We start from the raw sequence: 456,380 nt of genomic DNA on the forward strand, positions 1-456,380 counted from the left end.
ACCATGCCGAGCGGGAACTGCGCGACTATATCGGCCCGGCGGCAAGGGATCTGACGGTGCGCCGCATCCCGATCCGGTCGGGCCACCGCGAAACCTTCTGGAAGGGCAATGTCGTGGCGGTCGGCCTTGCCGCCGGTTTCCTCGAACCGCTGGAAGCATCCGCTATCGTGCTGATCGAGCTGTCGGCCAAGATGATCGCCGAACAGCTTCCCCCCAACCGCGACGTGATGGACGTGATCGCCCGGCGCTTCAACGATACCACCGCTTATCGCTGGGGCCGGATCATCGATTTCCTGAAGCTGCATTATACGCTGACCAAGCGTACCGACACCGACTTCTGGCGCGACAACACGCGGGCGGAAACCATTCCCGACCGGCTGCAGGGCCTGATGGAGCTGTGGAAATACCAGACCCCCTGGCTGCACGACGAATTCGACCGGGCCGAGGAAGTGTTCCCCGCCGCCAGCTATCAATACGTGCTGTACGGCATGGGATATCGCACCGATGTCCCGCCGGGTGACGTCGCGGCAGAGCGCGAACTGGCCCAGCGCGTGCGCAGGGAGAATGACGCCCTGACGGCCAGGCTGCTCGCGGGCCTGCCCGGTCACCGCGATCTGCTCTCCAAGATATCGCAGCATGCGATGATGCCGGTGTGATGCGGTCCCGCATCGCGGACTGATCGCCGCGCGCTATTCCCTTACGCTTCAGGCGGCAGGTCAGCCTCGGCGAAATGTAGCGATTGGCCCTTGGCCAGCGTCACGTCCATCAGACGTCCGGGCCTGCCCACTTGCCATGCCCCGTCCGCGTCGGCGTTCAGCACTGCGTCGGTGATGCGGCCATCGCGCCATGCCAGGTCGACCCGGCAGCCGCCGCGGGCGCGAAGGCCCCTTACCGAACCTTCGCTCCACGCCGCCGGCAGGGCGGGCAGCAGGAGGATCGTGTCGCGGTGGCTCTGCATCAGCATCTCGGCGATGGCGCGGGTGCCGCCGAAATTGCCGTCGATCTGGAACGGGGGATGGGCGTCGAACATGTTCGGATAGGTGCGGCCCGGTCCCAGCAGGAACGCCAGCACGTCATGCGCTCGGTCCCCCTCGCGCAGGCGGGCGCGCAGGTTGATGCGCCAGGCGGTGGCCCAGCCCGTCGATTCGTCGCCGCGCAATTCCAGCGAACGGCGCGCCGCTGCGGCCAGGGCGGGGGTGGCGGCCGGATCGATCTGCGCGCTGGGGAACAGCGCATAGAGGTGCGAGACATGGCGGTGGTCGGGTTCGGGCGCGCTTGCATCCCAATCCTCGCGCCATTCCTGCAGCTGGCCCTGCGCGCCGATGCGATCGGGCGCCAGACGGCCGCGGGTCTGCATGATCTCTGCCGCGAATGGCGCATCGATGCCCAGTATCTGCGCCGCGCTGGCGGTCTGCCGGAACAGATCGCGCAGGATCTGCTGGTCCATCGCCGGACCGGCACAGATCGCGGCACCTTCGGGGTGGCGGTTCTCGGGCGAGATCGAGGGATTGGTCACCAGGTAGCCGGTCGCCGGATCGGTCTGCAGCGTATCGAGGAAGAACAGCGCCGCGCCCCGCATCACCGGATAGACGCCGGCGAGAAAATCGGTGTCGCGGCTATAGTCGTAATGGTCCCACAGATGCGTGCAGAGCCAGGCGCCTCCGGTCGGCCACATGCCCCATTGCGCGCCGTCGATCGGGGCGGTCGCTCGCCACAGATCGGTGTTGTGATGGCAGACCCAGCCCCGCACGCCATACATCGTGCGCGCGGTATGTTCGCCGGTGACCGCAAGTTCGCGCACCATGCGGACCAGCGGCTCGACACACTCGGGCAGGCCGGTCACTTCCGCCGGCCAGTAGTTCATCTCGGTATTGATGTTGACGGTGTATTTCGATTCCCACGGCGGCTCGTTCTCGGCATTCCAGATGCCCTGCAGATTGGCGGGCTGCGTTCCGGGCCGCGACGAGGCGATCAGCAGATAGCGCCCATAATCGAAATACAGCCGGGCGAGGTCCGGGTCGTCCTGCAGGTCCTCGGCTTCGATACGGGCATCGGTGGGCCGATCCGCGGCGGCGGTGCGGCCAAGATCGAGGGATACGCGGCGGAACAGGCGGCGATGTTCGGCGACCGCATCCGCGCGCAGATCATCGTAACCGATGGCAGAGGCCTGCCGGATCGCGGCGTCGACCAGCGCGACCGGGTCCGCGCCGGTGTCGTCGAACCGGCGGAAACTGGTCGCCATCGCCAGCAGCAGCGTGACCTGCGTCGCGCCCCTCAGGCTGAGCCGGTCGCCGTGCGGGGCGATTGTGCCGTCGCTTTGGACCCGGACCCGGCCGGCAAGTTGCAGAACTCCGTCGATGCCGGCGCGACCTGCATTGTGCCCGGTCAGCAGCAGCGTATCGCCGCCAGCCTCCACGCGCATGCCGGGTTGTTCGCTTGCCAGAACGACGTCGAGGTCGAAGGGCACCTGCGCGGCGATGCGCATGGCGATGACATCGCCTTGCGGGGATGCGAACATCTCGCGGCTTTGCGCGGCGCCATCGCGGGTGAAAGCGACGCGGGCGAGGGCGGAATCGAGGTCCAGCTCGCGCACATAGTCCTGCACCTCGCCCGATGCGCCGGGAAAGGACAGAAGTAGATCGCCGAATGATTGATAGGCCATCTGCGTCCGGGGAACGCCGATCAGCTTCGCATCGGCCAGCGCCTCGGCCTCTGCGAAGCGATCCTGTTCGACAAGGCGGCGCACCAGGGGCAGCGCGTCCAGCGCCTGCGGGTTGACCGGGTCATAGGGCCCGCCCGTCCACAGCGTGTCCTCGTTGAGTTGCAAGCGTTCCTGGTCCGCTGCGCCGAAGATCATCGCCCCCAGCCGGCCATTGCCGATCGGAAGCGCTTCGATCCACTCGCGCGCGGGCTGGCGGTACCACAGCCGCGATGCGCCCGGCGCGGGCGAGGCGGCCGATGCCTGCCCCGCCAATCGCGACGCGGCGGCCGCTGCCGCAGCGCCCGCCATCAGCGAGCGCCGCGTCAGGTGGAACAGCGTCACCGCGCCCTCACCGCAGTTGCAGGACGACGATGGACTTTGCGGGCAGCGTGGCGGTGACGGTTCCGCGCGATACCCGTGCGCCGGTGAAGGCGGTGGGGGTGACGACTTCGGGGTTTTCGAAGTCGTTGTGCGCGTCCATCGCGCGGGCGGTCAGGATACGGCCCGTGGCGCCGGCGGGGTTCACGCCGTCGAGCGCGATGGTCACCGGATGGGCGTTGTTCGGGTCGATATTGACCAGCGCCAGATGCACCTGCCCGTCGGTGCCGCGCACCGCCGACACGTTGACCGCCGGGATCGACACGTCGTCCTTTTCATACATCGGCGCGGTGACGTCCACCGGAAGGGCGGTCGCGCCCTGCCACGGTTCGTACATGTCGAACACGTGATAGGTCGGCGTCTTCACCATGCGCGGACCGTCGGTCAGCAGCATCGCCTGCAGCACGTTCACCATCTGCGCGATGGCGGCCATCTTCACCCGCTCGGCATGCTTGGTGAAGATGTTGATGTTGAGCGCGGCGACCATCGCGTCGCGCAGGCTGTTCTGCTGCTGCAGGAAGCCCGGGTTGGTGCCCGGCGCGGGATCGTACCAGGTGCCCCATTCGTCGACCGCCAGCATCACGCGCTGTTCGGGATCGTACTTGTCCATGATCGCGGAATGGCGGGTGATGAACTCGTCCATCTCCATCGTGTGGTCGAGCGTGGATGCCCATTCGCTTTCGGGGAAGCCCAGCGCGGGGCCCTTGTCCTCCCAGGTCGCGTCGCGCGGGCGGGTATAGAAATGCAGCGCCAGCCCGTCGATCAGCTTGCCCGAGATCTTCATCATCGTCTCGGTCCACTCATAGTTGGAATCCGACGGGCCGCTGGCGATCTTGAGCATCTCGCCCGTGCCGGGCTTGGTGAAGGTGACGAAGCGATTGGTCAGGTCCGCGGCATATTCGGCGCGCATGTTGCCGCCGCAGCCCCACAGCTCGTTGCCGATGCCCAGGTAATCGACCGTCCAGGCATCCTCGTGCCCGTTGGCCGCACGCTCGCGCGCCAGCGCGGTCGTGCCCGCGGGCGCGGTCATGTACTCGACCCACTGCGAGGCTTCGGCGGGGGTCCCGCTGCCGAGATTGACCGAGACATAGGTGCGCGCGCCCAGCCGCTGGGCAAAGCCCATGAACTCGTGCGTGCCGAAGCTGTTGTCCTCGTTCACGCCGCCCCAGTTGGTGTTGATCTTGACCGGGCGGTCCTCACGCGGGCCGATGCCGTCGCGCCAGTGATATTCGTCGGCGAAGCAGCCGCCGGGCCAGCGCACCATGGGCACGTTGATGTCCTTCAGTGCCTGCAGCACGTCGGTGCGATAGCCGCCGTCGTTGGGGATGGGCGAATCCTCGCCCACCCAGACGCCGCCATAGATCCCGGTGCCCAGATGCTCCATGAACTGGCCGAACACGTCGGGATGCACCTGCGCGCCCGGCTGGTCCGCCTCCACCGTCACCACCGCGCCCTCGCCAGCGGCGCGCAGCTGGGCCTGCGCCTGCGCCGACAGCGGGGCGGCCGCCAGCGCCAAGGCAAGCCCGGTTGCAAGGCGCCGCATCGGCAACGGAAAAGCAGTGTCGAGCATGGTCACGAAAATCCCCTCGCAAATAATCCGCGCCCGCTGCGGGGGCCGGTCATCGGGCGCATAGATTGCCCTTGTATTTGTAGGAGTAGTTCAGCCATGCTGGCATCGTCAAGGCAATAGGTCGCTGGAACAGGCGATCGCGGCAAGCAGGGTGATGGATGCGCAAATCGGCTATGGTGTTGTTCGGCTCGGCTTGTCTGTGGGTCACGCCGTCGATGGCGCAGGCGGGGGACGTGCCCGACCTGCCGGTGTTTGCATCGCCCGAACGCGATCCGTCCGCGCATCTGTCGATCGTCATCCCGATCCGGCCCGAGGCGGAACCGGTCGTGCTGCATGTCACGCCCGATGGGTCGGATGCGGGCGACGGGACGGCGCAGTCTCCGGTGGCCACATTTGAGCGGGCGCAGGAACTTGTCAGGACACTGAACGGGACGCGTGACGTCACCGTTCGGGTCGCGGCAGGCGCCTATCGCCTCGACAGGCCGCTGCGCTTTGCAGCGGTCGACGGCGGCCGCAACGGGCATGTCGTTCGCTGGGAAGGCGAGGAGGGTGCATATCCCGTCATATCGGGCGGTGTACCGGTTACCGGATGGACGGCGGTGGATGCGGCCGAACATATCTGGCGCGCGGACATTCCCAAGGGCGCCGACCCCCGGCAGCTCAGCGTCGACGGGCAGCTCGCGCCGCGTGCGCGGATAGAGATCCCGCGCTCCGCCGTAAGGTTCGAGACCTGGGGCCTGCAGATCCTGGACCCGGAATGGCGGGCGCTGGCGCAACTGGCGGACCAGGACCGGATCGAGGTGGAGGGCATGAGCTGGTTCACCCACCGCCATGCCATGGTCGACCGGATCGAGGGCGACCGGATCGTGATGCAGCAGCCGGGCTGGCGGAACAATCTGGTCGGGTATGACACGCTGGCCCGCCCGATCTCGAAAGAGGTCGCCAGGCTTTTCCTAGTCAATTCGCGGGCGTTCCTGCGCGAGGCGGGGCAATGGCATGCCGATCCGGCGCAGGGGCATCTCTATTACCGGGCGGCCGAAGGGCAGGACGTCAATCGCAGCCTTGTCGAGATGCCGGTGCTGGAACATCTGGTCTCGATCGGGGGCACCATCGACGATCCGGTTCGCGACCTGCAGTTTCGCGGCCTGGATTTCCGGCACACCAGCTGGCTGCAGCCGTCCGGTAACGAGGGATATGCCAGCCAGCAGAGCGGCTCGTACATCTCGGGCGAGCTGGCCGGCTATCCCGCCGATCCGATCCGCGACTGCAGCTGGGGCTGCCCCGCTTTCGAGAAGCGGCGCAACCATTGGCAGCAGCAGCCCGCCGCGATCCAGCTGTCCGCCGCAACGCGGGTGGTGTTCGACGACAATCGCTTCTCGCAGCTGGGCCAGATCGCGCTGGGCATCGGCAACAACCCCGAAGCGCACGAGACCGGCGTCGGGCTGGGCACCACCGCGATCGAGGTGACGCGCAATCGCTTCACCGATCTTGCCGGCGGCGCGATCATGGTCGGCGGCATCGTCCGCGACGCGCACCATCCCTCGCGCCCCGAACTGGGCGTGCGGGACATATTGATACGCGACAATCTGGTGTCGAACATCTCGCACGACTACAAGGAGCAGGCCGCGATCCTCGTCACCTATGCGACGGGGGCGATCATCATGAACAACGACATTTCCGACGCGCCCTATGACGGGATCGACGTGGGCTGGGGCTGGGGGATCAACGATCCGGGGGGCAGCCCGGAATATTACCGCTGGCACCGCTCATACTACGACGATCCCGAAAACCTGATCTATGACACGCCGACGATCCTGCGCGACACGGTGATCGTCGGTAATCGGGTGGGGCGCGTGAAACAATGGTTTCCCGATGGCGGTGCGATCTATCACCTGTCCGCCGATCCCGGTGCGCTGATCGCCCGCAATTACGTCTATGACGTGCGCGGTACCGGCGGCATCGCGATCTATCTCGACGAGGGGTCGCGCCATGTGACGGTGCGCGAGAATGTGATCGACCGCGTTGGCGGGGTGTGGCTGAACCTCAATTCACAGGACGCGATCGCGCCGCGGCGAACGGCGCTCGACAATACGGCCACCGGCAACTGGTACAACTCGGGCCGACTGCAGGGGAACTGGACGCCCTTTCTGAACAACCGCGCCGAAGGTAACATCGAGGTCGAGGGGCAGGAGTGGCCTGCCGAAGCGCAAGCGGTGATCGACGATAGCGGAGTGCGGCCGGTGGAGGACGCGGGCGAATAGCCTTCCGGGCGGGCATTGCGCCCTGGTCGCCGGTCGGTCCTGTTCGCCGGTCCGCCCTATTCGCCGGTCCGCCCTATTCGCCATCCGGGGCGGGCGGGTCCGCTCCGTCCATTCCGAACAGTCCGATCAGGATCGGTTCGCCTTCGCCGGGGCCGCCGGGTCCGGCGATGTCTTCCGCCAGGATCTGCCACAAGCCGTTTTCCGGCGCGAACAGCAGGCGATAGCGCCCCCCGTCGGCATCGATCCGCAACCTGACGCGCTTGTCGAACGAGCCGGGAAGGGCGGTCGTATAGATCAGCCTGCCCGCCGGAGAGCTTGCATCGCCATTGCGCAGGCGCACGGCGACCAGATCGGCCGGCTCGATACGCTCCACCTGAATGCTGATCCATTGCGCGGGACCGGCATGCGCCGCCAGACCGGCGATATCGCCTTCCCCCAGCGCGGCATAGTCGAGCAGGGTGGACGCGGAATATTCACCGGTCGCCACATCCCGCCCGATCATGGTGGGTGCTGACCCCGAAATCGGTTCGCGGCCCGTTGCGATCAGCAGCCGGTCATCGTCCAGCCGTGCCCAGTCCGGCGCCTGTTCCATCAGCGGTGCCAGCCCCGTCGCCGATACGGGCTCCGACGCGGGAGCTGTTGCCGATATGTCGAGCCATTCGAAGGCGGCGACCGGACCGTCCTGCGCCGCGGCGGGCGCCGCCAGTCCCAGGGCGGCGATCAGGGCAAGATATCTCATGGCAGCGGCAATATGCCGGTTTCGGTCTGCGTGACCGGATTGATCAGGCCGTCCTCGTCGAATGTCATGCGCTCGACAGCGACCGCGCGGCGGCCAAGCCCGCCCTCCAGATCGCCGACGTCGAGCGTGCCGACATGGTAGAACAGATACCATTCGCCTTTGAACTCGGCGATGCCGGGATGGATCGTGAAGCTGTTGGCAGCCGCGCCCGTAATCTCGCCGCGCCAGGTCCATGGCCCGGTGATCGCCGGCGCGGTGGCATAGGAAATACGCTCGTCAGGGCTGATCGTCTTGTCCATGCTGGCATAGGCGAGATAATACATGTCGCCGCGCTTGAAGATCCACGGACCTTCCTCGAAATCGGGCAGTTCGATCTGCCGGATCGGTCCGTCGAAGCTGATCATGTCGGGCGCAAGCTTTGCCATGTAGATATTGGCGTTGCCCCAGATCAGCCAGCTGATGCCGTCCTCCTCGGTCCAGACGGTCGGGTCGATGTCGTCCCAGCTATGCGGTCCCTGCGTATCCTCGTTGCGGACCAGCGCGCTACCCTTGGCGTCGCGGAACGGGCCGAGCGGATTGTCGGCCACCGCCACGCCGATCGCCTTGCCTTGCGATCCCTGCTCCGGATCATGCTCGACCGCGGTGTAGAACCAGAACCTGCCGTCCTTCTCGGTCACCTGGCTGGCCCACGCATCGCGTGAGACCCAGCTGAAATCGGTGGGCTGCATGACCGGGCCATGCGCGGTCCAGGTCTTCATGTCCTTGGTGGAAAAGGCCAGCCATTCGGTGATGTTGAACATCTGCCCCTCGGCCGCCTCGTCATGGCCGACATAGAGATACAGCGTGTCGCCGACCACCAGAGGGGCCGGATCGGCGGTATGCAGATCGCGGAACAGAGGGTTGCCGGTGTACTGATAGGTCGTTGCCGTGGCTGGAGCCGCGGTGGCTGGAGCCGCGGTGGCCGGGACCGCGCCAGCGGTCGGAGCCGCCTGATCGATCGCAGCGCATCCCGGCAGCGCCGCGACGGCGGCAAGCCCGAATATGGCTGAACGAAATCCTGTCATCACAATCCCCAACGCTTCGTTGTTCTTTGCGACCTTTTAGTCGGACAAGTCGATCTGTCAAAGCGTCATCGGCGACCCGGGGCCAGGGACATCGCGCGTACCCAAAAAAGAAGGGCCGGGCGCTGAGGGGAGCGCCCGGCCCAGGGGACAATGGACCGCCTATGTCAGGAAAAACGGTCCACGAGGTGGCTCGGGCCCGTTACTTCGACGGGATGACCCAGCTTCCGGCGGCGCGCGACCCACTCCTTGAACTGCTCGGCAGAGGTGTGGTCGAAACCCTGCACCTTGCTGAGGTTCACGCGGACCGGACGATCGCCGGGAATGCTCTCCAGCCTGCGGGTCAGGCCCGTCAGGCTGATGAAAGTCGCACTGCCCGACAGATGCACGTCGCGCTCGGCGCCTTCATCGTTCTCCTCGACATTCAGCCTCAGCGAACGGCGGTGCGGGATCAGCTCCAGCAGCGTCAGCGCCAGGCCGACCAGCACGCCGGTCAGCAGGTCGACGGTGACGACCAGCACGAAGGTCGCCGTCCAGATGACCGCGGGAAGCGCGCCATAGCTGGAATAAAGGTGACGAACATGCTTGAGGCTGACCAGCTTCCAGCCGGTGACAACCAGCACGCCGCCCAGCGCCGCCATCGGAATCTCGCTGAGCACGAAAGGCAGCAGAGAGACGAAGCCCAGGATCCAGATACCGTGGATGATGGTCGACAGGCGGGTCTTGGCGCCTGCCTGCACATTGGCCGACGAACGTACGATCACGCCGGTCATCGGCAGTGCGCCCGCAAGGCCGCACAGAAGATTGCCGACGCCCTGCGCGCTGAGTTCCTTGTCGTAATTGGTGCGAACGCCGTCGTGCATCCGGTCGACCGCAGCCGCCGACAGCAGCGTTTCCGCGCTGGCGATGAAGGCGACGGCGATGGCCGCGATGATGATGGTCGGGCTGATCAGCAGGCCGAAGAAGTCGTCACCCGGCGTTGCCACCGCGCCGACGATCGAATCGGGCACGTTGACGCGCGTGATGTCCAGCCCAAGTGCCATGGCGGCCAGCGTCGCACCGACCACGCCCAGCAGCGCGCCGGGCAGCAGGCCCATTTGCGCGGGCTTGAACTTTTCCCAGCCGACCATGATGCCGATCGTCAGAAGGCCGATGCCAAGCGCCATCTCGGCCTGGTTCGCGTCGAAGGGCGAAAGCCCCAACAGGCGCGCAGGCATGGCGGCCAGATTGGCAATTCCGTTCGACAGCGGTGTCGCGTCGAACAGGATGTGGAACTGGCTGATCACGATCAGCGCGCCAATGCCCGCCAGCATGCCGTGCACCACGGCCGGGCTGATCGAACGGAAGAACGCGCCCAGCTTCATCCAGCCGGCGACGAACTGCAACACGCCCGCCAGCACCAGCATTGGGCCAAGGGCGGTCAGGCCGTTGTTCGCGACGAAGTCGAACACGATGACGGCAAGGCCAGCGGCGGGACCGCTGACCTGCAGGGGCGAGCCTGCGAACATGCCGACGACGATGCCGCCGATGATGCCCGTGATCAGGCCCTTTTCAGCGGGAACGCCCGATGCGATCGCAATGCCCATGCAAAGCGGCATCGCGACCAGGAAGACAACGATGGAAGCCGTGAAGTCACGTCCGAAATGGGCGAACAGGCCGCCCTTTTCGTCCGTCGCCACAGCGGTTGCTGCGGCAGTGGTCATTCCGCAGCCTCCGCCATCTGATAGCGTGCCTGCGCCGGGACGGCGACGGGCAGCGGCGTATTTTCGCGCAGTGTCGTGAACTGGCCGGTCTGGCCGTCGAGGCCGAGGACCTGGCCTTGGTGGATGTCGACGACCCAGCCGTGCAGGCTCATTTCGCCGGACGCCATCGCGCGGGCGACCGAGGGATGGGTGCGCAGGTTCGAAAGCTGGGCGATGACATTCTCATAGATCATCGCGCGGATCCGGTCGTCGCCTTCCAGGTGGCCCTGGCAGCTGTCGACCACGGTCTGCGCCGCGCTGCCGTGCTTCAGCCAGGCGGCGACATTGGGCATGGCTTCAAGCCCCTCGGGATAGGCCAACGCCTTCATCGCGCCGCAGTCGGTGTGACCGCACACGATGATGTCGCGCACGCCCAGCGCCGCGACCGCATATTCGACGGTGGCCGAAACGCCGCCCAGCATCGAGGCGTAGGGAGGGACGATATTGCCGGCGTTGCGGCAGACGAACAGGTCGCCCGGGCGGGCCTGCATGATTTCCTCGGGCACGATGCGCGAATCGGCGCACGAGATCATAAGCGCCTTGGGGCTCTGCCCATCGCGGGTCAGCGTGCCATAGAGTTCGCTGCTGCTGGGAAATACGGTCTTCTCGAAATTGAAAACGCGGCCGATCAGTTCGTTCATCGGGAAAGTCCTTTTGACTGCATCCGTGGAAAATTCATTACGCAATTGCGGATGGGGCCAAGGCTTACCGGCGATGTGTTTCCTGATCCGCTCCTGATTGTAATTGTTTGTTGCTGCAGCCGCGAAACGCGACGAGCCGGTAATTGCGCCGGTTATGCCGGGCCGGCGGCGGGCAGGCGGATCGTGGCGCACAGCCCGCCGGTCGGGCGATTCGCGATGGAAAAGCGACCACCCTGCGCCCGCACGATACGGTTCACGATGGCCAGGCCCAGACCCATGCCGGGCGTATTGCGGCTGCGCGCGTGGTCGAGCCGGACAAAGGGCTTCATCACCTCATCTATCTGGGATTCGGCGATTCCCGGCCCGTTGTCGATGACCGAGATCACGACGTCCTCGCCCTCGCGAGACAGGATGACATGCGCGTCATTGGCATAATGCAGCGCATTCTCGATCAGGTTCGACATCACCCGGCGCAGCGCCAGCGCGCGCCCCGACATTTCCAGATGTTCCGGCCCTTCATAGACCGCGTCGAAACCCCGGTCGCTGGCGTCGTCGACCAATGTCTGCGCGGTTGCAGCAATGTCGATCCGCTCGATCGGGCCGCGGTGGTCGTGCCCTTCGTTGAAGGTCTGCAGCGATTGCAGCAGCATCCGCATCTCTGCCACGTCGGCGGCCATCGCCTGCCTGTCGGGCGCGTCCTGGTCCAGCCGCATCTGCAGCCGCGCCAGCGGGGTGCGCAGGTCATGCGCGATGGCCGAGACGGTCAGCTGCCGGTTGCGGATCAGCTGGTGGATCCTCTCCTGCATCTCGTTGAACGCATGGATCAGGTCGCGCGCTTCCTGCGACCCGGCAAGCGGCACCGGTTCCGGCTCTTCCAGTTCGCCCACCTTGCGCGAAGCGGCGACCAGGTTGCGCAGCGGGCGAAGCGCCGCACCCACCAGCAGCCCGCCGACCAGCATCAGCAGCGCGGTGGGAAGCAGCAGCATGATCACGCGCTGGGCGTTCAGCTTGAAGGTCTGGTGCACCTCGGCCGAGAACCGCATCACCGACCGGTCGGTCAGGATCATGCTGCCCGCGATATCGCCGCCCCCGCTCAGCGGTTCGAGGTGCAGGCGCAGTCCGGCGCGGACCAGTTCCTGGTCGTTGTCGACGATCTGGTCGCGCAGCGCTTCCAGTTCCAGGCTGGCGGCGCGGCGGGCAGTCTCGCGCGACCAGTCGATCCGGAAATGACTGGTCGACAATTCATTGGCCACCGCCCCGCGCCGCTGCGGAGGGGCGCTGTCCAGCAGGCGATAGGCGACGACCAGCCGGTCCGAGATGCTGGCCGCGTCCTCCTCCTGAAGCGAGAATTCGTTCGCCCGCTCGAAAACGAAGGCGTTGAGCGTGAATTCGAGAGCGACCACCGCCAGCAGGATCGCAAGCAAACGGCCCAGCAGGCTGGTCCTGGCAAAACCGAAACCGCGCCAGTCGGCCGTGCTCACGCCGCGGCCACTTCCGCGGTGAACATGTATCCCACGCCGCGCACGGTCGCGATCGGCGCCTCCTTGTCAGAGGTGGTCAGCTTGCGGCGCAGCCGGCTGACCAGCACGTCGACGCTGCGATCCGAGGAATCCCCGACGCGGGTGCGCGACAGTTCGATCAGCCGTTCGCGGCTGATTACGCGCTGGGGGGACTGGACGAAGGCGCTCAGCAGGTCGAATTCCGCCGTGGTCAGTTCGACCAGCGCCCTTGTCGGCGAACGCAGTTCGCGGCGCGACAGCGACAGGGTCCAGCCGTCGAAGCCGATTTCGTCGTGCTTCTCGCGGGGGCTGGGCGCGCCATTGCCATTGCCGTGGCGGCGCAGCACCGCGGCGATGCGGGCCAGCAATTCGCGCGTGCCGAACGGCTTGGCGAGATAATCGTCGGCGCCCAGTTCCAGCCCGACGACGCGGTCCGCCTCTTCCCCGCGCGCGCTGACGAAGATCACCGGCACGTCGCTGGTCGCGCGCAGGCGGCGCAGCAGCTCGATACCGTTGGTCCCCGGCAGCATGATGTCGAGCACGATCAGGGCGGGCCGGCCGTCCTCCATCTGCACCTGCATCTCGGCCCCGGTTGCGGCGGAGCGGACATCATAGCCATGTTCCTTCAGGGCGCGCGAGATCAGCACGCGAAGCTGCGGATCGTCTTCGACGACAAGGATCGTCTGGGTGGCCATCGGCGTGTCTGGTTCCGGCTTTCGAAAAAGGGGTGGAGGAGCAGGCCCCCAAGTGATCGGCGGCGAAGCTAGTTGTCCTGCATGCGCTGTTCAAGCGCTGCCTGACCGCAGGAAGGCGCACGCATCGATATGGCCGCAGATGCGCAGCCGGGCAATAGCGCGCGGCCATGGTGCCGCGTCATCCGGCAGGGCAGGGCCCTTGCGCCGACCGGCGCCCCCTCGCTAAGGGACGGCGGCGGGCGCCGTCCGGTGCCCCTTCGCACCCGCATCCTGCCCCGATCTTCGATGGAGAGCGCCATCATGGCCAAGCGCTACTGGCTGATGAAATCCGAACCCGACGTCTATTCGTGGGACGACCTTGTCGATCAGGGCGAGGGGACGTGGGACGGCGTGCGCAACCATCGCGCCAAGAACAATTTGGCCGCCATGCAGAAGGGCGACCAGGCGTTCTTCTATCATTCCAACATCGGGCTGCAGATCGTGGGCATCTGCGAAGTAAGCGTCGCGGGCATCACCGATCCCACCGACGAGACCGGCAAATGGGCCGCGGTCAAGGTCAAGCCGGTCGAGAAGCTGCCGGCAAGCGTGACGCTGAAGCAGGTGAAGGCAGAGGAATCGCTGGCCGAAATGGAGCTGGTCAAGCTGATGCGCCTGTCGGTGAGCGAGGTCAGGCCCGAGGAATGGAAAAAAATTCTGTCGATGTCCAAGGCCAATGCGAAGCAGGCGGACTGACCCGCAAGGCCGTTCCGATCCCCAGATTACCGCTGCCGACGATGGTTAACGCGGCGGCCGTGCTTCCTGTCCCATAACGGGGCTATCCATTGCGGATGATTTCGGTCCGCGCGTCGTTAAGCTTGGTTAAGAAACCGTTACCGCCATCGCTCGTTCAGCATGGCATAGGTTTCAGGCCAAGCTAGGATAACGACGCCGATGATCCATGCCGTCACACCGACCATGCGCGCACCGATCCGCGTGCCCATGGTGCAGCCGATCGCCCGCCGCCGCGCCGCGGTGAAGGGCTGGTTCGGCCGCAAGATGCGCCCGTTGATGATCGAGGTTCGGCAGGAGCAGCCGCAGACGCTGTTCTGGGGCCTGACTTCGCGCGATGCGAAGGAATTCATGATGGCCTATTGCGCGTGCTTCATGGCGGTCATCGGCTTCATAGCCTGAACGCACAGGCGGAGAAGTTCAGGCCGGAGCGAGACGAAGCTCCGCCTGGTACAGGATCCAGCCGAGCCAGGCCGAGATCAGGCTCATCGCGGCGGCCAGCAGAAGCTGGTCCACGATCGACACGTTGATCGCGTTCAGCGCCATCGCCAGCGCAGAGCCGCCGACCATCGCGAAGCTGTTCACCAGATTGTTCGCCGCGACCGTTCGCGCCGTCTGCGACTTGTCGACCACCGTCGTCAGGAACGCATAGAGCGGCACAACGAACATGCCGCCCGCGATCGCGATGCCCATCAGGCATAGCAGCAGCGGCGCGGCCAGCGGCAGCAGGATGAACTCTCCCACCGAATACAGGCCGCCCGCTTCGGGCACCCACATGCGGCACACGACGTGGAACGCCACCACGAACAGCCCCATCACCACCACCGATGCTGGCGAATAGCGCGCCGACACCTCTCCCTTGAGCAACGCGTTGATCGATACCGACCCGATCGCCACGCCGATGGAAAAGACCACCAGGAACAGGCTGGCCACTTCCTTGCTGGCGGTCAGCACGTTCTTGGCCAGTGGCGGGAATTCGATGAACAGCACCGCGCCGATGGTCCAGAAGAAGCTGATCGCCAGGATCGCGTAGAACACGCGCGCATCCTGCATCGATCCCTTGACCACGTTGATCGAGGATCGCCAGATATTGTAGTCGATCGGCTCGACCACGCCTTGCGCCGGGGCGCTTGGCACCTGCCTGCCCGCGAACCATCCCAGCACGGCCAGCGCTATCACCAGCACCGCGGCAATCTCCACCGCGATCCAGCCGGCCAGGATCGTGCCCGCCAGGATCGCAAGATAGGTCCCCGCCTCGACTAGGCCGGTGCCGGCCAGCACTTCCTGCCTTTCTAGATGCTGGGGCAGGATCGCATATTTGATCGGGCCGAAGAAGGTGGAGTGCACCCCCATCGCGAACAGCGCCAGCAGCAGCAGCGGGATCGCGATACTGTCCACCGCGAAATTCACCGAGGCCAGGACCAGACCTGCCGCGCCCACCGTCATGATGCCGATTTCGGCGAGCTTGACCCGGCGGATGATGACCGCCTTGTCCCGCATGTCGGCCAGCTGGCCCGACAGCGCGGAAAACAGCACGAAGGGCAGGGTGAACAGCCCCTGCGCCACGGCCGAGAACATCGCTTCCTCTGCCGCGCTGGAATAGACGGCATAGACCACGAACAGGACCATCGCGTTCTTGTACAGATTGTCGTTGAACGCCCCCAGAACCTGGGTGACGAACAGCGGCAGGAAGCGGCGCCTGGTGAGAAGATCGGTGGAAGTCAGCATGATTGTTGGCGCCCGTCCTTACCGTCCATGCTGCGCGGCACAAGCCATTGCGGCACAGGCAGGTAATAAAATCGGGTCAAGGCGTGCCCTACACGCTTGGGATGCCGCCTGTTTTCAGGCTAAATGGCTTCACGAATCTATGCTGACACTTCCCAACCTCCTTACGCTTTCGCGTATCTTCGCCGTTCCGCTGCTGGTCGGATTCCTGTGGTGGCCCGACTGGGCGCTGGGGCATGCCATTGCGTTCGTGCTCTATTCGCTGGCGGGCATCACCGATTATTTCGACGGCGCGCTCGCGCGGTCGAGCGGGCGGGTCAGCCGGCTGGGCGTGTTCCTCGATCCCATCGCGGACAAGCTGATGATCGCCGCCGTGATCCTGGTGCTTGCGGCCAAGGGCGGGCTGTCAGGGCCGTATGTGGGCGATCTGCATGCGCTGGCGGGCCTGGTGATCCTGCTGCGCGAGATTGCGGTGTCGGGCCTGCGCGAATTCCTGGCGGGCGTGCAGGTGTCGGTTCCGGTGTCGAAGCTGGCGAAGTGGAAGACCACGGTGCAGATCGTCTCGCTGGGTGCGCTGATCCTGGCGGGCGCGCTGCCGGACATGGAATGGATCAGGCTGACCGGCCTTGTCTGCCTGTGGGCTGCGGCGGCGCTGACGGTGGTGACCGGCTGGGACTATCTGCGCATCGGCCTGAAGCACATGGACTGATTTCGCCGCGACTGGCCGCTTGTCGGGCGGCCGGGCGAAGTCTAGGCGCTGGGCATGAGTTTCAAAGCAACCGTCCTGACCCTGTATCCCGAGATGTTTCCGGGCCCGCTTGGCATCAGCCTTGCCGGCCGCGCGCTGGAAGCGGGGGCATGGTCGATGGAGGCGGTGCAGATCCGCGATTTCGCGGCCGACAAGCATCGCACCGTCGACGACACGCCCGCCGGCGGCGGCGCGGGCATGGTGCTCAAGGTCGATGTGCTGGCCGCCGCGATCGATCATGCGCGCGGGCTGAACCCCGATGCGCCGGTGCTGACGATGACGCCGCGCGGGCGTCCGCTTGACCAGGCGCGCGTTCGCGAACTTGCGTCGGGGCCGGGCGCGATCGTGCTGTGCGGCCGGTTCGAGGGTTTCGACGAGCGTATTTTCGAAGGCCGCGACGTCGAGGAAGTGTCGGTCGGCGACATCGTGCTGTCGGGCGGAGAGCCTGCCGCGCTCATGCTGCTCGACGCTTGCATTCGGCTGCTTCCCGGCGTAATGGGCGCGGCTTCCAGCGGAGTCGAGGAATCGTTCGAGAACGGTCTGCTCGAATATCCGCATTTTACCCGACCTGCCATATGGGAAGGGCGCACGATCCCTGAAGTGCTGCGATCGGGGGATCATGCGAAGATCGCGGCGTGGCGAAAGCGGCGCAGCGAGGACGATACACGGTTACGCAGGCCGGACCTTTGGGAGCGTCATGGTGACGTTCGGGGACAGCCTGCCTCTGGCGCGCGGCACGATGATGAAGGCACAGGCACATGAACCTGATCCAGCAGCTTGAAGCGGAGGCCATCGCAGGCCTTGGCAAGGATATTCCGGAATTCCGCGCGGGCGACACCGTGCGCGTCGGCGTGCGCGTCGTGGAAGGCACGCGTGAGCGTGTGCAGAACTACGAAGGCGTCGTGATCGCGCGTTCGAACCGCGGCATGGGTTCGAACTTCACCGTTCGCAAGATGAGCTTCGGCGAAGGCGTGGAGCGTGTGTTCCCGCTCTATTCGCCCAACATCGACAGCATCACCGTGGTCCGCCGCGGCGTGGTGCGCCGTGCGAAGCTGTATTACCTGCGCGGCCGCACCGGCAAGAGCGCGCGTATTGCCGAGCGCAAGACGGTTCGCGAGAACGCGTAAGCCTTCGCGCAAAAAGCGAAACACGAAAGGGCGGTTCCTGCAGGGGCCGCCCTTTTTGCATGTGGGCGATGGCGCGCGCATCACGGTTGCAATCGTAACCGCTTTGTCCAATGAAGCGGGCTGAATTTCCGCTCCTTTCTCTGGATCCCTGCCGATGACCCGCGTTTCCACGACTGTCCTGCGCCTTGCCGCGTCCGCCCTTGTGCTGGGCGCCGTGATGGGGGGCAGCGCGATGGCGCAGCCGGGGTACGACCTGCCCGGAACGCCCGCGCAGGCGATGGCGGTCCCCGAAGTGCCGCAAAAGGAGCTGACGCTGGAGCGCATCGCGGGCAGCCCGTCGCTGAACGGTGCATCGCCGCGCGCGATGAAGCTGTCGCCCGATGGCCGCTGGCTGACCCTGCTGCGCCCGCGCGACGACGACCGCTATCGCTATGATCTGTGGGCCTATGACCGGCAGGGCGGCGAATGGTCGATGCTGGTCGATTCCGAAGCGTTCGGTCCCGGGCGCGAATTGTCCGAGGCCGAGAAGATGCAGCGCGAACGCGCCCGCATCGCCAGCCTGAAGGGCATCGTGTCCTATGAATGGGCCGAGGATTCGCAGTCGATCCTGGTGCCGCTGGACGGCGATCTGTTCCTCGCGAAGCTCGACGGCACGGTCACCCGCCTGACCGACAGCGAGGAGGGAGAGCTCAATCCCGCGATCTCGCCCGACAATGCGCGCGTGTCCTTCGTGCGCGAGGGCCGCCTCTATGTCGCGCCCATCGGCGGCACGCCGGTCGCGATCACGCCAGTTGAAGCCAGCGACACCGTCCATTGGGGCGAGGCGGAATTCGTCGCGCAGGAGGAAATGGACCGCGACTACGGATACAAGTGGAGCCCTGACGGCAAGCGCATCGCGGTGCTGCGCTATGACGAGGCTCCGGTCGCGGTCGTCACGCGCACGTCGATCGGCGCGGGCAGCACGACCACCTATGACCAGCGCTATCCGCTGGCGGGCACCGACAATGTGCTGATCGATCTTTTCGTCATGGATCCGGACGGCGGCGATCTGGTCAAGGCGGACCTTGGCGCGGAACGCGACATCTATGTCACCCGCGTCGACTGGGCGCCGGACGGCAGCCTCTATGTCCAGCGCCAGAACCGCGCGCAGAGCCGGCTCGACCTGCTGAAGATCGACCCCGCCACGGGCAAGAGCACGCTGGTATTCACCGAAACCGCGGCGGAAGGGCACTGGATCAACCAGACCTCGGACTATCGCTTCCTGAAGGACGGGTCGCTGATCTGGCGTTCGGAGCGTAGCGGGTTCGGCCATCTGTGGCGGCTGGCCGATGGCGCGTGGACGCAGCTGACCAGCGGTGACTGGGTCGTCACCGGGCTGCTGGGCGTGGACGATCAGGCTGGCATGCTGTGGTTCAAGGGCCGCAAGGACACCCCGCTGGAGGATCATATCTACCGCCTCGACTATGCGAATGGCGGCGCGCCCGAACGGCTGACCCAGCCGGGCTGGTTCTATGGCGGTTCGATGGATGGGGCGGGGCGGACCATGATCGTCAACCGGTCGAACCCCGCGCAGCCGACGCAATATTACCTGGCGGACAATGCGGGCCAGCGGCTGACCTGGCTGATGGAAAACGCGCTGGATGCGGACCACCCCTATGCGCCTTACGCGGCCAGCCACGCCGCCGCGCGTTTCGGCACGCTGGCAGCGGAGGATGGCAGCACGCTCTATTGGAAGATGCTGACCCCGAAGATGGAGAAGGGCAAGCGCTACCCCGTGCTGTTCCATCACTATGGCGGCCCGCACGCGCAGGAGGTGGACCGCGCATGGGGGTCGACCATCGCGCAATATTTCGTGGATCTCGGCTATATCTGGTTCCAGATCGACAATCGCGGATCCGACAATCGCGGGGTCGAGTTCGAAAGGCAGATCCGCGAGGCGATGGGCACGGTCGAGGTGACCGACCAGAAGACGGGCGGCACCTGGCTCAAGACCCTGCCCTTCGTCGATCCCGACCGGATCGCGATCTATGGCGGCAGCTATGGCGGCTATATGACGCTCAAGATGCTGGAGGCCGATCCCGGCTTCTACGCGGCGGGTGTCGCGGCATCGTCGGTGACGAAGTGGGAGCTCTACGACACCTTCTACACCGAACGCTACATGGGCGATCCGCGCGAGGTGCCCGAAGCTTACGAGGCGTCGAACACCATCGCCGACGCCGCGCAAATGAGCGATCCGCTGCTGATCATCCACGGGATGAGCGACGACAATGTCGTGATGGACAATACCACCGCGATGGTCGCCGCGATGCAGGAAGCCAACGTTCCGTTCGAAATGATGCTGTACCCCGGTTTCGGCCATGTCGTTTCCGGCCCGGTGATTACCCAGCATTATTACGGCGCGATCACCCGTTTCCTCACGCAGAACGGCGTTCCCCCCGGCGGCCGGTGACCCGATCGGCGCAGGCATGCCGCCCGCGCCCTCTTGCAACGATCAGCGCGCGGGCCTAACCGCCAAGTTTCGATTATTGCCGCAAGAAGTGAGTGACAGACCCATGGCGACCAGCGTTGCTGCCAAGACCGATTTCATCACCCTGGCGCATCCCGCGCCCGTAGCGGATGAAACGCGCGTGCAGTGGCTGGAAAATCCCGGCTTCGGCACCTTGTTCACCGATCACATGATCATGATCGACTGGACCGAGGGCGAAGGCTGGCACAATGCCACGCTGGGCCCGCGCCGCCCGATCGAGCTCGATCCCGCCGCAGCGGTGCTGCATTATGCGCAGGAAATCTTCGAGGGGATGAAGGCCTATCGCCATCCCGACGGCAGCACCGCGCTGTTCCGGCCCGAGGCGAATGCGAAGCGCTTCAACGTCTCCGCCCGGCGCATGGCGATGCCCGAACTGCCCGAAGAGCTGTTCCTGGAAGCGGTTCGCCTATTGGTCGACAAGGACAGCGCGTGGATCCCCGACATGGAGGGCGCATCGCTATACCTGCGCCCCTTCATGTTCGCGTCCGAAGTGTTCCTGGGGGTCCGCCCGGCCAAGCGCTACAAGTTCATCGTGATCGCCAGCCCTGCGGGCAATTACTTCAAGTCCGGCACGCCCGCCGTGTCGATCTGGGTGTCGAGCGACTATACCCGCGCGGCCCCCGGCGGCACCGGCGCGGCCAAATGCGGCGGCAATTACGCCGCCAGCCTGGTCCCCCAGGCCGAGGCGATCGAGCGCGGGCACGACCAGGTCGTTTTCCTCGACGCCGCGGAACGCAAGTGGATCGAGGAACTGGGCGGCATGAACCTGTTCTTCGTGTTCGACGACAGGCGTGTCCTGACCCCCGCGCTGACCGGCACGATCCTGCCCGGCATCACGCGCGACAGCCTGATCACACTGCTGCGCGAGGAAGGGCTGACGGTCGAGGAGGGCCGCTATAGCCTGGAGCAATGGCGCGAGGACGCGACGACCGGCAAGCTTGTCGAATGCTTTGCATGCGGCACGGCTGCGGTGGTGACCGCGGTCGGCAAGGTCGCGGGCCACGACGGCGATTTCACCATCGGGACTGGCGGACCTGGCCAGTTGACGCAGAAGATGAAGAACCGGCTGACCGGCATCCAGCGCGGGCAATTGCCCGACACGCATGGCTGGGTAACGAAGCTGGACTGACCGGCCGGATCGACGCGGCGGCCGGGATCAGGCCGCCAGCAGGTCCGCCGCGCTGGGGCTCTTTTCGAGGAGGGCGATCAGCGCGCGCTCCTCGCGGCTCTGCCAGCGGGTCTTGCGCGGAAATTTCAGCGCGGCCCGCCAGCGCAATTGCTGGTCCACCAGCGCGATCACCGCCGGGTGGATATAGGACTTGCGCGTCACCGCGGGCGTATTGCCCAGCTTGCCCGCCACCACCTCGAGCAGCTGCCGGATGGGCACGCGGCCATTGGCATTGGCCAGTTCGGTGAAGGCCAGAACGCTGCCGTGGAAAGTGCGGAAATCCTTGGCGGTAAAATCCTCACCCATGGATTTGCGCAGATAGTCGTTGACGTCACACGACGACACCGAATGCGGCTCTCCGTCATCGCCGACATAGCGAAACAGGTGCTGTCCGGGCAGTTCGTGCATTTCGCGCACGGTCTTTGCCAGAACGCGGTCGGTCAGTACGACCTCGCGGTTCTGGCCCGACTTGCCCTTGAAGCGCAGGCGAAGCCGTCCGGCCTTCACCTCGGCATGGCGGCTGCGCAAGGTGGTCGCGCCAAAGCTCTTGTTCCGCTTCGCATAGCTCTCGTTCCCGACGCGCAGGCGACCCAGGTCCAGCAGCCGCACGACACTGGCGATCGCCCGCTCGCGCGTCACGGTGCTTTCCGCCAAGTCCTCCGCCACCTGCTTGCGCACCAGCGGCAGGGCCTTGCCGAACGCCAGACAGCGGTCGAACTTCTCGCCATCCTGGTGGCTGCGGAAATCGGGATGATAGCGGTATTGCTTGCGCCCGCGCGCATCGATGCCGGTGGCCAGAATATGTCCATTCGCGGCGGGGCAGTACCAGGCATCGGCATAGGCCGGCGGCAAGGCGACCGAATTCAGCCGGTCGATCTCAACGCGGTCCTTGATCCGGCTGCCCTTTGGATCGAAATAGGCCCAACCCTTGCCACTCTTGCGCCGGGTGATGCCGGGAAGGGAGTCATCGACATAGATGAGCTTGGAGAGTTCACCGGGTTGTGCAGAGCTTGCCATCGTGAAGCGGGAAACGTGGGCGGGGGCAGACCGGTTCCGCTTGTCGGCGCATTTTCGGCCGTAAGCCCTTTTCAACACGGCGAAAGCGGCTATATGGCGGCGCTCGACCCGAACGGGCGATGCGATGCTGGGGCGTAGCCAAGCGGTAAGGCAGCGGTTTTTGGTACCGCCATGCGCAGGTTCGAATCCTGCCGCCCCAGCCAGTTTCCTGAAATCACTATATTTCAACAGTTTAAGCGACTGTTCGGAGCAGGTGTGGGCCATGTTTGTGGGCCATATCCGTGGGCCGTGTTTTCTGCCACCTTCTTTACCTGTTGATATCCCCTCTGTGGCAAGCAGCGATCTTGCGCCTAGGCCAAACGCGGATAGTTTGACCGGGCAACATGGGGGCATCCAATGGAACTCGAAACTAAGCTGGCAGAACTGAGCAAGACCGTGCGCGAACACCGAGAAGTGTTGGCCACAGAAGAAGCGGCAAAGAATGCTCTTGTTATGCCGTTCCTGCAGGCTCTCGGTTACAATGTGTTCAATCCCGGCGAGGTGGTGCCGGAGTTCACCTGCGACGTTGGCACCAAAAAAGGTGAGAAGGTCGATTACGCCATTTGCGATGGTGGACAGGTTAAGATGTTGGTTGAGTGCAAGCCAGCCGGAATCGATCTCAATCTTAAGCATGCCTCGCAGCTTTACCGCTACTTCTCGGTGACTGAGGCGCGGCTGGCGGTCCTGACGAATGGAGTGATTTATAAGTTCTATTCGGACATCGATTCACCAAACCGGATGGATGAAAAGCCATTCTTTACGTTGGATCTTGATGCTGTCCGCAAGTCGGATCATCGGATCCTAACCAGTTTCACGAAAGCATCCTTCGACATTGACAAGATAGTAGACGAGGCATCGCGGCTCAAACTTCAGACATTGGTATACAAGGAACTCCAGCAGGAACTGGAAAATCCTTCAGAGGAGTTCGTTCGGATCATAGCTGGCAGGGTCCAACCGGGACGCATGACGGCGCAGGTGAAAGATAACTTTCATGCGCTAATTGTCGCTTCTGCTTCAGCGCTTATCCGCGACCGAGTCAACGAACGTCTTACCAATGCCCTGCAGGGCAACGGTGGGGACGAGCCGGAGCCGGTTGAGCAGGGCGACGGGTCGGACGTTGAAACGACGGCTGACGAGATCGAAGGTTTCAACATTGTACGGGCCATCGCGGCTCGGAAGGTGGATCCGAAGCGGATCGTGATGCGCGATGCCAAGTCCTATTGCGCCGTGCTGCTGGACGATAACAACCGTAAGAGCATCGCCCGCCTGCATTTCAACAGCGCTACCTCAAGGTACTTCGGGACGTTTGAGGGCAAGGACGAAACGCGGCATCCCGTGGGGGGCACATTGGATATCTACGGGCACGAAGCGGCGATCCTGAAGAGGCTCGAGGAACTGGAAGCATAAGGGCAGGAGCTATGGTCAACTGGCAGGTTGTTGCCATCTTCGCACCAATAATCACGGCAGCCGTTAGCTGGTATCTTACCCGTGCGTTGACCGGAAAAAAGCATTTTGAAGATGCGGAAAGCGTCGAACAAACATTGAGGATCAAGCAGTTGCTTGATGCTGAAGGTATGACCCTTGCTGATGCGTGGGCGCTCAAGGCGGAATATCGTCGAGGCCACGGGACGGTTGGATTGGCTTACGCTCATGCAGTGGTCGCGAAGGAAAAGGAGGCACTGCGAGCGACCGAAGGCGAAGAAATCTCCGATCTAGATCCAGAATACAATCCGATGCGAGACACCACCATGGCCATTGGGGAGCGCCTGCGAGCAGAATATGAGCGGGCCGACGCGGCGCTAAACTTCGAAGTGGTGCAGTTTAGGCAGAACTCGACGCCTGCCCGTGCTGAAAGCTTGGTCAAGGTTCAAGAGGCATGGCAGGCATTTCGGGAAGCTGAGGGACGTTTCGCTTCTCTTATGTTCGAAGGCGGTACTGCTGCGCCCTTGGCCGGATGTGCTAGAATGATTGAGTTGACCGAAGCGCGTATGCGTGATTTGGAACTCGCGAAGGCAGAGCAGGATCTCTAAAAAAGCAGGGCCTCAGCCAAGCTTAAGCCTAGCCATCAGGTTCTTAACTGACGACGGATGCCACTTACCCCCTCGGGGCGTCTGGATGTGCCTTGCGTTGAGTGCCGAGGCGATGGCGGCAAGGCTGCGGCCTTCGCCCTGGAGTATGTTCTCCACGGTCCCGCGCAGGGCCTCGGCGAACTGATCGGCATTGCCCTTGATCGCCTCCACGGAAGCCCCGTTCCCTTTACCGGCACGACGCAGTGCAGCGGCCCCGTTAGGGTTTCCTAGGCGCACTCCACGGGCCTTGGCGGCTGCAAGGGCTGCCTTGGTGCGCTCGGAGATCCGCTCCCGCTCGTCTTCGTTGATCACGGCCAGCAGGCCGATGGTGAGGCGGTTGACGTCGGGATTGTCAGCGCAGGTGAAATCCACCCCGCTATTGCGTAGCTGCAGGGTGAAGGCTGCATCACGGCTCAGGCGGTCAAGCTTCGCCACCACCAGCTTGGAGCCGGTCAGGCGGGCGTGATCGAGGGCTGCGTTGAGTTGGGGGCGGTCATTGCTCTTTCCGCTCTCCACCTCGGTGAACTCAGAGACGATCTCCCAGCCGCGTCCCTCGCACAACTGTTGGACCGCTGCGCGCTGCGCCTCCAGCCCAAGGCCAGAGCGGCCCTGTTTATCGGTGGAAACGCGGTAATAGGCAGTCACACGACACATGCGATTGGCTCCATACAGATTGATGCAACGTTCGTTACGCCATTCTGTATGGATCAAAACTGGGACGGTCCAGCAGGGCTGCGGTCAGTTCACCGCAGAAAAGACTCGGTTGGACTCAAACAGGCCATTAGTACCGTTTGGCGGATAGTTCGCTGCGCTGGTCCGTGCCAGCCAATCCCCTCCACAAACGAAGGGAAGACCGTGACGAACGAACGACAGGCAAGGCGTGACGCGGATGAGATCGAAGGCAAGGCGGCTGCAGTGCATGAGCGGTTGGCCCGCTTGCTGGGTGTAGCTACCGCCCCCGAATGAAACGCCACCGGAGCCACCGAGGGAACCCTGCCCGCGATTATGGGGCGCTCAACCTCGGTGGCTCCGGTAGCTCCCGGCGGACCCCCGCCCCATGGGGGGACACGCGGGCTTGTAATGTACGATATACCGGTTCGGATTTTTGCGGCAAAACTAACCGGTGGTCAGGCTGCCAGCATCCAAGCCGGTGCCCAGTCGCCGAATGCTTCGCCGAAGGCGTCCTCATTGTCGTCCTCGGGTTCGCTATCGGGGTGCTGCAGGGCCTCAATGGGGCGCGGGGGCGGCAAGGTCCGCCACGCCTCTTTCATCTGCTGGGCGCGCTCGAATGTCGGGGTGCCTCGCTCCAGAACGCGAACGGCATCTGCAGCGGCTTCGAATGTCTTGCAGACCTTGGCGGCGCGTCGGCATGCCTCACGTTCGGCATGGCGGCAGGCAAGCTCCGCAATGGAGATGAACCCTGCGGTGTCTTTCACACGGATGCGGTGTCTGCCTTGCGGAGATGACTTCACGGCCTGCAAGGCCCTTGTGGACCTTCCGCGTCTCATCGCAGCCCAGATGTCGTCCCGTAGCGATGCCTCGCGTTCTGCTCGCTCTGCTTGCTGGGCCTCAAGCTTTGCTGCGCGCTGGGCGGCTCGGCAATCCTTGCAGCTTCCGCGATAGCCACCTTTATGTTGGCGTTCAAAAGCGTCGAGCGGCTTGGTCTCGCAACATGATTTGCATGTCTGAAAATCGGTCATTGGCGGGGCTTTTTCTGGAGGTGGTACGGGGCGTGGGTGTGGTGCCCCTCGAGAGCGACAGACCTTTCGGAAATGTCGCCCCCTCGGGGTCATTTTGGACCCTAGCGGGGCCGTTCAGCGATTAGCTGTGGCTGCTTTCGACCGGCACCGGACCTCGTAGAGAGGACAAGCGGTGATGGTGCATGCTTCCACCTGCTGACGCCAGCCGCCGCGTTCTGCGTCATCGTAGATACAGTCACGGCACTTGGCGTCGATGGAGGCACGGAGCGAGCGGCTGGCCATCAGTCTTCGCTGATCCACAGGGTGACCCTTCCGGTCCCGCTGGTGACGCGGAACTGCAGGAAGGGGTGGAAAGGCACAGTGCCGATAGTGTCGGCGGAGACGTCCTGCAGCAGCGGTTGCCATTCGTCTTGCGGACCCTCGCGGCCCGACAGGGAGAACGTTGCGTCTCCTTCGACCACGGCGTGGATTGGGACACGGCCATAGCCGCGTGTGTTCTGCAGGGGGACGCTAGGCTCGTTCTGCCCAACGCCCTCCAAAGTGAGGACTCTCATTGATGTTTCCTTGGGATGAGTTTCAACGGCCCTTTCGCAGGCCGTAATCGTCGCGCCAGTTCGGTTCTCGCGACGGGGAAGCGGGTTTAGGTTCGGGTCTGGCGGGTGGGGCGCTGACGGGGACCGAAGGGGCCTCGGGTTCGTCCTGCTCGAGCGGAACGCTTTCGCGACCGATGACGCGCAATGGCTCACCCTTGGAGATGATCCGCAAACCGCTGGGCGTCACCGAAACGGTCTGCCGGTGCCGCTCGGCATAGAAGGCGGAACCGGGCCGGTCAGGATCCGTGATGGCAGGCTGCGTCTTCATCCGCTTCGGGATGATGTGCCGGGGCTTTCGGCCTCGCATCAGCGGACCTCATTCTTCAGAATGTTTGCCCTGGACCTTGCCCGCTCCTTGATCCGGTCGTCTCGCACCATCTGACGGGCGAGGGTCTCGACCTCTTCCGCATCCTTGCGGGCGTCGTCGATGGCCTTCAGGGCCTTGGCGGATTCTTGGGCCGCCTCGTGCATCCGTTTCATGCCTTCGACACCATAGGTGCCGTCGTCCTTGACCAGCAGAAGCCGGTGACGACGGAGGCTGCGGATATGGGCCGCATAAGCGTCGCGCCGGGTCTGGGGCAGGAAGGGGACTTCCACAGGCTCGTTCTTGCCCGTTTCCTCGTTGTACTCGGTACGGAAGACCACGCGGTCAATCTGCTCCTGATAGGTCGCCATCTCGCGTTCGATGTCGAGAACCTGACGGGCAATCAGCGCCTGCTCTTGATGGTAGGGCAGAGCGTCATCGCTTACGCCGACCCAAGCGCGCTGGCGGGCCGCGACCTCACGCATCTTGGCGAGGACGAGCTTAGATTCCTGCTCATCCCTTTGCTCTGGCGGAAGGTCGCGGAGAGCGGCCAAGATCTCGTGTCGGTCATCTTCGTGCAAAACCTTGACCGTCGGAGGCGAAAAGCGGGTGCCCGGTGCGACCTTCACGGGGCCGGGTACGTCATCGAAGGGATCCATCTTGTAGACCCGATCAAGGTAGGGAGTCAGTTCTGGCTCGGCATTCTGGACGCGGGGTTGCGGGTTGCCGATGTTATCGACCACGGCGCGCATGCCGGTGTCGCTGGAAGTTTCGTTATCAGCCATTGATTGGCCTTTCCTGTCTGGTTGTGTTGGGGCAGCGGCGTCGGGCCGCATGGGGCTGGCTCGGCGCTCCTGCTGGAGACCGAGGGACGACAGAAGCGAACGTGGAAACGTTTCTCTGTCCAAGGGTATGGGTTATTCGGGAATGGGGGTGAGACAGGGATGGCCGGTAGCGGCTGAAGCCTTTCGCTTCTGCAGGTGCCCCGAAGGATCCTTTAGGAATCCCTCATGGTCCCTTACCTGTATCTCCACCCTCCAAGGGTATGGGTTAATTGCGGAATGGCGGGAGACGAACCGCTGAATCGCTTCTCTGTCCAAGGGTGAGGGTTATTCGGGATAGGGGAAGCGGGCACCGCGTGACGGGTATAGCCTTGCGCTTCTGCAGGTGCTCTGAAGGATCCACTTAGGAACCCCCTATGGTCCCTTACCTGTATCTCCACCCTCCAAGAGTGAGGGTTAATCGAACAATGGCGGATTGATGCGGGCGGGCGAGGCCGATGCACCGATAGCGTCGAACCTAGGTTCGCCGTCGATCATCGGTTGGCGCGGCTGCAGGTCGTTCAAGGAATGGGCAGGCGAGGTTGTCCAGTAATCGAGGTGTTGCCCGCGGCTGATCTCCTCGCTGTCCCTGAAAATGAACCCATACTGCGCATAAAAACGGGAGGCGGGGCCGAAAGGGGAGCGGAGGGATCGTCACTCCAGCCCCGTTCAAAATGATGGCAGGAAGCCCTCATTCTTATCGTGGATGAGGTAGCTTGATCGTCGGATAGTCGATTAGGTCAATCAGGCGGGCCTTCTGCGCCAGCGTGATCCCCTCGGGGCTGTAACGGCCATAGGTAAAGCCGCGCTCGTGCCCCAGCACCTGCGCCCATTCGTTCTCAGGAACGCCAGCCCTTTCCATTATTTGCGTGACGTTCTTGCGGAACGAGTGGAATGTCTTGCGGCGGTCGGTGAAGCCACGGGCGAGCTTAAAGCGGCTGAACTCCTTGCCAGCATCCGCGCCTGCTTTCGCCCCCGGTCCCTCGGCATTGAACTTAGGCCAAACACGTTCGCCAGCCTTGCCGGTACGGCCTGCCAGCCAGCTGAGGGCAGGGTGCAGGGGTACTTGTCGGATCCCTGCGGGCGTCTTTGCGTCCTCCACCTGAACATAGGCGATGTCGTCTTCGCTGCGGAGTTGGCCGAATGTCATGGAGGCGATCTCGTCCAGCCGCATGCCGGTATAGAGAGCGACCAAAACTACCTCGGTTACGTCTTGGCGGCTGGGGGGCGGGTTGAAGAGGCGCTTCAGTTCGTCGGGCTGCCAAGGCAGGTAGCTTAGCACGTTCCTGCCAACCGTAAGCCGTCGCCGGAGATCGGAAAACGGATTGCTACCAGAACAACGGTCCCGCTTCTCGCCCCAGTTCCACAGTTCCTGCAGGGCCTGTGCGTGGCGGTTGCTGGTGGCATCGGCAAGACCGTCAGGATGATTGCCGAACTGCTTCACCAACTCGGGCCAGCCCATTTGCTTAGCTTTAGGTGATCGCGCCCAGTTGGGATCGAAGCGGCGCAGCGTGTCCATGAACGCAGCAGCATCGGCACGGCGAATGTCCCGCAGAGGGCGATCCTTGATGAAACCGGCAAACAGCCGATAGGTCGCCTCTTTCTGCTGCTTGGTGTTGCTTTGCTTGAGACCCTTCTGCCGCGCCCACTGCTCAACGAACTCTGCAGCCGTCTCGGAGAATGATTGCTCAAGCTCGCGGCGCGGGGCAGGGCGCTCGTTCCTTCGGATCTCTTGCAGGGCATCCTGCAGGGCTGCGACTTCCACCTCTTCTTCTGGCGTCAGGTCGCGACCTTGGGTGCGGCCTTCAATCTTCTCCAGTGCGATCTCGGCCCCGAGTTCCCTCGGATCGTCTTGTGGGCGCCCTTGGACATTGAGGGTTCCATTCAGAGCGAGGTCCATGATGGTCTCGTGGAGCTCACGCAGGATCCGTTTGGGCGTCGACTGTCCCGGCGTCTGGGTGGCCCATTGCGCCCTGATCGTGACTTCCCATGCCTTGGCCTCAAGCTGGGCCGACGGGCGGTCCAGTGCCGTCATGGTCTTTTGCAGGTACTGCTTGCCCCCGTGGGCCTCCTGCAGGTGCGCTGGAATGCGCACTTTCGCTCGCCATTTATTGTGCCTGCGCTGCAGTGCCAAACCCCTGTCTCCGTCCTTCTGTGGGCCATATATGTGGGCCACATCGGTGGGCCAGAAGGCACGGAAAGACAAGGAAAATATTGCATCTCAGCGAGTTAATACGGGCCGCTCTTGGCCTCCTGCCGCCCCAGCCAACTCATACGGCAGATGTGTATTTAAAATGGTTTTGGCGAATTACGCCTCAGCCAACACGCACTGTACCGATTGGGTGTACCAAGCAACTGTACTAAAAAATGTCCGGGCAAGCGTGACAGCAAGGCGAAAGGCCTTAAGTTCATGCCGCGTACGAAGCTGCAAATATGAAGCGCAGAGGCGCTGTATTTTGCTGGATACGCTCACTCCGCCCGGCCGATTTGGGCGCCTCGAAATCTCATCCTATAATTTGGTCGCTTAGCCTTTTTACAAGTGACCAATGCACCACTCGGCGTCTGCCGGTCGAATTAACGGCCTTTAGTGATAGACTTCGCGTGACCATGATGTTCAGGATCGGGCAGGAAGGCCTTGATGAACATGCGCAAAGAAGAAATCTACGCGGCAGAACTTCGTTCCTATCATGATTGGTTGATCAATGCCGATGCTCTCGAACTTTCGATGGAAGGAGCGATGTCTGCCTGGGTTCGAAAGAGTCGCCTTGATTTTTTAGACCGGTGCACCAACCCCTTTCGCGAAGCGGTTCGTTGCACCGACACAGTTCCAGTCATGCGCGAGAGCCTGAACTTACGTCAGTTTTTGGCGAGCTAATCCGAAGCCGTGAACGACCGCAATGTCGGCGGTTTCAGTCGGCAGCTTCGCGCCTTGTCGATGTGTGAGCGTGCTGACATCTCCTCGACGGGAGGATTTGGTCGCGCTCCAAACTTTATTACCGACACTGGCCGCCGCGTGGCATGACGCCCCGGAAACGAGTGCTTGCTTCAACCGTCGACGGTTCGAGCCAGACCGGAGCGACGATGGCCGAATGGAAGAATTGCTCATCTTTGGCGCTGTTATTGGAAGCACCAATTGTGCAACTGCGCTGGCTTTTGGCCCGCTTGGCATGAGGGTCTGCCGTTACCGCGTATTGCCGGTATTCGGCACATTTGAGTTTGCACCTCCTCTGTTCGGTTTGTGGCTCGGTCGTCAGGCGTCGTCTTTTATCGCCGAAGCAGCGGAGTGGCTCGGGCATCGATAACCTCATGGCGGGCTTCAGTCTGGGTCTCGATGCGTCGGACCCGCTTTTGATTGCGGCCAAGACCGCTTTGTTTTCGATGGCGTTCGCTGAGTTTGGCTTGCAGCTTAAGGCCCGGGCAAGCGGTCCGAGTCGTAAGTTAGCAGAAGCAGGTATCCGGCTCCTTCTGATCGCACTCGCGGCAGCAAGGGCGGCGGGCGTAATCTGATGGACGAATTGATAAGCAGAGCGTTGCAATACATTGCAGCAAACAGCTTCTGGGCTGGCCCTGTAGTCGGCCTGCTGGCTTTCGGCGAATCCCTTGCTTTCGTGGGCGTGCTGATACCGGGGACTGCCCTGCTACTTGGCGTGGGCGGCCTTGTGGGTGCCGGGGTGCTCGACCCGCTCTGGATCGCGTCCTGGCTGTTCTTCGGAGCGATCACCGGCAATTGGGCGTCCTACGTGATCGGCAGAAAGATCGGGCCGCAAGTTTATCGGCGCTGGCCGCTGAACCGTAACCGGCGGGCCGTGGCCCGAGCGCGGCTGTTCTTCCGCCGCTACGGCTTTGCTGCAGTTTTTCTCAGCCGCTTTCTAGGACCGCTCCGCGCCGTCCTTCCGGTGGTCGCAGGCGTCATGGAGATGAGCGCGCGGCGCTTTCAGGCGGCGAACCTGCTATCGGGCGGGCTTTGGGTGCCTGCAATTCTGGGACCCGGTTATCTTGCCGCCGACGCTTTGCCGGAAGGGGGAATAACGCAAATGCACGTCCTGCTTTTTGCCGTTGGCGTGCTCGCGATCACCGGCGCAGGCACATGGATTGGCGCAAGGCTGATGCGGGGCAGACGCTGAGCGGAATGCCGCACCAATCCGAGGGGAGGTCCCATCCTGAACGGGTCACGGTTCGCCGCAACAGATTTATCATTGAGAACTCGGCTCTTACCCTGACGATCGGAATGAGCGGAGATATCATGAGGAAAGTCGCATTCGCGCTCGTGTCGGCCCTTTTGATGATCGTTGTTGGCGACGCTCTGGCCCCGGATGCGCCAGCGCAAAGCCAGCCGCCCGACGCTTCGTCCGCTGAAGTCCCACCAGTTGGCGAGTTTGGCGATGTGGCGGCGGCGCGGTTTGCACCCGCGGCCTTGGAGATGGAGCGGATTGCCGCCAGTAATTCGATGGCCGAAGAGGAGCAGCAAGCGGCAATGATCAATGCAGTCCGGCAGGTCGGACGCAAGCTGCAAGGATTTCACCAGATTGCCTTGGCTCATCAGGCTGACACTGGTTTACCACAGCGGATCGAAGTGGCTGCAGAACAGCACGTCGCGGAGGCATAGCACGGCCAACCTGCACAGAATCAGAAGGCCGTTTGCCAGCGCGACGATCCTTAGGAGCTGTCAGCGCGCAGGCGGCAGCGTACCTCAAGCGCAGCTTTTGGAGATGAACTAGACGAGTTCTGAACGCGCGATCGCAAAGGGCGCACCCCGGGGCGGCGCTGAGCGGACCTTATCGGGATCTCGCCGGCGCTCGATCCAATTTGCTTCCATGGAGGAGATTGACATTTTGAAGTTTCTGGGTGGCACTGTTGGAATAATCTTTCTCATCGGGCTGTTGGTCGTGATAGGATTGTTGGCGCTGATATTCTAAAGTCGCGCCTGACAGCACCGCTGCGTTGCGCCCCTTGGCGCTGACCAGGTGGCCTGCTGATCGGGACTATGGCTCTACTTATATTCTACGTCGCGCTAGCGCTTGCGTCCTTCCTGTACTCGCTGCTCGAAGCAACACTGCTCACCATTACTCCGTCTTCCATTCGCTCGGCGGCTCAGAACGGTGCAAAGTGGGCAGGCGGGCTCAAAAAGCTGAAAGATGATGTCGAGCGCCCGCTAAAAGCGATACTGACGCTCAATACCGTCGCTTACACAATGATCTGCAGGAATATGCCCGGGAACTAGCGCGAGCCAAGTCTTGGGGTGCGCGCCGGGAATCTACTTGGGCTGATTTACGAAATTGATCGGCAGTGATTACGCAGGACGTTTCTAGGCACCGAAAAGGGGCTGCGCAGTAACGCAGCCCCCAAAATCCCGTGAAATACTCAGTATCTCGTGGTGGTGTCGCCCGTGTTGGTCGTAGTCGTGGCTGAAGGGCGGGTGCGTGATGAATAGCCTTGATGTTCGTGCAGAATCGTCTCCACTTCGGTGCGCGTCGCTCCGCTATCATCGATGTCGACGCCGACCCAGTATCCGCCTTGCTGGATCTGCTCGTCATAATATCGCGCATCCTCTTCATCGACGCCGTAATCCATCAATGCCCCGGTAAGCCCGCCGATGGCTCCGCCAACCACCGCGCTGGTCGCAGCTGCACTGCCGATAACGCCAAGGGCCTCGGCAACTGCGCCGGCAGCTATGAACGGCCCCACGCCGGGAATCGCCAGCGCGGCTAGGCCAGCAACTGCGCCAGTTCCTGCCCCGATGGCCAGACCTTTGCCGGCGCCGCTGGCCTTGGTGTCAGTGTGATCGTGATCACTTCCGTGCGCCTGTTCGAAATCGTCGTCATTCCGGCTGATCACCGAGATCGCTTTCTCACGCACGCCGCGCTCACGCAGTTGATCGATTGCGCGCTCGGCATTGTTCCTGTTGTCGAAAACTGCTGATGCAACGTTCTTGCTCATCGCCATGATCCTCTCACCCATCCAGCTGAATTGCTGGAACCATTAACCAATGGGGCGTGGCAGCGATCGTTCCGACCGCCGGTTCACATAGGGTCGCGTATAGGCGCGGCGAGAGGGAAATTCGGAACGATATCAACGGGTCCTTCGTTCATCATGGGTACAGTAACGGAGAAAACATGATGAAACTCAGACTCAGCGCTCTTTTTGCCCTCGGGATGCTTGCGGCTTGCGGAGACGATGCCACCCCCGCGCAGGAGCAACAGGCTGAGCAGCTCGAAGAGCGAGCGGACATGATCGAGGAAGCCGGCGACGAGCGCGCAGAGATGATCGACGAAAGGACCGATGCACGCGCCGATGCGCTCAACGACCGTGCGGACGCCCTTGAAGACGGGGATGTCCCGGTTGGCAGTTCGCCGGTGGGTGCAACTGGTACACAGGGCAGCATGATGAACGATGCACCGGCCGCCAATACGGGCGCGCCGCCGGCAAATGCCGCGGGTGCGGGCGAGAACGGCTGACGCCGTGCGATGGCGGGAGCGTGAGGGAGGGCTCAAGTGGGGTCTTGCGGCAGCTGCCGCTCTCGCTTTCGTGACAAGCTTTGGGGGCGGGGACGCCATCCGTGATGCGGATCATGACGCTGGCACGGCTAGCGAGCGGTCAGCGAAGGTGACGCCAGCAATTGGCACTGCGGCAGCAGCCGATCGACAGGAACGGCTGGAACCGGGGCTATCGGCCGTGAATGTGCACTATCTGGACGGCACCCTCGCTCCCTCGGAAACAGAGCTGGCGAGAACAGCAAGTCTGCAGGCTAGCTTCGCAGATACGGGCATTGGCGAATTGGCGGGGGAAGCAAATCCGATATACCTGGCGCTCCTTGAAGGGCTACGGACTTATCAGGAAGAATGGAGTGTGCTTCCGCAGATTGCCCTCGGGAATTCGCCAGTTGAGGTCGGAGACCAAGGTACGGAAGTCGCCAACTTGTTCCAGCGTCTTGGCTTGGCGGCCGCGAGCGATGGCCGTTTCGACGACACGCTCGCGAAAAAGATTGCTGAGTTCCAGGAGATCCACGGCTTGCCGGTCACGGGCATGGCCGATGCAGCTACGATCGCAGCGCTCAATCGCGGCAGCGCCCATTACGAAGCCATCATCCGCGCTAATCTGGAACGGGCGCGACGCATCTCGGCAAAGGCAGACGGTAAGTTTGTGTTGGTGAACACGGCGGCGGCCGATTTGATCGCCTTCGAACAGGGGCAGCCCGCTTTGCGCATGAAGGTCGCCCTCGGCAGCACAGACCGACCAACGGTGGCGCTGGCGGACAGAATTGAAACGATCGTGGTCAATCCACCATGGAACCTGCCCCCGCATCTGGTGCAGTCGATGATAGCTCCCGAAGTGGTCCGGGAGGGTATCGGATATCTGGAGGAGAACGGCTATGTCGTACTCTCCGACTGGTCAGACGACGCCGTGGCAGCAGATCCCGCTTCGGTAGACTGGCAGGCTGTAAGCGAAGGAAAGGCTTTCGCGCGAGTCCGCCAGAACCCGGGTGTGGACCGGCGTGCAAAAGGGACCCCGTTAGCGGGGTGATCGGCGTCTAAAAGGGACCCTTCATTCTGATGGTGTAGTTGACCGCCTGGTTTTCCAGGTGGTGAGATCGGGATGTTGGTGGTGGAGACGATTGTTCGGATTCGGCGGGAGCACGCGAGCGGGAAGGCGATCAAAGCGATTGCGCGCGATCTGCGGCTGTCTCGCAAGGTAGTGCGCAAGGCGATCCGGGCGCCGGAAGGCGCGTTCGATTATCGCCGCACGGTTCAACCGCTGCCCCGGCTTGGGCCGTTTCAGGAGCGGCTCGACACGCTGCTGGCGGAGAACGAGGCCCGGCACCGGCGTGATCGGCTGCGCATGACCCGGATCCATGATCTGCTGTGCCGTGAGGGGTTCGAGGGATCCTACGACGCGGTCCGGCGCTACGCCCGGCGCTGGACGGAAGCGAGGCGCAAGGATGCGGGTGATGGGGCGCCCGCGTTCATCCCGCTCATGTTCAAGCCCGGCGAGGCCTACCAGTTCGACTGGAGCCACGAGGATGTGGAGATCGCGGGCAAGCCGATGCGAGTGAAGGTGGCGCAGATGCGGCTGTGTGCGTCGCGGGCTGTCTACGTCCGGGCCTATCCGCGCGAGACGCAGGAGATGGTGTTCGACGCCCATGCCCGGGGCTTTGCCTTTTTTGGCGGCGTTCCCCTGCGCGGCATCTACGATAACATGAAGACCGCGGTCACCACCGTGTTCGTCGGCAAGGAGCGGGTGTTCAACCGCCGCTTTCTGGTCATGGCCGATCATTACATGGTCGAGCCGACCGCTTGCTCGCCGGCGGCGGGATGGGAGAAGGGTCAGGTCGAACATCAGGTCCAGACGATCCGGGGCCGGTTCTTCCAGCCTCGCCTGCGCTTTGCCAGCATCGAGGAGCTCAACGGGTGGCTGGAGGCCGAGTGCCTGCGCTGGGCCGCAACGCACGCGCATCCCGAGCAGAAGGAGCTGACCGTTGCCGAAGCGCTGGACCTCGAACGGTCTGCCTTGCAGCCGATGTTGGCGCCCTTCGACGGCTTCCACGAGACCGCCCATGCCGTGACCGGCACGTGCCTGATCAGCTTCGACCGCAACCGCTACTCAGTCATGGCCAAGGCTGCGCGGCGGGCCGTCCAGGTCCGCGCCTATGCCGACCGCATTGTCGTGCGCCTCGGCGACGAGGTAATCGCCGAGCATGCCCGGCACTTCGGCCGTGACCGGACGATCTATGATCCCTGGCATTACCTGCCCGTTCTGGCGAACAAGCCCGGCGCTTTGCGGAACGGCGCGCCCTTCCAGGGGTGGGACCTGCCACCGGCACTGACGCGGTTGCGGCGCAAGCTGGGCGGCGGTGATGAAGCCGACCGCCGCTTCGTGCGCGTACTGGCAGCCGTAATGACCGATGGTCTGGAAGCGGTCGAGGCCGCGATCCGGGAGGCGCTCGATAACGGGGCCGTCAGCGACGAGGTGATCCTCAACATCCTGGCCCGATACCGGGACCCGCCATCCGAGCGCACTCTGGACGTGGTCGTTGATCTCAAGCTCAGTCACCCGCCGATCGCGGACTGCGCGCGCTACGATACGGTGCGAGGCTTCAATGCAGCGGCATGAAATGATCGAGGCGATGCGCGCGCTCGGCCTCAAGGGCATGGCAGGAGCCTTCGACGAGGCGGTAACCACCGGGCTGCAGCGCAAGCGCACGACCAACGAGATCCTGACCGACCTGCTGCGGGCAGAAGCAGCGCATCGTCATGCTGCCTCGATCCGCTACCGCATGACCGCGGCCAAGCTGCCTGTAATCAAGGACCTCGATGCCTTCGTGTTCGAGGGCACCCCTATCAACGAAGGGCTGGTGCGTTCCCTGCACGCAGGTTCGTTCCTGCCCGGTCGCCGCAACATCGTGCTCATCGGCGGCACAGGGACGGGCAAGACCCATCTGGCCACCGCAATCACCGCCAGCGTCGTGCGTGTCGGTGCCCGTGGGCGCTACTTCAACACGGTCGATCTCGTCACCCGGCTCGAGGAAGAGGCGCGTATCGGCAAAGCCGGATCCATCGCCGCCCAGCTCAGCCGACTCGATCTCGTGGTGCTCGATGAACTGGGTTATCTGCCGTTCGCCCGATCCGGCGGGCAGCTCTTGTTCCACCTGATCAGCAAGCTCTACGAGCAGACCTCGGTCATCATCACCACCAACCTCGCCTTCGGCGAGTGGCCCACCGTGTTCGGCGACCCGAAGATGACCACCGCGCTGCTCGACCGCATCACCCACCATTGCGACATCGTCGAGACCGGCAACGACAGCTGGCGCTTCAAAAACCGCAGCTGACCCGATCAGAAAAACGCCTTCGCGCTGCTGACGCCTCCGGTCGGGCTACGCCCTTCCTACGCCGCCAGCAGCGCGAAACCCGCGCCCAACGTCGATCGATCTATGCAACGCTAACGGGGTCCCTTTTGCGCGCCGATAGGGGGTCCCGATTGAACGCCGATTGACAACCCGGGAGCGACCAACCCGATGGGCCGAGCGAAGTTCATGTTTCCCAACCATCTTGGCATTTATTTGCATGACACTCCTGCTCGCGACGTTTTCGCGCGCAGCGCTCGCTACGTCAGCAATGGCTGTGTCAGGCTTGAGCGTGCGGACGACCTGGCTAATTTCCTATCCAGTTCGGATCTGGTGTTTGGCGATGCCGAACAACCGACACGCCGGGTCGTTTTGGCGCAACCGGTGCCCGTCTTCATCATGCACTTCACGTTCTGGGCGGAGGGCAAGACGCTGTCTTTCCACAACGATGTTTACCATAAGGATCAGCCGTTGCTGGACGCGGTCCAAATAGAGGGTATGCCGGGCATTTCCTAGCAGGTGCCTCGCAATATGTATCCCCGCGCGAAGCCCAAGGTTAAGGATGTTCCTGCTGATCCGCGGCGCCGGGCTTGCCGAGGGGGCGAAAGTACACAGAAAGTGAGCAATGGACGAGGTTGATCCAGGAAAACCCGCCGATCAACTGAGGACTGGACGCATCGTGGCGGCAGCGGTTGCGATCTTATGCGTAATTGGCGTCGCCTTGATACTGTTCGAGCTCGCCCGATTCCTGCTTCTGGTGTTCGCCGCGGTGGTGCTTGCGACGGTCTTCGATGCAATGACGCGGGGGGTCTGCCGGTTGACGGGGTTGCGCATCCGCGCGCTGGCTCTCACCATCTCCGTTATCGGACTGCTCACTATATTCCTCGGCGCATTTGCCTTGTTTGGGGCCCAGTTCGGCAACCAGCTGGAGACAATCCGGGAAAGCATTCCGGCTGCCATCCAAAGCCTCGAATCGCTCCTCGGCCAGATCGGGATGGGCGGATCGTTGGCTGAGCTGCTCGAACTGGGTACGCAGGATCTCTCCAATCTCGCGACACGCCTTGGTGGATATGCGATGGCTGTCACCAGCGGGGTGACAGACTTCGTGCTTGTGTTCGTGGGAGCAATCTTCATCGCGGCGAACCCCGGTGTCTATCGCCGTGGCCTGTTGATGCTGATGCCACAGCGTGCGGAGCGGACGGCGGCCGACTTTATCAGCGATGCTTCGCGGGGGCTGCGCGGCTGGATGGTGGGGCAGGCAGTTTCTTCGCTGGTCGTAGCCGCGCTTACCTGGGTTGGGCTCACATTGCTAGGGGTGCCCGCCTCTGGTGGCTTGGCGATCATTGCCGGCTTGCTCGACGTGATTCCGATGGTCGGACCGATCATTGCCGGCATTCCGGCGGTGCTGCTTGCCCTCACGGTTTCCCCCGCCACTGCGCTATGGACCATCGGCCTCTATCTTCTGATCCAGCAATTGCAGGGCAATTTTCTCCAGCCGATGATCCAGAAGCATGCGGTCAACGTTCCGCCGGCGGTTCTGCTTTTCGCAGTGTTCGGGGCCGGGATACTATTCGGGGCGCTGGGTGTCTTGCTGGCAGCTCCGCTGACGATCGTGGTGTTTGTCCTGGTCCAGCGGGTCTATGTGCGCGAATTGCTGGGCAAGCCGATCGGCATCGCCGGCGAAGCCGATCCTCAGGATCGGTCTTGAGGGTTGCTGGCTATAGTCGGAAGCTTGCGCGGGCACACCGAAGCTTGGGCATTATCGATGTGATGTGGCACGACCGCTCGAACTGGTACTGCTTTGGGTAACGCCATTCCATGAAAAGCCGGGCCAGGTTTCGCGTGAAGGAGCGGTTCTTGGATATTGCGCAAACGGACCCGGTTAGCTCGCTTGTCCCTGAGGCGCTGGTCGGGTGAGCGACAGCACCGTGCTCACAATCCATTACTCTGGACCAGAGGCCGCACAGTCTTAAATGCGGTAGGATACTGAGTGCGAAGCAGACGGACATCCCGGGTGGAAACCAGCTGTCACAGCCTTTGGATGACTGGATGCCGCTCCCAGCACTTTTGGAACCGCCGGCAGCAGACCTGGACTGTTTGAGTTTCCAACGGCGTGAATGCACGACGGCTTTCGGTCATCCGTACCGGGCCAGCGAACGTTGGCTTTGTCGGCGGATCGAAAATTCGACTCAGGTCAGTTAACGAATAGCTGGACCGGAGACGACATGAAACGCACTGGCAACACGAACTTCATGACTGGCGGAAGTTCCGGTATCGGGCGCGCACTAGCCCACCGTTGGCATGACGAGGGCAATAATGTCATCGTTTCCGGCCGGAAAAGATCGTCGAGACCAATCTGCTCGGTCCGGTCCTTGTGGTATCTTTGGGCACCGGCTTCGTGCCCTATCCGTCTGCGGTGACCCATTCGGCGAGCACGGCGGCGGTCCACTCCTACCTCGTGTCGCTTCGCGCCTTGCTAAAAATTAGTGTGCAAGTCATTGAAATCATTCCCCCGCAGGTCGCGACCGATTTGATGGTTGATCTAAAAGAGCCGCCGCAGAGCGTGCCACTCGACAAGTTCGCGGATGATGTGATGGCGCCGCTGACCGTGCAGCCGGACGCCGACGAGATCATCGTGGAGGAGGTCGAACCGTTCCGCTTTCCCGAACGCGACGGCACACTGCGGGAGATCGTTGCCAGCATGACCGATAGCGATTGAGATAGCATCGAGTCCATGATCTGCCTGTCGTCAGCCGCTGGTGCTGCCACCGTCCCGGGAGTTATTGAAATGCAATTCCCGACAGTTTCCCCAAACTGTGAAGCCGACATTCGCCGCCGGATGCATGGGTGACGGTGCACATGGCTTTCTGACCTGTCCGGACTTCGACCCAGCGCAAAGTCGCAGTCGCCATAAGGTCGCTGACCTTGCGGGAGAGCGACAAGCCTTAGAGATCAGGAGCTTGGAACGTGAAGTTGAAGCTAACCTACTGCTTCGCCTGCTCCGAAGTCAGCGCCTTGAACTCCGCCAGCCGGATCGCGCGTCCGCCAGTCGGCTTCATAACCGCCCGCAGGCGCGTGACTTCCCGGCTGCTCCATTGCAGATCGGTGATGCCGTTGGGCACCGCCGCGCCGCGCGCAAGTGGATGCCAGCTTCCGTCCTGCCAGTATTCGATGGCAACCGCGGAAGGCGCCGCGAATGTCGCGCCGTCGTCGAAAAAGGCAAGCTCCGCCCTGTCGACACGGACCGACTTGCCGAAGTCCACCGCATACCACTGCTCGCCGGTCGATGGCGCTGAGTCCCAGCCGTTGGGAAGTTCGGGATAGAACCACGTCCTGCCGTCGATTGCGTCGTGCAGTGCCTCGGTATCGGTGCTGCTGGAGGCACTGGCCATCGGAAAATCGCCGCGAACCAGCTGGACCGCGCGGTTGATGTCACGCCGGATCGGCGCGGCCCCGGCGCGGGTGACGGGCACGGTCAGCCGGCCCAATGTCCCCCGCCGCGCGACTTCCTGCCCATCCACTTCGATCGAGAGGCCGCGTCCCTTGCCGTAATGCGACCCGTCGGCATCCCAGGCCACGGCGATGCGCCGGCCGTGATAGGGCACGTCCTCGACGCGGAACCAGGCCAGTGCCTGCGCGTCGCCCGCATCGGGCAGCAGCGGGTTGATTTCGAGCATGTCGTCGGCCCGCGGCCTTATGCCGACAAGGCCGGTCAGGATCAGGTCGATGAAGCCGGAATGAAAATAGTGGTGGCTTCGGTCCAGCCCGACGATCGGCTTGCCCGTCTCCGGATGATAGTCTTCCTCCAGGTCCAGCAGATCGCCTTGGTAATGCAAATCGGCATATTCGCGCAGCAGCCGCATGTATTCGCTGCGCGTGATCGGCCCCGTGTGGTCGTAATGGTCCAGCAGATTGGCCATGCCGGTCAGGACCTGCGTCGTCTGATAGGGCCAGATCGGGCCGTTCCACTGGCATTCGGGGGCATCGCCCAGATAGCGATACTGCTTCCTGTAATATTCGTAGGGCTTCTCGACCGTCCGCATTCCCGCGTCGCCCTTCAGCGAGGCAGGGTCGAGCAGATGCGACCAAGCGGATGCATGTTTTGCGTCGTCGGGCGCCAAGTCGAAGGTCCACGGCAGATAGCCGGCCAGTTCGCGCGCGCGAATGAAGTCCCAGTAGTCGACATGCTCGTTATCGACCTTGTAGCGGTCGGTGAAATGGCCAAGCGCCGGGTTCCACAAATCGGCGATCATGCGCTGCTGCAACTGGTCGGCACGCTCGGCGAATTGCGCCGACAGTGCCTCGTCGCCCGCCATGTCCGCGATCCGGGAAATGGCGCGCGCATTGGCGACCATATAGCTGTTGATCGACGGCCTGAAGCTGTCACCGCCGCGAAACCCGTCCTCTCCGCCCGAGGCGTCGATGGAGGAGACGGTATATTCGGTCGCGTCCAGCAGCGGCTCGATATAATAGAGCCGCTTGGACCAGTCGTAGTGATCCTCCCACAATCCGTAATTGTAGCGCATCACCGGCAAGTGGCGCCGAACCGCCATGCCGTCGCCGTCGACCAGATAGCGGCCCCAGACGGAATCCGCCATATAATCAGTGAAGTGGCGGTTGTTTCCGCCATGATACATGAAGTTGATATAGTCGTGGGTGAAGCGCCGGTCGTTCAGCCAGCGCCCCTCGGCGATATGGAAGCCGGTGGCATCGTTCAGGCTCGCATAGGGTTCGCGCTGCCAGCTGACGTCATCGGCGAATTCGGTGGTGATGTAACCCTGCTCGCCCAAGTCGCGCTGGTGCGCGCGGAAGATCGACCAGCGATAGTAGTAGACCGCATCGAGCCGCGGATCGGCGCTTTCGAAAAAGGGGATGCGGTCGCGGTACCACGGCGCGTCATTGCCGAAATGCTCGGCGGCGATCTGCTGGTGATCAAGCTGCTGCGCCATGGCAGGAGCGCTCGCGGCCCCCGCAAGCAGGGCGGCGGCAAGGCTCAGGGCGGTCCGGCGTAGCACCATGGCTCTCCTATTGTTCCGACATCGGCGGCCGCCATCCCGGCCCATGAGGGAGAGGAGGTGGAAGGGCCCATCTGGCGGCCGCCAATGGTCGGTCGGGGCAGGGGGCAACCCCCCGGACCCCGACCGGATCATACTCAGTCGAAAGTGAAACGCACGCCCAGTGCAAAGGTGCGATCAAGAAGCAGGTTATTGGTGTTGAACTGCTCCGGATTACCCGCGTCGGCGTATTTGTAATATTCCTGCTGCTTCGATTCGGTGATGTTCACCGCATCGAAGGTCAGCGCCACGTCCTGCGTCACGTCCCAGGTCAGCTGGAAGTCCAGGCTGTCCTCGGGCCGCCGCCAGATGCCGATCGGATTGGCAAAGGCACGTTGCTCGTTGAGGCGCAGGAAACCGTCGCGCCAGACATAGGACAGGCGGGCACCGATCGGACCGCGTTCATAGGCCAGGGTCGCGTTGTACGAAAACTTGGACACGTTGAAGAACTGCGACCGCGTCTCGGTGACATTGCCGTCGACATCGGTATCCGGGATCGTCTGCTCGGAATCGAGGATCGTGGCGCTGCCCTGGAAGCCCAGACCGTCCAGCAGGCCCGGCAGATAGTCGGGGAAATAGGTCAGACCGACTTCCAGGCCCTGAAGCCAGCCGTCCGATGCGTTGGACGGGCGCGTGATCTGGAAGAAATCGGTCGCCGTGTCGCCCACGATCGGGTTGTCGGGAATGAATTCCAGCTGCGTCAGCGGAACGACCAGCCCTTCGATCTCGCGGCGGAAGGCGGTGATCGTGATCGCGCTGCTGCGGCCGAAATACCATTCCAGCGCCAGGTCGTAGTTCTTGGATTCGGTCGCGCTCAGCTGCGGGTTGCCCGCGCTGCCCGTACCGAAGCCCAGGCGCGACAGGTCGCCCACCAGGCTGACATTGGGGTTGAGATCGCCGAATGCGGGCCGCCGCAGCGTTTCGCCATAATTGAAGCGCAGGCGCACGTCGGGCGTGATCTCGTACCGCAGCGTGGCGCTGGGCAGGACCTTCATCTGATTGGTCGAGACATTGGACTCGGCCAGCATGTTCAGGCGGTCGAAGTAATTATAGTCGGTATCGATCGCCACAAGACGCGCGCCGCCCTGGATCAGCAGCGGGCCGCCGAACAGGTCGATCTCGCCATCGGCAAGCAGATAGGCCGACATGGTGACTTCGTTGATGTCGAACACCCGGTCGAAGGTCAGCTGGTCCGACAGGCGGATATTGGGATTGTTCGGCTGATACAGCTGCCGAATGGCGTCGCGGTTCTCATAGAGCGCGGGGCCGTCGGCCAGCACCCAGCTGGTCGGGACATTGGCCCGGCCGTCATAGAAACCGCTGTTGGTGAACTGGTACTGCTCGCCCAGTTCGGCCAGGGTGATGCCAAGACCGCCCGCGCCCTGCTCACGCACGAAGGTGCTGGTGTCGCGGTCGTCGAAGCGGAAGCCCGCCTTGATCCGGCGCACGAAGCCCTCGTCGAACTCGTAATAGCCGTCGAGCATGAAGGTCAAAGCGCTGCCTTCGGCCCTGTTCGCATTGTCGAACAGGTCACGCACGAACCAGCGATTGGGGTCGGTGTGCAAGTCGGGATCGCTGAAGCTGTAGGAAGGAATGCCGCCGCCAGCGTTGAAATCGACGTCGATGTCCTGTCTGAAACCTGCGTGATCGGTACGCAGCGCAATGAACGAGGTTTCGTTCGTGCTGTCCTGATAGGCAAGATCGGCGGTGATCAGGCCGTGATTGCCCAGGTCCCACGCACCGTTCAGCGCATAGACGTAGCTGTCGGTCTTGGCGGTGCCGTAATCGCCGCTGTTGAAGCCGAAGACGTCGCCGACCTGGCGCGACTTGACGATGTTGGTGCCTTCGTAAAGCTCGAAGGTCTCTCCCGGATTGGGGCCCAGTGCGTTCCACCAGTCGGCGAAATTGAAGAACAGCGAATTGAACGTGTTGCCGCGGAATCCGGTGTAATAGAACTCAGCCGTATAGACCGAACTGCTGTTGGGCGCCCATTGCAGCGCCGCATTGATCGACGGGCGCTCACGTTCGCCATACAGGTCCGAGCTGATGACAGCATCGCGCGCGAGGTAATAGGGAACCTGCACCCCGCCGTCGGGGCCATAGGCGAAGCTCGAGCCGGGGGCGGTGGGAAGCCCGGCGTTCAGCCCCGGCGTCCAGCTGGAGAATGCCGGATCGGTGCTGGGGAAGATGCGCTCCAGCGGAAGCAGGCCCGAACCCTCAGGCGGGTTTTCGGTCGCGAAAGGCACCATGGCGCCTGCCTGCACGTTCATGTTGCGATAGTTGTACTTGGTATAGCTGCCGTTCACCAGCACGCCGATCTCGCCGATGTCGGTGTCCCAGGTGTCGCTGACCAGCAGGGCGACGTTCGGATTGATCTCGTCCGCCAGCTCGCTGTAGATGCCGCGCGCCAGGCCCGACACGGTGAAGCCGTCGAAATCGAACGGGCGGCGGGTATGGACGTCGATCTGGCCGGCAAGGCCGAATTCCAGCTGGTCGGCGGAACGCGTCTTGTAGACGTCGATCTGCTTGACCAGGTTGGCCGAAATGTCCTGCAGCGCGAACGACGTGCCGCCCGCGGTGAAGATGTTGCGCCCGTTCCAGGTCGTGACCGGATCGGGAAGGCCGCGGATGGTGATGAAGGCGGTCTCGCCGCCGGCGCGGTCGGTCACCTGGACGCCGGTCACGCGCTGAAGCGCTTCGACCACATTGTTGTCGGGCAGTTTGCCGACATCCTCGGCGACGACGGAATCGACGATCTGGACCGACTCGCGCCGCACGTCGAGCGCGCCGACGATGGACGCCTTGACGCCGGTGACGACGATGACGTCATCGGGTGCGGTGTTTCCGGTATCCCCGGCCTGCGTATCGGTGACCGGCAGATCGCCGGGGGTCGCGTCCTGTGCCTGCGCCATGCCGGCAAGGCCGAGAGCGAAAACCGAAGCGGTGCACAATGCGATTGGCTTGAGCGCCATGACCTAACCCTCCCTTTCCGAGGCTGGCCACTACCATGCCTCAATCTGATAATTGGGCTGTGTTATTTGTCGGAGTTATAAACTGCAAGGGGAAATTTGAACGCCCGGTGTCATCGGCAATTCCCCTGTGGCAATCATGCTACGCCGGGTCGAATTAAGCCTTGTGGTACCGATATTTCCCCAGCTCGATGCTGCGATGTTACCGCTACCAAAGGGCGGCACCGGGCTGGAGATCAATGCATAATTGTCAGGGTTTATAATCGTCAGTCGACTGTCCAGACAGTGTTACCGCTACCAAGATCGGCAAGCGCGATTCCGCTTCCGCTGCGCGCCAGCGCCATGCCCGGATAGGCCAGCGATTCGATGCGCACGGTACCGTCCTGCGGTCCCGCAATGCGGCGGAACATGTCTGCGCCTGCGCGCTGCGCGACTCCGATCGTCACCGATCCATCCGCTTGCGCGACAAGATGCCGGTCGCGCAGCAGGATCGGCGACAGCCGGATCGCGCCGCCCTGCTGCGGCCAGGCGCGGAACTGCGTATTGGGAAGCGGTGCGGAGCCGGCCATCAGCGTCTGACCCTGGTGCGCCAGGAAGACGCTCGCGCGGTCCGGCGCGGCATAGCGATCGGGAAGAGGGCCGTTGCCGACCGGAATTCCGAATTCCGGAACGCCGTTCGCATCGTAATACAGCCGCTGCACCCGCGTATGGCGGTCGGGATTGAACAGCGGATCGCCCTCGATCTCCTTGTAGTCGCGGCCGTGATAGACCAGCATGTCGTGGCCGTTCTCGTCCACGGTAAAGCTGTTGTGGCCGGGGCCATAGACGCTGGTCGCTACGCTGGTCTGGAACACCGGTTGCGGCGACTTGGTCCACGCGGCCGGGTCTATGATATTGGCATCGGCATCGGCGGTCAGCAGGCCCAGCACATAGCGGTCGTCCGTCGCGCTGGCCGAATAGGTCATGAACAGTCTGCCGTTGCGCTGCAGGATCGCCTGCGCCTCGTTCACCTTGAAGCCGCGGATTTCCCAGTCCAGCTCGGGCACCGAAAGCCGCGCGGGCGCTGCCGCCAGCGTCAGCGGCGTGGCCATCGGCGCGATATAGATATTGGAATTCGTCTCGATCCCCGGCTCGCGCTGCGCCCATGCGAAATAGCGGGTGCCGTTGTGATAGAAGATCGTGGAATCGAGGTTGAAGCTGTCCCACGGCCCCTTGAATTCGCCCAGCACCGACCAGTTTCCGCTCATCGGATCGCTGCTGTCGCAGACCACGGCATAGGTGCGGATGCGGAACACGTCCTCGCCCCCGCCGCTGGGGCCTGCCGCAAAATACATCGTCCAGCGCCCGTCGACCAGGTGCAGTTCGGGCGCCCACAGGAAACCCGACATCGGGCCGGTCTCCTGGTGCCGCCACAGCACGCGCTCCTCGGCATCGGCAAGGCCCGCGATGGTGCGCGCGCGCCGCAGGACCAGCCGGTCATATTCCGGCACCGATCCCGTCATGTAATAGAAGCCGTCGTCGTGCCGGAATATCTGCGCATCGGCGCGGTTCTCGATCAGCGGATTGACGATGGTCTGCTCCGCTGCCGCCATCGGGGTGCCAAGCGATGTCGCCGAGCGGGGAGTGGTGCAGGCGACGGGAACAAGGGCGGCGCTGGCGGCAAACGCCCTGCGCGAAATTTTGAACGACATGAAACCTCTCCGGTCTTGTTATTGATCAGTATTCGGCGACGGGCCAGCCATCCTCGCCCCAGCGGATCGGCGCGATGCGCAGCTTGGGCGCGCCATCGGCATCCTTGTCATAGGCGTGATAGACGACATAGCTCGTGCCATCCTCGTCGGTGAAGAAGCCTGCATGGCCGGGGCCGCGAAAGCGCTCCTTTTCCTGAAGGTCGGCGCGCAGGAAGATCGTGCCGCCGCCCATCATCGCCTCGGTCCCGTCCTTGCCGCGATAGGGCCCGGTGACATTCCGCGAACGCGCGACGACGGTGTAATAGGTGCTGTTCACGCCCTTGCAGCAGTAATCGAACGAGTTGAGCATGTAGTACCAGCCGTCGTGCTGGAAGATGAAGGGCGCCTCGATCGGGTTCGGCCCGCCCGCGACCCCCAGCCGGCGCGCGATGGAATAGGGTTCGGCGCCCGGCGCGGGCTTGCCCGTTTCCGGATCGAGCGGGAACAGCTTGATGCCCGACCAGAAACTGCCCAGCGCGAGCCACTGGCGGCCTTCGGCATCGACGATAAGATTGGGATCGATCGCGTTGAAATCGCTGTCTTTCGTCGACATCACGACCATGCCCTGGTCCTGCCAGCGATAGTCCTTCGCGTCGGGATCCAGCGTGCGGTTGGTCGCCAGCCCGATCGCCGACCGGTTCGACCCGAACGTGCTGATCGAGTAATACAGCCGGTATTCGCCATCCACATACGAGATATCGGGCGCCCAGATCCCCTCGGTCCCCGGGATGGCTTCCTTGGCCCAGGCCGGTATCTCGTCAAACACCGCGCCCGCGTCGGTCCATCGTTCCAGGTCGGGCGAGGTCTTGATGCCGACATAGCGCCCCACCGTGCTGAAGACGTAATAGGTATCGCCCTCGCGGATGATGACCGGGTCATGGGTGATGAGATCGCCCGACAGCCTGTCGTTCAGCACCGCCGGGGACGATCCGTCCTGAGCCGAGGCGGGCTGCGCGATGGCCATGGCGGCCAAAGCCAAGGCAGGGGCGATTTTCGTGAATGTGGACATGATCAGATTTCTGCCGCTTTCCAGGCATCGAGCAATTCGCGCGCCTTCGCGCCGACATCGGCGGCGCTGTCGCCGGGGCGATAGAGGCTTCCGCCCGCACCGATCCCGAACACGCCCGCCGCGCGATATTCCGCGATGTTCGCCGCGCCGACCCCTCCCACGGCCCACAGCCGCACATCGGCGGGCAGCACTTCGCGAATCGCTTTCACATAGGGGCTGCCCAGCACCGAACCGGGAAAGATCTTCAGATCGCGCGCGCCTGCATCGATCGCCGCAAAGGCTTCGGTCGGGGTGAGAAAACCGGGCAAGAGGTCGAGCCCAAGCTCGCGCGCATGCTTCAGCACCGCCGGGTCGATATTGGGCGACACCATGAACGTCCCGCCTGCATCGTCCAGCGATTGCGCCATCGCGGCGCTGACCACCGTGCCGCCGCCGATGGCCGCATGCGTGCCGACCGCTTCCGCCATGGCAGCGATGGAGCGCGCCGGATCGGGCGAATTGAACGGCACCTCGATCAGGCGAATGCCCGCCTCGACCAGGGCTTCGGCGATGGCGGTGCTTTCCTCGGGGCGGATCCCGCGCAGGATAGCGACGATGGGCGGCGCTCCTGCATCCAGTGCGTCCTGCAGTTTCATGGCTTGTCCTTCCGTTCGGCGCCGCGCGCCAGTTCCAGTCCGGCGATGACGGCAGCTTCGGCATCGATCCGCCGGGCGGTCCGACCGGACTGTGCCAGCGCGCGTTCGTAGAGCGCTACCAGCCCCGGCTCGCCGATCAGAGCGACGTCGCTTTGCGGGTTCGACAGCGCTGCCAGCTCGGCAGCGATCAGCAGGCCGGACAGCAATCCGCGCGACCATTCCCGCGACTTGCCGTCCAGCATGCGGGCCGCGCGCGCCTCGAACAAAGCGGTCATCACCGGATCGCCGCGACGCGCCAGGCCGCGCTCGAACCCGTCGTCGAACGTGCCGCTGCCGGGCGAGAGCTGGCCGGTCAGCGTCGATTGCTCCGACAGCAGCGCGAAAAACTCTCCCGTAGGCCAGGTCGAGAACGCCTCCACCGCGCCATCGCGCAGCCGCACCCATTTGCAATGCGTGCCGGGAAGGGCGATCACATGCTCCCCCCGCGCCAGCTCGGGATGGAGCGACAGCGCGCCAAAGATCTGCGTCTCCTCGCCCCGCATGACATCGGGCACTCCGCCAGAACGGCAGCTGAGCCCCGGCAGCACCACGACGGGCAGACCTGCTACGGTCAATCGCGACCGCGACCGCAGCCAGTCGTCGCGGCTGGCGGGGCAGGGGGCATAGCCCGCCTCGACCAGAGCGCCGCGCGCGCCCGCCATGCCGCACAGGGTCACGCTTTCCAGCGGTCCTTCGGCCAGCCATTGCCCAAGCCTGTCGGCCAGCACGGCGCTGGCGCTGCCGGCCGCGGTCCCGATCCCCGGCCCGTCGAGGCGACCGGTCACCGCTCCGCCGCTGATGCGATAGAGCCGCAACCGGCTGGTGCCCCAATCGCCGAGGACATGGGCAGTGCTCATCTTGTGGCCCGCATCACCGGTTCAATCGTGGAACGGTTCGACGATCTGGCGATGGCCGCGCAGGAATGCATCGGCGACCAGTCGGAACGGATCGATGTCGACATCGCTGCGACCCCCGCGGATCAGATTGCCGAAACGCGAATAGAGGCCCGGATATTCCAGATCCTCGTTATGCTCGGTGCCTGACGGCAGGGTCAGCACGGCGCCGCCTTGCGACAGCTTGCAGGTGCCCGCATCGGTTTCGACCACGATATCCCAGCTCTGCGGGCCGGTCTGCCGCCAGTCGAGGTCCATGTGGATGGGCGCCCCGCCAGCATCGGCGAAATCGATGTCCGCCGCGATGGGCGCGGCGCGGTTTTCGGGAATGCTCAGCCTCGCGTTCTTCATGAACACCGGCTGCGGCAGGATATGCGTCAGGATAGACAGCGCATTGATGCCCGGGTCGAACACGCCAAGCCCGCCCGGCTCCCAGATCCAGTCCTGCCCCGGATGCCAGACGCGCACATCCTCGCGCCAGACGATCGAGACCTTGTGCACGGTTCGGTCGGACAGCCATGCCCGCGCCGGCGCGACCCCCGCCGCGAAGCGCGAGTGCCACGATGCGAACAATGTCACGCCCACCTTGTCGGCCCGCTCGCGCAGCGCGACGACTTCGGACAGGGTCGCGCCGGGCGGCTTTTCCAGGAACACGTGAATGCCCCGCTTCAGCGCCTGCACCGCCAGATCGTAGCGAACCTGCGGCGGCGTGCAGAGCGCCACCGCGTCGACGGCGGGGCCCTTTTCCAGCAGCTCGTCCAGGCTGTCGAGATGGGGAATACCCTCCGGACCCCGGTGATTCGGACTGACCGTGGCGGCCAGGCTGAAGGCGGGCGTGCTCTCGATCGCGGGGATATGCTGGTCGCGGGCGATCTTGCCGACGCCCACGATGGCGATGCGGATCGGCTCCATGACCTACAGCGCCTTCACGGTGACGGCACGCTCTTCGGCGCGGGTCAGCGTGTTGGATACCGGCAGGGTGAAGGGCGCGGCGGTAATCTCGAACACGTCGCCCTCCTGCGTCTGGATCCCGTCGCTGAACGACAGGGTGGCGGTGCCGAAGAAATGAACGTGGACGTCGCCCGCGCGGCGGAACAGATCATATTTGAAGTGGTGATGTTCCAGGTTGCCGAAGCTGTGCGACATGTTCGCCTCGCCCGACAGGAACGGCTTTTCCCAGATCGTCTCGCCGCCGCGCAGGATGCGGCTGGTGCCCTCGATATGGCCGGGCAGCTCGCCGATCATCAGCTCGGGCCCGATCGCGGCCTGGCGCAGCTTGGAATGGGCGAGCCACAGATAATTGTGCCGCTCGGTCACATGGTCGCTGAACTCGTTCGCGATGGCGAGACCAAGGCGATAGGGCGTGCCGTCGTCGCCGATGACATAGATGCCCGCAAGTTCGGGCTCCTCCCCGCCGTCCTGCGCGAAGGAGGGCATGGTGAACGCCTCCTTCGGCCCGACAAGCTGCGAACCGTCGCCCTTGTAGAACCATTCGGGCTGCTGCCCGACGGAGCCGGCAGCGGGCTTGCCGCCCTCCAGCCCTTCCAGGAACATGCGCATGGAATCGGTCACATTCTCGCCCGATGCGGCCGCCTTGTGCATCTTGTCGCGCCCCTCGGCCGAACCGAGATGGGTGAGGCCGGTGCCGGTCAGCAGCAGATGGGCCGGATCCTGGTGATCGATGGGCGCGATCAAATGGCCCTTCTCGTACTCCGCCGCGATATCGACCGATGCGCCCGCACCGCAGCCGCGTGCCGCGGCCTCCAGCGTCTGGCCCGCCGCGATGGCGCGCAAGGCAAGCTCGCGCGTGCTGGTCACGCCTTCAAGGAAATGGGCGTTATCGTCCTCGGCGAGGATGACCGAGCGCGCGCCATCGGCCGCGCGATGCTGAAGCAGGCGAAGAAAGGACATGCAGATATTCTCTCCCTGTCGCGGCGCGCCCCTTGTTGCCGGGGCGCGCCGCGAGGATGGTGGACTTGTCAGCTGACGGTAAGCTTGCCGTCGACCAGGCGCGGCACGCCGTCACCCTTGGCATCGTCGCGCAGTTCGGGCGGAAGCAGGCCCTGCGCGAAGTTCTGGTAGCTTACCGGACGCAGGAACCGGTCGATGGCAAGGCTGCCGACCGATGTCGTGCGCGGATCGGTGGTCGAGGGGAACGGACCGCCATGCACCATCGCGTGGCAGACCTCGACCCCGGTGGGCCAGCCATTGACCAGGATGCGCCCGACGCGGCGTTCCAGCACGGGAACGAGGCGTCCGGCAGCAGCCTGGTCCGCATCGTCCATGTGCAGCGTCGCGGTGAGCTGGCCTTCGACGGCCTCGAGCACCTGCTTCAGCTCCGCCTCGTCCTTGCAGCGGACGATGACTGACGAGGAACCGAACACCTCGTGCGCGATCTTCGGCTCGGCCAGGAACTTCTCGGCCGAAGTCTGGAACAAGGCGGTGCCGCCGGTGGTGACGCTGCCTTCCTCGCCCTTGGCCAGCATGTCGACGCCGGGCAGGCCCGACAGGACTTCCAGCCCCTTGGCATAGGCGGAAGCGATCCCCTTGGTCAGCATGGTCTGCGGCTTCGATTCCGACACGCCGCCAGTGGCCGCGGTGATGAAATCCTCGATACCGTCGCCCTCGATCGCAAGGACCAGGCCGGGATTGGTGCAGAACTGGCCCGCACCCATCGTCAGCGACCCGACGAAGGCGGTGCCCAGGTCGGAACCGCGTGCCTTCAGCGCATGCGGCAGCAGGATGACGGGATTGATGCTCGACATCTCGGCATAGACCGGGATCGGCACGGGACGTTCCTGTGCCAGCTTGGCCAGCGCCAGGCCGCCCGCGCGCGAGCCGGTGAAGCCGACCGCCATGATGTGCGGATCCTGCACCAGCGCGGCGCCCAGCTCGTTCGAGGGGCCGGACAGGTGCTGGAACACGCCTTCGGGCAGTCCGCTTGCCTTGACCGCCCGGCTGATCGCATCGGCGACAAGCCCGCCGGTGTGGGGGTGCGCGGGGTGGCCCTTGACCACGACCGGGCAGCCCGCCGCCAGCGCCGAGGCGGTGTCGCCGCCCGCGGTCGAGAAGGCGAGCGGGAAGTTCGACGCGCCGAAGATCGCCACCGGACCGACCGGGATCATGCGCAGGCGCAGGTCCGGGCGGGGCAGGGGCTGGCGGTCGGGCATGGCGGGATCGATGCGGATCTGCTCCCACTGGCCCTTGCGCACGACATCGGCGAACATTTTCATCTGGCCGCAGGTGCGACCACGCTCGCCTTCGGCACGGCCCTTGGGCAGGCCGCTTTCGCGGGTGTAGGCTTCGATCAGCTCGTCGCCGATGCCCATGATTTCGTCAGCGATTCGCTCGAGGAACGCGGCGCGCTCCTCGTTGCTGGTCGCGCGATAGGTGTCGAATGCGGCGTCGGCAGCGGCGCAGGCCGCCGCGACATCTTCGGGCCCATGGACGGTGAGGGGGTCGCCATGGGCTTCGCCGGTTTCGGCAACCACGGATCGGAATTCAGTCATTGAGATCTCCCTATTTACTCCGACATATTACGGGCACACGATAAACGCAATCTTTGTCGTTCCTTCCCGTCCGCGGGACTGATAGGCTCGGCGCCGGAAGGGACGGATTATTGTGACAACCGATAACATTGCGAAAGAAGATGACCTTAGAAAGTCATCCAAGGACGTGCGCGGTCCCGGACGGCGCCTTCACGGCGCGATCGCCCACAAGCTGGGGACCGAGATCTTGTCCGGCAAGTACCAACCGGGAGACATTTTGTCCGGAGAGGTCGCTTTTGCCGAGGAACTGAAGGTTTCGCGCAGCGCCTATCGCGAGGCGATCCAGGTCCTGACCGCCAAGGGACTGGTCGCCAGCCGGCCCAAGGCGGGCACCCGCGTCCTTCCGCGCGACCGCTGGAACCTGCTCGACCCCGAAGTGCTGGGCTGGGCCTTTGCGGGCGATCCCGATGTCGATTTCGTCCGCAGCCTGTTCGAACTGCGCGCCATCGTCGAACCCGCCGCCGCGCGGCTTGCGGCCCAGCGGCGCGACAAGGACGATCTGAAGGTGATGAAGACCGCGCTGGCCGACATGCGCCGCCACACGCTGACGACCGACGCGGGGCGCGCGGCGGACCGCGATTTCCACAACGCCATCCTGCAGGCGACGCGCAACGATGCGCTGATGGTGCTGAGCGCCAGCATCGGCGCGGCGGTCAACTGGACCACCCAGTTCAAGCAGCGCGCCCGCGCCTTGCCGCGCAATCCCATTCCCGATCACGCCAAGGTCTATGACGCGATCGCATCGGGCGACGCGGATGCGGCGGCGGCGGCGATGAACGTGCTGGTCGACCTAGCGCTGGACGATACGCGCAGCGCCATGGAGGAATGACCCGGCGCTGAGCAGCCAAGAGAGGAAGCGCGGCCAAAGAAAAAGGGCGGCACCACCGGGTGCCGCCCTTTTCGTTTGCCGGTTCCGCCGGGTTCAGGCGGCTTCCTGCACCACCTCGGGTTCGGGCAGGGCGGCGGTCGGCTTGCTGCCCCACAATGCGTAGAACAGGATGTACAGCTCGCACACCGCGGTCAGCAGGAACGAGAGCTGCAGGCCGTACTGATCGGCCAGCCAGCCCTGGACCACCACCAGCGCACCGCCGGCGATCGCCATGATCAACAGGCCCGACCCTTCCTCGGTCAGCGGGCCCAGGCCCTTGATGCCCAGCGTGAAGATCGTCGGGAACATGATCGAGTGGAACAGGCCCACCAGGATCAGCGACCACATCGCAAGCTCTCCGCTGGCGAACACGGTGACGATCATCACGACGAACGCGCCGACCGAGAACACCGCCAGCACCTTGGCGGCATCGAAGCGCTGCATGATCGCCGAACCGGCGAAGCGGCCCACCATCATGCCCGCCCACAGGAAGGTCAGGTAACGGCCCGCTTCCTCATAGGTCAGGTTGGCGATGTCCGGCTGCGCGACGAAATTGACGAACAGATTGGCGACGCCGATCTCGGCGATCAGATAGATGAAGATAGCGGGCACGCCGAACACCAGGTTGCGGTGCTTCCACAGCGACAGGTGCTTGCGCTCCTCCTTCGTGCCGCGCGCATTGGCGGAACCCATCGCGGGCAGCGGGAAGCGCGCGATGACGATGGCCAGCACGATCAGCACCGCGGCGACCAGGCCATAGGGCAGGATCACCGATTGCGCGTCGGCGATGCGTTCCGCCTCGGTCAGGACGGTGCCCGCCTCGGCCGTGCCGCCGCGCGAGCGGCCCAGGATCAGATAGGCACCGAACAGGGGCGCCAGCATCGTGCCCGCCGAATTCATCGCCTGCACCAGGTTCAGGCGCGAGGACGCGGTTTCCGGCTTGCCGACGACCGCGACATAGGGATTGGCCGCCACCTGCAGCAGGGTGATGCCGCACGCGATGACGAACAGCATGGTCAGCGTCACGCCATAGGACGGCAGGCTGGCCGCCAGCATCATCCCCAGCGAACCTGCGGCCATCACCAGCAGGCCCACGACCAGCGATTTCTTGTACCCGATCCGCTCGATCAGCTTGGCCGATGGGATGGAGGCCACGAAATAGGCGATGAACCACACCGATTCGATCAGCGTGGTCTCGGTATAGTTGAGGTCGAACACGCTGCGCAGATGCGGCAGCAGCGTATTGTTGATGACCGTGATGAAGCCCCACATGAAGAACAGGCTGGCCAGCAAGGTCAGTGCCGGGCCATAGCGCACGACCGTGCCGTCGGGTGCCCTGGGCACTGAACCGGCGGAAGAGGGCCCGGTGGAAGGGGGCTGGGAAGGCATCGGTTTCCTCTCTGTCACTGCGCGGCCTGCTTTGGTGCGAAGCGGCTTGCGCTTGTTCTATTTGTCCGACTATATGCGCCTAATGGCCTCGTCAATGGGGCACGATAACTCCATGCATAATCGGGAGCGTTTTGGGAATGAGGAAACTCTGCAGCATCATGGCCGGATCGGCCATTCTCGCCATCTCCGCCTTCACGGCCCCCCTGGCCCACGCGGCAGAGGCGACGCAGACCAGCTTCGGCACGCTGTCCGACGGGACCGAGGTGACCGAGATCACGCTGACCGGCGATAACGGGGTGTCGGTGTCGATCCTGACGCTGGGCGCCACGCTGCACGAATTCATGGTCCCCGACCGCGACGGCAATGTCGAGGATATCCTGGTCAGCTACGAGGATCTGTCCGACTATGCCGAGGCGCCCAACTATTGGGGTGCGACCATCGGCCGCTATGCCAATCGCATCGCGGGCGGCAAGTTCACGCTGGACGGCAAGACCTATCAGCTGACGCAGAACGACGGCGAGAATTCGCTGCACGGCGGCGGCAATGCCTGGGACGTGCGCAACTGGAAGGTCGAATCGGTCAAGTCCGGCGACACCGCCAGCGTCCGCCTCTCGCTGATGAGCCCTGATGGAGAGGCCGGCTATCCCGGCGCGGTGAACGCGGCGGTCACCTATTTCCTCGACGATGCAGGATCGCTGCGGATCCAGTTCGACGCGGCGACCAACAAGCCCACGATCATCAACATGACCAACCACGCCCTGTTCAACATGGCGGGCGAGGGGGCCGAGGAAGGCGCGATGGGCAATGTGCTGACCGTTCCCGCCAGCCATTACACCCCGGTGAACGAGAACCTGATCCCCACTGGCGAGCTGCGTGCGGTAGAAGGGTCGGTGTTCGACTTCCGCGCGGGCAAGCCGATGCACGACGGGCTGCGCGACGGCACCAACCAGCAGATCGTCTATGGCCGCGGCTTCGACCATAATTTCGCGCTCGACAAGGGCGTTACCGCCCAGCCCGAAATGGCCGCCCGGCTGGCCGACCCGGTCTCGGGCCGCGTGCTGGAAGTGCTGACGACCGAACCGGGGCTGCAGGTCTATACCGGCAACTTCCTCGACGGGACCTATATCGGCAAGAACAGCCACGTCTATCGCATGGGCGACGGCATCGCGCTTGAACCGCAGAAGTTTCCCGATGCGCCCAACCAACCCGAATTCGCCTCAACCCGCGTCGATCCCGGCAAGCCCTACCGGCATGTCATGATCTATCGCGTATCCGTGGACCGCTGAACCGAGATCCCATTGACATGACCGATACCCAGAAACCGAAGCTGCGTTCGCGCGCCTGGTTCGACAATCCCGACAATATCGACATGACGTCGCTCTATCTCGAGCGCTATCTGAACTTTGGCCTCAGCCTGGAAGAGCTGCGCTCGGGCAAGCCAATCATCGGCATCGCGCAGTCGGGCAGCGACCTGTCGCCCTGCAACCGCCACCATCTGGTGCTGGCGGAACGCATCCGCGAAGGCATCCGCGAGGCGGGCGGCATCGCGATCGAGTTTCCGGTCCACCCGATCCAGGAAACCGGCAAGCGGCCCACCGCTGGGCTGGACCGCAACCTGTCCTATCTGGGACTGGTCGAGGCGCTGTACGGCTATCCCATCGACGGCGTGGTGCTGACCACCGGCTGCGACAAGACCACGCCCGCCATGCTGATGGCGGCGGCGACGGTGAACATTCCCGCGATCGCCCTGTCGGTCGGCCCGATGCTGAACGGCTGGCACAAGGGTGAGCGGACCGGTTCGGGCACCATCGTGTGGAAGGGCCGCCAGATGATGGCGGCGGGAGAGCTGGACGACGAGGGCTTCATCAAGCTGGTCGCCAGCTCCGCACCCTCGACCGGCTATTGCAACACCATGGGCACGGCGACCACGATGAACTCGCTGGCCGAGGCGCTGGGCATGATGCTGCCCGGTTCCGCCGCGATCCCGGCGCCCTATCGCGACCGCCAGGAATGCGCCTATCACACCGGCAAGCGCATCGTGGAGATGGTGCACGAGGATCTGAAGCCCTCGGACATCATGACGCTGGAATCGTTCCGCAACGCGATCGTCGTCAATTCCGCCATCGGCGGGTCGACCAACGCGCCGATCCATTTGGCCGCCATCGCCCGCCATATCGGCGTCGACCTGCCGCTCAAGGACTGGCAGACGCACGGCCATCACGTCCCGCTGCTGGTGAACCTGCAGCCCGCGGGCGAATTCCTGGGCGAGGATTACTACCGCGCGGGCGGCGTGCCCGCCGTGGTCGCGCAGCTGATCGCGCAGGGCCTGATCCAGGAAGGCGCGATGACGGTCAACGGCAAGACCATCGGCGACAATTGCCGCGACGCCACGATTGAGGATGACCGCGTGATCAAGCGGTTCGACGACCCGATGGTGAAGGACGCGGGCTTCCTGGTGCTGTCGGGCAATCTGTTCGACGCCGCGATCATGAAGACCAGCGTGATCTCGCCCGAATTCCGCCAGCGCTACCTGTCCGACCCCGACGATCCCGAGGCTTTCGAAGGCCCCGCCGTCGTGTTCGACGGGCCCGAGGATTATCACCATCGCATCGACGATCCGGCGCTGAACATCACGCCCAGGACGCTGCTGTTCATGCGCGGGGCGGGGCCGATCGGCTATCCCGGTTCGGCAGAGGTGGTGAACATGCGCCCGCCCAAATATCTCATCACCGAGGGGATTTCGGCGCTGCCGTGCATCGGCGACGGGCGCCAGTCCGGAACGTCGGGCAGCCCCTCGATCCTGAACGCCAGCCCCGAGGCTGCGGCGATGGGCGGGCTGGCGCTGATCCAGACCGGCGACCGCGTCCGCATCGACCTGCGCAAGGGCACGGTGAACCTGCTGCTTCCGGAAGAGGAAATCGCCGCGCGCCGCGCCGACCTGGAAGCCAAGGGCGGCTATCCCTATCCCGCCTCGCAGACGCCGTGGCAGGAGATGCAGCGCAACTTGGTGGGCCAGATGAACACCGGCGCCATCCTTGAAGGGGCCGAGAAATACCAGCGCATCGCGCAGACGATGGGCCTGCCGCGCGACAACCACTGACGCGCATCGACCTTGATACCGGGAATACAGGGGCGGCATCTGCAAGGATGCCGCCCCCTTCCTTTGGCGGGCCGAACCTTGCAGCTTGGCGGGGTTAACCCCGATTGCCCGGCCCGTCCCGCGTGGCATCGGTCTGGCGCTGGCGCTGATCCACCTCGTCTCGATCCCGGTGACCAATACCTCGGTCAATCCCGCGCGTTCGACGGGCGTGGCCCTGTTCGCCGATACGGCGGCGATCGGCCAGCTATGGCTGTTGTGGGTCGCACCGCTGGTCGGCGCCGCGCTGGGCGCGCTGATCTGGCGCCATGTGCTGAACCCCGGCGAACCGCTGGCGGGCGTGGTGGGCAGGGCGACTGACGCCCCGCCCACCACCGGGGCATCGGGATCAGAACGGCGGCGCGCCGGCCCAGATCCAGCCCGCGAAGGCGAACGCCAGCAGCAGGCAGGCAAGCGCCCGCCACGCCGGAACTGCCGCCATGCCGCGCGCGTCGCCCCCCATCGCGCGCGATCCGGTGATCATCGGGCCGACCAGATTGTCGCGCCTGACCGCCCGATACAGCACGATCGCCAGCACATGCAGCGCGATCAGCGCCACCAGCACCCAGAAGAAGCTCTCGTGCCATTCGGTCAGCGTGTCCGCCGTCATCACGCCGACCAGATCGTTGAGCGGACCGGTCGCCCCGTCATAGGGATCGCCCGCGAACAGCCCCATGCCAAGCTGCAGCACCATCGCGCCCAGCAGCGCGATCACGCTCCACCCGCCGGCGGGATTGTGGCCGACGACCGGCACATGGCTGCCCCGCAGCGACCCGAAATAGCGCAGCACGGCGCCAGGGCCGCGCAGAAACCCGCCGAAACGCGCGGTCGAGCTTCCGACGAAACCCCACAGAATGCGGAACACCACCAGCGCCAGCAGCAGCAGCCCCAGCCTGGTGTGCCAGCCCATCTCGTGGTTTTCCGCCGTCCACCACATCGCGGGGATCAGCAGCACGAAGCCCCAGTGACAGATGCGGACCGGCAGGTCCCACAGCTTCACCCGTCCTATGACATTATCCCGACCCACGGGCCCCGCCCGATCAATCTTCGTCGAGGCGGAACTGGTCGTGGCAATTCTTGCAGGCTCCGCCCAGCTCCTTGACCGCGGCCTGCACCTGCGCGGCATCGCGGCTGTCGGCGGCGGCCAGCATGATCTGGCTGGCCTGGATCATCTGCTCGGTCGCGGCGGAGAAATCCTCCGGCCTTTCCCAGATCGTGTCCAGCGCCTCGGTATCGGCGCCGTCGGCGGGGCCGGTTCCTTCGGGGAAATGGTCGGAGATCAGCACCGCATTGCTGGTGATGATCCGCGCATTGGCCTGGATCGCGTCGAAATCGGGCGAGCTGTTCTCAAGCTCGCCGCGGATTACCTTGAAGGCGTCGCCGATCCCCTCGAAATTCTCGTGCCGGACTTCCAGTATGTCCATGTCGGCGGGCGCGGCGGCCATGCCGCCCTCGCTTTCGGCCACCACCGTATCATCCGCCGTTTCGCCGCAGGCTGACAGCGACAGCGTCAGGGCAAGCGCGGCAAGGGAAGGGGCGGCAATGCGGGCAAGGGCCATGGGCGGGTTCTCCTGTTCGAATGTCTGACACGCAAGTTTTGCACGATTGTTGCGGCTTGCCAATCGTCTCGCGAAACAGCAACAAGCCTGTCCGATCAGAAGGGTCATGGTTTGACGAAGAACACAGCCGTCCGTTTCGCATGGCCGCTCGCGGCGGCGGCGTGGCTTGCCGCCTGCGGTCCGCAAGGGGGCGATCAGGCCGACAGCGGCGACACCGAACTTGCACAGGCCGCGGCGCCCGCGCCCGGAGAAGCGGCGCTTCCGCCCGGCCATCCCGGCATGGCCGCGGATGCGGATGCGGCTGCGCAGCCGGCAGCCCTCGCCAGATGCACGATGTGCCACAGTTTTGCTGAGGGCGAGGGGCTGAAGATCGGTCCCAACCTGCATGGCATCGTCGGACGCACGGCGGGGACGTCGCCGGGCTACAATTACTCGCCCGCGATGCGGGAATCGGGGATCGTCTGGACCGAGCAGACGCTCGACAGCTATCTGGCGGCGCCGGGCGGCATGCTGCCCGGCACGCGCATGCCGATGGGCGAACCCGATCCCGCCAAACGGGCCGAGATCATCGCCTTCCTGAAATCGAACGGATGATGTTCGGCCGCCCGGCGCTCAGGCGATCCACAGCCTGATCAGCCAGCCGACCGCGCCCAGTACCGCGACGCTGGCGGCCCAGATCGCCGCCATCCAGGCCAGCCGCCGCCACAGCGGCCGGTGCTCTGCCCGCATTCCGGGGGGATCGCGGCGCTGGGTCAATGATACCCCTCGTCGCCGACCTTGCCGCGAAACACCCAATAGGCCCAGAATGTATAGGCCAGGATCAGCGGCATGGTGATCGCCACCCCGACCAGCATGAAGATCTGGCTGCGCGCGGGCGCCGCGGCGTCCCAGATGGTGAGGGAAGGGGGCACCACATTGGGCCAGATCGTCAGGCCAAGCCCCACCATGCCCATCGCGAACAGCGAGATGCCCAGCCAGAACGGCAACACCTCGCGCCCGCGCCACAGCGAGCGCCAAAGCCATGCCGCAAGGAAGACCGTGATGATCGGCACCGGCCAGGCGTAATAGATCTCGGGCGCGGACAGCCAGCGGCTTTCGTATTCGGGCCGCAGGAACACGTTATACAGCGACACCGCCCCCATCAGCGCCACGGTGATCCCGCACGCATAGCGCGCCATGCGATAGGCGTGCAGCTGGCACTTGCCCGACGTCTTCCACACCAGCCAGCACGCGCCCAGCAGCGCATAGCCCGCGACCGTGCCCGCCCCCGTCAGCAGCGTGTAGGGCGTCAGCCAGTCGAACCAGCTGCCGGCATAGGATCGGTCCACCACCGTGATGCCCTGCAGCATCGCGCCCAGGGTCATGCCCTGCGACATGGCCGCCACCAGCGACCCGCCGAAGAACGCCCAGTCCCAGAACGGCCGGTGGCGCGGATCGCGCCAGCGAAACTCGAACGCGACGCCGCGGAACACCAGCCCCAGCAGCATGGCGATGATCAGCGGATAGGTCGCGGGCAGCAGCACCGCATAGGCCAGCGGAAAGGCCGCGAACAGCCCGCCGCCGCCCAGCACCAGCCAGGTCTCGTTCCCATCCCACACCGGCGCGATGGCATTCATCGCGCGGTCGCGCTCAACCCCCACCTCGATCGAGGGGAACAATATGCCGATGCCCAGGTCGAACCCGTCCATCACCACATAGGCGAAGACGGCAAAGGCGATGATGAAGGCCCAGATCACGGTCAGGTCGACGGAAACGGCCATCAGTCGCGCTCCTCTTCCATCGGCGGGGTGTCGCTGGTCTCGGCAGGCAGGTCCTGCTGCGCGGGGCCGGGGGTGATGCCTGCGGTGCGGATCGGACCCTGGTCGCCGCGCTGCATCGCGGGTTCATGGCTGTGCGGCGTGGCCGACATCAGGCGCAATATGTACCACACGCCCACGCCGAACACCGCGAAATAGATCAGCACGAATGCCGTCAACGAAGCGCCCAGCGCGGGGGCCGCCAGCGGGCTGGCCGAATCTTCGGTCCGCAGCAGGCCATAGATGGTATAGGGCTGCCGCCCGACCTCGGTCGTGAACCAGCCCGCGATCACCGCGACGAAACCGGCGGGGCCCATCAGTACCGCCGCGCGGTGCAGCCAGCTCCATTCGAACAGGCGGCCCTTGACGCGGGCCAGCAGGCTCCACAGCCCAAGGCCCAGCATCGCGAAGCCCAGCCCGACCATGATGCGAAAGCTCCAGAACACCACTTCGACCGGCGGGCGTTCATCGCGCGGGATCGTATCCAGCCCCGCCAGCGGCGCATCCAGGTCGTGCTTCAGGATCAGCGAGGACAGCTTGGGGATCTCGACCGCGTAATGCACCGTCTCCTCCTCGCTGTCGGGAACCCCGAACAGGATCAGCGGCGCGCCGCCCGGATGGCTTTCGAAATGGCCTTCCATCGCCATGACCTTGGCGGGCTGGTGCTCAAGCGTGTTCAACCCGTGCATGTCGCCCGCGAAGATCTGGATCGGCGCGACCACCACGACCATGCCCATCGCCATCGAGAACATGGTCCGCGCCTGCTTGTTGGTCCTGTCCTTCAGCAGGTGCCACGCGCCCACGCCGCCCACGACCAGCGCGGTCGTCAGATAGGCGGCGATGCCGGTATGGACCAGGCGATAGGGGAAGCTGGGGTTGAAGATGATCTCCAGCCAGCTGTCGCCCGGCAGGAACTGCCCGTTGGCGCCCATCTCGAAACCGGTGGGCGTGTGCATCCAGCTGTTGACCGACAGGATCCAGAACGCGCTGATGAAGGTGCCCAGCGCCACCATCAGCGTCGCGGCGAAATGCAGCTTGCGCCCCACGCGCTCCATCCCGAACAGCATGACGCCCAGGAAGCCGGCTTCCAGGAAGAAGGCGGTCAGCACCTCGTAAGCCATCAGCGGGCCGATCACCGGCCCCGCCCGGTCGGAGAAAACCGACCAGTTGGTGCCAAACTGATAGCTCATCACGATGCCCGACACGACGCCCATGGCAAAGGCGATCGCGAAGATCTTCAGCCAGAACCGGAACAGGTCGAGATAGCGTTCCCGCCCCGTCCACAGCCACATCCCTTCGAGCACGGCGAGATAGCTGGCCAGCCCGATCGAGAACGAGGGGAAGATGAAATGGAAACTGACGGTGAACGCGAATTGCGCCCGCGCAAGTAACAGAGCGTCGAGTCCTTCGAACATGGCCCGTTCCTCTAGACCCCTGCGCCGCGAATCTGAACCTTATTCTGAACACATGCGGTTGCGCTATTTGCAAGCCTGCGGTTCAATCCCCGTCGAACCCGATCAGCGAATGGACCGCGACCCCGGCATCGCGCAGCCGCTGCGCGCCGCCCAGTTCGGGCAGGTCGATGACGAACAGCGCCTGGCGGACATGCGCGCCGCGCCCTTCCAGCAGCTCCACCGCCGCCAGCGCCGTGCCGCCGGTCGCGATCAGGTCGTCGACCAGCACGACGGACGCGCCGGGGCCGCAGGCGTCGTCGTGCATCTCCAGCATGTCGGTGCCGTATTCCAGCGCATATTCGATCGACACGCTGGGGCCGGGCAGCCTGCCGCGCTTCCGCATCATCAGCACGCCCGCTCCCAGCCGGTAGGCAAGGGCCGAGGCGAAGACGAAGCCGCGCGCCTCGATCCCCGCGATCAGTTCGGGCGGATCGCCGCCGTTCGCCCTGGCCAGCGCATCGGCCATACGGTCGATCGTGGCCGCGAACGCCCCGCCGTCCAGCATCAGCGTCGAGATGTCGCGAAAGACGATTCCCGGCTTGGGGTGGTCGGGTATGGTGCGGATCAGCTCTGCCAGGTCGGCATTGGGCGCTTCTTGTATGGTCATGGGTGCAAGCCTAGCCGCCTGCACGTGCAACGACCAGAGCCCGCACGTGCAACGACCAGCCAGCATTGCGCTTGCAGCGACCAGACGCTAAGGGCGCGCTCAATTCTTTCTCATCAATGGAATCGGACGCCTGCGGCCCTTGCGCCGCCAGCGCCCCCTATCGGCAGGTAATCGGCATATGAAGATCAGCGGCGTGGACATCCGTCCCGGCAATATCCTGGAATATGAAGGCGGCATCTGGAAGGTCGCCAAGATCCAGCACACCCAGCCCGGCAAGGGCGGCGCCTACATGCAGGTCGAGATGAAGAACCTGCAGGACGGCCGCAAGACCAACGTCCGCTTCCGCAGCGCCGACACGATCGAGCGCGTGCGCCTCGACACCAAGGATTTCCAGTTCCTCTATGCCGAGGGCGACATGCTCGTGTTCATGGACACCGAGACATACGAACAGATCAACCTGCCCGCCGACCTCCTCGGCGATGCGGCCGCGTTCCTGGAAGACGGCATGCAGGTCACGCTGGAACTGTGGGAGGAAAAGCCCATCTCGGTCCAGCTGCCCGAACAGATCGAGGCCACCATCGTCGAGGCCGACGCCGTGGTGAAGGGCCAGACCGCGTCCTCCAGCTACAAGCCCGCCGTGCTTGAAAACGGCGTGCGCGTGATGGTCCCGCCGCACATCGAAAGCGGCACGCGCATCGTCGTCGACGTGTATGAGCGGACCTACGTTAGCAAAGCCGGCTAAGGCACCGTATTTGAGCCTATGCCGGGCTGCAAACGGCATCCGCCTTGCGCTTCCGGTGCTCACGTACTTTCAGTACGTTGCGCGCCGGTTCTCGGCGGACACCATTTTCGCTCCGGCCTAGGCCCAAATCCGGCAACTTAGACCTTACCAACCAGAGTAAATCGATATGGCAGTTTCCGGTATCATTCGCGTGCTAGAGCGCGCCGCCCGCAAGGCGGGTTCGCGCCTGCGCCGCGATTTCGGCGAGGTTGAGCATCTGCAGGTCAGCCGCAAGGGCCCTGCCGATTTCGTGTCCAAGGCGGACGAGGCGGCAGAGCGCATCCTGTGGGACGAGCTGCGCGCCGCGCGCCCCGACTGGGGCTTCCTTCTGGAAGAAGCGGGCGAGATCAAGGGCGACGAGACCAAGCCGCGCTTCATCATCGACCCGCTCGACGGGACGACCAACTTCCTCCACGGCATGCCGCATTTCGCGATCTCGATCGCGGTGCAGGAACCCAAGCTCGACGGATCGGGCTGGGGCGAGGTGACCGCCGCGCTGGTCTATCAGCCGATCACCGACGAAAGCTTCTGGGCGGAAAAGAGCCGCGGGGCGTGGCTGCACGATGCGCGCCTGCGCGTATCGGCCCGGCGCGACCTGTCCGAATCGCTGATCGCCACCGGCATCCCGTTCGGCGGCCACGGCAATTTCCCCGAATGGCAGAAGATCGCGGGCGCCATCGGTCCGCGCGTCGCGGGCATCCGCCGCTTCGGCTCGGCCGCGCTCGACCTCGCCTGGGTGGCGGCCGGTCGGTACGAGGGCTTCTGGGAATCGGGCCTCAAGCCCTGGGACAGCGCCGCGGGCTGCCTGCTGGTGCGCGAGGCTGGCGGCTTCGTCTCCGACTGGCGCGGGCGTTCGCTGCCGGTGTGCGACCAGACGATCCTGGCGGGCAACGACACGCTGCATTCGCGCCTGCACAAGCTGCTCATCGGCGCTCTCAAGGGAGACTGATCGCTGGCCTGCCTGGTCGCAGGCCCTCTTGCTGGCAGGATGAACTGCGACTAAAGGGCCTGCTCCGGGGTGATGGCGCCGGCGAAATATGCCCCTGTGGCGGAATGGTAGACGCGAACGACTCAAAATCGTTTGTCGCAAGACGTGCCCGTTCGAGTCGGGCCAGGGGCACCATTTCAACTGAAATCCCGTTCATCGGGCAGCAATCTTGCTGGCGCGGCGATCGAACCGCTGTTATCGGGCTGCTTAATGCCCGGTTTTCCAACATATCACGCGCTGGGCGCCATGGTCCTGACCGTGGGCATGTTCATCGCCTTCGCGCGCGGCCGCATCCCGACCGAGATCGTCAGCCTAGCGACCATCGCGCTCATCGCGCTCGGCCTGTTCTTCTTCCCGCTTGATCCGCTGCACCCTACCGACGGGCTGGTGCTGGCGTTTTCGGGCTTTGGCCATCCGGCGCTGATCACGATCTGCGCGCTGATGATCATGGGGCGCGGTCTGGTGGTGACGGGCGCGCTGGAACCGGCGACTCGCTTCCTCGACGGCGTGTGGAAGATCAACACGCAGCTCGGCATGCTGGTGTCGCTGCTGATGGCGATGCTGCTGTCGATGATGGTGAACGACACGCCGGTGCTGGTGCTGCTGCTGCCGATCTTCGTGGCGCTGGCCGAACGCGGCGCGATGGCGGCGTCGAAGACTCTGATCCCGCTGAATGCGGCGGTGCTGATCGGCGGCATGGCGACGACCATCGGCACCTCGACCAACCTGCTGGTCGTCTCCATTGCCGAGGATCTGGGCATGGCGCCGATGCGCGTGTTCGACTTCACGCCCATCGTCGCCATCACGGCGCTGGTGGCGCTGCCCTATCTGTGGTTGGTGATGCCGCGCCTGCTGCCCGACCGCGGCACCGCGAACCTGCGCCAGCACCGCGCCTTTGCCGCGACCTTGCGGGTCGACGACAATTCGGACCTGATCGGCCTGACCCCGCGCGACCTGGAAGACCAGCTGCCCGACAATTTCCGTTTCGAAGGGCCGCTCGACCGCCAGATCACTGCCAATTCGCGCCTGCCCGTCAGCGGCTCACACCGCGCGCTGGATGAAGCGATGCGCCTGTTCAAGGCGCGCGTCGCCCCCGCCTGGGTGATCGAGCGGCTGAACGCCGCCGCCCAGTCGCAGCAGGCCGACGTGGTGGTGGTCGAAATGGCGATCACGCCGGGATCGCGCCTCGTCGGGCTCACCATTCCCTCGTCGGGCGTGGCTGGGCAGTTCGGCGTCGCGGTGCTGGGCATCCACCAGCAGGAACGCAGCCCCGACCGCGGGCGGCACGAATATTCGGAACTCCAGCTCAAGGCAGGCGACGTGCTGCTGGTCATGGGCCCGATTTCCGAGCTTGAGGAATTTGCCGAAACCGACCGCCTGCTCATGCTGGAAGGCGCGAAGGAAGTGCCCCGCCGGTCCAAGGCGGTGCTGGCGGGGGCGATCATGTTCGGATCGGTCGCCACCGCCAGTTTCGGCCTGTGGCCCATCGCCATCGCCGCGCTGGGCGGCTCGATCGCGATGTTCGTCACCGGCTGCGTCAAGTTCGACCGCGTGGGCCGCGCGCTGTCGGCCAATGTCATCGTGCTGGTCGCGGCCAGCATCGCGATCGGGCGGCTGATCCTGGAAAGCGGCGCCGCGGAATGGCTGGGGCTGGTCATGTCGTCGGGGCTGCAGTTCCTGCCGCCCGCGGCCGTGCTGGCGGCGATCATGCTGTTCGTGACGCTGCTGACCAATTTCGCGTCCAACGCCGCGGCGGCCACGGTCGGCACGCCTATCGCCTTCAACATCGCGCAGACGCTGGGCCTGCCGGCGGAGCCGCTGATCCTGGCCGTGCTGTTCGGCTGCAATCTGTGCTACGCGACGCCCATCGCCTATCAGACCAACATGCTGATCATGGACGAGGGCGGGTATGTCTTCAGCGATTACCTGCGCACCGGCGTCCCGCTGGTGGTGCTGATGGCGACCACGCTCTCGGTCCTGCTGGTGATGTTCTACATGTAGGGCGTGCGGGCGTTCACGCCGTGATGGGCGCGATGCCGGGCGCCAGCCGATAGCCGATCGCCGCCTCGCTCAGCAGATAGCGCGGCAGGTCGGGTTCCGGTTCGATCCGGCGGCGCAGATGGCGGATCGCCACGCGCAGATATTGCAGGTCGCTGGCATGCTCGCCCCACAGCGACAGCAGGACGTCATGGGTGACGAAGCGGCCCTTCGCCCCGATCAGCATCGCCATGATGCCCGCTTCGCGCTCCGACAGCTCGTGCTCCGCCCCGTCGATCCTCAGCACCCGGTCGGCCAGGGCTAGATCGCCCGGCAGCGCCGCGCCGGTCTGCAGCAGCCGCAACCGCGCCGCCAGTTCGGCGGGGTCGATCTTGCCGGTAGTCAGGAAATCGAACGCACCCGCGTCCAGCGCCTCTCGCCGCAGCGCGGTCTGCGCGCGCCCGGCCAGCACGATGGCGCGTGCGCCCATTGCATCGGCCTCGGCCAGCGCCGCCGCGAATTCCCCGTGCGAAGCGCTTAGCCACACGGCCCCCTGCGGCATCGCCGCGGGCGCGAGAATCGCCAGCGCCGAGAGCCATTCCGCGCGGTCCTCGGCAGTCAATTTCGCAATCGCGGAACCACTATCGTCAAGATAGGTTGCGCCATCAGGCATCGGAAGCAGATCCGGGCGGTTTGGCGGGCAATATTTCGCCTGTTTTTCGAATAGGGATGTTCATTAGTTTCGTTTTCGTGACGAAGGCTCTGTGTAGTTGACAACCCTGTCAGATATGCAAGTTTCCGTCCATTGGCTCGATTGCAGATGAGGGCGAGCATGAAACAGATTTTCGCGCAGGTGCACGATCACGACGCGCTTCACGACAATGACGATATCGGCGACATCGCCGCATGGCTGGATGGTCTCAAGCATCCAGCCGACGGAGGGTCGCGAGGCTTCCGTCGTACCATCGATTCCCTGATGAACAATTGACGAAAACGGCGGGGGCGATCCCCGCCGTTATTTTTTGGGTCGTTTGTTTCCGCGCCTGTCTTTCCCGAAAAATGCCTCGCTGCGGGACAATGTCCGCGCCCGGCTTGGGACTGGGAACCGCAGGCTTCGTCATGTCGTTTTCCCCGCCATATCGAAGGGGAATTGTACAATGACCGAAGAACGAATTACCCGCGTCGAAACGCCCGAAGGCAATACCCACGTCCGTACCGAGGTGATCCGCGATGCCGAACCGGCCCGTTCGGGCGGCGGAATGGCGACCGCGCTGATCGTGCTGGTCGCGGTCGCCGTGCTGATCGGCGCATTCGTGCTGATGCAGGGCCAGGACGCCGAGATCGCCAAGGACAACGCCGTCGCGGGCGCTGCTGACAGCGTCGGCAATGCCGCCGAATCCATCGGCAATGCCGCCGACCAGGCTGCGGAGAAGATCGCCAACTGATCGCGCCGTGATGCAAGCAAGGGGCGGGAAGGGCAGCAAGCTCCTCCCGCCCTTTTTGCGTCCGCCTTATATACGCGCCGTTTACCATGGCGGCGCTAGGCAAGGTGCATGGCCGCAGCCCTCCATGACCGCTCCCCATCACCCGCCGCTGCGGGGCCTGCCGCATGACCGTGCCCGGCCTGCCGGGCTGGAGCGCCGTCGCGGGCGTCACCGCGGCGCTCGGCGCACTCGCCTGCCTGCTTGCGCCGCTGCTGCTGCGCGACCGGGGCCGCAGCGCGGGCCTGCGCGCGGTGATCGTCGGCGCGCTGGGCGCGGCGGGCATCGTGCTGGTGACCGGCGTCGCGCCCGACATCGACCCGCGCCTCGCCTGGCTGGTCGAGACACCGCGCAACCTGGCCTTCCTCGCGCTGATCGGAGTGCTGCTCTCGGCAGAGGGGCGCCATGCAAGTTTGACCCTGCTGCGCCCGATGCTGTTCGCGCTGACCTTTGCCGAACTGGCTCACCTGCCGCTGATGGTGCTGACCGAATGGTTCCGCTACCCGCAGGCGCTGGCGCTGATCATGGACATGGCCGCGCTGTTCCGCATGATCTTCGCGGTCGGCATGCTGGTGCTGATCCACAATCTCTTCGCGGGCACCGAACCCGAACAAAGGTCCCGCCTGGGCCCTGTCACCACCGCGCTGGTGCTGGGCTGGGGGGTAGAGCTCAATCTCTATGCGCTCACCTATCTGTCGGGCGCGATGCCGCCGGCGATGCTGGCGGTGCGCGGCCTGGCGTGGTGCGCCGTGGCGGTGCTGCTCTACCGCGACGGGCGCGCGCAGCCCGAACGGCGCTTTGCGCCGTCGCGGTCGGTGACGTTCCAGTCGCTCTCGCTGCTGGTGATCGCGTTCTACCTGCTGGGCATATTCGCGCTCGACACCGCGCTGGGCGCGTTCGACATCGACATGGGGGTCGCCAGCCAGTTCTTCGCCATCGTGCTGACCATGCTGATCGCGCTGCTGCTCGCCTCGCGCGGGCTGCGTGCGATGCTGCGCGATGCGATCAGCCGCAACCTGTTTCGCCACCGCTTCGACTACCGCGCCGAATGGCTGCGCTTTGCCCGCATGATGGGCGAGCAGGGTCGCGGCGCACCGCCCGTCGGCATTCGCGCGGTGCAGGCGCTGGCCGAGATCGTCGACAGCCCCGCCGGCCTGCTGCTCTCGCCGGACGAGGACGGCCATCTCGCTCTCGCCGCGCGCTGGCAATGGCCGGATGCCGAGATTCCGGCCAACGCGCTGCCCGCCGACGCCCTGCGCGCCATGGAGGAAGCCGAGGACGTGCTCGCCCTCGACACGCTGCGGGGCGGCGATGCCGCGCCCATCGCGCATTTCGTCCCGGCATGGCTGCTGGACGATGCGCGCGCCTGGCTACTGGTGCCGCTGCTGCTCGACGGGCGCATGGCGGGCGCGGTGGTGCTGGCGCGCCCCGCCTTCGCGCGCAAGCTGGACTGGGAGGATCACGACCTGCTGCGCATCGTCGGCCAGCAGCTGGCGGTGCACCTGTCCGAACAGGCCGCCCAGCGCGCCCTGCTGGACGCCGGCCGGTTCGATGAGTTCAACCGCCGCATGGCCTTCGTCATGCACGACATCAAGAATCTGGCCAGCCAGCTGAACCTGACCGTCAGCAATGCCGAACGGCACATGGAAAACCCCGCCTTCCGCGCCGACATGCTGACGACCCTGCGCAATGCGACGGGCCGGATGGAGGCGCTGCTCGCCCGGCTGTCGCATTATGGCGCCAAAGGGGAAGGGCGGATCGAGCCGATGTGCCCGCACGACCTTGCCCTGCAGATCTTCGGCGCGCTGCCGCACCGGGGCCGCGTCCGCATCGCCCCATCGGGCCGCGTTCCCGTGCTGGCCGATCGCGAGGGGCTGGAACAGGTGCTGCGCCATCTGGTGCAGAACGCGATCGACGCCAGCCCGCCGCAGGGCGAAGTCGCCATAACGATCCGACAAGGGCGCAGCGAGGCCGCGATAGAAATCGCGGACAGCGGCTGCGGCATGTCGGCCCAGTTCATCCGCAGCGAACTCTTCGCCCCCTTCGTCTCCACCAAACCCGACGGCTTCGGCATCGGCGCGTTCGAGGCGCGCGAGATGGTGCGCGCGATGAAAGGCCGCCTCGACGTCGCTTCGCGCGAGGGGGAGGGGACGCGCTTCACCATCCGGCTTCCCTTGGCGGAACCTGCTGCCGAACCCGCTGCCGAACCTGCCGCCGACCCCGCCGCGAATCCCGGCCAGCCAGACAGGAAGGTCGCCTGATGTCCGCCAGATCCGGCGAAGCCGACAAGCCCCGCCTGCTGGTGGTCGAGGATGATCCCGGCCTCGCCACCCAGCTCAAATGGGCGTGGGACGAATTCGACGTGACCTGCGTCGGGGACCGCGAGACCGCCATCGCCGCGCTGCGCCAGCACGAACCCGATGTCGTCACGCTCGACCTGGGCCTGCCGCCCGATCCCGACGGCACCAGGGAGGGGTTCGCCGTGCTCGACGCGATCATGGAGCTGAAGCCCGATACCAAGGTAATCGTCGCCAGCGGTCACGGCGCCGCCGAAAGCGCATTGCGCGCCATCGAACGCGGGGCCTACGATTTCTATCGCAAGCCCGTCAGGATAGAGGAGCTGGCGCTGATCGTGCGCCGCGCGCTCCATCTCGCCGCGCTTGAGGGGGAGAACCGGCGCCTTGCCGCCCGGGTGGGCGAGGATGCGACCCTGCTGGGCAGCATCGTCACCGGCGCGCCCGAAATGATCCGCACCGCCCGCACGGTCGAGCGCATCGCATCCGCCGATGTCTCGGTCCTGCTGATGGGCGCCAGCGGCACCGGCAAGGAATTGCTGGCGCGCGGCCTCCACGCCGCCAGCGCCCGCGCAAGGGCGGGCCTTGTCGCGATCAATTGCGCCGCCATTCCCGAACATCTGCTGGAACAGGAGCTTTTCGGCTATGAGGCGGGCGCGTTCGAGGGCGCGCATTCCGCCCGCGAAGGCCGGATCGAGATGGCGGCGGGGGGCACCTTGTTCCTCGACGAGATGGGCGAGCTGCCTTCCGCCATCCAGGCCCGCCTGCTGCGCTTCATCGAAACCCGCGCGGTCGAACGCATCGGCGCTGCCACCGCGATCCCCGTCGACGCGCGCCTCGTCTGCGCGACCCACCGCGACCTTCCGGCGATGGTCGCCGAGGGTGCGTTTCGCGAAGACCTCTATTTCCGTCTCGCCGAAGTCGTCGTCGCCATCCCCTCGCTGGCCGAGCGCGCGGGCGATGCACCGCTGCTCGCCCGCCACTTCCTCGCGCGCTTCGCGGCAGAGATGAACCCGCAGATCAAGGGTTTCGCGCCCGACGCGCTGGCGGCGATCGACGCCTGGCACTGGCCCGGCAATGTCCGCGAACTGGAAAACCGCGTGAAGCGCGCGGTGATCATGGCCGACGGCAGGCTGGTCGGCGCCCAGGACCTGGACCTTGCCGAATCGGGGGACGAGCTGGCGCTGGCGCTCAACCTCAAGGCCGGGCGCGAACAGGCGGACCGCAAGTTGATTCGCCAGGCGCTGTCACGCAGCGAGGGCAATATTTCGTCGACCGCGCGTATGCTTGGTATCAGCCGTCCGACACTTTATGACCTGATGAAGCAATACGACCTTTCCACTTGACGTCTGTCGGTCCGGTTCTTCCCCTCGTCGAATGAAATATTGGGGTATTGTGGATAAGTATGGTAGTAATCCCTTCATAAGGGAGAGCGAGCGTGGACGACATTCTGAAACAGTGCATGCTGAAAGGCTTGCGTTACTATCGCGATGAAACACGGCAGATGCTGGCAATGGCCAGCCAGTCGGGCGATCCGAATGACGCCGAACGCCTGGAACGCCGGATCCATCGCCTCGACGACCGCATCCGCGACTGGGACCTCGAAAGCCGCCAGATGCACTGACCTCAAAAGCCGACCGCCTGCCGCCCCAGTGGCGAAAGGCGTTTGCAAATACACAGGCCCGCGCGCTCGACTGACGAGCGCGCGGGCCTTTCCTTTGCGGCCGGGCCCTTCCGACAGGGCTTGTCATCGGAACCGATGTTGTAACCGGCGCCCATGGCCCCCAAATGGCGGACAAGCCATTCCCGCCCGCTTGACGCGGAAGAACAAATTCGGAACATCCCTGCTTCATGAGCCTTACGACCATCTCCGTGCGCGGGGCGCGCGAACATAACCTAAAAGGTATCGACATCGATCTGCCGCGCGACGCGCTGATCGTGATCACGGGCCTCTCCGGCTCGGGCAAGTCGAGCCTGGCTTTCGACACCATCTATGCCGAGGGTCAGCGCCGCTATGTGGAATCGCTGAGCGCCTATGCGCGCCAGTTCCTTGAGATGATGCACAAGCCCGATGTCGAGCATATCGACGGGCTGTCGCCCGCCATCTCGATCGAGCAGAAGACCACGTCGCGCAACCCGCGTTCCACCGTGGCGACGGTGACCGAGATCTACGACTACATGCGCCTGCTTTGGGCGCGCGTCGGCGTGCCGTACTCGCCCGCCACCGGCCTTCCGATCGAGGCGCAGACCGTTTCCAACATGGTCGACCGCGTGATGGCCCTGCCCGAAGGCACGCGCGCCTATCTGCTGGCCCCCGTGGTGCGCGGCCGCAAGGGCGAATACCGCAAGGAACTGGCCGAATGGCAGAAGGCGGGCTTCACGCGCGTCCGCATCGACGGCGAGATCCACCAGATCGAGGACGCCCCCGCGCTCGACAAGAAGTTCAAGCACGACATCGAAGTCGTGGTCGACCGCCTCGCCGTGCGCCGAAGTAAAGACGGACAAGGGGGGATCGAGACGCGCCTTGCCGACAGTTTCGAAACCGCGCTGCGCCTTGCCGACGGCCTCGCCTATGTCGACCTCGCCGACGGCGTCGTGCCGGGACGCGAGGGCGAGGAACAGGCGGGCGGCAATCTGAAAGGCGCGGGCATCCCCGCCAACCGCATCGTCTTTTCCGAACGCTTTTCCTGCCCCGTCAGCGGCTTCACGATCGAGGATATCGAACCGCGCCTGTTCTCGTTCAACGCGCCGCAGGGCGCTTGCCCGGTGTGCGACGGGCTTGGCGAGAAGCTGCTGTTCGACCCCCAGCTGGTCGTCCCCAACGAAGGGCTCAGCCTGAAGAAGGGCGCGGTCGTGCCCTGGGCCAAGTCCAACCCGCCGTCGCCCTATTACATGCAGGTGCTCGCCAGCCTCGCGAACCATTTCGGCTTCGAACTCGAAACCCCGTGGGAACAGCTGGCCGAGGAACACCGCAGCGCCATCCTGTTCGGCACCAAGGGCAAACCCGTGCCGCTGACCTTCAAGGACGGCCGCAAGAGCTATACCGTCAACAAGGCGTTCGAGGGCGTGATCGGCAACCTCAACCGCCGCATGCTGCAGACCGAAAGCGCCTGGATGCGCGAGGAACTGGGCAAGTTCCAGACCGCCCAGCCTTGCGAGGCCTGCGGCGGCGCCCGCCTCAACGAAAAGGCACGCGCGGTGAAGGTCGCGGGCACGGACATCGCGGGCCCCGTCCGCCTCTCGGTCAGCGATGCCAAGCGCTGGTTCCTGGAACTCGAAGACAAGCTCGGCGACCAGCAGAAGCAGATCGCCAAGGCCATCCTGAAGGAAATCAACGAACGCCTCGGCTTCCTCGACAATGTCGGGCTCGACTACCTCAACCTCGACCGCACCAGCGGCACCCTGTCCGGCGGCGAAAGCCAGCGCATCCGCCTCGCCAGCCAGATCGGCAGCGGGCTGTCGGGCGTGCTCTACGTGCTCGACGAACCCTCCATCGGCCTGCACCAGCGCGACAACGACCGCCTGCTGGAAACCCTGAAACGCCTCCGCGACCTCGGCAACACCGTCATCGTCGTCGAACATGACGAGGACGCGATCCGGGCCGCCGACCACGTGGTCGACCTCGGCCCCGGCGCCGGTGTCCACGGGGGAGAGATCGTCGCCCAGGGCACGCTTAAACAGGTGCTGAAGTCCAAGAACTCGCTCACCGCCGCCTATCTCAACGGCACCCGCGCGATCGAGGTGCCCAAGAAGCGCCGCAAGGGCAACGGCAAGAAGATCACCGTCCACGGCGCAGTCGCCAACAACCTCAAGGACGTGACGGGCGAGATCCCGCTCGGCACCTTCACCTGCATCACCGGCGTGTCGGGATCGGGCAAGTCGTCCTTCACCATCGACACGCTCTATGCCGGGGCGGCGCGGGCGCTGAACGGCGCGCGCGTCATCGCCGGGCCGCACCAGAAGATCACCGGCCTCGACCACTGCGACAAGGTGATCGAGATCGACCAGTCCCCCATCGGCCGCACCCCGCGCTCGAACCCGGCAACCTACACCGGCGCCTTCACCAATATCCGCGACTGGTTCGCCGGCCTGCCGGAATCGCAGGCGCGCGGGTACAAGCCGGGGCGCTTCAGCTTCAACGTCAAGGGCGGCCGGTGCGAGGCGTGCCAGGGCGACGGCCTCATCAAGATCGAGATGCACTTCCTGCCCGACGTCTATGTGACGTGCGAGGAATGCGGCGGCAAGCGCTACAACCGCGAGACGCTGGAGGTGAAGTTCAAGGGCCGCTCCATCGCCGACGTGCTCGACATGACGATCGAGGATGCCGAGGAATTCTTCTCCGCCGTGCCCCCGATCCGCGACCGCATGCACATGCTGAACGAGGTGGGGCTGGGCTATGTGAAGGTTGGCCAGCAGGCGACCACCCTGTCAGGGGGCGAGGCGCAGCGCGTCAAGCTCGCCAAGGAACTCGCGCGCCGCTCCACCGGACAGACGCTCTACATCCTCGACGAGCCGACCACCGGCTTCCATTTCGAGGATGTGCGCAAGCTCCTCGAAGTGCTCCACCGCCTTGTCGACCAGGGCAACTCCGTCGTGGTGATCGAGCATAATCTCGACGTCATCAAGACGGCGGACTGGATCCTGGACCTCGGCCCCGACGGCGGCGTGCGCGGCGGCGAGATCGTCGCGGTGGGCACGCCCGAGGATGTGGTGAAGGTGGAGCGGAGCTATACGGGGCGGTATTTGGCGGGGATGTTGTAGGGGACATCCTCGCGGAAGTATCCCTGCTATGGGCGAATAAAGTCCAAAAATGGTGGGGAGAAGCGCGAGCTCGGTTTTGTATTTTGGCCGCGTATCATGCTTTGACCTATCATAAATGGAGGTCTGGTGTTTTGTCGATTACGTTCATCAACGTCGAAAAGGGTGAGCCCCCTCCGCCGCCTAGACCTAACACTGTACAGTTGCAGTACAATGACTGGGATGACTGGTTCACCTTCGAAACAAAGTTTTGTGTCGTTTATTTCGACGCAGATGGGTCGTATCATCATCTTGGGTGGGTAAAAATTGGATTTGAGGGACAAACTAAAAAATTTAGACGTACGCCATTGCCAAAGACGTTTGAGACATTGCCCGATGGTTATTTCTCCGTAGGACTTTCCGGTGATTATTATACAGATATCTACAATTTAGGTATCTCGAGCGAATACTTCTCTGCCATGAAGGACATGGCGTTTGACTTGGGTATCTATGAGAGATTCAAGGATGAAGATGTCGCCACGACGTCTCTTTTTAGATCTCTTGATCAGTCTCGGCTTGAATCTCGATATCATAGGCTTGCTTTGGGTGACGCTGAACTAACACCTTACGATTTCACTTATGCCTTCCCCCCCTAGAGATGAAAGTCAAGTCGGCAGTGCAACCACGTTGAGCTTTTCTGTTGTGCCAGGGTCCTTGCCTCCAACCAATGTTCATGTCCTGATTGGAAGAAATGGAGTTGGGAAGACTACCTGCTTGCAAAACATGATCCGGGCGATACTAACTCCTGCGCAGTCGTCAGGCCAGTTCGTTATCGACGCCGATCGTTCAGGAAGAGAATTCGCGAACCTTGTAGCTGTGACATTCAGCGCTTTCGACTCTTTCGAGATGCAATATGATGATGCTGATTATCATCATGTCGGCCTACGTGGCTGGAAGGAACGTGACGGAGAGAAAGTTCCTTATCTGAAATCTGGTGCTGAACTCATTGATGATTTTGTTGAAGCTGCACAATCTTGTCTGTCTGGCGGCAAGCGAGACAGGTGGGAACAAGCCCTAAATACTCTAAGTTCAGATCCACTTTTTGCAGAGTCAGGTGTTCAAGATCTCTGCGATAAGAATATTTACTTCGACGATTGGAGTGAAGAGGCCGCAGAGATTTTTAAAGGACTTAGCTCGGGCCATGCTATAGTTCTTTTGACGATTACGCGATTGGTGATGGTTGTTGAAGAGCAGTCTTTCGTACTTTTGGATGAGCCTGAAGGCCATCTTCACCCACCGCTACTGTCGGCATTTATTCGAGCACTATCTCAACTATTGATGAGTCAAAATGGTGTGGCGCTTATCGCTACACATTCACCATTAGTATTGCAGGAAGTGCCGGCAAGCTGCGTTTGGCTCGTCAATCGTTCCGGTCGAACGGTAGTTGCGACACGTCCACCATTGGAAACATTTGGTGAAGATGTTGGTCGCTTAACCCACACAGTGTTTGGTTTAGAAGTGACTGACACCGGCTTTCATAAAATTATACGGCAAAAGATAATTGAGGAGGGTTGGTCTTTTGATCAACTTATAGGGGAATTTGGTTCTCAGATAGGTGCAGAGGGTTTGGCTGTGGCTCGGGCTCTAAGCGTTTTGAACTGATGCGTAATTTGTCGCGACCGCAGATATCCGCTTCGGAAATTTACGATTCCGCCTCGGAGCGTTTTCTAGATCAATCTTTGCGCGCGGCATTTCAGCAGTCCCGTATGGATTTTTTAGCTGTTGCCAACGATTATGGTATTCGAGGCGACACGAAGACGCTTCATGAGATGCCGGTCGGAAACCCTGTTTCTCAAATTGTCGATGCTACGCATTTGCGTAATCTGTATAGCCAAGGCCTTCTTAGAAGACGATCGCGCGCTCGGCTCTATTACGAACAAATTCGACTTTCGTCGCCATATAATATTTGCCCTTATTGCAATCACAGGACAGTTGGCAGCGTTGATCACTACCTCCCCAAAGAAAGTTACCCGCTTCTGGCGGTGTGTCCCGAAAATTTAATTCCAGCATGTTCGGATTGCAATAAAATCAAATCAAATAAGACATTTGGTAGCTACTTAGAAAGTCCGGTTCATCCATACTTCGACTATGTTAACGAAGATCCGTGGCTAAGATGTGATTTGCTATCTGTCGGGAGCGACTGGGTCGCAACATTTTGCATCGAAAGTGATTTCATTGAGCCGCCGATCGCTGCTAAATTACAATCGCACTTTAATGATTTCGGGTTGGGAGAGCTATACGCTGTTGCCGCGTCGACCGAATTATCTAGGCAGTCTAATTTGATAAATCAGTATGCAAGTGCCGGTGGGCAGTCCGCAGTTCGTGACTATTTGCAAAAACTGGTAATAAGCGAAGAAGCTTTTTGCTTGAATCATTGGCGGGCTGCGCTCGCTAGATCATGCGTAAGAACGGCAGATTTTGCCGCTTCCTTCGTATAGATTTTTACTGTCCTACACACCCCCACCTGTATAACTAACCCGGTTCCCCTCAACCCTCGCACAGAGAGGAACCGGCCATGCCCCTTGAAATCCCCGCACCATCGGACCGCGATACCATCGACCATGCCCGCCGCTGGCGCGCGCATGTCGAGGCTGGGCGGATCGGGACCGGGAGTACCCATCCGGTGAAGGCCGCGGCAGTGCTATATATCGTGGTCGGCGATGAGTGTTGTGAGGTTTTCGACGCCGTATTCGGTAAATGCCATCGCGCCGTCCGGACGATCAAGGCTGTACACCCATATCAGCCCGTCTTCCGGGTCCATGCCCGACGCGAGTTCAGCAATAAGATCTTCTTCGACGCTTAGATGACGCGCTACGAGTGCGATCGTGCTGACCGAATGGACCTTGTTAACGTGCGCCATCAAGCTGCGATTCTGGCTCGCCCAGATTCCCAGTTCCAGGGCAGTAGTTCGTCGATCCGGTGGGCAGGATGTCCGGCGATGCGCGCGAGGACATCGGCCAGCCACGCCTGCGGATCGACATCGTTGAGCCGGGCCGTCTGGATCAGCGTGTAGAGCACGGCCGCGCGCTGTCCGCCGCGGTCGGAACCGCAGAACAGCCATGCCTTGCGGCCAAGCGGCACACAGCGCAGCGCCCGCTCGGCAGCGTTGTTCGTGATGCAGATCCGGCCATCATCGAGGAACCGGGTGAAGGCACCCCAGCGCCGGAGCATATAGTTGATGGCCTTGGCCATATCATGGCTGCGCGACAGCTTCGCGAGCTGCGCGGTGAGCCAGGCGTGCAGGCCCGCCATCAGCGGCGCGCTGCGTTCCTGCCGGAGTGCAACACGCTCGCCTGGCGTTTTGCCGTTGATGCCGCGCTCGATCTCGAACAGGGCATCGAGGCGCTGCACGGCTTCTAGCGCGATCGGGTAGATCATGCCGGTGCGTTCGCCGCGGCTTCTCCTGCGCGCGGCTCCCTCGACATCGGCCAGCTCGAAGAATTTGCGCCGTGCATGCGCGAAGCAGCCCGCCTCGATCACGGGTGCTGGCTGACGACCGGGAGCGTAAAGCTCGTTGTAGCCGCCATAGGCATCGGCCTGCAGGATCCCTGCCCAGGACGCCAGATGCTCCCGTGGATGCTCACCGCGCCGATCGCGGGAATAGTGGAACAAGGCTGCTGGCGGATCGGAGCCGGCGAAGGGCCGGTCATCGCGCACATAGACCCACAGGCGCGCCGTATCGGTCTTGCCCTTCGCCATGACCGGCACGGTCGTATCGTCGCCATGGATCCGGGCTGCATCCAGCACATGGGCTTCGATCCGCCGGTAGAGCGGCATGAGTGCGAAGGCGGCGGCACCGACCTGATCGGCCAGGGTCGAGGTGCTGAGCGCTACGCCTTCGCGGGCGAAGCGCTCGGCCTGCCGGTTGAGGGGCTGGTGCTGACCGTACTTCTCAAAAAGTAGCATGGCGAGGAAGCTGGGCCCGGCCCATCCGCGCGGCACGACATGGAACGGCGCCGGGGGCTGCGTAATCGTCTCGCAATCCCGGCAGGAGAACTTCTCACGCACCGTCCGGATCACCTTCCACTGGCGCGGGATCACTTCCAGCGTCTCGGTGATATCCTCTCCCAGCTTTGACAGACGCGCGCTGCCGCAGGACGGGCACGAACAGGGCGCGGGGATGACGACGCGTTCGCGGGGCAGATGTTCGGGGAACGGCTTGCGGCTCGGGCGCTTGCGGTCGAACGCGGCAACCTCGCTCGTCTTCGCCGGAGCGGCTTCGGCAGCGCAATCATTCTCGCAGGCATCGGCCTCGAGATCTTCGAGCTGCAATTCCAGCTGGTCGAGCAGACGTCGGCTGCGTTCGGCGCTGGCGCCATATTGCTCGCGACGCAGCCTGGCGATCTGCAGCTTGAGGTGCGCGATCAGCGCCTCGATCGCGCTCTCGCGGGCCCTGGCCTTGGCAAGGCGTGCCTCGGCATCATCGGCGCGTGAGAGCGCGGCGGCCAGCAGCGCCTTGAGCGCTTCGACGTCATCCGGCAGGGGCGATGCGGCCGTGTCCATAAGGGGCATGGAATCACAGATCGGCCTTCGGTCAAAGCCCAAAATGCGCCAGCCAACGAAGAAAATGCAGCCCCTATCCGGCGCTCTGCGGACGCCATGAATATTGCGGGTTACGCCAGTCGATCCCCTCCAGCAGGCAGGACAATTGGGCATTGGTCAGCGAGACGATGCCCTCTCTCGCCGAGGGCCAGACGAAGCGACCCTTCTCGAGCCGTTTGGCATAAAGCGACATGCCGATGCCGTCGTGCCAGATGATCTTGACCAGCGATCCCGTCCGCCCTCGGAACACGAACAGGTCGCCGCCATGTGGATCGCGCTTCAGGCCCTGCTGAACCTGCAAGGCCAACCCCTGCATGCCCTTGCGCATGTCCGTATGGCCCATCGCGATCCAGACCCTCGCGCCCGATGGGATCATCGCAGCGCCTTCAAGGTCGCCGAAACCAGTGCGGCAGGCGCATTCGACGAAATGCGCACGCACCGACCATTGCCAAGATCGACCGTGACCGCGGCACACGGATCGTGATCGGCAGGCTGCTCATCATCGGCGAGCACGGCCTGGGCGAAATTTATCTCCGGTACCGGCAAGGACGCAGCCGCCGACTGTTCGCGCAACTTGCGACGCCATGTGTAGATCAGGCTGGTCGAAACGTCGCGCCGCCGCGATACATCGGCAACGCAGGCGCCCGGCGCAAAGGCCTCGGAGAGGATCTCAATCCGCTCCTCCTCGCTCCAACGCCGACGACGCTCCGGCCCCGTCATCACCGTGATCTGACCCATGCTCCGCTCCCAAGCTCGCTCATACGAGCGCTCTTAAGACCGGTCGTTCACTCGCCGGACAAGGCGGGCCTCACCGGATGGGTACGACCGGGACGCCTTCCACCGCCGAGATAGCGCTCCAGCACCTTCATAATGAGGAAGTGCTGTGGGGCAGGGCGCGGACCTTTGCATATCCCACGCCGCGGCGGTCGCGCTGGCCGTGATGTTGCCGGTTGCGGGTGATCCGCGACGTTGGCGTAATTCGCCTGAGTCTTTTGTTTTAGTCCCTCAGACGCCGGGCGGCCCCCATCCGGGGGCCTTGGCTTCGCCGCATAAGCGGCGGCGCGCGTTCGCGCTTGCGGGAGTCGCTTCGCGCCCCGGTCTCGCGCTGCCCCTCCCGACCTGCTCTGCGCCGCTTTTGCGCTTTCCCTCCTGACCTGCGCTTTTCGGGCGCTGCCGCGCCCCTTCTTTTTTAGTTGGAGCCTTCATCATGACCATCGCCATAAAGCCTGCCCTGAAACCCGCTCGCGCTGCGCACCACAACAGCTGGACGCGCGAGAAGATGAGTACCCCTCCGGCGAGGGCCGCCTTGCGTGGATAGGTATCGAGCGCTCTTAAGCGTGCTCTTGTGAGCGTGCTTAGGAGTGGTCGATGGGTCAGGTGACGGTGTTTTCGGGGCCGGAGCGGCGGCGGCGGTGGAGCGATGAGGAGCGACTGCAGATCCTGTCCGAGGCTTTCGCGCCGGGCGCGTGCGTCGCCCAGGTGTGCCGACGGCACGATATTTCTTCGGCGCTGATCTACACCTGGCGGCGCAAGTTGCTCGATGCAGGCGTGGAGCGGGAAGCAGAGCTGCCCGAGGCACTTCCGACGCCGGTGTTCGCCGAAGCGGTGATCGACGAAGATGTGATGGCGGCCGGCGCTGCCGAGCACCCCGCGATGATCATCGACCTGCCGCGCGGCAAGCGGCTGAGCATTTTCGCGGCGGCACCGCCGGCCCTGGTCGCTGCGGCGCTGAAGGGGCTGCGATGATCCCTTCGGGCGCGCGGGTGTGGATCGCGCTCGGCCACACGGATATGCGCAAGGGCATGCAGGGCCTGGCGCTGCTGGTGCAGCAGGGTCTCAAGCGTAATCCGCACGGCGGCGATCTGTTCGTGTTCCGTGGCCGCGCAGGCTCGCTGATCAAGATCATCTGGCACGACGGGATCGGCATGTCGCTCTACGCCAAGCGGCTAGAGAAGGGCCGGTTCGTATGGCCCTCAGCGACTGAGGGAACGGTGTCGCTGACCCCCTCGCAGCTGGCCTGCCTGCTGGAGGGGATCGACTGGCGCAGCCCGCAGTATACATGGCGGCCGCAGAGCGCCGGATAATCGGCGCGAGGCGGTGTTTTGCCCTTGCAGCAGAGGGTGGATGATGATTCACTCCGGTCTATGGAAGCCGCCATTTCGCCCCTTCCGGACGATGTCGAAGCGCTCAAGGCGCTGGTGGTGGCGATGGCCCGCAAGGCCGATGAGGCAGAGGCCAGGCTTGCCAACGCCATGGCCCACCAGAGCGCTATCGAGGCGCTGATCGCTCACCTCAAGCTGCAGATCGCCAAGCTCAAGCGCGAGCAGTATGGCCCCAGCGCCGAACGCAGCCGCCGTCTGCTCGACCAGATGGAGCTGCAGCTCGAAGAGCTCGAGGCTGATGCCGCCGAAGACGACCTGATCGCCGAGGGAGCGGCGGCCAAGACCGCCACGGTCACCGCCTTCGAGCGCAAGCGCCCGACAAGGAAGCCGTTCCCCGAGCATCTGCCGCGCGAGCGCGTCGTGGTGCCTGCGCCCTGTTCCTGCCCGGCCTGCGGTGGGGATCGGCTCTCGAAGCTCGGCGAAGACGTCACCGAGACGCTCGAGGTCATCCCGCGCTCGTGGAAGGTGATCCAGACGGTGCGCGAGAAGTTCTCGTGCCGCGACTGCGAGAAGATTGCGCAGGCCCCCGCGCCCTTCCATGTGGTGCCCCGCGGATGGGCCGGACCCAGCTTCCTCGCGATGCTCCTGTTCGAGAAGTATGGACAGCACCAGCCCCTCAACCGCCAGGCCGAGCGGTTTGCCCGCGAAGGCGTGCCGCTCAGCCTCTCGACTCTTGCCGATCAGGTCGGGGCAGCTGCCCATGCGCTGATGCCGATCTACAAGCTCATCGAGGCGCATGTTCTGGCTGCAACCCGGATCCACGGTGACGATACCACCGTGCCGGTCATGGCGAAGGGCAAGACCGATACGGCGCGATTATGGGTTTACGTACGCGATGATCGTCCCTTTGCAGGCACCGATCCTCCAGCTGCCCTGTTCCACTATTCGCGCGATCGGCGCGGCGAGCACCCGCAAGCCCATCTCGCGGCATGGTCCGGCATCCTGCAGGCCGATGCCTATAGTGGCTACAACGATCTCTATCGCGGGGACCGCGCCCCCGGTCCCGTGCTGGAAGCGGGCTGCTTTGCTCATGCGAGGCGCAAGTTCTTCGAGCTCGCCGATGTCCTGAGCTCAGCCCGCAAGAAGAGCCGCGGCCAGCGCAGCAGCATGATCTATCCGATCGCGCTCGAAGCCGTGCAGCGTCTCGACGCCCTGTTCGACATCGAGCGCGGCATCAACGGCAAGAGTCCTGCCGAGCGGCTCGCAGTCCGTCAGGAACTCAGCGCGCCGCTGATGGCCGAGCTCCACACCTGGCTTACCGCGCAGGTCGCCAAGCTATCGCGCGGTCATGACCTCACCAAGGCCTGCTTCTACATGCTGAAGCGCTGGGATGCGTTCACCCGCTTCCTCGACGATGGCCGCATCTGCCTCACCAACAACGCCGCCGAGCGCGCGCTGCGCTGCATCCCGCTTGGCCGCAAGGCATGGCTGTTCTGCGGATCCGATCGTGGCGGGCAACGCGCCGCCATCATCTACACCCTGATCCAGACCGCGAAGCTGGGCGACGTCGATCCGCAGGCATGGCTTGCCGATGTCCTCGCGCGCATCGCCGATCATCCTGCCACCCGGCTCGACGAACTCCTGCCCTGGAACTGGGCGCCCCGTCCGAACGCGATCGCCGCGTAACCCGACCTACACTCCGGTCGGCATCACGCTGCGGCCTTCACCGGACGGATACGAAGATGACGACCTTCCTGCGCGAACTCGCCGCCTCGCAATCCGTGTCGCAGGCCGCTTCCGCCGTTGGTCTCTCGCGCCAGTCCGCCTACAAGCTGCGCGACCGTCTGGTCGGCACGCCTTTCGCGCTGGGCTGGGAAGTTGCGCTAGAGGCGGGCATTACCCAGCTCGCCCATGCGATGCTCGACCGCGCGATCAACGGGGTCGAGGTTCCGCACTACTACAAGGGCGAGCTGGTCGGCACCTCGCGCCAGTATGACGAGCGTCTGGCCATCTGGATCGCCGCCAACCCGTGGAAGGTCGGCCGCCACCAGCTGGCCCGCGAATACAGCGCCAAGGGTTTCGACGAACTGCTTCAGCGGATCGAAACCGGCCCGCTCGACTGGACCGACGACGAAGCCGGCCGCGAAGGCGCCGAGGCGCTGCGCCGCGCCCGCACCTATCAGGGCGCGCTGGAAGGCTGGTACGGCTCCAATGCCTGATCCGCTCTTTTTCCCCGGACCCCCAGCGTGTCAACCGAACCCCGAAAACCCGCGTATTCCCGCGGGAAAGGGCGGGGTGACAGGCGTTGTAGGACATGTCGCCTGTGTCAACCGCCCCGCGCCTCGGTCGGTGCAATATGCGCCCTCCTTCCCGAAAAAGCGGTACAGGTTCAGCCCCAGCCTGCGCCGCTTTGCCGCCGCTGCCGGGGGCGGGCGGGAACAGCTCGACCGGCATGCGACCGTCAACGACTCGTCGCTCGCGGTGCACGCCTGCCTCAATTTCGCCCCAATTGACGCACGCGATGACCGCTCGGACATTGAAAACGGCCGGCTTTGTCAGGATCTCCCGTCACGTCCCGATGACAAGGAGTTTGACGAGATGAAGAAGCTGATCCTTATTGCAGCCATGACCACCGCCGCCGCTGCGGCACCCGCCATCGCGCAGGATGCGACCGACCACGCCGGCCACGCCATGGGCGCCCAGGCGGCCGAAGCACCCGCCGCACCCGCGACTGCCACGCCGGCGCCGGCCATGGCGCAGATTACCGATGCCGAAGTCGACAGCTATGCCGCCGCCATGGTCGACATCCAGAAGATCGACGCCGATGCAGCGATGGCTGCCGAAGAAAAGCAGACGCAGATGGTCGCAACGGTCAGCGAACAGGGCCTGACACCGCAGCGCTTCAACGAGATCACCACCCAGGTGCAGAGCGATCCGGAACTGCAGCAGCGCGTGCAGCTGGCCATGAGCGAGCTGATGGCTCCCGCAGGCTGATAGCACCGACGCAAGAATTGGAGCGGGTGCCTGACGAGCGGTCAGGCACCCGCCGTGTTACGGCGACCTTCTAGTCTGCTGGAACGCCGATCGCGACCTCGTCGCCCGTTTCGCCGGACGTGCCGGTGTTTGCCTGATCGGCATCGGTATCGCGGGCCGGAAGTGCGACATTATATTCCGACACGATCTTCCACGTGCCATCAGCCTGCCGCTGCCACACCGACTGACTGGCACTGTCAATTCCAGTGTCAATCCGAGGCCGATCGCCGTTCGAATTTCTGTGCACCGTAATCCTCGCCGTGGTAACAGCGAAGTCCGCCCCGGCGGAAACCCAGGTGCGGGTTGGCGTAACGGTCATGACCATACCGTCGTCGCCCAGCAGCGACGCATAATTGGCGCGGATCGACGCCGGATCGGTAAGCGGCGTAGCATTGGGCACGACCAGCGTCGCGTTGGGCGCATAAACGGACACCGCGCCGTCGACATCACGCCGGTTCAGCGCTGCGATACGGGCGGCCTGCGCTTCCTTGATCGACGCTTCGGCCCGTGCCGGATCGGGGGTCTCCTTTACCGGAGCGTCAAGGACCGCCGTCTCGTTCGCCGCGTCGCAGCCCGGCAGACCTGCCAAGCACAGGCCCAGGGCGCATGACACGATCACACGGCAACGCAACTTCATGATCTTCTCTCCCGCCGGCGGAACGATCGCCTGCCAGTATGCCGAAAAGCCCAAGCGTAATCCTGGTTCCCGGTCAGCCCCTTATCGGGTTGTCTCTGTTTCTTCGATCATTTTTACGAATTTCTCGCGCCACCAGTGGACGTCTTCCTTCTCCACCCCTTCACGCAGCGCCTTGAAGCGCGACTTTCGCTCCGCAAGCGGCATTTTCAGCGCGCGCTGGATCGCATCGGCCACTTCTTCCGGGGCGTAGGGGTTTACCAGCAGCGCTTCGGGCATCTGCGCCGCTGCACCCGCGAAGCGCGACAGTACCAGCACGCCCGGATCTTCCGGATCCTGCGCCGCGATATATTCCTTGGCGACAAGGTTCATGCCGTCGCGCAGCGGAGTCACCAGCCCGACCCGCGCCGCGCGGTACAGCGCGGTCAGCTCCTCGCGGCGATAGCCGCGATTGACGTAGCGGATCGGCGTCCAGTCAACTTCGGCGAACATGCCGTTGATCCGGCCGGCCAGCTCGTTCAGTTCCTCGCGAACATGGCGATATTGTTCGACTTCGCCGCGCGAGGGCGGGGCAACCTGTACCAGCACGACAGACCGGTGCAATTCCGGATGGGCGCGCAGCATGTGCTCGAAGCTGACAAGCCGCTCCTGAAGCCCCTTGGAATAATCGAGGCGGTCAACCCCCACGATCATCGTCAACTGCCGAAGCGAAATCCGCATCCGCTCGGCAAGCTGGTTCGCCAGTTCGGTATTGCTTGATTCGACGAAATTATGGAAATCGATGCCGATCGGGCAGACCACGGCGCGCAGGCGCTGGCCATCCACGGTGATGTAGTCGCCATCGACCGATCCGCCCAGCTCGTTCTCGCAATAATGGCGGAAGCTTTCCAGCCATTCCGCGGTCTGGAAGCCCACGACGTCATAGCCGAACATCGACCGCACCAGCCGCCCGTGATGGGGCAGCGATACCAGCAGCCGGGTCGGCGGCCACGGTGTGTGGAGGAAGAAGCCGATCTTGTTCTTGACCCCGTGATCGCGCAGCAGCGATGCCATGGGGATCAAGTGATAGTCGTTGATCCAGATCGTATCGTCCGGCTCGATCATCACGTGCAGCGGTTCGGCGAAACGCTTGTTCACCCGCTCGTAACCCGAACCGAAGCTGCGGTTGTATTTCGCGATGTCGATCCGGTAGTGGAACAGCGGCCACAGCGTGCGGTTGGCAAACCCGTTGTAATATTCCTCGACGTCCTGCGGTTCCAGGTCGACCACGGCGGAGCGGACCCCGCTCACTTCCTCGAAACTGACCGAACCGTTGAATTCGTCCACTTCCCGGCCGGACCAGCCGAACCACAGGCCGCCGGATTCGCGCAGCGCAGCCTGAAGGGCAACGGCAAGCCCGCCCTGCGATCCGTCGGGGCTGGGCATCGATACGCGATTGGAAACGACGATCAGGCGGCTCATTGCATTCCCCCGGTTTTTCGTGCCGCTCCTTCCGGAGCCTGTGATTGCAACGACTGGGCAAGCCATTCGTTCACGGCGCTGACCCCCGACAATCGATAGCTGGCATGAGTGTCGCGGGGTTCGCCGACCAGGATCGCCTTGCCGCCGGAAGCCTCGACCGCTTCGAACCCGTCCTCGTCGGTGACGTCGTCGCCAAGGAAGATCGGGCGAAACCCGGCGAAAGGGCGCAGTTTCAGCAATTCGCAGATGGCGGTGCCCTTGTCGACGCCCGGTACGCGAAGCTCGACCATGTCATGCCCGTGCTGCAGATGAAGCTTGTGATCGTCGGCCAGTTGCCGCGCCAGATCGTGCGCCGCATCGCGCATTCCTGGTGCCCGCCTGTAATGCAGGGCCGCGCCAAGCGGCTTGTCCTCGAACAGCAGCCCGTCGGCGGTATCGGCGAAGACCGCGAATTGCTGCTGTGCAACGTCCAGTCCGGCGGGGCGGGGCAGGTATTTCCGCTCTCCGTTAGCCAGTCGCCATTCCGAACCGTGGCTTCCAGCGGCTGCCAGCCCGATCATGCCGAAGCCGTCGAGCACTTCGATGGCCCGCCCGCTGACCAGCGCCAGCCGTCCATCCAGTCGCTCGCTCAACGCATGAAGCGTTTCGATCAGCCTTTCCGATACCTGCACGGCATCTGGCCGGTCGCACAGTTCGACCAGCGTTCCATCGAAATCGAGAAAAAGGGCGTCCCTGCCAAAATCCAGTAGCGGAGGCTGAGCAAGCGGCGGATCGTGGGGATGTGCTGTCACCCCTTGGGTTTGGCGGCTTGGGCCGGTGGGGTCAACCCTTCGTGCTGCGAACGCGAATGGGCGGCGGAGTCCACCCGGTCCGCGGCAAGGCCGGCTCCATCCTGCCGCAGCCAGCGCAGCATCTGCGCATCGCGGTACGCGGCGCTTCGTACTGATCCGCTGGCGATGCCCCGCAAATAGTTCCGCCCGCGCTGCCACAGCCAGGCGGGATAGCCGATCCACCGCCTGCGGTCGCGCGCCTGCGTGCCGGCCAGTTCGGCCAGTTTTTGCGGCGTCGGCCTGATCATCCGCCTCAATGCGGCAAGCGGCCCGGCTTCGGCTTCCCGGAACTGCAGGCGGCGGACAAGCGCGCGCTGCTCTACTTCTGCCGGAAGCTGGAACATCGCGTCCAGCGCGCGATCGACGAAGGGACTTGCCGCGGCGACCCGCGGTTCCAGCCAGCCGGGCACCTCGATCGGCCCCGCATGAAGTGCAACGGCCAGCAGCAGGTCGAGCGAGCGCCCCAGCGCCATCCGGTCCGCCGCCGCGACCAGTTCCTCGCGGTCAAGCTCTGGCTGCCGCCATAGCGCATGTACGTCCGCGATCGTCAGCGGCCCGTTCTCGAAACAATTGTGCAGCGTCGCATGCACCGTCAGGTGCAGGAAATTGGCGAGCGGGTGCGCAAAACATGCCGCGGTCTTGCCCAGCCGCGCCATGGTTGCCGTGCGCAGCAGCAATGGGCTCAGTTCCGCGTCGCCGTGCCAGTCGCGCGAGAAGATGCGGTGATGGATCTCGACGGTGACCTGGTCGTTCTCGCAGACCAGTTCCGGCAATTGATGGTTGTATTCGGTGCCGTAATCCTGCGCCCACGCGGCCAGCGCGAAGCGATTGTCCCGCAGCCATCGATGCGCCTCTTCCGCTCGGTCGGCGGGCACCAGAATGTCGATGTCGCGAAGGGGCCGCATGGCAGGCTGCGGATAGACCGTGAGGGCCAGCGCTGCGCCTTTCAGCGCGACATTGGGTATGCCCCGCTCTCCCAGCAGATGCGACACACGCCCCAGGACCATCCTCTGTTCGAGGCCATAGATCGACTGGCGGCGATACAGATCGTCCAGCCCGGCGCGGATGTCGTCCGGCGCCTCGATCCGGTTGTCGGCCAGATACCGGCGCAGCAGATTGGCCGTGCGGGTGCGCATGGCGATGCCTTCCAGTGCCAGCCAGTCGGCATGGCCCAGCGCTGCGAAACGGGTGCCCGGCGGGGCCGATCCGCCGCAGATCTGCACGATGATGCGCTCCGCCTCGGCATGGCGCGGCATGCTGAAGGCCCAGTTGCGCTGCTCAGCCATTGCCGCGCGCCTGGAACCGAAGATAGCGTGCCGCGGTCAATCCGCGGCCGGCCGCACAGAAGATACGCGCGCTTTCCAGCCCGCCGACCGAATTCTCGCCCGACCACTCGCGCATCCATCGCTGCAGCCGCGGCAGATCGAGCATGTCGGCGACGGCAGGATCGCGTGACAGGCGCTCAAGCTCTGCCATGATCGCCTCGCGCTCGCGCCCCCAGCGCACTGGCCAGTCGCTACTCTGGATGCCCAGGCGCCGTTCGGTGCGGACCTGTTCCGGCACCCGCCCCTTCAGCAGGCGCCGCGCCAGCCAGCGCGTCTCGCCATCGCGCAGATATTGTTCGTCGGGAATGCCGGCGGTCAGCTCGAACAGAGGGCGATAGGCGAGGGGTGAACGCATCGGCACACCATGCAGCAGTTCCAGAGCCAGCCTCGTATCGGCCCCGTCGCCCTGTCCGCCCGCCAAAGTGGCCGCGCGCCATTCGCGCGAACTCGCAAGATCCAGGAACAGCGGGTCGTGCCCCGCCGAGGCGCTGCGTTCCAGCACGCCCGCCCGCTCGGCATAATCGCGGCGCATCGGGCACCAGCTGTCGAAGGGATCGAGCGCGCGCCCGCGCATCCCGCGCAGCTTGCGGCGAAGCCGGATGGGCAAATGCGGCATGACCGCCTGGCTCAGGAAACGGCGCGCATCCGAACCCTTGCCGCCGCGCCGCCTGACTTCGCGCCAGGCACGGCCAGGTCTTCCCTGCCGCAGCCAGGTGGCCGGCCCGGTCAGCCCGTCATAGCTGAAGCCATTGTTCCCGTAATGCCCGTCCAGCACCACGCCATGTCCCGCCGCGGCGGCGCGGCGCAGGATCTCGTGCCCCCAATGCATATTGCCCGCGCCCATCGGGGCTAGCCCGGCCAGCAGGAAGAATGTCTCCTCCTGGTGATCCAGCGGCAGATCGCCCGTGTCGACCAGTTCCAAATCGACCGCCGGATGCATCGCGGCAAAGGCCGAGGCGTGGGCGGTCTCGTCGCCATGGGCGCCCGGCCATGGCAGCGCCTGGTAGCCGTCCTGCGGCACCCAGCAATAGGCTTTCAGCGGCGTGTCCTTAGGCAGCACCTTCATCGCGAAGCTGGCGACCGCCTGCGAATCCAGCCCGCCCGAAAGCTGCACCGCCGGCCTGTCGAACTCTGCAGCCGTTTCGCGCAGGGCGTTGCGCATCGCGTGCTCGACCGCATCGACATAGTCGCTGTCCCGCGCGAAGCGGACGGCGGGCATATCCTCCACCTTCCAGTACTGCCTGCGAGTGACGCCGCCGGGGCCGATCTCCACGACCTCTCCCGCAGCGACACGGTGGATGCCGCAGAACCACCCCCGCCGCGCATCGCGGAAGTTCAGGAACAGGGCGTCGGCAAGATGCTCCTCGTCCACCGCGGGGTCGGCCCCCGCAGCGATGGCCGCGCGCGGCGTCGATGCGGCCACGATACGCTTGCCGTCCTGCCAGTAATGCAGCGGCGGCGCATCCAGCGGCGCGCGCACCAGTCTAAGCCGGCGCTGTTCGGGATACCAGGCTATCGCGGCATAATGGCCATTGATGAAGCGATCGCACTCGCTGCCCAGGTGGGCAAGGGCAGCTGCGTAAAGCGCATCGTCGCCCTTTCCCGCCGGCGCAGCGGGAAGACGCGCCAACAGGGCCTCGCGGTCCTGCAATTCTCCGGCGAACAGGACGCGGGCGCCGTCCGGTCCGACATGCGCGCTCCAGGGCCGCGGGCGCGCCCCAAGGCGGGCAGGCGGCGCGTCCCTTAGCGGAGGGCGTGCGAACAGCAACGCGCCGGGCGCGATCGCCGAACCGACCGGCCCGCCAAGCCCCAGGCCCAGCGAATTCGCGATCCGGTCACGCGATGCGCCGCCATCCTGCGAGCACCAGCCGCCGTCGCCCAGATCGGCCGCGGCAGCGATAAGCAGGGCGCCCATCGCCCCTAGCGCTCCGCGCGCAGCGCACCAGGCGCGGCCTTGTTCGTGATGACCATCAGCGGGATATAAAGCGACCGCTCGCAATGACCGATCAGCATGTCACCGCCGGTTTCCACCCACGCATGATAGAAGTCCGGCGAAGGATTCTCGCCCCTCCGCCGCGCAATGACGAGGAGGGCTGCAATGCCTCTGCGCCTCAGCATCCAGTGCAAGGTCACGGCGCGTGGCAGGCACTTTGTGTGAAAGGGCACGATGGCAGCGGCGCGTTCCACCCGGCGGGCGAGGGCGGACGGAAGCCGCCTGTCCGCTTCCCGCCCGGTCGCAGGATTGCCCAGCAAGTCCTTGGAAACAATCGCTCCCAGACTGCCGCGCCAGAATTTCAGGGGAACGCGATCGACCAGCAATCGCGCCAGCGGCAGCAGCGCCAGCGCTTCCAGCGTAAGCAGCCGTGATCGGTTCCGCGTCATCCACAGATGATTGTCATGGCAAGCGCGTTCAATCAACGCCTGGCGGTATCCCTATCTTGTGGTCAGACGAAGCGGGCGAAACCCGCATCGACAAGGCTTGCGGTAAAATCCTCCACGCCAGCGCGGGCCTGCTGCGCAGCGACCTCGTATTCATCGCACAGGATGCGCGCGATGCCGTCAAGATCGTCTTCCGTATCGAGGAGATCCCAGATCCGAAGCCCGACATCCTTCAACGCGAAGAACTTGCCGGTATCGACATCGATAAGCAGAAGCTCATCGTCGATCGGGCTGGCTTCATAGCGTTCGGAAATCTTGACGACTGTGCGGGATGCCATGGGCGGCGTTCTGCCTTACCCGATCCGTGTTTGCCAACAATAATCGGGATGAGGCCATAAGGGGCAATCGGGTTCGATGAGCCCCATAAACAAGCACCGCCAGTTGCCGGGGCATCTGACGGGGCGGAAAATATGCAGAAATTCGAAGCGCTTCGCCTTGGCGCAACCGCGATGCCGATTGCATCACGGCTGCGTATGTCGACGTTCAGGAATTACGCGCCAAATTGTTGGTGTTGCTGCCGTCCATGTAATAATTATTACCGGTGGCAACAGAAGACAGGTCCACGTCGAGCGCTTCCAGCTTCGGTTCCGTCCAGGTGGCTTTCGACTGTTCCATAATTCACTTACCTTAAGTAGTCCGCAGTTTCAGCCTGTCCCTTATACACTTTTCCGCGCAGTTCGCAAATGCACAATAATTGCGCGGTGTATCTAGAGGGTGTTCAGGCGCTGGGCGATCCTGCAGATGTCATTGTCGAACATGCTGCGATCGCGCTGTCTATTCAACGTCCACACCCGCACGCCTGTTCCCAATCTCTTGAGAGCTGCCGTATAGCTCGCCCCGTCATTCAGGTGAGCCGGTATTTCGATGCGATACATCGCCTTGAGAAGCTGGGGAATTTTGGCCGATCCGGTGCAGGGCTGCAAGTTGGGTTCGCCCTCTGCTATCGTCTGCAGCACGATCAGGTCGGTCAGCGGCAACGGACCATCCGCTGAAAGCGTTGCCGCCTGGCCGCCGAACTGATCGATTTCGGCGAAGAACTTTCCTGATCCCGGCTCTATCTCCGCCTGCCGGCGCGCCTGTACCATGTCGATCGCATCGTCCCACAGCTTGATCCGGTCGCGGTCGGGCCAGGCCCTGATCGAATCGTCGGTCGGCTCGACTAGCAGCACATCGTCGGACCGGTGGCCGAACCCGTGCCGCGCAAGCGCCGCCGCAAGTGTAGACTTGCCTTCTCCCGACTCCCCCGTGAAAGCGATGATCCTGCCGCTGCGCGCCACACTGCTCGCATGCAGCGGCACCAGCCCGTTCAGCCAGGCCACGCCGCCGTAGACAGTGCCGTTGTAGAAAAGGTCCGTTTCCAGGTCCGATCCCGTGGCCGCCTGTTCGACCGCAACACCCTGTCCGCGCTGATAATGGAACCGCGTGCCCCTGGGGGTCGTGAACAGGAACGCGTCGCGCGCAAGTTCGATGATCCTGTCGGCATGTACGCAGCCAGGCAGGCGCGCTGGCACAGGCCTGTGGGACAGCCGCATCTGGTCCCTGATGATGGCGGGAAAGCTCATTGCCGGCTTTTGTACCGCGCTGCCCGCGAAATGCCAGTCCGGCGCTCAATCGGCGAAGGCGGCATCTTCCAGCATCAGCTCGGCAGCGGGCGTGCTGCCCCAGTCGTCGATCTTGGCGCGGCCCGCCAGCCACAGCCTGCGCCCACGCGACCCGTGCAGCAGGGTCTGTCCCATCTCGCTCTCTTCAGCGCGGAAGGCGATTGCCTTGAAGCGCGCGCCATCCTGTCCCGCCGCGATCAGGCGCACATGGCCCTGGCCGACCACATCGGCCTTGATAAGCGTGACCGGCCCCACCGCCACGCGCGGAGCGGGCCATCCGACGCCATAGGGACCCGCCGCGTCCAGCTGCTCGACCAGCTGCGGCTGCAGCCCGCGCGGCGTCAGCGAAAGGTCTAGCGTCAGCGCGCGGTCTGCCATCGCACGCTCGACATCGCGGCCCAGCCTTTCCTCCAGCCAGTCGCGGAAATGCTCGATCCGCGCTTCCTCGATGGTCAGCCCCGCCGCCATCGCGTGCCCCCCGCCTTTGACCAGCAGGCCATGCTCGCGCGCCGCGATCACCGCTGCGCCCAGGTCGACCCCGCTGATGGACCGGCCCGATCCCTTGCCCTGCAGCATTTCGCCGCCGGTGTCCTCGTCGATGGCGATGACGAACACGGGCTTGTTCGTCTTTTCCTTTATGCGCCCCGCCACGATGCCGATCACCCCGGGATGCCAGCCGCGCCCCGCCAGCACCAGCACCGACCGGTTGTGCTGCGCATGAAGCTGCGCCTCCGCCGCCTCCTGCACCGCCGCCTCGATCGCGCGCCGTTCCTCGTTCAGCCGGTCAAGCATCGCCGCGATGTCGCGCGCTTCGGCGGCATCCTCGGTCGTCAGCAGGCGGACGCCGAGGCTGGAATCGCCGATCCGCCCCGCCGCATTGATGCGCGGGCCCAGTGCAAAGCCCAGGTCGCTCGCCTGCGGTGCGCGCGTGACGCGGCCCGCATCCATCAGCGCCGCGATGCCGACATTTCGCCTGCGCGCCATGATCTTCAGTCCCTGCGCCACGAACGCCCGGTTCAGCCCGTGCAGCGCCGCCACATCCGCCACCGTTCCCAGCGCCACCAGGTCGAGCAGCGCCATCAGGTCGGGCTCCGGCCGTGCGGCGAAGAACCCTTCGCGCCGCAGGACGCGGATAAGCGCGATCCCCAGCAGGAACGCCACGCCGACTGCCGCCAGATGGCCGTGCGCGGCGGCATCGTCGCTTGAATCAAGCCGGTTGGGGTTCACCAGTGCGGCAGCGCGCGGCAGGTCGCTGGAACATTTGTGGTGATCGACCACGATCACGTCGACGCCCACGTCCGCCGCGGCGGCCAGCGCCTCATGCGCCATCGCGCCGCAATCGACCGTCACGATCAGGCTCGATCCGGTCTGGGCCAGCTGGACAAGCGATTCGCCGGTGGGCCCGTAACCTTCCAGCAGGCGGTCGGGGATGTAATGTCCCGGATCGGAATCCAGCTGGCGCAGCAGCCGGATCAGCAGGGCCGCGCTCGTCGCCCCATCGACGTCGTAATCGCCATAGATCGTGATCGCCTCGCCCCCCAGGACCGCCTGGGCCAGCCGTTCGGCGGCGCTGTCCATGTCGGCGAAGATCGAGGGGTCGGGCAGGAACGCCCGCATCGTCGGCTGCATCTGCCGTTCGACATCATGGTGCGCGACGCCGCGCGACAGCAGCAATTGGCGCAGCAGGCCCGCGCCCGATGCCCCGCCCAATACCTCGCCCAGCGCCATGTTCCCGCCGCGCCAGTGCCACGCCCGCCCTGAAAGCGAGGAGGCCACGTTGCAGACATAGCCCTTGATATTGCGTTCTTCGATCCTGACAGCCATCCCTATGCCGATAGCACGCCTTCCGCGGCCAGATTGCAGGGCAGGGAGGTCGCGGCGCAGTTATCCACCGCTAACGATACCCGGCCACCGAAAGGAGCCCCATGCCGAACAACAGCGCAGCAGACAACGGCGGCGCGGCGCACGGGCTGCTGATCGTCTGGCACTCGCGAACCGGCGGTTCGCGGGCGATGGCGCAGGCGGCCCACGACGGCGCCAGACAGCATGAACCGGGCATCGCCTGCGACCTCGTCCGCGCCGAGGTTGCCGTGCCGAGCCATTTGCTGGAAGCCGGGGCGCTGCTGTTCGTCTGCCCCGAAAACCTCGCCGCCCTTTCGGGCATGATGAAGGAGTTCTTCGACCGCTGCTATTACCCGGTGCTCGGCCGGATCGAGGGCAAGCCTTATGCGACCGCGATCGCGGCCGGTTCGGACGGCGAGAATGCGACCCGCCAGATCGACCGCATCGCGACCGGCTGGCGGCTGCGGCGCGTCGCCGATCCGCTCATCTGCAATTTCGGCGCCCAGACCGCAGAGGAAATCATGGCCGACAAGCATCTTTCCCCTGCCGATCGACAGCGCTGCGCGGAACTGGGCGGAGCGCTTGCTGCAGGTCTTGCGATGGGCGTGTATTAACAGATGTAGCGAATCTGTCCCGGCACGGGATAGGTCCATTTTGGATCAAGCCGAACCTCGTCAGTCATGCCACATTCGTATAGTGACAATACTTAACCGAATGTTTTCCCAAAATCGGTTCGCATTCGCCCAAGTGACAAGCAAGCCAAAGTAGGAACGAAACGAAGTTGCGGGGTCTCGCCTTAACCCTCCTTTTCCGGTGCTCGCGATCGGTGCTTGAGGGGCATGTACAATCGGTCCTGAATTCGCAGGGACGCATGCTCAATGCGGCTCAGGGCGGCGGCTGGTTTGCGCGGCTGCCGGGATCGCGGGCCGATGGGGATCTGCATGTCGCCATCGGCAACAACCGGTTCGCGCCGGAACTGGGCGGCCTGGCCGAACACCGCTTCGATATCGACGCGGAGGTCGCGGGCGAATGCCTGTCGCTGACGATCTCCGCCGGTCCCGATGCCAAGGCCTGGGGCGATCCGGTTGAACTGCTGCGGGCGCAATGCCTGCTGGCGATGGACCTGCTGAACGCCGACATGCTCGCGGTCCTGTGGGCCGGCGCCGACAGCGTGATGGGCGCGGATTATTTCCGCCGCATGGTGGGCATCTGGCTGAATGGCGGGGCGTTTCCCGCCCTCGGTCTTGCCGCCCTGGTCAAAGACGAAAGCGGCGTCGTGCGCTCGGTGGGGCTGGACGTCCTGGTGGGACAGGACGTCGCGGTGCTTCCGGACGAGGGGTTGAGTCCCACCGACCAGGCCCGGCTTGCCATGCGAGTCATGGACTTCCTGGTACGCGAAGGGCCGGTCCAGCAGGATCAATCGGTCGAGGTCGACGGCTTTGGCGCAATCAACGTGCAGATTGACCCCAGGGAAGGGTTTATTAACCTTTATCGCTAATACCAAGGTGCATTGATCAGTACCCATGCGCCCATTGGCGCATTCCGATGGACATGATGCGCCACGGCTGATCGACGAGCTTGTTCCAGGCGAAGCAGCAGTGGTCGACGATATCGTCGTAGGATTTGAAGATGCGGTTCGACAGCCAGTTGTCGCGCATGAACTGCCAGACGTTCTCGACCGGGTTGAGCTCCGGACATCGTGGCGGCAGCGGCATCAGGGTAATGTTGGCAGGCACGACCAGCTCGGCCGATCCGTGCCATCCGGCCTGATCGAGCAGAAGGACCGCATGCGCACCTGGCGCGACATGGAAGGCGATCTCCTCGAGATGCATGCTCATCGCCTCGCTGTTGCAACGAGGCATGACGATGCCGGCGGCCTTGCCTTCGGCGGGGCAGATCGCACCGAACAGCCAGGCCGAGGAGCGACGCTGGTCCTTTGGCGCTGATGGCCGCGTTCCGCGCTTCGCCCAGCGCCGGGTGAGCTTGGTCTGCTGGCCGACGCGAGCCTCGTCTTGCCACCACAGCTCTATCGGCGTTCCTCTCGGAAGCCGCCCCCTGATTTGCGCCAGACGGGCGACGAAACTTTTTTAAAATCGGCAATGTCGTCGCTCTTCTGGCCGCGATGGCGTGGCCGGGCCGAGAGCTTGCGATAACCCATCGCGCGCAGTTCGCGCCCGAGGGTGTGGCGCGTGACCGAAAGCTCGAACTCGTCCCAGATCCACTGCGCCAGATCGTACAATCGCCAGCGCACCACGCCATGCGCTGCGGGGATCGGGCCCGCCTCGACGATCTCGGCAAGCCGGGCGCGCTGATCGTCATTCAAGATCGAAGCCCGCCCCGGAGCCTTGCGCGTTACCAGACCGTCGGGGCCACCCTCGTTGAAGCGCAGAACCCAGTCGCGCACGATCTGCAGCGTCACGCCGGCAATCTTCGCCGCTTCGCTGCGGTTCCCGCCGTCCAGAATCAGCGCAATGGCCAATAGGCGTCGGACTTGATCCGCATCGACACTTCGTCGCGCAAACTGGCGCAAATCCGCCGATGTGTAGTCAGATCGAACCTCAATCGCTGCCGCCATCGCAAGCCTCCATGTGCTTGCCATGGTGAATCCGAAAATCACCAGCTTGGGAATCCCCGGCGTGAGTCGGCCTCAGCGCGCCTTGGTATAAGACTGGCATTAGGAGTTGGTCGCGTACTGCTGCCAAACAGGCATGCAGGTTTTTACAGCGAGTACCTCTACCACTGCCCCGATGCCGTTCAGGTCGGTCAACAAGCGGGGCGCGCCCGGGTATTCCCCGGGCTGGCAGCGACACCATCTGCTGCCCCGGCAACTCCTCTCTTGCCAAGGTCTGGATCGATTCTTTTCGGCACTTGTTCCGAAAGGATTGGGGTTTGAAAATTTCGGGGCCAACGGGGTCCTTCTGCCAGCTACGGAAAGGCTGGCGCTCAGGCATGGCTTGCCGCTGCACCGCGGTCCTCATCGCATTTACAATGAACTGGTGCTGGAAAGGGTCGCTGCGATCGAGATGTCTTGGTCACAGTCTTGGAAGAAGGGGCGAACGCAGGGTGGTCCAGACAAGGACCGGTCGGCCAGGCAGCGTGCCGATGCCGAAGCGCTTGAGCGGATGGCCCTGCTTCAGCGCGCTCTGAAGCGCCGGCTGCTGACTTCGTCCGGTAGCCCGCTGATCCTGAACCGCAAGGATCCCATCGGCAGCGACGTCGATTTCTCGCACCTCGACGCGATGGCCGAACAATTGTGGCGGGATACGCGCCCGTTCTGCTGAAAACGGGCGCGCAGGACCGGCATCAAGATTGCCGGGCCGGTTTCACGGTTGCAGGTCCAGCGCGCCATTGGCCGCGCTCAGTATGGCGCGAACGCTGGCGGTCGCCACGTCCTCGTCGATGCCCACTCCCCACACCGTGTCTCCATTCGGCGTGACGCATTCGACATAGGCGGCGGCCCGCGCATCCGATCCCTTGTTCAGCGCGTGCTCGGAATAATCGTTCACTTCCAGCGCCAGGTCGAAACTGTCGCGCAGCGTCGCGATGACCGAACTGATCAGGCCGTTGCCGCGCCCCGATACCGACCGCTCCTCGCCCTTGACCGAAACCTTGCCGCTAAAGATGCGCGTGCCATCGGCGGCGCGCGCTTCCTCATATTCGACCAGCTGGAAGTGCTGGGGGCGCGACAGGTGATATTCGTGGCGGAACGCCTGCCAAATATCCGCGGCATTCAGCTCGCGGCCGGTCTCGTCGGCCATGCGCTGCACCGCTTTCGAGAAATGCGGCTGCATGCGCTTGGGCAGCTTCAGGCCCTTGTCCTGTTCGAGCACCCAGGCGAAACCGCCCTTGCCGGACTGGGAATTGACGCGGATCACCGCCTCGTAATTGCGGCCCAGGTCCGCGGGATCGATCGGCAGATAGGGCACGCGCCACAGCTCGTCGTTCTGCTGCTCGTGCGCCTCGAACCCCTTCTTGATGGCGTCCTGGTGGCTGCCTGAAAAGGCTGTGAACACAAGCTCACCGCCATAGGGATGGCGCTGGTGGACGGGGATCTGGTTGCAATATTCCACCGTCTCGATCACCGCGTCGATGTCCGAGAAATCGAGGCCCGGATCGACCCCCTGCGTGTACATGTTGAGCGCCATGGTGACGAGGCAGCAATTGCCCGTCCGTTCGCCATTGCCGAACAGGCATCCCTCGATCCGGTCCGCGCCCGCCATCAGGCCCAGTTCCGCCGCCGCGACCCCGGTGCCCCGGTCGTTATGCGTGTGCAGAGAGATCACCGCGCTGTCGCGGTTCGGCAGGTTGCGGCAGAAATACTCGATCTGGTCGGCGTAGATATTGGCCGTCGCCGCCTCGACCGTGGCGGGCAGGTTCAGGATGATCGGGCGTTCGGGCGTGGGCTGCAGGACCTGCATCACTGCCTCGCAGCACTCGATCGAGAAATCGAGTTCGGCGGTCGAGAACGTCTCGGGCGAGTATTCGAAATGCCAGTCGGTTCCGGGGCGCTTGCCGGCCTCGTCGCGGATGACCTTGGCGCCCGCGACCGCGATTTCGCGCACCTCGGCCTTGGTCATGCGGAACACGATGTCGCGCCACGCCGGGCTGACCGCGTTATAGACATGGACGATGGCCTGCTTCGCGCCTTCCAGGCTCTCGAAGCTGCGGCGGATCAGGTCTTCGCGGCTCTGCGTCAGGACCTGCACCATCACGTCGTCCGGAATCCGGCCCGCACGCACCAGGTTCTGGATGAAATCGAACTCGGTCGCGCCGGCGGCGGGGAAGCCGACCTCGATCTCCTTAAGCCCGACCTTGACCAGCGTGTCGAAGAAGCGGTTCTTCTTCACCGCATCCATCGGGTCGATCAGCGACTGGTTGCCATCGCGCATATCGGTGGAAAGCCAGCGCGGCGCCTTGTCGATCACGCGCGAGGGCCACTGGCGGTTGTCCAGCGGCACGGTCGGAAACGGTCGGTATTTGACCGAGGGGTTCTGCAACATCGTCATGGGATTGTTCGCTTTACGTCTTGGCTGCCTGCGATTGCGATACCGATCCGCCTGCCGCGGCCAACAGTATCTCGATCATGTCCCCCGGGCGCGAACCGCGCCGTGGACACGACGCATCGCCTCACGCCCGGGGGCGGATAAGTCGCAGCAATAGTCCAAGATTTGCGTTCATGGCGCTGCCTATGCTGCAGCGGAAGCGGCTTGTAAAGCCAAACCCTGCCGCAAAAGGGGCGCCAGACGACCCGAAAGGCGCCCCTGCACGGCCAGGACTTGTAACTTTACTGCTTCTCGAATGCCGCGGTGATGTCCAGTTCGACCTGATCGGACACCATCGGGACGAACGTGTCGATCCCGAAGTTCGACCGCTGGATCGTCGTGGTCCCCTCGAAGCCGACGGTCAGCTTGCTGTTCATGGGATTGGCACCAGCGCCGGTGAAGCGGGCGGCAACGACGACCGGCCGGGTTACGCCGTTCAGCGTCAGATTGCCGGCGATATTGGCAGTCGTCTCACCGGTCAGCGCGACCGAGGTGGACTGGAAGCGGGCGGGGGCGGGGCTGGGGCCGAAGAAATCGGGTTCGCCGCCGTCTCCACCGGCGCGCAGCAGATGGTCCTTCAGTCCCTCGGCCGCGACGGTCACGTCGGCCACGGGGATGGTGACGTCCACGCTTGCCGCCGACAGGTTCGACGGATCGATCTGCAGCGTGCCCTCGACACCGCCGAAGATGCCGAAATAATCGTTGAAACCGAAATGGTTGACACGGAAACCTACCAGCGTATGCAAGGAATCGGCGGTATAGGTGCCGGCGGTGATGCGCGACACATCCATCTGGCCGGGAAGGGTCGACGCGTCGTCCTGCGCGATGACAGGCGCGGCAAGCGCGGCGCTGGCGAGTGCCGCTGCGGCGAGCTTGGTCTTAAGGTTGAATTTCATGATGCTGTTTCCTCCATGGATGAACCGTCCTGGGGTGAACTTGGTCCTGCTTGCGGATCAGATAAAGAAGGCACAGCCATGTTACCCAAGCAAGCGGCTTGAAAGCAGACGATAAAAATCCCCGCCGACCGGCAATTGGTCGGCGGGATTTCGTATGTTTCAGACGCCCTAAGGTGCGAAAAGGATCAGTTCTTTTCCTTGTCGACCAGCTTGTTCGCGCCGATCCACGGCATCATGGCGCGCAGCTTCGCGCCGGTCTGCTCGATCGGGTGCGCTTCGGCGGCCTTGCGGCTCGCCTTCAGCTCGGGCTGACCCGCACGGTTGTCGAGCACGAAGTCCTTCACGAAGCGGCCCGACTGGATGTCGGCCAGCACGCGCTTCATCTCGGCCTTGGTCTCATGGGTGATGATGCGCGGCCCGGTCTTGATATCGCCATATTCGGCGGTGTTCGAGATCGAGTAGCGCATGTTGGCGATCCCGCCTTCATACAGCAGGTCCACGATCAGCTTCGTCTCGTGCAGGCATTCAAAATAGGCCATTTCCGGGGCATAGCCCGCTTCGACCAGCGTTTCGAAACCCGCCTGGATCAAATGGGTGATGCCGCCGCACAGAACTGCCTGCTCGCCGAACAGGTCGGTTTCGCATTCTTCCTTGAAGTTCGTCTCGATGATGCCCGAACGGCCGCCGCCGACGCCGCTGGCATAGGCCAGCGCCACGTCATGCGCATTGCCGGTCGCATCCTGGTGGATCGCGATCAGGCAGGGCACGCCGCCGCCGCGCTGATATTCGCTGCGCACCGTGTGCCCGGGGCCCTTGGGGGCGATCATGATGACGTCGATGTCCGTAGGCGGCTCGATCAGGCCGAAGTGGACGTTCAGCCCGTGCGCGAATGCCAGCGCGCTGCCCGGCTTCATCCGGCCCGCGATGTCGTCGTTGTAGATCGCCGCCTGATGCTCGTCGGGGGCCAGGATCATCAGGATGTCGGCCCATTCGGCAGCTTCCGAATTGGTCATCACCTTGAAGCCGGCGCCTTCCGCCTTCCTGCGCGTGGCGGAACCCTCACGCAGCGCGATGGCGACATTCTTCACGCCGCTGTCGCGCAGGTTCTGCGCATGGGCATGGCCCTGGCTGCCATAGCCAACGATGGCGATCTTCTTGTCGGTCACCAGATTGATGTCGCAATCGGCGTCGTAATAAACCTTCACTTCCACTTCCCCTTCAGCCCTGCAGTATCTGCAGCGCGCTTAGACGGGCTGCACCGCCGCTTCAATGCGCGAGGTGGCAGCCTTCGGTTTGATAATTGCGTAAGGCGCTCAGACGCCGTTCGGCCCGCGCATCATGCCCACGATCCCGGTCCGGCCCACTTCGACCAGACCCAGTTCGCGCATGAGGGCCACGAAGCTGTCGATCTTCTCCGGCGCGCCGGTGATCTCGAAGATGAAGCTCTGCGTGGTCGAATCCACCACCTTGGCGCGGTAGACGTCGGCAAGGCGCAGCGCCTCGACCCGGTTGTCGCCCTTGCCGGCGACCTTCACCAACGCCAGCTCCCGCTCCACATGTGGGCCCTGTTCGGTCAGGTCGACGACCTTGTGGACCGGCACCAGCCGTTCAAGCTGCGCATGGATCTGGTCGATCACCCGCGGCGGCCCGTGGGTGACGATGGTGATGCGCGACACGCGGTGGTTCTCGGTAATATCGGCCACGGTCAGCGAGTCGATATTGTAACCGCGCGCGGTGAACAGCCCCGCTATCTTCGCGAGGATGCCCGGATCGTTGTCGACGGTGACGGCCAGGACGTGCCGTTCCTGTTCCCTGTGCTGGATATGCATCAGACGGATGCCTTCGCTTCTGCGCTGACGGTGATGGCGGCGGGCGCCTCGTCACCATAGAGCATCATGTCGGTATGCGACGCGCCCGAACGGAACATCGGCAGGCAATTGGCCAGCTTGGCCACGCGGCAGTCGACCATCACCGGCCCGTCATGGTCGATCATCGCCTGGATCCCGGCGTCGAGGTCGGCGGGGTCCTCGATCACGATGCCCTTCCACCCATAGGCCTCGGCCAGCTTCACGAAATCGGGAAGCGCGTCGGAATAGCTGTTCGAATAACGCGATTCATAGGTCAGTTCCTGCCACTGGCGAACCATGCCCATGAATTCGTTGTTCAGGATGAACACCTTGACCGGCAGGCGGTACTGGCTCGCCGTGCCCAGTTCCTGAATGTTCATCTGGATCGACGCCTCGCCCGCGATGTCGATCACCAGCGCATCGGGATTGCCGATCTGGGCGCCGATGGCGGCGGGCAGGCCATAGCCCATCGTGCCCAGTCCGCCGCTGGTCAGCCATTTGTTGGGCGAGAAGAAGCCGAAATGCTGCGCGGCCCACATCTGGTGCTGGCCGACCTCGGTGCTGATGATCGGATCATGCTCGCGGGTGAGGGCGAACAGCCGTTCGATCGCGAGCTGCGGCATGATCTCCTCTTCCGACCTGGGGTAGGCGAGCGACTGCCGCGCCTTCCAGCCGGTGATCCGCGCCTTCCATTCGGTCAGGTCGTTCGCCTCGTGACCGGCCGCCTTCCAGCGCGCGATCATCTGGCGCATGACTTCGCCGACATCGCCGATGATCGGCAGATCGACGGTAACGGTCTTGTTGATCGAGGACCGGTCGATATCGACATGGATCTTGCGCGCATCGGGCGAGAAATCCTCGAGCCGACCCGTGACGCGGTCGTCGAAGCGTGCGCCCAAGCACAGGATCAGATCCGCGCGGTTCATCGCGTGATTGGCTTCCCACGTCCCATGCATGCCCAGCATGCCCAGCCAGTCGCCATGATCGGCGGGGAAGGCGCCCAGACCCATCAGGGTCGAGGTGACGGGCGCGCCGCACAGGGCCTGAAGCTCGCGCAGCAGGGCGCTTGCTTCGGGTCCGGAATTGATGATCCCGCCGCCGGTATACAGCACCGGCGCATCGGCGGCCGCCAGCATGTCGATCGCCTGCGCGATCGCTTCCTCGTCGCCCGAGAACGGCGGGTTGTAGCGGTCGGGCATCTGGTGCGCCTTGCCGTCCGCGGAGGCGACCTGGACATCCTTGGGTATGTCGATCACGACCGGGCCGGGGCGGCCGGTGGTGGCGATCTTGAAAGCCTCCTGGATGGTGGCCTCCAGGTCGGCGGGGTCCTTCACCAGATAGTTGTGCTTGGTGCAGTGGCGGGTGATGCCGACGGTATCCGCTTCCTGGAACGCATCGGTGCCGATCATCGCGGTGGCGACCTGCCCGGTCAGCACGACCATCGGGATCGAATCCATGAACGCATCGGCGATGCCGGTAACCGCATTGGTTGCCCCCGGCCCGCTGGTGACGAGCACGACGCCGGGCTTGCCGGTCGAACGGGCATAGCCTTCGGCCGCATGGGCCGCACCAGCCTCGTGCCGCACAAGGACGTGCCGGACGCGCTGGTCGTTGAAGAGGGCGTCATAGATGGGAAGCACCGCGCCGCCGGGATAGCCGAAGACGACTTCGACCCCCTGCTCGACCAGGCTGTCCATCAATATCTCTGCGCCGCTGCGCTCGCTCACATCTAGCTCCATCATTTCGATTGTCCGCCCGTAGATCTTCAGGAGGCGGAAATACTGGGTTCCCGGACAAATACGGGCCCGAGCGTTGCAGCGCCGGGCCCTAAGCCTTCATCCCATTGGCGGGCGAAGTAGGAGACATATTCAATCATGTCAACCGTAAAGAACGCAATAATATTGCGATTTGATCGTTAAAATCCAAATTATCACTCTCAGCACGCTTCCATTCCTGCGGCGGCTGGTGGCGGAACCACGTGTATTGCCGCTTGGCATACCGCCGCGTCGCCAGCGCACCCCGCGCGGCGGCTTCGTCGCGGGTGATGTCGCCCTGCAGCCAGGCCGCAATCTCGGTAACGCCGATCGCACGCATGACGGGGAGAGCGGGATCGAGACCGCGCGACAGCAGCCGCTGCACTTCGTCGGCCGCGCCGCCGTCCAGCATCATGCCGAAACGCCGGTCGCATCGTTCGTACAGCCAGTCCCGGTCGGACAGCAGGATCATGGCGGCAAGATCGATGCGATCCCGGATCCCGCCCTGCAGTTGCTCCTGCCAGTGGCTCAGCGGCCTGCCGGTCGATCGCACGACTTCCAGCGCGCGGGCCACGCGCGTCGTATCGGCGGGCGCCAATCGGGCGGCGGCATCCGCATCCTCCGCCGTCAGCGCGGCATGGGCATCGGCGACGGGCAGCGCGCGCACCGCCTCGCGGATCGCGGCGTCGATTGCGGGCACGGGCGCGATGCCGTCGATCAGCGTGCGCAGATACAGCCCCGTTCCCCCTACCAGGATCGGCAGCCGCCCCTCGGCGTGCGCGGTGTCGATCTCGCGTCGCGCGGCGGCGGCCCAATCGGCGGCCGAACAGGCCTGCGCTCCGTCCCACGACCCGAACAGGCGGTGCGGCACCCCGCGCATCTCGTCTATGGTCGGGCGTGCCGACAGCACCGCCAGATCGGCATAGACCTGCGCGCTATCGGCGTTGATCACGGTGGCCGGCAGCCCCTGTTCCCGCGCCGCCAGCGCAAGCCTCACCGCCAGATCGCTCTTGCCGCTGGCGGTCGGCCCTGCGATGAGCGCGACCCTTGGCCTTTCCGGCCCCTGTTCATTTCTGGAGACTTGTTCCGTGCTCATCGCCCGGCTGATAGCAGACACCGCCACGCTTGACAGCGCGCTCGACACGGCCAGCGCCGCATTGTCGGCCCGGGGTTGGGCCATCGCGGGCGCGACCATGCTCGATTTTTGCGGCGAGGTGCTGCAGATCGACCTGGCGGACGGCGAACCGGCAGAGGTGCGCCGGATCCTGTCCGATGCCTTCGCCCCGTCCGATCTGCTGCTGTCGGCTGGTCCGATCGAGGTGCCGCACCTGTTCGTGTCCGACATGGATTCGACCATGATCGGCCAGGAATGCATCGACGAACTGGCCGATTTCGCGGGGCTGAAGGACCGGATCGCGGCAATCACCGAACGTGCCATGCAGGGCGAGCTGGACTTCGAAAGCGCGCTGAAGGAACGCGTCGGCCTGCTGAAGGACCTGCCTGAAAGCGCCATCGCCCAATGCCTGGCCGAACGGATCAGGCCGATGCCCGGCGCCCGCACCCTGGTCGAGACGCTGAATGCGCGGGGCTGCCACACGGTGCTGGTCACCGGCGGCTTCCATTCCTTCGCCGACCCGGTGGCCGAAATGCTGGGATTTACCCGCGTGGTCGGCAATGTACTCGGCGTGGCCGATGGCAGGCTGTCGGGCGATCTGGCCGCCGCCATCGTCGACAGCGCCGTCAAGAAGACAACGCTTGAACAGGAAATGGAGCGACTTGGCCCCGGCGCGCGCAGCCTTGCCATGGGCGACGGCGCGAACGACATCCCGATGATCCAGGCTGCCGACTACGGCATTTCCTATTACGCCAAGCCCAAGGCGCGTGCCGCGTCCGACGGCTGGATCGAGCGCGGCGATCTGACCAGCGTGCTGCAGCTGTTCGACATTCCGCGCGCCGAATGGGCGGCGGATTGAACGACCCGATCAGCAGTGGTCGGGGCGGGTGCGAACCCCGCGCCGGCTGACCGTCAGGCTTCCATCCAGTCGTGGAAGAAGGCGCGGTGCGCGGCCTCGACCTCGTCCAGCGACACCATGCTTTCGCCATAGGTCGAGCGGAATATCATCCGGTCGCCGCCGGTCACGCCCAAGGCCAGTGCCGCCAGCCCCGCAGCTTCGGCGGCTTCGATGATCGGCCCGGCCTCGGCTGCGGTGACGATATAGCGCGCCTGGTCCTCGCCGAACCAGAACGCAGCCAGCGAAGCGCGGTCATCAGGCATGGCGACCGCGAAACCCATGCCGCCCGCCATCGCCATTTCACCGAGCGCCACCGCCATTCCGCCGTCGGAGCAGTCATGCACCGCGCTGACCGCGCTATCGGCGATCAGCCGGCGCACGGTTTCGCCAGCCTTGCGTTCCAGGTCCAGCATCACCGGCGGGGGAGAGCCTTCCTCGCGCCCATGGATCTCGCGCAGCCACAGCGACTGGCCCAGATGGCCGCTTTCGCCGCCTATCACGACGATCTGCTCGCCTTCCGCCTTGAAGCGGGGCGTCGCCATGACCGCGTAATCCTGCATCAGGCCGACGCCGCCGATGGCGGGCGTGGGCAGGATGGCGCTGCCGCCGCCGGTCGCCTTGCTCTCGTTGTAAAGCGACACATTGCCCGACACGATCGGGAAGTCGAGCGCCCGGCATGCATCGCCCATGCCTTCGAGACAGCCGACGAACTGGGCCATGATCTCGGGCCGCTGGGGGTTCGCGAAATTCAGGCAATTGGTCACGGCCAGGGGCAGGGCGCCCACCGCGCAGATATTGCGCCACGCCTCGGCAATCGCCTGCTTGCCGCCTTCATAGGGATCGGCATAGCAATAGCGCGGGCTGCAATCGGTGCTGATCGCCAGCGCCTTCCTCGTGCCATGAACGCGCACCACCGCCGCGTCGCCGCCGGTCTGCAGCGTGTCGGCACCGACCTGCGAATCGTACTGCTCGGCAATCCACGCGCGCGAGGCGAGATCGGGCGATCCGATCATGCGCTTGAGATCGCCCGCGACATCGCCGGTTTCGGGCAGGTCGGCCAGCATCGCGGTGCCCGCCCACTCGGCATATTCCTCGCGGCTGATATAGGGCCGGTCGTATAGCGGAGCATCCGCGGCCAGCGGCCCCAGCGGGATGTCGCACACCACCTCGCCATCGAATTCCAGCACCATGTGCCGCGTATCGGTGACCTCGCCGATGACTGCGAAGTCCAGCTCCCACTTGCGGAAGATCGCCTCTGCCATGGCTTCCTTGCCCGGCTTCAGCACCATCAGCATGCGCTCCTGCGATTCCGACAGCATCATCTCGTAAGGCGTCATGCCGTCCTCGCGGCAAGGCACCTTGTTCATGTCGAGCCTGATGCCCGCCTTGCCATTGGTCGCCATCTCGACCGAGGACGAGGTCAGGCCCGCCGCGCCCATGTCCTGGATCGCGACGATCGCGTCGGTCGCCATCAGTTCAAGGCACGCCTCGATCAGCAGCTTTTCGGTGAATGGGTCGCCGACCTGCACGGTGGGGCGCTTCGCCTCGGCGTCCTCGCCGAAATCGGCGCTGGCCATGGTGGCGCCGTGGATGCCGTCGCGCCCGGTCTTCGACCCGACATAGACGATCGGATTGCCCAGGCCCGTCGCGGCGGAATAGAAGATGCGGTCGGCATCGGCCACGCCCACCGTCATCGCGTTGACCAGGATGTTGCCGTCATAGGCCTTGTGGAAATTGGTCTCGCCGCCAACGGTCGGTACGCCGACGCAATTGCCGTATCCGCCGATGCCCGCGACCACGCCTTGCACCAGATGCTTCATCTTCGGATGATCGGGCCGCCCGAAACGCAGCGCGTTCATGTTCGCGACGGGGCGCGCGCCCATGGTGAACACGTCGCGCAGGATACCGCCGACGCCTGTCGCCGCGCCCTGATAGGGTTCGATATACGAAGGATGGTTATGGCTTTCCATCTTGAAGATGCAGGCCTGGCCGTCGCCGATGTCGATCACGCCCGCGTTCTCGCCGGGGCCGCAGATTACCCAATCCGCCTCGGTCGGCAGCTTCTTCAGGTGCAGGCGGCTGGACTTATAGCTGCAATGCTCGGACCACATGACCGAGAAGATGCCCAGTTCCACCAGATTGGGCTCTCGCCCCAGAGCATGGAGGACCCGCTCGTACTCTTCGGTGGACAGGCCATGGGCGGCAACGACATCGGGGGTGATTGCATCGGTCATGGCGCGCGCCTTACCTAGGCGCGCGGGGCTTCGCTAGTCCGTTTTGCGCGCAATTATCCGCAATCCACGGCGGGCGCCGCCGCCATGCGCCGCGAAACGCCGGGGCAGCGAGCGGCGGCACGGCTTGACCCGATCGCGGGCACGCTCCAAACACGCTGCGATGAGCGACGATGCACCCGATATTTCGCAGATGAGTTACGAACAGGCCCTGGCCTCGCTTGAGGACGTGGTCCGCCGACTCGAGGGCGGCGATGCCGCGCTCGACGAATCCATCGCGTTGTACGAACGCGGCGAGGCGCTGCGCAAGCACTGCCAGGCGCGTCTGGACGCGGCGCAGGCGCGGATCGAGGCGATCGTCGCCGATGCCGAGGGCCGCGCCGCCACGACGCGCCCGTTCGACGAGCCGGCGGCCTGACACCCGTGTCCAGCATCGTGGTGAACGAAGAACTCCCCGCTGCGCTCGACCGCATCGCCAACGATGTCGATGCCTGTTTCGACGCGATCCTGCCGGTTCCGCAGGATGCGCGCGCCAGGCTGATAGAAGCGATGCGCTATGCGGCCATCGGCGGCGGCAAGCGGATGCGGCCGCTGCTGTGCGTGACCACCGCGGGCATGCTGGCGGTCGACCGCGAGACGGCAGTGCGCGTCGGCTGCGCGATCGAGGCGATCCATGTCTATTCGCTGATCCACGACGATCTGCCGTGCATGGACGACGATGCGCTGCGCCACGGCAAGCCGACACTGCATCGCCAGTTCGACGAGGCGACGGCGGTGCTGGCGGGCGATTCGCTCCACGCGCTGGCGTTCGAGATACTGAGCGACGCCGATCGGCTGCCCGACCCCTTCACCCGCGCCGAGCTTGTGTCATGCCTGGCGCAGGCCAACGGCGCCAACGGCATGGCGGGCGGGCAGATGATGGACATCGTCGCCGAGACCAGCGAGTTCGATCTGCCGACCGTGACGCGCCTGCAGCAGCTCAAGACCGGCGCATTGCTGGCCGCATCGGTCGAAATGGGCGCCATTCTTGGCCATCTTCCTGCCGAAGGGCGGCGTTCCCTGCGCCATTACGCGCATGATATCGGCCTGGCCTTCCAGATCGCCGACGATCTTCTGGATCACGAGGGCGACGAGGAACTGGCCGGCAAGGCGCTGCGCAAGGATGCGCAGGCCGGCAAGTCGACCTTCGTGTCCCTGCTGGGCGCCGATCGTGCGCGCGACCAGGCACGCGCCCTGGTCGATCAGGCCATAGGTCATCTGGAGGCCTATGGAAGGGAAGCGGACCTGCTGCGCGCGGTGGCCCGCTTCGTCGTCGAACGGCCGAACTGACGCGCGCCGACAATACACGACAGGGGAGGGACAATTGAGCGAGAGCCAGGAGCGGGTCGGCATCTACCCGGGTACATTCGACCCCATCACGCTGGGCCATTGCGACATCATCCGCCGCGGCGCGAAGCTGGTGGACCGCCTGATCATCGGCGTCACCACGAACCCGTCCAAGAACCCGATGTTCTCTCCGCAGGAACGGATGGACATGGTCAACCGCGAGGTCGCGGCTCTGGGCGTCGCGAATGTCGAGGTCGTGGGCTTCAACGCGCTGCTGATGCGATTTGCCGAGAAGCAGGGCGCGCAGGTGATCGTGCGCGGCCTGCGGGCGGTGGCCGATTTCGAATACGAATACCAGATGGCCGGCATGAACCAGCAGCTGAACGACGATATCGAGACCGTCTTCCTTATGGCCGATGTCTCGCTTCAGCCGATCGCATCCAAGCTGGTGAAGGAAATCGCCCAGTTCGGCGGCGACATCTCGCCCTTCGTCAGCCCCGCGGTAAAACAGGACGTGGGTGCCCGTGTGTCGGAGCAGGGCCTGAAGGGCGATTATTGACCTGACGGCCCGGTTCGCTATCGGACCGGCCTCATTCATTTTACCGACAGCGCAAGCGGGCTATCCGGCCGTGAAACTTGCAAGGGATCCTTGATGACTATCCGTATTTCCATGCCCTCCCGCGTCTGGATGAAGGCGGGTATCGCCGCCATGGCTCTTGGCCTGTCCGGTAACGCCATGGCCCAGGACAGCGCTGCCGAGGATCTGGCGCAGGACGCGACCGAAGCGCTCGAGGCCGAGACGAACGAAGTGCCGGCGTCGATCGCCGATTACTGGACCGTGGATGCCGATGCCGCCGCCGATCCAGAGAATGTCTGGCTGCTCGACCTGTCGAACGGCGGACGGGTTGCCATTCGCCTCAAGCCGCAATGGGCGCCCGAACATGTCGAGCGCATCAAGACGCTGACGCAGCAGGGCTTCTACGACGGCGTGATCTTCCACCGCGTGATCGAGGGGTTCATGGCCCAGTCCGGCGATCCCAGCGGCACCGGGCGCGGCGGATCCGAGCTTCCCGACCTGAAGGAAGAATTCAACCGCGTTCCGCATCTGCGCGGCACCGTATCGATGGCGCGCATGGGCAATTCGGTCGATTCCGCCAACAGCCAGTTCTTCATCGTGTTCTATCCGACGATGGCGATCGACGGGAAATACACCGTGTTCGGCCGGGTCATCGGCGGCATGGACAAGGTTGACACGATCACCCGCGGCGAACCGCCTGCCAATCCGACCCGCATCGTGCAGGCATCGCTGGCCAGCCAGAACAAGCCCGCGCCGGCACCCATGGCCGCTCCGGCGCAGGAGATCACGGCAGACATGCTGAACAATGCCGTGCCGGACAGCGGGCAGTAACACCGCTTTTCAATCGCATCGCGCATGACTAGGGCAGCGCGATGCGAGTTGATGCCTTCGATTTCGACCTTCCCGCCGAGCGGATCGCGCTGCGTCCCGCGCGGCCGCGCGATGCCGCGCGCATGCTTCTGGTGGAAGGAGCGGAAGGGAGGCTGATCGACCGCCAGGTACGCGATTTGCCTTCGTTGCTGTCACCGGGCGATGTGCTGGTCTTCAACGACACGCGCGTCATTCCGGCCCGGCTTGAAGGCGTACGACCCCCGCGCCAGGGCGAAAATGGAGAGGGCGCGAGGATCGGTGCTACGCTGCACAAGCGGATCGACCTGCGCCGCTGGCAGGCGTTTGTCCGCAACGGCAAGCGCCTTCGCGCGGGCGATACCATATGCTTCCCCGCCGATGTTGCCGCCAAGGCCGAACAGCGCCTGGCCGATGGAAGCTGGACGCTGGCCTTCCAGGGCGAGGAGCCGGTCGAACTGCTGCTTGAGCGGGCAGGGCAGATGCCGCTGCCCCCCTATATCGCGGGCAAGCGCGAGACGGACGAGCAGGACCGCAGCGATTACCAGACGATGTTCGCCAGACAGGACGGCGCGGTCGCGGCACCGACCGCGGCGCTGCATTTCACGCCGGAACTGATCGCGGCGCTGGATAAGCGCGGCATCGCGCGCGAGACACTGACCCTGCATGTCGGGGCGGGCACTTTCCTGCCGGTAAAGGCGGAAGACACCGAAGACCACCAGATGCATGCCGAATGGGGCACGATCGACGCGGCCACGGCAGAGCGCCTGAACGAGGTGCGCAAAGCAGGCGGACGCGTCATCGCGGTCGGGACCACCGTCCTGCGCCTGCTGGAAAGCGCCGCTGACGAAAATGATGTAATTCAGCCATTTGCGGGCGACACTTCGATCTTCATCACACCCGGTTACCGCTTTCGCGCGATCGATGGATTGATGACTAATTTTCATCTGCCTAAATCGACGCTGTTCATGCTGGTCAGCGCGCTGATGGGGCTGGACGTGATGCAGTCGGCCTATGCCCATGCCATCGAACGGGGCTACCGCTTCTACAGCTATGGCGACAGTTCGCTGCTGCTGCCCAACAGGGCAATGTCCGCCGCTTCTTGAAAACGCCGGGTGCGGGGGCCACACAGGCATGGTGGAAACCATACTCGATATTCGCGGCTTGTCGAAAACCTATTCCGGCAGGGGCAGCGCACCACCCGTCACCGCTCTCGACAACGTAGACCTGCAGATCCGCAAGGGTGAGATATTCGCTCTGCTGGGGCCCAACGGCGCCGGCAAGACGACACTGATTGGCGCGGTTTGCGGCATGGTTCGCCCCACTGGCGGCACGGTCATGGCATTCGGGCACGATATGGCGCGCGACTGGCGCCGGATGCGCGCGCGGATCGGTCTGGTGCCGCAGGAACTGTCGATCGACATGTTCGACAAGGTGCACCGCGCCGTCGCCTATTCGCGCGGATTGTTCGGCAAGCCCGCCGACCCCGCCCGGATCGAGGAAGTGCTGCGCACGCTGTCGCTGTGGGACAAGCGCGACGCGCAGCTTCGCGCGCTGTCGGGCGGCATGAAGCGCCGCGTGCTGATCGCCAAGGCGCTGGCCCATGATCCTGATCTGCTGTTCCTCGACGAACCGACCGCTGGGGTCGATGTCGAGTTGCGCCGCGACATGTGGCAGACCATCGGCCGGCTGCGCGAACAGGGCGTCACCGTCATCCTGACCACCCATTATATCGAGGAAGCGGAGGAGATGGCCGACCGCGTGGGCGTGATCAACAAGGGTCGCATCCTGCTTGTCGACGACAAGGCCGCGATCATGAAGCGCCTTGGCCGCACCGAGGCCAGCTTTGCGCTGGCAAGCCCCCTCGGCAGCCTGCCGGCCGCGCTGTTCGGTTATCCTGTCGCGCTTGAGGACGGCGGTCGCAGCCTGGTGTTTCGCGGCGGCGACGGCAGCGGCCTTGGCAAGGAGCTTGTGGCCGAGATCGCCAAGCTGCTCGTCACCCAGGGCATCGACTTCACCGGCATCGACCAGCACGAATCGAGCCTTGAGGACATTTTCGTTCGCTTGGTCGAGGATGAGGGCGGGCAACAAGGCGCCAGCGGAGGGCTGGCGGCATGAGCTTCAACGCCACAAGCGCATTCACCATCTATCGCGCGGAACTGATGCGATTCCTGCGGACCGCGTTCGGCTCGCTGGTATCGCCGGTGCTGACGACCTGCCTCTATTTCATCGTCTTCGGCGCTGCGATCGGCGGGCGCATGGAAGAGGTGGGCGGGGTGGAATACGGGGCCTTCATCGTGCCGGGCCTGCTGCTTCTGACCATGCTGTCGGAAAGCACGTCTAACGCCAGCTTCGGCATATACATGCCGCGCTTCACCGGTTCGATCTACGAACTGCTGTCGGCCCCCGTCGGGGTGGCCGAGACGCTGGCGGGCTATGTCGGCGCGGCGGTGACCAAGTCGCTGATCCTGGCCGCCATCATCCTGCTGACGGCGACCTTGTTCGTCGATTACCACATCATGCATCCGCTTGCCGCGTTCGGTTTCATCGTGCTGGTCGCAGCCGCGTTTTCGCTGCTGGGGTTCATCCTGGGCCTGTGGGCCGACGGGTTCGAGAAGCTGCAGATGGTGCCGCTGCTGCTGCTGACGCCGCTGACCTTCCTGGGAGGCACGTTCTATTCGATCGACATGCTGGCGGAACCGTGGCGCACCGCGGCGCTGTTCAATCCGATCGTCTATCTGGTCAGCGGGCTGCGGTGGACATTCTATGGCCAGGCCGATGTTTCCATCGCGGTCGCGACCGGGCTGACCCTGGCGTTCCTGGCGCTGTGCGTCATCGTTATTGCGACCATTTTCAAAACTGGCTGGCGGCTGCGCGATTGATTTGATACCGCGCTGCGGCATGGGATCACGGGTGCTTGTTCTTGCTTCGCTGGCGGCTTCTGCCGCTACTCCTGCCATGGCGCAGGACGCTGTTTATATTGAACCTTATCCGCGCCTGCAGGTGCCGGAGCCGCAGCCCGAGGGCCTGCCGGTAGCAGCGCGCGAAATGGTCGAGACCGCAATCGCGACCGGCGACCCGGACAAGGTCCGCACGGTGGTCGAGATCGCGCGCCAGACCTATCCGACGGGCGGCGCGCAGCTTGACGCGCTGGAGGCCGGCTTCAAGGAAAATCGCCAGCGGATCCTAGCCGCCGAACAGACGCGCAAACGCGAATCGCTGCGCAATGCCGGACCGCTGGAAGGCTGGACCGGCAAGGGCGAGTTCGGCGCGCTGGCGTCCAGCGGCAATAGCGAGGACCTGGGCGTGACCGCCGGTTTCCGCACCAGCCGCGTCGGCATCAACTGGCGCCACCGGATCAATGCGCGCTTCGACTTCCAGAGTTCTGACGGCGACACCACGCGCGAGCGCTATCTGTTCGCCTATGAACCCAGTTTCGACCTGTCGCCGCGCGCCTTCGTGTTCGGCCTGGCGCAATATGAAAAGGACGAGATCCAGGGCTTCTCCTCGCGCTATTCGGGATCGAGCGGCATCGGTTTCCGCCCGTTCGACCGCGACGGGCTGCGGCTTGAACTGAAGGGCGGCCCCGCCTGGCGGCGCACCGTGCTGGTCGACCCGTTGATGGAGAGCGAGGACGATACCTATCTGGCCGGGCTGGGCGCGGTCGAACTGGAATGGCGCATCGCCGAAAGCCTGACCCTGACCGAAAGCGCCAATGCCTTCGTCCATTCCGACAATTCGACCTTCGCCGCGCTGACGGGGCTGGAGGCGGGGCTGGGCAACCGGCTGAAGGCCCGCCTGTCCTATAGCATCGAGCATGACACCGATCCGCCCGAGAACACCAAGCCGACCGATACGCTGTCGCGCATCTCGCTGATCTATGATTTCTGACGGACGGGGCTGGCTGCCGCCTAGCCGGCGAACCAGCCCCAGATCAGCCGCGCTGTCAGGGCCAGGCTGACGACCACCAGCAGCGGGCGGATCAGCCTGGCGCCATGCTTTACCGCAAAGCGCGATCCGATCCAAGATCCGGTCATCGCCCCCACCGCGCAGGAAAGGCCCAGCGCCCAGACGATCTTGCCGCCTGCCGCGAAGACGATGACGCTGGCGATATTGGTCATCATGTTGAACAGCTTGGCATGGGCGGTCGCGCGGGTCAGCCCTTCGCCGCGCAGGCCGACCTGCGTCGCGGCGAAGAAGCTGCCGGTGCCGGGGCCGAAGAAGCCGTCATAGAAACCGATCGCGCCCGCCACCGGGGCATAGCCCTTGCGGCTAAGCAGCTGGTGCGCCTGCGTATCGTCCATGCGGGGCGACAGCAGCACATAGAGCGCGACGCCCGTCAGCAGCAGCGGCACGATCAGTTCCAGCGCGCGGGTGGAGATCTGCTGCACCAGCAGCGATCCCGTCGCCGCGCCGACCAGCGCGAGCAGGCCCAGCCATTTCTCCTTGCGCCAGTCGACCAGCCCCGCGCGGGCATAGTTGACGAAGGCCATGGTGGTCGCCGCGATCGACTGCGACTTGTTGGTGCCCAGCGCCAGCTGCGGCGGAAGCCCGGCAAACAGGAGGGCCGGCATCATGACGAGCCCGCCGCCCCCGGCGACCGAATCGAGAAAACCGGTAAGCACGGCCACGAGGGCCATCACGATCAGCAGCCAGGGTTCGATGTCCATAAGGGAAGCCCTTAGCGCCGTTGCGACCGCGCTGGAAAGCCCGGCAATGTGGCAGTTGGCGACTTGAGCGCAGCGGTTTGGGAGGTGGGGTTTGGAAGGTGGGGTCTGGAGGGAGCGGCTTGAGAGGAGGGGCAGGGCTGCCCATATGCGGACCATGCCGAGCCAGCCCGACCTTTTCGCCGACACCCCCGCCCTGGGGCCCGCCGTACCGGGGCTGGCATTGTCCGGGCGGCTGCTCGATCCGGATGAACAGGCCGATGCGATCCGGCGGATCGAGAAACTGCCGCTTGCCCCGTTTCGTTTCGGGCCATGGACCGGTCACCGCGAGACACTGTCGTTCGGCTGGCACTATGATTTCGAGCACGGTTCGGTGGCGCGGGCCGAACCGCTGCCCGGCTGGCTGGCGGCCATTCGCGCCCGCGTCGCAGCGGCGTTCGGCGATCCGGCCGAAGATTACGAGCAGGCGATGCTGATCCGCTATCGCCCCGGCGCGGTGATCGGCTGGCACCGCGATCGCCCGCATTTCGGCGTCGTGGCCGGGCTGTCGCTGGGTACGCCCGCCACCATGCGGCTGCGGCGGCGGCAGGGCGGCGGATTTCTACGCGCGGGTTTCGCGCTTGATCCGGGAGAGGCCTATCGCCTCGACGGCGAAGCCCGGCGGGAATGGGAGCATTCGATCGCGGCCCTGCCGGAGACGCGCTGGTCGATCACATTCCGCACGCTTGCACGCGCAATGCCGGCGCGGGCGATCGAAGGGTGACGAATGGCGCCGGGCGGGGTAAGCGCGCGGCCATGACGCGTTTCCAGTTCACCATCCACGCCCGCGAAGGCAAGGCCCGCACGGGCGAGATCGCCATGCAGCGCGGCACGATCCGCACCCCCGCCTTCATGCCGGTCGGCACCGCGGCCACGGTCAAGGCGATGAAGGTGGAGGACGTGCGCAAGACCGGCGCCGACATCATCCTGGGCAATACCTATCACCTGATGCTGCGCCCCGGTGCGGAGCGGGTGGCGCGGCTTGGCGGGCTGCACGATTTCATGGGCTGGGACCGCCCGATCCTGACCGACAGCGGCGGTTATCAGGTGATGAGCCTGTCGGACCTGCGCAAGATCACCGAGGAAGGCGTGACCTTCAAGAGCCACCTCGACGGATCGCGCCATTCGCTGACGCCCGAACGCAGCATGGAGATACAGCGCCTGCTGGGCAGCGATATCGTGATGGCCTTCGACGAATGCCCGCGCGCGGACCGGCCGCGGGACGAGATCGCGGCGTCGATGGAAATGTCGATGCGGTGGGCGAAGCGCAGCCGCGACGGCTTTGACAGCGGCGGGGAACATGCCGCACGCTCGGCCCTGTTCGGCATCCAGCAGGGCGCTCTGGACGAGGATCTGCGCAGGATCAGCGCCGAGAAGCTGACCGAGATCGGCTTCGACGGCTATGCTGTCGGCGGGCTTGCGGTGGGCGAGGGGCAGGAAGCGATGTTCGCCACGCTGGATTTCGCGCCGGGACAGCTTCCGGACGACAGGCCGCGCTATCTGATGGGCGTGGGCAAGCCCGACGATCTGGTCGGCGCGGTCGAACGCGGGATCGACATGTTCGACTGCGTGCTTCCCAGCCGGTCGGGCCGCAACGGGCAAGCCTTCACCTGGAACGGCGCGATCAACATCCGCAATGCCAAATTCGCCGAGGATCAGGAACCGCTGGATGACCGGTGCAGCTGCCCCACCTGCGGAAAGTACTCGCGCGCCTATCTGCACCACCTTGTCCGTGCAGGCGAAATCCTGGGCGCGATGCTGATGACGGAGCATAATCTGTCGTTCTATCAGCAGCTGATGCAGGCGATGCGCGATGCGATCGCGGGCGGGCGCTTCGCGGCGTTTGCGGCAGACTTCCGGCGCGATTATCTGCGCTGATCCTGCTGGCCTAGCCTGCGGCCGCGCGGCGCTCTTCAAGCACGGTATCGCGATAGGCGACGAAGTTTCCGGCTGCGTCGAGAAAGCCCGCGCCGATCCGGTTGGCAAAGCGTTTCGCCAGTTCGAGCGTGGGGTACCACTTGCCCTTCCGGCCCGGGGTGATGAACCTGTATTCCATAGTGCCGGATGAATGCCGGATACGCCCCTGGGTTCCGGCAATTCGGCCTGTTTTCGAACAGCTTGGCGCATTGTCCCTGACTGGAACAAAGCGGGATAATAGACTGGAACGAAAAAGGGCGACTTCCTGCAGGAAGCCGCCCCATTTCTCGGTTCGAACCGATGGATCAGCGCGAGTAGAACTCGACCACCAGGTTCGGTTCCATGCGGACCGGATAGGGAACCTCGTCCAGCGTGGGCACGCGGGTAAAGGTCACCTTGTCGGTGCCGTCGGTCGCGACATAGTCGGGAATCTCACGCTCGGGCAGGCTCTGCGCTTCGATCACGAGCGCCATTTCCTGCGCCTTGTTGCCCAGCGAGATCACGTCGCCGACGAAGCAGCGGCGCGAGGCGATGTTGCACTTCACGCCATTGACCTTGATGTGGCCGTGCGAAACGATCTGGCGAGCCGCGAAGATGGTGGGCGCGAACTTGGCGCGATACACGATCATGTCGAGGCGCTGTTCCAGCAGGCCGATCAGGTTCTGGCTGGTATCGCCCTTCATGCGCGATGCTTCCTGATAGGTGCGCTTGAACTGCTTTTCGGTGACGTCGCCGTAATAGCCCTTGAGCTTCTGCTTGGCGCGCAGCTGCAGGCCGTAATCGGAAACCTTGCTCTTGCGGCGCTGGCCGTGCTGGCCGGGGCCATAGGAACGACGGTTGACGGGGCTGTTGGGACGGCCCCAGATGTTTTCGCCCATGCGGCGGTCGAGTTTATGCTTCGAGGCTTTACGCTTCGACATAGTCTTTCCTTCAATATGCGGACCGCGGCGCCAGATGCGCATTGCGGTCGGATTTTTCGTGGCCCGGACACGCACCGCCAGACGTCGAGGTCTGGCGCGGCCACCACTTCACCGGGGTGCGGGGCCTATTGCGAGCGCGCGCATTTGCAGAAATGCGCCCATGCGTCAAGTGCTGCGCTGGACAAGCGGCGCGGGGCGCGGCAGGGGCGGCGCCATGGAAAAGACGATCGAACCCGAACTGTGCCGCACCATGAAGGAAGTGCGCCTTGGCGTCGATGCCGCCGATGCCGCGCTGATCGCGCTTTTGGCGCGGCGCTTCGGATACATGCGCGCCGCGGCCCGGATCAAGCAGGACCGCGATGCGGTGCGCGACGAGGACCGCAAGCAGGCCGTGACCGACGCCGCCGTCGAAGCCGCCCGCGTACAGGGCGTTCCGGCCGATCTGGTCGCGCGCTTGTGGGAGGATCTGGTCGAAACCTCGATCGCCTATGAAGACAGGGAATGGGCGCGCATCCGCGGCTGACTGGCCGCGCCGGCTCTCTCAATCGTCGCGTGGCCCCCGGGCAAGCGCGCTCAGCACGCCGCGCATGGTGCGAATTTCCAGGTGGTTCCATGCAGGCTTGGTCAGCATGGTGCGCAAGGTCCGGCGCGTGGCCGTGGCGCGGCTTTCGGGGCGGAAATAGCCGCAGGGCTCCAGCATGGTTTCCAGCTGCGCGATCATGCCGTCCAGCTCTTCCTGCGGGGCAGGGGGCAGCAATTCCTCGCTCGTCGGCTGGCTAAGCGCGAGGTCCTGTGCGTTCAGCGATTTCGACCATTCATAGCTCAGCAGGATCACCGCCTGCGCCAGGTTCAGCGATCCGAATTCCGGATTGATCGGCACGGTGACGATGGTGCGCGCCAGCGCCACGTCGTCGGTTTCCAGGCCCGACCGTTCCGGTCCGAACAGGATCGCGTGGCGGCCCGGCAGGCTCGCCATTTCATGCGCGGCCTGCTGGGGCGTCAGCACCGGCTTGGTCACGCCGCGCTTGCGCACGGTGGTGGCGTGGACATGCGCACAATCAGCGACGGCATCGGCGACGCTGTCATACACCTGCGCGTTTTCCAGCACGATATCCGCGCCCGCAGCCGCCGGGCCCGCCGAAGGGTTGGGCCAGCCGTCACGCGGAGCGACAAGCCGCATCTCGGCCAGGCCGAAGTTCAGCATGGCGCGCGCAGCCTTGCCGATATTCTCGCCCAGCTGCGGGCGGACGAGGACGATGACGGGATCAGTCTGCTGCGACATCGCGCACCGTGCTGGCGAATTGCTCGAAATCGCTGGCCTCGCTGAATTCGCGGTAGACGCTGGCAAACCGGATATAGGCGACGGTGTCGAGCTGGCGCAGCCCTTCCATCACAAGCTCGCCGATTACGGCAGAGGGAATCTCGCTGTCGCCGCGCGTTTCCAGCTGGCGCTGTACGCCCGATACCAGCCGGTCGATCTGCTCGTGAGAGATGGCGCGCTTGCGGCATGCAAGGCGCACCGCATGTTCCAGCTTGCCGCGATCGAAGGGTTCGCGGCGCGGATCCTCGTCCGGGCCGCGCGATTTCAGCACGGTCACTTCGCGCAGCTGTATACGCTCAAACGTGGTGAAGCGCGCGCCGCAGCCCTCGCACTGACGCCTCCGGCGGATGGCGCTGCCATCTTCCGCCGGGCGGCTGTCCTTTACCTGGCTCGATTCATTCGCACAGAACGGGCAACGCACCTAGATCAATACCTTCAGATCTTGCCCTTGGCCTTGGCATATCCCAGGCCGCCGCCGACAACGCCGCCGATGATCGGCCCGACGAAGGGCACGGGGATCGCGATCAGCGCGCCGACCGCGCCCCATTTCGCGGCCTTGCGCGCTTCGGGCGAAAGGCCGTTCCAGTAATCCTTGATGCCGCCGGGTTCGCTCATGATGGGCTCCTTAGTCCTCGTAGATCGGGAATCGATCGCACAGGGCTTCGACGCGCTGGCGGACATTCCGTTCCACCTCCGGGTCGCCGGCCTCTCCGCACTTGGCCAGTCCGTCGAGGACATCGGCGACCATGTGGCCGATTTCGCGGAATTCCTCGGGTCCGAAGCCGCGCGTGGTGCCTGCGGGGCTGCCGACGCGGATGCCGCTGGTCTTCATCGGCGGCAGCGGGTCGAAGGGGATGCCGTTCTTGTTGCAGGTGATGCCCGCACGCTCCAGCGCTTCGTCCGCGTCCTTGCCGGTCACGCCCAGCGGGGTCAGGTCGATCAGCGCGAGATGGGTGTCGGTGCCGCCCGAAACGACTTCGGCGCCGCGCTGCTTGAGCGTGGCGGCAAGCACCTGCGCATTCTCGACCACCAGTCGGCTATAGGCCTTGAAGTCGGGGCGCAGCGCCTCGCCGAAGGCGACTGCCTTGGCGGCGATCACATGCATCAGCGGCCCGCCTTGAAGCCCCGGAAAGACCGCGGAGTTCAGCTTCTTGGCCAGCTTATCGTCATTGGTCAGGATCATGCCGCCGCGCGGACCGCGCAGCGTCTTGTGCGTCGTGGTTGTGGCGACATGTGCGTGCGGGAAGGGCGAGGGGTGGATGCCCGCCGCGACCAGCCCCGCGAAATGAGCCATGTCGACATGGAACAGCGCATCGACCGAATCCGCGATGGCGCGCATGCGGGCAAAGTCGATGATGCGCGGATAGGCGCTGCCGCCTGCGATGATCAGCTTGGGACGGTGCTCCTGCGCAAGACGCTCGACCTCGTCATAGTCGATCAAATGCGTGTCCTTCGTCACGCCATATTGCACGGCGTTGAACCATTTGCCCGACAGCGCGGCCCTGGCGCCATGGGTGAGGTGGCCGCCCGCGTCCAGGCTCATGCCCAGGATGGTATCGCCCGGCTTCACCGTCGCCAGCAGCACCGCGCCATTGGCCTGCGCGCCCGAATGGGGCTGCACATTGGCGAATTCGCAGCCGAAAAGCTCCTTCGCGCGGTCGATGGCAAGCTGCTCGACCGTGTCGGACGGTTCGCAGCCCTGGTAATAGCGGCGGCCGGGATAACCCTCGGCATATTTGTTTGTGAAGACCGAGCCTTGTGCGGCCAGCACCGCCTTGGACACGATATTCTCGCTCGCGATCAGTTCGATCTGCTTGCGCTCGCGCTTCAGCTCGTGGTTGATGGCATCGGCGACGGCGGGGTCCGAGGCGGCGATGTCATCGGTGAAGAACCCGCTGCTGCGGATCGCGGTGTCGACGGTCATGATGTCTCTTTCACGCTTGGGACTTGGGCAAATAGGGACTTGGACAAATTAAACTTGGACAACTGGGTCTGGGGCAGATTCCGTCCCGTTCAGGACGCTTTCCTGGTCACGAAGGGAGGGGCTGAAAGCTTGTCGACGCGCCCTTCGTGACGGCCGCCTTCGAAGCGGCCCACCATGAAGGCGGCGATGCAGGCCTTGGCCATGTCGATCCCGGTCAGGCGCGATCCGATCGCGATGGCGTTGGCATCGTTGTGCTCACGCGCCAGCATGGCTGACAGGGGCTCACCCACCAGCGCGCAGCGCATCGCGGGATGGCGATTGATCGCAATCGAAATGCCGATGCCCGAACCGCAGATCGCGACGCCGAAATCGCACGCGCCGCCGGAAACGGCCAGCGCCAGCTTGTAGCCGAAATCGGGGTAGTCGACGCGTGCATCGTTCTGCGGCCCGCAATCGGTGACGACATGGCCCTCATCCGCCAGCCAGCGGGCGATATCCTGCTTCAAGTCGAAACCGGCGTGATCGGAAGCGATGGCAATGCGCATGAACGGCCTGTGTCAGTTTAGAGACTCGCGGGGTTTGGCGTCGCGCATAGTGGGTCAATACGCGAATGGCCACTGCAATCCGGTTTGGGGCAGGGAAAGCGTTGATTTGCCGACGCGCCAGCGGACAGCCAAACGAAAGGGGCCCCGGAGGGAATTTTCCCGCGAGGCCCCCATCTTTTCTTTCGAATGAACGGCTTACTGGTCGAGGAAGCTGCGCATCTTGCGGCTGCGGCTCGGGTGCTTCAGCTTGCGCAGCGCCTTTGCCTCGATCTGGCGGATACGTTCGCGGGTGACCGAGAACTGCTGTCCGACTTCCTCAAGCGTGTGATCGGTGTTCATGCCGATGCCGAAACGCATGCGCAGCACGCGCTCCTCACGCGGGGTGAGCGAAGCGAGGACGCGGGTGACCGTTTCCTTCAAATTCGCCTGGATGGCGGCATCGACCGGAATGATCGCGTTCTTGTCCTCGATGAAATCGCCCAGGTGCGAATCCTCCTCGTCGCCGATCGGCGTTTCGAGGGAGATCGGCTCCTTGGCGATCTTCATCACCTTGCGAACCTTTTCGAGCGGCATCGACAGACGCTCGGCCATTTCCTCGGGCGTGGGCTCGCGGCCCTGCTCGTGCAGGAACTGGCGGCTCGTGCGGACCAGCTTGTTGATCGTCTCGATCATGTGGACCGGGATACGGATCGTGCGGGCCTGATCGGCGATCGAGCGGGTGATCGCCTGCCTGATCCACCAGGTCGCATAGGTCGAGAACTTGTAGCCGCGGCGGTATTCGAACTTGTCGACCGCCTTCATCAGGCCGATGTTGCCTTCCTGGATCAGGTCGAGGAACTGCAGCCCGCGATTGGTATATTTCTTCGCGATGGAAATCACGAGGCGCAGGTTCGCCTCGACCATTTCCTTCTTCGCAATGCGCGCCTCGCGCTCACCCTTCTGCACCATGTTCACGATGCGGCGGAACTCGGGCAGGGCCATGCCGGTCTGGCTGGCGATATCGGCGATCTCGGCGCGAATGCGCTCGACCGCTTCGCCTTCCTTGTCGGCGAAGGCGGCCCATTTCTTGTCCTTCTTCGCGACGCTGGTCATCCATCCTTCGTCAAGCTCGTGCCCGACATAGGACTGAAGGAAGTCGGCGCGCTTCACCTTGTGCCGTTCGGCAAGGCGCAGCATCTGGCCGCCAAGTGCGGTCAGCCGGCGGTTGAAGGCATAGAGATTGTCGACCAGGAATTCGATCTTGGTCGCGTGGAACTGCACGGATTCGACCTCGGCGGTCAGCTCCTCGCGCAGGTTCTCGTACTTGTCTTCCTTGCCCTTGGCGAAGACATCGCCGCGGCCCATCGCGTCGACCCGCTCGTTCTGCAGCTTCTCGAAGCTCTTGAACAGCTTGGTGATGCGGGCGAAACGTTCCAGCGCGTCCGGCTTGAGAGCGGCTTCCATCTGGGCGAGCGAGAGGGTGTTGTCCTCCTCGTCGTCGTCCTTGCGGCGGCTTTCGCCGTCCTCGCCGTCCTCGCCTTCGCTCTCTTCATCCTCGTCGTCGTCATCGTCCTCTTTATAGGACGGACCGGCGGTTTCCTCGGAAATCTCGCCGTCGCCTTCGTCGTCGTCGTTGAGGTTCTCGGGCGCGGGCTCCTTGGACAGCATGGCGTCGAGATCGAGGATCTCGCGCAGCTGCATTTCCTCGTTGTTGAGCGCCTCGGACCACTGGATGATCGCGTGGAAGGTGATCGGGCTTTCGCAAAGCCCCATGATCATCATGTCGCGTCCGGCCTCGATCCGCTTGGCGATGGCGATCTCGCCCTCGCGGCTCAGCAGTTCGACGGCACCCATCTCGCGCAGATACATCCGCACGGGATCGTCGGTCCGCTCGATCGTTTCCTTCTTCTTGACCGGCGCCTTGTGATCCTTGGGCGCGGTGCCATCGTCGGAATCGGTATCGTCGTCGTCGTCCGAATCGATTTCGTCGGGCGTTTCCTCGCCCTCTTCGGAATCGTCGTCGTTCTCGACGATGTTCACGCCCATTTCCGAGATCGCGGACATCACATCCTCGATCTGCTCGGACGACATCTGGTCCTGCGGCAGGGCCTCGTTCAGCTCGTCATAGGTGATCACGCCGCGCTTCTTGGCGCGAGCGATCAGCTTCTTGATGGACGCTTCGTTGAGGTCGATCAGCGGCGCATCGCCGTCACTACCGCCGCCGTTTGTCGTTTTGGTCGCCATTACCGCCTATTCATCTGTCTGATCTTCAGCCCGCCGGTCCCTTGGACAAGGACCCGCCGGGGCGTTCGATCGAATGATTTCCTGCCAGCCCGTATTTTACTGGTTGCCACCTCGCATGGCCGCCATTTGCATGAGGCGAGCATCGAATTCCAGCTTTCTCTTCAACAAACGCTGCTGCTCGGCGAATGACCCTTCCGGATCCTCGCCAAACCGCGCGGTTGCCGCTGCGAGGGCGGCCTCTATCACCGGTCTTTCTACCAGCAGCGAGATCGCCTCCGTCAAATCCTTCGTGGCCTCGGGCTCCGTCGTTCGATCGGACAGGAAGGCAAGTTTCATGCCGCCGATCGCATCCCCATGGGGCAGGGCCAGTCCACGCTCGGCCAATATGGCGGGAATATCGTGACTTTCAAGCGACCCACCACCGATTTGCCCCGTTTCCGCAAGTTCCAGCAAGGCGTCGAGGATGCGCGCCTGTCCGCTATCCTCGGGCCGAAGCTGAGAGATCTGCTCGGCCCGCGCGGCAAGCAGGGACGGATGGCGTGTCAGGCCGAAGATGACCGCGCCCATCAGGCGGGTTCGCGCGGTCGCGGGCCCAAGCTGGCGCAGCAGGGGCGAGGGCGGGGCGTTGGTGCTGCCGAAACTGCGGAAGCCGCGGCCGTCGCGGTTTTGCCCCCTTGGCGTAAAGGAACGCGGCGCGCGCGGCGGAAAGGCGAATTCCGAAAATCGGTCGCGCAGTTCGCGGGCATAGAGCGCGCGAATGTCGGGGTGCTGGATTGTATCGGCATGCGCCATCAGCCGCTCCTTCAGACCCGCCTTGGCCTCGGGCGTGTTCTGCAAGGTGGCTGACCTCTCGTGCCGCCAGATGATGTCCAGCAGGCCTTCTCCCTTGCCCAGCAGTCCCTTCATCGCGGCACGGCCGTCGCGGCGGATCAGATCGTCGGGGTCCAGTCCTTCCGGCAGGGTGACGATGGACAGGCTGTGGCCGGGACGCAGCATCGGCAGTGCGCGCTCCACCGCGCGCATCGCGGCGCGCTGGCCCGCCGCATCGCCATCGAAGCACAGCACCGGCACCGGAACCATGCGCCACAACAGATCGATCTGCTGCTCGGTCAGTGCCGTGCCCATCGGGGCGACCGCCTCGCCGATGCCGGCGCCCGCCAGCGCCACCACGTCCATATAGCCTTCTACCACGACCAGGCGATCGCTCTGGCGCGATGCGGCGGAGGCGCGGTGGAGGTTGTAGAGCGTGCGGCCCTTGTCGAAGACCGGGGTGTCGGGGGAATTGAGATATTTGGGCGCACCGGAAGATTGGGAAGCGTCCATCTTTTGAAGGATCCGCCCGCCAAAGCCGATGACCCGCGCGCGGCGGTTCTGGATCGGCAGCATCAGCCGCCCGCGGAACCGGTCGTACGGTTCCTTGCCGTCGACCGAGATCAGTAGGCCGGCCTCGATTAGCATGTCGCGTTCGAAGCCTGACAGCGCCTGCGCTATCGCGCCCCGGGCGTCCGGGGCATAGCCGAAGCCGAATTCGCGGATCTGCGCCTCGGTAATGCCGCGCTGCTTCAGATAGGCGCGCGCCTCGGCGCCATCGGGACCGGACAGGTTGCGCACGAACCAGGCCTGCGCCTCGCCCAGCACGTCGTGCAGCGAAGCGCGCTGCTCGGCTGCCTGCGCATAGCGGGGATCGGGTGCGGGCACTTCCATGCCGGCCTGCTCGGCCAGTTCCTTGACCGCATCCATGAACGGCAGGCCGCGCTGGTCGGTCATCCAGCGGATCGCATCGCCATGCGCGCCGCAGCCGAAGCAGTGATAGAACTGCTTCTCGTCGTTGACGTAGAAGCTGGGCGTATTCTCGTTATGGAACGGGCAGCAGGCCTTGAACTCGCGCCCCGCACGCTGAAGCTTTTCGGTACGACCGATCAGCGCGGACAGGGTGGTCCGCGACCGCAGTTCGTCCAGCCATTGGGGTGAGAGCGCCATCGCCCCCTAATGCCGCAGCTGCCCTAGGAAAGCGAGGCCTTCACCAGCGCGCTTGCCTTGCTCATGTCCAGCTCGGTGCCGTGGCGCGCCTTCAGCTCGGCCATGACCTTGCCCATGTCCTTCATGCCGCTGGCGCCGGTGTCGGCCTTGATTTGCTCGATCGCGGCGGTGGTTTCCTCCTCGCTCATCTGCGCGGGAAGGAACTCCTCGATCACGGCCAGTTCCTTCTCCTCGGCCTCGGCGAGTTCGGCGCGGCCGCCCTCGTTGTACATCGTGATCGATTCGCGGCGCTGCTTGGCCATCTTCTGCAGCACGTCGATCACCAGCGCGTCGTCGTCGCCCGCCGCCTCGCTGGTGCGCAGTTCGATGTCGCGGTCCTTGACCTTGGCCAGGATCAGGCGGACGGCGTTCAGCCGCTCCTTGTCCTTGTCCTTCATGGCCTGGATCTGGGCTGCCTTGAGATCGTCGCGAAGCATGATTTTTCTCTTGTCAAAGGAGTGATCTGGTCGTTCGCTCGCCAGATAGGCTTGATTACGGGCGATGCAAACCGAACTTGAGGCCTGTAACCTGCATTTATGCGGCAAGCCCGCTTGACGGTATGCGCTCTCGTCTCTAGCGGACGGGACTTAGCACATATCGCCGGAAACCCTAGCTAACGGAGCGCCAAATGGCCGACCCCGCTTCTTCGCACGCGCCCATCCCCCAGGGCGCGACCGCCGCCCTCGTCTTTGCCGACGGCCATGTCGCCTATGGCCGCGGTTTCGGCGCTGTCGGAGAAGCCGTGGGAGAGCTCTGCTTCAACACCTCCATGACCGGCTATCAGGAAGTGATGACCGATCCGTCCTATGCGGGGCAGGTGGTCTGCTTCACCTTTCCGCATATCGGCAATGTCGGCACGAACGAGGAAGACGTCGAGGGCAAGGTCGATTCGGCGCTGGGCTGCATCGTGCGCGAGGATGTGACCGATCCGTCGAACTTTCGCGCGATGGGCGATTTTCCCGAATGGATGGCGGCCAAGGGCAAGATCGGCATCGCTGGCCTCGACACCCGCGCGCTGACCCGCCGCATCCGCATCCAGGGCGCGCCCAACGTGGTGATCGCGCATGATCCCGGCGGCAAGTTCGACATCGACGCGCTGGTCGCCAAGGCGGCCGGCTGGAGCGGTCTGGAAGGGCTGGACCTGGCCAAGGGTGTCAGCCGCAAGGGTCACGAAGGCTGGAACGGCGGTCACTGGGTGCTGGGCGAGGGCTATGGCGCGCCGTCGGGGGAGGGCCGCCCACATGTGGTCGCCATCGACTATGGCGCGAAGGACAATATCTTTCGCAATCTCGTCAGGGCAGGGGCCAGGGTCACCGTGGTCCCCGCCGAAACCGGCTATGACGAGATAATGGGCCTGAAGCCGGATGGCGTGTTCCTGTCGAACGGACCCGGCGATCCGGCGGCGACGGGCATCTATGCGGTGCCGGTGATCAAGGCTCTTCTGGATGCGGATGTGCCGCTGTTCGGCATCTGCCTTGGACACCAGATGCTGGCGCTGGCGGCGGGCGCGAAGACCGGCAAGATGTTCCAGGGCCACCGCGGCGCGAACCATCCGGTACAGCGCGTCGGCGGCAACTGGGGAGAGACCGAGGGGCTGGTCGAGATCACCTCGATGAACCACGGCTTTGCGGTCGACGGCGACACCCTGCCCGAGGGCGTGGTCGAGACGCACAAGTCGCTGTTCGACGGCACCAATTGCGGCATCGCGATCACCGGCAAGAAGGCGTTCGGCGTGCAGTACCACCCCGAGGCGAGCCCGGGGCCGCAGGACAGTTTCTATCTGTTCGAGAAGTTCGTGGGTGCGCTTCGCTGATCACGCTCATCCTGCTGCATCCTTGATATTCGTTAGGCGAGAACAATAATGCCAAAACGCACTGACATCTCCTCCATCCTCATCATTGGCGCGGGTCCGATCATCATCGGGCAGGCTTGCGAGTTCGATTATTCGGGCACGCAGGCGGTCAAGGCGCTGAAGGAAGAGGGCTACCGGGTCATCCTGGTAAACTCGAACCCCGCCACGATCATGACCGATCCGGAAATGGCCGACGCCACCTATGTCGAGCCGATCACGCCGGAATTCGTCGAGCGCGTGATCGCCAAGGAGCGGCCCGATGCGCTGCTGCCCACCATGGGCGGGCAGACCGCGCTGAACACCGCGCTCAAGCTGTTCGAGACCGGCGTGCTGGACAAATACGGCGTCAAGATGATCGGCGCGGACGCCGACGCCATCGACAAGGCCGAGAATCGCCAGCGCTTTCGCAAGGCGATGGACAAGATCGGCCTGGAATCGGCGCGCAGCGGCGTGGCGAACACGCTGGCCGAGGCGGTCGCGGTGCTCGAGCATACCGGCCTGCCCGCCATCATCCGCCCGTCCTTCACGCTGGGCGGGACCGGCGGCGGCATCGCCTATAACAAGGCGGAGTTCGAGCAGATCGTGCGCGAAGGGCTCGACGCCAGCCCCACGACCGAGGTGCTGATCGAGGAATCGCTACTCGGCTGGAAAGAGTACGAGATGGAGGTTGTCCGCGACCGGAAGGACAATTGCATCATCATCTGCTCGATCGAGAACGTCGATCCGATGGGCGTGCATACCGGCGATTCCATCACGGTCGCTCCGGCGTTGACGCTGACCGACAAGGAATACCAGATCATGCGCACCGCCAGCATCGAGGTGTTGCGCGAAATCGGTGTTGAAACAGGCGGTTCCAACGTACAGTTCGCAGTCGATCCCAAGACCGGACGGCTGATCGTGATCGAGATGAACCCGCGCGTCTCGCGCTCGTCCGCGCTGGCGTCGAAGGCTACCGGCTTTCCCATCGCGCGCGTCGCGGCCAAGCTGGCCGTGGGCTATACGCTGGACGAGATCACCAACGAGATCACCGGCGCGACGCCTGCCAGCTTCGAGCCGACCATCGACTATATCGTCACCAAGATCCCGCGCTTCGCCTTCGAGAAGTTCAAGGGCGCGCAGAACAAGCTGTCCACCGCGATGAAATCGGTGGGCGAAGTGATGGCGATCGGCCGCAACATGAAGGAATCGCTGCAGAAGGCGCTGCGCGGCCTGGAAACGGGCCTCGACGGCTTCAACCGGGTCGAGGAACTGGAAGGCGCCAGCAGGGACCTGCTGACCGCGCGCCTTTCCGAACGCACGCCCGAACGGTTGCTGATCGTGGCGCAGGCCTTCCGCGAAGGGATGTCGTTGGAGGAGATCAACGCGATCACCCAGTACGACCCCTGGTTCCTGCGCCATATCGAGCAGATCATCGCCGAAGAAGCCGAGATCACCGCGAACGGCATCCCGCGCACTACCGAAGGGCTGCGCCGCCTGAAGGCGATGGGCTTTTCGGACAAGCGCCTCTCGACCCTCGCGGTGCGTTCGGTCGGCGTCGCCGGCGGCATGGGCGAGACGCAGGCGAAGCGTTCGGGCCTGTTGCACGATACGCTGAAGGCGATGGCGGGCGGCACTTCCGAAGAGGAAATTCGCGCGCTGCGCCACAAGCTGGGCGTGCGCCCGGTGTTCAAGCGCATCGACAGTTGCGCCGCCGAGTTCGAGGCAATCACGCCCTACATGTACTCGACCTATGAGAACCCGCTGTTCGGACAGGCCGAGAACGAGGCCGATCCGTCCGACCGCAAGAAGATCGTCATTCTCGGCGGCGGTCCCAACCGGATCGGGCAGGGGATCGAGTTCGACTATTGCTGCTGCCACGCCTGCTTCGCGCTGGAAGAGGCGGGGTATGAGACGATCATGATCAACTGCAATCCAGAGACGGTGTCGACCGACTACGACACTTCCGACCGGCTCTATTTCGAGCCGCTGACGGCGGAGGACGTGCTGGAGATCCTGGACGTCGAGAGGTCGCGTGGCACGTTGGTAGGCGTGATCGTGCAGTTCGGCGGGCAGACCCCGCTCAAGCTGGCGCAGGCGCTGGAGGATGCGGGCATCCCGATCTTGGGCACCAGCCCCGATGCGATCGACCTGGCCGAGGACCGCGAGCGGTTCGCGCAGCTTGTGAACAAACTCAACCTGCTGCAGCCCGCCAACGGCATCGCGCGCAGCCAGGAAGAGGCGCGCGGGATCGCGACCAGGATCGGCTATCCGGTTCTGATCCGCCCGTCCTATGTACTGGGCGGCCGCGCGATGGAGATCGTGGACAGCGAGGCGCAGCTTGACGAATACATGGCGACCGCGGTGCGCGTTTCGGGCGATTCTCCGGTGCTGATCGACCAGTATCTGCGCGATGCGGTGGAATGCGACGTCGATGCGCTGTGCGACGGGACCGACGTGGTGGTTGCGGGCGTGATGCAGCATATCGAGGAAGCCGGCGTCCATTCGGGCGACAGCGCCTGCACGATCCCGCCCTATAGCCTGCCCGACGACATCATCGCCGAGATGGAGCGCCAGGCCGAAGCGCTTGCCCATGCGCTGAAGGTGGTCGGGCTGATGAACATCCAGTTCGCGGTCAAGGACGGGCAGGTCTATCTGATCGAGGTCAATCCGCGTGCCAGCCGGACCGTGCCCTTCGTCGCCAAGGCGATCGGTCAGCCCATCGCCAAGATGGCCGCCCGCGTGATGGCTGGCGAGAAGCTGGCCGACCTGCCCAAGATCAAGCGCGACATCGATTATGTCGCCGTGAAGGAAGCCGTGTTCCCCTTCAACAAGTTCCCCGGCACCGATCCGGCATTGTCGCCCGAGATGAAGTCGACCGGCGAAGTCATGGGCATCGATCCCGACTTCACCGGCGCCTTCATCAAGAGCCAGCTGGGCGCAGGCGCTCTGATGCCCGAGGGCGGCGTGCTGTTCGTGTCGGTCAAGGACAGCGACAAGCAGATCGTCCTGCCTGCGGTGAAGCTGTTGGCCGAAAACGGGTTTACCGTCATCGCCACGGGTGGCACCCAGCGTTTCCTTGCGGAGAACGGGGTCGAGGTAAAGCTGGTCAACAAGGTGGCCGAGGGTCAGCCGCATATCGTCGATGCCATCATCGACGGCGACGTGAACCTGATCTTCAACACCACCGAGGGGTGGCAGAGCCTGAAGGATTCGAAGTCGATCCGCCAGGCGGCCCTGGTCGGGAAGGTGCCGATCTATACCACAGCGGCAGCCGCGCTGGTCGCGGCGCAGGCAATCGCTGCCCAGCGCGGCGGCAAGCTTGAAGTACGGTCGCTTCAGTCCTATTATGGCTGACCGCTAACGTTCCTCCCGCAACGTCAGTCCCATGGGTTTCCTGCTGCAAGATGTGGCGGGAACGGGGACTGCGTTTTGCCGGCGAGGGACCAGGAGGATTTGAATTACAATGGCGAGTGTCGAAAAGGTACCCATGCTGGCGGAAGGCTATGAAAAGCTGACTGCCGAACTGAAGCTGCTTCGCGAAGAGCGTCCGCGGATCGTGGACGCGATCGAGGAAGCGCGTGCGCATGGCGATCTGTCGGAAAATGCCGAATATCACGCCGCGAAGGAGCGCCAGGGCCAAGTCGAGGCCACGATTGCCGATCTTGAGGACAAGGTCAGCCGTGCGCAGATCATCGATCCGACCACGCTGTCGGGCGACAAGGTGATCTTCGGCGCCACGGTGACGATGCTGGACGAGGACGAGAAACCGGTCCGCTACCAGATCGTCGGCCCGACCGAGGCGGACGCCAAGTCCGGCCGGATCAGCTACTCAAGCCCGCTGGGCCGCGGGCTGATCGGCAAGAAGGTCGATGACGAGATCGAGGTGACCGTGCCTTCGGGTGAGCGGTTCTATCTGATCAAGAAGATCGAATTCATCTGATCGAGAGAAAGGCGGGAGGACCGATCGTCTTCCCGCCTTTCGCGTCTGCTTGGCTCAGTTCCCGAGATTGGGTTCCATAAGTCGGTGCAGGTGCACGACGACATATTTCATTTCGGCATCGTCCACGGTCTGCTGCGCCTTGCTGCGCCATGCGTTTTCTGCGGATTCAAAATCGGGAAAGATACCGACGAGGTCGAGCGCTGAAAGATCCTCGAACTCCTGACCGCGCGGATCCTTTACCCGACCGCCCATCACGAGATGCAGTTTCTGCGCCATTCAAAACTCCGCTGGCAAAATGAAAAGCCGCCCCACCGGGTCGGGTAGGGCGGCCTTTAACGCATCGCCAACGCGATCAAAAGAGGCAATTGGCGTGTCCGGGTATCAGCCGCGCAGGCGCGACATCATGGAGCGGGACTTGAGCCCGGCATCCTCGCTTGCCTGCCGGGCTGAAAGGGCGGCACTTTCGCCGACGTGGCGGGCGGACAGATAGCCGCTTTCGCCGCGACGGGAGAGGTTGTTGGCAAGATCGCGGCTCGTTTCAGAGACGCTTTCGCCGATTTCGCCCAGCTTCTCACGAGACTCTTCGGCAGCACTGCCAGCGATGGCCATGATTTCATGCCCGTACTTGGCGGCAAGCTCTGCCAGCACGCCGCCTGCGGTAACGACCGAACCGCGCACCTTGCGTCCCGGCCTGCCCGGAAGCGAAAGCGCAATCAACGCGCCGATTGCGACGGCGCCGGTCATGGCGACGAACGGATGTTCCTTGACGAACTCCTTGGCACTGTCCGCAGCGGCCCTCGACTGTTCGGCAGCCTTTGCACGCGCGGGGGCCGTACGTTCGGAAATGCGCGCCTGCGCGGCCGATACCTTTTCGGAAAGCGTCGGATCGCGGGGCGAATCAAGATTGTCCGAGGGCGGCACGACCGCCTGCGGCGTAGCGTTGGGCTTGGGAGTTGTGGCTGTGTCGATCATGGGAGTCCCTCTTTTTTCAGAAAAGCGCTTTGAAAGATCAATGGATCGAACCGCGTCCGGTTCCGACATGAGGGGAAAAGGCTGAGAAACGCTGGCTTCAGCGCACTGGGTAACGACGCTCGACGTAATAGTCCGCCGGTTCGTAGTCGGCGGGTTCATAGTCGTAGTCGTCGTCTTCCCCGGTATCGTCGCGGCCGACAATATGGTCCACGAATGCCAGGATCGGACCGCGCAGGAACCATCCGGTCAGGCCAAGCGCACCCAGGGTGACAACCGTCCGGTGCGTATTGGCCGCATCCGCGGCTTCTTCGGCGATCACCTTGCCGTCGTCGACCAGGCGGGTTGCGATCCGCTTGCCCACGCCGGCGGCGTCCAGATCGGCGCGGACCATTTCGCGCTGCGTATCGAACACGGTGCGCGCGGCGTTGCGCAGGCGTCTCGCTTCAATGACGTCGGTTTCGGTCATTCGATCAGCCCTTCTTGTCCGTAATGATCTGCTTGGCCCGGTTGAGCCTGGAGGAAGCGGTCTTGGCGAGCATCAGCGCGCCAATGGCCAGAACGGCCGTGACGAGTGCAGTCGATCCCCAATAGGTAATGATCTGTCCCAGCGCGAGAACCAGTCCGACCACAAGCGCGATGCCGGCGAAGAAAGCAAGCACGGCAGCAGCGCCGAACAGGGCGGTGATGCCCTTGGCGGCGGTCGCGGCATAAAGGGCGCGCTTCTTGTGATAGTCGATTTCGGCCTCGGCCAGCAGCTTGCCGTCCTCGACCAATACGCGCACGTCCTCGACCAAGGATCGTTCTGCTGCGATATCGTCGGTAGTTTCCGACATCAATCAATCCCCCTATCGCACCCCGATGCTCAATGCCGGGCGCGTTCTTGTCGCGATGATATTCGGCGAATACCATTCCCCGGAGCCATAGCCGCGATCGCGGTCGGTTCCGGGGAACGTTATCGAAACTTAGCTGCGACGGAACATGCGTGCCAGGACAAAGCCGGCACCGGCGGCGATCGCCACTGCCGTTCCCGGGCTCTTGCGCACGAATTCACGCGCTTCCTCGCCCAGTTCCTCGATCGACTTTTCGTCGAGTGAAGCGGCGTTCTTTTCAAGGCTGCCAGCTGCGGTGCGCGCATAGTCGCCGTACTTGACGCCCAGCTTCTCGTCGAGCGTTTGCGCGTTGTCGGTGATCAGGCGCGACAGCGCGATCAGGCCTTCGCTGGCCTTGCCCTTGGATTCGTTCGCCAGGTCATAGGCCTTGGCCTTGGCCTGGTCGCCATATACCGCGGCATCGCCCTTGAGCTGCTCGCCCTTTTCGCCGGCGCGGTTCTTGTACGAACCCGACTTCTCGAAGGCCTCGGCCTTCAGCTCGGCAACACCGGCCTTCGCTTCGTCGAGCGCCTTTGAGAAGCGGCTCTTCGCCTCGGCGCGGTGATCGGTGCCGGGAAAGCCCGTGCCGGTCGTGGTGGTGCCGGTCGTGGTGGTACCGGTCGTGGTGGTCGTCGTCGTGGGTTCGATCGGAGTGGTGGAATTGACCATGGTTTGCATCTCTCGTCCTTGTCGGCTCTTGGCGGGAAGCCGAGGTGATTTGCAGGGTCAGACCCTCGATTGCCTCGACGGCCCTGCGGTTCTGTCGTTCACCCGCTGCTCGAAACGCGACTGGCGCCTTTCGCATGCGGATATTCAAGGGTAACCATTGCTGGCTTACCCATTCGCTGATGCAATAACGACTGTTGCCAGCCATTGTTCCGCCAACTAATCCGCGACCATATATTGAAACCGGCGTGGCTCCGCGCCGCAACTTCATTACACCGATTTTCGCTCCGACCGGGGCGCTTCTAGCATGAGAGGCATAATACCATGACGGCAATCATCGACATCCACGCGCGCGAGATCCTGGACAGCCGCGGCAACCCCACGGTGGAGGTCGATGTGCTGCTCGAAGACGGATCGATGGGCCGCGCGGCGGTTCCCTCGGGCGCGTCCACCGGCGCGCATGAAGCGGTGGAGCTGCGTGACGGGGACAAGTCGCGCTATCTGGGCAAGGGCGTGCTGAAGGCCGTCGATGCCTGCAATACCGAGATTTCCGACATGCTGCTTGGCCTCGACGCCGAAGACCAGCGCGACATCGACTATGCGATGATCGAGCTGGACGGGACCGAGAACAAGTCGCGGCTTGGCGCGAATGCCATGCTGGGCGTATCGCTGGCGGCGGCACGCGCGGCGGCTGCGGCACGCGGCCTGCCGCTCTATTCCTATGTCGGCGGGGTGTCGGCGCACATACTGCCGGTTCCGATGATGAACATCATCAATGGCGGCGAGCATGCGGACAACCCGATCGATTTCCAGGAATTCATGGTCATGCCGGTCGGAGCCGAATCGATTTCCGAAGCGGTGCGCTGGGGCGCGGAGATCTTCCACACGCTGAAGAAGGGCCTTTCGGACAAGGGCCTGTCGACCGCCGTGGGCGACGAGGGCGGCTTCGCGCCCAATCTGGCCAGCACGCGCGATGCTCTCGACTTCATCATGACCTCTATCGAGAAGGCAGGCTTCAAGCCGGGCGACGATGTCGCGATCGCGCTCGATTGCGCCAGCACCGAATTCTTTGCCGACGGACGCTATGACATCGCGGGCGAGGGGATCTCGCTGAACGGTCAGGAAATGGCCGATTACCTCGCCGATCTATGCGCGGCCTATCCGATCCGCTCGATCGAGGACGGGATGGCCGAGGACGATTTCGAAGGCTGGAAGGCGCTGACCGACAAGATCGGCGGCAAGGTCCAGCTGGTAGGCGACGATCTGTTCGTGACCAATCCGCGCCGCCTGTCCATGGGGATCGAGCAGGGGCTGGCCAATTCGCTGCTGGTCAAGGTCAACCAGATCGGCACGCTGACCGAAACGCTCGAGGCCGTGAGCATGGCGAACCGCGCAGGCTATACCGCGGTGATGAGCCATCGTTCGGGCGAGACGGAGGATTCGACCATCGCCGACCTGGCCGTTGCGACGAACTGCGGGCAGATCAAGACGGGCTCGCTCGCGCGGTCCGACCGGCTGGCCAAGTACAACCAGCTGATCCGGATCGAGGAAGAGCTTGGCGCGAGCGCGCTCTATGCCGGGGCAGGGGCTTTCGGCAGGCTCGCCTGATCGCTGGCGACACAGCATCATGACGATGCCCGCCTCGGATGGGGGGGCGGGCATCCTTTTGCGTCGGATGCCGGGCGGGGCCCGGAACGGTTTGCGCCTTGGCGCGTCAGCCTCTAGAACGGCGGTGCCATGTTTTCGCCATAGATTGTACCGCCCGCGGTGCATTGATTTGTCAGAGTTCGTTCTTGTCCTTCGCTCGCCCGATCACGCTGCCCGACCTGCTGCAGCACAAGTTTCGCCTTGCCGTGGCGATGCTGCTTGCGCTTGGCCTGCTGGCCTGTTCGTCAAGTGAAGAGGCCGCAGTGTCGCCGTTTCAGGGCACGGGCATCGGCATCAGCACGGCGGATCTCGACACGACGATCGATCCGGGCAATGATTTCTTCGAATATGCCAATGGTAAATGGCTGGCGGCGGCCCAAATACCCGAGGGCGCCAATGCCATCGGCCGGCAGTCTCGCGCAGAGGCCGAACTGGAACGGCGCCTGACGACCATCGTCGAGGATATTGCCGGACGTCCGCAGGATGCCGGAACCCCCGAAGCCGTCGTCCGCGACTATTACCGCCAGTTCATGGACCGGGTCGCCATCAATCGGCAGGGCATTTCACCCGCGATGGGCGACATCAGGCGGTTCCAGAACGTCGGAGAGCGGTCTGCTTTGTCCGAGGTGATTGGTGGCACGCTTCGCGCCGATGCATCGCCGATGCTGTTCACCGAAAGCCAAAGTCCCAATCTGTTTTCGGTCGCGGCGCTGCCCGCGCCCGACGATGGGCAGATCGTTCCATGGCTTTTCGCGGGCGGTCTGGGCTTGCCCCAGCGGGCCGACTATCTGGCGGAGACGGCGCAGGCCCGATCCAATCGCGCCGCCTATCGCGATTATGTCGCCCGCGTCCTCTCCCTTGCCGGACTGGACGAGACGGCCGAGCGCGCGAATGGCGTGCTGGCCCTGGAAACCAGCCTGGCCGAGGCACAGGGCGAGGCAGTGCCCGACCGCGACCGACTCGCTTCCGCTGCCGTATGGAGCCGCGACGAGCTTGAGGAGCGGGCCCCCGGACTGGATTGGTCAGCCTTGCTCTCGTCGGCCGGATTGGGCTCTGCCGAGCGCATAGCCGTGCTCGATCCGCAGTCCGTCGCCGCGATGTCTGCGCTGGCGGGCTCCGAACCGATCGAGGCATGGCGAGACTGGCTGGTGTTCCACCGCCTGAGCAGCCATGCCAATGTTCTGCCTGACGATTTCGGCAGCGCGCATTTCGCTTTCCATGACCGCCGCCTCGATCGGCGCGCCCGCCCCGAACCGCTGGAGCAGCAGGCCGTCGCGCAGATCGGCACGCTGTTCACCGATACGATGAGCCGCCTCTATGCAGAGCGCTATTTTTCGTCAGAGGAGAAGCGCGATGTGGAGATCATCGCCGAACGCGTGCGCGATGCGCTTGTCCGCAAGGTTCAGGACGACCCCGACCTCGGCGACGAGGCGAAGGACGCGGCGGCCCGCAAACTCGAGCAGCTGACGCTGGGGATCGCCTATCCCGAAAGCTATAACGAAATCGAAGAACTTCGGGCGGTCGGCAACAATGCCTATGCCAAGACGATCGCGGCCGAACGCGCGGCCTATGCGCGCGAGATTGCCGCCGTCGGGCAGGAGAAGCGGGGCCGCTGGCGGACCGGCGCGCACCGGATGCAGGCTGTCTATCTGCCCCTGCAGAACGCCATCAACGTTCCCGCCGCGATACTGCAGCCGCCCTTCTACGATCCCGAGGCCGACGCGGCGGCGAATTATGGCTCCATCGGCACCATCATAGGGCGCGAGATGAGCCGCGCGGTGGACCGGACCGGTACGATGATCGACGCGGATCTGCGGATAGCCGATTGGCTGGCCCCGTCGGATCGGGCTGCGCTAGACGAACGGACCCGCAAGCTGGCAGGACAATTCGGCGAATACCGATCTGACCCGAACCTGGCGGTGGACGGCGAGGGCACCTCTGACGACGACGGCATCGACCTGGCCGGACTGGTCGCGGCGTACGACGCCTATCGCGCATCGCTGGATGGCCGCGAACCGCGCGTGATAGAGGGTTATACCGGCGACCAGCGCTTCTTCATCGCCTTTGCCCAGCTATGGGCCAGCAAGCTGCGCGAGCCTAATGCACGGACCGCGATCGAGAGCGGACAGGCGACTTTGCCGCGCTACCGTGTCTCGACCGTGCGGAACGTGGATGCGTGGTACCGCGCCTTCGACGTGCAGAACGACGACGCGCTCTACCTCCCTCCCGGCGAGCGCGTCACCATCTGGTAGTCAGGCCGCGAACCGGCCCGACAGTTGCAGCAGCGCGAGTGCCGCTTGCGCCGCTTCGCCGCCCTTGTTCTTCTGCGCCGGATCTGCGCGGACGAGCGCCTGGGCCTCGTTCTCGACAGTCAGGATGCCGTTTCCGATGGCGATGCCGTCCATGGTCAGCGCCATGATCCCGCGCGCGCTTTCGCCTGCCACGATCTCGAAGTGATAGGTTTCTCCTCGGATCACGACGCCGATCCCAACGAAGCCGTCGTATCGGCCACTCTCTGCCGCCATGGCGATCGCCGCGGGGATCTCCAGCGCGCCAGGCACCGTGATCGTCTCGACCTCATGGCCGCCTGCTTTCAGGGCCGCGCTCGCGCCTTCGATCAGCATGTCGTTGAGATGCGAGTAGAAACGGGCTTCCACTATGAGGAAACGAGCCAAGATTATTCTCCAGTTCCGAAATGCGAGCCCCGAGGGTCAGGCGGTCTGCGGGTCTGCCGTTTCAGCGGACAGGAACCGCTCCTCGACGATGGTCAGCCCATAGCCTTCCAGCGCGATCAGCGAGTGATGCGAGGTCGTGAGCAGAATCATCTCGTGCACGCCCAGTTCGGTCAGAATCTGGGCGCCCACGCCGTAATCACGCAATTCGTCCATGTCGGCCACGCCGCGACCCTCCCGCCGGTCGAGCATGCGCCCGACAGCACCGCCGCGCATGTGGCTGATCGCGACGATCACCCCGGCGCCGGCGCTTTCGATCTCGCGCATGGCGTTCGTGAACAGCCCACTGCGCGAGCCCTTTTCGCCGAACACATCCGCAAAGATGTCGAGCGTGTGCATCCGCACCAGGACCGGCTCGTCAGGATTGATGCGGCCGTGGACGAGAGCGATCATTTCATCGCCTGTCGGCTCGTTCCGGAAGGCCAATGCCCTCCAGCGGGCGCCTTCGGACGTTTCGAAACTGCTCTCCGACACGATCTTCACGTGCCGGTCATGGCTGCGGCGATAGGCGATCAGGTCGCGAATCGTGCCGACCTTGAGGTCATGCATCCGGGCGAAGCGGATCAGGTCCTCCATGCGGGACATGCTGCCATCATCGTTCATGATCTCGCAGATCACGCCCGAAGGATTGAGGCCCGCGAGCCGCGCGATATCAACTGCCGCTTCGGTGTGGCCGGCGCGGGTCAGGACGCCGCCGTCGCGCGCGATCAGCGGGAACACATGGCCGGGCGTCACGATGTCCTCGCGGCCCTTCGATGCATCGATGGCGACGCTGATCGTGCGGGCGCGGTCCGCGGCGCTGATGCCGGTCGTAACGCCTTGGCGGGCTTCGATCGAGGTCGTGAAGGCAGTCTCGTGCCGCGTGCGATTGTTGCGGCTCATCAGTTCGAGGCCAAGTTGCTGCACCCGTCCGCGGGCAAGGGCGAGGCATATGAGGCCCCGTCCATGCGTCGCCATGAAGTTGATCGCCGACGGAGTCGCCATTTGCGCGGGGATCACAAGATCGCCTTCGTTCTCGCGATCCTCGTCATCGACCAGGATGAACATGCGTCCGTTCCGGGCCTCGTCGATGATCTCTTCGGGAGAAGCGATGACGTTCCGGTCGCTATTCGCGCGGAGGAACAGGTCGAGCTTGGAGAGCGTTTCCGCCGTCGGGTTCCATTGTGGCTGGTCGCAATCGCGCAGGCTGTTGGCGTGAAGGCCTGCGGCCCGTGCGATCGCGCTCTTGGTCATGCGGCCCGCAGCGACCATTTCGCCGATGCGATCCTTGACCGCGCTGAGATTTGATGTGCTCATTCAGCGGCGATGTCACATTGCAATGTGAGTTGCAAGTGCGGTGTGATCGAAGGCGACTCATTTGGCCGATCCGCACGATGCGAACCGAACCAAATAAAAACCCCGCCCGGTTAGGGGCGGGGTCGGTTTCTTCGAAAACCGATCAACGGCGGGTGTACAGACCCCAAACCCAGTCGATCAAACCGCGGGTCGCGGTAGCGGGCTTACGATTGTGCATGTTAGGCCTCCAGTTACTGAGGCCTTCCTGTTAACCCTAAAACGATAGTTAATAAAGCGTTAATTTCCTGGGCTCGCAACTTTCCCGCACGTCGAGCATCGAAAGCAATTCAGATATGCGCATCGGGCGCCCGTAGAGGAAACCCTGCCCGATCACGCATCCAAGCGAGATCAGCAGGTCCTGCTCCGTTTCCGTCTCAATGCCTTCGGCGACCAGCCGCATGCCCGCTTTGCGCGCGGTGTCATTCAGGGCGCGAATCACGATTCGCGCGCGTTCGTTATGCTGGGCAAGCGCCACGAAGCTCCGATCGATCTTGATTTCGTCGCAGGGCAGCCCGACCAGCAGCGAGAGATTGGCCTCCCCGGTTCCGAAATCGTCGAGCGAAACGTGAAATCCCTTTTCCTGCAGCCGCTCCAGATTGCGAGCGGCGGTCCGGAAATCCTCGATCTTCGCGGTCTCGGTGATTTCGATCGTGATGGCTTGCGGCCGGCCGCCTCCGGCCGCGATATTGTCGCAGATCAGCGACACGAAATCATGCTCCGCCAAAAGGGTGGCGGAAATGTTAACGGAAATTCGGGCACCCGCATTCAACGCCACGTTCGCCGAACGTGCCGCCAGCCGCAGAGTATGCGCCGTCAGCGGCTTCAACCTGCCTGCCTTCTCGATGAAGGGAATGAAGTCGGATGGGCTGATCTCGCCGCGTTGCGGATGTTTCCAGCGCACCAGCGCTTCGGCCCCGACGACATGACCGCTTTCCAGAAGGCATTGCGGCTGAAACAGCAGATAGATGTGCTGATGCGCGATCGCGTGATCCAGCGACGAGTGAAGGGAGAGCTGCCAATCCGTGTCGAAGCCTCCTTGCTCGCTTACGAGCGCCATCCTGGAGGGTCGTTTCAATGCCGTTTCGGCGGCCACGATTGTTGCGCTGATAGCCTGCCGCGGCTTGCTGACGTCGATATCGAGGATGCCGAAACCGCACGAGAAGTCCAGGGTACGATCCGCTACACGCAAAGGCGCGCTTGCAAGGGCCAGCAATCCCGTGATGTGGCTTCGGGCATGCTCCATCTCATCGAACCAGCCGAAATGGCCGGTCGTGTCGGTATAGACCGCTGTATCGCTGCCTACGGCTAGCCGCTGTGCGATTTGCTGAATGAAACTGCGGTGGAGCGAGGCTTCAAGACTGGCAAGTATCTCCTCGAAATGTTCGACCCTGGCAACAATCAAGCGACCCTTAGATTTGGAGAAATCCTCTTGAAGCGCGTGGAAATTCGCGAGTCCGGACACGCCATCGATCCGTGCGACCCGGTCCCGCCAATTACTGCGAAGGCGGACGGCACCATAAATCGCAAGCAATGTGTAGACCATGCCCGTGGGAAGAAGTCGGTCGAAATATGCAGCCACTATCGGTGCCGCAAGCGAGGCGAGTACCATTGCGATGTACGAGATACGGCGCGGTCGCCTCGGCAGGAAAGCGACAGATAACAGAAGCAGGCCAAAGGCAGAGAACGGAATAAACCAGTCGATCGGCAAAAGGCTTGATGACATCAAGGTTTCGGCTGCGATGATACCGACCACGCTACTTGGCATGGATTTGTTAATCGGCGTACTTATTAAGGTAGAATTCCCACTTCGCGGAACTCCAACAAAAACACGTTTTCCTTGGATGGCTTCCCGATCGACCATCTTTTCGACGGACGCCAAGGAAAAGACAGGAATCGAGTTTGCGGAGAATCTGAAATCAATTGGATAGGCGCCGGTTTTGGTGAAGCTTCCACCAGCGAGCGTAGTCCCCAGGATCGGAACATCACCATTGCCTGTCTGAAGATAGTATTCAGCGTCGAAGACGAATCCGGTCAACGAAGTTCTATTGGTGTCTACCGCCTCACCATCAACGGGCAGATATGCGTTACGAGAGACGGCGAGTGAGCCCTGGGCCGAGGGTTGGTCAAGGGTATTGCGCGACGTGATCTGACCAGCCGTAGCCGGCCAAGCGACGATAACTGGCGTCCTTGCTTTCGCAATGGCGCTTCTCAATGCCGGAATACCGGGATCATCTTCGGGAAAACGACCTTCGAATACGATGAGTTTCGGATCCATGCTGTCGAGCGCTGCGATTGCTGCAGCCTGGCGCTGTGCGACCGAATCAATATTCCCGTCCTGCCGATCGGTCGTAACCAGCACGATCTCACCCGATACCGGGCGCTGCATCATGCGCGAAACGAAGACCCGCGGTACTTCATCGATCAGCTTCGGGATATCGAGGACGAACAGAACGGCTAGCGCCGCGAGCAGCGACAGGAGGACCTGTGACAACCGGCGACGGGTTCTCGGCTCGAGCCGAAAGCGGGGGATGTGCGCGCGCATCGGTCCCTCGCTAGCATAGGATAGTTAAAAGTTCGCTGCCATCCTTGGCGGGAAGAAACTTGGCGAACGGGCTCTATTCGCAGCGATGCCGCCTGGATCGATCAATTGTCAGCCGGTTCGCCAAGGGGTGTTTCGGCGGCGAGAGCGGGGTCATCCCTGATGCCCTCCTGTTCTTCCGGGGGCACTTCGACGGTGACGTCGACGCGGCGATTGGCGGCGCGCCCCTGTTCGTCGGGCTCGCCGCTGGGCAGGGCATTGGACGCGATCGGGTTCTGCTCTCCCATCGCGATAATCGTGATCCGTTCCTCGCTTGCACCCAGCTCCTCAAGCAGATCACGAACCGCCTCGGCACGGCGGCGGGAGGCACGGATGTTGGCATCGTCGCTTCCGCTGCTATCCGAATGTCCGCGCAGTATGATCTGGCCGCCTTCAGCGAACTGCTCGCTCTCGACGATCTCTTGGATCTTCGCCCTCGCATCCGCGCTCAACTCGCTGCCGCCTTCGTCGAAGCTTAAAGTCGCTTCGAGCGGTTCCAAGGGCGGATCGGCGATCGGCCGGCCATCCATGTCGGAACGAAGGATGGACGTGACGCCCACCCCGGCTTCCTCTTCGGGGATAGGGGTAAGGTCGACAGGCGTGCTGACCTCTTCAGATTCGGGCTCTGCCGGCTCGGGCGCATTGCAGGCCGACAGCATTAGCATGGGGACGGCAGCGCCCCAGGCGACCATGTGTTTCCTGGTGTTCTGGCTCGCGGTCATGCGGGTTGTCCCTCCTCTCCTGGCGATTGCTCCGGTCCCTGCTGGTCTTCTCCGTCGGTCATCGTCGATGCCTGCGCGGGCTGGCCGTTCTTGGCCTGGACCTTGGCACGCTTCTCCCGCTTGGACTGGACCTTTTCGGTCACCGGATCCTCGGGCGGGGAATAGGAGACGACCACGTCGCCCGGGCCTGGTGTCGGGCGAGAGGCATGGGTGAAGAAGCGCATGTTGCCGCCCTTCCTCAGCACGAGCACGAATTCGGCATCGTCGGGCAAGGCATCGCGCGCACGATCCAGACCGAACTGTTCTGACAGGCGGGTCTTGCGGAATTCCCAGCCCTGCGACTGCCGCTGGTGCATCTCTTCCATGCCGACGCCGGATTCGAACAGCGAACGGCCCCGGATCGAGGAGGGCAGGGCCCGCGGATCGTTATGATGGCTTGGCTCGCCCAGTTGGTACACCGCATCGCGCCCGATTTCCGGGGCGAATTCGTTGCATACCAGCGCGTTATAGGCTTCGTTCTCGGTCGCGGCGACCATCACCTGGTATTGCGAGAGATCCAGCGAATGTTCTGTCGCCTCGGCCAGGATTTCTCCATGATAGGTGTCGAGGCCTTGCTGCCGCGCGCGCGACAGGCGCCACCAGCTGGTGTCGGCCAGCGTCACGGGCACGTCCAGCTCGTCCAGCTCCTTCGCAAGGGCGATAGACCAGGGGGTCGCGCCGACCAGCAGCAGGCCCGGCGTCGACGACCCCGTCACATTAAGCCAGCGCGCAACCGGTGCCATGGTGAAGCCATGAGCCACGATGGTCGCCACGCAGACCGCGAAGGACAGGCTGATCAGGATGGTGCCGTCATCATAGCCCAGATCCGAGAGGCGCAAGGCGAACAGGCCCGAGATGGCCACCGCCACGATGCCGCGCGGTGCGATCCAGGCCAGAAAGAGCCGCTCGTTCCAGGGGATATTGGAGAAGGCGAGGCTGATCAGCACCGTCGCCGGGCGCACCAGGAACAGGATGGCCAGAAGGAACAATGTGAACTGCCATTCGAGCAGGCGGAGCGTGTCATAATCCAGGCTGGCGGATAGCAGGATGAAGATGCCGGCGACGAGGATCACTGCGACGTTCTGCTTGAACGGGTGAATGTCGCGCAGGGAATCCACGTTCATATTGGCAAGCGCGACGCCCATCAGCGTCACCGCGACCAGTCCGGTTTCCTGCTGTATCAGGTTCGATATGACGAACAGGCCCACGACGGTCACAAGCAGCACCGGTGCCTTCAGATACTCCGGCACATGTCCGCGCGGAAAGCTCCACGCGATGACCCAGGCTGCCGCATAGCCCAGAACGGCTGCAGCTAGCGTCGCGAAGATCAGCGCGGGCACGACGTCGAACAAGGTCGCACCATCGGCCGAGGCGCGAAAATACTCATAGGCCAGCACGGCGCACATTGCGCCGAACGGATCGTTGACGATCGCTTCCCATTTCAGGATGGCTGCCGGACGCGGCGCAACGCTCGACTGGCGAAGCAGCGGCAGGACGACCGTGGGGCCCGTCACCACCAGGATGCCGGCGAACAGGATCGCAACCGGCCAGACAAGTCCGGCGATGTAATAGCAGGCCAGCGATCCCGTCACCCAGCCGACGGGAATGCCGAAGACGACCAGCCGCCAGACCGCGCTTCCGGTTCGTCGCAATTCGCGAAAATCGAGGCTGAGACCGCCCTCGAACAGGATTAGCGCGACGCCGATCGAGATCATGGGTTCCAGCAGTTCGCCGAACGCGTGATGCGGATCGATGACGTTGAGGATCGGCCCCGCCAGGAAACCGGCAATCAGCATCAATACGATCGCGGGCCATCCCGTACGCCACGCGATCCATTGCGAGCCGATGCCCAGCACTCCGACGAGTGCGATTACAATTGCCTGTTCTTCCATGCCCGTCCGTTGCTGCCACATATAGCGGCGTGATGGCAAACCCGTTCATTGCCCGTTCAATGGAATGCCGCGCGGGCCGGGGCGTTCCCCCCGCTGGTGCTTAATCCTTTTTGCGGTAGCCGCCGCCGCCGGGGGTGCGGATCTCGATCGCGTCGCCGGGCTGCATCTCGACACCCGCGCAGGATGCCAGCCTTTTGCGCGATCCGTCCGCGCGCACGACGATATTCTCGCCCGTCTCGCCGGGTTCGCCGCCCGCCAGGCCAAAGGGCGCGACGCGGCGGCGGTTGGACAATATGCCCGCCTCCATCGGTTCGAGGAAGCGGATGCGGCGGATGATGCCGTCGCCCCCGTGCCAGCGTCCCGGGCCGCCCGACCCGCGCCTGATGGCGAAGCGTTCCAGCACGACCGGAAAGCGGCTTTCCAGGATTTCGGGATCGGTCAGGCGCGAATTGGTCATGTGCGTCTGCACCGCATCCGCACCGTCGAATCCGTCTGCGTCGCCCAGCGGCCCCGCGCCGGATCCGCCGGCAATCGTCTCGTAATACTGGTAATCCGCATTGCCGAAGGTCAAATTGTTCATCGTACCCTGCGCGCCCGCCATCGCGCCCAGCGCGCCGAAGATGGTGTCGGTGACGACCTGGCTGGTCTCGACATTGCCCGCGACGACGGCGGCGGGTGATCTGGGGTTCAGCATGGATCCCTCGGGCACGATCAGCCGTATGGGGGCAAGGCAGCCCTCGTTCATCGGCACGTCGCCATCGATCATCGTGCGAATGGCATAGAGCACCGCCGCCTTGACGATGGGAACGGGCGCATTGAAATTGCCCGCGTGCTGGCCGCTGGTGCCGGTAAAGTCGAACAAGGCTTGCTGCGCCTCGCGGTCGATGGTGACGGCAAGGCGGATGATCGAACCGTCGTCCATTTCATAGGCGAAGCTGCCATCGTCCAGCCGGTCCAGCAGCGCGCGCACCGCTTCCTCGGCCTGCGCCATGACATGGCCCATATAGGCATCGACCACGGCGTGCGACTGGGCGTCCGCCAGCCGGTTCAGCTCGCTCGCCCCCTTGATGCAGGCCGCCAGCTGCGCCTTGAGGTCGGCGATATTGCGGTCGGGATCACGCGCCGGATAGGGGCCGGTGCCGAGCGTGTCCCGCATCTCCGCCTCGCGAAAGCGGCCTTCGTCGACCAGCAGCACATTGTCGAGCAATATGCCCTCGTCGGTGACGCTGGTGCTGCCCGCGGGCATGGAGCCGGGCGCGACCCCGCCGATATCGGCGTGATGGCCGCGCGCCGCTGCCCACCAGGCGGGTTCGCTGGCTTCGTCGCCGGCGAACACCGGCAGCACCACCGTCACGTCGGGCAGATGCGTGCCGCCGTCATAGGGCGCGTTCAGCGCATAGGCATCGCCCTTGCGGATACCGCGACCGTCCTCGCCGCGGCGCCGGGCGACCGTGCGAACGCTTTCGCCCATCGATCCCAAATGCACCGGCATATGGGGCGCATTGGCGATCAGGTTTCCGTCCCGGTCGAAGATCGCGCAGGAGAAATCGAGCCGTTCGCGAATGTTGACCGAACTTGCGCTGGCCTGCAGCGCAGCGCCCATCTCCTCGGCGATGCCCATGAAGAGAGCGCCCATGATCGCGGTGCGGACGGGGTCGCGCTCGGTCGACAACTCGCGGCGGCGGGCCTCTCCGGTCCGGCGCAGCAGCACGTTTCCGATGGCATCGACCGCGATGCTCCAGCCGGGTTCGACGACGATGGTCGACACGTCGTCGACGACCAGCGCCGGTCCATCGGCCTGGAACCCGGCGGCAAGATCCGGCCTGCGGAACAACGGAATGTCTCGGCTTTGCCCGGCCAGATAGCTCTGGATGGTCTGGGCGGCGCCCTGCGTTTCGCCGGGCAGGGGCAGGGGGGCGCCCTGCCGTTCGGGAGAGCGGAAGACCGCCTCCACCCGCGCGGTCGCGACGATGATCGCGCCTTCGGGTTCGAAGCCGAAACGCTCGCGCCAGCCTTCGCGGAAACGCGCGGTCATGTCGTCGGGGGCGCCGAACGCGATTTCCAGTGTGTTCTCGGTCCCTGCCGGGCGCAGTTGCAGGCTGCGTTCGTATGTGATGGCATCGGCGCCGACGCCTTGCGCGGTCAGTTCGGCGCCGGCATCGCGGGCCAGCATGTCAAGTTCCTGCGCGATTTTGCCCGCGCTTTCGGTGCCGAGTTCGAGCGCAAGCGTCGCTTCACGCATGGCGCGGCGGTCTGCCAGGCCCATGCCATAGGCCGACAGCACGCTGGCCAGCGGATGGCACTGCACCACCTCGACGCCCAGCGCTTCGGCCACCAGGCACGCATGCTGCCCGCCCGCGCCGCCGAAGGCTGCCAGGGCGGCCCCCGCAATGTCATGGCCGCGGCGGATCGAGATCGCCTTGATCGCCTGCGCCATGTCCTGCACCGCGATGGCGATGAAGCCTTCCGCTGCCGCCATCGGGGACAGCTTGCGCCCGGTTTCGGCCTCGATCCGGTCGCATAGTGACGCAAGTTTGGTCATGACGATGTCGCGGTCCGGCGGCAGATTGCCATCGGGCCCGAAGACGGGCGGGAAATGCGCGGCCTGCAGCTTGCCCAGCGCCAGGTTGCAGTCGGTAACCGTCAGGGGGCCGCTGTTGCGATAGCAGGCAGGCCCCGGAAACGCGCCCGCCGATTCCGGCCCGACGTGAAAGCGCCCCGCCTCGAACCGGCAGATCGATCCGCCGCCCGACGCGACGGTGTGGATGCGCATCATCGGCGCGGCGATCCGCACGCCTTCCAGCCGGGTCTCGCCGTCGCGTTCGTACTGGCCCGAATACCACGACACATCGGTGGAGGTGCCGCCCATGTCGAAACCGACCACCGCGGCAAAGCCCGCTTCCTCTGCCGTCGCCGCCATACCGACGATGCCGCCTGCGGGCCCGGACAGGATCGCGTCCTTGCCGTGGAATTGCTCGCGCGCGGTGAGGCCGCCGTTCGACTGCATGAACAGCGCTTCTCCCGCTTCGCCCAACCCGGCCGCGACGGTTGATGTATAGTCGCGCAGGGGAGGGGACACATAGGCATCCAGCACCGTCGTATCCCCGCGCGAGATCAGCTTGATCAGCGGGGCGAGCGAATGGCTGACCGAAACCTGCGCGAAGCCCAGATCGCCGGCGATGGCCGCCAGCGCTTCTTCGTGGGCTGTGTGGCGATAACCGTGCATCAGACAGATGGCGAGCGCGTCGATGCCGTCCGCCCTGGCCTTGGCAAGGTCCGAGCGGGCGCGGTCCTTGTCCAACACCTGCTCGACGGTTCCGTCGGCCAGGACGCGTTCGTCGATCCCGATCACGCGGTCGTAGATCGGATCGGGGAGCACGATCTGGCGGGCGAACAGTTCGAGGCGTTCCTGCGATCCGATGCGCAGCGCATCTTCGAACCCGGCGGTGATGGCCAGTGCCACGCGCGCGCCCTTGCGTTCCAGCAATGCATTGGTCGCGACCGTGGTGCCGATCCGCAATTCGCAGGGCGGCAGGGCCCCTTGCGGCGTATCGGTGATCGTTCGGATCGCGTGGATCGCGGCATCTTCGGACCGCGATGGGTCTTCCGACAACAGCTTGGTCCGCTGCAGCGTGCCGCCGGGCGAAATCGCGACCACATCGGTAAAGGTGCCGCCGCGGTCGATCCAGAATTGCCATTTGTCCATGGATGCAGGCCCTAACGTCTTTTGCCGCTATTCGCACGGCTTGTGATGCGGCTGCCGCTGGTCTAGCGGGCGCGCAGAGGAGGGACACAGCCATGACCAGCGCAGCGGCCGCAGAGCCAAGCGGTCCGATCGAACCCGATTTCCCCCGGCCCCGGCCGCACTCGCTGGCGGAAGACGCCTATGGCCTGCTCAGCGGCGCCCTGCTGATGGCGCTGGGGCTGGTCATCATGAAGGCCAGCGGGATCGTGACGGCGGGCATGGGCGGAGTGGCCCTGTTGTTCAGCTATCTGTTCGGCATGACCGTGGATTTCTGGTTCTGGACGCTGAATGTCCCGTTCCTGATCCTGGCCTGGAGCGCGATGGGGCGCGGGTTCTTCTTCAAGACGGTATGCGCGGTTGCGGCCGTGTCGCTGATGGCGGCGGTGACGCGCGTCTCGCTGGATATCCAATCGGTCCATCCCGCCTTTGCCGCCGTCGCGGGCGGGACCGCGGCGGGGGCAGGGGTGATGGGCATGCTGCGTCATCGGTCGGGCGTGGGCGGGGTGACGATCGTGTCGGTATGGCTGAACCGCCGAAAGGGCTGGAGCGTGGGCTGGCTGACGTTCGCGCTGGATGGGATCATCATCCTGGCCGCGATCACCACGCGCCCGCCCGAACTGGCGGCGTGGTCGGTGCTCAGCGTCGTGGCGATGAGCGCGGTGCTGATCCTCTTCCACCGCCCCGGACGCTACACCGGATACTGACCGCTCATTACCGTGAGGGTTCGGCCACACGTCCGATCGGGCCAGTGGAAACGGGCCCGGTGGATACGGAACCGGTCGATACGCGGCTTGTCGAGACGGTATTGCGGCGATCCTCCACGTCGCTGATCAGGTCCTCGAACAGCGCTTCATAATGGACCAGCGCCTGGCGCAGGTCTTCCGTCGCGATGGCCTGGCCGGTGGCGTCGCGGCTCTGGCGGGCGGCGATATCATGGCCTTCGCGGTAGTGGCGGGCGACTTCGGGATGATCGACGGTCAGGTCGGCGTGGCGCTGGTCGAAATCGGCAACCGGAAAGCCGCGCGCCTTCATCAGCGATCCGATTGTACGGTCCGCACGCAGCACGGCCTCGGCCGGGCTGTTCACGAACAGGCTCTTCACCTCGGTCCATTCGCTGGCAAAGCGATCGCGTTCGTCGTGCGAGAGCGGACGGATGTCGAAGCTGGCGACGCGGCGCTGGCGGTCTTCCAGATCGTGTTCGGCGCGGCCCGTGCTGCCGGTCGTGGCGACAGTGCGGTCGTATTCGTCACCGAAGCGGCTGCGAAGCCGGTTGGTGCGGCTGCGCGCAATGAAATACCAGATCAGCAGGGCGGCAATCACGACACCCGCGATCGCGATCCAGACAATGGGATTTACCGTATCCATCATGCATCCTCGTCTACTCACCCCGTCAGGCGCGAAAACGGACGATTCTGGCGGCGGTTCCCCGGCGGGGTTAACGGCCAGGCGCGCGCACCGCATTTCCGGCCTGTCCCGCCGCGATACAGCGGCGCGCAGGTGCTTAAGGAACAAGGTTACCGCGATTGCAGGTTTCCGGGCCTGCGGTCAGACGGGGGGCAGTCATCCGGCGGGGGAACGGATGGCGGGGGAATGGCCGGTCGATGAGGGTCTGGGGGCAGACACTCTCGACCGGCCTCAATCGAAGAGGTTCTATCATGTCGCATTCGAAGGATAACCAGTACCGGTTGCTTGAGCGGCACGAGTTCGCCGCCCAATGCCGCCTGCGCGCCGCAGGCAGCCTGGCGCGCATCTCGATCGTCCGCAACCTGACCAGCGATGGCTGCGCGGTCGAGTGCATTCCCGCCAATCTGCAGCGCGGCGACACGATCTATCTGCAATTCGGCAGCGTCGGCCCGGTCGAGGGCCGCGTCATGTGGCTGCGCAAGGGGATGGAAGCGGGCATCCGCTTCGAACAGGGGCTGCACCCCGCGGTGTTCGACCGGCTGCTGTACCTGGCGCATCGCAACAGGGTGTTGAGCAACGATCCGATGGAGCTGAAGGACGATGCCGTCGCGCTCCGCAAGACCGGCCACCGCATGGCGGCGTGCTGACAAGACAGGGTGCGTGTTGGTGGAAACAGGGCCGGGAAAGGCCGTCTGCGGGTATTCCACCTGAAACCTGTTTGGCCGCGGGCTGAGTCATTGCAGGGCAAGGTTCGCTCTGCCATCGTTTCGTCATGAATGAGCAACATGCTGCCGTGACATCGAACCTGTCCAGGGCCCGGCACCCCATTCTGCGGGCCTTTGCCATCCTCTCCCTGATCACCTCCGCCGGCCTGCTGGCCGCCTGCGGATCGGGGGAGCGGTTCACCGACGAAGCGGCGCGCGACGGCATATTGCTGTTCGGCAATGGCAGCGAGCCCAAGGGCCTCGACCCGCACCTCGTCACCGGGGTGCCCGAGAACAAGATCATCTCGGCGCTGCTGGAGGGGTTGATCGCCTATCACCCGACCGACGATCTTCAGCCCGAACCCGGCATGGCGGAAAGCTGGGAAAGCAACGACGATTTCTCGCAGTGGACCTTCCACCTGCGCGACGCCAGATGGTCGAATGGCGATCCGGTGCGCGCCAGCGATTTCGTCTATAGCTGGGAGCGGATGCTGACGCCCGAACTGGGCGCCGAATATGCCGAGATGCTCTATATACTGAAGGGCGGCGAGGCTTTCCACCAGGGCAGGACCGACGACTTCTCGACCGTCGGGGTCAAGGCGCTGGACGACAGGACGCTGCAGGTCACGCTGGAAGGGCCGGCGCCCTATTTCCTCAACATGCTCAAGCATTACAGCTGGTTTCCCGTGAACCCGCGCGTCGTCGAAGCGCATGGCGGCATGGCCGACCGGCAGAGCGGCTGGTCGACGCTGGAGAACTATGTCGGCAACGGTCCGTTCGTGCTGGACGACTGGGTCACCAACCAGATCATCAAGGTGCGCAAGAGCCCGACCTATTGGGACCGCGATACGGTCAAGCTGAACGGCGTGAACTTCTACCCGGTAGAGAACGTCACCACCGAGGAGACGATGTTCCGCGGCGGGCGGCTGCACCTGACCAATACCGTCACGCCCGACAAGATACCGGTCTTCCTTGAAAAGATGCCGGGCGAGATGATGATCGAGCCCTACATGGGCAGCTATTTCTATCGCATCAACGTGACCAGGAAGCCGTTCGACGACGTGCGCGTACGCAAGGCGCTGGCCTATTCGATCGACAAGAAGCTGCTGGTCGACAAGGTCACCAAGGGCGGGCAGATCCCCGCGACCGGCTTCGTGCCGCCGGGGCTGAAGGGTTACGAGACGTCCGACGCGGCGGAATTCCAGCCCGAGCTGGCACGCCGGCTGCTGGCCGAGGCGGGCTATCCCGGCGGCAGGGGCTTTCCCGACGTCGAGATCCTGATCAACACCAACGAGGCGCACCGCAAGATCGCCGAGGCGATGCAGGCGATGTGGCGCACCGAGCTGGGCGTCGAGATCGGCATCTACAACCAGGAATGGAAGGTCTATCTCGATAGCCAGAGCAGCCTGGATTACGACCTGGTGCGTGCGGGCTGGATCGCGGATTACGCCTATCCCAGCACGTTTCTCGACATCTTCACCACCGGCAACGGCAACAACGATACCGGCTGGTCGAACCCGCGCTATGATGCGCTGATCGCCCGCGCGCGGACCGCCGCGACCGAGGAGCAGCGCATGGCCATCCTGCAGCAGGCCGAGGCGGTGCTGATGGAGGACATGCCGATCATCCCGATCTACTGGTACACCCGCACCTATCTGAAAAGCCCGCTGATCGAGGGCTGGCATCCCAAGGTGCTGGACAACCATCCGCTGAAATATGTGTCGCTGAAGGCTCCTCCGATGCCCGACGCGCCTCCGCCGGCCGAATAGGCGTTACGGGAGAACCTTGCCGATGTTCCGCTTCGTCGCCGTCCGGCTGGTCCAGGGGCTTCTGGTGCTGCTGGCCATCTATGCGGTCACCTTCTTCCTGGTGGCCGCCACGCCCGGCAGCCCGTTCAGCACCGAACGCGCCATCCGGCCCGAGATCCTCGCCCAGATCGAGGCGTTCTATGGCTATGACAAGCCGGTCGGGGAGCGCTTCGTTACCTCGGTCTCGAACGCGCTGCGCGGTGAATTCGGGCCGTCAGCGGTCTATGCCAACCGGTCGGTCACCGACATCATCGCGGAGAGCTTTCCGGTCTCGCTGAAGCTGGGGTCGCTGGCCTTGGGGCTGGCGCTGTTCCTGGGCATTCCGGTGGGCATCATCGCGGCGGTGCGGCAGAACAGCTGGCTGGATTACGTGCCGATGTCGGTGTCGATGGCGGGTATCTGCCTGCCGACCTTCGTCATGGGGCCGCTGCTGGCGCTGGTCTTCGGGCTGATCTTCGAACTGCTGCCGGTGGCGGGCTGGTTCGGGCCGGAATATGTCATCCTGCCCGCACTGACGCTGGGACTGTATTACGCGGCCTATTTCGCGCGGCTGACGCGTGGCGGCATGCTGGAAATGCTGAACCAGGACTGGGTACGCACCGCGCGGGCCAAGGGCGTTTCGGAAAGCACCATCGTGTGGAAGCACTGTCTGAAGGGCGGGCTGATCCCGGCGATCACCTTCCTGGGCCCTGCGCTGGCCGGCATCATTTCGGGCAGCTTCGTGGTCGAGACCATTTTCCAGATCCCCGGCCTGGGCCAATGGTTCGTGAAGGGCGCGCTGAACCGCGACGATTTCCTGATCCTGGGCCTGACCGTGCTGTTCGCGGCGCTGATCGTGGTGATGAACCTGCTGGTCGACATCGTGCAGGTCGCGCTCAATCCGCGGCTGAAATACGAATAGGGCGGGGCACATATCATGAGCGATCATTCCCAAACCGCCGTCCTTGCCGACGAACCCGTCCCGCCACCGACCGATGCGAGCGAGATTGCCGCCGAAGAGCTGGACCTCCCTCTGGCGCGATGCGTGGCACCGGCTGAAACGCAACCGGCTGGCGGTCAGCAGCCTGTTCATCTTCATCTTCATCGCATTGTTCTGCGTGGTCGGGCCGTGGCTGTCGCCATACGACAGCCAGACGCAGGACCTGTTCCTGGGCGCGGTCGGTCCCTCGTCCGATCATTGGTTCGGCACCGATACGCTGGGCCGCGATCTGATGGTGCGAGTGATGGAGGGCGGGCGCATTTCGCTGCTGGTCGGGCTGGTCGCGACGCTGGTCGCGCTGCTGATCGGGGTGATGTACGGCGCGACCGCCGGCTATCTGGGGGGCAGGGTCGACAGCGCGATGATGCGCTTCGTCGACCTGCTCTACGCGCTGCCGTTCACGATCTTCGTGATCCTGCTGATGGTCGCGTTCGGGCGTTCGCTGTGGCTGATCTTCGTCGCCATCGGCTGCATCGAATGGCTGACCACGGCGCGCATCGTGCGATCGGGCGTGATCAGCCTGAAGAAGCAGGCACCAGTATCCGCACGAGTTCTCGGGCGGTATGCGGCAGCGCGTGATGATCGCCATGGCGCTGATCACCGAACCCGACCTGCTGATCGCGGACGAGCCGACCACCGCGCTTGACGTGACGGTGCAGGCGCAGATCCTGGACATTATCAAGGAGCGGCAGGAGCGGCTTGGCACCGCCGTGATCCTGGTCACCCACGATTTGGGCGTGGTGGCGGGCACCTGCGACAAGGTGAACGTGATGTATGGCGGCAAGCTGATGGAAAGCGGCACGGCGGAGCAGGTCTTCTACGAGCCTATGCACCCCTATACCCGCGCCCTGCAGAAGACGATCCCCTCGCTGCAGACCAAGGGGGCGGAGCTTTACACGATCCCCGGACTGCCGCCCGACGTGTCGAAGCCGATCGAGGGCTGCGCTTTCTATCCGCGCTGCCCCTATCCCAAGGTCGCAAAGCCAGAAGGCGACCGCCCGCAACTGGTCGACAAGGGCGACGGACACTGTTTCGCCGATTGCCGCTTTTGCGATTCCAGCGCGCCGATCGAAAGCGTGCTGCCCAGGCATGACCTGGGCGACCTGGAAACGCTGCGGGGGGAGGGCGCGGCATGAGCGATTTTCTCGTCCTCGACGATGTGAAGACCCATTTCGATTTGGGCAACAAGCCGTTCAGCCGCACCAGCAAGGGCGTGGTCAAGGCGGTCGACGGCATCTCGCTGACCATCCGCGAGGGGGAGATCCTGGGGCTGGTGGGCGAATCTGGCTGCGGCAAGTCGACATTGGGCCGCACGATCATGCAGTTGATCCGGCCTACGTCGGGGCGCGTGTTTCTGGAGGGGCGCGAGATCGGCGCCCTGTCCGACAGCGAATTGCGCTCGGCGCGGATCGATTTCCAGATGATCTTCCAGGATCCCTATGCGTCGCTGGACCCGCGCATGACCGTTCTGGACACTTTGGCCGAGGCGGTGCGAACCCGCCATCCGGAACTGAAGGGCGATGCCCTGCGCGGGCGCGTCGCCGAGCTGATGCGCACGGTCGGCATGAACCCCGCGCAGATGCGCCGCTATCCGCACGAGTTCTCGGGCGGCCAGCGCCAGCGCGTCGCCATCGCGCGCGCGCTTGCGCCCGAACCCAAGCTGATCATCGCGGACGAGCCGGTTTCGGCGCTGGACGTGTCGATCCAGTCGCAGATCCTGAACCTGCTGAAGGACCTGACTCGCAGGATGGGGCTGACGATGATCTTCATCAGCCACGACCTGTCGGTCGTGCGCTATATCGCGGACCGGATCGCAGTGATGTATCTGGGCAAGATCATCGAACTAGGCAGCGCGGAAGATATCGTCGACGATCCGCTGCATATCTATACCCGCGCGCTGATGAGCGCGATCCCGCGGCCCGATCCCCGGCTTGAACGCACCCGCAGCCGCATCGTGCTGCAGGGCGATCCGCCCAGTCCGCTGGATCCGCCGCCGGGCTGCCATTTCTGGCCCCGCAGTCCCGTGGAACATGACGAATACATGAAGTCGCATGTGCCTGAGTTCGCTGAAATAACTCCCGGACATTTTGCCGCGAATTGTCCGTTCTGCCTGACGAAATAGGCACGCTTCACGCAGCACCAAACTATTCGCGAATGTCCGGTCAAGGACAGGCGGGAACGGGCGGGCAATGATGGCGTTCTGCTGTCGCCGCATTGTGCGGTCTATCTTTACGGACCTGTCGCTATTCGGAAAAATTAATCCTTAATGAAACTGGTATTTTTCGCGTAAAAATTTAACGCAAGGCGCGCAATCTGTAGGAGCATCGGGGGAAGTCTTTTGATTAATCGCATCTTTGCCGGGCTTGTTGCAACGTCGATGCTGTCGACCGGCGCCATCGCCCGCGAGGGCAGTTTCTATATCGGGGCGGACGGCGGCTTGATGCTGACCGAAACATCCGATGTCGATCTCGACAGTTTCGATTCTGCCGGAGAGATCGACTGGGACGTCGGCTATGATTTCGACATTGTCGCGGGATACGATCTGGGCGCGTTCAGGGTCGAAGCCGAAGCGGGCTACAAAGGTGCGAACGACGATGGCGGTACGACCCGCAATGGGCCCTTCGACGACGAAGACGCACCGATCGAATTCGACACGCTGAGCTTCATGATCAACGGCCTGGTCGATTTCGGCGCCGACGATGGCCTGCAGGGCTTCGTCGGAGGCGGCGCGGGCATTGCGCGGACGGACATGCAATTGCCGGGCGACGAGGTCTATTTTTCGGACAGCGATACCGGTTTCGCATGGCAGCTGATCGCGGGTGTCCGTGCACCATTGTCCGACAACTGGGATGCCGGGCTGAAGTACCGCTATTTCCGGCACGACAATCTGGAGCTGTCCGACCCGGCCTTCTTCGACGGAGGGTACGAGACGGATGTACGCACCCATTCGCTGATGGGATCGCTGACCTATAATTTCGGGTCGCCCCCTCCTCCTCCTCCTCCTCCTCCTCCGCCGCCGCTGCCACCTCCGCCCCCACCGCCGCCGCCCGCGCAGCAGGTGGTGTGCAACACGGGTCCCTATATCGTCTTCTTCGACTTCGATTCGGCAGAAATCACCGGGGAGGCTGCCGGTATCCTGGACAGCGCCGTCGCATCCTATGCGGACTGCAGTTCGGTGCCGATCATGGTCGCCGGACACACCGACCGGTCCGGCCCGGCGGGTTACAACGTCCGACTTTCGGAACGCAGGGCGCAAGCCGTGAGCGACTATCTGGCCTCGCGGAACATTCCCGCAGGCGAGATCAGCACCGAGGGCTTTGGCGAGAATCGGCCGCGCGTGGAAACCGCCGATGGCGTGCGCGAGCCGCAGAACCGCCGGGTCGAGATCACCTATGGCCCCGGTTCGGGCATGTAGGGTCGGCCATCACGACCGACGGAACGAGGGGGCGGAGCAATCCGCCCCCTTTTTCATGCGCAGCGCGCGACGGGAGTTACCGCGAGGCGACAATCCGACGAGGAGCAAAAGGGGGGGTGGTGGACGCACTTGGGCTCGAACCAAGGACCCGCTGATTAAGAGTCAGCTGCTCTACCAACTGAGCTATGCGTCCACATCGCCAGGTTTCCGACGATCCCGGCAAGAAGCGCGAAGTGCGATTCGCCGTGGGAGGCCTCCCTATAAAGGCTGCGCCGCGGGATGGAAGGGGGAATTTCGCCTTTCCGAAAATTTCTTGAAGGCTTACGCGAAACTGCCCGGCTCGCGCGTGTTCCAGCGTTCCACCGCCATGATCAGGCCCACGCAGATCATGATCGTCAGCATCGAGGAACCGCCATGGCTCATGAAGGGAAGGGGGATGCCGACGACCGGCGCCAGCCCCATCACCATCATCAAGTTGATCGCCGCATAGAAGAAGATCGTCGCCGTCAGCCCGGCCGCCATCAGCCGCCCGAAGCGGTCCGGCGTGCCGGTCGCGACCTTCAGGCCCCAGCGCAGCAGCAGGCCGAAAACGAACAGGACGAATAGCCCGCCCATCATGCCCCATTCCTCGGCCATGGTGGAAAAGACGAAATCGGTATGCGGTTCGGGCAGATAGTTGAGATGGCTTTGCGACCCATTGCCGAAGCCCTTGCCAAACAGCCCGCCCGAACCGATCGCAATCTTCGACTGGGTGATGTGATAGCCCGCCCCCAGCGGGTCGCTTTCAGGATCGAGGAAGGTCAGCACCCGGCGTTGCTGGTAATCGTGCAGCAGGGTGAAGAACGCGACCGGAATCGCGGCCATTCCTGCCAGGCCCACGGTCACGAACCACGCCATCGGCAGGCCTGCCAGGAACATCACCACGCCCGCTCCGAACGCGATGGCAAGGCTGGTGCCAAGGTCGGGTTGCAGCAACACCAGGCCAACGGGCAAGCCGATTAATACGCCTGGCACGATCAGCGATGAGAAATACCGCGTCGCGGCCGGGGGCAGCATGTCGTAGAAGCGGGCAAGGATGATGACCACGGCAGGCTTCATCAGTTCCGAAGGCTGCAGGGTCATGAAGCCCAGGTTCAGCCAGCGCTGGCTGCCGCCGCCGACGAAGCCGATTGCTTCCACCGCCATCAGCATCAGCAGCAGCAGCACATAGACGGGCAGCGCCATCATGCGGATGAAATCGCGTGAGAAGTTGGCGATCACCATCGCCATGACGAGGAACACGATGAAGCGCACCACATGCAGCAGCGCCCAGGGCATCAGGCTGCCGCCCGCGGCCGAATAAAGCACCGCCGCGCCGAAGCAGACCAGCAGCAGCAGGGGAATGATGATGCCCCAGGGCTGCAGCGCGATGATCCGCGGCAGGAACTTGCGGTTCACTGGCCCTGCCCCCCGGTGCCGCCGCCGGCGGGCGGCGCAGGCTGGGCGACGGAAGCGGATTCCGCCGATGCCGCATCGGGGGCCGAACGTCCGGGGTTCACGCTGTCATCCTCGGCCGCGCGCTGGCTCTGCGCGGCATTGAGCGGGGGCGGGGAAGCGGCGGGCGCATCGGTCGCCTGGTCGATGTCGGTCGATTCCGGCTTGGGCGCGCTGCCGCCATAGGCCGCCTCATAGGCTCCATACTTGCGGGCCAGCCGTTCCTGCGCCGTGCCACCCCACTGCTTTTCATATTCGTGCAGCACTTCCAGCGCCTTGTTCGGGTCGAACAGGAACGTCATCACGTCGCGCGCCACCGGATAGGCGGAGGAGGAACCCGCGCCATGCTCGATGGCGACGGCGCAGGCATAGCGCGGCTTGTCATAGGGCGCGAAGCTGATGAAATGGCCATGGTCGCGGTACTTCCACGGCACGTCGCGCCCGCCGCGCCCATAGTTCAGCGACACCACCTGCGCGGTGCCCGTCTTGCCCGAAAGCTCGACCCCTTCGACGGGCAGGCGTGCGCGGCCCGCCGTGCCGCCGCCGTTCACGACCTCCCACATGGCATGCCGCACGATCTCGAGATGCTCGTCCGGAATGTCGAGATGCGGGGCGGGCTTGGGATCGTTCGACAGGAGCAGGCGCGGTTGCAGCCTGCGCCCGCTGGCGATGCGCGAGGTCATGACCGCCTGCTGCAGCGGATTGACCAGCATGTAGCCCTGACCGATCGTGGCGTTCACCGTGTCGAAGGTCTGCCATTCGCGGTCGTATTTCTTCAACTTCCAGCCCGGATCGGGCACGGTGCCATAGGACTGGCTTTCGACCGGCAACGGGTATTTCCAGCCCATGCCAAGCTTGCGCGCCATGTCGGCAATGGGCTGCATGCCCACGCGCTGGGCGAAATAATAGAAATAGACGTCGCAGCTTTGATAGATGCCCTTGGCCATGTTGACCGTACCGTGGCCGCCGCGCTTCCAGCAGCGGAACACGCGGTTGCCGACCCGCAGGCCGCCGCCGCAGAACACCGACTCCTCGGGATCGATGCCTTCCTTCAGGAAGGCGAGCGACACATAGGGCTTGACCGTCGAGCCGGGCGGGTAAAGGCCGGACAGCACCTTGTTGCGCAAGGGAACATGGTCGTCCTCGGACAGCATCTTCCATTCCAGGCGGCCGATGCCGTCAGAGAAGCTGTTGGGATCGAAGCTGGGCATCGACGACGCGGCCAGCAGGTCACCTTGCTCCAGATCCATGACCACGACCGAGCCCGATTCCTGGCCCAGGCGGCGCGCAGCATAATCCTGCAGCGGGCCGTCGATGGTCAGCTGGACCGGATCGCCCTGCACGTCCTCGCGCATTTCGAGGTCGCGGACGATCTTGCCGCTGGCGGTCACTTCCGCGCGGCGCGCGCCCGGTTCGCCGCGCAGGCGCTGTTCGAAATATTTCTCGACCCCGTCCTTGCCGATCTTGAAGCCGGGGGTGATGAGGAGGGGGTTCTTCTCCTCCTCGTATTCCTCGGCCGAGACGGTGCCCACATAGCCCAGCAAGTGTCCGACCGACGGACCGGTCGGGTAATAGCGAGAGAAGCCGCGCTGCGGCACGACGCCCGGAAGGTCCGGCAGGCGTACCGACAAGGCGGCGAACTGCTCCCAGTTGACGCCGGTCGCGACCTCGACAGGGCGGAAGCCGCGCACTTCGTTCAGCTTGTCGCGCAGGTCGGTGATGGCGGCAGGCGACAATTCCAGCACTTCGCCCAGCACCGACAGCGTGCGTTCGCGATCGACGATCCGCTCGGGCACAAGGTCGACACGGAAATCCGCGCGGTTCGAAGCGAGGGGCACGCCGTGCCGATCGAGAATCCACCCGCGCCGCGGCGGGATCAGCGTCAGGTCGACACGATTGCTTTCGGATGCGAGCTGGTACTTCTCGTTCTGCTCGACCGACAGCCAGGCCATGCGGGCCGCGAGAAGAACGCCCACGCCCCCCTGCAGACCGCCCAGAACGAAAGTCCTGCGGTCGAACGCATTGCTCAGCTCACCCGCGCTGACACGGTTGGGCGCACGGCGGCGCTTTCGCCACGACAGGCTGACCATCAGCCCAGCACCTTCACGCGGGCGCGGCGCAGAACGTCAAGTATGGCGACAAGGCGGGTGAACAAGGGGAATGACAATATCGAAATCAGCAATTGGGGCAGAAGAAGCGAAGGATACCAGAGCGTTCCGGCCATGACCGCAAGCACATGGCCAAAAAACAGATAGGCGGCGATCATCACGCTTGCCACTGCCCAGTCCTGCCAGAAGCTACGCCAGCGCTGCCAATTGTCCAATGCTTCCAGTGCGATCATGGTCAGCGACCATAATAGCACGGCACTGCCGATTGGTTGACCGGAAAACAGATCGTCGAACAAGCCGAGCGGAGCGCCCGCCCATAGCGGCAGCATGCCGGGCCTGAACAGACGCCATGCGATTAGCAGCATGAAGCTGAACGGCGGCAGTACCGGCGCCGATGCGATGATCGGCGACAGCGGCGCCATCGACAGGATCGCGATCGACAGCCACGGGATGATCGTGGCCAGCACGGGGGAGGGCGCGCGGTTCAGCCGGCGCTGGAACATGTCTTCGCCGGGAAGGCGATCGCCTTTCAGCGGCATGGCGGGGAAGGGAAATGCGGGACCGTCACGGCGGCGTTTCCCCGTCCATTCCGCGCAGTTCGGTCATGGGTTGCCAGACGGGTTCGATCATCACGAAATCGGTGGCCGCCGGATCGGAGATGATGCGCGCGACCGCTCCGTCGCGGGTGACATTCTCGACCATCGCGACCGGCACGTTGGGGCGGTAAAGACCGCCGGAACCCGAGGTGACGAGCAAATCGCCCTTTTTCAGCGGGTTGATCCCCATCTCGATCAGGCGCACGATCAGCGTGCCGTCGGCCTGGCCCTGCGCGAAACCGGCGACATTGCCCTTGATGCGGCGCACCGGGACGATGCTCTGCCCATCGGTGATCAGAAGGACCCGCGCCGTTCGCCGCCCGGTTTCGAGAACGCGGCCCACCAGCCCGGTCGCCGAACGCACCGGCTGCCCGACCATGACGCCGTCCGACGCCCCCGCGCCGATCAGCGCAAAGCGGCGAGTGCTGGACGGACTGGATCCGATCAGCCGCGCGCTTGCGACGGGGCGGATCTCCTTCTCGCGCAGCGACAGCAATTGCTTGAGGCGGCGGTTCTCGTCCTCGATCGCCTCCGCCTCGGCCAGCTGTGCGCGGGCGACGCGCAGTTCCTTCTGAAGCGCGGCGTTCTTGCTGCCCGCCTCGATATAGCCGACGATGATGCCAATGATCGAACGGCTGCTGTTGCGGGTGACGGCCGACACCTCTCCCACAGGCTTGGCGGCGTCCTGCGCCGCGTTGCGCGCAAAGGCGAAACTGCCCGGGCTGAACAGCGAGACGAGCAGCAGCACGAAACCGAACAATGCACCGCCGATGGCGGCGACATAGCTCGTGAAGATCGAGATGTGCGCCCTCTTGGAAAAGCCGGGACGCCGCTCTGCCGACGCCATGATGCACTACTCCTTCCGGCCTGGGGCCGCCGTCGTGAAACCGGGACAGGCTAGCGGGTCCGGAACGTCCGGACCCGGCGCGCACCGACCTGCTGAATGTCAGGCCGTCATCAATACGCCGCGAAACACCGGTTCTTCAAGGGCGCGTCCGGTGCCGAGCGCCACGCAGGACAGCGGATCCTCTGCCACGGTGACAGGCAGGCCGGTCTCTTCGCGCAGATGCACGTCCAGCATCTTGATCAGCGCGCCGCCGCCGGTCAGCACGATGCCCTGGTCGACGATGTCGGCGGCCAGTTCGGGCGCGGTATTCTCCAGCGCGATGCGGACGCTTTCGACGATCGCGCCGATCGGTTCGGACAGGGCCTCGGCGATATTCGCCTGGTTGATGGTGATTTCCTTGGGAACGCCGTTCACCAGGTCGCGGCCGCGCAGGTGAATGATCTCTCCGATTCCGTCCGGCGGCGGGATCGCGATGGCGTAATCCTGCTTGATGCGTTCCGCCGTCGATTCGCCGATCAGCAGATTGTGGTGGCGGCGCACATACGAGACGATCGCCTCGTCCATCTTGTCGCCGCCGACGCGCACGCTGGTGGTATAGGCAAGGCCGCGCAGCGACAGCACCGCGACCTCGGTCGTGCCGCCGCCGATGTCGACGACCATCGAGCCAACCGGCTCGGTTACCGGCATGTCGGCGCCGATCGCGGCCGCCATGGGCTCGAGGATCAGATAGACCTGGCTGGCACCGGCATTGCTGGCCGCGTCGCGGATCGCGCGGCGTTCGACCGACGTGGAGCCCGAGGGGACGCAGATCACGATCTCGGGGTGGCGCAGGATGCTGCGCTTGCCGTGCACCTTCTTGATGAAATACTTGATCATGTGCTCGGCGACTTCGATGTCGGCGATCACGCCGTCGCGCAGCGGGCGGATCGCCTCGATGCTGTCCGGGGTCTTGCCCATCATCATCTTGGCGTCGTCGCCCACGGCACGCACGCGCTTGATTCCGTTCTCCGTCTCGATCGCGACAACCGAGGGTTCGTTCAACACGATCCCGCGCCCTTCCACATACACGAGCGTATTCGCCGTGCCGAGGTCGATCGCCATGTTCTGCGAGCCGAACTGGAAAAGACGCGAAAAGAAATTAGCCATTGTCGGTATCGTCCCTCAACGAAGTCGCACTTGCCCTTGCGCCTGACCGTGACGCTGACAGCGATCCGTAAGTAGTTGCTGGTCCCTGCGGTGTCCCTAGCCCAATCCTGACACCTATGGAAAAAAATTCATGGGGTTGGTGCGGCTTTTCCACATGGTCCGTCATTAACTGGCCTCGAAAATCGGGCCGCTCGGCGCTAGCGTCGGGCCATGCCTGTCATAAGACGACTTCCCATGGCGCTGGTGAACCGCATCGCCGCGGGCGAGGTGGTCGAACGCCCTGCCGCCGCGTTAAAGGAAATCGTTGAAAACGCAATCGATTCCGGCGCGAGCAAGATCGCCGTCGTGCTGATCGAGGGCGGGCTTGGCTCGATCGAGGTAACCGACGACGGCTGCGGCATGTCGCCCGATGACATGGCGTTGGCGCTGGAACGGCATGCCACTTCGAAGCTGCCTGTCGAGCTGGTCGGCGAGGAAGGCGCGATCGAGCAGGTCTCGACCCTTGGCTTTCGGGGCGAGGCGCTGCCCTCGATCGCCAGCGTCGCGCGGCTGACCATCGAATCACGACCCGCCGATGCGGCGCAGGGCTGGACGCGGGTGACCGATCACGGCGAGGCGATTTCCGAAGGGCCTGCCGCCCTGCCGCCCGGCACCCGCATCCGGGTCGAGGACGTGTTCGCCCGCGTGCCCGCGCGCCGCAAGTTCCTGCGCACGCCGCGCAGCGAATACATGGCCTGCCATGACGTGATGCGCCGCCTGGCCATGGCGCGGCCCGACGTGGGATTCCGCTTTTCGAACGACGGGCGGCGAATCTTCGCCGTGCAGCCGGGAGAGAGCCTGGAAACCCGCGTGTCGCGACTGGTCGCGCGCGAGCTGGCGGACAATGCCGTCAGCATAGACTGCGCGCGCGGGCCGGTCGATGCGCCCTTGCGCCTGACCGGCATCGCGGGGCTGCCGACCTATAACCGCGGCGTGGCGGACCACCAGTATCTTTTCGTCAACGGCCGCCCGGTGAAGGACCGCCTTCTGGTGGGCGCGGTGAGGGGGGCCTATGCCGACATGCTGGCGCGCGATCGCCACGCGGTGCTGGCGCTGTTCCTGACCGTGCCGCCTAGCGAAGTCGACGTGAACGTGCATCCCGCCAAGACCGAGGTGCGGTTTCGCGACGCTGCGGCTGTACGCTCGCTGATCGTGGGCGGTCTGCGCGATGCGCTGTCGGCAGGCGACCGGCGTTCGGCACAGCAGCCCTCGGCGCAGGCGATGGCGGCCTGGCGATCGGAGCCGGTCGCCGCACCCGCAGGCGATCCGCTTTCGCTGGCCCTGCGCGAGCAACGACCGATGTTCGCCGCGCATCCGCAGCGGCCTGATCCCTACGGCCCGGCGCAGTCCGCATTCCGCGCCATGGAAGCCGCGATCCTCGAACCCTCGGCGCGGGCGGAGGAAGCCGCTTCCTACGCGCCCGAGGCCGACGAGTTTCCTATGGGTGCCGCCCGCGGGCAGATCGCGGAGACCTATATCGTGGCGGAGGCTTCGGACGGGCTGGTCATCGTCGACCAGCATGCGGCGCATGAACGGCTGACGCTGGAACGGCTGCGCGCCGCGGGAGCGGACAGCGGGGTCGCGCGGGCGCAGGCCCTGCTGATTCCCGAGGTCGTGGAAATGGACGAAGGCGACTGCGACCGCATCGAAAGTGCCGCCGACCGGCTGGGCGAGCTGGGCCTTGGGGTCGAGCGTTTCGGACCCGATGCGGTGCTGGTCCGGTCGCTGCCCGCTGCCTTGTCGGGCGCGAATTGCCAGTCGCTGCTGCAGGACATCGCCGACGATATCGCGCAGAACGGCGAAGCGCTGTTGCTGGGCGAGAAGCTCGATCTCGTGCTTGCGACCATGGCTTGCCACGGATCGGTGCGGGCGGGGCGGCGGCTTTCGGTGGCCGAAATGAACGCGCTGCTGCGCGAGATGGAGCGCACGCCGCGATCCGGCCAGTGCAACCATGGCCGCCCGACATGGGTCAAGCTGTCGATGGGCGATGTCGAAAAGCTTTTCGGACGGAAATAGGACGGGAAAAGGGACTTTGATGATAAGGCGAATGATGGTCGCGGCACTGGCGGTGCCTGCCTTGCTGACATCTGCTTGCGGCGAGGAGCGCGATCCGGCGCAGGAAGCGGCCGACGTGGCCGAGATCCGCGCGATGCATGACAATCCGCCCGCCGTGCCCGTCGATCCCCAGCGAATATCCTATAGCGATATCGAGAAGAACGATCTGTTCGGCGCGGGCTGCGGGTTCGCGCCGGAAAACAGCCTGTCGGTTATCGCGCTGGCGCAGCCCGATCGGGGCTTTCTGAAGCTGGGCGGCGAGATCCTGACGCTGTCGCCCGACAAGGGCGGGGCGTCGCTTCCGATGGACAGCTGGCAGAACTATTCCGGCAGCGACTTTGCATTCGAACTGATGCGAACGAGCGAAACCGGCGAGCAGAGCGGCGTGGAGGCCACCAGCTGGCCGGGTTCGCTCAGGATCAGCGACCGTCAGGGCAAGACCGTCTACGAGGCCGGCGGTACGCTCCAGTGCGGAGCGTGACGGCCGGCCCTCAAGCGATCAACCTGCGCGGAACTTGGGAGTGCTGCCCGATGCATCCATGTCGGGTATGATGCGGTAACGCGCAAGCACCAGGCTGAAGAGGCCGAACAGCAGCAGGCCCACGGCAGTCAGCGTGAACCAGATGCCGTCGTCCGCAAGACTTGCGACCGCATTGCCCAGCGTCTTCACGCTCTCGCCGCTGGAGAACCAGCCCGAGCGGATCAGCGACCAGCCGATCACGACGAACACGATGGCGCGCGCAAGATAACCTGCGCCCCCCAGCCAGCGAGTGGCTGAAGGAGCCCGCGCGCTGATGCGGTTCATGAAACTGCCGGTAATGCCCTTCTTGGCCTGGAATACGGCGGTGGCCAGGAAGCAGAGGCCCAGAAGACCAAGAAGGATGTCCCCCAACGGAAATGAAAGCACGCCCGACGCGGCTTCCTGCGCGCCATCGCCCGATCCGCCTCCCGATTGCGTGGCGAACTTGTAGGCCGAAAAGGCAAGCGCGAAATGGCCGATGGCGCTGCCGGCATGGCCGATGCGCTGGGCGATGCCCTTCTTGTCGCTACCGTGATTCTCGATGTCGAAGAAGGTCGAGGCGAGGCGGAAAAGTCCATAGGCCGTCAGGCCGACGACCAGCAGCCACAGGACGAACATCCCGGCGGGAAATTCCTCGATGGCGCGGAAGACGCCGTTGGTTCCTTGCTGGATACTGCCGACGCTAGTCAGCGCGATGATGCCGATCAGCGTGTAGAGTATGGCGCGGGACAGATACCCCACCCGTACGAGCCAACGAAATTTTTCGGACTTGTCCACCATCTGCGTGTTCCCCCGGGATAATCGATGTGTGCGGGGGGAACGGGCGGAACGCTGAAAAGTGCCCGGATGGGGGTGAAGCGAGTTCTGTCAGACGTTGAACTTGAAGTGCAGGACGTCACCGTCTTGCACGACATATTCCTTGCCTTCCTGCCGAAGCTTGCCGGCTTCGCGCGCCGCACTCTCACCGCCCAGTGTGACATAGTCGTTATAGGCGATGGTTTCGGCCCGGATGAAGCCGCGTTCGAAATCGGTGTGGATCTCGCCCGCCGCCTGCGGAGCCTTGGACCCGCTGGGAAACGTCCAGGCGCGGGTTTCCTTGGGACCCGCGGTGAAGAAGGTCTTGAGCTGCAGCAGATCGTAACCGGCGCGGATCACGCGGGCGAGGCCGCTTTCCGCCAGGCCGATGGATTCCAGGAACTCGGCGCGGTCTTCCTGCGCCATGGCAACGATCTCGCTCTCGATCGCAGCGGACACGACGACGGCCTGCGCGCCTTCGGAAGCGGCCTTTTCGAACACCTTGGCCGACAGCGCGTTGCCCTCGGCGGCGTCATCCTCTGCCACGTTGCACACATACAGGACGGGCTTGGCGGTGAGCAGTTGCGCCTGCGCCAGCACGCGGGCTTCCTCGTCGTCGCGGGGCTCGGTCAGGCGGGCGGGCTTGCCCTCGCGCAGCAGTTCCAATGCCTGGCCCAGCACGCTGGCGGCGATCCTGGCTTCCTTGTCCCCGCTGGTCGCGCGCTTGGCGGCGGCGGGCACGCGCTTTTCCAGGCTTTCGAGGTCGCTCATCAGCAGCTCGGTCTCCACCACCTCGGCATCGGCGATGGGGTCGACCTTGTTGGCGACGTGCTGGATGTCGTCATCCTCGAAACAGCGCAGGACGTGGACGATGGCGTCCACCTCGCGGATATTGCCGAGGAACTGGTTGCCAAGCCCTTCGCCCTTGGATGCGCCCTTCACCAGGCCCGCGATGTCGACGAATGCCAGCTGGGTGGGAATGATCTTTTCGGATTTGGCGATGGCGGCGATCTTGTCCAGCCGCTCATCGGGAACGCCGACCTGGCCGACATTGGGCTCGATCGTGCAGAACGGATAGTTCGCCGCCTGCGCCGCCTGCGTTTCGGTCAGCGCATTGAAAAGCGTCGACTTGCCGACATTGGGAAGGCCGACGATGCCGCAACGAAAACCCATTTGAAACTCCGCTTGATACTCTGGCAGGCCCGATAGGCGGTGACGCCCCAAATAGCCAGTATGAGTTTGCCAGCGAAAGTTTCGGGTCGTCGCGGCGATCGCCGGCCGGTCCCGTCATTGGTGTGGCTTAGCCTTCCGAAGGCATCGCCTGCTGGATCTGCGCCAGCGTGGCCAGCACGATCACGCCGCCATTGTTGTCCAGCGCGAACATTTCCTTGCCCAGCGTGACCTTCTGCTCGGCGCCGGCCAGGGCCAGAACGACATTCTCGCCCTCGACCGTGTCGATGGTGCCCAGCGGCTGCGCATCGGCGGTGCCGACCGCGGCGCCGGCGATCATGGCAGCATCGAGAGCGGCCTTGGCTTCGGCCATCTGCTGCGCGAAAGTGGCGTCCAGCTCGGTCTTGGTAATGTTCAGCGTCAGGCCGCTTTCATCCTTGCCGAAAGCGTTCAGCGGTAGCGGAATCTCGTGCGAGCCGGTGTTCACGATGGCGGCGTCGGGGGTGACCTGCGCCACGGTACCGATCGGGTTTCCGTCATTGCCGGTGACCGACGCGCCCTGCGTCACCTCGACCGAAGCGGCGGCGGCGGGGGCCGCATCCTGGGCATAGGCCGTTGCCGGCATGATAGCGAGCGCCGCAGCGGCGACGGCGAGCTTGGCGAATTTCATTCATCAGTCCTTTGTCTGTTCAAAACGATACGGCGCTATCCGGCGGGGGCCGGACAGACTGTTGCCGATGCCTGAATTGCGTCAAGGTTCACGAACCCGCACTGACGCGTTTTCCCGAAGGGGGAACCCCATTCAAGCAAGACGGGGCCGATTTCGCAAGGGTCCGGATGACGCATGGCCATGCGCGGTATCCCAGGCTAAACTGCGCAGCCTTGCTGTCAGTTCGCCGCCTGAATGGCAAGTTTCCGCTGAACAGCGGATGACCGCGAGGCCCGGTTTGGCGCGGCGGCAACATCCGGTCGTGCGCTTGCGCCGATTTGTCGCACTGTATCGCGGCAGGCATGGCAGATCGGCGGGATCACTGCTGCCTTAGCGCGATGTCGTTCAAGAAGCGCACGTCGTCGCCCCTGGCCAGCCATTCGGCCTCTGCACCGATGGCGCCCAGCATGGCGATCAGATCATCCTGCTCCGCCTTGGCGTAATTGCCCAGCACGTGGCCGGTGACCCGATCCTTGTGGCCGGGATGGCCGATGCCGATGCGCACCCGGCGGAAATCCCTGCCCATGTGCTGGTCGATGCTGCGCAGGCCATTGTGCCCGGCGGTGCCGCCGCCCTGCTTCACCTTCACCTTCATCGGCGCAAGGTCCAGCTCGTCATGGAAGACGGTCAGGTCGTCGGTGGTGAGCCTATAGAAACGCAGGGCCTCGCCGACGCTGCGGCCGCTTTCGTTCATGAAAGTGGCGGGCTTCAGCAGCAGCACCTTATCGCTGCCGATGCGGCCTTCGGACAGCCAGCCCTGGAACTTCTTCTGCGGCGGCGCAAAGCCGTGCATCTCGGCAATGGTGTCGCACGCCATATAGCCGACATTGTGCCGATTGAGCGCGTATTTCGCGCCCGGATTGCCCAGACCTACCCATAACTGCATGGCAAGGGCAGTTAGCCGCTAATCGCGCAAAAGAAAACGCCGACCCCGCATGAACGGGACCGGCGCTTCGTGTTTTCTGCCGAAAACGGAAAGGATCAATCCTCGGCGTTCTGCTCCGTTGCCGGAACTTCGTCGGCTTCGTCGGCATTCGCGTCGGCGCCTTCGCTCTTCTTCAGGGCCGAAGGAGCGACCAGCGTGGCGATCGTGAAGTCGCGATCGGTGATCGCGCTTTCCGAACCGGCCGGCAGGCTGACATGGCTGATGTGGATCGAATCGCCGACATCCTTGCCGGTGACGTCGATCTCGATCTGGTCGGGAATCTTGTCCGCTTCGCAGACCAGTTCCAGTTCATGGCGAACGACGTTCAGGACGCCGCCGCGCTTCAGGCCGGGCGATGCCGCCTCGTTCACGAAGACGACCGGCACGGCGACATCGACCTTGGCGTTCTTGCCAAGGCGCAGGAAGTCGACATGCAGCGGGCGGCTGCTGACGGGGTGGAACGCGACGTCCTTGGGAAGGGTGCGGACCGACTTGCCGCCGACATCGACCATCACGATCGAGTTGGAGAAGTGGCCGGTGCCGAGCAGCTTCACAAGGGCGCGCTCCTCGACGTGGATGGTGGTGGGTTCTTCCTTGCCGCCGTAGATCACAGCGGGGACACGGCCGTCACGACGCAGTGCGCGGGAGGCTCCCTTGCCTGCCTTGTCGCGCGTCTCGGCCGCCAGGGTCAGCTGATCGCTCATTACCTTGGACCTTTATATATTCTGGGTTCAACAAATCCCGCGCCAGACACGCCTCCAGGGATGACCATGCAGTGCGGGAAGGGCGCGCCCATAGGCCGGATGACCCATGAAGGCAAGGCGAAACCGTGCCTAGTGAACCGGGCTGACGCGCCAGCCGCGCGCTTCCAGCAGCGCGATCAGCCCGTCCGATCCGCCGATATGGCCGGCGCCCACGGCGACGAAAGGCTGCTGCCCGCTTTCCATGGCGGCGACGATCGGCCCAGTCCAGCGCCGGTTGCGGTTCGTCAGCAGTGCCTGCCGCAGCGAGCGGTCTGCATCGCTGTCGCCCAGGCCCATGTCCATCAGCCCTGCCAGCGCCTGGGTATCGCCGGCCAGCCATGCATCGGTCATCTCGCGCGGATCGCTGTCTTCCTCGATCAGTATGGATTCGAGCAGGTCCTGCTGCGCGTCGTCATCCAGCCGGTCGAAGATCGCGAACTGCTGCTCGACGGTCTCAAGCCCCTGCACCGGGCGGGGCGCATATCCCGCGACCAGCGAGCGGTCGACCCCGGCCGCCGGATCGATACCCGATTGCGCCTGCACCAGCGCCGACAGCGAGATCGCCGCCGCCCAGCTTTCGACCGTGCGAAACTGCTGCGCGCCGACCCCCGCCTCGCTGAGGAGTTCCGCCAGTTCGTCGCGATATTCGGGCGATACGCGCTGTTCCAGCGGAGGCAGGCTGGTGTCGATCGACAGCCGGGCGAATGTCTCGCGAACGGCGGCGGGATCGAGGTCGGCGATCTCTACCATCAGCACGCCGGAATCGCGCAAGGCATCGTCGATAGCGGGCCTGCGCCACTGCGAATCCGGCGGCAGCGCGTGGATCGTGCCGAACAGCCATCCCGCAGGCTCGGCGTCCTGCGCGGCGCCCGGCGCATCGATGCGATAGAGCGCCGGCTCACCGGCGGGCGCATCGGCCTTGCCGCAGGCCGCCGCCAGCAGGGCCAGCGAAGCCAGCAGAAAGCCGCGCATGAACGAGGGCAGGGCGCTCAATATTCGACTCGCTCCACCGTCAGGCCGCGCTGGGCCAGCACCGATTGTACGCTGTCGGTGCCCGCAAGGTGCCCTGCGCCGACGGCGACGAACACATTGCCGGGCTGCTCCATGCGGGTCTGGATCCAGTCCGCCCATTCGCGGTTGCGGCCCTTGATCAGCACCTCGTAGACCTCGGGCGTGTCCTGCAGTCCTTCGTTGATCAGCCTTTCGGTGGCCAGGACGTCACCCACGCCCCAGGCCCTTTCCGATTCGGCATAGACCTCGCCCGCCTCGGCCAGCGAGCTGGCGGCGTCCATCAGGAACGCGACCTGCTGTTCCTCGGGCAAGGTGGAGAAGAAGCCCATCTGTTCCTCGAAACTCTCAAGCCCGGCGATGGTCTTGCCCTGTTCGCGCGCGCTGCCCTGCAGCACGGCCTCTGCTCCCGCCTTGGGATCATAGCCCAGCTGCGTCAGCGGCGCGGCGGACAGGGTCACGGCGGCAAACCACGGCTTCATCCGGTCCAGCGCCTGCATCGGAATGCCCAGCGACGCGCCGGCTTCGACCAGGTGGGTGCGCTGCTCGCTGCTCAGCCGCTGCGACAGCGTGCTGCCGTCGGTGTAGATGCCGCTGGTCCCGATGACCTTCTGCATGGTGGCGGTGTCGGGCTCCAGCATCTCGATCACCAGCTCGTCCGAACCGGCGAAGGCCTCGCTGACCGCATCGTCGAACCAGACGAGGTCGGGCTTCAGCGCGTGCATCGTGCCGAACAGCCAGATCGTCGTGTCCCCGTCCGACAGCTTCCACAGCGCCGGATCGGCATCGCTGCGGTCGAGCTGGATCGTTTCCCCGGCAGCCGTTTCCCCAGGCGCAATTTCACCGGCCGCAATTTCACCGGCCAGTGCAGCCTGCGGGCTGGCCAGCAGGCCGAGTCCCGAGACGGGCGCCGCGAACCGCGCGATCAGACCCAGAAATGCCCTTGCCGCCCGCTTTATCGTCACTGTCACATCATCCTTTTCGACCAATCCGCCCTGCCGGGCGCCGGGCATACAACGCGCGCATACAACAACGGCGGTTGACGGTTTCCTAGCGCTTCGCCATTGCCCCGGCGATGAACGAACGCGCTTCTTCCTCCGTCCTGTCCTCCGACGTGCTGTCGTTTCAGGACATGATCCTAACGCTCCACGATTTCTGGAGCGCCAAGGGATGCCTGATCCTTCAGCCCTATGATATGCGCATGGGCGCAGGCACTTTCCACCCCGCCACGACACTGCGCGCATTGGGGCCGCAGCCGTGGAACGCCGCCTTCGTCCAGCCGTGCCGCCGCCCGACCGATGGCCGCTATGGCGAAAATCCGAACCGGCTGCAGCACTATTACCAGTACCAAGTAATCCTGAAGCCCAGCCCGCCCCAGATCCAGGACTGGTATCTCGACAGCCTGCGCGTGATCGGCGTCGATCCGCTGAAGCATGATATCCGCTTTGTCGAGGATGACTGGGAAAGCCCCACGCTGGGCGCCTGGGGACTGGGCTGGGAAGTCTGGTGCGACGGGATGGAGGTGACGCAGTTCACCTATTTCCAGCAGATGGGCGGCTATGACTGCAAGCCCGTCGCGGGCGAACTGACCTACGGGCTGGAGAGGCTGGCGATGTACATCCAGGGCGTCGACAACGTCTATGACCTGGCGTTCAATGCGCAGGGCGTGACCTATGGCGAGGTGTTCCTTGAAAACGAGCGCCAGATGAGCGCCTGGAACTTCGAGGTGGCCGACACCGACGCGCTGTTCGACCTGTTCCGCAAGGCCGCCGCCGAATGCCGCCTCTGCCTCGACAAGGGTCTGCCGATCCCTGCGTACGAGCAGGCGATCGAGGCGAGCCACATCTTCAACCTGCTTCAGGCACGCGGCGTGATCAGCGTGCAGGAGCGCGCCAGCTACATGGGCCAGGTCCGCGACCTCGCCCGCGGGTCGTGCGAGGCCTATATGGCGAAGCAGGCCGACCATTGGGCCGCGGATTATCCGGAGTGGACGGCATGACCGATTTTCTCCTCGAACTCCTGTGCGAGGAAATCCCCGCGCGCATGCAGGCCGGTGCACGCGCCGACCTGGAACGCCTGTTCCGGGCCGAGATGGAGGCCGCGGGCGTGGCGCACGGTGCGCTCACCGTGTGGAGCACGCCGCGCCGCCTTGCGATGATCGCGGCGGACATGCCCGAGCGGACCGAAGCGGTCAGCGAAGAGGCCAAGGGTCCGCCCGAGGGCGCTCCCGATGCGGCGATCGACGGGTTCTGCAAGAAGAACGGCGTCACCCGCGACCAGCTGGAACTGCGCGAGGTGAAGGGCCGCAATACGTGGTTCGCGGTCAGGAACGTGCCGGGCCGCGCAGTGGCCGATGTGCTCGCCGAAGCGATCCCCTCGATCGTCCGCGCCTTTCCGTGGCCCAAGTCGATGCGCTGGGGCGATGCCTCGATCAGCACCGAAAGCCTGCGCTGGGTGCGACCGCTGCAGGGCATTGTCGCGATCCTTGGCGAGGAGTTGGTATCCTGCGAAGTCGGCGGCGTGGCGTCAAGCTATGCCACCGTCGGCCACCGCTTCCACCACAGCGGCGAGGTGACCATCGGCGGCGCCAACGATTATGCCGAGAAGCTGCGCGCCTGCCATGTGATCGTCGATCACGCGGAACGGCAGGACATGATCCGCACCAAGGCACGCGAAGCAGCGGAAGCGTCAGGCCTGACGCTGGTCGAGGACGAGGGGCTGGTCGTCGAGAATGCGGGCCTGACCGAATGGCCCGAACCGCTGCTGGGCCTTTTCGACGAGGATTATCTGGCAGTCCCGCCCGAGGTCATCCAGCTGACCGCGCGCGTGAACCAGAAATATTTCGTGTGCGAGGATGGCGCGGGCCGTCTGGCCAATGCCTTCGTCTGCACCGCCAATATCAGCGCCGCCGATCCCGCGGTGGTCGTGGACGGCAACCGCAAGGTTCTGGCCGCGCGCCTGTCCGATGCCCGCTTCTTCTGGGACACCGACCGCAAGGTGCCGCTTGGAGAGCAGGCAAGCAAACTGGCCCGCATCACCTTCCACGAAAAGCTGGGCACGCTTGCCGACAAGGTCGAGCGGGTGGCGAAACTGGCCCGCCAGCTGGCGGAAGAGGGCATCGTGCCGGCTGCCGATCCCGATCGCGCCGAGCTGGCGGCACGGCTCGCGAAGGCCGATCTGGTAACCGAGATGGTCGGCGAATTTCCCGAACTCCAAGGGCTTATGGGCGGCTATTACGCCCGCGCCGAGGGTCTGCCCGATGCTGTCGCCGACGCGATCCGCGATCATTACAAGCCGGTGGGGCAGGGCGACGCCGTACCCACCGCGCCGGTGACGGTGGCCGTGTCGCTGGCGGACAAGCTGGATAACTTGCGCAGCTTCTTCGCCATCGACGAGAAGCCGACCGGCTCGAAGGATCCGTTCGCCCTTCGCCGCGCGGCACTGGGTGTGATCCGCATCGTCACGCAGAACAGGCTTCGGCTTGCTATTGCCGATGGGGATCTGCTCGACTTCTTGGCCGACCGTCTGAAGGTGCAGCAGCGAGAGGCGGGCGTCCGCCACGATCTGATCGACGCCGTGTTCGCCCTTGGCGAGGAGGACGATCTGGTCCGCCTGCTCGCCCGCGTGCACGCGCTGCAGAGCTTCATGGAGAACGAGGACGGGGCGAACCTGCTCGCCGGATACAAGCGCGCAGCCAATATCCTGAAGAAGGAAGACTACAAGGGCACAGACGACCGCATCGCCCGCACGGGGGAGGAAGACCCGCTGGCGCTGGTCGATGATCCGGAACTCGGTTCGATCCTGGCGCAGCGCGGCCATACGAACCCCGATCATGCGCCTGAACCTGCCGAGGCTGAACTGATCGCGGCGCTGGACAAGGCTGCGCCTGCCGCGAGCGATGCGGTGGAGAGCGAGCGGTTCGAGGAGGCCATGGCCGCGCTCGCATCGCTGCGCGGGCCGATCGATGCGTTTTTCGACCACGTGACCGTCAACGATCCCGATCCCGCCACGCGTGAGGCGCGTCTGGCGCTGCTCGACCGGTTCCGTGCTGCAGTGCACAAGGTTGCGGACTTTTCCCGGATCGAGGGCTGACTTGAACCGTTCGGGAAGTGTGGCGCTGCAGGGGAGGGATCAAGCGGTCTAACGCTTGTGGGCAGTTTAAATCCGCCTGCTGCAACGCAAGATAGATAAACAGAACAGTCAGGTCAGGGAGCTTGAGACCAGATGACGCACTATGTGTACACCTTCGGCGGTGGCGCCGTCTCCGACGATCCGCGCGCCAAGGACAAGACGATCACTGGCGGCAAGGGTGCGAACCTCGCCGAAATGGCTTCCATCGGACTGCCTGTTCCTCCCGGCTTCACCATCACGACCGAGATGTGCGTCAAATATCTGGCCGAGGGCGCGAACTTCGACGACCAGCTGCGCGCCGATGTCGCCAGCGCGCTGACGCATATCGAGCGGACCGTCGGCAAGAAGTTCGGCGACCCCGCCGATCCGCTGCTCGTTTCTGTCCGTTCGGGCGCGCGGGTTTCCATGCCCGGGATGATGGACACGGTGCTCAACCTGGGGCTGAATGACGAGACGGTTGAGGGCCTTGCCGCCGTATCGGGCGACGAACGCTTTGCCTGGGATTCCTATCGCCGGTTCATCCAGATGTATTCGGACGTCGTCCTTGGCCTGGATCATGGACTGTTCGAAGAAGCGCTGGAGATCGCCAAGGAAGACAATGGCTATTCCGCCGATATCGAGCTGACCGCCGGCGACTGGAAGACACTGGTCGCCCAGTACAAGTCCATCGCGCAAAGCGAACTGGGCGAGCCGTTCCCGATGGATGTGAACGACCAGCTGTGGGGCGCGATCGCGGCCGTGTTCGGAAGCTGGGATTCCGAACGCGCCAAGATCTATCGCCGGCTGAACGGCATCCCCGGCGGCTGGGGCACCGCGGTTAATATCCAGGCCATGGTGTTCGGCAACATGGGTGAGACCAGCGCCACCGGCGTTGCCTTCACGCGCGATCCCGCGACCGGAGAGAAGGTCTATTACGGCGAATATCTGATCAACGCGCAGGGCGAGGATGTCGTCGCCGGCATCCGAACCCCGCAATATCTGACCAAAGCGGCCAAGGACGCGGCGGGCGCGCAGCTTCCCTCGATGGAAGAGAGCATGCCCGATGCCTATGGCGAGCTGGCGCGCGTTTTCGACCTGCTTGAAAACCACTACCGCGACATGCAGGACATCGAATTCACGGTGCAGCAGGGCAAATTGTGGATGCTGCAGACCCGCACCGGCAAGCGCACGGCCAAGGCGGCGCTGAAGATGGCGGTCGAAATGGTGGCCGAAGGGCTGATCGACGAAGCCGACGCGGTTCGCCGGATCGATCCCATGGCGCTCGACCAGCTGCTGCACCCGACGCTGGACCCCGATGCGCCGCGCGATGTGCTGACGGTGGGCCTGCCCGCATCGCCGGGCGCAGCTTCGGGCGCGGTCGTGTTCGATGCCGATACCGCCGAACAGCTGGCCGAACGCGGCGAGGCGGTGATCCTGGTCCGCGTGGAAACCAGCCCCGAGGATATTCACGGCATGCATGCAGCCAAGGGCATATTGACGGCGCGTGGCGGGATGACCAGCCACGCGGCGGTCGTGGCGCGCGGCATGGGCCGCCCCTGCGTGTCGGGCGCATCGGCGCTGTCGATCGATCGCAAGACCAAGATCGCCACGATCAGCGGAACCGAGCTGAAGGAAGGCGATGTCATCACGCTCGACGGAGCGACCGGCGAGGTGATGAAGGGGGCCGTTCCCACGATCGAGCCCGAGCTTGTCGGCGATTTCGCCACTTTGATGGAATGGGCCGACAAGAAACGCCGGATGCGGGTGCGCACCAATGCCGAAACGCCTGCCGATTGCCGCATCGCGCGCCAGTTCGGTGCCGAAGGCATCGGCCTGTGCCGGACCGAGCACATGTTCTTCGATGCCGCGCGGATCTCGAGCGTGCGCGAGATGATCCTAGCCGATGACGAGGCTGGCCGCCGCAAGGCGCTTACCAAGCTGCTTCCCGAACAGCGCAGCGACTTCAAGGGCATCTTCACCGAGATGGCGGGTCTTCCCGTCACGATCCGGCTGCTCGACCCGCCGCTGCACGAATTCCTGCCCCACGCGGACGAGGAATTCGCCGAGCTGGCCGAGATCACCGGCTATGGCGTCGACCATCTGAAGCGCCGCGCGAACGAATTGCACGAATTCAACCCCATGCTGGGCCATCGCGGCTGCCGCCTGGGGATCACCTTTCCCGAGATCTACGAGATGCAGGTCCGCGCCATCTTCGAAGCGGCGTGCGAGGTTGCCGACGAGAGCGGCGACGCTCCGGTTCCCGAGGTGATGATCCCGCTGGTCGCCACCAGGCGCGAGCTCGAGATACTGCGCGTGCTGGTGGATCGTGTCGCGCTCCAGGTGTTCGGGGAAAAGGGCAGGACTCTCGAATATCTGGTCGGCACCATGATCGAACTGCCGCGCGCCGCGCTGATGGCCGACGCCATTGCGGAGGAGGGTGAGTTCTTCTCGTTCGGGACCAACGATCTGACGCAGACGACGCTGGGCGTCAGCCGTGACGACGCTGCCCGCTTCCTGACGCCCTATGTGGACAAGGGCATCTATCCGCGCGATCCCTTCGTCAGCCTGGATATCGAGGGTGTGGGCCAGCTGGTCGAACTGGCGGTGGAACGCGGACGCAAGACGCGTCCAGACATCAAGCTGGGCATCTGCGGCGAGCATGGCGGGGATCCGGCATCGATCGCCTTCTGCGAAAGGACCGGGCTCGATTACGTGTCCGCCTCGCCCTATCGGGTGCCGATTGCCCGGCTGGCGGCTGCACAGGCCAGCCTCGCGGAGTAGCGGCCTAGAAGCGCGGGGCGGGGTTCCGCCCCGTCAGCGTCACGAATTCGAAGCGCTCGCGGATCAGCCCGTCTGCCTCGCGCCGCGCTTCGAACTGCGTGCGGGCGGTGTGCACGGCCTTGCGCGACAGATGCGGGCCGGAATTGGCGAGCACATTGTTCAATCCCTGCGCTCGCAGGTCGCCCACGATTTGGTCGAAGCTTTCGAAGTCGACATCGAAGCCCCAACCGTCCACCACCGGATCGGCGAAACCCAGTCGCGTCAGCAACTGGCCCGCCGCGCGGACATCGACCTGCGGGTGGATGCGCGGTGCAGGACGCTCGCCATCGGCTTGCAGCATGGCTGCGCGCAATCCGGACAGGCTGCCCGCGGCGCCAAAGCTGGCGATCATCAACCCGCCCGGCTTAAGCGCTCGCCGAATCAGCACCAGCGCACCGGGCAAGTCGTTCACCGTGTCCAGCAGGCCGAGACTCACGATCAGCGAAAAGGGGCCGCCCGGCAGTGGCGCTTCCTCGTCGATGACCCTGACGCCGGGCAAGGGTGCGGGATCGGCGGAGATCGCATGCGTACCGCCTTCCTCAAGATGGCGGGCAAGCGCTCCGGTCCGGTCGCCCAGAACCAGCGCGCTTTCGAAGTCCTCGCGCAGGAAGCCAAGCCGGTCTACGACGTCCTCGGCCAGTTCCCGCGCGACGGTGGCGACGCCGCTACCCGTATCGGCCATGGACTGCATGCGCAGCCGCGCTGCGACGCGGCGCTTGCGGGAAAAGATCTTCGGCGGTGAGGGAGGGATATCCATGCCCCGCCTGTTGCAGTGCATCGCCGCGTGACGCAAGCTGGTCGCCGGATTTTCCGATCCGCCGATCAGCCAGGGTGGTTCAAGGAACGAAACTCATGACATTGCGCCAAGTCATTGCGCCACTTGTGGATTTCGCGTTTCCGCCGCGTTGTCCTTCGTGCGGCGAGGAGGTTTTGGGTAGCGTCAGCGATCTGGACGAGGGGCTTTGCGGATCATGCTGGGGCAAGTTGCGGCTGCCTGGCCAGCCTGCCTGCAGGCTGTGCCAGATTCCCCTGTCGAGCGATCAGCTGACGACCGAGGGCCTGTGCGGGCCTTGCCGGACCGATCGGCCGGAGCATGACGGCATAGCGGCGGCAACGATCTACGGGCCGGTTTCTCGTGAGGTTCTGCTGGCGCTCAAGCATGCTGGCCGGTTTGCGCTGGCAGGATCGATGGGCCGGTTCATGGCTCTGCGCTTTGCAGCGGCAGGGCTGGCGAACCCCGAAAATCCGCTGGTGGTGCCGGTGCCGCTCCATCCCTCTCGCCTTTGGAAGCGGGGTTACAACCAGTCGGTGTTGCTGGGAAAATCCTTTGCCGCCCGGATGGGCTGGGATTTCCGCCCCGACGTGCTGCGCCGAAGGAAGCGCACCCCTTCGCTCGACGGGCTGGACAGGATGGAGCGGCGTGCCGTGCTGGAAGGCGCGATCGAAGCCGTTCGCAGTGACGCGGTGGCCGGGCGCGATATCGTGCTGATCGACGATGTGGTGACCAGCGGCGCAACCAGCGGCGCCTGCGTCGAGGCGCTGAGGTCTGCGGGCGCAAAGCGCGTCATCATCGCGTGCTATGCGCGGGTCGGTCTGAGCGAAAGGCATGAAAGCATTGCCGAAGAGCCGCCGGAGTGACCCATAAAAAGTTGGCGCCCGAGGCCGAAGCCCCGAGCGCCAGCGTGACGTTCAACCGGAATGCGCATCAGAGACCTGAGTCCCGAGCGGCTTTCCCGGCCGTTAGTCCGACGCGCCCCCCGGCACGCCGTTTTCCCTGAACGCTGACCGCTTCAGCAACCTGCTCTGCGACAACGTCGACCGCTGCGAAGAGCGGGTCCGGCTCCCTCAAGCCGTGATTGCCTTCTTGCGCGTGGAGTGCGATTTGAAAAGGAGAAACCCGCAGCCGTCATGGAAATCATGCAACGCTGTGTTCGATTTGCAACATTCGTGCGCCGGACCTTTGCGCGCCCACAAGGATCTTATTCAATGGCAGACTGCGGCGCCGACACCACCCTGGCATTCGAGCCGCGTTTCGACGAGGCCGGCCTGATCACCGCCATCTGCGTCGATGATGCCGATGGCACCGTGCTGATGGTCGCCCACATGAACGAGGAGGCCCTGTCGCTGACGCGCCGGACAGGTCTTGCCCATTTTTGGTCCCGCTCTCGCCGGTCGCTTTGGAAGAAAGGCGAAAGCTCGGGAAACATGCTGTCGGTCAGCGAGATCCTGGTCGATTGCGATCAGGATTGCCTCTTGGTGCGGGTGGTTCCTGCCGGGCCTGCCTGCCACACTGGCCGGCGTAGCTGCTTTTACCGCAGGGTGACCGACACCGGGCTGGAGATGGTCGGGGATTGATCGGACACCCGCCAAACGCTATATATTGACATAAATGTAAGTAGAGAGAGGAGCAGGCCACCATGGCCGATTACAGCGCGCCGCTGCGCGATACCCTATTCAATCTGAACCACGTGCTGAAGCTGGGCGACCGCGCCGGCCAGCCCGGGTTCGAGGCGCTGGACGCCGACATGATCGAGCCGATCCTGACCGAGGCCGGGAAGTTCGCCTCGGAAGTTTTCGCGCCGCTCAATGCTTCGGGCGACCGGCAGGGCTGTACGCGGCATGACGATGGATCCGTTACCGTTCCGGACGGCTTTGCCGATGCCTACCGCCAGATGTGCGAAGGCGGGTGGACCACGCTGACCGCGCCCGAAACCTATGGCGGGCAGGCTTTGCCGCATGCCATCGGCGTGGCGGTGGAGGAATTCCTGTCGGGCGCCAACATGTCGCTTGCCATGTATCCGGGCCTGACCGATGGCGCGATCCGCGCCTTGGTCGCACGGGGCAGCGACGAGCAGAAGGCGACCTATCTGGCCAGGCTGACCTCGGGCGAATGGACCGGCACGATGAACCTGACCGAGCCGCATGCGGGCACCGATCTGGGTCTGCTGCGCACCCGCGCCGAACCCAACGGCGACGGCAGCTATGCGGTCAGCGGGACCAAGATCTTCATCTCCTGCGGCGAGCATGACATGGCGAGCAATATCGTTCATCTCGTCCTTGCCCGCCTGCCCGATGCGCCCAAGGGGTCGAAGGGCATTTCGATGTTCATTGTACCCAAGTTCCTGCCGGACGAAAATGGCGAGTCGGGGGAACGCAACAGACTGTCCTGCGGCTCGATCGAGGAGAAGATGGGCATCCACGGCAGCTGCACCTGCGTGATGAACTACGACGGCGCGAAGGGCTGGCTGATCGGCGGTGAGCACCAGGGGCTGGCGGCCATGTTCATCATGATGAATGCCGCGCGCCTGTGGGTCGGTCTGCAGGGCCTGGGCCAGGCCGAAGTCGCCTATCAGAACGGCGCTTCCTATGCGCTCGACCGGCGGCAGGGCAGGGCTCTCACCGGCCCGGTCGAACCGGGCCAGAGCGCCGATCTGCTGGTCGTGCACCCCGACGTGCGCCGCCTGCTGATGGATGCGCGCGCCAAGACCGAGGGGCTGCGCGCGCTGATCCTGTGGACCGGCCTGCTGACCGATCTGTCGCATCACGCCGCGACCGAGGAGGAGCGGACGCAGGCCGACGATCTGATCCAGTTGCTGACGCCCGTCGTCAAGGCGGTGGGCACCGATATCGGCTATGACGTATCGACCCAGATGCAGCAGGTGTGGGGCGGCCACGGCTATGTCGCCGAGAACGGGATGGAGCAATTCGTGCGCGATGCCCGCATCGCGATGATCTATGAAGGTGCGAACGGCATCCAGGCCATGGACCTGGTGGGCCGCAAGCTGCCGATGAAGGGCGGCCGGGCGATCCAGTCGTTCTTCGCGCTGGTCGATGGCGAGATTGCCGATGCCGCCAGCGACGGCGCGGTCCGCGAAATCGCCGAGGCGCTGGGCAAGGCGAATGGCGAGCTGAAGGCCGCGGCGATGTGGCTGATGCAGAACGCGCCCGAAAACCCCGACAATGCCGGCAGCGCGGCCTATGCGATCATGGAGATCCTGGGGCTGGTCGCCATCGGCCTGATGTGGCTGCGCATGGCGAATGCCGCTTCCGCCGCGATCGACGCAGGCGAGGGCGACAAGTCATTCATGGAAGCCAAGCTGCTGTGCGCGCGCCATTTCGCGCAGAGCGAACTGCCCGATGCAGGCGCGCTGCGCCGCAAGCTGCAGGCCGGGGCCGAGGTGATCATGGCCATGCCCGCCGAAAGCTTCCTGCGGGCCTGATCCGTCACGGTGGCCATGCCGGGCAATTGATCGCCCGGCATGGCTTCCAATCAAGCGGGCAGGAAATCCGGCACCGAAAGGTAGCGTTCCCCGGTGTCGTAGTTGAATCCCAGCACGCGCGTGCCCTTGTCCAGCTCGGGCAGCTTCTTCGCGATCGCGGCAAGGGTGGCCCCGGAACTCATGCCGACCAGCAGCCCTTCCACCGAAGCGCTCTTGCGCGCCATGTCCTTGGCCTCGTCCGCATCGACCGAGATCGCGCCGTCGATCGACTGCGTGTGAAGGTTTTCGGGAATGAAGCCCGCACCAATGCCCTGCAGCGGGTGAGGGCCGGGCTGCCCGCCGGAAATTACCGGCGAAAGCGCGGGTTCGACCGCATAGGCCTTCATCGTGGGCCAGACCGCCTTCATCGCCTCGGCGCAGCCCGTCAGGTGCCCGCCGGTGCCGACGCCGGTGATCATCACGTCGATGGGCGTATCGGCGAAATCGGCCAGGATCTCTCGCGCGGTGGTCGCGACGTGGATGGCGGGATTGGCTTCGTTATCGAACTGCTGCGGCATCCATGCCCCCGGCGTCTCGTCCACCAGTTCGCGGGCACGCTGCAACGCGCCCTTCATGCCGTTTTCCTTGGGCGTCAGGTCGAAAGTCGCGCCATAGGCCAGCATCAGGCGGCGCCGCTCTATCGACATGCTTTCGGGCATGACGAGGACCAGCTTGTAGCCCTTGACCGCAGCGACCATCGCAAGGCCTATGCCGGTATTGCCCGACGTCGGCTCGATGATCGTGCCGCCCTGCTTCAGCGCGCCGCTCTTCTCCGCAGCCTCGACCATGGCGAGCGCGATGCGGTCCTTGATCGAACCGCCGGGATTGGCACGCTCGGACTTTACCCAGACCTCGTGGTCCGGGAACAGTCGCGACAAGCGGATATGCGGCGTATTGCCGATCGTGGCGAGGACGTTGTCGGCCTTCATGTCATGGCTCCTTCCTGCTCTTTTGCGGGCTTCCCATCGTCCTTGACGCGATAGGCCGGCGCGAATGTGCGGGCGTTTCTGAGTTCCGGATAGGCGTAAGCCCAGATAACGACCACCAATATTGCCCCGACGCCGCCGAAAACAACTGCCCCGGTCGCACCGATCAGCGCGGCGACGACGCCCGATTGCAATTCGCCCAGCTCGTTGGAGGCCGAGATGGCCAGGCCCGAGATGGAAGACACCCGCCCGCGCATGTGATCCGGCGTGTTCAACTGCACCAGCGACCCGCGCACGAAGACCGAGATCATGTCCGCCGCGCCCAGCACCACCAGCACGGCAAGGCTGGCCAGCAATTCGCGCGAGATGCCGAACAGCGCGGTCATCAGCCCATAGACCGCCACTGCCCACAGCATCTTTACCCCGACATTGCGCTCCATCGGTTTCCACGCCAGCCACAGCGCGACCAGCCCCGCACCCACCGCGGGCGCTGCGCGCATCCAGCCCAGGCCGATCGGTCCCACCTGCAGGATGTCGCGCGCAAAGACCGGCAGCAGCGCCGTCACCCCGCCCAGCAGCACCGCAAACAGGTCGAGCGAGATCGCGCCCAGCAGGAAGCGATCGTTCCACACGAAGCGCAGCCCGTCCTTCACCTGCCGGATCGGATGCAGCTTGCGGTCGATATCCGGCTGGCGCAGCGGCTTGATCAGCGCCACCATCAGGGCGGCGAGCGCCAGCAGGAAGACCGACACGATATAGGGAAAGCTGGGGAAGACGGCATAGAGCATGCCGCCCGCCGCCGGCCCCAGCACGGTCGCGAACTGCCAGGCGATGGCATTGGTCGCGATGGCGCGCGGGATCATCCAGGCGGGCACGATATTGGGCGCCAGCGCATTCATCGCCGGGCCGAAGAAGACGCGCGCCGTGCCATGTGTCGCCGCCAGAAGGAACAGCAGCGGCAGGGTGAGATTGTCGGACCAGGTCGCAAAGCCCAGTGCGGCTGCGATCACGATATCCAGCAGCATCGCCGCGACAGCGACCCAGCGCCGGTCGAACCGATCCGCCGCGAACCCCGCGAACGGCGTCAGCAGGAACAGGGGCAGGAACTGCGCCGCGCCCAGCAGGCCAAGCTGGAAGGCGGCAAGCGACCGGCTCATCCCGTAATCGCTGCGCGCCACGTCATAGACCTGCCAGCCCAGCACCACGACCATCGACAGCGTCGCGATCACGCCCGCAAAACGGGCTACCCAGAACAGACGGTAATCGCGAATCTGAAGCGGATGGCGCGGTTCAGGCGCGGCAGGCACAGTCATGTCGAGGGGAATTCAGCGGACCGGAGTGAACTTACCGGAACCTTCATCCAGCCAATGGAGAATACCGTCGGAAATCGCGAAGAAGGCACCGCGCAGCTTCAGCGTGCCCTTTGCTTCCTTGGACTGCACGCAGGGGAAGCTGCGCAGATTTTCGAGCGATACCTTGACCGCGGCCTGCTCCATCGCAAGTTCCGCTTCGCGCCCCTCGGTCCCGTGGTCGTGCGCAACCTCGTCGCGGGCGTCGTCGAGCAGTTCGATCCAGTCGGCGATGAAACCGCCGCGACCCGGTTCGGCGCCGTGCATCGATTGCGTCAGCGCCGCCTTGCAGCCTCCGCACATGCCGTGGCCCAGCACCAGTACTTCCTCGACCTCAAGCACCTGGACGGCGAACTCCAGTGCGGCGGACACGCCGTGATGGCCGGGCGTCGTCTCGAACGGGGGAACCATGGCGGCGACATTGCGCACCACGAACATCTCGCCCGGATCGACGTCGAATATCTGGCTGGGATCGACCCGGCTGTCAGAGCAGGCGATGACCATCACCTTGGGCGACTGTCCTTCCTTGAGCTGGATCCAGCGGTCGCGCTGGGGGTGCCAGCTCTTCTCGCGGAAACGGCGGTAACCTTCGGTAAGGACGGACTGTACTGGTGAGTCGGGCATCGTGCGATCTTTGCATCCGCGCTTCGCAGCTTGCAAGCAGCACTATGTTGCGGGTGACGCCAGACGCGCTTATGTGGACCCCTATGAACGAGATCACCAAACCCGCCGACATGCGCCCGCCCATCCAGCGCAAGCCCGACTGGATCCGGGTGAAGGCCCCGACCAGCAAGGGCTATGCCGAGACGCGGCGCCTGATGCGCGACCTCAAGCTGAACACGGTTTGCGAGGAAGCGGCCTGCCCGAACATCGGCGAGTGCTGGACCAAGAAACACGCGACGGTGATGATCCTGGGCGACGTGTGCACGCGTGCCTGCGCGTTCTGCAACGTCAAGACCGGCATGCCGCGCATGGTCGACCCGATGGAGCCGATGAACGTGGCCATCGCCGCGGGCGAGATGGGGCTCGAGCATATCGTCATCACCTCGGTCGACCGCGACGACTTGCCCGATGGCGGCGCGGGCCAGTTCGTCAAGGTGATCGAGGAACTGCGCAAGCGCGCACCCAATACCACGATCGAGATCCTGACGCCTGATTTCCGCGGCAAGATGAAGGCGTCGATCAAGGCGATCTGCGAAGCGCGCCCCGACGTATTCAACCATAATCTGGAAACCGTGCCGCGGCTCTATCCCACGATCCGGCCGGGCGCGCGCTATTACGCGTCGCTTCGCCTGCTTGAGGAAGTGAAGGCGAATGATCCGTCGATCTTCACCAAGTCGGGCATCATGCTGGGACTGGGCGAGCAGCGGCTGGAGATCCACCAGGTGATGGACGACATGCGCAGTGCCGACATCGACTTCCTGACGATGGGCCAGTATCTGCAGCCGACGCCCAAGCACGCCAGGGTCGTTGATTTCGTGACCCCGCAGCAGTTCGGCGCGCTGGGTTCGATCGCACGGGCCAAGGGCTTCCTGCAGGTCGCTTCCAGCCCGCTGACGCGGTCCAGCTATCACGCGGGCGATGACTTCGCCGAGATGAGGGCCGCGCGCGAAGCACAGCTGGCGAAGCAGGGCGGCGAGCCCGCCAAGGTCCCCGGCAAGAAGCAGTGGGTCCGCGACAGCAGCGCCCCCGCCGAATAGAAGCAGCGTCCATGCCCAATATTCGCGAAACGCGCGAGCTCGACTATTCGGCCGAGCAGATGTTCGACTTGGTGGCCGATGTCGCCAGCTACCCGCAGTTCCTGCCCTGGGTGGTCGCCATCCGCGTGCGCACCAACAGCGAGACCGAGATGGTCGCCGACATGATGGTCGGCTTCAAGGCCCTGCGCGAGCGGTTCACGTCGAAGGTGTACAAGCAGAGGCCCGACCGGATCATGGTCGAATATGTCGACGGTCCGCTGTCCAACCTGGAAAACGTCTGGCGGTTCGAACCGCTGGACGGCGGTCGCTGCCGCATCCATTTCTGCGTCGAGTTCACGTTCCGCAACCGCGTGTTCGAGGCGTTGGCGGGCCAGTATCTCGACCGGGCTTTCCGAAAGATGGTCGGCGCGTTCGAAACCCGCGCGCAGGCCCTTTACGGCAGAAGCAATTCCAGCGCGCACAGCGCGGCCTGAAGGCGCACGTCCGCGCGGCCCTTGCAGTCGAAATGCTTGAGCTCGGCTGAAGGCTCCTCGCTATCCTGCCGGTCGCGCTTGGCGCGGGCGAAGACGACGGTGCCGACCGGCTTAAGATCCGTTCCGCCATCGGGTCCCGCGATGCCGGTGATCGCCACGGCGACATCGGCCCCCGAATTCTTGAGCGCGCCCGTCGCCATCGACCAGGCAACGGCCACCGACACCGCGCCGAAGGTCTCGATCAGATCGCTGGGCACGGCCAGCTCTTCCATCTTGGCAGCGTTCGAATAGGTCACGAACCCGCGGTCGAGCACCTTGGACGAACCCGGAACCTCGGTCAGCGCCGAACACACCAGCCCGCCGGTGCAGCTTTCGGCCACGGCGATGGTCGTGCCGGCCTCCTTGTGGGCGGCGATGACCTTGTCGGCCAGATCGGTCAGTTCCTTGGGGAGGTTGCTGTCCATGTCGGTTCCGGAAAGTTTGGGGGGATCACTGGTGGTCATCATGCCGCTTTCATCAGCAGGACCTGTGCCTGCGCGGCGATGCCTTCACCGCGGCCGGTGAAGCCCAGCCGTTCGGTGGTGGTCGCCTTCACCGAAATGACACTGATGTCAACAGCCAGCAGCTCTGCAAGCCGCTCGCGCATCGCCATTCGGTGCGGGCCGACCTTGGGCGCCTCGCAGATGATGGTCAGGTCGCAATTGGCCAGGCGGTAGCCATTCTCTTCCGCCAGCCTGACCGCGTGCGTCAGGAAGATATGCGACGCGGCGCCTTTCCATTGCGGATCGCTGGGCGGGAAATGATCGCCGATGTCCCCGATGGCGACGGCACCCAGGATCGCATCGGTCAGCGCATGCAGCGCCACATCGGCATCGCTATGCCCGGCCAGCGTCCGGTCATGCTCGATCCGCACGCCGCAAAGCCAGAGATGGTCGCCCGGTTCCAGCCGGTGCACGTCATAGCCGCTGCCGGTGCGAAAAGCGGGAACGGGGGAAGGGGGCATCGCGAAATCTTCCTTGAAGGTCAGCTTGGCCAGCCGCGCATCGCCGTCCACCAGCGCCACCTCATGCCCGGCCTTGCGCAGCACCTGCGCGTCGTCGCCGGCACTCGGCGGGCCTTCCCACGCGCGATGCGCCGCGAGTATGTCGCCAAAGCGAAAGGCCTGGGGCGTCTGGACGCGGCGCAGCTCTTCCCGCCGCGCGGGCGCGCCCATGATGCTACCGCTGGCTTCGACCATGCTGTCCACGACAGGTAGAACGGGAATCGCCCCCGATCTTTCCCGAAGCGCCGCGATCAGCCGTTCGGCGACACAGCCCGGCAGGTCTGGCCGCGCCGCATCATGGATCAGCACCGATGTCGGGGGCGAGGGGAGCGCAGCCAGCGCTTCCAGCCCGGCCCTTACCGAACCCTGCCGCGTGGCACCGCCGAAGACGAAGGAAATTGCACCGCTATCGCCGATGGCGCCGCGCGCTGCATCCTCGTCGCCGGGGGGTATGACGATCAGGATCGGGCCGGAAATCGCCTTACGCAGCATGGCTACGGCATGACCCAGCACGGTGGTCCTGCCATAGGGCGCATATTGCTTGGGGGTGCCCAGCCCGGCGCGCGATCCGCTGCCGGCGGCTACGATGATCCCGGCGATCGTTTCGCCCTGTCGATCGGTGTCGTTTCGATCAGCCCCGCTTCGATCAACCATGTCCGCCATCGCCGGCCCCGCTACAGGCTTGATGGCCACCAATCAATCGACTATGCGCTCTGCTTAATTTTTAGGCAGAACATGACCGATAATTCACCCTTCCCCCCTGCGCCCCGGCTCGAACCGATCCGCATCGGTCCGGTGACCGTGGCGACGCCCGTGGCGCTCGCCCCGATGACGGGCGTGACCGACATGCCGTTTCGCACGCTGGTCCGCCGCTTCGGTTCCGGCCTCAACGTGACCGAGATGATCGCCAGCCAGGCGATGATCCGCGAGACGCGCCAATCGATCCAGAAGGCGGAATGGCACCCCAGCGAAGACCCCGTCTCGATGCAGCTGGTCGGCTGCGATCCGGTGTCCATGGGCGAGGCGGCGAAGCTGAACGAGGATCGCGGCGCAGCGATCATCGACATCAATTTCGGCTGTCCGGTCCGCAAGGTGACCAATGGCTTCGCGGGCTCGGCGCTGATGCGCGACATTCCACTGGCGACCCAGCTGATGAAGGCGACGATCGCGGCGGTGTCGGTGCCCGTTACCGTCAAGATGCGCATGGGCTGGGACCACGCCTCGCTCAATGCGCCTGAACTGGCCCGCATCGCGCAGGATCTTGGCGCGGCGATGGTCACCGTCCATGGCCGCACGCGCAACCAGATGTACAAGGGCAGCGCCGACTGGGCCTTCGTCCGCCGGGTCAAGGATGCGGTGTCGATCCCCGTCATCGTCAACGGCGACGTCTGCGGGATCGGCGATGCCGCTACCGCACTGGAACGGAGCGGTGCCGATGGCCTGATGATTGGCCGCGGCGCCTATGGCCGGCCCTGGCTGCTGGGTCAAATCATGGACTGGCTGGAAGGGCGAGAGGTGCGTCCCGATCCGTCGCTGCCCGACCAGTTCGCGCTCGTAACCGAACATTATCGTGCCATGCTCGACCATTATGGCGGCGATACGGGGGTGAAGATGGCGCGCAAGCATCTTGGCTGGTACACCAAGGGGCTGAAGGGATCGGCCGATTTCCGCAACAAGGTGAATTTCATCGACGATGCGGACAAGGTTCTGGCATCCCTGCGCGAATTCTATCTTCCGCTCTTCGACGACAGCCGAAAGGCCGCCGCCGCGTGACCCTCGCGGGTGCGATCAGCGAAGCCGTGAGGCCATCGCCCGACCATGCGAGGCTGATCGCAAGCCTGCCCTATGCGGTGATCCTGTTGCGTCCCGGTCAGCGCATCGCCGCTGTGAATGTCGCAGGCGAACAGCTGCTGGGCCAGAGCGCCCGCCGCCTGCTTGGCAAGCCGCTGAAAACGCTGGTCGATTTCGGCGAAGCGCGGTTGATGACCATGCTGGCGGATGCCGATGTCCAGATCAACGCGCGCGACATGACCGCCCGGATCGGCAGGTCAGGCGCGAAACGGGTGCATGTGATCGTCTCACCCGTCGCGGGCTGGGAAGGCTGGCAGACCCTGACCCTGATCGAATCCGCCGAGGTCGAAGGGTTCGAGGAATCGGGCAGCAATACCCACGAGGAAGCGGGCCTGCGCGCGCCCGAAATCCTGGCGCATGAGATCAAGAACCCGCTGGCCGGTATCCGCGGCGCAGCGCAGCTTCTGGGCCGCAAGGCGAAGGCATCCGACCGGGCGCTGACCACGCTGATCGCCGACGAGGTTGATCGCATCGCATCGCTGATCGACCAGATGCAAAGCCTGTCGAGCCGTTCGGCGGTGCCGGCGTCGCCCGTCAACCTGCATGTCGCGATCCGGCGCGCCACCGCTGTTCTGGAGGCAGGCGGCCACGACAATGTCCGCATCGTCGAGGAGTTCGATCCCTCGCTCCCCATGGTGCTGGTCAATTCGGATGCGCTGCTTCAGGTCTTGCTGAACCTTCTGACCAATGCGGCGGAAGCCTGTGCTGGCGAGGATGATCCCGAGCTGACGATCAGGACCCGCTTTGCCAGCGGCATCATGCTGCGGCAGGCCGGCCAGGCGCAGCCGATCCGGCTTCCCATCGAACTGACCGTCACCGACAACGGACCGGGGGTCGACCCCGAATTGCGCGACCACATCTTCGAGCCCTTCGTATCGTCGAAGAAGCAGGGGCAGGGGCTTGGGCTGGCCCTTGTCCGCAAGCTGGTGCGCGACATGAATGGACGGATCAGCCACGAACGCGACGAAACGCGCGGCCTGACCCATTTCCGCATACGTCTGCCGATGGTGGAAACGCGCCGCGAAGCCGAAGACGTCCCTGCGGCGGGAGCCAATTGATGACCGATCCCGTCCTGCTGGTCGAAGACGATATTTCCATCGCGGTGGTCATCACGACCGCGCTGGAGGACGAAGGTCTGAAGGTGGTGCGCTGCGACAGCGTGGCAGAACGCGACAGGCTGCTGGCGTGCGAACGCTATTCCGCGCTGGTCACCGATGTCGTGCTGAAGGACGGCGACGGCATCGCCACATTGGACGAGGTACGCCGGCAGCAACCACACCTGCCCGTCATCGTCGTGTCCGCGCAGAACACGCTGGATACCGCCGTACGCGCCAGCGATACCGGGGCTTTCGAATATTTCCCCAAGCCCTTCGACCTGGACGAGCTGGTCAGGGCCGTCACCGCCGCCATCGGTAATGCCGACGCCGAAGCCAGGCCGCTGGACGGAGAGGGCGAGGGGGCTTTGCCCTTGGTGGGCCGGTCGAACGCGATGCAGGCGGTCTATCGCATGATCACGCGCGTGCTGCGCAACGATCTGACGGTGCTGATCCTGGGGGAATCCGGCACCGGCAAGGAACTGGTGGCGGAAGCCATCCACAAGCTTGGCCAGCGGTCGCGCGGGCCCTTTGTCGCGGTCAATACGGCGGCGATCCCTGCGGATCTGATCGAATCCGAACTGTTCGGGCATGAAAAGGGCGCCTTCACCGGCGCATTCGCTCGCCATATCGGCAAGTTCGAGCAAGCGCGCGGGGGCACCTTGTTTCTGGACGAGATCGGCGACATGCCGATGCAGGCGCAGACCCGGCTGCTGCGCGCACTGCAATCGGGCACGATCCTGCGGGTCGGCGGACGCGACGAGGTGCCCATCGATGCGCGCATCATCGCCGCCACCAACAAGGACCTTGCGCCGCTGATCGAAACGGGCCGTTTTCGCGAAGACCTGTTCTATCGCCTCAATGTCGTGCCCATCCAGTTGCCGCCCCTTCGCGAGCGGGGTGACGACGTCGATGCCCTGGCCGGCCATTTCCTGGGACAGGCGGCGCGCGAAGGCCTGCCGCGCCGCAATCTCAGCAAGGAAGCGGCGGCGCTGTTGCGGGTGCGGCCGTGGCGCGGAAATGTGCGCGAATTGAAGAACTTCATCTATCGCCTGGCGCTGCTCGCGCGCGAGGAGGTCGTCGATCGCGCGGCGGTTCAGGCCTTGCTGGCGGACGAGGCGGCGACGGCTTCGCCTTCTGCAGGACCGGCCATGTTCGACGGCGGCAATTACAATGATCTCGAAGGCGCGCTGCACCGCTGGCTGGCCGCGAACGCGCCGGAACCGGGGCACATCTATGCCAAGGCGATCGCCGCGTTCGAGAAACCGCTGCTGACCCACATGCTCGACACGACCGGCGGGAATCAGCTTCGCGCGGCACGAATGTTGGGGATCAATCGCAACACATTGCGCAAGCGACTGGACGAACTCGGCATCGATCCGGAGTATTTTGCCGCACGCGTGCGCGGTTGAGCCATCTTTTGGCACCGGAATTGACGCAACTGGTCGCATTTGGGGCGGGCTTTATCCCCCGAGGGCCAGCGCCCTCTTGAAATTGCGCAACAGCGCTGTTGTATTCCGGCAACGATGCAGTCGCCCAGCCATTCCTCCGTCCAATCAGCCGATGGCGATGATGCACTTGCCGACGCGCAGGGCGCAGGTGCCGGCAATTCGGCGGGCAGGGACTGGCAGAGGTTGCTGCGGCGCGTCGGCATCGTCTGGCACCGCTCCAACGGTTTCGCAGTGCTTGAGATTGCGTGTGTCGTCGCCATCGCAGTCACGGTGATCTTCGGCTGGCTGGCGCTGGACGGGCGGACCGACGAAGCGCTGCTGCCGACTGCCACCACCACGACCCTGCTGGTCGTGACGCTCGTCCCCGGCATGGGGCTGATGGTGTTGATCGGCAGGCGGCTTGCCCTGCGCAGGGCGAAGCGGCTGACCGGCTCGACCGGGCGGATGCATGTAAGGCTGGTGTTCTTCTTCTCGCTGCTTGCCGCGGTGCCCACGCTGCTGGTGGTGGTGTTCGCATCGTTCCTGTTCCAGTCGGGGGTGGAATTCTGGTTCTCCGACCGGTCGCGCGGATTGCTTGAGGATGCGAACGAGCTGGCCCGCGGCTATTACGAACAGAATTTCCGCGACATCGGCGACAACGCGATCGCGATGGCAGACGACATCCGCTTCTATCTCGACCGGGCACCGATCACGAGCCCCGAGTTCGCCGAGGCCTATACCCGCCAGGTAATCCTGCGCGAATTCGACAGTTCGGCGATCGTCGAACTCGGCAGCGACGGGACAGTGCGGACCGCCGCTATCGTCGATCCCGAAAGCGATTTCGGCCCCGCCAATATCAGGCCCGAGATCTTCACCAAGCTGATCGAAGGCTCGCGCGTCGAAGTCACCGCGGTGGCCGAGCGGACCGAGGCGGTCGCGCCCCTCGACATCGGGGCGGGCATATTCCTCTATACATCGCGCGAGTCCGATCCGCTGGCGCTCAGCCAGTGGCAGCGGGCGCAAAGCGTGCTGGCGAATTACGACGTGCTGACCGACAATGTCCGGTCGCTGCAATTGCAGTTCAACATCGCGCTGCTGGTCGTCTCGCTCGCGCTGGTCGGGCTGGCGGTGTGGTTCGCGCTGAGGTTCGCCGACCGGCAGGTGGGCCCGCTGGCCGAGCTGGTGGACGCGGCGCGCGACGTGGGCGCGGGCAATTTCTCAAGCCGGGTGAGCGGGCGGACCGGGGCGGACGAGATCGGCCTTCTCAACCGCGCCTTCAACCGCATGACGGTGCAGATCGAACGCCAGACCGCGGCCCTGCTGTCCGCCAACGAGCAATTGCACGAGCGGCGCGCCTTTATCGAGGCGGTGCTGGATTCGGCGACCGCGGGCATCGTCTCCATCGATACGGACGGGACCATCCTGCTGATCAACGGATCCGCGCAGACGCTGCTGGTGGGCGAGAATGACGACGCGCCGGTCGGCCGGACGCTGGCCGACGTGGCGCCGACGCTGGCAGCGCTGGTGGAGGAAGGCAAGTCGGCTGGCATCGTCCAGATCCCGCGCGGCGGCGACATGCGGACACTGGCGGTCAAGCGGGCGCGCACGACCCATGGCCACGTGCTGACGTTCGAGGATATCACCCGTCAGCTGCTCGACCAGCGGCGGGCCGCCTGGTCCGACGTGGCGCGGCGGATCGCTCATGAGATCAAGAACCCGCTGACCCCGATCCAGCTGGCGACCGAGCGGCTGAACCGGCGCTATCGCCGCCAGATCGAAACCGATGGCGAATTGTTCGACGAGCTGACCCAGACGATCATCCGGCAGGTCGGCGACCTGCGCAAGATGGTCGACGAATTCTCGAGCTTTGCGCGCATGCCCAAACCCAGCTTCCGGCGCGAGGATGTCTCCGAACTCGTGCGGCAATCGATGTTCCTGCAGGAAGTCGGTCACCCCGGCATCACCTATCGCTTCCGCGCGGAGGAAGGGGACACGGGCATCGATTGCGACCGCCACCAGGTCGGCCAGGCGATGACCAACGTGCTGAAGAACGCCGCCGAGGCGATCGAGGCGCGCAAGCTGGGCGAGGGCGACGATTTTCGCGGCCACATCGAGGTTGGCCTGCAGCCCGACAGCAAGGGGGTGACGATCACCGTGACCGACAATGGCAGCGGCCTGCCGCAGCAGGGCGAGCGGATCGTCGAGCCGTACATGACCACGCGGGAAAAGGGCACCGGCCTTGGCCTTGCCATCGTCCAGAAGATCCTGGGCGAACATGGTGGGCATATCGGGTTCGAGGCTGCGCAGCCCGGCGGCACCACCGTCCGCATGCGCTTCGCGCGCGATCCGCTGGCGGAGGAAGCCGGGGCTGAAGCCGGCGTCGGCGGGGCGCCGGACGGGAACGGCCGGCAGGCCGCGGAATGACAGGATTTACCCAAGGAAGGCAGGATTGGCTCTGATGGCACTCGATATTCTGATTGTCGACGACGAACGCGACATTCGAGAGCTGGTTGCCGGCGTGCTTTCGGACGAAGGCTATGAATGCCGGACGGCGGCAGACAGCAGCGCCGCGCTCAACGCGATCGACGAACGCAGGCCCTCGCTGGTGCTGCTCGACGTCTGGCTGCACGGCTCGCCGATGGACGGGCTGGAAGTGCTCGACGCGATCAAGCAGCGCGAACCCGATCTGCCGGTGATCATCTTTTCGGGTCACGGCAATATCGATACCGCCGTATCGGCGGTCAGCCGGGGCGCGGTCGATTTCATCGAGAAGCCGTTCGAATCCGAGCGGCTGCTGCTGATGGTCGAACGCGCGACCGAGACCGAGCGCCTGCGCCGCGAGAACGCGCAATTGCGCAGTGACGGAGGCGCGGGCTTCGAGGAGTTCAACGGCAATTCCGCCGCGATCAACGCGGTGCGCGCGACGCTGAAACGTGTAGCGAATACCGGCAGCCGCGTGCTGATTACCGGGCCGGCGGGCGCGGGCAAGGAGATGGCCGCGCGCCTGTTGCACCACTGGAGCGCGCGGGCCGAGAAGCCCTTCGTCACGGTCAATTCGGCCCGCATCACGCCCGAGCGGTTCGAGCAGGAATTGTTCGGCGAGGAATCGGGCGGCCGCCTGGTCCGCGCCGGACTGCTGGAGCTTGCCGATGGCGGGACGCTCTATCTGGACGAGGTGGCGGACATGCCCGAATCGACCCAGGCGCGGATCCTGCGGGTGCTGACCGACCAGGCTTTCGTGCGGGTCGGCGGCAATCGGCAGATCCGGGTCGATGTCCGGGTCGCGTCTTCCAGCAGCCAGGATCTGGCCGAGGCCATTGCCGACCGGCGGTTCCGCGAAGACCTGTATTACCGGCTGAACGTCGTGCCGGTCACGGTGCCGGGCCTGTCCGAGCGGCGGGGCGACATACCCGTGCTCGCCAATCATTTCTTCGCTCGCTACGCGCGCAGCCAGGGCTACGCCCCGCCCGAAATCAGCGACGAAGCGGTCGCCGTCCTGCAAAGCTATGAATGGCCCGGCAACGTCCGCCAGCTTCGCAACGTGGTGGAGCGCACGCTGATTTTGGCCCCGCGCGAAAGGCTTGCCACGATCGAGGCGGACATGCTGCCCGCCGAGATCACGCAGGAGCCCAGCGGCGACAGCACCGGCATCACCGCCATGATGGGCATTCCGCTGCGCGAGGCGCGCGAGCAGTTCGAACGCGAATATCTGCGCGTGCAGATTCGCCGGTTTTCGGGAAACATTTCGCGCACCGCGTCTTTCATCGGGATGGAACGATCGGCGCTGCACCGGAAGCTGAAGACGCTGGGCCTGTCCGAAAAGCGGGACGAAACCGCCTGAAACGGCCAGGTTGTTAGCTTCGCACCGATCCTAGGCGGTAAGGATTGCGCTGCTGCATTGCAGCAATTAGTAGGAGTTGTCTCGCGGCCGTGATATGATGGCCGCTATTCGGTGCAATCGCAGGCACCAGAACGCCGTGGGATCCCGCAATTCCCGCGAGCCAACAACAGGAGACCAAATAATGGCCGGAAAGACGCTTAGCATCCGTACCAAGACGGACGATGCAGCGCCGGAGCAGGCGGTGGAAACCGCCGAAGCCGAAACCGCACCCAAGAAAGCAGCCACGCGCAAGCCCGCGGCCAAGGCGCCCGCCACCAAGCCGAGTGCCGGCAAGGGTCAGAACTTGCAGGACATATTCCTGAACCACCTGCGCAAGCAGAAGACCCCGGTGACCATGTTCCTGGTCAAGGGCGTCAAGCTGCAGGGCATCGTGACCTGGTTCGACAATTTCTCGATCCTGCTGCGCCGCGACGGGCAGACGCAGCTGGTCTACAAGCATGCGATCAGCACGATCATGCCGACGCAACCGGTCGATGCCGCTCTGTTCGAGTTCAGCGAGGACGCGAAGGGCAAGCGGATGCTGCAGGACGTTTTCCTGTCTTCGGTTCGCGATGCGGGCGCGCAGGTCACCATGTTCCTGATCAACGGCGTGATGCTGCAGGGCCGGATCGCCGCATATGATCTGTTCTGCATGCTGCTTGAGCGCGAGGGCTATGTGCAGCTGGCCTACAAGCATGCTATCTCGACCGTTCAGCCGATCACCCATGTCGACCTGACCGGCGACTGGGCAGGCGAAGAATAGACGGAGAAACCTGCTGGGCGAGGATATTTTCGGAAGTGACGACGTAAGCGGCGAAGTGACGCGCGGCGCGCGCGCCGTCGTGGTGCTGCCCGACATTCGCAAGGAAAACCTTCCCGATCCCGAGGCGCGACTCGATGAGGGAAGGGGGCTCGCGCTCGCGATCGGGCTCGACATCGTCGACAGCTTCATCATCCCCGTGCGCGAGGTTCGGCCGGGAACCCTGTTCGGTTCGGGCCAGATCGACAACATCCGCGCGGCGTGCGAGATGGGAGAGGCCGAGCTCGTCATCGTCGATGGCGCGCTTTCGGCGATCCAGCAGCGCAATCTGGAAGACGGATTGAAGCGCAAGGTCATCGACCGCACCGGCCTGATCCTGGAAATCTTTGGCGAGCGGGCGGCCACTGCCGAAGGACGCCTGCAGGTCGAACTTGCGCATCTGGATTACCAGGCCGGGCGCCTGGTGCGCAGCTGGACCCACCTTGAACGCCAGCGCGGCGGCTTCGGCTTCCTGGGCGGTCCGGGCGAGACGCAGATCGAGGCGGACCGCCGGATGATCCGCGACCGCATGGCCCGACTGCGCCGCGAGCTTGAGCAGGTTCGCCGCACACGCGCCCTGCATCGTGCGCGTCGCGGACGCGCGCCTTGGCCGGTGGTTGCGCTGGTCGGCTATACCAATGCGGGCAAGTCGACGCTTTTCAACCGCCTGACCGGCGCGGAAGTGATGGCGGAGGATCTACTGTTCGCCACGCTCGACCCGACGATGCGCGCGATCGGGCTGCCCGGGGTGGAGAAGGCGATCCTGTCGGACACGGTGGGCTTCATCTCGGACCTGCCGACACAGCTGGTGGCGGCTTTTCGCGCCACGCTTGAGGAAGTGACCGGTGCCGACATCATCGTCCATGTCCGCGACATGTCCAGCGAAATGGCGGACGGGCAGAAGACGGAAGTGGTCCAGATCCTCGCCGACCTCGACATCAATACGCAGGATGAAAACGCGCTTAGCATCCCGGTGATCGAGGCATGGAACAAATGGGACGCGATTCCCGATGACCGCCGCGAGGAACTGGCCGAGCAGGCGGAGCGATCGGAGGATCCCGTCGTGCCGATTTCAGCGCTGAGCGGCTTTGGCACCGAAGCGCTGGAGCGCGCGATTGCCGCGATCCTGACGCGCGATGCACGGGTGCACGACATCGTGCTGCCCAGCCGTGACGGCCGCCGGATCGCCTGGCTGCACGCCCACGGCGAAGTGCTGAGCGAAGAGGAAGTGCCCGACGAGATCGAGGGAGAAGAACCGCAGATCAGGCTGACCGTCCGTATCGAGGACCGCGAGCTTGGGCGCTTCGTCGCGATGGAGGGCGGCTAGGCGTTTCGCGCCTTTTCCTGTTCCTTGACCCTGTTCCATAGATCGTCCTGGGCCTGCAGGTCCAGTTCGTCGAACTGCACACCGTCGGCGCTGGCGATGGATTCCATTCCGGCGAAGCGGCGCTCGAACTTGCGGTTGGCTGCGGTCAGCGCTTCTTCGGCGGGAATGCCGAGCTTGCGAAGCCAGTTGACTGCGGCGAACAGCAGGTCGCCGGCCTCCTCAAGCCTGGCGTCGGGGGTCGCGGCGTCGGCGAATTCCTCGATCTCTTCATGCAGTTTGTCGGCGGCGCCGGTTTCGTCCGGCCAGTCGAAGCCGACACGCGCGGCGCGCTTCTGCAGCTTTTCGGCCCGGAGCAGGGCGGGCAGCCCCAGCGCCACGCCATCCAGAGCGCCGGTCTGCGCCTTGGCAGCACGTTCCTGCGCCTTCAGCCTTTCCCAGTTCGTGCGGATGGCGTTGCCTTCGTTGGGCTGCGATGCACCGAAGATATGCGGATGCCGGCGCTTCATCTTGTTTGCGATACCGGATGCGACATCACCGAAATCGAAGACGCCAAGTTCCTCGGCCATGCGGGCGTGGAAGACGACCTGCAGCAGCAGATCGCCAAGCTCGTCCTTGAGGTCCGCCAGATCGTCGCGCGCGATGGCGTCGGCGACCTCGTAGGCTTCCTCGATCGTATAGGGTGCGATGGTCGCGAAGTTCTGGGCCAGATCCCATTCGCAGCCGCCATCCGGATTGCGCAGCCGCGCCATGACGGCAAGCAGGCGATCGATGGGGGACGAATGCTCTGCCATTCAACTTTTCCTGAAAGACTGATAATCTATATTATGTAAAGTTAAGGCGTGGGGGCGTTAGGTGATCAGACCCATGATCAAGGCGACTCCCAGGAAGATCCCCACCCAGATCAGCACCATCTTGATCGTCGCCGACTTGCTGACTCGGTGGCTGCGCCACGATGCAAGTACCAGCACCAGCCATCCCAGCAGGCTGATCAGCGAGACGATCGCCAGCGTGCTCAAATCTCGATCTCCATCCCGTCATAGCCGACCTCGACATTTGGCGGCACTTCGTCGCACAATGTGCGATAATCCATGCTCTTGTCGAGATGCGTCAGGACCGCGCGCCTTGCACCGACTGTCCTGGCCAGTTCCAGCGCCATCGCCAGATGCGCATGAGTCGGATGGGGATCGCGGCGAAGGCAATCGACGATCAGCGTGTCGCAGCCGTCCATCATTGCCACCATATCGGTGGTAATCTCGCTGAAGTCCGTGGCGTAAACCACTGATCCGGCATTACTATCAAAGCGGAACGCAGTGCTTTTCACCGGACCGTGCGGCATCTCGCACCAGTCCACCGACAAGCCGCAGATCATGCGTAGCCGGTCGAGCGGCTCAAGATTCACGATGGTCGAATAGCCGAACTGGCCCGCGAACACATAGTCGAAGCGGCGGCGCAGGCGCTGGACGGTCACGTCGCCGGCAAAACCTGGGATTGGACCGCCGCGCCCGTATCGCAGCGCCCTGAGATCGTCGATGCCATGGCAATGATCCGCATGGTCGTGCGTCCAGAAGACGGCGTCGATCTTGTCGATCCCGTTATCCTGCAATTGCTGCCGAAGGTCGGGCGAGGTGTCGATCAGTATGCGCTGGCCATCCTCGGTCCGGATGACGATGGATACGCGGCTGCGGCGATTGCGCGGCTCGCCCGGATCGCATTCGCCCCAGTCATTTCCGATACGCGGGACGCCGGTGGATGTCCCCGAACCCAGGATCGTAACCTTCACAGCGCCGCCTTGGAAAACAGCCGTGCGAAATTGGTGCTCGTGTTTTGCGCCAGCGTGTCGAGCGTCTCGCCGCGCAGATCCGCCACGAAAGCCGCGGTGTCGGCGACGAACGCCGGTTCGCAGGTCTTGCCGCGGTGCGGCACCGGCGCGAGGAACGGCGCATCTGTTTCCACCAGCAGACGATCGGCCGGAATGTCACGCGCCGTTTCCTGCAGTTCCCTGGCGTTCTTGAACGTCACGATGCCCGATATGGAAATGGTCAGTCCCAGATCCAGCACGGCATCGCCGAACCCGCGCGAGGCGGTAAAGCAATGGATCAGCGCCGGGAATTCCCCCTTCCCCATTTCGTCGCGCAGGATCGACAGCGTGTCATCCTCCGCATCGCGGGTATGGATGATAAGCGGCAGGCCGGTTTCGCGCGCCACGCCGATATGCATGCGGAACAGCCCGCGCTGCGCATCGCGGTCGGAGTGGTCGTAGTAATAGTCCAGACCAGTTTCGCCGATCGCGATCACGCGGTCGTGCTCGGTCGCCTTGCGCAGTTCCTCGGCACCCAGGTCGGGATGCTGGTCAGCCTCGTGCGGGTGGATGCCGACGCTGGCCCAGACATCGTCCTCGCGCTCGGCCGTGGCGATGACGTCGCCCCATTCGCTCTGCCGGGTCGAGATATTGAGGAAGCCGCAAATGCCGCGCTGGCGGGCCTCGCTCAGGATCTCGCCCTGACGCTCTACAAGGCCCTTGTAATTGAGATGGCAGTGGGAATCGATCAGCATCAGGCGGCATCCTCCGTCTGCGGCAGTTCGAGGCGCGGGAACACGCCGACGGGCTTGTCAACCACAAAGCCGGTCGCGACCAGCGCATCGAACCAGCCAGCGTCAGCCAGCACCGCGTAATCGCGCGCATCCGCCGCGACGCCCATCTGGTCGAGCAGGCGGTCGATCGAGCCCGGAACGACCGGGCGCACCGCGATGGCCAGATCGCGCACACAGCGGAACAGGACATTGAGCACCGCCTTCATGCGATCGGGATCGCTTTTCCGCAGGGCCCAAGGCGCCATTTCGTCCACATAGGCATTGCAGGCGAACACGCCGCGCATCCATGCCTCCAGCCCCTCGCTAAAGGCCAGGTCGGCGAAGCTGCTGCGCAATCCGGCAACGCCGTCCCGCACCGCCTGAAGCAAGGCTTCGTCAGCGGGCTCGATCGGCAGGCCGCTCGCAAGTTTGCCGTCCAGATTCTTGAAAATCATCGATAATGTGCGCTGTGCCAGATTGCCGAAGCTGTTGGCCAGCTCGGCGTTGGCGCGCGTCACGATCGCTTCGGGCGAATAGCTGCCGTCCTGTCCGAACGCGATCTCGCGCATCAGGAAATAGCGGAGCGGATCGACCCCGAACTGTTCGATCAGGGCGACCGGATCGGTGACATTGCCAAGCGACTTCGATTCCTTTTGCCCACGATTCAGCAGGAAGCCGTGACCGAATACCTGCTTCGGGATCGGCAGACCGGCGCTCATCAGGAAGGCCGGCCAGTAGACGGCGTGGAAGCGCACGATGTCCTTGCCGATCAAATGCAGGTCGGCGGGCCAGTATTTCGCGAAGTCGCCAGTTTCGTCCGGATAGCCGAGGCCCGTGAGATAGTTGGTGAGCGCATCGACCCACACATACATCACGTGATCGTCAGCGCCCGGCACCTTTACGCCCCAGTCGAAGCTGGTGCGCGACACCGAAAGGTCGCGCAGGCCGCCTTCGACGAAGCGCATGACCTCGTTACGGCGGCTGTCGGGCTGGATGAAGCCGGGATTGTCGCGATAGAGCTGCAGCAGCGGCTCGGCATATTTCGACAGTCGGAAGAACCAGCTTTCCTCGACCGTCCATTCGACCGGCGTGCCCTGCGGAGAAAGCTTTTCGCCCCCCTCGCCCTTGGTCAGTTCGCTTTCGTCGTAATAGGCTTCGTCACGGATAGAGTACCAGCCCTCGTACCGGTCGAGGTAGAGGTCGCCGCTCGCCTCCATCGCCTTCCACAGGGCTTGGCTGGCGGCGTGGTGGCTGTCTTCCGTGGTGCGAATGAAATTATCGTAACCGATCTCAAGAAGATCGAACAAATCCTTGAAATAGCCCGACATTTCGTCGCTCAGCGCTCGCGGCGTCACGCCTAGGTCGCGCGCCTTTTGCGCCATCTTCAGACCGTGTTCGTCCGTCCCAGTCTGGAAACGAACCTCGCGGCCCGACGCTCGCTGGAAGCGGGCGATGACATCGGCGGCGATGGTTTCATAGGCGTGGCCGATATGCGGCTTGCCATTCGGATAATGAATGGCCGTGGTGATGTAATAAGGATCGGCCATCAGGCCCCTGACTTTCTGAACTGGAATGGATCGGCGGCCCGCGCGCGGCAGCACGGGACCCTTGGCTAACCCTTAGGTGGCGCGGCCTCTGCCAGCAACCCGCCAATTTCCACGACGGTCAGCGCCGGGTCGAAATTGGCATAGGGAATCTCGGCTCCCAGCCTGACGAGCCGGGCATGCGTATCGATCAGCCGCGCCTGGTTACGGGGCGGGGCACTGCGCGCATTCTCGGCGCAGATGTCGCGTGCCAGCCTTACGCTGGCAAGCAGCCTTTCGCGGTCGGGACGCGTGCCGATGGCCGCGGCAAGCGCAGCCCGGCGCGTGAAATCGGCATCGCCATGGCGCATTATGTCGCGCAATTCGCGCGCGATGGGCGCCAATTCGTCATCGATGAACGCGAGCGCCATACCGGGCGAACCCTGCGCAGCCTCGACCGCGGCCTGTCGCAGTTCCGGCTTTATATCGGGTTCGCGCCTGGCCAGCAGATTGGCGAGCTGCCCATCGGTCAGCCCGTGGAACCGCAGTTGGCGGCAGCGCGAGCGGACCGTCGGCAGCAGACCGCCGGGCCGATGCGCGACCAGCAGGAAGAAGCTTCCGGCCGGCGGCTCCTCGAGGCTTTTGAGCAGGGCGTTGACGGCGGATTTCTCGAGATCGTCGGCGGCATCGATGATGATCGCGCGCCGCAGGCCCAAGGTGGGCCGAGTCGTCAGCCGCCGCTGCATCCCGCGGATCTGGTCGACCGAGATGTTGCGCTTGCGGCTGAAATCCTTGCCATCTTCGCGCTTCTTCTCGTCATCGCTGGTGGCGGGTGGTCGTTCCAGCAGGATGATGTCGGGGTGGGACAGCGGATCGGGCTGCGGCACGCCAGCCTGCGCCACCAGTTCGGCAGCGGCGGAGAGTGCGAAACCGGCCTTGCCGAGCCCGCGCCGGCCCGCCAGCAGCCACGCATGATGCATGCGCTGACCCTGCATCGCCGCGCGCCAGCTTGCCCATGCATCCTCGTGCCCGATCAGTTTCGCCTCTGCGCCTGTCATGCGCTGTCCAGCATGGGGGCCAGCGATTGCATGATCCGGTCGTGCACGTCACCAGCAGAGCCATGGCCGTCGATGCGGGCGAAGCGGCCCGGCGATTGGTCTGCCAGCAAGGCGAAGCGGTCGCGGACGGCGGCGTGATATTCATCGGCCTTGGCGCCGATCCGGTCGGCGGCATCGCCGTCGCGCGCCATTGCGCGCGCCGTTGCGGCAGCCGGGTCGAGCTCGATCATTATCGTGAGGTCGGGCAGCAGGCCGCCGCTGCCGATCGCGTGCAGGGCCAGCACATCGTCATCGCCGATGCCGCCCGCCCCGCCCTGGTAGGCTCGGCTGGAATCGACGAAACGGTCGCACACGACCCATCGTCCCGATGCCAGCGCAGGTTCTATCAGCTGTTCGACATGATCGCTGCGCGCGGCGGCGAACAGCAGCGCCTCGGCCCGGGGTCCCCAGTTCAGCGCATGGTCCAGCAAAAGGGCGCGCAGGGCCTCTGCGCCGAGCGTGCCGCCGGGTTCGCGCGTGGTGACGACATCCAGACCGCGCCCGCGCAGCGCCTGTGCCAGCAGGCGGGCCTGGGTCGATTTTCCCGCCCCCTCCCCGCCTTCGAAGGCGATGAACCGTCCGCGGCTTTCGCCTTGCGTCACCCGAACAGCCCCAGCAGGCCGTTGCGCAGGCGCTGCAGCATGTTCGCCTCGGCCACGTCCTCGGCCGCGACCAAGTCGAAGCGGGCCGGTTCGGCGCCGTCACGCGCGACCAGCAGTTCGCCCACGCGCTGCCCCTTGCGGATGGGAGCGGCGACGGGGCCCTGATAGCGCATGGTGACATTCGCATCAGCCTTCTGCCCGTGCGGAACCGACAGGTTGACCGCACGCGACGCGGCCACCGCCACCTGCCGGGATGCGCCGCCCTGCACGGCGACCGTGCCGACGGGCTGGCCCTTGCCATAGATCGTCTGGGCGTCCCACGACGCAAAGCCCCATTCCATGAAGTCGCGCGCGACCTGCTTGCGCTGGGCGCTCGATTCCGCGCCGCCCAGTACCATGATCAGCCGCCTGCCGTCACGCTCCGCCGATCCGACGAAGCCATAGCCAGCCTCGTTCGTGAAGCCGGTCTTCAGACCGTCCGCCCCCTCGACATAGCCCAGGATCGGGTTGCGGTTGTTCTGCGTGATCTTGTTGTAGCTGAACTTGGGCAGCGCGAAATAGCGCCGGTACAGGTCGCCATGCTCGGTCAGCAGCGCGCGGGTCAGCGTCGCCAGGTCGCGGGCGCTGGTATAGGTGCGCCCTTCGTCCATCCAGCCGTTGGGCGTGTTGAAATGGCTGTCGTCCATGCCAAGCTTTTCGGCATTGGCGTTCATCAGCGCGGTCCACCCCTCGATACTGCCCGCCGCGCCCTCGGCCAGGATGACGCAGCCATCATTGGCCGAGACCGTCAGGATCGCCTTCAGCAACGTGTCGACCGACAGCGACGTATTGGCGACCGAGAACATGGTCGAGCCCTTGCCGCTCCATTCCCGGGCCGTGCGGTCGGATACGGGCAGGCGCTGATCGTGGCTCAGGCGCCCCTGCTTCAGCAGTTCGAAGGCGGTATAGACCGTCATCAGCTTGGTCAGCGAAGCGGGGATGAAGCGCCGGTCGGCGTCCTTGGCATAGAACGGCACGCCGCCATCGGCATCCATGATCAGCGCGATCGGCACCTCGCGCAGCGGGGGATCGAGCGCATCGCCGGCTTGGGTGGCCGTCTGCTTCATCGGCCCCATCTGCATCGGCCCCGTCTGCGCCATCGGCAGCACGGGTGTCACCGCAAGCGCCACTGCCGCCGCCACGCCCGAAAGACGCTTCATCGTGCCGTAAGTCATGTCTGCTCCTGCGAAGCCCGGTCGGCGGGCCACAATCTGCGCGTCGCCATTCGCGCGCTAAAATCCCGGGGTGCGATCAGCGGATCGCGTCTGCCAGCAGACCTACCGAAAGAGCGTAATAGTTGGAACAGTTGTAGTCCAGTATCACCCGGTAATTGCTGGTCAGCAGATAGGCGGTCGCGCCCGGTCCGTCCGGTTCGAACAGGATGGCGAAGCTGTCGTCCGGGATCGTGCCTTGCGGGCGAATGCCCAGCGCCTTCCATTCGCGCACCGTCTTCCACTGACCGTGACGCTCGAACACCCGCTCGCACCGCGGCGCGTTCAGCCGGCTGACATTGACCGAGCGGTCGAAATTGCCCGGCACATAGGCGGGCACGCCCCATGGCTCGCCGCGCCGCCAGCCTGCCTCGACGAAATAGTTGGCGATCGATGCCAGCGTGTCGGCGCGGCTGTTCCAGATGTCGCGCGTGCCGTTGTTGTCGCCGTCCTGCGCGACTTTCAGCCAGACGCTGGGAAGGAATTGCGGATTGCCGATGGCCCCCGCCCAGCTTCCCGTAAGCTGCTGCCGCGTTACGCCGCGGTCCAGCATCTTGAGCGCCGCGATCAGCTCGCTCTCAAACAGCTCGCGCCGGCGTCCTTCATAGGCGAGCGTCGCCAGCGAGCGGATCGTGTCGAAGCCGCCGGTATAGCTGCCGTAGTTCGTTTCATGCCCCCAGATCGCGATCAGAATCTCGCCCGGCACGCCGTAGCGCTGTTCGATCGAGGGGATCAAAGAGGCATTGGCGGCATAGGTCCGCTGGCCGCCCCCGATCCGCGCCGCATCGACATGCCGTTCCCGATAGGGCGCGAACGGCGGATAGGACGAGCCCGGTGAATCGGGCGCCTGCGGACGATCGAGTTCGACCACGCGGTTGTTGATGGTGAGGCCGTTCAACCCCTCGCGAATCGCGCGGTCGGAGACGCCTTCCGCCCGCGCCTTGCCGGCGACCTCGGCGAGATAGGCTTCGAACCCCGCCTGGGTATAGACCTGCGCGCCGGCGGTCTGGGCGGTGAACAATACGGCAAGGGCGGCAAGGAAAGCGCAGAAGCGGGCATGGATCGTCATGCCGGCGTTCATGACATAGGCCGGGCCGCGTGTGAATTGCCAACTGACGCAATGCGCCGAAACGATCCTGACCGGCAATGAAACGCCTGCGCCTGCGTTCGAAAACGAGGCGATGCCATGGCATGCGTGGCGACGCCCTTGCTTCCATGGTGACAAGCGCGAAAGAAGCCGCTAGCGGCGATCCGCGAAGGACAGGTGGCCGAGTGGTTTAAGGCAGCGGTCTTGAAAACCGCCGTGGGTTCACGCTCACCGTGGGTTCGAATCCCACCCTGTCCGCCAAGCCTTGTTCCAGGGCATTCCTGGATCTTCTAGAAATCCTCTGAAATCCTGCACTTTTCAGTGCAGTGAGTTCCATGCTATTCCAGCCCGATCCGGAGAAAGCCGGTGGCAAGAGGGGGCACTTTCGGGGCACCTGCTCGAGAGATTGGGGGCATCGAATGCTGACCGAAGTGCAGTGCAAATCGGCCAAGGCGGTGAGCAAGCCGCAAAAGCTGACCGACTCTCAGGGGCTGCACCTGTTTGTCACCGTGAACGGTCACAAGTCCTGGCGCTACAAATATCGATTTGGCGGCAAGGAACGGCGGATCGTGTTCGGTCCCTACCCGGAGATCTCGCTCAAGAAGGCGCGCGAACTGCGCGAGGATGCGAGGCGGGAATTACGCGAGGGGCGCGATCCGGGCGAGGAATACCGCAGGCGTGCGGCGCGGCGGACGGCTGGGGTAGAGCACGATCATACCTTCGAGGCCGTGGCGCGGCGCTGGCACGAATTGCAGGCGCCGCAATGGAAGGCCCAGCATGCACAGGACGTGCTGACGAGCCTGGAAGCGGAAGTGTTCCCGCAGATCGGTGCGCAGGACGTTTCCGAACTGAAGCCGCCAAAAATCCGCGAACTGCTGCAGGCCGTGCAGGAGCGCGGTGCGATCGAGACCGCGCACCGAATCCGGCAGCGGATCTCGGCAGTGTTCAAGTTCGCGATTGCTTCGGGTCTGGCCGAGATGGATCCTGCCGCTTCGATCGGCGCTGCGCTGCGCCCTGTGATCCGCGGCAAGCAGCCCGCCCTGCTCAAGCTGGAACAGGCACGAGCGTTCCTGCAGGCCTACGAGGCAACTCCCGGCTATGCGACCACGAAGCTCGCCTCGCGCCTGCTAGCGCTGACGGCAGCACGGCCGGGCACGATCCAGACCGCCGAACCGCACGAGTTCGAGGATATGGAGGGATCCCAGCCTATCTGGCGTATTCCTGCAGCAAAGATGAAGCTGCAGCGCGCGCAATCCGAACTGGACGAGTTCGAGTTCATCATCCCGCTCTCGCGGCAGGCCGCCGAGACCGTGCGGGTCGCGGCGGCGTTTGCGCGCAATCGCAAATATCTGTTTCCGTCGGCGCGCCATTCGCATCGCCCGTTTACGGACAATGCGCTCAACGTGGCGTATCGGCGGGTGCTGGGCTTCGAGGGCAAGCATGTGCCCCATGGCTGGAGAGCCAGCTTCTCGACCATCATGAACGAGCGGGCGATCGAACAAGGCAAGCCGGGCGATCGCGCCATCATCGACCTCATGTTGGCGCACCAGCCCGAGGGCGTGGAAGCACGTTACAACCGGGCCGCCTATATGCCGCGCCGACGCGAACTGGCACAGGAGTGGGCCGACCTGCTGATGGAGGGGCTGGCCTCCGCGGAAGCCTTGCTCGACGCGCCCCGGCGCTGATAGGTGCAGCGGGAGCGTCGGCATGATCGACCGGCGCGACCGCCATGCTGCTTGGCGCAAGAGCTACGACATCAACGATCCCCGCGCTCAGGTCTCGACCGTTCACTGGAAGCCGAGCGACACAAACAAGGACGCCTTCAAATTCTTCGATGTCATCAAGAAGGCGATCTGGTCCTACTCGGACCACATTCGCGAGGCCGGCAAGCCGCTGCCGATCTGCGCCAACGCGATGAAGGTGTACGAGGCGCTGATCCGGCACATGGACTTCAGGACCGGCCGCTGCGATCCCTCGCTCGACACGCTCGCCTCCACCTGCAAGCTCTCGCGCCGCACGGTGGTGCGCCAGCTTGACGTGCTGCGCCGCGAGCAGCTGATCGACTGGACGCGCCGGACAGTGAAGACCGGCAATGCACCGGGTCAGGGGCCGCAGGTCAGGCAGACCAGCAACGCCTATTTCATTGATATAGCGCGGCTGCCGATCGAGATCCTGCGCATGCTGCGCCAGAAGCTGGGCGCCGGTCTGCGCGAGGGTCCGAGCCGCGCACCGGGTTCGGGCGGCGTGCCGTCGCGCCTTGCAGGCAGGACTGCCAGGCTGGTCTCCAGCCTTGCCGGCTCATTCGTCACAAATCGTGACCAGAGCTTTGCCGGCCTCGCTTCTCGCGACCACTCGGATCGCCTCGCGCACATGTATCGCGGCGATCCCGACGGCCTGCGCCAGCATCTCGAAATGCTTGGGCTCACAGCTGAGCCTGGTGCGAGTGCCAATCTGGCATTGTACCCCTCCATAAGAAATTAAAAGAAATAGACAGAAGGCGCAGCGATGCTTTGACCTGTCGTTTTGCACAAGGAAGCCTGCCCGCGATGTCCACTCGCAGCCGAAAGCGCTGCGTAGGCGGAACCGGTGCAACGGGCGGCTTCCGCCGCCCGAGGCTTGGCGAAGGGGGCGAGAACAATGCGTCGTACTTGGCACGATTCCGTCGCTCTTATGGCGATGCCGGAAGCGGCGTGGATGCATCATATTGCAGCGCTGGCGAGCCACCTAATGACGGGAGCTTTGTGAGACCCTCAGCCTCTTTCCGTCCAGCTTCTGGGTGCGTTAAAAGACACACAGCAAGTGCACGGGCGAGGCGGGGGGGAAAGCATGCGTCTAGGGGGCGCAAAATAAAGCACGGCTCGAGTCGCAAGCCGCCTCATCCTCGGGTAGAGAGCCGTTCCTGCTTCCGCTCCTCCGTCGCATGTGCTCTTCCGCACTCGAGCGCTTCGACCAGACCATGGCCAGCCGTAAGCCTCGCTGCCGCTGTGGCCTTCTGGCTCTGAACGAGTCTGAACCCTAGCAATGCTTGCGGCGGCCTTCGATGTAGGTCGCGCCATCAGCCCCGTGTATTCGCATGCAACTGATCACTGCGCGGAATGTCATGGCGAACCAGCTAAGGGGGCTCTTAACCTCTTTGGCCTACGGATAGGCTCGGTGAAAACGACGTAACCGTGGGCTGCAGGCCGCCTTGCTTGGAGCGGGATTGCAGGGTTGATGGCCGCTCCTTTGAATGGAGTGGCAAAGATGGGCGATAGCGAGCCGGACCGAGCGAGTATGTCAATCGGCGTTCAATCGGGACCCCCTATCGGCGCGCAAAAGGGACCCCGTTAGCGTTGCATAGATCGATCGACGTTGGGCGCGGGTTTCGCGCTGCTGGCGGCGTAGGAAGGGCGTAGCCCGACCGGAGGCGTCAGCAGCGCGAAGGCGTTTTTCTGATCGGGTCAGCTGCGGTTTTTGAAGCGCCAGCTGTCGTTGCCGGTCTCGACGATGTCGCAATGGTGGGTGATGCGGTCGAGCAGCGCGGTGGTCATCTTCGGCTCGCCGAACACGGTGGGCCACTCGCCGAAGGCGAGGTTGGTGGTGATGATGACAGAGGTCTGTTCGTAGAGCTTGCTGATCAGGTGGAACAAGAGCTGCCCGCCGGATCGGGCGAACGGCAGATAGCCCAGTTCATCCAGCACCACGAGATCGAGTCTGCCGAGCTGGGCAGCGATGGTGCCGGCCTTTCCGATGCGGGCTTCCTCCTCGAGCCGGGTGACGAGGTCGACGGTGTTGAAGTAGCGCCCACGGGCACCGGCACGCACGACGCTGGCGGTGATCGCGATAGCCAGGTGGGTCTTGCCCGTCCCTGTGCCGCCGATGAGCACGATATTGCGCCGCCCTGGCAGGAACGAGCCGGCGTGCAGCGAACGAACGAGTCCTTCGTTGATCGGGCTGCCCTCGAAGACGAAGGCATCGAGGTCCTTGATTACAGGCAGCTTGGCCGCGGTCATGCGGTAGCGGATCGAGGCGGCATGACGATGCGCGGCTTCGGCACGCAGCAGGTCGGTCAGGATCTCGTGGGTCGTGCGCTTGCGCTGCAGCCCGGTGGTAACCGCCTCGTCGAAGGCCCCTGCCATGCCCTTGAGGCCGAGAGCGCGCATCGCCTCGATCATCTCATGCCGCTGCATGGAGGTCTCGCACCGTATCGTAGCGCGCGCAGTCCGCGATCGGCGGGTGACTGAGCTTGAGATCAACGACCACGTCCAGGGGGCACTCGGGTGGCGGGTCCCGGTATCGGGCCAGGATGTTGAGGATTACCTCGTCGCTGACGGCCCCGTTATCGAGCGCCTCCCGGATCGCGGCCTCGACCGCTTCCAGACCATCGGTCATTACGGCTGCCAGTACGCGCACGAAGCGGCGGTCGGCTTCATCACCGCCGCCCAGCTTGCGCCGCAACCGCGTCAGTGCCGGTGGCAGGTCCCACCCCTGGAAGGGCGCGCCGTTCCGCAAAGCGCCGGGCTTGTTCGCCAGAACGGGCAGGTAATGCCAGGGATCATAGATCGTCCGGTCACGGCCGAAGTGCCGGGCATGCTCGGCGATTACCTCGTCGCCGAGGCGCACGACAATGCGGTCGGCATAGGCGCGGACCTGGACGGCCCGCCGCGCAGCCTTGGCCATGACTGAGTAGCGGTTGCGGTCGAAGCTGATCAGGCACGTGCCGGTCACGGCATGGGCGGTCTCGTGGAAGCCGTCGAAGGGCGCCAACATCGGCTGCAAGGCAGACCGTTCGAGGTCCAGCGCTTCGGCAACGGTCAGCTCCTTCTGCTCGGGATGCGCGTGCGTTGCGGCCCAGCGCAGGCACTCGGCCTCCAGCCACCCGTTGAGCTCCTCGATGCTGGCAAAGCGCAGGCGAGGCTGGAAGAACCGGCCCCGGATCGTCTGGACCTGATGTTCGACCTGACCCTTCTCCCATCCCGCCGCCGGCGAGCAAGCGGTCGGCTCGACCATGTAATGATCGGCCATGACCAGAAAGCGGCGGTTGAACACCCGCTCCTTGCCGACGAACACGGTGGTGACCGCGGTCTTCATGTTATCGTAGATGCCGCGCAGGGGAACGCCGCCAAAAAAGGCAAAGCCCCGGGCATGGGCGTCGAACACCATCTCCTGCGTCTCGCGCGGATAGGCCCGGACGTAGACAGCCCGCGACGCACACAGCCGCATCTGCGCCACCTTCACTCGCATCGGCTTGCCCGCGATCTCCACATCCTCGTGGCTCCAGTCGAACTGGTAGGCCTCGCCGGGCTTGAACATGAGCGGGATGAACGCGGGCGCCCCATCACCCGCATCCTTGCGCCTCGCTTCCGTCCAGCGCCGGGCGTAGCGCCGGACCGCGTCGTAGGATCCCTCGAACCCCTCACGGCACAGCAGATCATGGATCCGGGTCATGCGCAGCCGATCACGCCGGTGCCGGGCCTCGTTCTCCGCCAGCAGCGTGTCGAGCCGCTCCTGAAACGGCCCAAGCCGGGGCAGCGGTTGAACCGTGCGGCGATAATCGAATGCGCCTTCTGGTGCCCGGATCGCCTTGCGCACCACCTTGCGGGATAACCGCAGATCGCGCGCAATCGCCTTGATCGCCTTCCCGCTCGCGTGCTCCCGCCGAATCCGAACAATCGTCTCCACCACCAACATCCCGATCTCACCACCTGGAAAACCAGGCGGTCAACTACACCATCAGAATGAAGGGTCCCTTTTAGACGCCGATCACCCCTCTAACAGGGTCCCTTTTGCACGCCGATCCACAGCGAGTACGCATATGAGTGGTCATATGAGTACTCGCATTGAGGTTGTCGGGCGGGTTTCAGGCCGACGACGCTGGACGGTGGAGCAGAAGCTGGCGATCCTGCGGGATGCATTTGGGCCCGGCGGCTCGGTCCGCGCGGCGTGTGAGCAGCACGAGATTGGCAGCGGATCCATTTATACATGGCGACGACAGGCCATGTCGGGAGAACTGGTCGGCGTCTCGCCTCTATCGGTGCCGGCATTTTCCGAGGTTGAAGTCGCGGATCCGGTTGTCAGCGACGGCGCGCCGCCCGTGCCGTCTCATTGCGGGCATATCAGGATCGAACTGCCGACAGGTGTCCGCCTGACTGTGGATGCGATGGTCGATGGCAAAGCCCTGGCTCGCGTGATCTCGGTATTGAGCCTTTGATACCCCTGCCACCCTCGACGCGAGTTTACCTGGCGTGCGGCGCGACAGACATGAGGAAGGGATTTGATGGCCTGGCGGTCCTGGTCCAGCAGGTGTTGGAGCATTCACCCCATAGCGGCGCGCTGTTCGCGTTCCGCGGCAAGCGTGGCGATCTGATCAAGCTGCTCTGGTTCGATGGCCAAGGCATGTGCCTCTTTTCCAAGCGTATGGATCGCGGCAAATTCGTCTGGCCAATGACAAAGACGGGCAAAGTCAGCCTGACCTCAGCGCAGCTTTCCATGCTTCTCGAAGGTATCGACTGGCGTCGTCCCGAGCGCACCACAGCGCCGCTTCTGGCGGGCTAAAAAGTAGCGGATTTGCGCGGTTTTTCTAGCGAATAGCGGCCTATTGTGCTAATGGATCGCGGTGTCGGACGCAGCCTCTTCCAACCCTGATAAAGACGCCCGGATCGCCGAGCTGGAAGCCGCCTTGGCGGCGCGGGATACGCTGATCGACACGCTGCGTTTCCAATTGGCGCAGCTGCGCCGCATGACGTTCGGGCAGTCGTCGGAGAAGCTGTCGGCACAGATTGAGCAGCTTGAACTGACGCTCGAGGAACTCGAAGGCGAAGCCGCTGTCGCCGATGTCCGTCAGGCCACGTCGGCACAAAGGTCCGAACGGCCGTCGCCGGTTCGCAGCCTTCCGCCTCATCTGCCTCGGGACGAGCAGCGGATCGAACCCGAGACAGGTCGCTGCAATTGTCCCAAGTGCGGCGGCACCCTGCGTCCCTTGGGTGAAGACAGCGACGAGATCCTCGATGTCCTGCCGGTCCAGTGGCGCGTCATCCGCACAATCCGCCCCAAGTATAGCTGCCGTGCCTGCGAGAAGATCGTGCAGGCACCGGCTCGTGCAAAAGCCGTCGCCCGGGGTAAGGCCAGCTTCGGCACGCTCGCCCATGTGGTGGTATCCAAGTTCGACCATCACCTCCCGCTTTACAGGCAGGCCGAGATGATGGCGGCACAAGGCCTCGATATCGATCGGTCGACCCTGGCAGGCTGGGCAGGACAGGCCGCGCAGCTGCTCGACCCCATCGTATCGCGCATTCGCGAGGAAGGCCTGAAGGCAGCCAAAATTCACAGCGACGACACGCCCGTACCGATGCTGGTGCCAGGCAAGGGCAAAACCGCGCAAGGTCGGCTTTGGGCCTATGTCGTCGATGACCGGGCCAGCGGAGCAAACGGGCCACCACTGGTGTGGTACAAGTTCACTCAGACACGCAGCGGCACCCATCCGCAAACCGAACTGAAGACATTCACCGGTCTCCTTCAAGCAGATGGATACGCCGGATATGCCAAGCTCTATGGCGGCAATCGCATTCAGGAAGTGGCTTGCTGGGCGCATTTCCGGCGCAAGATATTCGAGAACCATCAGACCAGTCCGACACCGCTGACCACCGATCTGCTCGAGCGGATCGGAGCACTCTATCGGATCGAAGACGAAGTTCGCGGCCAGCCCCCCGATATCCGCCGGCAATGGCGGCAGGAGAAAGCCAGGCCATTGGTCGACGAGTTACGCTCGGCGATCGACGATGCGTTGCGCCGCCTATCGCCCAAGTCGGCAATGGCCAAGGCGCTGGCCTATGGCCGCAAACGCTGGATTGCCCTCACGCGCTTCCTCGATGATGGACGAGCCGAGGTCGACAACAATATCGCCGAACGCGCGATGCGCAGCGTTGCTATAGGCCGCAAGAATTGGCTGTTCGCTGGCTCCGAGGCGGGAGGGGAGCGCGCCGCTGCTATCTATTCCGTCATCGAGACCGCGAAACTCAACGGCATCGAGCCGCAGGCCTATATCGGCGACGTCATCGCAAAGATTGCAGACGGATGGCCAGCATCGCGCTGGGACGAGCTCATGCCATGGAACTGGGCTGCTCCCCAGCGACCGCTGATCGCCGAAGCCGCATAATCGGCGGCCTCCACGCCACGCTTACAAAACGACCGAGAAGCGCGCAGAACGTCTGCATGCGCTGTTCCAGCAGCGACCGGATCTCGAATAGTTGTTTGCCCCTCTGATAAGTTCAATCGAGGCTTTGGAGAAGCAATTGCGTGCATTCGGCCGACTGCTCGAAAGGCGTGCGGTTGCCGATCCCGTCTACGTTCGTCTTATGACAGTTCCAGGCTTAGGTCCGTATTACCGCGCTCAAAGGAAACTGCTATGACAGATCCGCCGTCGAGACATTCTTCAAATCGTCGAAGGCAGAGCTGATCGGGCGGCAGCACTAGCCAACGCGGCGCTAACCGCTACAAGTCCACAGGGTGTTACGGGCTAAAGCTTCAACGCAGCCCGCGATCGGCTCGGGCGTTCCTCGCGGAATGCGACGGAAAAGCTCCATAAGAACATGAGGACGGTCGCTGCGCTGATGAGCGCGCCCCAGAACCAGTTTGGAAGAAAAAGGATCTCGGCGATTGCGGCAGTGTCCGATTGAGCGGCCGGGCTTACGCCACCGGTGCTGAAGAGATAGTCAAACTGGCTCCAGACACTGATGCAGGCCTGCACTCCGAGGAGCTGGATGATGAATTGCTGGAACCGACCCGCTTCCTGGAGAGCGATGGCGAGGATGGCCAATCCTAGTGCAGGCAGGATGATCCAGCCGGTTACCGATCCGACCCAGACGACAGTGCTCAATAGCAGAAATGTGCCAAGCAGCAGGAGCGCGATGCGAGTTCCCTTGGCAGTGCGCGAGGAAAGGATGAGCAACGACCCAGCAGCCGCGGGCCGGAGTGGTCCGCATGCCGCGATATACGCATCGGCGAAGCCAATGCGATCCCTTGGAAGTAGATATTGGGCGTAGCCAGATCCGCTGGGATAGATGACGAGATGTTCGAAGCTGGCGCCGACGATCACGGCTGCGAGGCCGTGCCCCATCTCAAGAAACCAAGTTGCAAGGATCGTGAACGGGTAAAGCAATAGGCTGCCAATCTGCGTTTGCCACGCTGCGATGGACGCTACCGCAATCATCGCTAGGACGATGGCCCGCTGTTTGTGATTAGCATAAGTGGGACGGCTGGCCATCGAGATGCCTCACTGATCGATTTGGAATACGAATGCTGGAGCGAATTCGAAGCGTAAATTGGCAGGGCAACCTTAGTGCCTGCATTTAGGTTTCGCATGCGATCCCATCGTTATCTCGGTCGAGATGGCGGCCATAGCCGCGTTGGCCCTTGCGAAGAGGTGCCACCCCAGCCGCGCGCGCAGATGCGCAATTTGGGAAATAGTCGCGGGGCGCAGCGCCGCTGGCCCGTAGAGGCTTCGAACTGCCGTTGTGGCAATGGCGCTCGCCCGCGCTGCGGTTATTATGACAGCCGTCGGCTGCGGTGCGGCCGGGATGGGCAGACGCAGGAGAGGCTGAGAATGTGGCAAGAATAAACGCTACGAAAGCATGCGTTAGGGCTGATCGCGGCATCGGTGATTTCCCCAATAGCGATCCCAGCGCGCTGCTGCTCCGGATGCTACAAGAGCGCAGGATATGTCACCGCTCTTGGGTGACACACACCAGGCTCCGGTACGGTTGCCGCCTGCGGAGCCGGTGGAGATGCAATGCATCGTCGGACCTTTCACCAAGGCATGTCCTTCCCGGCTTGTACCCGTCCGGACACCGACGAGGTCTACAAGGACAGACTTTGCGGTTTCTGGATCTGCGTCGGGACAAGGATGACCGGGGCGGCAAGTGCCGTCTGTTTCTCGGGCTGCTACACCTGAAACCCGGATCCTCGGCCCCTCTGCGCACCAGATTGGACCATCGCCGTCCCAGACCCGAATTGGAGTGCATTCGAAGGTCTGTCCGGAAGGTACGATCGCAGCGGCGAAGAGCAAGATAAGCATATGGGATACCTTTGAAGCTGAAGGCTTACGAAGTCACGAACCTGATGAGTTCATAGATGGCGATACCGCTCATTCCCAGGAGAGCAGCAAACTCGATCCGAAGAAGCGTGGCCTTGCTCATCGATTTGCCTTCCGCTTAAATGCGGCCTGAAGGGCACTGCCGAGCGTGGCGCCGGCAGCGGGCTTTCGGTGGCTTTCAACGTATGTCTTTTAGAGGGTCCGAAGGGCCTTCATGTTCTGATGGTAGAGCTTTTTCTTTGCCTCGCGTTTTCTCTTGGCGCTGCTTCTTGATCTCAGCCCTTCGCTCCGTGATGTGACCGCTCGTGACGCCAAGGCGAGATGGAGCCTTTTTGGAGAGCGGGCCGCATTTGCTAGTCTGGGTGATCGTGCTGCCGCCGAGATAGCCACCCTTCCCCATTATCGCTTCTTTGGCCGGAGGAAGCTTTCGCGCGCTTCCGTCATCTCGAGCAAGATGAGAATGGCAGTGGCGATATTGAAAATTGCATGGGTGTCCCGTTCCATCGTGATGACGAAGATCGGGTTATATTTGATTGCGGCCGCGGCGTAGACCCAAGCGAAGAAGCCGGGCTTAATCTGGAAGTGCCAGAAAGCCATATAGGCGCAGTAGGCCGTCACGATCAGGCGGAGGAATTGGTAATAGCCGTAAGGCAGAGCCGCCAGAGCGATGAGCAGTGCGCCAATCATAGCGTAGCTGAGCCAAACAGGCGGGCGGGAAAGGTCGGACATAGTCGATCTCATGCTAAATTGGGCGTACGATTGGGTTTTCGAATTCTACGTGGGCAGATTGGAGATTGTGAATTTTCAGGGGTGAGCCGAGAAACGGAACGGCTTTAAACCAAGAGGTCTGCCAGCCGGGTAAGGCGTTCCCGGTTATCATCTCGTGAAAGGGCTTGCCGGATTGCGCGAGTTTGGCCGACCACGACGCAATCCTTCTTGGCACGGGCTACACTGGTATTGAGCATTGTTCGGCGAAGCAGCGACCAATGTGAGGTCGACATCGGAATGATGACGACATCGTATTCGGAGCCTTGTGCTTTATGGACGGTCAGGGCCCACGCCGGCGTGATGTCGGCCAGCTGCTTTCCGGTCATTTCACGGGACAATGTTCTGGGGGCCGGAAAAAGCGACAGTCACGCGCTTTCCGCTATCGCTCATCGAAACGACCTCGCCGCTATTGCCATTATAGATGCCACGATCATCATCGTTGCGGGTCTGTATACCTTTGTCGCCGCCCCGTACGACGCCGCCACCCTTGGCGGCGATCTTGTCTATTTCTTCGATAGACACGATGCCCCGCTCTGCGGCTGCGACGTCGCCATCTGCGACGACAAGGAGCCTTACAAGGATTGTCTCGGTATCATCGCCGACATAGCCAGCTTGAGTGAGCGAGGTGGCATCCGCGATTACGAAAGGGACGCCAACATGACATGCGATGGTCTTGGCCAGAAGCGGCTCGCCGGTGATGAATGAATGTGATGTTGCTGCCATGGTCATGTACTCTTGATACTTCCCCTGCCATTATAGGATGGATGGACGCGTAGAGCCAAAGCGTGTCGCGCAAAATCGGTCAGTCAAATGGATTGGAACTCGTATAGCGCTCCTTGATGAATCGCGTGTTGTCCGTGAAGGCGTCTAGGTCGTGCTGCGCTAAGTTGCGCATGATCTCGTCGATCTTCGCCTGCATTTGGTCGAGGCTGTCTTCAAGGACGTAGCTGGCTGACTTGCCGGTCTTCCGGAAGATTTCGGATCGGTGGGCCGGCGGAATGTCAATATAGCTTCTAACAAGCTTTGGAAGGTGCTGTTCACGCATTTGCCGAATGTCGGTCTGAGTGAAGCCAGGTGCCTGCTCGCGTTCCATGAGGGCATCAACTTCCTTCAGGCAGGCAAGGATGCGTCGCACCTTTTCCTTGGCGCCTGTAGGGATGCGGTCGTCTTCGTAATCGAATTCGACAGGGGGAACGGCTGGCGGCGCGGGCATAGGGGGGACAGGCGAAGCGGTTTCTCCGGCTATCGCTTTCGCAATTCGGCTGAAAAGGCCGTCCTTGCTCATCGTATCGCCTCCTTGGTTGCCTTCGTGCGTGCGGTGCCGGGCTGGTATTAGTCGGTCATCTATTGAAATGAAATCTGCGGCTGGCGGGATGCGGGTTCGCCCGCTTACCGCCCGGCGTAAACGCTGGGCGATGTCACTTCGCTCGCCCAGGTAACGCTTTGTGAAGCGCCTGCAGAGGAAGTAGACAATCGCAAGACATATGAGGAAGACAAGCGCCGATTTCATTGATCAGGCCGGCGTCAACAATGGGTCATGGGTCACCGCTTGTCCGGACCCTTGGGCTCGCGCGATATATCCCTTGGACTTCTCGGTCTCGGCCGATAGCGTGTCGATCGTGGCCTTCATATTGCCAAGCGCCTTGAATTTGAAATTGTCGACCATGTCCATTGTGTCGTAGATGTTCTGAAAGGCACGCTGAAGCACTTCGACCTGAATTGTGGCGGATGCGGCCTGCTCGTGGATCTTGCCCGTTTGGTCGCGAAGCAACTGGCTGGTGCTGTCGATGATGTTCGAGGTGGTCGTGTTGAGGGCAGTGATTTGCTGCAGGACGAGGCGCTGATTAGCGAGTGCCTGCGCAACGGTGACTGCGGTACGAAGCGCGGTGATGGTGGTCGTTGATGCGCGGTCTACGCCCTTGATGAGCTCGATGTTGTTCTTCTTGATAAGATCCAGTGCAAGATAGCCCTGCACGGTGACCGCCATTTGTGTGAGCAGATCAGTGGTACGCTGGCGGACGTAGAAGAGCGCGCTTTCGCGCAGCGCCTTGGCTTTGGCAGGGTCGGTGGCATCGAGATTGTTTGCGGCATCTTCGATTTTGGTATCGAGCGACTTGGCGATGACGATCATCTGCTCAAGCTTGCCCATCTGCTCCCACATTTTGCGGCGCTCGGTATCGATCGCGATATTGTCCTGGAGCAATTCGTCCTTGCCGCTTGCAAGGTGGCTGAGGACGGCCTGGATATGAGTCTGCGCCGACGAATATTTGTCGAAGTATGCCGTGAGGCGATTGCCGAAGGGGATGATCCCGAAGAGCTTGCGCGGTTTGAGCAGGCTATTGTCCTTGCCGGGATCGAGGTCCTCGACGACGTGGCGGAGTTCCATCAGCCGCTGGCCGACACTCCCCTCGCCTTCCATGGATTTTGTCGGGCGGTCGAGAAAGCGGTTCGACTGGCTAGCGAGCGCGACGATTTCCTTCTGGCCGATGCTGGTGATCTGGTTCACCTTCGTCGAGAAGTCGGGTCCTTGGGGATCGAGCGATACGAGCTGGCTGACGTAGCTTTCGACCTTGGTCTGGAGTTCGCTGCGAACCTCATTGCTTACCGGAACGAGGCCTGCCGCCTTCTCGATGGCAACAGGTTTGACGGGCTCGGGAGCGGTAAGCGTGAGGTCGGACATGGAAGACTCCATTAGATCGTATCGTTTGAAGGCGGGTTAAGGCGCGGATCGAGAGCAAAGCGTTCTTGGGATCTAAGAGCGTAATTGCCCTGCGCGGTTTCAGGATTGAAGATGATATTCCAGCTTCTACTGGAGATGGCACTTGGAACGATCACGAACGGGTGATCGGCTGTAAGTGCATCGCCATAAGCCTGTTGTGCAGCGCTGGTGGCCCCCGGGATCAGCCAGTGCGGATTGGGGACAGCATCCGGCTCGACAACATGTATTTTTGCCGGTTCATGGATGATGACGCTGGTGAGAATGTGCCGGTTATTGTCCAGCGCATTGAAGCCGGTGTGGACGGCGCGTTCCAGAATTGTCGTCGATGGATCAAGCGATGCGTAGACTGCGTGATTGCCTTTGCTGTTCCAGCGACCTCCGAACTGAAACGCGCCGATGCCGCTATCCCAGCTCGCAGCATATTGCTCCATGTCGATGCGCCATATGACGAATTCGCCTCCCCCCAGAGGTCTCGGCAATGGCGTCATACGTAGACGCCATACTCAAGTCGCAACAGGTGCTCCTCGACGAGCTTGGCGCCCGCTGGCGTCGTCATCAGATCGATCGGACATTGACCATCAAGAGCGATTGCAGGCTTCTCGAGCCATTCCTCAGCATCTTTTTTTGACCCTAGTAACTGGGTCGCCCGCGCGAGGATTTCGACGAATTTCCAGGTTCGGCCGCTTTGCTCTGGCGAGAGCAGCCGCGTTTCATCCTGCTTGGATCGCTGGAAAGTTCGCAAGCTCATGCCGAGAGCCTTTTCCATGAAGCCTTTCTCGCTCATGGAACTGACATTCGCCACGAGGACTTGGACCGCCTTTGCAGGAATGCCGCGCTGGATCAGCTTGTGGGCATCCATTCCGTTGTGAACAGCCACGCTCAGATGGCTCTGCCCGCCAAGAAACGAGGTGGCGACATCGAAGGTCTTATCTGTAGCAGCTGTATCCATCGCCTGTCCTTCCAGCGTCATGCGTCGCTAAATAAATGACACATGTCGCATAACTTTTCAAGTTCAGGCCACCATGATCGGAGTGATGTTCTCGTGGCTTTCGAGCCCGAAAGCCTGGGCGCGGGCCACGATATTGGCGGCCCATGACCGGTGGGTCGCCGGTTCGCACATGCTTCCATCGGAGCCGAATACCGCAAGAGCATTTTCATCGAGGATCCGGCGGGCATCGGCAAGGTCAGCGACCGAGGGCCGATAAGCGGCCTGGATCTGCCGGACCTGCTCGGGATGGATTGCCGTTTTGGTCATTATCCCGTGCTCGAGATCGCGCTCGATTTCTTCGGCGAGAACGTCGGGCGCACCGAAGTGCTCGAAGACCGGCGAGGAAACGGCAAAGCCAGCAGGAATGAACGTTGCAGCAAAATCCCGGATGACCTGGCCAAGCGGGCCATCGTAGGCGGTGCGGTAACGCGAGCGCCGGGCGCCGAGGATATTCAGGATGTCGTTCCCGCCGATACGGATAGCATCGACCTGACGTAGGAAAGGCAGAAGCTGTGCGCGCAGGACCTGAAGAGCCGCGATATCGAAGGCTTCCTCGCCCTCGATCGTGGGCATGATGGCATGGCCGCTTTTCATAACCAGCTCGAGCCATGCGCTGATGTTCTGAGTGGTAACCTTGGGAAGCACGAAGCCATCGATATTTTCGATGCCTTCAAGGCCGAGCATCCATGCGAGCATCGCCTGATCGCGCGGCCGCGCATAGACACGGCATATGCCATTGGGCTGATGGTTGGCGACGAAGGCCGCAAATGCACCGCGAGCGACGTCGAGGTCAGCATCGCCGACGGAATCTTCGAGACAGACCACTGCCGAACGCAGGCCCAGATCTTCGTCTGCGAGCGTGGCGGCAAGGTTAGGGCGGATTGCGGGAATGTAAAGGGTCGCACCCAGGACGTGTCTGCTCACTCCTGTTCGCCTCCGAGCTTCTTGATGATGGTGACAGCGCGGTAGTTTCCAAGATCGCGCTCTTGAACGGGTACGCCCGCTTTGCTGGCCAGATAGATCATATGTCGAACCTCGGGGTCGGCCATATCCGAGAGATAGACCTTCTCCGGCACCCGGCGCAGGATCGCACGGGTGGCTTCGGCGATACCCGGCTTGATCCGATTTACATCGGTGACGCGGTCGTCATGCATGATCGACCTCAGCATATCCTGGCAGGCAGCGTGCGCGGCTTGGGCGCTCTCGCGGTTCCAGTGCTGAGATGTTCGATCGGCTGGTGTCGCAGCCTCGACCGCGCCGAGGAAATCATTGCTGAGATCGTGATCTGCGTGCTCCTGCATGTAGAGGCATGCATGGAATTCGCCTGGACCGACGAGCGCGTCGTTTAGCACCGAACGGCTTACGAGGCCCGATACAACGCCGTTCAAAAGGCCGCTCGGGATGACGTAATCTTCGGTTGTGGCGGCAAGATGCGCGCAGCCGGCTGGATCTGCCACCACGGCGAGGAAGGGTTCGACGCCGAGACCGAATTCTTCGACCGAATAGATGAGCTCGCGCGTGATTGCGCCCTTCCCCGTCCAGCCATCGACGAACACGATTTCACTCGGTGCGTGATGTTCGAGGATATAGGCGAGCGCGTTCTCATCGATGCCGCGGCCGCGAATAATGCTGATCGAATAGTGAGCACCGGCGACACCAAGGCGCTCCAGCTCACGGTTCAAGAGGACCCCGATTGGGGTGCCGGCGCGGACGAGAGAGACGACAACGCATGATGCGGCGGTCTCTTCGCGCTGCTTGATGGCCCTGGCCAAGGTCTTGATGTCCGCGTGCAGCCTGCCTGCGTTTCGCTCGAGGGCCTCGGCATACAGGTTCATGTAGCGCTCATCGGGGACTGCCTCTGGTGAGAGCATCTCCGAGTAGTGACGTTTGCCCGATTGAATCAGCGCTTCCTTTTCGGCGACGGGCGTCGTGTCGATCGACGCAGGCTTGAGCAGGAACTGCACGTCGCGCGGCTGATAGCTTCCAGAAAAGAACATCTTTTCCCCCTTCCCTTTCAAGTTCAGCTGCACCACTCATTGCCCTTCTGAATGAGCTTCCAGACTTGCGAGCTCGTCGGCGTAGCCGCGAGGTCACAAAGATCCATAAAGCCGCAATCCGAATGGCTGTCGCCGATCCCGATCGAGGGAATATGCGGATCGATTTCGCGGAATTTGGCGAGCATGTGCGCGACGGCGGAGCGCTTGTTCAGCCATGGCGGAAGAACGGCGAGATTGTTGCCGTTACGGTGAAGGCGCCAGCCATAGGGTTTGGCTTCTCGCATCTGCTGCTCGACGGGATCGAGTTGACGGTCTTCGGGAAGGTTCGTCTTGATGACGATGTAGAGCGGAAGCTCCTCTTCATAGACGATCCAATGCCGGTAGTCAGCGTCATTTAATTGCGCTGTCAATTCGGGATAGACTTCATCGATGCGCTCGTGCCGCGTTTCGAGAAGGGTCATACGTGCATGCCATTCGCGGTCGATTTCGCCGGCCTGCGTGATGATAGAGCCGCCATTCGAACAGATAGCAGGAGCCTGCGAGATGTTGACCCGGGCTAGGACCTCTCGGCTTCGAGCGGTCACAGGCACGACGCGCTCTGCATCGAGCCAATTGAGCATCCTGCTCTGCCGTTCAGTTGCATAGCCGCTGGGCCGGCGGTCTTCGTAATAGGACATGACCTTCGTTTCGCCAGGAGCCTCTGGGAGTTTGCGGCTGGTCTGGAAGAGCGTGTCGTCGAGATCGGTAAAGATGACGGGGCCCATTATGCATCGTCTCCATATCGGCAGTGGACCAGCTCGATGGGAACGTCGGCGCCAAGCTGTTCCAAGGCATCGCGGGCCATTTGGGCCTGGTTGCATGAGATCTCGGCCGCGATGATGATCCGGTCAGGCTGGTGCGACAGGATGTTGTAGAGGAAGCAGGGCGCCCCCGAGCCATAGCTGTCTTCGAAGTTCGAGATGCTTCTCATGGCGTGACCTTCGAGCGCGGGGCTGCGCGTGATGCACTGGACGGCTGCGATGCCGCCCTGACGCTCGATTGTCTCGGCGATCAGCAGTGCCTCGTAGGAATGTTCGCCTTCGCCGAGCACCAATATGCGTTCGCCGCGAGCGACGGCCTCGATTTTGCGTTCAGCGCGTTCTTCCTGCATCAGCCCGCCGCGCGATTGCATGGCGCCGGCAGGGACGCTTCCCGGTTTGTTTGAGCCTGCAGCTAGAGTGGCCATTGGAGCATTGGCCGAAGGCGTCCATTCCATTCGACCGGAAAGAATCGAATGGCGCTGGGCAGGCAGCGGCATCTTCGCGAGATAGTCGCCACCGCTCCAATCGGTGATGCATACCGTCTCGATCCGTTCAAGCTGCGGCATGACTGTGCGCATTGCTTCAGCTGCGGCGAGGAAAGTGTTTCCGGTGCTGCTCTCATCATCGATGATCACGAGGGTGCGAGCCTGGCGGATGAGCGGCGAGATGCAGGGATGCGCGATCTGAATCATATGCGTCGTCGCGTGGCTGTGTCCCTCTTCGAATTCGGCGAGGACATGCGCTTCGGGCATTCGCTGACGCGAGGTCTGAAGATAAATGAGGAATTCGCGTTCAGTGCGCTCTTGATAGGCTGCGAATACGCCCTGTCCCAAGGCGGTTGCCGTTTCTGCCATCCCGAGAAACACGACCGGACCGGGAAGATCAGCCTCGAGTTGATCAGCAAGATCGCGCATGGTTCGGCGCATGGCGGTAGGTCGCGCTGGCAAGTGCCGGCCGAGGACCTTTGAGACGATGAGGAAACCGCGCTTCGGATTGGCGCGCGCAGCAAAGCGGCACAGATCACCTATGGGAGGTCCATTGTCCGCGGTAAGCTTTAGCGTGCCGGTTCGCAGTTCGATCGTCCGGGTTTCGCCTTTCAAAGCGATGTCCAAAATCTTTTCCTTTCGTACGCCAATGTCAGGCGCACTTCCTTGATGTCAGTCGAGAGGCTGCTGGATGAGCAGCGTTCCGCGCGATCCTGCCTCGATCTTCGCTCCGAGCCGGCGGAGACACTGGTGAGGATTGATGTGCGAGATCTGTGTGAGGTCGATCTGGCCCCAATCGCCGCGGCTGCATTCGATGGTGGCGACATATTCGTCACTGAGCTTTCCGGTTGAACCGGTACGCTGAGTGTAAGCGGAAATCGCGATCGTCTGAAGCTGATCGGTCACGGCAAAGGAGTGACCGAGGAGGCGCAGCATGACCGAGCACACATGCTCGAGGTAGAATGCGGCGAGGTCTTTTTTCGCACGCGGCTTCAGGTCCAGCCTGAGCCCAGTGTAACTGGGCTTCCATGTGGCATCAGGCATGTCTTCGATCTCGGGAAGATCGACATCGAGGAGCAGGCGGGTGCCGTTAAGCGAGATCGCGATATTGGTCTCGGCGGGCCATTCAAGGGCGGCGAGCTTCTCCAGAACGGCATCGCAGATCGCGTCTTTGTCGGGGCCCGCGTTGGCCTCGGCGGCGCGCCATTGCATCAGGGCCTGCATATAGCTTTGCTGGTCGAAGTAATGCTCTTGGTTGGGCTTACCGGATTCGCCCGGTGCCACGGTCCCCGTCGCGACCGGAATGTCGTGATGAAGGTGGCAGATGCCTTCGATCAGTAGATTTCTGTCGGAGGCATGATCATCGAGGAACTTCCGGAGATCGTTTTTCATCAGCCGCTTGGCTTCTGGAACAAGCGCGGGGTTGAGCGGCTGGTCGCTGGGACCGAGCAGTTGGACTTCGTCGCCTACGAGGCGCGCGACGACGCGTTCGGGCATTTCGGGCCCGCTTGGTGCGCGCTGACTGCCACGCGTGTTGCCAGCGCGTCCCGCAGGCTTGTCTAGACGTTCGCGGTAGCTGAGGCCGGTGCCGGGAAGGCCAACATTCCCATAGACCCCGCGCTTTCCGATATTGATCGATGCGCCGCGGGGGCCAACCGACCAGGAAGCGCCGCTCTTTGACAGGTTGAGCCTAACTCCGGGAAGGATTGAAATCCGTTTTTGAAACCGGAAACCCATCAGCCATTCACCATGATCGAGACGACGGAGTTGCGCAGGCGGTTCGTTACCTCTCGCCTGTCGGAGCCAGCCTGGATGGCCGTTTGCGGAAGCGGCATGCCAGCAGCGGCAATGAGCTCGAACACGAGCGATGCGCGTACGCCGAAGTTGACGTTTTCGGAAATGCTGCCGCGATCGCGAAAGTTCTGGTGCGCGAGCGAGGCGGAGGTAATGCCGATCAGATTACCGGATTCGTCGATAATCGCGCCGCCCGAAGAGCCCGATCCGATAGGCGCGGAGAACTGGAAGCGGGAGACATCGCCCAGCCCGCCGGTGAGACCCGAGATATTGCCGGTGGTCACCTTGAGGTCGCCGCCAAGGACTTCCCTTAGCGGGTAGCCAGCGGCCATGACGGATTCCCCGAGCCAGACGGGCGAGTTGAGGCGGATCGGCAGCGGAGTGCCCGTTACATTCCCCTGCAGGAGAGCAAGATCGTGCATTGGATCGACAGCAAGCGGGATCAGGGCTTCGCGCGTACGGGCGAGATGGAATGATTGCCCGTCTTCGATGACATGGGCGTTCGTGATGATGAGGTTGTCGCCGACCAACACGCCGCTGCCGCTTGCTAGCGGCTGGCCTGAGGGCGCAGGCGGCGGGTTCGGTTGATCCCAGGGATTACGCCGCGCGCCTGTCGGCGGAACAGGCAGTGACGATGGTGCCGGGCTCGCCCGGAAAGGAAACTCCACATTGCCGAGATTGCGGTTGCGGGCAAATGCCTCGATGCCGAAGGTGAAACCTTCATTCGAAACCTTGAGACGGCGCTGTCCGTTCTTGATGTAGATTTCGCCTAGGATCACTGCCGCAAGCTGGTCGGTAGGCTCAGGAAAGGCATATTGGATGCCGCCGATGGTGAAGCTGCATGGATAGGACGCGTTGACGAAGCCGCCCATGCGATCATCGGTGATGTAGGCGAGGAGTTCGTACAACGAGCCATGCTGCGAGGCACTGGAAAGCCGCCAGTCGCTAGTGCTCAAGCGTTCGAGCCCGATAGGTCGCCTGGCATCTGAGATTGCCGCCAGAGCGATGCGGTCGCTTCCTTGCCCGCCGAAGCGAATTACGATTTCGGCATCGTCGGATATGCTCAGGCGCTGGCCAGGCAGGGCATGGCTCACGAAGCATGTTCCTTCTTGTCGACGATGCTGTGGACCGTGGTCGTGCTGATCTCGATATCGAGCGATGGGACCGTGACTTCGCGGGGCTTCAGCCGGCCGGTAAGGATGCCTCCCCAGTCGCCTAGGAGCGTGGAGCCGAATTCCTCGGCATAGACGCTCCCGCCGGCAGGACGCGCATTGATTTCGAGGATTTTCCAGCTGTCATCGGAAGCCTTCCGGAACTGCAAATTGACCACGCCATGCAGGCCGAACTGGCGGACAAGAGTATTGGCGTAATGTTCTAGTGGATGGGCGGTCTGGACAAGCTGACGACGATCGAATTTTGTCCGCGCGACATACTTGAGCATGGTGCCCGCGTGGGCGAGTACGTCGAAGGACACTTCGGGGCCCGGTAGGTATCCCATGACGACGAGGGGCGCCATTGCCTCCTGGGTTTCCTGCATGCGCAATGTCTGGACGAACACATCCTTGCGCATATTACGAAATTCGGGATGGAGGAGATGCGCGGCTGGCGAGTGATCAGTGAGCTTCCAGAAGCCATGGCCGTTTACACCCTTGCGCGGCTTCACGCACGGTTGGAGCCCGGGGTATGCAGCTTCGAAAGCTGCGATTGCCTTCTCGAGTTCGTCGGCGGTTTCGGCCTGCAACGTCGGAAGATGGCATTCCAGATGCTCGGTCGCCCGGGCGAAGGCGTGCTTGTCCTCGATAATCGTGAAAGCATCTTTGCTGCACGCAAAATGCACAAGGCATGGAAGGTCGGCGCTGTAGAAGTGCTCGCGAAGCCGCGTCGGGATGAAGATGTCGACGCGGCGGGCGACGATTTGTTCGCGTACCCATTGAACATAGTCTGCAGGGTCGAGATCCGGTTCGACGAAGGTCTCGTCGGGTCCGTCATAGACAGGCCTGCCCTCGCCTGTGCTCACGAGAACTTCGAGCATGCTCTCGGCTGCTTTCATTGCCTTCGCGATGGGAGCAAGAGAGAAGCCGCGATTGAACCAGATACGCATTGCACATTGCCTTGAAAGTAAGTGCCGGCAGCTGCGCGGCGGCATGGCCGCCGCGCAGGAATGTTCAGCCGATATTGACGCCCATGGAGGAAGCAAGGCCGTCCAGGCCGGATTCCCAGCCCTCGCCGATTGCCTTGACCTTGATGTCGCTCTGCGCGCCGCGGTAGAGCTCGACGAAGATCATCGCAGCATTGGTGCTGCTGTCTTCCGACAGGTCGAAACGCGCGAGTTCCTTGCCGTCGGCATTATTGGTGACACGGGCATAAGCGTTCGAGACGGAGCCAAAGTTCTGGCCGCGCTTCTGGCCTTCGTGGATCGTGACTGCGATCACGACCTTCTTGGCGTCTGCGGTGAGTTTGGCGAAATCGATCGAAATGGTTTCGTCATCGCCATCGCCCTCACCCGTGCGATTGTCACCGCCGTAGATCACGGCGCCGTCGGGCGAAGTAGCGTTGTTGTAGAAGACGAAATTGGCATCCGAGAGGACCTTTTCGTCCTGCCCGACGATGAAAGCGGAAGCATCGAGGTCGAAGTCCTGACCATCGGTCTTGCGAACGTCCCAGCCGAGGCCGACGGTTACGGCGGAAAGGCCCGGTGCTTCCTTGGAGAGCGAGACATTGCCGCCCTTTTGAAGTGATACAGCCATGTGTGGTTCCCTCAATAATGAAATGTGTGAACGAGTATTGGAGTGGGTTCTAATCCCTGCAGAACGAAGGCGCCCGCCCCAGGTTTAGCTGGTTGAGCGAGCGCCCCCGCGCCAACTTATGGGATCAGATCGTCAACCGACGCTAACGCCATAATTCGTAGCAAGCGGACCAAGCCCACCTTTGAATCCCTGACCCACTGCGCGGAACTTCCAGTCGCCGCCATGGCGGTATACTTCGCCCAGGATCATCGCAGTTTCGGTCGATGCGTCTTCCGACAGGTCGTAGCGAACGACTTCCTTGCCGGTGTTTTCGTCGACGAGACGGATGAAAGCGTTCGAGACCTGGCCGAACGATTGGTTGTTGGTCTCGCCTTCGTGGATCGTGACAACGATCGCGACCTTGTCGACGTCGGCCGGGACCTTCGAAAGCGTGATCTGGATCTGCTCGTCGTCGCCCTCGCCCTCACCGGTACGGTTGTCGCCCTGGTGAATGACGGCGCCATCGGAGCAGTTCTTGTTGTTGTAGAAGCAGAAGTCGCTGTCGCCGCGGACCTTGCCGCTCGAGGCGAGCAGGAATGCCGATGCGTCGAGGTCGAAGTCCTTGCCGTCGGTGGCGCGCACGTCCCAGCCGAGGCCGACCATGATCCGGTCGAGACCGGGTGCTTCCTTCGACAGCGATACGTTGCCACCCTTGGAAAGCGAAATTGCCATGTGATTTGTCCTTTCTGACATGTTGGCGGAGTGAAGAATTGACGGGCCTGCCGACCGCCGGCGGTGACCCTGTTCGAAAAAACTGTTACTTGAACTCGATCTCACCCTTGGAGACGTCCCAGCTGCCATCCGAATGGAGGCGCGGGGCGCGTTCGGCGGCCGCCGGGTGAAGAAAGCCATTCTTGCCGTAGGTCTCGATGTGTTCGATTTGCACGTCCTGCGTGCAATCGAGATGCGAGATGGCGACCCAGTATGAAGAGGCGCTGGGGTTCTCGAGCGGGATGGTGACTTCGTTGCCTGCGGTATCGGTAAGCGTCATCTGCGGGCGATAGCTCTTGAATGAACCTACTCCGTTGCCGACCGCGCTATAAGCCGCGAACAAGGCATAACGCAGAGCATCGGGCCTCTCGATGACGATGGCTTCTTCGCCGGCCCGCAGCGCGTCGCCGGAATGGCGGATGAAGGGTGCCTTTTCCGCGCTACCGAGGTCCTTGTAATAGACCTTCCCGCTCGTTCCGTCGTTCATCACGTAGAAGCAATAGAAGTCGAGATCGCCGTCTCCGTCACTGCGGCCTTCCCATGAGAGCAAGGCGCGGATGCTGCCCTGCCCCTTCTTGAGGCTGACCTTTTCCGATTTGGAAAGGGTGACCTTCTTGATCGATACTGGTGCTGAAGGAGGGGCGGCCGGGGGTGGCGCTTCGTTGGCGATCTCGACGCCGAAATGCGTTGAAATCGCGGCGAGCCCGCCATCAAAACCCTGCCCGACAGCGCGTAGTTTCCACTGATCGCCTCGCTTGTAGATCTCGCCAAGGATGAGGGCCTGCTCGCTCATGGACGAAAGGTCGATCTCGAAAGAGAGCGTCCCCATTCGCAAAGTTATGCGCTCCGCATCTGCGAGGCGGGCAGAGGACGCATTCGCAGTATCGACGACGGCGCAGATGGCGATCCGCTCGATGGCATTGGTGAAGCCCTCAAGGGACAGCGAGAAGGATGCTTCTTTGGCCGAGGAAGCGAAGGAGACGCCCGGGACCTTTGTCTGGCCCCAGAAGACCATGCCTTCGTCACCCAGAACCTTGCCGGTCTGGTCGAGTAGATAGGCCGATACGTCGATGGCGCCGCCAATCGGCTCACTGTTCCATGTGACGGCTAAATTCGTGCCGTCGATTGGCGCATTTGCGCCTTTCTGCATTTGCATACCTGGTAATTCTCGTTTGGGGACGGGCGAAGCCGGAACTTCGCCCGTGCTTGGTCAGTCAGACTGTGTGAGCGCTCTGGACGACTTCACCGGTGGGCAGGATGGCTTCGGCCTCACCCTCTTCCTCGTATTCGTGGGGAAAGAGTTTCTGGTGACGGACGGACGCCCAGAAGGCCAAGCCGATCAGGACGGCTCCGATCAGCCCGGTGACCACCTCGGGCGTGTGGACGCGGATGCTCAGCAGCATGATGAAGGCAAGCGCGATGATGGCATAGAAAGCGCCCGGCTCGAGATAGCGATATTCGGCGAGATGCCCGCCGCGCACGAGCGCGATAGTCATCGAACGCACGAACATGGCGCCAATGCCGAGGCCAAGCGCGATGATCAGGATGTCGTTCGTGATCGCGAACGCGCCGATGACGCCGTCGAACGAGAACGAGGCATCGAGGAACTCGAGGTAGATGAAGCCGCCGGCGCCCGAGCGAACGATTTTGCCGGTCGCATCTTCTTCACCGCCCAGCAGATCGCCGATTTTCTCGACGACGAAGAAGGTGGCAACGCCCGAGAGGCCCGCGATGAGGAAGGTCTGCCTTTCCGCGCCCTCGACGAGGAGCGAGAGGCCGCCGACGAGAGCAGCAGTCGCGATATAGGGGGAAAACGGGATCTTGGCGAACTTGGAGAGCGGGCCTTCGATGAAGCCCAGCCAGTGATGTTCGCGGTCGTCGTCGAAGAAGAAGGTCAGTCCCACGAGCAGGAGGAATGCCCCGCCGAAACCGGAGATCCCAACGTGCGCACCGGTGACGATTTCCTCGTAGCGGGTCTTGTCGCTGATCGCGATCGAGAGCGCATCCCACGGGGAAACCCATGCGGCAATCGCGACGATCGCAAGCGGGAAGACGATGCGCATGCCGAAGACGGCGATGGCGATGCCCCAGGTAAGGAAGCGCTGCTGCCATTTCTCGTCCATGTCCTTGAGGACCGAGGCGTTGACGACAGCATTGTCGAGGCTGAGGGAAGTTTCCATGACGCCAAGGATGGCTGCGATGAAGACGACGGATGCAACGACGCCCCAGGCGCCGTCGCTTTCGGTGTAGCCGACCACGCCGGCGAGGATGAGGCAGATAATCGTGAAGATTATCGAGCCATAGAAATTCTTGAGCATTGGCTTGTCCATCATGAGGATGGGCACAGGGTTTGAGGCTGTGCCCATCGGGCTGGAAATCAGTCCTTCGTTCCGGCGGCCCACCGCAGGAAAATTCCGATGTCATCGGCAAAGGGTTTCTGGTTGGCGTAATATTTCATGTGCCGGGTGACCTTCATCTGGCCGCCCACGTTGTCGATCAACGCGATGCCGCACAGCCGCTGGTTGTTGTGCCCCTCGTTCATTCGAACTTCGACCTCGGGCTGGCCCGGGATGTTCATGCGCACGACGCCGTCGGTCTGTTGCCAGTTGGGAGCGCCATCGTAGATGAGCGCGAAGACCCCGATCCGTTTCATGCGGTCGAAAAATTTGCCGTTGATGCGAATGGTTTCACCCGCGGCGACTGCACCTGTGCGGTCATCACCCGAGAGCTCGATCCACGGTTCAGCATTGTAGCTGCCGAATGCCCTGCCCAGCGCCTGGATGACGCCCTTGTAGCCATCCTGCATCTCGAACATGACGCCAAGATCGAGGTCGACGTTCTTGCTGCCGCCGAAGAAGCCGCGCTTGGTCCCGGCGTTCCAGTTCAGGTTGAGAACGATTTCGCCAAAACTTCCGTCCTTCTTGGTCAGGCTGACGGTCGGATTCGATTTCTCGAGGGTAATCTTGCTGAGACTCACCGGCTTTGACGGCGGCGGCGGAGGAGGAGGCGGAGGAGGCGGAGGCGGAGGAGGAGGAGGAACAGGCGCCGGCGCTGGCGCCGGCGCGTCTGCGACTTCCCCTCCGAAATGTGTGATTAGGGCAGCAAGGCCCCCGGCAAATCCAGCCGCGATCGTGCCGACTTTCCAGCCACTCGAATGCCGGTATAATTCCAGCATCATGACGGCCTTCTCGTCGCTCAGCGAACTGGCGACATCGAAGCTGGCCTTGTTCCCGTCGATCGTAACGACGAGAGGACGGGCTTGGGAGATCGGGCGCGTGTCATGGGTCGCTGTAAAAACGATTCGATCGATCGAGGCCGGAAGGGCCGCAAGGTCGAGATTGAAAACGGCCGTATCCGAGTTGGGAATCAGCTCGATTGCGCCTTCCGGCGACTTCGTATTCGAAAACAGGATGACGTAGCGGTCATCGCCGATCTTCTTGGATGCATCGAGGCCAAACGCCGCAATGTCCACGCCGTCGAGGCCGAAATCGACCTTGACGGTACAGCGCGTCGCAATGCCGAGATCGGCCAGACTACGCTTCTCGCCCTTCTGCAGCTGCATCAGGTACTCCACTTTTCTAGGGGATGATGGGTTTGGATGCGCCGCGTTTTGGCGGCGCATCCAAACGGTTAGATGAGGTGCGCGGCTGGGCCGGCCAGCTCGTGGACGGTACGGCCACCAGCGCGCTCGCCAAGCGCCTTGAAGGTCCATTCGCCGCCCGCCCGGGAGAGGCTGGCAAGGATGATGCCGGTATGAGGGCCGCTGTCGGAGATGTCGAAGCGAGCGAGTTCGCGGCCCGTGCGGTTGTCGACGACGCGTCCGAATGCGTTCTCGACTTTGTCGAAAGTTTGCCCGCGGAAGCTGTTGACGGTCAGGACGATGGTCTCGACGGTTGCAGGCAGGCGCTGGAGGTCAATGACGATAGACTCGTCATCTCCATCGCCCTCACCTGTGAGATTGTCACCGCTGTGACGGACCGAGCCGTCTTTGCTTTTGAGCTGGCCAAACCAGACAGCGTCGATGGTCTGACGGTTACCATCGAATAGGATTGCAGAAGCATCGAGATCGATATCGCCGCCGCTCGTGAAGGCCGCAAAGAATCCCTTCTTCTTGGCAACGTCCCAACCGACGCCCAGCGTGATTGCTGTGAGGCCACCATTGGATTCTTTGGTGAGACTTACGGACTGTTTCTTTGCAAGCGAAATGGTCATGCATACCCCTTTTGTTGCGACGAGCGAATGCTCCTCGATTTCGAATTTCTGTCGATTCTAGTTGGAAATCGGCCGCCCCCCTGAGCGGTATGATTTATTACCGAGCGTTAACTACTCTCACAATTTGCCCCCCAGCTTCGTGCAGGGTTATAAAGCAAAATGTTTAAGGTTCTCTTGTTTGGTGGGCAATCAGAACAAGGATAAAAAACACTGTTATAATTTGATTTATACCCTGAACGAGTTGGGCTGATCGGCGTCTAATGGTCAGTCAAAAGCGGCGCCGAAATCCGGATTGGAAGGCAAGGTCCGCTTGATCTTTGCTTTTGCGCTCGTCCAACTCTGGGGAGACACGCAAGAGCGCGAGAACCATGTCGGGTGCTCGATGGTGCTGACGAATGCGAGCGCAGATAGTGCACCGATGCCCGAACGCTCATCAGCAGCCGGCAGGTCGGGTCTGCCTTGACGCGCCGCTGAATAGCGACGTCGAACCCGGTGATCTGCTCACGCTTATGCCTCTAGGAAACCAGCAGAGGATACATGATCGAGGCAACTCAGGGCGAAACTTGCATGGCGCGCTCAACGCGCCGGTCGAACCGCATGCCTTGCTCACTCCCCGGCAAGGTGCCGAATGTCTTCAAGACGCCGCGTATCATGTTGGCGAGCCGCGTTCGCATGCCGATCAGCTGAGCTTTGGCGCCGAGAAGCGATCGCGCCTGATTAGCTTCGAGCGACTTAACGAGCACCGGCCTATACCCGAGGTCAACACAAAGGTATTGGCCGCGTGACGACCCTAGCGGCAGGTTTCGGCTCGAAAGCAGGCATCAGCGGGGCCAAGTGCCGAATGTCAGCTAGGCGCCCGGTTTCGGTCTTTAGGCCGCGCGTCCCTATTCGCCAAAAGCAGACATTGGCCGCGCTGCGAGCCTAGCGGCCGGTTTCGGCCCGGAGCACGAACCGCTGCGCGGAGGGGTTCTGGTGGCGCGGTTGAGCTAGGACGGCAGGCGCCGCACCTGGATTGAGCAAGTCCCGGCGCGGGCAGAGCATTCGGCTCCTTCAACCAAGGAGTCGAACCATGAACGAGCTTGTCCCCGTTGCGCCCGCCGCACCCGTCAGCCCGCTGCGCCAGCGTCTGATCGACGATATGAACATGCGGCACTTCAGCCGCGAGACGCAGCGCAACTACATCCGCGATGTCGGGCGCTTCGCCACCTTCCTCGGGCGCCCTCCGGATACGGCAACGGGAGAGGACCTGCGCCGCTTTCAGATCGAGCAGCGAGAAGGTGGCATGCCGGTGCCGACCATGAACAGCATCGTCGCGGCGCTTCGGTTCTTCTTCACGCATACGCTCGACCGGCCGGATCTCGCGCGCCGGCTCGTGCGCATGAAGCAGATCCGCAAGCTGCCGGTGGTGCTGAGCCGCGACGAGGTCGCGCGGCTGCTGGGGGCGACCACCTGCCTCAAGCATCAGGCCGCCCTGTCGGTGGCCTATAGCGCTGGGCTGCGCGTGGGCGAGGTTTCGATGCTCAAGGTGCGCGACGTGGACAGCGAACGCATGCTGCTGCGGGTCGAGCGCGGCAAGGGCGGCCAGTACCGCAATGCCATGCTGCCGGCGGACCTGCTCACGCTGTTGCGCCACTGGTGGAAGCTGGGCTGCGAACAGGGCGTGATGCACCGCGATGGCTGGCTCTTCCCCGGCCAGCATGCGCTGAAGCCGATCTCGACCAAGCAGATCCACCGCGTCGTGGCCGAAGCCGCGCAGGCCGCCGGGATCGCCAAGCGCGTCAGCCCGCACACGCTGCGCCACAGCTTCGCCACGCACCTGCTGGAGGACGGCGTCGATATCCGGGTCATCCAGGCGCTGCTCGGCCATGCCAAGCTGGAGAACACCGCCTTCTACACCAAGGTGGCGACCCGCACGGTGCGAGCGGTGACCAGTCCGCTCGACAAGCTTGGCATGTTCATGCCCTCAGAGGCGGCGCCTCCCGGCTGAGCCGGTGCGGACCTCGCTCGAGGTCGCCGACATCTTCCGCGCAGCCGGCCCTGCATACCGAGCAGCGCATGCCGGGCACCTGAGCCTGCATCAGTTGAAGGTCATGTCGGCGATCGAACACTGTCGTACGGCTGCGCTCGGCGGCCACGTCGAAGCCTGCACCGACTGCGGCCACTGGCGGATCGCCTACAACAGCTGTCGCAACCGGCATTGTCCGAAGTGCCAGGGCGCCGCCGCGCGCACGTGGCTGGAAGCGCGGGAGGCCGACCTCTTGCCGGTCGGCTACTTCCACGTCGTGTTCACCCTGCCGGCCGAGATCGCCGCCATCGCCTTCCACAACAAGGCCCTGCTCTACGATCTGCTGTTCAAGGCGGCAGCCGAGACCATGCTGACCATCGCCGGCGATCCCAAGCATCTGGGCGCCCGGATCGGCATAACCGCCGTTCTCCACACATGGGGATCGGCCCTGACCCACCATCCGCACGTGCACATGATCGTGCCGGGCGGCGGTATCGCGCCAGATGGCAGCCGATGGATATCGTCGCGCCCCGCCTTCCTGCTGCCGGTGCGGGTGCTTGGCGCGCTGTTCCGGCGGCTGTTCCTGACAAGGCTGCTCCAGCTCCACGATGCCGGCAGGCTCGCCTTCTTCGGCAGCCTGGCACATCTCGCCGATCGCCGTGCCTTCCTGCGGCACCTCTCACCGGTCCGGAAGAAGCGTTGGGTGGTCTACGCCAAGCCGCCCTTCGCCGGGCCCGAGGCGGTGCTCGCCTATCTGTCGCGCTACACCCACCGGGTGGCGATCTCGAACAGCCGTCTCCTCGCCTTCGACCAGCGCGGCGTCACCTTCCGCTACAAGGACTATCGCCGCAGCGGAGCTGACCGGCAGCAGGTCATGACGCTCTCCGCCGAGGAGTTCATCCGCCGCTTCCTACTCCATGTGCTGCCGACCGGCTTCCACCGCATCCGCCATTATGGTCTGCTCGCCGGCGGAACCCGCAAGGCCAGCCTGGCGCTTGCCCGCAGGCTGCTGGCGGTTGCTCCGCCACCTCAAGACAATGCGCCTGAGGAGCTGCTGGACACCCGACCGCCGTGCCCCTGCTGCGGTGGGCACATGGTCGTGATCGAGACCTTCGCACGCTGGCAGCAGCCCCGCGCGCCACCGGCCGCATCATCGCCCAACCGGAAGATCACGCCATGATCCGGCATGGCTCGCCTCCAGCACGTCGCGCAGCCACTGCGCTTCCGGCGATGTCACCGTTCGTGCGATCGCTGCCGGCAGCCGCCCTGATGACGGCATCGGCCAGCGGCCGCAGCCAGGATCTACCTCGCTCGGCGGCCATGATCCGGCCAGCCACCGTGCATCCCGGTGCTTTGGCTACTCGCCCTCGGATCAGCCGAAACCCGAAAACCCCATAGCTCATCGCGTGCGGCCCGCAGTTCGTGCTTCGGGGACTTCCGTACGCCTCCGGCGCCCGGAACCCTTCACGTCTGTTGACTGTCCGGTTTGGAGCGCAGAATGTGAGAAAGCAGCCGCTCGATCGCATCAAAAATATTGTCAGAAGCTGCCAATTTTGCTGTCTTTTGTAGACTCGCTAAGGACCGCTCGGAGCAACCGTAAGTTCAGGCCTTACGAACCCCTCAAATTGGGCCGCGAAGGAACCGACAGCTTCCGATCTACAGAAGCGAAATCTTCGGGTCTGAGGAAATCGCCTGTTGCGAGTCCGACGGCTTGAAGAAATGACGAGGGAGCGGAGAAATTTCTATGAATGGGGGCGATTACTTGTGTGCTTTCATGACCGTGTGGGAGAGGCGGTAGGGTATGGCGAAAGTAAAAGCGGCGCCTAAATGTAAAGAGTGCGATACCGAAATTCCTTATGCTGTACGCAACTGCGTCGGCTGCGGCCGGGACGTTGGTTGCCCAAATGTAAGAGCCGCCGACACCAAGGATGAAATTGAGGCACTGCAAGAACGTGTCCGCTACGCACAGCTCGCGGCCAAGCAACGCGGCTGCGCGAATGAACTAGAGGCCTTTGGGACCGCAAGCTCAGACTCCAGTGCGGTCACCACTCTAAAAATTTCGTCGCTAGATAGCATGGTTTCGCAGAGCCTGGGAATGGTGTCTTATTACAAGATGGTGCGTGCTGGGATTCGCAATCCAGAAGACAATGAGTTCGACGCCAATCGCGGTCGAATCGACGGCACGGTCAACCCTCACGGCGTACATGAAGAGATCCAATATGCCGTTCTGTCACTCGATGGCCAGGGCGTGTCCTGGTATGGCGATTACTCGGTCACACTTAAGGAAAATATGGTGGAGGACCGTGCCAGCGTGTTTGAGGAAAATCCGTTCCGCTTCTGCGACAAGTATCCCATTTCGCCAACCGGATCGGTTCCTCACGGCTTCCGAGCTAGTTGGGCGCGTCGCGCCGAGCTTGCTATGGCAAAGCTCCATCCACGCATCCAAGCCGGAATGACAGATGTCGACTTCCCGCCGATATTGGTCGAGCAAGGAGTAAAGTCGGCCGATAGTGACTTTATAGAAGTTCACATATATGGCGTGCTACATGCACGTGCGATCGAAAGGGTCATCGCCCCCAAGATCGTCAGCAGGCCGGATCGAGCAATCTGGAAACGCACGAAGGCTAGGCTATTGGAACTAGGTGCAGTGGTCGATGAGGTTTAGGTGCAGTTCATAGCCTCTGGTCAAGCCGGGACATTCGCTGTTCGTACCGCCACCGGCTTCCTAGTCGAGCGCGTAGACATCGGCGCGGCACACGAGGCAAGCGCGCGCGATATCAGCTATTATTTCAGCAACTGCAACGATCTTACCGTTGGCCAAGTCCGGTCGATCGCCGAAGCGCGTGATACCGCGAAGATAAGTTGGTCGGTTGACCGTGCCGTCCGGCTGTTCGTCATACTCATCGACCCGTGCGAGCCACCCAGCGAGCTGGTCGAGGTCGGAGAAGCGCTTGAAGAGCTGCTCGAGGTCCGCGGTGTCGTTGAGCGCGTCGAAGCGCAATTGTTCGCTGCTCCTTTGCCCGAACCATTCGATGTCGAGGCGTGCCGTAAAGCGATCGCCAAGTCGTCCGCAGCACTTGCATTGCTGGATCGTTTCTTGAACCTGCAACCCATGATCGCAGAGGTTCGCGATGCTTTCGAGGCGATCGATGAGAACGCGTTCGATGCGCCGCGTCATCGAAATTACGTTCGGGAGTTGGCGATCGACCGAGGTGGATTCAGAGACCTGGTGATCGCGCTCCACCACGGCGAGTCAATCGACAAGGCACTGTTTGGCCTGTTCGCCAAGCTTCGGGGCGTCGACAACGGCCGCGCCATCGTCCAGCTCTGGACCGAGTCTTTCAAGCGTGTTCGGCACCAACTCGTTGCGGTCGCTGAGCCTGACCAGCAAACTGAGAGCTGGCGCGACACATCCGCATTGGGCGGGCGGCAGGCGTTCGAGCGCGCAATCCAACAGCAGAATGCAGTTGTCAAACAGATCAAAGCTGGCGATTTTGAAACAGCGCGACGGTATGCGCGTGATCTTGTCGCCGATCAGCGTAAGACCAGCCGCGACGAGCACATCGCCAAATCACTCACCAATCTAAGCCAGAAGGCAAAGGAATTGGAAGTGCTGGAGCTCGCCCTGGAATGGGTGCGCGAAGCCCTTGAATTCAAAGGAGACGACGGGCAGGCCCATGGTCAGCTGGGGGACCTGCTGATGCGCATCGGCCATTTTTCTGAAGCGCATCGAAGCCTCGATCTCGCCGAATCTTTTGGCGAAGCGAGTTTTGCCGCGTCCGGCCGAGCTAGAATGCTGCGCTATCAAGGCCAGTTTGAAGAAGCACTGCATGCTTATCGCGTAGCGCTAGAGCACTTCGAGGCCGAACCCGAGCGCAAGCAATTCAACCTCGCCGGTATCGCCGAATGTTTGCGGGACCTGGAGCGCTTCGACGAAGCGCTAGCCGCATATGATATTGGTATCGCGCAATGTCCGTATGCTGCAGCGCTGCACTCCGGACGGGCCGCGACATTGGTCGAAATGGGACGGTTCGAGGAAGCCTACGAAGGCTATAAAGCGGCATCTAATCTGGATGATTCAAATGTCGTACCGCGCAATGGTCTGGCGACCTTGTATCGACGCGTTGGTGATTTCAAGCGGGCGGAGCAGATCTATCGTAATCTCCTCGAAGATTATCCTTTCGATCCACACACGCGTGGTGGCTTAATCGCAACATTGCGCGACCTCGGCCGATTTGAGGAAGCAGTCGAGGAAGCAAAAGCTTTTGTCCACCAGCTCCCCGGCTCTCCCGATGCTGTTTGGTCGCTTTTGGACGCGTTGATCGATGCTCGCCGGTTTGACGAGGCAGAGGCGGCGCTGAAGACAGCGAATGACGACTTCCGCTATGTCGCTGGTCTACGCATCGGGATGGCCCGCATTGAAAAAGCTAAGGGACGTTACGCAAGCGCGCTAGCGCTGTACGATGACGCGGCGCGCGACTTTCCTTCCCATCCTCACATTCAGCTCGGGCGCGCAGACATGTTACGAAGGCTGGGCCAGGTCGATGAGGCCCTAAGCATCTATCAGAGTGCATTCGATCGTCATCCCCAGCGGTTAATTCTGAAAAACGCAATCGCCAGCATCTATATTCATCAATTCCGCTATGCAGAGGCTCTGCCTCTTCTCGTCATAGACGATCCAAGGACCGCAGATGAGTGGCGTAACTTTGCGTTGCGCGGAATGCTTGATAGCGCCGCCAATTATCTGGATGACGCCCGCGAGCGGTTTGAATGGGCGATTGAACATTGCCCGTTTCGTCGCGAGCAGAACATGCTTCGCGCGGCGCTCAGCCGGGTATTGTTGATGATTGGTCGCACTGAAGCCGCCGTTAAAGCCTCGCAGCCTTGCGATGATCCCGTGGCCGAGTTGCTCAAGTTCCACGCCACTGCAGTGCTTTCCGACAAAGGACCGGCACGAGCGTTATATGAGCATCTCCAACGCAGCCTGCTGCCTGAGCCCTATCATGAGTTGCGTGACGAAATTGCGAGCCAATTCAACGTCGTCGATCTCGTATCATATCGAAATCACACTTGGTTGCTTAAACGTGAGCAGGACATATTGTTGCTAGAGGCGGCTTGATTGAGCGCAGGTGTTTGCCGCGACCAGAATGCATAGGGACGGCAACTAATCCATGTTTCAGGTTTCAGAGCTGCCATTCCGGATCGTCCGACCTTTCTGCCGGTCAGAACGCGTCAGTTTGATGTCCGCTATCAGGCTACCGAGAATCCGCCTCTAATGACCGAAACTGGGCGCGAAGCTGACACGCTGGTTCGCCTTGAGAAATTTCCGCTATCTCGATTTGCGCTCTTAGAGCCTGATCCGAAATTAAGTTGAGTGGTATCAGCTGGTTAGCTTGACGCTTACCCAAGTCGTTGATTCAGCGGTTTTGCAACGAACCAAAGGAAATCAACGATGTGGACCGACACCACTCGCGCACTGTATGCCCGCGCGGAACTGGCATTGCCAAGTGATTTGACCGATGCCGAATGGGCGGTGCTGGAGCCGTTCTTCCCGCCACCTTCTCATGTTGGCCGCCCTCGCAAGTGGCCGCTGCGGCGGATTGTCGAAGCGATCCTGTATCTGCTGCGGGGCGGACTGCCATGGCGGATGCTACCGCCCTGCTTTCCGCCAGTCTCGACGGTGCGGCGCTGGTTCTACCTGTGGCGTGATAACAGGCTGTGGCTGTCGCTCAATCATGTCCTGTTGCTGATCGGGCGCGAAGCTGTAGGCCGCGAGGCGTCGCCAAGCGCCGGAGTGATCGACAGCCAGAGCGTCAAAACCACGGAAAGTGGCGGCCCACGGGGCTATGACGCAGGCAAGAAGATCAAGGGACGCAAGCGCCACATCCTCACCGACACCGATGGAAATCTCGTTCATGCGGTAATCCACACCGCCGACATCCAGGATCGTGATGGCGCACCGCTGGTGCTCGCCGAAATCATCCATCGCTTCCCGTGGCTACGGCATGTCTTCGCCGATGGCGGATATGCTGGCGACAAGCTCCGTCAGGCGTTGCGCAGGGTTGGTAAGTGGACCATCGAAATCGTCAAACGGTCCGACAAAGCAAAGGGCTTTGTGGTTCTCCCACGCCGCTGGGCTGTCGAGCGCACTTTGGCATGGCTCAACCGAAACCGGCGTCTCGCAAAGGACTTCGAGCAGACCATCGCCTCGGCAACCGCGTGGCTGTTCATCGCATCGATCCAGCTCCTCACGCGCCGCATCACAAGGCTATGAAATCACATCGGTTAGTTTTGAATCAGACTCTTAAAGGAGACGGACCAGTTCGTCCAACTTTGCCGATATAATATCGGCTAGAAACAAGGGGGCGCCCTTGTTCGCACCCAGGGTCTGCAATCGCGATCTCAAACGACAGGACCAGGTCGAACTACCAAAGTTGGTTGGTTGCGACACAGCGATCGGTCCGAATCCCGGCGCCATCGATTAGGGTGCAAACTTCCCCCTGATAATTACCTGCAATTTTTTGTTGCCGGCCACATGGCGCACGATGATGCCGTATCTTCGTTGTCCATCTGGCCCCTCAAAATCGGCAACTGCGTTTGGTAAGGCGCCGCGCCAAATGCAGCTGGAAGACATCAGCGCCGGTCTACCGCAAGCAAAAGAGATCTCACAACAACTAGGAAGATCTCAAGATGTCCGCCTCTCAGTCAATCGGCCCGCTCCTTCGCCGTCCCGAGGTCGAGCGAGAAACCGGTCTCAGCCGTTCCAGCATCTATGCTCGCATGGAATTGGGCACGTTCCCACGTCCACGGAGGATCGGTTTGCGTGCTGTCGCTTGGCCAGCTGCAGAAGTTGAAGCGTGGAAAGCGCAACAGCCCATTGCTTGACATGCGCCCTCACGTGGGGGCATTCGTGGGGGCACCAACTAGTTATCATACCGAATAATGACGAGAAACAGAAATAAAATTCATGCAGTATGATTCCCACCCTGTCCGCCATCCCTGCCCCTTTCATGACGAAACGGCGCCACCGGGGTTGATCCCGATAGGCCGCGGCATGTCGCCACCTAAAACTGTCCTGCAATGCTTGCAGAGACAAAGATCGTCAGATGTCCGCGTCCCCAAGATCGATCATGGCCTCGCCAACGCCCGCGGCGATCTTCCGGGCCTTGCTGCTTGCCGCCGCCCTGCTAGGCAGCGGTCCGGCTCTTGCCGCCGATGCCGCCGATGCCACTCCGCAGCAGGCGGAGCCTGCCGCGCCGAGCGATCCGTTCGGCAGGCAGACGCCGCGGTCCATGCAGATCCGGCTGTTCAACGCCCTCGGCTCGGGCGATGTCGAGGAGGTCGTTCCCTATGTCGAGGGAGCGGACGGCAGATCCGACGGATCGCGCCGGCAGGTCAGGGCCTTCATGGCCGCGCTCGACCGTCAGGGAGAGCGTGCCCAGCGGCTGAGCGTATCGATCGATCCCGAAGGCGACCTGGCCGACGGCCTGGCCCCCGATCTGGAGGAAATCAGCACGCTCGCGCTGTAAGGCGGGACGGTCCCCGTCTGTTCGGATCGCTGCCTGCCGCCGTGTCCGCCTGCCGGTCGGCGACGAGGGTGATGACCGACAAACCGATCGGCAGCATCATCAAGGTGGTGGCCGTATTCGACACCCACATCGACAGGAAGCCGATTGCCAGCATCAGGCCCAGCACGATGCGGCGCGGCTGGGTGCCGACCATGCGCAGCGTCAGAAGAGCAACCCGGCGGTGCAGGTTCCATTTCTGAAGCGCAATCGCGATCAGGAAGCCGCCAAGAAAGAGAAAGACGATCGGGCTGGCATAGGGCGCCGTCACCGCGGCCATCGAAAGCGGTGTCAGCACGGGCAGCAGAACGATCGGTAGCAGGAAGGTCGCTGCCATGGGAATGGCTTCGGTCATCCACCAGATCGCCATCCAGCTTGCAATCGCTGCCACCAGCCGGCCGTCGGCGGACAAACCCTATGCATCGTGCAGCAGCCACCAGACGAGGCACGCCGCGAGCGGCCCCAAGGCGCGGGCGATCCAGATCATCGCGTATGGATGGCGATTTGCCCCCAGCTCGTCAGAGCCATTCCCGGATCCGTTCATAGCGGCGCCCAACGAAGGACTGCAAGCGGCGGGGAATATGAGTTTAACGGCGGCGAAAACCGGATCTTAACCGGATTGATTTATATCAAGATCGCGAGGCAACACGGGTAATCGACATGTCGCGGCGGGAGCATGAGCGCGTCAGTTCTGAAAGGGAAGTTGAGTGCCGCGTCGACGGACGCAGCTTCATGGCCGTGCTTTATAACGTGTCGATCTCAGGCTGCCTGCTCGAGATCCCCCCGAACCGGCTGGCGGAAGACGATCGGGTGCATCTGAAGGACGGCAATATCCGCATGTCGGGCATCGTCGTCTGGCGAGACGAGCGACATGCCGGACTGCGTTTCGATCAGCCCCTGCACGAGGCTGTCGTTCGCTTCATGGGCTATGATCCGACCATCGGCGATCCGGTGCTGCCGACCGATCGTTTCGGGCGCGTCCTGCCCCGCTTGCCGCGTGGCGACCGGCAAAGGTTTGGCTGATGCCGCCGACGCGTATCGCCGCAGGTCGGAAATAGCCGCTCAGTTCTCGCAGATAAGCTGCAGCATTTCGAACAGCCGGTCGCGGTCCTTGGCCGTCACGCCCTTCATTACCCGGTCCTGCACGTTCACGACGGCCTCCATGCATTTTCTGGTCAGTTCGCGGCCATCATCCGTCAGGATCAGCGTGATGACGCGCTTGTCCGCCTCCGACCGCGTCCTTTTAAGCAGCCCTCGCTGTTCGAGCCTGTCCAGCGTGTAGGTAATCGCGGCCCCGTTCTGGAAGCGCAGGCGGGCAACCTCGCTGGGCGTGGATGCCCTGCCGTAATAGATCGTGCTCAAAACGCCGAACTGATGGGAACTGAGCGCGAATTCAGCCAGGGCGGCGTCAATTTCGTCGACGACCTTGTTGAAGCTTCTGCGCAGGTTGAACGCCACCGATCGTTCGAAGAACTGCTCTTCGAACACCGCATGGGCGGCCGGGTTGTGGCTGTCGGATTCGATCATAGGGATGCGATCACTGCGGATCTTCTTCACAATTCAGGCTCGGGAAAAATATTAGTTTGGTCATAACTGTCCAGGCCGCTCTGCGATCCGCAAAAAACGATAGGCGCGGATCTGCATGTGCAGCAATGGCGTTCGTCGGGTCTCGCGTTGCCAGGACAGCCAATCTGATAACAGTGTCGCGATCCGGTGAACAATAGATTTTATTACAATGGTTTGGCTCAGCGAGGGTCTATGGACATACCGGATCTCAAGCCATCCGTCCCCGTATGGGCTGCCGCGAAATCGGGCGCTGGCTCCCATCAAGACCTCGAACCCATCCTACCTTCCATTGCTACGGCAACCGGTTCAGTCCGCCATCGCCGCTTTCAGCCGTTCGAGCGCCTGCGCCTTCAGCTGGTGCACGCGCGGGATGCTGACGCCCAGCACGGCGGCGATCTCGCCGAGGTTCAGCTCCTCGACGAAATAGAGCTGTGTTATCATCTGCAGCCGCTCGGGCAGGTCGGCGATGGCATTTGCCAGTCGCTCGCCCTGCTCCGCCTGTTCCATGGCCTGGAGCCCGTCGGCCGAAGCGTCGGCGAAGGCGGCATTGCTGTCGGAGTAGCAGCTGTCGATGGCGTCGAAGCGCAACGGCTCGCTTTGCGCGCGGACAGAGGCGAACTCGCGCGCGTCCATGCCCATTGCGTCTGCCAGCTCGCCTTCGCTGGGGATCCTGCCGAGCTGCGAAGCCAGCCTGCGGCTTTCCTCCTCGATCTCGCGGCGCTTTCGGGCGGCGGTGCGGGTCGTCGGCGCTTCCCGCCGGATCAGGTCGAACATGGCCCCGCGCACCCGGGTCTTGGCATAGGCGGCAAAGGCATGTTCGCCCTGCCCGTCATGCCGCCGCACGCATTCGGTCAGCGCTATCAGCCCGACCTGGATCAGGTCCTCGATCTCGATACCGGGCCTGCCGCTGCCGTGGGCATGCCAGGCCAGTTTCTTGACCATCGGCATGAAGGCCCTGATGCGGTGTTCGGCTTCTCCGGCATAGGCTCGTCGCGCCTCGTGCCGGGGGTTGCCGGCGATTGCGATATGCTCGTGTCTCATGCTGCCATTTCCATCTGGGCATCCAATGCGTTGGTGGCGGAGGCGCCGATCACCTCGATGACTTCGATGGGCTGGCTGGCCGGCAGCTCGCAGATCGAGATGACGACGCATTCGGGCGTGCGCTGGCGCACCAGCGACGCGATCGCTCGCCGCGATTGCGGCTGAACGACAAGCGCTGGCGCAGTGGCCGAGGGGCCGCGCTCATCGGTGATCTGCTTCACCTGGCGGGCGATCGTCGCGGCAAGGTCGGGTTCGATCACCGGCCAGCCGGTCACCGGGTCGCGCAGACCCTGCAGGATGGCGCTTTCCAGCCCTCCATCCAGCGTGATGACCGGCAGGGCACGAGACGGCGAGCAGATGCGCCCTACGATGGTGGAACCAAGATCGCCGCGCACCCTGTCGACAAGCGCGTCGTGATCCTGCGTCGCCTGCACCGCGCGCGACAGGCTGGCGAAGATCGGGACGGGATGGCTGATCGGAATGCCGTCCTCCAGCAGGCTGCGCAGCACGCGCGTGACCGCGGCCAGCGACAATGGCTGCGGATGAAAGGTCTCGACCAGGCTTGCCGAATGCTGCCTCGTCGCCTCGATCAGCGCGCGCACCTCATCGGGACCGAGAAGATCGTGGGCGCGCTCTGCCAACAGCTGGTTGAGATGGGTCGCGACCACCGTGCCGGGGTCCACCACCAGAAAGCCCGCTGCCGTCGCGTGGTCGCGGTTGCCCCTGTCGATCCAGATTGCCGGGCAATTGAAGCTTGGATCGCGCGTCTCCTCGCCCTTGAGATGATGGACCGCGCTGGCCTCGCCCGTGTCAATTGCGAGCAAGCGGTCGGGCTGGATGGTCGCGCCGCCCAGCATCACTCCGCCCAGCATGATGCGATAATCGTAAGGCGCCATGTCGAGCGCATCGCGCAGCCGGAACTGGGGGACGACAAAGCCGAAATTGCGCGACAGCTGCTTGCGGACGCCGGTGATGCGGGCGATCAGCGGCGAACCCTTCTTCTCATCCACCAGCGGCACCAGGCCATAGCCGAATTCAAGGCTTACCAGCGTCAGGTCCGACACGTCCGCCAGCTCGATGCGGTGGGGATCGGCCAGCGCGGCCACTTCGGGCAGCGGTTCGGGGCGGGCAGCGCGTTTCTTCAGCGCGTGGGCCAGCCAGAACGCCCCGCCCGCGGCGGGAAGGAAGATGGACTGCGGCATGGCGGGGATCATCCCCACCGCCGCCAGTACCACGCCCACGGGCAGCCAGCTGCGCGGATCGGCGAACTGGCCGCCGATCTGCCCAGCTAGGTCCCGCGAATCCGACACGCGGGTCACGATCACCGCCGCCGCGATCGACAGCAGCAGCGACGGCACCTGCGCCACCAGGGCATCGCCGATGGCAAGCTGGATATAGGTCTCGGCCGCTTCGCCAGCGGACAATCCATGGGTGATCATGCCAAGGCAGAGCCCCGCGATGATGTTCACCGCCAGGATCAGCAGGGCCGCGACCGCATCGCCCTTCACGAATTTCGACGCACCGTCCATCGAGCCATAGAAATCCGCTTCGGTCGCGACTTCGCGGCGGCGGGCCTTGGCTTCATCGGCGGTGAGTATGCCCGCCGCCAGATCGGCGTCGATCGCCATCTGCTTGCCCGGCAGCGCGTCGAGCGTGAAGCGGGCCGAAACCTCGGATACGCGGCCTGCACCCTTGGTCACGACGACCATGTTGATGATCATCAGGATCAGGAAGACGAAGATCCCCACCGCGAAATTGCCGCCGATCAGGAACGCTCCGAAAGCCTCGATCACATGACCCGCCGCGGCGCCGCCTTCATGGCCGTGGACCAGCACGACGCGGGTCGACGCGACGTTCAGGGCCAGTCGCAGCAGCGTCGCGAACAGCAGGACCGAGGGAAACGACGAGAAATCCAGCGGCTTCTGCGCATTCATCGCGGCCATCAGGATCGCCACCGACAGCGCGATGTTCAGCACGAACGACACGTCGAGCAGGATCGCCGGGACCGGGACGATCATCAGCAGCATCAACGCGATGATGCCGCCCGGCAATGCCATCGCGCTGAGATCGGCGGCGCGCCGCGAGGATGCGGAAGCCGTCACAGCCCGAACCTTTCGAAGCGGGCATAGGCGGCCTGCACCGCCGGCGGCGCTGCCTGGCCGGTCGCTCCGAAGATGGATTGCAGGCTGTCGGTCATCGACCGGCCGCCAGCCATGCGCGACTGGACCGGGGCGGCGATCGCAGGTGCGGGCGCCGCCATCGGGCTTGTGGGCGTGAGCGGAGCGAAGGCGTCGCCGCCCGTCATGGCGCCTGCGACCTTGCCCTCTATCACCGACATCACTTCCCGCAGGCTGCGTTCGCTGCCCGAACCGTCGCGGAAAATGCCGCGATTAGCCGCACTGGCCGACGGCAGGAGCGCAGTGGCCGAAGCGTTTGGATCGCGGGCCAGCGCGTTCAGGAAGCGCGAGGCATCGCCGCTGCCGAGGAAATGGCCGAGATAGAGTTCGGCAGCATTCGGCTGCCGGCCCAGCGCGCGGGTTATCTCGATCCGGTTGTCGCCGGCAAGCTCGCCCGCCATCAGGGCGGATGCTGCGGGATCGTAGCGCAGGCCCATGATCCGGCCCGCCAGCGCGCCATCGGTAATGCGCCCGTTCGCAATCGCCGCGCTGGCCCAGCCCAGCCCGTGTTTCGCGCCGTGCCGTTCCAGCGTGCTGAGCCAGGTGGCATTGGTGAACTGGAACAGCCCCGCCGCGCTGGATGTTGCCGCTTTCGCCTGCGGGTTCAGCGAGGATTCGATCCGTGCCTGCGCCAGCAGGAAATCGAAATTCTCTCCGGTCCGGTCGGCGGCGCGGGCGATATCGGCGCGGATCGCTGCGCTGGTGGCTTTGATTGCCGAGCTCGCGGGCGGGATCGCGGTTGAACTGGGTCCACTCATTCAGATAAGTCCTGTCGGCTTTGGTGACAGGACCATCCAAGCAATTAGCGTGCCAGTTTACGCCTTCGCATAAAGCCTGGCGCCGTACAGGCGGGGCGAGCCGCTGAGCATGTCGATGCGGGCAGCGATATTGGCGGCGACCAGGTTGCGCATCTGGCGGTTGACCTCGTTCGCGTCGCGGGCGGCGCGGCTCATCGCGCGGCATTCCTCGTCGAAGGTAGCAAGGTCGGCGCTTTCAAGCCTGTCGCACAGGCCCAGCTTGTCGCGCGCGGCCATCGTGATCGCGTCGAGGTCGAGCCCGGCAATCGCCTGCCGCTCCGCCTCGAGCACGGCAAGCATCTGCCGCAGCGCTTCCTTGAGTGTCATCGTCTCGCTCACTTTCCGGTCCTGAGGAACATTCCGGCCGCGATCATCGCGTCTGCAATCCTGTGCGGGACCAGCGGATAGGTGCCCTGTTCGATCGCCTTGCGGATTTCGGCGACGCGCTGGGCATCGACCGGCGGTGCGCCCGGATCGAGCGCGTCCGACAGCGCCAGCCCCCCGGCGGCGGCGGCAGTTGAAGCGGCCCGTGCCGGGGCGGATGTCGCCCCAGCGGCCGGGTTCAGCCGGGTCGCGCCCGTGAAGACGGGGCGGATCGGTCCGATTTCGTGCGATGCCATTTGCGCGTTTCCCTAACAGCGGTCCGATCATCAGGACGGACGCCGCGGCGCACATTTAAGGGCTTTGGCGGAAACGGCGCCTAGCCGGTCGAGAGCGTGACCACGCCGGGGGCCGCGATGCGGACGCGCATGACCTCGGCGGGGCGGTTGCCGGGGACGGCGGGGCGGACCTTGATCCAGTCGCCGACCGCGCCGCCTTCCATCGCCTGTCCGGGGCGGGAGATCGAGAAGCCCTGCCCCGCGATCGAGATCGTGACCGAATCCCCGCGCTGGACGGCGACTGCCGCTTCTTGCGCGGCGGCGGCAGGCAATGGCCGCACCGGCATGTAGAGCCGCCATCCGCCCGCATCGGGGCATTGCAGGACCAGCGTGTCGCGCTGCTCGCTGCGCCAGGCGATGTCGACGCGCGCGGCGCAGGGCCGCAGTTTCAGCCTGCGGTCGAGCGGCTGCATCGCGCCGCCTTCCTCGCCGATGGCGGCGCCGGTGTAGTCGGCGATCCGCAGGTCGAGCGCGGCAAGATCCTGCACCGGGCCGGAAGCGGCGAGCAGGACGGCGACAAGGGCGGAGGCGTGCGTCATCGAATGGCCTTTCGGGTTGCTTGGGCCATTCGTTGCAAAGGCCGTGCCAAGGTCGGCGGCAGCCCTTGCCGGTTGACACAGGCGACACGTCCTACAACCGCTGTCACCCCCTGGAGGGCGGCGGAAATGCGCGGGTTTCGGGGCTCTGGTTGACACCATGGGGGGCCGGAAAGATCGACGGTGTGAAAGAGCCTTTCGCCGCCATGGCGACCGGCAAGGGCCTAGGCGCGGGGCGGCGTGTAGGACAATAAATTCGCCAGGCCCCCGCGCTCCGGCGGCCCATCGGCGCGCCCGTCTATCGGTCGAAGGAGAGGGTTGCGCCGGTTTCCCCGCTGCCGGGTACCAGCACGATGCGGGCGGGCAGGCCCGCGCTCGCCGCCTCTGCCGCAAGGCTTGCGGCGCGGTCCATGGCGTTTTCGGTGTCTGCGGGATCGTAGCCGAGCGTGATCTGCAGGCTGGCCGCCCCGCCCGCCGGTTGCTGCGCGATCCAGTCGGCCAGCGGCGGCGCGCCGGGCGAAGGGCGGTAGATCGCCTGGGGGACCGGGTCGGGCGCGGTATCGGGCAGTGCAGCCCCGTCCGCATAAGACGCGGTGACGATGAACAGGATCAGCGCCAGATCGGCCAGCATGATCGCCCATGCCGCCCCGCCCGCTTTCGCATGGCCGATATTCGGCAAGGCCGCGGGCATCAGGCTGCCTCTACCGCATCAGGCAGCGGCAGCGGGTGCACTACCGCGCCTTCCAGCTGCCAGGCGGTCCAGCGCATCAGCTCGTCGCGGGCCTGCTCCTCCGCCTCGCCCGAACGGCGGATCGCCTCGGCCAGCGGGGTCAGCACCAGCTGCGCCAGCAGCACGCCGTACAGCGTGGTCAGCACTGCTCCGGCCAGGGCGGCGTTCATCCCCTGCCCCGGATCGGCGGGCAGCTGCGAGAGCGCCAGCAGCGTGCCCGCAAGGCCAAAGGCGGGCGCGTTTTCCGCCGCCATCGCCAGCACCGCGAAGGCGCGGCGATTATCGGCCACGCGGCGCGCGCGGAAACGCGTCATCTGCTTGTGGAACAGCGGGATCGAGCGCGCTTCGATCATCGCCTCTGCCGCCTGCTGGCTGGCGCGGTCGCGGAAATAATAGGGCTCGGTCCGCACCAGCCCGTCGATCCGCACATCCTGCACCATGCGCGCCAGATCGCTGCGCAGCGCATCCTCGTCGAACTCACGCGAGGCGAGATGGCGGATCGTCGCCCAGGTCGCGCGGCATTCGCCCAGCCCCGCGCGCAGCACGGTCGCCAGCATCGTGCCGCCGCCGACGACGACGGCGGAGACGGGATCGATAAGCGCGCTGAAATCCATGGGCCCTGTTGCTCCTTGCCCGATCCATAACGGCCGGGCCGGCGGGATTTTCAGGGGCGGCGCGCGATTGCCGCCTGTCCGGCAAGCGCTTGCCGCCGCGCTTGCCGCATCGGCCCCGGCCACAGGAAAACCGCCGTTCCGCATAATGTGTCCGCGAGTTGGCACGGCTCTTGCTTGTACATCCGGCGAACCATTGTCGCAGCAAGGAAAGGCCGATCATGCCTGGCGATCTTTTTGGAATACATGGGTCCGCGCTGCAATTGCGCTCGGCGCGCATGGGCGTGCTGGCGTCGAACATCGCCAATGCCGGGACCCCCGGATACAAGGCGCGCGACATCGACGTCACCGCCGCGCTGGCGCGTGTGCAGGGCGGCGGCAGCGTCGAGCAGGCCGCAGACGGCGCGACCCTGTTCCGCGTGCCGGTGATCGCCTCGCTCGACGGCAATACGGTCGAGCTGCAGAACGAGCAGATCGCCTTTTCCGAGAATGCCGTGGGCTATGCCGCCACGCTCGACCTGATCCGCGGACGGGTCGAGACGGTCACCCGCGCGATCCGGGGAGAGTGATCGTGGCCGGCCCCAACTCAGTCAATCGCCCCTTGAACGCCTTCTCCCTCGCCCAGCGCGGCATGTCGGCGCAGATGGTCCGCATGAACGCGGCGGCATCGAACCTTGCCAATGCCGGTTCGGTCGCCGCCAGCGAGGGCGAAGCCTATCGCCCGGTGCGCGCCGTCTTCGCCGAGGATCTCGACCGCGCGAGCGGCCAGTCGACCGTGCGCGTCCGGTCGGTCGTGCGCGAGAATACCGCCCCCACCCGCCGATACGAACCCGGCCACCCGCTGGCCGACGCCAATGGCGAGGTCTGGGTGTCCCCCGTCGACGAGAATGCCGAGATGGTCGAGATGCTGGAAGCGTCGCGCCAGTACCAGAACATCGTCGAGGCCCTTTCCACCACCAAGCAGCTGATGCTCGACACGATGAGGCTCAAATGACGATTTCCCCGGTTAATTCCGCCAGCGCGGCCGCGCCCGCCGCAGGCCCCGCGGCAGGCCCCGCGGCAGGCAAGGCGGGCGGCGGTTTCGCGGCGCTCGACCAGTCCGATTTCCTGCGGCTGATGACGGTGCAGATGCAGCACCAGGATCCGTTCGACCCGGTCGATAACAAGGAGATGCTGGCCCAGATGGCGCAGTTCTCGCAGCTGTCCGCCAGTTCCGAGACGACCAGCGTGCTCGAACAGATTTCCGCCAAACTCGACGCACTCGCGGCGCTTGCTGCGAACAAGGAGTAAATTCGCATGTCCTTCTACACTTCGCTGAGCGGGCTGAAGAACGCCCAGGCCGGGCTGAACGTCACCGCCCACAATATCGCCAATGCCGAGACGAGCGGCTTCAAGAAATCCAGCGCCAATTTCGCCGACCTGGTCGCGGGATCGGCCAATGCCGATCCGCGCATGATGATCGGGATCGGGTCGTCGGTGGATTCGATCACGCAGAACTTCGACGTCGGCCCGATCGAGCAGACCGGCGCGTCGCTGGACCTGGCGATCACGGGCGACGGGTTCTTCTCGACCGTGTCGCTGGCCGACGGCAAGACGCTCTATACCCGCAGCGGCGGTTTCGGCATCGACGAGACCGGCAATGTGCAGGACGGCAAGGGCAATGTGCTGCAGGTGTTCGCACCGGGCGCCGATCCGGCGGCGGGTGCGCCCGTGGGCGCGGTCGTCCCGCTGGTGAACGGCGCGGGCAGCGAGTTCGCGGGGATCACGGTGGGCAGCGACGGATCGATGATCGCGTCCTATGCCGATGGATCCAGCGCGGTGATGGGCACGGTGGCGCTGGCCAATTTCACCGCGCCGACGGGGCTGCGCCAGATGGGATCGTCCAACTGGACCTCGACCGGCATTTCGGGTGCGGCAGCCTATGGCGCGCCCAATGTGGGCCGCAACGGCGGGATCATGTCGGGCGCGATCGAGCGGTCGAACGTCGACCTGTCGGAAGAGCTGGTCAGCCTGATCACCGCGCAGCGCTATTTCCAGGCGAATGCCAAGGCGATCGATACGGCGACCCAGATCAGCCAGACGATCATCAACCTGCGGACCTGATCATGGACCGGCTGATCTATTCCGCGGTGTCGGGCATGAGCGCCAGCATGGTGCGCCAGCGCGCCATCGCCAGCAATATGGCCAATGCGCAGACCACCGGCTTCAAGGCCGAGATCTTCGATTCCCGCCCCGTCACCCTCGACGGCGGCCCGGTCGAGGTGCGCGCCCAGAACCGCACCGAGGTGCGCGGCGCGCAGATGGCGGACGGCGAGGTGAGCGATACCGGAAACCCGCTCGACATCGCGATGCAGGGCCATGTGTTGCTGGCGGTGCAGGCGCCCGACGGCAGCGAGGCCTATACGCGGCGCGGCGATCTGTCGATCTCGCCCAGCGGCGTGCTGCAGACCGGCGACGGATTGCCGGTGATCGGCGATGCCGGTCCGGTGACGGTGCCGCTGGGCGGCGATGTCGCGATCGCGCCCGACGGGGCGATCCTGCTGTCCGATCCAGCCGTGCCCGCGGCTGCACCTGAACGGATCGGCCGGCTGAAGCTGGCGAGCGCCACCGGCAGCGAGCTGGTCAAGGGCCTGGACGGGCAATTCCGCGTGCGGGGCGGCGGGGTTCTGCCCGACGATCTCGACGCGAAACTGATCACCGGCGCGCTGGAGGGATCGAACGTCGTCTCCAGCGAAGTCCTGGTCGAGATGATCGAGGCGCAGCGCCTGTTCGAAATTCGCACCAATGTCGTCTCCACCGCGCGCGATCTGGATGAGAGCGCGGCGCGGCTGATGCGTCTTTCATAAGGGAATTTACCGATGCCTAGTTCAGCACTTCACGTCGCCCGCACCGGGCTTGAGGCGCAGGATGCGCGCATGCGCGTCATCGCCAACAATCTTGCCAATGTCGGCACCACCGGCTTCAAGCGCGACCGCGCCAATTTCGCGACGCTTGCCTATCAGGCCGCGCGCGTGGCCGGGCAGCAGAGCAGCAACCAGACCGAATATGCCGAGGGTCTGAACCTGGGCACCGGGGTGCAGATCCAGTCGACCAGCCGGATCGTGACGCAGGGCACGCTGAACAACACCGGCAATGCGCTGGACCTGGCGCTGGACGGCGACGGCTATTTCCAGATCGAGATGCCGGGCGGACAGATGGGCTACACGCGCGCGGGCAATTTCACGCGCTCTGCCGATGGCCTGCTGGTGACGTCGCAAGGCTATGCCGTGCAGCCGCAGATCACCATTCCCGAAGGCATTACATCGCTGACCATCAGCGACGACGGCACCGTATCCGCCATGGTGGCGGGCGATGCGGAGCCGGTCGAGCTGGGCCAGATGACCATCGCCAATTTCGCCAATCCGGGCGGGCTGCGACCGATCGCGGGCAACTACCTCGAGGAGACCGCCGGCAGCGGCCCTGCCCTGCTGGGCGTCGCGGGCGAGGAAGGGCGCGGCCATGTGCAGCAGGGAATGCTGGAAGGCAGCAACGTCAATGTCGTGCAGGAACTGGTCGACATGATCGAGACGCAGCGCGCCTATGAGATCAATTCCAAGATGATCTCGTCCGTCGACCAGATGCTGCAGAACGCGAACCAGACGCTGTGACCATGCGCCTCGTCCTTTCGCTCGTCGTGCTTGGCAGCACATCGGCTCTGCAGGCGCAGGATGCCGATGTCGCCTATCGGCCCGCCCTGCCCCTGCCGCCGCCTCCCCCGGCGGCGAATGGCGCGATCTTCCAGCCTTTTCACGGCTATGTCGGATTGTACGAAGGGAACCGCGCGCACCGCGTGGGCGACCTCGTCACCATATTGCTGGTCGAAAGCACCATCACTTCGAAATCCGTCAGGTCCAAGAACGACCGCAGCGGCAGCCTGTCTCTGGTGCCGCCGCTGTCCGGTCCGTTCGCGTTTCTTTCCCCCAGCGACCTTAAAGCCGCGGGCGCGGCGTCGTTCTCTGGAAGTGGAAGCGCGGGGCAGAACAGCACGATCGCCACCGCGCTGGCCGTGACCATCGTCGAGGTGTGGCCCAACGGGACCGCGCTGGTGCAAGGGGAAAAGAACATGTTGCTGAGCCAGGGAGAGGAATGGGTGCGCTTTCGCGGCATCATCCGCCTGGCCGATGTCGACGCGGAAAACACCGTGATGTCCAGCCGGGTGGCCGATGCCTACATCGAATATTCCGGCAAGGGCGCGTTGCAGCGGGCGAGCAGGCCCGGCTGGCTGTCGCGTTTCTTCAACATCATCAGCCCCTTTTGACCGGAGCCAGCGATGCGCCGCTTTCTTCTTATCCTTGCCGCCCTGTGCACCGGCCTGCTGCCCGCGACGGCGCAGGCGGAGCGGGTACGCGACCTTGGCCAGTTCCAGGGCGTGCGTTCCAACCAGCTGACCGGATACGGCATCGTCGTCGGGCTTCCCGGCACGGGCGACGACAATCTGGAATATGTGACGCAGGCAATGAAGGGCGTGTCGGGCCGCATGGGCCTGCAGCTGCCGCCGGGCGTGCAGCCTGCGCTCAAGAACGCTGCTGCCGTGATCGTCACCGCCGACCTGCCCGCCTTTGCCAAGCCCGGCCAGCGGATCGACGTGACCGTGTCTACCATGGGCAAGGCCAAGTCGCTTCGCGGCGGGGCGCTGATCATGACGCCCTTGTATGGCGCCGACGGGCAAATCTATGCGATGGCGCAAGGCAACCTGGCCGTGGGCGGCCTGGGCGTGTCCGCTGCCGACGGGTCGAAGCTGACCGTCAATGTCCCCACCGTGGGCCGCATTGCCGATGGCGGCAGCGTGGAACGCGCGGTCGCGACCGGCTTCGATAGCGGCGAGGTGCTGCGCTATAATTTGTTCAACGCCGATTTCCTGACCGCGAGCCGGGTGCGCGATGCGATCAATCGCATGCTGCCCGGCACCGCCAGCATCGAGGACGGGGTGACACTGGCGCTGCGACTGCCCGCGGGCAGCGACCGCCGTGCCAGCCTGATGGCCGCGATCGAGATGCTGGAAATCTCGCCCGCCGAGACGCCCGCGCGCGTGATCGTCAATTCGCGCACCGGCACCGTCGTGATCAACAGCGCCGTCCGCCTGTCGCCCGCCGCGATCAGCCACGGTACCTTGACGGTCCGCATCGACGAGAACCCGATGATCGTCCAGCCCGGACCGTTCAGCGACGGCCGCACCGCGCTGGAGCCCAATTCCGAAATCTATGTCGGCGAGACCGGTGGACAGGTCGCCCTGTTCGAACCCGGCGCCTCTCTGTCCGAGATCGTCGATGCGCTGAACCTGCTGGGCGTGGGCGCGTCGGACCTTGTCGCAATCCTGGAAGCGCTGAAGCAGGCAGGCGCGCTCAAAGCCGAAATGGTGATCCTGTGAGCATTTCGATCGATTCCGCCCGCGCGCCCCGCCCTTCCGGCCCTTCCCCGGCGAGCGAGCACGCGCAGCTTGCCGAAGCGGCCAGGAACTTCGAGGCGATCTTCCTGCGCCAGATGCTGTCGGCGGCGCGTGACAGTTCGATCCGCAGCGATCTGTTCGGGTCGAACGGGTCGGACACTTTCAGGCAGATGCGCGACGATGCCTTTGCCGACATCGCTTCCGAACGCGGCGTGCTGGGTCTGGCCGATTTGATCGAGGCGCAGATGTCCAGCAATCTCAAGGGTTAAACGCGATGGCTTCAGATCTTATCTCGATCGCCCGCAGCGGCACGCGCACGGCGCGCCAGGCACTGGACATCGCGGCGAACAATATCGCCAATGCCTCGTCCCAGGGCTATGTCCGGCGCAGCGCGCAGATGAACGAGGTGGTGGCGACTGGCGGATTGTCGGCGGTCGGCAATCTCTCGCTGTCGGGCGTGCGGCTGAACGCGGTGATCCGCAATGCCGATGCCTTTCGCCAGTCCGAGGTGCGGCGCACCGGGTCCGACCTGTCGCGCGCCAATGCCGAATTGTCGGGCCTGTCCAACATTGAAAGCGCGCTGGAAAAGAGCGGTCTGTATGAGGCGGTCGTCGGGTTCGAGGCGGCGCTGAACCGGCTGGCGTCCGATCCGGTCGACCGCTCGCTGCGGGCAGCCGCGCTGGAAGCGGCGCGCGGGATGGCGACGGTTTTCAACCTGGCCGATGCGGCGCTGACCGCAGCGGGCGGAGGCACCGCCTTCGAAGCCGCCGCCGATGTGGACCAGGTCAATCTGCTGACCGGCGAGCTGGCGACGATCAATCTGAAACTGTCGCGCAGCGTGGGCGGATCGGGCGACCAGGCGGCGCTGCTCGACCGGCGGGACCTGCTGCTGGGCCAGCTGTCGGAAAAGATCGGCATTCATGCGCAGGTCGCGCCCGACCAGACCGTGCAGGTCCGGGTCGGCGATGCCGGGGGACCGATGCTGCTGACCGGCAGCACCGCCTCGGCCATGACGATGACCAGCGCGGCGGACGGCACGCTGTCCTTCGCCGCGGGCGGTGCGGGATTCGTCCCTGGCGCCGGATCGCTGGCGGGCCATGCGCAGGCACTGGACGAGCTGGCCGATGTGAAGGCGCGGCTAGATGCGCTGGCGATGGGTGTCGCGGATGCCGCCAATGATGCGCAGGCGAATGGCGCGGCGCTGGACGGCAGCGCGGGGCTGCCGATGTTCGGTGGAACCGGCGCGGGCGACATGGCACTGGCCATCGATGACGGGGCGATGATCGCGACCGCGCCTGCCGGTTCGCCCGCTGGCAGCCGCGACGGATCCAACCTTGCCGCGCTGAGCGCCGCGCTTTCGGCCGGCGGCGCCGCGTCCGGCCTGGACGGCTTGCTGTTCGACGTGTCCGCCATGGTGAATGGCAAGACCGTGACGCGCGATACGCTGGCCAGCATCGCCGGCAACGCCGCGATCGCGCTGCAGTCGCAGGCTGGCGTCGACCTCGACGAAGAGGCGGTCAATCTCGTGCGCTTCCAGCAGGCATTCCAGGCGTCTGGCCGCGTCATGCAGGTGGCCGGCGACCTTTTCGACACCATCCTCGGCATCAGGTGAGGCAGACATGACCATCAATCCCACCGGCACCACCGCATTCTATGCCCGCGCGCGCAGCGACATGACGGCGCTGCGCAAATCCGCCGAAAAGACGCAGGGCCAGCTTTCGACCGGCGAGCGGCTGGAAAAATCCTCCGACGATCCGGTCGCCGCATCGCGGCTGCGCACGCTGGCGCGCGCGGACCGGCTGGCCGCGGTCGACGTGTCGAACACCAATCGCGCGGCGGGCGACCTGGGGCTGGCCGATAGCGCGCTGACCTCTATCGCGGATCTGGTGACGCGGGTGCGCGACCTGTCGATCCAGGCGGGTTCGGAAACGCTGAACGACAAGCAGCGCGCCGCCATCGGGATCGAGGTCGGCGAGATCCACACCCAGCTGGTCGCGCTGGCCAATGCCCGCGACATGGGCGGCCACGCGCTGTTCGGCGGCGCGACCACGGGCGAGGCCTATGGCATCGATGGCGCGGGCCAGGCGGTCTATCAGGGCACCGCCGACGCGGGCGAGATCGAGCTGGGCGAAGGGCAGACGGTCATCCGTTCGCTGACCGGGCCGGAGATCTTCACCGCGGACCTGAACGGCACGCCGGTCAATCTTCTGGGCATCGTCAAGGATCTGTCGCTGGCGCTGGCGGGCGGGGTTGCCGATCCGGCGCAGGCGGCGCGCGATGCGCTGTCCGGGCTGACCGCCGGGGTCGAGAATATCGCGACCAACCAGACCGTGGTGGGCGCCCGCCTGGTCTGGCTGGATTTCGTCGCCGGGCGCCAGACCGACCTTGGCGAGATGCGCGCCGCCGACAAGGCCGAGACCGGCGGCGTCGACATCGCCGAGGCCATGATCCGGCTTCAGGAAACCATGACCGTATTGCAGGCCAGCCAGGCCGGTTTCGCTCGCCTTTCTGGGCTGAGCCTGTTCGATCACATCCGCTGAACAATCCAGCGCAAGCAACGGAAATTGCATCATGTTCGCAGCAATCGGTATCGTCATCCTGCTTGTCATGGTGTTCGGCGGCTTCGCCCTCACCGGCGGTGCGCTGGGCCCGGTCATGCATGCCGTCCCGCACGAGATGCTGATCATCGGCGGCGCGGCGATGGGCGCGGTGATCGCGGGCAATTCGATGCACGAGCTGAAGGCCATCGGGTCGGCGCTGGGGCGGGTGTTCAAGGGACCCCGGCATAGCAAGCAGGACCACATGGACGTGATCGTGCTGAGCAGCCGACTGATGAAGATGCTGCGAAGCGAGGGGCCGGTCGCGGTCGAGAGCCACGTGCAGGATCCGCAAAACTCGGCCATATTCAGCGAGTTCCCGCGGCTTCTTGCCAATGGCCCGCTGATCGACCTGCTCTGCGACGCGATCAGCCTGCAGGTCGTGTCCTCGGGATCGCTGGAGCCGCATGCGGTGGAAGAGGTCATGGACAATGCCATGAAGACCCATTTTCACGGCCTGCACGAGCCTCAGCACGCGCTGCAGAACCTGGCCGATGCGCTGCCCGCGCTGGGTATCGTGGCTGCCGTTCTGGGCGTGGTGAAGACCATGGGTTCGATCGACGAGCCGCCATCGGTGCTGGGCGGGATGATCGGGTCGGCGCTGGTCGGTACCTTCCTCGGCGTGTTGCTGGCCTATGGCATCGTCGGCCCGCTGGCCGGGCGGCTGAAGCAGATCAACGAGCAGGACGAGCAGATCTTCCACGCGGTCAAGCAGGTCATCATCGCCAGCCTGCACGGCTGGCCGCAGCCGCTGGTGGTGGAAAGCGCGCGGTCGGGACTGGGCCATGCCTTTCGTCCCGGCATGAACGAGATGCTCGACGCGATGCGGGGCAAGTAGGGGCATGGCAAGCGCTCCGGTCGATCCCGGTTTCGAGGGCAGGAACAGCCGCCCCATCATCGTCAGGAAGGTGACGGTGGTCGCGGGTGGGCATCACGGCGGGGCGTGGAAGGTCGCCTATGCCGATTTCGTCACCGCGATGATGGCGTTCTTCCTGCTGCTGTGGCTGCTGAACGCCACGACCGAGGAGCAGAAGCAGGGCCTGGCCGATTATTTCGCCCCTACCCTTGTGCAGATGCGCGAAAACAGCGCGGGCAGCAACGGGCTGCTGGGCGGCGCTTCGCTGTCGCAGATGAACAGCGCGTCCAACGGCAAGGCCGATAACGGGCACATGACCATCGCGCCGCCGCGCGATTCCACCGGTCAGATCAAGCGGTCAGAGGAAACGCGCCGCGCGGTCGAACGCATGCTGCGATCGACGCCGCAATTGCGCCGGCTGGCGCGGCAGGTGCGCCTTGTCCCCACGCTCGAGGGTATTCGCATGGACCTGGTCGACGATTCGGATTTCGCGATGTTCCACCTGGGCACCACGGTGCTGACCCCCGATGCGCGCGCCTTGCTGGGCGCGATTGCCGGGGCGGCGGCTGCGCAGGACACGCAGATGACACTGCGCGGCCATACCGATGCCCTGCCCTGGCGTGACGGCGTGCCGGGCAACAACTGGTCGCTGTCGGCCGGGCGCGCCGAGGCGACCCGGCTGGAACTGCTGCGCGGCGGGATCGCGAAATCGCGCTTCGCCCGCATAGAGGGGGTTGCCGACCGCGAACCCCTGATCGCCGACAACCCCGAGGATCCCCGCAATCGCCGGATCTCCATCACTGTTCTGGACTGATCATGACTGCAAACCGCAAGCGCGACAGGGCGTGCGTCGAAGGCATCTGCCGCTATCGTTCGGGTAGCGGGATCGCGGTGCCGGTGAGAATTTCCGACCTGACCGAGGAAGGCTGCCGGATCAGCTCGATCCCGCGGAACCTGGAATCGGGCGACCGCATCTCGATCAGCATCGACACGCTGGCGCCTCTGTTCGCCACCGTCCGCTGGGTCGATCGGGGCCGCGCGGCGGGGCTGAAGTTCGACAACCCGCTCTATCCCTCGGTCTTCGACTGGCTGCTTTCGAGCATACGGGCGCACTGACCGCCCCCTTCCCTGCGGCGAACGGCCCGGCGGCTATTGCCGCCGCGCCGACACGCGAGTAAATTGCGCGCCATCCCGTAACGAGGATGAGCGCCATGCCGCAGCGTCACGCGATCCGCTCTTGCACCGTTCCCGTCCTGCTGCTGGCCCTGCCGGCGTGCTGGGAGGAATCCTCGGCCACGCAGGCTTTGCCGGACACGGCTACGTCCGTTTCCGATGACGAGATCTTCGCGGCGGCCGGGTTCACCCGAAGCGGTGGCCACTGGGCCAAATGCGGCGATCCCGGCACGATCAGCTATCAGGCGGGAGAGATTGCCGATCGCGGCGACTTCAACGGCGATGGACTGCCCGACGCGGTGGTGGTCGAGGGCGGCACCTATTGCTTTGGCATGACGGGTATGGGGTACACGCTGGTCAGCCGCCAGCCGGGCGGCCAGTGGCGGATCATGGACGAGCGGCCCGGCATCCTCGAATTCCTGGATACCAGGGGCACGGACGGCTGGCCCGATATCGAAGTGGGCGGACCCGGCTTCTGCTTTCCGGTGATCGGCTGGAACGGCAGCAGTTACGAAACGGTCCGCTGGGAATATGAAGGCAAGGCATGCCAGCGCCCTTGATGACGCCGGCACGCGAAAAAGGCCCGGCGGTATGATACCGCCGGGCCCGAACAACCGCCCGCATCGGGGGGAAACTGATGCGGGCGATGGCCCTCTTTCGCTAGCGCCTTAGCGCAGCAGCGACATCACGTTCTGCTGGCTCTGGTTCGCCTGGCTCAGCATCGCGGTCGATGCCTGCGACAGGATCTGCGCCTTGGCGAGCGCGGTCGTTTCGACCGAATAATCGGTGTCCTCGATCCGCGAGCGCGCATCCGACAGGTTCGTCACGTTGCTGGTCAGGTTGTTGACCGCCGATTCCAGGCGGCTCTGGCCGGCACCCAGCGAGGCGCGGGTGGTCGCCACCCCAGCCAGGGCGGTATCGATCGAATCGATAGCGGCGGTCGCGCCGGCGGCGGTTGCGATATTGATGCCGCCGGTCACGGTCACATCGCCTTCGGGCAGATAGAACGTGTCGTCCTGAGCGAGGGTAACGGTGTTGCCGATGTCAGCCGTGGTGACGGCGGCCCCGCCCATGGTGGCGCTGAAGGCGACGTCTTCGGCGGTCACGGTACGTTCGCTGCCGATCAGTGCGTGGCCGGCGGCAAGTGCCGTGCTGAGGCCGCCCGGGGTGCCCACGCCTGCCGCGCCGCTGACGGGCACCAGGTTGAGCTGGGTGATCTTGAGGTTCAGCTGATCGGTCGAGTTGGCGCCGACCTGGATCGTGATGTTTTTGTCCGCGGTCGCATCGAACAGCGCGACGCCGTTGAATTCGGTATCGGCGATGTCGACGAGCTGCTTCTGCAGTTCGGTGACTTCAGCCTGCAGATAGGTGCGGTCCGTATTCTGATAGGTTCCCGACGACGACTGGACCGACAGTTCGCGCATCCGCTGGAGGATGTTGTTCACTTCGCTCAGCGAGCCTTCGGCGGTCTGCGCAAGGCTGATGCCGTCGTTGGCGTTGCGGATCGCCTGGCTCATGCCGCGGATCTGCGAGGTCATGCCGGTCGAGATGGCAAGGCCTGCCGCATCGTCCTTGGCGCTGTTGATGCGCTTGCCGGTCGACAGGCGCTCCATCGCGGTGCCCAGCTGGCGATTGGCCGAGATCGAGGCATTCGATGCCTTCATGGCCGAGATATTGGTGTTGATTACGGACATAGTGAAACTCCTGGTCTCTAGACTTCCTGGTCTAAGGTTTTTCCCGGTCGGCCAGGCTTCCAATCGGCCCGGCTGCCACAGGGAAAAGCGGACGTTGCAGCGCAAGTTTAAGGGGGCTGGATCGAATTTCCCTCCGATCCGGACGCAATGCTTAACCGCTAGGTAGAAGTCCCTATCCGCATCCCGGAATTCGTTTGCGAACCCCAGCCTAAAAGCGGCTTCGAACGATGCACATTAAGGGGGGAAACTTGGTGTCAGCGGTCCATTACACCGAAAATGCGCGTGCCCGTCACGGCGCGTTGATACAAAGAATGTCTTCCATCTGCGGGATCACGCTGGGCAGCGGGCCGGTCTTCGTCCGCGATGCGGGCGAGGATGCGCCGCCCCCACCCAGGGCCCGCGTGGTCGAGTTTTCGCGCGGCGAGGCACTGACCATCACCCGCAAGGGAGCGCGCCATGTCGCGGTCACCTATGCCGACGCCATGTCGGACGGCGCACTGGCTGCCGCGCTTTGCGCGATGTCAGGGCCCGAAGACCCCATCGCGGGCGATCCCGAAAGCCTGGCGATCTTTGCGCTGGCACAGCGGATTGCCGCCAGTGACATTCCCGTGCTGATCAACGGCCCCACCGGCACCGGCAAGGAAGTGCTGAGCCGCTTCGTCCATTCGCGCAGTTCGAGGGCGGACAAGCCATTCATCGCGGTCAATTGCGCCGCCATGCCGGAAACGATGCTGGAAGCCATGCTGTTCGGTTACCAGAAGGGCGCGTTCACCGGGGCCAATGCGGCAAGCGAGGGCTTCATCCGCGCCGCCGACGGGGGCAGCCTGCTGCTGGACGAGATCAGCGAGATGCCGCTGGCGCTGCAGGCCAAGCTGCTGCGCGCGCTGCAGGAACAGGAAGTCGTGCCGATCGGCGCAAGCGTTCCGGTCAAGGTCGACGTGCGCATCATCGCCGCCGCCAACCGCGACCTGCCGCTGGAAGTGGCCGAGGGGCGCTTCCGCCAGGACCTCTATTACCGGCTCAACGTCTTTCCGCTGGGGCTGGAGGCGCTGGAGCGGCGTCCGCAGGACGTGGCCCTGCTGGCGCAGGCGATGCTGATGCGCCATTCGCCCGCCCTGGGTCCGGTGCCCTGCATCGCGGACAGCGCGATCGAGGTGCTGAAGGACCACGACTGGCCGGGCAATGTGCGCGAGCTTGAGAACGTGATCCGCCGCGCGCTGCTGCTGGCGGATGGCGCGCTGTCCATCGGGGCGGAGCATGTGATGTTCGACCGGGGACCTGCCCGCATGGAACGCCGCGAAGAACCGCGCGAGAGCGCGCGTGTCATTCCGCTGAAGCCCGCGGTCCGCGAAACAGCGGTCCGCGAGGAAGCCTGCCTGTCGAGCGTCAAGCAGGAGTCCGAGACGCGCGCGATCCTGCAGGCGCTGGAGGATTGCGACGGCAACCGCCTGCGCACCGCCGACCGGCTGGGCATTTCCGAACGCACCTTGCGCTACCGCCTCGCCTCGATGCGCGAAGCCGGCGTCGAGATCGAGCGATATGCCAGCGGAGGCGCGCAATGTCGCCGATAGGAAGCGCGGGCTCTGCCGTGAGCGTCCAGCAGATCATCGACCTGCGCAACCAGATCATCAATCGCAGCGATGCGCTGCAGAACATCCATGCGCCCGAAACCGATGCGGCCCGCGCCGCCGGACCCGCACCCAGTTTCGACGCCACGCTGCAATCGATGCTGGGCAGTGTGAACGCGGCGCAGACCCGTGCGGACGATGTCGGCGCCGCCTATCAACGCGGCGAGGTGACCGACGTGGCACAGGTCATGCTGGCCCGCCAGGAAGCCGGCGTCGCGTTCGAGGCGACGCTGCAGGTGCGCAACAAGCTGCTGTCCGCGTACCAGGACATCATGCGGATGGGGGTCTGATAGATGGCCGATCTGTTACCCGCCGTTCCGCAGCCCCATGGCACGCACGCCGGATTGGGTTCGCGCGCGGTCAGCCTGACCGCTCCGCTGTTCGACCGTTCGGGCGGACCCGTTCTTACGCGCCTTCGCAGCTTTGCCGCGCAGGAGCCGGTGCAGCGCATGATGCCCGCCTTCATCGCGGTCAGCGCGGTGGGGCTGGCGGCGCTGGCCTGGGCGCAATTGTCGCCCGCGCCGCAGCGCATGCTCTATTCCGGGCTGGACGATGCGGGCCGGGCCGAGGTGACGCAATTGCTCGACGCGCAGGGCATCGGCTGGCGCATCGACAACGCGACCGGCGTGCTGACCGTGGACGAGGAGGATTTCTACCGCGCCCGCATGCTGGCCGCGTCGAACACGTCGCTGGGCACGCCCGACAGCAGTATCGAGATGCTGGACAGCCTGCCCTTGGGCGCGAGCAAGACGATGGAAGGCGAACGGCTGCGCGTAGCGCGCGAGCGCGAGCTGCAGATGACCATCGCCGAGATCGAGGGCGTGGAAAGCGTGCGCGTGCATCTGGCCGAGGCCGAGAGGTCTGCCTTCGTGCGCGAGAATACGCCGCCTTCCGCGTCGGTCATGGTGCGCCTGGCGCGCGGGCGGCAGCTGGCGGATTCGCAGGTGCGCGCCATCGTCAACCTGGTCGCGGCTTCGGTGCCGGGCATGTCGGTCGATGCGGTGCGGGTGGCGGACCAGCAGGGGCGGCTGCTGTCCGACCCGGTGCTGAAAACCGACGACCGGCTCGACCTGCAGGCGCGGATCGAGGACAAGCTGCGCACGCAGGTCGCGCATCTCCTCACCCCGATGTTCGGCGAAGGCAATTTCACCAGCGAGATCCAGGCCGAGATCGACATGGACGAGGTAACGCGGGCGAGCGAAAGCTATGACCGCAACGGCGCGCTGCGCAGCGAGAACGTGGTCAACAGCCAGTCCTCTGCCGCGGGCAATGCGGCGGGCATACCGGGCGCGCTGTCCAACACCCCTCCCCCCGCGGCCGAGGCGCAGGACCGTGCCCCCGAAGGCGGCGAGGTGACGCAGGGCGGCACCGGCGCGCCGGAAAGCAGCGCGAGCCGAACCTGGGAGCTGGGACGCGAGGTTTCGGTCGCGAACAGCGCGCCGGGCGGGATCAAGCGCCTGTCGGTGGCGGTCGCGCTCAGCAAGGAAGCTTTGGGCGAGGCGAGCCCGCAGGAGATCGAGAACATCAAGACGCTGATCGGCTCTGCCGTCGGCGCCAATGCCGAGCGCGGCGACCAGGTCACCGTGATCGCCCGCAATTTCGAACCTGTCGAAGGCGCCGATGCCGCGTTCTACGAGACTGGGTGGTTCGCGCGGCTGCTCCGCATCGGCGGAGCGATCCTGATCGCGCTTCTGGTCGTCCTGCTGGGTCTGCGCCCGTTCCTCAAGAGTTTGCGCGAGAGGAAGGAAGCGCAAGTGCCCGCGTTGCAGATCCAGCAGGACACGGGCGGCCCCGCCCCCGAAGCTGACGGCAAGCTGCTGGCCATCATGGATGCCGCCGCGCGCCGCGACGATCTGAACCGCAAGGTCGGCCTGGCGCGCGAGCTGATCGAGGAGAAGCCCGACGACGCGCTGGCCGCCCTGCGCGACATGCTGAAGGGCAAGCCGCTGACCCGCGGCGGCGATCCCGTGCCGGAGCCGAGCTGATGAACGATCTTGTGACCGCGCCCGCGGCCGATGCGGCCACGCGCGCCGCGCTGATGGTGATGATCCTTGAGGAAGAGCAGGCCGCGAAGCTGCTGGCCCGGCTGGAGCCCGAGGAACTGCAGGTGCTGGGCAACCGCATGTGCGCGCTGGAACAGGTGGAAGGCGGCGATCTGGACGAGGCGCTGGCCCATTTCATCGACCGCATCGGCAGCAGCCAGCTGTCGACCCACGACCAGATCGGCAAGGTGCGCGGCCTGATGACCCGCGCGGTCGGATCGGTGAAGGCCGACAATCTGATGCAGCGCATCCGGCCCGAACAGGCGCGCCCTTCCCCGCTGCAGCTGATCCGCTGGCTGATGCCGGAATCGCTGGTGCCGCTGGTGCGCGACGAGCATCCGCAGGCGATCGCCGTGCTGCTGGTGCAGCTGGAAGCGCAGATCGCGGCCAAGGTGCTGCACCAGTTGCCCGGCGATGTGCAGGGCGAGGTCGTGCGCCGCGTGGCGACATTGGGCCCCGTGCGCAGCGATGCGCTGGCGATTCTGGAAGAAGTGCTGGAACGCCGCATCGCCGAACATCATGGACAGGCGGTGCTGAAGATTGGAGGACCGCGCGAGGCGGCCGAGATCATCAACAATTCCGACAAGGCGGCAGAGCGCCGCATCATGCCGGTGATCCAGGAATTCGATGCCGAACTTGCCCGCAAGGTCGAGGACGAGATGTTCACCTTCGACGACCTGCTCAAGCTGGACCGCCAGAACATGGGCACGCTGCTGCGCGAGATCGAAAGCGAGGTGCTGGTGATCGCTCTGAAGGCGCTGCAGGACGACGATCTGAAAGTGTTCTTCGCCGCCATGTCCGAACGCGCCGCCGAGGGGCTGCGCGACGAGATGGAGGAGCGCGGACGCGTGCGGCTTGCCGATGTCGATACCGCGCGGCGCGAGATGATCGCGATCGCGCGCCGCCTTTCGGAAGCGGGCACGATCAGCTTCGGATCGGGCGACGATGATTTCGTCTGAGGGGTCGCTTTCGCAGGGGCCGCGACTGGCGCGGCTAGATACGCTGGCGGGCAGCGGCGGTTTTCGCGCCGATCCCCGCTATGGCGGCCCGCCGCCCCGCCCCGACCCGCGCGACGAGGAGCTGGCCCAGCGCCAGCGGATCGAAAGCGAGGCCTTTGCCCGCGGGTTCGAGGAAGGGCGCGCCGCGGCCATGGCGGAAGCCGGGGAACGCGGTGCCCGCGAGGATGCGGCGCGCGAGCGGTTGGGCAATGCGCTGGCCCGCATCGGTAGCGAGGATATTGAGCGTCTGTCAGAACGCTTGCGCGACATCGCGCTGGCGGTGTGCAGCGACATGCTGGCTCCGCTGGCACTGGATGCGAAGGCGCTGAACCGCCGGATCGCCGCATGCCTGGCTCTGTTGGGCCATGCGGAGAAGCGCGTGCTGCATCTGCATCCGGACGACATCGGGTTTCTGGACAATGATCTGCGCGGCGGCCTGGACATCGCCCCGGATCCGGCGCTGGAACGCGGTGCAATCCGCGTCGAGACTGCCGAGGGCGGGATCGAGGATGGCCCCGCCAGCTGGCGCATGGCCATCGCGGAAGCATTGCGGTCATGCTGAACCTTGCCGCGCTTGCACCCGATGTGCCGTTCCTGACGCCGGGCCCCGTTTCGTTCGGTTTCGTGGCGGCCTGCGACAACGGGCTGCTGGAAGTCACCGGCCTGTCGCTTCCGATCGGCAGCCTGTGCCGCATCGAACAGGACCACGGACAGGACATGGCCGCCGAGGTCATCGGTTTTCGCAATGGCCGCACGCTGATGATGATGCTGGGCGACAGCGCGCTGCTGTGCCCCGGGTCGCGCGTCTATCCCGAGGGGCGGCCCGGCATGGTGCCGGTGGGCGAGGCCTTTCTGGGCCGCGCGGTCGATGGCGAGGGACTGCCCATCGATGGCGGGCCGCTAATAAGGACGCGCGAATACTGGCCATCGGGCGGCAGGCGCAGCGGGGCACTGGAACGCAGCCCGGTCATGCAGCCGTTCGATTGCGGGGTGCGCGCCATCAATGCGCTGGCCACCATGGGACAGGGCCAGCGGATCGGCATCATGGCCGGATCGGGCGTGGGCAAGTCGGTGCTGATCGACATGATCGCCCATGGGGCGGACGCCGATATCGTGATCTTCGCCCTGATCGGCGAGCGTGCGCGCGAGGTTTCGGGCTTTGTCCAGCGGCACATGGACGGCGAAAGGCGCCAGCGTTCGATCACCGTCGCCGTGCCCGCCGACCATGCGCCGAACCTGCGGCTGCGCGCGGCGCAGCTGGCGGTGTGCCAGGCCGAATATTTCCGCGCGCAGGGCAAAAGCGTGCTGCTGATCATGGACAGCCTGACCCGCGTCGCCCACGCCGCTCGCGAGATCGGCCTGCTGCTGGGCGAGCCGGGATCGGCGCGCGGCTATCCGCCGTCGGCGCTGGCGACCATCAACCGGCTGGTCGAACGCGCGGGCAATAGCGCGGCGAGCGGCGGATCCGTCACCGGCATCTATACCGTGCTGGCCGACGGCGACGACGAGAATGATCCGGTGGTCGATACCGCCCGCGCGATCCTGGACGGGCATATCGTGCTGTCGCGCGCCATCGCGCAGCGCGGGCAATATCCCGCCATCGACGTAGGCGCTTCGCTGAGCCGGGTGATGAGCGATGTGGCAAGCCGCGACCACCGCGCCGATGCGACGGTCTTGCGGGCGCTGTGCGCCAGTTACGAGGCGAACCGAGACCTGGTGCTGATGGGCGCCTATCGCGCCGGGGCCGATGCGCAGATCGACCGCGCGATGGCAATGCAAAGCGCGATCCGGGACTTTCTGGCGCAGGCGGTGGACGATCGCTGCACGCTGGGGGACAGCGTGGCCGGGCTGCATGCGCTGTTGGCCGCGCCTTCCGCGCCGTGAAACCCGACAAGGTGGCCCTGCAGCGCCTGCGCCGACTGGAACGCGTGCGCGAGGTTGCGAAGCAGACCGCCGCGATGCAGGCGGCGCAGGCGGAGGGGACGCTGGGCCAGTTGACCCGGCTGCGCGACCGCACCCGCGCAATGGCCGCATCCTATAGCCCCGCCCCGCAGATGGAGGGCGGCGATCTGCGGCGCATGCAGGCATTCGTCGAGGGGATCGGCAGGCTGACCGGCCAGACCGAGCAGGACATCGGCGTCGCAAGGTCGCGCGCCGACGCGCTGCGCGGCGATCTGGCGGTGGCGGAAAGGCGGCTGACCATGGCGAGCGAGCGTGCCGCCGCCTGCCGCAAGGCGCTGCTCCAGGAAAAACCGGCGGACGCGCCCGCCCGCCGGAGAAATTGGCACGATACTTGAAAGGTATCGGGGGAACTGAAGCCTTAGCGGATCCCGTGCCATGAATGCCCTGCCCCTGTTTACGCTTGTTTCGCCGAAGCTCGCCGGTCCGGCTGGCGATGGCACTGTGCCGGCCGCAGCCATCATGGCCGGGGAAGCACAGGCGGAAGGCAGCGAAACCGCCGAGTTCTCCGCGCTTTTGGGCATTCCGGTCGTGCCGCCGATGATTGCGCTGCCCGCGGCGGATGGTGGGGCGCCGAAAGCGACAGAGCAGGTTGCCGGGACCGGCAAGAATTTGCCGGCCGTCTTGCCGGTGCTGCCGGAAGCCGCGGCGAAGGGCGATGCAGCCCTTGCTGGCGCCGCGAAGGCGGTTCGGGCGGTGATGGCCCTAAATATCGATGTGATGCCCGAAAAGCTGACCGCCATCGTTACCCCGTCAAAGCCTGCGGCGGAAACTGCGGACAGGATGCTGCCGCTCGATCCTGCTGCGCCGCCGCCTGCCGCGCTTTTGCCGGTGCTGCGGATGGCCGCCTTGAAGCAGGGTGCAATCGAACCCGCGGCGCTGCAGGCCATGCCGATTACCGTCGCCGTCGAGGCTGAACCCGAAGCCAGGCCCGAAGCGAACCCTGCCGCCCCTGTCGATGCACATCGGGCCGAGGCGGCACCGGCCGCGCGGATCATGCTGGCGCAGAACGGGGCGGAGATGCAGGTGCAATTCCTCGCGCCGCCCAGCCTTGACGCAAGGGTGTCCGCCGCCCCCGCCCCCGCCGCTGCGCCTGCCGACAGGATCGACGCGTTCCAGGGTTCGCAGCGGCTGGAGGAGCTGGTCCAGGCCATCGCCCATGCGCGCGAAAGCGGCACCGCGCAGCCTGTGCGCGCCACGCTCTCGCACGCAGAGTTCGGCATGCTGGCGCTGAAGCTGACGCGCGAGGATGGCGGCGTTACCGCCCAGATCGCCAGCGGCGATGCGTCATTCGCGCCTGCCGCCCATGCCGCCATCCGGGCCGCGGCGGAAGCGGGGCTGGGACAGCGCGGCGACGAACAGGCCCGGCACCACGGCGCCCAGCCCGAACAGGCGCAGGCGCAGCCCGGCAATTCGCCCCACGCACAGTCCGGCAGCCAGCAGGGCTTTGCCGCGAACCGGCAGCAGTCCCGCGCCGACGCGCAATCCGATCCGGGCCCGCAGGCCGAAGATTACAGCGATCAGGATCGTCCCCAAGGCCATTCCGCCGGCCTCTACGCCTGATCGAAAACCCATTTTCCACCTTTCCAGAGAGTCGAACCGACATGAGCAAGCCTGAAAAATCCGAAAAGAAATCGAAGGGCGGAAGCCGCCTGTTCATCGTCATGGGCGCGGTCGCGCTGCTGTCGGCGGGCGGCGGCGGGGCCTATGCAATGATGGCGGGCGGCATGATCCCCGCGCATGCAGAGGACAACACGCCGCGCCTGATCCGCAAGGGCGACAGCGATCCCTTCGCTGCAGCCGATGCGGAAGCGGCCGAGGTGCACGGCGATGGCGGCAGCGAATATCGCACCGCCTATTACAGCTTTGAAGACAGCTTCACCTCGAACCTCAAGGGGTCGGACGGGCTGGTGCAGATCAGCCTGGCCGCCTCGACCCGGCGCGACGGGCGCGTGCTGATGTGGATGCAGCAGCACGAACTGGCGATCCGCTCGTCGATCCTGACCGTGCTGGCCGACACGCCCGAAGCACAGCTGGAAACCGTGAAGGGCAAGCAGGCGCTGAGGCAGCGGCTGACAGGTGCGATCAATGACGAGCTGGTCGCGCTGGAAGGCTTTGGCGGCATCGACCAGGTCTATTTCCGCAGCTTCATCGTGCAGTGAGCGTCATGGACCAGGGCTTTGTCATTGCCGCAGAACGGATTGCCGCGCAGCATTGCGCCGAGCTTATCATGCCGCGCCGCAGCGAGCCGGACTTCGGCGCCGGGCTGACCCGGCTGGCGCGGCGCATGGCGCTGGTGCTGCCCGACCTGCTTTCGGGCTTCGTCGACGATGTGCGGATCACTGCCAAGGCAGGCGAACCGCGCTGCGGCGATGTCGCGGCGCTGCTTCAGGGCGATGACGCGGACGTCAGCCATGTCGCGCTGTCGGTGGGCGGCGGCGACGACGATTTCGTGCTGTCCATCGACCGCCGCGCGGTGTTTGAACTGCTGGACCGCGCGTTCGGCGGCGACGGGCGGATCGCGGGCGATCTGCCGGCTGCGATCCCGCTGTCGGGCCAGTCGATCCTGACCCGGCTGGAACGCGGTATCGCCGATCTGCTGGCGGCGCTGGCGCCGGTCGGCGCGCTGCCTGCCCTGCGGATCGGTCGCCGCGAAGGCGATGCCGCGATGCTGCGCGCCTTTCCGGGCGAAGAGCGCGTGCACCAGTTTACAATGTCCGTGCAGGGCGGCGATGCCGATCCGTGGCGGCTGGCGGTCACCATGCGCCCCGCCATGGCCGAGCTGCTGGCTGAAGCCGGTGCCGACAAGGCGAAGCGCAGTGCCATCGGGCCGCATGACGAACCCTTTGCCGATATTCCGCTGCGGCTGCAGGCAACGCTGATCGACATGCGCCTGCCGCTGTCGCGCCTGAGCGGGCTGAAGCCGGGCGACATGATCCCCGTTTCGGTCGCGCGCAGCGTGCCGCTGGCGCTGGGCGGCAAGATCATCGCGCATGGCACCGTCGGCGAGATCGACGACCGCGTCGCGCTGCAGATCACCAGCGCCTTTTCCCATTCCGTTTCCTGAAGGACCGAACCCGATGCATTCCGATCCGCTGAATTTCCTGAAAGATGTCGACGTCCGCCTCTCGGTCGAACTGGGCGGCGCATTGATGCCGCTGCGCGACGTGATGGCGCTGCGCGAGGATAGCGTGGTGCCGCTGGACCGGCTGACCGACGAGCTTGTCGACATCGCCGTCAACGGCCGCCGCATCGCGCGAGGCGAAGTGGTGGTGCAGGGCAACCGCTTTGCGCTGCGCATCGTCGAGATGGAAGGCCACGAACCCGCCGCCAGCGCGGCCGAACCGGCAAAGGCCTGAACGCGATGTTCGAATATATACTGAAGCTGGCGATCATGCTGCCCGCCATCGGCCTGCTGGCATGGGGCTGCCTGAAGCTGGCCAGGAAGATGCAGGACCGCGTCGGCGGGACCGTGCAGGGCAAGTCGGCGCGGATCATCGAGACGACGATGCTCTCGCCCTCGCTGAAGCTGGCGGTGATCGAGTTCCATGGGCGCGAGATCCTCGTCTCCGCATCGCGCACGGGCCTCACCCGCCTGGCCGAAGCGCCCGCGCGCAGCATTTCCGAGGACGAAGCACGATGAAACGCGCCGCGATCTGGCTGGCCGTCACCGCGGCCACCCTGCCCCTGCCCGCCGCCGCGCAAGAGGCGATCCCCGGCGCGCTGGACCGTGCGTTCGGGTCGCTGGAGGCAAGCAATGGCGGTTCGCTGAGCCTGTCGCTGCAGCTGCTGCTGGTGATGGGGCTGCTTACGATCCTGCCCAGCCTGATCCTGATGATGACCAGCTTCACGCGCATATTGATCGTGCTGGCGATCCTGCGGCAAGCCCTCGGCCTGCAGCAATCGCCGCCCAACCAGGTGCTGATCGGCCTGTCGCTGTTCCTGTCGCTGTTCGTGATGGCGCCGACCATCGAGCAGGTGAACACCCGCGCCATCGCGCCCTATGCCGCGGACCGGATCCCGGCCGAGACCGCCATCGCCAATGCGGGCGAGGAGTTCCACGCCTTCATGCTGCGCCAGACGCGCGAGCGCGACCTTATGATGTTCGCCGATATCGCCAATGCGCCCAAGTTCGAAAGCCCCGAAGCGGTGCCTTTTTCGATCCTGCTGCCGGCCTTTGTCACCAGCGAGCTTAAGACCGCGTTCCAGATCGGCTTCATGCTGTTCCTGCCGTTCCTGGTCATCGACCTTGTCGTGTCGTCGGTGCTGATGAGCCTGGGCATGATGATGATGAGCCCGATGATCGTGTCGCTGCCGTTCAAGCTGCTGCTGTTCGTGCTGGTCGACGGCTGGGCGATGCTGATGGGCTCGCTCGCGCAGAGCTTTGCGTAAGGAGGGGATGATGGAAAGCGAAGCCCTGCCCCTGCTGGCGCTGGCCGACCGGATGCTGTGGATCACCGCGCTGGTGGCCGCCCCCGTGCTGATCGCATCGATCGTGGTTGGCCTCCTGATCGGGCTGATCCAGGCGGCGACATCGGTGAACGAGCAGACGCTGACCTTCGTCCCCAAGCTGGCGGTGACCGCGCTGGTGCTGGTGCTGCTGGGCGGCGCGATGATGGGTCTGGTCGCCGAATTCGCGCAGGACATCTTTACCGAGATTGCCCGGATCTCCTCATGATCCAGATGGATTTCGGCCTTGGGTCCATAGAGGGCGAGTTCTGGCGCTGGGTCTTCGTCATGACGCGCATCGGTGCCGCCATGCTGGCCGCGCCGCTGTTCGGCGCCAGCAGCGTGCCCGCGCAGGTGCGGGTGATCGCGGCGGGCGCGGTGGCGGTGTTCCTGTGCGCCTGGTTTCCCGCGATCCGCGCGCCGGCCGACATGCTGTCGGCAGGCGGGCTGGTGATCGTCGCGGGCGAGGTGCTGATCGGGCTGGCCATGGGCTTCATGCTGCAGATCGCCTTTGCCGCGCCCGTGATGGCGGCCGAGATGATTTCGGGCACCATGGGCATGTCGATGGCGGTCGCGGTCGATCCCGGCAGCGGTGCGCAATCGCCCGCGCTGGGGCAGTATTTCACCGTGGTGATGACGCTGATCTTCCTGGCGCTGGGCGCGCATCTGCACTGGATCCGCCTGTTGGTCGAAAGCTATGGCGCGTTTCCGCCTGGCTCGCCGTGGTTCGGCCCTGAACGGTCGGGCATGGTGCTGGACTTCGGTTCGACCATGTTCGTCAGCGCGGTGGTGATCGCGCTGCCGGTGACCTTCGTGCTTCTGATGGCGCAAGTGGTGACCGGCGTGCTCAGCCGGTCCGCGCCGTCGCTGAACCTGTTCGCGCTGGGCCTGCCGCTGGGCGTGCTGGCGGGGCTGGTGGCGCTGATCGCCAGCCTGCCGGTGCTGCATGAACAGCTGGCCGATCTGTCGACCACCGCCGTGCTGGCGGCTGGCGAACTGGTCACGCCATGAGCGGCGAGCAGACCGCGGGCGAGAAGACTTTCGCGCCCACCGACAAGCGCAAGCGCGAGGCGGCGCAGAACGGCGACGTGCTGCGATCGAAGGAGCTGGCGACGGCGGCGGCAATGCTGGTGGCGGGCGCGTGGCTGATGTGGGCGGGCGGCTGGATGCTGGACAGCCTGTCGACCGCACTGCGCAAGGGGCTGTCGTGGAACCGCGCCGAATTGCAGCAGTTCGATCCGGGCGGTGCGATGATGGCGCTGCTGATCGCCTTGCTGCCGCCAGTCTGCGTGCTGGGGCTGGTGGTAATGGCGTCCTCCATCGTGTCGCAGCTGGGGTTCGGGACCGGGGTCTGGGTCGGCAAGAACCTGTCGTTCAAGGGATCGCGGCTTAACCCGATATCGGGGCTGAAGCGCATGTTCGGCCCCAACGGGCTGATCGAGATGGCGAAGGGCCTGGCCAAGGTCGCCCTGCTGATGGCGATCGCCTGGGCCTGGGGGCAGAGCCATTATCGCGGCTTTGCCTCGCTTGGCCGGGGCGAACTGATGCAGCAGCTGGGCTTTGCGTGGGACGCGCTGATCGCGCTGGTGTTCTCGCTGGGCGCGGGGCTGCTGGTGATCGCGCTGGTCGACGTGCCGGTGCAGATGTTCCGCCGCAACAAGCGACTGATGATGAGCCTTCAGGAAATCCGCGACGAGAGCAAGGAGTCGGACGGCTCGCCCGAACAGAAGGCCGCGATGCGCGACCGGCAGCGTAAACTGGCGGCGGGCGCGCTGGCCCCCGCCATGCGCGAGGCGCAGTTCGTGATCGCCAATCCGACGCATTTCTCAGTCGCGCTGTGCTATGATCCGGCGAAGGCCCATGCCCCGTTGCTGCTGGCCAAGGGGCGCGACGAAAAGGCGCTGGCGATGCGCGACCTGGCGGCGGAACACGGCATTCCGGTGCTGGAATATCCGCTGCTGGCACGCGCGGTCTATTTCACCACGCAGGAACGGCAGGTGATCCGGCACGAGCTTTACGCCGCCGTCGCGTCGCTGCTGGCCTTCGTGTTCTCGCTGAAACGAGGGGAGACGCCGCGAGCGCCGCAGATCGAACTGCCGGTATCGCTGCATTTCGATGCCGAGGGGCGTCCTTCGGCAAGGCACCCTTAATCGGCGCGGACATTGACCGTTCAAGCAGTATGACCAGCACCAGCGCAACATCCGCCACCGGCAGCATCATCACCGCGCTTGGCGCGGGCAGCGGGATCGACATGGCAAAGCTCGCCAGCGATCTGGCGGCGGCGCAATATGCGACCCGCATCGACCGGCTGACGGCGAAATCGGAAAAGCTGGAAGCGCAAATCTCCGCCGCGTCCGAAATCAGGAGCATGATGCTGAGCCTGGCGACATCGCTGGGCGACCGGGTGCGCGTAGGCGACCTGTCGGCGCAGCCCAGCCTGGACAACGCAGCCGTCGCCAGCGCCGCGCTTTCGGGCTCGAGCCGCCCCAGCGGCACATTTTCGCTTGAGGTCGAGCAGCTTGCCCGCGGGCAAATGCTGGCAAGCGGGTCCTTCGCCTCTCGCGATGCGGCCGTCGGGGCCGGGACGATCACCGTGCGTTTCGGGACCTTGGCGGCAGGCAGCTTTGCCGAGGATATGTCGAAGCCCAGCGTCGATATCGCCATCGCGCCCGGCGCGACACTTGCCGAGACCGCACAGGCAATCACCGCATCGGGCGCGGGGCTGACGGCCTATGTCTCCGACACGGTCGATGGCGCGCGGCTGGTAATCAAGGGGGCCGACGGCGCAGCCGGCGGCTTTGTGCTGGACGTGGCGGAGGATCCGGCCGATCCGGGCCTGTCGGCACTGGCCTGGCAGCCGGGATCGGGGTCTGGCACGCTGCTTCAGGAAGCGCAGGATGCGCGGGTGAAGATCGACGGCCTGTCGCGGACGTCGCCCTCCAATACGCTGACCGATGCGATTCCGGGCGTGGTGCTGAAGCTGTCGGGCACCAATGCGGGCGCGCCGACCACCGTACGCTTTGCCGATGCGGGGGGCGCGATCACCGGCGCGATGCAGGACCTGACCGCCGCGCTGAACGAGATTGCGGGCGTGCTGAACGAGGCGACCAATCCGCTGGGCGGCGACCTGTCGCGCGACAGCGGTGCACGGGCCTTGCGGCAGGCGTTCTCAGCACTGGCCGGCAGGGTCGTGATGCCCGGCGCGGCAGATGGCGAGCCGCGCACCCTGTCGGACCTTGGCCTCAAGATCACGCGCTTCGGCACGTTCGAGCTCGATCCCGAGCGGCTCGCCGAAACGCTGAAGCGCGATCCCGATGGCGTGGCCGCGATGTTCACCAATGGTGTCACCGGCGTGTATGCCACCTTCGATTCGCTGTCGCGCAGCGTCAGCGCGGTGGGACGGCCGGGCAGCTTGGCCGGCTCGCTGTCGCGCTATAACGCCGAGCTGGCGCGACTGGGCGAGGACCAGGCCGAACTGGCCGAGGACCAGGAAGAGACCCGCGCCCGGCTCGCGTCGCGCTTCGCCGTGTCGGACAGCCGGATCGTGGGCTATCAGTCGACGCTCAGCTTCCTGGAAAACCAGATCGCCGCCTGGAACGCGGACAAGGGCTGATGCTTTCGGGCAGGGTTCATCCGGCGGAAGCCTATCGGCAGGTCGAATTCGACGCGCGCGTGCACGGCGCCAGCCAGCAGGAGCTGGTCTGGATCTGTTTCGAGCAGTTGATCGGTGCGCTTGGCACCGCGATCCACGCCGATACGATAGAGGACCGCGCCCTGCGCAGCCGGTCGCTGTCGCGCGCGGTGTCCAGCCTGCTGGCGCTGGAGATGGGGCTGTCGGGCGACGATCCCGTCGTGCTGGCCATGCGCGATCTGTATGGCCGTGCGCGTACTTCGATCCTGTCCTGCGCGGTGCAGTTCGATGCCGAAAGGCTAGAACAGATCCGCGGCGACTTCGCCGAAATCCACGCAGCGCTGAGCGCGGGCTGAGTCGCCGCAAGGCCTGTTGCGGCTGGTGACTGCACGCCCTTCTTCAGACGATCGGTTGCGCTGCAAAGTGTGACAATCGTTGATTTAAGCATCAGGCGCGGCAGCACCGATCAGAGGTCACTATTCGAAAGGGGTAGCGGCCTTATCGCCGCCGTGTTCCGAAACGGGACATGACGGACGAACGGCATTCGCAGGCGCGGAGCGAACAAATATGCTGGCAGGGCCGATATTTGCGTTAACTTTTTTAGGCCGATCCGGCCTCGTTTTCCGCATCTGCACATCGTCGTAACCCAAAAAAAAACACTGTGTTTTTCAAGTGCGGGTCAAGTCGAGCCGTTTGGAGTTACCTTCGGCTCCCCCGATGCGCCATTGAATCGAAAGCGGATTTGCTGTTCCTCAAAAAAAGCCTGGGGGCACAGGCGGGAACGGGGGCAGTATGGATAGCCTGAAGTGCCGTTTAGTACTGGCAATGCCGGTATATAACGGCGAGAATTTCGTCGAAGAAGCGATCCAGTCCATTCTCGAACAGGATTACGCCGACTTTCGGCTGATTGTTACCGACAATGCCTCCACCGACGGGACAGAGGATATCGTGCGCGCGCTGGCCAAGAGCGATGACCGCGTTAACTATGTTCGCAACCGCCAGAACCTTGGTGCATCGCGCAACTACAACCTCGGCTTCGAATTGTCCGAGGGCGAATATCTGAAATGGTGTGCGCATGACGATCTGCTGAGCAGCAATTACCTGCGCGACTGCGTGGCGGCGCTCGATGCCGATCCCGGGCTTGCCATCGCATTCGGCAGATCGATCAGTGTCGACACCAAGGGCCGGCATCTGCCGACCAGCGGCTGGGATACGCCCGATATCGACGACACCGACGCGGCTGACCGTTTTGAGCGGATCATCGGCCTGTTCGGCCGGATGTGCTTCCCGATCTTCGGCGTCATGCGCCGCTCCGCACTGGCGAAGACCGATCTGCATCCTTCCTATTACGGTTCCGACCAGGCGCTGCTGGCCGAACTGGCGCTGCGGGGCCGGTGGAAGCGGGTCGAGCAGGCGATCCTGTGGAACCGCGACCACGAACAGCGCTCGCTTGCGATCGAGGACAAGCTGGAGCGCGCGATGTGGCAGGGCGGCACCCGCAACCGGCTGGCCGCGGCAGAGCATTGGCAGCTGCTGGTCCATCTTCTGAAGATCTGCGGCCAGCACCGCGACGTCGCCGACCCCCGGGCCTTGCGCAAGGCCGTGCTCAAGCGCTCGTCGCAGCCCAAGCAGATAGGCCGCTATGTTCTGGAAATGGCCAGCCTCGTCTCGCCCGCGATGGCGCGGCGCATGCGCTCGCTGGTGACCGGCGCACCGCCGCAGCCGCAGGCAGCCGCCAGGAAGGCGGGCGAACCCGCGCGGACCGACAAGAAAATGGGAGCGGCCTGATGAAAGTGGGGATCCTTGCTGGCGGGCTGGGTTCCCGCCTTTCGGAAGAGACCGACATCCGCCCGAAGCCGATGGTCGAGATCGGCGGCATGCCGATCCTGTGGCACATCATGCAGATCTATGCCCATTACGGCCTGTCCGAATTCAGCATCGCGCTGGGATACAAGGGCGAATATATCAAGCGCTGGTTCCGCGACATGCACAACCAGTCGGGTTCGATCAATGTCGCGACCCGGTCCGGCTTGGTGGCCAGCCATACGCTGCCAAGCGTGCCGGACTGGTCGGTCGACCTTATCGAAACGGGCACGAATGCCGGTACCGGCGGCCGTATCCGCAGGCTGGCACCCTATCTGGGCGACGAGACCGCGCTGATTACCTGGGGCGACGGCGTAGCCGATATCGACATCGCCAGCCTGCTCGATTTCCACCGGTCGCATGGCAAGCTTGCCACGCTGACAGCAGTGCGGCCCCCTGCCCGCTATGGCCATCTGGAACTGTCCGGCGACAAGATCGCCAGCTTCACCGAGAAGCCCCAGATCGGCGAAGGCTGGATCAACGGCGCCTTCTTCGTGCTGGAGCCGGAAGTGATGGAATATATCACCAGCGACGAGATGATGTTCGAACAGGACCCTCTCGTCCGGCTGGCGCAGGACGGCCAGCTGATGGCCTATCGGCACGAAGGCTTCTGGCAGTGCATGGACACCATGCGCGAGAAGCAGATCCTGAACGACCTATGGAATTCGGGCGCGGCCCCGTGGAAAAACTGGAAGGACGAAAGCGATGAAGATCTTGGTCACGGGGCATCTCGGGTACATCGGATCGGTCCTCGTTCCCCTGCTGCTGCAGCGGGGGCATGAGCTGGCCGGACTGGATTCCGATCTTTTCGGCGACTGCAATTTCGGCACCGCGCCGGTAGAACTGCCGCTGCTGGGCCATGACATTCGCGACTTCGTGGCGCGCGGCAATGCAGTAGACGCGCTGCGCGGGTTCGATGCCGTCATTCACCTGGCGGGCCTGTCGAACGACCCGCTGGGCGACTACCGGCCCGAACTGACGACGTTGATCAATTGCACCGCCTCCGTCGATCTGGCGCGCAAGGCCAAGGAAGCGGGCGTGGCTCGGTTCCTGTTCGCCTCGTCCTGCTCGAATTACGGCGCATCGGGCAACGATTACATTGCAGAGGGCGCAGCCTTCAATCCGGTCACACCATACGGCCTGTCCAAGGCCGAGGTGGAGCGCATGGTCGCGCCGATGGCGGACGAGGATTTCTCGCCCACATTCCTGCGTGCCAGCACCGCCTATGGCCTGTCGCCGCGCATCCGCTTCGACCTGGTGGTCAATAATCTGTCGGCCTGGGCCTATACCACGGGCGAGGTTCATCTGAAGAGCGATGGTACCGCGTGGCGCCCGATCGTGCATGTCGCCGACATCGCCGCCGCCTATGTCGCCGCGGTCGAGGCTCCGCGCGAGGCGGTGCACAATGCCGCGTTCAATGTCGGCATGACGGACGAGAACTATCGCATCCGCGACATTGCCGAGATCGTGTACCAGATGGTGCCGGGATCGACCCTGGGCTTCGCCGCCGGGGCCGAGGCGGACAAGCGCAACTACCGCGTGAACTGCGACCTGATCCGCAAGGTGCTGCCCGCCTATCAGCCGCAGTGGACCTGCCGGAAGGGCGTCGAGCAATTGCTGGCCGCCTATGCCGATTTCGGGCTGGAGCTTTCGGAGTTCGAGGGCGAGCGCTATAATCGCATCGCGCATATGAAGCACCGGGTCGCCGCCGGAACGGCGGATGCCGATTTCCACCCCCTGGCGCAGAAGGTCGCCGCGTGAACATTGCCGCCACGCTGACAGTCGACGCCCCCACCCTGCTGACGGCCTGCCCGTCGTGCGGCGGCGGGGCGCTGGCGCAGATCTATGTGCAGGATGACGTGCCGGTCAGCTCATGCTTGCTGTTCGACGACGCCGAGGCTGCGCGCGGCGTGGAGCGCGGGGACATCCGCCTGGCGCATTGCGGGGATTGCGGCTTCATCTTCAACGCCGCGATCCGGCAGGGTGCCAGCGAATATTCCGAACGTTATGAGGAAACGCAGGGTTTCTCGCCCACTTTCTCAAGCTTTCACAAGGCCCTGGCGGACGATCTTATCGAACGTCATGACCTGCGCGGGCGCGAGGTGCTGGAGATCGGCTGCGGCAAGGGCGAATTCCTGCTGCTGCTGTCGCAGCTGGGCGGAAACCGCTGCACCGGCATCGACCCCAGCGCGCATCCGCAGCGGATCGTGGGCGTCGAAGGCGCGGAGCGGGTGACACTGGTGCCCGAATTCTTCTCGCCCGATCTGGCGCGGCAGCATTTCGACGCGATCATCTGCAAGATGACGCTGGAGCATATCGTGCCCACGCTGGATTTCCTGCGCGTGGTGCGCGCCGGCATCGTCGAGGGCAGCCGCCCGCTGGTGTTCTTCCAGATCCCCAATGCGCTGCGCATCCTGCAGGACGCGGCGTATGAGGACATCTATTACGAGCATTGCTCGTACTTCACCGCCGGATCGCTGGTGCGCCTGTTCGAAAAGGCGGACTTCGCGCCGCTGCGGGTGCTGCACCAGTATGACGATCAGTATCTGACGATCGAGGCGACCGTGGGCGATGCCCCGCCGATCGACCTGTCGGAAGACCGGGCCGAGGTCGCTCGTCTGGCGGCCAGCCTTGCCGACCGCGTTGCGGCGAAACAGGCCGATTGGGCCCAGCGGATCGCGGCAGCGGTACGGTCGGGCCGCAAGGTCGCGATCTGGGGCAGCGGGTCGAAAGCGGTGTCGTTTTTGGCTGCGCTGCCCAGCCCCGACCATATCTCGGTAGTCGTGGACATCAACCCCAACCGGCAGGGTCACGCCATGCCCGGCACCGCCCACGCCATCGTCGCTCCGGCAGCGCTGGCCGACATCCGGCCCGACCTGGTGATCGTTATGAACGCCATCTACCGCGATGAGATCGCGCGCGACCTGGCCGATCTGGGCGTAAACGCGGACATCGCCGCGCTGGAAGGCGAATAGCTCAGGCCGCTTCGGCGTCCTCAAGCTTTTCGCCCAGCTTGAGCCACTCGGCCTCGACGCCTTCCAGTTCGGCGGCGATGCGGGCCCGGTTCTCCAGAAGGTCGCCCATGGTGCGGTCGGCCCATTCGGGTGCGGCATTGGCGGGTTCGTACATCGCCCGGTCGATGGCGCTGATCTGGCCCTGCAGTTTCGCCATCGCCTTTTCAACGCGCACCAGTTCGGATTTCACGAAACGGGCCTGCGCGCGCGATTTCGATGAATTGCCCTGCGTCTTCGCGGGCGCCGCCTTCTTCTCCTTCGGCTGGTTCCGGCCCAGCACGAAATCGATGTAATCGTCCATGCTGCCCTGGTATTCGCGCGCGGTGCCGTCATCGACCAGCACAAGCCGGTCGGCGGTCAGTTCGACCATGTGCCGGTCGTGGCTGATCAGGATGACCGCGCCCGAATAATCGTTCAGCGCTTGGATCAATGCCTCGCGCGCGTCGACGTCGAGGTGGTTGGTCGGCTCGTCCAAGATCAGCAGATGCGGCGCGTCGCGGGTAATCAGCGCCAGCGCCAGCCTTGCCCGCTCGCCGCCCGACAGCGTGGCGACCTGCGCGGTCGCGCGATTGCCCGAAAAGCCGAAGCGGCCAAGCTGCGCGCGCACGGCGGCGGGGGTCTTGCCCTCCATCGCGCGGGTCATCAGTTCCAGCGGAGTGGAATCGCTGGGCAGTTCCTCCACCTGGTACTGGGTGAAATAGCCCGCCTTCATCTTGCCCGAGGCGTTCATCGCCCCTTCCTGCGGCTGAAGCTGCGAGGCGAGCAGGCGTGCAAAGGTCGTCTTGCCGTTGCCGTTGCGGCCCAGCAGCGCGATCCGGTCGTCCGCATCGATCCGCAAGCCAAGGCGGCGCAGGATCGGCTTGTCAGCCTCGTACCCCACGGCCGCACCGTCGAGCGTGATCATGGGCGAGCGCAATTCCTCGGGCGAGGGAAAGTCGAAGGTGAGCGAGGGATCTTCCATCAGCGCGGCGATGGGCTGCATCTTCGCCAGCATCTTGGCGCGCGACTGCGCCTGTTTCGCGGTGGAGGCGCGGGCCGAATTGCGCGCGACATAATCGGCAAGCCGCGCGCGCTGCGCATCCTGGCTGGCCTTGGCGGCGGCGATCTGCGCGGCCCGTTCGGCGCGCTGCTTCTCGAACGCGTCATAGCCGCCGGAATAGAGGCTGAGCTGCCCGCCCTGCAGGTGCAGGATATGATCGACCACCTTGTTCAGCAGGTCGCGTTCGTGGCTGATGACCAGCAGCGTGGCGGGATAGGCCTTGAGGAAATTCTCGAGCCACAAGGTCGCCTCGAGGTCGAGGTGGTTCGACGGTTCGTCGAGCAGCAGCACGTCAGGTTCGGAAAACAGCAGCGCGCCAAGCGCCACGCGCATCTTCCATCCGCCCGAAAAGCTGTCGAGCGGGCGCTTCTGCATCTCCTCGTCGAAGCCAAGTCCGCTGAGGATCTTGGCCGCGCGGGCGGGCGCGCTATATGCGTCGATGGCGAGCAGGCGGTCGTGGACATCGCCAAGCCGGTCCGGATCGGTGCAGGTCTCTGCCTCTTCCAGCAACTGCGCGCGTTCGGTGTCGGCGGCCAGAACCGCTTCTTCCGGAGTGGTCTGCCCGCTGGGCGCTTCCTGCGCGATATAGCCGATGCGCGCGCGATTGGGCTTGGCGATCTCGCCGTCGTCGGGCTCGATCTCGCCGATGATCGCCTTCATCAGCGTGGACTTGCCCGCGCCGTTGCGGCCGATCAGCCCGACCCGCGCACCCTGCGGGATCGAAGCGCTGGCGCGTTCAAGGATGGGCCGGCCGCCAAGCCGGACGGTAATTCCGTCGATCGTAAGCATTGCGCGCCCATAGCAGCGAGTGGCGCGCGGCCCAACGAATTATCGCATGCGCAGCATTTACGTTTTCAACTTCCCCTTCTTGACCCGCCGCGCCACTGCACGCTTCTGCGATCTTTCAAGCCACTGGTCGATCGACAATTCGCCTTCTTCCAGGTCGGCAAGAGTCGCACCGCGCTCGCCCATCGGCTTGTCGGGCCCGACCGTCGTGTCGCAGCGTACCTGGCGCTCTATCTCGGCATTCAGCAGCGCGCCCAGCAGCACGCCATAGGAGGACAGGAACAGCCACATCAGGAACACGACGATGGCCGACAGCGATCCATAGGTAGCGTTATAGTCGCTGACATAGGCGACATAGATCGAGAAGCCGAACGAGATCAGCAGCCACACCACGGTCGCGCACAGCGCGCCGGGCGCAAGCCAGCGCCAGCGGGCCGGGTTGCGGTCAGGGCCATAGCGCATCATCAACGCAAAGCCCGCGCTGCCCAGCGCGATCGCCGCGAACCAGGCCAGCACCTTGATGCCAAGTTCGGCAGCAGGGCCGAACAATTGCTCGGAATAGCGTTGCAGCCAGGCAAATACGCCGCCGCTGATCACGCCGGTCAGCGCGATGAAGATCGCTGCCAGCGTCAGGCCCAGCCCGCGCAGGGTCAGCTTGAAGAAATTGCGGTTCTCATGCTCTTCATTGATCACGTTCAGGGCCACGATGAAGCCGTTGACCGCGCGCATCGCGCCGTAAAGCGCAAAGAACAAGGCGATCGCCAGCGCGACGCCGGTCACGCCCGCGCTGGTCGTGACGGCGGCCATCATCTGCCGCTCGATCATGGTGGCGGCATCGGCGGGAAGCACTTCAACCAGGCTCATCATCTGCCGCTGCACGGTCTCGGTATCGCCGACTAGGCCATAGATCATGACCGTGGCGGCCAGCATCGGCGTGATCGCCAGAAAGGTAAAAAACGCCACACCGGCGCCAAGAAGCGACAAATTGTGGAAACCCCACATGGTATATACGCGTTTAGCGATCTGCAGCCATGCCTTGCGTGGCAGTTCGAGGGGGGAACTCGCCATTGCGCCGGGCGCATCCTTCCTCGAAACATCGGGCCTGGAACTGTCCGTGCCCGAATTCGCGGTTGCGTCGGGGTCGGCACGATCCGTATGGGTCGATGTCTTGCCGGTTTGAGGGGTTATCTTGCCTGTATCCAATGCGTCTCGCCTGAGTGACCTGGGGAATGGACCCTTTGCAGACCCAACGGCGTTCCCGGCAATTTGTGCCGGACGCATTTCCCTATCTCCCGTTCGCCGGATGATCGCAGCCAGCGCGCCTGCCCTGGGAGCGCTGGCGGTGGCGCTGTGCTGGGCGCTTCCCGCGGGGGCGCAGGACATCGCGCCGGCCGAAGCGCAGGACGTGCAGCCCGGTGACGTGCAGCCCGGTGATCTGCCGCCCGGTCAGGACGCCGGCGAAAGCGGCATCCCCGCCCCTCCCCCCGGTGTCACCCTGCCCGAGGTCGAGCCGGTCATCGCGGACGAGGAGTTCGAGGACGCGATCCCCGATCTGGACACCGGCGATCCGGCGCTGGACGAACCGCTGGAATCGATCGACGCATTCGAACGCCGCATCGCCGAGCAAACCGACACCGCCGACGCCGACCTGGAAGAGGACGCCGAACAGCAGGCCGCCCAGACCGCAGAACAGACGACCGCCGGGCAGACGACAGAGGGCCAAACGACAGAGGGGCAGGAAGCCCCGCTGGGCATACCGGCGCTTGCGGACGGCGATCCGGTGGAGGAAATCGGCGACGCCCCGATCCGCGACAGCGAGCTGGCCGCGCCCCTGCCCCCGCTGTCGACCTTCGACGTGGAACCGGTCGAGCTGGCCGAAGAGGATGCGTCGGACGAGCCGGTAGAGATCGCCTACGACATCCGGATCGACGGGCTGGAGGATGCGAACGAGGAAACCGAGACCGACATGCGGGCGATGTTCGACAGCCTTGCCACGCTGCGCGAGGACGGGCGCGAGGCGGCCAATGTGGCGCAGGTATCGGCCCGGCTGACCGAGGACAGCGCGCTGCTCGAACAGATTCTCGCTTCCGAAGGCTGGTACGAGGCGGAAGTGACGACCCGGCTCGACCGTTCGGAGGACGAGGCACTGACCGCCGTGCTCGACGTGGTGCCGGGCCAGCGCTTCACTTTCTCCGACATCACCATCGATTCCCCGCCGGTGGTTCCCCAGGACCTTCTGGCCGAGAATTTCCCGCTGCAGGTCGGCGAACCGATCGTGGCCACACGCGTCCAGGCGGCGGAGGCCGGGCTGGCCATCACCCTGCCGCAGATGGGCTATCCGTTCTACGAACTTGGCCAGCGCGACATATTGCTGGACCAGTACGAGGGCACCGGATCGTACACGCTGCCGCTCGATCCGGGGGCGCGCACGGCGTTCGGCGGGATCGAGACGACCGGCGACCTTGCCTTCGATGCCGAGCATATCGAGGCGCTGGCCCGGTTCGAGGAAGGGCAGCTTTACGACAGCGAGGACGTCGACGACCTGCGCAAGGCGCTGGTGGCGACGGGGCTGTTCAACACCGTGTCGGTCACCGCCGAGCCGACCGGCCGGTCCGCGGGCATGGTCGAGGGGCCGGACGGCGCGGTCGCTCCGGCTGAATATGCGACCATCGTCGTCGACCAGGAAGCCGGCCCGCCGCGCACGCTTGCGGGCGGCGCGGGCTATGGCACCGACCAGGGCATTCGCGTCCAGGGCAGCTGGACCCACCGCAACATGTTCCCGCCCGAGGGGGCGCTGGGGTTCAACGCGATCCTGGGCACCAACGAACAGGGCCTGGGCGCCAGCTTCCGCCGCTCCAACGCCGGGCGGCGCGACCGGACCTTTGCATTGACTGCCGACATCAACCGGTCGGACTATGACGCGTTCGAGGCGTTTACCGGCAGGCTGGGCATCAACTGGAGCTATGGTTCCACCCCGCTGTGGCAGAAGCGGCTGAGCTATGCCTATGGCGCGCAGCTGATCGGCACGGTCGAGGAATCGTGGGATCCGGAACTGCAGGACCGCGTGCAGCGCACCTATTTCATCGGCGGGCTGACCGGGCAGATCGGGCTGGACACCACCGACGATCTGCTGAACGCCACCGAAGGCTTTCGCCTGACCGCCCTGATCGAGCCCGAAGGATCGTTGCAGGACGGGTTCACGCCCTATGTCCGCTCGCGCCTCGACGGGTCGACCTATTTCTCCGCCACCGATTCCATCGTGCTGGCGGCGCGCATGGCGCTGGGATCGATCCAGGGCATCGACCGGGGCGAGCTGGCTCCGTCGCGGCGTTTCTATGCGGGCGGCGGCGGCTCGGTGCGCGGCTATGGCTATCAGGAACTGGGCCCGCGTTCGGTCGAGCCCAATCCCGATTTCGACCCCGACGATCCCGACAATGACGAGGATGAGTTCGAATATTTCCCGATCGGCGGCCGCAGCTTCAACGAGGGTTCGTTCGAAGTGCGCTATCGCTGGGACAATTTCGGCGTGGTCGGCTTCGTCGACGCGGGCCAGGTCTATGAAGAGACCGCGCCGCAATTCTCGGACCTTCGATATGGCGCGGGCATCGGCGGGCGCTATTACACCAATTTCGGCCCGCTGCGCGTCGATGTCGCCGTTCCGCTGAACCGGCGCGAGGGCGACAGCAAGTTCGGCCTGTATATCTCGATCGGGCAGGCGTTCTGATGGCGGACGAAGCAACCATGCCGCCCGAGGATACCGCCCAGCCCACCGATGGCGCGGCCGAGGACGCGCGGACCGAACACCACCGCGGGCGCACCATCCTGAAATGGATCGGCATCGTGCTGGCGGGGCTGGTCGCGCTGGTCGCGATCCTGCTGCTGCTTTTGAACACCGGCCCCGGCAAGCGCTTCATCATCGGCCAGCTTGAAGGGATGGAGTTCGAGAACGGGATGGAGATCGGCATCGGATCGATCGACGGTTCGATCTATGGCGAGATGGTGATAAACGACCTTGCGGTGCGCGATCCGCAGGGCGTGTTCCTGACCTCGCCGGAAATCACCGTCGACTGGCGTCCCTTTGCCTTCGTCAACAACCATGTCGACGTGCGCTCGCTGACCAGCCCGCTGATCACGCTGCAGCGCCTGCCCGAATTCAATGAGACCCCGCCCAGCGAGGATCCGCTGCTGCCCGACCTCGACATCGACGTGAACCGGCTGCGGATCGACCGCTTCGTCGCCGAAGCCCCCGTCGCGGGCGAGCGGCGCGTGGCCAGCATGGCGGGCGAAGTGCATATTTCCGATGGCCGCGCGCAGGTGCAGTTCGCTGCCAATACGCTGCGCGAACGCGGATCGAACGCGCCGGGCGGCGACCGGCTGGCGCTGACCCTCGACGCGGTGCCCGAGGAGAACCGGCTGGATATCGATCTGGCGCTGGACGCGCCCGGCGACGGCGTGATCGCGGCGATGGCCGGCCTGACCGAACCGCTGACCGTTCGCCTCGACGGCGAAGGCGACTGGCAAAGCTGGTCGGGCGATCTCGACGCCAACCTGGCGGGCAGCGAATTCGCCCGGCTGGACCTGACCGCACGCGACGGCACCATCAGCGTCGAGGGCCCCACCCGCGTGGCGCGCCTGTTCGACGGGCCGACCGCCGCGCTGCTGGGCCCGGTGCTGAACATCGACCTCACCGCCGCTCTGGAGGAGCGCAGCGCGCAATTGTCGGGCGGCGTCGGCAGCGATGCGTTCCGGCTGGACACCGATGGCGGGATCGACCTGTCGGACAACAGCTTCGACGATCTGGACGTGCGCTTCGTGCTGTTCCGCCCCTCGGCCCTGGCCGAGAACCTCGCGGGGCGCGGTATCAGCGCCGACCTCACGCTGGACGGCGAGTTCGCCACCCCCGCGGTCGATTACCAGATCACCGCTGCGCGCATCGCGATGAACGACATGGGGATCGAGAACCTGCGCGCCAGCGGCAACGCCAATGTGCGTTCGGACCAGATCCTAATCCCGGTGACCGCCAGTATCGGCCGCATCACCGGCGTCGACACCGTCGCGGGCGGCAGCCTTCAGGACGTGCGCCTGTCCGGCGACATCGCGATCGAGGAAGCGCGCATCCTGTCGGACAACATGACGATCACCTCGGACCGGCTGAATGCCGATCTGGTGCTGCTGGCCGATACCTCGACCGGGATCTATACCGGCGCGATCGACGGGCGGCTCGACGATTACCGGATCGAAAGCGTCGGCATATTCGACATCACCACCGACGTCGACCTGACGACCGAGGCCAATGGCGGCTTCGCGCTGGCGGGCCGCGTCGGCGTCCGCTCGACCCGGATCGAGAACGAAAGCCTGGCCGATTTCCTGGGCGGCAACGCGGTAGCGGGCGCCGACATACGCTATGGCGGCGACGGCACGCTGCGGTTCCGGAACCTCAGGCTGGAATCGCCCGGCGTGCGGATCACCGGCGGCTATGGCTCGTATTCTCCCGATGGGCGCATCGCGCTGAACGCCGATGGCGTGTCCGAAGCCTATGGCGCGATCGGTGTGCGGGTCGCGGGAACGATCAGCGATCCCGACGCGCGGATCACGGCGGAGCGACCCGGCCTTGGCATCGGCCTTGCCAATCTGGACGCGCGCGTGACCGGCGCGCCGGGAGGCTACCGTCTGGTCGCGGATGCCGATACCGATTACGGCCCGCTGACCGCCGATGTGGTGCTGGGCATGGGCGACGTCACCACGCTCGAAATCAGCGAAGCCAATCTGGGCGGCATCGCCTTTGCAGGATCGCTGCGGCAGACGCCCGCCGGTCCGTTCGCCGGGCAGCTTATCGCCGACGGGCAAGGTCTGGGCGGAGTGGTGCGATTGTCGGCGCAGGGGCAGTACCAGCAGGCGCTGGTCAATCTGCGCGCGCGCAACACCCAGCTTCCCGGCCCCGGCAATTTCGCGGTGGAATCGGCCATCGTCGATGCGCAGATCGTGCTCTACGATCAGCCGCTGGTGAAGGCGGATGCCCAGCTGGCGGGCTTTACCTATGGCACCACGCGTCTCGCGGCGGGCCGCGTCAAGGTGGATTACCGCGACGGGCGCGGCAATGCGCAGCTGCTCGCCGAAGGCGTGGCGGGCGTGCCGTTTCGCGTGGCCGCCAATGCCGATCTGCAACCCGACCTGTGGCGCATCGCCGCCAAGGGGCGCGCTCGCGGCATCGAATTCTCCACCAATGGCCCCGCACGCATCGTGCCCGGCGACGACGGCAGCTATGAACTGCTGCCAAGCCGCATCGACCTTGGCGGCGGGCAGATCCGGCTGGCGGGCAATTACGGCGACGGCATCAAGCTGCAGAGCCGGCTTGAGGATATCGACATCGCCATCGCCAATGCCTTCTCGCCCGAGCTTGGCCTTGGCGGCAAGGCAAGCGGCAGCCTGGACTTCCTGCAGACCTCGCCGGGCGCGTTCCCGCGGGCGGATGCGCGTATTCATATCGACGATTTCACACGCACCACCGCTGCCGCGGTCAGCCAGCCGGTCGACATCAATTTCGTCGGCAAGCTGCTGGCCGACGGGGGCGAGGCACGCGCGGTGCTGCGCCGCAGCGGCACGGTGATCGGGCGGATGGTCGCCTCGCTGCGGCCGTTGCCGCCGGGTTCGGGCGACTGGGTGACGCGCATGATGGCCGCGCCGCTGGGCGGGGGTTTCCGCTATAACGGGCCCGCGGGCACGCTGTTCTCCTTCGCCGGGCAGCCGGACCAGACATTGTCCGGTCCGCTTGCGGTCGCGGCCGATTTCTCGGGCCGGGTCCAGCGGCCCGAACTGCAGGGCATCGTGCGCGGCCAGAACCTGACCTATGAAAACCAGACCTATGGCACCCGGCTGACGCGCATGAACCTGCGCGGCCAGTTCACCGGCAGCCGGTTCGAGCTTGAGAACCTGGACGCACGCGCCGGGGACGGCACGGTCTCGGCGCAGGGCTTCGTCAGTCTTGCGGCGGAAAGCGGCTATCCGATGGATATCCAGGTCACCATGGACGAGGCGCAGCTGGCCGACAGCGACGCGCTGGCCGCGACCGCGACGGGCAATCTGGCGCTGACCAAGCAGGCGGGCCAGACCGCGCTGCTGTCGGGCCGGATCCGCCTGCCCGAGACGCGCTACAAGATCGTCACGCAGGCAGCGGCCGAGGTGCCCACCCTGACCGGCGTGCGCTTCAAGCCGCCGCGCGGACCGCAGCGCATCACCGGCGACGAACCCGCCGAACCGCAGCCAGGCCTGCTTGACATGGTCCGGCTGGACCTGACGGTGGTGGCGCCCGAAAGGCTGTATGTCTCGGGCATGGGGCTTGAAAGCGAGTGGAGTGCCGATCTCAACCTGACGGGCACCAGCGCATCGCCCAGCCTGGCGGGCACCATCGAGCTGATCCGCGGCACGTTGGGCTTTGCCGGCCGATCGTTCGAGCTTGAGGAAGGTCTGGTCACCTTTACCGGCGGCACCGGCATCGATCCGACGATCAACCTGCTGGCGACCGAGGATATCGAGGATGTCCTTGTCAGGGTCAGCGTCACGGGCCGCGCGATGGATCCGCAGATCGGCTTCAGCAGCACCCCCGGCCTGCCGCAGGACGAGATCGTGTCGCGCATCCTGTTCGGCAGCTCGGTCGCCAACCTGTCGGCGATCCAGGCCGTGCAGCTGGCCGCATCGCTTAATTCGCTGCGCGGATCGGGCGGCGGCGGGCTTAACCCGCTGGGGACCTTGCGATCGGCCACGGGCATCGACCGGCTGCGCGTGCTGGGCGGCGATGACGAGACCGGACGCGGCACGGCGTTGGCGGCGGGGCAATATCTGACCGACGACATCTATGTCGAGCTGATCACCGATGCGCGCGGCTTCACCGCCACCCAGATCGAGGTGGCCTTGACCCCGGCCCTCTCGGTGCTGAGCACGGCGGGCGGTTCGTCGGCGGTCGATGTGTCGGTCCAGTATCAGAAGGACTATTGATGCGCCGGATCGCCGCCCTCGCCCTGCTGATGCTGGCGGCCTGCAACAGCGAGCCCGATTTCGACGAGCGGTTCGAAAAGGCCGAGGCCGAGACGCGCCAACTCGCGACCGAGATCGACGCCGAGCTGGCCAAGGCCGAAGCCGGCAAGCCGCAACCCGATGCCACGGCCGAGCCGGAAAGCCCGGACGACCGGCGGTAGAGAACGCGGGCTGGAACAAATCGAGCATCGTGGTACTTCCACATGCAGACGGCAGCAAAACGGAGGCTCCGATCGGACAGGCTGGAATTGCGAATGCGTGGACGCCCTATTGCGGCGCCGCGCCCTTGCCGGACGAATGGCTGATGCGCTGGAATCTTGATCCGGTACTTTTGCTGTGCCTGGCGTTCGCGGTGTTCGCATCGTTCCGCATGCAATCCGAAGCGCAGCCGCGACACGCGCTGCGTTATGCGGCCGCCTGCGCCGCGTTCCTGTTCGTCAGCCCGTTCTGCGCCCTGTCCTCGGCCCTGTTCACGGCGCGGGTTGTGCATCACGTCATCCTCGCCACCTTGCTTGCGCCCTTGCTGACCGCCGCCTTCCCCGCGTTATTCCGCCGGGTACCGCTGTCGCTGTCGGTCTGGACCGCCGTGCAGGCGCTGGTATTCTGGGCATGGCATGCGCCGCCGCTTTATGCCGCGGCGCTGTCGAGCGATGCGGTGTTCTGGCTGATGCAGGCCAGCATCACCGCTTCTGCCGCGATCTGGTGGGACAAGCTGCGCCAGGTGCCGACCGCGGCCGCCGTCGCGGCGCTGCTGGCGGCGATGGTGCTGATGGGCGTGCTGGGCGCGCTGATCACCTTCGCGGGCCGCGCGCTCTATGCGCCGCACTGGCTGACCACCCAGCCATGGGATTTGTCGCCGCTGCAGGACCAGCAGATCGCGGGCATCATCATGTGGGCGCCCGCCTCGGCAATCTATCTGCTGGCCGCCATGGTGCTGCTGTATCGCTGGATCGGCAGCGATGAAGAACCGCAGGCGACGCGCGCATGATCGAGCCGCTGCGAAAATGGGCGGACCGCTATCGGTCGCGCGGCAAATACACGCCGGTCGGCACCAGCTTTCACTGGATCATGGCCGCGATGGTCGTCGTCCAGCTGGTCTCGGGCTGGACGATGCAGCGCGAACTGGTCGGAGAGGACAAGATTGCCGCCTATGGGTTCCACAGCCAGCTGGGTCTTGCGATCCTGCTGCTGGGTGCGCTGCGGCTGCTATGGCGACTGATGGTGCCGGGGCCGATCAACGATGCCGACGCGCCGGGCGTCGCGTCCACGGTGGCCCATATCATCCATTTCATCTTCTATGGGCTGTTCGTGCTGCTGCCGCTGTCGGGATGGGCGCTATGGTCTGCGCTGCAGCCGTCGCAGCCGCTGTATCTGGCCGGTCTGGTGCCCGTGCCCCTGATGCCGTTCCAGGATTTCTCCCCCGAATTGTCGGAATGGGCGATGCGGACCGCGCTGAACGTCCATGTCTTTTGCGTCGTGGTGCTAAGCCTGCTGGTGCCCGCCCATGCGTTGGCGGCGATCAAGCACCATTTCTGGGATCGGGACGACGTTCTGGAAGGCATGCTTCCGGAAGTCCCGGATACGGAGTGGCATCCCGGAGGGCCGCGCTATAGCCCGCCAGCCCCTGCACCTCCGCATCGGTCAACAGGCGGCTGATGGCCAGCATCTGCGGATCGCCGTAACGCTTGCCCTCGCGCCAGTGCTTCAGCTGCAGCGCCAGATAGGGCGCGGGCTGTTTCGCGAGCGGAGGATTGCCCATGTTCCCCTGCCCCTGCGGCCCGTGGCAGGACGCACAGGACGGAAGCCCGCGGTCCGCGTCCCCTTCATGATAAAGCCGGGCGGTTTCCTGCGTGCAGCCCATATCGCCGATGGGATCGGCGCCCGGCACTTCGTCCGGAACAGGTAGCGCCATGTAATATTCGCCTAGCCTGACGCGTTCGGACCACTCGATCTGATCGGCTATCCAGACCATCTTGGGGTGGCGGCGCAGCCCGCTGGAAAAATAATCGAGCTGGCGCACGACATAGCCTGAATTCAACCCTGCCAGCCTTGGCGCGTCGCCGCCATTGCCTTCGCCCTGCAGTCCGTGGCAATTGATGCAGGCACCGGTCGCGCCCGCATCGCCGCCGCTCAGCGCCAGGAGGCGGCCGCTTTGTTCCAGCTCGTCCCCGCCCGTCTCCGCCTCCATGCAGGACGGAAGGGCCGCAAGCGACAACAGGGCGATAATGCTGCGAGAGAAATATGACATCCCCCGTGGGAACATTCCTGACTGCCAACCGGTTCCCCAACCGATGAAGGGGGATTCAAGTCTGACCACCGGCCCGGCCTTGCGCGCGATCCTGCCTGCGCTTCTCCTGCTGGTGCTGGGTGCCTGCAAGCAGCCGCCGGACGAGGTCGTGACCACGCAATCCTCTGCGGAAGAGCGCGGACGGGTGGCGATCAAGCAGGTCGGCTGCGGCGCCTGCCACGAAATTCGCGGCATCGACTGGCCGCGCGGACGGGCCGGTCCCTCTCTCATCGGATTCGACGACAAGACACCGATCGCGGGCGAGCTGGCCAATACGCCTGCCGCGCTTGCCGCCTTCATTCGCAACGCTCCGGCCGTGGTGCCGGGATCCACCATGCCGCCGATGCCGGTGACAGAACGCGAGGCACGCGATATCGCTGCCTATCTCTATTCGCGGCAGGATGATTGAGGGACTGATGTTTGAAGCGCTCTGGGGTTGGCCCCCGCCCGTTCTCGATCCCGCCGGGCCCTATGCCAGCAGCGTCACGACGCTGACTTGGGTGCTGGTGGCGATGGCGGTGGTCGTGACCGCCATCGTGGTGGTCGCGCTGTGGGTCGCGGTAAAGGGCCCACCGCATCTGAAATCGAAACTGGGCGGCGAACGCACCATCTGGATCGGCGGCATCGCCTTTCCCGGCGTGGTGCTGACCGCGCTTCTGGTCTGGGGGCTGACGCTCACCGCCTCGCTGTCGCACGACATCACGGGAAGCGAGATGCGGATCAGGGTCACGGGCGAAATGTGGTGGTTCCGCGTCGAATATCTGGATGCCGCGGGCAATGTCATTCTGGAAGACGCGAACGAGATCCATCTGCCGGTGGGCCGTCCGGTGGTGCTCGAACTGCGCAGCGCCGACGTGATCCACAGCTTCTGGGTGCCGCATCTGTCGGGCAAGAAGGACATGATTCCGGGCCGTACCAACCTGCTGCGCATCCAAGCCGACCGCGCGGGCGAGTTCGGCGGTATCTGCGCCGAATATTGCGGCGGGCCGCATGCGTTGATGGGCTTTGCCGCCATCGCCCGCCCGCCCGCCGAATGGTCGCAGTGGATGCGTTCGCAGCGCCTGGCCGCGGCGGGGCCCGCGCGCGGCTTGGCGGACGATCCGGGGCGGCAGCTTTTCATGGCAAGCGGCTGCGGCGCCTGTCACCGGGTGGCCGGAACCCTGGCCAATGGCGAGGCCGGGCCAGACCTGACCCGCATCGGCAGCCGCCTGACGCTGGGCGCGGGCATCCTGCCCAATAATCGCGGCACGCTGATGGGGTGGATCGGCGGCGCGCAATCGATCAAGCCGGGCAACCGGATGCCCGGCTACAGCATGCTGTCCCCAGCCGAGCTTGAGCAGATCGCCGTATGGCTGGAGCAGCAGAAATGAAATCCGAGACGGGGTTCGACCACGATCTCTATCGCCTGTTCCCCACCCATCACCCCCGGCCCGAGGGCGAGGTGGAGGAGCTGGAGAAGATCTGGGCCAATCCCAAGGGCTGGGGCCTGCTGACGGTCGTCAACAACAACTATGTCGGCTTCTTCTATGTCGCCACCGCCTTCCTGTTCTTCCTGCTGGCGGGCATCCTCGCGCTTGGCATGCGGGTGCAGCTGGCGGCCCCGCTGCTGGAGGTACTGCCGCAGGACACCTACAACCAGTTCTTCACCATGCATGGCACGGTGATGATGTTCCTGTTCGCCGTGCCGATGGTGGAGGCGCTGGGCGTGATGCTGCTGCCGCAGATGCTGGCGGCGCGCGACCTGCCCTTCCCGCGCCTGTCCGCCTTTGCGTTCTGGGCCTATTTCGTCGGCGGGCTGTCCTTCTTCGCATCGCTGTTCGTGGGGCTCGCGCCCGAGGGGGGCTGGTTCATGTACCCGCCCCTCACCTCCATCGCCTTCAGCCCCGAGATCAATGCCGATTTCTGGCTGCTGGGCATCGGCTTCATCGAGATTTCGGCCATTGCCGGCGCGATCGAGATCATCGTCGGCGTGCTGCGCACCCGCGCGCCCGGCATGACGCTGGACCGCATGCCGATGTTCGCGTGGGCGATGCTGGTGTTCGCTGTGATGATCATCGTGGCGTTCCCCAGCGTGATCCTGTGCACCCTGCTGCTGGAGATGGAGCGCGCGTTCAACTGGCCGTTCTTCGATCCCACGCGCGGCGGCGATCCGCTTCTGTGGCAGCACCTGTTCTGGTTCTTCGGCCACCCCGAGGTCTATATCATCTTCCTGCCCGCCGCCGGCTTGATGAGCATGATGGTCGCGACCGTCGCGCGCACGCCCCTGGTGGGCTATCGCCTCAACGTGCTGGCGCTGGTGGCCACGGGCTTCATCAGCTTTGGCGTGTGGGCGCACCACATGTTCTCGACCGGCATGCCGCGCGTCTCCACCGGATATTTCAGCGCGGCCAGCATGGCAGTGTCCCTGCCGGCGGGTATCCAGGTGTTCTGCTGGATCGCCACGCTGGCCGCGGGCAAGATCCGCTGGTCCACGCCCGCGCTGTTCGTGGTGGGCAGCATCGTGGTGTTCACCATGGGCGGGCTGACCGGCGTGATGGTCGGCATGGTGCCGTTCGACTGGCAGGTGCACGACAGCTATTTCATCGTCGCCCACCTGCATTACGTGCTGATCGGCGGCATGGTGTTCCCGATGTTCGCGGCGTTCTATTACTGGAACGGCATGACGTCGAAGAACGCGCTGTCGGAACGGCTTGGGCGCTGGATCTTCTGGCTGATGTTCACCGGGCTGCATATCACCTTCCTGCCGATGCACCTGACCGGCTTCATGGGCATGCCGCGCCGCGTGTATACCTATCTGCCAGGTCGCGGCTTCGACACGCTGAACCTGATCTCGACCGTGGGCGCCTTCGTGCTGGCGACGGGTGTGCTGCTGTTCCTGATCGATCTCGCCCGCCGCTTCCGCTTCACCACGGACGAGGATGCGGGCAATGTCTATGGCGGGGGCACGCTGGAATGGCTGCCGACGGGCATGTATTCGACCCGCTCGATCCCGCTGGTGCGCAGCCGACAGCCCCTTTGGGACGATCCCGATATCGGCGACGACGTGGCCGAGGGGCGCTATTTCCTGCCCAATAGCGCGACCGGCCTGCGCGAGACGCTGATCACCAGCCCGATCAATGCCGAGCCGCAATATCTGCAGCTGATGCCCGGTCCTTCGGCCTGGCCCTTTGCGGCGGCGGTGTTCACCGCGTCCTTCTTCCTGTCGCTGACCGTGCAGGGCTATCTGTTCGCGTCGCTCAGCGGCGTGATCGCGGTGTTCTGCACCCTGCGCTGGCTGTGGGAGACCGACCGCCCGATCGACCAGAAGACCGCCGATATCGGCGCGGGCATCACCGTGCCCATCGCGATCACCGGCCCGTCCAGCCATGGCTGGTGGGCGCTCAACACGCTGATGGTGGTGATGGGCATGATCGGCCTGATGGCGGTGTTCGGCTATTTCTATCTGTTCGGCATTCACCCGGAGGTCTGGATCGCTCCCCCGCCGCTGTGGCAGACGATTGCGATCATGGCCTTGCTGGCGCTGGCGCTGCTGGCCGCATGGGGGTCGCGCAAGACGCTGGCCCTGCACGAACCGGGCTCGTTCGCTGGACAGAGGCCGTGGCTGCTGGCCGCCATCGCCAGCCTGCTGCTGGCGGGCGCGCTCTATTGGGATGTCACCGGCTGGCAGGCGGCGGGGCTGGACCCGGTTGCGACCGGACATGGCGCGATCGTATCCGCCCTGATGGCGCTGCAGGGCCAGACCGTGGTGACCGCGCTGATCATGGCAGGCTATCTCGGCTATCGCAGCGGGCGCGGGCTGGTGCTGGCACCCACCAATGTCACGCTCGACATCGTGGCGCGGTTCATCGGTTATGTCGCGCTGCAGGGGTTGGCCTTTGCCTGCGTCACGCGCCTGTTTGCGGGAGGGTGACGGTGACTTCCGATTTCCACACACGGCACGACTGGCGCACGCTGGCGATCGCACTGACGATCTGGACCGGCCATTTCATCGTCGCCTGGCTGGCCAGCATCATCTTTCCCGACCAGCCCATCGCGCGCTGGATCGCCGCGGCCCTCACCGTGCTGTGCCTTGCGGCGCTCTACCTGTTGTGGTCGCGCAAGGCACGCCCGCCGCTTCGTTCGGTGGCCGGGCTGGGGATCGCGCTTTCCGCGGTAGGGGTCGCATACGGCACCCTCCCCGCGGTCATCGGCTAGGTCACACCATGTCCTCGGGCCGCACGGTGCGGTCGAAAGTCTCGGCATCGACGAGTTTCAGTTCAAGCGCGGCTTCGCGCAGACTCTGGCCGCGTTCGTGGGCATGTTTGGCGATCTTGGCGGCATTGTCATAGCCGACCTCGGGCGCAAGCGCCGTCACCAGCATCAGCGACCGCCCGACCAGTTCGGCGATGCGCTCGCGGTCGGCCTCCATCCCCTGGACGCAGCGGCGGGCGAAGCTGTCCATGGCGACCGCCAGCAGGTCGATGGAACGCAGCACCCCCGCACCGATCAGCGGTTTGAACACGTTCAGCTCAAACGCGCCCTGCAGGCCCCCGACCGTCACAGCCTGGTGGTTGCCGATGACCTGCGCCGCCACCATTGTCAGCATTTCGCACTGGGTGGGATTGACCTTGCCCGGCATGATCGAACTGCCCGGCTCATTCGCCGGAAGCTGCACTTCGCCAAGCCCCGATCGCGGCCCCGATCCCAGCCAGCGAATATCGTTGGCGATCTTGGTAAGCGACACCGCCAGCGTCGACAGGCTGCCCGACATCTGCACCAGCGGATCGTTGGAAGCCAGCGCTTCGAAACTATTCGCGGCAGGCTCGAATTCGGTGCCGGCTATCGTGGCGATCGCGCGCGCCATGTCGGACGCGAAACCCTCTGGCGCGTTGAGCCCGGTGCCGACCGCGGTGCCGCCCTGCGCAAGCCTGCGCAGATCGGGCAGTGCTTGCTCGATACGCCCGCGTCCGGCGCGCAGCTGGTGGGCATAGGCGGAAAACTCCTGCCCCAGCGTCAACGGCGTCGCATCCTGCAGATGGGTGCGCCCGATCTTCACGATGTCGCCCCACGCCTTTGCCTTTTCGTCCAGCGCATCAGCCAGCAGGTCGAGGGCGGGGAGCAATTGACGCTCGACTTCCAGAACAGCGGCCACGTGCAGCGCAGTCGGAAAGCTGTCGTTCGAGGATTGGCCCTTGTTGACGTGATCGTTGGGATGCACCGGGCTCTTGCCGCCGCGACCTTGGCCCAGGATCTCGTTCGCGCGGCCCGCGATCACCTCGTTCACGTTCATGTTGGTCTGGGTGCCGCTGCCGGTCTGCCAGATGACCAGCGGAAACTGATCGTCATGCTTGCCCGCGACGATTTCACCCGCGGCCTGTTCGACTGCGTCCGCCAGATCGCCGGGCAGGCCGTGCGCGCGATTGACCCGCGCCGCCGCCAGCTTGACCATGGCCATCGCGTGCACGACCCCAAGCGGCATGCGTTCGCGTTCGGCGAAGGGAAAGTTTTCAATGCTGCGCTGGGTCTGCGCGCCCCAATAGGCGCCTGCCGGCACGTCGATCGCGCCGATGCTGTCGGTTTCCTGCCGGGTTTGCGTGTCGGTCAAGTTTCTTCTCCTGCTCGGCGGGTTCGGGGCGCCGACGGGCGGCGGCTCCGCCAATCTTCGTCCTGCCCGTCCAACGTGTTGACGCGCGGGTCGGTCCCGGATGGAAAAGGCTGGAACGTCTGTGCGCGTCAAACGTCGGTCAGATAAGCAAACCGAAAACAGGAGGATGGCAAATGGCCGACAACGACACCGACAACAGCAGGGACGGACTGCGTCCCGACCAGAAGCCCGCGAACCAGACCGGCGTGCAGAGCGGCAACGTGAAGCAGCGCAGCGGACACGAACCGAAGAACACCGATCTTGCGCGCGGAAGCGAGCCCGAGACCCGCGGATCGAGCCAGCAGCGGGGATGAGAAGGTCCTGCCGGACGATCGTGTCATGAACGATAGCGCAGACAAGGCGCAGGATCGGGAAGACATGGTCCGGCTTCAGATAGCCGGCCGGGGGATCGAGGACGAGCGTGTGCTTTCAGCCATGCGCTCGGTCCCCCGGCACGCTTTTGTGCCCCATAATCTTGGCGAGTTCGCGTATCAGGACGGTCCCCTTCCCATCGGCGAGGGCCAGACGATATCGCAGCCCTATATCGTGGCCGCCATGATGGAAGCGGCACGGATCGAACGTGCCTCCAAGGTGCTGGAGATCGGTGCCGGCAGCGGATATGCCGCCGCCGTGGCGGGCAAGCTTGCCGCGCAGGTCATTGCTGTCGAACGTCACCATACGCTCGTCAATTCCGCCCGCGAGCGGATGCGCGCACTTGGCTATCACAATGTCGATATCCGCGAAGGCGATGGATGTGATGGACTAGCCGAAGAAGCGCCCTTCGATGCCATTCTCGTGGCGGCGGGCGCTCCGGTCGTTCCCGAAAAGCTGAAGGAGCAGCTGAAAATCGGCGGGCGCCTGGTCATTCCCGTCGGTGACGAGCGGCTTCAGGAACTGCAGGTCATCCTGCGCGAAGGCGAAAACCGATATAGCGAAAAATCCATCGGCAAGGTGCGCTTCGTGCCATTGGTGGGGCAAGGCGCATGGCCCGATCCCGACGCAGCGGATGAGGAGCAGCCGGACAGTACACTGCCCGCGATGATCCGAAAGCAGTCTGTCCCCCTCCCCGATCCGCACGATCCCGACTTTGGCGCCGCATTCGATCGCTATGCCGACCGCAGGATCGTCCTGCTGGGCGAATCTAGCCACGGCACGCGCGAATTCTATCGCGCCCGGGCCGCCATCACGCGCCATCTGGTAGAGAAGCACGGATTCTCGATCGTCGCGGTCGAAGCCGACTGGCCCGATGCCGGCGCGATCGACCGCTTCATCCGCGACCGTCCGTCGCTCGACGGACGAGCGGAGCCCTTCGCACGCTTCCCTCGCTGGATGTGGCGCAATCCCGAAATCGCCGAACTGGCACGCTGGCTGCGCGACCGCAATCGTGGCCTCGACGAAGATTCGAAAACGGGTTTCTACGGCCTCGACCTCTATAACATGACCGCATCGATCGATGAGGTGCTGGCCTATCTCGACCATGTCGATCCCGACGCAGCGGAAGTCGCGCGCGAGCGATACGGCTGCCTGACCCCATGGCAGCACGATCCCGCCAGCTACGGCCGGTCCGCCCTGTCGATGGGCTTCGCGCAATGCGAGAGCGACGTCGTGTCGCAGCTGACCCAGCTGCTGGAGCAAAGGCTGGAATACGAGGCTTCGGATGGCGCCTATTTCCTGGATGCCGTGCAGAACGCGCGGCTGATCGCCAGTGCCGAGAAATATTATCGCATCATGTATTACGGCGGTAGCGAAAGCTGGAACCTGCGCGACAGCCACATGTGCGACACGCTCACCCATCTGCTCGACCATGGCGGGCCCGATGCCAAGGCGGTGGTATGGGCGCACAACAGCCATATCGGCGACGCGCGCGCGACCGAAATGGGGCGCAGCGGCGAACATAATCTGGGCCAGCTGTGCCGCGAACGCTTTGGCGATGATGTCGTGTCCATCGGCTTCGGCACGCACACCGGCACGGTATCGGCGGCATCGCGCTGGGGCGGTGAGCGCGAGGTGAAGCGTGTCGCCCCCTCTCGCGAGGACAGCTATGAACATCAGTTCCATCTGTCGGGCTGCGACCGCTGCCTGCTGGATCTTGGGCCCTCGCTGTCCGCCGATCTGCGCAGTGCGCTGGAAAAGCCGCGGATCGAGCGCTTCATTGGCGTGATCTACCGGCCCGAGACCGAGCTGCTCAGCCATTACAGCGAAGCGGTCCTGACCGATCAGTTCGACGGCCTCGTATGGTTCGACACGACCACGGCCCTGGAACCCCTGCCCGAAAACCCCGTTAGCTTGGATGACGACGCAGCGGGGGCGGTGCCGGACACCTTTCCCTTCGGCGTCTGAACGCATCATCGACCGCCACCACCATGCAGGAGGGACCGCCATCTCGTCCGCCGAAAGCCAACAGCGCCAGCCAGCAATATTGCCATATTGCTGATGGAGGGCGAGCTTTCCCTGGTCCAGGTCCTGTTGCTTGCGCTGCTGCCCACCCTGGGCACGGTGCTGGGCGTGCTGCTGGCGGAATGGCGCAGGCCCCCCGGATGGCTGACAGGCGGCGCGCTGCACATGGCGGCGGGCCTGGCGACGGCGGTCGCCGCGATCGAGCTGATCCCCCGCTCTCAGGACCGGACCGAGACCTGGATCATTGCAATCGCGCTGCTCGTCGGTGCCTGCGTTTCGCTGGGCTTCTATCGCATATCGCTGCGGATGCAGGGCGGGGCGAACGGCCATTCGCTGATCTGGGGCGCCTATACCGCGATCGCCATCGACCTGTTCAGCGACGGGCTGATGACCGGCGGCGGCAGCGCGGTCGAGGGGGATCTGGGCGTGCTGCTAGCGGCATCGCAGGTGGTCGGAAATCTGCCGGGCGGCTTCGCCATTACCGCCGGGTTCCGCCATGCCGGCTTCGACCGGGACAAGCGGCTGAAGGCGGCGCTGTCCTATCCGATCGTGCCGGTGATCGGGGCCGCCGTCGGTTTTCTAGCGCTGAACGGCGCGGGCGACATGCTGACCGGCTTCGTGCTGGCGCTGTTCGCGGGTCTGCTGATCACCGCCACGGTCGAGGATCTGGTTCCCGAGGCGGACCAGCTCGGCGCCCCGCGGCGTATCTCGAGCCCTTCCTTTGCAGTCGGCTTCGTCCTGCTGCTAATGATGTCGGCCTATCTGGCCTGACCCCCAACCGGAGCCGCTGCCTTGAACAAGACCGACACCCAGACCGAGATCCACGGCGCCTGCGACATCCTGGACCGTCTGCGCGATCTTGCGCAGGACGAGGACGACGTGCCCATCGGCGACGTGATCGAGGCGATGGGAGCGCGCAGCTTCGGGCCGTTCATCATGCTGCCCGCGCTGATCGAATTGTCGCCGCTGGGCGCGATCCCGGGCATTCCGACCTTCCTTGCGCTGACCATCGCGCTGACTGCCGCGCAGATGCTGCTGGGGCGCGACCACTTGTGGCTGCCCGGCTTTATCGAGAACCGGTCGGCCAGCAGCCAGCGCGTGCTGAAAGCGACCGACAAGCTGCGCCCGATCGCCGAATGGATGGACCGCTGGTTCCATGGGCGCATGACGCGCTTTGCGAGCGGACCCTTCCCCCGGATCGCGGCAGGCTGCGGCATCGCACTGACGCTGACCGTGCCGCCGCTTGAGTTCATTCCATTCGCGAGTTCCGCCCCGATGCTGGCCATCGCCGCCTTTGGCCTGGCGCTGATCGTGCGCGACGGATTGCTGATGCTGATCGCGGGCGGATTGACGGTGGCGGCCATCGTGGTGGGGACCATGCTGGCCAGCGGGGGATAAGCGTCCCGCCGGGGAGCCGCAACGCCTCGCCCGGCGTGGGCACCGCCCTGCCCTGACCCGCCCGTCCGCGGCCGGACCAAGATCGCGCCGCACACGTTGAACTGGCAAAAGGAGACTTCCATGACCCAGACAACCGAAATGATCCACGAAGACAATCTTCCCGGCCACGAATCCGCGCTGGATCGCAAGCCGCAATGGCAGCCGCGCTATCCAGGATCGGGCCGGCTGAAGGGCAAGACCGCCATCGTGACCGGAGCCGACAGCGGCATCGGCCGCGCCGTCGCCGCACTCTATGCGCGCGAAGGGGCCAATGTGGCGATCGTATATCTGCTGGAGGATGACGATGCGGAGAAGACACGCGCCATCGTCGAGGACGAAGGCAGCGAAGCCATCTGCATCAAGGCCGACATCGGCTCGCAGAAGATGTGCCAGAAGATCGCCGACCAGGTGATCGAGCGGTTTGGCGCGATCGACATATTGGTGAACAACGCGGGCGAGCAGCACCCGGACGACGACATCACCGACATTACCGAGGAACAGCTGCGCCGCACGTTCCAGACCAATATCTTCGGCATGTTCTTCATGACGCAGGCGGTCCGCCCGCATCTGAAATCCGGATCGGCCATCGTCAATTGTACCAGCGTGACCATGTACAAGGGCAGCTGGTCACTGCTGGACTACAGTTCGACCAAGGGCGCGATCACGGCATTCACGCGTTCGCTCAGCGAGAACCTTGTGGGCGACGGAATCCGCGTGAACGCGGTCGCGCCTGGCCCGATCTGGACCCCCCTCAACCCCTGCGGCGGAGCGGACGAGGAAAAGCTGAAGCATTTCGGCGAAAGCACGCCCATCGGCCGCGCGGGCGAACCGAACGAGGTTGCGCCTTCCTTCCTGTTCCTGGCCTGCGAGGATTCGAGCTATATGAGCGGGCAGGTGCTGCACCCCAACGGTGGTATCATCGTCAACGGATAGGCGGCCCACCGCGCTAGATATCGGGCAGGGCCTGGTCGGCGAACCCCCACCCGGCCAGCGTCTTGCCCGATGCGCGTTTCAGCAGTTCGTCAGCATCGCCGATTGTCCAGCGATGTGCATTGTCGATGTTCTTCAGCTCGTTCCAGCCGATGGGCGCGGCCACGGGCGCACCGCTGCGCGCACGCGCCGAATAGGGCAGCACCGCCGTGCTGCCGCGCTGGTTGCGCAGCCAGTCGATGAAGATCCGCCCCTTGCGCTTGGCCTTGCTCATGGTCGCGACGAAGCGGTCGGGCTCGGCCACGCTCAGCGCCTCGGCGAAACGGCGGGCGAAGTCCTTGTGCGCGGCCCAGTCGTGGCCGGTGGTCAGCGGCACCACGACATGCACGCCCTTGCCGCCCGACAGCATGGCAAAGCTGACAAGGCCGATGTCGGCAAGCCGCGCGCGAATATCCTGCGCGGCGGTCTTCACCGCATCGAAGTCCAGCCCCTCGTCGGGGTCGAGGTCGAAGATCATCCGGTCGGGCGCCTCGACATCGGAGGTACGGCTGCCCCATCCGTGGAACTCGATCGTGCCCATCTGCACGCATTGCAGGATGCCGCGCGCATCCTCGACATAGAGGTAATCCTCGGTCCCGCCGTCCTTTTCGGCGATGGGGACATGGCGGACCGCATCGCCAAAGCCGCCGCTGTCGTGCTTCTGGAAAAAGCATTTCTTCGCCCGCCCCTGCGGACAGCGCACAAGGCTGACCGGGCGCCTGGCGGCAAAGGGCAGCATGATGCCGGCAACCGCCCGGTAGTAATCGGCCAGCTCGCCCTTGGTCTGGCCGGAATCGGGAAACACCACGCGGTCGCGGCTTGAAATCTCGACCTCGTTTTCCACCAGCGGAGCCTTGGCGGGTTTTTCCGGGGTAACCTCGTCCGCGTCCTTGTCGGATCGCAAGCCAAGAAAGCTGCCGTGGCGCACATTGCCGTCCGCAGTGAATTCGGCGAACGCGATCTCGGCGACCAGTCTGGGGGTGAGCCAGGTGACGCCCCTGCTCGACGGTTTGTCGACTTCGGCGGGCGGGGTCTTGCGTTCCAGCCGCTTCATCCTGCCCGTCAGCATGTCGAGATCGTCGCCCGAAAAGCCGGTGCCGACATTGCCCTTGTAGACCAGCTCGTCGCCCTCGTTCTGGGCCAGCAGCAAGGATGCGAACGGGCGTCCCTTGGCGCTGCTCTTCTTCCAGCCGATCACGACGAATTCCTGCCGCCGGGTGCATTTGATCTTCAGCCAACCCTTGCTGCGTGCATGGCGATAGGGGGCGTCGATCTTTTTCGAGATGACCCCTTCCTGCCCCGCCTTGCACATCGCGTCGTACAGCTTCTCGCCCGCACCGATGACATGGTCGGCAACGTGAATCGGCGGCGCGGCATCGGCCAGCAGCGCCTCCAGCCGTTCCTTGCGTTCGATATTGGTCAACGCCGCTAGGTCTTCGCCGTTCAATTCCAGCAGGTCGAAGGCGTGGAACTGCAGCGCATCGTCCGCGCCCTGCGATCCGTGCCCGCGCTTCAGCACCTGCTGCAATGTAGAGAAATCGGGATTGCCCTTGCCATCGGTCGCGACAATCTCTCCGTCGATCAGGCAAGGCGGCAGGTCGAGAGCGGCGAGCACCCCGACCAGCGGAGCGAACTTGTCGGTCCAGTCCTTGCCGCTGCGGGTATAGACACGCACCTCGTCGCCTTTCGCAGCCACCATGGCGCGGTAGCCGTCGAATTTTATCTCATGCATCCAGCCATTTCCCGCTGGCACGTCGTCGACCAGCATCGCCAGTTGAGGTTTCCGAAATTCCGGCAGTTTGGCGGCCGACTTGGCGGCACGTTTGCGAGCCGGTTTCGCCTTGACCGCATTGCGCTGAGAAGCCTTTTTCATCTGCGCGGCGAATGCATCGCCGCTCTTGTCCTCCAGCAAATATTCGCCCTTCTTGTCGGCCTCGATCTCCGCCATCGATCGCCCGGTCAGCACGCTGGTCAATTCGCGCTCGACCAGCGCGTCGCCCTCTTCGGCGAATTCATCGTCCAGCTTGCGCAGCAGCCAGTTTTCCCGCTTTTCTCCCGGCTTTTTCTTCAGCCTTATCAACAGCCATTCCCCCTTCATCCGCTCGCCATGCAGGATGAAATGCAGATGCCCCTTCTCGATGTCCCTGGCGCTCTTGCCTTCGATCGGGGCCCAGGTCCCCCTATCCCAAAGCATGACCGTGCCGCCGCCATATTCATCCTTGGGGATCGTCCCTTCGAAGGTGCCGTAGGAGATCGGGTGATCCTCTGTCCGAACGGCCAGCCGCTTGATGTCGGTGTCGGGCGACGGTCCCTTGGTGACGGCCCAGCTTTTATAGACGCCGTCCATTTCCAGCCGCAGGTCCCAGTGCAGGCGGGTCGCGTCGTGCTTCTGCACGACGAATTTCGCCTCGCCCTTCGCCTTGACCGCCTCTCCGCGCGGTTCGGGCGTCTTCGCGAAGTCGCGCTTCGCGTTATATTCGGCGAGGGGGTCAGTCCTTGTCGTCATGGGTTTTCTGCTCCAGCCGCCGTTCTTCCTTGCCGAACTTGTTCTCGACCGTGCGCAGCAGGGTGATGATGGCCAGGCTGGTCACGCTTAGCACGGCGACCAGAGGCCATTGTGCAGCCCCGCAAGCGATGCCCACGATCGTCGCAAGCCACAGATGCGCGGCGGTGGTCAAATTGTGGATGCGGCCCCTGCTGAACACGATCAGCCCCGCACCGATGATCCCGATGAAGGCGCCCGCCGCCTCGAACAGGCGCAGCGGATCCATGCGCTGCCCGTCAAGCTGGTGGTACAGCGCCATGATCGAGATCACCATCGCCGCGGAAGAGACGCAGATCAGCCCATGGGTGCGCATACCGGCGGCATGGCCGCGCCATTCCCGGTCCAGCCCCAGCAACAGCCCCAGTATCGACGCGACCCCGAGGCGGGAGATCATGTCCCACCCCATCCATTGAAGGGGCGTTGCGGCGTTCAGTTCCATGGCGTCAGGCCGACTTCTTCTTCGCGCCTGCGGATTTGGCGCCTGCCGTCTTGCGCTTTGCCGGGGTCTTGCCCGATGCCTTGCCTGCGGGCTTTTCGGCATCGACCGACTTCTTCAGCGCCGCCATCAGGTCGATCACGTTCGATCCGCCCGTTTCGGCCGGCTCGTCCGCATCCTCCAGGATCTTGGCACCGCCCTTGGCCTTGGCCTTCTTGTCGATCAGCTTGCGCAGCGCGTCGACATAGCGGTTCTCGAACTCGGACGCGTCAAAGGGGGCGGTCTTCTTCTCGATCAGGCTGGTCGCAAGGTCGAGCAGCTCCTTGTCCGGCTTGTCGGCCCCGATGTCGGTGAAGAACGCCTGCCCCTTGCGAACCTCGTCCGCATAGCGCAGCGTTTCCAGCAGCAGCCCCTTGCCGCAGGGTTTCAGCGCGACCAGCTTTTCCTGTCCGCGCACGGACAGCTGCCCCAACCCGACCTTGCCTGCCTGGCGCAAGGCGTCGCGCAGCACGATGAAGGCTTCCTCTGCCAGATCGTCGGCAGGGGCGACGTAATAGGGCTTTTCGAAATAGAGCGGATCGATCTCGCACGCGTCGACGAACTGGACCAGTTCAAGCGTGCGCTTGCTCTCGATCTTGACCGCCTCGATCTCGTCCTCTTCCAGGATGACGTAATTGCCCTTCGAGATTTCGAAGCCCTTCACGATCTCGTCCCGGTCGATCGGGCCGATGCCGGGCACCACCTTTTCATAGCTGATGCGCTTGCCGCTGGGTTCGTGGATCTGGTTGAAGCTGATCTTGGCCCCGGTCTTGGTCGCCGAATAGACCTCCACCGGAATGCTGACCAGGGCCAGCCTGATCTGACCCTGCCAATATGCCCTTGCCGCCATCGCGAAGTCCCCTTTCAGCAATTCAATCGCTGGTGGGGGCTAAGGGTTCCTAACAGGCTTTCGGGGGGGGCGTTGCGAGCCTGTGCGGATCGCGCACGCAACTGCATATCGACGGCGCCGGCGCAAGTCGCTAGGGCGTGCGGCATGACGACGACCATCACCATCCGCCGCCCCGACGACTGGCACGTGCATCTTCGCGATGGCGCCATGCTGGACGCGGTGGCGGAATATACGGCGCGCCAGTTCGGGCGGGCGATCGTCATGCCCAACCTGTCCCCGCCTGTGACCACTGTGGCCGCGGCGCAGGCCTATCGCGGGCGCATCATGGACGCGGTGCCGCAGGGCGCGGATTTCATCCCGCTGATGACCTGCTATCTGACAGACGATGCTGATCCGTCCGAGATTGCCCGCGGCTTCCAGGATGGCGTGTTCACCGCCTGCAAGCTCTATCCCGCCAATGCCACGACCAATTCGGCGCATGGCGTGACCGACATCCGCAAGCTGACCCATGTGCTCGAGGCGATGGAGCGCATCGGCATGCCCCTGCTGATCCACGGCGAGGTTACCGACAGCGACGTCGACATCTTCGACCGCGAGGCCGTGTTCATCGAACGCACGCTGGTCCCGCTGGTGCGCGACTATCCGGCGCTGAAGATCGTGCTGGAGCATATCACGACCGCCGACGCGGTCGATTTCGTCGAAGGAAGCGGCCCGCAGGTCGCCGCGACGATCACGCCGCAGCACATGATCATCAACCGCAACGCGATCTTCGCGGGCGGAATCCGTCCGCATAACTATTGCCTGCCCATCGCCAAGCGCGAACGGCACCGGCTGGCGGTGCGCAAGGCGGGCGTTTCGGGATTGCCCAGCTTCTTCCTTGGCACCGACAGCGCCCCGCACGAGATAGGCCGCAAGCAGAGCGCCTGCGGCTGCGCGGGCATCTTCAACGCGCCCTTCGCGATCGAAACCTATGCGCAGGTATTCGAGGAGGAAGACGCGCTGGACAATTTCGAGGCCTTCGCCTCGCTGAACGGTCCCGCCTTCTATGGATTGCCGGTGAACGAGGGGACCGTGACGCTGGAGCGCACCGATCATGTCGTGCCCGGCACGCTGGGCGAAGGCGAAACCTGCGTGGTACCGTTCCACGCGGGCGAGACGCTGCGCTGGAAGCTTGTCGGCTAGCGAAAGACCGGCGGATTTCCAACGGTTTCCGCCGCTTCACCCGCAATTGCAGGAAGTTCGAAACCTTCGTCAGTCGCAGCCGTTGGGCTAGCGAAAGGTGGACCAATGCCCCGATTGATCGTTGTTTCGAACCGCGTCGCGGATATCCATTCATCGAACGCTGCCAGTTCGGGGGGGCTGGCCATGGCGATGGCCGGCGCGCTGAAGGAAGAGGGCGGCGTCTGGCTGGGGTGGAGCGGCGAAACCTCGGACGACGGCGACGGCCCTCCGCAATTCTCGACCGTCGACAATGTCACCCTGGCCAAGATCGACCTGTCGCGGCAGCATGTCGAGGAATATTACAATGGCTATGCGAACCGCACGCTATGGCCGCTGTTCCATCATCGCACCGACCTGACGTCGTACGAACAATCGTTCAGCGAATCCTATCTCGACGTCAATCGCACCTTTGCGCAGGCGATCCGGTCGTTCGTGAAGCCGGGCGACGTGATCTGGGTGCAGGACTATCACCTGATCCCGCTGGGGCGCGAATTGCGCGCTTTGGGCGTCGACAACCGGATCGGCTTCTTCCTGCACATACCCTGGCCCGCGCGCGAGCTGTTCGTCACCCTGCCGCAGCATTCCGACCTGGTCTGGTCGCTGTTCGGCTATGATCTGGTCGGTTTCCAGACCGAAAAGGACCTGATGGCCTTTCGCGACTATTTCCAGACCGAGCTGAAGACGCAGCAGGACGACGAAGGGCTGATCGACCTGTTCGGCAGGCGACTGCTGGCGCGCAGCTATCCGATCAGCATCAATCCGTCGGAAATGGCCGAGCTGAGCAATACCGAGACCGCCGCCAACAGTTTTCGCCGCATGCGCGAGGGGAACGAGGAGTGCAAGATCCTGCTGGGCGTCGACCGCATCGACTATTCCAAGGGACTGCCGAACAAGTTCGCGGCCTATAACCGGTTTCTCGAACGTTTCCCCGAACGGCGCGGCACCGCGAAACTGCTGCAGATCGGCCAGCCGAGCCGCAGCCTGGTCGAGGAATACCAGGACCTGGGAGAAGAGCTGATGGCCGAGGCGGGTCGCATCAACGGGCGGTTCGGGCGGCTCGACTGGACGCCGCTGAGCTATCACACCCAGTCCTATGGCCGCGATGCGCTGGCCGGGATCTACCGCGCGGCGGACGCCTGCCTCGTCACCCCGCTGCGCGACGGGATGAACCTTGTCGCCAAGGAATTCGTCGCGGCGCAGGATCCCGCGGATCCGGGGGTGCTGCTGCTGTCGCGCTTCGCCGGCGCGGCAGAGCAATTGACCGAGGCGGTGTTCGTCAATCCCTATGACAAGGAACAGACCGCAGAGGCGATCGTCCAGGCCATCGACATGCCGCTGGACGAGCGCCAGGACCGCTGGCGCGCGATGTTCGACACCATATCGCGGTCCAGCCTGACCGCGTGGAAGAACAATTTCATGGCGGATCTGAAGAACGAGGACCGGCCCGAGACTCCCGATCGGGCCGAGATCTATGCGTTCTGACGCCGCTGGGGGTCGCTGAAGCCGCCCTGGGTTTCGGCATGCCGCGCCGCGCCGCGGCCGCCTGCCAGGCGGTCGGCCGTGGCGATCAGCGACAGATGCGACAGCGCCTGCGGGAAATTGCCGAGCTGGATGTCGTCCTCGCCCGAAAGCTCCTCTGCCAGCAGGCCCAGATCGTTGGCGCGGCCCAGCAGCCGTTCGAACAGTTCGCGCGCATCGTCCACCCGCCCCTGCGCGTGATAGGCGTCGACCAGCCAGAAGCCCGCCGCCACGAACGCGCCCTCGCCCTGCCCTAGCCCGTCGTCGGTATCCTCGGTCCGGTATCGCCAGACGAGGCCGTCGCGCATCAGTTCGCTTTCGATCGCGGCGACCGTGCCGATCATCCGCTCGTCACACGGGTCGAGCAGTCCGACGAAGGGCAGACGCAGTACCGCGGCATCCAGCGCATCGTCGTCATAGGCACGCACGAAGCTGTTGCGCTTGCGGTCGAAGCCCTTGTCCAGCACCTCCTCGCGAACGGTGGCGGCCAGTTCGGCATAATGGCGGCCAAGATCGGGCTCGCGGTCGCGCAGCCATGCCGCCGCCCGGTCAAACGCCACCCAGCACATCGCCTTGGAATAGGTGTGGTGATGCAGCGGTCCCCGGCTTTCCCAGATACCCGCGTCGGGTTCGCACCAGATGCCTTCCAGCTTGGCCGCCAGCATGCGGATCAGCGTGTCGGTCTCGTTCTCGTGGTGCTCGTTCGGCAGGCCGATCTGCGCCGCGCGGTAGAGCGCGTCGATCACCTCGCCATAGGTGTCGAGTTGCAGTTGCTCCTGTGCGCCATTGCCGAAGCGAACGGGCTTCGCGCCGCCGAAGCCGGGCAGCCAGTCGGCCTGCCATTCGATCGCGCGCGGTTCGCCCATGACAGTGTAGAAGGGCCTGAGATCGATCGGATCGCCGCCGATAGCGCGCCGCAGCCAGCCGATCCAGCCTGCCGCCTCTCCGCTGAAACCCACGCGGCTGAGCGCCATCAGCGCCAGCGTCGCATCGCGCAGCCAGCAATAGCGGTAATCCCAGTTGCGGCTGCCCCCCGGCTGTTCGGGCAGCGAGGAGGTGACCGCCGCGACGAAGCCGCCGGTCGGCCGGTGGATCATGACCTTGAGCGTCAGCACCGACCGCAGCACCGCATCGCGGTAGTCGCCGTCATAATCGAATTGGCTGGCGATATCGGCCCAGTACTCCTCGGTCTCCCTCAGGCCGTGGTAGGGGTCGACCGCGTCCGGCACATTCTCGTGCGACGGGAACCAGGTCAGCACGAGCGAGCATTTCTCGCCCTCTTCCAGCTCGATCCGCGATTCAAAGCGGCGATCCTTGAATTCGATCTCTGTATCGAAGGTCAGGCTGACGCCGTCCGGCCCGCTGATCGCCAGCGCGCTGGCGCCCGAGCAATGGCGGACAAGCGGATGGATGCGGCCGAAATCGAAGCGCAGATACAGCTCGCTGATCATGCTTACGCTGCCTTCGAGGCATTCTATGATGCGGACAAGATCGGGCGTACCCCCCCTGATCGGCATGAAATCGGTGATGCGCGCGCGTCCGGAAGGCAGGGTGAATTCGGTTTCCAGGATCAGGCTGTCGCCGCGATAGCGCCTGCTGGTCGAGATGATCTCCTCGTCGAACAGGAAGTGCCAGCAGCCATTGTCCTTGTCGCCGAGAATCGCCGCCATGCAGGCCTCGGAATCGAAACGCGGGAAGCATAGCCATTCGATCGCGCCGCTCTTGCTGACCAGTGCCGCCGTCTCGCCGTCTCCGATGATCGCATAGTCCGAGATGCGCTTTTCGTCGCTGCTGCCCATATTCTAGCGCCCAGCCCGCGTGCCGAGCAGGCCCATGCCGCCAAGGATTACCGCCGCAGCGCCCAGCAGGGCGCGATGTTTCGTGATCCATAGCTGGCTGCTGCGGGTCCGCGCCTCGTCGTCGAAGCGCCCGTGGGCGCCGTGGTCGCCCGGCACGGGTTCGTATAGATTGTCCTTGCGGTCGGGCGATACCGGCGTGGCGGCTTGCTGCCCCTTGATGCCAGTCCGCGCGAGATAGCGATCGACCAGCGGCGAAGCCAGCCGGTCGCCCCAGATCGCCTTCAGCGTGGGCCACCCAAGCTTGACCGACTTGCGGCCCGAATGCGCTGCGAAATGGATCGCCTCGGCCGCGATCTCTGGCTGATAGGGCGGGCTGGCGGGGCGCGGCTTGCCCGGCAAGGTCGTGCGGATCCAATCGAACTGCGGCGTGTTGACGCCCGGCAATTGCACCATGGTGGTCCGCACCTTCGACCCGGCATGCAGCAGTTCGCTGCGCAGGGAATCGTGAAAACCCTGGATCGCATGCTTGGCCCCGCAATAGGCCGATTGCAGCGGAATGCCGCGATAGGCGAGCGCGCTGCCGACCAGCACGACATGGCCGCGATCGCGCCGCACCATGCGCTTTAGCGCTGCCATCGTGCCGTGGACCTGGCCGTGATAGGTTACCTCGGTGACGCGGTGGTAATCATCCATGTCCATGTCCATGAATGGTGCGAGCACGCCCGCGAAGGCGGCATTGATCCAGATGTCGATCGGGCCGAACGCTTCTTCGATAGCATCGGCGGCATGTTCCACTGCCTCGTAATCGCTGACGTCGCACTGGCAGATCAGCGCCTTGCCGCCCAGCCTTTCGATATCGTCCTTCGCACCCTTCAGCCCGTCCATGCCGCGCGCGATCAGACCGATGTGCGCGCCGTCGCGCGCGAAGCGGCGAGCGGTTGCACGGCCCACGCCAGCAGATGCTCCGGTGATGACGACGACTGGCGGGCGGTGCTCTTGCTTTTCCATACCGGTTAAAGCCCGCGGTGGCGCGCAAGTTCCGCAAAAAGGCGCGCAACATCGGCCCCGTCAGTCGTCCGACACCACCGAGCTGAACAGCTGCTTCACGCTGCCCTTCAGCATGTCGAGCTGTTCGGGATCGCCCTTCATCGCCGTGGTCATGAAGGACCTGGCCTGCTCGAAGCTGATATGCGGGGGCAGCGGCGGCACTTCGGGATCGGTCCTTACTTCCAGCACGCATGGCCTGTCCAGCGCCAGCGCCTGCTCCCACGCGGTGCCAAGCTGGTCGGGATCGTCGACGAAGATGCCTTCGAGCCCAATCATCCTGGCGAACTGGTGATAGGGCACGTCGGGCAGCTCCTGCGTCATCCCGGACTTGGGATTGCCCTCCATCACGCGCTGTTCCCATGTGACCTGGTTGAGGTCGCAATTGTTCAGCACGCAGACCACGAAGGTCGGGTTGCTCCACTTTCGCCAGTATTTGGACACGGTGATCAGCTCGGCCATGTTGTTCATCTGCATCGCCCCGTCGCCGACCATGGCGATCACCGGGCGGTCGGGATGGGCGAACTTGGCCGCGATGGCATAGGGCACCGCAGCCCCCATCGACGCCAGCCCGCCCGAGAGCGAGGCCATCATCCCCTCGCGAATATAGACGTCGCGGGCATACCAGTTGGCGCAGGACCCGGAATCGCTGGTCAGGATCGCCCGGTCGGGCACGCGGGGCGACAGTTCGGTGAACACCCTTTGCGGATTGACCGGGTCGGCATCCACCATGGCGCGGTCGCGCAGGGTCTCCTCCCAGTCGCGCTTCCAGTCGGCGATGGTGTCGCGCCAGCCGGTATCGGTCTTTGGCTGCAACAGGGGGAGCAGCGCGTCGATGGTCGACACGACATCGCCCTGCAGATTGACGTCATGCGGAAAGCGGATCGACAGCATGCCGGGATCGATGTCCACCTGCACGCCGCGCGCCTGTCCTTCCTTGGGCAGGAATTCCGCATAGAGAAAGCCGCTGCCCAGCATCAGCAATGTATCGCACTGCGCCATCATGTCCGAACTGGTCTTCGTGCCCAGCAGCCCGATAGAGCCGGTCACCCAGGGCAGATCGTCGGGCAGGACGTCCTTGCCCAGCAGCGCCTTGGCGCAGCCCGCGCCCAGCCGGTCGGCGATGGCCCTGACCTGCGGCGCGGCGCCCTTGCACCCGGCGCCGATCAGCATGGCGACCTTGCTGCCGGTGTTCAGCACCTCGGCCGCGCGTTCCAGGTCCGATTGCATCGGCACGATGCGCGGGCGCGACCAGCCTACGCCCGAAAAGACCGCGCCATGCTTGCGCGGCGGCTGCGCCATCTCCTCTTCCTGCAGGTCGTTCGGGAAGACCAATGCCGTCACGCGGCGGTCGCCCATCGCGATCCGCACTGCCCGGTCGACAAGGTGGCGCACCTGCGCGGGCACCATGGCATAGCCGGTGAACGCCCCGGCGACGTCCTTGAACATCGCCGCCATGTCCAGTTCCTGCTGGTAATGCGATCCGATCGCGGTGCGTGCCTGCTGCCCCACGATGGCCAGCACCGGCATGTGATCCATGCGCGCATCGTACAGCCCGGTCAGCAGATGCGACGCCCCCGGCCCCGACGTCGCTAGGCAGACCCCCAGCTCGCCCGTGAACTTTGCGTGGGCGCTGGCCATGAAGGCGGCCATCTCCTCGTGCCTGACCTGCACGAATTCGAACCGGTCGCGCTGCTTGTCGAGCGCGCCGATCAGCCCGTTGATGCCGTCGCCCGGATAGCCGAAGATGCGGCGGACGCCCCATTCATGCAGTCGGTCCCACACGAATTCGGATACGGTCTGCGCCATGTGCGTTCTCCTCGGCTCGGGCTGTAGGTATCGCTGCAGGTTCTTGGGTAAAAGCGGACGGGATCGCGTCCTGTTCCTGTCAGGCCGCGACGCGGCGCAGCGCAGGGCAGAGCCGTGCGATAATCGGGATGAACGACACGGCCGGTACGCGCCCCGCCTCCACCATTGGGCAAGGATCGGCCATGAACGCGGCGAACGGGAAAGTCCGGCGATCGCGGCGACGAGCTACAGTCCGGTTCGAAGGCCCGTCCCCCGCTCGACCGGCAGCGCTAAGACACTCTATCGCGCCCTCGGGTGGCGGAACAGCCGCTGCGTTTCGGCAGCGTCGAGGACGATCTGTTCGCCGCGGTCATCGAAAGCTATAACGGCGAACGGCAGTCGCCGCCGAAACGTTGGCCAGCGCGCGGTCTGCCCACCGATGAGCAATGACGCGCTGTACTGGATCGCCAGCAATCCGGAAGTCCCAACTAGCGGGTAAAGCGCCTATCCGCCCTTTACCGGGTCTGCCTTCTCGCCCGAAGAAGGCGTCAAAACTGTAACAGGGCGATAACCCACTCGTCGATCGGACCGATGCTGACGAGCATCGATTTCGCGAACACCATCTATAAGGGGTGTTGCGAGGGGATGCACCTGTTCCGCATGCCGCAGTTCATCTGGGCGTCGCTGTGCACCGCGATCCCGATGATCTTCGCCAGCCGCCGCTGACTGCCACGACCACGCCGCTTGCGCTGGACCGCTATGCCGGATTTCACTTTCTCACCAGTGGCATGGGCGGGAACATGACGGATCATGCCGATCTGGTCTGGGCGTTCGGCCATCCGGAAGACTACATCCAGATTCTGCCCGCCGCCCGCATGGGTTAGCTGCGCGGACACGCCGCCCCGGAAACCGGGGCGACCGGCGCGTCAGTCGGGCATCGCTTCCAGCACCTTGTCCGGGGTCATCGGGAACTCGAACATGCGCGCTCCGCAGGCGTTGTAGATCGCGTTCGCGATGGCGCCGGCGCCGCCGCACATGCCCAGTTCGCCCACGCCCTTGGCCTGTACCGCGCTGGCCGCCGGGTCGTTGCGTTCCAGCATTATCACTTCCAGGTCGGGCACGTCGCGGTGAACCGGAACGTGATATTCGGCCAGGTCGCAATTGGCCAGATGGCCGTCCACCGGATCGAACAGCAGCGATTCGGTCAGCGCGCTGCCGATGCACCACACCATGCCGCCGATGCATTGCGACCGCGCGGTCTGCGCATTGAGGACGCGGCCGAAGCCGAAGGCGCCCAGCATCCGCTCGACGCGGGTTTCGCCGGTATGGCGGTTGACCCGAACCTGCGCGAAGAACGCACCAAAGCTTGATGCGGTGTAATCGTCCGAAATATCGCCAGGCTCGTAATGGCCCTCGACGCTCAGCGGTTCTCCGTCCAGCAAATCCTGCAGGGTGCGGTTCGAACCGTCGCGCAGCGAACCGTCGCGCAGATCGAGCTGGTCCTCGCCGATACCGGCCTTGTCGGCCAGTTTCTCGCGGATCGACTGGCACGCGATGACCACTGCCGAACCGATCGAGGCAGCGCCCCAGCTCCCGCCCGATCCGGGACCGCGCGGGAAATCGGTGTCGCCCAGTTCGACCAGCACGTTTTCGGGTGCAAGACCCAGCATTTCGCCCGCGATCTGCGTCAGGACCGCATAGGTGCCGGTGCCGATATCGGTCATGTCGCTCTGCACGCGGGCGGTCCCGTCACCGTTCAGGGTCACGCGCGCCTTTGCTTCCGACACGTTGTGCACGCGCGCGGCGCTGGCCATGCCGGTACCGATCCACCATTCGCCCTCACGCCGCTGGCGGGGCTTGCGCGGACCCTTTTCCCAGCCGAACGCCTCTGCGCCCTTGGTCAGGCAATCGGCAAGCTCATGCTCGGTAAACGGCAGGCCCTTGGAGGGATCCTTTTCGGGAATGTTGCGCAGGCGCAGTTCGACGGGGTCGATGCCCACCTCCTCGGCCAGGCAGTCCATCGCGGCTTCAAGCACCGGCATGCCGATTGCCTCGCCCGGGGCGCGGACCGATCCGGCGGTCATCTGGTGGATGCGGCCAACTTCCAGCTCCATCAGGCGGTTCTCGCCGCCATAAAGGAACACGCTGGACTGCAGCACCGGCTCGGCAAATTCCTCGTCCGGCAGGTTCGACACGCGTGCTTCATGGCCGAAGCCGATCAGGCGGCCCTCGCCATCGGCGGCAAGGCGCACGCGCTGCTTCGATTCCGACCGGCGCATGATTGTCTGGAACACCTGCTGCCGGCTCATCACCACCCTGACCGGGCGTTTCAGTTCCATGGCCGCAAGGGCGGCGGCGGTCACTTCCTCGCTCAGCCCCAGCTTCGATCCGAAACCCCCGCCGACATAGCGGGAGATGATGCGGATCTTGTCCTCGGGCAGGTCGAGCGCGTCGGACAGTTCCGAGATGTTGAAATTGGGCATCTGCAGCGATGCGTGGACGGTCAGCCTGTCGCCGTCCCATTCGGCCAGGGCCGCATGCGGTTCCATCGCGGCGCTGGCGTGGCCGTGCGTGACATAGGTCAGGTCGACGGTATGCGGCGCGGTGGCCATCGCGTGGGCCAGATCGCCGGCCCGTACATTACCGTCGTCCTCCTCGGTCTCCATGTCCTCCGGGTCGAGCGGGATGTCGCCCAGGTCGTCCGCTTCGTAGGAGAACGGCAGGTGCTTGGCGGCATGAGTGGCCTTTTCGAAACTGGTGGCGACCACCAGCGCGAAAGGCTGCCCGAAATAATCGATGTGCGATGGCTGCTGTTCGGGCGACTCGCCCGCTCCGCCCTGCGCGGGGCGCACGGTCATGCGCATGTCGTCGATGACGGCCACGACGCCGTCCATCTCGAGCGCTTTTTTCTTGTCGATGCCGGTGATCGTGCCCTTGGTGAAGGGTGCGGTGACCAGCACGCCGGTCAGCGTGTCCTCGGCATGGTATTCGGCCGCATAGGGCGCGGTTCCGGTGACCTTTGCCAGCCCTTCGGGCCGCGACAGCGCCTTGCCGATGATGTCCTGCGACCCGCGATCCAGCAGATTGCGCGTGTCGGGTTCGTCCTGCTTGAAATGCACTGTCACGATGATGTCCCCGTTGCTTCGCCCAGCACGGCCTTCAGCGTGCGCCGGGCAAGCGGTATCTTGAAATCGTTCTCGCCGTATCCCTGCGCGTCTTCCAGCAGCAGGCCGGCGGCCTTGTCGAACAGCGCCTCGTCCGGCGCCTTGCCGACCAGCAGCTCGGCGATGCGAGGATCGTGCCACGGCTTGTGGGCCAGGCCGCCGAACGCCAGATCGGCGCGGCTGATCAATCCGCCTTCGTCCATGGCGACGACTGCCGCGACCGAGACAAGCGCGAAGGCATAGGAGGAACGCTCGCGTACCTTGCGATAGATCTGCTTGCCTTCCACCGGCGCTGGCAGCGTTACGCCGGTAATGATCTCGCCTTCTTCCAGCACGTTGTCGCGCCATGGCGTATCGCCCGGCAGGCGGTGGAAGTCGCGGACCGGCACACTGCGCGACTTGCCGTTCTCGCTCGCGATCTCGACAGCCGCGTCCAGTGCCGCCATCGCCACCGCCATGTCGCCGGGATAGGTCGCGATGCACTGATCGCTGGTTCCCAGTACGGCGTGCAGGCGGGCGATGCCGTCGATAGCGCCGCAGCCGGACCCGGGCTCACGCTTGTTGCAGGGCTGGTCGATATTGGTGAAGTAATAGCAGCGCGTCCGCTGGCACAGATTGCCGCCGGTCGTCGCGCGATTGCGCAGTTGCTGGGTGGCCCCGGCCAGGATGGCGCGCGACAGGACGGGCCAGTCGGCACGCACCCGGTCGTCGACCGCCACCGCCGTGTTGCTGGCCAGCGCACCAATGCGCAGGCCGCCTCCGTCGATCGGATCGATCCCCGCCATCGGCAGGCGATTGATGTCGACCAGCGTGTCCGGCGTCTCGACCTCGAGCTTCAGCAGGTCGACCAGATTGGTCCCGCCGCCGATCGGCTTCGACGCATCGCCGGCGCAAAGCTGCGAGGCATGCGCGAGGCTGTCCGCGCGTTGTAGGTCGAATGGTTTCACGATTGCGCCTCCCGCACGGCTTCGATGGCCTTGACGATGTTGGAATAGGCGCCGCAGCGGCACAGATTGCCGCTCATGCGTTCGCGGATTTCCTCTCCGCTGAATTCGATCTTGCCGGTGAGATCGTCGCTGGCGTCGCTGGGCCAGCCATTGGCGATCTCGTCCATCATGGCCGTCGCCGAACAGATCTGTCCGGGCGTGCAATAGCCGCACTGGAAGCCGTCATGCTCGACGAAGGCAAGCTGCAGAGCCGACGGGTCGGCGGGCGTGCCCAACCCCTCGATCGTGGTGACGGCATCGCCGTCATGCAGCGCGGCGAGCGACAGGCAGCTGTTGATGCGCATGCCGTTCACGATGACGGTGCACGCACCGCACTGGCCGTGGTCGCAGCCTTTCTTGGTGCCGTTCAGCCCCAGGTCGCCGCGCAGGAAGTCGAGCAGGCTGACGCGCGGATCGTCGGGCAGCTCATGGGTTTGGGAATTTACGGTGATGGGCAAGATCGTCTCCTCCTTGCCCCCAATGCGCGAGCGCGCTGCTGTTTCCGGGGTAATACAGCATTATCCCATCGGCTCGACGGATCGAAGCGCCAGCAAGGTGAACCGAATGCGCTAACCTTCGTCCCCAGACGGCACATTCGCGCGCAATTGGTCCAGCCATGGCTGCGCCGTCGCATCGGATGGCGCGCGCCAGTCGCCCCGCGGGCTGAGCGCCCCTGCCGACGACACCTTCGGCCCGTTCGGCAGAGCGGATCGCTTGAACTGGCTGAACGCGAAGAAGCGCTGCAGGAACGCGTCCAGCCAGCGGGTGATGGTCGGCAGATCGTATTCGCGCCGCTCATGGGCGGGAAACTCGGCGGGCCAGCTGCCCTTCCCGGCATTGCGCCATGCGTGCCAGGCCAGGAACGCGACCTTGGACGGCCGCTGCCCGAAACGGACGATGTGGTGCAGGAAGAAATCGTTGAGCTCGTATGGCCCAATGGTGTCCTCGGTGCTCTGCACCTCGCCATCCTCGCCCGCGGGGACGAGTTCGGGCGAAATCTCGGTATCGAGAATGGCGCTAAGCACGTCGGCGGTGGCATCGTCGAACTGTCCGGTGCGGGTGGTCCAGCGGATCAAATACTGGATCAGGGTCTTGGGAACGCCCGAATTGACCGCGTAATGGCTCATCTGGTCGCCCACGCCATAGGTGCACCATCCCAGCGCCAGTTCCGACAAATCGCCGGTGCCGATGACGAACCCGCGATGCTGGCCGGCAAGGCGGAATAGATAATCGGTTCGCAGACCCGCCTGCACATTCTCGAACACAGTGTCGTAGACGTCCTCGCCCCGCGCAAAGGGGTGGCCCATGTCGCCAAGCATCAGTTTTGCTGCGGGGCGAATGTCGATCTCCTCGGCATGGATGCCCAGCGCATCCATCAGCTTCCAGGCGTTCGACCTGGTGCCTTCCGACGTGCCGAAGCCCGGCATCGTATAGCCGCGGATCGTGGTGCGCGGCAGGCCCAGCCGGTCGCAGACCTTGGCCGCGACGATAAGCGCATGGGTGGAATCGAGGCCGCCCGACACGCCAATGACCAGGCTGTCACCGCTCGTCGCCTGGAACCGGCGCATCAGGCCGTCGACCTGGATGTTGAACGCCTCGAAGCAATCCTCGTCGAGCTTGCCCTGGCGGTTGGGGACGAAGGGAAAACGGCGGATCCGCCGCTTCAGCCCGCTGTCGCCGGTCGCGGGCCGGTGATCGAACCCTATCGTGCGAAAGGCAAGCTCGGGCCGTCCTGCCGCATCGACCGCGTCGCCGAAGGTCTGAAGCCGCAGGCGGTCGTTCAATATACGGCCGCAATCGACGTCGGCGATGCACAGCTCTGGCGCCAGCGAGAAACGCTCGCTCTCGCAAAGCAGGTCGCCCAGTTCGTAGATCATGCCCTGCCCGTCCCAGGCGAGATCGGTCGTGCTTTCGCCGTGCCCGGCAGCCGAATAGACATAGGCCGAAGCGGTGCGCGCGCTTTGCGAGCGGCACAGCAGATGACGTTCGTCAGCCTTGCCGATGGTGATGTTCGATGCCGACAGATTGGCCAGTATGGTCGCCCCCGCCAGCGCCCCGCGGGTGGATGGCGGATCGGGCGCCCAGAAATCCTCGCAGATCTCGGCGAAGACGCTGAAGCCCGGCCTGTTGTCGTCGGCGAAGATCAGGTCGGTGCCGAAGGGGATGCTTTCCCCCCCGATGCCGATCCGCTCGCCCGCGATGCCGCGGCCTGCCGCGAACCAGCGCTTTTCATAGAACTCGCGGTAATTGGGCAAGAAGCTCTTGGGAACGGCGCCAAGGATGCGGCCCCGGTGAATGGCGACCGCACAATTGTAAAGCCGCCCCGAACGACGCAGCGGCGCCCCTACCAGCATCAGCGGGATCAGCCCGGCACTGGCCTCAGCGATTTCTCCCACCGCCTTTTCCGCTGCATCGAGCAGCGCGTCCTGCATCACCAGATCGTCGAGCGCGTAGGAGGATACGCAGAGTTCGGGAAAGACCAGCAGATCGACCTGCCGGTCATGCGCCTTGCGCGCCTCGGCCAGCACGGCATCGCGGTTGAAGGCGATGTCCGCCGTCCGCACGCATGGCGTGGCCGCGGCGACCCGCACGAAACCATGGGTGTGCAAGTCGAAGAATGGGTGGTTATCCGCGATGATCCTGTTCCTTCCTGGCTGCATCGACGCCAATGGCATCGATCATCATGTCGACCGCTACATCGACCGCCCTCGCGCGAACTCCGTCGCGGCCGATCGCGCCGAAATGCTCCTCGCGATGCATAAGGCGGCTGTCCCCGCCGTCCAGCTTGCGGAAGCTGCACAAATGGACGAGCCCTTCCTCGTCATCGTCGCCTGCCGGGCCCGCAAAGCCGGTGATCGCGACGCCGACGTCGGCGGGGGAACGCCGCATCGCGCCGCGCGCCATGGCATGCGCCGTTTCGCGGCTGACCGCTCCGCAATTCTCGACCAGCGCGCGGTCGATGCCCAGCAGGTCGCATTTGGCGGCCTTGGAATAGACCACGAAGCCGCGTTCGAACACATGGCTGACGCCCTTCAGGTCGGTCAGCAGCGACGAGAGCAAGCCGCCGGTGCAGCTTTCGGCCGCGACAAGCGCAATGCCTCTGCTTTCGGCCAGCTCGCACAGCGCCCTGGCCTTTTCCAACGTCGCCCGGGGTATGCCTTCGCTCACCGCCGTGATGCTCCCTCTGCCTGCAGTCGATGCCTGTCTTCCCTGCACATAAAGGTTTGCATGCAAAGACGTTCCGCCCGGGTTTCGCTCAGTCCTGCTTCGCGGCCGCGACGGGTGCAGGGTCCATCCGGGGAACCAGCAGATGGATGCACAGCAGCGCCAGCGCATAGGCCAGGCCCGCATAGAGCACGATGGGAACATAGGACCCCGTCAGTTCCAGCGTCCAGCCCGTCACCTGCGACATCAATATGCCGCCTATGGCTCCGGCTGCCCCGCCCATTCCCAGTACTGTTGCCACAGCGCGCCGCGGATACATGTCGGCGATCATGGTGAAGATGTTCGAGCTGAACGCCTGGTGCGCCGCGGTGCCCATTCCGATCAGCAGCACAGCCACCATCGGGCTGGGCGCGCTGGCCACCGTTACCAGCGGCAGCGCCAGCAAGGCCGCGCACAGCAGCGTCGTCTTGCGCGCCCTGTTGATGCTCCATCCGCGCGCGATCAGGTGCGACGACAGCCATCCACCCGCGATCGAGCCGATGTCGGCCAGCAGATAGACCCCGACCAGCGCCGGACCGATGGTGGCGAAGATGCCGCTCTCGGCAGTGGGGAACAGTTCCATCCCCTGCGTCTTGGCGAGCAGGTCGGGAAGCCAGAACAGGAACAGGTACCAGACGGGATCGGTGAAGAACTTGCCGCAGATGAAGAACCACGCCTGCCGCTGGCGGATCGCGCTGCGCCAGCTGAGCAGTTCGGTGGCGGGCTCCTCGCCGTCCTGGTCGATCCATGTCCGCTCCTCGTCCGTGACGGCGGTGTGCAGGTGCGGCTGGCGGAAGAAGCGGAGCCACAGCCACAGGACCACGAACCCCAGCAACCCGGTCGCGATGAAGGCCGTGCGCCAGCCGAACGCGCCGGCAAGGCCGATCGCGATCACGGGGGTCAGCAGCACGCCGACATTGGCGCCCGCGTTCAGCAGGCCGACGCCCAGCGCGCGTTCCCGCTTGGGAAACCATTCGGCGATGGACTTGACCGCGCCGGGATAGGCGGCGCTTTCCGCCGCGCCCAGTACGATGCGTGCAAGGATGAAATGCAGCACGTTGCGCGCCGCGGCATGCAGGCAGGCCGCGATGCTCCAGACCGCGATCGCGATGGCCATGCCGCGCCGCGTCCCCACCCGGTCGAGCAGCCGTCCCACCACCAGCAGCCCGATGCCATAGCTGGCCTGGAAGGCGGTAACGATGTTGCCGTAATCGACCTCGGACCAGCCCATGTCCTCCTCGATCACGGGCTTCAGCACGCCGATGATCTGCCGGTCGATGTAATTGATCGTGATCACGGCAAAGAGGAGCGCGCAGATGCCCCACCTGTAGCGGCCAAGCGGCTTCGCGATCGCGGCGACGGACGCCATTCCCCTCTCCTTCTGTTCTGATAGCGCTAACTTACCGGGGCGGGGACGCTTGGCAAGCATGCGCTTTTGCGGTGACTGTGTCCGGCAAGTTCAATGACCTGTCACCAAGGCGGCAGGAACGGGCGATCATCGACGCGGCACCGCAAGCAAAGGCGAATTTGCATTGGACAGTTTGCTTATCTCGCCTAATGATAGCGCTCCCAATAGAGGATATGAGCCGGTGCCAGCCGGTCTGGGGAGGGGAATATGATCAGTTTTCGCGCGACATCCATCGCTGTCACCGCAGCGCTGCTGGCGGGCTGCGCCGCCGTTCCGGCCGATATGGAGCTGCGCCAGCCGCCACTTGCCGACGGCGGCGACGGCCCGGGCATCGCCCACCCGGAAATCTGGCCCGCCTATGATTATCCGGTACCCGCCAATCCGCAGGCGGAGCAGCGCATTGCCGATCTGCTGAACCGGATGACGCTGGAGGAAAAGATCGGCCAGCTGGTCCAGGCCGACCTGTGCTGCGTCACGCCCGAGGATGTTCGCCGCTATAATCTGGGATCGATCCTGGTGGGCGGCAACAGCGGTCCCGGCGGCGACGATCTGGCGCCCGCGCCCGAATGGCTGAAGGCGGCGGACGAGTTCTACCTCGCCTCGGTCGACCGGTCCGACGGCGGTGTGGGCGTTCCGCTGGTCTGGGGCACCGACGCGGTGCACGGCCATTCGAACATCGTCGGCGCGACGATATTCCCGCACAACATCGGGCTTGGCGCGATGCGCGACCCTTCGCTGGTCGAGAAGATCGGCGCGGTCACCGCCAAGGAGATCCGCGTCACCGGGCAGGAATGGACCTTTGCGCCCACCGTTGCCGTCCCGCAGGATTTCCGGTGGGGCCGCGCCTATGAAGGCTATTCCTCCGATCCGGAACTGGTCGCTTCCTATGTCGGCGCGATGGTGCGCGGCCTGCAGGGGCCGCCCACGAACGACAATCTGCTGGCCGGTCCCCATGTGATCGCGTCGACCAAGCATTTCCTGGCCGATGGCGGCACCGACCGCGGCGTCGACCAAGGCGATTCCTCGATCGACGAGGAGACGCTGCGCGACATTCACGGTCTGCCCTACGGCCCCGCCATCGGCGAGGGCGTGGCGACCGTGATGGTCAGCTTCTCGTCCTGGCAGGGACGCAAGATGACCGGCAATCGCAGCCTCGTCACCGATGTGCTGAAGGATCGCATGGATTTCGGCGGCTTCGTCGTGTCGGACTGGAACGCGCATGGGCAGGTCGAGGGCTGCACCAACGAAAGCTGTCCCGAGGCGCTGACCGCCGGGATCGACATGTACATGGCGCCCGACACCTGGAAGCCGATCTACGAGGATCTGCTTGCCCGCGCCCGGTCCGGCGAAGTTTCGATGGAGCGCATCGACGAGGCGGTCGCCCGCATCCTGCGCGTCAAGATGCGGCTGGGCCTGTTCGAGGCTGGCAAGCCGTCGGATCGCCCGCTGTCGGGCGACTACGATCTGTTGGGCGCCCCCGAACATCGCGAAGTGGCGCGGCAGGCGGTGCGCCAGTCGATGGTGCTGCTGAAGAACCAGGGCGTATTGCCGCTGCGTCCCGGCGGGCGGCTGCTGGTCGCGGGCGACGGCGCCGACGACATCGCGCGCCAGTCGGGCGGCTGGACCCTGTCGTGGCAGGGCACCGGGATCGACAACAGCGATTTCCCCGGCGCGACCTCGATCTTCAGCGGGCTGAAGCAGACCGTCGAGGCCGGCGGCGGGACGGCGCAGCTGTCCCCCGACGGCAGCTTCAGCGAACGGCCCGATGCGGCGATCGTGGTGTTTGGCGAGAAGCCCTACTCCGAATTCCAGGGCGACCGCGCGACGCTGGCCCTGGATCCCGAGCTGACTGCCCCTTACGAAACCATGCGCAAGCTGAAGGCGCAGGGCATCCCGGTCGTGGCGCTGATGCTGACCGGCCGGCCGCTCTATGTGAACCCGGCGCTGAATATGGCGGATGCCTTCGTGGTCGCCTGGCTGCCGGGCAGCGAGGGCGGCGGCGTCGCCGACGTGCTGGTCGGCAATGCCGCGGGCCAGCCACGCCACGGCTTTACGGGCAAGCTGCCCGCCGCCTGGCCGCAGACCCCCGCGATGGAGGACGGCGTGCTGTTTCCCTTCGGCTATGGCCTGACATATGGCACGGCCGCGCAGGGCTGGACGCCCCTGCCCGAGATCGCCGTGACCGAAACGAGCGACACGCGGTCCTGGTTCACCGCGGGCAGCCCCGCATCGGGATGGTCGCTGCTGGTCGGGGGTGAGGAAGGCGACGTCCAGACGCGCGTCACGACCGTCCCCGCAGAAGCGCTGCGCGGACGGGTGCGCGTGACCGCGACCGACTATCTGGTCCAGGAAGGCGGCCGCCGCTTTACCATCGCGGACGGCGATGCCTCGGTCTTGCTGCGCAATTTCGAACCGGTGAATGTCGACCGCGAGACCAATGGCGACGTGAAGCTGCTGTTCACCCTGCGCGTATGGGATGCGCCCGACAGCGCCAGCATCGGCGCAGGCGGCGAAAGCGGCCGCGGAGCCGTGTCGTTCGACATGCAGCAGAGCAGCGAGTGGCGGCGCTATGGCATCCCGCTCAAATGCCTGCGCGCGCAGGGTGCCGACGTGACCGAGCTGACGCTGCCCTTCATCCTGCGGACGCAGGGCACCGCGGATTACGCGCTGGGCGAAGTGCGGCTCGGCACCGATGCCGAAGTGGACGTGCCCTGTTCGTGAACGGGCGCACCCGGACAATGATCGCCCGCCAGACCGGGCAACAAGGAAAAGCCATGACATATCTTTCGATCATCGCCGCATCGACCGCCGCGATCGCCCTGGCGGGCTGCAGCGTCGATGCGCAGGATACCGCCATGCCCGCCACCGCGGCGGCACAGGCGCCGGCGTCGCTTCCGGTCGGGACCTGCATCAACATGGGCAACATGCTCGAGCCCGAGCAGGAAGGCAGCTGGGGCGGCGCGAGGATTGCCGATGCCGATTTCGCGCGCATCAAGGCCGCCGGGTTCGACACGGTCCGCATCCCGGTCCGCTGGCATAACAAGAGCATGGACCGCCCGCCCTATACCGTCGATCCGCAATGGATGGCGCGGGTCGAGCAGGTCGTGGACTGGGCGCTGGCCAACGATCTCAACGTCATCCTCAACAGCCATCATTTCGATCCGATCTACGCCGATCCGCTGGCGACCGCGCCCTGGCACGGCGCGGTGTGGAAGCAGATCGCCGAGCGTTTCGCCGACAAGCCGCAGGACAGCCTGTGGTTCGAGCTTGAGAACGAGCCGCATGACAAGATGGACGATTCCAACCTGATCGCCGCGCTGACGCCCGCGCTGAACGCCGTGCGCGCCAGCAATCCCACGCGCCCCGTCATCATCGGCGGCGAGGAATGGAGCGGGATCGATTCGCTGGCCACGCTGGATCTGCCGGACGATGCGAACATCTATCCGACGTTCCATTACTACGAACCGTTCGACTTCACCCACCAGGGTGCGTCCTGGGCCGGTCCCGACATTCCGGAACCCGGCCGGAAATACGGGACCGAGGAAGACCGCCAGCGCCTGCGCGACGATGTCGCCAAGATCGAGGCCTATGTCGAGCGGACCGGCAAGGTGCCCTTCATGGGTGAGACCGGTGCCTACGACAAGCATATCAGCACGCCGGAACGTGCCGCCTATCACCGTGCGGTCCACGATGCCTTTGCCCCCACGGGCGTCGGCATGTGCACCTGGGCCTATGCCAACACCTTCCCGTTCTGGGACCGCGAGACAGGCCAATGGCTGCCCGGCATGCTGGCAGCCATCGGCCTGAAGGAAGACTAGCCGCCGGTTACGGGCGGGTCACCGCATAGGGTCCGACCACCATGCCGGTGAACAGACCGGCATAGACGGACGCGAGCGGCTCTACATCGACCTGCCCGGCAATTGTCTGCCACTGCGCGCTGCCCGCCGGGCGCCACGCGAAATCGGCCGTGCCGCGGTTTAGGCTCATGCAAAGCTCGATCTCGCCCGCGTCGGTCAGGGGCACGGCTGCGACCGTCTCGCCATATTGGTCCTGGTCGGCGGACGTGCGCCTGCGGACGGTTACCTGCCCCACTTCAACGCCCACGGCGATGAAGTGGCTTTCATCCATGAAGGCCAGCAGGCCGGCGAAATCGCCTGGCGCTTCGGGGTCGAAATCCATCTTTGTGATGATATCGGCGGAATGATGCCGCAGCCTCCGCCCGATGAAGGCCGGCTTGCCCAGCGATCCCGCCGCGTCGGTGGAGGGATCAAGCACCAGCTCGCTGCGCGCTTCGGCTACTTCGACCAGCGGCTTCGCAGCGGGATTGCGGATGCCGATCCATTCATCGGAAAGCGGATCGTCGAAATCGTCGCGCCACTGGGCCCACGGCTCGCCGGGCGACGCCGGCCGGTCCGGAGCCTCGATGACGAGCGGCACCGCCTCGCCCTTGTCGAGGAAGATCGGCCAGCCGTCCCGCCATTCGACGGGAAGCAGGAAGGTCTCTCGCCCAAGCAGTGTCGATTGCCCCTGGAAGGGCCGCGTTGCCAGGAACACGCCCCACCAGCTGCCATCCTCAAGCTGGACCAGGTCGGCATGGCCGGTTGCCTCGACCCGGTCGGGGCGGTCGGCGGGCAGGTCGCGCTGCGTCAGGATCGGGTTGCGGGGGCCCGCGACATAGGGTCCCGTGACCGAACGGGATCGATAGATCGTCTGCGAGTGCTGCTCCGCCGTGCCGCCCTCGGCCGCGGTCAGATAGTACCAGCCGTCGATGTGATAGATATGCGGCCCTTCCGCCCACACCGGCTGGGCGGAAAGATCGACGCCGCCATTGACCAGCAGGATCGGGTCGCCCGTGACCTGCATGGCTTCGGTATCGAACCGCTTCATCCAGATCGCGCGGTGCCCCTCGTACAAAGGCTCGCCGGGAGGGGCATCGTTATAGACGATCCATGCCCTGCCCTCCTCGTCGAAGGTCAGCGAGGGATCGATGCCGCCGAAATCCAGCCATGCCGGATCGCTCCACGGCCCTTCGGCGCGGTCGGCGGTGATGACGAAATTGCCGCGGCAATCGATGCAGGTGTTGACGATCCAGAACTTGCCATCGTGATGGGTGATGGCCGGGGCGAACAGCCCGCGATTGGTGCCAAGACCCGAAAAATCGACCATGCCGGGCCGGTCGATCGCATTGGTGACGAGCCGCCAGTTGACCAGATCGGTGCTGTGGAAGATCGGCAGGCCGGGAAACCAGCTGAAGGTGGAATTGACTAGGTAGAAATCGCTGCCGACCTGCACGATCGAGGGATCGGGCTGGAAACCCGGGAGGATCGGATTCCGATAGCTACCCTCGGGCGCGGGGGCGTCCTGACCGGTGGCGATATATTCCATGAAGTCGAACCGCGCCGGGCCCGCATGCGCGGCCAACGGCAGGGTCGATACCGCTGCGCACAGGCCGATAACCAGATTTCCAAGCCGTCTTGCCGACATTGCTCTCCCCTTGTTTTCTTTACACTTGCCCCAACCGGGCGACGCACCTATGGTAGCGCTATCACTGGAGAGGGCAAGAGCCGGAATGGCCTTACAAATCACTGACATTTTGCCGTTCGACTATCGGTCGGGTCGTTTCATCGGACGTGCTGCGACCGCAGACGGGCCCGTGGTCTTCGCGATACGCGCTGGCCGCCTGTTCGAACTGACCGAAAGCTCGGCAAGCGTTTCCGGCGCTGTCGCGCGGCGCGATTTCGAACAGGGGCGCGACATCGGCGCGGTCGAGGACGGCCTGCCGGATGGCTGGACACTGCTGTCCCCCATCGACCTGCAATGCATCAAGGCCAGCGGCGTCACCTTCGCCCTGTCCGCGATCGAGCGGGTGATCGAGGAACGCGCCCGCGGCGATGCCGCCAAGGCCGCCGAGATCAGGTCGCAGCTTGAGGACAAGGTCGGCGGCGGCATCCGCTCGGTCGTACCGGGCAGCGCCGAAGCGTCGGAACTGAAGGCCGCGCTGATCGAGGAAGGCATGTGGTCGCAATATCTGGAAGTGGCGATCGGCCCCGATGCCGAGATCTTCTCCAAGTCGCCGGTCCTGTCTTCGGTCGGTCACGGCGCGCCCATCGGCGTGCGGTCCGATTCCTCGTGGAACAACCCCGAACCCGAAGTCGTCCTGATCTGCGATGCCCATGGCGAAGTCGTGGGCGCTACGCTGGGCAATGACGTGAACCTGCGCGATTTCGAAGGCCGCTCGGCACTGCTGCTTTCCAAGGCGAAGGACAATACGGCCAGCTGTTCGATCGGGCCGTTCATCCGCCTGTTCGACGATGGTTTCACTATCGACGACGTGCGCAACGCGCATATCGAGCTGACGATCGAGGGCACCGACGGATATCGCCTGACCGGCGAGAACGTCATGGCCGAGATCAGCCGCGATCCGCTTGAACTGGTGCGCCAGTGCCTGTCGGAGCACCACTATCCCGACGGCTTCGTGCTGTTCTGCGGCACGCTGTTCGCGCCGACGCAGGACCGTGACGAGGAAGGCGCCGGCTTCACGCACAAGGAGGGCGACATCGTCACGATCAGCTCTTCGCGCATCGGGACATTGTCCAACCCCGTCACGACCTCGCGCGATGCGCCGGCGTGGACGATGGGTATCGGAGAATTCGTTCGCAATCTCGCCAAACGCGGATTAGTCGGACAAATCTAAAAATCATAAAGAAGGGAATTGCGAGTGGTCAACCGGGCACACTACCCCAGCCTGGCCGGCAAGCGGGTGGTCGTCAGCGGCGGAGCCTCAGGCATCGGCGAGGGCATCGTGGAGGGCTTTGTTGCGCAGGGCGCGGCAGTGGCTTTCGTGGACGTGCAGCAGGCAGAGAGCGAGGCGCTGGTTGCGCGCCACGCCAATGCCGAGGTGCCGCCGATCTTCCGCCATTGCGACATCACCGATGTCGAGGGCTACATGGCCACGCTGCAGGAAATGATCGCCGAGATCGGCGGCTGCGACGTGCTGGTCAACAATGCCGCCAGCGACGACCGTCATTCGCTTGATGAGGTGACGCCTGCCTATTGGGACGACCGCATGGCGGTGAACCTCAAGCACCAGTTCTTCGCGGCCAAGATCGCCGTGCCCGAAATGAAGAAGGCCGGCGGCGGCAGCATCGTCAATCTCGGCTCGATCAGCTGGCATCTGGGGCTTCCCGACCTTGCCATTTACCAGACCGCCAAGGCCGCGATCGAGGGTCTGACCCGCAGCCTGGCGCGGGAGCTTGGGCGCGACAACATCCGCGTCAACTCGATCCTGCCGGGCAATGTCCAGACGCCGCGCCAGATGCGCTGGTACACGCCCGAGGGCGAGGCCGAAATCGTTGCCGCGCAGTGTCTTGACGGACGTATCCAGCCGGTGGACATTGCGGCGATGGCGCTGTTCCTCGCTTCGGACGACGCTCGTTTCTGCACGGCACATAATTACTGGGTGGATGCTGGATGGAGATAAAGGCGCAGGTACGCGCGCTGGTCGGCGCCGAGTGCAAGCTTGGCGAAGGCGTCCTGTGGGACGCAGGGCGCTCGCTCGTCTGGTTCGTAGATATCAAGCGCCACCGCCTGTGGCACTATGACCCGGCGTCGGGAAGCAGCGGTTTTGCCGAGGCGCCCGACCAGATCGGCTGGGCGATCCCGACCGAGGGCGACCTGCTGCTTTGCGGGCTGAAGACTGGCCTGTTCACTTTCGACCCCGCATCGCGCGGGTTCGAGAAACTGGCCGAAGTGCCGGGCGAACCGGCGAACAACCGGCTGAACGATGCGTGCACCGATCCGTGGGGGCGCGTCTGGTTCGGATCGATGGACGATGCCGAGGGTGAAGGTTCGGGCCGGTTCTATGTCTTCGACCGGGGCGAGATCCGCGCTGCCGGGCCTTCGGGCATCACCATCACCAATGGGCCCGCCGTCAACGCCCAGGGCGACCGCATCTATTTCACCGACACCGGCGGGCAGAAGATCATGACCGCCCCGCTGTCGAGCGAAGGCGTGGGCGAAGCCCGCCTGTTCGCCGACACCGCAGCCCTGTTCCCCGATGCCTTCCCCGACGGCCCCGTCGCGGATGCAGAGGATCACCTGTGGACCGGCCTCTACATGGGCGGCCAGGTGGCGCGGTTCTCGCCCGATGGCGAGCTTGTCGCCACCATCGACATGCCCGCGCGCGACATCACCAAGCTGGCGTTCGGCGGCGCGGATCTTGCGACCGGCTATGTCACCTCGGCGACCAAGAACATGTCGGATGATGACATGAAACAGTACCCCCAGGCAGGCAGCCTGTTCGGTTTCGACGCGCCGGTCCGCGGCTTCGCACTGGCACGGGCGAAACTGGGATGAGGCGACTTTCGTACGCTTCGGCCCTCTCCCTGGCCGCATTCTCTCTGGTCGCAACCGGTGCGGCGCTGGCCGCTCCTGCCCCCGGCCCCGGCTACGGCGACGGCATGGTGCTGCAGCAGGGTCAGCCCGTCACCATCTCGGGCAGGGCGGCACCCGGTGCGCGCGTGACCGGCATGCTCGGCACCGTTCGCGCGCAGGCGACCGCCGCGGTCGACGGCAGCTTCACCATCGCCTTCCCCGCGCGCGAAGCCAGCACGGCGCCCGTTTCGCTGACGCTCAGCGATTCGACGGGCAGCGCCACGCTGAACGACCTGCTGATCGGCGACGTCTATCTCTGCTCGGGCCAATCCAACATGGAACTGCCCGTTACCCGTGCCCTCAACACCATGGGTGAACTGCGGCAGGCGAACGACAGCGGCATCCGCCTGCTCAAGATTCCGCAGGCGACCGCTTCGGTCGAACAGGAACAATTCGCCCAGCCCGTGGCCTGGAATCCGGCCAATGCGGACAGCGTCGCCGAATTTTCCGCTGCCTGCTATTTCATGGCCAAGCAGCTTCGCGCCGATCATCCGGATGTGCCTGTCGGCCTGATCCACTCCAACTGGGGCGGCAGCGCGGCGCGCGCCTGGCTCGATCCGCAAAGCGTCGAGAATGCCTATGGCGCCGAAGCGGTCGCGCAATTGTCGCTGTACGACCGCGACCCCATGGCCGCCGCGCAATCCTTCGTGCCGCAATGGTATGACTGGTGGCGCCAGAACGACAACGGGCGCGAGCCCTGGACCGATCCGGACAGCCTGGAATGGCAGCCCGTCCCCCGGATCTCTTTCTGGAACGAGTGGACCGGCACCGGGCTGGACACCGATGCCACCGCGAATGTCTGGCTCCGCAAGAGCTTCACGCTGTCCGGCGACCAGGCCGCGAGCGAGGGGACGCTGTCGATCGGCTCGATCGACGACCTCGACCTGACCTGGGTGAACGGCCATCCGGTCGGCTACACCTTCGGCTGGGGAGTAGAACGGCATTACCGCATCCCCGCCGAATATCTGCGCGAGGGCGAGAACGAGATCCTGATCGCCGCGAATAATTCGTGGGACACGGGCGGGTTCTTTGCGGGGCCCGACCGGCTGTTCTTCGAAACCGGCGCAGGCCAGACCATCCCGCTGGGCAGCGACTGGCGCTATTCCGTGGCGCCTTTCGACGAGGTTCCGCCGCGTGCGCCATGGGACGCCAACGCCGGCATGGGCGTGATGCATAATGCGATGATCGCCCCGCTCGGCCCGATGCGACTGGCCGGCGTCACCTGGTACCAGGGCGAAAGCGATGCCGGGCAGCCCGATTACGACAAGAAGCTCGAGATGCTGTTCGACGGCTGGCGCCGCCAGTTCGGAGAGCAGGCGCGCGTGATGGTCGTGCAGCTCGCCAATTTCGGCGAACGCACGGTGCAGCCGCAGGCTTCGTCGTGGGCGGACTTGCGACAGGAACAGCTCGATGCGGTCGTCGGCGCGTCCGATGCGGCGCTGGTCAGCGCCATCGACATCGGCGAGCCGACCGACATCCACCCCGCCAACAAGAACGTGCTGGGCAAGAGGCTGGCCATGGCGGCAGACGGCAAGCCGATGCCCATGCCGCTGTCGGCCACCATGTCGGACGGCATCGTCACCGTCCGCTTCAGCGGGATCGAGGGAGGGCTGCGCGCCTATGGCGGTCCCTATGCACTCGGCGTCGAACTCTGCGGAGAGGCGCAGGACAGCTGTCGCTATGCCCTGCCCGCGCTGGACGGCGATACGATGCGGATCGACGCCGGCGACGGCAAGCCGGTGACGCGCGTGCGCTATGCCTGGGCCGATGCGCCGGTCGTCAACCTCTATGACGCGCGCGATCTGCCCGTGCCCGGTTTCGAGCTGCCCATCCGATGAAACTTGCGCGCCGGCAGTTCATCGCGGCCGCCGGCGCGGCGACCCTGGTGGCCTGTACTTCGCCACGCGCAGGTCTGGCGACATCCGGCTTCGTCACACGCGATGGAATGCGGCTGATGCAGGCCGGCACGCCCTATCGCATCGTGGGCGCGAACATGTGGTATGCCGCCTGGCTGGGCGCCAATGCCGAATATGGCGACCGCGCGCGGCTGCTGCGCGAACTCGACCGGTTGGCGGCGCTGGGCGTAAACAATCTGCGCATCATGGCATCGGGCGAGGAAGGGCCGCTGCGCAATTCGATCAGTCCCGGCTTCACGCGCCGCGACGGTTCGCCGAACGATGCACTGGTCGAAGGCCTGGATTTCGCCATCGCCGAAATGGCCCGCCGCGGCATGACCGCGGTGCTGGTGCTGTCGAACTTCTGGGAATGGTCGGGGGGACTGCAGACCATCCTGTGGCGCGCGACCGGCGACTATATGGACATGGGCGACCCGGCGCATCCATGGCCCGCCTTTGCCGATGCGACCGCGAACTTCTATGCCGACGGCAAGGCGCGTGCGCTCTATGCCGATCATGTCGAGGCCATGGTTTCGCGCACCAATAGCGTGACCGGCGTGGCCTATCGCGACGATCCCGCGATCCTCAGCTGGCAGCTTGCGAACGAACCGCGCCCGGGCGGTTCGGCCGGCAGCATCGCGAAATCGGTCGACGCCTATTACGACTGGATCGACGAAAGCGCTGCGCAGATCAGGGCGCTCGACCCGCATCACCTCCTCTCGCTCGGCCAGGAAGGGACGATGGCAACCTCTGGCGACGAGGCGATCGTTCGCCGGGCGCACCGCAATATCGATTATGTGACCGCGCATATCTGGCCGCTCAACTGGGACTGGGTGGCGGGGGACGCGCTTGAGGCCAGCTGGCCCGCCGGCAGGCGCAAGACCGCCGACTATATAGCCGCGCATGAGAGAATTGCCGCCTCGCTGGACAAGCCGCTCATCATCGAGGAATTCGGCTTTCCCCGAGACGCAGAGGCCTATTCCCCCGAGGCTTCCACCCGCTTTCGCGAGCAATTCTACCGCGAGATCTATGCGGCGGTGGAAGCGGGCTGGCTTGATGGCGGTCCGCTGATCGGCAGCAATTTCTGGGCCTGGAACGGCGAGGCGCGGGCACAGCATGACGATGCCCGCTTCGTCGCCGGAGACCGCGCCTACATGGGCGACCCCCCGCATGAGCCGCAGGGGTGGTACGGCAATTTCGACAGCGACCAGGCGATGCTGGCGCTGGTGCACGACCATGCGCGCAGATCATGCCTGGGCCTGGCGGCATCCTGCCCGGCCTGACGGCGCCAAAATGCCACCAGCGGACGCATTCCTGACCAGTTTGCGCCCGCCGATGGTCGTTTATTGGCAGATCAGTGGTTGTGGCGCGGCAGTTTGCGTGCCGTTCCCCGGTACTTGAGCGCGAACTCCATCACGCCGCCCTCGCCCAGCTGACCGGTCTTTTCGCGGAACAGCTCTTCCCACGGCGTGTTCGATTCCGGTGTTTCGGGGGCCAGTTCCTCTGCCTGGCGGCGCGCGATTTCCACGTCGTCGACCAGCGCGTTGCAGGTGCCGCGATTGAGGTCGACGCGAATGACGTCGCCGTTGCGCAGCCACGAGAGCCCTCCCCCCACTGCGCTTTCGGGCGAGACGTTCAGGATCGAGGGGCTGTCGCTGGTGCCCGACTGGCGGCCATCGCCCAGGGTCGGCAGCCACTGCGTGCCGCTGCGGATCAGCGCGTCGGGCGGCTGCATGTTCACGACCTCGGCGCTGCCGGGCCAGCCGATGACGCCCGAGCCGCGGATCACCAGGATGCAGCTGTCGTCGATCTGCAGCGAGGGATCGTTGATGCGATGATGATAATCGTCGGACCCGTCGAACACCACGGCGCGCGCCTCGAAGATGTTCTCCTCGCCGGGACGGGCCAGATAGCGTTCGCGGAATTCCTTCGAGATCACCGATGTCTTGAGGATGCCGAAATCGAACAGATTGCCCGACAGGACAAGGAAACCCGCGCTGTCCATCAGCGGCTGCGCGAAGGGGCGGATCATCTCGCGGTCGCGGCTTTCGCGGCCCGCCAGGTTTTCGGCCATCGTCTGCCCGGTGCAGGTGCGGACATCGCCATGCAGCCTGCCCGCCTGCAGCAGTTCCCACATCGCGGCAGGCACGCCGCCCGCGCGGTGGAACCGTTCGCCCAGATAGGCGCCGGCCGGCTGCATGTTCACCAGAAGCGGCAAGTCATAGCCATGGTCCTGCCAGATCGCGGGATCGAGCGGCACACCCGCATGCGCGGCCATCGCCTGGATATGCGGCTGTGCGTTCGACGAACCGCCGATCACGCTGACCGTGGCGATGGCGTTCAGGAAAGCCTCGCGCGTCAATATGTCCGAGGGCTTGAGGTCTTCCGCGACCATCTCGACGATGCGGCGGCCGGTGCGATAGGCGACCTGCCCGCGTTCGCGATAGGGCGCGGGGATCGCGGCGCAACCCGTCAGGCTGAGGCCGAGCGCCTCGGCCACGGCGTTCATGGTGCTGGCCGTTCCCATCGAATTGCAGTGACCTGCGCTCGGCGCGCTCGAGGTCGCGCGATCGAGGAATTCCTCCTCGTCGATCTCGCCCGCGGCAAGCTTGCGGCGGCTGCGCCAGATCACGGTGCCCGATCCGACCAGCTCGCCTTCGTGCCAGCCGTCCAGCATCGGGCCGCCCGACAGTACGATGGCCGGTATGTCGACGGTGCTGGCGGCCATGACCTGGCTGGGCGTGGTCTTGTCGCAGCCCGTGGTCAGTACGACCCCGTCGATGGGATAGCCGTTCAGCAGTTCCACCAGCCCGAGGTAGAGCAGGTTGCGGTCGAGCGCCGCGGTCGGACGGCGGCAATTCTCGAAGATCGGGTGGACCGGAAATTCGATAGGGATGCCGCCCGCATCGCGGATGCCGTCGCGCGTGCGCTTCGCCAGTTCGATGTGGATGCGGTTGCACGGGCTGAGGTCGCTGCCCGACTGCGCGATGCCGATGATCGGCTTGCCGCTGCGCAATTCCTCGGGCGTGACGCCGAAATTCATGAACCGCTCGAGATAAAGGGCGGTCATGTCCATGCGTTCGGCATTGTCGAACCAGTCGCGCGAGCGGAGGCGTTTTTCAGACATCGGTGTTTCCATTGTTCGTACCATTGGTCCCGGCCGCGTGAACCAGGCTTGGGGCCGCATCGGATTCGCGGCGGATCAGCGTATAGGGAAGGATCTTCTGCTGCGTCTTGGGCCGCCCCTCGGTCCGGCGTGATCGTACGATCCGCGCGATCGCGGTCACCGCCCAGGCGGTCATCTCGCGGATCGGCTGGCGCACGGTGGTCAATTCGGGCCAGATCGTGCTGGCCATGGCGGTATCGTCGAAGCCGCACACGGTGATGTCGTTCGGCACGTCGAGGTGCTTGCGGTGCGCCACCGCCACGGTCGCCGCGGCCATGTCGTCGTTCGATGCGAAGATCGCGGTCGGCTGCGGCTGCGCCGACAGCAGCCGTTCGGCACCAGCCATGCCCGATCGATAGGTGAAGCGGCCCTGCACGATCAGCTCTTCCGAAGGTGTCAGCCCGGAATCTTCCATCGCCGCGCGAAACCCGTTGAGCCGCCGCCCGCTGGCCACCTGTTCGGGGTTGCCGACGATGAAACCGATCCGCTCGTGCCCAAGGTCGATGATGTGCCTGGTCATGTCATAGGCGGCCTGGAATTCGTCGATCATGACCGCGCCGTGCAGCCCTTCGGCCTTGCCGGGGCCGACCGCGATCGACACGGCATCAAGCTCGCGCGCAAGGTCGATGACCTTCTGGTCGTCGCACAGGGGCGATGGCAGGATGAAGCCGTGGATCCCCTCACCCGCCAGCTTGCGCATCAGGGCCATCGCCTCTTCCGACGCTTCGCATCGCTGCACTTCGAGGTGGATGTCGTTGCGGCTTGCTTCCTCCAGCGCGCCCATCAGGAATTCGCTCAGGTAGGACGCGGACGGGTTTTCGAACATCAGCGCGATGCGAAGCTGTTCGCCGCCGGCCAGGCTGCGCGCCGCGCGATTGGGCGAATAGTTGAGCTTGCGGATAGCCTCGAGCACCTGTTCGCGCGTCTGTTCGCGGACATTGCCTTCGCCGTTGACCACGCGGCTGACCGTCATGGGCGAGCAGCGAGCCTCGCGCGCGACATCGCCGATCGTGGCTGCGGAATTGCCCCGCCGCGAAGCACGCTTGCGCGGCGGCTTCGTTTCGCTTTCCTCTTTGTTCATGACACTGCCCATAGACGCCCCCAGCCTTTCGCAGCAAGCATGCTCATTCGCCCGGCGCTTCGGGAAATTCAAGCGCCTGATACGCCTTCAGATCCCGCGCCGGCGGTGCCGCGCCTGCGGGTAGTGGCAGGCCGTTGACGTGCTGCCAATAGGCCAGCGACGCGTCGCGCCACCATTGCGCTTCCTGCCGCTGGATCGCCAGCATCTCGCTCACCGCGCGGAACCGCTGCGGGTCGACATAGGGGGACAGCGATTGCCAGGTCGTCTGCATGTCGTCGACCTTCGCCACGCCGCGGTCATATCGGGCGACCAGCTCCTCCCACAGGCCGCGGCCGGAGCGGGTCCGGAAATCCCAGGGGACGTGGTGGAACCACAACAGATAATCCTGGTTCATCGCCGCCGGATCGGACCACTGGGCGGCAATGTCGGGGGCGTATTGGGCCAGGGCGTTGCTGCCGCCTGCCGTCCGGTCGAAGCCGATGCCGCCCTTGTCCGCGCGGTGGTAATAACACGGGTTCCAGTCCGGCCGCCCGAGGTCGCAAACCCACGGCGCGGGACCGTAATGGTGCCCGGTGCCCATCAGATGCGCCAGGCCGAGCGGCGTCATGTAGTCGACCACCGCTTCCCGGCTGTCCAGCATCATCGGAACGCTCGCCGCAAGGAAAGCCGGATCGCGGCTGAAGGTCTGCGCCGCCCATTCGCGTGCGATCGTTTTGGACGAAAGCGTCGGATCCCAGGCCAGCCGGCCGAAGGCGTACCAGTTCGCCTGGTCGAAATCGGATCCGGTCCAGTTGCGATCCGAACCCGTGTTCGCCACGCCCGCCATGCCTGCGGGCGCAACGACCTGCGCAACATTTCCGCCGCGACCGGTATCGGAATCCAGTACCTCCTCCCACATCGGGGCCAGGAAGGCGAGATGGCTCGCGAAGCCCAGATATTCCTTGGTCAGCTGGACTTCCAGCATCAGGCGCGTGTCGGGCATGGCGCCGAACATGGGATGGAACGGCTCGCGCGGCTGGAAGTCGATGGCGCCGTTCTTGACCTGTACGATCACGTTCGGCGCGAACTCGCCGTCGAGCGGCACGAATTCCTCATACGCCTGTTTGGCGCGGTCGGTCTCGTCCTCTGCCGAATAGACGAAGGCGCGCCAGATGATCGTGCCGCGATCGCCGACGGCCCCGGCCAGCATGTTGGCGCCGTCGGCATGGGTACGACCATAATCCTGCGGGCCGGGCTGGCCTTCGGAATTGGCCTTTACCAGGAAGCCGCCGAAATCCGGGATGGCGGCATAGATCTCGTCCGCCTTGGCCTGCCACCACGCGCGCACCTGCGGATCGAGCGGATCGGCGGTGCCAAGCCCGCCGATGTCGCGCGGCGCGCTGAAGCGGGCGGAAATATAAAGCCGGATGCCATAGGGGCGCCACGCGTCAGCCAGCGCGACCAGCTTGGGCAGATAGCGCGGGGTCAGGAAAAGCGGGCTGGCGTTGACATTGTTCACCACCGAACCGTTGATCCCGATCGACGCATTGGCGCGGGCGTAATCGATCATGCGCGGATCGCTGCGCCCGGGCATGTGCCACCAGTCGAAGATCGAGCGGCCGGCATAGCCGCGCTCCACGCTGCCGTCGGGATTGTCCCAATGGTTCAGCAGCCGCAGCGGCATGGCGGGAGCCTGGTCGAGCGATATCCGGCCGGGCGCCGTTCCCAGCGACAGTTCCCGCAGCAGCGCATGGGAGCCGTAGAGGCAGCCGCGCGGATCGGCAGCCATGATGGCGATCCCGCTCGCCGCGCCGGTAATGCGGTAGCTACCCTCGGGCCCGGTCACGTCGCTTGTGCAGTCCAGCGTGACATTCGCGTCACCGCCAGCGGCCAGCGGCCTTTCCAGCAGAGAGGACAATCCGCGGTCGAGTTCCTGCATGGCGACGAGGATCGTCGGATCGCTGATGGCCGAAACTGGCGCCAGTCGCGGATCGAACCGTTCGAGCGCGGCTTTCGCCTGCCCCTCCAGCGGGGCATAGCGCAGCCATAGCGCATAGCCGTCCTCCTCCGGGGCGACGGATGGACCGCCGGTCGCCGGGGCAATGGCGGGGCCATCCTGCGCCTGGGCGGCGGCAGGAACGAACATCGCGGCAGCCACGGCAAACGCCGCGGCAAGCCGGTTGACAAGCATCCTCTCTCTCATCATGGTAGCGCTACCACAAAGACCCGCGCAGTCAAGTCGCGGCGTACGGGAGAGTTAATTCGATGCACACCAGCCTGCGCGCCGCCCTGATCGCAGGCGCGGCCCTTGCCGCGTTCACCACACAGATGTCGCAACCGGCCATCGCGCAGGACGTCGAAACCGCCCGTTCCATGGCCGATGCGCCATATTGGGATGCCTCGCTTCCTGTCGAGCGGCGCGTGGCCGATCTGATGTCGCGCATGACGGTCGAGGAAAAGCTGGCGCAAATGATCAGCACCTGGACCACCAAGGGCCAAGTTCAGGACAGTGCCGACTTCTTCGATCCCGCCCGGGCGAGCCGGCTCTACCCCGACGGAATCGGCTTCTTCGCGCGCCCGTCGGACCGTACCGGCGGGGGCAGCCCGCGCATCGTGCCGCCGCGTTCGATCGAGGAAAGCGTGCGATATTCCAATGCGCTGCAGAAATGGGCGCGCGAGGATACCCGGCTGGGCATTCCGGTGCTGACGCATGAGGAAGCGCTCCACGGCCTGGCCGCTCAGGATGCCACCAGCTTTCCGCAGGCCATCGGCCTTGCGTCCACGTGGGACCCCGATCTGGTGCGCGAGGTCAACGATCACGCCGCCTTTGAAGCCCGTGCGCGCGGCGTGTTCCAGGTGCTCTCGCCGGTCGTCGACGTGTCGCGCGACCCGCGCTGGGGCCGGATCGAGGAAACCTTTGGCGAGGATCCCTTCCTTGTCAGCGAAATGGGCGTCGCCGCGGTCGAGGGGCTGCAGGGCGTGGGCAAGGACCCCACGCTTGGCGAGGGTCAGGTACTGGCCACGCTGAAGCACATGACCGGCCACGGCCAGCCCGAAAGCGGCACCAATATCGGCCCCGCGCAGATTTCCGAGCGGACTCTGCGCGAGATGTTCTTTCCGCCGTTCAAGGAAGTGGTGGATCGCACCGCGATCGCCTCGGTGATGGCCAGCTATAACGAGATCGACGGCATCCCCAGCCACTCGAGCCGATGGCTGCTGGACGAGGTGCTGCGCGGCGAATGGGGTTTTCGCGGATCCGTCGTGTCCGACTATTCCGCGATCGAGGAAATGGCCTCGCGCCACAAGATCGCCGAGGATGTGCCGGGAACGGCAGAGCTGGCTCTTGACGCGGGGGTCGACGTGGATTTCCCCGATGGCGTGGCCTATCGCACGCTGGGCCAGTTGTTGGACGAGGGTCGCATCACGCAGCAGCAGATCGACCGCGCGGTCGAACGCATATTGACGATGAAGTTCAACGCGGGCCTGTTCGAGGACCCGTTCGTCGGCGACATGGCGCCTGCCCTCGCCTCCAACACCGAGCAGGGCGTCGCGCTGGCGCGGCGCGCCGCGGAAAAATCGCTGATCCTGCTGAAGAACGACGGGATCCTGCCGCTTGCCGTTCCGGGCGATGGCCCGCGTCCGACCATCGCGGTGATCGGCCCCAACGCCGATGTCGCGCGGCTGGGCGGCTATTACGGCATCCCGCGCGATACGGTCACTCCGCTGGAAGGGATCCGCGAACTGGTTGGTGACAGCGCCGAGATCGTGCATGCCCCCGGGGTCAGGATCACGCTGAACGACGACTGGTGGGCGGACGAGGTCGAACTGGCCGATCCGGACGAAAACCGCCGGCTGATCGCGCAGGCGGTGGAAGCGGCGCGGGACGCCGATACCATCCTGCTGTTCGTCGGCGATACTGAACAGACGAGCCGCGAAGGCTGGGCCGATGCGCATCTGGGCGACAGGACCGGGCTGGATTTGGTGGGCGAGCAGAACGAGCTGTTCGAAGCCTTGCGCGCACTGGGCAAGCCGATCGTGGCCGTGCTGGTCAACGGCCGCCCGCCCAGCTATCCCGCGCTGGCCGAAGGCGCCGATGCGATACTTGAGACTTGGTATGCCGGCGAGCAGCAGGGCCATGCCATCGCGGACGCCTTGTTCGGCCGGATCAATCCGGGCGGCAAGCTGCCCGTGACGGTGGCGCGCGATGTCGGGCAGGTGCCCAATTTCTACAACTACAAGCCCAGCGCGCGGCGCGGCTATCTGTTTTCCGACGTCACCCCGCTCTATCCGTTCGGGTTCGGCCTGTCCTATACCGATTTCGCGATCGGGGCGCCGCAGCTGTCCTCCTCCGCGATAAGGCCCGGACAGGGCGTGACCGTGCGCGTGCCGGTCCGCAACACCGGCGCATTGGCGGGCGACGAGGTCGTGCAGGTCTATCTGCGCGACGATGTCAGCACGGTCACGCGCCCGGTCAAGGAGCTGGCCGGCTTCCGCCGGGTCACGCTTGCGCCGGGCGAGGAAACACTGGTCGACATCCCGATCCGCGCCGACGCCTTCGCGCTGTGGAACAGGGACATGAAGCGCGTGGTCGAGCCGGGCGAATTCACGATCATGGTCGGGTCCAGTTCACAGGACCTGCAGGAAACCAAGCTTACGGTGTCGCAATAATCATGGACAGACGTCACGCCCTCAAGCTCTTCGCCGGTGGCAGCATCGGTGCGCTAGCCATTGCGCAGGCACCGTCCGCCTTCGCGCAGGCCGGACCGCTCTACAAGGATCCGCGCGCGCCGATACCGGCGCGCGTGGCAGACCTGATGGCGCGCATGACGCTGGACGAGAAGATCCAGCAGATCCGCACCGCCTGGCAGGGTAAGGGCGAAATGATCGACGGTCTGGTCTTCGACCCCGAAAAGGCGAGCGCGGCCTTCCCTGACAATATCGGCCATGTCACGCGCCCGTCCGACAAGCGCGGTGCGCCCGGCGTTACCGGGGCAGCGGGCGGCACCGCCGCGCGCTGGCGAACCCCGCGGCAGACGGTCGAGTTCATCAATGCGCTGCAGCGCTGGGCCACGCAGGACACAAGGCTGGGCATCCCCGTGCTGCTGCACGAGGAATCGCTGCACGGCTACATGGCGACAGACGGCACCATGTTCCCGCAGGCGATCGCGCTGGCCGGCACATTCGACACCGAACTGATGCGGCGGGTGCAATCCGTCATCGCGCGCGAGGTTCGCGCCCGCGGCGTCCCGCTGGTGCTGAGCCCGGTGGTCGACATCGTGCGCGATCCGCGCTGGGGCCGGATCGAGGAGACCTGGGGCGAGGATCCCCATCTCGTCGCCGAAATGGGCGTCGCCGCCGTCGAAGGCCTGCAGGGTCCGGGCAGGTTCGAGAAGCTGGCCGACGGCAAGGTCTTCGCCACGCTGAAGCACATGACCGGGCACGGCCAGCCCGAGGGGGGCAACAATGTCTCGCCCGCCGAGATTTCCGAACGCGAACTGCGCGACAATTTCTTCCCGCCGTTTCGCGAGATCGTGCGGCGCACCTCGGTCGGCGCGGTGATGCCCAGCTATAACGAGATCGACGGCATCCCCAGCCATGCCAATGCCTGGCTGCTGGGCACCGTGCTGCGCGGCGAGTGGGATTTCGACGGCCTGATCGTCAGCGATTACGGCGGCGTGGACGAGCTTGCGACCCTGCACCATGTCGCCGCCGATCTGGAAGAAGCGGCGCACCAGGCGCTGATCGCCGGGGTGGATAGCGAATTGCCCGAGGGCATAGCCTTTGCGACCCTGAAGGACGCTGTCGAGGCGGGGCGCGTGCCGGTCGAGCTTGTGAACCGCGCCTGCGCGCGGATGCTGGCCTTCAAGATGCGCGCCGGATTGTTCGAGAACCCCTATGGCGATGCCGCGCTCGCCGCCAGCATCACCGGCAATGAGGAAGCGCGCGCACTGGCGCTGGAAGCCGCGCGCAAGTCGCTGTGCCTGCTGAAGAACGAGGGCGGGACTCTGCCGCTCGATCCCGCGCGAATGGGGCGGGTCGCGGTGATCGGGCCCAACCATGCCATCGCCCGGCTGGGCGGCTATTCGTCGGTGCCGAAACAGGCGATCAGCCTGATCGAGGGGCTGCGCCTGATCGCGCCGGAGGCCGATTTCGTGACCGCGCAGGGCGTCTTCATCACCACCAGCGAGGATCGCTCGCAGGACGAGGTCACGCTGGCCGACCGGCAGGAGAACCTGAGGCTGATCGCCGAAGCGGTCGAGGTGGCGAAGAGCGCCGATGTCGTCGTGCTTGCCATCGGTGATACCGAACAGACCAGTCGCGAGGGATTCGCGCGCAACCATCTGGGCGACCGGACCGAGATCGACATCGTGGGCGAACAGAACGCGCTGGTCGAGGCCATGGCCGCGCTGGGCAAGCCGCTGGTGGTGTGCGCGATCAATGGCCGTCCGCCCAGCTGGCCCGACGTCGTCGCCAAGGCCGACGCGATGCTGGAATGCTGGTACCCGGGCCAGGAAGGCGGCATCGCGGTTGCCGAGGCGCTGCTGGGCCGGATCAATCCGGGTGCGAAGATGCCGGTGACCGTCGCGCGCAATGCCGGGCAGATCCCGTTCTTCTACAACCACAAGCCCAGCGCGCGGCGCGGCTATCTGTTCGATGACGAGAGCCCGCTGTTCCCCTTCGGTCACGGCCTTTCGTACACGCAGTTCGAGATTTCCGCGCCCAGGCCCGGCAAGACCCGCTATCGCGCCGATGAAGCGATCGAGATCGCCGTCGACGTCACCAACACCGGCACGCGCGAAGGTGACGAGGTGGTCCAGCTTTACATCACTCGCGAAGAGGTTTCGGTGACCCGCCCCGTGCTGGAGCTGAAGGCGTTCGAGCGCGTCACCCTGTCACCCGGCGAGACCCGGACCCTGCGCTTCGCCATCGAGCCACGCCAGCTGGCGTTCTGGAACAGGGACATGAAAGAAGTCAACGAACCGGGCCCGGTGACATTGTCGTCGGGACCGAGCAGCGCATCACTCAAATCCGTCAAGGTGGAGATCGTTTGAACATGGAATCCGGCCCCCTCATCAATCGCCGCACCGCGCTTGCCGGTGTCGCGGCGCTTCCTCTGATCGGTTGTACCGGGATGGAGAAAACCGCCGTTCCCGGCGTATCGGTCGCAGAAGGCCGCTCGCTCAACAGCCTGGCGCTTCGCGGCGGGCGCCGCTTTGGCAGCGCGGTCGCATCGACCCCGTGGAATGCCGATGCCGGCTCGTTCCAGAACCCGGCCTATGCCGCGCTCGTCAAGGCGGAGTGCGGGCTGGTCGTTCCCGAGAACGAAATGAAGTGGCAGGCGATGCGCCGTTCGCCCGACACCTTTGATTTCTCTCGCATGGACGCACTGGTCGCGTGGGCGCAGTCGCAGGACCTCGACGTTCGGGGGCACACATTGCTGTGGCACCGGCCGCAATGGTTTCCCGACTGGCTGAACGATTACGACTATGGCGCCAACCCGGTGCAGGAAGCCGAACGCCTGCTGACCGAACATATCCGCGCCGTCACGGACCGATATCGCGGGATCATCACCAGCTATGACGTGGTGAACGAAGCGATCGACCACGACGCCCGCAAGCCGATCGAGACAAGCATGAGCCTCGCGATGGGCAGCCCCGAGGCTGTCATCGACCTGGCCTTCCAGGTCGCGCGCGAGCAATTGCCCGACGCGCAGCTGGTCTACAACGACTACATGAGCTGGGAGCCCCAGCATGCCGAGCACCGCGCCGACGTGCTGCGTCTGCTGGAAGGCCTGCGCAAGCGTGGGACGCCGGTCGATGCGCTGGGCATCCAGTCGCATATCGAGATTTTCGACATCGATCCCGCCACCGGTGTCGGCGTCTATGACGAGGCGGAGTGGCGCAGCTTCCTCGACGAGGTGACGGGCATGGGCTATCGCCTGCTGATCACCGAGTTCGACGTGAAGGACAAGGCACTTCCCGCCGATATCGCCGTGCGCGACGCGAAGGTGGCCGACTTCACCCGCCGCTATTTCGACCTGATGCTCGAATATTCGGACCATCTGGACGATGTGCTGGTCTGGGGCATGGTGGACCGGTTCAACTGGCTGCAGAATTTCGAGCCTGCCGCGCGGGATGACGGGCTGGAAGTGCGCGCCGCGCCCTATGACAACGATTATCAGCCCAAGCCGATGCGCTATGCCATCGAGGAGGCGCTGCGGCAGGCCGCTGCCTGAGTATCCGGCTTCGGTCTGTTTCCCGCGCCTGACGCGCAAAAGGAAGGGCAGCCCTGATCGTCAGGGCGGCCCTTTTTTTTATGTGCCGACGACCTTGACGAGCGGACCATTGTCGGGGGCAAAAAAATGGGCTGCCCTGAATATCAGGACAGCCCAGTGAGAGCAGATGTTGAAGTCGTTTAGAAGTTGCCGCGAACGATGAACGAGAACCTGCGGTCGTTCATGAAGTAGGACCGCGGGGCCAGTTCCGAAGGATCTCCGGTATAGGCCTGCGTGGTCTTGGTCACCTCGTTCAGCAGGTTCACGCCCTGCACGCCGACCTTGATATTATCGGTGACGCTGAGGAACGCGGATGCGTCGAGCTGTCCCGTAGGCTCGTTGAAGATCGAGAAATACGGGAAGATCACGTCCGAAGCCGTCAGCAGGAAGCGCGAACGCCAGTTGTAGGCAGCGCGCAGCGAAATCGGGCCCTTTTCGTAGAAACCGGCCACGTTCACATTGTGCTTGGACAGCTGTTCAAGCGGCAGGTTTCCGGGCGGAACCGGCGAGTCGTTGGAAACTTCACCACCATTGAGGAACGTATTCGGGAGACCCGAGCTGTCGATGTAGGTGTAGTTTGCCGTGACGCCGAACCCGTCCAGCGGCGCAGGCAGGAAGTCGAAGGTCTGCTGGTAGGCAACCTCGACGCCCTTGATCTTGCCCGTACCGTCGAAGTTCGCAGGACCGCGAACGGTAACCTGACGGGTGTCGCCCGAAGCGTTGCTGATCGTCTCTTGCCGGACTTCCTGGTAGAAGAAGTTGTTGATCGACTTGTAGAAGGCATTCAGCGTCAGCGAGCCGACCCGCGCGAAGTACCATTCCACGCTGGCATCGAACTGCCAGGCCGTCGCGGGAACCAGCAGCGGATTGCCCGCCTCACCCGTGAAGTTGCCCGAGTTGTCGATGCTCGACGTGAAGTAGTTGCGGATGTACCCGTTGTCCGGACGCGTCATGACCTTCGACACGGCGAAACGCGTGATCAGGTCGTCACTCAGCCCGAACCTGATGTTGAAGCTGGGCAGGAAATAATCGTAGTTGTTCTTCACCGGCGTATAGATGAAGCTGCCGTCGACGAAGTCCTGCAGATCAGCGTAAGCTTCCGGCCCGATGTTGCAGATGCCGCCCGGACGCGCAGTACCGCCACCGGCAGCAGGCGGACGCGCCTGCTCCGCGCAGCGCACGTCGTACGGATCGGCGATGTTCAACGCGCCGACAGTCCCGGGACCACGCGAACTTGCCGACCGGATGTCGGTACGGACATAGCGAACACCCACGTTACCCGACATGCGTATGCCGCCGAACAGATCGTCGGATCCGAAATGCACCATGCCGTACAGGGCATAGTCGTCCTGCTTTACGGTCTGGATCTCGGAAGGAAGATACAGCGAGTCGCCCGCCACGCCCTCTCGAGCGGCCAGCGGGTTCCAGGTCGGGGATCCGCCACGTTCGGTGGTGATTGCCTGGACGGAGCGCAGGAAGTCCACCGCACCGTCGTAATCGTCGATCAGATCGCCGCTGTAGTAGAAAGCTACCGGAGGTGCAGGTACTTCGCCGCGGAAGAAGTTGGGGAATTCATACCGCTCCGACGCGCCCTCGGGCGTGTCGGCGAAATTGACCGGACGCGAACCCGACCACACTTCCGACAGCATGCCCCAGTTGTACTGGCTATAGCGCACTTCCTGTTCGCGGCCCTGGTAACGGGCGCCGACCTTGGCACGGCGGATGAACGCGTAGTCATCGAACTCGTAATCGAGGTCCGCCTGGAACGCGTACTGGTCGCCGCTGCTGTCTTCGGCGTGATCCATGGCTGCGCGCCAGAACTGGAAGCGCGGATCGTTGAAGTACTGCTCGTCGGTCGCACCGGCCAGCGCCTCGCCCGGAGCGGACCAAGTGTAGCCGAGGAATTGCGGCTTGTGCGGGATGATCGACGGGTAATTGCCCGAGATGTCCAGTTCCTGGTCGGCGAAGTTCGAGCCGAACACGCTGAAGTCGAGGTTTTCCTTCTTCGACGTCGCGTACTGGCCGTCGAGCCGCAGTGTTGCCCGCTCCGTCAGTTCGTGACGCAGGTTCAGGCTGTAATCGCTGTTCGTGACCTCATCCAGCACCTGCCGGCGAGCGAGCGAGAACTGCGAACCGCCGACCGGAACGAAGGGCGAGAGCGCCGGATCACCGCGCCAGCCATTGCTGGCATCGACGATGTAGCCCGACTGGAACAGATTGTCCTCGTTATAGACGTAGTCCTGGAACTCACCGACCGGGCACTGGGCGCGCGGCGGCGTTTCGTCATCGGGGTTGATGACGCCATTGCTGTCGACGACGTTCGGACCGGCGTCATTCTGCTGACAGCCAAGCGGATAGGTCGAATACTCGGCAAGGTCGGGAGCAGTCTCGTACGTCCGCTCACCCCAGGAATTGGTGGTGTGCGACCGGATGAATTCCGCGGTGAACAGCGTGCGCTCGTCAACGCTCTCCCACTGCGCGGACACTGCGAAACCGTCGCGCTTGCGGTTGAAATCCTGCCTGCGGAACTGGCCACCGACGGGCGCCACGCGGTAATCGGCGTAGTCGGCGAACCCGTCCGGACCGTTCGTTCCGTCGGCACCGCATTCCGCGTTCGGCGGCGGCAGCGTCGTGTTGTCGACGTTCGAGGGCAGCGGATTACGGCAGATGAAGCGGTTGGCGGTGTTCGCAACCGGAACCGACGATCCGTCGCGGATCTGGTAATTCGCGACCTGCAGGCCATCGGCACGGCTCTTGATCTGTGAGAACGCGCCGCTGAACAGCACGCCGAAACGGCCGGCTTCGGTATCCCAGGTGTTGCTAACCAGGCCCGAGATGGTTGGCGTCCATTCCTTGCGGAAGTCGCCATAGTTCGCCTCGGCGCTGAAGCCCAGCTTGAAGCCGTCGTTGTCGAACGGCTTGCGGGTGTTGAGATTGACCGTACCGGCAAGGCCGCCCTCGATCATGTCCGCGGTGGCGTTCTTGCTGATGACCACCGAGCCGAGCAGCTCGGAAGGAACGTCCGCAAAGTTGAGCGCCTGGCCGCCAACGCCTGCCGCGAAGGCAGTGCGTCCGTTGAATTCCGACCGCACGAAGTTCAGACCGCGCACGACCACGCCCGAACCCTCGACCGAGAAGTGGTCGGGATCGTTGGAGCCTGCGAAACGGTTGATCGCCACGCCGGGAACGCGCTGCAGCGCCTCGGTCACCGAACGGTCGGGAAGCGCGCCGATGTCGCGCGCCGTAATGGCGTCGACGAAAGTATCGGCTTCACGCTTGATGTTCTGCGAGCTTTCGAGCGACGCCCGGATACCGCTGACGATGATGACATCGCTGCCGGCGGCGGCATCGCCCTGCTCTACCTCGTCCGCGTCCTGCGCCGCATCCTGCGCGAAGGCAACCGGCGAGCCGAGCATGCAGCCCAGCGCCATTGCCGAAGCACCGCCCTTCAGGAAATTGCGGAAAATCGTTTCACGTCCCGCAGCGTCTCCGCCGCGAAGTGCATTCGCCCTCATACTCAGTCCTCTCCCCAATGATAGCGCTACCATGTTAAGGCGTGTCGCTAGATCACTTCCGAACAAAACCTCTAACGAAGTGATTTTTCTTTGGCAAGTGCGGGTTTGCAAGATCGCACAAGCGTGCCATCCTGCGACCGGGAGATTAAAAGAGGGGGCAGGGCAAAACATGTCCGCACGAAAAGTTATCGTTACCAACAACCGCATCGACAGGATTGTCGTGGTTGGCGGCGGCACCGCAGGTTGGATGGCGGCAGCCGCATTCTCGCGCTATTTCGACAATGGCCGGCGCAAGATCATCGTCGTCGAATCCGACGCGATCGGCACCGTAGGCGTCGGCGAGGCGACCATCCCCGCGATCAAGGGCTTCAATGCCATGCTCGACATTCCGGAGAACGAGTTTCTCCGCGAGACGCGCGGCACCTTCAAGCTCGGCATCGAATTCGTGAACTGGGGGCGGCAGGGCGACCGCTATATCCACCCCTTCGGCGCGTTCGGCACCGATTTGCACGGCATTCCGTTCCACCAGCTCTGGCTGCGCGAACATGCGCGCGGCGGCGGCGGAGACATCACCGATTTCTCGATGAGCGCCGCGGCAGCCGCCCTGGGCCGCTTCGGACGCCCCGCCGTGGGTGCCCGTCCCCCGGTGTCCGAAATCAATTACGCCTTCCACTTCGATGCTACGCTCTATGCCGCCTATCTTCGCAGGCTGGCCGAACGCCAGGGGGCGATCAGGCAGGAAGGCCGGATCGTCAAGGTCCACCGCGATGGCGAAAGCGGTGACGTGACCAGTGTCGAGCTGGAGGGCGGCAGGCTGGTCGAAGGCGATCTCTTCCTCGACTGTTCGGGTTTTCGCGGCCTGCTGATCGAGGACGCGCTTGAAACCGGATACGAGGACTGGAGCCACTGGCTGCCGATGGACCGCGCCATCGCCATGCCCACGGCCAACCGAAGCTCACCCGATCCTTTCACCCGCGCGACGGCCCATGCGGCAGGCTGGCAATGGCGCATACCGCTGCAGCATCGCACCGGCAACGGCCACGTATTCTGCAGCGCCTTCATGCAGGAGGACGAGGCCGAGCGCATCCTGCGTGACACAGTGGAAGGCGAGGAACTGGCCGATCCGCGGCTGATACGTTTCACCACCGGCATGCGGCGCAAGGCATGGAGCCATAATGTCGTGTCGCTGGGCTTGTCCTCCGGCTTTATCGAGCCGCTGGAATCGACCAGCATCCATCTTGTCCAGAACGGGATCGCCCGGCTGTTCGGCCTGTTCCCGGAAAAGGACATCAGCCCCGTCGAGCGTGACGAATACAATCGCGGCATGCGCGAGATCTATGAGGATGTGCGCGACTTCATCATCCTGCACTACAAGGCGACCCAGCGGGACGATACCGAGTTCTGGCGCAGCGTCCGCGACATGGACATCCCCGCCAGCCTGGCGCGCAAGATGGAGCTTTGGCGCCTGCACGGGCGTGTGTTCCGCGAAAATGCCGAACTGTTCACCCTGCCCAGCTGGGTGGCGGTGATGCTGGGGCAGAACGTGTGGCCCGAACGCTATGATCCGATTGCCGACACACTGGATGAAAACAGGGTGGCGCAGGCGATGGAGAAGATGCGCGCGGGCTATCGACAGACCGCGCAGCAATTGCCACCGCAGGAACAGTTTTTGCGCAGTGCCAACGCATGGGCCGTGTCGGACGAGATGCCGCTTTCGATGGGGGTAGCGCGATGAACGGCGAACCTATCCGCAAGATCGTGATCGTCGGCGGCGGCACCGCGGGCTGGATGGCCGCGGCAGCAACTTCGCGCATCATGGGCGCTTTTCCGGGGCTGACGATCGAACTGGTCGAAAGCGAGGCGATCGGTACGGTCGGCGTGGGGGAAGCGACGATCCCGCAGATCATCTCGTTCAACATGATGCTGGGGATCGACGAAGCGGAATTCGTGCGCGAGACCCGCGCGACCTACAAGCTGGGCATCGAGTTCGTCGACTGGCTGCGAATTGGCCACAGCTATGTCCATCCCTTCGGATCCTATGGCATCGACATGCTGGGGATCGACTTCCACCATTTCTGGCTGCGCGGGCAGCGGGCCGGGCTCGATATGCCGCTGGACGAATTTTCCATCTCGGCGATGGCGGGAAAGGCGGGCCGGTTCATCCACCCGCGCAAGGACCAGCCGAATTCCCCCCTCGCCCGCATGGCCTATGCGTTCCAGTTCGACGCGGGGCGCTATGCCCGGTTCCTGCGAAACAGGGCCGAGGCGCAAGGCGTCATCAGGACGGAAGGACGCATAACCGAGGTCTTGCAGGACGGCGAAACGGGTTTCGTGACAGGCGTCAGGCTAGAAGACGGCAAGATCGTCGAGGGCGATCTGTTCCTCGATTGCTCGGGCTTTCGCTCGCTGCTGCTGGGACAGACGCTGGGGGTCGGGTTCACCGACTGGAGCAAGTGGCTTCCCTGCGACCGCGCGATAGCCGTTCCCTGCAGCCTGGCGGGCGATAACGAGCCGCTGACCCGATCCACCGCGCAGCCCGCGGGCTGGCAATGGCGCATCCCGCTGCAGCACCGCATCGGCAACGGCCATGTCTATTCCTCCGCGCACATGGAGGACGCAGAGGCCGAGGACATCCTGCACGCCGGTCTCGACGGGACGCCGCTGGCCGAGCCCAACCGGATCCGATTCACCGCCGGGCACCGCGACAGGATCTGGGAGAAGAACGTCATCGCGCTGGGCCTGTCGGGCGGGTTCCTGGAACCGCTGGAATCGACCGCCATCCATCTGGTTCAGAGCGGTATAGCGCGGCTGATGATCCTGTTCCCCTCGCGCGCGTTCAATCCGAAGGAGATCGAGCGCTTCAACCGCGACACCTTTGCCGACTATCTCGACATTCGCGACTTCCTGGTCCTGCACTACAAGGCGACCGAAAGGGACGACAGCGAGTTCTGGCGCTATTGCCGCAACCTGCCGCCGCCCGACGGCCTTGCCGACAAGCTAGAAATGTTCCGCAGTTCGGGGCGTATCATACGGGAACACAACGAACTTTTTACCGAGGCAAGCTGGCTGGCCGTGATGGTCGGACAAGGGGTGGAGCCGTCGGGCTATCACCCCGCCGCTGCCCTGCTGGATGAGGATGAGACCCGCCGGCGGCTGAGCCATATTCGCCAGACCGTGGCGCACGCCGTCAGCCAGATGCCCACGCAGGACGAATATCTCGCCGGCATCGGCGGCGCGATCGCAGGCACCGATCGCATGCGCGCATGACCACCCTCCCCCAGCCTGCCGCCATCGACGAGTTCGAGGGCAAGCTCGACGCCGAGCAGTTCGCGATCCTGCGCAAGGCGGGCCAGCCCGTGGTATTGCGCGGCCTGGTCGCGGATTGGCCTGCGGTCGCCGCTGCGTCCGGCGGCGACCGGGCGATGGCCGGTTACATGGCGCGCGAGCCGAGCACGCGCCCGGTCACGGCCATCGCGGCTCCGCCCAGCGAGGGCGGGCGATTTTTCTACACGCCCGACCTTTCGCAGCTGAATTTCAGCCGAGGCCAGGGCAGGCTGGAAGCGTTCATCGGCGATCTTATTACCGCGAGCGACCTGCCCGATGCGCCAGCGCTGGCGGTCCAGTCCGAAGACATCGCCGATCTGCTGCCCCGCTTCGCGGCCGAAAACCGGCTTGCGCTGCTGCCGCAAGTCAGGCCGCGGATCTGGATCGGCAACCGGATACGCGTGGCGCCGCATTACGATCTGATGGAAAATGTCGCCTGCTGCGTCGCCGGGCAGCGCCGATTCACCCTGTTTCCGCCGGACCAGATCGCCAATCTCTATCCCGGCTCGTTCGAACTGACGCCTGCGGGTACGCCCGTCAGCATGGTCGACACGGATGCGCCCGATCTGGATCGTTTTCCGCGCTTCGAAAAGGCATGGGCCGCGGCGCGGCAGGCGACGCTTGAGCCCGGCGATGCGATCTATATCCCCTATTGCTGGTGGCACGGAGTGGAATCGCTTGGTCCGCTGAACATTCTCGTCAACTACTGGTGGAACGAAGGGGAGCCCGAGGGGATCGGATCACCCTATAGCGCGCTGCTTCACGGCATCCTGTCCGTCCGGCATCTTCCGCCCGAAAAGCGGGCGATCTGGAAGACGATGTTCGACTATTACGTGTTCGAAGAGCACGGCGATCCGGTCGAGCACCTGCCGGTGCAGGCACGGGGCCTGTTCGGCTCCCCCTCGCCCGCGCTTTTCGCGCGGATGCGCGAGATTATCCGCGGCCTGCTGCGCTAGCGCGCTGCACGATACTGGCCAGCCACTGCGCATAGGGGGGTGCGAAAGCCACCGCAGCGCGCGCCCGCTCGGCAAATTCCCGGGCCGCGGCGTCGCTGTTCACTGGCTGCGCGATCTGCATCGATCCCTCACCGAAACCCAGTGCCCTTAACAGCGCGGCAAGCTCCTGCCTGAGCAAGGGTGCTTCTTCCCAAAAGGGGATCCGGCCGCGGCGGCGCAACTGGTCGATGGTGAGGTCGAGGCGCTCCGAAAGCCCGGTTGCGCCAAACGGCTGCCTTGCGCGGGGCGCGGCATAGAAGGCGCCCAGGCTATCGCGCGCACCCTGGGCTATCAGCGCAGAGCGGCGGTTGTATTCGCTGCGCTCGACCGGCTCGGCCACCCTGCCCGGCAGCATTTCGAGCAGCAAGTCGATCTGGCGATGGGCAAGGTCGAGCGGCAGGCCCAGCAGCGGATGCAGCCTTGCGGCGGCATCGCCGATGGCAATGACATTGCCGATCCAGGCGCGGCATACGCAGCCCGGCTGCAGTTCCACGCGGCTTTCAATCTCGGCACCCATCGCAGCGCGAATTCTTTCGGGCGGCAGGTCGAGCGGCGCCCCCATCTCGAGCTGCAAGCCGTCGCGGCCCGCGAATTCACTCAGCCACCCTTCGTCCAGCAGCGTAATCCGGTCTTCCAGCGCGGCCATCGGCTGCCCCGGAACGGCCCGGTAGAGCGCGATCTTCGGCAGGATACCGCTCCAGTCCTCGACCGCATAGCCCGGCAAGCCCGACAGCAGGCGAGCTTCGCGGCCCGAGCAGTCGAGGTAGAGATCGGCGTCGATCCGCTGCCCGTTCGCGGCGATCACTGCCCGCAGTTCGCCGCCGTCATCGATGTCGAGAGACGCTATGGCGCTGCTGACATAGCTAACGCCCAGCTGCCGGGCCTGGCCGATCAGCAGTTCGCGATAGGCTGCGGCATTCCAGCGCAAGCCATATTCGATGTTCGAGATGGGCGTGACCCGATCGGGGGGCGGCACCGCGAACCTGCCGTTCTGCGCCAGGATTTCAGCCAGCGATCCTGCAGACGGCGCACTCTCGCCCGGCCTTGCTTGGTCGCCCCATGCCTGCGCGAAGCCCGGCATGGCGGCCCGATCCGCGCCGCCGCCATAGGGCATGGCGCCATGGCTGGCTTCCTTGTTCCAGCCGAAAAGCCGGGTGACAAGGCGGTGGCTGCCCCCGGCCTGCAGGATGACAGCCTCTTCCGCTATGCCGAGGCGGTCGTGCAATCGGTTGGTGAAGGGCAAGGAGGTTGCCGCGCGGTCGGCAAGATCCGCCGGACCGGACGGCGCGCCCATGATGACGATATCGCATCCCGGCATCGCGCGGCGCATGGCAATGGCGGCAAGCAGCCCCACCTGGCCGTCGCCCGCGACGACGATACGCCGCAACGGCTCGCGCGGGCCAGTCATCTCGCGCGGGCCAGTCATGCCGCGCGCGCCAGGCGGGCCGCTTCGCTGCGCAGGTAATCCGCGTGGCCGGGCATGGCCGCCACCTCGTCATCGATTGCCTGTTTCAAACGATCGAGCGCGCCCCTGACGCGGACCGGATCGACCTGCGGAACTCTGGGATCATAGCGTTCGGGCAGCAGACCCTGCCCGACATAGACGGCGATCCAGCTCGGCTCGAAGAACAGACCCTCGCCATATTTCTCGACCCGGCCGGTGTTGCGCCACAGTTCGATCTTGTCGGCCAGGCTGTCAGGCACCTGCATGGTCCGGACATGGTTCCAGAAGTCGGAATCGTTCCTGCGCGTGACGTGATAATGCAGGATCAAGAAGTCGCGGATCCGGTCATATTCCATGTCGACCAGCCGGTTGAATTCGTCGCGATCGCGCTGCTCGATCCGTCCGTCGGCAGGAAAAAGCTCGATCAGATTGGTGATCGCCATCTGCGCCAGATAGATCGATGTCGATTCCAGCGGCTCCAGGAAACCGCTTGCCAGACCCACGGCGACGACATTGCCCGACCACGACCGGCGCCGCCTGCCGGGCCGGAAGCGCAGGATGCGCGGATCGGCCAGCGGCTTGCCCCTGGCGGCCCCGCGGATCGCGTCGCACGCCTGATCCTCGGACAGATGGGCGCTGGAGAATACATAGCCGTTGCCCATGCGGTGCTGCAGCGGAATTTCCCACCGCCAGCCCGCCGGCATGGCAGTGGCGGTGGTATAGGGCGGCAAATCGTCACTCTCATGCGCGCAAGGCATGGCGGCGGCGCGGTCGCAGGGCAGCCAATGGGTCCAGTCCTCCCACTCCTCGGCCATTTCCTGGCCAAGCAGCAACGAGCGGAAACCCGAACAATCGACAAAGAGATCGCCTTCGATCCTTCGCCCGTCCTTGAGCAGAAGGGCGGCGACGTCGCCGCTTTCTCCATTGCGTTTGACGCTGGTGACGATCCCCTCATGCCGCGTGACGCCGATCGTCAGGCCGAACTGGCGCATGAACGGACCGAACAGGGTCGCGTCGAACTGATAGGCATAGCCGTAGGTAGAGCCGAGCGAACCGTCCTGCGCGGGCGGGCGGAACCGGTTTTCACGCGCCGCCCTGACCGCGAAGGAATAATCGCCAATGTCGGAACCGAGACCCAGTCGGCGCTGTTCCAGCCACCAGTGGTGGAAGCCGACCGATTGTACCGCCTCGCCGAAGCCGCCGAAGGGGTGGATATAGCTTTCGCCGATTGCGCCGAAATCGCGGAAATCTATACCAAGCTTATAGGTGGCGTGGGTCGCCTTCATGAAGCTGGCTTCATCGATCCCCAGCCGTTCGACGAAACCCCGAATGTGCGGCAGGGTCGCTTCGCCCACGCCGACGATGCCGATGTCTTCGCTTTCGATCAGCTCGACCGTGACTTGCCCGGGCAACAGCCGCGCAAGCGAAGCGGCTGTCATCCAGCCCGCCGTGCCGCCGCCAAGGACGACGACACGCACGGGGCTGGATCCATCTTGTATCATGCAGATTACGTTAGAAGCTTGCAGCGGAAGGCACCAGCCTTCCGGTCTTAACCTTCCATCTCTTCCAGTTCCTTGCCCTTGGTCTCGACAATGAAGCGCTGCACCAGGAAGAAGCTGATCACTGCGCATACGGCATAGAAGCTGTAGCTTGCCGCAAGGCCGATGCCGATCGCCATGACCGGGAAGGTCTGCGCGACGAGATAGTTGGCGAACCATTGGAAGAAGCCTGCCACGGCCAGCGCGCTGCCGCGGATCTGGTTCGGGAACATCTCGCCCAGCATCACCCACATCACGGGGCCCCAGCTGACGTTGAAGAAGACCACGTACAGATTGGCCGCGATGACGGCTACCATGCCCATCTCGCTCGACAGCACGAGCGCACCCTCGGCATCCAGCGTGCCCTGGCTGAACGCGTACACCATCACGAACAGCGTCACCGACATGCCGGCCGAGCCGATCAGCAGCAGCGGCTTGCGCCCGATGCGGTCGATGACCGCGATGCAGATGAAACACGCCGCGATCGACACGGCGCCCGAGAAAATGTTGATCAGCAGGCTGTCACTCTCGTTAAAGCCGGCCAGCTGCCACAGCGTCGCGCCATAATAGAAGATGACGTTGATGCCGACGAGCTGCTGGAACACGGCCAGCATGATGCCGACCCAGACGATGGGACGAATGCCCAGGAAGCTCTTCGCTCCCGCAGGGGCAACAACGTCACGCAGGCTGGGGCGGTGGTCGCCGGAAAAGCTGTTGCGGATCTCGGTCAGCTTCGCCTTGGCCACGACTTCCCCGAACAGGCTGGTCAGCACGCCGAGTGCTTCGGTATCCCGGCTCTTGGCGACGAGATAGCGCGGGCTTTCCGGGATGAAGAACAGCGCGAGCAGGAAGATTGCGGCGGGCACGGCCTGCGCCAGATACATCCAGCGCCACGCCTGCAGACCGCCCCAGAAGACATTGGTCGATTCGCCCGCAGCGGCGGCAAGAACGTAGTTCACGAGGAACGCCGCCGTCAGGCCTGTAATCACCATGATCTGCTGCACGGTCGTCATCCGGCCGCGAATATTGGCCGGTGCCACCTCGGATATGTAGGCCGGCGAGAGAACCGACGCCGCGCCGACGGCCATGCCGCCCGCGATACGGGCAATGACGAAGATCGTGTGCGATTCCGAAAGACCCTGGACCAGCGCACCGATCAGGAACAGCAGCGCGGCAAGCCGCATGACGTTGCGGCGACCGATCGCGTCGGCCAGAGTACCAGCGGCGAAAGCACCGATGAAACAGCCGATCAGAAGCGAGCCGACGGTGAAGCCCAGTCCGCCCTCGGTCAGCAGGAATGCCGACTTCAGGCCCGGCTGCGTCCCGTTTACTGCGCCGCTGTCATAGCCGAACAGCAATCCGCCAATCGTCGCGACACCTACAATCGCCGAGATCAGCGCAAGATTTGTGCCCCCGGCCTTATCCGTGTTGGTTCCCATGAATCTCTCCCTTGCATCCGCAAATCCCTGCGGATGCGGTATGGTAGCGCTACCTATGACGCAAACAACGGTGAAAGCAAGCCGTCTTGTTTGCGGCCTGCCGAGTTACCCTTCTGCGTCAAAATGCCTGAAATTGCTTCGATTAGCCCGAATGGACCAGCCCTGCCCCCGCCTGTGCTTTCCCCGATAAAAGTCGCTCGATAAAATCCTGGTGTTTCGGCAGCCGGTCGACATGCGCCGCGATCGCCGCTCGCTGTCGTTCAAGCTCGCCTTCAAGCCGTCCCTCGCTCATCAACGCGCCGATGCGGTGCCAGTGTTCGGGCTGAAGACGCTGGCCCAGCATGACCTGCAGCCAGCTTTCCGCGCGGAACAGATCGTCCGGAGCCTGCCATGCCTGCGCCGAACTGGTGAAGCTGGCAATCCGGTGCCGAAGCGAATCGGGAATCGCCAAGTCCCGGCACCTGCGCCAGAACGCGGAATCGTCGCGCTCCGTCAGCTTGTAGTGAAGGATGATGAAGTCGCGGACCTTCTCAAGCTCGGTATCCGCCATCGTATTCCAGCGATCGCGGACCGCCTGATCGGACCCGGCGAAGGGGAACATCTGGATCAGCCGCGTCACCCCGATCATGACGAGGTGGATGCTGGTGGATTCCAGCGGCTCGACAAATCCGGATGAAAGCCCAAGCGCCAGACAATTGCCCCGCCACATCTGCTGGCGCTTGCCGGTCTTGTAACGGATCAGCCGCGGCTCGCTCCTCGGCCGGCCGGTGATCGACCCCATGAGCCTGTCGCGCGCCTTGTCGGGATCGAGATAATCGCTGGCGAAGACTAGCCCGTTTCCGGTCCGGTGCTGCAGCGGGATGCGCCATTGCCAGCCCGCATCATGCGCGATTGCGCGCGTAAGGGGCGGCGGCGCCTCATCCGTCTCGGTCTGCACCGCCCAGGCTGCATCTGTCGCAAGCCACTCGCTCCAGTCGTCATAGCCGCTGCCCATTGCCTGGCCGATCAGCAAGGCGCGAAAGCCGGTGCAATCGACGAACAGATCGCCTTCGATCTCGCGCCCGTCTTCCAGCACCAGTGCGGCGATGTCACCGCTTTCGGGCTGATGGCGGACGTCGGCGATCCTGCCTTCGACCCGTTGCGCGCCATTGGTTTCCGCGATGGTGCGCAGGAATGCGGCATAGCGCCCGGCGTCGAGGTGATAGGCATAGCTGAGCGCCGGCTTGCCTTCATTGGAAAAGCGCCCGGCCAGCGCAGCCTCATGCTCCAGGCAATAGGCGCCCATCGGCGTGTCGATTCCGGCGTGGCGGGCTTCCAGCCAGAAATGCTGGAAATCGGCGACCCAGTTCTGCAGGGCGAACGTACCGAAAGAGTGGATGTACTGGTCGCCGGGGCGCGCCCAGTTTTCGAACTGGATGCCAAGCTTGAAGGTCGCACCGGTCGCCTCGACAAAGGCGCGCTCGTCGATGCGCAGGAATTCGTGGAAGCTGCGCGCGGTGGGGATCGTCGCCTCGCCCACGCCGATGGTTCCGATATCGTCGCTTTCCACCAGGGTGACATCGACCAGGCGGCCAAGCTGGCGGGCCAGCGCCATCGCGGCGATCCAGCCTGCGGTCCCGCCGCCTGCCACCACGACCCGGGTAGGCGTTACATCGCTCATCGCTGCAGCTTTCGTGTGACCTGAGCCCGCAAGCGCCGGGCGAGCGCGGCATCCACGGCGCCAAGCGGGCCGCGAATATGATCCGGCAGATGATCGCGCGCCTCGGCGGGGTCGGCGAAGGCGTAATAGTCGAAGATCGCCGCCCACGCCTTCCGCTCGTGAGCAGGCCGCTGGCGCAGGGACAGCAAGGCGTGCAGCAAGGTCGTCTGCGGCGTGTCGACATAGTCGGGCACCGCATTCCACCACCAGTTCAGCAGGATGTTGAAATCGCCCAGCGCCTCGACCTGATGCCACCACATGGCGGGATAGACGATGACGTCGCCCGGTTCCAGAACGCCGCTGACAGCCGCCTTCATCGCGTCCGGGAAACCGGGAAAACGATCGAGATCGGGGGCGGCGAAGTCGACCATGGTGACCACCTGCCCGCCGGGCGTAGGCTCGAGCGGACCGGGATAGAGATTGGCGATCTGGTCCGGCGGAAACAGGGTGAAACGCCTGCGCCCCGCAGCGCAAAGCGCGCAATTGTTGGAATGATCGTAATGCGCGGCGGTGATCGTCCGATTGCCCATCCACAGGCTGGCCACGACGGGCGCGCCATTCGCTCCCTCGGCCCCTGCGACGCCGGGATCGTTTGCTTCGCGGATGCCGGGGAAGAACAGGTCGAGGTCGGTGGAGCCGACATAGATTGCCTGCTGCGCGCCGCGCTGCAGTTCGTCCAGGACAGCCGGCAGATCCTCTCGCGATCCGGAGAAGTTGAAGCCGTCCAGCGCAGGCGTGTAGTGGAACCGCCCGCGCGTCTCGCGATCGGCGCGATAGACCGTTACCGGGCGGCCGCTGTGGAACGACAGCAAAAGCTGGCTTGCAGCAGAGGCGGATTTGCGGGCGGCCTGCACGATCGGCAGATCCTTGCCCGCGCCGCGGAAGATCACCGGTTCCAGCGACGCCTCGACAAAGGCGTTGAGTTCGGACCCGCGCGGCATTGGCTCATGCAATTCGCGGATGGGACGTGGGTCCGAAATCTCCAGCGTCGCTGCCCCGGTCACAATGGCCTGCCCTGCCTTCGATCAGCCAAGGCGTTGATATTGCCGAGCGAATGCGCCGCCATGACGGCCGGCACCAGCAGCCCCGCCGAGCTCAGCTCACCCAGCGCTTCGGCCGAAAGATCGGCCAGCGTTTCCGGGAGGATCGCGCTGAAATTCTCGAACTGGATCGTGGTCGTGTCGTCGATATTGATCGAGATCGGAAGCAGCTTCACCAGTTCGTGACGCTGGAAAATCTCGCTCATCGCCGCACATACGCCCTCACCCCGGTGGATCAGTTGCAGCGCGTCCAGGGCATCGACCAGCGCAGGCGCGTGGCCGCCATGTTCGAGGAACAGCGGATAGCCATCCTGGCCATCGGCAGCGATCCGCGCATGCGCCATGTCGATATGCACCGCGGGATCTTCCGGCCGGGCGCGGCCGATCATCAACGGACCCCGCCGGACCAGTGCAGGAATATAGCGAGCCTGCCAGCCCCGATCCGAGGCGAAGAGGTTTTCCTGCGCCGTCAGGCCCAGGATTGCGACCGGCTGGAGCAGATCGTCTTCGTCCCTGGTGAACAGGATCGGATATTCGCGCTGCACCAGCACGAACTCCTCTGCGTACACGCCGATCTGGCCGAGTGGATCGCCGGACTGCGCGCCGCGCGCCGCCTTCAGCCGCACATCGGCGTGGCTCACGCTGTCGAGAGGCGCAATGGTCATAGCAACATGTTACCGCGTAGAAATGGTGGGGAAAAGACTGCCATTCTGGATTTGGCAGCCTTTTCCCCGTTCCCTCAGGGAGGCGAGGGAAATCAGAACCGGAAGCGGGCTCCGGCGTAGTAGCGAGGCCGGCTGTCGACGATGAACCAGGGCTGGTTCTTCGTACGAGCAAAGGTCTCGTAGTTCGAACCGGTCAGGTTGATCGCCTCGAACGACACCGAGATTGCATCGGTGATGTCGTAGCTGACGTTCAGGTCGATCTGTTCATAAGCGTTGACGAACACCGGGTTACGCGAAGCACCGCGGCTGTTGTTCGACAGGAACGTGTCGCGCCAGTTGTAGGTCAGACGCGCCGACAGGCCGTACTTTTCGTAAATGGCCGACAGGTTGACCGTGTCCGACAGACCGAGCAGCGCGAACTGGTCGGCAGTCGTCGGAGCCGTGATGTCATACCCGATATCACCGCGAACGAGCGTGTAGGCCGCCGCGATGCCGAAGCCCGATTCGCCGAAGAAGTGCTGACCGGCGATTTCCATACCATAGATATGGGCGTCCTCGCTGTTGACCGGCTGCTGCGTCTGGAACTGGTACAGCGGATCGCCTTCGTTCGCGACCAAGTCGTACTGGCCGAGGACCGAGTCGACGAAGGTCTGGCTAAGCCCACCCGGAGTCAGGTTCGCCTGGAACTGGTCTACTGCGGCATCAAGTCCGAACTGGTCGATCAGCGCGGTCAGCGTGAACAGGTTCACGTCCGAAATGTCGAGATTGTTGGTCTGCAGATACTCAAGCGCAGCACCCGAACGAGTCCCCGGAGCGCCCGAGCTGGGATCACGCAGATCGAACAGGCTCTGCGTCGTCTGTCCCGTGCCGACGAAATTACGGACACGCTTGTCGAAGAAGCCGGCCGACAGATAGCTCGACGGCGCGAAGTACCATTCGAAGCTGACGTCGAAGTTGTCAGATTCCAGCGGGATCAGCTGCGGGTTGCCCTGCGTACCGCCCGGAACACCGCCCAGTGCGGTGGGACGGTTGGGCGCGCCCGGATTGGAAGCAGCGAACAGCGAACCGAAGTCCGGACGCGAAATGGTCCGGCTGAGCGACACCCTGCCCTTGAAGTTGTCGGTGATATCGACCGAAACGTCGATCGACGGCAGGATGTGGTCATAGCTGTTCGAGCCTTCGACCGGCTGCTCACCCGACGAAAGAACGGTGAGGAAGTCGTTGTCGGCGGTCCAGTCGATGCTCGCCGGGATACCCTGCAACGTGATCGAGCGCGACTTGGTGTTCTCGTAGCGCACGCCAGCCAGGACGTTGACCGGACGTTCCATCAGTTCGGTATTGAGATCGACCTGCGCATAAAGGGCCCAGATCTTTTCCCTGACCGTATTGTTCGACGTGCCGTTGATGATCGGAGAATTCACGAACGCATTGAACAGATCCGTGGCGTCCCCGCGGAACGCTGTCGCCAGGGGATCACCTTCCGAAACGCCGGTGTCGTAATCCCTGAACTGGCAGACCATGCAAAATGTCTGGACCAGGTCGCCAGCCATCTCCTCGATGTCGCCGATATTGCCCACGCCCCAGTCGCCAAGGGTGTTCTGCGTGCTCATCGTCCGGCTGTTCATATCAGCCTCACGATAGTTGCCGCCGAACATCACGCGGTCATCGTCGCCCATCTCCCAGATATTGTCGAGGCGAACCTCCTTGACATCCTGCTCCTGGTAAGCGGTCTGGCTACGCGCGATCTGCGAACCCAGGTCGGCAAGGTCGAGTACGCCATTGTTGTTGCCGTTGGAGTCGTCGAAGGTGATGAACTGCTGCGGAAAGCCGTTCTCGATGTTCAGCCCCTGGTCGACGATCGACTTCTGCGCCATCGAGAACAGGGTCGAAGTGTGGCCGAGCGGGTTGTTCGGCTGCGCCTCCGCCTTCGAATAATGGCCGTCGACGATGGTCGTCAGGCTGTCGGTGACTTCATATTCGAGGTTGAGGCCATAGGACATCAACTCGTCCTTGGTGGCGCGATACTGCTGCTCGAAACCGCCGTCCTTGGGGGCGGTGATCACGTCGTCGATATAGACCGCAGTCGCCACCTTGTAGTTGCCGTCGAACGAGATTTCGTCAAACGGACGGTTGTACCAGGTGGTTTGGTCGGCGCGCTTTTCCTCTGCCGCATTGCGGTAATAGGTCACGTCGGCGGTGGCGGTGAAGCGGTCGGTCGGCGCGAACTGGGCCGTAAGCTGGCCGTTGATACGCTCACGCTCGAACTCGGAGTAGTTGTAGCGCGTGTCGTTGGGAATGCCGATCAGCGTGTCACCGGATTGCGGCGCATTGTTGATGATCGTGCTGCCGTCGGCGCGGCGGAAGGTCGTGCTGCCAAGGAATTGCGAATAGGGCAGGATGTTCCAGTCGTTGGCCGAAACCGCGATCGCGGAGTTGTGGCGCAACTGGTAGCTGCCGAACAGGCCCACGCCGAAAGTGCCGGCATCGTTCGACCAGTTCACGATGCCCGAAACTTCGGGCGTCACGCGCGAATAGTCATAGGTGTCTGCCGCGTCGTAGACGGCCTTCGCGCCGATCGAGCCCGAGAGGCCCGCCGCGCCGTCGAGCGGACGCCGCGTGACGATGTTGATGGCGGCGCCGATGCCGCCGCCGGGGATCGAGGCGCGACCGGTCTTGTAGACCTCGAGCCTGCTCACGCCTTCGGAAGCGAGATTGGCGAAGTCGAACGAGCGGGTCGTGCCCGAGACGAAGTCGCCATTCTGGTCCTGGCCGACCGATGCGATGCTGGCCGTGGGCAGCGTGCGCCCGTTCAGCGTGACCAGGTTGAAGCCCGGACCGAAACCGCGAACCGTCACGCGCGAACCTTCGCCGTTGACGCGGTCGATCGACACGCCGGTGATACGCTGCAGCGATTCCGCCAGGTTGGTATCGGGGAACTTGCCGATTTCCTCGGCCGAGATGCCGTCGACGACGCCGGCGTTGTTGCGCTTCAGTTCGATCGAGCGATCGAGCGATGCACGAATGCCGGTGACGACGATGGTGTCGTCCGCTGCCGCTTCCGAATTGCCCGGCTGGGCCTGTTCGTCCTGAACAGTGTCCTGCGCATGGGCAATGGTAGCGCTACCAAAAACAGTTGAAAAAACAAGCCACGACGCTGATCGAGCAAGCGTCGAACGAAGCTTCGTTCCCTTCATTATCCCTCTCCTGAACGTCGATCTGAACGACCGATTCTTACGCCACCTAAGGCACGAAGGCTTGCTTATTGCGTAAGTTGAAGGGTTGTCAACGCGGCCGGACCAGAATTTCAAATCTGAATCGCCCTGCGGCAAATTTGCTACACCGCAGACATACCAACTGCGCCAAATAAGAACTGAAATTCTTATATTGCGTGGTAACGCTCTCAAACTCGTGATTTCGTGCGCGCATAGACCTCGGTAAAAACCGCACGCCAGCAACGGCTTGCCGTATACTTGTCGAAAAGACCCGCTGGTCGATCTGCGTGGTTGCCGTACCACCAGAAGTCTTTGTGACCGGTCTAAGCCGCGCGCCCATCCGACAGGCCCGGCGGGCGGATCCCCTTTTCCCGGAATGTGCGCAGGGTCCGCAGGGTGATGTCGGTCTCGAACGCCTTCTCGTGCTTGGTGTCGAGGACATAGGCCTTCAGCCGCAACCGGACCGCGACGAAATTCTCCATCGGCACTTGTGACACCAGCACCACGATCGGCTTGGGAAGATAGATGTAGCGGCTCGACAAGGCCGCTTCGGTCAGGACTTCCCGGGCAAGGTCGAAGTCCTCCCCCGCGCCGATCAGGATGTCGACCACCACCTGCATGTCCAGCGCGCCATAGTTTCCCGACGAGGTGATATCGCTGAGGAACTTGTTGTTCGGAATGGTGATCGTATTGTCGTCCAGCGTCTGCAGCCGGACCGATCGCAGCCCGATGGCGGTCACGTCACCATAAAACCCGCCGAAGCTGACGCGGTCCCCCACCTGGAACGGCCGGTCGACGATGATCATGATGCCTGCCACGAAGGACGCCACCAGGTCCTTGAGCGCGAAACCCACGGCCACCGCGGCCGTACCGCCGATCAGGGCCAGCAGCGTGCTGTCCACCTTGAACGACAGGGCGATGACGATCATGCCGGTCGCGATGAAAATGAAGAATTTCGCGACGGTGGCGAGCTTGTGCATCGTCAGCCTGCGCGCCGCGAACTGCGAGCTGAAGCGATTGACGAAACCCGACAGCACATTGAGCAGGAACCAAGCCCCTGCCAGCACGAACAGCGAGGTGACCACGCCGCTCCAGCGGATGAAATCGCCCAGCTGCGCCATGTCGATCTCCGCCTCCTGCGCGATTGCCGGCGCCGCCGTCATGGCAAGCAGCAAGGGGGAAAGCAGCAATCGGGTCATGCGCATGATGTTCGCGCTCATGGCAATTCTCCCGCGATCAGGTTCTGGGCCAGCAGCAGCCGCTTCACTTCCTGGAACCAGTACAGGCTAAGCCGCCATCCGGCGCCCTGCCGCTCGATCACGCCCAGCAGGTCGCAGCTGCGCAAGGTCTCGCCGACGCGGGCGGGCGAGAGATCGGTGGCAAGCGCGATCTGGTGCGGATGGGCGATGTCCATCTGCAGGATGGTACGCAGAACGAACAGCGTCACCGGCGGCATCGCTGCCAGCCTGGTGACATCGGGCGCCTTGAACGTGCGAACGCAGACGCGGCCCGTGGCCTTTTCGCGGAACAGGCTGCGTCGCCAGCGTTCCAGCGCGACCGCCGGATTGCCGCCCGTCTCCTCGGTCAGTGCCGCATAGAATGCGCGGCGGGCGCGCTCCTCCGGTGCGATCTCCTCCTCGAACAGCATGGTACCGGTATCGCTGCCCGCATATTCGAAGTCCGGATCGATCCCGGCGGCGTGGGTTCGCCGCTCGATCAGTTCGCGGATCTTCGCCTTGGGCCACGGATGAAGATAGATCTCGTGATCGAACAGCGGACGATCGCCGCGCGCCCGTTCCAGGAAGGGCCAGGCCGCCCCGCCCATGGCGAAGATCCAGCTGGTCGGTGCGGGCGTATGCCTCGCCAGGTCGAGAATGGCGTCCAGCCGGGTCAGCCCACCAATGGCCGGCACGATGATGCGCTGCAGATCGTCCACGGCCACGCAATGCGGCTGCGCTTTCAAGGCCTCGGCAATGGCGGCCGGTTCGGGCTCGCAGCCAAGCCTGCGCCCAATCACCTCCGCAACGCTATCCTCGCCCGCGCCCGCTTCGACATAAAGCACGGGCAGCGCCGAGGCCTTGAGCAGACGCTCGACGACCGTGGTCTTGCCGTGCCCCCTGTCCCCGACGACGATCAGCACATGGCCGGGCATCGGAGCGGCAGGATGCAGCTTTTCGTCCGGCGGCACGACATCGGACACCGGCCTTCCGTGCGGCGCCAGCAACGCCAGCTCTTCCCTGGTCAACGAGACATAGCGCCCGCTTTCCTCGTCGGCGGTCGCCTGTTCGCTGGCCTTCTTGCGGGCGCGCTGGCCAAGGATCTCGCGGATCAGCGAAAGCTGGCGAATGCGCCGCGCAATTATCACGCGCCCGCCCTGCACCATCAGCACGAAGCCCGCGACGATCCGCCCCAGCGCGCCGCTGATCCCGTCGGGATTGCGCGACACCCAGCCAAGCACCTTGTTTTTCTTCGCGCCAAGCCGCGCCAGCGCTTCGATCCGGTCGCGCCACCATGTGGTGATGACGAACAGCACGGGAATGGCGAGCAGCCAGCAGAAGGTCAGTACCCAGCTATAGATCGCGCCGCGGCCGACCAGGTTCGCGGTGACCGTCAGCACCAGCCCGACGCCGACAATAATCGCCGCGACCAGTTGCAGCGAGCGTCGGCGCAGCGCGGCGCGCGGATCTTCTCCCGGCCCTCCCCGGGCCATCGCGTCGATGATCTGCACCAGCGCCGCCCCGGCGATGACCCAGCACGCCAGCAGCCACAGCAGCCGCATCGGCGCGGGGGCGAAGACAAGGGGGAACAGCCAGTCCAGCACCAGCAGCAGGATCAGCCAGTTCAGCGGCCTTAGGGCATGACGCAAAAGACGGGCGAGATAGGCAAGGAACGATGACCAGATGGTCGGCGGCTTGCGGCTTCGCTGCGTGCGTTCCATGTTCGCCAGGACGCTGTCGCCAGCGCCCTGCCAGAACCGGAACACCAGGACGACGAGCAGAAGCTCCATGATGGCGACGATCGTGCGGGCCCGGAAGTCCATCAGCTCCCCGGCGAACGCCTTGAGGCCGACGAACCCCGTCGCGGCGTTATAGCGCAGCGTCAGCACGATCTGCTCCACTTCGCGCGCGACCTGGTTCAGCCCCTCCTCTCCGAAACCGGTGATGCGCGACCGCAGGCCCGACGACAGCGCGGGGAGCAGCGACAGCCGCGCATCGTTCATCGTCAGCATCGCGGCATAGAGCGTATCGCGCTTGCGGGTCTCCAGCGCCCGACCATACCGGGCAAGCCATGCGATGCGGTCGACCAGTGCCTGCTGATATTCGATCAGCCGTTCGCCGCCATCGCCGTCGGCCACCAGCGCCGGATCGATCGGCGGTATCTGCGGGGTGTTGCCATTCCTTCCCCCGCCTGCCCCCAGAGCGTCGGACAAGGCCGAGCGGACCTCTCGCAGCGATGCGATCAGATCGGCGTAAAGGACATCCGCCGCCGCCTCGCTGCCGGGTGTCGAGGCTACGGCCAGGACCTTGCGCTGCCAGCCTAGCGCTTCGGTCTGCACCTGTTCGATGGCCGCGGCTTCGTTCTCAAGCCGCGCAGCTTCGGCCTTGACGACTTCATGCGCCAGACGCAGCCGTTGCCATTCCGCCAGCAGCAATTGGCGCCGCTCGGCTTCGGCGATAGCACGCGCGTGTTCCGCTTCGGCCATCTGGCGGGCTGTCTCGTTCCCGAGCGCCCCCTCCTCCAGTACCGCAGGACGCTCTCCGGCAATGTCCTGCGCTTGGGCGCTTGGGCGAACATCCATGGGAAGGAGGAACAGGGCGAGCAGCAGCGCAGCCAGACCCGCCACGCGGCGCAGGGCTGGCCCGCTTTTCATCCCTCTCCATCCTGTCACGTCATAGCCCCCGGCGGTCGGTCCGTTTTGGCCGGGACGATATGTCAAAAAACGCCGCCATGCACCTGTACCTTCGAAACGAGGACCGATCGGCGCATTGACACACGGACGAAGGGTAAAAAAAGAGGGAGCGCGCGGCTCCCTCTTTCATGCAGCGATGATCGAAAAAAATCAGCTGTCGGTATTCTTCCGCACGCGCAGATTGTTCTGAACATGCGATACGCCGGATACGTGGTCCGCGCAGTCTTCCGCACGGCGCTTGGCACCCTTCTGGGGGACGGTGCCACTTAGCGTGACCTCGCCATCTTCAACCGTGACGGTGATCTCGCGTCCATCGACATAGCGGTCTTCGGTCAGACGGTCGCATACGTCTTCCAAGATGCGCTCGTCCGAACGGCGATAGCCCTGCGGGCCGTTGCCCCGGTGGTCCATCTCGCGGCGCCTGGTGGCTTCGTCGTCCCCGAACCAGCTGGCGATCTCGTCGCCCGCGCGCTCGAAGAAGGACCTGTCGCCATGGCGATCCCGGTCATATCCGTGCCGTTGGCTGTCATAGTCGTATGGCGAGGGATATTGCGCGCCCATACCCGACTGACGACCGCCGGAGTATCCGTAATACGGAGCCCTTGCAGAATTCGAAAAGTCCCGTCCACCATAGCTTTCGGATGTAAACCGGCCATAGCCGCGATCCGATACAGGATCGTAATGTCCACCGCGATAGGCTCTCATCTCGTCGCGGTCGCGCCTCTCGCCGCCCCATTGGCGTGTGGCTCGGTCGTTACGCGAAAAGCGTTCGTCGCGATCGAACCGGTTGCCGCGGTCGAATGATTTGTCATCGTCATAGTTGTCAGCCCGAAAGGACTGCCAATCCCTGCGGTCGGTCCGGCTCTGATCGGAATTGCGATAGGAACTGTCATCCCATTGCTGCGGCTGTTCCTGTCGATAATCTTCGTTCTGCTGGCTGTTTCTGTTCTCTTCCCTGTTGTCCATGAAAACTCTCCTCGTTGTCTTTTGGTGCCTCCGAAAGGGGCTGATACTTACACAACGGGCGAGTGAGGGTTGCTGTCCCCAAGTTGGCGCGGCTGAAGTGCAGCTTGCCGCAAAACCCCGGAATAGCGCCGTTCAGGCAACGATCAGGCGGCGGAATGCGCAAGCGCCGCGTCGCGAATGGACGGCATCGCCTGTCCGGCAGCCTCGCCGATCAGCAGCAACGCCGGGCCGTCGCCGATGGCAGTCTTCACCATGATCGCCAGCAGATCCAGCCGGCCGGTAAAGATCCGCGCATGGGGCAGGCTGGCATTCTCGACGATGGCGACGGGCGTGGCCCCGGCAAGGCCGTGCGCCATCAATTGCCGCGACACCTCTTCCGCCGCCGCCTTGCCCATATAGATCGCAAGCGTGGCCTTGGGATCGGCCAGCACCTTCCAGTCGAGGTCGAGCTGCTCTCCCTTTCGGGCGTGGGCCGTGACGAATGTCAACCTGCGCGCCAGGCCCCGCAGGGTCAGCGAAATGCCAAGCTCTGCCCCGGCAGCGCTGGCGGCGGTGATGCCGGGGCAGATGCGGATCGTGACGCCCGCCGCGCGGCATGCCGAGATTTCCTCGGTGGCGCGGGCAAAGATCGCCGGATCGCCCCCCTTCAGCCGCACCACGCGCTGTCCCGACAGGGCAGCCTCGACGATCAGCATGTCGATGGTCTTCTGGTCCCTGGAGTGGCGGCCTGACCTCTTGCCTACATGGACCAGCCGCACGCCGTCCGGGATCAGCGCAAGCACGCCTTCGCCGACCAGCGCATCATGGAAAACTACGTCGCAGCCGTTCAGCAGCCGCTCCGCCTTGCGGGTCAGCAGGTCGGGATCGCCCGGCCCCGCCCCCACCAGCCAGACCTCGCCGGGCTGGATCAGGTCGCCTGCATCGGGTGTCGTCTTGCGTTCGGTCATCGTCGGCCTCCGTCAGGAAAGGCGCGCCGCAGGCGTGTGCGGCGCGCCCCAGGGCTTTCACGTCATTCGGCAGCGATCGAGAGATATTCCTCGTCATTCACGATCGCGGGCCGCGCATTGCGGGCGGGCGATGCCTTGTAATGGGTGGCATAGAGCATGCCGCCCACGAAGGTCAGGCCGCCGACCAGATTGCCGATCACGGTCGGAATCTCGTTCCAGATGAAATAGTCCATCCAGGTGAACTCGCCGCCCAGCATGATGCCCGAGGGGAAGAGGAACATGTTCACGATCGAATGTTCGAAGCCCAGGTAGAAGAAGACGAGGATCGGCATCCACATCCCCATGATCTTGCCCGGCACCGAATTCGACATCATCGCGGCCACGACCCCGGTCGACACCATCCAGTTGCACATCACGGCCCGGATGAAGAGCGTCAGCATCCCCGCCCCGCCCGCGGCGGCGTAACCCAGCGTCCGGCTCTCGCCGATGACGCCGATCTTCTGCCCGATCTCGTTCGGGGCCTGGCTGAAGCCGGTGGTAAAGATGATAGCCATGAAGACGGCCACCGTCATCGCGCCCGCGAAATTGCCGCAAAACACAAGGCCCCAGTTGCGCAGCATCCCGCCGATGGTGACGCCGGGCCGCTTGTCGAACAACGCCAGCGGGACAAGGGTGAACACGCCGGTCAGCAAGTCGAAACCCATCAGGTAAAGCATGCAGAAACCGACCGGGAACAACAGCGCACCCAGCAGCGGGTTGCCGGTGTTGACGGTGATGCTGATCGCAAAGGCCGCGGCAAGGGCAAGGATTGCGCCGGCCATATAGGCGCGCACCAGCGTGTCCTTGGTAGACATGAACACCTTGGATTCGCCGGCATCGACCATCTTGGCCGCGAATTCGGCGGGAGCGATATAGGACATATCGAATTCCTTTCTGGAATGATCGGCCGTTCAGGCCGGATATTGCAGTTGCAGGTAGATGGCGCCGTCTTCCAGCCGCACCGGATAGGTCGGTACGCGGCCCTTGTCGGCACCCTGGGCCAGCCCGGTTTCAAGGCTCAGCACCCAGCTGTGGAGCGGGCAGGTCACGCAGTTTCCGTGCACGATGCCCTGGCTGAGCGGGCCGCCCCGATGCGGGCATCGGTCCTCCATCGCGAAGATGCGGTCATCCTCGGTGCGGAACACGGCGATGGTCGCCCCGTCGGTCTTCACGCAGCGTGCGCCCTGCCGGGGGATGTCGTCGATCATGCCCACGCGGACCCAATCGACATCGGCAACACGGGCAATCGAGGTCGCGGCGTTCATTCTGCAGGCTCCATGCTGGAGGAGGAGTGATTGCGGCTGGAGAGATCCGCCATCGGCTTGAACTCGTGCTTGTCCTTGCCCGAGACGCGCTCGGACCACGGATCGGTCTGCGAAAAGCGCTGCGAGAACACGAAACGGTCGTAATAGGCGCGGCGCGTGTCTGGATTGTCGAGGATCTGCGCACGGATCGTGTCGTGCCCGACGCGGTCGGCCCATTTGTAGATGCGTTCCAGGTAGAAGCCCTGCTCGCGGTACATTTGCATCATGGCGGCGGTGATCTCCATCACCTCCTCCTCGGTCTCGACCGTGGTCAGCCTGGTCGTCCCCTGGATGTGGATGCCGGCCGCGCCTGCGTAATGCAGCTCGTATCCGCTATCGACGCAGACGATGCCGATGTCCTTGCAGGTCGCCTCGGCGCAATTGCGGGGGCAGCCCGATACGGCCAGCTTCACCTTGTGCGGCGTCCACGATCCCCACAGGAACTTCTCGAGCGCGACGCCAAGGCCGGTCGAATCCTGCGTACCCATGCGGCACCAGTTCGTGCCGACGCAGGTCTTCACTGTGCGCAGCGACTTGCCATAGGCATGGCCAGACACCATGCCCGCCTTGTTCAGATCGGCCCAGACGCCGGGCAAGTCTTCCTTCTTCACGCCGAGGAGGTCGATGCGCTGCCCGCCGGTGACGTGGACGGTGGGGATGGCGAACTTGTCGACCACGTCGGCGATGGCGCGCAGTTCCTGCGAGTTGGTCATGCCGCCCCACATGCGCGGGATCACCGAATAGGTGCCGTCCCTCTGGATATTGGCGTGCACCCGCTCGTTGATGAAACGGCTCTGGTTGTCGTCGACATATTCGCCGGGCCAGTCGGCCAGCAGGTAATAGTTGAGCGCGGGGCGGCACTTGGCGCAGCCGCCGCTGGTGGTCCATTCCAGTTCCTGCATCACCGCAGGGATGGATTTCAGCGCGTTCGCCTTGATCAGGCGACGCACGTCGCCGTGTGGAAGATGGGTGCAGTTGCACATCGCCTTGGGGGCGGAAGCATCGAAGCTGTCGCCCAGCGTCAGCGCCATCAGGCTCTCGACCAGATTGGTGCAGGTGCCGCAGGACGCGGACGCCTTGGTGTGGGCGCGCACTTCGTCCAGCGCGGACAGGCCCTTGTCCTTTATCGCGCCGGTGATCGCCCCCTTGCAGACGCCGTTGCAGCCGCAGACCTCCGCGTCGTCTGCAAGGCTGGCGACAGCCGCAAGGGGGTCAGGCTTTCCCCCAGAGGACAATACATCCTGGAACGCCTGCCCGAAGATCAGCGTCTCGCGCAGGTCGCGCACGCATTCGCCCTTGCGCAGCAGTTCGTTGTACCAGCCGCCGTCGGCCACATCGCCATAAAGCACCGCGCCGATGATGCGGTCGTCCTTGACGATCACCCGCTTGTAGGTGCCGCGCGCGGCATCGCGCAGCACCACTTCCTCGCGGTCGTCGCCTTCCGCGAAATCGCCGACCGAATAGAGGTTCACGCCGGTGACCTTCAGCTTGGTCGGCGTTTCGGCATGGAGGAAATTCTCGACCGGCGTGCCCGCCAGATCGGCGGCAAGGATCTTCGCCATGGTGTAGAGCGGCGCGACGAGGCCATAGACCCGGCCGTCCACCTCGACGCATTCGCCGATGGCGCTGATCGCCGGGTCGCTGGTGCGCAGCTGCGCGTCGCAGACGATGCCGCGGCTGACTTCCAGCCCGGCTTCCCTGGCCAGCGCCGTGCTGGGCCGTATGCCGACCGCCATCACGACCATGTCGGCGTCGATCACCGTGCCGTCGTCCAGTTCGACCGCGATCACTCTGTCCTCGCCAAGGATGGCCCTGGTGTTGGCGCCGCAGCGGATGTCGATGCCGCGCCCTTCCAGCTCCTTTTGCAGCAGATAGCCGGCAGCAGTATCCAGCTGGCGTTCCATCAGCGTGGGCATCAGGTGGATGACGGTGACCTTCATGCCCTGCATGTGCAGTCCGGCGGCAGCCTCAAGCCCAAGCAGGCCACCGCCGATCACCACCGCGTTTCCGCGGAACGAGGCATAGCGCTGCATCGCCTCGACATCGTCGAGATCGCGGTAGGCAAGCACGCCTTCCAGCTGATGGCCGGGCACGGGGATGATGAAGGGGCTCGATCCCGTCGCGATGACCAGACGGTCGTATGGCGCGGTAATGCCGTTCGCCGAGGTTACGGTTTTCGCCGCGCGGTCGATCCCGGTCACGCGCGCGCCGCGGTGCAGGGTGACGTTATGGGTTTCGTACCAGCCATCGTCGTGGATCACGATGTCGTCGAACGATTTCTCGCCCGACAGCACCGGCGACAGCATGATGCGGTCATAGTTCACGCGCGGTTCGGCGTTGAAGATCGTGACGTCGTATCGGCCGGGCGCCTGCTCGAACAGATGCTCCAGCATGCGGCCCGGGGCCATGCCATTTCCGACGATGACGAGTTTCTCAAGTGCCATGAAAGGCCCTCCGTGTTCGGCAGCGGTCAGGCTGCGAATTGCTGGGAAGCAGGAACACGGGGGTGCAATGGGCTGACCGCGTTCCCCGATCAGCCGGATATCCGGTTGATCGACCGCGCAGCGCCATTGCTGCTGTTAAAGATTGGATCTGGATGATGACGATACCGCTTCGGCGCGGAAAGCCCCAACGGGGCCTGTCATCGATGCATCATTGTTACCGCGATTCGCCCATTGCTGCAACGCAAAAAGACCGGGCTGAGCAAGACGCGGTAATCACATGCGAAATCGTCACACTTTGCTTGCCAAGACCCGTTCTTCTTCGACCATGCGGGCGATCAGCGGGCGGCAGCTTCCGCAGTTGCTGCCTGCTCCGGTCCGCTCGGCAATCTCGTTCAGCCTGGCGCAGCCTGCGCGAATGGCGGATCGCACCTCGTTCTCTCCCACGTCCAGGCACAGGCAGACGAGCTTGCCGCGATCGGGTGCGGGCTGTGCCGGGCGGCCCGCCAGCAATTCGGTGGCGCTGGCATCCTCGGCCACGAATTGCCGCGCCACCCAGTCGCGATCGGGCAAGGATCCGCTGCGGGTCAGGTACAGCACGGCGGCAAGCGCTCCGTCCTCTGCGCGCACGACGATGCGGGTCATGCCGCGGGCCTTGTCCGCAGCCTCGGACCGGACGCCTTGCGGCAGCAGCGCCTCGACATCCACCGCACCCACGCCTGCCAGTTCGGTCAGCCAGCCGCCCTCTACGCGGGCCAATGCCCAGAACAGGCTGCCCGGCCGCACGGCTTCGCGCGTGACCAGAAAGCCGCGCCAGTCGGGCGTGACGGGTGCGACCATCGCGGCGACGTTCTTGAACCCCGGCTGGCCCGAAACCGGATCGACAGCGGGATGCATCAGCCTGCCGGTGCGCCCGCTGCCGGTCAGGTCGGTCCAGTGCATCGGCACGAAGATCTCGCCCGCGCGCTGTCCATCGGTTACCGCCACGCGATAGACGGCTTGCCCCCAAGGCGTGGAAACCTGCGCAAAACCGCCATCCTCCAACGCGAAGCGCGCGGCATCGGCAGGCGCGATTTCCACCAGCGGTTCGCGGCGATGGATCGACAGCTTGGGGCTAAGCCCCGTGCGCGTCATCGTGTGCCACTGGTCGCGGTAGCGCCCGGTGTTCAGCCGCAGCGGGAAATCGGGATCCACCGCAGGCGGTGCCGCAGGCTGAACCGCGACGATACGCGCCTTGCCGTCGGCAAAGGCGAAACGCCCGGCGGTGGGATGCTCGCCGCCCCAGCGGAACGGCTCCATCGCGTCATACTCCGCCGGGCTGCAGCCTGCCCAATCGGTCAGGTCGAGCAGCCTGCCTTGATCGACGCTCAGCCGGGTCATGGCGGCATATTCGGCGAAGATGTCGGCGGGATGATCGAACGCGAATGCCGCTCCGTGCCCCAGCCTGTGGGCCACGTCGCACATGATCCGCCAGTCGGCACGCGCTTCTCCGGGCGCTGGCAGCAGGGCGCGTTGTCGGCTGACCCGGCGTTCCGAATTGGTGACCGTGCCGTCCTTCTCTCCCCAACCCAGCGCGGGCAGGCGAATGCCGGCCAGTTTCGCGGTATCGGTCTCGGCAATCACTTCGGACACGACCAGTGTTTCGCAGCGCGCCAGCGCCTCGCGCACGAAGCCCGCGTCGGGCATCGATACGGCGGGATTGGTGCCCATGACCCACAGGAATTTTATGCGGCCTTGGTGCACGGCACGGAACATCTCGACCGCCTTGCTGCCGGGGCCGGAGCTGAGGTTGGGCGCGTTCCAGAACGCGGCCACCGCGGCGCGCTCGTCATCCTCGAAGCCGAGATGGCAGGCCAGCATGTTGGCCAGCCCTCCCACTTCGCGCCCGCCCATCGCATTGGGCTGGCCGGTCATGCTGAAGGGGCCGCTGCCCGCGCGATTGATCCGCCCCGTCGCCAGATGCAGGTTGATGATCGCATTGCCCTTGTCGGCCCCGCAGACCGACTGGTTCGCGCCTTGGCTGAACAGGCTCACCATGTTGGGATGGTCTGCCACCAGATCGCAAAGGCTGGCGAAAATGTCGGGATCGAGCCCATGGGCGGCCACGTCCAGCCCGTCGATGAACCCGCCGGGCTGCTCGCAATGCTTCGCCATGTAATCGGCGTCGAGCATTCCGCGATCGCGCATCGCGGCCAGCAGCGCGTTGAACAGCGCCACGTCGCCATCGGGCGCGACCGGCACGTGCAAATCGGCGCGTTCCGCGGTTTCGGTACGGCGCGGGTCGATCACGACCAGCTTCGTCCCGTGCTGTTCCCGCGCCTGTTCGATGCGCTGCCAGATGACCGGGTGGCACCATGCGGTGTTCGACCCGACCAGCAGGATCAGATCGGCCCGGTCCAGGTCCTCATAGCTGCAAGGCACCACGTCCTCGCCGAAGGCGCGGTTATGCGCGGCGACCGCGCTGGCCATGCACAGGCGTGAATTGGTGTCGATATTGGCGGTGCCGACAAAGCCCTTCAGCAGCTTGTTGGCGACATAGTAATCCTCGGTCAGCAATTGGCCAGAGACATAGAAGGCGACGCTGTCGGGGCCATGCTCGGCAACTGCGGTGCGCATCCGCTGCGCGACGAGGTCCAGCGCCTCGTCCCATTCGGCGCGCTCTTCGCCGATCATCGGATGCAACAGGCGGCCTTCTAGCCCGGTGGTCTCGCTCAGCCACGTGCCCTTGGAACAGAGCCGCCCGTGATTGGCGGGATGGTCCGGGTTGCCCGCCACCTCGATCCGGCGCGGGCCGGTGACGCGCGCGGCAATGCCGCAGCCGACACCGCAATAGGCGCAGGTGGTGCGGATTGCGGTCATGGTCACGTCAACCTTTCCGTCTTGCGCACGCAAGAAAGCCGCCACGATCCTGCACCCATCGGGCAGGTTCGGGCGGCATCATTGCCACGCGCGTTGCGATTTGGGGTCGATGCCTTGCGGTGAAGCCCGACCATGGACTTCGCGGCATCGACCCTGCCATTATAACGCGATTTATGGGATTGCGACAAGACGCGGCTCCGGATCAGAAGCTGAAACCGGCCTGCAGCCAGAACTTCTCGGTATCCGTGCCGAAATTGCCGGCCTGGTAATTGGCATATTTGGCCAGGACGCCGATCTTGCCGACCTTGAAGCTGACCACCGCATCCCATTCGCTGCCATAATCGATGCCGCCGACGTCGCTGTCGAACTGGTGATAGGTGACATTGGCGGCCAGCCCCTTCATCACCGCGACATCGCCCAGCTTGATGCCGGCGGTGCCGTAATAATCCTGCAGGCCGTTGGCGGGCGTCGACAGGAACAGATCGGCGAAACCGTTGAACTTGTGCAGCGTCGCCAGGGGAGTCTGGAATGCCGCTACCCCGTCGTCGCTGCCCAGCAGCTCGTACCCGCCCCTCAGCGCCACGGGGCCGATGGCAAAGCCTGCCTCGCCATTGATGTAATCCGCCGAGTAAGAGGTGGGATTGTTGCCGTAATCGCTCTGCCTTGCATAGCTGGCGAGGTAGTCGAGCTTGAACGTCTCGCCGATGGGAACGGTGCCCATTGCGCGAAAGCCATAGCTCTGGCTGGAATAGACGAGGCGTGCGGGCTTCTCGTCGTCGTAGTCGAGCAGATAGGCGAAGGCCTTCACCTGCGCGATCTTCACGTCGATCCCGCCGTTCAGCAGGATCATGTCCCCGTCGAAATGCGAATTGGGGCTGTCGATGCCAAAAATGGTGCGCTGCGAGATCGCATAGGTCGCATCCAGCGCCGCCGGCCCGATATTGCCCTGCGCGCGCACCGCGTCGAAGGTCTGCTCGTTCTGGCGCCAGCCGACATTGCCGACGAAACGGTGATCGTCGTGGATGATGCGCTGGCGCCCGACCGTCAGCGTGCCCGCCTTGCTCTTGTAGCCGACCTGCAGGCGGTTGACTTCGACGTTTTCCGGATCGGGGACGACCGAGTAGGGCTCGATCCCGTTGCCGGGGATGGTGTCGTTGTAATCGTCGATGATCGCCAGCGTCGCCTCGGTCTCGCCAAGCACGAAGAAGCCGTGGCTGACCAGTTCCGCGCCCGAGCGGATGCGGAACGTCAGCGCATCGGCGTCCCTGACCGGCAGGTCGGGCTGGCTGACGGTTTCATAGCGCAGCATGCCGTCGACGATCACGTCGAGCGTGGTGTCCTCCGCGATCGCGATCGGGCCGTCGACGAACGGCCCGGATTGCGCATGGGCCGAAGTGGCCGCGCAAGCGGTCGATACGGCGCACAGCAGAGCAAGTTTCTTCATCGTACACGGCCTCCCTGCAGGGCCAGCGGGCCCGGTGTCGTCATTGGAAAAGGACAGGCCTCATCGCCCGCCGATGTGGTTGGAAAGGCGGGCCCCTCATGCGCCCGCCGGTATCAATCGCCAACGCGGCCGGGCGCCCTTGCCCGGATCGCGGCGTGAATGCGATCAGTCGGTGCCCGGCCGGATCCTTCCGGTCCGGGCGAAACCCTCAGGCCGCCCTGGCCGAGGGACCGTGATCATATTCGGCAAGGAAGTGCAGCACCTCCTGCCGGTAACGGTAGAATTTCGGATCCTCCAGCAGCGCCTTGCGGTCGCGCGGGCGTGGCAGGTCGACCTTCAGCACCTTGCCGATGGTGGCGTTGGGACCATTGGTCATCATCACCACGCGGTCGGCCAGCAGGATCGCCTCGTCCACGTCATGGGTGACCATGATCGCGGTGACCTTGGTGCGGTTCCACACCTCGACCAGCACGTCCTGCAGGTCCCAGCGCGTCAGGCTGTCGAGCATGCCGAAGGGTTCGTCCAGCAGCAGCAGCCGGGGGCTGAGCGCGAAGGCGCGGGCGATGCCTACACGCTGGCGCATGCCGTTCGACATCTCGGCGGCCATCTTGTCCTTGGAATCGGCCAGCCCGACGCGGTCCAGGTAATAATCCACGATGTCGCGGCGCTCGGCGCGGGCGGCATGCGGATAGACCCGCTCGACCCCCAGCGCCACGTTCTGCCGCGCGGTCAGCCACGGCATCAGGCTGGGCGCCTGGAACACCACCGCCTTGTCCGGTCCCGCCGCGCTGATTTCCCGGTTGTCGAGGACGATGCCGCCCCTGGAAATCTCGTTCAGGCCCGCCGCCATGGTCAGCACGGTCGACTTGCCGCAGCCCGAATGGCCAATCAGCGAGACGAATTCGCCCCGGTTCATGATCAGGCTGAAATCCTCGACCACGGTCAGCGGCCCCTTGGGCGTCGGATACACCTTGTCGAGCTTGAAGAATTCCAGATAGCGGGTCTCGACATTGCTCTGCCCCGCCTCGCGATAGGCCTTGGGCGGGGGCGCGAGGTCGAGCGGGATCACGCCGGGCAGTTCGGTGCCGTTTTCGCCGACGCTGGACGAGGCATCGTTCAGCCTGGCCAGATAGTTCACGATGCGGGCGCGCAGGGCCTTGTAGCGGTCGTCGTCGTTCATCGCCTCACGCTCACGCGGGCGGGTGATGTCGACCTCGAAGATCTGGCCGATCCTTGCGGCGGGTGCGGGCGTCAGCACCGCGACGCGGTCGGCCAGCAGCAGCGCCTCGTCCACGTCATTGGTGACGAGGATGATGGTGCGCTTTTCCTCCTCGCGGATGCGCTCTATCTCGTCCTGCAGCTTGGCGCGGGTCAGCGCGTCGAGCGCGGAGAGCGGCTCGTCCAGCAGCAGGATCTCGGGCTCCATGGCGAGCGCGCGTGCGACCGACACACGCTGGCGCATGCCGCCCGACAATTGCGCCGGCTTGCGGTCCATCGCATGGCCCAGCCCGACCAGCTCCACCTTCTGGCGGACCAGCGCGGCGCGGTCGGCCTTGCTGCGATCCTTGTGCACCGCGTCGACGGCCAGCGCGACATTCTGCTGCACCGTCAGCCAGGGAAACAGCGAGTAGGACTGGAACACCAGCCCCCGGTCGCGGTCCGGCCCGTCGATGGCCTTGCCGCGCAGCAGCACTTCGCCGCCGTCCGCCTCGACCAGCCCCGCAATGGTGCTGATCAGCGTGGTCTTGCCGGCCCCCGAAAAGCCCAGGATGGCGATGAATTCGCCTTCCTCGACGTCGAGGTCGATACCGCCCAGCACTTCGGTGACGCCGCCGGCCTTGCCGGTGTAGCTTTTCGTGACATTCTTCAGCGAAAGGATCGGCTGCATGTGCGTTTTCCCTGTCCGTGCGATCGGATAAGTCCGCGCGATCAGATCTGGTGGTTTCTGGAAACGAGCGACTGCAGGCTCATCATGATCCGGTCGAGGCCGAAGCCGATGAAGCCGATCACGACCACCGCGAACATGATGCGCGCCAGCGACTGCGAGGATCCGTTCTGGAATTCGTCCCACACGAACTTGCCCAGGCCCGGGTTCTGCGCCAGCATTTCCGCCGCGATCAGCACCATCCAGCCCACGCCCAGCGACAGCCGCATTCCAGTGAAGATATAGGGCAGGCTGGCAGGCAGGACCAGGCGGCGAAGCTTGGCGAACCAGCCCAGTTTCAGCACGCGGCCCACGTTCAGCAGGTCCTTGTCGATGCTGGCGGTGCCAACGGCGGTATTGATCAGCGTCGGCCACAGCGAGCAAAGCATCACCACCAGCGCCGAGATCACGAAGGCCTTGGGCAGGATCGGATCGACGCTGCTGATCGTGGCGCTGATGACCATGGTCACGATCGGCAGCCAGGCCAGCGGGCTGACCGGCTTCATGATCTGGATCAGCGGATTGATCGCCGCGTTGAACAGTGGCGATAGGCCCGCCGCCAAGCCCAGTGGCACCGCGACCAGCGTGGCAAGGCCAAAGCCCAGCGCGACCGTTTTCAGCGAGGTGAAGATCTGGTCGAGGAAGGTGGGCGGGCCCGCATATTCGAAGTCGCGGACCGCGCCCGGATTGCCCGCTGACAAGGCCTCCGCGTTGCGGGCATCCTGATCGGCATAGAACTGCGCTTCGGTCTCGCGCGCAGCCTGCCATTCGCCGAACAGGCTGACGCCTTGCTCGGCAACCTGAACCGGGCCGGGCAGGGCACCCAGCGAGGTATCGACCTGCGGAGCGAGCGCCGCCCAAAGGCCCAGGAAGGCCAGGATGCCCAGCACCGGAGCGACGATCGTCTGGCCCCATTTGGCCATGATCCCCGTCAGCGGCGAGGCGGCGCTTGCCGTCTTCGTCTCCGCCGGCGCGGACACCTTGCCCGCGACCGAGCCGGCCATGGCTTCGGTCGCCGGCTGGGCGGTTCCGTCGTCGAACTTGTCTGCAAATACGGTCGCCATCTGATCGCTCCTGTTCGCGGTCACTGGGTGGTTATTGGCCGGCAGCTTACTGGCCAGTAGCTTATTGGCCGGTAGCTTATTGGCCGGTAGCTTATTGGCCCGTCACGCCCGATGCGGCGACCCGCTGGCCCTGCTTCAGGCCGATGGGGAATTTCGCCAGATAGGCGTTGGGCTGCGACCCATCGAAGCTGATATTGTCGATGAAGCCGGACTGCTCGCCCCGGAAACCGTCGGTCTGCGGGATGGAGGCCGCGGGGATTACCCCGTCCGCCACCAGCTTGTTGGCAGCCGCCAGATAGAGGTCGGGACGGTACACCGACTTGGCCTTTTCGATGTACCATTCGTCGGTCTGATCCTGGGGAATCTGGCCCCACCGGCGCATCTGGGTCAGGTACCAGATCGCGTCCGAGTAATAGGGATAGCCCGCATATTTATCGAAGAAGATGTTGAAGCCCTTGGCATCGCGGGTGTCGCCCTTTTCGAAGGTGAACTTGCCCGTCATCGATGCCGCGATCACTTCCTCGTCCGCGCCGACATAATTGGGCTGGGCCAGGATCTTCACGGCCTCGGCCCGGTTCGCGCCATGATCGGCGTCCAGCCATTGCTGCGCCTTGATGATCGCGCGCAGCATTGCGGCGGTGGTCGCGGGATATTGCTCGGCGAAATCCTTGCGGATCGAAAAGACCTTTTCCGGATTGTCGTGCCAGATCTCGTCATCGGTGATGACCGGCACGCCGATGCTCTTCTGCACCGCGGCCTGGTTCCAGGGCTCACCGACGGAGTAGCCTTCGATCGTTCCAGCCTCCAGCGTGGCGGGCATCTGCGGGGGCGGCGTGACCGACAGCTTCACATCGGCATCGACCGTGCCCGACACGTCGCCATCGGTGTAATAGCCGGGATTCAGCCCGCCCGCCGCCAGCCAGTAGCGCAGCTCGTAATTATGGGTGGAGACCGGGAAGACCATGCCCATGTTGAAGGGCTTGCCCTGCTGCGCATAGGAATCGACCACCGGCTTCAGCGCCGAGGCGCTGACCGGGTGCCTGATCCTGCCGCCTTCGGTGGGCAGGCTAGGCTTGATCTGCGACCAGACCTTGTTCGACAGCGTGATGGCATTGCCGTTGAGGTCGAGGCTGAGCGGAGCGATCAGATCGGCCTTGGTGCCATAGCCGATGGTCGCCGCGATCGGCTGTCCCGCCAGCATGTGCGCCCCATCGAGCTGCCCGCCGATCACCCCGTCGAGCAGGACCTTCCAGTTCGCCTGCGGCTCGAGCGTGACGTTCAGCCCTTCCTCCGCGAAGAAGCCCTTTTCCTTGGCGATGGCCAGCGGCGCCATGTCGGTCAGCTTGATGAAGCCCAGCTTCAGGTTCGGCTTTTCCGGCTGCCCGTCGACCGAAATTGCCGCGGCCGCCTCGCTAGTCGCATCGCCGCCGCAGCCGGCCAGCGCGACCGAAGCCAGCATCGCCACGACGACGGTGCGCCGCTTCAGTCCCGAATTCTTCCCGTCACGTGCGAACATTGCCAATCGATCCCTCTGTGGCCGGACAACGCAAAAAAGCCGCCTCGAAGCACTTCCATTGGGAAGGTTCGGGCGGCGACGTTGCCACGCAATTTCGTAGATGCAGCACGGTTCGCTGGGTCACCCGTCCATGGGCGGCGATCCGTTCGCTGTTCCTGTGTCCTAACCGATTCGCGCCGGATGCGTAAAGCGGTTTTTGCAGTGCACCATGAACATTCGGTCAGGACGGGCCGGCAAGATATTCCTCAAGTTGCTCGGGATCAAAGGTTTTGCCATCGAAAAATGCGTCGGGCTCCATGACCAGCTGGCCCTGCTCGGTCCCCGCACCGATCGTGCCGGTGACGGCCCCCTCCACCTTTGAACTCGCACCCGGCAGGGGCGAATCGAGACCGCGCAGCGCGCTGCGATAGATGTCGGGACGGAACACCGATGCCGCGCTGGCGGCGTCGGCGGGGCTATATTCCATCCGGTCCCAGCGGACCATCTGGGTGTAGAGCCACTGCGCCTGGCTGATCCACGGAAAGTTCGCCGCCTCGCGGTGCTGGAACATGAAGTCGGAATAATGCACCGCCGGGCCGTCCTGTCGCAGCACCAGCCGGTCCGAGATGGCGCCAAGGACCAGCTTCGGGTCGGACGCGAGATATTCCCCGCGCGCCAGCAGCTGGGCATTGGCTTCCCAGTTTGCCGGGTCGACGAAATGCTCGCCCGCACGGCGCAGCGCGCGGATCATGCGTTCGACCGCGTCGCGGCGCTGGTCCAGCACCGGCTGGCGCATGGCGAGCACCTTTTCGACGCCGCGCCGCCAGATCTGCGCCGTCGCCAGCACGATCCGGCCCACGCCGCGGTCGACCGCGACCGAATTCCATGGCTCGCCCACGCAGCTTCCGTCGATCTCGCCCGTTGCCAGCGCATCGGCCGTGAACGGCGGCGCCACCGTGACGATCTCGACATCCTCGTCCGGCCTTATGCCGCAGCCCGCCAGCCAGTAGCGCAGCATGTAGTTATGGCTGGAATAACGATGCACCACGCCAAGGCGGATGGGTCGCCCCTCAGCCTTTCGCTTCAACGCTTCGTCGCGCAGTTTCGCGCCCAGTTCCGCGGGATCGCACAGCCTGTCGGGTTCGCTTCGCGTCAGCATATCGGCCAGATCGTTCGACAAGGTCACCGCATTGCCGTTCAGCCCCAGCACGAAGGGCGCGACCAGCGGCTGCGCCGGGCGCCCGCGGCCCAGCGTCGTCGCGATGGCCAGCGGCGCCAGCATATGCGCCACGTCGCTATGCCCGTACAACAGGCGGTCCAGAACCGTCGCCCAGCTGACGTCGCGCAGGAAGCGAAGGGTTACCCCCTCCTCCTCGGCAAAGCCGCATTCCTGCGCGATGATCGGCAGGCAGGCATCGACCAGCGGAAGAAACCCCACGTTCAACTGTTCGGTCACCGGCAGGCCCCCGTCCGCATTTCCATCCCCCGTCTCATTCGCGCATCAGCTCATGCGCCGTTACCAGCGCATCGGCAATGTCGGCGATCCGCCGCGACGACGACATCGCCTTGCGCCTGAGCTCTGCATAGGCCTCGGGCTCGGTAATGCCGCGCGTGTCCATCAAGATGCGCTTGGCCTTGTCGATGGCGGCGCGTTCGGCCAGCTTGCTGTTCGCCTCGTCCAGATCGGCCTGCAGGCGGGCAAAGGCGTTGAAGCGCCGCACCGCCATTTCGATCAACGGGCGGATGCGCCGGGCGGAAAGCCCGTCCACCACATAGGCCGACACGCCCGCGTCGATGCTGGCGGCGATCGCATCGTCGTCGGACTGGTCGACGAACATGGCGATCGGGCGCGACAGCGCGCGGCTGACCACGAAATATTCCTCCAGCACGTCGCGGGAGGGATTGCCCAGGTCCATCAGGACGATTTCGGGATCGATCTCGGCAATGCGCGCCAGCAGGCCGTGCCGGCTGGTGATGACCGAGATCTCGCAATCGTGCAGCTGCGACAAGCCTTCTTCTATGATCGATGCGCGCGAGGCGCTTTCGTCGATGATGGCGATCCGCATCCCGTTGTATTGCACTGCAGCACGGGCCGATGGCAAGGCGCTTTCTGCCCAGCCCCCGCCGCCCACAGGCCGTCGCACCGGCAATTTTTGACAGGGGGCCGGCCATCCTCCAATGGTTTACCGGGCCGCGGGCCGCCGAAACGGCTTGCACCCCGTTCGCCGTCCCTGCTGCAGGAGTGAGGCCGAGATGTCCGGACCGTACCGCACAGATTTGTCGGGCACGCGATACGGCTTCGACACGCTGGCCGCATTGCTCGCCGCCGCGTCGCCCGCGCGTTCGGGCGACGAACTGGCCGGGGTGGCCGCCCAATCGGCGCAGGAACGGATCGCCGCGCAAATCATACTCGCCGACCTGCCGCTGGCCGAGTTCACCAGGCATGCCGTGATCCCCTATGAGGATGATGAGGTCACGCGCCTTATCGTCGACAGCCACGATGACGATGCCTTCGCGGCGATCTCTCACCTGACGGTCGGCGAATTCCGCGAATGGCTGCTGGCCAACGAGACGGAGGGCGAGACCATCGCCCGCGCCGCGCCGGGCATCACGCCCGAAATGGCCGCGGCGGTGTCCAAGATCATGCGCAGCCAGGACCTGGTCGCGGCCGCGCGCAAGATCAGGGTCGTCACCGCCTTTCGCACCACCATCGGGCTGCCGGGACGCTTTTCGGTGCGGCTGCAGCCCAATCACCCGACCGACGATCCGGCGGGCATTTCGGCATCCATCCTCGACGGTCTGCTGATGGGCATTGGCGATGCCGTCATCGGCATCAATCCCGCGACCGACAGCATCGGGCAGACGCGCGAGCTGCTGTTGCTGCTGGACGACATTCGCCAGCGGCTGGGCATGCCGGTGCAAAGCTGCGTGCTCAGCCATGTTACGAACACCATCGAACTGATCGAGGGCGGCGCGCCGGTCGACATCGCGTTCCAGTCGGTCGGCGGGACGGAGGCGACCAATCGCGGCTTCGGCATCGATCTGGCCCTGCTGACCAAGGCGCATCAGGCCGCGCTCTCGCTCGGCCGCGGGACGGTGGGCGACAACGTCATGTATTTCGAAACGGGGCAAGGGTCCGCCCTGTCGGCCGATGCCCATCACGGGCTGGACCAGCAGACCGCGGAGTGCCGTGCCTATGCCGTCGCCCGCGCCTATCGCCCGCTGCTCGTCAATTCGGTCGTGGGGTTCATCGGCCCCGAATATCTCTATGACGGCAAGCAGATCATGCGGGCTGCGCTGGAGGACCACTTCTGCGGCAAGCTGCTGGGCCTGCCGATGGGCGTCGACGTGTGCTACACCAACCATGCCGAGGCCGACCAGGACGACATGGACGCGATCCTGACCATGCTTGGCGTCGCAGGCGTCAATTTCGTCATCGGTGTCCCCGGCGCGGACGACATCATGCTGCAGTACCAGAGCACCAGCTTCCACGACGCGCTCTATCTGCGCGAGGTGCTGGGCCTGCGCCCCGCCCCGGAGTTCGAGAGATGGTTGACCGAGATCGGGCTGATGCAGCCGGGCGGCCGCATCGCCCCGCCGTACCAGCTTGCCATAGAGGGGCGCAGGCGGATGATCGGGCTGATCGATCATGGCTGAACCGCAGGACGCCGTCAGCCTGCTGCTTCGCCGGCTTAGCGCCACCAGCCGGGCACGGGTCGGGCTGGGCCGCGCGGGGCAGGGTCTGCCCACGCGAGAGACGCTGGCCTTCCGGCTCGCACACGCGCAGGCGCGCGACGCGGTGGCAGCCGGGCTGGACACCGAAGCGCTGCGGCAGCGCCTGGACGAAGACAGCGTTATCGTCAGCAGCGCCGCCGCTGACCGGACGGCCTATCTGAAGGACCCCGGTGCGGGGCGCAGGCTGGACGATGACAGCCGCGAAAGGCTTCAGCCCGGCGATTACGATGTCGCGGTGGTGATCGCCGATGGCCTGTCGGCAGTCGCCGCGAACAGCAACGCCCTTCCCGTTTATGCCGAACTGCGCCGGATCATGGACGGCGCCGCATTCGCCCCCGTCATCTTCGCGCATCTGGCGCGCGTGGCGCTCGGCGACGAGATCGGAGAGCGGCTCGGCGCCCGATCCATTGTCATGCTGATCGGCGAGCGGCCGGGACTTAGCAGTGCGGACAGCCTTGGCGCCTATATCACGCGCTCGCCCCGCAAGGGTCGGGCGGATAGCGAGCGCAACTGCATATCGAACATTCGCCCCGACGGGCTTTCCCATGAACAGGCAGCACGAAACATCGCATGGATCCTGAAGGAGGCCGAGCGTATCGGCGAAACCGGAATCGCCCTGAAGGACCGGCGGGATCGCCGAACCCTAAGTCAGGACGCGGGTTAGCTGACAAGCTGATGGCAGCCCGCATGGCGCATCAATTTTTGCAACGGTCCGTGCGTTTCATTGCGTATGATCGGCAGGGCAGGCGTTGGCAGCTATGACCGCCATGCAGCGCCGCACCCAGGTCCCGATTTCATGACATCGCCTTCCCTGCTCAAAAGGGTCGATCCCTTTCTGCTGATGCTTGTCATCGTGGTGACGCTTGCGTCGCTGGTGCCGGCGCGCGGGGTCGAGGCGGTGGTGTTCGAATGGCTGGCCGACATCGCCATCGCGCTGCTGTTCTTCCTGCACGGAGCCAAGCTTTCGCGCCAGGCGATCGTCGCTGGCATCGGCAATCTCAAGCTGCATGCGCTGACCCTGTCGGCGACCTATGTCGTGTTTCCCCTTGTCGGGCTGGCGGTCGTGGCCGCGGTGCAAGGCTGGATCAATCCGCTGCTGGTGTCGGGGGTCCTGTTCCTGACGCTGCTTCCCTCGACCGTGCAATCCTCGATCGCATTCACCTCGATCGCGCGCGGCAATGTGGCGGCGGCGGTGTGCGGCGCTTCGCTTTCCAACCTTCTGGGGATCATCGTCACCCCGCTGCTGGTGGGGCTGCTGATCCATTCGGGAGCTTCTGGCGAAGGGTTCGACTGGGGCGGCGTGCGGGCCATCGTCATCCAGCTTCTGCTGCCGTTCCTGGCCGGCCATTTCCTGCGTCCGCTGATCGGCCGGTGGGTCGACGGGCACAAGAAGCTGCTGGGTCCGATCGATCGCGGATCGATCCTGCTGGTGGTCTATTCAGCATTCTCCGCCGCTGTGGTCGACGGGATCTGGCAGGCGCTGGACGTGGTCGATTTGATCTGGCTGCTGGGCCTTAGCGCGCTGATACTCGCGGCGGTGATGGCCTATACCAACGGCGCGGCGCGCCTTGCGGGCCTGCGGCGCGAGGACAGCGTCGTGCTGCTGTTCTGCGGTTCGAAGAAATCGCTCGCTTCGGGCGTGCCGATGGCGGGCGCGCTGTTCGCCCCGGCCGAGGTGGGAATGATCGTCCTGCCGTTGATGATCTTCCATCAGCTGCAGCTGTTCGTATGCGCCTGGCTGGCCGCGCGCATGGCAAGGCGCGTCGATGCGGCCGGTGAAACCTCGACCGATCCTGCCGCCGGGAAATAGGGAACACGGTGGATGATGGTATGGCGGAGCGGGAGGGATTCGAACCCTCGATACGGGGTTACCGTATACACACTTTCCAGGCGTGCGCCTTCGACCACTCGGCCACCGCTCCGCTTGCCTGTCCCGTAAGGGAAACGCGCCCTAACCCCGGCGAAGGGATTGTGCAAGGCACCAGATGCGCAAAACTGCCATCCGGCGAAAGACGCCTGTCAAACGGCCACCACCGACGGTCCGACGCGCGCGAAATAGGAGCACATGGCGTCCTGCGCGCTCTGGCTCAGCCGGATGATCGCGCGGCGGCGATCGGCAGGATCTGGCAGCCTTTCGAACAGCCCCGCCTCGGTCATCTGCCCGATCCAGCGCAGCGCCGTGGTCGCCGGCACGCCCGATGCGATGCACAGGCTGGATACGCAGACCTCGTTCCCCTCGGCCCGCGCAGCCGTCAGGTCGAGCAGCATGTCCCACGCGGGATCCGCGAACAGCTCTCCCTCGAAGAAGCTGGCGCGCAGCTGGCGCTGGCGGATCATCTCGCGCAGCAAGGACGCGGATGGCAGCTTGCGCTCTGCACGTTTGCCTTCGCCGGCGCGCGGCGAATCCGCGGATGGAAAGGCCATATAGGCGAAGGACGGCGAACGCAGCTGATCGGGGGCCTCGACCTCAACCGGCATTGCTCCCAGCTTGCGGGCGAGCGAATGGACCTGCTCGGTCAGCCGGACGAGCGCCAGCTGATCCTCTCGCGCAAGCTCGTGCACCGATCGGCCCGGCAGGCGCGCCAGCGCCGCGCCGATCGCCAGCGCATATTCGGCAGGCGAGGGATCGATGAGGAACTGCACGTCGCAACAATCCATCGCGCCGAACACCGCATCGATCGCCTCTACCTTGGTCGAAACGACAAGCTGCGTCCCGCTTTGCGCGGCCCGGGCATCAAGCCGCGCAAGTGCCGCCAGGAATTCGGCACCGGGAGCAGGAATGTCGATGACGACGATATCGCCGAGGACAAAGGCCTCGTCCGACAGAAGCCGGTCGAGCGGATCGGCCTGCCGCAGCAGCAGGCCTGCCTCAAGCAGCTGATCGACCAGTTCCGCGCGGATACGCGGCCGGTCCGACAGGACCGATACGGGCACCGAGGCCAGCTCGGCCCCGGCCATCGGTTCATCCCCGTCCTCGAATACGAACGGCTGGGCAATCTGCATGATTCGGCGTCCCCCTTTGACAAGGCACAACTAAGGAACATTACGGAAACAAGTCAAGACGTTCCGCAACGATTCCCGATCAATCCATGAAGGGATCGCGCACCAGAATGGTATCCTCACGCTCGGGACTCGTCGAAACCAGCGCGACCGGCGTTTCGATAAGCTCTTGAACGCGCTGGATATATTTGATCGCCTGCGCCGGCAGGTCGGCCCAGCTGCGCGCGCCCGCGGTCGTCTCGCGCCAGCCTTCCATTTCCTCGTAGATCGGCTCGACCCGCGCCTGTTCCTGTGCGTGCGAGGGGAAATAATCCATGATCTTGCCGTCGAGGCGATAGCCGGTGCAGATCTTCACCGTCTCAAACCCGTCCAGCACGTCGAGCTTGGTCAGCGCGATGCCGGTGACGCCCGAAATTGCGCAGGACTGCCGCACCAGCACGGCGTCGAACCAGCCGCAACGGCGCTTGCGCCCCGTCACCGTGCCGAATTCATGCCCGCGCTCGCCCAGCTTCTGGCCGGTATCGTCATTCAGTTCGGTGGGGAAAGGCCCCGATCCGACGCGGGTGGTATAGGCCTTCACGATGCCCAGGACAAAGCCGGTGCTCGACGGACCAAGGCCCGAACCGCTTGCCGCCGTGCCGCTGACGGTGTTCGAACTGGTGACGAAGGGATAGGTCCCGTGATCGACGTCGAGCAGCACGCCCTGCGCCCCTTCGAACAGGATTTTGGCGCCCGCCTTGCGCACCTTCCTCAGCCGCTTCCACACCGGCTGAGCGAACTGCAGCACATAGGGCGCGATCTCGCGCAGGTCGGCAAGCAGCTGCTCGCGGTTCACCGGGTCTTCGCCGAAACCGGCGCGCAGCGCGTTGTGATGCGCGCACAGCCGGTCGATCTGCGGGTCCAGCGAATCGAGATGCGCCAGGTCGCACACCCGGATCGCGCGGCGGCCCACCTTGTCTTCATAGGCCGGGCCGATGCCGCGCCCCGTGGTGCCGATCTTGCCGGCGCCAGCCGCCGCCTCGCGCAGACCGTCGAGGTCGCGGTGCAGCGGCAGGATCAGCGGGCAATTGTCGGCGATGGCGAAATTCTCGGGGTTGATCGTCACGCCCTGCGCGGTCAGCTTCTCCACCTCGGCCTTCAGCGCCCAGGGGTCCAGCACCACGCCATTGCCGATGATCGACAGCGTGCCGGTGACGATGCCCGACGGCAGCAGCGACAGCTTGTAGGTGACATCGCCCACGACCAGCGTATGGCCCGCATTGTGCCCGCCCTGGAAACGCACCACCGCATCGGCACGGCTTGCCAGCCAGTCCACGATCTTGCCCTTGCCCTCGTCGCCCCATTGCGCGCCGATCACCGTCACATTGGCCAAAGTATTGCCTTTCCCGCCTAGGAATCTACCCGTAGCGGCGCTTAGGGACTGGCGCTGCGCACGGCAAGGGGATCGGCGCGGTAATTACCGGCCCGTTCGGCTCAGCGAAAGCATTCGCCGATTATCAGGAGCGTCATGAAAGCGATCGCCTCTCTATCCGCAACGCTATGTGCCGCCAGCCTGGCCGCGGCCCCGTTCCTGGCACAGGCGCAGGTTTCGGCCCCCGCCCCCGCTTCGGTTCCGGCGCCGAACACGGCACCTGGCGCGCCTGCGCAGCCCGTTACGCCGACCGCACGGGAACTGTCGTTCGGTTCGCACCCGCTGCAGCGACTGGACTTCTACAGCTCGGCAGTACCCGGGCCGCGACCGCTGATCCTGTTCGTCCATGGCGGCGCATGGGTCGGGGGCGACAAGTCGGATTCGACCGGTTCGGCCAAGATCCGCCATTACACACAGGCCGGCTATCAGCTCGCCAGCGTGAACTACCGCCTGCTGCCCGAGGTGGATATCGAGCATCAGGCCGACGATGTCGCCGCCTCGCTTGCCGCCTTGCTGGATCGATCGGCAGAGCTGGGCATCGATACGCGGCGCGTCGTGCTGATGGGGCACAGCGCGGGCGCGCATCTGGCCGCGCTGGTCGCGACCGACCCGCGCTATCTGAAACGCTACGATCTTACGCCCGAAGACATCGGCGGGGTCGCCCTGCTGGACGGGGCCGCCTATGACGTGCCCAGCCAGATCGTCGATGCGGGGCCGCTGCTGGGCTTTGCCTATCAGGTCGCGTTCGGGTCGGGATCGTCCAGGCAATTGTCGCTGTCGCCCGCCAATCACGCGGGCGGCGACAATGCGCGCGATTTCCTGCTGCTGCATGTCGAGCGTCCCGAAGCCCAGCGCCAGGCCTATCGCCTTGCCGAGGCCTTGCAGGGCGCGGGCACGCGCGCGACCGTGGCCGGGGTCCCGGGGCGCGGGATGGAAGGGCACAACCGCATCAACGCGATGCTGGGGCGCACCGATTCGCAGGCGACACCGATCGTCGACGAGTGGCTTGCCGGGCTGTTCGCCCGCAGCGCCTATTAGATCGCTTCGGGGCCCGCCGCGCCCAGCACATGGGTGCAGCCCAGCGCGTGTCCGTCGTCCGTGTCATGCAGCGCGGCGCGCGTGCGCCAGCCGTCGAAGCGCAGCGCGGCGGCAGCCCCGCGGTCATGGCCCAATGGCAGGAAGACGATCCGGCTGGCGGGCGTCAGGCCGTTCGCATCGATCAGCGGATCAGGATAGAGCGAGAAGCCGGTCGCCACCTCGTCGTGCGGCGGGTGTCCAGCCTTCGCCTCGCCCGATACGCGATAGGTGCCGCCGCGGCCCAGCGCGCCGCGCAGTCCCTCGGCATAGACGGTGAAGCCGAACCAGCTCTGGTATTCGAAACCGTGGCGCTCGGTCGGGTCCAGCGTCAGCCGCGCGGCATCGCCGACCAGCGCCGCGATCTCGCGCAGCGCCGCGATCCGCGTGCCCAGCGCGCCGCCGTCGATGATCGCGCGGTCGAATTCCTCAAGCTTGGCGATGGCGCTGTCGAACGGGCCGGTCGCATAGAGCAGCGGCAGGAACGCTTCCCCGCCCGCCGACGCCAGCCCGCCTGCATCCTTGGCGTCAAGCTCGCGGCGCACTGCGTCGATCGTGTCCGCGGCCATCGGATGCGCTCGCTCTGCCAAAGTATCGACCAGGTCGGGCAGCGTGAAATCGACCGAGATGCCGCTTGCACCCGCTGCCTTCAGCGCGTCGATCGCCAGCAGCACGGCTTCCGCCGCGGCGGCGACATTGTCGGCCCCGATGATCTCGGCCCCGATCTGCAATTGCTCGCGCTCGGGCTCAAGCCCGTCGCCCCTGATGCGCAGCACCTGGCCCGCATAGGACAGGCGCATCGGGCGCGGCGCATCGCCCATTCCGGTCGCGGCGATCCGCCCGACCTGCACCGTCATGTCGGCCCGAACCGCCAGCGTGCGCAGCGAAACGGGATCGGTGAAGCGCACCATGCGATTGGTCCGCACCCCCGCCATGCGCGCGGCGAGCGAGCGTTCGAATTCGACCAGCGGCGGCTGAACGGGATCATAGCCATGCGCGGCCATCGCATCGACCATCGCGCGGGTCACGCGCATCGCTTCGGCCGCGCGCGGCGGCAGGCGGTCGGCCAGCCCCTCGGGCAGCAGGTCGGGATCGGGCGCACCGCTGCGCGGCGGGCGAATGGCGGTCGGCTTGGTCATCGTGAGGCGCGTGTATGACGGCGCGCGGGGAGAGGCAAGGCGATTGCCGCCCGCCCCGCCCCGCGCGTCGGTCCCTTAGAAGGAAAGCGCCTTCACGACCTTCACACCCGGGGTGTCGCAGATCTGCTTCATCACGTCCTGATTGATCGGCTGGTCGACCGACAGCAGCAGTACCGCTTCCCCGCCCGCTTCGCGGCGGCCAAGGTGGAAGGTGCCGATATTGATGCCGTTCTTGCCAAGCAGCGAACCGATGCTGCCGATGAAACCGGGCGCATCCTCGTTCACTACATACAGCATGTCGCCGGTCAGGTCCGCCTCGATCCCGATGCCGAAGATATCGACGAGGCGCGGCTGGGTCTTGCCGAACAGGGTGCCGGCGACGCTGCGTTCGCCCTGCTCGGTATCGACCTTCACGCGGACCAGCGTCTGGTAGTCGCCTTCGCGCTCGCGCCGGATCTCGCGCACGTCGAGGCCGCGCTCCTTGGCGAGGAACGGCGCATTGACCATGTTCACGCTTTGCGAATAGCGCTTCATCAGCCCCGCCAGCACCGCGCCGGTGATCGGCTTGATGTTGAGCTGCGCCGCCGCACCCTCGACCTCGATCCCGATGCGGGTCAGATTGCCATGCGCCAGCTGCCCGACCAGCGAGCCGAGCTTTTCGGCCAGCGCCATATAGGGCTTGAGCTTGGGTGCTTCCTCAGCCGACAGCGACGGCATGTTGAGCGCATTGGTGACGCCGCCATTGACGAGATAATCGGCCATCTGCTCGGCCACCTGCAGCGCGACATTGACCTGCGCCTCGGTCGTCGATGCGCCCAGATGCGGGGTGCAGATGAAGCCCGGCGTGCCGAACAGCGGGCTGTCCTTGGCCGGTTCCTTGGCAAACACGTCCAGCGCCGCGCCCGCGACATGCCCGCTGTCGAGCAGGTCCTTCAGCGCCGCCTCGTCGATCAGCCCGCCGCGCGCGCAATTGACGATGCGCACGCCCTTCTTGGTGCGCTCCAGCCGCTCGCGGCTCAGGATATTGCGCGTCTCATCGGTCAGCGGGGTGTGGAGCGTGATGAAATCGGCCCGCTCGATCAGCGCTTCCAGATCGACCTTTTCCACGCCCATCTCGATCGCGCGCTCCTCGGTCAGGAACGGATCGTAGGCGACGACCTTCATGCGCAGGCCCAGCGCGCGGCTGGCGACGATCGCGCCGATATTGCCCGCGCCGATCAGGCCCAGCGTCTTGCCGGTAACCTCGACGCCCATGAAGTCGTTCTTGGGCCATTCGCCGGCCTGGGTGCGCGCATTCGCGGCCGGAATCTGCCGCGCGAGCGCCATGATAAGGGCAATCGCATGCTCCGCAGTGGTGATCGAGTTGCCGAACGGGGTGTTCATAACCACCACGCCCTTGGACGAGGCGGCGGGGATATCGACATTGTCAACGCCGATCCCGGCGCGGCCGATGACCTTCAGATTGGTCGCGGCCTCGAGAATTTCGGCGGTGACTCTGGTCGAGGAGCGGATCGCGAGACCGTCGTAATCGCCGATGCGGGCGATCAGCTGCTCGGGCGTTTCGCCGGTGATGACATCGACATCGCAGCCGCGCGCCTCGAAGATGCGGGCGGCATTGGGGTCCATCTTGTCGGAAATAAGGACTTTCGGCTTGGTCATGGTAAGCCTTTCGTATCTTTGAAATTCAGGGGGTTGCGGGCGGAAGCTGAGCTCCGCCCGCAAGTAGGGATCAGGCGGTCAGCAGACCGTAGGCCCAGTCGAGCCACGGGCCGAGCGCCTCGATATCCGCGGTATCCACCGTCGAACCGCACCAGATCCTGAGGCCCGGAGGCGCATCGCGATAGCCCGCGATGTCATAGGCCGCGTCCTGATCCTCGAGCAGCTTGGCGAACTGCTTGATGAAACCGGCATCGGCGTTCTTGACCGTCAGGCAGACGCTGGTGTTCGACCGGATCGCCGGCTTCTCGACCAGGTGGCCCAGCCAGTGCCGAGCCTCGACAATGGCGTTCAGCGCCGCCGCATTGGCGTCGGCCCGCGCCTTCATCGCGGACGCGCCGCCGATCTTCTTTGCCCATTCCAGCGACACGATCGCGTCCTCGACCGCCAGCATCGACGGGGTATTGATCGTCTCGCCCTTGAAGATACCCTCGATCAGCTTGCCGCCCTTGGTCAGGCGGAACACCTTGGGCAGCGGCCAGGTCGGCGTGTAGCTTTCCAGCCGTTCGACCGCGCGGGGGCCCAGGATCAGCACGCCGTGGCCGCCCTCGCCGCCCAGCGCCTTCTGCCACGAGAAGGTGGCCACATCGATCTTGTCCCAGGGAATGGTCTGCGCGAAAACCGCGCTGGTCGCGTCAGCGAAGGACAGCCCCTCGCGGTCGTCCGCGATCCAGTCGCCGTTCGGCACACGCACGCCGCTGGTGGTGCCGTTCCAGGTGAACAGGACGTCGTTCGACCAGTCGACCTGCGAGAGATTGGGGATGTCGCCGTAATCGGCCTTCATCACGGTCGGGTCGAGCTTCAGCTGCTTGACCGCGTCGGTCACCCAGCCTTCGCCAAAGCTTTCCCAAGCCAGCGTGGTGACGGGGCGCGCGCCCAGCATCGTCCACATCGCCATTTCATAGGCGCCGGTGTCCGAACCGGGCACGATGCCGATCCGGTGCGTGTCGGGCAGCTCGAGCAGTTCGCGCATGAGATCGATGCAATAGGCGAGACGCGCCTTGCCGATCCCGGAGCGATGCGAGCGCCCAAGCGATGCGGGATCGAGTTTTTCGGGAGTCCAGACCGGCGGCTTGGCACAGGGACCGGAGGAGAAATAGGGACGCTCCGGCAGCGTCGGTTTTGTATCAGTCATTTAAGACTCTCCTTGCAGAGAGCTCGCGCGGCGTTGGGACCGCGTGGCCCGTCGGCCGACCTAGAGATGTTCGCCGCCGTGTCAAGCGAATGCGGCGCCGGTGCGCCGGCCGGTGGTTCAGGCAGGGTGAAGCCCCGCGCCGTGAAAACGTTGGAAAAGCGAGGGCGGCCGCTTGGCCGCCCGTTCGCAACAGGCTTAAGGATCGCAGCCATGGACACGCCCCGCCCAGCCCGCCCGACGATTTCCGGACGCGCCCTGCCGCCGCGACTCGGACGCTTGGGTGCATGGGCGGTGCTGGTCCTGCTGGCCGCCTGCGCGCCCGAGGCGACGCGCGAGATTCCCCGCACCGCGCCGCGACCTGCCGCCCGCCCGGACACCGCGCCCAGTCTGCCCACGGCGGATGAGCGGATATGCCGCAGCCGTCTTGCCGAGCTGGGTGCCGATTTCGTGCCGCTGCCCGATCTGTCCGCCGGGTCGTGCAGTTCCAGCAATGCGGTCACTCTCTACCATCTGGCCAGCGACAATACGCGCGTGGTGGTGACCAATCTTCCCCGCATTTCCTGCACATTGTCGCAGGATCTTTCGAACTGGACGCGCTTTGGCGTCAGCCGCGCGGCACAGCAGATCCTGGGCAGCCCGGTGGTCAAGCTCGAGACCTTCGGAAGCTATAGCTGCCGCAACGTCGCCGGCTCCAGCCGCCTGTCCGCCCATTCCACCGCCAGCGCGGTCGACATATCCGGCTTCATCCTGGCCGACGGGCGCCGCATCACGATCAAGGGCGGCTGGCAAGGCAGCAGCGGCGAAAGACAATTCCTGCGCACCATCCACCAAAGCGCGTGCAAGCGGTTCGGCACGGTGCTCGGCCCCGATTACAACCGTGCGCATGAGGATCATCTGCATCTGGAACTGGGTGGCGGCGGCTTCTGCCGATGACGCTTGATCGGCAGCGGACCTTCCCTTAACCCGCCGCGTCGTTCGGGAAGGCATCGACATGCTTGACGGGCCCGATCCGGGTTCGCGAACCGGGTGCCGGATGTGCTGGATTGAAAGTTGATCGATGGAAGCCTTCCTGACCTCCACCGCAGTCGTCGCGCTTGCCGAGATCGGCGACAAGACAATGCTGCTCGCCATCGTGCTGGCAGCCCGGTTTCGCCGGCCGTGGCCGGTGGTATGGGGCATATTGTTCGCGACCATCGCCAACCATTTCCTGGCCGCCTTGCTGGGTGCGACCGCTGCCGATTTCCTCGACGGCGTGTGGTTCCGCTATGCGGTGGCGGCGGGCTTCGTCGCGATGGGCCTGTGGACGCTGGTGCCCGACAGGCTGGACGAGGACGAGGAGCCGAAGAGCCGCGGCGGCGCCTTCATGACCACGCTGATCACCTTTTTCCTGGTGGAGATCGGCGACAAGACGCAGATCGCCACCATCGCGCTGGGCGCGCGCTTTGACGCCACGCTGGCGGTGACGGCAGGAACGACGCTGGGCATGATGATCGCCAATGTACCCGCGGTCTTCGCGGGCGACGCCCTGACCAAACGGATTTCGCTGAAGGCGATCCGCCTTGTTGCCGCAGCCCTGTTCGTCGTGATCGGCCTGGTGCTGGCGGCGCAGACGGCGGGCTGGCTGGGCTGATCGCCGCCGGACGCCCGCCGTCTAGGTCAGCCGTTCCAGCAGGATGACGTCACCGCCTTCGTGCGTGCCCTGGCCGAATGGCCGGTAGCCCAGCCTTGCGGCGAGCGACAGGCTGGGCGCGTTTTCGGGATCGATCATGCAGATCGTGCGCTGCGGCCCGAACCTTTCGAAGAACCAGCTGTGCGCGGCCTGCGCAGCCTCGTGCGCGATGCCGCGTCTGCGCGCCTTTTCCAGCATGACCCACGCAGCCTCCGCCGCTTCGTTCATCGCCTCGATCGAGCGGCCGAAGCGCGCGAGGCCAGTATCCCCCAGATAGGACCCGTCGCGGCGATCGGTGACGATGAATATTCCATAGCCAAGCAGCGCCCACAGCCCGCAATTGCGCGTGAACTTGGCCCACGCCGTTCCGCGATCGATCGGCGGCGAACCCCGCACGATCGGCGGCATCGACCGTGCGGCTTCGTAGAATTCATCAAAATCGCCAAGCCGGGGCGGACGCAGCACCAGTCGCTCGGTGATGATAGCCAGTTCGCAGGGAAGTTGGGGCGGCAGGTTCATCGGGCATGAATAAACCTGCCGCCCACCAGGAGCAATCAGTGACGCCAGTCGACCAGGCCAGCCTCAAGGCACAGGCGCACCGCTTCGGCGGCGTGGCGCGCGCCCAGCTTTTCCATCATGTTGCCGCGGTGGATTTCCACCGTGCGCGGAGAGATCGCCAAATCCCGCGCGATCACCTTGTTCGAACAGCCTTCGCTCAACCGGTCGAGCACTTCGCGTTCGCGGTTGGAGAGCATCTCGATCCGCATGCGGGCTTCCATCGCGCGGCGGCGATGCCGCGCCTGCATCTCCGCCTCCCCCGCCACGCGGCGCAGGGCGGTGGAGAGTTCGTCCGCGTCCAGCGGCTGCGCAAGATAGTCGAATGCACCGGCGCGCATCGCGCCGACCACGCGGTTCATTTGGGGGTTCTGCGCCATCGCGATGACGGGCAGCCAGGTCCCCCGGCGCGAAATTTCGTCCATCAATCCGATCACGCCGTTTTCTGGATCGTCATTCGCAATGACGATGCCCTGGCTGGGCAGGCGGGCCAGAAGCTCTTCGGCCCCCTCGTAAACTTCGGCATGATGGCCGAGATCGAAGATCGTCCGTGCACAGACGGCACGGTTGCGGGGGTCGGCGTCGACGATGTGGATGATGATGCGCTGTTCCATGACCACGAGCATGTCGCTGGTCCGGCATAGCTGCCACTAGGGATGATTCCGTAATGGACCTATTGCAATTGTTTGACTTTCCTGTGCGCGGAACACCGTGAAAAGTCCCTCCGCAATGGATGTATTCGCCATGGGGTCAGCGTCGGTTTCGCGGGCGGATCGGCCTTTGTCGATGCAAGATCGACATCTAACGCGTCTGGTCAGCCGACCGACTCGTCCCGGTCGTTGAAGCTGTAATCGGGCAGCGAATGGAATGCCGTGCGCAGGGCATCGCTCCAGCTGGAGGAGATTTCCTGGAAATAGGGATCGCTGGCCATGATCCGCCTCTCATGCAGCGGGTCGAACCGGTCCCGCTCGAGCACCAGCACGTCGAGCGGCATGCCGACCGACAGGTTCGCCGCCAGGGTGGAATCCATCGACACCATCAAAAGCTTGACCCCGTCCTCGAAGCTCATCGTCCGGTCATAGCCGCGGATGATGATGGGGCGGCCATATTTGGTCTCGCCGATCTGGAAGAAGGGCGTGTCGGCGCTCGCCTCGATGAAATTGCCTTCGGGATAGATAAGGAACAGGCGCGGCTCCATGCCCGCGATCTGCCCGGCGACGATCAGGCTGGCGGAAAAGCGCGGACCGCCCGCCTGCCCGTCGACGGACATCTGCCGCTCCTCGATCGTGGCGCGCAGCAATTCGCCGACCAGGTTCGCGACCTGGAACATGGTGGTGCATTTCAGGATAGAGGGCTCGCGGTCCTCGGGCGCCTTGTTGCGTTCTTCCAGCTTGCTGACGACGGCCTGCGTGGTGGCCAGATTGCCCGCGGTCATCACCGCGATGATGCGGTCGGTGTCCGACCACTGGAACATCTTGCGAAAGACCGAGATGTTATCGACGCCCGAATTCGTGCGGGTATCGCTCATCATGACGATCCCTTTTTCCAGCATCATGCCGACGCAATAGGTCACTCTTGCCCCTCACCCATCCAATGATCGCCTGGCCCAAGCGAAAGTTCACACGCGCCGCGCGCATCCCTTTGCACGCCGGCCATGTCACAATAGCCGCAAATATTGCGATTTACAGGGGCGCGCCCCGTTAATCCTGTGGGCCGGGCGGCGTATCCGGGCCCAAATCGTCCTGCTGCGACTGCCTTTGCTGCGTCTGGCTCTGCGACATTCCGTTGCCGCCGATATTCTGGCTCTGCGTCTGGCCGTCCTGCGACTGACGCTGCTCCTGACGGCGGATCGACAGCTCTACGTCCAGCCCGGCATCGCTGCCGCCAAGGGAAATGCCCTTGACCGGCGCCGCCTCGGCATAATCCTGTCCGGTTGCGACGCGGATATAGCGTTCGTCGGGGCAGATCTGGTTCGAAACATCGAACCCGACCCAGCCGAGCCCGTCGACATGCGCTTCGGCCCAGGCATGGCCAGCATCCTGCATTTCCTGGCCGTCCATCATCAGATAGCCCGATACATAGCGGGCCGGCACACCCAACAGCCGGGCGCAGCCGATGAAGATGTGGGCATGGTCCTGGCAGACGCCCTCGCCGGTACCCAGCGCTTCCTCGGCCCGCGTGGCGCTGTCGGTGCGGCCGGTCTGATATGCCACCGCATCCAGCACCGCCGCGGACAATTCATGCAGCATCGGCAGCGTGTCGGCGCCGGGATCGAACTTGTCTGCCAGGGCCCGCATGCGCGCGCCCGGACGGGTCAGATCGGTATGGCCGGAAAAATGCCAGCACGGCAGATGGCCCGCATGGCGTCCGATGATGCCGTGATTGTCGGCAGTCTCGATCGTGCCCTCGCACTCGATGACCACTTCCTTCACGCCCGGCTCGATCGCGATCAGCACCGTGGTGTTCATGTTGTGATCGTCGAACTGCAGCTGCTCGTACGCGCCCTCATAGCTCATCTTCCAGTCCAGAACGCGCTGTCCGCTGGTCGATTTCGGCGTCAGGTGCAGCCGCTGCAACGCGTGCACGACAGGATCGCCAAAGGAATAGCGGGTGCGGTGATGGACAGCGAGGCGCATGGGACGATTACGATCTCCTTCGATCAGTCGGCAAATCTGTAGTCGGTTTCGACGGCATGGGCGATTTCTGAATTGTCGGCGATGAAATCCGACAGGAACTCATGCAGGCCCTGTTCGAAGATGGAGTCGATGTCCGTATCGTGCAAGCGCATGTCGAACTTGCGGATCAGTTCGTGCGCGTAAAGTTCCTCGCCATATTGCAGCGCCAGGCTGGCCAGATTGCTGCGGATCTTGGCATGACAGAACGCCAGCGAGCGCGGGAACCGTCCGTCCAGGATCAGAAAATCGGCGATCCCCTTGGCATCCATCTGCCCCGCGTTCAGCCAGCGATAGGCACGCTCCGCGCCCAGCGAACGCAGGATCGTCTCCCACTGAACATTGTCCAGGCTGGACCCGACATAGGACAGTGAGGGCAGCAGCACGTAATATTTGACGTCGAGGATGCGCGCAGTGTTGTCCGCGCGTTCGACGAAGCTGCCGATCCGACCGAAATTATAGATGTCGTTGCGCAGCATCGACCCGTCCATCGCGCCGCGCACCAGCGTCGCCTCACGCTTTACCGCGGCGATGGCGTCGCCCAGATTGGCCTGGGTGACTGGGCGCGAAAGCAGTTCGTTGACCTGCAGATAGCTTTCGTTGACCGCCAGCCACAGCTCTGCCGTGATGACGTTGCGCACCGCGCGCGCATTGGTCCGGACCTGCCCGATCAGCGAGCGGATCGAATTCGGGTTGTCCTTCTCGCGCAGCATGTAGTTCCACACCTGCAGGCCGGTGAAGGTGCCGTTCTTCTCCAGATAGGATTCGGTCATCCCGGCGGTTTCCAGGACCGAGCTCCACTCCTGCTCCGCGGTGATGGAATCGCTGGTCAGCGCCATGCGGAACCCGGTGTCGAGAAGGCGCGCGCAGTTCTCCGCCCGCTCGAGATAGCGGAACATCCAGAAAACGCCATTTGCACTGCGACCGAGCATTATTCCTCCAGCACCCAGCTGTCCTTGGTGCCGCCGCCCTGGCTGGAATTCACCACCAGCGATCCTTGTTTCAGCGCCACGCGCGTCAGCCCGCCGGGCGTGATGTCGATGCCATTGGGGCTCATCAGCACGAACGGCCGCAGGTCGACGTGCCGGGGGGTAAGGCCCTTCTTCGCGAGGATCGGCACGGTCGAAAGCGACAGCGTGGGCTGCGCGATATAGTTCTGCGGATTGGCTTTCAGCTTCTGCACGAATCTGGCGATCTCGCGCCGCGAAGACGCGGGGCCGATCAGCATGCCATAGCCGCCCGACCCGTGCACTTCCTTCACCACGAGCTCGTGGATGTTGTCGATCACGTATTTCAGCGCATCGGGCTCCATGCAGCGCCATGTCTCGACATTGGGCAGCAGCGCCTTTTCGCCGGTGTAGAACTCGACGATGTCGGGCATGAAGCTGTACAGCGCCTTGTCGTCCGAGATGCCCGTGCCCGGCGCATTGGCGATGGTGATCCCGCCCGAACGATAGACGTCCATGATCCCCGGCACGCCCAGCATGCTTTCCGGATTGAACGTCAGCGGGTCGAGGAAATCATCGTCCACCCTGCGATAGATCACGTCGAGCGGCTTGTAACCGCGCGTGGTGCGCATCTGGACCCGCCCGTCGATCACGCGCAAATCGCTCGCCTCCACCAGTTCCGCGCCCATCTGGTCGGCGAGGAAGCTGTGCTCGTAATAGGCCGAATTATAGATGCCGGGGGTCAGCACCGCGATGGCCGGCTTGGTCCCCGCCGCGCCATCGAAGGCGGGCGGTGCACAGGCGGCCAGGCTGCGCGCCAGCCTGCGCGGATAGTTCGAGACGGGCGCGACCTTCACCCGCGTGAACAGTTCGGGGAACATCGCCATCATCGTCTCGCGGTTCTCCAGCATATAGGAGACGCCGCTGGGCGTGCGGGCATTGTCTTCCAGCACGTGGAAGTCGTCCGGGCCGGTGCGGACAAGGTCGATGCCGGTGATATGGGTATAGATCCCGCCCGGCGGGGTGAAGCCGCACATGTGGGGCAGGAACGCCGCATTGCCGCGCAGCAGCCATTCGGGCACGCGGCCCGACCGCACGATTTCCTGCCGGTGGTACAGATCGTGGAGGAAGGCGTTCAGCGCCCTCACCCGCTGTTCGATCCCGCGCGACAGGCGGCGCCATTCGTGCGCGGTGATGATGCGCGGAACGGGGTCGAACGGGATCAGCCGCTCTTCCGCCTCATCCTGTCCATAGACGTTGAAGGTGATGCCCGTTCGGCGAAAGAATGCCTCCGCCTCGCGGTGCTTCCTGCGCAGCGCCTGCGGATCCTGCTCGTCGAACCAGTCCGAATACCCACGATAGGCTGGCCGGACGGATCCATCCGCATCATGCATCTCATCGAAAATCGGCTGCTCGTCCCGGCTCATGCACTATCGCTCATGAGTCGAGCTTGTCCCTGCTTTTTTGCTGCGTTGCAAGATGCGTAAAACTTTCGGGTGATCCCGCCAGCACGCGGGACACCGCCTCGATCGCTGCGGGGTGCCAGGCAAAACCCATGTGGGTGCAGCGCACCGACATGGCATGATCGCGCTCTCCCGCCTTGCCGCAGGCGCAGTGGCGGTGGACCACACCGTCCTGCGCGCTCCACATCGCGACGGTCGGCACGGGCGGCTTGGCCGCGAATTCCCCGCTGACGGGCGGTTCGTCGACCGGATGGCCCGCGATCGCGTGATAGATGCGCCATCCGTTATTGCCATGCATGTCGCCGGAAAACGGGGATCCCATGGTGATCACCATCTCCACATGGTCGGGCAGCCGCTTGGCAGCCTCGCGCGCGAAGACGCCGCCCAGACTCCAGCCCACCAGCGTGATCTTGCGTCCTTCGGCGCGCGATACGCGGCGGATGCGCGACAGCAGGCGTTCGAAGCGGTCCTCGCTCGCGCCCAGGTTCCAGCCGAGGCCCCAGTCGGTGACCGAATGCCCCGCCTCGGCGAGCGCCTTGTGCATCGGCGCCATGCGCCACGGATGCGATCCGAAGCCCGGCAGCAGCATCACCGCGCGCGGGCGTTCCGGTGCCGCGATGTCCATCTTGCCATAGGCCATGCGAAACACCGCGGGCGCGGCGAGCGAGGCCAGTTCCTTCAGCAGCATCCGCGACGACGGCGTCGGCACCCCGTCGGGCTGCGGACGCAGCGCCAGCGACTGGCGGCGCTGCCATTCGCGGAAAAGCACCGCGAAGCCCCTTCCCGGCCTCGAGCCCCTTACCGCCCGGTCGCCGTTTTCGCCGGACGGCCCGCCTGCCGTCTTGGCGGCCGGAACACCGTCACGTTTCGCCTCGGCGGCATCGGCCCACTCCCTTGCGGAAAGGGCCCCGGCCGCGGCGCGGGGCAGCAATGTGCCCGAGGGTAAGTCCTGAGATTTCATGCAAGATTTCTGTAACAGTGTTGGCTTCACTTAACCAATGCGAAAACGGCCCCGCGGTTTCCCGCGAGGGCCGCCTTGCCGTGCGCGAAAAAGCCGCGTCAGGCCGCGCAGTCGCCAGTGCGGGTCTGCTTCATCCGCATCGTCATCGACACGGTCTGCCCCTGCGCGGTCATCCTGGTGTCGGCGGTGATGTCCGAACTGGTCGAGCTGACGGTGCCGTTCATGTCCATCTCCATCGATCCGCCCTCAAGCTCGCAGACGGCCTGGGCGCTGACGGTGCCTTCATCGACGGACAGATCGTTGAAATTGCACTGGCCGTTCTGCGCGACCTGCGCCAGCTGCTCCTCAAAGCCTCTCTCGGCTTCCTCGGGCGTAAGGCAGAAGCCGTCCTGATAGGCGCCCTCCATCGCGCTGCGCATCTGCTCCAGCGCGCCCTCGGGCGCTCCCGGCATCTCGAAGCTGACGACCTCGACGTCGAGGTCGTATTGCCCCGGCTGCGGGGTTTCCAGCTTGCTGAATTCGCGCGCCGCATCCTCGACCGCCATGGGCGTGTCGCCCGCCGCCGTTTCGTCGGTCTCGCTTGAGCAGCCCGCAAGCGCCATGGCGGCGACGATCGCCAGCCCCGCAGTCTTCCGATAAAAAGTCATTCTTCTAGCTCCCCTGTATCGCCCGGCTGCCGATGGCCCAGCCGCCGAAAGGTCAGCCGCCGGAAGGCCAGCCGCCGAATGGATGGTCCCGTTGCTTCGTCCCGAAGGCATCGCAGATGGCAAACCGCTTTGCAATTGCACCGGGCATTTGCACAAACCCGCCATCGCACCCATATCAAGCGGCATGGCCGAACTCGTCATCCGTCGCGGACTGGAAGAGCCCGACACATCCGACAATTTCACTCCGCACCGCCCTGCCCGGCCCGAAAAGTCGCAGCCGGGTAAAAGGTTCGAACTGGTGAGCGATTACCAGCCGGCCGGTGACCAGCCGACCGCAATCGAGGAACTGGTCAAGACCGCGCGCGAGGATGAGAAGACGCAGGTCTTGCTCGGCGTCACGGGCAGCGGCAAGACCTATACCATGGCGCAGGTGATCGAACGCCTGCAGCGTCCCGCACTGATCCTGGCGCCCAACAAGATCCTGGCCGCGCAGCTCTATGGCGAGTTCAAGAGCTTCTTCCCGAACAATGCGGTCGAGTATTTCGTATCCTATTACGACTACTACCAGCCCGAAGCCTATGTCCCGCGCTCCGACACCTATATCGAGAAGGAGTCGAGCGTGAACGAGGCGATCGACCGGATGCGCCATTCGGCCACCCGCGCGCTGCTGGAACGCGACGACGTGATCATCGTCGCCTCGGTCTCCTGCCTCTACGGCATCGGTTCGGTCGAGACCTATTCGGCCATGATCTTCGACCTGAAGAAGGGCGAGGAAGCCGACCAGCGCGAGATCATCCGCAAGCTGGTCGCCCTGCAATACAAGCGCAACGACGCCGCATTCGCGCGCGGCAACTTCCGCGTGCGCGGCGACAATCTGGAAATCTTCCCCAGCCATTATGAAGACATGGCCTGGCGCATCTCGTTCTTCGGGGACGAGATCGAGGAGATCAGCGAATTCGACCCGCTGACCGGCAAGAAGGGCGCCAGCCTCGACAAGGTGCGCGTTTATGCCAATTCGCACTATGTCACCCCCGGCCCGACGATGAAGCAGGCGACCGAGGCGATCCGCTTCGAGCTGACCGAACGGCTGAAGGAGCTGGAGGCCGAGGGCAAGTTGCTGGAGCATCAGCGGCTGGAACAGCGCACCAATTTCGACCTTGAGATGATCGCCGCCACCGGCAGCTGCGCGGGGATCGAGAATTACTCGCGGTTCCTGACGGGCCGCCTTCCCGGCGAGCCGCCGCCGACCCTGTTCGAATACCTCCCCGACAATGCGCTGCTGTTCGTGGACGAGAGCCACCAGACGGTCCCGCAGATCGGCGCCATGTCCAAGGGCGACCACCGCCGCAAGATCACCTTGGCCGAATATGGCTTCCGCCTGCCAAGCTGCATCGACAACCGCCCGCTGCGCTTCAACGAGTGGGACGCGATGCGCCCGCAAACCTTCGCCGTGTCCGCCACGCCCGGAAGCTGGGAGATGGAGCAGACCGGCGGCGTCTTTGCCGAACAGGTCATCCGCCCCACTGGCCTGATCGACCCCCCGGTCGAGATCCGCCCGGTCGAGGACCAGGTGCAGGACTGCATCAACGAGTGCAAGACGGTCGCCGCCAAGGGCTATCGCACGCTGGTCACCACGCTCACCAAGCGCATGGCCGAGGATCTGACCGAGTTCATGCACGAGGCGGGCGTGCGCGTGCGCTACATGCACTCAGATGTCGAGACGCTGGAGCGTATCGAGCTGATCCGCGACCTGCGGCTGGGCGTCTATGACGTGCTGGTCGGCATCAACCTGCTGCGCGAGGGGCTCGACATTCCCGAATGCGGGCTGGTCTGCATCCTCGACGCCGACAAGGAAGGTTTCCTGCGCAGCGAGACATCGCTGATCCAGACCATCGGCCGCGCCGCCCGCAACGTCGACGGGCGCGTCATCCTCTATGCCGACCGCATCACCGGCAGCATGGAGCGCGCGATGGCGGAAACCGACCGCCGCCGCGAAAAGCAGCGCGAATACAACGAGGCGCACGGCATCACCCCCGCCACGATCAAGCGGCGCATCGCCGACATCGTGGCCGATACCGCCTCGCAGGACGGCGTCACCGTCGATACCGGCGACGACGAACGCAACAACATGGTCGGCCATAATCTGCGCGCCTATATCGAGGAGCTGGAAGGCCGCATGCGCGCCGCCGCCGCCGATCTGGAATTCGAGGAAGCCGGCCGCCTGCGCGACGAGATCCGCCGCCTGGAAGGCGAAGAGCTGGGCTTGCCCGACGACCGGAAGCGCGCCCCCATCGTCGGCCGCAGCAACGAAGGCAAGCCCGGCACGCGCAAGACGCGTTTCGGCAAGACCCAGCGGAAGTGGAAGAAGAAACCGCCGAAACCGCTTTTTGCGGCAAATCGAGGGAAAAAACCGGCACCGTAAATTGCGTTCTGCCGCCGATGCCCGCATTAGGTCGGGCATGATCAAGACCTTGCGACCCACGCGCCGCGCCGCGCTCGCCCTTGCCGGTTCCGTGCTGGCCAGTTCCGTCCTTGCCGCCGGCATGGCCCCCGCGCCCGCAATGGCGCAGGAAGACACCAAGGCCGAGGCGAAGCCGGCCGCGGACTACACGCCCAATGCCGCGTCGAGGGACTTCACCGGCACCTTTGGCGGCAAGCGCATCAGCTATACCGCCACGGTGGAGGAGCAGGTGCTGAAGGACGAGGACGGCAACCCCGCCGCCGCGATCGTCACGACCGCCTATGTCGCCGATCCGCAGGACAAGTCCCGCCCGGTCACCTTCCTGTACAATGGCGGGCCGGGATCGGGATCGGTCTGGCTGCAGATGGGCGCGTTCGGGCCCAAGCGCGTCGCCATCCCCTCGGACGCACGCGACGATGGCGGGCCGCCCTATCCGATCCTCGACAACCCGGATTCGCTGCTCGACGTCACCGACCTCGTCTTCATCGATCCCGTCGGCACCGGCTTTTCGCACGCGATCGGCGAAACCGATCCGCAGGATTACTGGGGCGTCACCGCCGACGCCAAGTCGGTGGCAGAGGTGATCCGCAAGTGGATCAGCGAAAATGGCCGCTGGAACAGCCCCAAGTTCCTGGGCGGCGAAAGCTATGGCACCACCCGCAGCGCCGCCGTCGTGAACGAGCTTGAGGGTGCCTATAACGACGTCGGCCTCAACGGCGTGATCCTGATCTCGACCATCCTCGACTTCGCGGCGGGCGCGGATACCGAGGGGAACGAGCTGTCCTATATCACCAACCTGCCGACCATGGCCGCAACCGCGCATTATCACGGCAAGGTACAGGCCCCCTCGGTCGAGGGGCTGGTGGAGGAAGCGCGCCAGTTCGCGATCGGCCCCTATGCCGCCGCCCTGCTGAAAGGGCAGGCACTGGGCGATGCCGAACGTGCCAGCGTGCGCGCGCAGCTTGCCCGGCTGACCGGGTTGTCGGAAACCTATCTCGACCGCGCCGATCTGCGCGTCAGCCCCAGCCGGTTCTATAAAGAACTGCTGCGCGACCGGGGCCTGACCGTCGGGCGGCTCGACAGCCGCTATACCGGCGTCGATTACGACAGCGCGGGCGAAACGCCCGACAACGACCCCAGCTTCTATGGCATCGATGCGGGCTATGCCGCCGCGATCAACAGCTGGATGCGCGACAGCATCGGTTACGACACCGACCGGCAATACGTCACCATCGGCAGCGTGGGCGACTGGGACTGGAAACTGCCCGGCTGGCGCGACACCAATGCCTATCTGACCGTCGCCCCCTATCTGGGCAAGGCCATGCGCGAAAATTCCGACATGCGCATCTTCGTCGGCCAGGGCTGGTACGATTTCGCCACACCGTTCTTCGCCGCCGAATATGCGCTGTCGCGCACCGGCTTCGACCCCTCGCGGATCGAGTACCGCTATTACGACGCGGGCCACATGATGTATATCCGCGACGAGGACCGCTCGAAACTGACCGCCGACGTCAGGGCCTTCATCAATGCGCGTTAGGGCGGGCCTGCTGCTGGCCGCGCTGGCCTGTTCGGGGGCGCTGGCCGCCTGTTCGGGCGATGACGAGAAGACCGCCGGCGCGCCGATCCGGATGCAGCTCAGCGATGCCAAGCCCGCGCCGGACGAACATCCGATGCCGGGCAAGATCGATCCCCCCGACGGCCGCTGGGTGCGCGAGGGGACGGGCGCGACCTATGGCGAACCGGGCATGCCCGCCCTGCTGAAGCTGTCGTGCCGGAACGGGCTGGTCCAGGCGACGCGCAACGTTCCGTCGGACGACGGGGCCAAGGCCATGCTCTCGTTCGTGGGTTACCGCGGCATCCTGCGCCTGCCCGTCACCAATGACGGCGACGAATGGAGCGGCGCGCTGGCGTCCGACGACCCGCACTGGATCGCGCTGACCGGCGGGCCGTTCTATGCGACCGTCGCGGGCGGCGGGAAGGTGATCTTTCCCGCCTCCTCGACGCTCAAGGAACTGGTCGACGGCTGCAAGTCGCGGCTGGCGAAACGCGGCGACGACGCTTAAGGGCCGCCCCCGCCCCCTACAGCTTGCCGAACTTTTCCTCATAGGAAGCCGTATCGCCCGAGGCGAGGTAGCGCGCCTGCGTGCGCCAGTCGTCACGCTCGATCCGCCCGGCGAAGCGGCCCATCCGGGAATCGATTTCCTGCACGTCGGTATCGCTCCACGCCGCGATCTGGTCATAGCGCGAGATACCCATCGACGACAGCAGCTCGGCCAGCTTGGGCCCGACGCCCTTGATCCGCAGCAGATCGTCGGACGCGCCATCGTCATGGATCTTGACCGCCGCGGCCACCGCCTGGGCGTCGCGCGGCGTGTCGGGCATCTGGTCTTCCGGCGTGTGCCGGGCCTGCTCGGCCGCCTCGTGCTCTTCCTCGGCCATCAGCGCGGCGGCGGCCACGGCAACGCCCGCGCCGCCGATCGTCTCGGGCACGGCGGGAGGCTCATGCTCATGCGCGGGGCGGCCCGCGCTGGCGGGGGGAGCGTCGATGAAGGCCTGGTTGCGCTGGGCAGGCGCGACGCCTTCGTCCAGCACGTCGGGGCGATAGCTGCGATCCTGCGGCTTTTTCGGCCTTGCGATCAGCCAGATGGCGATCAGCACGGCCACGATCACGACCAGCAGCACCGCCAGCCAGTTCGACTGGATCATCTCAACCATCTAGATTTCCTCGCTCTTCCCAAATGTCCCATCCGCCGGCTGACCAGCCTTCCGGCCTTTCGATAGATGACGCCTTGCACGCTGGCGCGTCAAGCGCGCAAGCCGCGCGCGGCGCTGCAGCCAGCTCATCATCAGCGCAAGCACCGCGCCATAGATGATCAGCATGAAGACCATCAATTCGACCCATAGCGGCATGGCGTTCTCCTGACCCGCGTCCGGCCTAGCCCGCGTCGGGTATGTCGATCGGCGTGGGCCGCAGGGGCGCGACCTCTATCACCGAAAATTCGATGCGGCGATTGGCGGGATCCTCGGGCTGCAGCCCCTCGATCGGCTGCGCGGAACCCCGACCCGTGGCCCGCAGCGAATCGCGCGGCAGCCCGCGCTCGACCAGCTCGCTGCGCACTGCCGCCGCCCGTTCGCGCGACAGGCGCAGATTGACCGAGGCATCGCCGACCGCGTCCGAATGGCCGGTAATCGCGATGATGCTGCCCCGGCATGGCTTCAGCGCGCCCGCGACCTCGTCCAGCAGGATTTCGCTTTCCGGATCGATCTCCGCGCTGCCCTGCCCGAAGCGGATCACGCGCACCGACAGCAGCGTTTCGACATCGCGCTGGCAGTGAAAGGGCCCGGTCTCGATCTCGGGCTCCGGCGCGATCACGCTGCGCGAACGGCTGTCCCAGTGCGCGCCGCCGACGCCGGGAAGATCGGCCACCGCCCGTGCCACCCGCGCGCGGATGTCGTCGGGCAGGTCATCTCCGCCGACCAGCACCGGATGGCGCGTGGGCCAACCGGCAGAGGTGGTGAAGTCGGCGGTGATCCCGGTGCCGCCGTTTTCGGCGATGGCCCGCTCGGCGCGCGCTTCCAGCCGCTCCACCAGATTGCGGCCCGTCTGCGCATGGGCGAACAGCGCGATGCAGCCGACGATCACCGCCCCGGTGACGACGCGCAGCCAATCCGGAATCTCGTACAGAACTCTCATCCCCGGCGTCCTAGCGCTCCCCCGGCGCCGAAGGAAGCGCCTCCTCGGCCGATGGAGGTAACGGAGTATCGGCGGGGGCGGGGACGGCTTTCCCGGCCGACTTGAACAGCACGCGGTCTTCCGGCCCAAAGCCCTTTCGCCAGATCACGAAGCCATAGGTGGCCAGGATGGCGGGCACGCCGACGGCAAGCTCGATCCATTCCGGCGCCAGCGTGAACAGATGGCCGACCACCACCGCGGGCGCGATCGCCCAGATCAGCGGCCAGCGGAAATTGTTGATCGATTCGCCCAGCATGCGGCCCAGCATGCGCGACTTGGTGATCGACGCGAACCCCAGCGCCAGCCCCAGCGCAAGCGCCGCCGACGCCGCCTGGTACGGCTCGGCAAGGCCCAGCCGCTGCGCCGCCGTGACCAGCGCCAGGGTCAGCACCGCCTGAAGGCAGATCGTGGCGATGGACACCGCCAGGTTGCGCATGCGCGCCAGATAGATCAGCGCCGCTTCAGACACGACCGCGGTGGCGGCCACCACCTCGGCCAGCAGCAGGAACGCAAGCGCGCCGGTGCCGCCGACGAAGCCCGGTCCGACCAGCCCCATCACCGCCTCGCCCGTGATGCCCAGCCCCAGCGCCACGCCGGTCTGCGCCGCGATGATCCAGAACCCCGCCTGGCAGACCTGCCGCGCGATGGCCGCATAGTCCTTCTCGTTCAGCTTGCGCACGATCACCGGGCCCAGGATCGGCTCGAAACTGGTCTTGAGCTTCTGCGGCAGGCTGGCGACCTGCACCGCGACGTAATAGATGCCGACCGTCGCCGGGCTGACAAAGAAGCCCAGGATCGCGATGTCCAGCCGGCGGGTGCCCCATTCGATCGCATCGGCCAGCGCCAGCGGCAGATTCTCGCGCGCAAGGCGCAGCAGGCGGATGGTCTGCGGGGCCCAGTCGCGCGGCAGGCCGTACATGCGCAGCATCGGGATAAAGGCGGTGACCGCCGCCGCGAACACCGACAGCAGATAGCTGATCGCCAGTCCGCCCTCTGCCAGCGCGGGCACGAACAGCAGCGTACCGGCCGCGATCGACAGCACCCAAGGCTCGACCACCGCGCGGCTGCGCACGGTGGCGGCGATGTTATAGCGGAACGCCAGCGCCGCCAGCATCACTTCGGTCAGGGACAGGAACACCAGCGCGAAGGGCAGCAGCAGGTCCCAGCGGCTGTTCATGCCATTGGGGAACATCGGGTCCGGAAACACGAACAATATGCCCGCCAGCAGCGACGAGAACAGCAGCGACAGCAGCAACCCGTCGGCGACGACGGCCGCCTCCTCGCGCCCGCCCTGTCCCAGTTCCCTGGCCAGCCCGCGCTTGAGCCCCAGCGTGGCGAGCTGGCCGCCGATCTCGATGATGATCAGCGCCGATGCGAAACGCCCCAGCTGGTCAGCGCCATAAAAGCGCCCCGCGATGAACAGGAACGGCAGCCGCGCAAGCAGGCGCAGCAGGAAGCCGAAGAAATTGGTTCGCCCGCCCTTCGCCAGAGTGGCAAGGTCGCTTGAGCCGCCCTCGTCCGGTGTTGCCGGACCGGCCTTGCCCTGATCGGTCACGGCGTTTCCATTTCCGTGCGCAGCGGGCGCGCCAGAATGTCGCGCACCATGTCGGTCACGCTGACCTTGCCAGCCAGCAATCCGCAGACCGCATCGGTGATCGGCATGGCGACGCCCATGTCGTCGGCCAGGGCTTTCAGGACAGGGGCGGTAAAGGCGCCTTCGGCCACGGTGCGGCGGCTGGCCATCAGTTCGGACGCGGGCGTTCCCTTGGCCAGCGCACGCCCCAGCGAAAAATTGCGGCTGGATGTCGACGAGCAGGTCAGCACCAGGTCGCCCAGCCCGCACAGGCCCGACAGCGTCTCCGCCTGCGCCCCGCGCGCAAGGCCGAAGCGCAGCATCTCGGCATAGCCGCGCGCGATGGTGGCGGCACGCGCGTTCTGGCCCAGCGCCAGCCCGTCGACCACGCCGCACGCGATGGCGAGCACGTTCTTGACCGCGCCGCCAATCTCGGCCCCGACGATGTCGTCGGAGTAATAGGGCCGGAAGCTGGGCCGCGCGATCTGCGCCGACAAGCGCTGCCACTGCGCGTCGCCGCGCTTGCACGCCAATGTGACAGCGGTCGGCAATCCCTCGGCCACTTCATGCGCGAACGTGGGTCCGGACAGGACCGCAAGCTGCGCTTTCGGCGCCACGTCATGCGCGACCTCTGCCATCAGGCGGCCCGATCCTGCCTCGATCCCCTTGGCGCACAGCACCGCGTCGCCCGCGAAATCGGCCAGCGCCCCGCCCATCACCGAACCCAGGTGCTGGGCCGGGGTGACGATCAGCAAGGTGTCATATCCGGCAAAGGCAGCCAGCTCGCTGGTCGCCACGATAGAGGGGCTCAGTTCTGCATCGGGCAGGTAGACCGCGTTGCGCCGCGTCGTGTTGATCGCGTTCGCAACCTCTTCCTCGCGCGCCCACAACGACACGGGCGCGCCATCGGCGGCCAGCATCTGCGCCAGCGCCGTGCCCCATGCGCCCGCACCGATTACGCCCATGCGCGCTGCTGTGCTCATGCCTTCACTCCCGCTCCCCGCACGGTTTCCGCATCCGGATCAAGCGGCCAGCGCGGCCTTGCGGCGATGGAAAGCGGATCTCCGCCCGGCTCCACCAGCCCCGCAGCCAGCCTCTCCTGCCCGGCCCATGCGATCATCGCCGCATTGTCGGTACACAGTTTCATCGGCGGCGCGGCAAATTCAAGCCCATGTTTCGCCGCCAGCGCCTCAAGCGCGGCGCGCAGCGCCCGGTTGGCCGCGACCCCGCCCGCGACGACCAGCGCGGTCATGCCCTGCGCCTGCTGCAAGGCGCGCTCGGTACGGTCGATCACGCAGTCCATCGCAGCCTGCTGGAAACTGGCGGCAAGGTCGGCGGGATCGTGCAGGCCGCTTTCATGCGCGCGCAGCACCGCGCTCTTCAGCCCGGCGAACGAGAAATGCGGCTCCGCCGATCCCTTCAGCGGGCGCGGCAGGGCGACCGCGCGCGGATCGCCGTCTTGCGCCAGCCTTTCCACGGCGGGGCCGCCCGGATAGCCCAGGCCCAGGATCTTGGCGGTCTTGTCGAAAGCCTCGCCCAGCGCATCGTCGATGGTGGTGGCCAGCCGGCGATAATCGCCCACGCCGCGCACTTCCAGGATCTGGCAGTGCCCGCCCGATGCGAGCAGCAGCAGATAGGGAAAGCGCAGCCCCGCATCCGCCAGCCGCGGGCTGAGCGCGTGGCCTTCCAGATGGTTGATCGCCAGCAGCGGTTTTCGGCCCGCCATCGCCAGCGCCTTGGCGGTGACCAGCCCGACCATGACCCCGCCGATCAGCCCCGGCCCGGCGGTCGCGGCGATCGCGTCGACATCGCCCAGTTCCATGCCGCCATCGGCCAGCACGCGCTCCACCATCGGGGCCAGCACCTCGACATGGGCGCGGGCCGCGATCTCGGGCACCACGCCGCCATAGGGCGCGTGCTGCGCGTCCTGCGAGGCGATCGATTGCGCGACGATGGTCCGATCCTGCGCAACCAGTGCCACGGCGGTTTCGTCGCAGCTCGATTCGATACCGAGCACGATGCAGGGGCGAGCCGGCGAGACGCTATTTTCCGCCGCCGGAGCCTGCTCTGCCGAAAAAGGCCTATCGGGGGATGGGCTGCTCATGGGAACTTCCCCTGAACGCTTTGCCCCGCTAGCACAAGCCGCTGCATGACACGTCCGACACCACCATCGCCGCCCCGTCCGCTGCGCCTCGGCACACGGCGCTCTCCGCTTGCCATGGCGCAGGCCCGTGAAGCCCGCGACCGGCTGGTCGCCGCCCATGGGTGGAGCGAGGATGCCGTCGAAATCCTGCCCGTGCTCGCCAGCGGCGACCGGATCCAGGACCGCCCGCTGGCCGACATCGGCGGCAAGGCGCTGTGGACCAAGGAACTCGACGCGTGGCTTGGCGAGGGAGAGATCGACTTCGCCGTCCATTCGATGAAGGATGTCGAGACGGTCCGGCCTAAAGCGCTGACCATCGCCGCCCTGCTGCCGCGCGCCGATGTGCGCGACGTGCTGATCGGCGCGACCAGGCTGGGCACGATTCCACGCGGCGCACGGCTGGGCACCAGCGCCCCGCGCCGGGCGGCGCAGATGCTGAACCTGCGCCCCGATGTTAAGATTGTCGGCTTTCGCGGCAATGTCGCGACCAGGCTCGCCAAGCTGCAGGCGGGGGAGGCCGACGTGACCCTGCTGGCCGCCGCCGGGCTAGAGCGGCTGGAGCAGACCGGCGTGGGCCATCCGCTGGAGCCCGGCGAATGGCTGCCCGCCCCGGCGCAAGGCGCGATCGGGATCGAGTGCCGGACGGACGACGAGACAATGCGCGGCTGGCTGTCCGCCATCGACGACGCGCCGACGCGCGCACAGGTCATGGCCGAACGCGCGCTGCTGCTGGCGCTGGGCGGCAGTTGCCACAGCCCGGTGGCGGTGCTGACCAACGGCAGCGACATGCTGACCATGCGCGCGGCGATCTTCAGCCCGGACGGCATCTTCAGGGTCGAGCGCGAGGCAGAATTCGCCGCCGGCGACGACGACGCCGCGGCCGAACTCGCCCGCCGGCTGCTGGCCGAAGCGCCCGAGGCGGTTTCGACCTATTTCAGCGGCCCGCCGATGTGACCCCGGTCATCACGATCCGCCCCGCGCCCGGCGATGCGGCCACCGTGGAGCGCGGCGCGCACCAGGGTCTTGCCGTCACCAGCCGCCCCCTGTTCAGCGTCGGCGCCGTGCCATGGGCGGTTCCGGATCCCGCCGATTTCGACGCGGTCCTGCTGGGCAGCGCCAACGCGCTGCGCCACGGCGGCGCTGGGTTGCAGGCGCTGACCGTCCTGCCCGCTCTATGCGTAGGCGAAACCACGGCAGAGGCAGCGCGGGAGACCGGCTTCACGGTCATCGCCGTCGGCGCGCGCGGCATGCAGACCCTGCTCCCCCATGCCGAGGCGCGCGGGCTGACCCGCCTGCTGCGGCTGTCGGGCGAGGCGCATGTCCCGCTGGACCCGTCCCCCGGCATCGCGATCGAACCGCGCTTCGTCTATAGGGTGCAGCCCCGACCGATCGACAGGTCCCTGGCGGGTATGCTGGCGGGCGGCGCCATCGTCCTGCTCCATTCGGGCGAGGCCGCCGGTCATTTCGCCGGCGAATGCGACCGGCTTGGCCTGCCGCGCGGCGCCATCGCGCTTGCCTGCCTTGCTCCGCGCATCGCCCGGATGGCGGGCGAAGGCTGGGCCGCGTGCCGCCATGCGTCCTCGCCCGACGATGCCGCCTTACTGGCCTTGGCGGATCAAATGTGCCAAAGCGGCCTTCCAGGAAAAGTATAGAACCGATGGATTCCACCCCCCACGACAGTTCCGTGGCCTATGGCGCGGCCAAAGGCAGCAAACGGTTTCGCAAGCTCGCGGTCAGCGTTTTCCTGGCTTTCGCGCTCGGCCTCGTCCTTGCCTTCTATCTCGCGTGGAGCACCGGCTGGCTGGCGGAACCGTCGGTCCCGACGAACGCCGACGCGACCGCTGTCGAGGCCGCGCCTAACGCCGACGCGGAACTGACCGCAGCCGCTCCCCTGCCGCCCGTCCCGGCGGGAGAGATGACGGTGGCGATGCGCCTCGGCGATCTCGAACGGCGCCTCAACCGCCTCGACATGCAGGCCGAGGCCGCTTCGGGCAATGCAGCCCGCGCGGAAGGGCTGCTGGTCGCCTTCGCCGCCCGCAGGCTGGTCGAACGCGGCGCTCCGCTGGGCTATCTGGAAAACCAGCTGCAGCTGCGCTTCGGCAATGCCCAGCCCAATGCGGTGCGCACCATCATCAACAGCGCGCGCAATCCCGTCACGCTCGACCAGTTGCGACAGGGGCTTCAGAGCCTGCCGGAAACGGCGGTCACCGAATCCGAGGATCTGACCGGCTGGGCGCGGATCAAGGCCGAGATCGCGAACCTGTTCGTGCTGCGCCGCGCGGATGCGCCTTCGCCGCAGCCGGTTGTCCGGCTCGAACGGGCGCAGCAATTGCTGAACGACGGACGGGTAGAGGCCGCCGCCGCGCTGGTCGAACGGCTGCCCAATCGCGAAGCGACGGGCGAATGGCTGGAAAACGCGCAGCGCTATGTCGCCACGCAGCAGGCGCTGGACCTGATCGAGACCGCCGCCCTGCTGGAGCCGCGCAATCTGTCGGATTCGCAAGGCCAGCCGGTGCGTCAGCCCAGCCCAGCCGCGCCTGCCGCCAATGCGGCGGAAAACCCGGCCGAAACCGCTGCCGCGCCCGCGGCGACCCCGGTGGCCGCCACCCGACGCTAGGCTCGCTCAGGCGTCCTGCAGCAATTCGGGCAGCGTGCCCGAAACGCCGCGCGCCTCGTCCATGAACCAGCGCTTCAGCGGATTGGCGCGCTCGATCGCGCTCATGCCCAGGCGGCGAACGGCGCTGGCGGTCTTGCCGGGCACGCCGAACAGCCAGGTGAGGCCGTCGGTCGCCACCGCCACCATGAAATCGTCAAGCCCGCGCCAGTCCTGATAGCGCTTCAGAAGCTGCGCATCGCCAAGGTCCAGGCCCAGCCGGACGCCTTCGCCCAGCACCTCGGCCAGTGCCGCCGCGTCGCGCAGGCCAAGATTCAGCCCCTGCCCCGCGATCGGGTGGATGCCATGCGCCGCATCGCCCACCAGCGCGAGCCGTTCGGCGGTGATCGTCGGTGCATGATGGAAACCCAGCGGATAGGACGAGCGCGGGCTGGCCAGCTCCAGCCTGCCCAGTAATCCGCCCATGCGCTTCTCGGCCTCGGCCAGGAACGCCCGTTCGCCCAGTTTCAGCCAGGCGGCGGCATCCTCCTCGGCCACGGTCCATACCAGCGCGGTGCGGTGGCGGCCCAGCTCGTCGTCCTTCATCGGCAGCAATGCAAAGGGACCGGCGGGATAGAAGATCTCCCACGCGATGCCGTCATTGGGCTTGTCATGCGCCAGCCCGCAGATGATCGCGCGGTGGCGATAGCTCCATTTGGCGACCGCCAGCCCGGCCTCGTCCCTTGTGGGCGATCCGCGACCCTCGGCCCCGACCAGCAGGCTGCCTTCGAAGCGCGTGCCATCGTCCAGCACCGCCGCCACGCCATGCGGGCCCCGCTCGCGCGCGACGACGCGGGCATTGGGGTGATAGGCGATTTCCCCGACGTCCTTCACCGCCTCGAACAGCGCGAGCCGCAGGCGGCGGTTTTCGAACATCCGTCCCAGCGACCCCTCTTCGGGAGCGGGGCGGAAGCGCAATTCGCCCGGCTTCAGCTGGTCGCTGACCGCGATCTCGGTGATGGGACTGGCGAATTCCTCCAGATGCTCGCGCAGGCCGATATTGCCGAACAGGTTCCAGCTTGCGGTCGAGATGGCCGATGCGCGCCCATCGAAGCCCTCAGCCGTCTGCGATGCGGGATCGGCGGCGTCGACGACATGGCTGGTGATCCCCTGCCGCGCCAGCGCCAGGGCCAGCGTCAGCCCGACCAGCCCGCCCCCCAGGATCACGACATCACGCCTGTTCGCATCGACCATACTGCTGCCCTTTAGACCGCGGGGACCGGGAAATATGGACATGGCGCAAGCCTGCGCCTAAATCCCCCGCAGATTTCGACTAGTCCTGCGACAAATGGCCGCCCGCCCGCCATGGCGCAAGTCCCATCGCAGCGCCGCGATCAATTCAGAGTGCACGCCGATCCCATGACGGACCCCTGCCGACTCAATCCTGTACATCTACCCAGTATCGCCCGCGGGCCGCTTCGGCTGGTGGCGATGCTGTGGCTGGTCGTGCTCTCTCTGTCGGTTGCCGGGCTGGCACAGGCGCAGGAGCGGACCAATCACATCGCCGCGCGGCTGGTGGCCGAACGTGCGGCGCAGCCCGGCGAGACCATCGACCTTGCCATCGCGATGCGTCCCGAGGAAACATGGCACGGCTATTGGCTGAACCCCGGCGACGCGGGCTTCGGGATGGACCTGGACTGGGACCTGCCCCCCGGCGCGGAAGCAGGCACGCCGTCCTATCCCACGCCCGAGCCGCTGATGATCGGTTCGCTGATGAACCATGTCTACGAAGGGCCCTATGCGGTGCTGGTGCCGCTGAAGGTGCCCGCGGATGCCGTGCCGGGATCGCGCCTGCCCGTCAGGCTGAAGGCAGGCTGGCTGGCCTGCACCGACCGGATCTGCGTACCCGAACAGGCGGAACTGGCGACCACGATAAAGATCGCCGCACCGGGCGAAACGGCACCGGCTGACGAGAATTTCGCCCGCTGGCGCCAGGCATTGCCGGCGCCGGTCGTCGACAGCGGCCGCTATGCGATCGAGGGCAGCGAACTGCGCATCGCCGTGCCCCTTGCCGCGGGCGCTGCGATCGACAGTCCGCATCTGTTCTTCGCCACTGACGGCTATGTCGATTACGCCGCGCCGCAAAGCTTCGAACGGCAGGGCGACTGGCTGATCGTATCCACCACGGCCCGCAAGGGCGCCGCCGCCGACAAGCCGCTCGAGATGGTGCTGCGGCTCGACCCGTCCGGCACCGGCGTATCCTTCACCGCGCGGCCCGGAGAGGTCGCCGCCGTTTCGGGCAGCCCATCGGCCCCGCAAAGCCTGCTGGGCGGCGCCGGACTCGCCCTGATCGCAGCGGCCTTCGCGGGGGGCTTGCTGCTCAACATCATGCCTTGCGTGTTCCCGATCCTCAGCCTCAAGGCGCTGCACCTGGCGCGCGCTGGCGGCGACGGCGGCGAAGCGCGGCGCGAGGCGGTGGCCTATACGCTGGGCGTGGTGCTGGCGGTGCTGGCGCTGGGCGGGGCGATGCTGGCCCTGCGCGCCGCGGGCAGCGAGATCGGCTGGGCCTTCCAGCTGCAGGAACCCGCCACGCTGGTGCTGCTGCTTGCGCTGGTGGCGGCGATCACCGCCAATCTGGCGGGGCTGTTCGAATTCACCCTGCCGGTCCGCATGGAAAGCAGCGGCGGCGGCGCGTTCATGACCGGCCTGCTGGCGGCGGTGGCCGCGACGCCCTGCACCGCTCCATTCATGGCGGCGGCAATGGGTGCCGCGCTGCTATTGCCGCCGATCCAGGCGCTGGTGCTGTTTGCCGCGCTGGGTCTGGGGCTTGCCGCGCCGTTCCTGGCGATCGGGTTCGTGCCGTTCCTGCGCCGCATGATGCCGCGTCCGGGCCCCTGGATGGTCAGGTTCCGCCACATCATGGCCATTCCGATGGCGCTGACCGCGCTTGCGCTGCTGTGGCTGTGCTGGCGGCTGGGCGGCACCACCTTGCTGGCAGGCGGCGCAGCGATGGTCGTTGTCGTGCTGGCGATATGCTGGGCCGCGCGGCTGCGGCAGAGGCGGGGCTTGTCCGCGCTTGCGCCCGCGATGGCCGCCGTGCTTGTCGCGCTGGCCGGATCGGCGGCCGCCAGCGCGCTGGTCTCCCCAAATGCGGGCCAAGGGGGCGAGATGGCGATCCCCGGCTCAATCCCCTTCAGCGAGGAAGCGCTGGCCAGGGCGCGGACCGAGGGTCCGGTCTTCCTCTATTTCACCGCCGACTGGTGCGTGACCTGCAAGGTGAACGAGAATGTCGCGATTGCCCGCGATCCCGTGATCGAAGCTTTCCGCGAAGGCAGCGTCACCGTGCTGGTCGGGGACTGGACCCGGCGCGATCCCGCCATCACCCGCTTCCTGGAAAGCCAGGGCGCGGCGGGCGTGCCGCTATATTTGTGGTATCCGCGCGGCGGCGATGCCGACCAGCTTCCGCAAGTTTTGCACAGCCAGCTGCTGATCGACAGGGCGCTTTTGCCCGCCGCGAAAGCCGGCCTTTAACATTCGTTTCGATTGCTGTTAGGTGGAACCGGCTGCTCTGCACGGCGTTTGAGAGTGGCCGGCAACACAGGGATCGCCGGCGACACGGAATTTCGGATCGACGGACTGAAGAAGGTTCGCACGAAAGGTGGGCAACAAAGGATGACTGCGGTTGGACCTGCTCCACGCACGGAATGTAGAAAGCGACCAGTGATTCTTCTTGTTGAAGACGAAATGATTATAGCGTTCGACCTCTGCGACAGGCTGGAGGATTGCGGCTTCGAGGTCGACGGTCCCTATCCCAGCGTGGCGCGGGCGATGGCGGCGCTAGGCGCGCTGCGACCAGAGGCGGCGATCCTCGACGTCCAGCTGACCGATGGCGACGTGATGCCGCTGGCCGACCGGCTGGCGGAAATGAAGATCCCCATCATCTTCCATTCCGGACATGCCAAGCCCGAATTCCTCAGGCAGCGCTATCCCGAAGCGGCGGTCTGTTCGAAGCCCTGCTCCGCAGGCACGCTCGAGGATTCGCTCCGCTCGATGCTCGTCCACAACGGCTGACGGCCTGCTTGCCTGCATTGGCGCAGGCACCTAAGCCATGGATGCGCCGCACGGGCGCGGCATAGCGACGGGGCGGGCCATGGGGCTTATCTGCATTTTCAACGGACCCAATCTGAACCTGCTGGGCACACGCGAGCCCGAGATCTATGGCCGCGACACGCTGGACGATGTCGAAAGCCTGTGCGCCGAAAAATGCCGCGAGCTTGGCCACGCGATGCGCTTCATGCAGTCGAATTCGGAAGGCGACCTGGTCACCTGGATCCAGGAAGCGCGCGGCAAGGCCGATGCGATCGTCATCAATCCGGCTGCCTATACCCATACCTCCATCGCCATACGCGACGCGCTGTCGGCCTTCGCAGGCCCTTTCGTCGAAGTGCATATCTCGAACGTCCATGCGCGCGAAAGCTTTCGCCATCACAGCTATGTGTCGGGCATCGCATCGGCCGTGATCGCGGGGTGCGGGATTGCCGGCTATGGCTATGCCATAGATACGGTCGCGCGGCTGCTTGGCCACGACTGACCCCCCCGGGGTCCGAGCGGCCTCTGCCCCGAGCGGCCTCTTCCCAAGTACTCTCTGCAAGGAACCAAAGCGCGCCAGACCCGTCGTTATCGGTTGAACGGGCCGTATCCCGCGGCCCCGTAAAAACCCAATGAAGACAGGTAGCTGCATGCAACGCTTCACAGACAAGACCGTCATCGTGACCGGTGCCGGATCGGGCATCGGCAAGGCGACCGCCCGGCGCTTCGCCGAAGAAGGTGGGACCGTCGCCCTGCTTGGCCATTCGAATTCGGTCGATGAGGCGCTGGCCGACATGCCCGGCGGCAAATGCTTCGCGCTGAAGGTGGATGTCCGCAACCCCGACGACGTCAGGGCCGCGATCGACAAGGTGGCGCAGAGGACGGGCCGCATCGACGTGCTGCACAATAATGCGGGCGTGGCAGTGATGAAGGCGCCGGAAGACCATAGCGACGAGGATTGGGACAAGGTTCTGAGCACCAATGTCGACGGCATGTTCTATTGCAGCCGCGCGGCCATTCCTCACCTGGAAAAGACCGGGGGCTGCATCGTCAATACCAGCTCGGTTTCGGGCATGGGCGGCGACTGGGGGATGCTGGCCTACAACACCTCTAAAGGCGCGGTGACGAACATGACGCGGGCGCTGGCGCTCGACCTGGGCAAGCGGGGCATTCGCGTGAACGCGGTGGCGCCTTCGCTGACGGATACCAAGATGGCCGGCGGCATCATGGAGGACGAGGAAAAGCTGGCCAAATTTGCCGAGCGGATGCCGCTCGACCCGCCTGCCCGGCCAGAAGACGTCGCCGGGGTGGTGGCTTTCCTGGCCAGCGACGATGCGCGCATGGTGACCGGCGTGATCCTGCCGGTCGATGGCGGCGTGACGGCCGCCAACGGCCAGCCTGCTATCGGCTGACCCGCCGCTTTTGCCCCCGATGTTCGCCAAACCCGGCGGACATCGGGGGGGCGCCGCCTGGCTAGCCCAGTTCGCTGACCAGCTTCAGCACGCGCTCGGCATGCTCCTTGCGGCAGATCAGCAGGTCGGGCAGCGACACGTCCGCGCGGTTGTAGCGCAGCGGCGATCCGTCGATGCGCGAGGCATGCAGCCCGTGGGCCAGCGCGACCGCCGCCGGGGCGCAATTGTCCCATTCGTACTGACCGCCGGAATGAAGGTAGATGTCCGCCTCGCCCCGGATGATCGCCATGGCCTTGGCGCCCGCGCTGCCCATCGGGACCAGTTCCGCACCGATGGCCTCGGCCACCGCCTGGCTGTCCTTGCCGGGGCGCGTGCGGCTGACGACCATGCGCAGCTTTTCGGGCGCTTGCGGCAGGGCGGCGATCCGGTCGGTGCGGAGCACTTCGGAAATGCCGGGAAGCGCCACCGCGCCAATCACCGGCTCTCCCTTGATCGCAAGCCCGACATGCACCGCCCAGTCGGCGCGGCGCTCGCCATATTCGCGGGTGCCGTCGACGGGGTCGATGATCCACACGCGGTCCTTGTTAAGCCGCTCCAAGGTGTCGCGGCTTTCCTCGGACAATACGCCGTCATCGGGCCGCTGCGCCGCGATGGCGCGCATCAGAAAGGCGTTGGCGGTGTTGTCGCCCGCGCTGCCCAGCGGCTTGCCGTCGATCAGGCCGCTATCGCGCACCTCGACCGCGATGCGGCCCGCGAATTCGGCCAGCCGCGCCGCCAGTTCGGCATCGTCCTTGATGATCGCGTCGCCCATCGTCACCACCCCAGCACATGTTCGACGATGCGGTCGGCGGCTTCCTCGGCCGTCATGCTCGTCGTGTCGATGCGGATTTCCGGACTTTCCGGCGCTTCATAAGGACTGTCGATGCCGGTGAAGTTCTTCAGCTCGCCCGAGCGCGCCTTCTTGTAGAGGCCCTTCACGTCGCGCGATTCGGCGACGCTGAGCGGGGTGTCGATGAACACCTCGACGAATTCGCCGTCCTCCATCATCGCGCGCACCATGTCGCGTTCGGCGCGGAACGGGCTGATGAAGGCGGTGACGACGATCAGACCCGCATCGGTCATCAACCGCGCGACCTCGCCCACGCGGCGAATGTTCTCGATCCGGTCGGCGTCGGTAAAGCCCAGGTCCTTGTTGAGCCCGTGGCGCACATTGTCCCCGTCGAGCAGGAAGCTGTGCCGGTTCATCCGGTGCAACCGCTTTTCGACCAGATTGGCGATGGTCGACTTGCCCGAACCCGACAGGCCGGTGAACCACAGCACCTTGGGCGTCTGGTTCTTCAGGTCGGCGCGCGCCTCGCGCGTGATGTCCATCGCCTGCCAGTGCACGTTCTGCGAACGGCGCAGGGCAAAGTGGATCATGCCCGCCGCGACGGTCTGGTTGGTGATCTTGTCGATCAGGATGAACCCGCCCAGCGCCTTGTTCAGCCGGCCCTGGTCGTCGCGATAGGGCAGGAAGGTCAGCGGCTTGTCGGTCACCATCTCGGTCACGCCAATGGCGTTGAGGTCCAGCGTCTTGGCCGCCAGATGGTCCAGCGTGTTGACATCGATCTGGTACTTGGGCGGCTGCAGGCTGCACGACACGGTCTGCGCCGCGCATTTCAGCCAATAGGACCGGCCGGGCAGCATCGCCTCGTCCGCCATCCACACGATGGTGGATTCGAACTGGTCGGCGGTTTCGGGCGGATTGTCCGCCGCGGCGATCACGCTGCCGCGCGATACGTCGACCTCGTCCTCCAGCGTGATGGTGACCGACTGGCCCGCCTGCGCCTCGTCAAGCTCGCCGTCGAAGGTGACGATGGACTTGACCGTGCTGGCCTTGCCCGAAGGCACGATGCGTACCGGATCGCCGGGCTTGACCGTGCCGCCGGTGATCTGGCCCGAAAAGCCGCGGAAATCCAGGTTCGGGCGGTTCACCCACTGCACCGGCATGCGGAAGGATTTCGCCAGATCCTCGTCCGCCGACAGTTCCACCGATTCCAGATGGTCGATCAGGGTCGGCCCGGTGTACCAGGGCGTGTTGGGCGAAAGCGCGGTGATATTGTCGCCCTTGAACCCGGAAATCGGAATCGCGGTGAACGAGGATATGCCCACCTCCTCGGCAAACTCGCGGTAATCCTGCACGATGTCGAGGAAGGCGGAGCGGTCGTAGCCGACGAGGTCCATCTTGTTGACCGCCAGCACGACGTGCCTGATGCCGACCAGATTGGCCAGGAAGCTGTGCCGCCGCGTCTGCACCAGCACGCCCTTGCGCGCATCGACAAGGATCACCGCAAGGTCGGCGGTGGACGCGCCCGTCACCATGTTGCGGGTATATTGCTCGTGCCCCGGGGTGTCGGCGACGATGAACTTGCGTTTTTCGGTGGTGAAGAAGCGATAGGCGACATCGATGGTGATGCCCTGCTCGCGCTCGGCCGCAAGGCCGTCGACCAGCAGCGCGAAATCGATCTCCTCGCCCTGCGTGCCGACCTTCTTGCTGTCGGACTGCAACGCGTCGAGCTGATCCTCGAAGATCATCTTGGAATCGTACAGCAGCCGCCCGATCAATGTGCTCTTGCCGTCGTCCACGCTGCCGCAGGTGATGAAGCGCAGCATGGTCTTGTGCTGGTGAGTCTCGAGATAGGCCTCGATGTCCTCCTCGATCAGCGCGTCGGTCTTGTAGACGGGCTCTTTCCCGATATCGGCCATCAGAAATAGCCCTCCTGCTTCTTCTTTTCCATGCCCGCGCCGCCCGCGTCCTTGTCGATCACGCGGCCCTGCCGCTCGCTGGTGGTGGTCAGCAGCGTCTCCTGGATGACTTCGGACAGGGTGGTCGCCTCGCTCTCGACCGCGCCGGTCAAAGGGAAGCAGCCCAATGTGCGGAACCGGACCGAGCGTTCGGTAATCTCGGGCATGGTGCCCATGACCTGTTCCAGCCGCTCGGGATCGTCGGCCATGAACAGCCCGCCCTCATGGATGAAGGTGGGGCGCTTCGCCGCGAAATAGAGCGGCACGATCTCGATCCCCTCGAGCTGGATATATTGCCAGATGTCCAGTTCGGTCCAGTTCGAGATCGGGAAGATGCGGATGCTCTCCCCCTTGGCCTTTTTCGCGTTGTAGAGGTTCCACAGCTCGGGCCGCTGGTTCTTGGGGTCCCAGCCATGGCTGGCCGTGCGGAACGAGAAGACGCGCTCCTTCGCGCGGCTCTTCTCCTCGTCGCGGCGCGCGCCGCCGAAGGCCGCATCGAAACCGTATTTGTCGAGCGCCTGCTTCAGCCCCTCGGTCTTCCACATGTCGGTGTGCAGCGGACCGTGGTCGAACGGATTGATCCCCCGCTCCTTCGCCTCGGGGTTCTGATAGACCAGCAACTCCATCCCGGCGTCCTTCGCCGCCTTTTCGCGCAGGTCGTACATCGCCTTGAACTTCCACGTCGTATCGACATGCATCAGCGGGAACGGCGGCGGGCTGGGATAGAACGCCTTCTTGGCAAGATGCAGCATCACGGCGCTGTCCTTGCCGACGGAGTAGAGCATGACCGGGTTCTCGGTCTCTGCCACGACTTCGCGGATGATGTGGATGCTCTCGGCCTCAAGCCGTTCGAGGTGGGTCAGTGCACGTGGCAAATTATGCTCCCTTCATCGGGTCGCAGGAATATCGGGCGGTGTCAGGGTGCACGGATAACCACAGCCGTTTTGCCGAGGTAGAAAAAATTGCTTTAGGCGGCTCAAGCGATCGTTGGGCACAAAAGCGCGGGGACCGGTCCCGCCGCGGTCAGTTAAGCTGCCAGAATTGCAGATTGAGCAGGGCCGCGAAACACACCCACAGCAGATAGGGCACCAGCAGCGCCGCCGACACGCGGCTGACCCGCGCGAAATAGGCGATGGTCGCGATCACCAGCACCAGCAGCAGCATGATCCAGAAGAAGCCGAAGGCGATCATGTGCATGCCGAAGAAGATCGGCGACCACAGCAGGTTCACCGCCAGCTGCACCGCGAACATGACGATGGCGGGCTTCTTGTGCTCCTTGCGATCGCTGGCCAGCACCAGCGCAAGGGCAAAACCCATCATCGAATAGAGTATGGTCCAGACCACGCCGAACAGCCAGCCGGGCGGATAGATGGCCGGCTTGGCCAGCATCTCGAACCAGGGGCTGCCTTCGCCAGAGCCGGAGATGGCGCTGGACCCCAGGCCCAGCAGCACGATGGCCGGCACGCACAGCAGCGCCCACCACAGCACCGATTTCTGCCGATAGCTGGGCGTATGATCGTGCCGCGAAGGCTGTTCGCCCGTTTTATTTCCAATGGGCTCGCTGCCGATGGGCTCGTTGCTGACGGGTTCGTTCGTGACGGGAGGTTCCATGTACTCTCCAACAGTCAGCCGCAGGATCGAGTTCCCCGCCCGGCCCAGATCAGGAACTCTATATTGCCTTCCGGTCCCTTGATAGGGCTTTCGGTCAGGCCCCGCACCGTCCATCCCTCGCCGCCGAGCCATGCGGCGACCTTGTCGCAGACACGGCGGTGCAGCGCGGCGTCGCGGACCACGCCGCCCTTGCCCACTTCCTCGCGCCCCACTTCGAACTGCGGCTTGATCAGCGCGACCAGGGTCGCATCGGGCGCGGCCAGCGCCAGCGGCACCGCCAGCACCTTGGCCAGCGATATGAAGCTGGCGTCGCACACCACCCAGTCGCAGGGCCGGTCGATCTGCTGCGCGGTCAATATGCGGGCGCTCGTCTGTTCCAGCACGGTGACGCGCGGATCGCTGCGCAGCTTCCACGCCAGCTGGTTGGTGCCCGAATCGACCGCGAACACATGCCCGGCCCCTTTTGACAGCAGCACGTCGGTAAAGCCGCCGGTGGAACTGCCGATGTCCATCGCCGTCGCTCCCGTGGGGGCCAGTTCGAAATGTTCCAGCGCATGGGCCAGCTTGATTCCTCCGCGCGACACCCATGGATGGTCGCGGCCGCGCACCTCGACCGGGGCGTCGGCGGGCAATTGCTGGCCCGGCTTGGCGATCTTCACCTCGCCCGCGAATACAAGCCCCGCCATCACGAGCGCCTGCGCGCGGCTGCGGCTCTCGGCCAGCTCTCGCTCCACCAATATCTGGTCGACGCGCATCTTGCGCGGCTTCGGTGCGGCGGCGGAAGGATTGTTTTTACGGGATTCTGTCATGGTCGACCGGCAGGAAAGGGCGCTCTGGCCGATTGGCGCTTGAGCAAGCGGGCAAGGCTTCGCATAAGCGCCCCATGACGCCAACCCGCAAATCATCCCCCGCCCCCGTCGATACCCTGTCCAGTGCCCAGCGCGAATCGCTGGCGGCGGGCGCCATGCGGCGCTGCTGGGCGATCACGGGGACGATGATCGCGGCCAGCGGGCTGTTCCTGGCGGCGGCCTGCGCGCCGACTCGCCCGGCGCCCGCGCCGGTTCCTGCGCCGGCGCCCACACCGGCGCCGACCACCACGCCCGCCCCTGTGACGCCGCAGCATTCGATCGCGAACTGGGCCGATGTACCGGTGACGCCGGGAACCTGGACCTATCGCGCCGATGGCGACGTGTCCCGCGCTCTGTTCGGCACGACCCAAGGCGGCGCGCAATTTACCATGGCGTGCGAGAAGGGAAGCCGCCAGATCCGCCTGTGGCGCGCGGGCAGCCCTGCGAGCGCCGACCAGACCGGCATGACGGTCGCCACCACCTCGGCGACGCGAACCGTTCCCGCGGCGGTCCAGACGGGGCAGATGCCGCAACTGGTTGCCAGCCTTTCGCCGGGCGATTCGCTGATCGACGCCATGGTCTTCTCGCGCGGGCATTTTGCCGTGGGGGTAAGCGGGCTGCCGCTGCTGGTCATGCCTAGCTGGGGCGAAGTCGCCCGTGTCGCGCAGGATTGCCGCTGACGCGCGCAGCGTGCCGAAACGACGTGGCCGTGATAAGTTACCATTGATTTTGAATGGCTTGCTTGAATCCTTGACGATCCGCGCATTCCGACAGTGAATAAATTCGATTCAACTCTTGTCGTTTCGCCGCAGAAAAAGCACCTTGCGAATCAAGGACGGAGCGACCGGCCAGACTGCCGCCACAGGCGCCAGCCAAGGCCCGGATCCCGCCCCGCCCCGCCGCACGCAAGGCACCTGGGGCTTGCGAATGCGGCAGTCTTTGGCCCCGGCGCGAAAGGAGGTGATCCGATGTCTCATGGTCCAGCAGAGAGGTCGGTGAAGTCCACTACGAGGCATTATCGCTGAGTTTCTCGCCGTCCCGCGTCTTTCAGGAAATCCCTTCCTGCAAATGTCCAGGGACGCGCTAAAGCGATAGAGGTTTCGTCAGGGCGGCACTTCCTGGCCGCTGACCATGCGAAACCCCGTGGCGGGCCTTCCCGCTGCGGGGTTTCTCATATCGGCCCGCGGCAATGGTGGATCGCTTCGTCGCAAGCGCCGAAACCTTATCCCACGTGCTGCATTGGATAGGTAAGCTGCGGGAGCAAAGGCTAGCACATGCCCCGCGTTCGGATGATGATCCGGTCTCGAACTTCTCGCATTTGCAGCAAAACAATCTTTGGCTTCGCTGCATTTGCAAAATCTTTGTTATTCGATTATACGAATAGCGACGCCACATTTAAAGCGGGGGTAATATGCTGCTGAAGAAAATCACTGCCGCGGTTACAGTCGCTGGATTGGCGAGCGCGCCAATTGCTGCACAAGCCGCGCCGCTCGGCACCATCGGTGCGACCAACACGCGCATTTCCGGGCCTGCCGCGTCCACCAGCAAGCTGGGTGATGATAATGACGGCACGCTTCTGATCCTTCTGGGCCTCGCCCTTATCGCTGGCGGTGTCATCATTGCCAGCCAAGGCGGTGACGACGATCCGGATCAGCCGCCCGTAAGCTTCTAGGACAGCTGCCAGATAAACGCTGGCTGGCGATGAAAGGCTGCTCGACCGGTTCGGTCGGGCGGCTTTTTTATTGCCTGAAACGGGCCCCGCCGACCGCCAACTGTCCTTTCGTCTATTTGCCAAGCTGGATGGGTGACGCCATCCCATTGCCCTGAACCTAGGGACTGATTCGCGGCCACCGGGCCGAGAGGGAGAGAGAGAATGGGCGAAACCGTCACCGTCAGCGTCGATAATGGCATCGCCATCGTCACGATCGCCAATCCGCCTGTCAACGCGCTTGGTCGCGCGGTGCGGCAGGACCTGGACGCGGCGGCTGACCGGATCGCAAGTGACGGCGACATCAGGGCCGCGATCATCCGTGCCGACGGCGGTACGTTTCCGGCGGGCGCCGACATTGCCGAATTTCCCGACGTACCCGCCCCGCTGCACGGCGATGTCTTCGACAAGATCGAGGCGCTGCACAAGCCCGTTGTCGCCGCGATCCACGGCACCGCGCTGGGCGGCGGGCTCGAACTGGCATTGGCTTGCCATTTCCGGGTCGCGGCCGAAGGCGCGAAGATGGGCCTGCCGGAAGTGCAGCTTGGCCTGCTTCCCGGCGCGCGCGGCACGCAGCGGCTGCCGCGTCTGATCGGGGCCGAGGCCGCGCTGGGCATGATGCTGACCGGCAAGCCCATCGATGCGGCCAAGGCGCTGAAGGCGGGCCTGATCGACGAGCTGGTCCCCGCCACCGAGCTGGACGACAAGGCGTTCGAAATGGCGACCGCGCTGATGGCCAAGGACGGCCCGCTGCCGCGCGCTTCGCAGGACAGCGAATGGACTCGCAAGGACCGCGACGATCCCCAACTGTTCGACCGGGTCAAGGATGCACACGGCCGGCTTTTCCGCGGCGTCATCGCGCCCGATGCGATCCTGACCTGCGTCAAGGCGGCGGTCGAACTGCCGTTCGACAAGGGCGCTGAGGTCGAGGCCAGCGAATTCGCGCGCCTGCTTTCGTCCGACCAGTCGCGCGCGCTGATCCATGTCTTCTTCGCCATGCGCGAAACCGCCAAGGTGCCCGGCATCGGCAGGGAAACGCCGCTGATCGACATCAAGAGCGTCGGCATCATCGGCGCGGGGACGATGGGCGGCGGCATCGCCATGTGCTTTGCCAATGCGGGCATCCCGGTGAAGCTGGTCGAGGTCAAGGCCGAGGCGCTGGAACGCGGCCTAGGTGTGATCCGCAAGAATTACGAGAATACCGCCAAGAAGGGCCGACTGACCGACGATCAGGTCGAATCACTCATGAATTCCATCGCCGGCACGCTCGACATGGAGGATTTGTCCGACGTCGACCTGGTAATCGAGGCGGTGTTCGAAAGCATGGAGATCAAGGAGAAGGTTTTCACCCGGCTCGATTCCATCGCCAAGCAGGGCGCGATCCTGGCGAGCAATACCAGCTTCCTCGACATCAACCATATCGCAGCCATGACGAGCCGGCCCGAGATGGTGCTGGGCCTGCATTTCTTCTCGCCCGCCAATGTCATGCCGCTGCTGGAAGTCGTGCGCGGGGACAAGAGCTCGGACAGCGTGATCGCCACCGGCATGAAGCTGGGCAAGACATTGCGCAAGACGCCGGTGCTGGCCGGGGTCTGCGACGGCTTCATCGCCAATCGCCTGATGTTCCCCTACATGGTCGCCAGCCAGCAAATGCTGCTGCGCGGGACACCGATGCAGGACATCGACGCGGCGATGAAGCAGTACGGTTTCGCCATGGGGCCGATCGCGCTGCTCGACCTGATCGGTCTGGACGTGATCGATTTCCCCGGCGAGATAACGATGACGGGCGAGCTGGTGAAGGCCGAACGGCGCGGCCAGAAGCTGAATGGCGGCTTCTACGATTATGACGAGAAGCGGCGTGGCACCCCTGCCCCCGCCGCGCTTGAGATCATCGAGAAGGTGCGCGCCGCGCATGGCATCGAAACTGCGCCGCCGCTGCAAGCCGACGAGATCCTGACCGGGCTGCTCTATCCCGTGGTCAACGAAGGCGCGAGGATCCTTGAGGAAGGCATCGCGCTGCGAGCGGGCGACATCGATGTCACCGCGATCCTGGGCTATAATTGGCCGTCCTATCAGGGCGGTCCGATGTGCTGGGCCGATATTCACGGCCTGGACCGGATCGTATCGGGGCTTGAAAAGATGGACGTCCAACCGGCCCCGCTGCTTGCCGAGAAGGCGGCTTCGGGCGGGTCGTTCACCTGATTGCAGTCGCGGCGGCCTCAGCCGGGCGCATGCGTCTGGGCATAGGCCGCCGCCGCACCGAACAGCCCCGGCTGCGGGTGGGTGATCAGCTTGACCGGAATCTTCTGCATCAGCCCCTTGAACCGGCCCTTGTAGACGAAACGCTCGGCAAAGCCGGGCTTCGTCAGCGTTTCCTTGAGCCTCAGGCCGAGTCCGCCTGCGATGACCACGCCGTTCGCGCCATGCGCCAGCGCAAAATCACCCGCCGCCGCGCCCAGGATCATGCAGAACCGCTCGCACGCCTTGACCGCGACCTGATCGCTACCAGTCAGGGCGGAGAGCCACAATTCGCGGTCGTCCCCTGACGGCATCGGCAGATTTTCGATATGCGCGATGGCTTCGGCGATCTGGACGATGGCGGGGCCGGAACACATCCGCTCCACCGATACGCGCGGAAACACGCCTCGCACGTGGTCGAGCAGCTGTTCCTCCACCCGGTCCTCGGGTGCGAAACCGATATGCCCGCCCTCGGTCGGCTGAACGCGATAGCCGCCGTTTCCGGTATGGATCAGCTGCGCGACGCCCAGTCCCGTGCCGGGCCCCGCGATCGAGGTCACGCCGTGATCGGGCAAAGCCTCGTCCGGGCCGGCGAGATGCACGAAATATTCGGGCTTCGCCCGCGCGACCGCATGGCCGACAGCCTCGAAATCATTGATCAGGACATGGCTGTCCACGCCCAACTCGTCGGCGAGTTCGGCTGGCTTGATGACCCAGTGCGAATTGGTGAACCGGATCTCGTCCTCGTTCACCGGTCCCGCCACCGCGATAGAGGCGGCGCGCGGCAGCGCTTCGGGCTGCGTCTTTTCGAATCGCTTCCACGCGGCAGCCAGGCCGGATACGCCGCCCGTCGCGAAAGTGGTCGGCTCGCCCATGTGGCGCACATGCCCATCGCCGATTTCGGCAATGGCAAAGCGCGCATTGGTGCCGCCGACGTCGATTGTAACGATTTTCACTGATTTCCCCATCACCCAAGCCTAATGGCCGCCCACCTGGCGCCAAGCAACATCTCTATCGGGGAAGCAGATAGGCCCCTTGCGGTACCGGATCGTCGAACCGCTTCACGCTTCCCGCCAAGGCTTCCGACACCAGATGGTTGACGAGCTCGGGGAACAGCAGCGGTTCCTGCGCCGCTTCCCACAGGAAGAAGCCATAGCTGCCCGGAATGGCGTTGATCTCGTTGAACCAGATCTCGCCCGTTTCGCGGTTCGACATGAAGTCGATGCGCGGCGCCCCGCGGTGACCCAGCGCGATGAAGGCGCGGCGGGCATAATCGTGGATCGTGTCCTTCATCGCGGCCGGAATGTCGGGATTGATGTCGCGTGTCAGCGACAGCATGCCTTCCGACGGCAGGAACGATCCCTTCGACCCGCCCCCCGAAGACAGGTATTTCTCCTTAAAATCAAGCAGTTCTGCCCCGCTCTTGGGACGTTCTATCGCGGACAGCTTCACTTGCTGCGCATCGCGGTCCCAGCGCATGGCGATGTTATATTCGACCAGGTTCTGAACCTGCGGCTCGATGATCGCCAGATTGTCCTGCGCCAGCACATAGGCGACCAGCGCGGGCAGATCCGCCGCGCTTTTCGCCAGCCCGACGCCGATCGAACTGCCCAGATTCGCGGGCTTCACGATGGTGGGGAAACCGAACTTGGCCTCGACCTCGGCGATCAGGGCATCGGTGTCCGCCAGCCTGGCGCGATTGGCGGTCACGTGGTCCAGCACGTTGACGCCCGCCAGCTTGACCAGAGCCTTGGTCGCATCCTTGCGCATCGCCATCGCGCTCGATCCCGCGGCAAAACCCGTGACCGGAATGCCCAGCAATTCGAAATGACCCTGCAGCCGCCCGTCCTCTCCGAACGGGCCGTGGAACACGGGCAGCACGCAATCGATCGGCGTCTGCGCGCCGCCCTGCAGCGTCTGCATCACCGGGCCGCGCTCGCTCCAGCGGAAGAACACCTCGGGCGCGCCCGAAGGTCTGGGCTTGAACCGCCTGATATCGCGCAGGAAAGGCGCGGAGAAGAAGCGGTTCTCGAAATCGGTGTAGACGGGGATCACCTCGATCTCGCGCACGTCGCAGCCGTCCATCAGCTGGTGCGCCGACACGACCGACACGTCATGCTCCTGGCTCGCGCCGCCGAACAGCACCGCGACCTTCAACCTGTTGTCATTCGCGCCCGTCATTTCCGCTCCGCCATTCGCGCTATCCCCAGTTCCAACGCAGGCCACCCACAGGGCATCGCCCGCCAATCTTGTGCGCCGCATCTGGCGCTGTAAGAAGGGCGACATGAAGCCTCCCCATCATATCCGGATCGGCACGCCCGGCGCACCGAAAGTGGCATTTGGCCACGGCTGGGACCGGTCGCATCGCGATTTCATCCCCGTTGCCGAAGCGCTTGCGCCGCTTGTCGATGCCTACCTGTTCGATCTGCCCGGTTTCGGCAAGAGCGAGCGGCCCGATGATGCATGGGGAACGGTGGAATACGCCGATTACATGGCGCGCCACATGGTCGACCAGCTGGGATTCGACCTGTGCACCTGGGTCGGCCACAGCCTTGGCGGGCGCATCGGCCTGCGCCTCGGCCGCCGGTCGGGCGGATTGATCGAGCGGCTGGTGATCGTCGCCGGCGCCGGGATTCCGCGGCAGACCAGCAAGTGGGAACAGCTGAAGCGCAAGCGCAGCTCCGCGAAGTTCCAGCGGCTGAAGGCGAATGCGAAGGACGAGGCAGAACTGATCGAGCTTGAAAGGAAATTCGGCAGCGTGGATTACGTCCACAGCCGCGAAACCGGCATGCGCGACATCTTCACCGCCACCGTGACCGAGGACCAGAGCGCGGACCTAGCCCGCATCATGATGCCGACCACGCTGATCTATGGCGCAGAGGACAGGGACACCCCGCCCGAGATCGGGCGCAAGATCGCCTCGCTGGTGCCGAACGCCAGCTATGTCGAAGTGCCTTTCTGCGACCATATCTCGATCCTGGACCGTGGGCGCCACCAGATCGCGCTCGCCATCAAGGAAGGGCTGCCCAAGGGCGCGCCCACCGCTGCCGATCTTGCGGAGGCGAAGCCATGATCCTGGCCCCCATCGCGATCTTCGCCGCCGCCTTCGCCTTCCTGCTGTGGGTGCGGCTGCATACGCTGCTCACCTATTTCCAGCAGGAGGAGTATGACGGCCGCCGCTTCCCGGGCGCGATCCTGCGCATGCGGCTGTTCGACGTGCGCGCCAGCGCGGTGCTGCTGGTCCTGACCGCCATCAGCACCGTCGCCTATTCGATGGGCAACATGATCAGCCTTTCGGTCTCGGGCATACTGGCGGCGGCGGTGATGCTGGTGGCGATCGCGTGGCAGGAACGGCAGTACCGCTACAAGAAGCCGCTGGCCCTGACAGAGCGGGCGCGGCGCATCCGGAATGTCGCCGCGATCATCTGCGTGCTGCTGGTGCTGCTGGCGTCGATGGGGCCAATCCAGGCGCTGGTCGCGGTGCAATTGCCGCCGGTCGCGCTGATCATCGCCAATGCCATGCTGAAGCCCGTGCAGGACAGGGTGAACGAGGGCTATGTGGACGAGGCGCGGGACAGGCTGGCACGGCTCGATCCGATCCGCATCGGCATCACCGGCAGCTTCGGCAAGACCACCACAAAGCACATCTTTGCCGAGGTGCTGGGCGTGTCCGCGCCGGTGTTCTACTCGCGCGGGTCGATCAATACCGTGCTGGGCCTGACGCGCCATATCCGCGAACGCCTGCAGTGGAGCCACCGCTATTTCATCGCCGAAATGGGCGCCTATGGCATCGGTTCGGTCGCGCGGCTGTGCCGCTTCGTACAGCCCGACTATGGCATCGTGACCGCCATCGGCGATGCGCATACCGAACGCTTCGGATCGGTCGATAATATCGCCAAGGCCAAGTCGGAACTGGTCGAATCGGTCTGCGAAAAGGGCGGCACCGCCGTGGTCGCGACTCAAGTCATGGACTATGCGCCCTTCCGCGGCCTGGCAGAGCGCTATCCCGGACAGGTCGTGACCGTCGGGCCCGAGGAAAGCGCCGACATCCGCATCGCCAGCGCCGCGCTTGAGGGCGCGGACTGGGTCATCACGCTCGACGACCGGCGCGCCGAGGGGTTCGGCACGCTGCGCTATGAGCTTCCGCTGCTGGGCGAGCATAATGTCACCAATTCGGCGCTGGCCGTGGCGATGGCCGCGATCATCGATCCGTCGATCGCAAAACGCATCCCGCTGGTCACCCCCGATGTCGAACAGGTGCCCCACCGGCTGCAGAAGCGCGAAAGCCCGGGCGAGCCGCTGGTGCTGGACGATGCCTATAACGCGAACGAGGCCGGCTTCCGCAATGCGGTCGCGGTGGCGTCCGAACTGGCCCGCCAGCGCGGCGGACGCTCGATCCTCGTCACGCCGGGCATCGCCGAGCTGGGCATGGAGCATGACCGCGTCCACGCCAAGCTGGGCGAATATGCGGCCGCGCGCGCCGATGTGATCTATGCGGTGAACCCTTCGCGCATCGCCAGCTTTACCGGCGCGCTAAGCGCGGCGGGCAAGCCCGCGGTCGAGGTGGCCAGCTTCAGCGAGGCGCGCAAGGCACTGAAATCAGATGCCCGGCCCGAGGACGTCGTGCTGTACGAAAACGACCTTCCCGACCTGCTCGAGGAAAAGCGCTTGCTGTAACCGCGGCGCCTTCCCGCATAATGGCGGGGAAAAATTGGACAGGGCCGCTGCGGCGATGGGGCGGCCAATGCTATGCAACAGCCGAACGCATCGCTGGAGCCGCCATGAACCTGCGCATCGAAGACCGTTCGCGAATAACGGTGCACGGCCTCTACCGCGTCAGCAACGGGCGCGAACGGTCCGCCATCATCATCGACCTTTCGCCCAAGGGCTGCCGCCTGCTGGAACGCATGCACCAGCTTCCGGTCGGGGCGGACATCATGCTGACCATGGGCCACATCTCCGCCTTCCCGGCGCGCATCTGCTGGAACGAGGGATCGTTCTATGGCGTAGAATTCAAGCGCCCGCTGCACCGCGTCGTCCTTGAACATCTCTATCGCGGCGGCGCGCCCGTGTTGCGTGCCCCCGGCGGCGAGGATGTCAGCGCGGAAGACGCGGGCTAGAGCGTCTCGAAGATCGCGCCGAAGTCCTTGCCGCCCAGCCCCGCCGCATTGGCCGCCTCGTAGATCTCGGCCGCCTTGCTGCCCAGATCCACCTTGGCACCGCTGCGCTCGGCCGCGTCCATCGCCAGCCTCAGGTCTTTCAGCATCAGCGCCACGGCAAAGCCGCCCGCATAGCCATTGTCGGCAGGGCTTGCCGCCCCCACGCTAGGCGCGGGCGTATAATCGTTGAGCGACCAGCAATAGCCCGTCGATTTCGAGCTGATCTCGTGGAACTTGTCCATGGCAAGGCCATTGCGCTCGGCCAGCTTAAGCGCCTCGCACGTGCCGATCATGTGGCAGGCCAGCAGCATGTTGTTGCACATCTTGGCCACCTGCCCCGCACCGGCATCGCCCGCGCGGATCACCGCCTTGGCCATCGGGTCCAGCACCTTTTCGGCGCGTCCGAAGGCGCTGTCGGTGCCGCCCACCATGAAGGTCAGCGTTCCGCCGTTCGCCGCCGCGATGCCGCCCGAAACCGGGGCGTCCACCATCTCGTACCCCGATGCCTGCGCCGCATCGATCATTTTGCGCGCGGTGGCGATGTCGATGGTCGAACAGTCAATCAGCAGAGCGCCCGCCGGGGCGTGGCCGATCACCTCGTCGGTATAGACCTTGTCGACGATCGCGCCGTTGGGCAACATCGAAACGACCGCCTCGACACCCTCCACGGCCTCCCTGGCCGAACTGAAACCGGTGCAGCCTGCGTCCCTTGCGTGCGCCAAAGCGGCCTCGCTCAGGTCGAAAGCGCGCACGTCATGGCCGGCTTTCGCCAGGTTCGCGGCCATGCCGCCGCCCATGTTGCCCAGGCCGATGAAGGCGATCTTCATGCTTCACATCCTCTCTTCTTCGTAATGCGGCGCGGCGTCTCAGCGCCCCTTCCACTGTCCTTCGCGCTTCTCGACGAATGCGGCCATTCCTTCGGCCTTGTCCTCGGTCGCGACCAGGATCTGGAACATCCGGCGTTCGGCGATCAGCCCCTGGTCAAGCGTGGTTTCGAACGCCATGTGGACCATTTCCTTGTTCATCATCGCGGCCATCGGCGGCATCGCGGCGATCGCCGCGGCGGTCTTCATCGCATCGTCAAGCAGGTTCGCGGCGGGCACGATCCGCGCGATCAGTCCGGCACGCTCTGCCTCCTCGGCGTCCATCATCCGACCCGTCAGGCACATTTCCATCGCCTTGGACTTGCCGACCGCGCGGGTCAGGCGCTGCGATCCGCCCATGCCGGGGGCGACGCCCAGCTTGATCTCGGGCTGGCCGAATTTCGCATTGTCCGATGCAAGGATGAAATCCGCCATCATCGCCAGCTCGCACCCGCCGCCCAGCGCAAAGCCGTTGACCGCCGCGATCCACGGCTTGCGCGTCTTCTTCACGAGGTCGGCGGTCCAGCCGACGAAGAAATCCTCAAGGAAGAAATCAGCGGCCTGCTTGTCGAGCATCTCCTTGATGTCGGCGCCCGCGGCAAACGCCTTGTCCCCGCTGCCCGTCAGGACCAGACAGCGCTGGTCTCCGTCGGCTTCATAGGCGGCGAAAGCATCGGTCAGATCGGCCAGGACCTGCGAATTCAGCGCATTCAATGCCTTGGGCCGGTTGAGCGTGACCAGCGTCACCGCGCCGCGCGTTTCGACCGTGATCGTCTCGTAAGTCATAGGGGTTTCCATTCCTCTTCAGGCGGGAGCGGCGCGAACACCGCATCGACCGCTTTCGGGTCGATGTCCGCGACACGCGCGGGCTTCCACGCAGGGTCTCCGGTCTTGTCGACGATCAGTGCCCTCACGCCCTCGGCAAAGTCGGGGAGCATGATGGCGCGGCCGGCGGCGCGATATTCCATGGTCATGTTGTGGGCGAAGTCGGGCGCTGCGGCACCCTCGCGCAGCTGCCGCAGCACCAGCTCGCAGGTCATCGGGCTCTTGGAGCGGAGCGTCTTCAGTTCCTTGGCGGCCCATTCGCCGTCATCTGCTTCCAGCGCATCCATGATCCCGGCCAAGGTGTCGGCTGCGAACAGTCGGTCGATCGTGTCCATATTGCCGCGCAGCCGCGCTTCCGGCGGTTCGCTGGCGAGCGCGTCCAGAATATCCCCGATCTCATCCGGCTTCTCGATGATCCGCGCCTTGGCCTCGGCAAGCGCGCCGCTTTCCAGGTAATGCGTGCCCAGACCGGCCCACAGGCATTCCGCCCCGTCCAGCCGCGCGCCGGTGAGGCCCAGGAACTTGCCCAACTGACCCGGCAGGCGCGACAGATACCAGCCGCCGCCGACGTCGCAGATCAGGCCGATCCCGGTTTCCGGCATGGCATAGCGGGTGTTTTCGGTGACCACCCGGAAACGGGCAGGCTGCGAGATGCCGACACCGCCGCCCATGGTGATCCCGTCCATGAAAGCCACGACCGGCTTGGGATAGGTGAACAGCAGATGGTTGAGCTGATATTCCGTGTGGAAGAACGCCCGCCCCGACTTGCCGCCATCTTGCAGCGCCGAATTGCGCAGCAGGGTCACGTCGCCGCCCGCGCAGAAACCGCGCCCCTCGGCATGGTCGAGGATGACGGCCTTAACCGCATCGTCATCGCGCCATGCCAGCAGCGCCTCGATCATCGCCTCGCACATTTCCATCGTCAGCGAATGGATCGCCTTGGGACGATTGAGCGAAATATGGCCGATCTTCCGGCCTGCCGTACCATGCGTGTGGATCAGGATATCGCTCATCGCACCATCTCCCGCCCGACGATCATGCGCATGATCTGGTTGGTACCCTCGAGGATCGAGTGCACGCGCAGGTCCCGCCACAGTTTCTCGACCGGATATTCCTTTAGATAGCCGTAGCCGCCGAACAATTGCAGTGCGCGGTCGACGACGCTGCTGCCCGTTTCGGTGGAGATCATCTTGGCCATCGCGGCAAAGCGCGTCTTGTCCGCCGAGCCTGCCGTCACCTTGGCTGCGGCGAGGTAGAGCAGCGCGCGTGCCGCTTCCAGTTCTGCCGCCATCTCGGCGAGGGTGAACTGCGTGTTCTGGAAATCGGCAATGGCGCGGCCGAATTGCTGGCGGTCCTTCACATAGGCCAGCGCCTCGTCGATGGCGCGCTGCGCCCCGCCCAGCGAGCAGGCCCCGATATTGAGCCGCCCGCCATCTAGCCCCTGCATCGCGATGGCAAAGCCCTGCCCTTCGGAGCCAACGATATTTTCCTTGGGTACCTTGACCCTGTCCAGGATCAGCGCAGCGGTCGGCTGCGAATTCCAGCCCAGCTTCTTCTCCTGCGCGCCGAACGAGACGCCTTCCATGTCCTTTTCGATCACCAGGCAGGAAATGCCCTTGGGTCCGTCCTCTCCGGTGCGGACCATGTTGACATAGATCTCGTTCACCCCGCCGCCCGAGATGAACTGCTTCGACCCGGTCACTTCCCAATGATCGCCCTTGTCGACGGCCCTGGTCTTGAGCGCGGCGGCATCCGATCCCGAACCGGGCTCGGTCAGGCAATAGCTGGCAAGCCTTTCCATGGTGACCAGCGAAGGCAGATACTTGTCCTTGACCGCATCGGCGCCAAAGCAGTCGATCATCCAGCTTGCCATGTTGTGGATCGAGATAAAGGCGCTGGTCGACGGGCAGCCATAGGCCAGCGCTTCCATGATCAGCGCGGATTCAAGCCTGCCCAGGCCGATCCCGCCCGCTTCTTCGGACACATAGATCGCGCCGAAACCCAGCTCGCCCGCCTGCGTCAGCGTGTCGCGGGGCAGAATCTTCTTCTCGTCCCATTCGGCGGCATGGGGGGTGATGGCATCGGCGGCGAAGCGCCGGGCCATCTCCTGAATCGCCTGCTGGTCCTCGGTAAGTTCGAACTGGCCTGTCATGCTTCCTCTGTTCTTTTTTAACGGCGGTCTATCGACGGGTCAGCCGCAGCTGATCCGGTCGATCGCCATGGTATCGTCATAGGACACGGTCAGCCGGTCGGGCCGGAAGTCCATCGTCATCGCGCTGCGCGGCGGAGCCCATCGCAGGGTTCTTGCGCCAGTCGCCGTCAGAAGCTGCACGCCCAGCTCGGCCGTCGCGGTCTGGCCGAGGCGGTCCTGGACGGGGTCCGCGTTGCAGGTCGCGTCGGCTCCCATTCTCACCGGCTCCGGCCCCGCCCCGCCGCCGGTGGCCGTGCAGCCAGCCAGCGCAAAGGGTGCAAGGGTCAGTATCATTGCTGCGCGCTTCATGGTCATGTCCTTCCCGTGCATCTGCGATATTCGAATTCGCCCGACATCGCGCCTTCGCCCAGTTCGCGCCGCACGAGGACATCGCCGTCCTCACGCATTTCAAGGCGCATCTCGCGCGTCCACTCCATGCCCTCGCCTTCGAACGCGAACAGGCCCTGCACCGAATCCGGCCCGACGGTCGCGCTATCGCCCAGCGTGCCCACCGATTCGTAGAAAGTGAGCGTATCCTCGCCGACTTCAAGCAATCCCTTGGCCGCCGCGCCGCCTTCGCAGTCGGCGGCGTTCATGCCCCAGTCGCCGCGAAACCGCGCCGGGATCAAGCCTGCCTGCGCCGGCGGTGCAGCCGCATCCTGCTGCGGATCGGGCATGGCGACCGGCTCGCTGGCCTGCTCATCCGGTTCCGTTGGCGTTTCCCCGCAGGCCGCAAGCGCCAGCACGCCGGCGATGACCAGCGTGCGGGACATTCGGGCAGCCCAGTTCATTCGATGCATGGCGTCTCCTTTGCGATCGCGTCGGCATTTTCCCTGTCAACGCCGCATAGCGCGGTCGTGTCCCGCAGGGATAGTGCCCCGCGCGGTCACAAGGTGGGGATCAGGAACGCATTGGCCCCGTCGCCCACGCCGCCATCGGGCCAGCGCTGGGTCACGGTCTTCACCTTGGTCCAAAAGCGCATGCCTTCCATGCCATACTGGTTGGTGTCGCCGAATGCGCTGCGCTTCCACCCGCCGAAGCTGTGATAGCTGACGGGCACCGGGATCGGCACGTTGATGCCGACCATGCCCACGTTTACCCGCGCCGCGAATTCGCGCGCCGCGTGGCCGTTGCGGGTAAAGATCGCGACGCCATTGCCGTACTGGTGCTTCGACGGCAGCGCGACCGCCTCCTCGAAATCCCTGGCGCGCACCATTTGCAGCACGGGGCCGAAGATCTCTTCCTTGTAGCTTTCCATGTCGGGCGTCACGCGGTCGAGCAGCGTGGGGCCCATGAAGAAGCCCTTTTCGTGACCCTGCAGCGTGAAGCCGCGCCCGTCGATGACCAGTTCCGAACCCTCGTCCACCGCTGTCTCGATCCACTTCTCGATCCGCGACCTGTGTTCGGGTGTGACGACCGGGCCGTAATGCGCGTCTGGATCGTTCGAAACGCCCACGCGCAGCGCGTTGATCGCGGGGATCAGCTTCTCGCGCAGGCGGTCGGCGGTCTCCTCTCCCACCGGCACCACCACGGGCAGCGCCATGCAGCGTTCCCCCGCCGAGCCGAAGGCCGCACCGGTAAGATCGTTCACCACCTGGTCGAGATCCGCGTCGGGCATCACGATGCCATGGTTCTTGGCCCCGCCCATCGCCTGAACGCGCTTTCCGGCAGCGACGCCGCGATTATAGACATAATGCGCGATGTCGGACGAACCCACGAAGCTGACCGCCGCAATATCGGGATGGTCCAGAATGGCGTCGACCATCACCTTGTCGCCATGCACGACCTGCAGCAGCCCCTCGGGCGCGCCGGCTTCCAGAAACAGCTCGGCAAGTCGCACCGGAACGCTGGGATCGCGTTCGCTGGGTTTCAGGATAAAGGCATTGCCTGCCGCGATCGCCATGCCGAACATCCACATCGGGATCATGGCGGGAAAGTTGAACGGAGTGATTCCCGCGCCGATGCCCAGCGGCTGGCGCATCGAATAGACGTCGATGCCGGTGCCCGCGCCGACCGTGTATTCGCCCTTCAGCACCTGCGGGATGCCGCAGGCGAATTCGATCACCTCAAGCCCGCGCTGCACGTCGCCCTTGGCGTCGTCGACGACCTTGCCATGCTCGCTCGCCAGCAGTTCGGCGAGTTCCTGCATGTTCTGCTCAATCAGCTCCTTGAAGCGGAACATGACCCGCGCGCGGCGCTGCGGATTGGTCGCCGCCCATTCAGGCTGCACCTTCTTCGCAATCTCCACCGCCTTGTCGAGCAGCGCCGCATCGCCCAGCGGCACCTCTGCCTGGACCTCTCCGGTCGAGGGATTCCATACCTTGTGCGTGCGGCCCGAAGCTCCGCCGGTTCCGCCCGCGATGAAGTGGTCTATCGTGCGCATGGCCCATCTCTCTCCGTAGTTGTCCGGCGCAGATTAACAGCGCCATTGTATTGCCAACTAGCATCGCAGGGCGCACAGTTGCATGCAACGATCAAATTTACGGCATGGTGCTGCAAAAATGCAGGATATCGACTGGAGCGATTTTCAGGTCTTCCTGGCGCTGGCCCAATCGGGCCGGACCGGCGATGCCGCCAATCTGCTGGGCGTCGATGCGACCACCGTCAGCCGGCGGCTGAAACGGCTGGAAACCGGGCTTGCCGTCGCCCTGTTCGAACGGGGCCGCGATGGCCACCAGCTGACCGAGGCGGGCGAGGAACTGCTTGAGCAGGTGTCGACCATGGCACGGGCCGCCGCCAAGATCCGCGACGGGGCGGAAGCGGGCGAAGGCCTGTCGGGCACGCTACGGATTAGCGTGTCGGAAGGGTTCGGCAGCTGGTTCCTGGCGCGGCACATCCCGGATCTGGCCGACGCCCATCCCGCGCTAACGATCGACCTCGTCGCCAGCAGCGGCTTCCTCAACCCTTCGCGGCGAGAGGCCGATATCGCGGTCATGCTGTCGCGCCCGCGGTCGGGCCAGCTGATCGCCCGGAAGCTGTCGGATTATGCGCTAAGCCTGTACGCGACGCAGGATTACCTGGACCGCGCGGGCACGCCGCAAAGGTCGGAGGATCTGATCACCGGCCACCGCCTGATCGGCTATGTACCCGAACTCGTCTATGCGCCCGAGCTGGTCTATCTGGATGAGATTCACCCCGGCCTTCGCGCGACGCTGCGATCGTCCAGCATCAACGCGCAGCACCGCCTGATCGCACGGGGCGCGGGGCTTGGAGTGCTGCCGCGATTCATCGGCGATGCCGATCCGGCTCTCGTCCCCCTGCTGCCGCAGCGGTCGATCCTGCGCAGCTTCTGGATCGTGACCCACGCCGACACCAATTCGCTGGCGCGCGTGCGGGCGGGCACCGAATGGCTGATCGACGTTGTGGCAAAGCACCGTTCGGTGCTGCTTTCCCGCTGAGCGCGGGCGGGGCGCTGTTAACGCGCCCCGCCCGGCACCGTCAGATATGCAATGCGCGGCCGTAAGCGGCCAGCACGCTTTCATGCATGCTTTCGCTGATGGTCGGATGCGGGAAGATCGTGTTCATCAGCTCGGCCTCGGTCGTTTCAAGCGTCTTGCCGACGACATAGCCCTGGATCATCTCGGTCACTTCGGCGCCGATCATGTGCGCGCCCAGCAGTTCGCCGGTCTTGGCGTCGAACACGGTCTTGGTGAAACCCTCTGCCTCGCCCAGAGCGATCGCCTTGCCGTTGCCGATGAAGGGGAAGGTGCCGGTCTTCACCTCGTAGCCCGCTTCCTTCGCCTTCGCCTCGGTCATGCCGACGCTGGCGATCTGTGGGTGGCAATAGGTGCAGCCCGGAATGTTGGCGCGGTCCAGCGGGTGCGGGTGCACGTCCTTGTTGCCCAGTTCCTGCGCGATCGCTTCGGCTGCCGTGACGCCTTCGTGGCTTGCCTTGTGCGCCAGCCATGGGCCCGGGGTGCAATCGCCGATGGACCAGACGCCCTTCACATTGGTGCGCCCGTAATCGTCGATCTGGATGAACCCGCGGTCAGCCGTGATCCCCAGCTTCTCCAGCCCGATCTCCTCGGTATTGGGGACGATGCCGATGGCGACGATGGCGTGGCTGAATTCGGTGTCTTCCGCCTTGCCCGCCTTGTCGGTGATCTTCGCCTTGACCGATTTGGCCGTCTTGCCGGTAATCTCGACCTTTGCGCCGGTCTTGATCGTCATGCCCTGCTTGGTCAGCGCCTTTTCAAGGAAGGCCGAGACGTCCTTGTCCTCGACCGGCACGATGCGGTCCATCATCTCGACGACCGTAACGTCGACACCCATGTCGTTGTAGAAGCTGGCGAATTCGATGCCGATCGCGCCCGATCCGATGACCAGCAGCTTCGTCGGCATCTCCTTGGGCGTCATCGCGTGGCGATAGGTCCAGATCCGGTCGCCATCGGCGGGATTGCCGGGCAGGTCGCGGGCGCGTGCGCCGGTGGCGACGATGATGTGCTTGGCGGTCAGTTCTTCCGTGCCCTTCTCGCCCTTCACTTCCAGTCTGCCGGGAGCGACGAGCTTGCCGGTGCCCATGTGAACCGTGATCTTGTTCTTCTTCATCAGGTGCGTGACACCCGAATTCAGTTGCTTGGCCACCCCGCGCGAACGCTTGACCACTGCGTCCAGATCGGCCTCGATCTCCTTGGCGGCAAGGCCGTAGTCCTTGGCGTGCTGCATATAGTGGAATATCTCGGCCGAACGCAGCAGAGCCTTGGTCGGGATGCAGCCCCAGTTGAGGCAGATGCCGCCCAGCAGCTCGCGCTCCACGATGGCGGTCTTCAGGCCCAGCTGCGCGCAGCGGATCGCCGAAACATAGCCCCCCGGCCCCGAACCGAGCACGATCACGTCATAGCTGTCTGCCACTTTGCAGTCTCCTAACCCTGTATCGGGCGCGGGCGCCCGTTGTCATCTATTGCCACGAAAGTGAAATCCGCCTCGGTCACTTTCACGGCATGTTCTTCGAAGCGGTGGCGGCGCCATGCCTCGATGTTGATCGTCATCGAACTGCGTCCGACGCGCGTGATCTCGCCATATACCGACACCTCGTCCCCCACCGACACTGGTGCATGGAATAGCATCTTGTCCATCGCGACGGTCACCGCCCGGCCCTTGCCATGGCGCGAGGCGATCAGCCCCGCGGCATTGTCCATCACGCTGACCAGCCAGCCGCCGAAGATGTCGCCATAGACATTGGTATCGGCGGGCATGGCGACCACGCGGATCGCCGGATCGCCTGCGGGTGGGTTGCCGTCGTCAGAGGTCATGCACGCGCCGCCCTCAGGCCAGCATGCCGAGCGGGTTCTCGACCAGTTCCCTGAACGCCGCCATCAGCCGGGCACCGTCTGCCCCGTCGATGGCGCGGTGATCGAAGCTGCCGGTGGCGCTCATCATCGTGGCGGCGACGATCTCGCCATTGTCGTCGACGATGGCGCGCTTTTCGCCCGCGCCGATGGCCAGGATCATGCCCTGCGGGGGGTTGATCACCGCCTCGAACTGCTTGATGCCCATCATGCCCATGTTCGACAGGCTGCCGGTACCGCCCTGGTATTCCTCGGGCTGCAGCTTGCCTTCGCGGGCGCGCCCGGCAAGATCCTTCATCGCGGTGGCGATCGAGCTGACCGACCGGCCATCGGCATCCGAGATGATCGGCGTGATCAGCCCTGCCGGAATGGACACGGCGACCGAGATGTCGGCACGCTCGTACTGGATCAGCTCGCTGCCCGAGAACGCAACATTGCATTCGGGCACTGCGATCAGCGCCTTGCCAAGCGCCTTGACCAGCAGATCATTGACCGAAATCTTCACGCCCTGGCTTTCCAGCGCCTTGTTGATCTCGCCGCGAAGCGCCAGCAGCTTGTCGAGCCGCACGTCTACGGTAAGGTAGATGTGCGGAACCTGCTGCTTCGATTCCGTCAGGCGGCGCGCGATGGTCTTGCGCATGCCCGACAGCCTGGACACCTGGTGCGGGATACGCGCGTCAAGGATGGCACGGGTCTCGTCCGACATCTCGACCGTTGAGGCCGGTGCGGCGGACGGCGCGCTTGCGGCGGGTGCCGGTGCGGCCTTGGCGGAGCCGGCCTTCGCCCCTTCGATATCGGCCTTGACGATGCGGCCGCGCGGACCGCTGCCGCTGACCTGCGACAGGTCGATGTTCTTGTCCGCCGCCATCCGGCGCGCCAGCGGCGAAGCGAACACGCGCTCACCCGACGACGCGGGGGCCGGACTTGCGGACGGCGCAGGTGCCGCTGCCGGAGCGGGTGCGGAAGCAGGCGAAGGAGCAGGTGCATCCGACTTGGCCGGAGCGGGCGAAGGGGCGGGCGCCGCCTTGCCGCCGCTTTTGGCCGCTTCCTCGATGTCTTCGCCTTCCTCGGCCAGAACCGCGATCACGGTGCCGACCTTAACGTTCTCGGTCCCCTCGTCGACCGAGATCGCCGCGATCGTGCCTTCGTCGATGGCCTCGAATTCCATCGTGGCCTTGTCGGTCTCGATCTCTGCGATGATGTCGCCGGGCCCGATCTTGTCGCCCGTTTTCACAAGCCACTTGGCCAGGGTGCCCTCTTCCATGGTGGGGGACAAGGCTGGCATCTTGAGTGAGATCGGCATGATCGGCAGCGTTCCTGGTTCGATTGCAGGCCAACCCGGCGGAGGCAGGAGGCCCTTTGAGGACATATTCCGTCGCTTATCTCTAGCCTTAACAGGCATGGGTCAAGGGCGGAGTTGCCTCGCCGCTATTGCGAAAATCGGCGCGCTGCCGCAGGCTTTGCATGGAAAGCAACTGGCAGGCCGAATTTCGCAATGCGTATCTATCTGGTCATCATGGACGAAACCCCCGAATCCCGCACGGCGCTGCGGTTCGCCTCGCGGCGCGCGGCGAACACGGGGGGTGCGATCCATATCATCGCGGTCGTGCCCAAGCAGCAGTTCGTGGCGTTCGGCGGGGTGCAGGCCACTATCGAGGAAGAAGCCAAGAGCCGCGCCGAAGTGCTGGTGATGGCCGCCGCCGGTTCGCTGTTCGAGGAACTGGGCCGCATGCCATCGATCGCGGTCAAGGTCGGCGATGCGACGCGCGTGGTGCAGGATTACCTGGCCGAGCATGAGGGGATTGCCGCGCTGGTGCTGGGCGCTGCGGCGGACGGCCCTCCGGGACCGCTGATCGCGCATTTCGCGGGACACAGGGCAGGACAATTGCCCTGCCCCCTGATGATCGTCCCCGGCGCGCTGACCGATGAGGAAATCGACGCGCTAAGCTAGCGCGCCGGGTTCCCGTTCACGCGGACGCCTTGCTCTTGCCGGTCGCGGTCCCGCGTGCCGGATAGTCCTTGTCCTTCACCATATCGATGCCCTTGAGCAGTTCATCAAGCGGCGGACGGGTGAAGGGCGCGCTCTGCACCTGCGCGAAATAGAGCGTGCCGTCAGGGCGGATCAGGAACAGGCCCGGCTCCGAGAACAGGTCCGGCTCTTCCGATCCTTCGCGCTTTTCGGACAGATAGAGGCCCCACTCGCGCGCCTGATCGGCCGAGAGGTCATAGGCAAGCGGCAAGTCGCCGGTCTTCCATTCGCGGTCGACCACCATCGCCCGGTCTTCGCTATCCATCGAGATCGCGAAGATCGACACGCCGCGGCTGGTGAAATCCTCCAGCTTGCTCGCCACCTGTTCAAGGTACGACTTGCAGATCGGGCAGTGCTTGCCGCGATAGAACACCAGCATGGTCATGAAGTCCGGCGACTGATGCGAAAGGTTGAAGCGCGCATCAATCGTCAGCGGAAGGTCGAGTTCGGGTACCTTGTCGTTGGGTATGAGCATGAATTTCTCCTTTTTACCCGAACGGACGGGCAAGAGGATCGTTTCATCAGCTCATCACTTCTTGCGGCCCTGCTGCCGTATATTGCCCGGACGCCCTCGTTTTCCCACGACATGCTTGCCCGCCTTGTCGTGTCGGATCGGCGGCTTTCCCTTGCGGCGCGGAGCGGCCCTGCCGCCGCGCGGTTCGATGCTGCCCGCATATTCGGGCGGCTCGAACTTAAGCGCGCCGGACAGCGGATTGGCTTCGGCCAACCGCAGGGTCAGCCGGTCGCCGGAACGGAAAACCGTGCCACTTTCCTGTCCGACCAGCACCTGCGCCTTGTCGTCATAGTTGAATCGCTCGTCACCCAGCACCGAAACCGGCACCAGACCGTCACCTCCGACACCCAGAATGGTCGCGAAAAGACCGAATTTCTGCACGCCGGTGACACGGGTTTCGAAGGTTTCGCCCACGCGGCCGGATAGCCATGCCGCAACATAGCGGTCGATGGTATCGCGCTCCGCCTCCATCGCGCGGCGTTCGGCGCGGCTGATCGCCTCGGTCACGCGGTCCAGCGATTCGCGGTCGCGGTCGGACAGGCCGCTGCCATCGGGGATGGCGTTCGATTGCGGTTTCGGCTGCTCCAGCCGATAGGCATCGACCAGTGCACGGTGGACCAGCAAATCGGCATAGCGGCGAATGGGCGAGGTGAAATGCGCATAGCTGCCCAGCGACAGCCCGAAATGCCCCGCATTACGCGGCCCGTAAAAGGCCTGCATCTGCGTGCGAAGCACCTGCTCCATAATCAGTTCCTTCTCCGCCACGTCGCTCACGTCCTTGAGGAGGCGATTGAACAGCGAAGGGGTGATCACCTGACCCAGCGACAGGCTGCGGTCCATGGTCTTGAGGTAGTCGCGCAGCGAGACCAGCTTTTCCCGGCTCGGCGTTTCGTGGACGCGATAGACGACGGGGGCAGCCTTGGCCTCCAGCGCCTTGGCGGCGGCGACATTGGCGGCGATCATGAAATCCTCGACCACCCGGTGCGCGTCGAGCCGTTCGCGAAGGACGATGGCGTCGATGCGGCCCTTGTCGTCCAGCACGACCCGGCGTTCGGGCAGGTCGAGGTCCAGCGGTTCGCGGTCGTCGCGCGCAGAGGCCAGCCGATTCCAGCAGGCCCACAGGTTTGTCAGATGCTCGGGCGCGTCGCCCTTGTCGATCCGTTCCTGCGCGTCCTCATAGGCGATCACCTCGTGAATGCGGACGATGGCGCGGGTGAAGCGGAAGTTCCTGACCCGCCCGTCGGCATCGATGGTGAGGTGGCAGGCCATCGCGGCCCGGTCCTCGCCCTCGCCCAGCGAGCAGACGTCGGCGGACAGGACTTCGGGCAGCATCGGGACGACGCGGTCGGGGAAATAGACCGAATTGCCGCGCTTCCGTGCCTCGCGGTCGATCTTCATGCCGGGGCGGACATAGAAGCTGACATCGGCGATCGCGACCAGCGCCTTCCACCCGCCCGGATTGTCCGGATTGTCGTCGGGCGCGGCCCAGATCGCATCGTCATGGTCGCGCGCATCGGCGGGGTCGATGGCGACGATGGGCAGCCCGGTCAGGTCCTCGCGGTCCTCCTTCGACAGCGGCAGGCGGGCAGAGGTCTGCGCCTCGTCCAGCGTCTCGCTGGTGAAGACATGCGGGATCTCGTACTTGTGGATCGCGATCAGGCTGAAGCTCTTGGGTGCGAGCGGGTCTCCTAGCACCTCGGTCACCTTGACGCCCGAACGCGGCGACTTGCCCGCCGCCTCGGCCAGTACCAGCTGGCCTTCCTCGGCCTCGCCCAGATCGGCGATGGGCATCGAATTGCGCACCGATTTCTCGACCGGCGCCAGCCAGCCCTTTCCGCTGGAGTCGATCTCCACCACGCCCATCAGCGCTTCCTCCCGGTCGGGCAGCTTGCGCATGACATGGGCGATCCAGCCCTTGCCCGCCTCTTCCGTC

General features: G+C 64.7%; 418 protein-coding genes, 5 tRNA genes and 3 pseudogenes (2 of these 426 only partly in view). 201 read left to right on the forward strand and 225 right to left on the reverse strand.

Going from position 1 to position 456,380, the window contains the following annotated elements:
* A protein-coding gene (locus tag A9D14_RS05555; RefSeq protein ID WP_066843763.1) for a tryptophan halogenase family protein crosses the window boundary here: on the forward strand, window positions 1-656 show its final stretch. Its footprint begins 883 nt before the window's first position; only the last 656 of its 1,539 coding nucleotides appear in the window; the start codon falls outside the window, past its left edge; it ends in the stop codon at window positions 654-656.
* 41 nt (window positions 657-697) lie between these two features.
* Here A9D14_RS05555 and A9D14_RS05560 read toward each other — a convergent pair whose 3' ends face one another.
* Both A9D14_RS05560 and A9D14_RS05565 read right to left on the reverse strand, forming a co-directional pair.
* The gene (locus tag A9D14_RS05560; RefSeq protein WP_232468795.1) at window positions 698-3,043 is read right to left on the reverse strand and encodes a glycoside hydrolase family 95 protein; all 2,346 of its coding nucleotides are present in this window, start codon (window positions 3,041-3,043) and stop codon (window positions 698-700) included.
* A gap of 7 nt (window positions 3,044-3,050) precedes the next feature.
* On the reverse strand, window positions 3,051-4,649 hold the full coding sequence (locus tag A9D14_RS05565; RefSeq protein WP_083987672.1) for an alpha-N-arabinofuranosidase: 1,599 nt from the start codon (window positions 4,647-4,649) through the stop codon (window positions 3,051-3,053).
* A gap of 158 nt (window positions 4,650-4,807) precedes the next feature.
* On the opposite strand from A9D14_RS05565, the gene A9D14_RS05570 reads away from it, so the two are divergent.
* Complete coding sequence (locus tag A9D14_RS05570) at window positions 4,808-6,910, forward strand: right-handed parallel beta-helix repeat-containing protein (RefSeq protein WP_066843775.1); 2,103 nt, start codon at window positions 4,808-4,810, stop codon at window positions 6,908-6,910.
* Window positions 6,911-6,983: 73 nt separating this feature from the next.
* Here the strand turns inward: A9D14_RS05570 and A9D14_RS05575 are convergent, their stop codons facing one another.
* From A9D14_RS05575 to A9D14_RS05600, 6 genes are all read right to left on the reverse strand, one after another.
* Window positions 6,984-7,649 carry a beta-xylosidase family glycoside hydrolase gene (locus A9D14_RS05575; protein WP_066843779.1) on the reverse strand — a complete coding sequence of 222 codons (666 nt, stop codon included), beginning with the start codon at window positions 7,647-7,649 and terminating at the stop codon, window positions 6,984-6,986.
* Window positions 7,646-8,713: a glycoside hydrolase family 43 protein gene (locus A9D14_RS05580; protein ID WP_083987674.1), complete on the reverse strand. Its 1,068-nt coding sequence runs from the start codon at window positions 8,711-8,713 to the stop codon at window positions 7,646-7,648. The genes A9D14_RS05575 and A9D14_RS05580 overlap by 4 nt, the downstream gene beginning before the upstream one ends.
* Before the next feature lie 164 nt (window positions 8,714-8,877).
* Window positions 8,878-10,413: a SulP family inorganic anion transporter gene (locus A9D14_RS05585; protein WP_066843782.1), complete on the reverse strand. Its 1,536-nt coding sequence runs from the start codon at window positions 10,411-10,413 to the stop codon at window positions 8,878-8,880.
* Window positions 10,410-11,093 carry a carbonic anhydrase gene (locus A9D14_RS05590; RefSeq protein ID WP_066843790.1) on the reverse strand — a complete coding sequence of 228 codons (684 nt, stop codon included), beginning with the start codon at window positions 11,091-11,093 and terminating at the stop codon, window positions 10,410-10,412. The genes A9D14_RS05585 and A9D14_RS05590 overlap by 4 nt, the downstream gene beginning before the upstream one ends.
* Window positions 11,094-11,245: 152 nt before the next feature.
* Complete coding sequence (locus A9D14_RS05595) at window positions 11,246-12,574, reverse strand: ATP-binding protein (protein ID WP_232468798.1); 1,329 nt, start codon at window positions 12,572-12,574, stop codon at window positions 11,246-11,248.
* The gene (locus tag A9D14_RS05600) at window positions 12,571-13,287 is read right to left on the reverse strand and encodes a response regulator (protein ID WP_066843792.1); all 717 of its coding nucleotides are present in this window, start codon (window positions 13,285-13,287) and stop codon (window positions 12,571-12,573) included. The genes A9D14_RS05595 and A9D14_RS05600 overlap by 4 nt, the downstream gene beginning before the upstream one ends.
* Before the next feature lie 300 nt (window positions 13,288-13,587).
* On the opposite strand from A9D14_RS05600, the gene A9D14_RS05605 reads away from it, so the two are divergent.
* Entirely contained in the window at window positions 13,588-14,019 is a 432-nt protein-coding gene (locus A9D14_RS05605) for an EVE domain-containing protein (protein WP_066848401.1), read from the forward strand.
* Between the two features lie 198 nt (window positions 14,020-14,217).
* The gene (locus A9D14_RS05610) at window positions 14,218-14,457 is read left to right on the forward strand and encodes a hypothetical protein (RefSeq protein WP_066843794.1); all 240 of its coding nucleotides are present in this window, start codon (window positions 14,218-14,220) and stop codon (window positions 14,455-14,457) included.
* 18 nt (window positions 14,458-14,475) lie between these two features.
* On the opposite strand, the gene A9D14_RS05615 is transcribed toward A9D14_RS05610, so the two are convergent.
* Entirely contained in the window at window positions 14,476-15,783 is a 1,308-nt protein-coding gene (locus A9D14_RS05615; protein ID WP_066843796.1) for an MFS transporter, read from the reverse strand.
* A gap of 139 nt (window positions 15,784-15,922) precedes the next feature.
* Between A9D14_RS05615 and pgsA the strand changes: the two genes are divergently transcribed.
* The 5 genes from pgsA to A9D14_RS05640 all read left to right on the forward strand — a co-directional run bounded on the left by pgsA (window position 15,923) and on the right by A9D14_RS05640 (window position 21,311).
* Complete coding sequence (gene pgsA, locus A9D14_RS05620) at window positions 15,923-16,489, forward strand: CDP-diacylglycerol--glycerol-3-phosphate 3-phosphatidyltransferase (RefSeq protein ID WP_066843798.1); 567 nt, start codon at window positions 15,923-15,925, stop codon at window positions 16,487-16,489.
* Between the two features lie 54 nt (window positions 16,490-16,543).
* Complete coding sequence (gene trmD / locus A9D14_RS05625) at window positions 16,544-17,290, forward strand: tRNA (guanosine(37)-N1)-methyltransferase TrmD (RefSeq protein WP_066843801.1); 747 nt, start codon at window positions 16,544-16,546, stop codon at window positions 17,288-17,290.
* Complete coding sequence (gene rplS, locus A9D14_RS05630) at window positions 17,287-17,655, forward strand: 50S ribosomal protein L19 (protein ID WP_066843804.1); 369 nt, start codon at window positions 17,287-17,289, stop codon at window positions 17,653-17,655. Before trmD ends, rplS begins: the two co-directional genes overlap by 4 nt.
* A 217-nt stretch (window positions 17,656-17,872) precedes the next feature.
* Entirely contained in the window at window positions 17,873-20,104 is a 2,232-nt protein-coding gene (locus A9D14_RS05635) for a S9 family peptidase (protein ID WP_087910545.1), read from the forward strand.
* A gap of 103 nt (window positions 20,105-20,207) precedes the next feature.
* Window positions 20,208-21,311 (forward strand): branched-chain amino acid aminotransferase, encoded by a 1,104-nt coding sequence (locus A9D14_RS05640; protein WP_066843809.1) that lies wholly within the window; start codon window positions 20,208-20,210, stop codon window positions 21,309-21,311.
* 27 nt (window positions 21,312-21,338) lie between these two features.
* Here A9D14_RS05640 and A9D14_RS05645 read toward each other — a convergent pair whose 3' ends face one another.
* Window positions 21,339-22,367, reverse strand: a complete 1,029-nt coding sequence (locus A9D14_RS05645) for a DNA topoisomerase IB (protein WP_066843812.1) — start codon at window positions 22,365-22,367, stop codon at window positions 21,339-21,341.
* 128 nt (window positions 22,368-22,495) lie between these two features.
* On the opposite strand from A9D14_RS05645, the gene A9D14_RS05650 reads away from it, so the two are divergent.
* From A9D14_RS05650 to A9D14_RS05660, 3 genes are all read left to right on the forward strand, one after another.
* Window positions 22,496-22,570: transfer RNA gene (locus A9D14_RS05650), tRNA-Gln, on the forward strand.
* Window positions 22,571-22,763: 193 nt separating this feature from the next.
* Window positions 22,764-23,813 carry a type I restriction endonuclease gene (locus A9D14_RS05655; RefSeq protein WP_066843815.1) on the forward strand — a complete coding sequence of 350 codons (1,050 nt, stop codon included), beginning with the start codon at window positions 22,764-22,766 and terminating at the stop codon, window positions 23,811-23,813.
* 11 nt (window positions 23,814-23,824) lie between these two features.
* Window positions 23,825-24,436: a lysozyme inhibitor LprI family protein gene (locus A9D14_RS05660; RefSeq protein WP_066843818.1), complete on the forward strand. Its 612-nt coding sequence runs from the start codon at window positions 23,825-23,827 to the stop codon at window positions 24,434-24,436.
* A gap of 12 nt (window positions 24,437-24,448) precedes the next feature.
* On the opposite strand, the gene A9D14_RS05665 is transcribed toward A9D14_RS05660, so the two are convergent.
* The 6 genes from A9D14_RS05665 to A9D14_RS05690 all read right to left on the reverse strand — a co-directional run bounded on the left by A9D14_RS05665 (window position 24,449) and on the right by A9D14_RS05690 (window position 30,027).
* A complete protein-coding gene (locus tag A9D14_RS05665) occupies window positions 24,449-25,186 on the reverse strand; it encodes a recombinase family protein (protein WP_232468800.1) in 738 nt (245 codons plus the stop codon).
* A gap of 416 nt (window positions 25,187-25,602) precedes the next feature.
* Complete coding sequence (locus tag A9D14_RS19360; protein ID WP_157668147.1) at window positions 25,603-26,175, reverse strand: hypothetical protein; 573 nt, start codon at window positions 26,173-26,175, stop codon at window positions 25,603-25,605.
* A gap of 281 nt (window positions 26,176-26,456) precedes the next feature.
* On the reverse strand, window positions 26,457-26,729 hold the full coding sequence (locus tag A9D14_RS05675; RefSeq protein ID WP_066843824.1) for a hypothetical protein: 273 nt from the start codon (window positions 26,727-26,729) through the stop codon (window positions 26,457-26,459).
* 22 nt (window positions 26,730-26,751) lie between these two features.
* Entirely contained in the window at window positions 26,752-27,075 is a 324-nt protein-coding gene (locus A9D14_RS05680; RefSeq protein WP_087910472.1) for a hypothetical protein, read from the reverse strand.
* Entirely contained in the window at window positions 27,075-27,857 is a 783-nt protein-coding gene (locus A9D14_RS05685; protein WP_066843827.1) for a hypothetical protein, read from the reverse strand. Before A9D14_RS05685 ends, A9D14_RS05680 begins: the two co-directional genes overlap by 1 nt.
* A gap of 733 nt (window positions 27,858-28,590) precedes the next feature.
* A complete protein-coding gene (locus A9D14_RS05690; RefSeq protein WP_157668148.1) occupies window positions 28,591-30,027 on the reverse strand; it encodes a tyrosine-type recombinase/integrase in 1,437 nt (478 codons plus the stop codon).
* Between the two features lie 504 nt (window positions 30,028-30,531).
* Between A9D14_RS05690 and A9D14_RS19365 the strand changes: the two genes are divergently transcribed.
* From A9D14_RS19365 to A9D14_RS20450, 7 genes are all read left to right on the forward strand, one after another.
* Window positions 30,532-30,768, forward strand: a complete 237-nt coding sequence (locus A9D14_RS19365; RefSeq protein ID WP_157668149.1) for a hypothetical protein — start codon at window positions 30,532-30,534, stop codon at window positions 30,766-30,768.
* A gap of 214 nt (window positions 30,769-30,982) precedes the next feature.
* Window positions 30,983-31,195, forward strand: coding sequence for an MntP/YtaF family protein (locus tag A9D14_RS19370; RefSeq protein WP_157668150.1), 213 nt, complete (start codon window positions 30,983-30,985; stop codon window positions 31,193-31,195).
* A gap of 4 nt (window positions 31,196-31,199) precedes the next feature.
* The gene (locus A9D14_RS05695) at window positions 31,200-31,400 is read left to right on the forward strand and encodes a hypothetical protein (protein ID WP_066843840.1); all 201 of its coding nucleotides are present in this window, start codon (window positions 31,200-31,202) and stop codon (window positions 31,398-31,400) included.
* Window positions 31,400-32,017, forward strand: a complete 618-nt coding sequence (locus tag A9D14_RS05700; RefSeq protein WP_066843843.1) for a DedA family protein — start codon at window positions 31,400-31,402, stop codon at window positions 32,015-32,017. Before A9D14_RS05695 ends, A9D14_RS05700 begins: the two co-directional genes overlap by 1 nt.
* Window positions 31,981-32,499, forward strand: coding sequence for a hypothetical protein (locus A9D14_RS05705; RefSeq protein WP_157668151.1), 519 nt, complete (start codon window positions 31,981-31,983; stop codon window positions 32,497-32,499). Before A9D14_RS05700 ends, A9D14_RS05705 begins: the two co-directional genes overlap by 37 nt.
* 208 nt (window positions 32,500-32,707) lie before the next feature.
* Window positions 32,708-32,809, forward strand: coding sequence for a small membrane protein YohP (locus A9D14_RS20560; protein ID WP_463054479.1), 102 nt, complete (start codon window positions 32,708-32,710; stop codon window positions 32,807-32,809).
* 68 nt (window positions 32,810-32,877) lie between these two features.
* A complete protein-coding gene (locus tag A9D14_RS20450) occupies window positions 32,878-33,114 on the forward strand; it encodes a CNNM domain-containing protein (RefSeq protein ID WP_066843849.1) in 237 nt (78 codons plus the stop codon).
* Window positions 33,115-33,254: 140 nt separating this feature from the next.
* Here A9D14_RS20450 and A9D14_RS05715 read toward each other — a convergent pair whose 3' ends face one another.
* Window positions 33,255-33,830 carry a general stress protein gene (locus A9D14_RS05715; RefSeq protein ID WP_157668152.1) on the reverse strand — a complete coding sequence of 192 codons (576 nt, stop codon included), beginning with the start codon at window positions 33,828-33,830 and terminating at the stop codon, window positions 33,255-33,257.
* 56 nt (window positions 33,831-33,886) lie between these two features.
* Here A9D14_RS05715 and A9D14_RS19785 point away from each other — a divergent pair, with 56 nt between their 5' ends.
* The 7 genes from A9D14_RS19785 (at window position 33,887) to A9D14_RS05750 (ending at window position 40,450) form a co-directional block, all read left to right on the forward strand.
* Window positions 33,887-34,348 carry a hypothetical protein gene (locus A9D14_RS19785; RefSeq protein ID WP_198302054.1) on the forward strand — a complete coding sequence of 154 codons (462 nt, stop codon included), beginning with the start codon at window positions 33,887-33,889 and terminating at the stop codon, window positions 34,346-34,348.
* A 217-nt stretch (window positions 34,349-34,565) separates the two neighbouring features.
* A complete protein-coding gene (locus tag A9D14_RS05725; protein ID WP_198302055.1) occupies window positions 34,566-35,414 on the forward strand; it encodes a peptidoglycan-binding protein in 849 nt (282 codons plus the stop codon).
* Window positions 35,415-35,486: 72 nt separating this feature from the next.
* Entirely contained in the window at window positions 35,487-37,001 is a 1,515-nt protein-coding gene (istA, locus tag A9D14_RS05730; RefSeq protein ID WP_066843861.1) for an IS21 family transposase, read from the forward strand.
* Entirely contained in the window at window positions 36,988-37,716 is a 729-nt protein-coding gene (istB, locus tag A9D14_RS05735; RefSeq protein ID WP_066842213.1) for an IS21-like element helper ATPase IstB, read from the forward strand. Before istA (A9D14_RS05730) ends, istB (A9D14_RS05735) begins: the two co-directional genes overlap by 14 nt.
* A gap of 186 nt (window positions 37,717-37,902) precedes the next feature.
* Window positions 37,903-38,247, forward strand: coding sequence for a L,D-transpeptidase family protein (locus A9D14_RS05740; protein WP_066843864.1), 345 nt, complete (start codon window positions 37,903-37,905; stop codon window positions 38,245-38,247).
* A 109-nt stretch (window positions 38,248-38,356) separates the two neighbouring features.
* Window positions 38,357-39,439, forward strand: coding sequence for an AI-2E family transporter (locus A9D14_RS05745; protein ID WP_083987678.1), 1,083 nt, complete (start codon window positions 38,357-38,359; stop codon window positions 39,437-39,439).
* A gap of 675 nt (window positions 39,440-40,114) precedes the next feature.
* Window positions 40,115-40,450: a Rossmann-fold NAD(P)-binding domain-containing protein gene (locus A9D14_RS05750; protein WP_232468803.1), complete on the forward strand. Its 336-nt coding sequence runs from the start codon at window positions 40,115-40,117 to the stop codon at window positions 40,448-40,450.
* Window positions 40,451-40,715: 265 nt separating this feature from the next.
* On the opposite strand, the gene A9D14_RS05755 is transcribed toward A9D14_RS05750, so the two are convergent.
* From A9D14_RS05755 to A9D14_RS05795, 9 genes are all read right to left on the reverse strand, one after another.
* The gene (locus A9D14_RS05755; protein ID WP_083987680.1) at window positions 40,716-42,749 is read right to left on the reverse strand and encodes an MGH1-like glycoside hydrolase domain-containing protein; all 2,034 of its coding nucleotides are present in this window, start codon (window positions 42,747-42,749) and stop codon (window positions 40,716-40,718) included.
* Window positions 42,750-42,883: 134 nt separating this feature from the next.
* Window positions 42,884-45,757, reverse strand: a complete 2,874-nt coding sequence (locus A9D14_RS05760) for a TonB-dependent receptor (RefSeq protein WP_066843872.1) — start codon at window positions 45,755-45,757, stop codon at window positions 42,884-42,886.
* Between the two features lie 263 nt (window positions 45,758-46,020).
* Entirely contained in the window at window positions 46,021-47,445 is a 1,425-nt protein-coding gene (locus tag A9D14_RS05765) for a glycoside hydrolase family 43 protein (RefSeq protein ID WP_066843877.1), read from the reverse strand.
* A 25-nt stretch (window positions 47,446-47,470) separates the two neighbouring features.
* Window positions 47,471-48,493 carry an arabinan endo-1,5-alpha-L-arabinosidase gene (locus A9D14_RS05770; RefSeq protein WP_066843881.1) on the reverse strand — a complete coding sequence of 341 codons (1,023 nt, stop codon included), beginning with the start codon at window positions 48,491-48,493 and terminating at the stop codon, window positions 47,471-47,473.
* A 2-nt stretch (window positions 48,494-48,495) separates the two neighbouring features.
* Complete coding sequence (locus tag A9D14_RS05775) at window positions 48,496-49,128, reverse strand: 2-dehydro-3-deoxy-6-phosphogalactonate aldolase (RefSeq protein WP_066843884.1); 633 nt, start codon at window positions 49,126-49,128, stop codon at window positions 48,496-48,498.
* Complete coding sequence (locus A9D14_RS05780; RefSeq protein WP_066843887.1) at window positions 49,125-50,024, reverse strand: 2-dehydro-3-deoxygalactonokinase; 900 nt, start codon at window positions 50,022-50,024, stop codon at window positions 49,125-49,127. Before A9D14_RS05780 ends, A9D14_RS05775 begins: the two co-directional genes overlap by 4 nt.
* Window positions 50,025-50,045: 21 nt before the next feature.
* Window positions 50,046-50,972 (reverse strand): Gfo/Idh/MocA family protein, encoded by a 927-nt coding sequence (locus tag A9D14_RS05785; protein WP_066843890.1) that lies wholly within the window; start codon window positions 50,970-50,972, stop codon window positions 50,046-50,048.
* A 3-nt stretch (window positions 50,973-50,975) separates the two neighbouring features.
* Window positions 50,976-51,971, reverse strand: a complete 996-nt coding sequence (gene araD1, locus A9D14_RS05790; RefSeq protein ID WP_066843892.1) for an AraD1 family protein — start codon at window positions 51,969-51,971, stop codon at window positions 50,976-50,978.
* Window positions 51,972-52,039: 68 nt separating this feature from the next.
* Window positions 52,040-53,569: an aldehyde dehydrogenase (NADP(+)) gene (locus A9D14_RS05795; protein WP_066843895.1), complete on the reverse strand. Its 1,530-nt coding sequence runs from the start codon at window positions 53,567-53,569 to the stop codon at window positions 52,040-52,042.
* 112 nt (window positions 53,570-53,681) lie between these two features.
* Here A9D14_RS05795 and A9D14_RS05800 point away from each other — a divergent pair, with 112 nt between their 5' ends.
* On the forward strand, window positions 53,682-54,437 hold the full coding sequence (locus A9D14_RS05800) for a FadR/GntR family transcriptional regulator (RefSeq protein ID WP_083987682.1): 756 nt from the start codon (window positions 53,682-53,684) through the stop codon (window positions 54,435-54,437).
* Between the two features lie 93 nt (window positions 54,438-54,530).
* Here the strand turns inward: A9D14_RS05800 and A9D14_RS05805 are convergent, their stop codons facing one another.
* Window positions 54,531-55,865 carry a sugar MFS transporter gene (locus tag A9D14_RS05805; protein ID WP_066843897.1) on the reverse strand — a complete coding sequence of 445 codons (1,335 nt, stop codon included), beginning with the start codon at window positions 55,863-55,865 and terminating at the stop codon, window positions 54,531-54,533.
* 137 nt (window positions 55,866-56,002) lie between these two features.
* On the opposite strand from A9D14_RS05805, the gene A9D14_RS05810 reads away from it, so the two are divergent.
* The 3 genes and pseudogenes from A9D14_RS05810 to A9D14_RS05820 all read left to right on the forward strand — a co-directional run.
* Window positions 56,003-57,151 (forward strand): aldose epimerase family protein, encoded by a 1,149-nt coding sequence (locus A9D14_RS05810; RefSeq protein ID WP_066843900.1) that lies wholly within the window; start codon window positions 56,003-56,005, stop codon window positions 57,149-57,151.
* A 17-nt stretch (window positions 57,152-57,168) separates the two neighbouring features.
* A complete protein-coding gene (locus tag A9D14_RS05815) occupies window positions 57,169-58,965 on the forward strand; it encodes an IlvD/Edd family dehydratase (protein WP_066843903.1) in 1,797 nt (598 codons plus the stop codon).
* A 118-nt stretch (window positions 58,966-59,083) separates the two neighbouring features.
* Window positions 59,084-59,290: pseudogene (locus A9D14_RS05820) on the forward strand (aquaporin); the annotation flags it as partial.
* A 60-nt stretch (window positions 59,291-59,350) separates the two neighbouring features.
* Here A9D14_RS05820 and A9D14_RS05825 read toward each other — a convergent pair.
* Window positions 59,351-60,028, reverse strand: a complete 678-nt coding sequence (locus tag A9D14_RS05825) for a cytochrome b/b6 domain-containing protein (RefSeq protein WP_066843906.1) — start codon at window positions 60,026-60,028, stop codon at window positions 59,351-59,353.
* 13 nt (window positions 60,029-60,041) lie between these two features.
* Window positions 60,042-60,560: a c-type cytochrome gene (locus tag A9D14_RS19380; RefSeq protein WP_066843909.1), complete on the reverse strand. Its 519-nt coding sequence runs from the start codon at window positions 60,558-60,560 to the stop codon at window positions 60,042-60,044.
* 111 nt (window positions 60,561-60,671) lie between these two features.
* On the opposite strand from A9D14_RS19380, the gene A9D14_RS05835 reads away from it, so the two are divergent.
* On the forward strand, window positions 60,672-61,154 hold the full coding sequence (locus A9D14_RS05835) for a c-type cytochrome (protein WP_232468806.1): 483 nt from the start codon (window positions 60,672-60,674) through the stop codon (window positions 61,152-61,154).
* Window positions 61,155-61,172: 18 nt separating this feature from the next.
* Here the strand turns inward: A9D14_RS05835 and A9D14_RS05840 are convergent, their stop codons facing one another.
* The 4 genes from A9D14_RS05840 to A9D14_RS05855 form a co-directional block, all read right to left on the reverse strand.
* Window positions 61,173-61,316, reverse strand: a complete 144-nt coding sequence (locus A9D14_RS05840) for a DUF2474 domain-containing protein (protein WP_415877350.1) — start codon at window positions 61,314-61,316, stop codon at window positions 61,173-61,175.
* Entirely contained in the window at window positions 61,313-62,320 is a 1,008-nt protein-coding gene (gene cydB, locus A9D14_RS05845) for a cytochrome d ubiquinol oxidase subunit II (RefSeq protein WP_066843912.1), read from the reverse strand. Before cydB ends, A9D14_RS05840 begins: the two co-directional genes overlap by 4 nt.
* Window positions 62,320-63,771 (reverse strand): cytochrome ubiquinol oxidase subunit I, encoded by a 1,452-nt coding sequence (locus A9D14_RS05850; protein ID WP_066843915.1) that lies wholly within the window; start codon window positions 63,769-63,771, stop codon window positions 62,320-62,322. The genes cydB and A9D14_RS05850 overlap by 1 nt, the downstream gene beginning before the upstream one ends.
* An 82-nt stretch (window positions 63,772-63,853) precedes the next feature.
* Entirely contained in the window at window positions 63,854-64,417 is a 564-nt protein-coding gene (locus A9D14_RS05855) for an adenine phosphoribosyltransferase (protein WP_066843918.1), read from the reverse strand.
* 178 nt (window positions 64,418-64,595) lie between these two features.
* Between A9D14_RS05855 and efp the strand changes: the two genes are divergently transcribed.
* The 4 genes from efp (at window position 64,596) to A9D14_RS05875 (ending at window position 68,187) form a co-directional block, all read left to right on the forward strand.
* A complete protein-coding gene (gene efp / locus A9D14_RS05860; RefSeq protein WP_066843919.1) occupies window positions 64,596-65,159 on the forward strand; it encodes an elongation factor P in 564 nt (187 codons plus the stop codon).
* 166 nt (window positions 65,160-65,325) lie between these two features.
* On the forward strand, window positions 65,326-66,147 hold the full coding sequence (locus A9D14_RS05865; RefSeq protein WP_066843930.1) for an inositol monophosphatase family protein: 822 nt from the start codon (window positions 65,326-65,328) through the stop codon (window positions 66,145-66,147).
* A 90-nt stretch (window positions 66,148-66,237) separates the two neighbouring features.
* Window positions 66,238-66,321, forward strand: a tRNA-Leu gene (locus tag A9D14_RS05870).
* A gap of 75 nt (window positions 66,322-66,396) precedes the next feature.
* Entirely contained in the window at window positions 66,397-68,187 is a 1,791-nt protein-coding gene (locus A9D14_RS05875; RefSeq protein WP_066843933.1) for an SLC13 family permease, read from the forward strand.
* Between the two features lie 13 nt (window positions 68,188-68,200).
* Here the strand turns inward: A9D14_RS05875 and A9D14_RS05880 are convergent, their stop codons facing one another.
* Window positions 68,201-68,836, reverse strand: coding sequence for a response regulator transcription factor (locus tag A9D14_RS05880; RefSeq protein ID WP_066843936.1), 636 nt, complete (start codon window positions 68,834-68,836; stop codon window positions 68,201-68,203).
* Between the two features lie 159 nt (window positions 68,837-68,995).
* Here A9D14_RS05880 and A9D14_RS19385 point away from each other — a divergent pair, with 159 nt between their 5' ends.
* From A9D14_RS19385 to A9D14_RS19400, 9 genes are all read left to right on the forward strand, one after another.
* Window positions 68,996-69,151 carry a hypothetical protein gene (locus A9D14_RS19385; RefSeq protein WP_157668153.1) on the forward strand — a complete coding sequence of 52 codons (156 nt, stop codon included), beginning with the start codon at window positions 68,996-68,998 and terminating at the stop codon, window positions 69,149-69,151.
* Between the two features lie 169 nt (window positions 69,152-69,320).
* Complete coding sequence (locus tag A9D14_RS05885) at window positions 69,321-69,608, forward strand: hypothetical protein (RefSeq protein WP_066843939.1); 288 nt, start codon at window positions 69,321-69,323, stop codon at window positions 69,606-69,608.
* Window positions 69,609-69,772: 164 nt separating this feature from the next.
* Complete coding sequence (gene prsK / locus A9D14_RS05890) at window positions 69,773-71,905, forward strand: XrtA/PEP-CTERM system histidine kinase PrsK (RefSeq protein ID WP_066843942.1); 2,133 nt, start codon at window positions 69,773-69,775, stop codon at window positions 71,903-71,905.
* Window positions 71,905-73,284, forward strand: a complete 1,380-nt coding sequence (gene prsR / locus A9D14_RS05895) for a PEP-CTERM-box response regulator transcription factor (protein ID WP_066843945.1) — start codon at window positions 71,905-71,907, stop codon at window positions 73,282-73,284. Before prsK ends, prsR begins: the two co-directional genes overlap by 1 nt.
* Before the next feature lie 92 nt (window positions 73,285-73,376).
* Window positions 73,377-73,562, forward strand: coding sequence for a hypothetical protein (locus tag A9D14_RS19390; protein ID WP_157668154.1), 186 nt, complete (start codon window positions 73,377-73,379; stop codon window positions 73,560-73,562).
* Between the two features lie 227 nt (window positions 73,563-73,789).
* Window positions 73,790-76,699, forward strand: coding sequence for an excinuclease ABC subunit UvrA (uvrA, locus tag A9D14_RS05900; RefSeq protein WP_066843948.1), 2,910 nt, complete (start codon window positions 73,790-73,792; stop codon window positions 76,697-76,699).
* Window positions 76,700-76,899: 200 nt separating this feature from the next.
* Window positions 76,900-77,331 (forward strand): hypothetical protein, encoded by a 432-nt coding sequence (locus A9D14_RS19395; protein ID WP_157668155.1) that lies wholly within the window; start codon window positions 76,900-76,902, stop codon window positions 77,329-77,331.
* Window positions 77,315-78,337, forward strand: a complete 1,023-nt coding sequence (locus tag A9D14_RS05905) for an AAA family ATPase (protein ID WP_083987690.1) — start codon at window positions 77,315-77,317, stop codon at window positions 78,335-78,337. Before A9D14_RS19395 ends, A9D14_RS05905 begins: the two co-directional genes overlap by 17 nt.
* Window positions 78,337-79,173: an HNH endonuclease gene (locus tag A9D14_RS19400; RefSeq protein ID WP_157668156.1), complete on the forward strand. Its 837-nt coding sequence runs from the start codon at window positions 78,337-78,339 to the stop codon at window positions 79,171-79,173. Before A9D14_RS05905 ends, A9D14_RS19400 begins: the two co-directional genes overlap by 1 nt.
* Before the next feature lie 203 nt (window positions 79,174-79,376).
* Here A9D14_RS19400 and A9D14_RS05910 read toward each other — a convergent pair whose 3' ends face one another.
* From A9D14_RS05910 to tnpA (A9D14_RS05925), 4 genes are all read right to left on the reverse strand, one after another.
* Complete coding sequence (locus A9D14_RS05910) at window positions 79,377-79,598, reverse strand: hypothetical protein (RefSeq protein ID WP_198302033.1); 222 nt, start codon at window positions 79,596-79,598, stop codon at window positions 79,377-79,379.
* Entirely contained in the window at window positions 79,595-81,238 is a 1,644-nt protein-coding gene (gene tnpC, locus A9D14_RS05915) for an IS66 family transposase (RefSeq protein ID WP_066842363.1), read from the reverse strand. The genes A9D14_RS05910 and tnpC (A9D14_RS05915) overlap by 4 nt, the downstream gene beginning before the upstream one ends.
* Window positions 81,239-81,311: 73 nt before the next feature.
* Window positions 81,312-81,653, reverse strand: coding sequence for an IS66 family insertion sequence element accessory protein TnpB (tnpB, locus tag A9D14_RS05920; RefSeq protein ID WP_062068002.1), 342 nt, complete (start codon window positions 81,651-81,653; stop codon window positions 81,312-81,314).
* On the reverse strand, window positions 81,650-82,015 hold the full coding sequence (tnpA, locus tag A9D14_RS05925; protein ID WP_066842361.1) for an IS66-like element accessory protein TnpA: 366 nt from the start codon (window positions 82,013-82,015) through the stop codon (window positions 81,650-81,652). Before tnpA (A9D14_RS05925) ends, tnpB (A9D14_RS05920) begins: the two co-directional genes overlap by 4 nt.
* Before the next feature lie 630 nt (window positions 82,016-82,645).
* Here tnpA (A9D14_RS05925) and tnpA (A9D14_RS05930) point away from each other — a divergent pair.
* From tnpA (A9D14_RS05930) to A9D14_RS19410, 5 genes are all read left to right on the forward strand, one after another.
* The gene (gene tnpA / locus A9D14_RS05930; protein ID WP_066843951.1) at window positions 82,646-83,023 is read left to right on the forward strand and encodes an IS66-like element accessory protein TnpA; all 378 of its coding nucleotides are present in this window, start codon (window positions 82,646-82,648) and stop codon (window positions 83,021-83,023) included.
* Window positions 83,020-83,361 (forward strand): IS66 family insertion sequence element accessory protein TnpB, encoded by a 342-nt coding sequence (tnpB, locus tag A9D14_RS05935; RefSeq protein ID WP_066843954.1) that lies wholly within the window; start codon window positions 83,020-83,022, stop codon window positions 83,359-83,361. The genes tnpA (A9D14_RS05930) and tnpB (A9D14_RS05935) overlap by 4 nt, the downstream gene beginning before the upstream one ends.
* Before the next feature lie 60 nt (window positions 83,362-83,421).
* Complete coding sequence (gene tnpC, locus A9D14_RS05940; RefSeq protein ID WP_066843956.1) at window positions 83,422-85,065, forward strand: IS66 family transposase; 1,644 nt, start codon at window positions 83,422-83,424, stop codon at window positions 85,063-85,065.
* Window positions 85,066-85,121: 56 nt separating this feature from the next.
* Window positions 85,122-85,598, forward strand: coding sequence for a hypothetical protein (locus tag A9D14_RS19405; RefSeq protein WP_066843960.1), 477 nt, complete (start codon window positions 85,122-85,124; stop codon window positions 85,596-85,598).
* A gap of 262 nt (window positions 85,599-85,860) precedes the next feature.
* Complete coding sequence (locus A9D14_RS19410) at window positions 85,861-86,373, forward strand: DUF4168 domain-containing protein (RefSeq protein ID WP_198302057.1); 513 nt, start codon at window positions 85,861-85,863, stop codon at window positions 86,371-86,373.
* Window positions 86,374-86,443: 70 nt separating this feature from the next.
* Here the strand turns inward: A9D14_RS19410 and A9D14_RS05950 are convergent, their stop codons facing one another.
* From A9D14_RS05950 to recJ, 10 genes are all read right to left on the reverse strand, one after another.
* On the reverse strand, window positions 86,444-87,049 hold the full coding sequence (locus A9D14_RS05950) for a YybH family protein (RefSeq protein ID WP_157668158.1): 606 nt from the start codon (window positions 87,047-87,049) through the stop codon (window positions 86,444-86,446).
* 81 nt (window positions 87,050-87,130) lie between these two features.
* Window positions 87,131-88,507, reverse strand: coding sequence for an alpha,alpha-trehalose-phosphate synthase (UDP-forming) (locus A9D14_RS05955; protein ID WP_066843965.1), 1,377 nt, complete (start codon window positions 88,505-88,507; stop codon window positions 87,131-87,133).
* Entirely contained in the window at window positions 88,504-89,298 is a 795-nt protein-coding gene (otsB, locus tag A9D14_RS05960; protein WP_232468817.1) for a trehalose-phosphatase, read from the reverse strand. Before otsB ends, A9D14_RS05955 begins: the two co-directional genes overlap by 4 nt.
* Entirely contained in the window at window positions 89,295-90,623 is a 1,329-nt protein-coding gene (locus A9D14_RS05965; RefSeq protein WP_066843968.1) for a nucleotidyltransferase family protein, read from the reverse strand. The genes otsB and A9D14_RS05965 overlap by 4 nt, the downstream gene beginning before the upstream one ends.
* On the reverse strand, window positions 90,616-92,577 hold the full coding sequence (locus A9D14_RS05970; protein ID WP_066843971.1) for an asparagine synthase-related protein: 1,962 nt from the start codon (window positions 92,575-92,577) through the stop codon (window positions 90,616-90,618). The genes A9D14_RS05965 and A9D14_RS05970 overlap by 8 nt, the downstream gene beginning before the upstream one ends.
* Window positions 92,578-92,582: 5 nt before the next feature.
* Window positions 92,583-93,080 carry a lasso peptide biosynthesis B2 protein gene (locus A9D14_RS05975; RefSeq protein WP_157668159.1) on the reverse strand — a complete coding sequence of 166 codons (498 nt, stop codon included), beginning with the start codon at window positions 93,078-93,080 and terminating at the stop codon, window positions 92,583-92,585.
* 26 nt (window positions 93,081-93,106) lie between these two features.
* Entirely contained in the window at window positions 93,107-93,379 is a 273-nt protein-coding gene (locus A9D14_RS05980) for a PqqD family protein (protein WP_066843977.1), read from the reverse strand.
* A gap of 205 nt (window positions 93,380-93,584) precedes the next feature.
* Window positions 93,585-93,716 carry a hypothetical protein gene (locus A9D14_RS20265; RefSeq protein ID WP_269769225.1) on the reverse strand — a complete coding sequence of 44 codons (132 nt, stop codon included), beginning with the start codon at window positions 93,714-93,716 and terminating at the stop codon, window positions 93,585-93,587.
* 92 nt (window positions 93,717-93,808) lie between these two features.
* The gene (locus A9D14_RS05985) at window positions 93,809-94,663 is read right to left on the reverse strand and encodes a hypothetical protein (RefSeq protein ID WP_066843980.1); all 855 of its coding nucleotides are present in this window, start codon (window positions 94,661-94,663) and stop codon (window positions 93,809-93,811) included.
* A 45-nt stretch (window positions 94,664-94,708) separates the two neighbouring features.
* Window positions 94,709-96,526 carry a single-stranded-DNA-specific exonuclease RecJ gene (gene recJ, locus A9D14_RS05990; RefSeq protein ID WP_066843985.1) on the reverse strand — a complete coding sequence of 606 codons (1,818 nt, stop codon included), beginning with the start codon at window positions 96,524-96,526 and terminating at the stop codon, window positions 94,709-94,711.
* Between the two features lie 101 nt (window positions 96,527-96,627).
* Between recJ and A9D14_RS05995 the strand changes: the two genes are divergently transcribed.
* Both A9D14_RS05995 and A9D14_RS06000 read left to right on the forward strand, forming a co-directional pair.
* Window positions 96,628-97,158 carry a flavodoxin family protein gene (locus A9D14_RS05995; RefSeq protein ID WP_066843988.1) on the forward strand — a complete coding sequence of 177 codons (531 nt, stop codon included), beginning with the start codon at window positions 96,628-96,630 and terminating at the stop codon, window positions 97,156-97,158.
* Window positions 97,159-97,415: 257 nt separating this feature from the next.
* Complete coding sequence (locus A9D14_RS06000) at window positions 97,416-98,042, forward strand: hypothetical protein (RefSeq protein ID WP_087910473.1); 627 nt, start codon at window positions 97,416-97,418, stop codon at window positions 98,040-98,042.
* Between the two features lie 16 nt (window positions 98,043-98,058).
* Here A9D14_RS06000 and A9D14_RS06005 read toward each other — a convergent pair.
* Window positions 98,059-99,119 (reverse strand): IS630 family transposase gene (locus tag A9D14_RS06005; protein WP_232468819.1). Its coding sequence is split into 2 segments (ribosomal slippage): window positions 98,059-98,627 and window positions 98,627-99,119, totalling 1,062 coding nucleotides; the frame shifts between segments, so codons are not numbered across the junction.
* Window positions 99,120-99,291: 172 nt separating this feature from the next.
* Between A9D14_RS06005 and A9D14_RS06010 the strand changes: the two genes are divergently transcribed.
* Window positions 99,292-99,825 carry an AHH domain-containing protein gene (locus tag A9D14_RS06010; protein WP_083987694.1) on the forward strand — a complete coding sequence of 178 codons (534 nt, stop codon included), beginning with the start codon at window positions 99,292-99,294 and terminating at the stop codon, window positions 99,823-99,825.
* A gap of 42 nt (window positions 99,826-99,867) precedes the next feature.
* Here the strand turns inward: A9D14_RS06010 and leuA are convergent, their stop codons facing one another.
* From leuA to miaA, 6 genes are all read right to left on the reverse strand, one after another.
* The gene (gene leuA / locus A9D14_RS06015; protein ID WP_066843999.1) at window positions 99,868-101,550 is read right to left on the reverse strand and encodes a 2-isopropylmalate synthase; all 1,683 of its coding nucleotides are present in this window, start codon (window positions 101,548-101,550) and stop codon (window positions 99,868-99,870) included.
* 278 nt (window positions 101,551-101,828) lie between these two features.
* Complete coding sequence (locus A9D14_RS06020) at window positions 101,829-102,482, reverse strand: YceI family protein (protein WP_066844002.1); 654 nt, start codon at window positions 102,480-102,482, stop codon at window positions 101,829-101,831.
* A 185-nt stretch (window positions 102,483-102,667) separates the two neighbouring features.
* Complete coding sequence (gene ilvC / locus A9D14_RS06025) at window positions 102,668-103,687, reverse strand: ketol-acid reductoisomerase (RefSeq protein ID WP_066848430.1); 1,020 nt, start codon at window positions 103,685-103,687, stop codon at window positions 102,668-102,670.
* Between the two features lie 108 nt (window positions 103,688-103,795).
* Window positions 103,796-104,311, reverse strand: a complete 516-nt coding sequence (gene ilvN / locus A9D14_RS06030; protein ID WP_066844005.1) for an acetolactate synthase small subunit — start codon at window positions 104,309-104,311, stop codon at window positions 103,796-103,798.
* Window positions 104,311-106,068, reverse strand: coding sequence for a biosynthetic-type acetolactate synthase large subunit (gene ilvB / locus A9D14_RS06035; protein ID WP_066848433.1), 1,758 nt, complete (start codon window positions 106,066-106,068; stop codon window positions 104,311-104,313). Before ilvB ends, ilvN begins: the two co-directional genes overlap by 1 nt.
* A gap of 133 nt (window positions 106,069-106,201) precedes the next feature.
* Window positions 106,202-107,179: a tRNA (adenosine(37)-N6)-dimethylallyltransferase MiaA gene (miaA, locus tag A9D14_RS06040; protein WP_066848434.1), complete on the reverse strand. Its 978-nt coding sequence runs from the start codon at window positions 107,177-107,179 to the stop codon at window positions 106,202-106,204.
* Here miaA and serB point away from each other — a divergent pair.
* Window positions 107,172-108,056, forward strand: a complete 885-nt coding sequence (serB, locus tag A9D14_RS06045) for a phosphoserine phosphatase SerB (RefSeq protein WP_066844008.1) — start codon at window positions 107,172-107,174, stop codon at window positions 108,054-108,056. The two genes, miaA and serB, sit on opposite strands and share 8 nt — an antisense overlap.
* Before the next feature lie 53 nt (window positions 108,057-108,109).
* Here serB and purL read toward each other — a convergent pair whose 3' ends face one another.
* Complete coding sequence (gene purL / locus A9D14_RS06050) at window positions 108,110-110,329, reverse strand: phosphoribosylformylglycinamidine synthase subunit PurL (protein WP_066844011.1); 2,220 nt, start codon at window positions 110,327-110,329, stop codon at window positions 108,110-108,112.
* A 160-nt stretch (window positions 110,330-110,489) separates the two neighbouring features.
* On the opposite strand from purL, the gene A9D14_RS06055 reads away from it, so the two are divergent.
* From A9D14_RS06055 to A9D14_RS06090, 8 genes are all read left to right on the forward strand, one after another.
* Complete coding sequence (locus tag A9D14_RS06055) at window positions 110,490-110,744, forward strand: exodeoxyribonuclease VII small subunit (protein ID WP_066844014.1); 255 nt, start codon at window positions 110,490-110,492, stop codon at window positions 110,742-110,744.
* 17 nt (window positions 110,745-110,761) lie between these two features.
* On the forward strand, window positions 110,762-111,655 hold the full coding sequence (locus A9D14_RS06060; RefSeq protein WP_232468886.1) for a polyprenyl synthetase family protein: 894 nt from the start codon (window positions 110,762-110,764) through the stop codon (window positions 111,653-111,655).
* Between the two features lie 34 nt (window positions 111,656-111,689).
* On the forward strand, window positions 111,690-112,211 hold the full coding sequence (gene coaD, locus A9D14_RS06065) for a pantetheine-phosphate adenylyltransferase (protein ID WP_066844020.1): 522 nt from the start codon (window positions 111,690-111,692) through the stop codon (window positions 112,209-112,211).
* A gap of 93 nt (window positions 112,212-112,304) precedes the next feature.
* Window positions 112,305-113,060 (forward strand): peptidylprolyl isomerase, encoded by a 756-nt coding sequence (locus A9D14_RS06070; protein ID WP_232468821.1) that lies wholly within the window; start codon window positions 112,305-112,307, stop codon window positions 113,058-113,060.
* A 41-nt stretch (window positions 113,061-113,101) separates the two neighbouring features.
* A complete protein-coding gene (gene queA, locus A9D14_RS06075) occupies window positions 113,102-114,181 on the forward strand; it encodes a tRNA preQ1(34) S-adenosylmethionine ribosyltransferase-isomerase QueA (RefSeq protein WP_066844028.1) in 1,080 nt (359 codons plus the stop codon).
* A gap of 28 nt (window positions 114,182-114,209) precedes the next feature.
* A complete protein-coding gene (locus tag A9D14_RS06080; protein ID WP_066844031.1) occupies window positions 114,210-115,193 on the forward strand; it encodes an ABC transporter ATP-binding protein in 984 nt (327 codons plus the stop codon).
* Window positions 115,190-115,957 carry an ABC transporter permease gene (locus tag A9D14_RS06085; protein ID WP_066844034.1) on the forward strand — a complete coding sequence of 256 codons (768 nt, stop codon included), beginning with the start codon at window positions 115,190-115,192 and terminating at the stop codon, window positions 115,955-115,957. Before A9D14_RS06080 ends, A9D14_RS06085 begins: the two co-directional genes overlap by 4 nt.
* Before the next feature lie 31 nt (window positions 115,958-115,988).
* Window positions 115,989-116,966 (forward strand): DUF481 domain-containing protein, encoded by a 978-nt coding sequence (locus tag A9D14_RS06090; RefSeq protein ID WP_157668160.1) that lies wholly within the window; start codon window positions 115,989-115,991, stop codon window positions 116,964-116,966.
* 20 nt (window positions 116,967-116,986) lie between these two features.
* On the opposite strand, the gene A9D14_RS06095 is transcribed toward A9D14_RS06090, so the two are convergent.
* On the reverse strand, window positions 116,987-117,745 hold the full coding sequence (locus tag A9D14_RS06095) for a TSUP family transporter (protein WP_066844040.1): 759 nt from the start codon (window positions 117,743-117,745) through the stop codon (window positions 116,987-116,989).
* A 145-nt stretch (window positions 117,746-117,890) separates the two neighbouring features.
* On the opposite strand from A9D14_RS06095, the gene A9D14_RS06100 reads away from it, so the two are divergent.
* Window positions 117,891-118,505, forward strand: coding sequence for an alpha-ketoglutarate-dependent dioxygenase AlkB (locus A9D14_RS06100; protein WP_232468823.1), 615 nt, complete (start codon window positions 117,891-117,893; stop codon window positions 118,503-118,505).
* A 32-nt stretch (window positions 118,506-118,537) separates the two neighbouring features.
* A complete protein-coding gene (tgt, locus tag A9D14_RS06105; RefSeq protein WP_066848440.1) occupies window positions 118,538-119,659 on the forward strand; it encodes a tRNA guanosine(34) transglycosylase Tgt in 1,122 nt (373 codons plus the stop codon).
* A gap of 10 nt (window positions 119,660-119,669) precedes the next feature.
* On the opposite strand, the gene A9D14_RS19790 is transcribed toward tgt, so the two are convergent.
* Together A9D14_RS19790 and rpsD are read right to left on the reverse strand one after the other, a co-directional pair.
* Window positions 119,670-119,837: a hypothetical protein gene (locus tag A9D14_RS19790; protein ID WP_185883551.1), complete on the reverse strand. Its 168-nt coding sequence runs from the start codon at window positions 119,835-119,837 to the stop codon at window positions 119,670-119,672.
* Between the two features lie 166 nt (window positions 119,838-120,003).
* Entirely contained in the window at window positions 120,004-120,618 is a 615-nt protein-coding gene (gene rpsD / locus A9D14_RS06110; RefSeq protein WP_066844043.1) for a 30S ribosomal protein S4, read from the reverse strand.
* Window positions 120,619-120,832: 214 nt separating this feature from the next.
* On the opposite strand from rpsD, the gene A9D14_RS06115 reads away from it, so the two are divergent.
* On the forward strand, window positions 120,833-121,141 hold the full coding sequence (locus A9D14_RS06115) for a chorismate mutase (RefSeq protein WP_087910548.1): 309 nt from the start codon (window positions 120,833-120,835) through the stop codon (window positions 121,139-121,141).
* 18 nt (window positions 121,142-121,159) lie between these two features.
* Here A9D14_RS06115 and A9D14_RS06120 read toward each other — a convergent pair whose 3' ends face one another.
* The 8 genes from A9D14_RS06120 to A9D14_RS06155 all read right to left on the reverse strand — a co-directional run bounded on the left by A9D14_RS06120 (window position 121,160) and on the right by A9D14_RS06155 (window position 129,087).
* Window positions 121,160-121,900, reverse strand: coding sequence for an RNA methyltransferase (locus A9D14_RS06120; RefSeq protein WP_066844046.1), 741 nt, complete (start codon window positions 121,898-121,900; stop codon window positions 121,160-121,162).
* Entirely contained in the window at window positions 121,884-122,360 is a 477-nt protein-coding gene (gene nrdR, locus A9D14_RS06125) for a transcriptional regulator NrdR (RefSeq protein WP_066844050.1), read from the reverse strand. Before nrdR ends, A9D14_RS06120 begins: the two co-directional genes overlap by 17 nt.
* Before the next feature lie 14 nt (window positions 122,361-122,374).
* Window positions 122,375-122,554, reverse strand: a complete 180-nt coding sequence (locus tag A9D14_RS06130; protein WP_066844052.1) for a hypothetical protein — start codon at window positions 122,552-122,554, stop codon at window positions 122,375-122,377.
* 10 nt (window positions 122,555-122,564) lie between these two features.
* Window positions 122,565-123,863, reverse strand: coding sequence for a serine hydroxymethyltransferase (gene glyA / locus A9D14_RS06135; RefSeq protein WP_066844055.1), 1,299 nt, complete (start codon window positions 123,861-123,863; stop codon window positions 122,565-122,567).
* Window positions 123,864-123,952: 89 nt separating this feature from the next.
* Window positions 123,953-124,408, reverse strand: coding sequence for a ribose 5-phosphate isomerase B (rpiB, locus tag A9D14_RS06140; protein WP_066844058.1), 456 nt, complete (start codon window positions 124,406-124,408; stop codon window positions 123,953-123,955).
* Window positions 124,409-124,603: 195 nt separating this feature from the next.
* Window positions 124,604-126,631, reverse strand: a complete 2,028-nt coding sequence (gene rpoD / locus A9D14_RS06145; RefSeq protein ID WP_066844061.1) for an RNA polymerase sigma factor RpoD — start codon at window positions 126,629-126,631, stop codon at window positions 124,604-124,606.
* A 96-nt stretch (window positions 126,632-126,727) separates the two neighbouring features.
* Window positions 126,728-128,611 (reverse strand): DNA primase, encoded by a 1,884-nt coding sequence (dnaG, locus tag A9D14_RS06150; protein WP_066844064.1) that lies wholly within the window; start codon window positions 128,609-128,611, stop codon window positions 126,728-126,730.
* 23 nt (window positions 128,612-128,634) lie between these two features.
* Window positions 128,635-129,087, reverse strand: coding sequence for a GatB/YqeY domain-containing protein (locus A9D14_RS06155; protein ID WP_066844066.1), 453 nt, complete (start codon window positions 129,085-129,087; stop codon window positions 128,635-128,637).
* 191 nt (window positions 129,088-129,278) lie between these two features.
* Here A9D14_RS06155 and carA point away from each other — a divergent pair, with 191 nt between their 5' ends.
* The 3 genes from carA (at window position 129,279) to greA (ending at window position 134,421) form a co-directional block, all read left to right on the forward strand.
* Window positions 129,279-130,463: a glutamine-hydrolyzing carbamoyl-phosphate synthase small subunit gene (carA, locus tag A9D14_RS06160; RefSeq protein ID WP_066844068.1), complete on the forward strand. Its 1,185-nt coding sequence runs from the start codon at window positions 129,279-129,281 to the stop codon at window positions 130,461-130,463.
* A gap of 48 nt (window positions 130,464-130,511) precedes the next feature.
* Window positions 130,512-133,835: a carbamoyl-phosphate synthase large subunit gene (gene carB / locus A9D14_RS06165; protein ID WP_066844071.1), complete on the forward strand. Its 3,324-nt coding sequence runs from the start codon at window positions 130,512-130,514 to the stop codon at window positions 133,833-133,835.
* Between the two features lie 109 nt (window positions 133,836-133,944).
* A complete protein-coding gene (gene greA / locus A9D14_RS06170; protein WP_066844074.1) occupies window positions 133,945-134,421 on the forward strand; it encodes a transcription elongation factor GreA in 477 nt (158 codons plus the stop codon).
* A gap of 54 nt (window positions 134,422-134,475) precedes the next feature.
* Here greA and A9D14_RS06175 read toward each other — a convergent pair whose 3' ends face one another.
* The 5 genes from A9D14_RS06175 to A9D14_RS06195 form a co-directional block, all read right to left on the reverse strand.
* On the reverse strand, window positions 134,476-134,697 hold the full coding sequence (locus A9D14_RS06175) for a DUF4170 domain-containing protein (protein ID WP_066844077.1): 222 nt from the start codon (window positions 134,695-134,697) through the stop codon (window positions 134,476-134,478).
* Window positions 134,698-134,802: 105 nt separating this feature from the next.
* On the reverse strand, window positions 134,803-135,462 hold the full coding sequence (locus A9D14_RS06180) for a hypothetical protein (RefSeq protein ID WP_157668161.1): 660 nt from the start codon (window positions 135,460-135,462) through the stop codon (window positions 134,803-134,805).
* Between the two features lie 28 nt (window positions 135,463-135,490).
* Complete coding sequence (locus A9D14_RS06185) at window positions 135,491-135,859, reverse strand: hypothetical protein (RefSeq protein WP_066844083.1); 369 nt, start codon at window positions 135,857-135,859, stop codon at window positions 135,491-135,493.
* Window positions 135,860-135,863: 4 nt separating this feature from the next.
* Window positions 135,864-136,226 (reverse strand): phage holin family protein, encoded by a 363-nt coding sequence (locus tag A9D14_RS06190; protein ID WP_066844085.1) that lies wholly within the window; start codon window positions 136,224-136,226, stop codon window positions 135,864-135,866.
* 129 nt (window positions 136,227-136,355) lie between these two features.
* Window positions 136,356-136,940 (reverse strand): hypothetical protein, encoded by a 585-nt coding sequence (locus tag A9D14_RS06195; protein ID WP_198302059.1) that lies wholly within the window; start codon window positions 136,938-136,940, stop codon window positions 136,356-136,358.
* A 312-nt stretch (window positions 136,941-137,252) separates the two neighbouring features.
* Between A9D14_RS06195 and eno the strand changes: the two genes are divergently transcribed.
* Window positions 137,253-138,536 (forward strand): phosphopyruvate hydratase, encoded by a 1,284-nt coding sequence (gene eno, locus A9D14_RS06200; protein WP_066844088.1) that lies wholly within the window; start codon window positions 137,253-137,255, stop codon window positions 138,534-138,536.
* A 185-nt stretch (window positions 138,537-138,721) separates the two neighbouring features.
* Entirely contained in the window at window positions 138,722-140,827 is a 2,106-nt protein-coding gene (locus A9D14_RS06205) for a M13 family metallopeptidase (protein WP_066844089.1), read from the forward strand.
* On the opposite strand, the gene ribH is transcribed toward A9D14_RS06205, so the two are convergent.
* The 6 genes from ribH to A9D14_RS06235 form a co-directional block, all read right to left on the reverse strand.
* Window positions 140,828-141,250, reverse strand: a complete 423-nt coding sequence (gene ribH, locus A9D14_RS06210) for a 6,7-dimethyl-8-ribityllumazine synthase (RefSeq protein WP_066844092.1) — start codon at window positions 141,248-141,250, stop codon at window positions 140,828-140,830.
* 36 nt (window positions 141,251-141,286) lie between these two features.
* On the reverse strand, window positions 141,287-142,603 hold the full coding sequence (ribB, locus tag A9D14_RS06215; RefSeq protein WP_066844095.1) for a 3,4-dihydroxy-2-butanone-4-phosphate synthase: 1,317 nt from the start codon (window positions 142,601-142,603) through the stop codon (window positions 141,287-141,289).
* A 265-nt stretch (window positions 142,604-142,868) separates the two neighbouring features.
* Window positions 142,869-145,184: an EAL domain-containing protein gene (locus A9D14_RS06220; RefSeq protein ID WP_083987702.1), complete on the reverse strand. Its 2,316-nt coding sequence runs from the start codon at window positions 145,182-145,184 to the stop codon at window positions 142,869-142,871.
* Window positions 145,185-145,285: 101 nt separating this feature from the next.
* Entirely contained in the window at window positions 145,286-145,942 is a 657-nt protein-coding gene (locus tag A9D14_RS06225) for an OmpA family protein (protein WP_083987704.1), read from the reverse strand.
* Entirely contained in the window at window positions 145,939-147,873 is a 1,935-nt protein-coding gene (locus tag A9D14_RS06230; RefSeq protein ID WP_083987999.1) for a cation:proton antiporter, read from the reverse strand. The genes A9D14_RS06225 and A9D14_RS06230 overlap by 4 nt, the downstream gene beginning before the upstream one ends.
* Window positions 147,874-147,973: 100 nt before the next feature.
* Window positions 147,974-151,579 (reverse strand): hydantoinase B/oxoprolinase family protein, encoded by a 3,606-nt coding sequence (locus tag A9D14_RS06235; RefSeq protein ID WP_066844107.1) that lies wholly within the window; start codon window positions 151,577-151,579, stop codon window positions 147,974-147,976.
* Between the two features lie 92 nt (window positions 151,580-151,671).
* Here A9D14_RS06235 and A9D14_RS06240 point away from each other — a divergent pair, with 92 nt between their 5' ends.
* Window positions 151,672-152,322: a YitT family protein gene (locus A9D14_RS06240; RefSeq protein WP_066844110.1), complete on the forward strand. Its 651-nt coding sequence runs from the start codon at window positions 151,672-151,674 to the stop codon at window positions 152,320-152,322.
* 7 nt (window positions 152,323-152,329) lie between these two features.
* Here the strand turns inward: A9D14_RS06240 and A9D14_RS06245 are convergent, their stop codons facing one another.
* Window positions 152,330-152,986 (reverse strand): hypothetical protein, encoded by a 657-nt coding sequence (locus A9D14_RS06245; RefSeq protein WP_066844113.1) that lies wholly within the window; start codon window positions 152,984-152,986, stop codon window positions 152,330-152,332.
* Between the two features lie 287 nt (window positions 152,987-153,273).
* Here A9D14_RS06245 and A9D14_RS06250 point away from each other — a divergent pair, with 287 nt between their 5' ends.
* The 7 genes from A9D14_RS06250 to A9D14_RS06280 all read left to right on the forward strand — a co-directional run bounded on the left by A9D14_RS06250 (window position 153,274) and on the right by A9D14_RS06280 (window position 159,928).
* Window positions 153,274-153,669 (forward strand): PilZ domain-containing protein, encoded by a 396-nt coding sequence (locus tag A9D14_RS06250; RefSeq protein WP_066844116.1) that lies wholly within the window; start codon window positions 153,274-153,276, stop codon window positions 153,667-153,669.
* A 125-nt stretch (window positions 153,670-153,794) separates the two neighbouring features.
* On the forward strand, window positions 153,795-155,495 hold the full coding sequence (locus A9D14_RS06255; protein WP_083987708.1) for a peptide ABC transporter substrate-binding protein: 1,701 nt from the start codon (window positions 153,795-153,797) through the stop codon (window positions 155,493-155,495).
* Between the two features lie 22 nt (window positions 155,496-155,517).
* A complete protein-coding gene (locus A9D14_RS06260) occupies window positions 155,518-156,435 on the forward strand; it encodes an ABC transporter permease (RefSeq protein WP_066844119.1) in 918 nt (305 codons plus the stop codon).
* An 85-nt stretch (window positions 156,436-156,520) separates the two neighbouring features.
* Window positions 156,521-157,159 carry an ABC transporter permease gene (locus A9D14_RS06265; RefSeq protein WP_198302060.1) on the forward strand — a complete coding sequence of 213 codons (639 nt, stop codon included), beginning with the start codon at window positions 156,521-156,523 and terminating at the stop codon, window positions 157,157-157,159.
* Window positions 157,092-157,649 carry an oligopeptide/dipeptide ABC transporter ATP-binding protein gene (locus A9D14_RS06270; protein ID WP_269769226.1) on the forward strand — a complete coding sequence of 186 codons (558 nt, stop codon included), beginning with the start codon at window positions 157,092-157,094 and terminating at the stop codon, window positions 157,647-157,649. The genes A9D14_RS06265 and A9D14_RS06270 overlap by 68 nt, the downstream gene beginning before the upstream one ends.
* Complete coding sequence (locus tag A9D14_RS06275) at window positions 157,646-158,635, forward strand: ABC transporter ATP-binding protein (protein WP_066844122.1); 990 nt, start codon at window positions 157,646-157,648, stop codon at window positions 158,633-158,635. The genes A9D14_RS06270 and A9D14_RS06275 overlap by 4 nt, the downstream gene beginning before the upstream one ends.
* A 219-nt stretch (window positions 158,636-158,854) precedes the next feature.
* Entirely contained in the window at window positions 158,855-159,928 is a 1,074-nt protein-coding gene (locus tag A9D14_RS06280; RefSeq protein ID WP_083988001.1) for an OmpA family protein, read from the forward strand.
* A gap of 117 nt (window positions 159,929-160,045) precedes the next feature.
* Here the strand turns inward: A9D14_RS06280 and A9D14_RS06285 are convergent.
* The 6 genes from A9D14_RS06285 to A9D14_RS06310 all read right to left on the reverse strand — a co-directional run bounded on the left by A9D14_RS06285 (window position 160,046) and on the right by A9D14_RS06310 (window position 166,098).
* Window positions 160,046-160,121, reverse strand: a tRNA-Lys gene (locus A9D14_RS06285).
* A 128-nt stretch (window positions 160,122-160,249) separates the two neighbouring features.
* On the reverse strand, window positions 160,250-161,365 hold the full coding sequence (rodA, locus tag A9D14_RS06290) for a rod shape-determining protein RodA (RefSeq protein WP_066844129.1): 1,116 nt from the start codon (window positions 161,363-161,365) through the stop codon (window positions 160,250-160,252).
* Window positions 161,362-163,491 carry a penicillin-binding protein 2 gene (gene mrdA / locus A9D14_RS06295; RefSeq protein WP_066844133.1) on the reverse strand — a complete coding sequence of 710 codons (2,130 nt, stop codon included), beginning with the start codon at window positions 163,489-163,491 and terminating at the stop codon, window positions 161,362-161,364. Before mrdA ends, rodA begins: the two co-directional genes overlap by 4 nt.
* A complete protein-coding gene (locus A9D14_RS06300) occupies window positions 163,491-164,048 on the reverse strand; it encodes an aldehyde dehydrogenase family protein (RefSeq protein WP_066844136.1) in 558 nt (185 codons plus the stop codon). The genes mrdA and A9D14_RS06300 overlap by 1 nt, the downstream gene beginning before the upstream one ends.
* Before the next feature lie 25 nt (window positions 164,049-164,073).
* A complete protein-coding gene (gene mreC, locus A9D14_RS06305; RefSeq protein ID WP_066844145.1) occupies window positions 164,074-164,952 on the reverse strand; it encodes a rod shape-determining protein MreC in 879 nt (292 codons plus the stop codon).
* Between the two features lie 99 nt (window positions 164,953-165,051).
* On the reverse strand, window positions 165,052-166,098 hold the full coding sequence (locus A9D14_RS06310; protein ID WP_066844147.1) for a rod shape-determining protein: 1,047 nt from the start codon (window positions 166,096-166,098) through the stop codon (window positions 165,052-165,054).
* 210 nt (window positions 166,099-166,308) lie between these two features.
* Here A9D14_RS06310 and mutL point away from each other — a divergent pair, with 210 nt between their 5' ends.
* Together mutL and A9D14_RS06320 are read left to right on the forward strand one after the other, a co-directional pair.
* A complete protein-coding gene (mutL, locus tag A9D14_RS06315) occupies window positions 166,309-168,153 on the forward strand; it encodes a DNA mismatch repair endonuclease MutL (RefSeq protein ID WP_066844149.1) in 1,845 nt (614 codons plus the stop codon).
* Window positions 168,154-168,172: 19 nt separating this feature from the next.
* Window positions 168,173-168,673: a hypothetical protein gene (locus tag A9D14_RS06320; protein WP_198302061.1), complete on the forward strand. Its 501-nt coding sequence runs from the start codon at window positions 168,173-168,175 to the stop codon at window positions 168,671-168,673.
* Window positions 168,674-168,691: 18 nt separating this feature from the next.
* On the opposite strand, the gene A9D14_RS06325 is transcribed toward A9D14_RS06320, so the two are convergent.
* The 7 genes from A9D14_RS06325 to A9D14_RS06355 all read right to left on the reverse strand — a co-directional run bounded on the left by A9D14_RS06325 (window position 168,692) and on the right by A9D14_RS06355 (window position 175,027).
* Complete coding sequence (locus A9D14_RS06325; RefSeq protein ID WP_232468825.1) at window positions 168,692-169,453, reverse strand: DUF1206 domain-containing protein; 762 nt, start codon at window positions 169,451-169,453, stop codon at window positions 168,692-168,694.
* Between the two features lie 126 nt (window positions 169,454-169,579).
* A complete protein-coding gene (ychF, locus tag A9D14_RS06330) occupies window positions 169,580-170,680 on the reverse strand; it encodes a redox-regulated ATPase YchF (RefSeq protein ID WP_066844157.1) in 1,101 nt (366 codons plus the stop codon).
* Window positions 170,681-170,807: 127 nt separating this feature from the next.
* The gene (locus A9D14_RS06335; RefSeq protein WP_066844160.1) at window positions 170,808-171,347 is read right to left on the reverse strand and encodes a hypothetical protein; all 540 of its coding nucleotides are present in this window, start codon (window positions 171,345-171,347) and stop codon (window positions 170,808-170,810) included.
* A 358-nt stretch (window positions 171,348-171,705) separates the two neighbouring features.
* Window positions 171,706-172,272, reverse strand: a complete 567-nt coding sequence (gene pth, locus A9D14_RS06340) for an aminoacyl-tRNA hydrolase (RefSeq protein WP_066844163.1) — start codon at window positions 172,270-172,272, stop codon at window positions 171,706-171,708.
* A 95-nt stretch (window positions 172,273-172,367) separates the two neighbouring features.
* On the reverse strand, window positions 172,368-173,015 hold the full coding sequence (locus tag A9D14_RS06345) for a 50S ribosomal protein L25/general stress protein Ctc (protein WP_066844165.1): 648 nt from the start codon (window positions 173,013-173,015) through the stop codon (window positions 172,368-172,370).
* A gap of 129 nt (window positions 173,016-173,144) precedes the next feature.
* Window positions 173,145-174,047, reverse strand: coding sequence for a TraB/GumN family protein (locus A9D14_RS06350; protein WP_157668162.1), 903 nt, complete (start codon window positions 174,045-174,047; stop codon window positions 173,145-173,147).
* Complete coding sequence (locus A9D14_RS06355; protein WP_157668163.1) at window positions 174,044-175,027, reverse strand: TraB/GumN family protein; 984 nt, start codon at window positions 175,025-175,027, stop codon at window positions 174,044-174,046. Before A9D14_RS06355 ends, A9D14_RS06350 begins: the two co-directional genes overlap by 4 nt.
* A 110-nt stretch (window positions 175,028-175,137) precedes the next feature.
* Here A9D14_RS06355 and A9D14_RS06360 point away from each other — a divergent pair, with 110 nt between their 5' ends.
* From A9D14_RS06360 to ppdK, 3 genes are all read left to right on the forward strand, one after another.
* Window positions 175,138-176,061 (forward strand): glycine--tRNA ligase subunit alpha, encoded by a 924-nt coding sequence (locus A9D14_RS06360; RefSeq protein ID WP_066844170.1) that lies wholly within the window; start codon window positions 175,138-175,140, stop codon window positions 176,059-176,061.
* The gene (gene glyS, locus A9D14_RS06365) at window positions 176,058-178,154 is read left to right on the forward strand and encodes a glycine--tRNA ligase subunit beta (RefSeq protein WP_066848458.1); all 2,097 of its coding nucleotides are present in this window, start codon (window positions 176,058-176,060) and stop codon (window positions 178,152-178,154) included. The genes A9D14_RS06360 and glyS overlap by 4 nt, the downstream gene beginning before the upstream one ends.
* A gap of 132 nt (window positions 178,155-178,286) precedes the next feature.
* The gene (ppdK, locus tag A9D14_RS06370; protein ID WP_066844173.1) at window positions 178,287-180,953 is read left to right on the forward strand and encodes a pyruvate, phosphate dikinase; all 2,667 of its coding nucleotides are present in this window, start codon (window positions 178,287-178,289) and stop codon (window positions 180,951-180,953) included.
* A 4-nt stretch (window positions 180,954-180,957) separates the two neighbouring features.
* Here the strand turns inward: ppdK and A9D14_RS06375 are convergent, their stop codons facing one another.
* Window positions 180,958-181,749 (reverse strand): methyltransferase domain-containing protein, encoded by a 792-nt coding sequence (locus A9D14_RS06375; protein WP_066844175.1) that lies wholly within the window; start codon window positions 181,747-181,749, stop codon window positions 180,958-180,960.
* A 95-nt stretch (window positions 181,750-181,844) separates the two neighbouring features.
* Between A9D14_RS06375 and A9D14_RS06380 the strand changes: the two genes are divergently transcribed.
* The 3 genes from A9D14_RS06380 (at window position 181,845) to A9D14_RS06390 (ending at window position 185,212) form a co-directional block, all read left to right on the forward strand.
* A complete protein-coding gene (locus tag A9D14_RS06380; RefSeq protein WP_066844178.1) occupies window positions 181,845-182,630 on the forward strand; it encodes a ComF family protein in 786 nt (261 codons plus the stop codon).
* Between the two features lie 348 nt (window positions 182,631-182,978).
* Window positions 182,979-183,347, forward strand: coding sequence for a phosphoribosyl-AMP cyclohydrolase (gene hisI, locus A9D14_RS06385; RefSeq protein ID WP_066844181.1), 369 nt, complete (start codon window positions 182,979-182,981; stop codon window positions 183,345-183,347).
* 62 nt (window positions 183,348-183,409) lie between these two features.
* The gene (locus A9D14_RS06390) at window positions 183,410-185,212 is read left to right on the forward strand and encodes an acyl-CoA dehydrogenase C-terminal domain-containing protein (RefSeq protein WP_066844184.1); all 1,803 of its coding nucleotides are present in this window, start codon (window positions 183,410-183,412) and stop codon (window positions 185,210-185,212) included.
* Window positions 185,213-185,262: 50 nt separating this feature from the next.
* On the opposite strand, the gene cysK is transcribed toward A9D14_RS06390, so the two are convergent.
* The 3 genes from cysK to A9D14_RS06405 are packed head-to-tail and all read right to left on the reverse strand — an operon-like array spanning window position 185,263 to window position 188,150.
* Window positions 185,263-186,180, reverse strand: coding sequence for a cysteine synthase A (gene cysK / locus A9D14_RS06395; RefSeq protein ID WP_066844187.1), 918 nt, complete (start codon window positions 186,178-186,180; stop codon window positions 185,263-185,265).
* Window positions 186,177-187,490, reverse strand: a complete 1,314-nt coding sequence (locus tag A9D14_RS06400; RefSeq protein WP_066844191.1) for an MFS transporter — start codon at window positions 187,488-187,490, stop codon at window positions 186,177-186,179. Before A9D14_RS06400 ends, cysK begins: the two co-directional genes overlap by 4 nt.
* Window positions 187,491-187,502: 12 nt before the next feature.
* Window positions 187,503-188,150 carry a carbonic anhydrase gene (locus A9D14_RS06405; RefSeq protein ID WP_066844194.1) on the reverse strand — a complete coding sequence of 216 codons (648 nt, stop codon included), beginning with the start codon at window positions 188,148-188,150 and terminating at the stop codon, window positions 187,503-187,505.
* Window positions 188,151-188,233: 83 nt separating this feature from the next.
* On the opposite strand from A9D14_RS06405, the gene lipA reads away from it, so the two are divergent.
* Window positions 188,234-189,226 (forward strand): lipoyl synthase, encoded by a 993-nt coding sequence (lipA, locus tag A9D14_RS06410; RefSeq protein WP_083987714.1) that lies wholly within the window; start codon window positions 188,234-188,236, stop codon window positions 189,224-189,226.
* An 11-nt stretch (window positions 189,227-189,237) separates the two neighbouring features.
* The gene (locus A9D14_RS06415; RefSeq protein ID WP_066844196.1) at window positions 189,238-189,699 is read left to right on the forward strand and encodes a type II toxin-antitoxin system RatA family toxin; all 462 of its coding nucleotides are present in this window, start codon (window positions 189,238-189,240) and stop codon (window positions 189,697-189,699) included.
* On the opposite strand, the gene A9D14_RS06420 is transcribed toward A9D14_RS06415, so the two are convergent.
* Window positions 189,660-190,163, reverse strand: coding sequence for a CinA family protein (locus A9D14_RS06420; protein WP_066848462.1), 504 nt, complete (start codon window positions 190,161-190,163; stop codon window positions 189,660-189,662). The two genes, A9D14_RS06415 and A9D14_RS06420, sit on opposite strands and share 40 nt — an antisense overlap.
* A 38-nt stretch (window positions 190,164-190,201) precedes the next feature.
* Complete coding sequence (locus A9D14_RS06425) at window positions 190,202-191,395, reverse strand: bifunctional 2-C-methyl-D-erythritol 4-phosphate cytidylyltransferase/2-C-methyl-D-erythritol 2,4-cyclodiphosphate synthase (protein WP_232468888.1); 1,194 nt, start codon at window positions 191,393-191,395, stop codon at window positions 190,202-190,204.
* Window positions 191,396-191,476: 81 nt separating this feature from the next.
* On the opposite strand from A9D14_RS06425, the gene dusB reads away from it, so the two are divergent.
* The 7 genes from dusB to hflX all read left to right on the forward strand — a co-directional run bounded on the left by dusB (window position 191,477) and on the right by hflX (window position 201,122).
* Entirely contained in the window at window positions 191,477-192,514 is a 1,038-nt protein-coding gene (gene dusB, locus A9D14_RS06430) for a tRNA dihydrouridine synthase DusB (protein ID WP_066844198.1), read from the forward strand.
* Window positions 192,511-193,650, forward strand: coding sequence for a two-component system sensor histidine kinase NtrB (locus A9D14_RS06435; RefSeq protein WP_232468827.1), 1,140 nt, complete (start codon window positions 192,511-192,513; stop codon window positions 193,648-193,650). The genes dusB and A9D14_RS06435 overlap by 4 nt, the downstream gene beginning before the upstream one ends.
* Complete coding sequence (locus A9D14_RS06440) at window positions 193,650-195,098, forward strand: sigma 54-interacting transcriptional regulator (RefSeq protein ID WP_066844201.1); 1,449 nt, start codon at window positions 193,650-193,652, stop codon at window positions 195,096-195,098. The genes A9D14_RS06435 and A9D14_RS06440 overlap by 1 nt, the downstream gene beginning before the upstream one ends.
* A 114-nt stretch (window positions 195,099-195,212) precedes the next feature.
* Entirely contained in the window at window positions 195,213-197,540 is a 2,328-nt protein-coding gene (locus A9D14_RS06445) for a sensor histidine kinase (protein WP_083987718.1), read from the forward strand.
* A gap of 34 nt (window positions 197,541-197,574) precedes the next feature.
* Entirely contained in the window at window positions 197,575-198,957 is a 1,383-nt protein-coding gene (gene ntrX, locus A9D14_RS06450; protein ID WP_066844204.1) for a nitrogen assimilation response regulator NtrX, read from the forward strand.
* 181 nt (window positions 198,958-199,138) lie between these two features.
* A complete protein-coding gene (hfq, locus tag A9D14_RS06455; RefSeq protein WP_083987720.1) occupies window positions 199,139-199,759 on the forward strand; it encodes an RNA chaperone Hfq in 621 nt (206 codons plus the stop codon).
* A 55-nt stretch (window positions 199,760-199,814) separates the two neighbouring features.
* Window positions 199,815-201,122, forward strand: a complete 1,308-nt coding sequence (hflX, locus tag A9D14_RS06460; protein ID WP_083987722.1) for a GTPase HflX — start codon at window positions 199,815-199,817, stop codon at window positions 201,120-201,122.
* Here hflX and mazG read toward each other — a convergent pair.
* The 9 genes from mazG to A9D14_RS06500 form a co-directional block, all read right to left on the reverse strand.
* Window positions 201,119-201,913 carry a nucleoside triphosphate pyrophosphohydrolase gene (mazG, locus tag A9D14_RS06465; protein WP_066844211.1) on the reverse strand — a complete coding sequence of 265 codons (795 nt, stop codon included), beginning with the start codon at window positions 201,911-201,913 and terminating at the stop codon, window positions 201,119-201,121. The two genes, hflX and mazG, sit on opposite strands and share 4 nt — an antisense overlap.
* Before the next feature lie 57 nt (window positions 201,914-201,970).
* Window positions 201,971-202,138 carry a hypothetical protein gene (locus A9D14_RS19415; RefSeq protein ID WP_157668164.1) on the reverse strand — a complete coding sequence of 56 codons (168 nt, stop codon included), beginning with the start codon at window positions 202,136-202,138 and terminating at the stop codon, window positions 201,971-201,973.
* Entirely contained in the window at window positions 202,135-202,902 is a 768-nt protein-coding gene (locus A9D14_RS06470; protein WP_066844214.1) for an MBL fold metallo-hydrolase, read from the reverse strand. Before A9D14_RS06470 ends, A9D14_RS19415 begins: the two co-directional genes overlap by 4 nt.
* On the reverse strand, window positions 202,899-203,675 hold the full coding sequence (locus A9D14_RS06475; protein ID WP_066844217.1) for a TatD family hydrolase: 777 nt from the start codon (window positions 203,673-203,675) through the stop codon (window positions 202,899-202,901). The genes A9D14_RS06470 and A9D14_RS06475 overlap by 4 nt, the downstream gene beginning before the upstream one ends.
* A complete protein-coding gene (gene metG, locus A9D14_RS06480; RefSeq protein ID WP_066844220.1) occupies window positions 203,675-205,240 on the reverse strand; it encodes a methionine--tRNA ligase in 1,566 nt (521 codons plus the stop codon). The genes A9D14_RS06475 and metG overlap by 1 nt, the downstream gene beginning before the upstream one ends.
* Window positions 205,241-205,305: 65 nt before the next feature.
* On the reverse strand, window positions 205,306-206,274 hold the full coding sequence (locus A9D14_RS06485) for a DNA polymerase III subunit delta' (RefSeq protein ID WP_066844222.1): 969 nt from the start codon (window positions 206,272-206,274) through the stop codon (window positions 205,306-205,308).
* Window positions 206,271-206,915, reverse strand: a complete 645-nt coding sequence (gene tmk, locus A9D14_RS06490; RefSeq protein WP_066844224.1) for a dTMP kinase — start codon at window positions 206,913-206,915, stop codon at window positions 206,271-206,273. The genes A9D14_RS06485 and tmk overlap by 4 nt, the downstream gene beginning before the upstream one ends.
* On the reverse strand, window positions 206,912-208,129 hold the full coding sequence (locus tag A9D14_RS06495; protein WP_232468829.1) for a D-alanyl-D-alanine carboxypeptidase family protein: 1,218 nt from the start codon (window positions 208,127-208,129) through the stop codon (window positions 206,912-206,914). Before A9D14_RS06495 ends, tmk begins: the two co-directional genes overlap by 4 nt.
* 76 nt (window positions 208,130-208,205) lie before the next feature.
* Window positions 208,206-209,234, reverse strand: coding sequence for a lytic murein transglycosylase (locus A9D14_RS06500; protein WP_087910550.1), 1,029 nt, complete (start codon window positions 209,232-209,234; stop codon window positions 208,206-208,208).
* Between the two features lie 189 nt (window positions 209,235-209,423).
* On the opposite strand from A9D14_RS06500, the gene A9D14_RS06505 reads away from it, so the two are divergent.
* From A9D14_RS06505 to A9D14_RS06515, 3 genes are all read left to right on the forward strand, one after another.
* Window positions 209,424-209,513 (forward strand) — tRNA-Ser (locus A9D14_RS06505).
* Between the two features lie 158 nt (window positions 209,514-209,671).
* A complete protein-coding gene (locus A9D14_RS06510) occupies window positions 209,672-210,937 on the forward strand; it encodes a tyrosine-type recombinase/integrase (protein ID WP_066844225.1) in 1,266 nt (421 codons plus the stop codon).
* A 22-nt stretch (window positions 210,938-210,959) separates the two neighbouring features.
* A complete protein-coding gene (locus tag A9D14_RS06515) occupies window positions 210,960-211,733 on the forward strand; it encodes a helix-turn-helix domain-containing protein (protein ID WP_066844228.1) in 774 nt (257 codons plus the stop codon).
* 959 nt (window positions 211,734-212,692) lie between these two features.
* Here the strand turns inward: A9D14_RS06515 and istB (A9D14_RS06520) are convergent.
* Together istB (A9D14_RS06520) and istA (A9D14_RS06525) are read right to left on the reverse strand one after the other, a co-directional pair.
* Entirely contained in the window at window positions 212,693-213,421 is a 729-nt protein-coding gene (gene istB / locus A9D14_RS06520) for an IS21-like element helper ATPase IstB (RefSeq protein WP_066844231.1), read from the reverse strand.
* On the reverse strand, window positions 213,408-214,922 hold the full coding sequence (istA, locus tag A9D14_RS06525; protein WP_066844234.1) for an IS21 family transposase: 1,515 nt from the start codon (window positions 214,920-214,922) through the stop codon (window positions 213,408-213,410). The genes istB (A9D14_RS06520) and istA (A9D14_RS06525) overlap by 14 nt, the downstream gene beginning before the upstream one ends.
* Window positions 214,923-215,112: 190 nt before the next feature.
* Between istA (A9D14_RS06525) and A9D14_RS06530 the strand changes: the two genes are divergently transcribed.
* The 3 genes from A9D14_RS06530 to tnpC (A9D14_RS06540) all read left to right on the forward strand — a co-directional run bounded on the left by A9D14_RS06530 (window position 215,113) and on the right by tnpC (A9D14_RS06540) (window position 217,386).
* Complete coding sequence (locus A9D14_RS06530) at window positions 215,113-215,442, forward strand: transposase (RefSeq protein WP_232468831.1); 330 nt, start codon at window positions 215,113-215,115, stop codon at window positions 215,440-215,442.
* Complete coding sequence (gene tnpB / locus A9D14_RS06535; RefSeq protein WP_066844237.1) at window positions 215,439-215,786, forward strand: IS66 family insertion sequence element accessory protein TnpB; 348 nt, start codon at window positions 215,439-215,441, stop codon at window positions 215,784-215,786. The genes A9D14_RS06530 and tnpB (A9D14_RS06535) overlap by 4 nt, the downstream gene beginning before the upstream one ends.
* A 61-nt stretch (window positions 215,787-215,847) precedes the next feature.
* Window positions 215,848-217,386 carry an IS66 family transposase gene (gene tnpC / locus A9D14_RS06540; protein WP_066844240.1) on the forward strand — a complete coding sequence of 513 codons (1,539 nt, stop codon included), beginning with the start codon at window positions 215,848-215,850 and terminating at the stop codon, window positions 217,384-217,386.
* 360 nt (window positions 217,387-217,746) lie between these two features.
* Here the strand turns inward: tnpC (A9D14_RS06540) and A9D14_RS06545 are convergent, their stop codons facing one another.
* The 23 genes and pseudogenes from A9D14_RS06545 to A9D14_RS06655 all read right to left on the reverse strand — a co-directional run bounded on the left by A9D14_RS06545 (window position 217,747) and on the right by A9D14_RS06655 (window position 236,581).
* Entirely contained in the window at window positions 217,747-218,493 is a 747-nt protein-coding gene (locus A9D14_RS06545) for a M50 family metallopeptidase (RefSeq protein ID WP_066844242.1), read from the reverse strand.
* 85 nt (window positions 218,494-218,578) lie between these two features.
* On the reverse strand, window positions 218,579-218,884 hold the full coding sequence (locus A9D14_RS06550; protein ID WP_083987724.1) for an excalibur calcium-binding domain-containing protein: 306 nt from the start codon (window positions 218,882-218,884) through the stop codon (window positions 218,579-218,581).
* An 836-nt stretch (window positions 218,885-219,720) separates the two neighbouring features.
* Window positions 219,721-220,050 carry a DUF6804 family protein gene (locus tag A9D14_RS06560; protein ID WP_066844244.1) on the reverse strand — a complete coding sequence of 110 codons (330 nt, stop codon included), beginning with the start codon at window positions 220,048-220,050 and terminating at the stop codon, window positions 219,721-219,723.
* Window positions 220,051-220,154: 104 nt separating this feature from the next.
* Window positions 220,155-220,415 (reverse strand): ATP-binding domain-containing protein, encoded by a 261-nt coding sequence (locus A9D14_RS06565; protein ID WP_083987728.1) that lies wholly within the window; start codon window positions 220,413-220,415, stop codon window positions 220,155-220,157.
* 1 nt (window position 220,416) lies between these two features.
* Entirely contained in the window at window positions 220,417-220,818 is a 402-nt protein-coding gene (locus A9D14_RS20270; RefSeq protein WP_083987730.1) for an AAA family ATPase, read from the reverse strand.
* 73 nt (window positions 220,819-220,891) lie between these two features.
* Window positions 220,892-221,374: a hypothetical protein gene (locus tag A9D14_RS06575; RefSeq protein WP_087910551.1), complete on the reverse strand. Its 483-nt coding sequence runs from the start codon at window positions 221,372-221,374 to the stop codon at window positions 220,892-220,894.
* 228 nt (window positions 221,375-221,602) lie between these two features.
* Complete coding sequence (locus A9D14_RS06580; protein ID WP_083988003.1) at window positions 221,603-222,769, reverse strand: toxic anion resistance protein; 1,167 nt, start codon at window positions 222,767-222,769, stop codon at window positions 221,603-221,605.
* 11 nt (window positions 222,770-222,780) lie between these two features.
* Window positions 222,781-223,239, reverse strand: coding sequence for an RES family NAD+ phosphorylase (locus A9D14_RS06585; RefSeq protein WP_198302062.1), 459 nt, complete (start codon window positions 223,237-223,239; stop codon window positions 222,781-222,783).
* A 53-nt stretch (window positions 223,240-223,292) separates the two neighbouring features.
* A complete protein-coding gene (gene parS / locus A9D14_RS06590; protein WP_066844255.1) occupies window positions 223,293-223,778 on the reverse strand; it encodes a type II RES/Xre toxin-antitoxin system antitoxin in 486 nt (161 codons plus the stop codon).
* Between the two features lie 42 nt (window positions 223,779-223,820).
* The gene (locus A9D14_RS06595; RefSeq protein ID WP_066844259.1) at window positions 223,821-224,720 is read right to left on the reverse strand and encodes an HpcH/HpaI aldolase/citrate lyase family protein; all 900 of its coding nucleotides are present in this window, start codon (window positions 224,718-224,720) and stop codon (window positions 223,821-223,823) included.
* Window positions 224,717-225,829: a cysteine protease StiP domain-containing protein gene (locus tag A9D14_RS06600; RefSeq protein ID WP_232468842.1), complete on the reverse strand. Its 1,113-nt coding sequence runs from the start codon at window positions 225,827-225,829 to the stop codon at window positions 224,717-224,719. The genes A9D14_RS06595 and A9D14_RS06600 overlap by 4 nt, the downstream gene beginning before the upstream one ends.
* On the reverse strand, window positions 225,817-226,557 hold the full coding sequence (locus A9D14_RS06605; RefSeq protein ID WP_066844262.1) for an HAD family hydrolase: 741 nt from the start codon (window positions 226,555-226,557) through the stop codon (window positions 225,817-225,819). The genes A9D14_RS06600 and A9D14_RS06605 overlap by 13 nt, the downstream gene beginning before the upstream one ends.
* Window positions 226,557-227,705 (reverse strand): phosphoribosyltransferase domain-containing protein, encoded by a 1,149-nt coding sequence (locus A9D14_RS06610; RefSeq protein ID WP_232468844.1) that lies wholly within the window; start codon window positions 227,703-227,705, stop codon window positions 226,557-226,559. The genes A9D14_RS06605 and A9D14_RS06610 overlap by 1 nt, the downstream gene beginning before the upstream one ends.
* Window positions 227,706-227,750: 45 nt before the next feature.
* Window positions 227,751-228,575: a hypothetical protein gene (locus A9D14_RS06615; RefSeq protein WP_232468846.1), complete on the reverse strand. Its 825-nt coding sequence runs from the start codon at window positions 228,573-228,575 to the stop codon at window positions 227,751-227,753.
* Between the two features lie 132 nt (window positions 228,576-228,707).
* Window positions 228,708-228,815: pseudogene (locus A9D14_RS20455) on the reverse strand (DUF4236 domain-containing protein); the annotation flags it as partial.
* Window positions 228,815-229,966: a trypsin-like peptidase domain-containing protein gene (locus A9D14_RS06620; RefSeq protein ID WP_066844270.1), complete on the reverse strand. Its 1,152-nt coding sequence runs from the start codon at window positions 229,964-229,966 to the stop codon at window positions 228,815-228,817. The gene A9D14_RS06620 and the pseudogene A9D14_RS20455, both read right to left, overlap by 1 nt.
* Complete coding sequence (locus tag A9D14_RS06625; protein ID WP_066844273.1) at window positions 229,963-230,973, reverse strand: ATP-grasp domain-containing protein; 1,011 nt, start codon at window positions 230,971-230,973, stop codon at window positions 229,963-229,965. The genes A9D14_RS06620 and A9D14_RS06625 overlap by 4 nt, the downstream gene beginning before the upstream one ends.
* A gap of 64 nt (window positions 230,974-231,037) precedes the next feature.
* On the reverse strand, window positions 231,038-231,619 hold the full coding sequence (locus A9D14_RS06630) for a TerD family protein (protein WP_066844276.1): 582 nt from the start codon (window positions 231,617-231,619) through the stop codon (window positions 231,038-231,040).
* A 132-nt stretch (window positions 231,620-231,751) separates the two neighbouring features.
* Window positions 231,752-232,330 carry a TerD family protein gene (locus tag A9D14_RS06635; protein WP_066844279.1) on the reverse strand — a complete coding sequence of 193 codons (579 nt, stop codon included), beginning with the start codon at window positions 232,328-232,330 and terminating at the stop codon, window positions 231,752-231,754.
* An 85-nt stretch (window positions 232,331-232,415) separates the two neighbouring features.
* The gene (locus A9D14_RS06640) at window positions 232,416-233,525 is read right to left on the reverse strand and encodes a TerD family protein (protein WP_083987734.1); all 1,110 of its coding nucleotides are present in this window, start codon (window positions 233,523-233,525) and stop codon (window positions 232,416-232,418) included.
* 58 nt (window positions 233,526-233,583) lie between these two features.
* Window positions 233,584-234,687 carry a DUF475 domain-containing protein gene (locus A9D14_RS06645; RefSeq protein ID WP_066848489.1) on the reverse strand — a complete coding sequence of 368 codons (1,104 nt, stop codon included), beginning with the start codon at window positions 234,685-234,687 and terminating at the stop codon, window positions 233,584-233,586.
* A 59-nt stretch (window positions 234,688-234,746) separates the two neighbouring features.
* The gene (locus tag A9D14_RS06650) at window positions 234,747-235,931 is read right to left on the reverse strand and encodes a TerD family protein (RefSeq protein ID WP_066844285.1); all 1,185 of its coding nucleotides are present in this window, start codon (window positions 235,929-235,931) and stop codon (window positions 234,747-234,749) included.
* Window positions 235,932-235,999: 68 nt separating this feature from the next.
* Complete coding sequence (locus A9D14_RS06655) at window positions 236,000-236,581, reverse strand: TerD family protein (protein ID WP_066844289.1); 582 nt, start codon at window positions 236,579-236,581, stop codon at window positions 236,000-236,002.
* 1,069 nt (window positions 236,582-237,650) lie between these two features.
* On the opposite strand from A9D14_RS06655, the gene A9D14_RS06665 reads away from it, so the two are divergent.
* From A9D14_RS06665 to A9D14_RS06695, 7 genes are all read left to right on the forward strand, one after another.
* Window positions 237,651-238,568: a site-specific integrase gene (locus tag A9D14_RS06665; RefSeq protein WP_066844297.1), complete on the forward strand. Its 918-nt coding sequence runs from the start codon at window positions 237,651-237,653 to the stop codon at window positions 238,566-238,568.
* 4 nt (window positions 238,569-238,572) lie between these two features.
* Window positions 238,573-239,766 (forward strand): IS91 family transposase, encoded by a 1,194-nt coding sequence (locus A9D14_RS06670; RefSeq protein ID WP_066844300.1) that lies wholly within the window; start codon window positions 238,573-238,575, stop codon window positions 239,764-239,766.
* 621 nt (window positions 239,767-240,387) lie between these two features.
* Window positions 240,388-241,251, forward strand: a complete 864-nt coding sequence (locus A9D14_RS06675; RefSeq protein ID WP_157668165.1) for a hypothetical protein — start codon at window positions 240,388-240,390, stop codon at window positions 241,249-241,251.
* A complete protein-coding gene (locus tag A9D14_RS06680) occupies window positions 241,252-243,705 on the forward strand; it encodes a tetratricopeptide repeat protein (RefSeq protein WP_066844306.1) in 2,454 nt (817 codons plus the stop codon). It begins immediately after the preceding gene.
* A gap of 333 nt (window positions 243,706-244,038) precedes the next feature.
* A complete protein-coding gene (locus A9D14_RS06685; RefSeq protein ID WP_066561326.1) occupies window positions 244,039-244,860 on the forward strand; it encodes an IS5 family transposase in 822 nt (273 codons plus the stop codon).
* A gap of 416 nt (window positions 244,861-245,276) precedes the next feature.
* Complete coding sequence (locus A9D14_RS06690; RefSeq protein WP_083987736.1) at window positions 245,277-245,471, forward strand: helix-turn-helix transcriptional regulator; 195 nt, start codon at window positions 245,277-245,279, stop codon at window positions 245,469-245,471.
* Window positions 245,472-245,716: 245 nt separating this feature from the next.
* Window positions 245,717-246,115 (forward strand): hypothetical protein, encoded by a 399-nt coding sequence (locus tag A9D14_RS06695; RefSeq protein WP_066844311.1) that lies wholly within the window; start codon window positions 245,717-245,719, stop codon window positions 246,113-246,115.
* Here A9D14_RS06695 and A9D14_RS06700 read toward each other — a convergent pair.
* Entirely contained in the window at window positions 246,096-246,563 is a 468-nt protein-coding gene (locus A9D14_RS06700) for an SLC13 family permease (protein ID WP_198302063.1), read from the reverse strand. The two genes, A9D14_RS06695 and A9D14_RS06700, sit on opposite strands and share 20 nt — an antisense overlap.
* Window positions 246,564-246,811: 248 nt before the next feature.
* On the opposite strand from A9D14_RS06700, the gene A9D14_RS06705 reads away from it, so the two are divergent.
* On the forward strand, window positions 246,812-247,174 hold the full coding sequence (locus A9D14_RS06705; RefSeq protein ID WP_066844327.1) for a PilZ domain-containing protein: 363 nt from the start codon (window positions 246,812-246,814) through the stop codon (window positions 247,172-247,174).
* 39 nt (window positions 247,175-247,213) lie between these two features.
* On the opposite strand, the gene A9D14_RS06710 is transcribed toward A9D14_RS06705, so the two are convergent.
* From A9D14_RS06710 to A9D14_RS06750, 9 genes are all read right to left on the reverse strand, one after another.
* Window positions 247,214-247,678 (reverse strand): MarR family winged helix-turn-helix transcriptional regulator, encoded by a 465-nt coding sequence (locus tag A9D14_RS06710; RefSeq protein WP_066844331.1) that lies wholly within the window; start codon window positions 247,676-247,678, stop codon window positions 247,214-247,216.
* A gap of 345 nt (window positions 247,679-248,023) precedes the next feature.
* Window positions 248,024-248,758 (reverse strand): sigma-70 family RNA polymerase sigma factor, encoded by a 735-nt coding sequence (locus A9D14_RS06715; RefSeq protein WP_066844334.1) that lies wholly within the window; start codon window positions 248,756-248,758, stop codon window positions 248,024-248,026.
* Window positions 248,755-250,815, reverse strand: a complete 2,061-nt coding sequence (locus tag A9D14_RS06720) for a flagellar biosynthesis protein FlhA (protein WP_066844337.1) — start codon at window positions 250,813-250,815, stop codon at window positions 248,755-248,757. The genes A9D14_RS06715 and A9D14_RS06720 overlap by 4 nt, the downstream gene beginning before the upstream one ends.
* Window positions 250,816-250,856: 41 nt before the next feature.
* Complete coding sequence (locus A9D14_RS06725) at window positions 250,857-251,693, reverse strand: lytic transglycosylase domain-containing protein (RefSeq protein ID WP_232468848.1); 837 nt, start codon at window positions 251,691-251,693, stop codon at window positions 250,857-250,859.
* A 57-nt stretch (window positions 251,694-251,750) separates the two neighbouring features.
* Window positions 251,751-252,071 carry a flagellar protein FlgN gene (locus tag A9D14_RS06730; protein WP_232468850.1) on the reverse strand — a complete coding sequence of 107 codons (321 nt, stop codon included), beginning with the start codon at window positions 252,069-252,071 and terminating at the stop codon, window positions 251,751-251,753.
* Entirely contained in the window at window positions 252,068-252,352 is a 285-nt protein-coding gene (gene flgM / locus A9D14_RS06735) for a flagellar biosynthesis anti-sigma factor FlgM (protein WP_066844340.1), read from the reverse strand. Before flgM ends, A9D14_RS06730 begins: the two co-directional genes overlap by 4 nt.
* A gap of 80 nt (window positions 252,353-252,432) precedes the next feature.
* A complete protein-coding gene (locus A9D14_RS06740; RefSeq protein WP_066844342.1) occupies window positions 252,433-252,930 on the reverse strand; it encodes a flagella basal body P-ring formation protein FlgA in 498 nt (165 codons plus the stop codon).
* Window positions 252,931-253,225: 295 nt separating this feature from the next.
* Window positions 253,226-253,618, reverse strand: coding sequence for a hypothetical protein (locus tag A9D14_RS06745; RefSeq protein WP_066844346.1), 393 nt, complete (start codon window positions 253,616-253,618; stop codon window positions 253,226-253,228).
* A complete protein-coding gene (locus tag A9D14_RS06750; RefSeq protein WP_066844358.1) occupies window positions 253,618-254,271 on the reverse strand; it encodes a MotA/TolQ/ExbB proton channel family protein in 654 nt (217 codons plus the stop codon). Before A9D14_RS06750 ends, A9D14_RS06745 begins: the two co-directional genes overlap by 1 nt.
* A 218-nt stretch (window positions 254,272-254,489) precedes the next feature.
* On the opposite strand from A9D14_RS06750, the gene flgB reads away from it, so the two are divergent.
* The 15 genes from flgB (at window position 254,490) to A9D14_RS20005 (ending at window position 264,879) form a co-directional block, all read left to right on the forward strand.
* The gene (gene flgB / locus A9D14_RS06755; protein WP_066844361.1) at window positions 254,490-254,837 is read left to right on the forward strand and encodes a flagellar basal body rod protein FlgB; all 348 of its coding nucleotides are present in this window, start codon (window positions 254,490-254,492) and stop codon (window positions 254,835-254,837) included.
* An 83-nt stretch (window positions 254,838-254,920) separates the two neighbouring features.
* Window positions 254,921-255,262, forward strand: coding sequence for a flagellar basal body rod protein FlgC (flgC, locus tag A9D14_RS06760; RefSeq protein WP_415877354.1), 342 nt, complete (start codon window positions 254,921-254,923; stop codon window positions 255,260-255,262).
* Window positions 255,259-255,558 (forward strand): flagellar hook assembly protein FlgD, encoded by a 300-nt coding sequence (locus tag A9D14_RS06765; protein ID WP_066844367.1) that lies wholly within the window; start codon window positions 255,259-255,261, stop codon window positions 255,556-255,558. Before flgC ends, A9D14_RS06765 begins: the two co-directional genes overlap by 4 nt.
* A 6-nt stretch (window positions 255,559-255,564) precedes the next feature.
* Complete coding sequence (locus tag A9D14_RS06770) at window positions 255,565-256,371, forward strand: flagellar hook-basal body protein (protein WP_066844369.1); 807 nt, start codon at window positions 255,565-255,567, stop codon at window positions 256,369-256,371.
* Between the two features lie 2 nt (window positions 256,372-256,373).
* Window positions 256,374-257,114: a flagellar basal body rod protein FlgF gene (locus A9D14_RS06775; protein ID WP_066844371.1), complete on the forward strand. Its 741-nt coding sequence runs from the start codon at window positions 256,374-256,376 to the stop codon at window positions 257,112-257,114.
* Between the two features lie 12 nt (window positions 257,115-257,126).
* Window positions 257,127-257,915: a flagellar basal-body rod protein FlgG gene (gene flgG, locus A9D14_RS06780; RefSeq protein WP_066844373.1), complete on the forward strand. Its 789-nt coding sequence runs from the start codon at window positions 257,127-257,129 to the stop codon at window positions 257,913-257,915.
* 2 nt (window positions 257,916-257,917) lie between these two features.
* On the forward strand, window positions 257,918-258,565 hold the full coding sequence (locus A9D14_RS06785; RefSeq protein ID WP_066844383.1) for a flagellar basal body L-ring protein FlgH: 648 nt from the start codon (window positions 257,918-257,920) through the stop codon (window positions 258,563-258,565).
* 12 nt (window positions 258,566-258,577) lie between these two features.
* Window positions 258,578-259,675, forward strand: a complete 1,098-nt coding sequence (locus A9D14_RS06790; RefSeq protein WP_066844386.1) for a flagellar basal body P-ring protein FlgI — start codon at window positions 258,578-258,580, stop codon at window positions 259,673-259,675.
* A complete protein-coding gene (locus A9D14_RS06795) occupies window positions 259,672-259,962 on the forward strand; it encodes a rod-binding protein (protein WP_066844389.1) in 291 nt (96 codons plus the stop codon). The genes A9D14_RS06790 and A9D14_RS06795 overlap by 4 nt, the downstream gene beginning before the upstream one ends.
* A 5-nt stretch (window positions 259,963-259,967) precedes the next feature.
* On the forward strand, window positions 259,968-261,305 hold the full coding sequence (flgK, locus tag A9D14_RS06800; protein ID WP_066844392.1) for a flagellar hook-associated protein FlgK: 1,338 nt from the start codon (window positions 259,968-259,970) through the stop codon (window positions 261,303-261,305).
* A 7-nt stretch (window positions 261,306-261,312) separates the two neighbouring features.
* On the forward strand, window positions 261,313-262,233 hold the full coding sequence (locus tag A9D14_RS06805; RefSeq protein WP_066844395.1) for a flagellin N-terminal helical domain-containing protein: 921 nt from the start codon (window positions 261,313-261,315) through the stop codon (window positions 262,231-262,233).
* 31 nt (window positions 262,234-262,264) lie between these two features.
* Window positions 262,265-263,128, forward strand: coding sequence for a flagellar motor stator protein MotA (motA, locus tag A9D14_RS06810; protein ID WP_066844399.1), 864 nt, complete (start codon window positions 262,265-262,267; stop codon window positions 263,126-263,128).
* Between the two features lie 4 nt (window positions 263,129-263,132).
* Window positions 263,133-263,960, forward strand: coding sequence for a flagellar motor protein MotB (locus A9D14_RS06815; RefSeq protein WP_066844404.1), 828 nt, complete (start codon window positions 263,133-263,135; stop codon window positions 263,958-263,960).
* Window positions 263,961-263,962: 2 nt separating this feature from the next.
* Complete coding sequence (locus tag A9D14_RS06820; RefSeq protein WP_066844406.1) at window positions 263,963-264,262, forward strand: PilZ domain-containing protein; 300 nt, start codon at window positions 263,963-263,965, stop codon at window positions 264,260-264,262.
* Window positions 264,263-264,357: 95 nt separating this feature from the next.
* Complete coding sequence (locus A9D14_RS20005) at window positions 264,358-264,879, forward strand: hypothetical protein (protein ID WP_087910554.1); 522 nt, start codon at window positions 264,358-264,360, stop codon at window positions 264,877-264,879.
* Window positions 264,880-264,987: 108 nt separating this feature from the next.
* Here A9D14_RS20005 and A9D14_RS06830 read toward each other — a convergent pair whose 3' ends face one another.
* A complete protein-coding gene (locus A9D14_RS06830) occupies window positions 264,988-266,013 on the reverse strand; it encodes a flagellin N-terminal helical domain-containing protein (RefSeq protein ID WP_066844409.1) in 1,026 nt (341 codons plus the stop codon).
* Between the two features lie 311 nt (window positions 266,014-266,324).
* On the opposite strand from A9D14_RS06830, the gene A9D14_RS06835 reads away from it, so the two are divergent.
* From A9D14_RS06835 to A9D14_RS06940, 22 genes are all read left to right on the forward strand, one after another.
* Window positions 266,325-267,584, forward strand: a complete 1,260-nt coding sequence (locus tag A9D14_RS06835) for a sigma-54 interaction domain-containing protein (RefSeq protein ID WP_066844412.1) — start codon at window positions 266,325-266,327, stop codon at window positions 267,582-267,584.
* Complete coding sequence (gene fliE, locus A9D14_RS06840) at window positions 267,572-267,931, forward strand: flagellar hook-basal body complex protein FliE (RefSeq protein ID WP_066844415.1); 360 nt, start codon at window positions 267,572-267,574, stop codon at window positions 267,929-267,931. The genes A9D14_RS06835 and fliE overlap by 13 nt, the downstream gene beginning before the upstream one ends.
* A gap of 3 nt (window positions 267,932-267,934) precedes the next feature.
* Entirely contained in the window at window positions 267,935-269,626 is a 1,692-nt protein-coding gene (fliF, locus tag A9D14_RS06845) for a flagellar basal-body MS-ring/collar protein FliF (protein ID WP_066844417.1), read from the forward strand.
* A complete protein-coding gene (fliG, locus tag A9D14_RS06850) occupies window positions 269,626-270,642 on the forward strand; it encodes a flagellar motor switch protein FliG (protein ID WP_066844420.1) in 1,017 nt (338 codons plus the stop codon). The genes fliF and fliG overlap by 1 nt, the downstream gene beginning before the upstream one ends.
* On the forward strand, window positions 270,629-271,243 hold the full coding sequence (locus tag A9D14_RS06855) for a FliH/SctL family protein (RefSeq protein ID WP_066844423.1): 615 nt from the start codon (window positions 270,629-270,631) through the stop codon (window positions 271,241-271,243). The genes fliG and A9D14_RS06855 overlap by 14 nt, the downstream gene beginning before the upstream one ends.
* Entirely contained in the window at window positions 271,237-272,565 is a 1,329-nt protein-coding gene (locus A9D14_RS06860; protein ID WP_066844426.1) for a FliI/YscN family ATPase, read from the forward strand. Before A9D14_RS06855 ends, A9D14_RS06860 begins: the two co-directional genes overlap by 7 nt.
* Before the next feature lie 11 nt (window positions 272,566-272,576).
* Window positions 272,577-272,978 carry a hypothetical protein gene (locus A9D14_RS06865; protein ID WP_157668166.1) on the forward strand — a complete coding sequence of 134 codons (402 nt, stop codon included), beginning with the start codon at window positions 272,577-272,579 and terminating at the stop codon, window positions 272,976-272,978.
* A 124-nt stretch (window positions 272,979-273,102) separates the two neighbouring features.
* A complete protein-coding gene (locus A9D14_RS06870) occupies window positions 273,103-274,203 on the forward strand; it encodes a hypothetical protein (protein WP_198302064.1) in 1,101 nt (366 codons plus the stop codon).
* Window positions 274,204-274,244: 41 nt separating this feature from the next.
* Window positions 274,245-274,802, forward strand: a complete 558-nt coding sequence (locus A9D14_RS06875; protein WP_066844434.1) for a flagellar basal body-associated FliL family protein — start codon at window positions 274,245-274,247, stop codon at window positions 274,800-274,802.
* Window positions 274,803-274,807: 5 nt separating this feature from the next.
* A complete protein-coding gene (locus tag A9D14_RS06880) occupies window positions 274,808-275,707 on the forward strand; it encodes a FliM/FliN family flagellar motor switch protein (protein ID WP_066844436.1) in 900 nt (299 codons plus the stop codon).
* A gap of 13 nt (window positions 275,708-275,720) precedes the next feature.
* Window positions 275,721-275,999: a flagellar motor switch protein FliN gene (fliN, locus tag A9D14_RS06885; protein WP_066844439.1), complete on the forward strand. Its 279-nt coding sequence runs from the start codon at window positions 275,721-275,723 to the stop codon at window positions 275,997-275,999.
* Between the two features lie 5 nt (window positions 276,000-276,004).
* Complete coding sequence (locus tag A9D14_RS06890) at window positions 276,005-276,283, forward strand: flagellar biosynthetic protein FliO (RefSeq protein WP_066844442.1); 279 nt, start codon at window positions 276,005-276,007, stop codon at window positions 276,281-276,283.
* Complete coding sequence (gene fliP / locus A9D14_RS06895; protein ID WP_066844445.1) at window positions 276,280-277,032, forward strand: flagellar type III secretion system pore protein FliP; 753 nt, start codon at window positions 276,280-276,282, stop codon at window positions 277,030-277,032. Before A9D14_RS06890 ends, fliP begins: the two co-directional genes overlap by 4 nt.
* Before the next feature lie 10 nt (window positions 277,033-277,042).
* The gene (locus A9D14_RS06900; RefSeq protein ID WP_066848501.1) at window positions 277,043-277,318 is read left to right on the forward strand and encodes a flagellar biosynthetic protein FliQ; all 276 of its coding nucleotides are present in this window, start codon (window positions 277,043-277,045) and stop codon (window positions 277,316-277,318) included.
* Complete coding sequence (gene fliR, locus A9D14_RS06905) at window positions 277,315-278,100, forward strand: flagellar biosynthetic protein FliR (RefSeq protein WP_066844448.1); 786 nt, start codon at window positions 277,315-277,317, stop codon at window positions 278,098-278,100. Before A9D14_RS06900 ends, fliR begins: the two co-directional genes overlap by 4 nt.
* A complete protein-coding gene (locus tag A9D14_RS06910) occupies window positions 278,097-279,239 on the forward strand; it encodes an EscU/YscU/HrcU family type III secretion system export apparatus switch protein (RefSeq protein ID WP_066844451.1) in 1,143 nt (380 codons plus the stop codon). Before fliR ends, A9D14_RS06910 begins: the two co-directional genes overlap by 4 nt.
* Before the next feature lie 29 nt (window positions 279,240-279,268).
* A complete protein-coding gene (fliD, locus tag A9D14_RS06915; RefSeq protein ID WP_066844454.1) occupies window positions 279,269-280,702 on the forward strand; it encodes a flagellar filament capping protein FliD in 1,434 nt (477 codons plus the stop codon).
* Entirely contained in the window at window positions 280,702-281,076 is a 375-nt protein-coding gene (locus tag A9D14_RS06920; protein ID WP_066844457.1) for a flagellar export chaperone FliS, read from the forward strand. The genes fliD and A9D14_RS06920 overlap by 1 nt, the downstream gene beginning before the upstream one ends.
* Window positions 281,077-281,512: 436 nt before the next feature.
* On the forward strand, window positions 281,513-282,508 hold the full coding sequence (locus A9D14_RS06925; protein ID WP_083987742.1) for a glycosyltransferase family 2 protein: 996 nt from the start codon (window positions 281,513-281,515) through the stop codon (window positions 282,506-282,508).
* The gene (gene rfbF / locus A9D14_RS06930) at window positions 282,508-283,365 is read left to right on the forward strand and encodes a glucose-1-phosphate cytidylyltransferase (protein ID WP_066844463.1); all 858 of its coding nucleotides are present in this window, start codon (window positions 282,508-282,510) and stop codon (window positions 283,363-283,365) included. Before A9D14_RS06925 ends, rfbF begins: the two co-directional genes overlap by 1 nt.
* Complete coding sequence (locus A9D14_RS06935) at window positions 283,289-284,344, forward strand: NAD-dependent epimerase/dehydratase family protein (RefSeq protein ID WP_066844466.1); 1,056 nt, start codon at window positions 283,289-283,291, stop codon at window positions 284,342-284,344. Before rfbF ends, A9D14_RS06935 begins: the two co-directional genes overlap by 77 nt.
* Entirely contained in the window at window positions 284,341-285,558 is a 1,218-nt protein-coding gene (locus A9D14_RS06940) for a class I SAM-dependent methyltransferase (RefSeq protein ID WP_083987744.1), read from the forward strand. The genes A9D14_RS06935 and A9D14_RS06940 overlap by 4 nt, the downstream gene beginning before the upstream one ends.
* Before the next feature lies 1 nt (window position 285,559).
* Here the strand turns inward: A9D14_RS06940 and A9D14_RS06945 are convergent, their stop codons facing one another.
* Both A9D14_RS06945 and A9D14_RS06950 read right to left on the reverse strand, forming a co-directional pair.
* Window positions 285,560-287,425 (reverse strand): ABC-F family ATP-binding cassette domain-containing protein, encoded by a 1,866-nt coding sequence (locus A9D14_RS06945; RefSeq protein ID WP_066844469.1) that lies wholly within the window; start codon window positions 287,423-287,425, stop codon window positions 285,560-285,562.
* A gap of 57 nt (window positions 287,426-287,482) precedes the next feature.
* The gene (locus A9D14_RS06950; protein ID WP_083988005.1) at window positions 287,483-288,490 is read right to left on the reverse strand and encodes a YihY/virulence factor BrkB family protein; all 1,008 of its coding nucleotides are present in this window, start codon (window positions 288,488-288,490) and stop codon (window positions 287,483-287,485) included.
* Window positions 288,491-288,725: 235 nt separating this feature from the next.
* Here A9D14_RS06950 and A9D14_RS06955 point away from each other — a divergent pair, with 235 nt between their 5' ends.
* The 5 genes from A9D14_RS06955 (at window position 288,726) to A9D14_RS06975 (ending at window position 297,109) form a co-directional block, all read left to right on the forward strand.
* On the forward strand, window positions 288,726-291,146 hold the full coding sequence (locus tag A9D14_RS06955) for a BamA/TamA family outer membrane protein (RefSeq protein WP_066844470.1): 2,421 nt from the start codon (window positions 288,726-288,728) through the stop codon (window positions 291,144-291,146).
* Window positions 291,146-295,414, forward strand: coding sequence for a translocation/assembly module TamB domain-containing protein (locus A9D14_RS06960; protein ID WP_066844474.1), 4,269 nt, complete (start codon window positions 291,146-291,148; stop codon window positions 295,412-295,414). The genes A9D14_RS06955 and A9D14_RS06960 overlap by 1 nt, the downstream gene beginning before the upstream one ends.
* Window positions 295,414-295,614: a hypothetical protein gene (locus A9D14_RS06965; protein ID WP_066844477.1), complete on the forward strand. Its 201-nt coding sequence runs from the start codon at window positions 295,414-295,416 to the stop codon at window positions 295,612-295,614. The genes A9D14_RS06960 and A9D14_RS06965 overlap by 1 nt, the downstream gene beginning before the upstream one ends.
* Window positions 295,615-295,757: 143 nt before the next feature.
* A complete protein-coding gene (locus tag A9D14_RS06970; protein WP_066848509.1) occupies window positions 295,758-296,441 on the forward strand; it encodes a cytochrome c oxidase assembly protein in 684 nt (227 codons plus the stop codon).
* The gene (locus A9D14_RS06975) at window positions 296,438-297,109 is read left to right on the forward strand and encodes a cytochrome b (protein WP_066844480.1); all 672 of its coding nucleotides are present in this window, start codon (window positions 296,438-296,440) and stop codon (window positions 297,107-297,109) included. The genes A9D14_RS06970 and A9D14_RS06975 overlap by 4 nt, the downstream gene beginning before the upstream one ends.
* 13 nt (window positions 297,110-297,122) lie before the next feature.
* Here A9D14_RS06975 and A9D14_RS20360 read toward each other — a convergent pair.
* Window positions 297,123-297,716, reverse strand: a pseudogene (locus tag A9D14_RS20360) (c-type cytochrome); the annotation flags it as partial.
* A gap of 28 nt (window positions 297,717-297,744) precedes the next feature.
* Between A9D14_RS20360 and A9D14_RS06985 the strand changes: the two are divergent.
* Genes A9D14_RS06985 through A9D14_RS07000 form a run of 4 tightly spaced genes read left to right on the forward strand, consistent with a single transcriptional unit; the run spans window position 297,745 to window position 301,934 of the window.
* Window positions 297,745-298,149 (forward strand): c-type cytochrome, encoded by a 405-nt coding sequence (locus A9D14_RS06985; RefSeq protein ID WP_066844483.1) that lies wholly within the window; start codon window positions 297,745-297,747, stop codon window positions 298,147-298,149.
* 7 nt (window positions 298,150-298,156) lie between these two features.
* Window positions 298,157-299,110, forward strand: a complete 954-nt coding sequence (locus A9D14_RS06990; protein ID WP_066844486.1) for a cytochrome c oxidase subunit II — start codon at window positions 298,157-298,159, stop codon at window positions 299,108-299,110.
* Window positions 299,107-301,650, forward strand: a complete 2,544-nt coding sequence (locus tag A9D14_RS06995) for a cbb3-type cytochrome c oxidase subunit I (protein ID WP_066844494.1) — start codon at window positions 299,107-299,109, stop codon at window positions 301,648-301,650. The genes A9D14_RS06990 and A9D14_RS06995 overlap by 4 nt, the downstream gene beginning before the upstream one ends.
* Before the next feature lie 2 nt (window positions 301,651-301,652).
* The gene (locus tag A9D14_RS07000) at window positions 301,653-301,934 is read left to right on the forward strand and encodes a hypothetical protein (RefSeq protein WP_066844496.1); all 282 of its coding nucleotides are present in this window, start codon (window positions 301,653-301,655) and stop codon (window positions 301,932-301,934) included.
* Window position 301,935: 1 nt separating this feature from the next.
* On the opposite strand, the gene fumC is transcribed toward A9D14_RS07000, so the two are convergent.
* Window positions 301,936-303,324 carry a class II fumarate hydratase gene (fumC, locus tag A9D14_RS07005; RefSeq protein WP_066844498.1) on the reverse strand — a complete coding sequence of 463 codons (1,389 nt, stop codon included), beginning with the start codon at window positions 303,322-303,324 and terminating at the stop codon, window positions 301,936-301,938.
* A 173-nt stretch (window positions 303,325-303,497) separates the two neighbouring features.
* Here fumC and A9D14_RS07010 point away from each other — a divergent pair, with 173 nt between their 5' ends.
* From A9D14_RS07010 to A9D14_RS07030, 5 genes are all read left to right on the forward strand, one after another.
* Complete coding sequence (locus A9D14_RS07010; protein WP_066844509.1) at window positions 303,498-303,677, forward strand: hypothetical protein; 180 nt, start codon at window positions 303,498-303,500, stop codon at window positions 303,675-303,677.
* A gap of 25 nt (window positions 303,678-303,702) precedes the next feature.
* A complete protein-coding gene (locus A9D14_RS07015; RefSeq protein WP_066844512.1) occupies window positions 303,703-305,703 on the forward strand; it encodes a protein-L-isoaspartate(D-aspartate) O-methyltransferase in 2,001 nt (666 codons plus the stop codon).
* A gap of 93 nt (window positions 305,704-305,796) precedes the next feature.
* Window positions 305,797-306,531, forward strand: a complete 735-nt coding sequence (locus A9D14_RS07020) for a ZIP family metal transporter (RefSeq protein ID WP_066844515.1) — start codon at window positions 305,797-305,799, stop codon at window positions 306,529-306,531.
* 21 nt (window positions 306,532-306,552) lie between these two features.
* The gene (locus tag A9D14_RS07025) at window positions 306,553-307,158 is read left to right on the forward strand and encodes an exopolysaccharide biosynthesis protein (RefSeq protein WP_232468852.1); all 606 of its coding nucleotides are present in this window, start codon (window positions 306,553-306,555) and stop codon (window positions 307,156-307,158) included.
* A gap of 120 nt (window positions 307,159-307,278) precedes the next feature.
* Window positions 307,279-308,130 (forward strand): SDR family oxidoreductase, encoded by an 852-nt coding sequence (locus tag A9D14_RS07030; protein WP_066844518.1) that lies wholly within the window; start codon window positions 307,279-307,281, stop codon window positions 308,128-308,130.
* 13 nt (window positions 308,131-308,143) lie between these two features.
* Here the strand turns inward: A9D14_RS07030 and ligD are convergent, their stop codons facing one another.
* Genes ligD through ku form a run of 3 tightly spaced genes read right to left on the reverse strand, consistent with a single transcriptional unit; the run spans window position 308,144 to window position 312,036 of the window.
* Window positions 308,144-310,672, reverse strand: coding sequence for a DNA ligase D (gene ligD / locus A9D14_RS07035; RefSeq protein WP_066844521.1), 2,529 nt, complete (start codon window positions 310,670-310,672; stop codon window positions 308,144-308,146).
* Window positions 310,656-311,105, reverse strand: coding sequence for an MgtC/SapB family protein (locus A9D14_RS07040; RefSeq protein ID WP_332459782.1), 450 nt, complete (start codon window positions 311,103-311,105; stop codon window positions 310,656-310,658). Before A9D14_RS07040 ends, ligD begins: the two co-directional genes overlap by 17 nt.
* A 49-nt stretch (window positions 311,106-311,154) precedes the next feature.
* On the reverse strand, window positions 311,155-312,036 hold the full coding sequence (gene ku / locus A9D14_RS07045) for a non-homologous end joining protein Ku (protein ID WP_066848515.1): 882 nt from the start codon (window positions 312,034-312,036) through the stop codon (window positions 311,155-311,157).
* 144 nt (window positions 312,037-312,180) lie between these two features.
* Between ku and pyrC the strand changes: the two genes are divergently transcribed.
* Both pyrC and A9D14_RS07055 read left to right on the forward strand, forming a co-directional pair.
* Window positions 312,181-313,218, forward strand: a complete 1,038-nt coding sequence (gene pyrC, locus A9D14_RS07050) for a dihydroorotase (RefSeq protein ID WP_066844527.1) — start codon at window positions 312,181-312,183, stop codon at window positions 313,216-313,218.
* Between the two features lie 105 nt (window positions 313,219-313,323).
* Entirely contained in the window at window positions 313,324-314,739 is a 1,416-nt protein-coding gene (locus tag A9D14_RS07055) for an alpha,alpha-trehalose-phosphate synthase (UDP-forming) (RefSeq protein ID WP_066844530.1), read from the forward strand.
* Here A9D14_RS07055 and A9D14_RS07060 read toward each other — a convergent pair.
* Genes A9D14_RS07060 through A9D14_RS07070 form a run of 3 tightly spaced genes read right to left on the reverse strand, consistent with a single transcriptional unit; the run spans window position 314,727 to window position 319,427 of the window.
* On the reverse strand, window positions 314,727-316,574 hold the full coding sequence (locus A9D14_RS07060; protein WP_066844537.1) for a glycoside hydrolase family 15 protein: 1,848 nt from the start codon (window positions 316,572-316,574) through the stop codon (window positions 314,727-314,729). The two genes, A9D14_RS07055 and A9D14_RS07060, sit on opposite strands and share 13 nt — an antisense overlap.
* A gap of 3 nt (window positions 316,575-316,577) precedes the next feature.
* Window positions 316,578-317,582, reverse strand: coding sequence for an SDR family oxidoreductase (locus A9D14_RS07065; protein WP_066844538.1), 1,005 nt, complete (start codon window positions 317,580-317,582; stop codon window positions 316,578-316,580).
* A 60-nt stretch (window positions 317,583-317,642) separates the two neighbouring features.
* Window positions 317,643-319,427 (reverse strand): thiamine pyrophosphate-requiring protein, encoded by a 1,785-nt coding sequence (locus A9D14_RS07070; RefSeq protein WP_066844540.1) that lies wholly within the window; start codon window positions 319,425-319,427, stop codon window positions 317,643-317,645.
* 294 nt (window positions 319,428-319,721) lie between these two features.
* Between A9D14_RS07070 and A9D14_RS20015 the strand changes: the two genes are divergently transcribed.
* From A9D14_RS20015 to A9D14_RS19420, 3 genes are all read left to right on the forward strand, one after another.
* Window positions 319,722-319,856: a hypothetical protein gene (locus A9D14_RS20015; protein WP_232468854.1), complete on the forward strand. Its 135-nt coding sequence runs from the start codon at window positions 319,722-319,724 to the stop codon at window positions 319,854-319,856.
* Between the two features lie 141 nt (window positions 319,857-319,997).
* Window positions 319,998-320,132, forward strand: coding sequence for a hypothetical protein (locus A9D14_RS20275; protein WP_269769227.1), 135 nt, complete (start codon window positions 319,998-320,000; stop codon window positions 320,130-320,132).
* The gene (locus A9D14_RS19420) at window positions 320,093-320,290 is read left to right on the forward strand and encodes a hypothetical protein (RefSeq protein WP_157668168.1); all 198 of its coding nucleotides are present in this window, start codon (window positions 320,093-320,095) and stop codon (window positions 320,288-320,290) included. Before A9D14_RS20275 ends, A9D14_RS19420 begins: the two co-directional genes overlap by 40 nt.
* 42 nt (window positions 320,291-320,332) lie before the next feature.
* Here the strand turns inward: A9D14_RS19420 and A9D14_RS07075 are convergent, their stop codons facing one another.
* From A9D14_RS07075 to A9D14_RS07100, 6 genes are all read right to left on the reverse strand, one after another.
* Entirely contained in the window at window positions 320,333-322,531 is a 2,199-nt protein-coding gene (locus A9D14_RS07075) for a xanthine dehydrogenase family protein molybdopterin-binding subunit (protein ID WP_066844542.1), read from the reverse strand.
* On the reverse strand, window positions 322,528-323,517 hold the full coding sequence (locus A9D14_RS07080) for an FAD binding domain-containing protein (RefSeq protein ID WP_066844544.1): 990 nt from the start codon (window positions 323,515-323,517) through the stop codon (window positions 322,528-322,530). The genes A9D14_RS07075 and A9D14_RS07080 overlap by 4 nt, the downstream gene beginning before the upstream one ends.
* Window positions 323,514-324,014, reverse strand: a complete 501-nt coding sequence (locus A9D14_RS07085) for a 2Fe-2S iron-sulfur cluster-binding protein (protein ID WP_066844547.1) — start codon at window positions 324,012-324,014, stop codon at window positions 323,514-323,516. The genes A9D14_RS07080 and A9D14_RS07085 overlap by 4 nt, the downstream gene beginning before the upstream one ends.
* Window positions 324,015-324,125: 111 nt before the next feature.
* Entirely contained in the window at window positions 324,126-326,216 is a 2,091-nt protein-coding gene (locus A9D14_RS07090; protein ID WP_066844550.1) for an NAD(+) synthase, read from the reverse strand.
* Window positions 326,182-326,724: a CinA family protein gene (locus A9D14_RS07095; protein WP_066844553.1), complete on the reverse strand. Its 543-nt coding sequence runs from the start codon at window positions 326,722-326,724 to the stop codon at window positions 326,182-326,184. Before A9D14_RS07095 ends, A9D14_RS07090 begins: the two co-directional genes overlap by 35 nt.
* A gap of 88 nt (window positions 326,725-326,812) precedes the next feature.
* The gene (locus A9D14_RS07100; RefSeq protein ID WP_066844556.1) at window positions 326,813-328,129 is read right to left on the reverse strand and encodes an MFS transporter; all 1,317 of its coding nucleotides are present in this window, start codon (window positions 328,127-328,129) and stop codon (window positions 326,813-326,815) included.
* A 246-nt stretch (window positions 328,130-328,375) separates the two neighbouring features.
* Between A9D14_RS07100 and A9D14_RS07105 the strand changes: the two genes are divergently transcribed.
* Together A9D14_RS07105 and A9D14_RS07110 are read left to right on the forward strand one after the other, a co-directional pair.
* Window positions 328,376-330,889: a glycoside hydrolase family 3 protein gene (locus A9D14_RS07105; RefSeq protein WP_066844564.1), complete on the forward strand. Its 2,514-nt coding sequence runs from the start codon at window positions 328,376-328,378 to the stop codon at window positions 330,887-330,889.
* 53 nt (window positions 330,890-330,942) lie between these two features.
* Window positions 330,943-331,986, forward strand: coding sequence for a glycoside hydrolase family 5 protein (locus A9D14_RS07110; protein ID WP_066844572.1), 1,044 nt, complete (start codon window positions 330,943-330,945; stop codon window positions 331,984-331,986).
* Between the two features lie 7 nt (window positions 331,987-331,993).
* On the opposite strand, the gene A9D14_RS07115 is transcribed toward A9D14_RS07110, so the two are convergent.
* Entirely contained in the window at window positions 331,994-333,652 is a 1,659-nt protein-coding gene (locus tag A9D14_RS07115; protein WP_083987750.1) for a glycoside hydrolase family 43 protein, read from the reverse strand.
* Between the two features lie 85 nt (window positions 333,653-333,737).
* Between A9D14_RS07115 and A9D14_RS07120 the strand changes: the two genes are divergently transcribed.
* From A9D14_RS07120 to A9D14_RS07140, 5 genes are read left to right on the forward strand one after another with little or no spacing between them, the layout of a single operon-like run.
* Entirely contained in the window at window positions 333,738-334,862 is a 1,125-nt protein-coding gene (locus A9D14_RS07120) for a fumarylacetoacetate hydrolase family protein (RefSeq protein ID WP_066844575.1), read from the forward strand.
* A 24-nt stretch (window positions 334,863-334,886) separates the two neighbouring features.
* On the forward strand, window positions 334,887-335,648 hold the full coding sequence (locus tag A9D14_RS07125) for an SDR family NAD(P)-dependent oxidoreductase (protein ID WP_066844578.1): 762 nt from the start codon (window positions 334,887-334,889) through the stop codon (window positions 335,646-335,648).
* Window positions 335,639-336,523, forward strand: a complete 885-nt coding sequence (locus A9D14_RS07130; RefSeq protein WP_066844580.1) for an SMP-30/gluconolactonase/LRE family protein — start codon at window positions 335,639-335,641, stop codon at window positions 336,521-336,523. Before A9D14_RS07125 ends, A9D14_RS07130 begins: the two co-directional genes overlap by 10 nt.
* Window positions 336,520-338,439 carry a sialate O-acetylesterase gene (locus tag A9D14_RS07135; protein ID WP_066844584.1) on the forward strand — a complete coding sequence of 640 codons (1,920 nt, stop codon included), beginning with the start codon at window positions 336,520-336,522 and terminating at the stop codon, window positions 338,437-338,439. The genes A9D14_RS07130 and A9D14_RS07135 overlap by 4 nt, the downstream gene beginning before the upstream one ends.
* Window positions 338,436-339,779, forward strand: a complete 1,344-nt coding sequence (locus A9D14_RS07140) for a glycoside hydrolase 5 family protein (RefSeq protein ID WP_066844587.1) — start codon at window positions 338,436-338,438, stop codon at window positions 339,777-339,779. The genes A9D14_RS07135 and A9D14_RS07140 overlap by 4 nt, the downstream gene beginning before the upstream one ends.
* A 71-nt stretch (window positions 339,780-339,850) precedes the next feature.
* Here the strand turns inward: A9D14_RS07140 and A9D14_RS07145 are convergent, their stop codons facing one another.
* Genes A9D14_RS07145 through A9D14_RS07155 form a run of 3 tightly spaced genes read right to left on the reverse strand, consistent with a single transcriptional unit; the run spans window position 339,851 to window position 344,913 of the window.
* The gene (locus tag A9D14_RS07145; RefSeq protein ID WP_232468856.1) at window positions 339,851-341,623 is read right to left on the reverse strand and encodes an IlvD/Edd family dehydratase; all 1,773 of its coding nucleotides are present in this window, start codon (window positions 341,621-341,623) and stop codon (window positions 339,851-339,853) included.
* Window positions 341,616-342,743 (reverse strand): LacI family DNA-binding transcriptional regulator, encoded by a 1,128-nt coding sequence (locus A9D14_RS07150; RefSeq protein ID WP_066844593.1) that lies wholly within the window; start codon window positions 342,741-342,743, stop codon window positions 341,616-341,618. The genes A9D14_RS07145 and A9D14_RS07150 overlap by 8 nt, the downstream gene beginning before the upstream one ends.
* 43 nt (window positions 342,744-342,786) lie before the next feature.
* Window positions 342,787-344,913 (reverse strand): alpha-glucuronidase, encoded by a 2,127-nt coding sequence (locus A9D14_RS07155; protein ID WP_232468455.1) that lies wholly within the window; start codon window positions 344,911-344,913, stop codon window positions 342,787-342,789.
* A gap of 74 nt (window positions 344,914-344,987) precedes the next feature.
* Between A9D14_RS07155 and A9D14_RS07160 the strand changes: the two genes are divergently transcribed.
* Genes A9D14_RS07160 through A9D14_RS07170 form a run of 3 tightly spaced genes read left to right on the forward strand, consistent with a single transcriptional unit; the run spans window position 344,988 to window position 350,958 of the window.
* On the forward strand, window positions 344,988-347,390 hold the full coding sequence (locus tag A9D14_RS07160) for a glycoside hydrolase family 3 N-terminal domain-containing protein (protein ID WP_066844598.1): 2,403 nt from the start codon (window positions 344,988-344,990) through the stop codon (window positions 347,388-347,390).
* Window positions 347,391-347,392: 2 nt separating this feature from the next.
* Complete coding sequence (locus tag A9D14_RS07165; RefSeq protein ID WP_066844601.1) at window positions 347,393-349,774, forward strand: glycoside hydrolase family 3 N-terminal domain-containing protein; 2,382 nt, start codon at window positions 347,393-347,395, stop codon at window positions 349,772-349,774.
* A gap of 2 nt (window positions 349,775-349,776) precedes the next feature.
* Window positions 349,777-350,958 carry an endo-1,4-beta-xylanase gene (locus A9D14_RS07170; protein WP_066844604.1) on the forward strand — a complete coding sequence of 394 codons (1,182 nt, stop codon included), beginning with the start codon at window positions 349,777-349,779 and terminating at the stop codon, window positions 350,956-350,958.
* Window positions 350,959-351,137: 179 nt separating this feature from the next.
* On the opposite strand, the gene A9D14_RS07175 is transcribed toward A9D14_RS07170, so the two are convergent.
* Entirely contained in the window at window positions 351,138-354,512 is a 3,375-nt protein-coding gene (locus A9D14_RS07175; RefSeq protein WP_232468456.1) for a TonB-dependent receptor, read from the reverse strand.
* Between the two features lie 169 nt (window positions 354,513-354,681).
* Here A9D14_RS07175 and A9D14_RS07180 point away from each other — a divergent pair, with 169 nt between their 5' ends.
* From A9D14_RS07180 to A9D14_RS07190, 3 genes are read left to right on the forward strand one after another with little or no spacing between them, the layout of a single operon-like run.
* Window positions 354,682-356,247: a tryptophan halogenase family protein gene (locus A9D14_RS07180; RefSeq protein ID WP_066844607.1), complete on the forward strand. Its 1,566-nt coding sequence runs from the start codon at window positions 354,682-354,684 to the stop codon at window positions 356,245-356,247.
* The gene (locus A9D14_RS07185; RefSeq protein ID WP_066844610.1) at window positions 356,244-357,779 is read left to right on the forward strand and encodes a tryptophan halogenase family protein; all 1,536 of its coding nucleotides are present in this window, start codon (window positions 356,244-356,246) and stop codon (window positions 357,777-357,779) included. The genes A9D14_RS07180 and A9D14_RS07185 overlap by 4 nt, the downstream gene beginning before the upstream one ends.
* Window positions 357,776-358,792, forward strand: coding sequence for a cupin-like domain-containing protein (locus A9D14_RS07190; protein ID WP_066844613.1), 1,017 nt, complete (start codon window positions 357,776-357,778; stop codon window positions 358,790-358,792). Before A9D14_RS07185 ends, A9D14_RS07190 begins: the two co-directional genes overlap by 4 nt.
* Here A9D14_RS07190 and A9D14_RS07195 read toward each other — a convergent pair.
* From A9D14_RS07195 to A9D14_RS07295, 21 genes are all read right to left on the reverse strand, one after another.
* Window positions 358,770-360,257 (reverse strand): tryptophan 7-halogenase, encoded by a 1,488-nt coding sequence (locus A9D14_RS07195; protein ID WP_066844616.1) that lies wholly within the window; start codon window positions 360,255-360,257, stop codon window positions 358,770-358,772. The genes A9D14_RS07190 and A9D14_RS07195 overlap by 23 nt on opposite strands.
* Complete coding sequence (locus A9D14_RS07200) at window positions 360,254-361,753, reverse strand: tryptophan halogenase family protein (RefSeq protein ID WP_332459760.1); 1,500 nt, start codon at window positions 361,751-361,753, stop codon at window positions 360,254-360,256. Before A9D14_RS07200 ends, A9D14_RS07195 begins: the two co-directional genes overlap by 4 nt.
* A gap of 71 nt (window positions 361,754-361,824) precedes the next feature.
* The gene (locus tag A9D14_RS07205; RefSeq protein ID WP_066844621.1) at window positions 361,825-363,252 is read right to left on the reverse strand and encodes a sugar porter family MFS transporter; all 1,428 of its coding nucleotides are present in this window, start codon (window positions 363,250-363,252) and stop codon (window positions 361,825-361,827) included.
* Between the two features lie 142 nt (window positions 363,253-363,394).
* Window positions 363,395-364,912, reverse strand: a complete 1,518-nt coding sequence (locus A9D14_RS07210) for a tryptophan halogenase family protein (protein WP_066844622.1) — start codon at window positions 364,910-364,912, stop codon at window positions 363,395-363,397.
* A complete protein-coding gene (locus A9D14_RS07215; RefSeq protein WP_157668169.1) occupies window positions 364,909-365,955 on the reverse strand; it encodes a cupin-like domain-containing protein in 1,047 nt (348 codons plus the stop codon). The genes A9D14_RS07210 and A9D14_RS07215 overlap by 4 nt, the downstream gene beginning before the upstream one ends.
* Entirely contained in the window at window positions 365,952-366,656 is a 705-nt protein-coding gene (locus A9D14_RS07220) for a SapC family protein (RefSeq protein ID WP_066844628.1), read from the reverse strand. Before A9D14_RS07220 ends, A9D14_RS07215 begins: the two co-directional genes overlap by 4 nt.
* A 92-nt stretch (window positions 366,657-366,748) precedes the next feature.
* The gene (locus A9D14_RS07225) at window positions 366,749-369,850 is read right to left on the reverse strand and encodes a TonB-dependent receptor (protein ID WP_066844631.1); all 3,102 of its coding nucleotides are present in this window, start codon (window positions 369,848-369,850) and stop codon (window positions 366,749-366,751) included.
* Between the two features lie 341 nt (window positions 369,851-370,191).
* On the reverse strand, window positions 370,192-371,088 hold the full coding sequence (locus tag A9D14_RS07230; protein ID WP_198301989.1) for a mechanosensitive ion channel family protein: 897 nt from the start codon (window positions 371,086-371,088) through the stop codon (window positions 370,192-370,194).
* Window positions 371,085-373,739, reverse strand: coding sequence for a P-loop NTPase family protein (locus A9D14_RS07235; protein WP_066844634.1), 2,655 nt, complete (start codon window positions 373,737-373,739; stop codon window positions 371,085-371,087). The genes A9D14_RS07230 and A9D14_RS07235 overlap by 4 nt, the downstream gene beginning before the upstream one ends.
* Before the next feature lie 189 nt (window positions 373,740-373,928).
* Window positions 373,929-374,744: a BON domain-containing protein gene (locus A9D14_RS07240; RefSeq protein ID WP_066844636.1), complete on the reverse strand. Its 816-nt coding sequence runs from the start codon at window positions 374,742-374,744 to the stop codon at window positions 373,929-373,931.
* 143 nt (window positions 374,745-374,887) lie between these two features.
* Window positions 374,888-375,691, reverse strand: coding sequence for a uroporphyrinogen-III C-methyltransferase (gene cobA, locus A9D14_RS07245; protein ID WP_066844639.1), 804 nt, complete (start codon window positions 375,689-375,691; stop codon window positions 374,888-374,890).
* A gap of 62 nt (window positions 375,692-375,753) precedes the next feature.
* Window positions 375,754-376,611, reverse strand: coding sequence for a formate/nitrite transporter family protein (locus tag A9D14_RS07250; RefSeq protein WP_066844642.1), 858 nt, complete (start codon window positions 376,609-376,611; stop codon window positions 375,754-375,756).
* A 30-nt stretch (window positions 376,612-376,641) separates the two neighbouring features.
* Entirely contained in the window at window positions 376,642-376,995 is a 354-nt protein-coding gene (nirD, locus tag A9D14_RS07255) for a nitrite reductase small subunit NirD (RefSeq protein ID WP_066844645.1), read from the reverse strand.
* Window positions 376,992-379,478 carry a nitrite reductase large subunit NirB gene (gene nirB / locus A9D14_RS07260; RefSeq protein ID WP_066844648.1) on the reverse strand — a complete coding sequence of 829 codons (2,487 nt, stop codon included), beginning with the start codon at window positions 379,476-379,478 and terminating at the stop codon, window positions 376,992-376,994. The genes nirD and nirB overlap by 4 nt, the downstream gene beginning before the upstream one ends.
* Before the next feature lie 288 nt (window positions 379,479-379,766).
* Window positions 379,767-382,334, reverse strand: coding sequence for a nitrate reductase (locus A9D14_RS07265; protein ID WP_066844651.1), 2,568 nt, complete (start codon window positions 382,332-382,334; stop codon window positions 379,767-379,769).
* A gap of 202 nt (window positions 382,335-382,536) precedes the next feature.
* Entirely contained in the window at window positions 382,537-383,778 is a 1,242-nt protein-coding gene (locus A9D14_RS07270) for an alginate export family protein (RefSeq protein WP_066844654.1), read from the reverse strand.
* Window positions 383,779-383,986: 208 nt separating this feature from the next.
* The gene (locus A9D14_RS07275) at window positions 383,987-385,666 is read right to left on the reverse strand and encodes an ABC transporter ATP-binding protein (RefSeq protein WP_066844657.1); all 1,680 of its coding nucleotides are present in this window, start codon (window positions 385,664-385,666) and stop codon (window positions 383,987-383,989) included.
* Window positions 385,667-385,707: 41 nt separating this feature from the next.
* Complete coding sequence (locus A9D14_RS07280) at window positions 385,708-386,766, reverse strand: ABC transporter permease (RefSeq protein ID WP_066848526.1); 1,059 nt, start codon at window positions 386,764-386,766, stop codon at window positions 385,708-385,710.
* 91 nt (window positions 386,767-386,857) lie between these two features.
* Window positions 386,858-388,282: a CmpA/NrtA family ABC transporter substrate-binding protein gene (locus A9D14_RS07285; protein WP_083987752.1), complete on the reverse strand. Its 1,425-nt coding sequence runs from the start codon at window positions 388,280-388,282 to the stop codon at window positions 386,858-386,860.
* A gap of 220 nt (window positions 388,283-388,502) precedes the next feature.
* On the reverse strand, window positions 388,503-389,717 hold the full coding sequence (locus A9D14_RS07290; RefSeq protein ID WP_066844661.1) for an ABC transporter substrate-binding protein: 1,215 nt from the start codon (window positions 389,715-389,717) through the stop codon (window positions 388,503-388,505).
* 34 nt (window positions 389,718-389,751) lie between these two features.
* On the reverse strand, window positions 389,752-390,327 hold the full coding sequence (locus A9D14_RS07295; RefSeq protein WP_066844664.1) for an ANTAR domain-containing response regulator: 576 nt from the start codon (window positions 390,325-390,327) through the stop codon (window positions 389,752-389,754).
* A 187-nt stretch (window positions 390,328-390,514) separates the two neighbouring features.
* On the opposite strand from A9D14_RS07295, the gene A9D14_RS07300 reads away from it, so the two are divergent.
* The 3 genes from A9D14_RS07300 (at window position 390,515) to A9D14_RS07310 (ending at window position 393,806) form a co-directional block, all read left to right on the forward strand.
* Window positions 390,515-391,918, forward strand: a complete 1,404-nt coding sequence (locus A9D14_RS07300) for an ethanolamine ammonia-lyase subunit EutB (RefSeq protein WP_066844683.1) — start codon at window positions 390,515-390,517, stop codon at window positions 391,916-391,918.
* Window positions 391,911-392,660, forward strand: coding sequence for an ethanolamine ammonia-lyase subunit EutC (gene eutC / locus A9D14_RS07305; RefSeq protein ID WP_066844689.1), 750 nt, complete (start codon window positions 391,911-391,913; stop codon window positions 392,658-392,660). Before A9D14_RS07300 ends, eutC begins: the two co-directional genes overlap by 8 nt.
* Window positions 392,661-392,792: 132 nt before the next feature.
* A complete protein-coding gene (locus A9D14_RS07310) occupies window positions 392,793-393,806 on the forward strand; it encodes a bile acid:sodium symporter family protein (RefSeq protein ID WP_066848531.1) in 1,014 nt (337 codons plus the stop codon).
* Window positions 393,807-393,827: 21 nt separating this feature from the next.
* On the opposite strand, the gene A9D14_RS07315 is transcribed toward A9D14_RS07310, so the two are convergent.
* The 3 genes from A9D14_RS07315 to A9D14_RS07325 form a co-directional block, all read right to left on the reverse strand.
* Window positions 393,828-393,918, reverse strand: a tRNA-Ser gene (locus tag A9D14_RS07315).
* Between the two features lie 97 nt (window positions 393,919-394,015).
* Complete coding sequence (locus tag A9D14_RS07320) at window positions 394,016-394,999, reverse strand: helix-turn-helix domain-containing protein (protein ID WP_066844692.1); 984 nt, start codon at window positions 394,997-394,999, stop codon at window positions 394,016-394,018.
* 79 nt (window positions 395,000-395,078) lie between these two features.
* Complete coding sequence (locus tag A9D14_RS07325) at window positions 395,079-396,368, reverse strand: adenylosuccinate synthase (RefSeq protein ID WP_066844695.1); 1,290 nt, start codon at window positions 396,366-396,368, stop codon at window positions 395,079-395,081.
* Window positions 396,369-396,503: 135 nt separating this feature from the next.
* Between A9D14_RS07325 and A9D14_RS07330 the strand changes: the two genes are divergently transcribed.
* Window positions 396,504-397,445 (forward strand): alpha/beta hydrolase, encoded by a 942-nt coding sequence (locus A9D14_RS07330; protein WP_066844698.1) that lies wholly within the window; start codon window positions 396,504-396,506, stop codon window positions 397,443-397,445.
* Here the strand turns inward: A9D14_RS07330 and A9D14_RS07335 are convergent.
* From A9D14_RS07335 to A9D14_RS07345, 3 genes are all read right to left on the reverse strand, one after another.
* Window positions 397,442-398,620 (reverse strand): ATP phosphoribosyltransferase regulatory subunit, encoded by a 1,179-nt coding sequence (locus A9D14_RS07335; protein ID WP_066844701.1) that lies wholly within the window; start codon window positions 398,618-398,620, stop codon window positions 397,442-397,444. The genes A9D14_RS07330 and A9D14_RS07335 overlap by 4 nt on opposite strands.
* A 75-nt stretch (window positions 398,621-398,695) precedes the next feature.
* Complete coding sequence (gene serA / locus A9D14_RS07340) at window positions 398,696-400,279, reverse strand: phosphoglycerate dehydrogenase (protein ID WP_066844710.1); 1,584 nt, start codon at window positions 400,277-400,279, stop codon at window positions 398,696-398,698.
* 70 nt (window positions 400,280-400,349) lie between these two features.
* On the reverse strand, window positions 400,350-401,471 hold the full coding sequence (locus A9D14_RS07345; protein WP_066844713.1) for a phosphoserine transaminase: 1,122 nt from the start codon (window positions 401,469-401,471) through the stop codon (window positions 400,350-400,352).
* Between the two features lie 210 nt (window positions 401,472-401,681).
* Here A9D14_RS07345 and A9D14_RS07350 point away from each other — a divergent pair, with 210 nt between their 5' ends.
* Window positions 401,682-402,404 (forward strand): extensin-like domain-containing protein, encoded by a 723-nt coding sequence (locus A9D14_RS07350; RefSeq protein WP_083987754.1) that lies wholly within the window; start codon window positions 401,682-401,684, stop codon window positions 402,402-402,404.
* Between the two features lie 124 nt (window positions 402,405-402,528).
* Window positions 402,529-403,101, forward strand: coding sequence for a TMEM165/GDT1 family protein (locus A9D14_RS07355; protein WP_066844719.1), 573 nt, complete (start codon window positions 402,529-402,531; stop codon window positions 403,099-403,101).
* A 21-nt stretch (window positions 403,102-403,122) separates the two neighbouring features.
* On the opposite strand, the gene A9D14_RS07360 is transcribed toward A9D14_RS07355, so the two are convergent.
* The 8 genes from A9D14_RS07360 to A9D14_RS07395 form a co-directional block, all read right to left on the reverse strand.
* Complete coding sequence (locus tag A9D14_RS07360) at window positions 403,123-403,659, reverse strand: GNAT family N-acetyltransferase (RefSeq protein WP_066844722.1); 537 nt, start codon at window positions 403,657-403,659, stop codon at window positions 403,123-403,125.
* 35 nt (window positions 403,660-403,694) lie between these two features.
* A complete protein-coding gene (locus tag A9D14_RS07365; protein WP_232468457.1) occupies window positions 403,695-404,321 on the reverse strand; it encodes a response regulator transcription factor in 627 nt (208 codons plus the stop codon).
* A gap of 188 nt (window positions 404,322-404,509) precedes the next feature.
* On the reverse strand, window positions 404,510-405,268 hold the full coding sequence (locus A9D14_RS07370; RefSeq protein WP_066844724.1) for a proteasome-type protease: 759 nt from the start codon (window positions 405,266-405,268) through the stop codon (window positions 404,510-404,512).
* A gap of 127 nt (window positions 405,269-405,395) precedes the next feature.
* The gene (locus A9D14_RS07375) at window positions 405,396-406,331 is read right to left on the reverse strand and encodes a transglutaminase family protein (RefSeq protein ID WP_066844726.1); all 936 of its coding nucleotides are present in this window, start codon (window positions 406,329-406,331) and stop codon (window positions 405,396-405,398) included.
* A gap of 23 nt (window positions 406,332-406,354) precedes the next feature.
* Window positions 406,355-407,299 (reverse strand): alpha-E domain-containing protein, encoded by a 945-nt coding sequence (locus tag A9D14_RS07380; RefSeq protein ID WP_066844728.1) that lies wholly within the window; start codon window positions 407,297-407,299, stop codon window positions 406,355-406,357.
* Window positions 407,299-408,741 carry a circularly permuted type 2 ATP-grasp protein gene (locus A9D14_RS07385; protein ID WP_066844730.1) on the reverse strand — a complete coding sequence of 481 codons (1,443 nt, stop codon included), beginning with the start codon at window positions 408,739-408,741 and terminating at the stop codon, window positions 407,299-407,301. Before A9D14_RS07385 ends, A9D14_RS07380 begins: the two co-directional genes overlap by 1 nt.
* Before the next feature lie 10 nt (window positions 408,742-408,751).
* On the reverse strand, window positions 408,752-409,738 hold the full coding sequence (locus tag A9D14_RS07390) for an esterase/lipase family protein (protein ID WP_232468458.1): 987 nt from the start codon (window positions 409,736-409,738) through the stop codon (window positions 408,752-408,754).
* A gap of 98 nt (window positions 409,739-409,836) precedes the next feature.
* Window positions 409,837-410,385, reverse strand: coding sequence for a DUF3617 domain-containing protein (locus tag A9D14_RS07395; protein ID WP_066844732.1), 549 nt, complete (start codon window positions 410,383-410,385; stop codon window positions 409,837-409,839).
* Between the two features lie 184 nt (window positions 410,386-410,569).
* On the opposite strand from A9D14_RS07395, the gene uvrB reads away from it, so the two are divergent.
* Genes uvrB through A9D14_RS07410 form a run of 3 tightly spaced genes read left to right on the forward strand, consistent with a single transcriptional unit; the run spans window position 410,570 to window position 414,909 of the window.
* Complete coding sequence (gene uvrB / locus A9D14_RS07400) at window positions 410,570-412,807, forward strand: excinuclease ABC subunit UvrB (RefSeq protein ID WP_066844734.1); 2,238 nt, start codon at window positions 410,570-410,572, stop codon at window positions 412,805-412,807.
* A 37-nt stretch (window positions 412,808-412,844) separates the two neighbouring features.
* Entirely contained in the window at window positions 412,845-414,383 is a 1,539-nt protein-coding gene (locus A9D14_RS07405; protein WP_066844737.1) for a S10 family peptidase, read from the forward strand.
* The gene (locus tag A9D14_RS07410) at window positions 414,373-414,909 is read left to right on the forward strand and encodes a hypothetical protein (protein WP_066844748.1); all 537 of its coding nucleotides are present in this window, start codon (window positions 414,373-414,375) and stop codon (window positions 414,907-414,909) included. The genes A9D14_RS07405 and A9D14_RS07410 overlap by 11 nt, the downstream gene beginning before the upstream one ends.
* A 16-nt stretch (window positions 414,910-414,925) precedes the next feature.
* Here A9D14_RS07410 and A9D14_RS07415 read toward each other — a convergent pair whose 3' ends face one another.
* Genes A9D14_RS07415 through tsaD form a run of 6 tightly spaced genes read right to left on the reverse strand, consistent with a single transcriptional unit; the run spans window position 414,926 to window position 420,256 of the window.
* Complete coding sequence (locus A9D14_RS07415; RefSeq protein ID WP_066844750.1) at window positions 414,926-415,561, reverse strand: hypothetical protein; 636 nt, start codon at window positions 415,559-415,561, stop codon at window positions 414,926-414,928.
* On the reverse strand, window positions 415,562-415,756 hold the full coding sequence (locus A9D14_RS07420; protein WP_066844752.1) for a hypothetical protein: 195 nt from the start codon (window positions 415,754-415,756) through the stop codon (window positions 415,562-415,564).
* A 25-nt stretch (window positions 415,757-415,781) separates the two neighbouring features.
* Complete coding sequence (locus A9D14_RS07425) at window positions 415,782-416,540, reverse strand: OmpA family protein (protein WP_083987756.1); 759 nt, start codon at window positions 416,538-416,540, stop codon at window positions 415,782-415,784.
* 10 nt (window positions 416,541-416,550) lie between these two features.
* Window positions 416,551-418,134 (reverse strand): MATE family efflux transporter, encoded by a 1,584-nt coding sequence (locus A9D14_RS07430; RefSeq protein ID WP_066844756.1) that lies wholly within the window; start codon window positions 418,132-418,134, stop codon window positions 416,551-416,553.
* The gene (locus tag A9D14_RS07435) at window positions 418,131-419,135 is read right to left on the reverse strand and encodes an NAD(P)H-dependent glycerol-3-phosphate dehydrogenase (RefSeq protein ID WP_066844759.1); all 1,005 of its coding nucleotides are present in this window, start codon (window positions 419,133-419,135) and stop codon (window positions 418,131-418,133) included. Before A9D14_RS07435 ends, A9D14_RS07430 begins: the two co-directional genes overlap by 4 nt.
* Complete coding sequence (tsaD, locus tag A9D14_RS07440) at window positions 419,132-420,256, reverse strand: tRNA (adenosine(37)-N6)-threonylcarbamoyltransferase complex transferase subunit TsaD (RefSeq protein ID WP_083987758.1); 1,125 nt, start codon at window positions 420,254-420,256, stop codon at window positions 419,132-419,134. The genes A9D14_RS07435 and tsaD overlap by 4 nt, the downstream gene beginning before the upstream one ends.
* Window positions 420,257-420,370: 114 nt before the next feature.
* Between tsaD and hemC the strand changes: the two genes are divergently transcribed.
* The 3 genes from hemC to A9D14_RS07455 are packed head-to-tail and all read left to right on the forward strand — an operon-like array spanning window position 420,371 to window position 422,912.
* Window positions 420,371-421,249 carry a hydroxymethylbilane synthase gene (gene hemC, locus A9D14_RS07445; RefSeq protein ID WP_066844762.1) on the forward strand — a complete coding sequence of 293 codons (879 nt, stop codon included), beginning with the start codon at window positions 420,371-420,373 and terminating at the stop codon, window positions 421,247-421,249.
* On the forward strand, window positions 421,246-421,947 hold the full coding sequence (locus tag A9D14_RS07450) for a uroporphyrinogen-III synthase (RefSeq protein ID WP_066844765.1): 702 nt from the start codon (window positions 421,246-421,248) through the stop codon (window positions 421,945-421,947). The genes hemC and A9D14_RS07450 overlap by 4 nt, the downstream gene beginning before the upstream one ends.
* Window positions 421,948-421,952: 5 nt before the next feature.
* Window positions 421,953-422,912: a hypothetical protein gene (locus tag A9D14_RS07455; RefSeq protein ID WP_066844768.1), complete on the forward strand. Its 960-nt coding sequence runs from the start codon at window positions 421,953-421,955 to the stop codon at window positions 422,910-422,912.
* A 6-nt stretch (window positions 422,913-422,918) separates the two neighbouring features.
* Here the strand turns inward: A9D14_RS07455 and A9D14_RS07460 are convergent, their stop codons facing one another.
* Window positions 422,919-424,142, reverse strand: coding sequence for an FAD-dependent monooxygenase (locus A9D14_RS07460; protein WP_066844774.1), 1,224 nt, complete (start codon window positions 424,140-424,142; stop codon window positions 422,919-422,921).
* Between the two features lie 165 nt (window positions 424,143-424,307).
* Between A9D14_RS07460 and A9D14_RS07465 the strand changes: the two genes are divergently transcribed.
* The 4 genes from A9D14_RS07465 (at window position 424,308) to budC (ending at window position 428,389) form a co-directional block, all read left to right on the forward strand.
* Window positions 424,308-426,419, forward strand: a complete 2,112-nt coding sequence (locus tag A9D14_RS07465; protein WP_083988010.1) for a protein-disulfide reductase DsbD family protein — start codon at window positions 424,308-424,310, stop codon at window positions 426,417-426,419.
* A gap of 213 nt (window positions 426,420-426,632) precedes the next feature.
* Window positions 426,633-426,959 (forward strand): response regulator, encoded by a 327-nt coding sequence (locus A9D14_RS07470; RefSeq protein ID WP_232468459.1) that lies wholly within the window; start codon window positions 426,633-426,635, stop codon window positions 426,957-426,959.
* 79 nt (window positions 426,960-427,038) lie between these two features.
* The gene (aroQ, locus tag A9D14_RS07475; RefSeq protein ID WP_066848562.1) at window positions 427,039-427,479 is read left to right on the forward strand and encodes a type II 3-dehydroquinate dehydratase; all 441 of its coding nucleotides are present in this window, start codon (window positions 427,039-427,041) and stop codon (window positions 427,477-427,479) included.
* 148 nt (window positions 427,480-427,627) lie between these two features.
* Window positions 427,628-428,389 (forward strand): meso-2,3-butanediol dehydrogenase, encoded by a 762-nt coding sequence (budC, locus tag A9D14_RS07480; RefSeq protein ID WP_066844777.1) that lies wholly within the window; start codon window positions 427,628-427,630, stop codon window positions 428,387-428,389.
* A gap of 61 nt (window positions 428,390-428,450) precedes the next feature.
* Here the strand turns inward: budC and A9D14_RS07485 are convergent, their stop codons facing one another.
* The 5 genes from A9D14_RS07485 to A9D14_RS07505 all read right to left on the reverse strand — a co-directional run bounded on the left by A9D14_RS07485 (window position 428,451) and on the right by A9D14_RS07505 (window position 433,593).
* Window positions 428,451-429,200 (reverse strand): 3'(2'),5'-bisphosphate nucleotidase CysQ, encoded by a 750-nt coding sequence (locus tag A9D14_RS07485; RefSeq protein WP_066844781.1) that lies wholly within the window; start codon window positions 429,198-429,200, stop codon window positions 428,451-428,453.
* A 2-nt stretch (window positions 429,201-429,202) separates the two neighbouring features.
* Window positions 429,203-431,134 (reverse strand): sulfate adenylyltransferase subunit CysN, encoded by a 1,932-nt coding sequence (gene cysN, locus A9D14_RS07490; RefSeq protein ID WP_066844784.1) that lies wholly within the window; start codon window positions 431,132-431,134, stop codon window positions 429,203-429,205.
* Window positions 431,134-432,048, reverse strand: coding sequence for a sulfate adenylyltransferase subunit CysD (cysD, locus tag A9D14_RS07495; RefSeq protein WP_066844787.1), 915 nt, complete (start codon window positions 432,046-432,048; stop codon window positions 431,134-431,136). Before cysD ends, cysN begins: the two co-directional genes overlap by 1 nt.
* 148 nt (window positions 432,049-432,196) lie before the next feature.
* Window positions 432,197-432,784 (reverse strand): TspO/MBR family protein, encoded by a 588-nt coding sequence (locus tag A9D14_RS07500; protein WP_083987764.1) that lies wholly within the window; start codon window positions 432,782-432,784, stop codon window positions 432,197-432,199.
* A 14-nt stretch (window positions 432,785-432,798) separates the two neighbouring features.
* Window positions 432,799-433,593, reverse strand: coding sequence for a TlyA family RNA methyltransferase (locus tag A9D14_RS07505; RefSeq protein ID WP_066844791.1), 795 nt, complete (start codon window positions 433,591-433,593; stop codon window positions 432,799-432,801).
* A 74-nt stretch (window positions 433,594-433,667) separates the two neighbouring features.
* Between A9D14_RS07505 and A9D14_RS07510 the strand changes: the two genes are divergently transcribed.
* The 3 genes from A9D14_RS07510 to A9D14_RS07520 all read left to right on the forward strand — a co-directional run bounded on the left by A9D14_RS07510 (window position 433,668) and on the right by A9D14_RS07520 (window position 437,542).
* Complete coding sequence (locus A9D14_RS07510; RefSeq protein WP_083987766.1) at window positions 433,668-434,312, forward strand: hypothetical protein; 645 nt, start codon at window positions 433,668-433,670, stop codon at window positions 434,310-434,312.
* A 731-nt stretch (window positions 434,313-435,043) separates the two neighbouring features.
* Window positions 435,044-435,304, forward strand: a complete 261-nt coding sequence (locus tag A9D14_RS07515) for a hypothetical protein (protein ID WP_066844794.1) — start codon at window positions 435,044-435,046, stop codon at window positions 435,302-435,304.
* Between the two features lie 201 nt (window positions 435,305-435,505).
* Entirely contained in the window at window positions 435,506-437,542 is a 2,037-nt protein-coding gene (locus A9D14_RS07520; protein WP_066844797.1) for a 3-hydroxyacyl-CoA dehydrogenase NAD-binding domain-containing protein, read from the forward strand.
* A 17-nt stretch (window positions 437,543-437,559) separates the two neighbouring features.
* Here the strand turns inward: A9D14_RS07520 and glk are convergent, their stop codons facing one another.
* A complete protein-coding gene (glk, locus tag A9D14_RS07525) occupies window positions 437,560-438,534 on the reverse strand; it encodes a glucokinase (RefSeq protein WP_066848573.1) in 975 nt (324 codons plus the stop codon).
* A gap of 55 nt (window positions 438,535-438,589) precedes the next feature.
* Entirely contained in the window at window positions 438,590-439,759 is a 1,170-nt protein-coding gene (locus A9D14_RS07530) for a D-alanine--D-alanine ligase (RefSeq protein ID WP_066844800.1), read from the reverse strand.
* Between the two features lie 103 nt (window positions 439,760-439,862).
* Here A9D14_RS07530 and A9D14_RS07535 point away from each other — a divergent pair, with 103 nt between their 5' ends.
* The 3 genes from A9D14_RS07535 to A9D14_RS07545 all read left to right on the forward strand — a co-directional run bounded on the left by A9D14_RS07535 (window position 439,863) and on the right by A9D14_RS07545 (window position 442,698).
* Window positions 439,863-440,651, forward strand: coding sequence for an alpha/beta fold hydrolase (locus A9D14_RS07535; RefSeq protein WP_083987770.1), 789 nt, complete (start codon window positions 439,863-439,865; stop codon window positions 440,649-440,651).
* A complete protein-coding gene (locus A9D14_RS07540) occupies window positions 440,648-442,255 on the forward strand; it encodes a Mur ligase family protein (protein ID WP_083987772.1) in 1,608 nt (535 codons plus the stop codon). The genes A9D14_RS07535 and A9D14_RS07540 overlap by 4 nt, the downstream gene beginning before the upstream one ends.
* A gap of 104 nt (window positions 442,256-442,359) precedes the next feature.
* Window positions 442,360-442,698 carry a PilZ domain-containing protein gene (locus A9D14_RS07545; RefSeq protein WP_157668170.1) on the forward strand — a complete coding sequence of 113 codons (339 nt, stop codon included), beginning with the start codon at window positions 442,360-442,362 and terminating at the stop codon, window positions 442,696-442,698.
* On the opposite strand, the gene mmsB is transcribed toward A9D14_RS07545, so the two are convergent.
* From mmsB to A9D14_RS07580, 7 genes are all read right to left on the reverse strand, one after another.
* Window positions 442,695-443,564 carry a 3-hydroxyisobutyrate dehydrogenase gene (mmsB, locus tag A9D14_RS07550; protein ID WP_066844812.1) on the reverse strand — a complete coding sequence of 290 codons (870 nt, stop codon included), beginning with the start codon at window positions 443,562-443,564 and terminating at the stop codon, window positions 442,695-442,697. The genes A9D14_RS07545 and mmsB overlap by 4 nt on opposite strands.
* Window positions 443,565-443,603: 39 nt before the next feature.
* Window positions 443,604-444,386 (reverse strand): enoyl-CoA hydratase-related protein, encoded by a 783-nt coding sequence (locus A9D14_RS07555; RefSeq protein WP_066844815.1) that lies wholly within the window; start codon window positions 444,384-444,386, stop codon window positions 443,604-443,606.
* A complete protein-coding gene (locus A9D14_RS07560) occupies window positions 444,383-445,438 on the reverse strand; it encodes an enoyl-CoA hydratase/isomerase family protein (RefSeq protein WP_066844818.1) in 1,056 nt (351 codons plus the stop codon). Before A9D14_RS07560 ends, A9D14_RS07555 begins: the two co-directional genes overlap by 4 nt.
* Window positions 445,435-446,577, reverse strand: coding sequence for an acyl-CoA dehydrogenase family protein (locus A9D14_RS07565; protein ID WP_066844821.1), 1,143 nt, complete (start codon window positions 446,575-446,577; stop codon window positions 445,435-445,437). Before A9D14_RS07565 ends, A9D14_RS07560 begins: the two co-directional genes overlap by 4 nt.
* A 39-nt stretch (window positions 446,578-446,616) precedes the next feature.
* The gene (locus tag A9D14_RS07570; protein ID WP_066844824.1) at window positions 446,617-446,925 is read right to left on the reverse strand and encodes an I78 family peptidase inhibitor; all 309 of its coding nucleotides are present in this window, start codon (window positions 446,923-446,925) and stop codon (window positions 446,617-446,619) included.
* A 2-nt stretch (window positions 446,926-446,927) separates the two neighbouring features.
* The gene (locus tag A9D14_RS07575; protein WP_157668171.1) at window positions 446,928-447,407 is read right to left on the reverse strand and encodes a hypothetical protein; all 480 of its coding nucleotides are present in this window, start codon (window positions 447,405-447,407) and stop codon (window positions 446,928-446,930) included.
* Window positions 447,408-447,502: 95 nt separating this feature from the next.
* Entirely contained in the window at window positions 447,503-448,999 is a 1,497-nt protein-coding gene (locus tag A9D14_RS07580; RefSeq protein ID WP_066844830.1) for a CoA-acylating methylmalonate-semialdehyde dehydrogenase, read from the reverse strand.
* Window positions 449,000-449,117: 118 nt separating this feature from the next.
* Here A9D14_RS07580 and A9D14_RS07585 point away from each other — a divergent pair, with 118 nt between their 5' ends.
* Window positions 449,118-450,014: a LysR family transcriptional regulator gene (locus A9D14_RS07585; RefSeq protein ID WP_066844831.1), complete on the forward strand. Its 897-nt coding sequence runs from the start codon at window positions 449,118-449,120 to the stop codon at window positions 450,012-450,014.
* A 40-nt stretch (window positions 450,015-450,054) separates the two neighbouring features.
* Here A9D14_RS07585 and lpdA read toward each other — a convergent pair whose 3' ends face one another.
* The 3 genes from lpdA to A9D14_RS07600 are packed head-to-tail and all read right to left on the reverse strand — an operon-like array spanning window position 450,055 to window position 453,207.
* A complete protein-coding gene (gene lpdA, locus A9D14_RS07590; protein ID WP_066844834.1) occupies window positions 450,055-451,467 on the reverse strand; it encodes a dihydrolipoyl dehydrogenase in 1,413 nt (470 codons plus the stop codon).
* Between the two features lie 11 nt (window positions 451,468-451,478).
* Window positions 451,479-451,868, reverse strand: coding sequence for an acyl-CoA thioesterase (locus A9D14_RS07595; protein WP_066844836.1), 390 nt, complete (start codon window positions 451,866-451,868; stop codon window positions 451,479-451,481).
* A 13-nt stretch (window positions 451,869-451,881) separates the two neighbouring features.
* Window positions 451,882-453,207, reverse strand: coding sequence for a pyruvate dehydrogenase complex dihydrolipoamide acetyltransferase (locus A9D14_RS07600; protein WP_066844840.1), 1,326 nt, complete (start codon window positions 453,205-453,207; stop codon window positions 451,882-451,884).
* 192 nt (window positions 453,208-453,399) lie between these two features.
* Here A9D14_RS07600 and A9D14_RS07605 point away from each other — a divergent pair, with 192 nt between their 5' ends.
* The gene (locus A9D14_RS07605; protein ID WP_066844843.1) at window positions 453,400-453,855 is read left to right on the forward strand and encodes a universal stress protein; all 456 of its coding nucleotides are present in this window, start codon (window positions 453,400-453,402) and stop codon (window positions 453,853-453,855) included.
* 16 nt (window positions 453,856-453,871) lie between these two features.
* On the opposite strand, the gene A9D14_RS07610 is transcribed toward A9D14_RS07605, so the two are convergent.
* Entirely contained in the window at window positions 453,872-454,408 is a 537-nt protein-coding gene (locus A9D14_RS07610; protein WP_066844847.1) for a peroxiredoxin-like family protein, read from the reverse strand.
* Between the two features lie 54 nt (window positions 454,409-454,462).
* On the reverse strand, window positions 454,463-456,380 hold the 3' portion of the coding sequence (locus tag A9D14_RS07615) for a ribonuclease R family protein (RefSeq protein WP_066844849.1). The gene runs 392 nt beyond the window's last position; 1,918 of the gene's 2,310 nt are visible here — the last part of the coding sequence; the start codon falls outside the window, past its right edge; the stop codon is at window positions 454,463-454,465.

It is taken from the genome of Croceicoccus marinus (assembly GCF_001661675.2).
GTDB lineage: Bacteria > Pseudomonadota > Alphaproteobacteria > Sphingomonadales > Sphingomonadaceae > Croceicoccus > Croceicoccus marinus.

Bases quoted from the DNA above. Each gene is read 5' to 3' on its own strand.
- A9D14_RS05565 (WP_083987672.1), bottom strand. From the start codon at position 4,649: ATGCTCGACACTGCTTTTCCGTTGCCGATGCGGCGCCTTGCAACCGGG.
- A9D14_RS05570 (WP_066843775.1), top strand. From the start codon at position 4,808: ATGCGCAAATCGGCTATGGTGTTGTTCGGCTCGGCTTGTCTGTGGGTC.
- A9D14_RS05575 (WP_066843779.1), bottom strand. From the start codon at position 7,649: ATGAGATATCTTGCCCTGATCGCCGCCCTGGGACTGGCGGCGCCCGCC.
- A9D14_RS05580 (WP_083987674.1), bottom strand. From the start codon at position 8,713: ATGACAGGATTTCGTTCAGCCATATTCGGGCTTGCCGCCGTCGCGGCG.
- A9D14_RS05585 (WP_066843782.1), bottom strand. From the start codon at position 10,413: ATGACCACTGCCGCAGCAACCGCTGTGGCGACGGACGAAAAGGGCGGC.
- A9D14_RS05590 (WP_066843790.1), bottom strand. From the start codon at position 11,093: ATGAACGAACTGATCGGCCGCGTTTTCAATTTCGAGAAGACCGTATTT.
- A9D14_RS05600 (WP_066843792.1), bottom strand. From the start codon at position 13,287: ATGGCCACCCAGACGATCCTTGTCGTCGAAGACGATCCGCAGCTTCGC.
- A9D14_RS05605 (WP_066848401.1), top strand. From the start codon at position 13,588: ATGGCCAAGCGCTACTGGCTGATGAAATCCGAACCCGACGTCTATTCG.
- A9D14_RS05610 (WP_066843794.1), top strand. From the start codon at position 14,218: ATGATCCATGCCGTCACACCGACCATGCGCGCACCGATCCGCGTGCCC.
- A9D14_RS05615 (WP_066843796.1), bottom strand. From the start codon at position 15,783: ATGCTGACTTCCACCGATCTTCTCACCAGGCGCCGCTTCCTGCCGCTG.
- pgsA (WP_066843798.1), top strand. From the start codon at position 15,923: ATGCTGACACTTCCCAACCTCCTTACGCTTTCGCGTATCTTCGCCGTT.
- trmD (WP_066843801.1), top strand. From the start codon at position 16,544: ATGAGTTTCAAAGCAACCGTCCTGACCCTGTATCCCGAGATGTTTCCG.
- rplS (WP_066843804.1), top strand. From the start codon at position 17,287: ATGAACCTGATCCAGCAGCTTGAAGCGGAGGCCATCGCAGGCCTTGGC.
- A9D14_RS05635 (WP_087910545.1), top strand. From the start codon at position 17,873: ATGGGGGGCAGCGCGATGGCGCAGCCGGGGTACGACCTGCCCGGAACG.
- A9D14_RS05640 (WP_066843809.1), top strand. From the start codon at position 20,208: ATGGCGACCAGCGTTGCTGCCAAGACCGATTTCATCACCCTGGCGCAT.
- A9D14_RS05645 (WP_066843812.1), bottom strand. From the start codon at position 22,367: ATGGCAAGCTCTGCACAACCCGGTGAACTCTCCAAGCTCATCTATGTC.
- A9D14_RS05655 (WP_066843815.1), top strand. From the start codon at position 22,764: ATGGAACTCGAAACTAAGCTGGCAGAACTGAGCAAGACCGTGCGCGAA.
- A9D14_RS05660 (WP_066843818.1), top strand. From the start codon at position 23,825: ATGGTCAACTGGCAGGTTGTTGCCATCTTCGCACCAATAATCACGGCA.
- A9D14_RS19360 (WP_157668147.1), bottom strand. From the start codon at position 26,175: ATGACCGATTTTCAGACATGCAAATCATGTTGCGAGACCAAGCCGCTC.
- A9D14_RS05675 (WP_066843824.1), bottom strand. From the start codon at position 26,729: ATGAGAGTCCTCACTTTGGAGGGCGTTGGGCAGAACGAGCCTAGCGTC.
- A9D14_RS05680 (WP_087910472.1), bottom strand. From the start codon at position 27,075: ATGCGAGGCCGAAAGCCCCGGCACATCATCCCGAAGCGGATGAAGACG.
- A9D14_RS05685 (WP_066843827.1), bottom strand. From the start codon at position 27,857: ATGGCTGATAACGAAACTTCCAGCGACACCGGCATGCGCGCCGTGGTC.
- A9D14_RS19365 (WP_157668149.1), top strand. From the start codon at position 30,532: ATGAACATGCGCAAAGAAGAAATCTACGCGGCAGAACTTCGTTCCTAT.
- A9D14_RS19370 (WP_157668150.1), top strand. From the start codon at position 30,983: ATGGAAGAATTGCTCATCTTTGGCGCTGTTATTGGAAGCACCAATTGT.
- A9D14_RS05695 (WP_066843840.1), top strand. From the start codon at position 31,200: ATGGCGGGCTTCAGTCTGGGTCTCGATGCGTCGGACCCGCTTTTGATT.
- A9D14_RS05700 (WP_066843843.1), top strand. From the start codon at position 31,400: ATGGACGAATTGATAAGCAGAGCGTTGCAATACATTGCAGCAAACAGC.
- A9D14_RS05705 (WP_157668151.1), top strand. From the start codon at position 31,981: ATGGATTGGCGCAAGGCTGATGCGGGGCAGACGCTGAGCGGAATGCCG.
- A9D14_RS20560 (WP_463054479.1), top strand. From the start codon at position 32,708: ATGGAGGAGATTGACATTTTGAAGTTTCTGGGTGGCACTGTTGGAATA.
- A9D14_RS20450 (WP_066843849.1), top strand. From the start codon at position 32,878: ATGGCTCTACTTATATTCTACGTCGCGCTAGCGCTTGCGTCCTTCCTG.
- A9D14_RS05715 (WP_157668152.1), bottom strand. From the start codon at position 33,830: ATGAGCAAGAACGTTGCATCAGCAGTTTTCGACAACAGGAACAATGCC.
- istA (WP_066843861.1), top strand. From the start codon at position 35,487: ATGTTGGTGGTGGAGACGATTGTTCGGATTCGGCGGGAGCACGCGAGC.
- istB (WP_066842213.1), top strand. From the start codon at position 36,988: ATGCAGCGGCATGAAATGATCGAGGCGATGCGCGCGCTCGGCCTCAAG.
- A9D14_RS05740 (WP_066843864.1), top strand. From the start codon at position 37,903: ATGGGCCGAGCGAAGTTCATGTTTCCCAACCATCTTGGCATTTATTTG.
- A9D14_RS05745 (WP_083987678.1), top strand. From the start codon at position 38,357: ATGGACGAGGTTGATCCAGGAAAACCCGCCGATCAACTGAGGACTGGA.
- A9D14_RS05755 (WP_083987680.1), bottom strand. From the start codon at position 42,749: ATGGTGCTACGCCGGACCGCCCTGAGCCTTGCCGCCGCCCTGCTTGCG.
- A9D14_RS05760 (WP_066843872.1), bottom strand. From the start codon at position 45,757: ATGGCGCTCAAGCCAATCGCATTGTGCACCGCTTCGGTTTTCGCTCTC.
- A9D14_RS05765 (WP_066843877.1), bottom strand. From the start codon at position 47,445: ATGTCGTTCAAAATTTCGCGCAGGGCGTTTGCCGCCAGCGCCGCCCTT.
- A9D14_RS05770 (WP_066843881.1), bottom strand. From the start codon at position 48,493: ATGTCCACATTCACGAAAATCGCCCCTGCCTTGGCTTTGGCCGCCATG.
- A9D14_RS05775 (WP_066843884.1), bottom strand. From the start codon at position 49,128: ATGAAACTGCAGGACGCACTGGATGCAGGAGCGCCGCCCATCGTCGCT.
- A9D14_RS05780 (WP_066843887.1), bottom strand. From the start codon at position 50,024: ATGAGCACTGCCCATGTCCTCGGCGATTGGGGCACCAGCCGGTTGCGG.
- A9D14_RS05785 (WP_066843890.1), bottom strand. From the start codon at position 50,972: ATGGAGCCGATCCGCATCGCCATCGTGGGCGTCGGCAAGATCGCCCGC.
- araD1 (WP_066843892.1), bottom strand. From the start codon at position 51,971: ATGTCCTTTCTTCGCCTGCTTCAGCATCGCGCGGCCGATGGCGCGCGC.
- A9D14_RS05795 (WP_066843895.1), bottom strand. From the start codon at position 53,569: ATGACTGAATTCCGATCCGTGGTTGCCGAAACCGGCGAAGCCCATGGC.
- A9D14_RS05805 (WP_066843897.1), bottom strand. From the start codon at position 55,865: ATGCCTTCCCAGCCCCCTTCCACCGGGCCCTCTTCCGCCGGTTCAGTG.
- A9D14_RS05810 (WP_066843900.1), top strand. From the start codon at position 56,003: ATGAGGAAACTCTGCAGCATCATGGCCGGATCGGCCATTCTCGCCATC.
- A9D14_RS05815 (WP_066843903.1), top strand. From the start codon at position 57,169: ATGACCGATACCCAGAAACCGAAGCTGCGTTCGCGCGCCTGGTTCGAC.
- A9D14_RS19380 (WP_066843909.1), bottom strand. From the start codon at position 60,560: ATGGCCCTTGCCCGCATTGCCGCCCCTTCCCTTGCCGCGCTTGCCCTG.
- cydB (WP_066843912.1), bottom strand. From the start codon at position 62,320: ATGGCCGTTTCCGTCGACCTGACCGTGATCTGGGCCTTCATCATCGCC.
- A9D14_RS05850 (WP_066843915.1), bottom strand. From the start codon at position 63,771: ATGTTCGAAGGACTCGACGCTCTGTTACTTGCGCGGGCGCAATTCGCG.
- A9D14_RS05855 (WP_066843918.1), bottom strand. From the start codon at position 64,417: ATGACCATACAAGAAGCGCCCAATGCCGACCTGGCAGAGCTGATCCGC.
- efp (WP_066843919.1), top strand. From the start codon at position 64,596: ATGAAGATCAGCGGCGTGGACATCCGTCCCGGCAATATCCTGGAATAT.
- A9D14_RS05865 (WP_066843930.1), top strand. From the start codon at position 65,326: ATGGCAGTTTCCGGTATCATTCGCGTGCTAGAGCGCGCCGCCCGCAAG.
- A9D14_RS05875 (WP_066843933.1), top strand. From the start codon at position 66,397: ATGCCCGGTTTTCCAACATATCACGCGCTGGGCGCCATGGTCCTGACC.
- A9D14_RS05880 (WP_066843936.1), bottom strand. From the start codon at position 68,836: ATGCCTGATGGCGCAACCTATCTTGACGATAGTGGTTCCGCGATTGCG.
- A9D14_RS19385 (WP_157668153.1), top strand. From the start codon at position 68,996: ATGAAACAGATTTTCGCGCAGGTGCACGATCACGACGCGCTTCACGAC.
- A9D14_RS05885 (WP_066843939.1), top strand. From the start codon at position 69,321: ATGACCGAAGAACGAATTACCCGCGTCGAAACGCCCGAAGGCAATACC.
- prsK (WP_066843942.1), top strand. From the start codon at position 69,773: ATGACCGTGCCCGGCCTGCCGGGCTGGAGCGCCGTCGCGGGCGTCACC.
- prsR (WP_066843945.1), top strand. From the start codon at position 71,905: ATGTCCGCCAGATCCGGCGAAGCCGACAAGCCCCGCCTGCTGGTGGTC.
- uvrA (WP_066843948.1), top strand. From the start codon at position 73,790: ATGAGCCTTACGACCATCTCCGTGCGCGGGGCGCGCGAACATAACCTA.
- A9D14_RS05905 (WP_083987690.1), top strand. From the start codon at position 77,315: ATGCCTTCCCCCCCTAGAGATGAAAGTCAAGTCGGCAGTGCAACCACG.
- A9D14_RS19400 (WP_157668156.1), top strand. From the start codon at position 78,337: ATGCGTAATTTGTCGCGACCGCAGATATCCGCTTCGGAAATTTACGAT.
- tnpC (WP_066842363.1), bottom strand. From the start codon at position 81,238: ATGGACACGGCCGCATCGCCCCTGCCGGATGACGTCGAAGCGCTCAAG.
- tnpB (WP_062068002.1), bottom strand. From the start codon at position 81,653: ATGATCCCATCGGGCGCGAGGGTCTGGATCGCGATGGGCCATACGGAC.
- tnpA (WP_066842361.1), bottom strand. From the start codon at position 82,015: ATGGGTCAGATCACGGTGATGACGGGGCCGGAGCGTCGTCGGCGTTGG.
- tnpA (WP_066843951.1), top strand. From the start codon at position 82,646: ATGGGTCAGGTGACGGTGTTTTCGGGGCCGGAGCGGCGGCGGCGGTGG.
- tnpB (WP_066843954.1), top strand. From the start codon at position 83,020: ATGATCCCTTCGGGCGCGCGGGTGTGGATCGCGCTCGGCCACACGGAT.
- tnpC (WP_066843956.1), top strand. From the start codon at position 83,422: ATGGAAGCCGCCATTTCGCCCCTTCCGGACGATGTCGAAGCGCTCAAG.
- A9D14_RS19405 (WP_066843960.1), top strand. From the start codon at position 85,122: ATGACGACCTTCCTGCGCGAACTCGCCGCCTCGCAATCCGTGTCGCAG.
- A9D14_RS05950 (WP_157668158.1), bottom strand. From the start codon at position 87,049: ATGAAGTTGCGTTGCCGTGTGATCGTGTCATGCGCCCTGGGCCTGTGC.
- A9D14_RS05955 (WP_066843965.1), bottom strand. From the start codon at position 88,507: ATGAGCCGCCTGATCGTCGTTTCCAATCGCGTATCGATGCCCAGCCCC.
- A9D14_RS05965 (WP_066843968.1), bottom strand. From the start codon at position 90,623: ATGGCTGAGCAGCGCAACTGGGCCTTCAGCATGCCGCGCCATGCCGAG.
- A9D14_RS05970 (WP_066843971.1), bottom strand. From the start codon at position 92,577: ATGGGCGCCCTGCTTATCGCTGCCGCGGCCGATCTGGGCGACGGCGGC.
- A9D14_RS05980 (WP_066843977.1), bottom strand. From the start codon at position 93,379: ATGGCATCCCGCACAGTCGTCAAGATTTCCGAACGCTATGAAGCCAGC.
- A9D14_RS20265 (WP_269769225.1), bottom strand. From the start codon at position 93,716: ATGGAACAGTCGAAAGCCACCTGGACGGAACCGAAGCTGGAAGCGCTC.
- A9D14_RS05985 (WP_066843980.1), bottom strand. From the start codon at position 94,663: ATGAGCTTTCCCGCCATCATCAGGGACCAGATGCGGCTGTCCCACAGG.
- recJ (WP_066843985.1), bottom strand. From the start codon at position 96,526: ATGGCTGTCAGGATCGAAGAACGCAATATCAAGGGCTATGTCTGCAAC.
- A9D14_RS05995 (WP_066843988.1), top strand. From the start codon at position 96,628: ATGCCGAACAACAGCGCAGCAGACAACGGCGGCGCGGCGCACGGGCTG.
- A9D14_RS06000 (WP_087910473.1), top strand. From the start codon at position 97,416: ATGCTCAATGCGGCTCAGGGCGGCGGCTGGTTTGCGCGGCTGCCGGGA.
- A9D14_RS06010 (WP_083987694.1), top strand. From the start codon at position 99,292: ATGCCGTTCAGGTCGGTCAACAAGCGGGGCGCGCCCGGGTATTCCCCG.
- leuA (WP_066843999.1), bottom strand. From the start codon at position 101,550: ATGACGATGTTGCAGAACCCCTCGGTCAAATACCGACCGTTTCCGACC.
- A9D14_RS06020 (WP_066844002.1), bottom strand. From the start codon at position 102,482: ATGAAATTCAACCTTAAGACCAAGCTCGCCGCAGCGGCACTCGCCAGC.
- ilvN (WP_066844005.1), bottom strand. From the start codon at position 104,311: ATGCATATCCAGCACAGGGAACAGGAACGGCACGTCCTGGCCGTCACC.
- ilvB (WP_066848433.1), bottom strand. From the start codon at position 106,068: ATGGAGCTAGATGTGAGCGAGCGCAGCGGCGCAGAGATATTGATGGAC.
- miaA (WP_066848434.1), bottom strand. From the start codon at position 107,179: ATGAGCACGGAACAAGTCTCCAGAAATGAACAGGGGCCGGAAAGGCCA.
- purL (WP_066844011.1), bottom strand. From the start codon at position 110,329: ATGACCGATGCAATCACCCCCGATGTCGTTGCCGCCCATGGCCTGTCC.
- A9D14_RS06055 (WP_066844014.1), top strand. From the start codon at position 110,490: ATGAGCGACGATGCACCCGATATTTCGCAGATGAGTTACGAACAGGCC.
- A9D14_RS06070 (WP_232468821.1), top strand. From the start codon at position 112,305: ATGACTATCCGTATTTCCATGCCCTCCCGCGTCTGGATGAAGGCGGGT.
- queA (WP_066844028.1), top strand. From the start codon at position 113,102: ATGCGAGTTGATGCCTTCGATTTCGACCTTCCCGCCGAGCGGATCGCG.
- A9D14_RS06080 (WP_066844031.1), top strand. From the start codon at position 114,210: ATGGTGGAAACCATACTCGATATTCGCGGCTTGTCGAAAACCTATTCC.
- A9D14_RS06085 (WP_066844034.1), top strand. From the start codon at position 115,190: ATGAGCTTCAACGCCACAAGCGCATTCACCATCTATCGCGCGGAACTG.
- A9D14_RS06095 (WP_066844040.1), bottom strand. From the start codon at position 117,745: ATGGACATCGAACCCTGGCTGCTGATCGTGATGGCCCTCGTGGCCGTG.
- A9D14_RS06100 (WP_232468823.1), top strand. From the start codon at position 117,891: ATGCGGACCATGCCGAGCCAGCCCGACCTTTTCGCCGACACCCCCGCC.
- tgt (WP_066848440.1), top strand. From the start codon at position 118,538: ATGACGCGTTTCCAGTTCACCATCCACGCCCGCGAAGGCAAGGCCCGC.
- A9D14_RS19790 (WP_185883551.1), bottom strand. From the start codon at position 119,837: ATGGAATACAGGTTCATCACCCCGGGCCGGAAGGGCAAGTGGTACCCC.
- rpsD (WP_066844043.1), bottom strand. From the start codon at position 120,618: ATGTCGAAGCGTAAAGCCTCGAAGCATAAACTCGACCGCCGCATGGGC.
- A9D14_RS06115 (WP_087910548.1), top strand. From the start codon at position 120,833: ATGGAAAAGACGATCGAACCCGAACTGTGCCGCACCATGAAGGAAGTG.
- A9D14_RS06120 (WP_066844046.1), bottom strand. From the start codon at position 121,900: ATGTCGCAGCAGACTGATCCCGTCATCGTCCTCGTCCGCCCGCAGCTG.
- A9D14_RS06130 (WP_066844052.1), bottom strand. From the start codon at position 122,554: ATGAGCGAACCCGGCGGCATCAAGGATTACTGGAACGGCCTTTCGCCC.
- glyA (WP_066844055.1), bottom strand. From the start codon at position 123,863: ATGACCGTCGACACCGCGATCCGCAGCAGCGGGTTCTTCACCGATGAC.
- rpiB (WP_066844058.1), bottom strand. From the start codon at position 124,408: ATGCGCATTGCCATCGCTTCCGATCACGCCGGTTTCGACTTGAAGCAG.
- rpoD (WP_066844061.1), bottom strand. From the start codon at position 126,631: ATGGCGACCAAAACGACAAACGGCGGCGGTAGTGACGGCGATGCGCCG.
- dnaG (WP_066844064.1), bottom strand. From the start codon at position 128,611: ATGGCGCTCTCACCCCAATGGCTGGACGAACTGCGGTCGCGGACCACC.
- A9D14_RS06155 (WP_066844066.1), bottom strand. From the start codon at position 129,087: ATGCTTCGCGACGATCTCAAGGCAGCCCAGATCCAGGCCATGAAGGAC.
- carA (WP_066844068.1), top strand. From the start codon at position 129,279: ATGGCCGACCCCGCTTCTTCGCACGCGCCCATCCCCCAGGGCGCGACC.
- carB (WP_066844071.1), top strand. From the start codon at position 130,512: ATGCCAAAACGCACTGACATCTCCTCCATCCTCATCATTGGCGCGGGT.
- greA (WP_066844074.1), top strand. From the start codon at position 133,945: ATGGCGAGTGTCGAAAAGGTACCCATGCTGGCGGAAGGCTATGAAAAG.
- A9D14_RS06175 (WP_066844077.1), bottom strand. From the start codon at position 134,697: ATGGCGCAGAAACTGCATCTCGTGATGGGCGGTCGGGTAAAGGATCCG.
- A9D14_RS06180 (WP_157668161.1), bottom strand. From the start codon at position 135,462: ATGTCGGAACCGGACGCGGTTCGATCCATTGATCTTTCAAAGCGCTTT.
- A9D14_RS06185 (WP_066844083.1), bottom strand. From the start codon at position 135,859: ATGACCGAAACCGACGTCATTGAAGCGAGACGCCTGCGCAACGCCGCG.
- A9D14_RS06190 (WP_066844085.1), bottom strand. From the start codon at position 136,226: ATGTCGGAAACTACCGACGATATCGCAGCAGAACGATCCTTGGTCGAG.
- A9D14_RS06195 (WP_198302059.1), bottom strand. From the start codon at position 136,940: ATGCAAACCATGGTCAATTCCACCACTCCGATCGAACCCACGACGACG.
- eno (WP_066844088.1), top strand. From the start codon at position 137,253: ATGACGGCAATCATCGACATCCACGCGCGCGAGATCCTGGACAGCCGC.
- ribB (WP_066844095.1), bottom strand. From the start codon at position 142,603: ATGAGCACATCAAATCTCAGCGCGGTCAAGGATCGCATCGGCGAAATG.
- A9D14_RS06220 (WP_083987702.1), bottom strand. From the start codon at position 145,184: ATGCGCGCGCACATCCCCCGCTTTCGGCTCGAGCCGAGAACCCGTCGC.
- A9D14_RS06225 (WP_083987704.1), bottom strand. From the start codon at position 145,942: ATGACCGCGAGCCAGAACACCAGGAAACACATGGTCGCCTGGGGCGCT.
- A9D14_RS06230 (WP_083987999.1), bottom strand. From the start codon at position 147,873: ATGGAAGAACAGGCAATTGTAATCGCACTCGTCGGAGTGCTGGGCATC.
- A9D14_RS06235 (WP_066844107.1), bottom strand. From the start codon at position 151,579: ATGGACAAATGGCAATTCTGGATCGACCGCGGCGGCACCTTTACCGAT.
- A9D14_RS06240 (WP_066844110.1), top strand. From the start codon at position 151,672: ATGACCAGCGCAGCGGCCGCAGAGCCAAGCGGTCCGATCGAACCCGAT.
- A9D14_RS06245 (WP_066844113.1), bottom strand. From the start codon at position 152,986: ATGATGGATACGGTAAATCCCATTGTCTGGATCGCGATCGCGGGTGTC.
- A9D14_RS06250 (WP_066844116.1), top strand. From the start codon at position 153,274: ATGTCGCATTCGAAGGATAACCAGTACCGGTTGCTTGAGCGGCACGAG.
- A9D14_RS06255 (WP_083987708.1), top strand. From the start codon at position 153,795: ATGAATGAGCAACATGCTGCCGTGACATCGAACCTGTCCAGGGCCCGG.
- A9D14_RS06260 (WP_066844119.1), top strand. From the start codon at position 155,518: ATGTTCCGCTTCGTCGCCGTCCGGCTGGTCCAGGGGCTTCTGGTGCTG.
- A9D14_RS06270 (WP_269769226.1), top strand. From the start codon at position 157,092: ATGATCGCCATGGCGCTGATCACCGAACCCGACCTGCTGATCGCGGAC.
- A9D14_RS06275 (WP_066844122.1), top strand. From the start codon at position 157,646: ATGAGCGATTTTCTCGTCCTCGACGATGTGAAGACCCATTTCGATTTG.
- mrdA (WP_066844133.1), bottom strand. From the start codon at position 163,491: ATGGTCAGCCTGTCGTGGCGAAAGCGCCGCCGTGCGCCCAACCGTGTC.
- A9D14_RS06300 (WP_066844136.1), bottom strand. From the start codon at position 164,048: ATGCCGCTGAAAGGCGATCGCCTTCCCGGCGAAGACATGTTCCAGCGC.
- mreC (WP_066844145.1), bottom strand. From the start codon at position 164,952: ATGGCGTCGGCAGAGCGGCGTCCCGGCTTTTCCAAGAGGGCGCACATC.
- A9D14_RS06310 (WP_066844147.1), bottom strand. From the start codon at position 166,098: ATGGCTAATTTCTTTTCGCGTCTTTTCCAGTTCGGCTCGCAGAACATG.
- mutL (WP_066844149.1), top strand. From the start codon at position 166,309: ATGCCTGTCATAAGACGACTTCCCATGGCGCTGGTGAACCGCATCGCC.
- A9D14_RS06320 (WP_198302061.1), top strand. From the start codon at position 168,173: ATGATAAGGCGAATGATGGTCGCGGCACTGGCGGTGCCTGCCTTGCTG.
- ychF (WP_066844157.1), bottom strand. From the start codon at position 170,680: ATGGGTTTTCGTTGCGGCATCGTCGGCCTTCCCAATGTCGGCAAGTCG.
- A9D14_RS06335 (WP_066844160.1), bottom strand. From the start codon at position 171,347: ATGAAATTCGCCAAGCTCGCCGTCGCCGCTGCGGCGCTCGCTATCATG.
- pth (WP_066844163.1), bottom strand. From the start codon at position 172,272: ATGCAGTTATGGGTAGGTCTGGGCAATCCGGGCGCGAAATACGCGCTC.
- A9D14_RS06345 (WP_066844165.1), bottom strand. From the start codon at position 173,015: ATGAGCGATCAGCTGACCCTGGCGGCCGAGACGCGCGACAAGGCAGGC.
- A9D14_RS06360 (WP_066844170.1), top strand. From the start codon at position 175,138: ATGAACGAACGCGCTTCTTCCTCCGTCCTGTCCTCCGACGTGCTGTCG.
- glyS (WP_066848458.1), top strand. From the start codon at position 176,058: ATGACCGATTTTCTCCTCGAACTCCTGTGCGAGGAAATCCCCGCGCGC.
- ppdK (WP_066844173.1), top strand. From the start codon at position 178,287: ATGACGCACTATGTGTACACCTTCGGCGGTGGCGCCGTCTCCGACGAT.
- A9D14_RS06375 (WP_066844175.1), bottom strand. From the start codon at position 181,749: ATGGATATCCCTCCCTCACCGCCGAAGATCTTTTCCCGCAAGCGCCGC.
- A9D14_RS06380 (WP_066844178.1), top strand. From the start codon at position 181,845: ATGACATTGCGCCAAGTCATTGCGCCACTTGTGGATTTCGCGTTTCCG.
- hisI (WP_066844181.1), top strand. From the start codon at position 182,979: ATGGCAGACTGCGGCGCCGACACCACCCTGGCATTCGAGCCGCGTTTC.
- A9D14_RS06390 (WP_066844184.1), top strand. From the start codon at position 183,410: ATGGCCGATTACAGCGCGCCGCTGCGCGATACCCTATTCAATCTGAAC.
- cysK (WP_066844187.1), bottom strand. From the start codon at position 186,180: ATGAAGGCCGACAACGTCCTCGCCACGATCGGCAATACGCCGCATATC.
- A9D14_RS06400 (WP_066844191.1), bottom strand. From the start codon at position 187,490: ATGACTGTGCCTGCCGCGCCTGAACCGCGCCATCCGCTTCAGATTCGC.
- A9D14_RS06405 (WP_066844194.1), bottom strand. From the start codon at position 188,150: ATGCCCGACTCACCAGTACAGTCCGTCCTTACCGAAGGTTACCGCCGT.
- lipA (WP_083987714.1), top strand. From the start codon at position 188,234: ATGAACGAGATCACCAAACCCGCCGACATGCGCCCGCCCATCCAGCGC.
- A9D14_RS06415 (WP_066844196.1), top strand. From the start codon at position 189,238: ATGCCCAATATTCGCGAAACGCGCGAGCTCGACTATTCGGCCGAGCAG.
- A9D14_RS06420 (WP_066848462.1), bottom strand. From the start codon at position 190,163: ATGGACAGCAACCTCCCCAAGGAACTGACCGATCTGGCCGACAAGGTC.
- A9D14_RS06425 (WP_232468888.1), bottom strand. From the start codon at position 191,395: ATGGTTGATCGAAGCGGGGCTGATCGAAACGACACCGATCGACAGGGC.
- dusB (WP_066844198.1), top strand. From the start codon at position 191,477: ATGACCGATAATTCACCCTTCCCCCCTGCGCCCCGGCTCGAACCGATC.
- A9D14_RS06440 (WP_066844201.1), top strand. From the start codon at position 193,650: ATGACCGATCCCGTCCTGCTGGTCGAAGACGATATTTCCATCGCGGTG.
- A9D14_RS06445 (WP_083987718.1), top strand. From the start codon at position 195,213: ATGCAGTCGCCCAGCCATTCCTCCGTCCAATCAGCCGATGGCGATGAT.
- ntrX (WP_066844204.1), top strand. From the start codon at position 197,575: ATGGCACTCGATATTCTGATTGTCGACGACGAACGCGACATTCGAGAG.
- hfq (WP_083987720.1), top strand. From the start codon at position 199,139: ATGGCCGGAAAGACGCTTAGCATCCGTACCAAGACGGACGATGCAGCG.
- mazG (WP_066844211.1), bottom strand. From the start codon at position 201,913: ATGGCAGAGCATTCGTCCCCCATCGATCGCCTGCTTGCCGTCATGGCG.
- A9D14_RS06475 (WP_066844217.1), bottom strand. From the start codon at position 203,675: ATGCTGATCGATTCCCACTGCCATCTCAATTACAAGGGCCTTGTAGAG.
- metG (WP_066844220.1), bottom strand. From the start codon at position 205,240: ATGGCCGATCCTTATTACATCACCACGGCCATTCATTATCCGAATGGC.
- A9D14_RS06485 (WP_066844222.1), bottom strand. From the start codon at position 206,274: ATGACAGGCGCAGAGGCGAAACTGATCGGGCACGAGGATGCATGGGCA.
- A9D14_RS06495 (WP_232468829.1), bottom strand. From the start codon at position 208,129: ATGACTTACGGCACGATGAAGCGTCTTTCGGGCGTGGCGGCGGCAGTG.
- A9D14_RS06500 (WP_087910550.1), bottom strand. From the start codon at position 209,234: ATGACGATCCATGCCCGCTTCTGCGCTTTCCTTGCCGCCCTTGCCGTA.
- A9D14_RS06510 (WP_066844225.1), top strand. From the start codon at position 209,672: ATGCTGACCGAAGTGCAGTGCAAATCGGCCAAGGCGGTGAGCAAGCCG.
- A9D14_RS06515 (WP_066844228.1), top strand. From the start codon at position 210,960: ATGATCGACCGGCGCGACCGCCATGCTGCTTGGCGCAAGAGCTACGAC.
- istB (WP_066844231.1), bottom strand. From the start codon at position 213,421: ATGCAGCGGCATGAGATGATCGAGGCGATGCGCGCTCTCGGCCTCAAG.
- istA (WP_066844234.1), bottom strand. From the start codon at position 214,922: ATGTTGGTGGTGGAGACGATTGTTCGGATTCGGCGGGAGCACGCGAGC.
- A9D14_RS06545 (WP_066844242.1), bottom strand. From the start codon at position 218,493: ATGGCCAGCCGTCCCACTTATGCTAATCACAAACAGCGGGCCATCGTC.
- A9D14_RS06550 (WP_083987724.1), bottom strand. From the start codon at position 218,884: ATGCCGCGATCAGCCCTAACGCATGCTTTCGTAGCGTTTATTCTTGCC.
- A9D14_RS06560 (WP_066844244.1), bottom strand. From the start codon at position 220,050: ATGTCCGACCTTTCCCGCCCGCCTGTTTGGCTCAGCTACGCTATGATT.
- A9D14_RS06565 (WP_083987728.1), bottom strand. From the start codon at position 220,415: ATGACCGGAAAGCAGCTGGCCGACATCACGCCGGCGTGGGCCCTGACC.
- A9D14_RS20270 (WP_083987730.1), bottom strand. From the start codon at position 220,818: ATGACCATGGCAGCAACATCACATTCATTCATCACCGGCGAGCCGCTT.
- A9D14_RS06575 (WP_087910551.1), bottom strand. From the start codon at position 221,374: ATGAGCAAGGACGGCCTTTTCAGCCGAATTGCGAAAGCGATAGCCGGA.
- A9D14_RS06580 (WP_083988003.1), bottom strand. From the start codon at position 222,769: ATGTCCGACCTCACGCTTACCGCTCCCGAGCCCGTCAAACCTGTTGCC.
- A9D14_RS06585 (WP_198302062.1), bottom strand. From the start codon at position 223,239: ATGGAGCAATATGCTGCGAGCTGGGATAGCGGCATCGGCGCGTTTCAG.
- parS (WP_066844255.1), bottom strand. From the start codon at position 223,778: ATGACGCTGGAAGGACAGGCGATGGATACAGCTGCTACAGATAAGACC.
- A9D14_RS06605 (WP_066844262.1), bottom strand. From the start codon at position 226,557: ATGGGCCCCGTCATCTTTACCGATCTCGACGACACGCTCTTCCAGACC.
- A9D14_RS06615 (WP_232468846.1), bottom strand. From the start codon at position 228,575: ATGCCCGAACGCGTCGTCGCGCGCCTCGTAGGCGACGAAGTCCAACTG.
- A9D14_RS06625 (WP_066844273.1), bottom strand. From the start codon at position 230,973: ATGCGTATCTGGTTCAATCGCGGCTTCTCTCTTGCTCCCATCGCGAAG.
- A9D14_RS06630 (WP_066844276.1), bottom strand. From the start codon at position 231,619: ATGGCTGTATCACTTCAAAAGGGCGGCAATGTCTCGCTCTCCAAGGAA.
- A9D14_RS06635 (WP_066844279.1), bottom strand. From the start codon at position 232,330: ATGGCAATTTCGCTTTCCAAGGGTGGCAACGTATCGCTGTCGAAGGAA.
- A9D14_RS06640 (WP_083987734.1), bottom strand. From the start codon at position 233,525: ATGCAAATGCAGAAAGGCGCAAATGCGCCAATCGACGGCACGAATTTA.
- A9D14_RS06645 (WP_066848489.1), bottom strand. From the start codon at position 234,687: ATGCTCAAGAATTTCTATGGCTCGATAATCTTCACGATTATCTGCCTC.
- A9D14_RS06650 (WP_066844285.1), bottom strand. From the start codon at position 235,931: ATGCAGCTGCAGAAGGGCGAGAAGCGTAGTCTGGCCGATCTCGGCATT.
- A9D14_RS06655 (WP_066844289.1), bottom strand. From the start codon at position 236,581: ATGACCATTTCGCTTGCAAAGAAACAGTCCGTAAGTCTCACCAAAGAA.
- A9D14_RS06665 (WP_066844297.1), top strand. From the start codon at position 237,651: ATGAACGAGCTTGTCCCCGTTGCGCCCGCCGCACCCGTCAGCCCGCTG.
- A9D14_RS06675 (WP_157668165.1), top strand. From the start codon at position 240,388: ATGGCGAAAGTAAAAGCGGCGCCTAAATGTAAAGAGTGCGATACCGAA.
- A9D14_RS06685 (WP_066561326.1), top strand. From the start codon at position 244,039: ATGTGGACCGACACCACTCGCGCACTGTATGCCCGCGCGGAACTGGCA.
- A9D14_RS06690 (WP_083987736.1), top strand. From the start codon at position 245,277: ATGTCCGCCTCTCAGTCAATCGGCCCGCTCCTTCGCCGTCCCGAGGTC.
- A9D14_RS06695 (WP_066844311.1), top strand. From the start codon at position 245,717: ATGGCCTCGCCAACGCCCGCGGCGATCTTCCGGGCCTTGCTGCTTGCC.
- A9D14_RS06705 (WP_066844327.1), top strand. From the start codon at position 246,812: ATGTCGCGGCGGGAGCATGAGCGCGTCAGTTCTGAAAGGGAAGTTGAG.
- A9D14_RS06710 (WP_066844331.1), bottom strand. From the start codon at position 247,678: ATGATCGAATCCGACAGCCACAACCCGGCCGCCCATGCGGTGTTCGAA.
- A9D14_RS06715 (WP_066844334.1), bottom strand. From the start codon at position 248,758: ATGAGACACGAGCATATCGCAATCGCCGGCAACCCCCGGCACGAGGCG.
- A9D14_RS06720 (WP_066844337.1), bottom strand. From the start codon at position 250,815: ATGGCATTGCCGGGCGGCATCATCGCGTTGATGCTGCTGATGATCGTC.
- A9D14_RS06725 (WP_232468848.1), bottom strand. From the start codon at position 251,693: ATGAGTGGACCCAGTTCAACCGCGATCCCGCCCGCGAGCTCGGCAATC.
- flgM (WP_066844340.1), bottom strand. From the start codon at position 252,352: ATGGCATCGCACGAAATCGGACCGATCCGCCCCGTCTTCACGGGCGCG.
- A9D14_RS06740 (WP_066844342.1), bottom strand. From the start codon at position 252,930: ATGACGCACGCCTCCGCCCTTGTCGCCGTCCTGCTCGCCGCTTCCGGC.
- A9D14_RS06745 (WP_066844346.1), bottom strand. From the start codon at position 253,618: ATGCCCGCGGCCTTGCCGAATATCGGCCATGCGAAAGCGGGCGGGGCG.
- A9D14_RS06750 (WP_066844358.1), bottom strand. From the start codon at position 254,271: ATGGATTTCAGCGCGCTTATCGATCCCGTCTCCGCCGTCGTCGTCGGC.
- flgB (WP_066844361.1), top strand. From the start codon at position 254,490: ATGCCTGGCGATCTTTTTGGAATACATGGGTCCGCGCTGCAATTGCGC.
- flgC (WP_415877354.1), top strand. From the start codon at position 254,921: ATGAACGCGGCGGCATCGAACCTTGCCAATGCCGGTTCGGTCGCCGCC.
- A9D14_RS06765 (WP_066844367.1), top strand. From the start codon at position 255,259: ATGACGATTTCCCCGGTTAATTCCGCCAGCGCGGCCGCGCCCGCCGCA.
- A9D14_RS06770 (WP_066844369.1), top strand. From the start codon at position 255,565: ATGTCCTTCTACACTTCGCTGAGCGGGCTGAAGAACGCCCAGGCCGGG.
- A9D14_RS06775 (WP_066844371.1), top strand. From the start codon at position 256,374: ATGGACCGGCTGATCTATTCCGCGGTGTCGGGCATGAGCGCCAGCATG.
- flgG (WP_066844373.1), top strand. From the start codon at position 257,127: ATGCCTAGTTCAGCACTTCACGTCGCCCGCACCGGGCTTGAGGCGCAG.
- A9D14_RS06785 (WP_066844383.1), top strand. From the start codon at position 257,918: ATGCGCCTCGTCCTTTCGCTCGTCGTGCTTGGCAGCACATCGGCTCTG.
- A9D14_RS06790 (WP_066844386.1), top strand. From the start codon at position 258,578: ATGCGCCGCTTTCTTCTTATCCTTGCCGCCCTGTGCACCGGCCTGCTG.
- flgK (WP_066844392.1), top strand. From the start codon at position 259,968: ATGGCTTCAGATCTTATCTCGATCGCCCGCAGCGGCACGCGCACGGCG.
- A9D14_RS06805 (WP_066844395.1), top strand. From the start codon at position 261,313: ATGACCATCAATCCCACCGGCACCACCGCATTCTATGCCCGCGCGCGC.
- motA (WP_066844399.1), top strand. From the start codon at position 262,265: ATGTTCGCAGCAATCGGTATCGTCATCCTGCTTGTCATGGTGTTCGGC.
- A9D14_RS06815 (WP_066844404.1), top strand. From the start codon at position 263,133: ATGGCAAGCGCTCCGGTCGATCCCGGTTTCGAGGGCAGGAACAGCCGC.
- A9D14_RS06820 (WP_066844406.1), top strand. From the start codon at position 263,963: ATGACTGCAAACCGCAAGCGCGACAGGGCGTGCGTCGAAGGCATCTGC.
- A9D14_RS20005 (WP_087910554.1), top strand. From the start codon at position 264,358: ATGCCGCAGCGTCACGCGATCCGCTCTTGCACCGTTCCCGTCCTGCTG.
- A9D14_RS06830 (WP_066844409.1), bottom strand. From the start codon at position 266,013: ATGTCCGTAATCAACACCAATATCTCGGCCATGAAGGCATCGAATGCC.
- A9D14_RS06835 (WP_066844412.1), top strand. From the start codon at position 266,325: ATGTCTTCCATCTGCGGGATCACGCTGGGCAGCGGGCCGGTCTTCGTC.
- fliE (WP_066844415.1), top strand. From the start codon at position 267,572: ATGTCGCCGATAGGAAGCGCGGGCTCTGCCGTGAGCGTCCAGCAGATC.
- fliF (WP_066844417.1), top strand. From the start codon at position 267,935: ATGGCCGATCTGTTACCCGCCGTTCCGCAGCCCCATGGCACGCACGCC.
- fliG (WP_066844420.1), top strand. From the start codon at position 269,626: ATGAACGATCTTGTGACCGCGCCCGCGGCCGATGCGGCCACGCGCGCC.
- A9D14_RS06855 (WP_066844423.1), top strand. From the start codon at position 270,629: ATGATTTCGTCTGAGGGGTCGCTTTCGCAGGGGCCGCGACTGGCGCGG.
- A9D14_RS06860 (WP_066844426.1), top strand. From the start codon at position 271,237: ATGCTGAACCTTGCCGCGCTTGCACCCGATGTGCCGTTCCTGACGCCG.
- A9D14_RS06870 (WP_198302064.1), top strand. From the start codon at position 273,103: ATGGCCGGGGAAGCACAGGCGGAAGGCAGCGAAACCGCCGAGTTCTCC.
- A9D14_RS06875 (WP_066844434.1), top strand. From the start codon at position 274,245: ATGAGCAAGCCTGAAAAATCCGAAAAGAAATCGAAGGGCGGAAGCCGC.
- A9D14_RS06880 (WP_066844436.1), top strand. From the start codon at position 274,808: ATGGACCAGGGCTTTGTCATTGCCGCAGAACGGATTGCCGCGCAGCAT.
- fliN (WP_066844439.1), top strand. From the start codon at position 275,721: ATGCATTCCGATCCGCTGAATTTCCTGAAAGATGTCGACGTCCGCCTC.
- A9D14_RS06890 (WP_066844442.1), top strand. From the start codon at position 276,005: ATGTTCGAATATATACTGAAGCTGGCGATCATGCTGCCCGCCATCGGC.
- fliP (WP_066844445.1), top strand. From the start codon at position 276,280: ATGAAACGCGCCGCGATCTGGCTGGCCGTCACCGCGGCCACCCTGCCC.
- A9D14_RS06900 (WP_066848501.1), top strand. From the start codon at position 277,043: ATGGAAAGCGAAGCCCTGCCCCTGCTGGCGCTGGCCGACCGGATGCTG.
- fliR (WP_066844448.1), top strand. From the start codon at position 277,315: ATGATCCAGATGGATTTCGGCCTTGGGTCCATAGAGGGCGAGTTCTGG.
- A9D14_RS06910 (WP_066844451.1), top strand. From the start codon at position 278,097: ATGAGCGGCGAGCAGACCGCGGGCGAGAAGACTTTCGCGCCCACCGAC.
- fliD (WP_066844454.1), top strand. From the start codon at position 279,269: ATGACCAGCACCAGCGCAACATCCGCCACCGGCAGCATCATCACCGCG.
- A9D14_RS06920 (WP_066844457.1), top strand. From the start codon at position 280,702: ATGCTTTCGGGCAGGGTTCATCCGGCGGAAGCCTATCGGCAGGTCGAA.
- A9D14_RS06925 (WP_083987742.1), top strand. From the start codon at position 281,513: ATGGATAGCCTGAAGTGCCGTTTAGTACTGGCAATGCCGGTATATAAC.
- rfbF (WP_066844463.1), top strand. From the start codon at position 282,508: ATGAAAGTGGGGATCCTTGCTGGCGGGCTGGGTTCCCGCCTTTCGGAA.
- A9D14_RS06935 (WP_066844466.1), top strand. From the start codon at position 283,289: ATGAAGATCTTGGTCACGGGGCATCTCGGGTACATCGGATCGGTCCTC.
- A9D14_RS06945 (WP_066844469.1), bottom strand. From the start codon at position 287,425: ATGCTTACGATCGACGGAATTACCGTCCGGCTTGGCGGCCGGCCCATC.
- A9D14_RS06950 (WP_083988005.1), bottom strand. From the start codon at position 288,490: ATGGCGAGTTCCCCCCTCGAACTGCCACGCAAGGCATGGCTGCAGATC.
- A9D14_RS06955 (WP_066844470.1), top strand. From the start codon at position 288,726: ATGATCGCAGCCAGCGCGCCTGCCCTGGGAGCGCTGGCGGTGGCGCTG.
- A9D14_RS06960 (WP_066844474.1), top strand. From the start codon at position 291,146: ATGGCGGACGAAGCAACCATGCCGCCCGAGGATACCGCCCAGCCCACC.
- A9D14_RS06965 (WP_066844477.1), top strand. From the start codon at position 295,414: ATGCGCCGGATCGCCGCCCTCGCCCTGCTGATGCTGGCGGCCTGCAAC.
- A9D14_RS06970 (WP_066848509.1), top strand. From the start codon at position 295,758: ATGCGCTGGAATCTTGATCCGGTACTTTTGCTGTGCCTGGCGTTCGCG.
- A9D14_RS06975 (WP_066844480.1), top strand. From the start codon at position 296,438: ATGATCGAGCCGCTGCGAAAATGGGCGGACCGCTATCGGTCGCGCGGC.
- A9D14_RS06985 (WP_066844483.1), top strand. From the start codon at position 297,745: ATGAAGGGGGATTCAAGTCTGACCACCGGCCCGGCCTTGCGCGCGATC.
- A9D14_RS06990 (WP_066844486.1), top strand. From the start codon at position 298,157: ATGTTTGAAGCGCTCTGGGGTTGGCCCCCGCCCGTTCTCGATCCCGCC.
- A9D14_RS06995 (WP_066844494.1), top strand. From the start codon at position 299,107: ATGAAATCCGAGACGGGGTTCGACCACGATCTCTATCGCCTGTTCCCC.
- A9D14_RS07010 (WP_066844509.1), top strand. From the start codon at position 303,498: ATGGCCGACAACGACACCGACAACAGCAGGGACGGACTGCGTCCCGAC.
- A9D14_RS07015 (WP_066844512.1), top strand. From the start codon at position 303,703: ATGAACGATAGCGCAGACAAGGCGCAGGATCGGGAAGACATGGTCCGG.
- A9D14_RS07020 (WP_066844515.1), top strand. From the start codon at position 305,797: ATGGAGGGCGAGCTTTCCCTGGTCCAGGTCCTGTTGCTTGCGCTGCTG.
- A9D14_RS07030 (WP_066844518.1), top strand. From the start codon at position 307,279: ATGACCCAGACAACCGAAATGATCCACGAAGACAATCTTCCCGGCCAC.
- ligD (WP_066844521.1), bottom strand. From the start codon at position 310,672: ATGACGACAAGGACTGACCCCCTCGCCGAATATAACGCGAAGCGCGAC.
- A9D14_RS07040 (WP_332459782.1), bottom strand. From the start codon at position 311,105: ATGATCTCCCGCCTCGGGGTCGCGTCGATACTGGGGCTGTTGCTGGGG.
- ku (WP_066848515.1), bottom strand. From the start codon at position 312,036: ATGGCGGCAAGGGCATATTGGCAGGGTCAGATCAGGCTGGCCCTGGTC.
- pyrC (WP_066844527.1), top strand. From the start codon at position 312,181: ATGACGACGACCATCACCATCCGCCGCCCCGACGACTGGCACGTGCAT.
- A9D14_RS07055 (WP_066844530.1), top strand. From the start codon at position 313,324: ATGCCCCGATTGATCGTTGTTTCGAACCGCGTCGCGGATATCCATTCA.
- A9D14_RS07060 (WP_066844537.1), bottom strand. From the start codon at position 316,574: ATGGGCAGCAGCGACGAAAAGCGCATCTCGGACTATGCGATCATCGGA.
- A9D14_RS07065 (WP_066844538.1), bottom strand. From the start codon at position 317,582: ATGGAAAAGCAAGAGCACCGCCCGCCAGTCGTCGTCATCACCGGAGCA.
- A9D14_RS07070 (WP_066844540.1), bottom strand. From the start codon at position 319,427: ATGGCGCAGACCGTATCCGAATTCGTGTGGGACCGACTGCATGAATGG.
- A9D14_RS20275 (WP_269769227.1), top strand. From the start codon at position 319,998: ATGCTGACGAGCATCGATTTCGCGAACACCATCTATAAGGGGTGTTGC.
- A9D14_RS07090 (WP_066844550.1), bottom strand. From the start codon at position 326,216: ATGCAGCCAGGAAGGAACAGGATCATCGCGGATAACCACCCATTCTTC.
- A9D14_RS07100 (WP_066844556.1), bottom strand. From the start codon at position 328,129: ATGGCGTCCGTCGCCGCGATCGCGAAGCCGCTTGGCCGCTACAGGTGG.
- A9D14_RS07105 (WP_066844564.1), top strand. From the start codon at position 328,376: ATGATCAGTTTTCGCGCGACATCCATCGCTGTCACCGCAGCGCTGCTG.
- A9D14_RS07110 (WP_066844572.1), top strand. From the start codon at position 330,943: ATGACATATCTTTCGATCATCGCCGCATCGACCGCCGCGATCGCCCTG.
- A9D14_RS07115 (WP_083987750.1), bottom strand. From the start codon at position 333,652: ATGTCGGCAAGACGGCTTGGAAATCTGGTTATCGGCCTGTGCGCAGCG.
- A9D14_RS07120 (WP_066844575.1), top strand. From the start codon at position 333,738: ATGGCCTTACAAATCACTGACATTTTGCCGTTCGACTATCGGTCGGGT.
- A9D14_RS07130 (WP_066844580.1), top strand. From the start codon at position 335,639: ATGGAGATAAAGGCGCAGGTACGCGCGCTGGTCGGCGCCGAGTGCAAG.
- A9D14_RS07135 (WP_066844584.1), top strand. From the start codon at position 336,520: ATGAGGCGACTTTCGTACGCTTCGGCCCTCTCCCTGGCCGCATTCTCT.
- A9D14_RS07140 (WP_066844587.1), top strand. From the start codon at position 338,436: ATGAAACTTGCGCGCCGGCAGTTCATCGCGGCCGCCGGCGCGGCGACC.
- A9D14_RS07145 (WP_232468856.1), bottom strand. From the start codon at position 341,623: ATGTCTGAAAAACGCCTCCGCTCGCGCGACTGGTTCGACAATGCCGAA.
- A9D14_RS07150 (WP_066844593.1), bottom strand. From the start codon at position 342,743: ATGAACAAAGAGGAAAGCGAAACGAAGCCGCCGCGCAAGCGTGCTTCG.
- A9D14_RS07155 (WP_232468455.1), bottom strand. From the start codon at position 344,913: ATGCTTGTCAACCGGCTTGCCGCGGCGTTTGCCGTGGCTGCCGCGATG.
- A9D14_RS07160 (WP_066844598.1), top strand. From the start codon at position 344,988: ATGCACACCAGCCTGCGCGCCGCCCTGATCGCAGGCGCGGCCCTTGCC.
- A9D14_RS07165 (WP_066844601.1), top strand. From the start codon at position 347,393: ATGGACAGACGTCACGCCCTCAAGCTCTTCGCCGGTGGCAGCATCGGT.
- A9D14_RS07170 (WP_066844604.1), top strand. From the start codon at position 349,777: ATGGAATCCGGCCCCCTCATCAATCGCCGCACCGCGCTTGCCGGTGTC.
- A9D14_RS07175 (WP_232468456.1), bottom strand. From the start codon at position 354,512: ATGAGGGCGAATGCACTTCGCGGCGGAGACGCTGCGGGACGTGAAACG.
- A9D14_RS07180 (WP_066844607.1), top strand. From the start codon at position 354,682: ATGTCCGCACGAAAAGTTATCGTTACCAACAACCGCATCGACAGGATT.
- A9D14_RS07185 (WP_066844610.1), top strand. From the start codon at position 356,244: ATGAACGGCGAACCTATCCGCAAGATCGTGATCGTCGGCGGCGGCACC.
- A9D14_RS07190 (WP_066844613.1), top strand. From the start codon at position 357,776: ATGACCACCCTCCCCCAGCCTGCCGCCATCGACGAGTTCGAGGGCAAG.
- A9D14_RS07195 (WP_066844616.1), bottom strand. From the start codon at position 360,257: ATGACTGGCCCGCGCGAGATGACTGGCCCGCGCGAGCCGTTGCGGCGT.
- A9D14_RS07205 (WP_066844621.1), bottom strand. From the start codon at position 363,252: ATGGGAACCAACACGGATAAGGCCGGGGGCACAAATCTTGCGCTGATC.
- A9D14_RS07210 (WP_066844622.1), bottom strand. From the start codon at position 364,912: ATGAGCGATGTAACGCCTACCCGGGTCGTGGTGGCAGGCGGCGGGACC.
- A9D14_RS07220 (WP_066844628.1), bottom strand. From the start codon at position 366,656: ATGACCATTGCGCCTCTCGACAGCGTGAGCCACGCCGATGTGCGGCTG.
- A9D14_RS07225 (WP_066844631.1), bottom strand. From the start codon at position 369,850: ATGAAGGGAACGAAGCTTCGTTCGACGCTTGCTCGATCAGCGTCGTGG.
- A9D14_RS07230 (WP_198301989.1), bottom strand. From the start codon at position 371,088: ATGAGCGCGAACATCATGCGCATGACCCGATTGCTGCTTTCCCCCTTG.
- A9D14_RS07235 (WP_066844634.1), bottom strand. From the start codon at position 373,739: ATGAAAAGCGGGCCAGCCCTGCGCCGCGTGGCGGGTCTGGCTGCGCTG.
- A9D14_RS07240 (WP_066844636.1), bottom strand. From the start codon at position 374,744: ATGGACAACAGGGAAGAGAACAGAAACAGCCAGCAGAACGAAGATTAT.
- cobA (WP_066844639.1), bottom strand. From the start codon at position 375,691: ATGACCGAACGCAAGACGACACCCGATGCAGGCGACCTGATCCAGCCC.
- A9D14_RS07250 (WP_066844642.1), bottom strand. From the start codon at position 376,611: ATGTCCTATATCGCTCCCGCCGAATTCGCGGCCAAGATGGTCGATGCC.
- nirD (WP_066844645.1), bottom strand. From the start codon at position 376,995: ATGAACGCCGCGACCTCGATTGCCCGTGTTGCCGATGTCGATTGGGTC.
- nirB (WP_066844648.1), bottom strand. From the start codon at position 379,478: ATGGCACTTGAGAAACTCGTCATCGTCGGAAATGGCATGGCCCCGGGC.
- A9D14_RS07265 (WP_066844651.1), bottom strand. From the start codon at position 382,334: ATGACCGCAATCCGCACCACCTGCGCCTATTGCGGTGTCGGCTGCGGC.
- A9D14_RS07270 (WP_066844654.1), bottom strand. From the start codon at position 383,778: ATGAAGAAACTTGCTCTGCTGTGCGCCGTATCGACCGCTTGCGCGGCC.
- A9D14_RS07275 (WP_066844657.1), bottom strand. From the start codon at position 385,666: ATGCAGCCGATCCTTTCGCTGAAGAATGTCACGAAAAGCTACACCGGC.
- A9D14_RS07280 (WP_066848526.1), bottom strand. From the start codon at position 386,766: ATGGCGACCGTATTTGCAGACAAGTTCGACGACGGAACCGCCCAGCCG.
- A9D14_RS07285 (WP_083987752.1), bottom strand. From the start codon at position 388,282: ATGTTCGCACGTGACGGGAAGAATTCGGGACTGAAGCGGCGCACCGTC.
- A9D14_RS07295 (WP_066844664.1), bottom strand. From the start codon at position 390,327: ATGCGGATCGCCATCATCGACGAAAGCGCCTCGCGCGCATCGATCATA.
- A9D14_RS07300 (WP_066844683.1), top strand. From the start codon at position 390,515: ATGTCCGGACCGTACCGCACAGATTTGTCGGGCACGCGATACGGCTTC.
- eutC (WP_066844689.1), top strand. From the start codon at position 391,911: ATGGCTGAACCGCAGGACGCCGTCAGCCTGCTGCTTCGCCGGCTTAGC.
- A9D14_RS07310 (WP_066848531.1), top strand. From the start codon at position 392,793: ATGACATCGCCTTCCCTGCTCAAAAGGGTCGATCCCTTTCTGCTGATG.
- A9D14_RS07320 (WP_066844692.1), bottom strand. From the start codon at position 394,999: ATGCAGATTGCCCAGCCGTTCGTATTCGAGGACGGGGATGAACCGATG.
- A9D14_RS07330 (WP_066844698.1), top strand. From the start codon at position 396,504: ATGAAAGCGATCGCCTCTCTATCCGCAACGCTATGTGCCGCCAGCCTG.
- A9D14_RS07335 (WP_066844701.1), bottom strand. From the start codon at position 398,620: ATGACCAAGCCGACCGCCATTCGCCCGCCGCGCAGCGGTGCGCCCGAT.
- serA (WP_066844710.1), bottom strand. From the start codon at position 400,279: ATGACCAAGCCGAAAGTCCTTATTTCCGACAAGATGGACCCCAATGCC.
- A9D14_RS07345 (WP_066844713.1), bottom strand. From the start codon at position 401,471: ATGACTGATACAAAACCGACGCTGCCGGAGCGTCCCTATTTCTCCTCC.
- A9D14_RS07350 (WP_083987754.1), top strand. From the start codon at position 401,682: ATGGACACGCCCCGCCCAGCCCGCCCGACGATTTCCGGACGCGCCCTG.
- A9D14_RS07355 (WP_066844719.1), top strand. From the start codon at position 402,529: ATGGAAGCCTTCCTGACCTCCACCGCAGTCGTCGCGCTTGCCGAGATC.
- A9D14_RS07360 (WP_066844722.1), bottom strand. From the start codon at position 403,659: ATGAACCTGCCGCCCCAACTTCCCTGCGAACTGGCTATCATCACCGAG.
- A9D14_RS07365 (WP_232468457.1), bottom strand. From the start codon at position 404,321: ATGCTCGTGGTCATGGAACAGCGCATCATCATCCACATCGTCGACGCC.
- A9D14_RS07375 (WP_066844726.1), bottom strand. From the start codon at position 406,331: ATGCGCCTCGCTGTCCATCACCGCACCCGCTATTCCTTTGGCGATCCT.
- A9D14_RS07380 (WP_066844728.1), bottom strand. From the start codon at position 407,299: ATGCTCGGTCGCAGTGCAAATGGCGTTTTCTGGATGTTCCGCTATCTC.
- A9D14_RS07385 (WP_066844730.1), bottom strand. From the start codon at position 408,741: ATGAGCCGGGACGAGCAGCCGATTTTCGATGAGATGCATGATGCGGAT.
- A9D14_RS07390 (WP_232468458.1), bottom strand. From the start codon at position 409,738: ATGAAATCTCAGGACTTACCCTCGGGCACATTGCTGCCCCGCGCCGCG.
- A9D14_RS07395 (WP_066844732.1), bottom strand. From the start codon at position 410,385: ATGACTTTTTATCGGAAGACTGCGGGGCTGGCGATCGTCGCCGCCATG.
- uvrB (WP_066844734.1), top strand. From the start codon at position 410,570: ATGGCCGAACTCGTCATCCGTCGCGGACTGGAAGAGCCCGACACATCC.
- A9D14_RS07405 (WP_066844737.1), top strand. From the start codon at position 412,845: ATGATCAAGACCTTGCGACCCACGCGCCGCGCCGCGCTCGCCCTTGCC.
- A9D14_RS07410 (WP_066844748.1), top strand. From the start codon at position 414,373: ATGCGCGTTAGGGCGGGCCTGCTGCTGGCCGCGCTGGCCTGTTCGGGG.
- A9D14_RS07415 (WP_066844750.1), bottom strand. From the start codon at position 415,561: ATGGTTGAGATGATCCAGTCGAACTGGCTGGCGGTGCTGCTGGTCGTG.
- A9D14_RS07420 (WP_066844752.1), bottom strand. From the start codon at position 415,756: ATGCCGCTATGGGTCGAATTGATGGTCTTCATGCTGATCATCTATGGC.
- A9D14_RS07425 (WP_083987756.1), bottom strand. From the start codon at position 416,540: ATGAGAGTTCTGTACGAGATTCCGGATTGGCTGCGCGTCGTCACCGGG.
- A9D14_RS07435 (WP_066844759.1), bottom strand. From the start codon at position 419,135: ATGAGCACAGCAGCGCGCATGGGCGTAATCGGTGCGGGCGCATGGGGC.
- tsaD (WP_083987758.1), bottom strand. From the start codon at position 420,256: ATGAGCAGCCCATCCCCCGATAGGCCTTTTTCGGCAGAGCAGGCTCCG.
- hemC (WP_066844762.1), top strand. From the start codon at position 420,371: ATGGCGCAGGCCCGTGAAGCCCGCGACCGGCTGGTCGCCGCCCATGGG.
- A9D14_RS07455 (WP_066844768.1), top strand. From the start codon at position 421,953: ATGGATTCCACCCCCCACGACAGTTCCGTGGCCTATGGCGCGGCCAAA.
- A9D14_RS07460 (WP_066844774.1), bottom strand. From the start codon at position 424,142: ATGGTCGATGCGAACAGGCGTGATGTCGTGATCCTGGGGGGCGGGCTG.
- A9D14_RS07465 (WP_083988010.1), top strand. From the start codon at position 424,308: ATGACGGACCCCTGCCGACTCAATCCTGTACATCTACCCAGTATCGCC.
- A9D14_RS07470 (WP_232468459.1), top strand. From the start codon at position 426,633: ATGATTATAGCGTTCGACCTCTGCGACAGGCTGGAGGATTGCGGCTTC.
- aroQ (WP_066848562.1), top strand. From the start codon at position 427,039: ATGGGGCTTATCTGCATTTTCAACGGACCCAATCTGAACCTGCTGGGC.
- budC (WP_066844777.1), top strand. From the start codon at position 427,628: ATGCAACGCTTCACAGACAAGACCGTCATCGTGACCGGTGCCGGATCG.
- A9D14_RS07485 (WP_066844781.1), bottom strand. From the start codon at position 429,200: ATGGGCGACGCGATCATCAAGGACGATGCCGAACTGGCGGCGCGGCTG.
- cysN (WP_066844784.1), bottom strand. From the start codon at position 431,134: ATGGCCGATATCGGGAAAGAGCCCGTCTACAAGACCGACGCGCTGATC.
- A9D14_RS07500 (WP_083987764.1), bottom strand. From the start codon at position 432,784: ATGGAACCTCCCGTCACGAACGAACCCGTCAGCAACGAGCCCATCGGC.
- A9D14_RS07505 (WP_066844791.1), bottom strand. From the start codon at position 433,593: ATGACAGAATCCCGTAAAAACAATCCTTCCGCCGCCGCACCGAAGCCG.
- A9D14_RS07510 (WP_083987766.1), top strand. From the start codon at position 433,668: ATGACGCCAACCCGCAAATCATCCCCCGCCCCCGTCGATACCCTGTCC.
- A9D14_RS07515 (WP_066844794.1), top strand. From the start codon at position 435,044: ATGCTGCTGAAGAAAATCACTGCCGCGGTTACAGTCGCTGGATTGGCG.
- A9D14_RS07520 (WP_066844797.1), top strand. From the start codon at position 435,506: ATGGGCGAAACCGTCACCGTCAGCGTCGATAATGGCATCGCCATCGTC.
- A9D14_RS07530 (WP_066844800.1), bottom strand. From the start codon at position 439,759: ATGACGGGCGCGAATGACAACAGGTTGAAGGTCGCGGTGCTGTTCGGC.
- A9D14_RS07535 (WP_083987770.1), top strand. From the start codon at position 439,863: ATGAAGCCTCCCCATCATATCCGGATCGGCACGCCCGGCGCACCGAAA.
- A9D14_RS07540 (WP_083987772.1), top strand. From the start codon at position 440,648: ATGATCCTGGCCCCCATCGCGATCTTCGCCGCCGCCTTCGCCTTCCTG.
- A9D14_RS07545 (WP_157668170.1), top strand. From the start codon at position 442,360: ATGAACCTGCGCATCGAAGACCGTTCGCGAATAACGGTGCACGGCCTC.
- mmsB (WP_066844812.1), bottom strand. From the start codon at position 443,564: ATGAAGATCGCCTTCATCGGCCTGGGCAACATGGGCGGCGGCATGGCC.
- A9D14_RS07555 (WP_066844815.1), bottom strand. From the start codon at position 444,386: ATGACTTACGAGACGATCACGGTCGAAACGCGCGGCGCGGTGACGCTG.
- A9D14_RS07560 (WP_066844818.1), bottom strand. From the start codon at position 445,438: ATGAGCGATATCCTGATCCACACGCATGGTACGGCAGGCCGGAAGATC.
- A9D14_RS07565 (WP_066844821.1), bottom strand. From the start codon at position 446,577: ATGACAGGCCAGTTCGAACTTACCGAGGACCAGCAGGCGATTCAGGAG.
- A9D14_RS07570 (WP_066844824.1), bottom strand. From the start codon at position 446,925: ATGAAGCGCGCAGCAATGATACTGACCCTTGCACCCTTTGCGCTGGCT.
- A9D14_RS07575 (WP_157668171.1), bottom strand. From the start codon at position 447,407: ATGAACTGGGCTGCCCGAATGTCCCGCACGCTGGTCATCGCCGGCGTG.
- A9D14_RS07580 (WP_066844830.1), bottom strand. From the start codon at position 448,999: ATGCGCACGATAGACCACTTCATCGCGGGCGGAACCGGCGGAGCTTCG.
- A9D14_RS07585 (WP_066844831.1), top strand. From the start codon at position 449,118: ATGCAGGATATCGACTGGAGCGATTTTCAGGTCTTCCTGGCGCTGGCC.
- A9D14_RS07595 (WP_066844836.1), bottom strand. From the start codon at position 451,868: ATGACCTCTGACGACGGCAACCCACCCGCAGGCGATCCGGCGATCCGC.
- A9D14_RS07600 (WP_066844840.1), bottom strand. From the start codon at position 453,207: ATGCCGATCTCACTCAAGATGCCAGCCTTGTCCCCCACCATGGAAGAG.
- A9D14_RS07605 (WP_066844843.1), top strand. From the start codon at position 453,400: ATGCGTATCTATCTGGTCATCATGGACGAAACCCCCGAATCCCGCACG.
- A9D14_RS07610 (WP_066844847.1), bottom strand. From the start codon at position 454,408: ATGCTCATACCCAACGACAAGGTACCCGAACTCGACCTTCCGCTGACG.